Raw genomic sequence first — 412,210 nt, forward strand, 5'->3', positions numbered from 1 at the left:
TAAAAGGAAATACAACGGGAAATGTAGAGGTAAAAGTTCCCTTTGTCCAAGAAGATAGCGATACGACAGTTCATATTGAAGAACCTGACTACAAAGCTTTGGAGAAAACTGTTGGTAAAGTAAGCTATGGCAGTAGTGAAAAGGCCAATGTAACGTGGACAATTATCGGCAATAAATATGGCACAGAAATGACAGCCGGTAAAATTACAGATACATTACCTGAACATCTGACGTGGACTAAAATTACGGTTTATGAATACGACGTAGCCGATGTGAAGCCTGATGGAACATTAAATGGTACCGGCAAAGATGTTACCAAGTCGGTTGTCATTGGCAGTGACAAAACCAAAGTCGCTGTGGACTTACCAACGCCGACAAGTAAAGTTTATAAAGTTGTGGTAGCAACAGAAATTGATTTAACAAAACTTTCTTTGGATAAAGTAGTGAGCACTGATGGAAAAAAAGTGACTTATACTAGCCCAGATATTAAAAATGAAGCACACTTAACTGCAAAAGAAGGTTTAGATTTGACGGCAGTGGCCTCTACTACTGTCGTGGGCAGTGCTACTGTGACGAAAAGTTATGTGGAACAATATGGCGAGATTATTAACTGGAATATTGTTTACAAGCAAAAAGATGCCAGTTTGCCAGCAGTCGATATTTATGAATTACCGGATGGAAATCAAGATTTTTGTACCAAAGATGGAACACCAATTACAACGGCAAAGCAGCTGCAAGATTATTTGCAAGAAATAACAGTACCCAAAACACAAGTTACCGTCAGACAAGATGCCGGCAAATATGTTATTACGATTCCAAAAGGAACAAAAGGACAAGTGAGCATTCCGATTTACACCAAATTAAAAACAGGTACTACGGTAACTTCAGTAGCCAATACTGCTTCTTTTACTGATAATAGCGGCAGTAAAGGCACACATCATTTAACTAGTGGGGTGGTAAAAGAAGTCAATGGTAAGGCTGTTGACTTTACGAATAAAACCATTCCTTGGGCAATTACGATTAATAAAAAACGCAGTGGTAAAAATGATGCAATCAAATTGGATAAATGGTCAATCACCGATACATTGCAAAATGACATGTATATTCCAGCTAGCACTGCAGCAGATTTAAAAGGAAAAATTACCGTTACCCGTTATGACAAGAATAATAAGTTGATAGGGTCATTTACTAATTTTACCGTTACCATCGATGAAAAAAATGCCAATGGTGTTACTAAATTTACCGTTAGTTCTACGCTAGAAAAAGCTTCTGACGATTACTTTATAATTCGATTTAAATCAAATTATGAAACATTAGCCGATACGATGGTGAATCAGGTTGTTTATAACTATTCAAGTAACGGCGTAAAAGGCCAACAAAATGGAGAAGGTAAATATGAACATAAAAGCTACTACAATATTGATTTAGATAAAGCCGGCACGTACCGCTATGATAAGAATACTAAAAAACACTATGTAAATTGGGGCGTGACGATTAACGCACAAGGGCACTATTATGGTGAAGATGCACAGGTCGTCGATGTCTTAAACCCCGGGCAAACATATGTGGAAAATAGTTTTAAAGTCTATGTTAAAAAAGGGGATAACTTTGAAGAAGTTACAGAAAATCCACCTTTGAAGCTGCAAAATGATAATGGAAAGTTAACGATTACCGGTTTTAAAGCTGGCGAGCAGACAATTTATAAAGTTACGTTTGATGTAGTAGTAAAAGATTTAGAAAATGAAAGCAATATCCCCTCTGGAATCGTGAAAAACACAGTGCAATATAGCGATCGTAATAATGCAGAAATTAAAAAAGACGCACAGCTTAGTCTAGACAATAACAAAGCCTACGTTACCAAAGAAAAAAATGCGGCAGGCGTTGTGACAAATGATCCGGATTACCCGGGTAAAAAGATTACAGCCTATCAGGTCACAGTAAATCCAGCGGGCTTCATCTTGTACAACGTGAATGTTGCGGATGAACCAAATGAATTTTTAAATCTTATTCCAGCAAGTTTTAAAATTATGGACGATAACTACGAGTTGAAATTAAATCAAGACTACACGGGGAGCGTTACACCGCGAGGTTATATTATTACACTGACAGGTCCATATGAAAAATTGGAAAAAACATTACAAATCACCTATAAGGCAGAGGTCAATCCAATTGGACAACCGGGAAAAGAAATCCAATTGAAAAATACTGTCAAAGTAACAGGTGATAATATTACGCAAAAAGAAATCACAGATACAACAGAAGATAAATTCAAAATTTCAGATGCTGGTGGGACCGCACAAGGTGTTACCCATAAAATCACATTGCACAAAGAAGATCAGCATAGCCAAGCAGCGCTGGAAAATGTTCGTTTTGATTTGTATCGCAAAGGATCTGACGAAGCAATTGATACCAAGCAGACAGATACTTCAGGAAATTTAACATTTGAAGGACTAACTTATGGAGAATATATCATAAAAGAAGGCCAAGCATTAAGTGGTTATTATATCAGTCCAGAATTAAAAGCAGGAATAAGCGTAGTAATCAAAGAAAATGGTAATTCTCAAGCGCAAACCATTTCTTTGAGCTACACAAATGAGCAAGTCGGAAATTTAAAACTGATAAAAAGTGATGCCGGAACAAAAGATAAGAAATTAGCAGGTGCCGTTTTTGCCTTGTACCATGCAGATGAAAAAGGCAATGCCACAACCCAAGTTACAGAAGATGCGCATGGTAAAAAACTAGGTGCAACGGATACCCATTATTTCACCACGCAAAATGACGGTACTATTTTGGTCGAAAATCTACTTCCGGGTAAGTATATTTTTAAAGAAATTACAGCGCCAACAGGCTATGAATTACCGCAAGATTTGTATAGCACAGTGGTGCAAGTAAAAGCTGACGCAACGCAAACAGCAACTGTAACCAAGACAAATGAAGTTTTAAAAGGTACGATTCAGTTGAAAAAAGTTGCTGAAAAAACGTTAACAGCATTGCAAGGAGCGGAATTCACCTTAACGAGTGAGCCCCTTCAGACACCTGTAGTTAAAATGAGTGAAGCTGATGGTAGCTTTGGTTTTGATTTAGCATATGGCTACACTTATACAATTACGGAGACAAAAAATCCCAATGGTTATAAAGGCGATTTTGTCTTAACGCAGATCGCTTTAAATGAACAAGGAAAAGTGACAGTGGCAGGTAAAGAATTAACAGAGGCAGTTTACTCTGTGACCAATAAATTAATCACGACTGAAATTGCCGGTACTAAAACATGGAATTTAAAAGGCAATGATGAAGCGGGCGTCATGCCAAATGAAATTACAATTCAATTGGAACGAAAACAAGCAAACACACCGGATGCAAATTATCAAATTGTTGATGAAGTTAAGACAAATGCGACAAAAGGGTGGCACTATCAATTTAGTAATTTACCAGTTTATGATGTTGATGCCGCTGCTGGTGTGAAATTTAGCTATCGGATAAAAGAAGCTCCCTTAGCTGGTTTCGACAGCCAAGTTACAGGAACTTCACTTACCAATACTTTAAAGACTCAAAATATTAGTGGTGAGAAAACTTGGGATGATTTGGCTAGAAAATATGCGGTCATACCAACTTCTATTACGGTGAATTTAGAGGTTAGTTGTGATAATGGAAAGAACTGGCAAGCTTTCAGACGCAACCAAGTTCCTGTTAAGGCAGTCGTGACAGCGCCGAAGTGGGCCTATAGTTTTACCGATTTACCGTTGTATGATGAACAAGAAAATCGCCTAACTTATCGGGTGAAAGAAGATGTTCCTACTGGTTTTGTAAGTCATGCCAATGAATACAATTTGCACAATGGAATGGAGACGACAGAAGTTAGCGTTGATAAAATTTGGCTTGATCAAAGTGATCACTATGGCATGCGCCCAGATGGACTAGACTTTACGTTAAAAGTCAAAGTTGAAAAACAGTGGGTAGATTTTGAAGATATTTTTAAAGTTGACAAAAAAATCACCTTGCATAGCAGTGATAGCGATAATATTTGGCGTGGCACATTTACCGATCTGCCAAAATACGATGCCACTGGAAGTTTGATACAATACGGCGTAGCCGAAAATTTAGTGGGGATTAAAGAAGCCTATACCCCGCAAGATGAAGAAGCTGGAGCCGACCATTACGTAAAAGAAGTTGCCGAAAATGGAAGGGTAACGTTTACCAATTGTCTGCGGGAAATCTCAGTGAGTGTGACCAAGCAATGGCAAGATTTTGACAATCAATTTGAAAGTAGACCCGAAATTGTAACCTTTGAATTGCAGTCTTGGCCAGAAGGAACACCAGAAGCATTAGCCCAAGTTGTAAAAACGCCGACAAACAAGACAGGCCGTTATCAATTAAGCGGTCCAGATTATGGGACGGTGACAGTCAGTGGATTGCCAAAAGCCGATCATACGCAAAAAACGTTGCATTATAAATTTGTGGAAGTAAAGACTGCCGCTAACTATGAAGCTGTAACGAATTTTTCTGCTGATGGCAGTCAAGTGATTACAAATCAGCTAATTACCACCAGCGTTGCAGGAAAGAAAACGTGGCAAGATGCCAATGATGCGGCCAAAGCTCGTCCAACCCAAATTAAAGTCCAACTTTTGCAAAATGGTCAAGCTATGAGTGGTGCAGCTTACAGGAAAATTGTGACTGCTGCTAATGATTGGCATTATGAATTTAGCGACCTGCCGAAATTTGATCAAAATGGCAAAGCTTATGTTTATTCCGTCAAAGAATTGGATATCCCGACCGGTTATGAAGCCATTGTCAAAGACATGGACATTACAAATTACTTGCAGAAGGTGACCTACAATGTCCAAAAAGTTTGGATCGATAATAACGCAAGTAGTCGACCAGATAAAATTTCTGTCGCGTTAACTGCCAATGACCAAGTAGTGGCGACTGCTGTTTTGTCTGCTGATAATTCGTGGCAGTATACGTGGGAACAAATGCCGCAAATTGACGAAAATAATCAGGTGATCAACTATCAAGTTGTGGAAGTTGAGGTGCCAAATGGCTATGGTGTAACCTATGCACAACAAGGAAATGATTTTGTGGTAACCAACACGTTGTTGACTACGCCGGTTGTACCTACTACGCCAGGAATACCAACAACACCTACGACACCAACTAATACACCAACTACTTCACTGCGGGCAAGATTGCCGCAAACAGCGGGCACACTATCTGATACAACAAGCACAACGACGCGCCGCCGTTTACCAAATACCGGAAGCAAAAATACTGCTTTACCATTTTATGGTTTACTAGTATTGCTTAGTGTTGCTGCTTGTGGCTGGTTTGTTTACCGTAGAAAAATATAATCATGTAGTTAAAAAACAGTACCTACCAGGATGTAAACAGTAATTTTACTGCTTACTTGGTAGGGCTGTTTTTTTTTATAAGCTGCTAGTTGTCAGCTAGTCTGACTGCAAGGGAGCCTAAAATATTTTTTTAAATATTAAAAATAACGCACAATAGCTCCTGGCAGTAGCATTTCTTGTCAAAAACAGGTAACATGAATTTAATGAGAGTATACTTTGACAAGGGGGAAGGGATATGAAAAAACTTATTTTAACCACAGTTGTATTGAGCGGGTTAATTTTAGCTGGCTGTCAAAACAATAATGACAAAAATAATAACAATGCAAGTAGCGAAAGTACGACGGTAACCTCAAGTGTAGCAACAAGTGAAAATCAAACTTCAAGTAGCAAAGTAGAATCAACGGTTACTGATAAAAATGGAATTATCATGCCGAAAAATGAATTGTTTGAAGAAACGTTAACTAAATTTAAATCTGCCCATACAGAAGCGATTATTACCAACTTTAAATGGGAGGCGCAAGGGCCAACCGGTCAAGTTGAGATTGAAGGCGAAGACAGTAGCCAAGAATACAACATGATTTTTGATCATAGTGGCAAACTAATCGGCGATACCAGCAAAGTTAACGATGATAAAAACTGGCAAGAAGATGAAGTGAAAACCGATGCGGTGCTGACTTTGACAGATGCAATCAAAAAAGCACAAGAGCAAGCGGATGGATCAATTACTTCTGCTGAATTGGAAAAAGATGATGGTGTGACCAAATGGGAACTAAAGATATTACACACCAATCAAGAAATTGAAATTACACTGGATGCACAAGGTGGCAAGGTTTTAAGTAAAGAAATAGATGATTAAAACCTAAGACTGTGACTATTTGTTGCAGTCTTTTTTTTTATTTTGAGAAAAGTACAAAATTTTTTTACAGTAAGAATAACGGGACCTAATCAAAAATACGAAAAAATTTGCGCGATTTTTCTAAAGGATAAGCTGTGGCATAATTTTTTTGTGCCAGAGACCTTTCGTCAATTTTTTCTAGGTGTAAAATCTTTGGAAAACAGCATTTAGACTAAATTGTCATGATTTTTGCAAATATTTGTTATAATACGTAAAAAAGGGGGGAGTCCGTTGGCAGAAATGCGAAAAAAACGCCTGATGCAAGTAGAAAATCAAGTAGTATTGCCTTTAAGTCAGGAGTTTTTAACCAAAAATAATTTACAGGCTGACAGTATTGTGAATGTCGATGAAGCACTATTAGCACAAGCTTTGACGGAACTTTCCAAAGAAGATATTTTAGAAGATGTCTTAGCAAAAGTGATGAACCAATATGCAGATGAAGAGGAAAAAAATGATGGAAATTAGACAAGCGCAACCAGGAGACTATCCGGCTATTTACCAGCATGTACAACAAGCTTTTAAAACAGCGCAAGTATCCGATGGGACAGAGCAAGATTTTGTTGAAGCTTTGCGTAAAAGGACAACATTCATTCCTGAATTGGAATTTGTAGCAGTTGAAGAAGGTAAAATCATTGGTCATGTTATGTTAAGTGAACAAGAGGTAAAGACTGAAGACACCCATACGCGCAACTTTTTACTGTTAGCACCATTAAGCGTTGACTTTAATTACCGCAATCAAAAAATTGGGGGAGCTTTGATGGAAACGGCATTTAAAAAAGCTGTTGCGCTAGAACGTCATGCTGTTTTTTTAGTGGGAAATCCAGATTACTACAGTCGCTATGGCTTTTCTCAAATTCAAGCTTTTGGCTTGAAAAACAAAAGCACGATACCTGATCAATTCATTTTAGGGCAAGAATTGGTTCATGGTGTTTTGGCTGATATCAACGGAGAATTGGAAATTAAAGAATAAGGAGTGGTTACAATGCCCAAAACACGAATTGAGGCATTTACCGATGCGGTTATTGCGATTGTAATGACCATTTTGGTTTTAGAATTACATGAACCAAACGGCAGTACCTGGCGTGCTTTTGCTGGGGTGGAACATCAATTTGCGATTTATTTAATTAGCTTTGTTTCTTTAGCAGTTTATTGGAATAATCATCATCATTTATTTAATATCGTCAAAAAAGTTGATGGCTGGGTCTTGTGGGCGAATAATTTATTTATCCTCATGATGACGCTATTCCCGTTTGCGACAGCTTGGATTGGGGATTATCCGACTGAGTTAGCGCCGCAATTGTTGTATGGCTTGGTTATTTTCGGCACGGATCTGGCGTATTGCCTGCTAGGATTTGCCTTAGTGCGGGTGAATGGTAAAAATTCAGAAGTCGGAAAACTTTTTGCCCATTATCCAAAGATCAAAATCACATTGGTCATGAACATCATCGCCTTATTAGCGGGCTGGTTAATTCATCCTGTCAGCGTTTTAGTGGTAAATGCGTTGATGTTGGTGATGTGGTTTATTCCTGAAAAGAAAATTGAAGAGTTGAGTCATTTAAACGAAAGAAAGTGATGAGATGTTTGAAACCTTTGCACAGTTAAATTTGCATGTCACGGAGATGCCAGTGGAGCTGGAAGATAATTCTCCTGTTTATCGGGGGTTTCTAAGAGAACTGCCCCAAATTGTCGGTGAAGGACATTCCCGGCAAGAATTGTACCGGCAATTGGCTGAAGGGTATGCAGCATATCGGCAAAGTTTGGTTGAAGAAAGTCGCGAAGAAGCGCAAACCACGTCATTATTAAGCGCCGAACAACTGTTAAAATATTATGACGGGGAAACTTTTGACGGTTTTTCTATCGATACGAAGGCGTAATGCTAGTAAAAAATGTAAAATATACGCACTAGCTTTATCCAGCAGCTTTTTTACCCTAAAAAGTAAGCTGTCCTCTTGACCCGGCTAGAAAAAGTCAGTACAATGACTTTTGTGAATATTTTCAAATCGTACAGATAACACGTTTTTGACGTGTCGAGAGAGAGGCGGTTTCTATTTCGGTAGAAACTGCTTCTCTTTTTTTGGGCTTAAGGGTGACTTTTTGTAAAGCTAACAGCGCATAAATGCTCTGCGTGTAAATTTGAAAGCCAACCTTCCTCAGATAGCTCAAGTTTTTGTACTTATTGGAGAATTAGGAGGAATTTGATGGAGAAAAAAATTCACTTGTTATTAGCTGTTTTGGCAACTGGGATGATGTCTTTTGCCGGCGTTTTAATTGAAACGGCGATGAATGTCACCTTTCCAACTTTAATTAGCGAGTTTGGGATTACTACGGGTCAAGTACAATGGGTAACGACGATTTATTTGTTGATTATTGCAATTATTGTGCCCTTTTCAACTTATTTATTGAAAAACTTTCAAATCCGCACGTTGTTTTTGGCGTCCAATATTTTATTTATTGCAGGACTTTTGATTGATTTTTGGTCGCCAAGTTTTCTAGTATTACTGGCTGGACGCCTATTACAAGGTATTAGTACGGGGATTGCGTTACCGCTAATGTTTCATATTATTTTAACCTATACGCCAATTGAAAAGCGAGGTGCAATGATTGGCATTGGAAATTTAACTACTTCCATTGCACCTGCAATTGGGCCGACTTATGGCGGTGTGTTAACTTCAGCTTTAAGCTGGCATTATATTTTCTTATTTTTAGTGCCGGTCTTATTGCTTTCTCTAATTTTAGGATTATATGCGATTCCGGCAATGGCAATCAAAAAAGGTGGCAAGTTGGATCTTTTCAGCATGGCAGGAATTATTTTGATGTTCACGGGCTTTTTATTGTTCTTAAATCAACTGGGCTCATTATTCAGTATCATTCCGCTTATCGTGGGACTTTTAGGCTTAGCTTTGTTTTATCACCGAGCTACAACGGTTAAAGAGCCGCTAATTCGTTTAACTGTTTTAAAAAATAAAGGCTTTCGTTTATTTTTATTAGGCTTTTTGGTTTGTCAATTTCTACTGTTGGGAATTTCTTTTGTCTTACCCAATTTTGTCCAAATTGTAATGGGCAAAGATGCTTTTGTAGCTGGACTTGTGATGTTGCCAGGAGCTGCTGTGGGGGCTGTTTTAGCACCTATTTCTGGACGAGTATTGGATAATTATGGGGCTAAAAAGCCAATTCTATTTGGTCTAACCTTGGTGACAATTGGCTGGTTGGCCTTGACGCTTTTGTTACGCACACCAATTTTACTGGGCTTTGTGGCAGCTCATGTATTTTATATGATTGGCATTGGTTTTTCTTATAGCAATATGATGACAACTGGCATGAGCCAAATTGAAACAGAAATGTTTGCAGATGGGAATGCGATTTTCAACACACTGCAACAATTTTCCGGTGCTGTTGCCACCGCAATTGTGGCAACGATTATTAATTTAGCGCAAAAAAGTCAATCAGATTACCAAGCTGGGACTATTTTAGGTTCGCAGCTATCATTGATTTTTCTATTTGTTTTAGTTGTTTTCGTCTTTATCGGCTGTCTACGCTACTTTAAAGCTACGGCGAAATAAAAAAACTGGGCACAAACTCGTCGGCCAAAATATTGGCGCAGCTTGTGTCCAGTTTTCATTTTTTTAAGACGATAAGTCAAAATTTCAAGAAATTTGAAAAACAATTTATTGTAATCCTGCCTTATTGCTGGCGAGTAAAGCGCGTACAAAAAGCTTTTCTTTATTCCGGCATAATCAATTGATCGATTTTTTTTAAGACGACAGCTAGGGCGTGGGTAACTTTTGAACGGGATAGAATATAAACCGTTAAAAGAGCGCCGCCAACTAAAAGTAAGCCATGTAACAAAGGCTTCTGAATAAATTCGCCTAATTGAACGACCGGAGCAATCAGATAAATGTGCAGCAGATAAATTGCTAAAGTATTTTGGCCCCAAACCGTATAAAAATGCCGCTTTTCGGTTGCCATTACTAAAAAAGCAAAAACAAAAGCAAAGCCTAACGCATAAAGACACATGTCAGCTAGGATATTTTGCCAGAGGGGGATTTCAAATAAGTCATAAGCACGATCACCCCATAAAATTTCTGGAGGCAGTTGGGCTTTTACCCAAATAAAAGCAGTCACCAGTCCTAAAATTACTACTAGTAATCCTAATACGCGTGAAAAAGGGAAACGCCGTAGTTTTTCAATCATTTTCCGGTCGGTATAATAACCGGCCAAAAAGAATGGGAGAAAACCTAGCGTACGAGCCATGGCCATGTAAGTACCAAACTCTGTTAATAAACCGGAAAAAATACCGACGATAAAACTAAAAAGTAAAACATGGCGTACTTTGATTAAATCAGGTAAGAGCAGTCGCCAAATGAACATACAATACAAGTACCACAGCGTCCAGCCGGGATTTAAAATAGTAATCGTTTCAATTTTACCCATTAATAACAAGATGATACTTAAAATAAAGTTCAAAATAAGATAGGGAATCAAAAAAGTTTTGACCGCGCTTTTGCGCCCCTTTTGTACCCGTTTGGAAAAATAACCGGAGATAAAAATGAAAACCGGCATATGGAACAAGTAAATAAAAACGTAGAAGAACTCTGCTGTTTGGTTGTTTAACCGAAAGTATTCCAAAGCGTGACCTAAAATCACCAAAAAAATTAAGACACCTCTTAAATTATCAAAAAGCAGTTCTCGTTGTTTTGAAATAATGGACACCTCCTAGTCCGTCAGTTATGCTAGAGATAACACTATTGTACCACTTTTTCAAGGAGGGATGAGATGCGTTATTCGGCAAAATTTGTCAAACAGGTTTTTAAAGTAATTCAAATGAAAAAATTAGTGGGGATGTCCATGGTGGCACCGCCAAAGCGCCGCAATATCAATATCCGACAGTTAGAAAACAGCGACTTGCCGCAAAAGCGCAGTGAAATTAGTGGTCGTGAGCTGATTACATTATTTCCACCCCATGTGACCAATAAGCATGTGCTTTATTTACACGGTGGCGGCTATGCATTAGAAGCATCGCCTTTTCATAAACAAATTCAAGAACGTTTTGTTACACGTTTTAATTTAAAAGTAAGCTATTTTGACTATCCGCTGGCACCAGAAGCGACAGCTGTCCAAACCCTAGCGGCAACAAAGGAAGCTTTTTATCACCTGCGTTACTTATATCCAGATGATGCGTTTTATATCTTTGGAGATTCTGCTGGGGGCGGTTTATCAATGAGTTTAGCGCAGCATTTACGGGATGAAGCAGCTGCAAAACGGCCGCAAAAATTAGCGCTGGCTTCCCCTTGGTTAGACGTTTCCGTGAGCGATCCCCGCTCTAGTGCACTAGAAGAAAAAGATGTCTTGTTGGAAAAAGATCTGCTAACTAAAGCAGGGGCGACGTATGCGGGGAATTTAGCTGTCGATGATCCGTTAGTCTCACCGATTTACGGGACGTTTGAAAACTTAGGGGAGCTTTTAGTCATTAGTGGAACAGATGAAATATTGTATCCTGATGTTTTGCGCTTAAAAGAAAAAGTTGCAAATGTTGATGGGACAACGTTAAGTTTAGTCATTGTTCCAGAGATGATGCATGATTTTGTGGTTTATCCTTTGAAAGAATCGTTGCAGTATGTTGATGAAATGGGCGAGTTTTTTGCAGAAGATAAATGAAAAAAGCTAGCCAGACGACCTTTAACTCTTAAAATAAAAACTGCCGCAAGGAATTTTACAGTTTTCCTTGCGGCAGTTTTAACTTTGTTCTCTATGAAAAAGCCATTTTGCAAATTTAGCGCTTATGGTTTAGGGCAGAAGGATTTCCTTTAGCCTTTTTTAATAGTTTGATCAGGCTCTTTTTGGCAGCATTTTTTTCATTAAGTCAAATTGAGCAGCCAATTGTTCGTGGGTAATTCCGCCGGTAAGTGCCATGACGCTCATCCCTTCAATGACGAACATGAAATTTTCAGCAATGGCAGGAATCTTTTCATCTTGTAAAACACCCTGTGTGACCCCTAATTCTAAAATTGCCAAGATGGTATTTTTCGTTGCGGCAAGTTGTTCTTGCTGAAATTTATGATCAGCAGCCGTTTTGTGGGTGAAATAATACTCGTACATCGAGCGGAGTAGACTGTTTTCCATTTGATTTAAAAGGCGATCTTCGTGGCTTTCAAAATAGTCATTTAGTAATTCTTCAAAAGGCGGATTTTTAGTAATCGCGTGTCGAATATCATCAAATTTACGATTAGAGCGCTGTTTAATAACTTCCATAAAAATTTGATCAACCGAATCAAAGTATAAATAAATACCGCCCCGACTGATACCAGTTGCTTCGATAATATCCTTCATCGTCACATCAATTAAGCCTTTTTGGCGAAAAACTTCTCGGGCACTATTTAAAATGGCTTCTCGTTTTTGCCGTTTACGTTCGGCGTTGGATAAATTTTTCATTTTCTCACCTCAAAATTAGTGACACGCGTGTCATTTTCTTGTATAATCACTTCAATGACACTAGTGTCATTATAATTGAATTAAAAGGAGAACTCAAATGAATACGAAAAGTAAAAGTTATCGCATTGCCATTCGTGCTATTTTGACTGCTATTATTATTTTACAAGCAATGGTGCCATTTTTAGGTTTTATTCCATTGGGGATTACGAGCTTGACGATTATTCATATTACAGTCATTGTCGCAGCAATCGTTTTGGGAACCAAAGACGGGATGTTTATTGGTTTAGTGTGGGGAATTTGCACGATTATCCGGGCCTTTACTTCACCGACGACCCCTATTGATACAATGGTCTTTACCAACCCAATTGTTTCAGTTTTACCTCGGATTCTTGTTGGTTTGGTGGCGGGGGTTTTATTCCATTGGTGGTATAAGAAAAAAGGCAATTTATATGTCGCATCTATTTTAGCTGCTATTGGGGGCACGTTAACCAATACGATTTTAGTCTTAACTTTTATGGGGACGCTTTACACAGGACCGGTTGCCTCAGCTTATGGCGTTGATCCCTCAGGTTTATTAAAAGTTTTGGCGACAATCGTTGCAACAAATGGTATCAGCGAAGTGATTGGTGCGGTTATTTTAACTCCGATTTTGGTCAAAGCGATTTTTACAGCAACGCATTTAAAACCAGCGTATCATTCATAATTAATACGAAGAAAACAGCAGGATGATGGTAGTCCTGCTGTTTTTTTCTATCAGGAAAGTAAAAAAATTCAAGTACTTAAAACATAAATTGCAAAAAAATGTGACGCTATTTTGTTAAAATCACTGCTTTTTAGAAAGTTATCAATGAGATTAACGGATTTTAGGGCTGATGCTAGGATTCATGTATAAAAATTGCTATCATGAAGAAAAGCAGTCGAAAAGGAGTCGAGATGAAAAAGAAAAGTGTATTATTATTTTTACTAAAGTTGTTTGGGTTGAGTTTTGTGGGCTGGTTATTCTGGTTGTTTATATTTGCTATCTTCACTCCAGAAGAAGCACAAGAAGTTTCTGAAGTGTTAAGTAAACTTGGCTTAGTTTTAGGTTTGTGTACAGGCTTACTTATTTCCATTGGGTTAAATTACAACCAGGCAACGAAGAAGCGACAAAAAATTAAAGCGGCTAAAAGTAATATTTTAATCGTAGAAGAGCGGGAAGATTCTTTATTGGACAAGGCCAATAAAGTGGTTGAAAGATATTTGGCACATGAAAAAGAAATTCTGATAAATAAAGAGGAGCCGACTACTTTTACAGTAACGGGAGCATTGCAGTTTCAAAACTTTATTGAAAACCACCCTCAAACAAAAGCAAACGCGCATATATCGGAATTACTCAACCAAATTAAAGATTGCGAGAATACACTTGCGAATTTCAAAATTAGGTATAATTCGGATGTCGAAAGCTACAATTCCCTTATAAATAGTATCCCCCTGTCAGTATTAAAGGGTGTATTCCATTTTGAAGAAATCGCGTATTATGAGCGCGACCTTGAGTCAGTAACGTTAACCGATGAAATGTTAGATTTCTAGAAAACTTACGCTTGCATCTGCGCTATTGAAATAATGTCATTTTTTAAGGAGAAACCTATAATTTTGTTAATAAAAAGCACGAAAAGTCTAAACAGATTTTCGTGCTTTTTACGTATATTGACTTGATCAACTAGTTTTCTTCGATCATTGTTGCTTTAATACCAAAACCTGCTAAAATGCGGGCTGCCGTATAGGTGTTTAAGCCTTTGCGGAAAGTTAAGTAAACTTTTTTGTCCGTTGGAATTTCAGCGATACGTTCCCGCAACTGACTTAAAGGAATATTAGCTGTTGCTTCTACGCTACCACTTTTGGCTTTGCCGGGTTCTCTCACATCTAGGAAATAAGCATTTGCTAAATCTTCTTTGGAAATAGCTGCTACTTGGATCGTTTCGGCCACTTTGGTCACTTGGTTAATGCCCACATAACCGGCAATATTCACGACGTCACGAGAAGAAGAGTAAGGTGGTGAATAAGGGATTTCAAGATCTGGCAAATCAAAGACAGACAAGTTTCCGGTAATGGCAACAGATAGTTGACCAATCCGTTTGTCGACACCTTTTTTACCAACTGCTTGAGCGCCTAAAATTTTTCCAGTTTGTCCGTCAAAGATTAATTTCAAGTTTAATCGTTCCGCACCAGGATAGAAATAGGCGTGGTCAAACGGTGTGATAAAAATTGATTTGTAATTTGTGATACCGGCAGCTTTTAGCATATGTTCAGTTAAACCAGTATAGCTAGCAGTATAATCAAAAATTTTCGCTACACCACTACCAAGGTAACCACGATAATGAAGATCGGCACCATTGATGATGTCAGCTAATAAATGGCCTTGGCGATTAGCTGCACTAGAAAGCATACTTGGTGTTGGTAACCCAGTTACGATACTTGTTGTTTCGATAATATCGCCAATGGCATAAATGTCTTCAACATTTGTTTGCAAGCGATTATCAACTTTTACTTGCCCAGTTTTTGATAATGCGATACCAGCGGAGGCAGCTAATTCATTGTTTGGTGCCACGCCGGTTGCAAAGATGATCATATCTGTTTTTAGGGTATCGCCATTTGATAGGTGAACAGTGTGACCGTGATCACTGATTTCTGTGACCGTCGTATTTAAAACGACATTTAAGCCATGTTCAATTAAATGATCATAAATTAAATCAGCGATTTCCGTATCATACGGGAAAGCAACCTGTGGTAATTGATCAATTAACGTCACATCTAATCCACGTTCTTTAAAGTTTTCGGCTAATTCCAAGCCCATTACGCCGGCACCTAAAACTGTCACGCTTTTTGGATTTTCGTTATTCAAAAATTCCATGATTTTATCAGCATGGGTTACATTTCGTAAAATGAAACCATTTTTAGCTTCGTCGGCACCTTTAATTGGGGGAAGTGTAGGACGAGCGCCTGATGCCAAAATCAAACGATCATAATTGTCGATTTTTTGGGTATTATCAGCCAAATTTTTTACAACAACAGTTTTGTTAACCGGGTCGATGCTCGTAACTTCATGTTCAATTAAAACATCGATATTATTTTTTTCTTTTAATTGTGCGGGTGTCCGTTCAATCAAGCTATCGCGATCTTTAATAACACCGCCTAAATAATAAGGTAACGCACAACTAGCAAACGAAATATTTTCACCACGTTCATATAAAACGATTTCATGAGTTTCATTTAAACGACGTAAACGAGTGGCAAAAGAAGGTCCGCCAGCTACGCCGCCAACAACGATAATTTTCACAAGAAAACAGCTCCTTTTTTCTGACTTACTTGTATAGTAACTGTTTTTTAAAAGGGTGGCAAAGAAAAACACTTACCAAAAATAAGCGTCAAAAGCTTGCTGCAATGCACTTTATGCGCATAAAAAAACCACCAAATTTCAAAAGAAAAATGGTGGTTTTTGCACAAAATCAAACGAGCTTGAAAAGCTAACATCGTGAATTTTGTTACGAATTATAATTTGCGTTTAAAAGCATAGACAGGCATTAAGACACCAGCCACAGTCCCGATTTTTTCTTCTTGGAAAGTATAGCCTTGTCGTTGCCAAAATTCTTGTGCCCGCGGATTATTTTTCAAAATACCCAACCGAATTTCGGTGCCCCCTGCTGCTTTTATTTGTGCCATAATTTGGTCATGCACGTGTTTTCCAATTTCTTGATCCCGCATTTTGGGCGTAAGCAGCAATAGGCCAATCATCCAAGCTTTTGGCGTGGGATGATCTTTCACAAGATCAAGAACACCGATTAAACGATTTTGATTGTTAAAAATGCCGTAAAGTGTTTTATCTTCTACTTTTTTTTGAGGGGGCAAAGATGTGAGTAAATCTTGTGCTTCTTTGGCTGGATTTGATTGTCCAGTAGCCAGCGTCATATAATCACTAGCTTCTTGACAAAGTGTAGTAATAGCTGGTAAATCTTGGTTGGTTAAAATTTTTAATTTGTAATCCATGGATTATTAAACTCCTTTGGTATAGAAAAAAATAAATAATTTACTTGGAATTATGAAATAAACAATAAGCTTTATTCTAACATGGAATTCAAAAATTATAAATAACGAAGAATTTGGAAAGAGAAAATTTGAATAGGAAAAGGGACTCACTTTTTTAAGCTAGTTTTAAAACGTGTTATAGTAAGATTGTCAAAGTGCACTAATCTTACCAGTTGACAGGAGGAACATCGATGGAATCAAATGAAGTATTGCAGCAGATAAAAGGCGGATTAATCGTTTCGTGCCAAGCTTTGCCAGATGAGCCGCTGCACAGTCCTTTTATTATGAGTCGAATGGCGAAAGCCGCTTTAGCTTCAGGGGCTAAGGGAATTAGAGCCAATTCGATTGTTGATATTCAATGTATTAAAGATGCCAATGATACGGTGATAATTGGAATTATCAAAAAAGAATATGGCGATAATCCCGTCTTCATTACACCAACATTAAAAGAAGTGCGGGCATTATGCAGTATTGGTTGTGAAATTGTAGCGATGGATGGAACAACAAGAAAACGACCAAATGGCGAAAAATTAGCAGATATTGTAGCAACCATTAAAAAAGAATATCCCGAAACTTTATTAATGGCTGACTGTGCAACGCTAGAAGATGCCAAATATGCGCAGAAATTAGGCTTTGATCTAATTGCCACCACTCTTTACGGCTATACGGCTGAAACGAGTGGTAAAGATATTGCCGATGATGATTTTGCTTTGCTAGATGAGCTGTTAAAAGTAATTCAGCGACCACTTATTGTCGAAGGCAACATCGATACACCCGAAAAATTAGAACGTGTAATGAAAAAAGGCGCATATGCAACAGTTGTGGGTAGTGCGATTACCCGTCCGCAACTCATTACACAAAAATTTGTCGCAGCATTGCCAAAATAAAAAAAACTTAGAAATAGTAGCTTTTACTGTTTCTAAGTTTTTTTATCGTTTACAAAATCGCAAAAAGAGCGATCAGACTATGCAGTAGACAAAAACAGGGCTCATCCTCACAATAACTCCCACAATTTTTCTAACGCAGGCAGATAATTATCACTAGCAGGGCGTAACGCCGTAATTTCATTATGGAGCTTTATTTTAGAGATGGATATTTCTACCAGTTCCTTTTTTTCTAGTTGGTTAGCCACTAAAGAGTATGGCAATAAGCTAATGCCCATTTTCTTCTTGCTGGCGGCAATTAAGCTAGCCGAGTCAGTACTTTCCCACAGAGGATAGCAGCGTAGTCCTTTTAGCGTTAGGAAGGCTTCGAAGGTTTCTCTTACAGCTGAGCCGCGCTCTCTTAGCAGCAAGGGCTGATTTAAAAGTTCCGGCAAAGTCAGCTTGCCAGTTGCTGTGGGTAAAAAATTTGGTGCCGCCACAAAAACGAGGGGGTAGTTGGCAATTACTTTTTGCTGATACTTTTCACTGGGAACCCGCCCTTCTAAAATGGCTAAATCGACTTTTCCTGCCGCTAATTTCTTAAAGCAATCATCAGCAGGAGAAATATGCACAGTGATTTTTTGCTGCGGTAGTTGTTTTTTGAACTGCTGCAATACTTCAGGCAAGGTGATTTCACCATATGTAATGCAGGAAGCCAGCCGCAAAGGTGCGCTTTGTTCCAAATTTTGTAGTTGTATTTCGACTTGCTGAAATTTTTCGACCAACGGTGTAACAGCAGTCAGTAGCGTATTACCGGCCGCGGTTAGTTCGATTTTACGATGGAGGCGTTCAAATAAAGGGATGCCTGCTTCTGCCTCTAAATCTTTCATGGTATGGGAAATGGCAGATTGGGTCATAAAAAGTTTTGTAGCCGCCCGGGTAAAACTTTTTTCTTTTGCCACAGTATAAAAAATTAAACATTGACGATATTGCATCAAATTCACCTCATTTTGCATGAATTTTACTCATGTTATTATGCAAATAATAGCATTTCACACATGTGAAAACAAACCCTATACTTAAATAATGATAGGTAAAAATGACTGAAATTTTATGAGGTGAAAAAATGGAGAAGTTGAAATTTTACGCATGGATCTGCCGCGTGAATTTATACATTAGCGCCTTTACCTTTGGTGGCGGTTATGTTGTGGTACCCATGATTCGTAAATTTTATGTAGATGAAAAAAAATATTTTTCCCAAGACGACTTGATGGAAATGGCGGCGATTGCTCAATCTTCACCAGGTGCAATTGCGATTAATTTAAGTGTGTTAGCAGGAAAAAAAGCAGGCGGCTATGCAGGAGCGATTTTAAGTGCTGTTTGTGGCATTATTCCGCCTATTGTGATTCTCGCAGTGATTTCCAGTTTTTATGTTGCCTTTAGTCAAAATCTAATGGTAATGGCCGTCTTGCGGGGAATGCAAGCTTGTGTGGCCGCGATGATTGTGGATTTGCTCATTGATATGGTGCAGTTAATTGTGCAGGAAAAACAGCTACTACTAACCATATTAATTCCTTTTAGTTTTATCGCCAATGCCTTTTTTCAAGTCAATGTCTTAGTGATTTTGGGTATTACGGCGGTCTTGTGTTTCGCAACAGTCTACAAAAAGGGGGAGTTCTAAATGTTGGAACTATTTTGGCGCTTTTTAACCATTGGCTTTTTAAGCATCGGTGGTGGTTATGCGATTATTCCGTTAATTCAAGAACAAATTGTGACTGAGCTTCATTGGCTGTCAGAAAAAGTTTTTACCGATATTATTACGATCTCGCAAATGACGCCAGGACCTTTGGCTGTGAATACTTCAACATTTGTGGGCATGCAGCTCTTTGGTATCCCAGGGGCTGTCGTGGCCACGGTCGGCTGTATTGCCGGCGGAGTGGTTATTTCCTTAGCCTTGGCAGCCTTTTTTCAAAAAAAGCGCGAATCAAAACCTGTTCAAAGCTTACTTGCTGGTTTAAAGGCAGCTTCGGTTGGATTAATCATGTCAGCGGGGTTAACGATTTTATTGCTAACACTTTTTAATAATAGTGATTTGGCGCGTTTCAATTGGGCCAAATTGGATTGGATTGCCTTAATCTTAATGGCAATTTCACTTTTTATTATGCGAAAAACTAAAATCAATCCCATCGTACTAATGATCGCAGCCGGCATCATCGGCGGCCTTGTTTATAAGTAGAAAAGTTTTACAGAGTCGTACAACTCCCAAGCAGTAAGGGCTCATTTTAATAAATTGCTCCTCAAATTTTTTAAAATTAGAACTTAACGCCGTAGGGAGTTAGTCTGTAAAACTAGCCAAGTAGAAAAGTTTTACAGAGTCGTACAACTCCCAAGCGGTAAGGGCTCATTTTAATAAATTGTTCCTCAAATTTCTTAAAATTAGAGCTTAATGCGTAGGGAGTTCGTGCGGCTTTTCTTATATTTGGTAGTCTACCTGCAGTGAAACGGTTAAAATAATTCACCAAAGAAAACGCCTTTGAAAAAGGAAAGACTCAAAAAGATCAACATTAAAACGGTAAACTGAATCGGCACACCTTGTAAAAGTCGTGGAATGGGTGCGATTTTAAGCCGCTCTAAAATACCCGCAGAAAACATACTGACAACTAAAAAGAACAATAAGCTAAGTAAGTAGGTGTACCAAAAATCAGAAGAGCGGTCTATTTGATCTACAGGTACGAGCGCCAAATTTAAAATCAGCGGTAAAATCACAAGACAAGATTGTAACGTAGTACCTATTTTTTTCTTTGTAAACATGAGGATAACACCACTTATTAAAAAGCTCATCAAACCGACTAAAAACGGGCGCATCACTACTTCATTACTGCCATTTATTCCGACTAAGTGGTAGTAGAGCCAAAATAAACTAGCGCCGCCCAAAGCAGCAATTACAATTAAACAGGTGAGTTGAATTTGTTTTAAAAACGGAGTAGTTTCTTTTTTACCGGCTTTTGCTGGGGTTTGATTAACGACCAGTTGAAGTACTAAAATAACGGAAAAACAGGTTAAACGCAAAGGTAAAGTCATTGCTTTTGCCTCCTATCTTCTTAATTTTAACCCAAAAGGCAGTCCAGTTTGTTCGCCTAAAACACGGCGACGCAATAAGCGGTCAATAAGTGGTGTGGCACAATTCATAGTTAAAATTGCATAGCTGACTCCTTCGCTTGTCGCACCCCAAAAACGAAAGACAATAATCAAACAACCAATGCCAAAAGCATAGAGGCATTCGCCAAATTTTAAAGCAGGACTAGAAGCGTAATCGGTAGCCATAAAAATGGCACCTAATAATAATCCGCCACCAAACAGGTGCCCAGTCACTGTTTGCCACAGTGCCAAACTACCGTCGCCAGCAAAAAGCCAAGCGCCGATAGCAACAGTGATTAAAATAATGAGGGGAATGTGGAGTTGAATAATTTTTTTACGCCATAAAACCAAGCCCGCCACTAAAATCAGCAGACTACTGGTTTCGCCAATTCGACCGCCAGTCACCCCTAAGAAATTTTGCCACAATTGGGCTGGACTTAATGTTTCTGTTTTCATCTGTGCTAGTGGTGTCGCTTTGGTAAGAACATCTGGAGAGAAATTGGCAAATGGTGGGTTGGGCCAGCTGATTTTAAACATATCTTGGAAAAATAAGCCGACTAATAGTGCACGACCGCCCAATGCAGGATTTAAAAAATTATAGCCTAAGCCACCAAAAAACTCTTTTACAACAATAATGGCAAAAACAGCGCCAATCACAGGGAAATACCAAGGGGCAGAAGGGGGCAAGTTCATGGTCAATAATACAGCTGTCACAATAGCGCTCAAATCCCAAGTTAAATCTTTTTTCAAAAATTTAAACCAGATGATCTCACACAATTGGGCCGTAACAATTGCGATTAAAAACAACAGATAAATGCGCCAACCAAAGAAATAACCAGCAGTAAGCACAATTGGCAGTAAAGTAATTAAGACCCATTTCATAATTTCTCTGGTGGTGGTATCTCCGTGTAAATGAGGGGAGTCGGCCATCTTTAACGAAATTTTATTTGTTGGCATCTGCTAGCGCCTCCTTTTCTTGCTTAATTTCACCACTAGCCTGCGTAATATTGGCTGCTAAATTGCGTCTAGCCGGACAAACATACGTACAACAGCCACAGTTAATACAAGCTGTGGCCAATAATTGATCACAGGTAAATAAATCGCCACTTCGATAAGCTAGATCAATATTTTGCGGTTCTAAGCGAACAGGACAAACCGCTACGCAACGATTGCAACGAATGCACGGGGATTCAGGGTATTTACCATCGTGGGCTTCGTTAAAAACAATGATGCCGTTACTACCTTTTGTCAAAGGGAGCGCTAAATCTGTGACGCTTTTTCCCATCATGGGTCCACCGTGAATAACGCGAGAAGGTGTTCCGATAAAACCGCCACAATAGTCAATTAAGTCTTTCACTTGTGTACCAAGTGGGAAACAAATTACTTGTGGCATTTTAACATCGCCGCAAATAGTAACGTAACGATGGGTCAAGGCTTTTCTTTCATCGACACTTTCTGAAATCGCAAAAGCCGTGGCCACGTTAATCGTAAAGGCACCCGTTTCAACCGAACGACCATCTAGAGGAGACTCAGCAGCGATTAAAGTTTCCAAGAGCTGTCCCTCACCGCCTTGAGGATATTTCACTGGCAGTGGGATGACGTGGCAATTGGGGATTTTTACAGCAGCTTTTTTCATCGCTGTAATAGCTTTTGGTTTATCTTTTTCGATGCCGACTAAAATCGTTTTAGCACCTAAAATTTCTCTGGCAATTTCACCGCCGCGCAAAATTTTTCGGCTTTCTTTTTGCATTAAAAAATCGTCAGACGCGATAAACGGTTCACATTCAGCACCATTCAAAATGATCGTTTTGACATCGATATGACTAGCGGGATTTAATTTGACGTGAGTTGGAAATGTTGCACCACCAAGACCGACAATGCCGGCTGCCCGGACAGCTTTTTCAAAAGAAAAATCAGGAGAAATTAAACTTTCGGCAGTATTTTTAGACGGATCTCGTTTGATTACTGCGGCTGTTTGTGTTTTGCCACCAAGTGCAGGTACTTCGCAAACAGCGATGACTTTTCCAGTAACAGAAGTATGGACATGACCACTAATATCGGCAGAACTTTTGGCGATAATCTCTCCTTTTGTGACAAAGTCGCCGACTTTTTTGATTAATTTATTGGGAGATCCGATATGTTGATCAAAGGGGATAACGACTTTTTCAGGCTCAAAGTAGGCGACGTTGTTTTGCTTTACTTGAAATAATTCTTTTAATTTATTCGTACTGGCGTCAAAAAAGAAACCACCAGAAAATTGCTTTATTTTCATGCTTGCCCCTCCTTTTGAAAACGCTATATATTTATCGTAACATAAGGAAAAAAATCACAAAAGAAATATGGGAAAAACCAAAACGGTGAAAAAAGCGCAAAGCCGCCTTAATAAAATCTTAAAAAATAAAAAAGCACTGCTGAAATTCGGATAGGGCAAGTTTTAGATAAAAGTTATTTCAACTAAAAAAGAAAGCGGATACATATTGTTTGAAGTGTGTTTCCTTTATTCTTTATACTGAAATTAGCGAGGTAAATGTAAAGTGTTACGATTTACCTGACCTTAAGTAAAACAAGTTAAATAGGAGGAGATTCGGTGAAAAAACCTGCAGAATTACTGGATGACAAGTATTTGTTGTACATTGATGGAAATTGGACCCAAGGTGTTAAAGGAGAAACGTTAACTTCTAAAAACCCCAGTGATGGTACTACTTTAGCAACTTTTATTAGCGCAGAAGAAGAAGATGTGGATAATGCGGTAAAAGCTGCAACAGCAGCATTTGCTACTTGGAGTGTGACCAGTGTTGAAGAACGTAGTAAAATTTTGCTAGAAATTGCAGACGTCTTGGAAGCAAATTCAGAAAAATTGGCGTGGATTGAAACTTACGATAACGGGAAACCATTGCGGGAAACTAAAAATGCGGATATTCCGTTGGTTGTCGATCATTTCCGTTATTTTGCCGCACTTGTTCGTTCAGAAGAAGGTACGATCAAAGAGCTAGATGAGCATACACTGACGATGGTTTTAAAAGAACCAATCGGCGTTGTCGGACAAATCGTGCCTTGGAATTTCCCTTTATTAATGGCAGCGTGGAAAATTGCGCCGGCATTGGCTGCAGGAAATACAATTGTCATTCATCCTTCGTCCTCGACACCCCTTAGCTTATTAGAAGCAACAAAATTAATAGGGCCACTGTTGCCAAAAGGGGTATTAAATGTGATTACAGGCAAAGGTTCAGAGTCAGGGAATTATATGTTGACTCATCCTGGTTTTGCCAAAATTGCTTTTACGGGTTCGACTGAAGTAGGCTATCAGGTCGCAAAAGGAGCTGCTAAAAATTTAATTCCAGCTACGCTTGAATTAGGTGGAAAATCAGCCCATATCATTTTCAGTGATGCGAATCAAAAAAGGGCTTTAGAGTTTGCTAAAAATGGTATTTTAACCAATCAAGGCCAAGTTTGTTCTGCTGGGAGCCGTTTATTAGTACAAGCCGATATTTACGATGATTTCATCGCTAAGTTAGCAGAAAGCTTTGAAGCAGTAGAAGTAGGCTTGCCTTGGCAAGAAGATACGGTGATGGGATCACAAATTAATGAAGGACAAGTCGAAACGATTTTAGATTATATTGACATTGGCCAAAAAGAAGGGGCTCGCGTCGTCACAGGTGGAAATCGTTATACGGATGGTCCTTTGTCTCAGGGGGCATTTGTCAAACCAACAATTTTAGCCGATGTTACAAATGATATGCGTGTTGCCCAAGAGGAAATTTTTGGTCCGGTAATTGTAGTGATTAAATTTGAAACGGAAAAAGAAGCCATTGCGATTGCGAATGATTCAGATTACGGGTTAGCTGGGGGCGTCTTTACTGAAAACATCAACAAAGCTTTCCGTGTAGCGAGAGCTGTTCGCACAGGTACGATGTGGGTTAATACCTATGGAGAGCTGCCGGCAGGTACTCCTTTTGGCGGTTATAAAAAATCGGGGATTGGACGAGAAACCTATAAAACAATTCTCGATGCCTACTCTCAAACCAAAAATATTTATATGCATATTGAATAAGTTAGATTTTTAGTTGATAGTGTGAAAAAACGACCTGCTTTCTTTAGTAGAAAGCAGGTCGTTTTTGCCTGTTTTGATTTTTAGCGTAAACTTTTTTGACTAATCTTTTTTTCCAGCTGTGTAAATTGGCAAAAAGCCGTCTAAAAATTCGATTGTTAAAGGTAAAGCCGGTCCCTTATCGCCGTCGATACGACTATAAATGGACTTTTGTTCCAAAGATTTAACAGTAATTTTTTTTGGTTTCAAATAAGTTAAAGTATTATTTTCTTTTTGACGCAAGTTACCAGTCAGTACAAAAAATAGCAACTGAAATAATTTTCCTAGACGCATATTGTGCAAGATACTAACATGAAACGCGTGGGGATTGGAAGCAACGTAATCGATACCTCCAACTAAGTGCGTGGTGGTGAGTAAGAAAATCCAGACTTTCATTTTTTTATCGAAATTTTCGGCTTGAATGTGGACATGATAAGAAGCTTTTTGACTAATCTGCTTTAGACCTTTTAATGGATAAATCAGTAAGCCAAATTTTCGCTTTTCACTTTGACGAACTTGGTTGGAGATATCTGCTAACGTACCGAAAGTCAAGGAGCTAACGATCGCTTTTTGACCGTCTTGGCAAGAACCGATCCCGACATGCTGTAGCTTTTGCGCTAAAATTAAAGAAATTGCCTGATTTAAATCTGTAGGGATTTCCCAACGAGTAGCAAAATTATTGACTGTCCCACCGGGAATAATCCCCAGCGGAATCGTTTTGTTTGCTTGTAAGAAAGCCGTGGCTACTAGGTTTAACGTTCCGTCACCACCAATTGAAATCAGCGCATCGTAATCTGTTAACGAGTTGCGAATTTTTTTGACGGCTTCTTCAGGATTGGGTGCAGTCAAAGCTTCAGATGTATGACCTGCTTTCTTTAATTTTGTGGCAATTTTTTTTGCGGTTGCTTCATTATCGCCACGTCCTGCAGTTGGATTATAAAAAATAGCATAATGCATTGCTATCACCTCTTCTTAAGGGTAACACTTTTTAGCTGGAAATAAGGAATAAAAGCGCCTAAATTTACTTTTTAATCAGCTTATTAAAATTCTAAAGTATTGAAGCCAGCACGCCTATTGGCGAGTTTCTTTCACTTCATTTTTATTTGGGGTGACAAAATCGCATAGGCGTGCTACCGCCAATTCTTTTGTATCTAAGCATTCCACGATGGCCACATTCTGATATTCCTTCACAAAAATAACTTCATGGACACCTTCTAAACCGACTATTTTAGCTTGGCATGTTTTTTTCGCATTCATGTTTGTCATTAGGCAACAGTCCTTCATTTTTAGGTAGAATAACCCATTTAGATAAAATAATCGAATGATTCGTCTTATAAGTGGCAAAATTACGAATTATTTATTTGAAATTTGAGCAGATTGATTTTTTGTCGTGGAAAAAAAGCGTATGATGAATAAAAGTAGCTATTTTAAAGTTAGCTTTTGACTATAAAAAGGAGGCAAGAAAGCGAGAAGATGAAGAGAATTGGACAGTGGTTGTTGTGTGTAATCGGCGTTGAAGCCGTTGGGATTTTATCAGGATTACTTGCGGGGGATATTGCGGCTACCTATGCAAAATTGGACACACCTCCGTTTTCACCACCGGGAAATATTATTGGAATTATTTGGACAGTTTTGTATGGCCTAATTGGAACGGCGCTATTTTTCATTTTAGAGGCGAAGACAAGTAAGAAAGTGAAAAATCGCGCCTTATTTTTATTTTTCCTACAGCTACTATTAAACTTTATTTGGAGTATTGTGTTCTTTGGCGCAACGAATTTTTGGGTGGGCGTAGTCATTGTTTTATTGCTATTAGCAGTAGTTTTGGCTTGCATCATTTACTTTTATACAATTCAAAAGCTGGCGACGTTTTTATTTACCCCTTATTTTATCTGGTGTGTGTATGCCGCATACTTGGCTATCGGCTTGGCTATCAAAAATTAAAAAAAGCGAGGAGAAAACTACTGGATTTAGCAGTAGTTTTTTTTGTTCGTAAACTTTCAGTATACCTACTATGGGTATACTGAAAGTTCGTTGGAGTGTTATTTTCCTAAGAAAATCTGGCACTTGGTTTGACAAAGAGCCTTTTCTACTATTAAATATACCTATTAGGGTATATAAGGAGCGAAGCGATGTTTTCTTTTTTTTCAAAGATAAAAAATATTACAACAATAGAGTTAGCAACAAAATTAGCCGATAACATTGTATTGTTAGATGTTCGGACGCCTTTTGAATACCGGCAGGGGCATATTGCAAAAGCAAAAAATGTTCCGCTAAATAAAATTGCGGCCTACAAAGAAAAAACAGACCAAAGAATTTACGTGATCTGTCAGTCGGGCATGCGTAGTAAACAAGCAGCAAAACAATTAAAACAAAAAGGCTATGACGTAATCAATGTTAAAGGCGGCATGAATCAGTGGTCTGGTAAAGTTAGAGGAGGAAAATAATGAAGGTAATTATTGTAGGGGGAGTTGCTGGTGGTATGTCAGCAGCAACAAGACTTCGCCGCTTGGATGAAACAGCAGAAATTATTATTTTGGAAAAAGGCCCCTTTGTGTCTTTTGCCAACTGTGGCCTGCCCTATTATGTTTCAGGTGAAATAACAGAAAGAGAAGCGTTGCTTGTGCAAACGCCCGAAAGCCTGAAATCACGCTTTAATCTGGATGTTCGCCCATTTAATGAAGCAATAGCAGTCGATGCCGTAAAAAAAGAAGTAACAATTCAAAGTCAAAATGAAATCTATCGTGAAAATTATGACGTTTTAGTTTTATCGCCGGGGGCAAAACCCTTCATCCCACCAATTACAGGACTGAAGGAGGCAAAAAATACATTCACACTCCGCAATGTACCAGATTTGGACAAAATTATGCAGGCGTTAACACCTGACGTAAAACGGGCAACGGTTATTGGTGCAGGTTTTATCGGTTTGGAGATGGCGGAAAATCTACAAAAAGCCGGATTAGCAGTGACAATTGTGGAAAAGGCACCACATGTTTTGCCACCATTCGATCAAGAGATGGCAAGTTTTATTCAAAAAGAATTGGTGGAAAATGGGGTTAAAGTGATTACGGGTCAATCAGCAGTAGCATTCCAACAAGCCGGAGAAAAAATTATTCTTGAAGATGGCAGTAGTTTGACAACTGACATCACAATTTTATCTGTGGGGGTTCAACCAGATACGACGCTGGCTAAAGAAGCCGGCATTCAATTAGGTATGAAAGGTGGCATTATTGTTGATGAAAATTATCAAACGAATTTAGCGGGAATTTTTGCAGTGGGAGATGCCGTTGTGACAAAACAACAAATCACCCACGCAGATACGTTAATTTCGTTGGCCTCACCGGCTAATCGGCAAGGGCGCCAAGTTGCCGATGTAATTTTTGGTTTGCCTCGCAAAAACAAAGGAAGTATTGGAACCGCAATTGTCCGCGTCTTTCATTTAAGTGCGGCAGCAACTGGACTTAGTGAAACAGGCACCCTACAAGCAGGATTAGATTATGAGGTTATTCATATTAGCGGGAAAGATCATGCCGGCTATTATCCTGATGCGACTGAATTAACTTTGAAATTAATTTTTAATCCTAAAACGGGCGCTATTTACGGGGCTCAAGGTGTGGGAGCCAAAGGTGTCGACAAACGCATCGATATTTTGGCGACGGCAATTAAAGGCGGGCAGACTATTTTTGACTTACCAGAATTAGAGTTCACCTATGCGCCACCTTTTGGCTCGGCCAAAGATCCAGTCAACATGTTGGGTTATAGTGCTTTGAACATCCTAGAAGGCTTCAGTCAAAATATTCAATGGCATGAACTTGCTGAGGAAATGAAAAAAGGCAAGCTATTATTAGATGTCCGGAATAAAGCAGAATTAACTAAAAATGGAAAGTTTTCACAAGCTGTGAATATTCCTTTAGATACATTACGGGATAATTTAGCACAACTGGATAAAGAAAAAGCCTACATTGTAACGTGTCACAGTGGGTTACGCAGCTATATCGCCGAGCGAATTTTAAAGCAAAATGGCTTTGATGTGGTAAATTTAGATGGCGCTTTTGCTTTGTATAAAATGGTCAAACCAGAGGAGATTGAATATGAATAAAACAATTACAAATGATGAATTTGCTAAATTATGGCAAAATGTAGCTCTTGTGGATGTGCGAGAAGACGATGAATTTGTCGCCGGACATATCCCTGGCGCCCAAAATATTCCGTTAAGCCAATTAGAAAGCCGCTTTAAAGAATTAGACAAAGACACCCATTATTATGTTATCTGTCATTCTGGCAGACGTTCGGGACTAGCATGCGATTTTTTAAGTCAAAAAGGCTATCATGTGACGAATGTTTTAGGCGGAATGGTGGAATGGAGAGGGGAAATAACCGATGGCCACATGTGATAAAAACATATTAAATCGTTTAAAGCGCACGGAAGGTCAAATTCGCGGCATTCAAAAGATGATTGAAGATGAAAAAGAATGTGTGGATGTGATTACCCAATTAAGTGCTGTCCGTTCTAGTATTGACCGCGTCATGGGCATTATCGTGGCAGAAAACCTAAAAAATTGTTTGGAAAACCCAACAACGAATGCAACAATTCAGCAACAAAAAATTGATCAGGCCATTCAAATGATTATTAAAAAATAAAAAAAAGCGACGAACCTACCACTGTATGAAGATTGCCTTCAATAAATACAGCTTGTAGATTCGTCGCTTTTTAAATGAGCTTTTAGAAATACTAGGTCCCACTAGGCCTGACTATAAAAGTACGAAGAAAACCTTTCGAGTAGTCTAGTTTTTAAAACTTTCCGAGCGTTCTAGTTTTAAATCTTTTCTTAACGCCAGCCTAATTCTGGGGCCACATCTTTAATGATTGTTTCCAAAATATGCATGTTATATTCAACGCCTAGCGTATTTGGAATCGTGATTAGGACAGTATCGGCTTCTTTGATTGCTTCGTCTTCAGCTAATTCTTTTACTAATTTGTCTGGTTCACCAGCAAATGTCCGACCAAAAATGGTTGGATTGCGGTGGTAAGCCAAATAGCCAACGGAGTCTTGTTGCGGTTGTCCGTCTTGGCCGAATAATTGACGATCCAAGTCCGTTGTAATTGGTTGGATTGAGCGAGTAACGAGGGTACGTGGTTCAAAATCGTGACCAGCTTCTTTCCAAGCTTGTTTAAATGCACGTAATTGATTAGCTTGTTGTACATGGAAAGGCTCGTTACTTTCATAATTTACCAAAGTAGAAGATTGCAAGTTCATTCCGTGTTTCGCTGCCCAAATCGCAGTTTCTTTTGAACCAGCACCCCACCAAATACGTTGACGCAAACCTTCTGAATAAGGTTCAATCCGCAATTTACCAGGTCCTTGTGGGAACATCGGTTGAGGATTTGGTTCGGCAAAATAATTGCCCTCTAATAAATCAAGAAATTCTAATGTCCGTTCCCGCGTAATTTCTTTAATTTCATCTTCGCTATAGTCATAGCCAAAATATTTCCAACCATCTAAAACTTGTTCTGGTGAACCACGGCCCACGCCAAGTTGCACGCGTCCTTGGGTAATAATATCTGTTAAGCCAGCATTTTCAGCCATCATATACGGATTTTCATACCGCATATCAATTAGACCGGTTCCAATTTCAATCTTGCTTGTTTTAGCACCAATTGCTGAAAGAAGTGGAAATGGTGAACCAATTTGAGGTGCAAAGTGATGAACGCGATAGTATGCACCGTCAATGCCGATTTTTTCGGCTTCAACAGCTAATTCAATCGATTGCAAATAAGCATCTTTAGCGGTCTTAACCAATGACCCCCGGTCCATCCAATGACCAAAACTCAAAAAACCAATTTTTTTCATGATGGATATCCTCCTTTATTTCTTTTATCAGCATAACCTTGCTGATAAATTACCATGAGTTTACTACGATTTTTTTTAAAAGACGAATAATTGTGCCGGAAAGAAAAATATTGCGAATATTGATCGAATTTCATATTTATTTTTTTAGAAAATGCAACATTGAGTGTAGTAATGTTTACGCAAAAAATAGTTTTTCCAATCAATCTTTTTTTTATCTTTGTCGGAAAGATTTGATTGGAGACTATAGCGCAATAGTCCCCGATATATTTTGCGAGTTTAAATAAAAGCAGGAATTAAAGCGATGTTTTTTATAAAATTATCATTTTTTTTTGTAAATCTATGAATTTTTGAAAAAAAGGAGGGTCTGTTTTTTTTATTTTATTAATTTATTTTATTAATTTTGAGAAATGGGTTTCAAGAATTTTTATATACTAAAAATGTGGCCTAAAAAAATTAGGTGTGGGTAAAACTGGCTTAGGTCGTTGGTTTTACTAAATAAACAGACGGAATATAAAAAGGAAGAGGGGGAACGAACATGTTTGGTAAGAAGAAAAAGGATGATTTGCTGGCTGAATTGGAGGAATTAGGATTTCAGAGTGACGGTGATGACGAAGTGGTTTCAGAATTAGAAGCAAAGAATACTGCACTCAGCAAAGAAATAGAAGCGTTGAAAGTAAAAAACGAAATGATTGAAAAAGAAAAGTTGACTTTAACAAATGAAAAAGAAAAATTACAAACTACTATTGAGAATATGGAGAACGAGTTAGCTTCTGTTCAGGCAATCCCAGCTGATTATGATGGACGTGTGGCAGAAGTGGAGCGATTAAACCAAAAGATTGAAACACTTAAGGCGGAGAATAAACAGTTAACAAACAATTTAGAATTTGCGAGTAACCGCGCAATGGAACTAACGCAACGTTTGGAAAGTCACGAACTTAAAGCCAGTAGTGAAGATAAAATTGATCCAATAGAGTTAACTGAATTGCAAGTGAAATATCAAAAAGTTCAAGAAGATTACCAACGAGTAAAAGAAGAGTTAATTTCGTCAAAATCCAATTCAGTACAGGATGAGTTAGAACTTACAAAAAATGAATTAGCAGACGTTTTAATAGAAGCAAAGTCTAAAGCTAAGGAAATTGTGCGAAAGGCTGAATTTGATGCTCATGACATAAAAATGAAGTCCGAAGAAGAATTAGATGAACTAAAGCAAGGTTGTATTCGTTATCAAAATTATATTGAAAAAATGCGGGATGAATCAATCGTATTGTTGGATCAATTGCTACAACAATCACAGCGCGCAACAAAATAATAAACAAAGTGAGGGGGATATCCATGAAAAAAACATTCGCACTTTTAACAGGTACATTTTTTGCTGTTTCTTCTTTTACAACGTTCTTTGCAGAGCAGACAAAAGCTAAAAATCTTGATGAAGATTTTAGTAGTCAAGATGAGAAGGGTGAAAACGATAAAATGGAAATTCCCCTCGTAAGTAGTGAAGCGTTAGATAAAATAGATGAAACAAAAGAATTAGATGAAGCAGAAAAAGAGGATGAAACGGCTGAAGTGAAAGAGGATCAGGATTCTTCTGACGCAATGGAAGAATCTCAAGAGGAAACAAACGAGTCGACAACGGAATCCGAAGAACCCGAAGAATCCGCTTCATCTGAAACTACAAGTGTTACAACGGAACAGTCGTCTGAAACAAGCAATGAAGGTGATAAAACAACATCTGATTCCAATTTTAATACAAATTCACCCCAAGTTAGTTCACCAACTGCCATTGAAAAAAATAGCCCGGTATCTGCTACGAAACAAAGTGAGGGTTCAATCGCAAAGAAAACGACTAAAGTAACGAGTCCCAAAAGTAAAAAAGTTGGTGCTTATCCATCATCTAAAAAACAGGCTTCCTTCATACCTACAAAAGTTACAAACAAGTCAAGTGGAATCAACGGTAACGAGTACATCGGTGAAAATAGTTACACTTTTTCACCCAATTTCACAACGCAACGCTTTGTTCAGGTTATTGGGGAAGACGCTAGGCGACTAGGGCAAAAGCACGGATTATACGCATCGGTGATGATTGCGCAAGCAATTTTAGAAAGTGCGTCAGGTAATAGTTCGCTTGCAAGCCCGCCTAATTATAATTTATTTGGTATTAAGGGAAGCTATCATGGGACAAGTGTTAATTTTGCAACGCAAGAAGATGACGGAAGTGGCAATCATTTTACTATTCGAGCAAATTTTAGAAAGTACCCTTCATACAAAGAGTCATTGGAAGATTACGTTCATCTGATTCGGGGGGGATTGCCTTATAATCATGGCTTTTACAGTGGTGTGTGGAAAAGTAATACACAAACATATCAAGATGCCACTCGATTTTTAATGGGGCGCTACGCAACCGATACTAGTTATGCTGCAAAGCTGAATGGTTTGATTAAAGCCTACAATTTGACCATTTATGATACACCCAATGGAAAAATTGAAAATATTGCTTCTACTATTATTTTAAGTGAAAAAAATGAGGTAGCAGATGTTAGAAATAGAAATACTACACCAACCAAAATACAAAGGAAACAAAAAGAAACAAGAAAAATAGAAAACAAAGCAACTGTGTATCACGAGGTTCAAGTGGGTGAATCATTGATTTCAATCTGTCGCTTGTATCAAGTTCCGCTTAATCAAATTGTTTCACACAATGATTTAAGCAGTTACCTTATAACAGTGGGACAAGTACTAGATATTGGTAAAACAATTCGGCTGAAAGAAGAAGAGAAATTAGATTATGCAACAGGATATTTTGATATGAACCTTGAGCATTTTAGTAAGCCAGCAGGAAAAGATCTGTTTTTGAGATTGAACACACCCTTTTTCAAAAATTATTCCGTCAAGGCCTACAGAGAACGTCCTGCTGGTTTTTATAGTGTTCAACGTGGTGATACGTTAGCTAAGATATCAAAACGTTTTGGGATATCGGTTCAGTCGCTACGAAGATGGAATAATTTAAATAGCTATTTAATCTACGAAGGACAACAACTGCGGTTAACACCTTGGTTGAATGATCCGCTTAGCCAAGGTTTCATCACTATTTAGTGATTGAAAATAACGCCCATTGCCTTTCTCCAATGAGCAGAAATTAGTATAGAAAGGAGTTGAGAATTGAATGAAAATAGAGAAAAAATTGTTTGTTGCAATAGTAATGATTGTTGGGTTGTTAGTGGTAGGCAATTCTGTGAGTTGGTTACACCCGTTGTTTGCACAAGAAAAGCAAACAGTGACTACTTTTGAAAGTTCTAGCATGTTAAGTTCGCCAATTGAAGAAACGTTAAAAGCTACCAGTGAAACAACAGAAACTAGTGGAAATATAATAGAAGGTTCTGAAAACTCGGATAATCTTACTAATGAAGATGAAAAATCTTTGCAAACAGATAACGCTATTCAGCCATTGAATATTGGCGTTCAAGCTGACGAAGTGGTTGCTGAAGTCACAAACTGGGCAGAATTAGTTAAAGCATTTGGTACAGTTACTGTGGATCGTATCGTTGTTAAAAATGACTTTGCTATCCCAACTGATTTACGGGAAGGGTTTGCATCTACTGCAGAAGCTAATACCTATATTGGACGAGATTATTCAACTTCAAGCGGAGGAGCAACCTATCCCAGGATGCAGCCCGCTGGTATAGCCAGAAAGCTAGTTGTCGATTTGAATGGTAGCACTATCGATTTTGGTGGTGTATGTATTATTTTTCGTGATGCAAATATAACCGGAGCCGGTAGTAGAGGAAATTGGGATATTACTTGGCAAAATGGAACTATTTATCATGGAAACTTCTATGGCTTTACGACATTGAATGATTTGAGTAACAATATTCAACAAAATTGTAAAATCACGTACAAAGATTTGACGAATATTGGAAATCAAATGATTCATTCTCCTTATACGGATGTTGAGATTCAAGGCCAAGTTTCTACTAAACAAGAAAGTCCATTTACCTCAGGCCTTAGAACAGATGCAGATGGAAACGTTATTTCATGGGAAAATAATGCAACCAATCAGTATAACATGCTTATTACCAATTTACATGTTGCTGAAGATGCTGTTTTTGAGATGAGTACTTTACAGGCTGGTAATGTTCGTTTAGAAAACAATGGTTCCCTGACCATGGGGAAAAACTCAAAAATGGAAATTGTTGCTTCTCAAGTAGGCGGAGCAGATGAGTATCAAGGTGTAGCGCTTGACTTACAAGGAAGTATCATCATGGATGAGGGGGCAAAGCTAGATATTGTTCCTAGGAAAAATGATAGTGCTATAACGTTACGGAATTCGGGAAATACTGTGCAAATCGGTAAAGATGCAGTTTTGTCGGTGAGATCTGACGGACACACAAGTAATGGTGATGGAACCACAACCAATATTATTAGGCTTCAAACAGGTGCGAAGCTGACTGTGGATGAAGGCGGTACTCTTGATGTTCAAGCTGTAAATATGGCCAATTCAAGTTCTAATATCATCTATGTAAATGGGACAGGAACCTTCGAGGTGAAAAAGAAAGGGATATTTAATGTTGTAAGTGATAGTACCAATAATTCTCAAAGCTTACTTTATTTTTCAAACAATAGTTCTACGTTCCGGTTCGCAGATGCGCAACGAGTAAACTTGCAAAGAACAGGGACAATTGGGAGTGGAAGTAACGGATTAATAAATATTGGCGGCAATGGCGGAATACTGGGTGTTGATATCCAGAAAGTGAGCCGTTGGAACCAAGGAAATTTAACTGATACTCCTACAAAGGTTTGGACACCAATGTATGGCATGGAAATCTCTTATAATAGTCTAGTTTCAACTGTTAAAGAAGCAACCTCCCTCACTGTAGATGCAGCAAATACGTTCAAGAGTGAGTTTAAAACAGATAGCACCCAACGTGTTTTGTTTGAATACATTCCTGACGTAAACGTTAGCATCAACAGTGTAGCAACCGATAATGTCAATGATGATTCCTCTTATGTTATTCGAGGAAATACCAATCCGGGTGCGTATGTTCGTATTAAGGATGTGCCAGTTAACAATACAGTTGAGGCGGCGATGGATCCGGCTGATAACGCAATTGCAAGTCCAGCTGAAATGGCGTCACCTAATCCAGGTGATCCTGATTTCACCAGTAACTTCACTTTACAAGCAGATCCTGTAACAGGTAATTTTGAGTACACCATCCCTAATGGTAAAAAGTTAGTGGCTGAAGGAAAGGTAAAAGTATTGGCTTTCTTAGAAGGTAAGTATGATGAGGCAGAGCAAACAATCTTAGATGCGACTGCACCAACTGCTGATCCGAAGCCTTACATTATTAGTGTCGGTGATGCTGCACCTAATCCAAGGGCCTTAGTAGAGAATGTTCAGGATACCAATCCATTAGAACAAACCTTTACTTACGCTTATGCTAAGCCAGATGAAGTAAATGCATTATTAAATACTCCTTCAAAAGAAGGACATAACGTAGATATCATTGTATCTGATAATGCTAAAAATGGAGCTACGATTGCTTCTAAACTAATTATCTGGGATCTTGGCGAAGAGCTAAAAGGTGAGGATTTTAGTGTTAAATCCAATGATGTTGCTGGTAAAACAGATGATGAATTGAAAGAACTCGTTCGTGATCACGGCAAGTTGTCCGCCTTCAAATTATTTGAGGGGGCTAATAACGATTTAACCAAGCGAATCGAGATCACAGATTTAGGTGGTCTTAAACAAACGCCTGGTGACTATACGGTGACACTTAGCGTTGCTGCTGATCCAAGTATTGGGTTAGATGCACCATTATCTGCGACACTCGTGGTAACCGTTAGCGATGATGTTCCACCAACTGGAACGGGCAAGCCAACACTAGTACCACTTAATAAGCCAGAATATATTACTGGGGCAGATTTAAAAACCTTCTTATCTGAGTACAGCGATAATGTTTCGGCTAACGAAGATATTACGGCTGCCTTAGTTGATCCTGATGGTATTGCAGATTTAGTTGCAACAGTTGGCGAGAAAACGATACAGATTACTTTAACAGATGAAGCGGGGAATACAAGTGAGCCAATTGATGTTCCAATTCATGTCGTTAAAGGAGAAGTGAGCGGTGATGTCGCAATAACAGGACAAGATTTTCGTATAGATCGAAGTGAATGGGAAGAGGCTGACGCTAACAATACCTTGAAAGATTTCATCCTAAATAAAGGAGAAGTTCAAGCTTTGGAAATGATTGGCGGCGTAGTTACTCCAGTTACTGATTTCGATAAAATTAGTATCGATGATACAAACGTTACTGTTGATAGCGGTCATGAAGAACAACCGATGGAGATTATTTTAACAATTGATAATGGCAAAGATCATATTTCTCAAACTATTAAAGTTACTTTTAATGATAAAACTGCACCAACAGCTGATCCAAAACCAACGGATATCAACATTGGTAATGTAGCTGCCATACGGGATAGTGATCCGAATGTTTTTCTTAGTAATATTAAGGACAATGTCAGTACTGAAGATAAGATCAAAGTAAGCTATACTGCAGGGCAAGATTTTGCTGTGATGGTTGAAACTCCTGGTAAGAAAGATTTAAAGATTGATATTGAAGATGAGGCAGGTAATAAAGCAACGATTAATGTTGAAATCAATGTCTTTGATAATAGTCTTACCATTCGTTTTGTAGACAGCAAGGATAAAGATATTGTGACAGCAGTTGTGATAAGTGACAAGATTCCTGGAAATAAAGTAGACCTAACACAAAATCAAGATGTTCTTAGGGCCTTAAAAGATGCAGAAGATTTGAATTATCAGCTTTTAACAAGGCCAGACGATGAAACAGAAGTGGAAGTTACTTCAACTGGAAAAATTGTGAAATACGAATTTGATGGTACGTTGTTTATTTCATCTTATCCAGAGGTACTGGATTTTAAAACACATGAAGTCTGGTTTTCTAATATACGTGTGGATAAGCCACAATATCAAAATCCATTAGTGATTTGGGATAATCGCGGGACAAAAGCAAACTGGACCTTAACAGCTACTTTAACCAAAGATTTTACGCTTAAAAATGGCGATAAGGCAGATCCTAACTTTGTTTTAACAGATGTATTAAGTTATCAATTAACCGATGAAGAAACAAGTGCAGTACTATTGCATGATCAAGCCGAGCCTGTTTTTACAGCGAAGCATACCGAGGAGCAGGCAGAGTATAACATCAGCGATACATGGACTGAAGACGGGGCAGGGTTGAAATTTGAAACACCTGTTTCTAAAGTGAAAAAGCTGGGAGAATATCAAGCTGAAATTCTTTGGACATTAGGGGACGCAAGGTAGAAAGGACGTGAGAAAAAATGAAACGAAGATTTTTTAGTCTTAAACAAAATGTAACAACTGTCGTTATTTTTCTTGCGTTTTTCGCATCCTTTAGTGTAGCGAATGCTGAAGAACAAGGTCAGAAATCTCAAAGTGTCACAACAGAAGGCGTAATTATCTTTGAGGAAGGAACCGATGAAGTACAAGATTCCACAGGACAATCTCAAAGCATTACACCCGTGGTAAAACCAACTGGTACACCAAAACCAGTTGGTAAAAGTTATCCTGCGACAGGTGAAATAGTGAAAAAGAGCTTAATGTATCTAGGCATTGGATTAATCGCTTTATTCTTCTTGTTATTCTGGAAAAAACGTAAAAAGGAGGAGGACAAAGTATGAAAAGAATCATTTTACTGTCTTCACTACTTTTATTCACGCTTCCAGTTACAGCACAAGCGCAAAGCGATGGAATAGGTACAGGAAAAATAGAGTTCACAGACAAGCAACAAGTAGCAGATCCAGAAAATCCAACCATACCGATAAAGCCGGAAAATCCTATTCCACCTAATTCCAATCCCTTGCGTTTAGATTATGTTCCAAGTTTAAATTTTGCAACGCAAAAAAGTGATGGAAAAGATCAAATGTATGCCGCAAATGCCATGATGTTTGAAGATGAGACGACACCTCGGGCGCAATTCATTCAAGTGACTGACAGAAGGGGAACAAATGCTGGTTGGACTGTAAGCGTGAGACAAGAAAAGCAATTTGCAACAGATGAAAAAGTTGAATTGGATGGTGCGATGCTTTCTTTTGATTACTCTTGGGCAAATGGCTCTGATGAAAGTCGAACGCCAATTGTAAAAAAAGACATTATTGAAATGAAAATTGGTGAAACACAAGAAATAGCGAACGCTAAAAAAGGTACGGGGGATGGAACTTGGTTTATCTCGTTTGGCGCTTCCCAGCATAACTCAGCTGGTGTGGCGAATACTTTGGAACCAAGAAGAGATAGCAACAACCAGGTGACTATTGATACTAGATATAATAAACCGTTATTTTTTAACTCCGCTGTTCAATTATCGGTACCTGGAAGAACTAAAAAAGTTATAGGTAAGCCTTACAAAACGGAACTGACTTGGATTTTATCTGAGTTACCATAAAAAATTGGAGGAAAAGAAGATGAAAAACATTACAAAATTAACTACAGCAGCATTATTGGGAACAATGGCATTAGGCGTGGTAGCTCCAGCAGCACATGCAGCAACAGATGTAGTCGGGAAAGGACATATTGAATTTAAACAAGAGAAACCGAAAAATCCAGATCCAACACCAGGGGGGGAAGATGGTCCAGAAATTACGGAACCAACACCTAATCCAGATCCCAACCCATTGAAAATCGTTTCTGTAACAGAAATGGATTTTGATAATAATGAAGTGCCAGTGGGAAATGCTGAACAAACTTATGGAGCATTACCATTTGAAGCGACTCCTGCAGATGGAAGTGAAAAATTTAATACAGCGCACTTTGTTCGATATATGGATGTTCGTGCCGATGGTCCTGAAAATCATCATACAGTTAGCGCACAGTTGACAAAACAATTTACGCATACCACCAATGTTACTAGCACACTTGAATCAGCAACATTAACGTATAAAAATATTACTTTAGAGGCAGGAAATGGTACGGCTGATGTGAATACACCAGTTAGTGCGGTTGTAGCGCCTGAAGCGATAGTTGAAGAGGACAAGCAAACTCTAGTGATTTCAAATACTGAACCTGGTAAAGGCCGGGGTGTCTTCGATATTATTTTTGATAAAAAAGCTGATAAATCAAAATACACCAAAGAAGAATATAAGGGCGTCACGTTAGTTGTACCGGCAGCGGTTAATATGCTAACAGGAGTCTATACTGGTGAAGTTACGTGGACAATTGCTGACGCACGATAATTAAGAAACATAGTTTGATCTATCAGACGACTGCTTTGTGTGGTCAGTATGAAAGCAGTCGTCTGATTAATGACTAAAGGGGTGTGTACCATGAATAAAAAGGCCTGGGTGGGAATAATCTTAGTCTACATAATGGGATTATTTCTTGGAAATACAATAGTTAGCTATGCAGCAGATAGTGCTGAGGCTCAAGGTGGTTTTTCATATGAGGTTGTTCGACCGGAAAATCAAATTGATAAAGGTGTCGGCTACTTTGATTTGAAAATGGAGCCGGAACAAAAACAGACTGTCAAAATAAAACTGCATAATACTGGAGATAAAGAAATTACTATTTTAGTGGGTGCTTATGGAGGAAAGACTAATAGTAGTGGTGTAATCGAGTACAGCAACAATACTATTGAAAATGACAAGTCGTTGAAGTATCCTTTTGAATCCGTCGTAAAAGTACCCAAAGAAGTTAAGTTAGCTGCAAATTCTTCACAAGATTTAAATATTGACATTACTATGCCAAAATCTGAATTTGATGGTTACATTGCTGGAGGTATTTTACTACAGGAAAAAGATGCAGAAGGTACAAAATCACAAAGTCAACAAGGAATGGTTGTTAACAAGTTTGCCTATCTAACTGGGATGCTATTGAGTGAAAAAAATCCAAATACAAATAAAGAAGAAATGAAATTAAATCGCGTTTATGCGACGTCAAAAAATCATCGTAATGTAATTAGTATAAATTATTCAAATATCCAGCCGATTTTTGTAGATGATATGACGACAGATGTTCAAATCATGAAGGGAGATTCAAATGAAGTCGTATATGACGCTAAAAAATCACAAATGCGGATGGCGCCAAATACGATGATTGATTTTCCTGTTAGCTTGGAAGGCTCGGAGATGATACCTGGGGATTATCGTGCTAAAATATTAGTAACGACAGAAAAAGGCGGACGCTGGGAGTGGGAACAAAAATTTACCATTACGGATGAAGAAGCAGATAAATATAATGCACGGGATTTGACTTTGGTTCAAGATCCAGGCCTTAATTGGCGGCTGATAGCAATGATTGTCGGTGGTTTACTAGTATTACTACTTATCATCTATTTCATTGTTCGCAAAATTAACAAAGAGCGTGAAAAGAAGAAATTAATCGAGCGAAAGCTAGCTGCAAAAAATAAAAAAAGATAGGAGCGAGGAGTGATGGAACTACTAGACTGGCTTTTTATAATCCTCCTCTCCCTTGCAATTTTTGCAATTATCTTTATGTTTATTTCGATTGCTGCTTGGGTAACCAACCAGCAGAAATTAAATAAAGTCAGCGCAATGAAGCCCAGCAAAAAACAACGTCGGGCTTGGTTGCGCTATTGCGTTGATTTGATGGATAAGGTAAGTAAAAATCGAAATAATGTGATTTTTGCTGTGATTTTTTCAATAGTATTCGCAGGTGGAAGCTATTATATCCGCTATTACCAATCCACAAGTTTAACGGCAACTGATTCTGAAAATGTTGTTCAAGGCTACTTCATTGTTCAAGAATTGGAAAAACAGTTAAAAGAACTATCAACCACCAGTAACGAAAAAAAAGCGCAAAGCACAATCTACGATTTATCGTCTCGTTTAGTTAGTTATGGTTCGAATGTTCCGGAACCTCGTTTAGGAAAAGATGAAAAATTGGTATTGAAACAGTTGTATACACGAATGAAGCAGTTGGGTATCAATTTAGCCGGACTTTCCATCAAACAGCTAAAAAATAAGGAAGTTAATTCCGGCTATTTAAACGACATTAAGCGAACGCAAGCTGCTCAAGAACAAGTTTTTAATCATTTTAAAGTAGATAAATCAGCCCTCCAACAAGAATAGGAGGGAACTGATGAAAAAAAGATTAAATCAACAACAATTACAACTACTTGCGCAAAGCATCCGGAAAAAAAGGCGCAGGCGCTACCTTCAAGATTTATTTGTTACCTTTGGAATTTTTGTTACAGTGGTTATGGGAGTATTCTTTATTTTTTTTCAAATACAGACAGTGAATGACTTCAGCATGTTGCCAAATTTGCAAGCGGGAGACAGGTTGATCTTAGGAAAGTATAAGAAGATTGAGCGGTTTGATATCGTTGCTTTTCAAATTCCAGGAAGAAAACAACAATCGATTCGACGTGTTATTGGTTTACCAGGAGAAGAACTTCGCTATCATGAAGATATTTTATACGTAGGTACGCGGGAAATACCCGAACGCTTTTTAAGTGATGATTTAGTTGCAGCAAAAGATAGAGCGTATCAGCTGACACCAGATTTTACTACCAGTGATATTAGAGGTGTAAAGAATCAACGAATTCCCGCTGATTATTATTTAGTTTTGGCGGATAATCGTAGTTTTGGTGTTGATAGTCGGGATTACGGATTAGTACCAAAGGAAAATATTCTTGGTGTTGGCGCAGCAATATTTTTACCAGTTTCCCGTATGACGCAATTGTAGGAGTTGAAAGTTATGACAGAAAAAAAACAAGAAAACCCTCGAATTGTGTCGCAAGTGGCTTCAAAAAAAAAGATGCGAAAAAAATTGACCTCAGAGCAAATAGAGCTAATTTTGCAGCGTCGGCGAAAAGAACAAATACGAAAATACTGGGATCTATTCTTACTGTTAATGACAATAGTAGTGTGTGTTCTTTTCTTAATAAATGTTAAAGCGCATCAAATTGTTGGTGAGTCTATGATTCCAACGCTTCATAATGGAGACCGAATTTTAATAAAAAAAACACAAGAAGTCCAACGCTATGACATTGTGACGTTTACACCAGACGGCAATGACTCGCAAGGCAAGACTTATATTAAGCGTGTGATTGGTGTTCCAGGTGACAAATTTGTTATTCAGGGCTCAACTTTGTATTTATTTAATCAAAAAAATATTGATACAGAGTACGATGCTCTTCGATATTCAGTTAACTTGCCGGATAGTACGCAGATTTTTGAATTAGATAAAAAACTTGCTGACAATTTACGGAATCAGACACAGATTCCTAAAAATGCTTATTTTGTATTGGGGGATAATCGCAAAAACTCTGAAGATAGCCGTATTATTGGATTTGTACAAAAAAACGCAATCGAAGGAGTTATGAAATTACGTTTTTATCCATTCGATAAAATTGGCTGGGTACACTGAACAATATTTTAATAGTATGATAATTTAAAATACAGAACTTTTGAGACTAGGCTAATGGGCTTAGTCTTTTTTTTATATTGAAATTAATGTTGAAATAGTACATCAAGTGTATTATAATTGTATCTAGTAAATTAGATGTACTAAATTAGCAAGGAGAAATAGTGATGGACAATTTTATACACGCTTCAGAAGAAATCGCGCTTTTTTGTCGCATGAATGTTAACGTGAAAAAAAATTTACCAATTCGTTCTAGTGAGATGGGAATGTTGATCTATTTAGTTAAAACAGAAGGAGAGAAGACACCCAATGCAGTGGCAAAGTTTTTTAATGTGACAAAAGCGATGGCCACTAATATGACGACTTCTTTATTAAAACAAGAATATATTGTAAAAGAACAGTCGATGATAGATAAGCGCAGTTTTAGCTTAATTCCAACGAAAAAAGCTGTTGAATTAGTGGAGAGCGCATATACAGAATACTTTAAAACAATGACATTGTTGCAAGAAAAAATGGGAAAAGAAAAGTTTGCAGAATTTATTGACTTGTTAGAACGTGCTAACGAAATTTTAGTGGAGGAAAAAAAGAATCATGAGTAGAATTTTAGTAACCGGAGCTTCGGGAAATGTCGGCAAGTACGTCGTAGAATATGCACTAAAAAATGGTCAGCAAGTGACTGCTGCCGGGACACATCCAGATACGTTAACAAAAATGTTTGGCAATATTGAAAATGTCCGCGTTGTCCCCTTTGATTTTATGGATGAAAAGACCTATGCAAAAGCGTTGCAAGATGTACAAGCAGTCTTTATCATGCGCCCGCCTCATTTAGGCAATCCCGCTGATTTGTATCCTTTTATTGATGCATTAAAAAACAGCGGTAAAATTAAATTAATTAGCTTTTTATCATTGATCGGGATTGAACCTAATCCTGTGCCTCCTCATTATAAAATCGAAAAATATATTGAAAAATCTGGCGTCCCTTATTGCCATATTCGCCCTAGTTTTTTCATGCAAAATCTAAGTGGTGTACACGCTTTTGAAATTAAACATTTCAATAAAATTGTTGTACCAGTTAAAAAAGCATCAACTAGTTTTATTGATGCTGAAGATATTGGTGAATTGATAGCAAAAGTTTTGACTAACCCAGCGAAGCATCAAAATACAGCATATGCCATCACAGGTAGTGAAGCAATCGACTACGATCAAGTTGCAGACACATTAAGTGAAGTTTTACAGCGCAAAATTTCTTACGCTAATCCTGCGCCACGTTTGGCTAAAAAATATTGGATCACCATTCGCGGACTAGACAAAGAATATGCGACAGTGATGGGGATGCTTTATATGATGACACGCCTGGGAACAGCTAAGAAAGTTACGGATACATTTAATATCATCATGGGTAAAAATCCTCGCAGCTTTGCAACGTTTGTCAAAAAAAATGCTGCCGCTTGGCAATAAAGAAAACTTAGTGCTCACTAGGGAATTAAATAACAAAAAAACTTATCTGAAAAAATCGGATAAGTTTTTTTATATTTGAAATTGTAATGAAGAATCAACATGATCAAATAAGTTGTACGGATAAATTATTTACAATTCAAAACTGTCACTTTTCTTTTTATATGGCAGGCTTTTATTTCGATAATTGGATAGTTTAACATACAAGTAAATCAAATCATTAGGTAAATGGTATTAATGAAAAAAGGTCTTAATTCTCTTTATTTTCTAGTCAGTATACAGTAGTATTACAGTACTGAATAAAACAAAGAGGAGATTGTATATTATGACTGCATCCATGAAATTGCGTATTGAACTTTTGAATAGCTAATTAAATAAATTCAAAAGTCTTGGAAAGAGCGATTTCAAGGGATTAGTGTGTACTTTTCCTGAATATAGAAATCAAAGGATAGTCCTAGACTATCCTTTTTGTGTACTCTTTTTCCCGAGAAGAAAGAGAAGAAAATTAATGGAAAACTTAGCACTTAAACTAACGAATATCCGAAAAAATTTGGGTACAAAAGAAGTAGTAAATATACAAGAATTGACAGTTTATGAAAATAATCGCATTGGTATTATTGGTGATAATGGGACGGGAAAATCTACTCTGTTGAAGATAATACAAGGCGAAATAGTACCAGAAACCGGTTCTATTCAACGGGAAGTATCTTTTAGTTATTTTTCACAAATACCAAAAGGAACAAAGGTCATTGATTCTGAGAGAATGGATTGGGAGCTTGTTAGTCGCTTTAAAGTTCCCAAAAATGAAATCAACACATTAAGTGGTGGTGAAGAGACCAAATATCGCTTAGCTCAGACCCTATCTACCTATCAAATGGGTCTGTTACTAGATGAGCCAACCACTCATTTAGATCGTAATGGGGTTGACTATTTAATTGAAGAGTTAAGATATTATTATGGCACACTTATTTTTGTTAGTCACGATCGCTATTTTCTAAATCAATTAGCAACTAAAATTTGGGAGATTAGGGATGGTCAAGTTACCGAGTATATTGGTAATTATGATGCCTATAAACAGCAAAAAGAAAGCGAGAAATTAGAGCGGCAAAGGGCGGCTAATAACTATACTAAAGAAAAAAAGAAGTTGGAAGCTGCGATTTCTCGAAAAAAGAAGCAGGCAGCCAATTCTGAAAAAGTGTCTGCCAAGAAAAAAAAGCAGAATGTTCGACCTGACCGTCTATCTTCTTCAAAGCAAAAAGATACTGTTCAAAAGGGGCTTCAAAAATCGTTTAAGTCAATGGAATCTCGTTTAGCCCAGCTAGATGAGCCTATCCAACCCGAGAGCAAAAAGCAAATTCTATTTCCAAAAGTTAAATCAGTTGAAATTCATAACAAATTTCCTATACGTGGAGAGCAAGTATCTTTAAAAAAGGGAGAAAAGAGTTTGTTGGAGAAGTGTGATTTTCAGTTTTCCTTGGAAAAGAAAATTGCTATTGTTGGGGACAACGGGACTGGAAAAACAACCCTATTAAATCATATTGTATCAAATGGAGAAGGCATTATTCTTTCTCCCAAGGTCACCTTTTCAGTGTATCGACAGATGGATTATAAATTTAGTGAATCAGAGAGTATTTTGTACTATTTAATGGAGCGTACTGAATATTCAGAAGCAGTTGTTCGAAGTATATTAAGTAATTTAGGATTCTCTCAAACAGATATTGGAAAACCATTGACTTCTCTAAGTGGGGGTGAATCAACACGGATTTCATTAGCTACAGTTTTTACTATACCCTCCAATGTCTTGATTTTAGATGAGCCAACTAATTTTATAGATTTGACAACGATTGAAGCATTGGAAAAATTAATAAAGGCATATGCCGGAACGGTCCTGTTTACTTCTCACGATTCTCATTTTGTTGAGAAATTGGCAGATGAAGTATATATATTAAATAATAAGCAATTAATATTAAAAAATTGATGTTTTTTTCTTACTGTCCGATTTTTTCGACAAATGGATTGAGTTCAAACTGAAAAAAATATAGGAAGAGTTTACAGAAAATGACCTGACTCCCAGAAGTTAGACCAAAAATCTAACTTCTGGGAGTCAGTATATTCAGCGTGATCTTTTTTATTTAAAGGAAGATTCATACTAGCATAAGCGATAGAAAAACAAAGTGGAGAAAGCATTTGCTTCTATGTAAAAAGAAGGGAGAACTAATTACTATGAAGAAAAAATGATTTTATTTTCGACGCTCATTTTGTTATTGATTTATCCATCTCAAGTATTTGCATCAAACATGGAAAATAATACTGCAAGAAAATTACTTAATCAGGCGGAGTTAGTTGCAAGCATAACTAATCTGAACGAACAAGAAAAAGAAGTAATTAAATTACAAGAGATTTTAGAAAATTATGATGTAGATATCTCCGAATCGTATTGGACACCAGAAAAAAACGAAGCGTTGACACGTGGTTATGGACAGTGGCATGATTTAAGGAAAGGTTAAAGGACTAAACGATTACAAAAAGGCTCAAAAAGATTTAAAAAATATGAATGCAGCTCGTTCAAAAATTATAGCTCGAAAATTAAATATGAAGAAAGCGACTGATATTGTAATTGCAATTGGAATATTTATTGCTGTAGTTGGTTTTGCAATTTTCGCTGCTTCAGCAGTGGCTAGTTGGGGCGCGTTTTTCTTAGTATTCATATAGATAAGGAGAATGTTGGTAAATGGAATATTTTGTTAATGATGAACACTGGGATATTGAGGGTTATTATAAAAATTTAGAACGGTTATCAAAACGTTTGGGTACTTCATATCAATTCCTAAAAGATAATTCTTTTCACGACTATCGATTAATGAAGATGGAAGTAAAAGAACTAGAAAATTTAGTAATAGAAGTTAATCTGTGTTTACGTAATCCTTATGAAAATATTGACTATATTATTAGATGGAAAAATATCAAAAAATTTTCTGTTCAGTATGATTACTCAAAGTACAAATTTTCCAATTTGGATGATTATGTTACGGATGATGGATATGGGACTGTTGCAGAAGATGAGATCACCGCTTATGATGAAAAATATTTACAACATGAACTTCTTTTTACTTCGAGAATGAAATTACATTTAGTGGGCGAAAGTATTGAGATAAATCGGGTATAATTACTAACGTACTAGAGCTTACTATGATTGTGTAAAAGTTTAAAGATATAGGTGATCCTTTTTTGCTCTGGTAAGGCTATTTGTTAGTTTAAATTTAGCCTAACCTAGCTAATAAATCCGACAAGTTTTGGCACTATGTTTATATTTATATATATCTAATAATAATCTCAAAATTTTATGTTGGGGAGGCTCATAAAAAAAGATGAAAATAATGAAGAATAAAGGTATGATATTAAGTCTGATACTCAATATTTTGTTGATAGGTACAACGATTACATTCTTTGTCAAGGCGAACGACACTAAGTTAATGTTAAATACAAAAATCCTGAGTTCTCATACTTATATACCAAAGCGTGATTCCAAAAAGTGGGATAGTAGTAATCCTAAAGGGTACTATCTGTTCACTAAAGATGATCAAAGTATTGAAGTAACCACTTTTCAAGAAAAAATAATTCTAAGCTCAAAGTATAAGTTTATTGGTAATGGTGTATACGAGCTTTCTGATTCTAAGGGATACATTATTGCAAAGGATAAAGGACTAGATATTTATTTAAAAGAGAGTAATCCCTTAGTATTTGAATCTTACATTATTTTTGATAAATAGGTTATGCGTATAAATTATTTCTAACAGGTATAGTTAGCGATACTGTTCATACTACGACGACCATCTATCACCTCTGAAATGATAGGATATTTTTCTTCTGGAGAATAAAGACTTCTCTTAGACATACAAAAACTCCCTATAAAGTAGATTTGGAATTTTTGTTTTTCCTTGTCTACTTTATAGGGAGCATATCAGACAACGTTCTAGGCTTATTTTGATTTCCACTCAATTACAATTGTTTTCTTTGAGAAGCTTATAAATAGCACACTCATAGGATTGCCATGAATCTAACAAAATGGACGGCAGATTTTGATGCTAAATTTAGAGTTGGTCTTTGGATTTTGGAACATTAGAATCAAAACTAGCAGATTACTTTTTCTAAACATTTGTAATTGATTAGAAAATTATTATATAATGATTAGTAGTTGTGTGGAAAATTAAAAAAGGAGAAAGATATGAGAAAAATAAAAAGTTTTCCTAAATCATTTTTTGTAGAAGAAAAATATCGCGCGAAAATGGTCAAAGGGAAAAAAGGTTGGGTTATCAAAGGTATGTTGTTTGCGACTTTGCTTGGTGGAGGCATGTTGGTTACAAACTCTACACAAGCAAATGCCGCTGAATGGGTTCCAAATTCAGTTCAACAAATTTCTAATCGGATACAATCTGGTCAAACGTCATTGGAATTTGAATACGGGGACACAGTTTGGCATATTGGGAAAGCGTTGAATATTAAGAATCCAATGAATCTATTGTATGATAATGGCTTTAAACAAGGTGAACAATATTCAATTCAAGTTGGGACAATTATCTCGTGGGATGGTAATCATGTAAAAGTAACAGATCCATCAGGGAAAGTTATTGGTGATTCCATTATTGAGGATACTGAAAAGCATGATGCAACACAAACAATTGCCGGTCAAGAATCGGATACAGTAAACAATCAAAGTTCAGTTCAATCTTCATCCGACCAAGGTAAAGAGATAGTTGGAGGTACTGTTAAGGATGAAGATAAAGTAGACCCTAACCAAACAGTAGCAAATCAACAATCAGATACTCTAAAACAGGAGCATCCACAAAACAATAATAATCAAACAAGTAACACAGACACAGATAATGGTCAATCAGGTAATATAGGTAACAATAATTCAGATGGAAATGTAACAGATAACAACAATGATGATTCAAACAGTGGAAATGGAAACGGAACAGGTAACAATGATGATTCAAACAGTGGAAATGGAAACGGAACAGGTAACAATGATGGTTCAAACAATGAAAATGGAAACGATGTAACACCACCAGAACCGAACCCAGAACCGAACCCAGAACCGAACCCAGAACCAATTCCTGAACCTGGAGAACCTGGAGAACCTGCACTAGAGGAATTGTATGCACAATTGGTAGCTGCTAAAGCGCGTTTAGCTGAACTCGAAAAACAATTGGTACAAGCTGAAGCAGATTTACAAACAGGTATTGAAGGTAATCAAAATATTGATGCTTTGAAACAAGCAGTAGAAAAAGCACAAAATGATTATAGCGTTGCTGAAGGACAGTTTAATAATGTTAAAGTAACCTATGAAGAAACACAAACATTTTATACAACTAAAGCAAGTGAATTAAAAGATTTAGAAGCTGTACGAGATAATGCAAGAGATGCTCTTGATACTAAAGTACAAGAAGAACAAACAATGCAAAATGCATTGAGTAAAGTAATTGCAAAAATTGAAGCTGCAGGTAGAGATGAACAAGCAGACCCAGTAGACCTTGCAAAACGCGATGAATTAACAAATGCTCTTGTAATTATTATTAGTGAAAAATCTAGATTACTGGACCAGTTAGTAGAAGCACAAAATAAGGTTTTTAGTAAAGCACATGAAGTTGAAGCAGTTAACGCTGAGATGAATAAACAATACGTTGCAATGAACAAACAAGAAAAGGGATTGAATGAAGCCCTTGTAATGCTAAATGAAGCTAAAACTGCTCTAGAAAATGCAAAAGAAGCCGATGTACCTGTTCTTGGGAAAAAAGTAGAAGAAATTAAACAAGAAATTGAAAAACAGAAGCAACTGATTAAAGACTTAGAAGCTAAAATTGCAGCAAAAGAATTAGAAATTGCCAAAACAGGAGCAATTAAAACAATTAACGAATTGAAATATTTGAATCAAGCGCAAAAGAATGTCTATATTCAACAAGTAAAAAGTGCCACTTCTAAAGATGCAGTTGTAACAATTGTAGGACAGGCACAAGATGCAGATGCTAAAGCACAGTATCCACAGGAGCTACAAAAAGTAAAAGAAGTAGCAATTAAAGAAGTAAATGCTTTAAGTTTCTTATCTAAAGAACAAAAAATGTACTACGTATCTAACATTGCATCAGCTAAAACGATTGACCGTGTAACCGAGTTAGTAGTAGAGGCACAAAGAGAAAATGAAGCTGCTGAACTAGGTGCTTATAGAATTGAAAAAATTAATGTAGTTGAAGCATTGCAAAATTTAAGTGAATCTCAAAAATCAGAATATAAGACTGCAATTATGTTTACAGCAACTTCAAAAGCAGAAGTAGATGCTCAAGGTAAAGCAGCACAAGACCAAGATTTAGATATTCTACATGCAAACATGCAGAATGCAGATATTGAAATTGCAGGTATGGTTTGGTTAACACAAACTGACAAAGACAATTACAGAAAAGAAATTTGGTCTTCTACTACAGTTGCACAGCTTAATATTATTCTTACTGAAGCAAGAGCATTAAATGCAGAGAATGAAGCAAATGCAGAAAAGGTATTAGCCGAAGCTAAAACAAAAGCAATTCAAGAAATTAATAGTTTTGAGTACATGAGTACGCAAGACAAACTAAATTATGTACAAGCTGTAAACGAAGCAACTACACTCTCAGGGGTAGATAGGGCTTTAAGTAGCGCAAAAGCAGCTGAACAAGAAGCAGAAAATGCTTACAAGTTGCAACAAGCAAAAGATAAAGTTGTAACAACTATTAATAGTTTAAACTAGTTGACCTCTTCGCGTAAACAATACTTTGTAACACAAGTAATAGTGCTACAAAGATGAAGCAATTGAAGAAATTGGTGATTTTGGTTGATAAAGATTTAACTTCAGCGGAAAAGAAAAAGTACTAAAACCATGAAATTTATGGTCTTAGTACTTTTTTTAGTACCCAAAAACTTGATTTAATTTGGTAAGAGTGAGTTATAAAAGTGATAACTCAGTGCAACTTAGCGCCCGTTGGTTTATTTGTTTTTGCTTAAAAAGGTTAATTTTATTCCCACTCCAATATAGTAGGCGTGCTATAAATCCCCTTAATTCAATGATTATAGCACTCTTTTTAATTCTTGGCGGGGATTTTGGCGGGAAACTAGAGTATTCTTATTTTTTGATTACTTGATTGCCCGAAAAAACAATATTTGTTTTTGGTGCTGTTTGAATTTTAATGCTGCCTGACATTTCTTTTGCGATACTTTCATCTGCACCTGACCACATATGAGAATAGTGTTTTAAGGTAATTTCTGGACTAGAGTGACCCATTCGTTTTGAAAGTACCAATACTGAAACATTAAACTCATTGATTAGAAATGAAGCGTGAGAGTGACGTAATCCTTTTGCTTGAATTTTATGGATACCAGCAAATTTAGCGTAGCGTTCAATAATTCTAGCAATAGTTGACTTGATCATAGGAAGACCATCATAAGAAAAGATGAAGTCATGAATTCCAATCTCATTTTGCCTCTTTTTCCAAACCTTTAGGATAGCAAGGGTATCATCATCTAAAACAATCGTTCGTTTACCATCATCTGTTTTGGTGTAATTTTTACGATCCCAATCCGAGCGACTACGGGTGATTAACATATGGTGAACACGCAAACGTTTGTTTCTAAAATCCACGTCATCCCACCATAATGCTGCGCCCTCATTGACACGAATACCTGTCATATAATACATCCATAACATCACAAAACACAAATGTTCATAAAAATCATCAATGCAAATCGTCGCAATGACTTTTTCAAACTCATCTTTTGTCCAATACGCGACATTACATTTTCCTTTAGGAATCGCCTTTACTCGTTTGGAGATATTTACTTCAAGATATTGCATAATAACAGCCATATCCAAGCTTTTCCTAAACATCCCGAAAACCAAGCTAGCATAGCTTGGTGCGTATCCAGCACCACCAGAGTCTTTGTCTGACAATAGCCAAGTTCGATAAGATTGAACATCTTCAATTGTGATAGAGCGAAGGGGGGTGTCTGCAAAACGATCACGGATATTTTCTAACGTCTTTTTTCGAACTGAAAAGGTACTTTCTTCCACATCTGTTTTATATGCTGGAATATATACACGATCCATAAACTCATTGTACGTTAGGTGATAGTTTGCATATTTTTGAACTTGATGATATTCTCTTTTTATCTTAATCAATTCTTTGTAGGCTGCGTGAGCAGACGTGAACTTCTTGCCAAATGAATCCGTCCTGCTCTTTTTGCGCAGTCTTTTTCCCGTGATACGATCTGTCCCGAGTTCTGTTTCATAATAAAATTGGTTGTCTTTGTCTACATAAACACCTGTATATTTTGTTTTAGCCATGTTGTTTTTCCTCCATGTCTAGTTCACTACCTAGAATGGATTCAACGACATCTTTAGGAACACGTCCTAATCGCTTGTTCATGTAAAATGGATACCCCTTTTGTACCATAATATCCTTTGCTTGTCTAATAATATTCTGAGCGGTGTGTTTTGGATAACCACAGGCAATCAACTCTTCTTTGCTAATAAAAGAATTCATAAGTTTCACCTCACTTTAGTAAGAATCTTCGTTTTCTAATTCCATCACTTTTTGCTCAATCAGTGTATAATCTCGTTCTTTTAATTTCTTTCGCCCATTTGCGAGTAATTCTTGGACATAGAGGTTTGCATGTTCATGACTATAGGCTCGCCGAAAGGATTCGTGAATCATTGCCAGTGATTTCGAGGTAGATTGCTCTAACCAATTTTTTGTTTGGTTTAGCGTGGGCTTTTCTCGAATAACTCGCAACGGAATTTTTGGCATAGCCTTGATAAATTGATTCCACCACCTCATATTCTTCCAGCGAGCTTTATTGTGGTAGTCAGGGTCTCTCTTAGGTTTTGACTTGAAACAGTAGTGAGAAGCCAATATACCTCGTATCACGGCATTCAAAGGCGTCCCACGCGCAAGTTTTCTAACTGCTTGAATTGACTTTTGACCAGATAACTCCAATTCCCAACGTACCCATTTTTCTACCGTAACAATTTCTCCCAGCTGATCTTGCCGTTCCTGTCGCTTGTCATAAATCCGAAGTAGTTGTGGATTCGCCCCAATGTAAAGTGTAAATCCCGTCAAAGAGCCATCACTGATTTTACCACTATTGATTTCACGAAAATTGCGACTTTGCGAACTTAACAGCCCATTCTTCACATATTTTTCTAACTTCTGTACAGAAGGAGAAGTCGCATCAAAAATATCAAGAGCTAAGTCTATGCGGGTAATCTTACCGCCCATCTCTAAGATGGTTGCGAGAAATTTTTGCCAATGCCAACCATCAATACTAGACATATATTCTTCATATTGTCGGCACCCTTGTCCAGATAAATCAACCAACAGATTTCCGTGACGATCACTCTTATGAAGAACGATGTTTGCGAAGGATAACTGACTGTCATAAGTAGGGTAGGGACTCCCTCTCATTTCAGAGGTGAACTCCGTGAGAGGGATACCCAACAGTGAGGAAATCATTTCCAAAGAAGAATTACTTAAAGAAAAACGCAAATAATCTATCAGACACTCGTTACTTTGGAGCGACTGGTGCACCATCTGGTTCTCCTAAGTGATAATTTGTTGCACAAACTTTTAATGCCGCAAATTGCCACGTATCAATCATTGGTTTTCCTTCGCCGACAAAAGATTTCTTCTGAATTTTTTTGGGATGAACCTGAAGATTGTCAAAACGAACAGGAATTAACTCATCTTCTTCATATCCATCTAAAATCGGTAAATTTTCTAAATGTTCTACCACAACGGAAATAGGTGAGCCTAGCTCAGTTCCACCATTATTAATCACAAGTTCCGCAAATGCACGATCATATGCTTTGAATGTGACAGTAATCAGTCCTGTTTCGACATATTCTCCAATATGATTTTGTCCTTTTTCTATTTTGGGGCTGATTTCAGATTTTAAGGCGACAAAACGTTGTGGAATTTTGAATTGTTTCAAATCAAATTGCAAATCCGCAAGATTATATGTTTCGGATTCTTTCAATGAGATGGCGCTAGATGTTTTTACAATTAATTTTTTTGGCATAATAAATTTCTCCTTTTTCTATTTTTTATCATTGATGTGTGGGTAGTTCAGTCAATAATTAGGGCTACGAATTTTTGTGATCATCCTGTATACCTCCATTAAATTTCTTTCCACATTAACAACGATTGAAATAGGGGTATTTTCAAAGAATCAGAAAAATCTTATGATTTTTTTAGATATAATAAAAATACATAATCAACTTGTGGGCATTACTATCACAATTGTGGATAGCGAATTATTTGATAAATGAGAGAAAAATCCTTAACCTTTAGAAATTCTTAAAAAAGGACACTGGTGGATACTGAACTGCCCTCTTTAGGAGGATCAGCCCAGAACACACCAGTGTCCTATATAGTTAATTTTTACAAAAAAATAATTCTACGAAAAGTTGGTTCAGACCTTATATAACAAGGGATTCAGCAGATTCTACTGAGTTCGATACCCCCGTGTTACTTAAGGGGGACTATCCATTATATTGTGAAATGCAGCGATTATTGGTATCCAAATCCTTCTTTTTCATAGATTCAAAAGAGGAATACAACATTATTAACTTTCTAATTATTTAAAAGTATTAGTGTAAACTACTTGTAAATCGATTTAATGCTTTTCGTGATATTCCAGTTCAAATGCTTTTCCATATCTTTCAATATACTTCTTTTCTAATGTGTCTTCTAACAGATACATCTTCTTTTGAGGAATACATGATTGCTTCCATGTCCAATCAACTAAATCATAGCGACCTATTCCAGCGATCATTCTAATTTCCTCAATCGGGACGTTTAAAATTACTCTCAAACATTCAATTTTTTTGATTTGATTTTTTCGTCGGAGACTCGTAATGAGATTTGGAATAACTGTCACAGGTATAAGCATACCAATACTTAATATTCGAGAATGAAGATCAAAAATTTTAAATAGAAGTAATAAAATGATCCATATTAGAATCCAAATAAGCGTATACAAAAAATCAAATTTTTCATTAATGAGCATTCTCTTTTTCCACACAATTTTACCTCCATAAAATGATTTGCACTTAATACCAAAGGGTTAATTAGATAAAAGCTTCAATGTAGCAGAGATTATACAATAGCTTATGAACAAAACACCTAAGAAAATAGTGATTTTTTTTATCCAAGGATTACCATATTTATGAACATCCACATCATTCAATTGTTTTGAAAAGTATAGTGTACTTATTCCATTTGTAATTCCTGCTGCTACGATTAAGGACATTAGAACTAGAGACTGCTCTTTGCTGTTTCCTATAACCATTAACATTGCAAACAATAAATAGTTTGTCAATTGTGGTCCCAAAAGTGACCATTTTTGCAAAGAATAGGTCTTTACCTTTTTTTTCATCTCATTCACAATTGCTGATCCCTCCAACAAAAGATTATCGAGTGATAATTCATAGAAATTTGCCAAACGGATTAGCGAGTCAATGTCTGGAAATGTTTTCCCTCGTTCCCAATTCGAAATAGATTTTTGTGAAGCAAAGATTGCCTTTGCAACTTGTTCCTGAGTCAATTTTCTTTTTATCCTATTCTCTTTCAAAATTTGACTAATTTCCATGTAACTATCACCCTTCAATTATTTATCTAGGAATTCTTTTTTGCTACCCAACAGAAGGAATACTGAGTTGATTTGTAGTAGAAACATGTTACTAACTGCTAAAACATCCCTATCACAACCTAAACATACCATTTATCAATCAGAATCATTTGTGACTAATTTTAATTGATTTTTACTAACAAGATACATCGTAAAGCCGAAAAAGAAGCCGGCTGTCAACCAAATTAAAACATTCCATATAGTTACTCTTATTGGATCGTGCCACAATGTGGGGAATATGAAAGTCATTGTGATAAACATTGAGACTCCCCAGTCTAATCCGATCCAGAATCCTTTCAGCTTTAAAGTTTTTACAGCCAGGATATATGCTTCTTTATCATCAAATTTTGTTTGCTGTACCTTATACTTCCTGAACTTGAATAAAATATAATAGCTGTTAAATTGTTGCACAGCTAGCAATAAAAATGTCCCTAATGTAAATTGCTGATGGATAGAATCCCAGATTAAACTAATTAACATCAGAATGGTCGTAAAATAGAACGTTAGCATGTTAGCATTCGCTAATATTTTGTAGATAGTCACTTTTTGAGATTCTTCTCTTTCTCCCAAATAGCCAACATAACTCCTTAGTAATTTATTCTCGAAATTTTCCATTTCTTCTCATCTTCTTTCGCTTTGTAATGCCAATCTCTTTTTCTGAATGGCCGTGACCTTCCTTTTGGACAAATAGCAGGTAGCTCCCCCAGCCATTTTCAATTGATTTAATGTCCGATCAATATCTACAATATTTTCAATATTGACAACTGTTGATTTATGACATCTGAAAAAACGACTATCCATTTTTTCAATTTCTGATAGATTGGCATAAAACTCAATCCGTTGATTTGTAGCAATCAAAGCTAATTTATGTGGTTGAGAAAATGTTTCAAAATATAAAATTTTTGAAAAAGGGAGTTCAATCATTCGATAATCATTTTCAAAACGAAAGACATCTTGAGGAACTTCTTGATCGGAGCTTGTTTGAACATATTCTAAGCATTCGTTAAGACCTTGTATTAACTGTGAATCTTTTTGATCTTTCGCTAAAAAATGAAGAGCAGATACATGATAAGAATAGGTCAGGACAGAAAATTCTGAATGCGTGGTGACAAAAACAATCGTCGCAAAGCGATCTAATGCTCGTATTTTTTTTGCGACCTCTAAGCCTTCTTTCTCTTCCCCCTTGATTTCTATATCCAAAAAGTAAAGCATCTGACTACTACGGTTACCACCTATGTTATCAATGATTTCTTGCGGTTTACCTGTATCAAAAATATGTTTAATTTCATAGCTGGGATTCGCTTCTGCGATTTCGTTAATGAGCCTGATCAATCTTCTTCGTTGCACAAGATCGTCTTCCAGAATTGATATTATCATCCTAAGTAGCTCCTTCTCTAAGAATAAGTATTTGTTTGAATTCTTTGTTTTCAATCACTGTATCAATAGTTGCACGATTATACTTTCCTAAGATTTCCCTTACGTTAGATAAACCTGTACCACGTTCAATCCCTTTTGTTGAAAAACCGGTATCAAATATTCTCTCGACGGATACTGTGACGTCTTCCGATTTTGAATTACAAATTACTGTCACTAATTGCATGTGCTCTACAAAAAGTGCAATTTTAAGTTGTTTGGTTTCACTTTGTTCTGCTGCTTCAATAGCGTTGTCAAGAAGGATTGACAAAATTCTTACATAGTCTAATGTTTCAATGATAAATGTGACAATCGGTTTTTTTATTTCCAGACTTACATGTATATCTTTTTGTTCTGCAGACATTAACTTTGCGGATAACACACTTTTTACAGCGATATTTGAAACATACGATAATTCTGTAATGCCATAACTTGATTTATTTAAATCAATATTGGCTTGTACCAAGACATCTTCATAAACTTGCTTAATTTGTTCAATTTCGCCTGTACTAATACTTTCTCCAAGGCTACTCAAAATATTCCCGAAATCATGTCGAAAGCCTCGAATTTGTTGGTATAATTGCTCAATTTCTTGTGTATACCGTGTAAGCTGTGCATATTGCTCTTCTTTAATCATTTGAACTTCTCTTTGCAAAAAATTCTTCGCCTGCAAAGATAAAAATAACAACAAACTAATAAATAAGAAGATGTAAACAAAAAAGATATATTTGGTGTATCCATGTAAAGAATTAGAGTTAGGGGATTGGCGTTCAAGAGAATATGGAATTAAAAATAGGAACAAGCCAAATGTAAGAGCGACGATAGAAGGAATGATGATTTTATTTCTTACATAAGGATCGCGACTTTTTAGAATAGAAAAATCAATTTTCATGATACGCACGATTCCAACATGAATAACTACCGACCCAATCACACTCCATAAAACCCAACTAATCTCGCTGTCATTAACAAATGAAACCTTTGGTACCGTATACAAAAATAGTGTCATTAAGTTTGTTAACAACAGTGGGATGAACACTGAATAAATTGAGATAAAGTAAATCAATGAGTATGGTAAATGTTCCCTTTTCTTCCATTCATAAATAAAGAAAAAAGGAAAATTTATAAGAAACCAATAGTAATTGTTGAACATCCATCCGCCAAGTAAAGAAACCAAAACTGACGCTATCCACCAACCGACCTTTTTCTCATGGTCATCTGCAACTTGATTATGAATAATCCAAGTAGGAATTAATTGGGCAATTAAAATGAGCAAAACTAATAAAAAATCAATCATGAAATGCACCTCATTTTTTGGAGAGTTGTTTTCAATTTTACCATCGAATCTTTTTTGTTACAACGCTTTCCAAGCCTGTAGAATCTCTTTATAGCGGCTGCGAGAACAAACAACAGCTGGAATGCCAGGACTATGAAAATGAATCTGTGATAGTTTCTGTTCAATCCGTTCTATCTGGTCAATATTCACTATGACTGATTTATTACAGAACATTAACTTGTTGCTCCTTTTTTCAATATGATGAAGAGAATCATATATGAAATAATCATCAGTATCAGTTGTTACTTGAAGTAAGTGTGGCTGTCGAGTGGTCGAAATATATATAACTTGTTCTATGGGGACCTTGATCCATGATCCCTTATCTTTAAGTAAAATATTCATTTGGTATTTTCCTTTCAAGAGTGATACATACCCGTTCAGGATAATAAGATTGAATACAGTAATCGGGTATACTACAATTTTTGTAAACGAAACGAGGGTGGCGAAGGTGGAAAACATGCAAATCTATTTTATCGGAAAGAAAACAGTGATGAACAAGATCAAGAATTACTTACCATACTTGAATATTCCAATCATTCATCTTAAGGATCAAGCTGATTTTTTTAATCTCAATACAAGTCACACCAACATCTACATTATTTGGAAAAAAATATTTCAGACTCAAAGTGATGTTAGAAAACAGTGTAAGAAAATACGATCATTAGATAGGAGCGGAGAAATTATCGTTCTTTCTACAAAACACTCTAATGAAGAAGCGATAAAATTATATGAAACGCAAGCAAAAATACTTGCTGCTATTTCATTAAATAAATCCTTAGATTGTGTTTTTGACGAACTATATGATGCTATTCAGTATATTGTGAAAAAAGAAATCTAAAACACCGCCACTTTAAAATATTCTATTAAAGTGGCGGTATCTTTACGGCTTTTTCGGTCCGAAGACTCCTAAAAACCAATTTATCCCTCCTTTGCCTCCGCCAACCGTCTCGTTCATCTCTGCCTCAGTTAATTCTACATACTCAAACGTTTTCATAAAAAATCCCTCCATTAATTTTTATTAAAAAGCTTATCTTTGTAGTAATCAAAGTAAGTCTTTTTTCCTGTGATAATCGTGAAATTTCCTTGTAACCCATAGCGAATATCCGCTTGATTGTTTTTTGAAATGATTGTTTTTGCAGTAACTTTAAAATAATTACCACGTTCAGTTTTTTCCGGTGATGCTCCAATCTTCGTTATTTGACAAGCTAGTTCAAACGATTCCGCATTTTCTTTCTTTGAGGTAAATCGGATTTTATCTTCTTTATGAATTGATGCAATATCCTGTGAATCCACGTATGCAACCAGATTTACTGATTCACCTAATTGTATAGTAGGATAAACTTGCGCAATTGTTGTTCCTTCACCGATATAGTTTTTTCCTTTGACCTCTTCATTTAGATGGATAATACCTTCTGATGAAGAGGTGATAGTATTACGTTTGTCTAACTCTTTTTGTAAGGTCAAATTTGATTCTAATTCAGCTATTTTCGTATTAACTGTTGTCAATTCTTTGTCTGCCGATAATAGTTGTTGAGACTTCAAAGAAGCTAATTGTTCGTCTAGGGTAGAGGACTGTTGAATATACGCCCCTGCACCTGCTCGTTGTGCCTGATAGCTTGAAATAGTGGTGTTTAGTTGATCGATTGTTGTTTGGATTTCAGCTAGAATCTGCTTCTTTACCCCTTTATTTTCTACTACATCTTTTATCTGTTGACGATATGAATCAAAAATGGGATACAGCTCGCTATTTTTATCAAAGGTAGTATTTCCATTCTGGATCGCCTGAGCCAATGTAGAATAGCCAGATACTTTATCCTGAGTCTGTTGTATTTCATTATCTATTGCTGCTTTTGTCGTTGCGATTGCTTCATTTTGACTGTTAATATCGGCATTTTCTTTCTCGTTGCTTTCTATCAGTGCTTGCCTTTGAGAAAAGTAATCTGCCAAAATTTGAGAATAACCGTATTTATCATTCTCTGGAAAAGTAGATTTCTCTTGTTCGATTCCATCCTTTAGCAATTCCAACTGTTTTTTCTGATGGGTATTTTCTGATAGCTGTTCTTGTAAATAATTCAATTGCTCTTTTGTTGTCTCATCTTTATAGCGGACTAATATATCACCTACGTGTATCAGCTGGTTTTCTTCTAAGTTTGTTTCAACAATTTCATTACTGGTAGTCGATTGAATCTCTGAGATAATTTTTACAGGTTGAATCTCACCAACAGTTTTTATGGTCATTTCTCTTTTTCCATAGAAACAAAAGCTACCTAGTAATAGCACAAGCAAGAAAATAGGAAGAATAACCATTGTAGAAAAATTGTTGTATCGTCGTGTGTAAAACTCACTGCTTTCAAATAATCGCTTATCCATCGGCTATCCCTCCTTTAGGTATTACATAATTGATGATAGAACCCTCTCTTTTCAAGGAGTTCTTTATGATTTCCTGTTTCAATCATTTTACCTTGTTCTAAAACAATGATCTTTTCAGTCCGTTCAGCGATTGTGAGCCTATGAGCAATAAAGATGATCGTTTTATCAGGTAAGGCTAATAAATTATCAATAATTTTCTTCTCCGTTAGAATATCTAAACTACTTGTTGCTTCATCCAAAATCATAATTGGACTTTCCGACAGTAATGCTCTAGCAAGTGCAATTCGTTGCTTCTGACCACCAGAAATACCAATTCCATCAGAGGTTAACTCAGTTTGATAGTTCATTGGCATTTGTTCAATGTCTTTTCGTATCTCTGCAATTTCAACCGCTTGTATAATTTCTTCTTGCGTCACACCTTCTTTAGCTCCAAGCAAGATGTTTTCCAGAATTGTGCCGCTGAATACATAGGGTTGTTGCGGTAAGTAATTAATATGCTTTCTTAGCAGACTTTTATCTATCTGTTTGATATTTGTTCCGTTAAGCTTTATTTCACCTTCCGTCACATCGTAGAAATTGACCAATAATTTTGCCAACGTTGTTTTACCTGATCCACTCACACCTACAAAGCTAATTTTTGAACCAACTTGTACGGTTAAATTGATATTGGACAATGTATTGCGACCAAAGCCATACTTATACGAGACGTTTTCAATTGTAAGATCACCGTCTAAAAGCATGGCGTCTTGAACAGCTTTCTTTTCTTCAAATTCAGATTCCACAAGATACACTTCATTCAATCGAGTATTAGCCACCTTTGCGGCTTGAAGTTTTGTCTGCAAATTAATGATATTTTCAAGTGGATTCGTGAAGTACGTCAATAAAGTATTGTAGGTAATCAGTTGCCCAATAGTAATCTTTCCATCCATAACAAGGTGGGCGCCCACCCACAGAATGACAATGTTTAAGATAAGTTGAGCGCCTTGCTTTATTGCCGTTTGAACAGCCTGTGCGGTATTGTATTTAAATGATTTCGTCAAATAGTCTACAAATTCTCGATCAATTTTTTGATAGCGTGTCGATTCACTGGTTAACGATTTGATTGTTTCAATACCATTTATATCCTCAATAATTGATGAACTTAAAATTGAATTTGCTTCCATCACTTGATGATTCATCCGTTCAAACGGTTTAATGTAAATAAAAATGATAAGAACGTAAATTGGGATAGAAAGAAGCGTTAATAAAAATAGCTGAAAGTTTTGCATTAGTAGAATTGAAGAAACAATCAATACAATGGATACATCTAAAAAAAGTGACACAATAGTACTTGCTAAAGCATCAATAATCGAATTTGCATCTGTAAAACGAGAAATAATTTCGCCTGTTCTTCTAGTAGAGAAAAAAGACATGGGTAATTCAAAAATATGACGAATATAGGAAAGAATAACATCAATAGATAGACGTTGTCCCATGACATTCAGTAGGTACGTCTGAGCGAAACTGAGTATTTTTTGAACGATATACGCAGCGATTAGACCTAATGAAATAATTCCTAATGTAGACTTCATCTGATCTGGAATATAGGTGTCAATCAATCCTTGCATGTAGTACGAACCGACAATGTTAATCAGAGTTACTAGAAGTGCAGCAATAATGATATTTCGAATCAGACTCCTCTGTTTCAACAAGAGTGGAACAAAATTTAAGAGTCCATTACTTTTATCTTTTCGGGGAGTGTATTCAGGAGCAGGAGCAACAAAGATCGCTACCCCTGTCCATTCCTTACTAAATTGATCCTTACTTACTTTTTTTATTTTTATTGTCGGATCAGGATCACCAATAATTAAATGATTCTTCTTTGCACCGAAAATTGTGTAGTAGTGTAACAGTTTCTCGTCTTTTAATACATGGACGATAAAAGGAAATGAAATATCGGAAATCTCAAACAGTGACATATCCGCCTTGATGGCTTTTGTTTCAAAACACAGAGCTTTTGCGGCTTCAATGATTCCCAGAGCGGTTGTACCTTCTGCACTGGTTTTCGCCAACTCCCTTAATCGAGCCAGTGACACTCGTGTACCATATCGCCTCAAGACCATAGACAAAGCCGCAACACCACAATCCCTCATATCGACTTGTGCAACATATGGATATCCCATCTTCATAGCCTCCAATACTTTTTTCTAATTATTCCCCAAAAGAAGTAAAAGAAAAAGCCGATTATCATAATCAGACATTTTGCATTCCTGAACGGGCAAAAAATCACCTTAACAAAACTACTTCCCGTTCAGGAATGCAAAATATCGTTTTAGGATATTGAGATTGTAGAAGTGAAAAGAGCATGGTAAGTTGAGAGCGTAATAGTTGTGCAACTATAAAAAATACTTTAAGGAGAGATATATTATGAATATGAAAATGGAATTTGAAGAACTATCCCTGACCGAGCTAGAAGTAGTTAATGGTGGTGGAAAAAATTCTGGATTATGTTCTGCCGTTATTGGAGGAGCTGGGCTAGCTCATACAACACTGTATGGTATAGCAGCATCTGCCCTAGGCGTCACTGGCCCAGCAGGTTGGATAGTAGGCGCTGCTGTTGGCGGTGCATATTATGCGGGATCTTTACTTTGTTAAGCTAAAAATTAAACAATATTTTTTATCAACTTATCAATTCTTTCTATTTTTATTTTTCTCGTATTTACTTACAAATAAATTTACTGTTGGTGTCAACACCTATTTATTAATATCGGTTTTTTTTATTGCTTACTCTGTTATTCTTGAATTCGTTATCAACAGGACTAAAAAAAATAGAAAGCTTAAGAGTCTATTGTGGGGATTTTGCTACTGTCCTCCAATGTTTGCGACAATAACTATTTTTATCCTAAATAACTATAAATAATTGTTGTCACTCTTAATAAAATAATAAGTTCATAATAGTTGCGCAACTATTTGATTTTTTGCTTTAGACGTAGCTCAAATAACATTTTCTACAAGAAAGAGATAAAGTAGGCTGATTAAAATACCATTACAGATGAAAAGAAAGACAAGTATTATTTTGACATTCAATATTCTTTTTTTAATGGGAGTATTGAATATTGATGCTATGATTTCCAATAATAGTTTTAATCATTTTAAGTTGATGTTAAATATTATTGGAATGATTTTATTATCTGTTGCCCTTGTCTTTTCTTTAAAAAAGGAAAAAAAGAATATAAATTACTAGGAGGAATCTACATGGAAAACTTATCACATTTTGAAAACGTATCTTTTGAAGAGCTAAGCGTGATTGATGGAGGTGGATGCAGTTGGCAAGGAGCCGGAAATGCAGCTGTTTCCGGAGCTATTGGTGGTGCTATCGGCGGTGCGTTTGGCGGATCAGTAACATTACCTGTTGTTGGCACGGTAGCCGGATGGGCAGCTGGTGGAATCCTTGGTGGTGCAGGTGGTGCTGTCGCATATGGTGCTACTTGTTGGTGGTAATTTGATGAAGATGCTTGGGTATCTTCTGCTAGGTTTTTTCATAGGTTTACTAGTTACTTTTAAATCAAAAGCATCTTCAAAAAAAGAAACTTGCACTAAGAATGAAAAAAATAATAAACACTAGGAGGAATCTATATGGAAAACCTATCACATTTTGAAAACGTATCTTTTGAAGAATTAGAAATGGTTGAAGGTGGAGCAAATGCTTGTGAGTGGGGCGTAGGATTTGCAGGTTTTGCAATTGGCGGTATTTATTCCGCAGCTGCTACAGCAATCGGTGGTCCAGTTGCAGGATACTTGGTCGGTGCGGCAACAGCAGGAGCTTTCATCGAAATTTCTTCCCATTGTTAAGCATGGAAGTAAAGAAGATATTTCAATTTTCCGGATCGTTCGTTGGAGCTTTAATTTTTGGCGGGATTGGTATACAAAATGGAGACGCCATTTTTATTACAGTTGGTGCTGTTTTCTTCATGGTCTTTTGCTACCTATCCTTGAAATATCCTGACTATCATAAAAAGAAATAAGAGAACAGGAAGCATTATTAATGCAGTATTTTAAATCTGATATGTACAGGGGTACTGGAGGATGCACAATGTGTGAATGTGACATTATGGAGGTTGCAGAATAATGGGTTTCTTCCTTTTCATTCTATTTATTTTTGTAATTTGTCTTATCCCTATTAGGCAAATATATCTGAAACAATATTCTATTTCTAAAAGCAAAAGGAGTAGTTTGTTAAAAACTGCTCCTTTTGTAATTGTTGACATTCTAGAGAAAATAGCAAATTTTTTCATTAGATAATATCTTGACATAAGAAATAAATCCTTTTTTTAGAAAATTCTTTGTACTACTAAGTATGCGGTAAATCTATACACATTACAGCAATTTTTGATAATACATTCTTATTTGATCAAAACAAGAAGGAAGGTACTTATATGAAGCTAGTTAAGTCAATTGGTTCTCTCTCACTATTTTTGTGTTTTATTTTTATAACACAAATTTCCTATGCTACAACAATGGATACATCTGATAGTGAACGGGAGATTCAAATCGAAAATGAGATTCAAAATAATGACGAATTGATTCCGCAAAAGCAATCAGATTTTTCCGATTCGTCAAACGATAACAGCAATAGCACTTCTGATCAACAAGAAAATAAAGATTTTTCTGTTGATTCTGAGGTAAGTACAGATAGTAGTGTACTCACCGTAGAAGAAACTAGTGACACTTTAGCACCAACAAAGAGCAATGAAGAAATTATTCAAGAAGAAGCGACTTTAAATGAACCGTCAGAAAGTCAGGAACCTATACAGAAACCTATAACAGAAACAACTATTCAAAATGAGTCAGAAGACTCTAAGGAGTCTGAAATTGTAAATGATTCTACTCTAAATACCGATGAAGAAGTTTCTGTGGATGAGTATATGGAAAATGTTGCTGATTTCAATAAAATATCAATCACTGATGTCGAAAACTTGTTCTATACAGAGGGTGAGACCGTGCTATACATAGGACGACCCACTTGCTACTATTGTCGTCAATTCTCGCCTGAGTTAAAAAAATTTAATGAGTTAATTGGAGATACACTCAGTTATTATGACATCGATGGTTCAGACTTTGACGAACAAGCCGCTGATTTAATTTTTGTAAAAATTGGTATTCCAGGAACACCAACAACTATGTATATAAAAGATGGACAAGTTCTTAGTGCATGGGTTGGTGGTGAAATTTCTGGACAGGAACTATACAATTTTCTCTACCAAAATAAAGAAAACCCAGCGAATGAACCAGATGAAGAACTAGTCGAGCTTCCCACCGATTCTGATAGTTCGGATATCAAAGACGTACAAGAAAATGAAATTGTTACACCTGTAAAAACATCTGATACAAGCTCAGTGAACTCAACGTTACAAACTCACAAAAAGAGAAATCAAATTGAGCTCTCCACTACAGATAGTGTTTCTGAAAAACATAACGTAATTCATAATATTAAATTGTCCCAATCAAAAAATGAAACTAATAGTAATTCTAATATTGAAGCAACCCTTCCGAAATTGAGTGAAAAGAAGTCTTCCTTAACCACAATCGGATTAGCTTTTCTGTTTCTCACTGGATCACTTTTTATTGGTTATCTAAAGAAATCAGAAGAAAATTAGGAAGTAACAAAAAAACTTACATGAAAATAACCGAGCGAAGTTACACTACATTGAGAACTTGACAAGGAGAGTATGATTTTATGGAGAGTCCCCTTATTTATCCAACGCTTAAAACAAGAATAATTAACTGTTTAAAACTGTTTGGCTTTATCATATGGGCAATAATGCCTATTAATTTGAGCATGGTTTTGAATGTGACACAAGAGAAAACTCCTATCTTCCTTAGGTGGATTTTAGTGGGTGTATGGATTGCATTCACTATATTTACAATCAAATGGCTTTGGGCGTACTATATCCGTCATACGACTGATACAGTCAAGCGTCTCCGCTTAAAAGATATTGGTATCGGACTACTATTCTTCATTCTTTTGCGTATAATCGCAGTAGTTGGCACTTTAGCACTACAGGCTGTGTATCAACAGAATATGTCCGCAAATGATGCAGCCCTACAAAGTAATGATCCCGCAAAAATCTATCCAATATACTTCATTATTTTTAACGTATGTATTGGAATAATTGCCCCAATCATTGAAGAGCTAGTATTTCGAGGAATTTTTACTAATCTTCTCTTTTTCAAACATAGAAAGTTTTTGCCTTTAATTGTTACTTCGGTAATATTTTCCTTTTTGCATGGTAGTGAAAATATCATCACTTTCTTAATGTATTTTTCAATTGGAGCCGTACTATATCTAGCTTACTTGAGAAGAAGGAATATAGCAGATTCAATTTTAGTACACATATTGAATAATGGACTGCTCATGATAGTGTCTACTATTAACTATGTAATTATTCTTTTGAATTAATTTTTAGAGAAAGAAATTCTTCGATATTAAATTTTTGCAAATTTACAAACAGTAAATAAATCTAAAAGATACTTTTTCTAGATATAGAAGAGTATCTTTTCATTTTATTTTCGATAGTGCTATTTTGGCGGGATTTATTTATTCTTTGAAAATATATCACTTGAAAACCTTATAAAATCAAGCCTAAATAAAATCCCGGCAGAATTCTCTGGCGGGATTTTGGCGGGGAACCTAATGAAAATAGGCTCTTTTTATCCATTCTACATTAAGCTAAATGCTGTTAAATCAACATTCCGAAACCTTATAAGGTTACTTCATTATTCCCACTCCACAGTTGCAGGTGGCTTAGAGGTAATATCGTACACGATTCGATTTACGTGGTCTACTTCGTTGACGATGCGGACAGAGATTTTTTGTAAGACATCCCAAGGGATACGAGCAAAGTCTGCTGTCATGCCGTCGATTGAAGTAACGGCACGAATACCGACAGTGTAATCATACGTACGGCCGTCTCCCATTACGCCAACTGAGCGAATACCAGGTAAGACAGTGAAGTATTGCCAAATGTCACGGTCAAGGCCGGCTGCGGCGATTTCTTCTCGTAAGATAGCATCTGATTCTCGCACGACTTCTAATTTTTCTTCGGTTAATTCACCTAAGACACGAATGCCAAGACCAGGGCCTGGAAATGGTTGACGCCAAACGATAGCGTCAGGCATGCCAAGCTGTGTTCCTAATTCCCGCACTTCGTCTTTGAATAACGTGTTTAATGGTTCGATTAATTTAAATTGCATATCTTCTGGTAGACCGCCAACATTGTGGTGAGACTTAATGGTTTGTGCTGTTTCAGTACCAGATTCAATGACGTCAGTGTAAAGAGTACCTTGAGCTAAAAATGAGATACCTTCTTCACCGGCAAGTTTTGTTGCTTCGTCATCAAAGACATAGACGAATTCGTTACCGATAATTTTACGTTTTTGTTCAGGGTCAGAAACACCTTTTAATTTGTCTAAGAAACGATCACGAGCATCAACTTTAATGATGTTTAAGCCAAATTTACCGCCAAGGCTTTCCATTACTTGTTTGCCTTCATCTTTACGTAAAAGACCGTGGTCAACGAAGATACACGTTAGTTGGTCCCCAATGGCTTTTTGTAATAAGACGCCAACAACAGAGGAGTCAACGCCGCCGGATAATCCAAGTAATACTTTTTTATCACCGACAGTTTCACGGATCTGTGCAATTTGCATTTCGATGAAGTTATCCATTGACCAGTCGCCTTTACATTGGCAGACATCCATTGCAAAGTGACGCAATAATTCATTGCCGTATTCAGAGTGACGAACTTCAGCATGAAATTGGATACCGTAAATTTTGTCTTCTTTATTTTGGATAGAAGCGATTGGGCAATCTTTACTTGTTGCTACAACTTCAAAACCTGCTGGTGTTTGTGTTACCAAATCACCGTGGCTCATCCAAACGTTTTGTTTTTTCGGTGTACCGACAAAAAGTTCTGCGTCATCGGCAGTTACTTCTAATTCAGCTTTACCGTATTCTTTGTTTAACGCGGGCTCAACCTTACCACCTAATTTATAAGTGATTAGCTGCATGCCGTAACAAATACCTAGAACTGGGATTCCCAATTTCAAAATCTCTTCATCAATGCCAAAGGCGCCTTCATCATAAACGCTGTTTGGTCCGCCGGAAAGAATAATTCCCTTTGGATTAATGGCTTTGACTTCTTCTGCAGTGATTTTGTGGCTCATCAATTCAGAAAAGACACCAAATTCACGAATGCGGCGTGTAATCAATTGGTTGTACTGGCTACCATAGTCCAAAACGATAATCTTTTCGACTGTCGGCAGGTGGTCAACATTTGTCACAGTTAAATCCCTCGATTCTTCAGATTATTTATTGTAAAGAAGTAAGCTTCTTACAAGCAGTTTAACAGGCATGAAAATAAAATCAATATTTTCGCAAATAGATTTCATCAATTAAATGATGGTTTGTTTTATGGAGAATTATATCTGCTCTGCTTCTAGTAGGCAAGATGTACTCTTCTAAATTCTTCAAATTCACATTTTGCCAGACGCTTTCAGCCATTTTAACCGCTTTTTTGCGATCGCCAATGGCAAATTGATAATAATAATTGGTTGGATCTAAAAAGGCGGTATCCAGTAATTGCTCAAAACGTTCCAAATACCATTGTTCAATTAATTCGGGCTTAGCATCGACAAAAAGTGAGAAATCAAAAAAGTCGCTAACGTAAATTTGTTGGTTTTGTGGCAGTTGTAGCGTATTAATCCCTTCGACAATTAAAATATCTGGTTGTTCAATCAATTCAAATTCATTGGGGATAATATCGTAAACATTATGGGAATAAACAGGTACTTGAATGGAATTCTTGCCAGATTTTACTTCATTTAAAAACTGGATCAAACGTTCCATGTCGTAACTTTCGGGAAAACCTTTGCGATCCATGATCCCTTTTTGAGCTAATACTTGGTTTGGGTATAAAAATCCATCGGTTGTAATTAGTTGAACATTACGTCGAGGAAATAGCCGCGAAAGTAATGTTTGGACTAGGCGAGCAGTGGTTGATTTTCCCACCGCCACTGAACCAGCAATTCCGATAATAAAAGGTGGTGTTTTGACATAACGATGTAAGAAGAGACCTTTACTTAAGTTGAGTGATTCTGCTTCTTTCATATATAAATGAATCAAATGACACAACGGAATGTAAACATCCTCGACATCTTGCATCGATAGGCGGTCATTTAGACTCTTGATGCCATCCAATTCTTCTTGGGTTAAGGGCATATTGTTACTATTGTAAAATCCCTGCCATTCTTGACGGGAAATTTTGTAGTAATTCATTTTTTCCTCCATGAGCGACTCCTTTTGGCTATTTTTCAGAAAAAGCCAACAACATTTCCATAGCGGATATGACAATATGCGCTAGGACTTCGCGAACATTTTAACACATAATGGTCGCTATTATCAGTAAAAACACAAATAAATGCAGTTTAACGGTCTTTCTGCTAGTATAAAGATGGATGATATTTCAGGGCAAGCTGTAAAATAGGTTTACGTTGAATTTAAAAAAATTTTAAAGGAGCGAGGAACATGAAAAAAATTGTAATAATAGGCGATAGTATCGCAGCCGGTTTTTTTGAAGGGCAAGTCACAGACTTATTAAATGAATATGTGACAGATACACTAACAGGGATGGGCTTTCCAGATTATACGGTCGTTAATTTGGGAGAACGTGGTGCGTCAAGTGCTACAGCTTTGGAACAATTACCTAAAGCAGAAGCTGAAAATCCTGATTTTGTCGCAATTAATGTTGGCATTAATGATGCTATCAACAATCGCGAGAACGTGAAAGAATACGGCGAAAACTTGAAAAAAATGATTACGGCTTTTCCAGCTGAAAAAGTCATTTTAGTTGGCCCAAGCTGGGTAGATCTGACGATTAAAACCGCCGGAAATAAAGAAACACTCGTGAAATATATTGCAATGGCAAAAGATATCGCACAAGAAACTGGTGTGAACTACATTGATATGTATCATCATATGGAAGTTTACCCAGATCCAGCTGAATTTTTACAAAGTGATGGTTTACATCCATCAAAATTCGGGTATCATCTATTAGGAGCGCTAATTGCGCGGGATATTAAAAATAAACTATTAGGATGAAATTATGAGTGATCATTATTATACCAATCAACCCAATGCAGCCCACGACTTTGCTGAATTTGATTTTGAACTAAAAGGGCGCAGATTGCGCTTTGTGACCGATAGCGGCGTTTTTTCCCGCAATACAATCGATTATGGTTCGAGAGTTTTAATTGAAACCTTTACTGCTAATAATTTGCCCGCCGGAGCATTGCTTGATGTCGGCTGCGGCTATGGCCCGATTGGGTTGGCGATAGCGGCGACAACCGATCGCTTTGTTGAAATGGTGGATGTTAACGAGCGGGCAATTGACTTGGCATGTGGCAATGCGAGCCGCAATCAAATTGAAAATGTCGACATTCATGAAAGTGACATTTATGCAGACGTAAAAAAGACAAGCTATGCTGCAATTTTAAGTAACCCGCCAATTCGTGCCGGTAAAAAAGTTGTTCATGCTATCTTAAGCGATGCCTATCCCTTACTTATGCCAGGCGGCACATTGACTGTGGTCATTCAAAAAAAACAAGGTGCTCCTAGCGCCGAAAAAAAAATGCAAGCAGTCTTTGGCAACTGTGAAATTTTAACAAAAGACAAAGGCTATTATATTTTGCAAAGTGTAAAAGAAGATTAATGAATAAAAAGCAACTTTTCCCAGGAAAATTCAAATGGGAAAAGTTGTTTTTTTGCTGTAAAAAAAAATAAACTTTTTCCTTGCTCTGAAACGAGTTTCATACATTATGCTCTAAATGTAGTTGGAAGAAAGCAAAGAAAGTGCTTTTTTATAATGTTAAATATGAAACAAAAAATAGGGGGAATGAAAGATGTTTACGTATGTGAAATTAACTAAAAATGGTTGTACCCAGCTTTATTATGTGCAAGTGGAAGTCTCAGCGGGAAAACTTAATTTACATGATGTCAGCGGCCTACAAGCACGCCAAATTTTATCTGAGAAGATTTGTGATTTAGATTGGCAAGTTTTTGATGAATATTATGGCGGACGACGTTTTTCATTTGGCAAAGATGAGATGAGTTGCCAAGTTTATGAAGCGGGGCTTGCTGTGATAGACTATTTATATAATCAATTACAAGTAGCTGTATAACAGGTAAGAGACGAGGTGGGAAAAGTGGCAAACATCCGCGATATTGCAAAGCTAACGGGTTATTCGGTGACGACCATTTCACGGGTGATCAACAATCATCCCTATGTGGCAGAAGATAAGCGACAAAAAGTTTTGCAGGTAATGGCAGAGCTGGATTATAAACCGAATCGGACTGCGCAAAATTTAAGTAAAGGCCGGACGCGTAATGTGGGGGTCATTGTCCCTTTTGTAGATCATCCTTTTTATAATCAGTTATTAAAAGGCATTATGCGGGCCGCTTTTGCCCACCAATATAAAATTACATTACTGCCAACTAATTATGATAAAAAGCTAGAAAAAAGTTATTTAGAAGAGTTAGCAGCTAAAAGTTTTGACGGGTTAATCGTGACAACCAGAGCCAATCACATGGATGTTTTTTTACCTTACCTTAAAAAAAATAATATTGTTTTTTGTGAGGCTTCTGGCTTAAAAGAAATCAGTTATGTTGCCATTGATTTGGCTAAATCATTAAAAGAAAGCATCCTCTACTTAAAAGAACAAGGGGTGAAGCGCTTGGGTTTAACGCTAGGGCGCAGTAAGCGCATAAGTGGTAATTCTATTTTAACCATTGAACAAAGCCAAAAATACTTTCCTAATTTTTCAGCAGACAACATTTTTTGGGACTGTATTCATGCTGAAGACGGCATTCAAGCGGCAGAATTTTTTAAAGAGCAAGCAGTGGATGGAATTATCACCAACGGCGATGAAGTCGCCGCGATGATTTTAGCGCAATACCCTTCAAATGCACAGCCTTTGGTCATTGGTCGGGAAAATTTATTGGTGAGCCAACTCCTTCATTTTTCAACCGTTGATCATCAATTAAAGCAATGTGGCAAAGCAGCCTTCCAACTTTTTTATGATGAAAAAAAAGCGCAAATAACAATTCCACATCAGTTGATAATTCGATAAAAAAGACCTCTGTAGTTTTTTCTATAGAGGTCTTTTTAGCTGCTGAAAATTTTGGGAAAAGTTTTTCATTACTTTATTTTCATGAGGTAAAAAGACATCAGAAAATTTGTCGCAAGAATAATTCACCCGCTATTTTTTTAAAGTAGATTTTGGTACACTAGGGCTTGTGGGGGGATTAAAATGAAGATGACCATTAAACAAATTGCGGAAATGGCAGGGGTATCTGTGACAACGGTTTCGCAAATTTTAAATAATAAAGGGACGCGCTTTAGTAATGAAACCAGACAACGGGTCTGGGATATCGTAAATAAATATCACTATAAGCCTGATTTTTTTGCGTCTAATTTGATTAATCGTCGCTCAAAAACAATTGGGATGATTATTCCAGATGTGACAGATTTTTTCTTCTCAAAAGTAGTCGAAGGGGCAGAACGTTATGTTAATCCGCTTGGCTATATGATTATTTTGTGTAACTCCCAACAAAGCCAAGAAAAAGAGATTACGTATTTAGAAGAACTTAGTCACCGTTCAGTAGACGGGGTTTTATTTGCAACGCCGCATTTATTGCCAAGTGGCTATGAAATTGGGAGCCCAATTTATCACAACATGCCGACGATTTTAATTGATCGCGGGATTAACCAACGCAGCAATGGCCGTTTAATTGTCAAAGATTACGAAGGTGCTTATCAAGCCGTAAGTTATCTTATCTCACAAGGACACCAAAACATCGGTATGCTAAAAGAAAGTACCGGCTATTACCAATTGCAAGAGAGGTTTAATGGGTATCGCCATTGCTTAAAAGATCACGGTATCGCCTATAAAGGACGCTATGTGGTAGAAAATGAGTTAACAGTAGCTGGTGGTTACCAAGCTGCTAAGGAACTATTGCGACAAAAAGAATTAACAGCTATTTTTTGTAGCAATGATTCGATGGCAATCGGCTGTTACCAGGCAATTTATGAATTAGGAAAAAAAGTGCCAGAAGATATTTCGGTGATTGGATTTGATGGCTTGAATTTGACAGAATACGTGACACCTCCGTTAACTACCGTTTTGCAACCAGCTTTTGATATTGGTTTTTACGCCGCTAAATTTTTAGTCGACGCAATCGAGTTTCCCAAACGACGAATTCCGAATAAAGTATTTGATACTAAATTAATTATTCGTGAGAGTGTGATGACCTTGACAAGTGAGGAGTAATACAGTATATTGCTCCTGTAAGCGCTTTAACAGGTTGGGGTTTATTAGGTAAACTGTTTTACTAAAGTGGTTTACCAATTGAATTATTGTTGTATAATAACACTGGACTTAAGGAGGAAAAGGCATGCGAATGGTCGATTTAATCGAAAAGAAGCGTGATGGTCAATTGTTATCTAAAGAAGAAATTGACTTTATTATTACAGAATACACAAATGGTGATATTCCAGATTATCAAATGAGCGCTTTGTTGATGGCGATTTATTTTACAGATATGACAGATGAAGAAATTACGAACTTAACTTTAGCGATGGCACATTCTGGAGAAGTTATCGATTTATCTTCAATTGAAGGAATCAAAGTAGATAAACATTCTACCGGTGGGGTGGGAGATACTACTACTTTGGTGCTCGCACCACTGGTGGCAAGTGTGGGAGTTCCTGTTGCAAAAATGTCTGGTCGTGGTTTGGGCTTTACTGGCGGAACGTTAGATAAATTAGAGGCCATCCCAGGTTTTAAAATTGAAATTTCAGACGAAGAATTTATTAAAATCGTAAACGAAAGTAAAGTGGCTGTGATTGGTCAATCAGGTGATTTGGCGCCAGCGGATAAAAAACTTTACGCTTTGCGGGACGTCACTGCAACTGTCAGCTCGATTCCGTTAATTGCCAGCTCAATTATGAGTAAAAAAATTGCTTCTGGTGCGGATGCCATCGTTTTAGATGTTACGACTGGTGATGGTGCTTTTATGCGGGATATAAAAGACGCACGGCGCTTGGCCCACACGATGGTGCGCATCGGCAATTTAGCTAATCGTCAAGTAATGGCGGTTGTTTCGGATATGTCACAACCTTTAGGTGAGGCAATTGGAAATAGCTTAGAAGTCGTTGAAGCGATTGAAACGCTAAAAGGCGCTGGACCGGCTGATTTAGTAGAAATGTGTTATGCATTGGGCAGCCAAATGGTCGTGTTAGCCAAACAAGCTCAGACGCTACAAGAAGCGCGGAAAATGTTAGAAGAAGCCCTGACTTCTGGTAAAGCACTAACGAAATTCAAAGAGATGATTAAAAACCAAGGCGGAGATGAAACCGTCGTAGATGAGCCAGAACGTTTACTAACTGCCCAATATGAAATAAAATTGCCAGCTAGAAAAAGTGGTGTTGTCACAAAATTAGTAGCCAATGAAATCGGCATTGCAGCAATGCTTTTAGGGGCAGGTCGTAAGACAAAAGAAGATGAAATCGATTATGCTGTCGGTTTAAAATTGCACAAAAAAATTGGCGATAAAGTTGCTGAAGGCGAGGCACTACTGACCATTTACAGCAATACAGAAGATGTTGCCGCTGTAGAAGCGTTACTTTATCAAAATATTGAAATTGGCGCGACGGCCACTGAACCTCCGCTAATTCACGACATCATCACGAAATGATTGCCTTTTCAAGAATCATTTTTTGAATTGCGAGATACATGGTAAAATAGTCATAATAAGAGTTTTTAATTAAAAATTTGATTTATTTTATAGTTCAAAGAAAATTTAGCAATTAAAATATTTAGGGAGTTGTACAAAACATGGAATTAAATCGCATGATCGATCATACAATTTTAAAAGCAGACGCAACACAAGAAGATGTGTTACGCATTATTGAAGAAGCAAAACAATACCATTTTTATTCTGTCTGCATCAACCCAACTTGGGTAAGTTTTGCGGCAGAACAGTTAAAAGGTGAACCGACAGCTGTTTGTACGGTGATTGGCTTTCCTTTAGGGGCAAACACATCAGAAGTTAAAGCCTATGAAACAACAGATGCCATCAATAATGGTGCAGATGAAGTGGATATGGTAATCAATATTGGTGCGCTAAAATCTACCCAATTTAAAAAAGTTCAACAAGATATTGAAGCGGTGGTAAAGGCAGCGAAAGATAAAGCCTTGGTTAAAGTGATTATTGAAACAGCGCTACTAAATAACGAAGAAATCGTAAAAGCTTGTGAATTAGCTAAAGCAGCAGGAGCAGATTTTGTGAAAACTTCAACTGGCTTTTCAACTGGGGGGGCTGTGGTAGAAGACGTACGCTTGATGCGTCAAACAGTCGGACCAGAAATGGGTGTGAAGGCTTCTGGGGGCATTCATAATGAACAAGAAGCAATGGCAATGGTAGAAGCGGGTGCTAACCGGCTGGGTACTTCGGCTAGTGTAGCAATCGTGACTGGCTCCCAAGGCGGCGGCTACTAAAATTTGGACAAATGAAACAAGATATTTCGATTGAATTTACTAAACGTCAATTACGATTACAATAGGTAAATTTGAGGTCAGGTGGAAAAATGAAAGCAAAAACAGAATGGATTAACGTGGCAACCGAAGCTTTAGATAAAGCCTACGTGCCTTACTCACATTTTCCGGTGGGTGCGTGTTTAGTCACCAAAGCAGGGAAAATTTATCAAGGTTTGAATATTGAAAATGCTTCTTATGGGCTAGCAAACTGCGCCGAACGGACTGCCTTTTTTAAAGCCGTATCAGAAGGCGAAAGAGAATTTAGTCATTTAGTAGTAGCAGGACATACACCAGAACCAATTTCACCATGTGGCGCTTGTCGGCAGGTGATGGCAGAATTCTGTTCACCAGAGATGCCCGTGACGTTAGTTGGCGATCATGGTGTGACAAAAGAAACCACAGTAGGAGAATTATTACCATATTCTTTTACCGATAAAGATTTTGACTAGTAACAACTGGTCGCTAAAACATGTTCATTCAGTCAATAGACTGTTGAAAAAAAACTTACTTTTAGGGGGCTTTACAGAAATGAAAAAAGCAAAATTATTTGGTCTGGCAACAGTTGCGTTAGCATCCATTATGTTGTTAGGTGCCTGCGGTGGCGGCGGAAGTAACAGTACAGACAGCACTGGTGGCGGTTCAGATAAGGGCACAGATGCAAAACATAGTGCTGCAATCGTAACTGACATCGGCGGAATCGATGACCGTTCTTTCAACCAATCAGCTTGGGAAGGTTTACAAGCTTGGGGTAAAGAACACAATTTGAAAAAAGGTGTGGGTGGTTTTAACTACTTCCAATCAAACGACGCATCTCAATACACAACAAACATTGACAATGCCGTTTCAAATGGTTTCAAAACAGTCTTTGGTGTAGGGTATTTATTAACTGATTCAATCGGACAAGCAGCAGATCAAAACCCTGATAATAATTTCGTTATTATTGATAGTGTTATTGATGGCAAAAAGAACGTTGTTTCTGCAACATTTAAAGACAACGAAGCTTCATATTTAGCAGGTTATGCTGCAGCCTATACGACAAAAACAAATAAAGTCGGCTTCATCGGTGGTGAAGAAGGTGCTGTAATCGATCGTTTCGATGCTGGTTTTACGCAAGGGGTTAAAGATGCAGCGAAAAAATTAAACAAAGAAATTACAATCGAAAACGAATATGCTGCTTCATTTAACGATGCCGCTAAAGGTAAAGCTTTAGCAGCAGCAATGTACCGTGACGGCGTAGACGTAATTTTCCACGCTTCTGGCGGTACTGGTGCTGGTGTCTTCTCTGAAGCAAAAGAATTAAACAAAAAATCTACTGAAGCAGAATTAAAAGACAAAAAAGTTTGGGTTTTAGGTGTGGATAGTGATCAAGAAGCAGAAGGTAAATTCCAAACTTCTGATGGTAAAGACGATAACTGTACATTAGCTTCTACACTTAAAGGTGTAGGTGCTGCGGTACAAGATATTTCTAACCGTGCTTTAGAAGACAAATTCCCTGGTGGCGAACACTTGGTATATGGTCTTAAAGACGGTGGCGTTGACTTGACTGAAGGTTTCTTATCAGACGATGCAAAAGCAGCAATTAAAGAAGTTAAAACTGAAGTTGCTGACGGCAAAATCGAAGTACCAGAAGTACCAAAAGACGTTAAATAATTTATTTTTCAGGTCTTGTCTGTTTGACGGGCAAGACCTGATTTTTCAATTGATTTCTTTAAAGGTGAATTTGGCTTTACGTACATGAGGTAAAAAATTTCAAATCCAGCTTTAAGGAAAGCAATTTCCTAGCGGCAGCGCCGCAAAAATTTTTGCATTTATAGATAACGTATTCAATTTTACAAGTTGCGCAAGACGAAAAGTAAGGATGTGAAAAAATTTGGCACAAGAAGAGAAATATGTCATTGAGATGCGGCATATCACCAAAGCTTTCGGCGATTTCAAAGCCAATGACGATATCAATCTACGGGTCAAACCAGGCGAAATTCACGCTCTCTTAGGCGAAAATGGTGCCGGTAAGTCAACATTGATGAATGTTTTGTCAGGATTGTTAGAACCAACTTCTGGTGATATTTTCATGAATGGACAAAAAGTAAATATTACCAGTCCGACGGCTGCCAACAAATTAGGTATCGGAATGGTGCACCAGCATTTTATGCTAGTGGATGCTTTTACTGTGACAGAAAATATCATTTTAGGTAGTGAACCAACAAAAGCTGGCGTGATTGACCGCAAAAAAGCGCGAGCAGAAATTATGCGCGTTTCAGAGCAATATGGTTTGGCTGTTGATCCAGACGCTTATGTCAGAGATATTTCGGTGGGGATGCAACAACGGGTGGAAATTTTAAAAACGTTGTATCGTGGTGCCGAAGTATTGATCTTTGATGAACCAACAGCGGTATTAACACCACAAGAGATTGATGAATTAATCACCATTATGCATGGCTTAGTCAAAGAGGGTAAATCGATTATTCTAATCACCCATAAGTTAGATGAAATTAAAAAAGTGGCGGACCAGTGTACTGTTATTCGTCGTGGTAAAGGAATTGGTACCGTAACAGTTAAAGATGTTACCAGTCAAGAATTAGCTGATATGATGGTAGGCCGCGCAGTTTCCTTTAAAACACCGAAGAAAGATGCCAATCCACAAGAAGTTATCTTGTCGGTTGAAAATCTAGTGGTCAAAGAAAGCCGCGGTTTAGAGGCTGTGAAAAACTTAAGCTTGCAAGTTAGAGCAGGTGAGGTTTTAGGGATTGCTGGTATTGATGGAAACGGTCAATCAGAATTGATTCAAGCGCTAACGGGTTTACGCAAAGTTGAAAGTGGCAAAGTCTTTTTAGACGGCGATGATATCACCAATAAAAAACCGCGCCAAATCGTGGAAAAAGGCGTAGGTCACGTACCTGAAGACCGCCACAAATATGGCTTGGTATTAGAGATGACATTAGCTGAAAATATGGCGTTGCAAACGTATTACCAAGAGCCTTTAAGTAAAAACGGCTTTTTGAATTATGGTGAAATCAATGAAAAAGCGCGAGATTTAATCAAAGAATACGATGTGCGAACGACAAATGAATTGGTTCCAGCCAAAGCATTGTCTGGTGGTAATCAACAAAAAGCCATTATCGCCCGCGAAATTGATCGAAATCCAGACTTGTTAATTGTTGCTAACCCAACGCGCGGTTTGGATGTTGGTGCGATTGAATTTATTCACAAACGCTTAATTGAACAACGGGATAAATTTAAGGCTGTTTTATTAGTTAGCTTTGAACTAGAAGAAATTTTAAATGTTTCCGACCGAATTGTTGTGCTACACGCTGGGGAAATTGTCGGGGAAGTTACACCGCAAGAAACGAGCGAAAAAGAACTTGGTTTATTAATGGCGGGCTATTCTTTAGAAGAAGCACGGGCAGAATTAGCCAAAGAAAGCACACAAGCGCAAACGGAGGAAGTAGGTGAGGCAGTTGAATAATCGTTCTGAAAAAATCAGAAATCTCCTCGTACCGGTTATTGCGGTTTTACTTGGGTTTATCATAGGTGGCATTATTATGGCGGCCTTTGGTTTTAATCCGATTGCCGGTTATAGTCAAATGTTGAAGACCGCCTTTTTAAATCCGCAAACAGGTGCGATTAACCCGCGGAATATTGGGGAAATTTTTGTAACGGCGGGTCCGTTAATCTTCACAGCATTAGGGTTTTCGGTGGCAAATTCAGCCGGCTTTTTCAATATCGGTCTTTCGGGTCAGGCTTTATGTGGCTGGGTTGCTAGTATTTGGGTCGCTTTGGCCCTGCCTGATGCGCCCAAAATCGTAGTTTTACCTTTAGCAATTATTGTTGGGGCTTTAGCTGGTGCAATCGCAGCGGCAATTCCTGGTATTTTACGCGCCTTCTTTGGTACAAGTGAAGTAATTGTAACCATTATGATGAACTATATTTTGCTTTATACAAGTACCCATATTGTCAACAATGTGATGGACGAAAAATTGATGAGTAACAAAGGGGTCACAAAAATGATTGGTGCAAACGGTTCGTTACGAACGGACTTTTTAACCAATATTTCCAATCATTCTCGATTAAACATGGGGATTTTCTTAGCTTTGATTTTCTTGGTGTTGGTTTATTTCTTAATGAAGAAAACGACATTAGGTTATGAAATTCGCTCGGTTGGTTTGAACCCATTTGCGTCTGAATATGCCGGCATGAGTAGTAAACGGACGATCATTGTTTCAATGGTCATTTCTGGTTGTTTAGCTGGTCTTGGTGGTGTGGTTCAAGGTTTAGGTACATTCCAAAACTTCTTTATTCAAGGAACCTCTCTATCCATTGGTTTTGACGGAATGGCGGTTTCGTTACTAGGAAGCGGCAGTTCAGTAGGGATTTTATTGTCAGCATTACTATTTAGTGTCTTGAAACTTGGCGGACAAGGGATGCAAGTTGCAGGTATTCCATCAGAATTGGTGGATGTGGATATTGCCATTATCATCTTCTTTGTCGGCATTAGCTTTGTTATTCGCTTTGCATTAGCAAAATTCTTTGGGCCTAAAAAAGAAGTTGCTGTCGTAACTGAAGTGGAAGCTAGTCCAAGCGACCAGGATGAAGAAGGAGGGAAAATCTAATGAGTATTGATTTAATTGCCTCAATTTTAACCCAAACCTTGATTTATTCCGCTCCTTTAATCTTAACTGCATTAGGTGGAGTTTTCTCTGAACGCAGCGGGATTGTAAACGTTGGTTTGGAAGGTATTATGGTAATGGGGGCCTTCACCTCTATTGTCTTTAACTTGGAAATGTACGATCAATTTGGCGCAATGACACCGTGGCTGGGAATTTTAGTCGGAGGGTTAGCAGGGATTGTCTTTTCATTATTACACGCAGTGGCAACGATTAACTTTCGCGCCGACCATATTATCTCTGGTACTGTTATGAACTTAATGGCGCCAGCTTTGGCAGTCTTTTTAGTCAAAGCTATCTATGGTAAAGGACAAACGGATAATATCAGCGGAACACTTGGTTATTATAGTTTTCCAGTCTTAAAAGACATTCCAGTTATTGGAACAATTTTCTTTAAAGATACGTTTTTACCGGCATATGTTGCCGTTTTGATTGCTGTTTTAGCTTGGTTTATTATTTTTAAAACAAAGTTTGGTTTACGTTTGCGTTCTGTGGGCGAACATCCTCAAGCTGCAGATACGCTAGGAATTAACGTGTATTTAATGCGTTATTCGGGAGTGTTGATTTCTGGCTTTTTAGGCGGGATGGGGGGCGCAGTTTTTGCGCAATCTATTTCTGGTCGTTTTGCCATTACGACAATTGCTGGTCAAGGTTTCATTTCCATGGCGGCAATGATCTTTGGAAAATGGAATCCACTGGGTGCGATGGGAGCAGCGTTATTCTTCGGTTTTGCCCAAAACATCAGTATTGCCGGTGCTAAATTGCCGATTATTTCATCAATTCCAGATGTCTATTTGCAGGCAGCACCGTATGTTCTAACAATTTTAGTGTTGGTAATCTTCTTAGGAAAAGCATCAGGTCCCAAGGCCAACGGTACCAATTATATTAAATCAAAATAGTTTGTTTAAGGGTGGGACTAAGGGACATTGTTGCTTTGTCCTGCTCTTTTTCTATGGATTCAAAAAGTTGTTTATAACTGCCAAATAGGGTGACTTCTAGTAAGATAGAGGTAGCTTAAAATTATAGAAAGTAGGGAATAAAATGTTTAAACGTGTACATTTAATCGTCATGGATTCAGTGGGTATCGGTCAAGCGCCGGATGCCGAAAAATTTGGTGATGTTGGAGCAGATACATTAGGCCACATTGCAAAAGAAGCTGGGTTAACTATCCCGCACTTGGAACAATTAGGTTTAGGGAGCATTCGCCCTCTAACAGGTGTTAAAGATGAAAAAGATCATCAAGGTTATGCCACTAAATTAGAAGAAATCTCTGTGGGCAAAGACACAATGACTGGCCACTGGGAAATTATGGGATTAAATATTAAAAAACCATTCCGCGTTTTCCCAAATGGTTTTCCCGATGAATTATTAAAACAAATTGAAGATTTTTCTGGGCGTAAAGTCGTCTGCAACAAACCTTATTCCGGCACAGAAGTAATTAACGACTATGGTGAACACCAAATGAAAACTGGAGATTTAATCGTGTATACTTCTGCAGATCCAGTTTTACAAATTGCAGCCCACGAGGAAATTATTCCTTTAGAAGAGTTGTATCGTATTTGCCAATTTACTCGCGATATTACAAAAGATGAACCTTATATGATTGGCCGCATTATTGCACGTCCTTATGTAGGCGAACCTGGTAATTTTACCCGCACAAGTAATCGTCACGACTACGCCTTAGATCCGTTTGGTAAAACGGTCTTAGATTCATTAAAAGATAACGGCAAAGATGTCATTGCTGTGGGTAAAATCAACGATATCTTTAACGGCCAAGGTGTTACAGAAGCAATTCGCACAAAGAGTAATATGGACGGTGTGGATAAATTATTAGAAGTAATGAAAAAAGACTTTACCGGTTTAAGTTTTACAAACTTGGTAGACTTTGATGCGTTGTATGGTCACCGCCGCGATGTCGTGGGGTATGCACATGCCATTGAAGATTTTGATTTGCGGATTCCAGAATTGTTGGACAATATGGCCGATGATGATTTGTTGTTAATTACTGCCGATCATGGTAACGATCCAACTTTCCCTGGTACAGATCATACCCGCGAATATGTGCCATTACTTGCTTATAGCAAAAAAATGACCGGAAAAGGCGCATTGCCACAAGGTTTTTATGCTGATATTTCGGCAACTATTGCAGAAAACTTTGCTGTACCGGCAACAGAAAACGGCCAAAGCTTCTTAGCTGCTTTAAAATAAAATTTTTAAGACAAACTGACAGTGGGAAATAGTATTATTTTTTGCTGCTGTCAGTATTGCCTTTGTTAAGTTTTAAAACATTACACAACAGGTTAATGCAATCATGGGAGGTCTTTATGACAGAGATTTTAGCACAATTACAAGAAACGACAGATTTTATCAAAGAACAAGGTGTAAAAGCAGTTGAATTTGGCTTGATTTTAGGTTCTGGCTTAGGAGAATTAGCTGAAGAAATTCAAAATCCAGTGGTGATTTCCTATAATGAAATTCCTCATTTTCCAGTTTCAACAGTCGTGGGACATGCTGGTCAGTTGGTTTATGGCGATTTGGCAGGAAAAAAAGTTTTAGCGATGCAAGGGCGTTTTCATTATTATGAAGGCAACTCGATGCAAACAGTCACTTATCCAGTCCGCGTGATGAAAGCACTTGGCGCACATTCTGTGGTTGTGACCAATGCGTGTGGTGGTGTGAACGAAACATTTGCACCCGGGGATTTGATGTTAATTACAGATCATATTAATTTCATGGGGGCAAATCCTTTAGTTGGTCCTAATGAAGAAAGTATGGGACCACGATTCCCAGATATGAGCCAAGCTTATAGCATAGAATATATGACAGTGGCAAAAGAAGTCGCAAAATCAGCTGGCTTACATTTAAAAGAGGGTGTTTACATGGGCTTTTCTGGTCCAACTTATGAAACACCAGCTGAAATTCGGTTTGCTCGCACAATTGGCGCAGATGCAGTCGGAATGTCAACCGTGCCAGAAGTTATCGTAGCGGCTCATAGTGGCTTAAAAGTATTGGGTATTTCTTGTATCACTAATTTAGCTGCGGGCATGCAAAAAAATCTAAACCATGCAGAAGTGGTGGAAACAACAGAGCGTGTGAAGGCAGAATTTAAAGCGTTAGTGAAAGAAACACTAGCAAAATTATAAAAAAACTGTCAGAATAATTTTAGCAATAAATAATTATCACCAACGAAAAAGGAAAGGAAGTTATTCATGAGCGTTCATATTGAAGCACAGGCCGGTGAAATCGCCGATAAAATTTTATTACCAGGAGATCCATTACGGGCAAAATATATTGCCGAAACTTTTTTAGAAGACCCGATTTGTTACAATAACGTGCGGGGAATGTTAGGTTATACCGGTATTTATAAAGGTGAGCGGGTATCCGTGCAAGGAACTGGCATGGGGATGCCTTCTGCTAGTATTTATGCCCATGAGTTGATTAACTCCTATGGTGTCAAAAAATTAATTCGCGTTGGGACTTGTGGTGCGCTATCAGAAGATGTGCATGTGCGGGATTTGATTATTGCCCAAGCGGCTACGACTAGCTCCTCAATTGTGCAAAAGAATTTTCAATCTTTCCATTATGCACCAATCGCTGATTTTGAATTATTGAAAAATTCTTATGATATTGCAAAAGCAAAAGGTTTTACCACCCATGTTGGGAATATTTTATCAGAAGATACATTTTATAAAGATGATTTGGCTGAAACTTTTGCTTTAGCTGATGTAGGGATTTTAGGCGTGGAAATGGAAGCAGCTGCTCTTTATTATCTAGCAGCGAAATTCCACGTGCAAGCACTTGCCATTTGTACAGTTAGTGATCATATGATTACCGGTGAAGAAACCACCGCAGAAGAACGTCAAATCACATTTAACGATATGATTGAAGTTGGTTTGGAAACGGCAATTAAAGAATAAGTCAAAAGAGGCTAGTTTGAAAAAGATGAATTGTAACGACCTTAAAAAGTTAGAGGAAAAAATCTAATCTTCTAAGGTTGTCAAAAAATTGTCTTTCAAGCAGCCTCTTTTTCTTGTGTAATGTAAGATTTAAGATACCGCTTTCTTTTATAGTAGCTTAGGGGTAAAGTAAGAATGTAGATTAATTTCAAAGGAGTGACAAGTATGAATAATTTTACTTTTAATGTTGCAACAGATATCCGCTTTGGTAAAGATCGGTTGCATGAATTGACCGCAGTGATAGAAAATTTTGGCCAAAGGGTATTACTTGTATATGGTGGTGGTAGTATTAAGAAAAACGGGTTGTATGACCGAGTCTTAAAGGAACTGGCGGACTTTAAAATTGTTGAACTGGCAGGAGTAGAACCAAATCCGCGCATTGAAACTGTGGCAAGAGGCGCAAAATTATGTGCTGAAAATGAAATTGACGTGATTTTAGCAGTAGGTGGCGGATCGACAATTGATTGTGCCAAAGCCGTCGCAGCTGTCCATGGTAGTCCTAATGAAGAGCCATGGGCGGTAATTGAAAAAAGAAATTACGCTGGAGCTGCATTACCAATCGTCACGATTTTGACGTTGGCCGCAACTGGTAGCGAAATGAATCGCGGTGCTGTGATTACCAATTGGCAGACCAACCAAAAATTAGGGATGGGAGGAGAAAATTTATTACCTAAAGTCTCCTTTTTAGATCCGCAAAATACGTTTAGTGTAGGGAAATACCAAACCGCAGCCGGTTCAGCAGATATTATGAGCCACTTATTTGAAAACTACTTTAATACAACGCCTGCAACAGACGTGCAAGACGGTATCAGTGAAGGCTTGATGCGGACAGTAACGAAAAATTGCCCAATTGCTTTAGCTACTCCAACAGACTATGATGCACGGGCAAATCTGATGTGGGCCAGCACCTTGGCATTAAACGGCTTAACTGGTAGTGGGAAAGGCGGTAGTTGGTCCTGTCATGCAATGGAACATGAATTGAGTGCCTTTTATGACATTACCCATGGAATTGGGCTAGCCATTTTAACTCCCCGTTGGATGCATCATGTGTTAAATGAAGAGACTGCAGTGAAGTTTGCCCAATATGGCCGCAATGTTTGGCAAATTAATGAAACGGTACCGATGATGGCAGCCCGCATGGCGATTCAAAAAACATATGATTATTTCAAAGCCTGTGGCATTCCGATGACATTGCCAGAAGTTGGGATTGAAGATGATCGCAAATTTGAAGTGATGGCCAAGCAAGCAGTGGCTTATAGCAAAATTGCAACCGATGCTTTTGTACCCTTACAAGTGGAAGATGTTGTGAAAATTTACCAAGACAGTTTGGTTGAACAAAACTATTTATAAAAGGAGCTGTTGTGAAATGTTAAAAGAGCAAGAGCTGTTTTTACAGTTCATTAAAGAGCGGGTAGTTGCAGGTCAAGAAGAACCAGCAACAGAAATTTTAGTAGCGGCTTTTGCCAAATTAGCAACCGATGAGTTTACGGTAAAAGAGTTTGCTGCTGTCAGTGAAAAATTAGTACCGCTGATTGCACCGCAGTACCAACCAGAAGTACAAGCAGCAATGGCCCGTTTTGCTAAAATGCTAAAGTGATTTTGAAAAGTAGAATAGACAGCTGGCATTACTGTGCATTTTGTCCTAACAGGTAAGTGAAAAAAGCGATGTCAGCAGTATTTATTTTAAGAAATAAGCTAAAAATAAAAATTGCAGGTTGGGTATCTGTCTGATTGGTATTTAAAAATACCAGTTACCTGCAAAAAAAGAGGCTGCAACAAAAGCACTTTTGTTGCAGCCTCTTTATATAAATGGCTTATAAGTAGTATTTTTTAGCTACTGATAAATCGTCGTTTAATTCATAAACTAAAGGTTGGCCAGTTGGAATTTCAAGATCCATGATATCATCATCAGAGATGCCTTCAATGTGTTTAGCCAAAGCGCGTAATGAGTTGCCGTGTGCAGCTACTAAGACAGTTTTGTCGTCTTTTAATGCTGGCGCGATTTCATCTTGCCAGAATGGTAAAGCACGTTCTAAAGTAACTTTTAAGTTTTCTCCACCAGGAACGTCCCGTGGATCTAACATAGCGTAACGACGGTCATTTGCTGCAGAACCAGGATCTGTTGCATCCAATAATGGAGGTAATGTGTCGTATGAACGACGCCAGATGTGAACTTGTTCGTCACCGTATTTTTCAGCGGTTTCTTTTTTGTTCAAACCTTGTAATGCACCGTAATGACGTTCGTTTAAGCGCCATGATTTAACTTGTGGCACCCATAATTGGTCAGATTCTTCTAAGATATAGTTACAAGTTTTGATAGCGCGTTTTAATACAGAAGTATAAGCGATATCGAATTCGATGCCGGCTTCTTTAATTTTGCGGCCGCCTTCTTTTGCTTCTTCAACACCTTCTGGAGCTAGGTCTACGTCAACCCAACCAGTAAATTGGTTCAATGCATTCCATTCGCTCAAACCGTGACGAGAAAATACTAATTTTGGCATGAATAACTCTCCTTTGTCATTTGGTTTCTGAAATTTTCAATTCCTTCCACATTGTACACTGTTTTAGTGCATTTTGCCACTAAAAAAAGGCACAGCACCTTGCTCTTTTGAAAAAGACAAGTCGCTGTGCAGCAATTTAATTCGTAATTTTTTCCAATTCTTCAGGGGCTAAATTAATGTATTTATAGCAGGTTCCCACTGATACACCACACTTAGAAGAAATGAATTGAATTGTTTCTTTTTTATCGTAATAAAGCTGGCGAATTTTTTTCACCGTTTTCCCATCGATTTTGGGACGACCGCCAATTTTACCTTTTTGGCGGGCTTTGTTTAGACCGACAAGGGTACGCTCTTTAATCAGCGCACATTCCATTTGTGCTAAGCCTTCCATTAAATTGAAGTAGATGTCACCCATCTGGCTTCTGGTGTCAATGCTTTCAGTCAAACTGACTAAATGCAAGTTGCGATTTTTAAATAAGCTGGTTAATTCGGTCAGTTGACGCGTAGAACGGCCCAAACGGTGCAAGTCGCTTACGACTAAGGCGTCACCTGGTTGCATTTGTGCAATCACAGTATCTAAATCGGCGTGATTTTCCTCGTGGTATTTTTGTTCAAAAGTATCTAAAAATACTGGGCCACAGCCATATTCCGTCAAAGACTTCACTTGGGAATCTAAATCATTGTCGTTGATTGTGGTGCGGGCATAGCCAAAAATTGTCATGATAAATCCTCACAGTCTTCATTTTCATTAAGAAAAATGTAGCATAAACTCCGTCAAAATGGTACCGTTTCTTGCAAAAAAACGCAAAAAAGCTTCTGAGAAGAGGAAAGTTCAAAAGTAGATCTTTATAAGGTAGAAGCTTTTTTAATAGTTACATGTTTTTTTGTTTGGTCAAAAAAAGGTTGGGATAAACACTACCTGTTGTTTATCCCAATCTTGAAATGTTTAATTAAGAAAAAGCGGGGTTGTGTAACGTTTTAGGGCCGTCTTTTTCACCGACAATTACCAACTGCGTCATATCTAAAAACAAGCCATGTTCCACTACCCCAGTCATGTGGATTAATTCTTCAGCCAGTGCGTGAGGATCGGCGATTGTCTCTAAATGCAAATCAATAATATAATTGCCGCTATCCGTGTGCAAAAACTCGCCATCGCTTGTTTTACGGAAAGTGGGGTTGTAGCCTTGTTTGGCTAAAATGTTGAAAATTTGTTGGCTGCCAAAAGGAATCACTTCAACTGGTAAGGGAAACTTACCCAATTTTTCGACCATTTTAGAGCTGTCAACAATCCAAATCACTTTATCAGAATACGTGGCAACGATTTTTTCATATAAGAGAGCAGCACCGCCACCTTTAATCCCTAAAAAATTAGGATCAACTTCATCGGCACCGTCAATGGTAAGATCAATGTGATCGACTTCATCAATTGAGGCCAATGGGATCCCTAGTTCTCTGGCTTGAATTAAAGTTTGGGTAGAAGTGGTCACACCGGTAATTTGTAAATTCTCTTCTTTAATCATCCGACCCACTTCTGCCACCATGTGATAAGCAGTTGAACCCGTTCCAAGTCCGACTGTCATACCGCTTTTAATATGCTTGCAGGCTTCTTTGCCAACCATTTCTTTTAAGTCCATCGTAATTTTTACCCCTTTACAAACTAATTTGACTTCATTTTAAAGCTTTTTTACGGGAAATGATAGCTTTCTGGCGTTTCTTTTACAGTTAAAAAAACTATAAAGCAACTTTATTCAAAATGGGCTTCATAAAAAATTTTACTTCTATAGATAAATACAAAGAAGGCGTCATGGGAATGAGAAAAATCGGCTGCTTAAAAATTTTTCAAGAAGTTTGCAAAAGCTTTGCGTTTTTTATTGACACCTATTTTCAATCATGCTATTCTAACAAAGGTGCTTTGTCTACAGGTCTCTTAAAACAGACGTGCTGACTGTAAGAAAAGTACAACTGACGATTATGCACAAGGCTGCATTATTTTTTATCGCTGAAAAAGAACCACCTGGATGTGTGGAGCTAGAAAGGCGAATCAAGGAAGGAGGAAAACAAGGGATGCCTACAATTAACCAATTAGTACGTAAACCTCGTAAATCCAAGGTTGAAAAATCAAATTCACCAGCATTGAACAAAGGATATAACAGTTTCAAAAAAGCTCAAACGAATGTGAACTCTCCGCAAAAACGTGGGGTTGCCACTCGTGTGGGTACAATGACACCGAAAAAACCGAACTCAGCTTTGCGTAAATATGCCCGTGTTCGTTTGTCTAACTTGATCGAAGTAACAGCTTATATCCCAGGTATCGGCCATAACTTACAAGAACACAGCGTTGTTTTATTACGTGGTGGACGTGTAAAAGACTTACCAGGGGTACGTTACCATATCGTTCGTGGTGCATTAGATACAGCTGGCGTTAACGACCGTAAACAATCTCGTTCTAAATACGGTACAAAACGTCCTAAAGCTTAATCTAGTTTACAGACTATTATATAGAACACAATACAAAATGACTACGTAAAGGAGGAGTTACGGATGCCTCGTAAAGGTCCAGTTGCAAAACGCGATGTTTTACCAGATCCTATGTATAACTCAAAATTAGTAACCCGTTTGATCAACCGTGTTATGGTTGATGGCAAACGCGGGATTGCTGCAAATATTATCTATAATGCTTTTGACATTATTAAAGAATCTACTGGTAACGATCCATTAGAAGTCTTTGAACAAGCAATGAAAAATATCATGCCTGTCTTAGAAGTTAAAGCTCGCCGTGTCGGTGGTTCTAACTACCAAGTCCCAGTTGAAGTTCGTCCTGAACGTCGTACAACTTTAGGCTTACGTTGGGTTGTTAACTACGCACGTTTGCGTGGAGAACACACAATGGAAGAACGTCTTGCAAAAGAAATCATGGATGCAGCAAACAACACTGGTGCTTCTGTGAAAAAACGCGAAGACACACACAAAATGGCCGAAGCCAACCGTGCTTTTGCCCACTATCGTTGGTAAGATCTTTTTTGCTCTTGCAAAAAAGACAATTCGATTGTTACACCAAGTAAGCGGGCAAAAGATTTCTTTTGCCGCTTTTTAAAGAGAGGAGCACAAGCAAGAAATGGCTAGAGAATTTTCGTTAGAAAAAACTCGTAATATTGGTATCATGGCTCACGTCGATGCAGGTAAAACTACTACGACTGAACGTATCCTTTATTATACAGGTAAAATCCATAAAATTGGTGAAACCCACGAAGGCGCTTCACAAATGGACTGGATGGAACAAGAACAAGAACGTGGTATCACTATCACTTCTGCTGCGACAACTGCTCAGTGGAAAGGTTACCGTGTCAACATCATCGACACACCAGGACACGTGGACTTCACAATTGAAGTACAACGTTCATTGCGTGTATTAGATGGTGCGGTTACTGTCCTTGACTCTCAATCAGGGGTTGAACCACAAACTGAAACTGTTTGGCGCCAAGCAACAGAATACCGCGTACCTCGTGTTGTATTCTGTAACAAAATGGACAAAATCGGTGCAGACTTCTTGTACTCAGTTTCTACATTACACGATCGTTTGGGTGCTAACGCTCATCCAATCCAATTACCAATTGGTGCAGAAGAAGATTTCACCGGTATCATTGACCTTGTGACAATGAAAGCTGAAATCTACACAAACGACTTAGGTACTGAAATTCAAGAAACTGAAATTCCTGAAGAATACCTAGAACAAGCGCAAGAATGGCGCGAAAAATTAGTGGAAGCAGTAGCTGAAACTGATGAAGATTTAATGATGAAATATTTAGACGGCGAAGAAATTACTGAAGCTGAATTAAAAGCTGGTATCCGTCAAGCAACAATCAACGTTGACTTCTTCCCTGTAATGGCTGGTTCAGCCTTCAAAAACAAAGGGGTTCAATTAATGTTGGATGCTGTTCTTGACTACTTGCCTTCACCATTAGATGTTGAAGCAATTAAAGGGATCGATCCAAAGACTGACGAAGAAACAACTCGTCCAGCTGACGACGAAGCTCCATTTGCCTCATTAGCATTTAAAGTTATGACTGACCCATTCGTAGGTCGCCTAACTTTCTTCCGTGTTTATTCTGGTGTCTTAGAAAGTGGTTCATACGTATTGAACGCTTCAAAAGACAAAAAAGAACGTATCGGACGTATCTTGCAAATGCACGCCAACACGCGTAACGAAATCGACCGCGTTTATTCCGGTGATATCGCTGCTGCCGTTGGTTTGAAAGATACAACAACAGGGGACACTCTTTGTGCCTTAGATTCTCCAGTAATCTTAGAATCAATCGAATTCCCTGACCCAGTTATCCAAGTTGCTGTTGAACCTAAATCAAAAGCTGACCAAGATAAAATGGGTATTGCATTACAAAAACTTGCAGAAGAAGATCCATCATTCCGTGTTGAAACAAACGTTGAAACTGGTGAAACTGTTATCTCAGGGATGGGTGAATTGCACTTAGACGTCTTAGTTGACCGTATGCGTCGTGAATTTAAAGTCGAAGCAAACGTAGGTGCTCCTCAAGTTTCTTATCGTGAAACTTTCCGTGCTGCTACTGAAGCAGAAGGTAAGTTTGTACGTCAGTCTGGTGGTAAAGGTCAATACGGTCACGTATGGATTGAATTTACGCCAAACGAAGAAGGTGCCGGTTTCGAATTCGAAAACGCCATCGTTGGTGGTGTGGTTCCACGTGAATACATTCCAGCTGTTGAAAAAGGTTTAGTAGATGCAATGGACAACGGTGTCTTAGCTGGCTATCCATTAGTTGATATTAAAGCAAAACTTTACGACGGTTCTTACCATGATGTCGATTCAAGTGAAACTGCCTTCCGTGTTGCTGCTTCAATGGCATTGCGGGCTGCTGCTAAAAAAGCAAAACCTGCAATCTTAGAACCAATGATGAAAGTTACAATTACTGTTCCAGAAGATTACTTAGGTGATATTATGGGTCACGTAACTGCTCGTCGTGGTCGCGTTGAAGGTATGGAAGCACACGGTAACTCCCAAATCGTTAATGCTATCGTTCCGTTAGCAGAAATGTTTGGTTACGCAACTACATTGCGTTCATCTACACAAGGTCGCGGTACTTTCATGATGGTATTTGACCACTATGAAGATGTACCAAAATCTATTCAAGAAGAAATCATTAAGAAAAACGGCGGCAAAGCTGAATAATTTTTGATGATTAGGATTTTTTTAAAAGAGCTATATTTTTTAAAAAAATTCGTGTACAATAATTAACGATGATAAGGGCAAACTGTCGCTTGCGGCAGTTTACCTATCAAAAAATAAAAACTATTACGTATTTTTAGGAGGAACATTTTAAAATGGCAAAAGAAAAATTTGACCGTTCTAAACCCCATGTAAACATCGGTACTATCGGACACGTTGACCATGGTAAAACTACTCTTACAGCTGCAATTACAACTGTATTATCTAAAAAAGGTCTAGCACAAGCTTCTGCTTACGATCAAATTGATGGTGCACCTGAAGAACGCGAACGCGGTATCACAATTTCAACTGCTCACGTTGAGTATGAAACTGAAAACCGTCACTACGCTCACGTTGACTGCCCAGGACACGCGGACTACGTTAAAAACATGATCACTGGTGCTGCTCAAATGGACGGCGCGATCTTAGTAGTATCTGCTGCTGATGGTCCTATGCCTCAAACTCGTGAACACATCCTATTGTCACGTAACGTTGGTGTTCCTTACATCGTCGTATTCTTGAACAAAATGGACATGGTTGACGACGAAGAATTATTAGAATTAGTTGAAATGGAAGTTCGTGACTTATTGTCAGAATACGACTTCCCAGGCGACGACACTCCAGTTATCGCAGGTTCAGCTTTGAAAGCCTTAGAAGGCGACGCTTCATACGAAGAAAAAATCTTAGAATTAATGGCTGCAGTTGACGAATATATCCCAACTCCAGTTCGTGATACTGACAAACCATTCATGATGCCAGTCGAAGACGTATTCTCAATCACTGGTCGTGGTACTGTTGCAACTGGTCGTGTTGAACGTGGACAAGTTCGCGTTGGTGACGAAGTTGAAATCGTAGGTATCGCTGAAGAAACTGCTAAAACTACTGTAACAGGTGTTGAAATGTTCCGTAAATTGTTGGATTACGCTGAAGCTGGCGACAACATTGGTGCATTATTACGTGGTGTGGCTCGTGAAGACATCCAACGTGGTCAAGTATTGGCTAAACCAGGTTCAATCACTCCACATACAAAATTTGCGGCAGAAGTTTACGTTTTAACTAAAGAAGAAGGCGGACGTCACACTCCATTCTTCACAAACTACCGCCCACAATTTTACTTCCGTACAACTGACGTAACAGGCGTTGTTGAATTACCAGAAGGTACTGAAATGGTTATGCCTGGCGATAACGTTACTATGGACGTTGAATTAATCCACCCAATCGCGATCGAAGACGGTACTCGTTTCTCAATCCGTGAAGGCGGACGTACTGTTGGTTCAGGCGTTGTTACAACAATCGAAAAATAATTCTTGAACTTTAGAAGCAAAATCTTCGGATTTTGCTTCTTTTTTTGACTATAAGAAAAAATGAAAATTTCCTATAGCGGCTTTTTACTGCTAGATTTAAACCGTGCTTTAAAAAATAGATATCTAAGACCATAAGGTGAGAGCTAGCAGGATTCCTGCTTCTTTTTTTATTATTTTCATAGGAGTATCCAGCAATCCACAGCAGCTTTTTTAGCAAAGAGTCTGTTTTTTGCTGCAGTCTATTTCGTAAGCTATCCTTAAAACGAGTACAATAGGCGAAATAAAAGTAAAAACCCTACAATTTGAAAACAAGCCCTTTGCGTGGCGTCCTCTTCAAATTGTAGGGTTTTTGTGTGAAAGAAATGACGGGAGGTAGTTGATTTTTAAAGTAAATGTTGTTTTTTTAAATAGTCGTTTAAATGAACATTCCGCGGTTCTTTGTAGTAGTCGGCGAATTTTTTAGTCCAAAGTTTTGTTTCACGGGCCTCGCCGAATTTTTTCATCGTCTGGTCGTAATCTTCGATTAATTGATAGTCATATGCTTGGTAAGTGTCGTAATGAATGACGGCTTTTTCTGGTAGGCGAGGTTTTACCTGCATTTCAACAGTGGGTTTTCCAATGCTAAGACCAGCGATTGGGTAAACGTAAGGTGGTAAATTGAAAAGTTCACTGACTTGGTCGATTTGATTACGTACACTGCCGACAATCACGCTGCCAAGACCCAATGCTTCTACTGCGGTGACCGCATTTTGCAATGCTAAACTGGCATCTGTCGTTGCAATAATCAAGGGATTCAGACTATCTGTTACGGCATAATCCACGCCTTGTTTTAAAGCAACTAATTGGGTGCGCTGTAAGTCGGCCACAAATAATAAAAAGACAGAGCTGTGGAGCATGTGGGGATTACTAGGATTTAATTCAACTAGTTTTTCCCGCAATTTTTTATTTTTTACCACAATGATCGAGTAGGCTTGGCCGTTCATCCAAGACGGTGCTTGGCGACTGGCAGCTAAAATTTCTTGTAGCTGCTCATCTTTTAGCTCGTAGTTTTCGTCAAAGTTGCGATAGCTACGGTGGTTTTTCAATAATGCGATAACGTCCTTCATTTTCTGCCTCCTAAAATTAGAAATTGTTTGTGTTATGCCTTTGTTGAAGGTGTCTTACGTAAAAGCTTGCGAGTAATTCGTTCCATTTTTTCTGCCAGCGTCGTTACCAGCTCCGGCGTTAGCTGGGTATAATTTATTCGCATAGACATTGTATCATTACTAAAGAAAAAAGAGGGGGCGACCAATAAATTTTCCTCGAAAAATAGTTGCCAATCTTTGCGGTTCAAATTTTGGTGTTGCCACGTAAACCAATAATAAAGGCCGCCTTTAATTTTTGTGAATTCCCAATCTGTTTTAAAGGGGGCAAAAGTTTCACACAATAGCTGGCTGCGTTGTTCAAGTTCTTTGATGAGTTGGGCGTGTTGGGTATCGTATTCAGGACTACTTAAGGCAATGTTGGCCAATATTTGGGTGAATAAGTTGGTTTCGCTATCCAATGACTTTTTCGTATTAGCGAGGGAAGAGATCAAATTTTTAGGAGCCAACAGCCAGCCAATTTTAATACTGGAACCAAAAATTTTTGACAAAGAACCAAGGTAGAGCACTTGTTCGGGCGCAATTTCCTTTAATTTAGGAATTGGGGTCGTGAAATCTAACTCTCCAAAGATGTCGTCTTCAATAATGGGAACGTAATACTTGCGACAGATTTCAATGATTTTTAGCCGACGTTCATAAGAAAGGCAGCGACTAGTTGGATTTTGAAAAGTAGGGTTTAAATAGAGTAGTTTTACTTTTTTTGCTAAAATCTGCTTTTCTAATTCACTGGGCATAATTCCTTCGTGATCGGTGGCAATGCCTTCTAGCCGTAATCCCAGCGACTGAAAAAGAGGTAGTGCAAATAAAAATGACGGATCTTCTGTGGCAATCACATCACCAGGCTGTAAGAGTGTCTGCAAAATTAGTGAAATTCCCTGCGTCGAGCCAGCAGTAATCAATAAGTCCTGATTTTTTAAGGAGAGCTGGAATTTTTGGGCTAATTTTTTTGTAATTGTAGCCTTTAAGGGCAAATAACCAGTATCCCGCAAATTTTTTTCTTCTTTAATAATTTGGTCCCAGGATAAAGCCGGAAATTTAAAAGCCGGAATTAAGTCCTGGGGTAGCTCGCCATTGGCTAAATCGATTGTTTGCAAGTTTTTACGCAATTGGTTTTGTGCTTTACTGTAAGGATCTTGCTGACTGCGACTGGCCAGTAAATGCTGCCATTGAAATTGCGGCGCTTGCCGCGAGCCCCACCGACCCTTGGCGACTTCGGTTCCGCTGCCTTGTTTGCGGACAAGCCAGCCTAAACTGGTTAACTCTTCTAATGCGTGGTTGACAGTGGAACGGTTAACGTGATAAAAATCGGCCATTTTTCGCTCGGGCATGAGGCGATCACCAGGGGCTAATTTTCCAGATTCAATTTCTGCGATGATAACTTCCATTAGTTGTTGGAACAAAGGTGTTTTACTTTTACGGTTTAAAGTCATAAATGCTCCTTTGTAAAATTAAGAATTTACGTTCTAGAAATTATAGTTCAAAAATTAATTGGTTGGTTTCAAAATAAACCAATTGGTCGTTTCCGTCAAGAAGTACAAGCCCTATACTTAGAATTAGTATCCCGCAAAAATGGGTTTAGCAAAAATGGGCTAATAATAGGTATTTAAAAAGGAGTGGTCAAATGAAAAAGGTATTAACAATTGCGGGTTCTGATTCTACCGGTGGTGCCGGATTGGAAGCCGATTTGAAAACCTTCGAGGAATACGGTGTTTTTGGTTTTGCGAGTATTACTTCGATCGTCACAATGGATCCCAAAACAGGTTGGTCCCATGAAGTGACGGAATTACCGGCTGAATTGTTGTTAAAGCAACTTATTTCTGCTTTTGCCGGATCGGGTATGGCAGCTTTGAAAACAGGGATGATGGGAAATGATGCCAATATTTTAGCGGCTGTTGATTTTTTGGACAAGCAGCAGGTGGAAAATATAGTCGTCGATCCAGTTATTGCCTGTAAAGGTACGGCGCAAATTTTGCAACCGGAAGTAGTTACGGCAATCAAAAAATATTTATTACCGCTGGCGACGATTACCACCCCTAATTTAGTAGAAACCGGAATTTTAGCGGAGCTAGGTGATTTGACCAATCTTACGGATATGAAAAAAGCGGCCCGGGCAATTTGGCAACAAGGGGCAAAAAACGTTGTCATAAAAGGCGGTCATCGCTTAGGAAGTGATAAAGCTATTGATCTATTTTACGACGGGGCTGAATTTGTCACCTTTGAAAATGAATTGTACCAAACCGATTTCAATCATGGTGCGGGATGTACTTTTGCTGCGGCAGTGACAGCCGGTCTGGCTAAAGGGGCTCCGATGAGGCGAGCTGTGGCGATGGCCAAACAATTTGTCGCCGCTGCTATTAAAGAAGGCGTGCAGATTAATCCTTATGTCGGACACGTCTGGCATGGCGCTTACAACAAGGCGCAAAAAAGAATGGAGGCCATCCAATGAAAAAAGATTTTTCCGTCCAAGCAATTGTCTTAGTAGCGTTGTTTACTGCTTTGACTGTAATCGGAACCACGATTAAAATTCCACTACCCACCGGAGCTTTTGTCCATTTAGGCAATGCGGTATTATTATTGGCAGTTTTATTATTAGGCTACTTTAAAGGTTCATTAGCAGGTGGGTTGGGCTTTTTCATCTTTGATATGTTAAACGGCTACGCCACAGAAGCACCGTATTTTATTTTGGAGAGCTTTATTGTTGGTGCAGCAGCCTATGGGGCGTTACTTCTTTTTAAGAAAAAACCAACAGCGCTTTGGCAAGTTGTTGTCATTGGTTGTGTGACAGGGATTGCAAAAGTGGCAATGACCCAAATCAAAAATACAGTGATGTTAGTCATCGCCGGAGCGGACGTACAGGCAGCTTTTGTAGGCGCAGCGGCGAAATTACCAGCAACGTTAATCAATGTTAGCATGACTGTTTTGATTGTAGCCTTTTTGTACTTTCCGCTAAGAAAAGCTTTGACTGCTACGATGAAACGTTCTTTTGTTTAATTTAAAAGCTACTGTTTGTAAAAATAGTTTTGGCGAAGTGTTAAGGCGCTAAAACCATAGAATACAGACAGTAGTTTTTTTCACTTGGTGGGGAATGTTCGTGTTTTATCCGGTTTTCAGCGTAGTAAAAAGCGATTATTTCTTAGAAAAAATATTAACAAGCCTTTTTTGGTTATGGTTAGCAATTAAGAAATTTCTTTTCATTATTGAATAATAAAAGTGAAGGGAATCTTTCAAGTATTATTTACCTAAAAACTAGACAAATTCCCTGCCTTTTTTAAAAATATTCGTCTTTTCAAGTAGTTTAAATTATGTTATTATTTGTTCGCAGTGAAATCTGTGCTGTAGTTATTCATTATGGGAGGATATTATGTTTAAAAAAGTTTTGAAAGTGGGTTTGGCAAGTGCGGCAGCGATGCTTTTACTAGCTGGCTGTGGTAATTCTTCATCAAATGATAGCAAAGGTGAAAAAGATGCCGATGGTAACATCAAGTTGGAAAAGCTGACAATTGGTTTTGTACCGTCTCGTGACGCAGATGAAATCGTAACAGCTACTGAACCTTTGAAAAATCTTTTGAAAGACCAAATGAAAAAAGAAGGCTATAACATCGAAAACGTGGATATCTCTGTTGGTACGAGTTATGAAGCGGTTGGTGAATCATTGTCTTCTGGTACGCTTGATGTTGGTTTCATTCCAGGTGGGACGTATGTCTTATACGAAGATGGAACAGACGTATTATTAACTGCAACACGGAAAGGTTTATCCATTGATTCAGACGATGCGAAAGTTTGGAACGATGAAAAACCAACAAAAAACACAGACGAACAAGTTGCTTACTACCGCGCATTGATTATTGCAGGTCCTTCGGCAAAAGGCCAAGCTTTAGCTAAAAAAGTTAACGCTGGTGAAAAATTGACTTGGAATGATTTAAACAGTGCTTCTTGGGCAATGGCAAACTCTTCATCTTCAGCAGGTTACATCTACCCAACCTTATGGATGAACAAAAACTACGATAAAACATTATTAGATTTAAAAGATGCGGTTCAATCTGACTCTTATGCAAGTTCATTTGCCCGTTTAGCGGCTGGTCAAATCGACGTTGTGATGGCCTATGCCGATGCACGTTTAGACTATGTTGACACTTGGACAAAAGAATTTGGTCGTAAAAATGATATTTGGTCTGAAACAAACGTTATCGGTGTAACAGACCCAATCTATAACGACACAATCAGCGTCAGCAAAAATGCACCAAACATGGACGCAAAATTGAAAAAAGCACTAAGCAAAGCCTTTATTGAAATTGGTAAAACAGATGAAGGTAAAAAAGTAATCAGCATTTACAACCACGAAGGTTATAAAGAAGCAAAAGCTTCTGATTACGACGATGAGAAAAAAGCACAAGAATTAATCAAAAAAATTAGCGAATAATCGCGCAACTAGCACGAAAAATAGTAAAGCAGGGGTTGTGTTCATTAACACAATCCCTTCCTTTCTGTTTGCAATGCTGGAAATTTTTACGGGATAAGCCGAAATTTTAATGGTTCTTGCCAAGTAAAAGCTTTTACCTGAGGCAGGATGGCTTTGCAGTGAAATTAAAATTTCGTCTTATTGTGGGAAAAAGTGTTTTTCGACAGTAATTAGTAATTATTAAAACTTCAGTGTGAAAGGATACAGCAATGATTAAATTTGAAGATGTGCAAAAAGTTTATCCTAACGGTACCGTTGCACTAAAAGACATTAATTTAGAAATCCAACAAGGTGAATTCGTGGCAATTATCGGCCTTTCCGGCGCAGGGAAGTCTACTTTAATTCGTTGTATTAACCGCATGCACGACATTAATTCTGGCACGTTACTTGTTAATGATGTCAATGTTAGTCAATTAAAAGGAAAAGAAATTCGTGAATTCCGCAAAAATATTGGGATGATTTTCCAATCTTTTAACTTAGTAACACGTTCTACGGTTTTAAAAAATGTTTTGGTTTCTTCAGTGCCAGACATGCCTTTGTGGCGTCGGACCTTAGGGATTTTCCCCAAAGAAGATAAAATCCGTGCGCTAGAAGCATTAGATAATGTTGGAATCTTAGACAAAGCCTATACTCGAGTAGATCAACTTTCCGGTGGGCAACAACAACGGGTCGCTTTAGCCCGCACGCTAGCCCGCAAACCAGGCATTATTTTAGCTGACGAACCGGTAGCTTCCCTTGATCCTGTTACAGCAAAATCAGTTATGGAAGATTTACGTCGTATCAATCGAGAAATGAATGTTTCTATTTTGCTGAATATTCACCATGTGGAATTAGCGTTAGAATATTGTGATCGTGTTATTGGGATTCGTCAAGGTGAAATCGTTTATGACGGACCAACCGATGTAGTGAATCAAAGCATCTTGGATGAAATTTACGGCAAAAATCAACCTGTGGAAGCGTAGGTGGTCAGCTTGTTTAAAAAGACATTAACTTTAAGTAATGGCAAACAAGTGACGAGCAAACGGTCATTTTTGCCAATTTATATTTTAATTACAGTAATCTTCATGTTTGTAGCAGCAGACGTAACGAATTTTTCATTTAGCACTTTAATTTTAAGAAGTAAACAGTTCTTTGTTATTATCGGCGACATGATTCCGCCAAATTGGAAATACATGAATCGGGTCTGGGGACCATTATTAGAAACAATTAAAATGTCATTGCTCGGGTCGATTATCGGTTCGCTATTGGCGATTCCTTTTGCGGTATTATCTTCTATTAATATTGTTAAAAATCGGTTCGTTGCCGGTATTTTCAAATTTATTTTGAGCGTATTGCGGACATTGCCAACTTTAGTCGTTGCTTTGATTGCTACCTTCATTTTAGGTTTAGGGGCATTTGCCGGTACGATCGCTATCTTTATGTTTACCATTTCCTATGTTGGTAAAATTATGTACGAACAAATTGAAACAATTGATATGCGAACTTTTGAAGCGATGGAATCTTTTGGCTTAACTAAGATTCAAGCTTTCCGATATAGCATTTTACCAGAAATTTTACCTAACTATTTATCAACTTCAATCTTCTGTTTTGAAGGAAATGTCCGGTATGCATCTATTTTAGGCTATGTTGGTGCCGGTGGTTTAGGTTTATTGTTAAATGAACGTTTAGGCTGGCGCGATTATGCCAGTGTTGGTTCCATTTTATTGATGTTAATTGTCACTGTTGCGCTAATCGAGATGTTAAGTGAATACTTGCGTCAGAAATTAAAATAGGGGGACGCCATGAATACATTAGTAGAAAAACAATTGGCAAAAGAGCCCAATAAAAAAGTACAATACGCTACGATTGCTTTAATCGTTGTCGGAATGTTTATCTGGTCGTTGACGGCCATTAAAATTAATAAAACCAGTACGGATGGCTCCCAAGTTGCCTTGAATATTTTAAAAGGGATTGTGACACCGGATCTGAATTTTCTTTTTGATTTCTCTAGTACTGGGGTTGCCTATTTATTATTTGAAACAATTTGTATCGGTTTTTTAGGAACTATTTTAGGTTCGATCTTTTCAATTCCGATTGCCTTTTTGATGTCACCTAGTATTATGCCTAAACCAGTTTACATTTTGACGCGCTTTTTGGTGGTCATTATCCGAACTGTGCCGGCTTTGGTTTATGGGTTGATGTTCGTACGGGTAACAGGGACGGGTCCTTTTGCTGGGGTAATGACGATGTCAGTCACTTCGATTGGGATGGTTTCTCGGCTTTATGTTGATGCAATTGAAACAATTGATACTGGCGTTTTGGAATCAATGACCTCAATTGGGGCTACGACCTTCGACAAAATCCGTTTTGGAATTTTACCGCAATTGCTAAGTAACTTTGTTTCGATTACGATTTATCGTTTTGATATGAATTTACGGGATGCGACGATTTTAGGTTTAGTTGGTGCCGGTGGTATTGGTTCACCGTTGATGTTTGCTATTAACGGTTACAAGTGGAATCAAGTTGGCTCAATTTTAATCGGCTTAATCGTTTTAATCTTAATCGTTGAAGTCGTTTCAAATAAAATTCGTGCAAAATTAATTAATGGCTAAAAATTTTATCAAAAAAGGCATCTCTGATTTTTTAGAGGTGCCTTTTTTAAAATTTAAAATGAAAGCCTTTGCAAATAAAAAGTGGTGAAAAGTGCATGAAATCAATAAAAAATCCTTGCCAACACTACTTAGATATACTATAATCATAAAGGTGCTGCTTACAAATGTGTGAAAAGCACTGGTGGGATAAGGTTTTATTCTACCGGCTACGAAACGAGAGGTTGCGACACGCCCGGACGCTTTGCCATGGACGAGCGTGACGGAAATTTTCGTGGAGCTATGTCTACTTTTCAAAATAGGCGAAGGAGGGAAAACAATGGCAAAACAAAAAATTCGTATCCGTTTAAAAGCGTATGAACATCGTATTTTAGATCAATCAGCGGATAAAATCGTAGAAACTGCAAAAAGAACTGGAGCTTCTGTGTCAGGTCCAATTCCATTACCAACAGAACGCAGCTTGTACACAATTATTCGTGCGACTCATAAATACAAAGATTCTCGCGAACAATTCGAAATGCGTACTCACAAACGTCTAATCGACATTGTGAATCCAACACCGAAGACAGTTGATGCTTTAATGAAGCTAGACTTGCCAAGCGGCGTTAACATTGAAATCAAACTATAATTAATCAAATTAAGATGGAGGTGTAATCATGACCAAAGGAATCTTAGGGAAAAAAGTGGGAATGACTCAAATCTTCACTGAATCTGGTGAGTTAGTACCTGTAACAGTTGTTGAAGCTACTCCAAACGTAGTATTACAACTTAAAACAGTGGAAAACGACGGCTATGAAGCAGTTCAAGTCGGTTACCAAGATATGCGTGAAGTTTTATCAAACAAACCTGCGCAAGGTCATGTTGCAAAAGCAAACACGGCTCCTAAGCGCTTCATTCGCGAATTCAAGGATGTTGAGCTAGAGGGCTTAGAAGTAGGATCAGAAATCAAAGTTGATATTTTCGAAGCTGGAGATGTCATCGATGTAACTGGTACAACTAAAGGTAAAGGATTCCAAGGCGTAATCAAACGTCACGGCCAAAGCCGCGGACCAATGGCTCACGGTTCTCGTTATCACCGTCGTCCTGGTTCAATGGGTCCTGTAGCACCTAACCGGGTATTTAAAGGCAAACGTCTAGCAGGCCGCATGGGTGGCAACCGCGTAACAATCCAAAACTTGGAAGTTGTTCGTGTTGATGCTGAACGTAACGTAATCCTAATCAAAGGTAACGTTCCTGGCGCGAAAAAATCATTGATTACTATTAAATCTGCTGTGAAAGCAAAATAAGTAAACTTAAGGAAGGAGGAACTTAGGAATGCCGAATATTGCATTATTTAAACAAGATGGTAGCCAAAATGGCGAAATCACATTAAACGAAGAAATCTTCGGAATTGAACCAAATGAAAGTGTTGTCTACGATGCAATCATCATGCAACGCGCTTCATTACGACAAGGAACACACGCTGTGAAAAACCGTAGCGCAGTTCGAGGCGGTGGCCGTAAACCATGGCGCCAAAAAGGAACTGGTCGTGCTCGTCAAGGTTCAATCCGTTCACCACAATGGCGTGGCGGTGGCGTTGTCTTTGGACCAACTCCACGTTCATACAGCTACAAACTTCCTAAAAAAGTTCGTCGCTTAGCAATGAAATCTGTTTTATCAGCAAAAGTTGCTGAAAACAAAATGGTTGCAGTTGATGCATTAAGCTTTGACGCACCAAAAACAAAAGAATTCAAACAAGTTTTAGCTAACTTGTCAGTTGATTCTAAAGTATTAGTTGTACTTGAAGCAGACAACGACTTTGCTGCTTTATCAGCTCGTAACTTACCAAACGTGACTGTTGTTACTTCAAACAACGTATCTGTATTGGACGTAGTTTCAAGCGATAAATTGTTAGCAACTCAAGCTGCTCTGACTCAAATTGAGGAGGTGCTTGCATAATGAACTTACTAGACGTTATCAAACGCCCAGTGATCACTGAAAAATCTATGCTTGCCATGGATGACAAGAAATACACTTTCGAAGTGGACACTAAAGCGAACAAAACTTTAGTAAAACAAGCAGTTGAAGCTGCTTTTGACGGTGTTAAAGTGAAAAACGTTAATATCGTGAACGTGCGTCCGAAATTCAAACGCATGGGCAAATATGCAGGATACACAAAGAAACGTCGCAAAGCGATCGTTACTTTAACTGAAGCATCAAAAGAAATTACAATTTTCGAAGCTGAATAAGCATTAAATTCTACTACTAAATAGGAGGGAAACAGGCGTGGCAATTAAAAAGTACAAACCTACCTCAAATGGTCGCCGTAACATGACAAGCTCTGATTTTGCTGAGATTACAACAAGCACTCCAGAGAAAACTTTGTTGGCACCGTTGAAAAACAATGCCGGTCGTAACAACAACGGTCGTATCACTGTACGTCACCAAGGCGGCGGTCACAAGCGTCAATACCGCGTAATCGACTTCAAACGTAACAAAGATAACGTTGTTGCTACTGTTAAAACAATCGAGTATGATCCAAACCGTTCTGCTAACATCGCGTTAGTACATTATTCAGACGGTGTTAAAGCTTACATCTTAGCTCCAAAAGGCTTAGAAGTAGGTATGACAGTGGTTTCTGGTCCAGAAGCTGATATCAAAGTTGGGAATGCATTACCACTTGCAAACATCCCAGTTGGTACTGTTATCCATAACATCGAAATGAAACCAGGTAAAGGCGGACAATTAATCCGTTCAGCTGGTACAAGCGCTCAAGTATTAGGTAAAGAAGGCAAATATGTCTTAATCCGCTTAAACTCAGGCGAAGTACGTATGATCTTAGCAACTTGCCGTGCAACAATCGGTTCTGTTGGTAACGAACAACACGAATTGATTAACATTGGTAAAGCTGGTCGTTCTCGTTGGATGGGTAAACGTCCTACAGTTCGTGGTAGCGTAATGAACCCTAACGATCACCCACACGGTGGTGGTGAAGGTAAAGCTCCAATCGGACGTAAAGCTCCAGTATCACCTTGGGGTCAACCTGCATTGGGTTACAAAACACGTAATAAAAAAGCTGCTTCAGACAAACTTATCGTACGTCGTAGCAAAGCTAAATAAGGTTTTTGACCATGTGGTCTACATTTTGGAAGGAGGTTCACCATGGGTCGTAGTTTAAAGAAGGGGCCTTTCGTCGATGAACACTTGATGAAAAAGGTCGAAGCACAACAAGGTGCCGAAAAGAAAAAAGTCATCAAAACTTGGTCACGTCGTTCAACAATTTTTCCGAATTTTATCGGTTTCACGATTGCTGTCTATGACGGACGCAAACATGTCCCAGTTTACATTCAAGAAGACATGGTAGGACATAAATTAGGTGAATTTGCACCAACCAGAACTTATCGCGGGCACGCTGCCGACGATAAGAAAACAAGACGTTAATATTTGAGGGGAGGATATCATCATGGCAGAACAAATTACAAAAGCTAAAGCAACTGCGAAAACAATTCGCGTATCTCCTCGCAAATCTCGTCTAGTGATTGATTTAATTAGAGGTAAAAGCGTTGCTGATGCAATTGCAATCTTAAAGTTCACACCAAATAAAGCTGCCGGAATCATCGAAAAAGTTTTGATGTCAGCAGTTGCGAATGCAGAAAACAACTTTGACTTAGATGTTGAAAACTTAGTTGTTTCCGAAGCCTTTGTTAACGAAGGACCAACAATGAAACGTTTCCGTCCACGGGCTAAAGGTTCAGCTTCACCAATCAACAAACGTACAAGTCATATCACTGTAGTCGTATCAGAAAAATAAGGAGGGATAATCAGTGGGTCAAAAAGTACATCCAATTGGAATGCGTGTAGGCATCATCCGCGACTGGGATGCAAAATGGTATGCTGAAAAAGAGTATGCTGACTTCTTACACGAAGATTTGAAAATCCGTAAGTTTATCGCGACTAAATTAGCTGACGCTGCAGTTTCTACTGTTGAAATCGAACGTGCTGCTAACCGCGTGAACGTTTCTATCCACACTGCTAAACCAGGTATGGTAATTGGTAAAGGTGGTTCAGAAGTTGAAAACTTACGTAAACAATTAAACAGCTTAACTGGCAAACGTATCCACATCAATATCGTGGAAATTAAAAAACCAGATTTAGATGCAAAATTAGTTGGTGAAGGAATTGCACGCCAATTAGAAAACCGGGTTGCGTTCCGTCGCGCTCAAAAACAAGCGATCCAACGTACAATGCGTTCAGGCGCTAAAGGGATCAAAACAATGGTATCTGGCCGTTTAAACGGTGCTGATATCGCTCGTAGCGAAGGCTACTCAGAAGGTACTGTTCCACTTCATACATTGCGTGCCGATATCGACTACGCTTGGGAAGAAGCAGATACTACCTACGGAAAATTAGGAGTTAAAGTGTGGATCTATCGTGGCGAAATCTTGCCAACGAAAAAGAACGCTCAAGACACTAAGAAAGGAGGGAAATAAACATGTTAGTACCTAAACGTGTAAAACATCGTCGTGAATTCCGTGGTAAAATGCGCGGAGAAGCAAAAGGCGGTAAAGAGATTGCTTTTGGTGAATTCGGCTTACAAGCTGTTGAATCACATTGGATCACCAACCGTCAAATCGAAGCTTCACGTATCGCTATGACTCGTTACATGAAGCGTGGTGGGAAAGTGTGGATTAAAATTTTCCCTCATAAATCATACACATCTAAAGCGATTGGCGTACGTATGGGTAAAGGTAAAGGGGCTCCTGAAGGTTGGGTTTCACCAGTTAAACGCGGTAAAATCATGTTTGAAATCGCCGGTGTTCCTGAAGAAGTTGCTCGTGAAGCATTACGTCTTGCTTCTCACAAATTACCAATGAAAACGAAGATCGTAAAACGTGAGGAAATGGGTGGTGAATCGAATGAAGGTTAAAGAAATCAGAGAATTAACCACTGCCGAAATGCTTGATCAGGAAAAACAATTGAAAGAAGAATTGTTCAACTTGCGTTTCCAATTAGCAACCGGTCAATTAGAAAACACTGCACGTATCAAAGAAGTACGTAAATCGATTGCACGCATCAAAACTGTGTTGCGTGAACAAGCGAAGTAATTGTGGAAGGAGGCCATTAGCGGTATGACTGAAAGAAATCAACGTAAAGTTTACCAAGGTCGCGTGGTATCTGACAAAATGGATAAAACCATTACTGTCGTTGTAGAAACAAAGAAAAACCACCCTATCTACGGTAAACGCATGAACTACTCTAAGAAATACAAAGCGCACGATGAAAACAACGAAGCAAAAGTTGGCGATATCGTGAAAATTATGGAAACTCGTCCATTATCTGCTACTAAACGTTTCCGTCTAGTAGAAATCGTTGAAAAAGCTGTAATTATCTAATTACACTTTGAAACTTGGTAGATAAATAAAGCGATAAAGGAGGATACAACCGTGATCCAATCAGAAAGCCGATTAAAAGTTGCTGATAACTCAGGTGCGCGTGAAATTTTGACGATCAAAGTCCTAGGTGGCTCAGGTCGCAAAACTGCTAACATCGGAGACGTGATCGTTGCTTCAGTTAAACAAGCAACGCCAGGTGGGGTTGTCAAAAAAGGCGACGTTGTCAAAGCGGTCATCGTCCGCACTAAATCAGGTGCGCGCCGTACTGACGGTTCTTATATTAAATTTGATGAAAATGCTGCGGTAATTATCCGTGACGATAAAAGCCCTCGTGGAACTCGGATCTTTGGCCCTGTTGCCCGTGAATTGCGTGAAAACAACTTCATGAAGATCGTTTCCCTAGCACCAGAAGTATTATAAGAAAACTTATTTTAAAAGGAGGTGCGAAACAGTAATGTTTATTAAAAAAGGCGACAAAGTCAAAGTTATCACTGGTAAAGACAAAAACAAAGAAGGCGTTGTTTTAGAAGCTTTCCCGAAAAAAGATAAAGTTGTAGTCGAAGGTGTTAACATCGTGAAAAAACACCAAAAACCTTCTCAAGCTGCTCCGCAAGGCGGAATCGTTGAAATGGAAGCTCCGATTCATGTATCAAATGTCATGATCATCGACCCATCAAACGGTGAAGCTACTCGGGTTGGCTACAAAGAAGTTGACGGTAAAAAAGTCCGCGTTTCCAAGAAAACCGGTGAAGTTTTAGATAAATAATTTAAGGAAGGAGGGGCAACTAAATGAACCGCCTGAAAGAAAAATACTCAAAAGAAGTAGTTCCAGCTTTAATGGATAAATTCAATTATAATTCAGTGATGCAAGCACCAAAAGTTGAAAAGATTGTTATCAACATGGGTGTGGGTGATGCTGTTTCAAATGCGAAAAATTTAGATAAAGCAGTAGAAGAATTAACTTTAATCGCTGGTCAAAAACCATTGATTACAAAAGCTAAAAAATCTATTGCCGGCTTCCGTTTACGTGAAGGTATGCCAATCGGCGCCAAAGTTACTTTGCGCGGCGAACGCATGTATGAATTCTTAGACAAATTGGTAAGTGTTTCACTACCACGTGTCCGTGACTTCCATGGTGTAAGTAAAAAATCATTCGATGGTCGCGGTAACTACACTTTAGGTATCAAAGAACAATTAATCTTCCCTGAAGTTGATTACGATTTGGTCGACAAAGTACGCGGGATGGACATCGTTATTGTGACAACAGCCAACACTGATGAAGAATCACATGAATTGCTGACACAATTAGGCATGCCATTCCAAAAATAATTAAAGGAGGCGAACTACGTGGCTAAAAAATCAATGATTGCTAAACAACAACGTCCTGCTAAACATTCAACACAAGCTTACACTCGTTGCGAACGTTGCGGACGTCCACATTCAGTTTATCGTAAATTTAAACTTTGCCGTATTTGCTTCCGCGAACTTGCCTATAAAGGTCAAATTCCCGGCGTGAAGAAAGCTAGCTGGTAAACAAATACTCGCATAAAGGAGGTAAAGAACCCATGGTCATGACAGATCCAATCGCAGATTTTCTAACTCGCATTCGTAATGCTAACATGGTTAAGCACGAATCTTTAGAAGTGCCTGCATCAAAAATCAAGCGTGACATCGCTGAAATCTTGAAAAACGAAGGTTTCATCCGTGATGTTGAATATATCGAAGATGACAAACAAGGCGTGATCCGTGTCTTCCTGAAATACGGCAAAAACGGTGAACGTGTTATCACTAACTTGAAACGTATCTCTAAACCAGGCTTGCGTGCTTACGTTAAAGCTGACGAAGTACCAAAAGTATTAAATGGTTTAGGTATCGCCATTATCTCGACTTCTGACGGTGTAATCACTGATAAAGAAGCGCGTCAAAAAAATGTCGGCGGCGAAGTTGTCGCATACGTATGGTAATATAATCTTTTACAAGGAGGTGTCTTTAAGTGAGTCGTATCGGTAATAAAATCGTTGAATTGCCTGCTGGCGTTGAAGTTAAGCAAGATGGCAACAACATTACAGTCAAAGGTCCTAAAGGTGAACTTACACGTACTTTTTCTGCTGACATTACTATGAATGTCGAAGGAAACGTTGTAACTTTCACTCGTCCAAATGACACAAAAGAAATGAAAACAATCCACGGAACAACTCGTGCCAACTTCAACAACATGGTCGTAGGTGTTTCTGAAGGTTTCCAAAAAGCTCTTGAACTTATCGGGGTTGGTTACCGTGCCCAATTACAAGGCAAAAAATTAGTCTTAAACGTGGGTTACTCTCACCCAGTTGAGATCGAAGCGCCAGCTGGCGTTGAAATCGAAGTTCCTGCGAACACACAAGTGATCGTTAAAGGAATCAACAAAGAAGTAGTTGGCGAATTAGCTGCGAACATTCGTGGCGTACGTCCTCCAGAACCTTACAAAGGCAAAGGGATCCGCTATGTTGGCGAATTCGTACGCCGTAAAGAAGGTAAAACTGGTAAATAATAAAGGATATAGCCGAAGCCCGTATGAAAATTACGGCTTCACATCTTCCTTTTTTGAAGATGACTATATACTTTTCGCGGCTTAGGCCAGCAAATAGAAGAGGTGACAATTGTGATTACAAAACCAGACAAAAACAAGACACGTCAAAAGCGTCATCGCCGTGTCCGTAACAAAATCTCTGGTACTGCTGAGTGCCCACGTTTGAACGTATTCCGTTCTAACAAAAACATCTACGCGCAAGTTATTGATGACGTAGCGGGTGTAACGCTAGCAAGTGCCTCTGCCTTGGATAAAGAAATTTCAGGTGGAAATAAAACAGAACAAGCGCAAGCCGTAGGTAAATTAGTTGCTGAACGTGCTGCTGCTAAAGGTATTAAAGAAGTAGTCTTTGACCGTGGTGGTTACCTTTACCATGGCCGTGTGCAAGCTTTAGCTGAAGCTGCGCGCGAAAATGGACTAGAATTTTAGGAAAAGGAGGAACACCATTCATGACTTACATCGATCCAAATCATTTGGAATTAGAAGACCGCGTTGTTGCGATCAACCGTGTAACAAAAGTTGTTAAAGGCGGACGCCGTTTGCGTTTTGCAGCTTTAGTTGTAGTTGGCGATAAAAACGGACACGTAGGTTTTGGTACAGGTAAAGCACAAGAAGTACCAGAAGCTATCCGTAAAGCGATCGAAAGTGCTAAGAAAAACTTGATTGAAGTACCTATGGTGGGAACAACTATCCCTCATGAAGTTATCGGCGTCTTTGGCGGTGGCCGCATTTTAATGAAGCCAGCTGTTGAAGGTTCTGGGGTTGCTGCAGGTGGACCTGTCCGTGCCGTCTTAGAATTAGCAGGCGTTTCAGATATTACTTCTAAATCATTAGGTTCAAACACACCAATCAACGTTGTTCGCGCAACTGTTGAAGGTTTATCTCAATTAAAACGTGCTGAAGAAGTTGCTGCATTACGTGGCAAATCAGTTGAAGAAATTATCGGATAAGGAGGACAACAATAATGGCTGAATTAAAAATTACTTTAAAACGCAGTGTTATCGGACGTCCTCAAAACCAACGTGATACTGTTAAAGCGTTGGGTCTAGGTAAAGTGAATACAACTGTAGTGAAACCTGCTAATGATGCAATCAAAGGTATGGTTAACACTATTTCTCACTTAGTGGACGTTGAAGAAATTTAATCAAACTTAGTTTAACTTGTTAAGGAGGTGCCAACCCTATGAAACTTCATGAATTACAACCTGCAGAAGGATCACGCCAAGTACGCAATCGCGTCGGTCGCGGTACTTCATCTGGTAACGGTAAAACATCTGGTCGCGGACAAAAAGGTCAAAAAGCGCGTTCAGGTGGCGGTGTGCGTTTAGGCTTTGAAGGTGGTCAAACACCATTATTCCGTCGTTTGCCAAAACGTGGTTTTACTAACGTTAACCGTAAAGAATATGCAGTAATCAATTTAGATGTCTTAAATCGCTTTGAAGACGGTACTGAAGTAACACCTGTTACTCTAGTAGAAGCTGGAATCGTGAAAAACGAAAAAGCTGGAATCAAAGTTTTAGGCAACGGTGAATTGACTAAGAAATTAACTGTGAAAGCAGCTAAATTCTCAAAAACAGCCGAAGAAGCTATCACAGCTAACGGTGGGTCAATTGAGGTGATCTAATGTTTAAACTGTTGAAAGACTCTTTTAAAGTTAAAGATATTAGATCAAAGATCTTCTTTACCGTTTTTGCTTTATTCGTCTTTCGTCTAGGAGCACATATCACCGTTCCTGGTGTTGATGCTAGTCGCCTGCAAAGTATCGCAGAACTACCATTTTTAAACATGTTAAACATGGTAAGTGGTAGCGCGATGCAAAATTTCTCGGTCTTTTCAATGGGTGTGTCACCTTATATTACTGCTTCAATTGTGATTCAATTGTTGCAGATGGATATCGTGCCAAAATTTGTTGAATGGTCCAAACAAGGGGAAGTAGGTCGACGTAAATTAAATCAAGCTACGCGCATTTTGACATTGGTGTTAGCCTTTGTTCAATCAGTCGGGATTACAGCTGGATTTAATTCTTGGACACAGCTTGGCTTTGTGGATAACCCAGATGTGATGACTTTTGTTGTAATTGGTTTAATCTTAACTGCCGGTACAATGTTTGTAACGTGGTTGGGAGAACAAATTACTGAAAAAGGTGTCGGCAATGGGGTTTCTATGATCATCTTTGCTGGTATTATCTCTCGTTTGCCTGATGCGATTAAACAATTAGTTGAAGATTACTTCATTAATATCGAATCAAGTGAAATTTGGAAATCGGCATTATTTATGCTTGCTCTGGTAATTGCTGTTTTAGTAATTATCACGTTGGTCACTTATGTCCAACAAGCAGAACGTAAAATTCCGATCCAATATACAAAACGAGTTGCTGGCGCACCAACAAGCAGTTACTTACCGCTTAAAGTTAACGCTGCCGGCGTTATTCCAGTTATTTTCGCCAGTTCTTTCATTGCTACCCCGAATGCCATTTTACAAGCTTTAAGCGGCTCGTATCGTGGTGAAGGTTGGTATGAAGTAATGATGCAAATCTTTAATTATAATACGGTGCCAGGGGCAACGATTTATACATTATTGATTGTAGCATTTACGTTCTTTTACGCTTTCGTGCAAGTTAACCCTGAGAAATTAGCGGAAAACTTACAAAAGCAAGGAAGTTATATTCCATCGGTCCGACCTGGTAAAGGTACTGAAGATTATGTCTCCCGCTTATTGATGCGTTTAAGCGCAGTTGGGGCTTTGTTCTTAGGTCTAGTTGCTTTGTTACCAATCATCGCACAAATGGTCTGGAACTTACCACAATCAATTGGTTTGGGTGGTACAAGTCTATTGATCGTAATCGGTGTTGCACTGGAAACTGCTAAACAGTTAGAAGGTCTAATGCTGAAACGGAAATATACTGGTTTTATCAATTAGAGTGAAGGTGAAGTGTTGAGGGTCTTCCTCAACACCCCCACCATAAACTTACAGGAGGAGTTAGTATGAACCTTGTATTAATGGGATTACCTGGTGCAGGTAAAGGAACGCAAGCTGAAAGAATCGTTGCGGCGTATCAAATTCCTCACATTTCAACAGGTGACATGTTTCGGGCGGCTATGGCCAATGAAACAGCTCTCGGCCTGGAAGCAAAAGCTTATATGGATAAAGGTGAATTAGTGCCTGACGAAGTTACCAATGGTATCGTAAAAGAGCGCCTAGCAGAACCTGATACTGACAAGGGCTTCTTGTTAGATGGTTTTCCTCGGACAATTGATCAAGCAAAAGCATTAGATCAAATGCTTTCAGAACTTGGAAAAAAATTAGATGCCGTCGTTGAAATCCATGTTCCGTCAGAAATCTTAGTTGAACGCTTAGCGGGTCGCTATATGTGTCGCAATTGCGGCGCGACGTATCACAAAATCTTCAACCCAACTAAAGTTGAAGGCACTTGCGATCGTTGTGGAGGCCATGAGTTTTATCAACGAGAAGATGACAAACCTGAAACAGTCAAGAATCGTCTAGCTGTCAACATTAAAAGCAGTGAACCGATCTTAAGTTACTACAAAGATCAAGGTTTATTGCAGTCGATTGATGGAGATCGTGATATCGATGCAGTCTTTGCCGACGTGCAAAAGATCATCGGGTAACACGCGCAAACAGCTACCGACTTGCAAAGAAACTTTCTCTTGCTAAGTGTGATATATTATGATAGAATATGTCAGTCCGCCTTTAGCGTTAAATAAAGGCAAGTTTTGAGAATCTCAGGTGGGAACGCCAAGTTTCCGCCATTTTATCGTGTAAAGCGAAACAAGTACAAGGAGGTACTGTGCGTGGCAAAAGAAGATGTTATCGAAATCGAAGGTACAGTCGTCGAAACTTTGCCGAATGCAATGTTTAAAGTGGAATTGGAAAACGGACACCAAGTGCTCGCTACGGTATCAGGTAAGATCCGTATGCACTACATCCGCATCCTGCCCGGTGATAAAGTGACGGTAGAATTATCGCCATACGATTTATCACGTGGTCGGATCACATACCGTTTTAAATAATTGTACTCCGTAAACTTCAAGGAGGTATTATCATGAAAGTAAGACCATCAGTAAAACCAATGTGTGAACATTGTAAAGTAATTCGTCGTAAAGGACGCGTTATGGTGATTTGCCCAGCAAATCCAAAACATAAACAACGTCAAGGATAATCGGAGGTGTAACAAAATATGGCACGTATTGCAGGAGTAGATATTCCTCGTGATAAACGCGTAGTAGTTTCTTTAACTTACATCTATGGTATCGGAAACACTACTGCGAAAGAAGTGTTAGCTGAAGCTGGCGTATCTGAAGATGTTCGTGTTCGTGACTTAACGAATGAACAAACAGATGCTATCCGTGCAGCAGTTGACAAATTAAAAGTTGAAGGTGACCTTCGTCGTGAAGTCAACTTGAACATCAAACGTTTGATGGAAATCGGTTCTTACCGTGGTATCCGTCACCGTCGTGGTTTGCCAGTTCGTGGTCAAAACACTAAAAACAACGCCCGCACTCGTAAAGGTCCTTCTAAAACAGTTGCAGGTAAGAAAAAATAATAATCTAGTGAAGGAGGTTAAAACTTCATGGTAGCAAAAAAAGTGAATCGTAAACGCCGTGTCAAAAAGAATATTGAAACCGGTATTGCGCATATCCATTCAACATTCAACAATACAATCGTAATGATCACAGATACTCATGGTAATGCTTTAGCATGGTCATCTGCTGGTGCTTTAGGTTTTAAAGGTAGTAAAAAATCAACACCTTTTGCCGCTCAAATGGCAGCTGAAACTGCTTCAAAAGCAGCAATGGAACATGGATTAAGAACAGTTGATGTAACTGTTAAAGGCCCTGGTTCTGGACGTGAAGCAGCAATTCGTTCATTACAAGCAGCAGGTCTAGAAGTGACTGCAATCCGTGACGTGACTCCAGTTCCTCATAATGGATGCCGCCCTCCAAAACGCCGTCGTGTTTAATGAGTGCTGCTCAATTTGAGTTTCTACATTTTTACGTCATTGAACAAGACACTTTTCGTTTTGAAAGGGGTAAAAGATAAGAATGATTGAATTCGAAAAACCAAGAGTTGCAAAAATTGATGAAGAAAAAGATTATGGCAAGTTCATCGTTGAGCCTCTAGAAAGAGGTTATGGGACTACTTTAGGCAATTCCCTACGTCGTATTTTATTATCTTCATTGCCTGGGGCAGCGATCACAAGTATTCAAATTGATGGCGTCTTACACGAATTCTCCACCGTCAAAGGTGTGCGCGAAGATGTCGCACAAATCATTTTGAATATCAAAGGTCTTGCTCTTAAGATGTACACGCAAGAAGAAAAAACCCTTGAAATCGACATTACCGGTCCAGCGACTGTTACTGCTGGTGACATTATCGTTGACAGTGATGTAGAAATTTTAAACAAAGATATGTATATTTGTAGCGTTTCTGAAGGGGCTACTTTTCATGCCCGCTTGACTGTTCGACCTGGTCGTGGTTATGTGCAAGCTGATGAAAACAAACGGGAAGATATGCCAATCGGTGTTATCCCAGTTGATTCAATTTACACACCAGTGAATCGTGTTAACTACCAAGTAGAAAACACACGGGTTGGCCGTCGTGACGATTTTGATAAATTGACGATGGAAATTTGGACTGACGGTTCTATCATGCCGATGGAAGCGATGAGTTTAGCTGCGAAAATCATGACTGAACATTTGGATATTTTTGTGAATCTAACTGATGAAGCTAAAAATGCTGAAATCATGATTGAAAAAGAAGAAACACAAAAAGAAAAAATGTTAGAAATGACAATCGAAGAATTAGACTTGTCTGTTCGTTCATATAACTGTCTGAAACGTGCTGGCATCAATACAGTACAAGAATTAACCAACAAATCTGAACCAGAAATGATCAAAGTGCGTAATTTAGGCCGTAAATCACTTGAAGAAGTGAAAGCTAAATTACACGATCTTGGTTTAGGATTACGTAAAGACGACTAATAGTCGCAGAATCAAAAAGGAGGGAATTCCACGTGAGTTACCGCAAATTAGGACGCACATCTAGCCAACGTAAAGCGATGTTGCGTGATTTAACAACTGATTTATTGATCAACGAACGTATCGTAACGACTGAAGCTCGTGCTAAAGAAGTTCGTTCAACTGCTGAAAAAATGATCACTTTAGGTAAACGCGGCGATTTGCATGCCCGTCGTCAAGCTGCTGCTTTCGTACGTAACGAAGTAGCAAGTGTACGGGAAGAAAACGAAGAAATCGTTATTGAATCAGCTTTACAAAAGCTATTTAACGATATCGCTCCTCGTTACGCAGAACGCCAAGGTGGCTACACTCGCATCTTGAAGACAGAACCAAGACGCGGCGATGCAGCACCAATGGTTATCCTAGAACTTGTTTAATATCACACTTTTCATCACTTTATCGATGTCCTTTAGAGTGTTATGATGTTGGAAGTAAATTCCGAGTCTAGCTCAGCGCCGCCCCTTAGTTTTACTAAGGGGCAGGCACTCATCATAAAGTGCTTTTTTTTTACCCAAAATTTACTGTCAAGACAGTTTTAAAACAGAATGCCTCCTAAATTATTTTTTAACAGTTAAAAAAATGAAAGATTGTTTAGGAGACATTCAGTGATAACAATTTGTATTTGCCCTTATTTTCTGCTAAATTTAGTAGGAAAAGCTTTCAAATCAGCTTTTTTACCAGTAAATGTTCATTTTGTGAACAAGACTAAGGATTAAAGGACAGGAGTCGGCATGGAAGATATTATTGAACTTGTAGATATTAAATTCAGCTACGATCCAGAAGCTGAAAGAAATGCACTAGATGGTGTTAGCTTTAGTATCAAAAAAGGCGAGTGGGTTGCAATCGTGGGCCATAACGGTTCTGGTAAATCTACTTTGGCTAAAACAATTAACGGCTTGCTGTTGCCACAACAAGGAAGCGTTACAGTCGGTAAGAATTTATTAAATGAAGAGAACGTTTGGGACATTCGCCGTATGGTAGGAATGGTTTTTCAAAACCCTGATAATCAATTTGTTGGCTCAACGGTTGAAGACGATGTCGCCTTTGGACTGGAAAATCAAGGAATTCCTCGTGAAGAGATGTTATTACGGGTGACAGATGCGCTAGAGCAGGTCCGTATGAGCGACTTCAAACAAAGAGAACCCGCGCGTTTATCCGGAGGCCAAAAGCAACGGGTAGCCATTGCTGGTGTGGTAGCACTGCGTCCAGATATTATCATTTTAGATGAAGCGACCAGCATGCTAGATCCAGAAGGTAGAGAAGAAGTTATTGCGACCATCAAAAAAATTAAAGATCAAAATAATTTGACGGTTTTATCCATTACCCATGATATTGACGAAGCGGCCAACGCAAACCGAATTTTAGTAATGCAAGCAGGAAAATTGGTAAAAGAAGGAAGCCCGGCTGAAATTTTTTCTGCTGGCGAAAAATTAATTGAACTAGGTTTAGATTTACCTTTCCCTGAAAAATTAAAAGCGGCCTTAAAAGAGCGGGGCGTTGCTGTACCTGCTGAATACTTGACTGAAGAAGGGATGGTGGAGTGGTTATGGACATCCGTTTTGAACAAGTAGGCTTTACCTATCAACCGGGGACACCATTTGAACAACGCGCTTTGTATGATATTGATTTAGAAATTGCCACAGGATCGTATACTGCCATTGTTGGTCATACCGGGAGCGGTAAATCAACTTTATTGCAGCATTTAAATGCCTTATTAAAGCCCACTAGCGGCGCAGTTACAATTGGAGACCGTAAAATTATCGCTACGACAGATAATAAAAATTTAAAACCAATTCGCAAAAAAGTAGGTATAGTTTTTCAATTTCCCGAAGCACAACTCTTTGAAGAAACAGTCGCCAAAGATATTGCTTTTGGGCCGAAAAATTTTGGTGTCTCAGAAGAAGCCGCGAAAGCTTTGGCTGAAGAATACCTCGATTTAGTTGGCTTAGACGCCTCTTACATGGAGCGCTCACCATTTGATCTATCCGGTGGTCAAATGCGGCGAGTGGCAATTGCAGGGGTCTTAGCGATGGAACCAGAAGTCTTAGTCTTAGATGAACCAACAGCAGGGCTTGATCCCAAAGGGCGTAAAGATATGATGGAGATGTTTTTGCGACTACACCAAGAAAAAAATATTGCAATTGTTCTAGTTACCCACTTGATGGATGATGTCGCAAATTTTGCTGATTACGTATATGTATTGGAAAAAGGTGCCTTAGTAAAATCAGGTCGGCCTGTAGATGTTTTTCAAGATGTTAAATGGGTACAAGAAAAACAAATTGGCGTGCCGATGGCGACAGATTTTGCTTTGCGGTTACAAGAAAAAGGGATGCATTTTGATCGTTTGCCAATTACTGCTGAAGAGTTAGCAGATATGCTATTGGCAGGAGGTGGCAAAAAATGATGAATAAACTGATTTTTGGTCGCTATATCCCAGGAGATTCTTTGATTCATCGTTTAGATCCGCGGGCGAAACTAATTGCTAGTTTTTACTTTATCGCAGTTATTTTCTTTGCTAATAATTGGCAGAGCTATGCCTTTTTGGCACTGTTTACCTTAGGCTGTGTTGCGCTTTCCAAAGTTAAGCTTTCCTTTTTTATTCGCGGTGTAAAACCTTTAATTTGGTTGATTTTATTTACTGTCTTGTTGCAAGTCCTATTTACCACGGGTGGGAATGTCTTGTGGCATTGGTGGGTCTTTACGGTGACCGATTACGGATTGCTAAATGGTGCTTTCATTTTCTGCCGTTTTATTTTGATCATTTTTATGTCAACCTTATTGACGTTAACGACAGCGCCGTTGGAGTTATCAGATGCCATTGAATATATTTTGCGCCCTTTAAATGTTGTGCATTTTCCTGTTCATGAAGTTAGTTTAATGCTTTCAATTGCGTTGCGTTTTGTACCAACGTTAATGGACGAGACGGAGAAAATTATGAATGCACAGCGGGCTCGTGGTGTTGATTTTGGCGAAGGCAACTTAGTTCAAAAGATGAAAGCTATTATCCCGCTTTTAATCCCATTGTTTGTTTCTAGTTTTAACCGTGCGGAAGATCTAGCAACTGCCATGGAAGCACGAGGCTACTCTGGGGGTGAAGGTCGGACAAAATATCGGAAATTGGATTGGCATTTGCGCGATACCATGGTGGTAGTCGTCTTTGCAGCAGTTACAGTCTTGTTGATTTTGATTCGGAATTGAGGAAATAAATTTGCGCTATAAAGCTATCATTGCTTATGACGGTACAAACTTTCACGGCTTTCAACGGCAAGTGTCAGGGCGGACTGTCCAAGCAGAATTAGAAAAAACGTTAACGAAAATAAATAACGGCAATTTTGTCGAAGTTCAAGGCTCCGGTCGCACAGATGCTGGAGTACACGCCTTAGGACAAGTCATTCATTTTGACTTTCCCAAAGAGCGGCCTTTAGAAAAAATGCGCTTTGCACTAGATACGCAGTCACCAGCGGATATCGCTTGTAAAAGTGTTGAAATTGTTCCAGACGATTTTCATGTTCGTTATTTAGTTAAGGAGAAAACATATCAATTTAAAGTGGATATCGGTAAACCCCGCAGTCCATTTCGTCGCTTTTATGCCAGCTACTATCCTTATCCACTTGATTTGGCAAAAATTGAAGCAGCGCTACCGGCATTTTTGGGCACCCATGATTTTACTTCTTTTTGTGCTTCTGGTAGTTCAGTGGAAGATAAAGTTCGCACCATTCGGGTTGCAAAAATGGCCGTCAATGATAGTGGCGATGAATTGACGTTCACTTTTACTGGGGATGGCTTCTTATACAAAATGATTCGGATCATGGTGGGAACGTTATTAAAGATTGGCAATGGCCACATAAAAGCAGATGCTATTCCCGCCATCATTAAAGCTAAAGATCGTAATTTAGCAGGACCAACAGCTCATCCAGAAGGTTTGTATTTGGTTGAAGTGAAATATGACTAAAAAAGCGTTGTTACACTGTCTGAATACAGACAGTGTAACAACGCTTTTTATAATGGCCACGTAGCTAAAATTTCACTAAATTTGAAGAACAATGAAGAACAATTTAGTGGAATTAAATCTTAATGCTCGTGAACTGAGCGAGTTTGTTCCGCTTTTCTTTGCTGTCTAGCTACACAAACTAGTCCCCTATGACATGAAGCTAAAATTCCACAAAATTTGAAGAACAATTTAGTAGAATTAAATCTTAATGCTCGTGGACTGAGCGAGTTTGTTCCACTTTTCTTTGCTGTCTAGCTACACAAACTAGTCCCCTACGACATGAAGCTAAAATTCCACAAAATTTGAAGAACAATTTAGTGGAATTAAATCTTAATGCTCGTGGACTGAGCGAGTTTGTTCCGCTTTTCTTTATAAAAGCGGTCAAAGAAGTAAAAGAGGATAAGGCAAGTGATAAACAGAACAACACCAAGGATAAAACCTGGTGGTAAGTAGCTTAATGTAATGGTGTGACTTCCTTGTTTTACTTTGACGCTGACAAAAGCATCTTGAAAGGCAGTAACTGGGACTTTCTTGCCATCGATTTTGACTTGCCAGCCTTTATCAAAGGGAATCATCGTCACGAGTAATTGGTCAGAGGTAGCTGTAAAATTACCGGTGGCACTGCGATTTCCAGTTTTTAGTGGCACGCCATTAGCTTGCAATTGTTTCATGGCCGTTGTATAAGCAGTCGTATCTAATGTGACGACTTGTGGGTTTTGTAACCCGATGGATTTAGTCCCATAAAAACTAGCAGTAAAGGTGATTATGGTCTCTTTGTCGTAATAGCCAAGATCATAATATTGACCGCTAATATTAATTTGCGTTTTGCGCTTTTGCCCGTTGATTAAAATCGTGACAGTCGAGCTTTCTAATTCAGCGAAGTCTTCTGGATAAAGACTTAGGTAAGCTTGCTGGTGGGCTGGTATGGTCACGCTCCAAGTAATATCTTTTGCTAAATTAGCTTTTTGCTCTGTTAGGCGTAAAAAGTTTCCATTATCTGTTACAGTCGCGTTATCGGTTTTGACTAAAGATAAGGGGAGAAAGTCAAAATAACGGAGATTATTACCGCTTAATTTATTCACTAAGTTTGTTTGACTTGTCAAATTATCGTTGGGTGGTTGGACGATTTTTGCGGCAGTGTTATCCGTTAAAAAGGCTAAAGGTAAGGCATAATCGTTTTCATATAATTGATAGTCAGCATTTTTGGCCTTTTCTTTAAAACCAAACTTATTTAACGGTGTTTTCGTTAAGTTGTATTTGATCCCCGTCAAGCCATCCATTAATAAGGTATTATTCGTATAGCGGATATTTAGGTTGGTACCACGCGAACGAAAACCCAATTGATCCAAGTAGCTGGAGGAATGACGATTCCGAATGGAAGAAAACATGCTGATCCCACTGTAACCATAATTAAAGCTGTCGTTACTAGAAACAGGATCAAGATTTTCTAAGCGATAAAATGTCTTGTTTGCGGCTTTGGTTTGATCTACAAGATTTTTAATCGCCGGATAAGGTTCAGTATAAAGACTGCGGGAAGCGTAATTCCAATCGTTTAAAATGCCGTGTACCATGCCGTTGGTATTAATCGCCGCTTCGCTGCAAACAACTGCCAACAGTAAAATGCGCGCGGTCTTTTTCGTGAAACTATTTTTAGCAGTAAAAGTAAAAACTAAAATGTATAAAAGTAAAAAGCAAATCGTTAAGACAAAAGAACCAAATTTTACATAAGTGTATTCATGATCGCCTCTAAGCCCCATGGCTAAACAGAATACAAGCATCAAACCAATCATGATTGCTACTAGTTTGGGCCAGTGTTGGACCTTGAATTGTTCCCAGCCATAACCGGCTAACATAATCACTAAAAAGGAAAATAAGTAGGCATAACGGAATAAAAACATATTCGGTGCATGCATTCCTTGCCAGAATAAGTTCAATGGGACTAGATAAAAACTGGCAATTAAAATGGCAAATAAAGCAGCAAAAAGAATTTTTTCCTTGCGGGCAACCGCTTTGGTAACAAAATAAAACAAACAAAAGGCTAAAGGCAATAAACCAATGTAAATAAAAGGAATACTCCCGTATTTGGTAGTATCGTAGACCCCAATCATATTTTTCATGATAATATCTAAAAAACTAGTGGCTTCAGTTTTTAATTGGGTAATCTGGGTAAGTTCCTCACCGTTGGTCCGCAAATCCAAAACAGCCGGTAGAATAATAATCATGGCAGCTCCGCCAGCTAATAAAGAAGTTATGCCATAAGGTAGAATTGCATTTTTGTTCTTTTTGAAATTGCCAATAAGGCGTACAAGAAAATAAAGAACAGAAAAAATACCGATCATAAAACCCATGTAAAAGCTGGAAATAAATAAGAGCAGATAACTAAAAAATAAAAGACGCGGTTTCTTCAATAATATGAGTCGATCGATACCCCAAATAATTAAAGGCAGGTATACTAAGGCGTCAATCCACATGATAATTTCAGAATGGGCAACGATAAAAGACATTAAGGCATATGTTGTCGCTAAGGCGACATGAGCCCATTTATCAAGCTTAAAAGTATGTTTGGCATAAAACCAAAAAGCCAAACCGGCACTGCCGACTTTTAATAAAGTTAGAAAGTAGAGGGCGTCTGGCATCAACTGATTTGGAAAAAATAGTACTAAGGGTGTAAAAATTCCACCTAAATAATAGGAGATTAACGAAAGATAATTTAGCCCCAAAGAAGTATGCCACGAATACAAAAAGCTCTGTTTGCCGAGCATTGCGTTGCGGAAGCTCGCATGAAAGTTAGAAAACTGCGAAAAAGCATCGCTGGCTAAAATACTCCGGCTGCTACCGGGATAAATCCCGATGGTTAAATAAATAAAGGCCAAAATAAAAAAAGGCAGGCCAAAACTCGCCAACATTAAAAGGCGATTTTCTTTTAGAAAAGACTTCACTTGCTGCATTAGGTCACCAAATTTCTCTAGATTAAAATTAAAACTCGTCTATATTTTATCACAACTCTGTGTCGCTGAAAGCTTTGGTAAAAAAAGAAAAAACTCTTTTAAAATTTGAAGAAGGAATAGAGGCAGAAAAAGTGAAATAGTCAAATAAAGCAGCAAGAAAAAAGCGAATATGCGAATTGGTATATTCTCATTTTTGGGGGTGAAGCGTCTTGACACTTTACAAAAAATGCAGTATTTTTAGGGTGTTAAAAAAACATATTTCGTCTCAATATTACACGGTTAATATTGGCACATATCTATAAAAAAGACTGGCTTTGTGTCAGTCTTTTTTGCGTTTTTGTAGGTTGTGATGTTTTTGTTAGTGGATTTCAAATTTATTTTTATAATAACGTTCTTTTTCTATTGGTCACTTTTTGTAAAAAAATTAGGATTTCACGCAAAAGGATACAAAAAAACCGTCTGAGTTTCCTCAGACGGTGTATTGTAGTCTAGTGTCAATTAAACGCGCTCAACTTTTCCTGATTTCAAAGCACGAGCTGATACCCAAACTTTTTTAGGTTTACCATCGATTAAAACGCGAACTTTTTGTAAGTTAGGTTTAACTGTACGTTTTGTAGCGTTCATCGCATGGGAGCGGTTATTTGCACTTGATGTTTTACGACCTGTAAAATAGCAAACTTTTGCCATGTGACTAGTTCCTCCTTTGCCTTGCTATGGAGCGCATATTAGGGCTCATACTAACTGAATTTACCACAAACGATACAATTATGCAAGCTAAATTTGCCGGCAAATATTGACTTTTATCTTTAAACCATGTAAATTAAACAACGTTGCAGGCTTTATCAAAGTTTTTACTGCCGTTAGCTCTTTCTTTTATTTAAAGGGTAGCTATGATAAAATACTATAGAAGAAAATGGGGGAATTTGTGCCCCTCTTTTGTTATATTCAATTGAAGAAATTCAAGGGAACAAATTTTGTAAAGCTTAAATTAAGGGGGCTTATTTTTATGGCTGTAAAAATTAATACTGCATCTGGCACAATCGAAATTACAAACGAAGTGATTGCCACAGTGGTCGGTGGCGCTGCTACTGACGTATTTGGCATTGTCGGCATGGCCAGCAAGAGTCAAATCAAAGATAATATCAATGAAATTTTACGTAAAGAAAATTATTCCCGTGGCGTTATCGTGCGACAAGAAGAAAACGGCGTTGCGGTGGATGTTTACACCATCGTCAGCTACGGAACGAAAATCTCGGAAGTTTCTCGTAATGTACAAGAAAAAGTGAAGTACAATTTGGAAAGTATGTTAGGTGTAACGGCTAATTCCGTTAATGTTTTCGTTCAAGGTGTACGTGTACTGCCAGATTAGGCAGGAGATCAGCTTTTGAGGGATCGATTCTAAGGAGGATTATCAGTGAAAGTAACGGAAATAAGCGCAAGTCAATTCCAGGAAATGGTCCAGGCTGGTGCTAGTCGTCTGCAAGTCAATGCAGAATATGTCAACTCGTTGAATGTTTTCCCGGTGCCAGATGGCGATACCGGAACCAACATGAATATGTCCATGACCAGTGGCGCTAAAGCTGTTTTAGATTCTGCATCAGAAAATGTTGGAGAATTAGCCAATGTTTTAGCTAAAGGATTGTTAATGGGAGCCCGAGGGAATTCCGGTGTTATCTTATCGCAATTGTTCCGCGGTTTTTCAAAACAAATTCCAGATGTGGCCACATTAAATGCCACAGACTTAGCCAAAGCATTTACCCATGGCGTGGAAACGGCGTATAAAGCAGTAATGAAGCCAGTTGAAGGAACTATTTTAACTGTGGCTCGCGTTGCGGCAGAATACGGCGAGAAAAAAGCAGCTGAAACAGATGACTGTGTAGAAGTTTTAAAAGCAGTTGTAAAAGGCGGAAAACGCGCCTTAGCCAAAACACCAGATTTATTGCCAGTCTTAAAAGAAGTTGGCGTAGTGGATAGTGGTGGTCAAGGTTTACTTTATGTTTATGAAGGCTTTTTATCTGCATTAACTGGAGAATATCAAGCGGATGAAACATTTGAACCAACCCCTGCTGCCATGGATGAAATGGTCAATGCCGAACATCACCGTAGCGTGCAAGGGCAATTAGCTACAGCAGATATTAAATTTGGTTATTGTACTGAAATTATGGTAAATATCGGTGAAGGACCAACTGTTGACAGTGAGTTTGACTATGAAACTTTCCGTAATTACCTAGATGGTTTAGGCGATTCATTATTAGTTGTCAATGACGATGAAATCATCAAAGTCCATGTGCATACAGAACATCCTGGTGAAGTCATGAATTATGGTCAAAAATTTGGGGCATTAGTTAAAGTTAAAGTAGACAATATGCGCTTGCAACACGAAACCATTTTAGAACATGACCATCAAGTTGAAGAATTTGCCACTGAACCAGCTAACTTACCACGGGTTCCTTATGCTGTAATCGCAATTGCAGCGGGTGAAGGAGTAGCAGAATTATTCCGGAGCTTAGGAGCAAACTATGTGATTTCAGGCGGTCAAACGATGAACCCAAGCACACAAGATATTTTAGATGCGATAAAAAAAGTTAATGCCGATAAAGTAATTGTGTTGCCAAACAATAAAAACATCTTCATGGCTGCTGATCAAGCAGCAGAAGTTGCAGAAATTCCAGTAGCAGTAATTGCTTCTAAAACTATTCCACAAGGTATGACTGCGATGTTGAGCTTTAACGAACAAGCAGACCTTGAGACTAACAAACAAGCGATGACAGATTCCTTAAAAGATGTTATCTCAGGTTCAGTGACGCATGCAATTCGCGATACCAACATCGATGGAATTGAAATTCATGAAGGCGACTTTTTAGGAATGGTCGACGGTGCAATTGTTATTTCAAATCCAGATCAAATGCAGACAGCTTTGACGACTTTGGAAAAAATGATCACTCCAGAGACTGAAATTATTACCATTATTTTTGGTGATGAAGCCAAAGAAAAGGATGCCGAAAAACTGTCCGAAGCATTACTTGCAAAACATGGTGATTTAGAAGTCGAAATTCACGAAGGCAATCAACCGGTATATCCATACCTGTTTGCAGCAGAATAGAAAATAAATTTGACAAATTGCAGGTGAAACCAGCTACTTCCAAAAGATGAGCCTGGTTTCACTTTTTGTTTTCTATAGGAAAAGAATAAAATTTCCAGACAGATGATGCAGCAGATCTTACGAGTGAAAGCCAACACATTTTTTAAGTCTTTATTTTGGTTTATTGCTAAAAAGTTGCCCAAGTTATTTTGACTTTTTTTATTTTTTACGAAAATTGAGGTGAACAGATGACTGCAGGACTAAAAACAGAAGTTGCTTATTTAAAAGGTGTGGGACCAAAAAGAGCGCAGGATTTAGCTAGCCTTGGGATTGTGACGGTAGAAGATTTACTAAGCTACTACCCTTTTCGCTATGACGATATTAAAGAACGTGACTTAACCGAGCTTTCTGATCAAGAAAAAGTTACCTTAAAAGGTGTCGTAGTGGCGCCAGCTGTGGTGAACCGCTTTGGGTACAAAAAATCAATGTTGAAATTTCGCATGATGCAAGATCATGTGGTTTTTAATGTCTCTTTTTTTAATCAGCCCTATTTAAAAGACAAAGTTGTTTTAGGTGAAGAATTGGCAGTTTATGGCAAGTGGGATGCCAAGCGAAAAGCAATGACGGGTATGAAAATTTTGGGCTCTGGCACAGATGATGATTTCGCCCCAATTTATCACGTCAATAAAAGTTTGAAACAAAAAACGTTAATCGATTTAATTCGCCAAGCTTTTGAACTTTATCAAAATCAAATTGACGAGAATCTGCCTGTATCCTTAAAAGAAAAATATCGCTTAATCGATCGTGACAAAGCGATGTATGCCATGCATTTTCCACGGGATAAAGAAGAAAGTCATCAAGCCAAGCGGCGCGTTGTTTTTGAAGAATTTTTCTTGTTCCAAATGAAGTTGCAGGCCCTAAAGCAAGCAGAAAAAGCTGCAATCAATGGTTTGGCGATTCAATATGATGTCAAGCGGTTGAAAACTTTTATTGATAGTCTGCCCTTTGAATTGACAGGTGCGCAAAAAAAAGTGACCAATGAAATTTGTGCCGACTTAAAGAGTCCCCAACATATGCAACGTTTATTGCAAGGGGATGTCGGTAGCGGGAAAACGGTCGTGGCGGCGATTGCTTTATATGCTACAATGACAGCTGGCTTTCAAGGGGCATTGATGGTACCAACAGAAATCTTGGCTCAGCAGCACATGGAAAGTCTAAACCAATTGTTTGATCCGTTGGAAGTTTCTACGGCTCTTTTGACAGGATCCACCAAGGCCAAAGAACGCCGGCTTATTTTAGCACAATTGGAAAATGGTGAAATTGACGTCATTGTTGGGACCCATGCGCTAATCCAAGAAGATGTGACGTTTTCAAATTTAGGCTTAGTGATTACCGATGAACAACACCGTTTCGGGGTAAACCAACGTCGTGTATTACGGGAAAAAGGCTTGCGCCCAGATGTCTTATTTATGACAGCTACGCCAATTCCGCGAACCTTAGCGATTACGGCTTACGGGGAAATGGATGTTTCTGTTATCGATGAACTGCCAGCTGGTCGGATTCCAATTGAAACACGCTGGGTGCGACCGAGTCAGTTAGGTGCTATTTTGGATTGGTCTTATCGCGAGTTAAAAAAAGGACATCAAATGTATGTTATTTGCCCATTAATCGAGGAGTCAGAAACATTGGATGTTAAAAACGCGACGGAGATTTATGAACATCTACAAGCTTTTTACGGAGATGATTATGCAGTGGGGATGCTTCACGGCAAAATGAAAAACCAAGAAAAAGAAGCGATTATGACTGACTTCAAGGACAATAAAATGCAAGTGTTAGTATCCACGACTGTCATTGAAGTTGGTGTTAATGTGCCCAATGCAACTGTGATGCTGATTATTGATGCCGAACGTTTTGGTTTAGCACAACTCCACCAATTGCGGGGCCGAGTGGGGCGAGGCGCAGAGGCTTCTTATTGTATTTTAGTTGCAGATCCTAAAAATGAAACGGGAGCTGCACGGATGAAAATTATGACAGAAACAAATAATGGCTTCATTTTAAGTGAAGAAGACTTGAAACTACGCGGCCCAGGAGAAGTATTTGGTTTCCGGCAATCAGGGATTCCGCAATTTATAGCCGGTGATTTAGTCGCAGATGCCAATATTTTGGAAGTAGCCCAAAGTGAAGCAAAAAATGTTTGGCGAATGAAAAACTGGCAAGTATTACCGGAATATCACGGATTGGCTGCAGCAATAAAAAATCAGACCAGTGCGCAATTCTTTGATTGATTATGCTATACTTTGTAGCATATGAAAAGCTTATAACCAGCTTATAGGCTGTAGTTAATGGTTTACAGGAGGTAATAACGAAATGATGAAAATCGCAGTCGATGCGATGGGCGGCGATAATGCACCCAAAGCAATTGTCGAAGGTGTCATGTTGGCAAAAAAAGATTTTCCTGATATTGAATTTCAATTATATGGTAAAGAAGCAGAAATTAAAAAATTCGTAACCGATGAAACAAACGTTAAAATTATTCACACGGATGAAAAAATTAATAGTGATGACGAACCGGTTAAAGCAATTCGTCGTAAAAAACAAGCTTCAATGGTCTTAGCAGCACAAGCAGTGAAAAATGGCACAGCTGATGCTATTTTTTCTGCGGGGAATACAGGGGCATTATTAGCAGCAGGCTTGTTTATCGTTGGGCGGATTAAAGGAATCGAACGTCCCGGTCTAATGTCTACGTTACCAGTAATTGGTAAAGAGGGCGGTTTTGATATGTTAGACCTTGGAGCAAATGCCGACAATAAACCAGAACATTTATTGCAATATGGCATTTTAGGCTCTTTTTATGCCCAACATGTCAGAGGGGTTACAAATCCTCGCGTTGGTTTGTTAAATAATGGGACCGAAGAAACCAAAGGCAGTGAATTAACGAAAAAAGCTTTTGAACTCTTAAAATCAGAAAAAAGCATTAACTTCATTGGTAATGTGGAAGCAAGAGAACTTTTAAACGGCGCAGCAGATGTTGTCGTGACCGATGGCTTTACCGGCAATGCCGTTTTAAAAACAATTGAAGGAACAGCGCTAAACATGATGGCTCTTTTAAAAGAATCTATCTTAGCAGAAGGCTTCAAAGGGAAAATGGGCGCATTGCTGTTAAAAGATGGTTTGCGTAATTTGAAAAATGAAATGGATTACGCCAAATATGGTGGTGCTGTTTTATTTGGCTTAAAAGCACCAGTAATTAAAACCCATGGTGCTACAGGACCAGAGGCGGTCAGCTATACAATTCGTCAAATTCATACCATGTTGCAAGCAGATATGGTTCCACAATTAGTCGCACAATTTGAGGCGCGGGAAGATGAAAAGGCGAATTAAAAAGCTTTTAAAACGACAATTACTTAAAAAAGGCTAGACAAAGTATTTAGAAACCCTTAAAATGTTTGGTAGCTATCTTTTGATATTGTCATAAACGTGGAGGTGAATACATTTGACGCGTGAAGAAGTATTTAAAAAAGTAGCAGCCGTGATTGCAAACCACTTTAACGTGGATGCCGATCAAGTTACTGATACTATGAGCATCAAAGACGACCTGAATGCAGATTCCATTAGCGTGATGGAATTTGTCTTGGAATTAGAAGATGAATTTGGTACCGAAATTTCTGATGAAGATGCCGAACAAATCGAAACAGTAGGTAGTGCAGTAGATTATATTGCCAGCCACTTGTCATAAGAAACCAGTTAAAACTGAATCTTTTGTCACTAAAAGAGTAAAGAAAGTTTACCTAAAATTTTCTTTACTCTTTTTTTCTTTTAAAAAAAAACAAAATCATTTTGGCATTTTTGCGCATTATTTGTTGTTTAAATGCTTTTTTATGGTAGGATAAAAATACATAAAAATAAATATTTTTGTATGGAATTTCACTGGTGAGTTTAAGTGAAAGTGCTTTTTTAGCGAGGAAATTAATCTTTAAAGTTATTTGTTGAGGGAATCTTTGTGAAATTGCATGAATTGTAGCTGAAATTTACGCTTTAATTTTTATAAAAGATTAGCTTAATAGCAAGTTTTTCTTCAAATTTACGAGAAATCAAAATTAATTTTGGGAGTTTTCTGAAAATTCTGCTTTCACAGCTCTTTAACTTGCATTATGATACACCTTTCTATATAATTATTAAGAAATATTAGCGGGAGTAATTGGAGACTGGGAGAAGACAGCATCTCTCCCATGCTTTTTTACATTTTCCGGCAAAAAATCTCCGCATTAGCGAAAGAGGGGTATTGGATTGTCACAAGATAATCAATTATTAGAAGTTCAAGATCTGCACACGGGCTTTCGTATTAAAGATGAATACTACGATGCTGTTGACGGTGTGTCATTTACTTTAGAACGTAACGAAATTTTAGCGATTGTTGGTGAGTCAGGTTGTGGAAAGAGTACACTTGCAACGACCATTATGGGATTGCATGATCCAAAAAACACCCGTATCACTGGTGAGATGCTTTATAAAGATTTGGACTTAGCCAATTTAAATGAAACTTTATATAACAAAATTCGCGGAAATGATATTGGGATGATCTTCCAAGATCCATTGTCAGCCTTAAATCCTTTGATGCGAATTGAAGACCAGATTAAAGAAGGTTTAGTTTATCACACCAATATGACCGCAGAGCAACGGCAAGCACGGGCGATGGAATTACTAGATCAAGTTGGAATTCCAAATCCCAAACGAGTAGGGCGCCAGTATCCCCATGAATTATCTGGTGGGATGCGTCAGCGGGTTATTATCGCGATTGCGATTGCAGCAAAGCCACCGATTTTGATTGCCGATGAACCAACTACTGCATTGGACGTAACCATCCAAGCGCAAATTTTAGATTTGTTAAAAGATTTACAAGAAGAAACGGAATCTGGCATTATTTTGATTACCCATGACCTGGGTGTCGTAGCTGAAATGGCTGACCGAGTAGCGGTAATGTATGCTGGTCAATTTGTTGAAGTGGCACCAGTAGAAGAGTTGTTTAACAACCCACAACATCCGTATACCCGTTCACTTTTAAACTCAATTCCGCAAGAAGACAATCACGATAATGAACTTCATGTAATTGAAGGGATTGTACCGACCTTGGTGAAAATGCCACGGACAGGTTGCCGTTTTGCACCACGGATTCCTTGGATTCCAGAAAGTGATCACGAGGAAAATCCAACCTTACACGAAGTTGGAAAAGATCACTTGGTGCGTTGTACTTGCTACAAGCACTTCCATTTTAAAGACGAAGGAGAAGTGTAAATGTCAGAATTAATTACGATTAAAGATCTGAAAATCCACTATCCAATTCGCAGCGGTTTCTTTAACCGCGTGACAGACCATGTCTATGCCGTTGATGGTGTTGATTTTGTCATCGAAAAAGGTAAAACATACGGTCTTGTAGGTGAATCAGGTTCAGGCAAATCTACAACCGGGAAAGCGATTTTAGGATTAGAAAAAGTTACCGGCGGAGAAATTATTTATAACGGACAGGATGTCACAAAACGCAATGTCCGGAAAAAAATGAATTACAACAAAGACGTTCAAATGATCTTCCAAGATTCTATGTCCTCTTTGAACCCGAAAAAACGCGTATTAGATATTATTGCAGAACCGTTACGCAACTTTGAACGTTTAAGCGATCAAGAAGAAAAAAATCGCGTAAAAGAATTATTGGATATCGTCGGGATGCCAGAAGATGCCTTATACAAATATCCCCATGAGTTCTCTGGTGGTCAAAGACAGCGTTTAGGTGTTGCCCGTGCAGTTGCAACAAATCCAAAACTAATTGTAGCCGATGAACCTGTATCTGCTTTGGACTTATCCGTGCAAGCACAAGTGTTGAATTTCATGAAACGCATCCAGCAGCAATATGATTTGAGTTATTTATTTATTTCCCATGACTTGGGTGTAGTCAAACACATGTGTGACAATATCGCTATTATGTATAAAGGCCGATTTGTTGAAATTGGCAGTCGGGAAGATATCTACAATGATCCACGTCACATTTATACAAAACGCTTATTATCTGCCATTCCTCGAATTGATGTACCAAATCGTGAGGCGCATAAAGAAAATCGCCGTCACGTGGAAGAAGAATACATCAAGCATCAAAAAGATTATTACGACAATACGGGGCGCGTTTACGATTTACGCAAGATTACAGATACCCATTCTGTCGCATTATTAAACGAGGGGGCTAAATAAAATGTGGAAAACAATTTTACGACGTGTACTTTTAATGATCCCTCAAGTTATTATTTTGAGTATTTTAATCTTTATGTTAGCCAAAATGATGCCTGGGGATCCATTTACCGGGTTGATCAGTCCTACGACTTCACCGTCACGGATTGCAGAACTAAGAGAACAAGCTGGTTTAAATGATCCATGGCCGCAACAATATGTTCGTTGGGTTGGTAACGCCTTAAAAGGTGACTTTGGTATTAGTTATAACTACAAATATGCCGTTACGACAGTTATCGGACAACGGATCGGCAATACGGTTCGTTTGGCGATTGTTACAGTTATTTTGACTTATTTGATTGCTATTCCAATGGGGTTATTTGCCGGCAGATATCAAAACTCTTGGTTTGATAAATTTGTTGTTGCATATAACTTCATCAGCTTTGCGATTCCAGTATTCGTATTAGCTTTGATTATGTTGTTAATTTTTGGTTACCGTCTAGATTGGTTCCCTACCACGGGGAGTGTCTCGATTAACTCCAGTGCTGGGTCCTTTAAGTACTTCTTAGATGAGTTATACCACGTCGCGTTGCCGGCAATTGTTCAAGCGTTACTGGGAACAGCTGTAACCATCCAATACTTACGTAGTGAAGTTGTCGATGCAAAACAAATGGATTATGTGCGGACTGCCCGTTCTAAAGGGGTACCAACCAACCGCGTGTTTACCCGCCATATTTTCCGAAACGCATCATTACCAATCGCTTCACAATTGGGGTATGAAATTGTCGCATTGATTTCTGGTTCAGTGGTTATCGAGCGTATCTTTAACTATCCGGGGATTGGGAACTTGTTCATTTCAAGTATCCAACAACGGGATTATGCTATCATCACTGCTTTGACGTTGATTTTCGGGATTGCTACTTTGATCGGGACATTGGTGTCTGATATCGTGATGAGTATCGTTGATCCGCGGATCCGCATTCAGTAGTAGGGGGATAGTAGAATGTCTGAAAAAAATACAACAGAAAAAACGGCTCCAGTTGAAAAAGTATCGGTTCCACCAATGGGAATTCGAATGATTGCCCGCGAATTTGTTAAAGATCGTTTGGCACTTTTTTCACTGATAGTCTTAGTCTTATTATTACTTTTTGCTTTTGTGGGGGCGTTGTTCTTTGACCAGAGTTTGGTCAATACCGTTAACCCAATTGACCGCTATTTGGAACCAGGATCAATTTCCATGGAAGGTCATAAATTACTTTTAGGTTCTGATGATGGTGGTCGTGATGTTTTAGGCTTGCTTGTAATCGGCGCACGTAACTCAATTTTTATTGGTTTTGCAATTACGATTGCGACATCGATTATCGGTGTGGGTATCGGAATTATGTCGGGTTACTTTGGTGGCATTTTCGATATGATCGTGATGCGTATAGTCGATTTCGTTATGATTTTACCCATCCAATTAATCATCATTGTGTTAGTAACCATTATTCCACGCTATACAGCACTAAGTTTGGTTATCATCATGAGTGCGTTTTATTGGACGGCTAAAGCACGGCTGTTTCGTGCTAAAACATTGTCTGAAGTTCGACGGGATTACGTTTCCGCTTCAAAAACATTGGGGACAAATGATTTTAAAATTATGTTTAGAGAAATCATGCCTAACTTAAGTTCATTAATTATCACCAACTTGACGATGAACTTTGCTGGTAATATCGGGATTGAAACAACATTGACTTTCTTAGGTTTTGGTTTACCAAACGAAACACCAAGTTTGGGGACACTGATTTCATTTGCAACCGATTCTGATGTCTTGGTAAACAAACAATGGGTTTGGGTACCAGCTTCAATTCTAATTTTAGTTTTAATGTTAGCCATCAACTACGTAGGACAAGCATTCAAACGTTCAGCAGATGCGCGTCAACGTCTAGGTTAATTGCGGTATAACCATCTCTTACAGATGTTTGTATAAAAAAAGTTTTTAGTAAATGTATGGGAGGAACGGAAATGAAGAAAAAAATCATGGGTATGGTATCATTGTTCAGTATTTTTGCATTAGCTGCCTGCGGTTCTGGCGGTTCAGACAACAGCAAAAATAATGACAGTGGTTCAGATGACAAAGCAGCAAACACATCTTTTGAAATGGCAACAAAAAATGATAAAAAGGCAATTGACGGCGGCACTTTAGAAGTAGCAGTCGTATCAGATACTGACTTTACTGGTATTTTTAGTCCTGCCTTTAGCCAAATCACATTGGATGACTACTTTAGTGAACCAGCACAAGAAACATTGATTTCTGTTGATAAAGATTTGAAAATAAAAGAAGACAATCCAGCCTCAACAGTTAAAATGGATCCAGATAGTAAAACAGTTACCATGACGATTAAAGACGGCGTAAAATGGAGTGACGGCAAAGACGTTACAGCCGACGACATGATCTTCCCGTATGAAGTAATCGGACACAAAGACTACGCAGGTGTACGTTACAGTGATGCCCTACAACAAATCGAAGGTATGGTAGAATACCACGATGGCAAAGCAGACTCAATCAGTGGGATTGAAAAAGTTAACGACAAAGAAATCAAAATCAAATTCAAAAAATTCCTACCTTCAATTTTACAAGGTGGTAATGACCCAATCTTAGGTTATGCTATGCCAAAACATGCTTTTGAAGGCATTGCGATTAAAGATATGGAAGGTTCTGATCCAGTTCGTAAAAATCCTGTTACAATGGGACCTTATAAAATTAACAAAATCGTTGCCGGACAATCTGTTGAGTTTGTTCCAAACGAACATTATTATGGTGAAAAACCAAAATTAGATAAAGTTGTTATGACTAAAGTTGGTACAGCTGCAGCAGCTGAAGCTATGAAGTCTAAAAAATATGACATGTTCTATGAAATGCCAACAAACACGTATGATTCATGGAAAGACAACAAAGGTTACCAAATGTTAGGTCAATTAGACAATGCCTATGACTACATCGGCTTCAAGATGGGTAAATGGGATGCTGATAAAGGTAAAGTTGTAATGGATCAAAATGCTAAAATGGCAGATAAACACTTACGTCAAGCAATGGGTTATGCCCTAGATAATAAAATTATCGGCGACCGTTTCTATGCTGGTTTAAGAACGCCTGCTAACTCATTAATCGTGCCTCCATTTGGCGAATTATATGACAAAGATCTTAAAGGCTACACACAAGATGTAGATAAAGCGAAAAAACTATTAGACGATGCTGGCTTTAAAGATACTGATGGCGATGGTTTACGTGAAGACAAAGACGGTAAGAAATTAACAATCAACTTTGCTTTCCGTGACAACTCTGGTGTAGCAAAATCAATTGCAGATTACTATATCCAATCATGGAAAAAAATTGGTTTAGATGTTAAATTAACTGGCGGCCGTTTGATGGAGGTAAACAGCTTCTACGACAAATTAGGTGCTGACGATCCTGAAATCGACGTTTACCAAGCTGGTTGGTCAACTGGTTTTGATCCAAATCCAAGTGGTTTGTACGGAACAGTTGCACAATTTAACTTTACTCGTTTTGAATCTGAAGAAAATACGAAGTTGTTAGAAGAAATGTCTTCTGAAGATGCATTAGATTCTGCAAAACAAGTAGAAATGTATAAAGAATGGCAAGAATATGCTTTTGATCAAGCATTTGCAATTCCAACAATGTATATGTACACACTACGTCCAGTAAGTGATCGTGTCGTAGATTTCTCTATTCAACGTCAATACGATGCTTATCCATGGGCTACAATCGGTGTAAGTTCTGAAGAACGTTAATAATTGATAAGAAATGACCGCGAATTTTCGTGGTCATTTTTTTTATGGGAAAAACGTCTGTTTAAAAAATAGCGTTTTTTTATTTTTTGCAGGTGAAATAGTTAAAAGTTCGTTGTAAATCAACGGAGATATCGTGAATAACATTTCCTAATCGCTAGAAAATCAGTATAATAGGAAGGTGAGTATTGAAACAAAATCCAACCTAAAAAGGACTGTCAATAATGGATAATCAATTACAAACTATGTTAAAAGAAAAATTTGGGATTGTTTTTAAAAACGTATCGTTATTAGAACAAGCATTTACCCATTCATCTTATGTCAATGAGCATCGCAATTTGAATTTAGCCGACAACGAACGTCTGGAATTTCTCGGGGATGCCGTTTTAGAATTATTGGTTTCTCGTTACTTGTATCGCCAATATCCCGATTTACCTGAAGGAAAGCTAACGAAAATGCGGGCGTCTATTGTGCGGGAGGAAAGTTTAGCTGCTTTTGCTAAAGAATGTGATTTTGACAAAGCAATAAAGTTAGGTAAAGGGGAAGAAAACTCTGGTGGCAGAACTCGTCCTTCACTTTTATGTGATCTTTTTGAAGCTTTCTTAGGGGCGTTATATTTGGATCAAGATTTAGAAACAGTTAAAGCTTTTATTCAAAAAGTGATTTTCCCTAAAGTTGCTGCGGGTGCTTTTTCACATGAGATGGATTACAAAACACGTCTGCAAGAAGTCTTGCAAAAAGGTGGCGACGTGCAGATTGATTATCGCCTGGTCAAAGAAGAAGGTCCGGCTCATGAACGGATTTTTTGGACAGAAGTGTATTGCGATGATCGTTTGATTGGTAAAGGCCAAGGAAAATCAAAAAAATTAGCCGAGCAAGCGGCGGCCAATAACGCCTTAGATAAACTTGCATAGTAGAGATCAGAAGGGAGCCCGGAGCTTTCGTGTATTTAAAGAAAATTGAAATCGCAGGCTTCAAGTCTTTTGCAGATCGAACTGTAATCGACTTTGAAAATGGCGTAACGGCTGTTGTAGGGCCAAACGGTAGTGGTAAAAGTAATATCACCGAAGCAATTCGCTGGGTTTTAGGCGAGCAATCAGCCAAAAGTTTGCGCGGTGGCAAAATGCCCGATATTATTTTTGCCGGTTCTGATTCCCGCAAGCCATTAAATATCGCAGAAGTCACAGTGGTACTGGATAATAGTGATCATTACCTGCCACTTGACTATAGTGAAATCAGTGTGACACGCCGCTTACGACGCAGTGGTGAAAGTGATTTTTATATTAACAAGCAAAGCTGTCGCTTAAAAGATATACAAGATTTGTTTATGGACTCAGGCCTTGGCAAAGAGTCCTTTTCTATCATTTCTCAAGGTAAAGTTGAGGCGATTTTTGCCAGTAAACCAGAAGATCGCCGCGGGATTTTTGAAGAAGCCGCGGGAGTTTTAAAGTATAAACAACGGAAGAAAAAAGCAGAGCAAAAATTATTTGAAACAGAAGACAACTTAAGCCGTGTCCAAGACATCGTCTATGAGTTAGAAGATCAACTGACTCCCCTCAAAGAACAAAGTCGCTCTGCAAAAGAATTCTTGCGGCTGAAAGAAGAATTAAAGCGCATTGACGTGGCCCATACAGTCACAGAAATCAAAACAACGAAAGCTACTTGGGACAAAGCAGAAGATAGTTTACAACAGTTAAATCAAGACCTAAAAGCTATAACGAATAAACTGACAACAGCAGAAAATCAATTGCAAAATAAGCGCCAAAAGCGACAAGAATTGGATCAGTGGTTAGAAAATGCCAATCAACAATTACTTTTTCTAACTGAAAGCTTAAAACAAGCAGAAGGTCAGCAAGAAGTCTTGTTGGAGCGCTCGAAACATACGCAACGTAGTTTTTCTGAATACGAAGAAAATTTAGCAGAGAATAAAGAAAAAATTGAACAGCTAGAAAATGCGAAACAAGAAATTATTCATGAACTTTCAGCTAAAAATGGGGCAGTACAAAACTTAGAAACAAGCGTTGCAGCATTAAAAGACGAATTAACGCGGCTACAAAAATCCACCAAAGAGCTCTTAGAAGAATTGCGGGGGCAATATGTGGAAAAAATGCAGGAGCACGCGAATATTGGAAATGATTTAAAATATTTAGAACGTCAATATTTACAAGAAAATGCTAAAAACCAGAAAACAATGACCAAACAAGGGGAGTTGCATAACCAAATCGCCACGCTCTCTGTGCAAAAAACAACACTAGCAGAAAAATTAACAGCAGCTGAAGAAAATTTGGTAGAACAGCGTAAAAATTACATTTTGGTCCAACAGCAAGCCCAAAAGTTACAACAAGAGTTTGAAATGGAACAAAAGAAAATGTATAGCTTGATGCAACAAGTGCAACAAGTAAGAGCAAAGCAAAAAAGTTTGCAAGATATTCAAGACAATTACACTGGTTTTTATCAAGGGGTCAAAATTGTTTTACAAAACAAAGAGCAGCTGACAGGAATTGTAGGCGCTGTGGCAGAGCTTATTCAAGTGCCAACTGAATACACCTTAGCAATTGAAACAGCTCTAGGAGGAGCCGCGCAACACGTTGTCGTGGAAAATGAAGGCGATGCAAGACAGGCGATCACATTTTTAAAAGAACGTCGCGCTGGCCGTGCAACTTTCTTGCCTTTGACGACAATTAAAGGTCGCCATTTAAGTGAAGCGGTCATCAATATGGCAAGTAAAAATAAGGGCTTTTTAGGCGTAGCCAGTGAATTAGTTAAAGTTGCAGAAAAACTACAACCGATTTGTGACAACTTATTAGGCAGCACCTTAATTGCCCAAAACTTAAAAAGTGCCAATGAAATTGCCCGCGATGTGCAATTTCGTTACCGTGTTGTTTCATTAGAAGGCGATGTTATGAACGCTGGTGGCTCCATGACCGGGGGGGCGACTAAAAGAGGCAATCAAGGGAGTCTTTTTAGTCAAACCAATGAATTGCAAAACTTAACAACGGAACTTCAGACACTGGATACGCGCTTACTAGCAACTGAAAAACAAGTTCAGCGCATCGAAGAACGGGTAAAAGAAAAGACAGCTCAATTGGAGCAACTGCGCAATAGTGGCGAAAGCGCCCGCTTAACAGAGCAAGAATTAACCAATCAAGTCAAAAATGTGACCCAAGAATTACAGCGCTTGGAAAAAGAGCAAAAAGTATTCGCTTATGAAAATCGAGAAGTGCAGCAATTTTTAACCGAATATGAAGAACAAAAAGCAGAGTTAACCGCAAAACAAGCACAAGTCGACCGCAAACGAGAAAGCATCAACAAAGAGATTCAACAATTGACCCAACAAGAAGATGTGATTGAAGAGAAAAGACAAGTGGCTAGTGCTGCTTTAGCGACAAAACAAGCAGAGTTAGCAGTAGCGGTTGAAAAAGTCAGCAATTTAAAACAAACGCTTGAAAGAAATGACGCCGCGTTACAAGAAGCAAATAGGCGCCATGAAAGTTTAACTAATCAAATGGCTGCTTTAAACTCCAACTCAAGTGATCATGAACTGTCTGAAGAAGCACTGCAAAAAAAAGTTGCAGATCTTCGGCAGAAAAAAGCCGATTTAGAGGGCGAATTGGCAGCAAACCGACAAGAGCGCAGTGTGTTGCAACAAGTTATCACCGCTGCAGATGAAGAAATGACGCAGTTGAATTTAGAACAAAAAACATTTTTATCGCAAAAAACCAAAGAAGAAGTAGCCAAAAACCGCGCCGATATTCACTTGGACAATCTTTTGGCTTATCTACAAGAAGAGTATAGTGTCACCTTTGAATTAGCTGTTAGAGAATATGACATAGTTTCAGATAGCCAACAAGCTAAAAATGAGATTCAACGCTACAAACGTGAAATTGAACGTTTAGGGCCAGTCAATCTAAACGCCATTGAGCAATATGAGCAGGTGCTAGAACGCTATACCTTCTTAACAAGTCAACGAGATGACTTGCTAGCAGCCAAAGATCAATTATTTAAAACAATGGATGAAATGGACGAAGAAGTGAAAGTTCGTTTTGGTGAAATTTTTGAAGCAATTCGTTTGCGCTTTAAAGAAGTCTTTCCACAAATGTTTGGTGGTGGTCGTGCAGAATTGACACTAACAGATCCGACAGATTTATTAAATACAGGGATTGAAATTGAAGCCCAACCACCTGGTAAAAAATTGCAAAACTTAAGTTTACTTTCTGGTGGCGAACGTGCGTTAACGGCCATTGCATTGCTGTTTTCAATTATTCAAGTACGTCCGGTACCGTTTTGTGTGTTAGATGAAGTAGAGGCTGCTTTAGATGAAGCTAACGTTACCCGCTTTGGGCACTATTTAAGTCGTTTCCAAGATGATACGCAATTTATCGTAGTGACCCACCGCAAAGGAACGATGGAAGCCGCTGACGTGCTCTATGGGGTGACCATGCAAGAATCTGGCGTTTCTAAAATTGTTTCTGTCCGTTTAGAAGACGTCAGTGAAGGCGGTAAAATTAAAACAGAAGTGTAAGAAAAACTTTCTGAACAATGACAAAAGCTTTTAGAAAGGAGTTTATTTGATTGATTAAGATGATCGCTATTGATCTTGATGGTACGTTACTAGATCAAGAAAAGAAAATTAGTCAACGTAATAAAGAGGCTTTGGCAAAGGCTAAAGCACAAGGGGTAAAGATTGTTTTATGTACAGGACGACCTTTACGGGCAATCAGACCTTATTTGGAGGAATTGGAGTTAAAAGAGGCTGGAGATTACAGTATCACGTTTAACGGTGGGCTCGTGCAAAAAAACGATACTGGTGAAGTAATGGCGAAATCTGTTTTAAGCTATGATAATGTACAAGAATTGGTAAAATTAGCGCGTGATTTGGCGTTACCATTAGATATTGTTTCCGATGAAGTCGTTTATATTCTGCCTACAGCTCCAGATCACCAATCTATTTATTCCAAGTTAAATCCATTGTTACACTTCCAACCCTTTTCACAAGCAGAATTAACGGAAGAATTGTTATACAACAAAGCAGTGGTTGCTTTTGAGCAAGAATACTTGGATCAACAGTTGGCAAAAATCCCAGCTGAGTTCAAAGAACGTTATGAAATTATCAAAACACGCGATGTTTTACTGGAATTCATGCCAAAAGGTGTAACCAAAGCGTATGGCTGTAAATTGTTAGCAGAGCATCTTGGCATTACAGCTGCGGAAGTCATGGCGATTGGTGATGAAGAAAATGATCTACCGATGATTGAATACGCGGGAATGGGTGTGGCAATGGATAATGCGGTAGCGATGGTCAAAGAAGCTGCGGACGTTATCACTGCTAGTAATGTCGCAGACGGCGTAGCACAAGTAGTCGAAAAATACGTGTTACAATAAATGAAAGCAAAATTACGATAAGGAGGTTCAATATGGGCTTTTTCGATAAGATTAAAAAGGCTTTAATGGGGGAAGCTGAACCAAAAACTCCCGAAGAAACACAAGTGCCACCCGAAGAAACAAAGGAAAATCTGTCTGATGACAGACCGCAATCAAACCCGGATACGCCAGCTGAAAGTGCAGAAAGTATAGAAGGTACAGAAAGTACAGAAAATGCTGCGGATATACCGGCTGCTACTGAAAAAGTAGCCCAAATACCTGCTACTACACAAGTTGAAATCCCAGCAGAAATCTCAGAAGAACAAAATATTACCGATTCCAAGGTCGAAAAGAAAGAAGATCCTGCAGAAGATGGTGCTGCTTTTGTTGTCACTGAACCAGCCGAGACTGAAAAAAAATCAACGGTTGAAGCAAATGCCAATCAGTCAGAAACTGTTGATTTTACACCACCTGTCAGTGAAGCTGCTACTTTTGTTTCCAAAGAAGAACAAGTAGAAGAAATTAAAGAACAAAAAGAGCCAATTGCTTCAGAAAATGTACAGGAAAAATATGACAAAGGGTTAAAAAAATCACGAAAAACTTTTGGGCAACGCTTAAATGAATTGTTTGCCAACTTCCGTAGTGTGGATGAAGCGTTTTTTGAAGAAGTAGAAGAAACCTTGATTGGTGCGGATGTTGGTTTTGAAGCAGCAATGAAAATTGCCGACGATTTACGCCAAGAAGTAAAATTACAGAACGTGAAAAAGCCAGCCGAAGTACAAAATGTTATGATTGAAAAATTGGTTGATTTGTATGATGAAGCCGGTAGCGATGAGGTCAATACGTTAAATATTCAACCTAATGGTTTAACAGTTATGCTTTTTGTTGGGGTAAATGGTGTCGGTAAAACGACAAGCATTGGTAAATTGGCTTATGAGTATAAACAAGCCGGAAAAAAAGTACTCTTAGCTGCAGCGGATACATTTCGTGCGGGTGCGATTGACCAATTAGTGGTTTGGGGTCAGCGCGCTGGTGTAGAAGTGGTTCGTGGCAATGCCGGGGGGGATCCGGCTGCGGTAGTTTATGATGCCATGGAAAAAGCGAAGGCACAAAATGCGGATATTTTATTAGTTGATACCGCGGGACGATTGCAAAATAAAGTCAACTTAATGAATGAATTGGAAAAAATTAAGCGTGTTATCAAGCGGGAAGCACCTGATGCTCCTCATGAAGTCCTATTGGTTTTAGATGCCACCACTGGACAAAATGCGATGGTTCAAGCTAAGCAATTTAAGGAAACGACGGATGTGACGGGGCTGATTTTAACAAAATTAGACGGAACTGCTAAAGGTGGGATTGTTTTAGCCATTCGAAATGAATTGCATCTACCGGTTAAATTAGTTGGTTTAGGAGAAGGTATCGATGACTTGGAACCTTTTGATCCTAATGAATTTATTGTCGGCTTGTTTAAAGGCTTAATAAAGGATGTATAAAAAAAAAGCCTGATGACTAGCATCTTTTAAAAGGTATTTTAAAACAGCAAGGTGAAGTTTTACTCGCTATCTGGGTGAAATTTCACCTTTGTCTTTAACTTTGAATAAAAACCTGGAGGAATGGTATGACACAAACAAGTTTATTAAAACGTTTAATCTTTTATTGTGGTTTTATTCTATTACAAAATCTTGTTTCAACGGTGGTCTTTTTGCCGAAAATTAGCGATGTGTTGCTCGCTTTAATTAGTGTGTTAGTCGCTGGCGGGTTTATTTATTTTTTAACAACGCGCTACCAAAAGCAGTTGCTGGTCTACAACCCCCGCGCAATTGGTCAAAAAAAAGTCGTAGGAAAATGGAAGTATGTGCTTTTAGGTGTCTTGGCGATGTTTGCTGCTAATATTGTGCTAGCAAATTTTTTGCCAGAAACAACGGAAAATCAAGCCGGGATTAATCAAAGCTTTTTGGTAAATCCCATCACCCTGACTGTCTATGGTGTGATTTTAGCCCCGATAATTGAAGAATTGCTGTTTCGCGGGATCTTTATGAATTACTTTTGGAATAAAGATACTGCCCGTGCAAAAGTTTTAGCCGTACTCACTTCGGCATTATTATTTGGTCTAATGCATGAACCCCGCATTTCAATGGCATTACTTTTATATATGACTTTAGGAATTGTGTTGGCAAGTGTGTATCAAAAAACAGAAGATTTACGTTGCTCAATGCTGGTGCATATGCTCTATAACGGTTTAGGCTTTGTCGGTATGTTTTTAACATTGCAATAAGAAAAGCTGAACAAACTTGCCCAGACCGCAAAAAATAAGGATGGGATTTTCGAAAATTGCTTCTTAAATTTTTGAAAATTTCAACTTATTTCTTGGCGGACTAGTAGGTGAAGCTAGCCAATAAGAAAAGCTGAACAAACTTGCTCAGACTGCAAAAAATAAGGATAGGATTTTTGAAAATTGCTCTTTAAATTTCTAGAAATTTCAACTTAAAGCAAAAGAAAGCTAGTATGAAAAGCTGGGTAGGGATACTCCTACTAGTAAAAAAGATCGGAAAATGCAGCGTGAGATGCGACATTTTCCGGTCTTTTTGCAGTTTAAAACTATGATTCTTTACTACTGATAGGAATGATCAAACTGAAGGTAGTGCCTTCTTTTGAACTTGTGACCTCCATTAGCCAGCTGTTGCGTTTGACGATGGAAGAGACAATGAAAAGACCAAGTCCGGTTCCCCCTTCTTCTTTTCTAGTAGTTAGAAATGGTGTGAAGATCTGATCTTTAATACTTTTATCAATACCAGGACCATTATCTGAAACTTGAATCAGTGCTAACTTTTTATTTTGATAAATAAACGCGCCTTCTGTAATTTTTGCCTGCATCACAGCAGAAGGTGTGGTCAGTGAAACAGTAATAGTCGCGTCCGATTTTGCTTGATAGGCATTGGTGATTAAGTTATAGAGTAAAACTTGAACATCGTCTTGTTGGAATAAGGCATCGGCTGAAAGGTCGATTTCTTTTATGATGGTGACAGATTTTGGAATTAGAATTTTCATCGTTGTAACAGCTTCTTCGATTGCTTGATTTAAAGACTGTACTTTTTTCGTTTGATCTTTTTCTTTTGAAAAATGCAAAATTCGTTGCGAAAGTTGTTGTCCTTTTTTAGCGGCATAATGCATATCTTCTAAATCTGCGATAAGTTCTGGATCATCTGTGTGTTCTGTCATTAACAGCTCAATATTACCAATTAAAGGCGTTAAAAAATTGTTCATATCATGTACGATTCCGGTTGTAACAAGACCGATTGTTTCCATTTTTGACTCTTGTAGGAGACTTTTTTCCAATTGGTGTTTTTCAGCTTCTAATTGCCGTTTTTCTTTTAAGCGTTGGTTTTCATTAGTTGTGTGCTGTTGTTTGGCAAGCAGGCGGACCATCAAAACTAAAAGCGATGCAACCATTAACAAAATCACAACAAGCCCTAAATTGATTAGTAGATCGTGCAAAATCCAACCGTTATCTTGGTAAAAGTCTACTGTATTGGCGATGACAAAGCGCTCTTCGCCAATTTTTACCCATTGAAAGGCGTTGAGTTTTAAAACAGAAGTTAAATCCGACTCATTCCACCAATAAGAATGATAACTTAGGCTGCCTTTTTCGTGCTTTTTTTGGTAGGCATCGAGTTTTTCTAAATCGGTATAATCTAGGTTAGGAAAACGTTTTTTACGGCCAGTTATAATATTTAATCCTATTTGTTCTCGGGCCGGATGCATGACGACTTCCATTTTTTCATTTTTCATTAGAGGGTAACGTTGTTCTGTATCCGTTGGTTGAATTTTATCTAAGAATAATTGCTCTAAATTTAACGGTACGACAACTAACCCTTGTAGCTCTTTTTTTGTATTGTAAATTGGATGGTAGAGATTAAAAAAAGAGTTTTGCTGAATAAAATAGACCTTGCCATTTTGGTTGACTTGTCCTTTTAGTGCTTTTTGAAAGAAAGGATCCGTAGTCATTTTTTTACTTAAGGTACCATTGGTCACCTGATTTTTAGCAGAATAATGACTTTCTAATGGTTGTCCCTCTTTATCAAAAAGAAAGATACCAGAAAAAGCGTGATTGCGCATAAAAAATTGCGTAATAAGATCATTTTGCTGCGGTAGTTGTAAGGGGGTATCCGTATTAATCGTATCCGTTACAAAACTGTCCAACTCGCTGGCACTACTTGTAATTTCAGCTACAATTAATTTGGTACTTACCTCATTGACCTGTTCTAATTGTGTTTTTCCCATTTTTAAAGCTTCTTGTTGTATGTTATGATAGCCTAAAGCCGTGATGAGAATACCTGTTAAAGTTATCGCCATCACCGTGATAAAAAGTGCATTCATTTTTTTAGTTAACTTTTTCATTTTTTGGTAAGCCTTTCATTTTAACTTGGAGGAATTTGCGATGCGCAATGAAAAAATCTTAGTAGTTGACGATGATCCAGCGATTCGCCGCTTAATTTGGAAATCACTGCAATCGACTGGTATCCTGATTTATCAAAGTGATTCAATTGAAAAAACGATTGATATTATGAGTCGGGTGGAATTTGATTTATTTTTATTAGATATTAGTTTGGAATATGAAAATGACGGGTATCACTTAGCACAAATGATTCGCAATGAAAACAGCGTCGTACCCATTATTTTTTTAAGTGGTAAAACACAAGATCAAGATATCGTTACCGGCCTTGAAACAGGGGCGGACTTATATTTGACCAAGCCATTTTCGCCTGCTATTTTAAAGGCGCAAGTCTTGGCTTCTTTAGACCGCAGTTTGGTGTTAAAAAAACATAATGGTCAACAAATTAAAACCAGCAATGTCTTAAAACTTGGTGAATTTACGTATGATAAAAAACGCTACCAGCTTTATAAAAACGATGTAGCACTTAAACTATCTTCCAAAGAAACACAACTTATGCAGTTTTTTATGGAAAATCCCAACCAGGTTTTTTCAAAGGAACAGATTTACCAAAGTGTTTGGGACGAAGAAAAAACCGATGCCAACACTATTATGGTCTTTATCAATCATTTACGCAATAAGATTGAAGATGATCCGAAAAATGCAAAATATTTGCAAACAGTGTGGGGAATCGGTTATACATTTGTCGCAACTATTTAAAATAGTCCTTCTAAAAGGGCAAAGTAGATGCCAAGGGATAATAAATCGGCGGCACCCCCAGGACTCCAATTGCGGGAAATTAAAATTTCATCATATTGGATGAGCGCTCTTATTAGTTCTGCGTTGGTTAACTCTTTTGCATGGAGTTGCTGCATTTCTGCCTTTAGCGTAATAAGGGCTGTTGCTCCGCCGCGATGTAAGACGTTACTGTCTTCTAATTCACTCATTAAAAAGACCAATGCCCGTAATAATAATTCTTCACGGGGCAAATTACGATTTTCCCGCAGATAAGGAAGTAAAACTTCTCCTAAAGCCGGATAACCTGCTGCGGCTTGACCACGAATGCCTGTCGCTCCTTTAGCTAGGTAAAGCTTTTCACCGTGTGTCAGTTCTTTTTTTGACGCAACATTTTTAAAGTCGGTTTTTAATAAGTCTTTGGTAATGGCTTGACTTAATTTTAAAATATTTTCAGAGTCAGTTGCAGTCAAAGGCAACTGGCTTTTTTGTAGATGTAGTCCTGTCGCACCTAATAAAACCGCAAAAGAAAAATTGGCACCTTTATGAGTGTTGATTCCATTTGTCGCAGTAAACATGGCCGCTTCAGCTTGTTGGCCTAGTTGGCGTAAAGTATAAAACAGTTCAGCCGGAGTTCCCTGGTGTTGTAGTCCGGCTTTTAAATATTGAGAAAAATAAGGGGATAGCGCCAAGATGCTATCAATGAATAAATAAAAATCCATATCTTTGTGAGCGCCGTTAGTTAGACGGTCCACTAGCCCTGGTTTTGGTGAAAGGGCAACTTCGTAAAAAAGCCCCTTTTCAGCTGCGGCAACGACGGTGTGGTATTGGTTATTCAATTTGATGTGACTCCATTTCTTGTAAAATAAATTGTAAGGAGTGGTTTAAATGTTCATGGGTAATTAGCGTTACTTGGGTAATATCGTTTGTCACCATACCGCGATAAAGTAGCCAATGCTCCTCTAGTGCGCGATAACGCCGTTCAGATGAGCGAATGGCAATATCACGAAAATAAACGAGGTAGGCTTGTAGATCTGTCACAATAGTTTTCAAACGTTTCATCTGACTCTTTTCATAAATAAACGAATTGAAGTCAGAGAAGTTTTGTAAAACTTCATCGACTTTATCTTCTTGATTGAGGCGGTCGCCTTCTTCTAATAAAGCCCGCAAATCATCGAAATCTTTTGGGGTCATAAGCTGCATGGCCTTAATTGTCGCAAGTGTATCCAGCGACTTGCGAATATCATAAATTTCGTGGGCGTCTTTTATACTAATTCCTTTAACTACGATACCAACGCGGGGAACATGTTCGACTAATTGTTCTTCTACTAATTGGTGCAAAGCAAAGCGAATCGGGGTCCGACTGATATTTAGCGTTTCTGAGAATTCTTTTTCGTTGATTCTCTCACCAGCAGGAATTTGACCTAAAATAATACTTTTTCGAAATGCTTCGTAAATAGAAAGTTTTAAGGGTTGATTTTGAGATAAGTCTAAATTATTTTTAACGGCTGCAATGGTTGCGTTCATTTTTATCAATCATCCTTTTATGGAAGTCTTTTTAAGTGAATTGGGACTTGATTTCTCGCCTCATCATATTTTCTATCTTGTTATTTGTCAACAAGCGTTTTTTCTTTTAGATAATAGTAGGTAATAAAAAGAAAAAAACCGGGTCGAAAATGGCCCGGTTTTTTTTGTAACTTTATTTTTGTGGGATATAAAACGGTAAGTGACCGAATAACATAATCGTTACCACGAAGATGACGAAGATACAAGCGGCCCATTTCCCAGCTTCTCGTTGCCATTGTCCCATATCTAGTTTTGTTAAACGTAGTAGTAAGTAGATAAATGCTACTAATGGTGACAATAAGTGGAATGCTTGTCCCATTAATGAAGCAAGTGCCATTTGCATATTGGTAAAACCATAAGCACGACCTGCTTCAGCTAAGACTGGCATAACACCAAAGTAGAAACCATCATTTGAGATGAAGAATGTACCTGGTGCTGAAATTAATGCAATTACAATACCCCAGAAACCAGCAAGTTGTTTTGGAATAATGTAAGTGAAACTTGTTGCCAATGCTTCAGCTAAACCTGAACCTTGGAAAATACCCATGAAGACACCAGCAGCAAAAACTAGAATAACTACTTGAACAGCATCGCCACCGTTAGCGCCGATACGAGCTGACTGATCTTTTAAGACAGGGTAGTTTACGATTAACGCAATACAAGTACCTAATAAGAACAAGAACAATGGTGGTTGTGCAAACCAACCAGGTAAACCAATTTGATCTGCAAATGAACTCAATACTAACCAAGCAATTAAAACAATAGTCATGATTCCATTAAAAGCAAAAAGTTTTGGACGACGAATTGCCATTGTTTCTGGGTCTGTAACAGCAGTCATTTCTTCAATTTCTGCATCTGATAATTCTTTAATCCCTAAGCGTTTTCTTTCCTGACGTCCCATGTGAGGTGCTACTATAAAGATAACGAATAAAACAGAAAGAATCATACCTGGCATTAGGTAAGCTAGAATTTCAGCACCAACATCTAACACGGCCATTGCCCGTGCAGTTGGTCCGCCCCATGGCAATAAGTTCATGATTGTGTTTTGCAAAATAACCAAAACACCTAGGTTCATTAATTTCATATCTAATTTTTTATAGATTGGAATAAAAGCAGAACAGCAGATTAATGTTGTTGTTGTACCGTCACCGTTTAAAGAAACAGCTGCGGCTACAACTGCAGTGGCAATCAAAACTTTCATTGGATCGCCTTTGGCAAAATGGATCATTTTTTTAGTGATTGGATCAAAAAGGCCAGCATCTAACATGATAGAGAAGTAAAGGATGGCAAATAATAACATGATCCCTGTGTTAGAGGTTGTTTTGATACCTTCCATAACCCAATCGCCGATATTGTTGCTACCGGCTACACCGTCAACGACAGGTGGTGCGGTTACACCAGCAGCCAGTGCGATTAAAGCAAATACTAAAGGAATAATAACTAATGACGTAAGTGGAGATAATTTCTTTTTCATGATAACGAACATGAAGACGATAATCATGAGGTAAGACAAAATAGTAAGTAACATTTCCTTCTTCCTTTCAAAAACAGTTTTTTTGTGCTAGCGCCAAAATGTGATGTAAAAGCTGGCTAACAAATGCATTTTTTCACAATTCTTCTGCTAACGCTTACATCATACGTAAGAATTTTCTAAAAAAAAACAAGCTTTTTAAAAAGGAACACGAAAAAAACAATTTGAGACAACAAATCTTATTTAGTGCTTAAAAAGTTATTAATAAAATCTTAACGGAGTGAAAAGGCTGTTAAATCAACGTTTTAAAGCGTTTTTAGTAAAATGTGTGATTTTGAAACAGTAAAAGAACAATTTAATCAGAAAGCAAATCTTCTCAATAAAGTAAATCATTCTATAATGAGGATGTTGTAAGACAGTAACACCAAATTTTGAAATTATCTGTAGCCGACAAGGTTTAAGAAGATGAAAAGAAAGGAGTGAGTCGATGGGATTATGGGATTTTTTCCGTCAAAAGAAAACCGAAGAAGCGCAACCTATCTCACCTTCTGCAGTAGAGAAACAACCTACATCACCATGGCAGGAAGTACCCGCTTATATTGAAACAGATCCAAAAAATTATGAACTTGTTAGCGTTATTGCCTCCGCAATTATGGCCGGTGAACAGTCAGATAGCCAGTTTGTCGTGAAACGAATCTTAGAACGCAATCCTGAGGCCAAGCTCGTATCCATTATCTCAGCGAGTATTGCTGCAGGTGAACAAGAAGACAGTCAATTGACGGTCAAGAAAATCATGAAAAAATAAAACTATCTATGAAAGAGGAGAATGATTATGTTACGTAAATTCAAAATTGCAATTGATGGAACAGAGTATTTAGTAGAAATGGAAGAAATTGGCGGCGTGCCACAGCCGGCAGCACCAGCACCACAAACAGCTGCACCAGTTCAAACAGCTCCTGCAGCAGCGCCAAAAGAAGAAGCACCACAAGCAACTGCCGCTACAACACCAGCAAGTGCAGATGCAATGACAGCTCCAATGCCGGGAACAATTTTGAAAATTTTAGTAAACGTTGGCGATGAAGTCAAAGAAAATCAACCAGTTATGATTTTAGAAGCGATGAAAATGGAAAATGAAGTTGTTGCACCAAAAGCTGGTACAGTAACAGGAATTCATGTGACACAAGGCCAAATGGTTAACCCTGGTGAAGCGTTAATTACAATTGGTTAATTTGATCGATTAGAAATGAAAATTTGATATAGGAAGTGAATTAAGTGGAAACTCTTTTAGAAGGAATTATCGGTATGGGACAAGAGCCGGGAAGAATTGTCATGATGCTAATCGGCGGCTTGTTGATGTACCTAGGGATTAAAAAAGAATACGAACCAACATTATTGGTGCCAATGGGTCTGGGAACAATTTTAGTGAACTTCCCAAATTCAGGTGTTTTACAAGCCGGTGGCGAAGCTGGTCCTTTCCAAGTATTATTTGATGCCGGAATCAGTACAGAATTATTCCCACTACTATTATTTATCGGGATTGGTGCCATGATCGATTTTGGGCCATTATTACAAAATCCGTTCTTGCTATTATTCGGTGCAGCTGCCCAATTTGGTATTTTCTTTACTGTTATCGTAGCCGTTTTACTTGGCTTTGATATTAATGATGCTGCTTCAATCGGGATTATCGGTGCCGCAGACGGTCCGACTTCAATCTTTGTGGCGAACACATTGAACTCAAAATATATGGGGGCAATTATGGTAGCGGCTTACTCATACATGGCCTTGGTACCAATTATCCAACCAGTAGCCATTAAAGCTGTTACAACGAAAAAAGAACGTCAAATCCGCATGACCTATCATGCTGGGGCGGTATCACAAACAGCAAAAATTTTATTCCCAATCGTTATTACGATCGTAGCAGGTTTGATTGCGCCAGTGTCATTGCCATTAGTAGGTTTCTTAATGTTTGGTAACTTGTTAAGAGAATGTGGCGTTTTAGATCGTTTGTCAGTTTCCGCACAAAACGAATTGGTTAACTTGGTAAGTATCTTACTTGGTTTAACAATTTCAGTAAAAATGCAAGCCAACGATTTCTTAAAAGTAGATACATTAATCGTTATCGGGTTAGGTTTAGTCGCATTTGTGATGGACTCTGTCGGTGGTGTGTTGTTTGCCAAAGTGTTGAACTTGTTTAGAAAAGAAAAAGTAAATCCAATGATTGGTGCTGCTGGTATTTCTGCGTTCCCAATGTCAAGTCGTGTTATTCAAAAAATGGCGACAGAAGAAGATCCGCAAAACTTCATTTTGATGCATGCAGCTGGTGCCAACGTTTCAGGTCAGATTGCTTCTGTTATCGCAGGCGGTCTGTTATTAGCGCTATTAGCATAATAATTTGCAAGTGAAAAACAGCTTGATAACAAAAGGAGGAAAACCATGTTTGAAGATTTAAAAATTGCATTTGAACTATTAGGTTTTGGTTGGGGCGGCGTTTTTGTCGTAATCTTAATCATTTACGCAGCCTCACAATTATTGGCGAAATTATTTCCGCCAAAATAAAAAATAATCGGGTGAGAAAAGATGTTAACACTAAAAAGACTCTGGTTGATCCAAGATGTAAAAGACCATAATCAGTGGAGTGAATTTTTACAAGCCGGTGGGCTGCACCCTGCTGAAGATGCGACGTATACTGTAGGAATTTATGATGGTGAAGAATTAATTGCGACCGGATCTCTGTCAGACAATATCATTAAGTATTTATTAGTATGCAAAAGATATCAATCTGAAAACTTGTTGACACAAATTATTGTTCATTTAATTGAACGCTTGCATGAAGAGGATATTTTTCACTACTTTGTTTACACTGCACCGGATAAAGAAGTTATTTTTCGTTCTTTAGGATTCAAAAAAATCATGAATACTAAAGAAGTATTGTTTATGGAACAAGGAGAACCTAGTTTTGACGACTATTTAAATTATATTGCTCGTTTTGATCATCCAGGTGAAAACGGTAGTATCGTGATGAATGCTAATCCGTTTACCTTAGGCCATAAATACTTGGTGGAACAAGCACGTAAAGTTTGTGATCATGTCTATGTTTTTGTTGTCTCAGAAGAAAAATCAGAATTTTCCAGTCCTGAACGCTTCGCTTTAGTTAAAAACGGCTTAAAAGAGTTTGAAGATGTGACGGTTTTACCGGCCAGAGATTATATGGTGTCATCTTTAACATTCCCAGCCTATTTCTTAAAAGATCGTGCCGAGTTAAATGTTGCTAGCGTTCAAGCCCGTTTAGATGCAACCCTTTTTAAAGAACGTATCGCACCTGTATTGCATATTAAAAAGCGCTTTGTTGGAGAGGAACCTTATTCAAAAGTAACCAATGTTTACAATGAAGCGATGAAAGAAGTATTTCGTCCGGATCTGTCACTGACTATCTTGCCTCGTTTGGCAATTGAAGGTGAAATCGTCAGCGCAACCAAAGTACGACAAGCACTCCAAGATCACAATGAGCCACTTGTCCAATCCTTCGTTCCGGACACTGTTTTAGCTTACTTGAAAGAGAAAAATAAAATTTGAGGTGAAAATTGTGGAAATCAAAAAAAGTGCAGTAGCTGGTACTGTGGAGTCAAGTGACATTATGGTTACTGTCGCTCCAAACCAAGAAGAAAAAATTGCAATTGCGTTAGATAGTAGTGTTGAGAAACAATATGGACAAGAAATTCGTGATTTGATTGAAAACACATTAAAACGCTTGGATGTAACAGCTGCTAAGGTAACAGCAGTCGACAAAGGTGCATTGGATTGTACCATTCAAGCGCGGACATTGACCGCGGTTTACCGTGCGAGTGAAGTCGCAGAATACGACTGGAAGGAGATCGACTCATGGAACGCTTAAGAAGAACGATGATGTTTGTACCTGGTGCTAATGCCGCAATGTTGAGAGATGCGCCTTTATATGGTGCTGATTCAATTATGTTTGACTTAGAAGATGCTGTTTCTTTAAAAGAAAAAGACTCAGCTCGGACTTTGGTTCACTTTGCTTTAAAAACATTTGATTACAGCAGTGTGGAAACCGTAGTCCGAATTAACAGCTTGGATACAGTAGGTGCACAAGATATTGCTGCAATGGTCTTAGCTGGCGTCAATGTTATCCGTTTGCCAAAAACTGAAACAGCACAAGATATTGTGGATGTAGATGTTGAAATTACAAAAGTAGAAGAAGCAAATGGAATTGTCGTTGGGACTACTAAAATGATGGCAGCGATTGAATCAGCTGAAGGCGTCTTAAATGCCCGGGAAATTGCGAAAGCTTCTACCCGATTAATTGGTATTGCCCTTGGTGCAGAAGACTATGTAACCAACATGAAGACGCGTCGCTATCCAGATGGACAAGAATTGTTCTTTGCCCGTAGTTTCATTCTTCATTCTGCAAGAGCAGCCGGCATTGCCGCAATCGATACAGTTTATTCAGATGTCGATAATGAAGCAGGTTTCTTAAAAGAAGTTGAAATGATTAAACAACTTGGTTTTGATGGAAAATCAGTGATTAATCCGCGCCAAATTCCACTTGTCAATAAAGTATATGCACCGACTGAAAAAGAAATTCAAAACGCAAAAGAAGTAATTTGGGGAATCAGAGAAGCCGAAGCCAAAGGATCTGGCGTTATTTCAGTTAACGGAAAAATGGTAGATAAACCTATCGTGGAACGGGCAGAACGTGTCATTGCTTTAGCAAAAGCTGCCAAGTTGATTTCCGAGGAGGATATTTAAAATGACAACAAATAAATTAGGTCGCGAAATTCCAACACAATTTGCTGAACAATATGGTGTTTTTGAAGGTGAATTAGCAAATATCAAAGAATACCAAGAATCAAGTCGTAAGATTAAACCTGTTAAACCAAGAGACACGAAACTTTTAGGGAGTATTCGTGAAGCGATTGAAAAAACGGGCTTAAAAGACGGCATGACAATTTCATTCCACCATCATTTCCGTGAAGGTGACTTTGTTATGAATATGGTTTTAGAAGAAATTGCTAAAATGGGGATTAAAAATTTATCCATTGCACCAAGTTCTATTGCCAATGTTCATGCACCATTAATTGATCATATTAAAAACGGTGTGGTCACCAATATTACGTCAAGTGGTTTGCGGGACAAAGTCGGCGCAGCCATCTCAGAAGGAATTATGGAAAACCCGGTTGTGATCCGTTCCCACGGTGGGCGTGCCCGGGCGATTGCCACAGGAGATGTCCACATTGACGTTGCCTTTTTAGGCGCGCCAAGTTCAGATGAATACGGCAATGCCAATGGTACGGTTGGTAAAGCAACGTGTGGTTCTTTAGGCTATGCTATGATTGATGCTAAATATGCTGATCAAGTCGTTATCATTACTGATACTTTAATGCCTTATCCAAATACACCAATCAGCATTCCTCAAACAGATGTTGATTATGTAGTAGAAGTTGACGCCATTGGCGATCCAAACGGAATTGCAAAAGGTGCAACCCGTTTTACTAAAAATCCAAAAGAATTATTAATTGCCGAATATGCAGCAAAAGTGATTACAAATTCACCTTATTACAAAGAAGGTTTTTCTTTCCAAACAGGTACAGGTGGCGCAGCTTTAGCGGTTTCACGTTTTATGCGCGAAGCAATGCTTAAAGATGGTATTAAAGCCAGCTTTGCTTTAGGTGGAATCACCAATGCGATGGTGGAACTATTAGAAGAAGGACTTGTGGAAAAAATTATCGATGTGCAAGATTTTGATCATCCTTCTGCTATTTCATTAGGCAAAAATGCAAATCACTATGAAATTGATGCTAACATGTATGCTTCACCATTAAGTAAAGGTGCTGTGATTAATCAACTAGATACAGCAATTTTATCTGCTTTAGAAATTGATACAAACTTTAATGTAAATGTTATTACAGGTTCTGATGGGGTTATCCGCGGCGCTTCAGGGGGACACTCAGATACTTCAATGGCTTGCAAAATGAGCTTGGTTATTGCACCGATTATTCGTGGTCGGATTGCAACAATTGTCGATCAAGTAAATACGGTTGTTACGCCAGGTTCAAGTATTGATGTTGTGGTAACAGAAGTTGGGATTGCTATCAATCCAGCACGCCAAGACTTGATTGAACACTTCAAAAAACTAGATGTACCACAATTTACGATTGAAGAATTAAAAGAAAAAGCATATAGCATCGTAGGAGAACCGCAACCAATTCAATACGGCGATAAAGTCGTAGCTTTAATTGAATACCGCGATGGCTCAATCATCGATGTGGTCAAAAATGTCTAATTATTTTCAAGGTGAAACTGTTGCGCTATCCGAAATGTTAGCTGCTCGTGAACAACGAGTTGCATTACAACATGAACTTTTAAAAAAATGTGCTAACGCAAGCTTGCTTTCAGCAACAATGAATATTCCAGGGCCGGTTAAAAATACTCCGGCTTTGGAAAAAACATTTATCACTTTGGTCGAGACAGTTCGCAAAGAATTAAAAGATTTCTTTATCATTGAAACAAATTATTTTTCCCGTAAAACCGGTTTGGAGTTTTTACTTTTAGCAGAGATATCCCCGGAGCTGTTAAAACGAAAAATGATCGAAATCGAAGAAAAACACCCACAAGGCCGCTTGGTTGATTTAGATGTTTTGTGGCTAAAAGATGGTAAAATGCAGTCAATTAGTCGGCAAGATTTAGGCTTTCCTGCTAGAAAATGCCTCATTTGCAATAAAGACGCCAAGGTTTGTGGTCGGGCTAGAACACATACAATTGAAGAAATGCAAGCAAAAATTGCAAGTATAATAGAAGATAGAAAGGAGTAGGGAGATGACCAAACAAATTCGCTTTATGGAAACAGTTTTGCGAGACGGCCAACAAAGTCAAATCGCAACGCGGATGTCCACTGAAGATATGTTACCAATCATCAAAACGATGGATGAAGCTGGCTTTCATTCATTGGAGATGTGGGGAGGCGCAACATTTGATTCTTGTCTACGGTTTTTAAATGAAGACCCGTGGGAAAGATTGCGCAAAATCCGCCAAGAAGTCAAAAATACGAAATTACAAATGCTATTACGTGGTCAAAATCTACTCGGCTACAAAAATTATGCAGATGACGTTGTACGTGAATTCGTCATGAAATCTGTTGAAAATGGAATCGATATCGTGCGGGTTTTTGATGCTTTAAATGATACCCGTAATTTACGAACTTCAATTGAAGCATGTAAAGAAGCTGGTGGTCATTGTCAAACAGCGATTTCTTACACAACTAGCGATTTTCATACCGTCGATTATTTTGTTTCTTTAGCCAAAGAAATGGCAGAACTAGGTGCAGATTCAATCTGTATTAAAGATATGGCAGGAGTTTTAACCCCTGCGACTGGTTTTGAATTGGTGAGTCGCATTAAAGATAGTATTGCTTTACCATTGGAAGTTCATACCCATGCAACCAGTGGAATCTCAGAAATGACCTACTTAAAGGTAGCAGAAGCTGGAGCGGATATTATCGATACTGCAATTTCATCATTTTCAGGTGGGACGAGTCAACCGGCGACAGAATCTGTTGCTATCGCTTTATCAGGTCTTGGTTTTGATACCGGTCTTAAAATGGATAAATTGGAAGAAATCGCAAATTATTTTAATCCAATTCGCGATCACTTCCGCAATGAAGGAATACTAAATCCTAAAGTAAAAGATACAGAGCCAAAAACTTTAATTTATCAAGTTCCCGGTGGTATGTTATCTAACTTATTAAGTCAATTGACTGAACAAGGCAATGCAGATAAGTATGATGAAGTTTTAGCTGAAGTGCCAAAAGTGCGGGCAGATTTAGGTTTTCCACCACTTGTAACACCACTATCACAAATGGTCGGTACGCAAGCATTAATGAATATTTTGGCTGGTGAACGCTACAAAATGGTACCAAACGAAATCAAAGATTACGTTCGTGGCCTATACGGTAAACCACCAGTTGCTATTAAAGAAGATATCAAAGAAAAAATTATCGGGGATGAACCAGTTATCACAAAACGTCCTGCAGATTTACTAGCACCACAATTACCAGGTTTTGAAGAAGAAATCAAAGAGTACGCAAAATCAATCGAAGACGTGTTAAGTTACGCCGTCTTCCCACAACAAGCAAAAGATTTCTTAGGACGCCGTGAAGATCCATTTTATGACGTACCACTTCAAACTGTAAACGTAAAGATTGACGTACAATAAGAAAAAAGTTAATGACTCTTTTAAAGTTCAATTTTTAATCGAAGTAGTAAAAGCTGTAAAAATCAGTAATGATTTTTACAGCTTTTTTGTGATGAGATTGGAGTCCAATCACCAAAAAATGATTTTATCATCAAAATTTATGATTGAATGCAAATTTTGATGATAATTATTTTTTTAAATGATTGAGCTTTTTGAATACTTAAGTAATATTGTAAGTGCTTACAATTAGTTGCGGCCGGAATTAATTGTTTAGTGATGGATTAGTTAAATAATAGCTGAAGTGAGGTTAGGAAATTGAAAAACTCAAAAATGAAAAAAATCGCTTTGTTTACTTCTTTATTAGTAGTTCCGTTTTTAGTTGCTGGATGTGGAAATGATGCAAAGGAAAGTTCTGCCAGTAAAGATGGAAAAACAGAAATTAAAATTACTTGGCGCAATACCGGAGATCATGATAAGATGCAGAAATTTTTAGAAGAAGAATTTATTCCGAAATTTGAAAAAGATAATCCAGATATTAAAGTGACGCCATCTTCTATTACTGCAAGTGAGGGTGATTATTTTTCTAAAGTTGCTTTATCAATGCAATCAGAGAGTACTGCTCCAGATATTGTTGCAGAGGATTCTTTCATGCTAAACTCGGATGCCAATGCCGGCTATTTGACAGCTTTAGATGACTACGTAGCAAAATGGGACGATTGGAGTAATTATACTGAGAATTTGAAAGCAGGATCTATTGCTCAAGATGGTAAATTATATGCTATTCCAGGAACATCAGACTCCAGAGGAATTTGGTTTAATAAAAATGTATTTAAAAAAGCGGGTTTACCTGAAGACTGGCAACCAAAAACATGGGAAGATATTGTAGCTGCAGCAGAAAAAGTGAAAGAGACGCAACCAAAAGTAATTCCTTTTGGTATGGGAGTAGCAAAAGCAAACGGTGAGTCTGTTTCTATGCAAACTTTTGAAATGTTGTTATATGGAACAAAAGACCAATTATTTGATTCAGAAACCCGAAAATGGGACGTGAATAGCCAAGGTATTTTGGACTCATTAAACTTTATTGATGAAATTTATAATCAGAAAAAATTAGGACCATCCTTATCAATTGCTATTAATAGTAACTACGGTTCAGTAATGTTCCAAGAAAAATTTCCTAAAGATGAGGTAGCTATGCTTTTGGATGGATTCTGGAGTCAGGGAAATTGGACTGAATCAGGAGCAACTCCAGTTGAAAACATGACCGAGCGTTTTGGATTTGCTGCTATGCCAACCCAAAATGGCGATGCACCAGGAACTACTACAATGTCTGGTGGTTGGACATGGGCAATTCCTGCAAAAGCTAAAAATAAAGAAGCATCATGGAAAGTTATACAAGCATTAGGTGGTAAAGAAGAACAAGCCAAGCGTGCAATTGCAGAAGGGAATTTAACAGTACGTGATGATTCCGCTGAATTACCAGAATACAAAGATCAACCGTTCATTGCTGAAGCTACTAGTTTCTTAAAGAATGCGCATTTCCGTCCAGCTGACGATAAGTATCCAAACGTATCTGTTGAAATTCAAAACATGGTGGAATCTGTGGCGACTGGTTCAAAAACGCCAGAACAAGCAGCAAAAGACTATGCAACCAATGTGACACGGATTGTAGGAGAAGAGAATATTAAAAAATAATATATGGGCGGCTTTACAGCCGCCTTTTACTTAAGTAGGTGAAAAATATGGAAAACGGATTAATTGAACCATCAAAACATGAAAATAAAAGAAAACCACTATCTGATAACTTGAAGTCAATTTTCTTTTTATTACCAAGTTGGGTTTTGTTGTTAATCTTCTTTATTGGTCCGATGATTTTAACTTTTATTTTTTCTTTTACAAATCTAGCGTTAACAGGTGCTGAAGCAAGTCAATTGCAATTTATTGGTTTTGAAAACTTTACACGCATGTTTCAAGATCCAGAGTTTCGAACTAGTGTCTGGAATACAATCATTTTTGTATTTTTTTCAGCAGTATTAGGCCAATGCTTTTTAGGATTTCTGATTGCCTTTTTAATGCGAGAAAAAAATAAAACTTTTCGAAGAGTAATTGGTTTGATTATCATTGCTGCTTGGGTCACGCCAGAGGTTGTTGTCTCATTTTGTTGGGTGGCATTTCTTAGTGAAAGTGGCACAGCCAATTGGGTATTGGGATTATTAAATATCGAGCCAATAGCATGGTTGTTCACTTTTCCGATGGCTAGTGTAATTATTGCAAATATTTGGCGAGGCACTGCTTTTTCAATGATGGTCTTTCAATCGGCGTTAGATGATATTCCAAAAGAAGTAGAAGAAGCAGCTATTATGGATGGTGCTTCACGCTGGAAAATTGTGACCAAAATTACAATTCCAATGGTAAAAGGTACAATTGCAACAAACTTGATGTTGGTAACCTTACAGACTTTAGGCGTATTTACCTTGATTTATACAATGACTGGTGGTGGCCCTGGGGTAAGCACGGCTACTTTGCCTGTATTTATGTATAAACAAGCATTTGTGAGTTATCAATTAGGATATGGAACGGCTATTTCCTTAGTTCTCTTAGTAATTGGAGCAATAGCAAGTCTTATTTACATGAAAACTTTGAAAGTGAAAGTGTAGGTGAATGAAATGGTTAAAAGAAGTTATCAAATTGAAACGGCAATCCATTATATCATTCTAACTTTATTAGGAATTTTATTTTTACTTCCGTTATTATGGATGCTTTTTGCATCTGTGGATACAGGTGCAATTCAGGCATTGAAGATGCCTAAAAGTTTTACCTTAGAAAATTTTATTTCAATTATTACGGATGGCGGATTAGTTCGTTCTTTTGGCATTGGTCTATTGATTTCAGGCTGCCAAGCATTATTGGTAGTGGGGCTTTGTGTATTGGCTGCCTATCCACTTTCGCGTTATAAGCTTCGCTATAAAAAATCATTTATGATGACGATTTTATTTATGACGTCTTTGCCAATGACAGCTGTTATTGTACCGGTTTTTCAAATGTTCTTATACTTAAAATTTCAAGATTCACTAATAGCACTTACGTTCTTTCTAACGGCTTCATCACTCCCATATGGAATTTGGATGATGAAAAATTTTATGGACTCAGTCCCGCTAGATCTGGAGGAATCAGCATGGATTGACGGTGCGTCTACTTGGCAAGGAATAAAAAAAGTTGTTGCACCACTGATGTTACCTGGAATTTTTACAGTTGGGATATTTACTTTTTCTGGAAGTTGGGGGAACTTTTTTGTACCGTATATTCTAATCCAGTCTCCAGATAAAATGCCTGCGTCAGTTTCAATTTTTCAATTTTTTGGTAACTTTGGCATGGTTAATTATGGCCGACTGGCGGCCTTTTCAGTTTTATATTCTTTACCAGTTGTAATTTTATATGCTATTTCACAGAACTTCATGTCTAAAGGATTTAGTATGGGAGGAGCAACAAAAGGATGATGAATTTTACATTTGTAGAAGAAAAGCTGCGTAACCGAATTGATAGTTTAAAAGAGCTCCGCTATCAGAGCAAGGTAGAGATTACGGATTGGTTTATTAAAGAAGATGTCACAAAAGAAGAAAAATATCCACCAGGAGATTTTAATGATTGGCAAACGTTCAAATTAGGAGATCAGTGGAGTGGGCGAGATTTTTATCTATGGATTCAGCAAGTGGTGAAGATTCCTGATGGTGGACGATTACTGTTTCTTTTTGATTTTGGCCGAACAGGCGGTGGATATAATTCTGGGTTTGAGTCGCTTCTTTTTATCAATGGCAAACCTTACCAAGGTGTAGATAGTAATCATCAAGAGGTTTTTTTAGATGAGGCGTTATACGGAAAAGAAGTCACAGTATCCTTGCGGTTGTGGTCTGGTCTTGAAGGTGGCGGACCAGAAAAAATTCAACGGCATGAATTCAAAAAAGCGGAGTTAGTAGTGTTAGACGAACAAACAGATGGATTATACTATCTGTCAGATGTTGTCTTGAATACTATTTTGGAATTAAGTGATAATGACCCAATCAGATATCAATTATTAGATGTGTTAAATCGAGCATTTACGAAGGTTGATTGGTCTTACCCTGGTAGTAATGCATTTTATACTTCAATTGAACAAGCGGAAACTTATCTATCTGAAAAAATTGATGAAATTGAGAAAGATGATAATGTTGAGATTACGGCGATTGGCCATACTCACATTGATGTAGCATGGTTGTGGCGGTTAAAGCATACACGAGAAAAAGCAGCTCGAAGCTTTTCTACCGTGTTACGCTTAATGGAGAAATATCCAGACTATATTTTTTTACAAACTCAGCCTCAACTATATAAGTATATGAAAAATGATTATCCTGAGATATATCAGAAAATTAAGGAACGTGTTGCAGAGGGGCGTTGGGAAGTTGACGGAGCGATGTGGTTAGAATCAGATTGTAATATTCCCAGTGGTGAATCATTGACGCGACAAATTTTACACGGTTCAAAATTTATTAAAGAAGAATTTGGTCAAGAAGTGAACTATTTATGGTTGCCAGATGTTTTTGGTTACTCATGGGCGCTGCCACAGATTTTGAAGAAAAGTGGCATTGATACTTTTATGACTACAAAAATTAGCTGGAATCAATTTAATCGGATGCCTCACGATACTTTTATTTGGAAGGGAATGGATGGTAGTGAGATCTTAACGCACTTCATTACAACACCAGAGCCCAAACCGCATGCCAGTTGGGCATCTGAATGGTTTTATACGTATAATGGCCTTCTAGAGCCAGAAACAGTTTTGGGAGCTTACAGAGGGTACAGGGATAAAGACATTAATTCTAGTCTTTTGATTTCTTATGGACATGGAGATGGTGGCGGTGGTGTTACGCGAGACATGTTGGAAAAACGTAGACAAATGGATCGAGTGGCAGGCCTGCCAAAAGTTAAAACAGGAAGAGCAAAAGAATTCTTTGAAGAATTACAAAAAACTTTTAGTGAGACAGATCATTATGTTCATAAATGGGATGGAGAACTATATTTAGAATACCATCGCGGAACATATACTTCGCAAGGTTACGTGAAAAAAATGAATCGAAAAACAGAGCTTGCATTACGCGAATTGGAAATTTTGTACACATTCGCAGAGTCTAAAGGCTATGATTATCCTAAAGAAAAACTTTTTGAACTCTGGGAGATTTTATTGCGAAATCAATTTCACGATATCATTCCTGGTTCCTCCATTAAAGAAGTTTACCAAGATCATAAAGAAGAATTTATTATGGTCAAAAAGGAAATTCAGAATTTATATCAGCAATTAAACAAGAAAACAGATAAATTACTGCTCGTTAACACTGCTGCTTGGTTAAGAGATACACTTGTTTGTATTCCGTTGCAAAGCGCAGATAGCTACCAAGATGAACAAGGAAATATTTTTTCTACAGTCAAAACAAAAGATAAAAAGTATATTTATGTTCCAGACTTACCAGCGCTTTCTGATAGACTTTTAACACCAATTGATGAGGTAGTCGCAACAGAGCACGTAACTGGAGTCGTGAAAGAAAATTATGTTGAAACTCCCCATTATGTTTTGAAATGGAATGAGGATGGTCACTTTACAAGTCTCTATGATAAAGATTTTGAGCGTGAAGTATTAAAAGGAAAAGGCAATCAGTTGCAAATTTTTGAAGATAAGCCTAAGGACTTTGACGCGTGGGATATTGATATTTTTTATCAAGAAAAGATGATGGAGATACCGTTTACAAGTTTTGAGTTGACTGAAAATAACGAATTTTTTGTAGAAATTACTTTTGATGCAAAAATTGGTAAATCTGAACTTACTCAAAAAGTACGTCTTTATGCGAATTCAAGACGAATAGATTTTATTACAGATGTGGATTGGGTAGAGCGACAACGGCTATTGAAAGTAGCGTTTGAAGTAGATGTACGTGCTGTAGAAGCAACCTATGATATTCAATATGGAAATGTTAAGCGACCTACCCATTGGAATACCAGCTGGGATATGGCTAAATTTGAAACAGTTGGGCACCAGTGGGCGGATTTATCTGAAAGAAATTATGGTGTCAGCTTAATGAATGATTGTAAATATGGTTATGATATTAAAGGGAATATAATGCGATTATCTCTATTAAAAGGTGGTATATATCCTGATCCAGAAGCTGACCAGGGGCATCATCGTTTCACTTACAGTATTTTTCCTCATAGTGGGGATTGTATTTCAGGAGGAACGGTTAGAGAGGCGTGGGAAATCAACAATTCTATTACCGTCTTAAATCAAGATGATCATTTGCTACCAGCACTACAGTTATCTGTTGAAGGTGGCGTTGCAATTGATGCAATAAAAAAAGCTGAAAATGGAAAAGGCTTTATTTTACGAGTGCATGATTATTCTGGCGGTCGTAGTAAATTTGAAATTTTGGGAATGAAGGATGTTAATTGGAATCCGACGAATTTATTAGAACTAGATGAATCTGATTGTAGTAAAGGGCATGTAGCTTTTGAAATATCACCATATGAAGTAAAAACAACTCGAATATACTGATAAAGTGACAACGGTATAAAAAATGAATCGAAAAATAAATTTATTATTTAATTTTTGATGAATGATTTATGAAACCGTTGTCTTTTTGTCTTTTTTTAGCATAAAAACTGTGCCATAATTCAATGGGGGTGTCAAATGAGGAATACAATATACAAAAAGATTTTTTTCTCTTTTTCCATCATTATTGTTTTATATACAGTTTTATTACTTTTTGTTTTTATTTCCAAAGAATTGAGCCGTCAGCGTTATGAGTCTGCCGTTGAGGTAGAGTTCTATTTGGAAAGAGAAGGTGCACGGATTGATTCACAGATTGAGACGGCAATTGATTCAACACAAATGTTAGCCGACAATAAAAAGATCCAAGAATTAGCCAATGTAAAACAAAATAATTATGCATTATTTTCAGATATTTTCGACCAAATGAAAGATAATCTTTTTTCAGGCTATCAGTTAGGTTATAATCTCGGAATCACACAAGGGATAAATCAAAAAGTTGTAGGATTGAATGGTTATTTTGATTTTGATGATTATTTAAGTTTTATTGGGATACCCAAGGACAATCCTGAAATTCAAGAATTTTTTAATGATGATGATCGGTATAGAATTCGTATTATTACCGTAAATCAAAGTATTTATCTACTAAGAAAAATTTATCAAGCAGATAATCCAGCTTCGTTATATTTTATTGTAAATTGGGATAAGCAGCGCCTTCACGCACAAGAAAATATTAATGAGTTAGGAAAGTTATACTTTCAAGATTCAGAGGCGAGCAAAAAGAACCTTGGAGATGGGATTAGTATATTATCTTCTTTAGTTCCGATAAAGCCACAAAAATCAAATCTAATTGGACATAAAGTAGAGTCAGATAATTCTATTTTTTGGAAGTTTTCCAACATCGTTCCTTCGTTGGCTTATGTCTATATTGTGCCGCAAAAGAACTTAAGTCGTTTACCCTTAGATACTGTGTGGGTTATTGTCGCTGTTTTAGTTGCCTCTTTGTTGTTGGGTTCATTACTGACGCTATATTTTAGTCGAACGAATTATCGTCCTTACCGCAAAATAATCTCAGAAATTCAACATGATGATAGCGGTAGCGTAAACGTGGAAATTCTATTGAAAAAAATTGAAGATTTAAAAACGGGTCGTGCGGACTATGATCGCTTTCAAGCATCAAATATTGAAGACATTAGAGAAATGTTTTTCAAAAATGTTTTACTTGGGAAATATCCACCTAATGATCTTCAAAGAATCGCTTCTAGTGTGGGGTTAGAGTCACTAAAATCAGGTGGTTTAATTGCAATTTTAACGATTAAGGGACGTTCAACAGATGAAGAGAACTTAAAAGAAAGAGAGCTGCTAAAAGCACGACAAAGGATTATTGAATATGGGACAGATACGAAAAATATTAAGTTATACGTCCAACCGATTGATTCCGGACGATTTGCTTTAATTTATTCTACGAAAGAACAAGCGGGGGTCTTAAGGAGAATTGAAGATTTACGTAACCTCTTGGCAAATAATCTTCATTTAGAAAGTCAGTTTTTCCTATCAGTTCCATTTGATACGATTACAGATTTTGCATCGGTTTTTAGAGACGTTTTTAGTTTAAATACAGACAGCTTATTTAAACCTGAACAAATTATTATTAATCGTTCTCTAGATAAAGGCAATGACTTTGTTTACTCTGTTGAAGCTGAGCAGAGACTTGTCCATCTTGTTAAAGCGCGAAAAATTGAGGAAGCACGTAATCTGGTTGAGAATATTTTACGAACAAATTACATTGAAAAAAGACTTACGACCCATGCGTTAGAAGATTTAAAGCAGTCTTTAATTAATACAATAAAACGAATTACGCAATTGTTGGGTGTAGATTTTGCTGATTTCTATACGAATAATCAAACACTATTTGAACAGCTAATTAGTACAGATTCCAAAGAGCTCTATAGAGTGTTTTTGACATTATTCCAAGAAGTATTTACTGCTGCCAAAGAGAGCGAAGAAGAGGCGCAAGATATTATAAAACGTGTGCTGGAATATATTGATATAAATTATAAAGAGGATCTATCTCTATCTGATTTAGCTGAAAACTTTAAATTAACAGAATCCTATTTGTCTCGTCTAATTAAAGAAGGAACAGGGATTACATTCAAGAGTTATTTGAATCAATTGAAAGTAAATTATGCGAAAAAATTATTAATGGAGAAAAAAATGAAAGTTAATGAAGTTGCTGAGTCTGTAGGAGTCAAGAATGTCAACACATTCATTCGCATGTTTAAGCAATATGAAGGTGTCACACCAGGCAAATATCAAACTTATGGCAATGAAGAAAAATAAAAGTAAATATCACTGTGTCGTAAAAAAATATTATTTGTAGAAAGAAATTCTTTGATTTTGTTACCGATCGATAGAAAGTAACGAGAATTAAAAATAGGAGCGTAAGTATGGAAATAAGTGAATTTAATAGTATTACAGAGCAGCATTTAACCTTGTTATTAGAGGCTGATCCGGCAGAAAAAATAGTGAGAGACTATACAAAACGAGGGACAGCTTTTGAATTGCGACAAGAAGGGAAATTGGCAGGGGTTATCGTGTTATTGCCGACACGGCCGGAAACCGTTGAAATCATGAACGTAGCAGTTGCCAAACCATTTCGTAGACAAAAATTAGCACAAACGCTGTTAGGCCATGCTCTTTGGTGGAGTAAGAAAAATGGTTTTCGAACAGTTGAAATTGGTACCGGATCAACTGGGATGGAACAACTTTATCTGTATCAAAAATGTGGCTTTCGGATGACCCATATTGAGCGTGACTTTTTTGTGCGCCATTATCCTGAAGAAATTATTGAAAATGGTCTGGTATTAAAAGATATGGTCCGTCTGGCCCAAGATATAGAGTAAAAGGAGAGTTTAGTATTGTTAGATAAATCAATTCCTTATAAAGAAGTTTGGATGAAACGCAAACTGACGCTGCCGATTTTAGCGGCAGCTTTGCCAAAGGGATTTTCATTTCAATTTTATCAAGTTGGTGATGAAAAAGCATGGAGCGAAATTGAAACGAGTGTTTTAGAATTTGAAAATACAACCGAAGCAATGCGCTATTTCAAACGTACCTTTGCGCCCTACAAAGAAAAGTTAGCGCAGCAGATGTTGTTTGTGGTCGATCCCAATGGTAAAAAAGTTGCAACCTGTACGGCGTGGCAAAAAGAAATTCAAGGGCAAAGTTATCCTTTATTTCATTGGTTGGCAGTTGATCCTAAGTATCAGGGACTAGGACTGGCAAAAGCATTGGTGGCACGGATATTGCAAATTTTTCAAACCATGATGCCAGAAGAAGCGACAATTTATCTGCATACACAAACGTGGAGTCACGATGCTATTGGCTTGTATGAAAAATTTGCCTTTTCCTTAATGGCAGAAGATCTTGATGGCACAGTTAATGATGATTACCCAGCGGTTATAGAAATATTAAATCGTTTAAGAAAATAGACGTTTTCGTTTTTTATATAGAAATTTTAAGCTACAAAAAAAGAAGAACAGGTAAGGAGGAAAGAAAATGAGGGAATTGACGTTTGTTAAAAGTGCTGAAGAGGACAAAGTATGCCAAGTTTTAGAAAATAAAAAGGAAGTTTATTTTCTGTCAGAGGTTTTGACCTTGCCTACACGTAAAAGATACCGACTGTGTAACACTGATGGGCAAGAATTAGGGGAAATAAAGCGCAAACGCTATAGCATGGGGTATATCGACTTACCACGGCTGTTTTTGAAACTAAGAGCCTATAATGAAATTAGTATCGTCAAAGATATGAAAAATTTCCGTACGAGTTATGAAATTAAAGGAGAAAGTTTAGCACTTACGGGAACATTTTTAGGAGATAGCTTTGCTATCATTAAAGGTGTAGAAAAAATTGCAACAGTGCAAGTTGGCAAAGAAAAAGAAGCCTATACTTTTACAGTTCAAGTATTAAAAGAGAACTTTGAAACCTTGATTGTCGGTTTTGTAACCCTCTTAATCTTTGTATATGATCATGAGAATGTTAAATTAGAGCAAAGCGAGTAACACGCATTAGCGACATATGATTTAGCAGTGACAGAAAAAAGCATTTTGTTGCATTTTTTTAGCTGCAATAAAAGATAAACTGCCACACAAAAAAACAGGAACTGCCTACTTTTTGTAAGGCAGTTCCTGTTTTTTCTGACGCAATAGTTAGGGGGCTAGTGCGTACTTTTGAAATGTTTCATTTCAAATACCAGCTCTTTAAAAAAATACAAGAATCAGTCTCTGATAAAGAGCATCAAAATACAAATTTCTGAGATTTTGCAAAAGAGCTAAGCGGTATTTTCTGCATTTATAATTATCTACTCAAGGCATGACGAAGTACTTGTTTTTGCCAAGCATTTTCGTAATGAGCCAATTGTTCATGGTAGCTGCGACTTCCTTTTTGAATCCGGACTTGCATGAATTTGATCAAGAGTAAAAATGCGGTGATGATACTAAATAAAATAATAAATTGTAACATCTTCCTCACCTCCTGAAACTAGTTTAGCGTCTTTTAGTTTTATCCATATAGGACATATGTCATAATGAAAGTGATTGGAGGCGGATACATTGCAAAAAAAGTCGCTAAATGTTAAACAAGAACAAATTTTGGCAGAATGGAATTTAGCAAAAGACCATTTACGAGGGTGTGAGTTGTGGCAATTTGAACAAAGAGAAACCATCATTACCCAAGGTGCGTTGTTGGATCGCTTGCTTTTTGTTTTATCCGGCAAAGCGAAAGTTTGTACCTTAGCTGATAATGGCAAAAATTTGGTTTTAGCCTACTATATTTCTGAAGGTATTATTGGCGATATGGAGTTTGCTATGAGAAAAGATGAGGCGGAAACGACAATGGTGGCATTGTCTGATTTTCAGTGTATTGCCCTGCCGATTTTGCCCAATGAAGCCTATTTACGACAGAATAGTCTTTTTATGAACACAATGGCACAAGGCTTGGCCGAAAAACTACAGCTTAGTTCGGAAAATTTTTTATCGGCGGCTTTTTATCCAGGAAAACAGCGTCTATGTGATTATATCCTGCAATCGGCATATAAAAATTTCTTTAGCGATAATCTAACCGATGTGGCGGCGACAATTGGAATGAGCTACCGTCATATGTTTCGTTTGCTAAATGATTTAATAACAAATGGTGTTTTAACAAAAGTTGGCAATGGCTACGAAATTTTACAGCCGGACCAATTGCAGCGTTTTGCGAAAGGATATTTATAGTGGGACATATGTCCTAGTGATAGAAAAAATTTTAGCGAGCTTTTAAAAGCGCATTGATTGTCCTCAAGTTACATTCCAGCTAAAATAAAAGCAAAGAAAAAAGATGGAGGCGTTAGGATGGACTTGGAATTGGCGGTAAAACTTACAGAGGATTTAAGAGAAATCTATTGGGAAAAATGGCAAAGCCACTTGTATTTTGTACCAACAAAGAAGATTTTGCCTAAAGTGGAGCGGGGAATTTATATAACGACAGAAGAAAGACAGGTTAAGACAATAGAGCTTACGGCTCCAAAGTCAGTCACCCAGCCAACGATTGTCATTGAGGTGCCTTGGGAAATCGAGCCAGTGCTTTTATTGCAACATTTAGTAAATGTTTGGGAAGAAAATGGCTTAGAAGTCATCACGAAAGCCCCGACTGAAAAAATTCCAAGTAATCAATATGATAACCTTGCAACATTTCAGTTGGATCTTTTTTCTGTCTTTAATTTTTTAGGCTATCCAATGGCCAAAGTGAAGAAAAAACCGGCCAAAGCACAACACCGCTGGAATAAAAAAGTCAGTGACATCACGTTTCACATTAACCATGAGGGCGCTACAGGAGAGGCAATTTGGCGTAAGCGTAATGAATTGGTCTTATTAAAAGGAGCGAAATTAAAAGCCGAAGCACCTTTGAATAAAGATGGTAGCGTAGGATTTGCGGTACGTTTTACCAATCAATTACGGGATGAAAATGCAGATAAGGTGAAAGACTTTACGACGATTGCAGATATTGTTTTTAAAAGTGTGAATGAGTTGGGCAATTTTTTATATTTTGCCGGTACCAATAGTTGGTTGGTGCTAAAAGATGATGAGGGCAACACCATTGATAGTTATACGGTGGTAAAATAGCTCGGAAAGGACAGTTATGTCAGAGAAAATTTTTACCATGTCTGTTGCTAAAGTATATCCCTTATATGTAAAAAAAGCAGAACGCAAAGGCCGCAGTAAAGCTGAAGTGGATGAAATTATCATGTGGCTGACAGGCTTTGACAAAGAACAATTAGCTAGGGAGATACAAAATGATACCGATTTTGAAAACTTCTTTTTAAAAGCGCCACAACTTAATCCAGCAGCAACTTCCATTAAAGGTGTGATTTGTGGCGTACGAGTGGAAGAAATAAAAAACCCTTTGATGCAAAAAATTCGCTATTTAGATAAGTTAGTTGATGAACTGGCAAAAGGTAAAGCGATGGATAAAATTTTACGTAGCAATTGAGGAAAGCAAACCTTTTTAACCAGATAACTTTGCGTATCCAATGTATTGTGTTAAATTTCATGCAGTAAACATAGTCTGGGACATAACTCAAAAAGTTATGTCCCAGACTATTCGTATCTGAATAAACGATGGAATCAGCAGCAACTCCTCGGAGTTAGACGCTTCTGTTCCAACCTCTTTTTTTGCTATACTAAAAAAATACTTTAGTTTAAGGCGGGGATAGGATGAAAATTGCAATTTTAGGTTATTCTGGTAGCGGTAAGTCGACTTTAGCCGCCTATTTAGGCAAGCAGTATGGTATTAGTTACCTGCATTTAGATCAAGTGCAGTTCACTGACAACTGGCAAACGCGTCCAGAAACTGTTGCCAAAGAGATTGTCGAAGATTTTATGGGAAAACCAGATTGGATTATTGACGGCAATTATACCCGTTATTATCAAGCAGAACGTTTGAAACAGGCAGACCAAATTGTACTCTTATTATTTTCCCGTTATGCCGCTCTTTGGCGGATATTTAAACGAACAGTGCGTTATCATGGTAAATCTAGACCGGATATGGCAGCTAACTCTCCAGAACATTTTAGTTGGGAATTTTTCTGGTGGATTATCTGGAAAGGACGAACTTCGAATGTGAGAAAGCACTATCAAACCATTCAAAACCAATACCCACAAAAGGTTATCGTTATTAAAAATCAGCAGCAATTAAATGCTTTTTATCGCCGGCCAAAAAATAGTGACTGACAATCATAGTTTGAATGTAATCGTCTAGAGTTAATTCAAACTATGATTTGTCACGATTTCAATGATTTATTCTTCTGGTGGATAAGTAAATCCGGGCAGCTGCCCACTTTGACTGGTGAGGGGAAAGACATCTACTTTAGTTACAGTGGCGCTTTTTACCGCGTCATCTGTTAAAATCTTTTCTAATTCAAAGGCGGGTAAATATAGGGTTACGCCATATATTTTGAGGCCATTTTTGTTCACATCTGCTAAAACATTTTTTAACGTCGCAGCTTGAATTTTACTAGGGTCTTGTGCTAGAAAGCTCTCGTTTTTGATTAAGTATTGCAGTAATGATTTAAAATGGGTGGTTTGGCGTTTTTCTTCTGACCATTGATTTTGCTTTGTGTCAGCTAGGTGGCTAACCAATAAGGGAAAATCATCATTTAATTGCTTTTCATTTTTAATGCCGACGCCAATACCCGAAAAGCCGCCAGCAGGATTAAACCCTACGACAACAGGGTTATTCGTGTCATCAATTGTCTTTTGTGAAGGGCGCACAGCCTGCCACAATGTATTCACGTTATTAGTATTGAGTTTTAGCCACTCTTGGTAGGCGCTAATACTTTTATCTGCTTTAAAAACAAGATTGACATTTACATAGGTGCTTTTTGGCAGAGGCTTGATATTTTCTCTCAGATTGCTTTTTGCAAGAGCGGTATCAGCTTTGACAACTTTTGTGTCAGCTAGTTGGTTTGAAGGGAGCATTTCTTGGCTAAATGTGGGCGTGAAATAATGAAAGTCAGAATTATTCAAGTAAAGTTTATTCCGCTTAATTTCAAATGTCTTAGTACCGATTGTTTGGTTGCTGTATTTAGAGCGATAGGTTTCGTTGATTTGATAAGTTCCAATTCCTGTTTGTTCCATCGTCAAATCCGTCATGTCATAATCTGGGATTGTCAATTCATTATAAATTTGGCGATCGAAAATATACTGGTTACCTTCTACATAGGCGTTTTGACCAGTTGGATTATAAAAGAATTGATTCAAAACTTTGGGTACTGCTAAAAATAGTAGGATCGTCACAAGCACCGCACTAAAAACAAGCAGTATTCCCCGGCGATGATTTTTTTGTTGTATTTTTTTTTGCACTTTTTCAAAATCAAAATTTTGTTGGGTCATCTTGTAACATCTCCTTTAATTGCTTGCGACTGCGATACAGACGGGTCTTTACTTGTCCAAGGGATAAATTTGTAAGTGCAGCAATTTCTTTTATTGGCCAATCGAGAAAGTAAAATAAATAGAGCAGCTCTTGTTGGTCTTGCGGCAAGGTATCTAGTGCATGATAGAGCTGTTTTTTTTCCTCAGTTTGTAACAGCTGCTCCAAAGGTGAAAAATCAGAATCAGAAATTGTCTGTGCCGTTGTTTTTGTTAAGGGGATAATGTGCCAACGCTTTTTCTTGCGGGTAATATCGATATAATGATTTTTGATCACACGTAACAACCAAAATTTTACCCTTTCTTCTGGTAAAGTAGCAAAAGCGTCTAAAAGTTTAAAAAAAGCATCACTTACTAAATCTTCTGCGAGCGTTACATCTTTTGTCAGGCTCAAACTATAAAGCCAGCATTCTTTGGCGTAGCGCTCATATAAAATTGCCAATTCTGACTTCATCTTTTTCACCCCTTCATTATAAATACGTTTTTTTTTAGCTTTGGTTACAGTTTTTCTTTAATTTTAACATTTCTATTAACTTTTATTGAAAGTGCTTTTTTGAAGCGGGAATAAAGGTATAAAAATGGGATGTTTGTTACACTTATTTAAGTAGCAACCTTAAAATAAGTTTTTTTGTGAAGGGGCGAGTAAGTATGACGGGAAAAATTGCGGCAGTAGGATTTTATGAAGGATTACCACTAAGTGATCCCAATAGTTTTCAAGATATAATGGTGCCACGTCCCCAGCCGTTAGCCAATGATCTATTAGTTGCAGTTAGAGCGGTTTCTGTGAATCCAGTCGATACCAAATTGCGACAAAATGCTCAAAAGACGTTAACGCCACAAATTTTAGGCTTTGATGCAGTTGGAGAGGTAGTGGCGACAGGGGCAAATGTCCACGATCTTCAAGTGGGCGACAGAGTGTATTATGCAGGGACAAAAAAGCGCGCTGGTAGTAATCAAGCATTGCAATTGGTTGATCGCCGTATTTGTGCCCTAGCTCCTAAAACATTGACTGAAGCAAAGGCTGCCGCCATGCCGTTAACAACGTTGACTGCCTATGAACTATTATTTGAAAAATTTGGTTTAGTGGCAGAAAAAAATGCTAATGAGGGTAAGAAGATTTTAATTATTAATAGCGCAGGCGGGGTGGGTTCAATTATGAGTCAACTGGCGCACTGGGCCGGCTTAAGTGTTTATGGTACGAGCAGTCCGCATAATTTTGAATGGCTGCGCTATAATCAAGTCGATTATCCGATTGATTATCACGGTGATCTGGAACAAAATTTACAAGCGACTGGCACAAATAAATTTGATTATATCGCCGTACTTTACGCCATTACCCCTTATTTTGAAGCCGTTAGTAGCTTAATTGCGCCCTTAGGACATGTTGGCACCATTGTAGAGGTGAAAGAGGCACTGCCATTAGTTGCATGGAAAAATTTATCGGTTAGTTTTGATTGGGAATACATGTTTACTAAAACGGATTTCAACCAAGAAATTGAAAGTCAAGGGAAAATTTTAGCTCACGTAGCGCAATTGATTGATGAAGGAGAGCTTCACACAACGTTAACCAAAACAATTTCTGGCGGAATTAATGCAAAAAATTTGAAAAAAGCGACCGCGTTAGTTGAAAAAGGACATATGATAGGTAAAGTCGTCGTAACGGGACCTTTTTAGAATGTTATTTTAAATTCTTTAAAATAGGAATTCGCATTTTTTAAAATTTGTCTTCTTGTTTTATAATATTAGTGTCTTAGTAATAAATGTAATGGGTTACATTTTTAAAGACAGTTTTTTTTAGTTTGCTTTTAGTAAATTTGAAAATATTCAGATATGAAACTGTTGTTATAATTTTAAGATGATATGGTGGATGCTATTAGAATTTTTTTTAGGTTGCGTGGGGTTAAAAACGGAGGATACATCATGGAACAAAGAAAAATAATTGGAAAGATTCTCCAAGTCGTGGTCGCGATTATTTTGGGTTTTGTTGCCTATTGGGTGTTAATAGTATTAACAGGAGGAACGACACTTTAAAAGCGTGAAGTGAGGGATTAAAAATGGGGAAAGTACAGCGGTATTTTGGATTAACGTTACTCGGTTTTTTACTCGTGTATTTTTTTGATTTTCATGATTGGCGTCTTTTTTTATTTTTGGGACTTCCGGCTACGTTGACGGGATATTATCTGGCGGCCTATCATCATCGAGAATTTGCTAAGCAGTGAGAATAGATGCGACAGCTTCGTTTTTTAACGCTAGCGTGGCTACGCAAAAATAAAAAATGGAATGGTGAAAAGTTAAGGTAAAATGGGATTTTCCTTAACTTTGAGCAATTCCATTTTTTTTATGCTGTCTTTCCCATATAATGAGCATGAAACTAACTAAAAGGAAGCTGCTTATGAAAACATTTAAAGAATTATTGCATCAAGAAGCGGTACAACCCTATCTTTGGCAAGCCCGCTATGGTGTCGAAAAAGAAAGTCAACGGATTACAGCAGAGGGCACCTTGGCCAAAACAGATCATCCCTCAGTCTTAGGTAATCGTGCGTATCACCCGTATATTCAAACTGATTTTTCCGAAACTCAATTGGAATTAGTCACACCTGTAGCTGAAACAGCAAGTGAATTGATGCGATGGTTAGCGGCTATTCACGACGTTACCTATCGTTCAATGTCGCAAGCAGAATTTATGTGGCCAATGAGTATGCCACCTCGTTTACCGGCAAAAGATGAAGACATCATTATTGCGAAATTAGACACTTTTGAAGATATTTTATACCGTCGTTATTTGGCTAAAGCCTATGGTAAAAGAAAACAAATGGTCTCAGGCATTCATTTCAACTTCGAATTTGGCGCAGATTTGTTACAAAATTTATTTGCAAGTCAAAGTGAATACCCAGATTTTACTGACTTTAAAACGGCAGTCTACTTGAAAGTTACGCGTAATTATTTGCGTTATCGCTGGTTTTTAACCTATTTATTTGGTGCTACACCAACGAGTAACGAAGGCTATTTTGTAGCAGAAGATGCCCCAAATGAACCTGTGCGTAGTATCCGCAACAGTCGCTTTGGTTATACCAATCACAATGATGTGCATGTTTCTTATGAAAGTTTAGCAAAATATTTAGCCGATATTGCACAGATGGTGGAAAGCGGTAAACTTTCAGAAGAAAAAGAGTTTTATGCGCCAGTGCGCCTGCGGGGCGGGCAAAAAGTTTCAGACTTAGCGCAAACTGGTATTCGTTATATTGAACTACGCAATATTGACTTAAATCCCTTTACGCCCTTTGGCATTAGCCAAGAGCAAGTGGAATTTTTCCATGCCTTTATGTTGTATATGCTTTATTTACCCGAAGAGGCAGCCGCGGATGAATGGGTAGCAAAAGGAGACGAAATTAATAATTTTGTGGCCTTGGAGCGACCTGATCACCTGACCGATTATGTCGAAGAAGGAATGGACTTGGTGGCCGGACTTAAGGCTATGGTGAAAAAATTGCAGCTACCATTACCAACAGACTTCTTTACTTTTGTTGAAAATGCTTTTGTAGATCCTAGCGAAACTTTTGCGGCACGCTTGTATGCAGCTACAAAAGAAAATCCTATAAACTGGGGACGCAAAATCGCCAAAGAAAACCAAGCAAAAGCGTGGGCGAAACCCTATCAATTGGCTGGTTTTGCTGATATGGAATTATCAACCCAAATCATGATGTTTGATGCGATTCAAAAAGGTGTCCAAGTTACTGTTTTGGACGAGCAGGATCAGTTTTTACAATTACGTTTTGCTGGGCGCACCGAATATGTCAAAAATGCGAATATGACCAGTAAAGATAGTTATGTTGTACCGTTAATGATGGCCAATAAGACGGTGACAAAAAAAGTTTTAGCTAAAGCGGGCTTTCGCGTACCGCAAGGAATGGAGTTTACGGATATCGATGCGGCACTGCTTGCTTATCCGAAATTTGCTAAAAGTGGCTTTGTGGTCAAACCGAAATCTACCAATTATGGTTTGGGAATATCCATTTTTAAAAACGGTGCCAGTCTAGAAGATTTCAAAGAAGCCTTAACAATTGCCTTTGCTGAGGACACAGCTGTTTTGGTAGAGGAATTTATGGCAGGAACTGAATATCGTTTCTTTGTTTTAGACGGTGAGGTTAAAGCCATCATGTTGCGAGTACCTGCAAATATTGTCGGTGATGGAAAGCATACCATTGCCCAATTAGTGACTGCAAAAAATCAAGATCCGCTAAGAGGAACACAGCATCGTTCGCCGCTAGAATTAATCCAGTTAGGCGAGCTTGAAAAATTAATGCTAAAAGAACAAGGCTACACAACCAACAGCGTTCCAGAAGTTGGTGTAACGGTTTATTTGCGGGAAAATTCTAACGTTAGCACAGGTGGGGATTCTATCGATGTGACCGATGACTTTGCAGCAGATTATAAAAAAGTTGCAGCAGATGCGGTAACAGCCTTGGGTGCTAAAATTTCCGGGATTGATTTAATTATTCCGGACAAAGAAAAACCCGCCAATAAAGAAAAAGCCTATGGCATTATAGAAGCCAATTTTAATCCCGCCATGCACATGCATGTCTATCCCTTTGGCGGAAAAAGCCGGCGTTTGACCATGGACGTGTTGCGATTTTTATATCCTGAGATCAATTAAATTAAAAAAGTCAGATACGCTGCGTAATTTAGCGACAGCGTATCTGACTTTTATTTTTTAATATTCAAAACTTTTAATTTCAATGGTTTGCTTGGTTTCTTCCACTTTTAAGCCAGTCGTAGCTTCCCACCAGTTTTTCATTTCTTTCTCGTAAGTTGTAGGAAAAGCATCGACAATTTCTAGTAAGCTTTTATTATTGATTTTGGCATAAGGAAAATTCAAGGTTAAATTGTACTTCAGCTCCGTTAACAAACTGTAATATTGGAACATTAGGTAATTCATTTCATCTGGATCATCACAAGATAAAACTTTTGGTGCACGGTCCAGCATAAAGCCGAAACTGCGCATCATAAACATAATTCCATCCAAATGATCAGGTTGAATATAAGAAGCATCCTTCAAAATATCAATATGCGTATCAAGGGCTTCTAGTAATTCCGTTTTTAAAGCAGTGTACTCTGGTTGTGTCATAGCAATCCCTCCTAATTAAGCTGTTTTAAATGATTGAGTTATCAAATCATTTAAAACTCATTTTTGTCAGCAGATCATCAGCTGTCTCATCGCTTTAATTTTGATTTTAATGAAATAAGCGCTCAAAAAAGCCGGTTTTTTTCTCCGGTTTTTGTTCTGTTTTTTCTTCATTTTCTTCAGGATATTTTTTTTCCACATCAATTACCGGCTCGTTGACGGCTTCTTTAGCAACTAATAGCAAACCAAAGCTGTCGGGATTAGCATCTACAAAATCATTCACGACTGTAAATTTTGCATTGTTTTTAGTGGCCAGTTGAATATATTCGCCTTGTAGACTTTCTGGCATTTGGCCATTTAAAAGAATCGTGGCATCTTCATGTTTTTTTAATTCAGTTAAAAAACTGTCTTTATCAGTGGGATTTTTCATTTGCGCAATGGTCATGCTTAAATAGCAGCGTTCACGAAATGTTCCCATATATTTATGTTGTTCATCAGGATTAACTAACGGCGTACCATAGCGCCCCTTATCCAAGTGCTGTTGTAATTCGTCTGTCATCTCGTCTCCCCCAATAATTCTGATAAGCTAATTATAGCATGTTTGAAAGAAAAGGTAAGAAAATGCTTGCATTCTGATTATTTGCAGGATTTCATTGGAAATCGCCTTTTTTTCTGAAAATGAAAGGGGTATACTAATTGTTAGTAGATGAACAACAAAGAAGAAAGAAGGCTACTATTTTGGAAAACTTAGGGGAAAAAATGCTGTTACCGTTGATTATTTTATTTTTATTGGTTAGTACATATATCGACAGCCTTTCTCTTTTTCAAATCATTGGGGGAATTTTGCTGGTGATTTTAATACCAGCAGGCTTGAAATTTTTAAAAGTGCGCCAGATGGAGCGTTCATAATCACAAAAAAGCACGTCACCAATCTGAAGCTTTGGGGTTGTTTACACCAGTTTTCCTAAGCCTATTTAGATTTGTGACGTGTTTTTTATTTGCTTGTAGTTTATTGTCTATGCTTATTTCAGTTGTCTATTTGGAGGTAGCGTTGGTATTTTTACTATTTTAAAGCTTTTTTTGTACTATAATAAAAAGAAAAGGACGAAGAAGGGATTTTTGTGAAACGCATTTTAATAAATGGTAAAATTTTTACCGGTGAAAAATTTGTCTCTGCCATGGAGATAACAGATGAGACAATTAGTTGGATTGGGGATAGTCAAACCGCACGCAAACGTGCTGCTGATGAAGTAGTGGATTTAAAAGGGCGGTTGACCTTACCGAGTTTTTGGGATGTCCATACTCATCCGTTGTGGATTTCAGAAACATTAGGTAGTGTTGCTTGTACGCCACCAAATGTTTTCAGTATTGAAGAGATGATTGCAGCTTTAAAAAATTCCCCTCAAGTAGGCAAAAAAGATGCGTGGATTGAAGGTTGGGGGTATGATGAATCAAAACTTGCAGAATCCCGCACGCCAACACGTCACGATTTAGACAAGGTATCCACTACCCAACCCGTTTATGTCTTGCGTTCAGATTGTCATTCTTGTGCAGTTAACTCTGTGGCGCTAAAATTAGCCGGCATTACAAAAGAGACTCCCGATCCTTTTGGGGGCATGATTGGACATTTTGAAAATGGTGAACCCAATGGCGTAATGTTGGAAAATGGTGCCAGTAAATTAATTAAAGCAGTCAAAGAAAAGGACACCTTTGAAAATGTCGTCAAACGCACCTTGAAATTGGCCGCACATTATCGTAGTCGTGGTATCGGTGTGATTAGTGACATGATTAGTTTGGTTGCACCATTTGATTATGCTGAAATTTATTCAGAAGCAGCTCGTCGCACCTTGGAACAAGAAGTTTATTTGTATTACTCCATTGATGAAATTAAACGCTTCAATTTGACTAAATTACCGCAACCTACCCATCCCCACGTGCATGTTGCAGGAATTAAATTGTTTATGGATGGGACGATTTCCAATCGAACTGCCAGAGTTAAAAAACCTTATAAAAATGCGACTACCACCGGATTTTCCATTAATACTGCTAAAGACTTACAACTGGCATATAAATTTGCAAAAGAAAATAACTGTCAAATTGCGATCCATGCGATGGGGGATGCCGCAATTCAGTTGATTTTGGATACTTATGGTGATTTACAACCGTGGTTATCTGATCGTCCTTCGGTCAGAATTGAACACGCAACATTACTAGATGATAAAATATTGAAACAATTTCGGGATGCAAAAATGAATTTTGCCTTTGTTACACAAATTATTTTCTTGTACGCTGAATATGCTGCTTATTTTCAAAATTTAGATGAAAAACGTTTGAAGGAATGTTATCCCCTAGCTTCCATGTTACAAAGTGGGGTGCCGACAGCATTATCTTCTGATGCTCCTGCGACCGCTTGGATTAAACCAGATGATGTTTTTGCCAGTCTTGCTTGTGCGGTTACACGTCTTGGCGCAAATGGGGAGGATTTAAATCATAAAGAGGCAATCGATCTTGTTACTGCCTTAAGCATGTATACAAAAGCTGCAGCAGGTATGGTAGAAACAGCGCAAACAGCGATGCTTACAGTTGGTCAAAGTGCTGACATCATTGTTCTTTCCCAAGACTTATTTAACGTCGATCCGCAGCAGTGGCAAAAGACAACAATTGAAAAAATGTATCTCCGGGGAAAAGAACTAAACGCATAAAAACAAATGAAATAGAGGTGTAAAATGGAAGAATTCGTTAATATTCCTTTGACATTCGCTGAAAATACCGTATTGGAGACCAATCGTTTACGATTACGACCGCTTAAAATAACGGATGCAAAAGATATGTATGAATACGCAAGTGACGAAGAAACAACCCGCTATGTTTTTCAAACCCATCGCAGTTTAGAAGATAGTAAATTTGCTATTGCCAACTATTTTATGGCAGATCCCCTAGGAAAGTATGCCATTGAGGAAAAAAAGAGCGGTAAAATGATTGGTACAATCGATCTACGGGTGGAAGCTAATTATGGTCGAGGCGAGCTAGGGTATACGTTAAATAAAGCTTATTGGGGGCAAGGTTTAATGCCAGAAGCGGCTTTTGCTTTACTCGTTTTAGGTTTTGATAAAATGAAGTTAGTCGCAATTAGTGCCTATCATAATTTGGAAAATGCTAAATCTGGGCGTGTGATGGAAAAGATAGGGATGAAAAAAGTTGCCGAAATCAAAAGCAGTCGCCTATGGAAAGGCGAGCTAATTGATGAGGCTTTGTATCTGATTACTGCTGCCGATTGGCAAAAACGCGTCATGTAAGCTGGGCTAGTAAAATATACAATAGTTAAAAAAACAGATATTTTGAAAGGAAATGATAATATGAAACTTTCAATTGATACTGAAGTTGTGAAATTAATCCGTGATAAAATGCAGCCAGGTGATTTAGTTTACCTCGATTTTGAAGATGGAGATGGCCCTTTTGCTAACACCGGTCTTAGCTGTCGCTTGGATTTAAGTTTTCGGATCATTATCACGCCAGCTGATTATCCTGCGGTGGGACTAGATGTCTACAACGAGACCTTAATAACAGATATTGGACCGCTAAAAATTAAAAAAAGCTCCGAACGGTATTTGGAAGAAAATACGCGTCTAGCGGTAAATCAAACACTCCAGACATTGCAATTAAAAGGAGATAGTGGGATTTTAGCGGATAATATTCCTATCTTACGAATTGATAAAGTGATTGCAGGTGGTAATGATGGGAAAATTAGCGGTTGTTAGTGATCTTCATGCAGATATCAATCGTTTTACAACGGAAGATTTAGCACAGTTATTGTCCGTTTTAAAAGAAAAAAAAGCAGATCGGCTCCATTTTGCCGGTGATTTGGCCAACAAAGTGGAAAAAGCACAAGCAATTGTCGCCTATTTTGAGCAATACTTACCGACTACTTTTAATTGGGGCAATCATGAAATGGCAGATTTAACTGCTGCAGAAATTGAAGATTACCCCAATCCAGCTTTTTTAAATCAGAAAGCTTTAGCTTTAAATCAAAAAACAGTTTTAGTGGGCTATAATGGGTGGTATGACTATCGTTTTTCAACGCTAAAAGATAAAGAAAAAATCGAAGCGATCAAGCGGCTTTATTGGTATGACCGCGTGATTAAACGAGAAGAAAGTGATCAAAAAGTAGATGCGCAATTGCAAAAACGTTTAAAAAAATTATTAGATGCTTTAAAAAAAGCCGATAAAAAAGTCATTTTAGCAACGCATTTTGTTCCTAAAAAGGAATTTATTGTCTATCAAACAGATCCCAAATTAAAACGTTGGAACGAGTTAAACGCTTTTTTGGGTTCAGAAAAATTAGGAGAGCTTTTAGATCACTATGATAATCTTGAACAAGTGGTTTTTGGGCATACCCATCGTCGCTTTGATGATAAAAAAATAAATGGGACACGCTATAGCTGCCGTCCTTTTGGCTACTTTTTTGAATGGCAGCTGACACGAGAGTTTGTTTTAGAAAATCAATTAGTGGAAGAATACAACCCGATGAAATTGCGAGGCGTATTAAAAGCTCATGAAGCCCAGTTTAAAGAATATCAAAAGCAACATTTAAAAAGCGAATTTGAACAAGCCGTCACCATGATTGACTATTAAAAAAGTAGTACCAAAACAGCCTGATAAAGGGCCTTTTGGTACTACTTTTTATTTGTTGTAATGATTCAAGTAAGATTATAAAAATAAACCTTTGTATAATAAAATTGCAACGATACTTGCTAAAATTGGTGCTAAAACGGGTACCCAGGCATAGTCCCACTGGGAAGAACCTTTATATTTTAAAGGTAAAATACTGTGAAGAATTCGAGGCCCTAAATCACGAGCAGGGTTTAAACCAGGCCCTGTTGGTCCACCTAATGACGCAACCAAGGTCCAAACTAGAAAACCTAAAGCAAAATGAGCAGTTCCTAAATTATTTTGGAAAAATGGTGCTTTGGTAATTCCGATCGCTCCAAAGAATAAAATAAATGAACCAAAAAACTCATTTACAAAACCGTTTAATTTTGAACCAACACTGTTAATCGTTGAAAATGTTCCCAAAACATGATTGGTATCTTCTGTTTGATCGTAGTATGGTTTATAACACGCTACGACGATTAATTGTCCCACAATGGCACCAAGCATTTGCGCTACGATATATGGCAAAACTTCGCTCCAAGGGAACATGCCGGCAACAGCTAAACCAATTGAAAAAGCTGGGTTGATATGGTTACCGCTGATAGAGCCAAACATCATGGCAGGGATCATAACCCCACACCCATAACCAACAGCAATTAACATCCAGTCACTGCCGTACCCTTTTGTTCCTTTCAAGTCGACGTTTGCAACAGCGCCGTTACCTAGCATAATTAAAAAAGCTGTACCGACAAATTCGGCTGCTAGGCGTGTCATTAGTGAATAATCCAAATAAAAAACCTCCTCAAATTTTTGTTTGCGTTTAAAATAAGTGCAAAAAAGTAAGCTAAAAAACTCAAACATTACTATAAAAACAGATTTTATTTAAAAAGACAAATGATAACACTTCTGATAATTTCTGAAAAAATGCTGTTACATTATTATTAAGATTATTACAATTATTTTAATAGTAATCATAGAAAGTGTTTTCTATTGCGTCATATCAAGGGTTTTGCTAGAATAAAAGACAAGGATTGAATAACATCCTAATTATTTTATTCCGAGTAGGAGGAATTATTAATGAACAAAGCAGATTTAATTTCAGCTGTTGCTGAAAAATCAGGGGTTACAAAAAAAGACGCGACTGCTGTCTTGGCTGCCATCATCGATACTGTTGAAACAACATTGAAGTCAGAAGAAAGCGTACAAATTATGGGCTTTGGTACTTTTGAAACACGTAAACGTGCTGCACGTAAAGGTCGCAACCCACAAACTGGTGAAGAAATCGAAATTCCAGCATCTGTTACACCAGCTTTTAAACCAGGCAAACAATTAAAAGACGCTGTAAAATAAAACTGCTTTAGGAAGCCTGTAATATCGGGCTTCCTTCTTTATTTATCATCAATACATAATCTAAAAGGGGCAATAAAGGGGCAACTTGTCAAAGCCCTATCTCTGTAAGCTTGGATGTAATGTCTGCTTTCATCTGTTTGGTGACGTGAGTATAGATTTTAGTCGTGATGTCAGAATCCTCGTGGCCGACGCGCTCCATGATTGCTGTAAGTTGTATGCCGTTTTCTGCTAATAGGGATACGTGCGTGTGGCGGAAGATGTGCGAAGTTAGCGTTTTGTGTGCAAGACCTACACGCTCCCCAGCTCTTACTAGCGCACGATTAAATGATGAGTATATCATTGGTGTGCCGTTTTTGGTGACAAATACATACTCACCTGGCAAGTAGCCGTTGCGTGTCAGACTGTCTAATTTATTTTCGTCGATTGATCTCTCCACCAGATTAATACATCTTGGTGTCAGGTTGATTGTCCGATTACTCATCAGTGTTTTTGGAGGGCCTTTCCTAGCTGCACGAAATCCGTTCCCGTAGTCTATTGTCCCGGTGATAGACGCGCTAGAAAAGTCTTCGCTAAAGTCTTCCGGCGTCAATATGACGGCTTCTCCTATTCGGCATCCTGTTAAATACATAAATTCTGCAAGCCTACCCACACGATAGGTAGAGGGCCTGCGGTAGAGTTCTTTAATTAGTTTTTCAGCCTCGTCTTTTTCTAAGTATTTATTTTCAATTTTTTCCCGAGCTGCATCATCTTTTTTTGAGTAGGAAATTTGTACTTTATCAAGAGGGTTTTCTTTGATATAACCCATACGATACGCATATTTAAACACGCTATTTAGTTGAGACTTGATACTTGATACATAATCATTTGAGTAGTCTAAGCCATCAAAAAAAGTTTGAAAGAGTTTAGTATCCGCATTTTTTGCCAACGTCTCTTTGTCGATTTTTTTAAAGATGATCTTCTGTTGGGCCTTGTATGCACGTATAGTAGAGGGCCGTATCCGATGCACTTTTTGATGGTGACTAAACCACTCTTCCACAAGATTGTGGAGGTTGATATCGGACAAGGTGGCCATCTCTTCGGCTTTGCCAATTTTCTCATCAAGTAATTTCTGTGCTTTTTTCTGCGCTTGCTTACTGTCGCTAGTCAGTATCACCGACTTACGTTTGTACTTTTCCGTATACGGGTCCTTGTAGCGCTCAATATATTTAAATCTACCGTCTGCTAATGTCTCAATCCACATTGTTTATCACTCCTATTTTTGATAAAATAGGCATAGCTAAATAAGCCTATTATAGGTCTTTATTTTTTGCACATCCTTTTAGCTTGCAGGCGGGGGTGTGTTTTTATATTTATGATGATATAATTGGTTGTAGATAAAACCAACCAATTAGGAGGCGAGATAAATGACTGAAACAACCTTGACTGTTAAGGAATTAATTGAAGAACTATCAAAACTAGAACAAGATATGCCAATAATTTTTGCTCCCTGCGGGTGGTATGAAACCGAGTTATTCAAAGACGAAATAATTGAACACGCAATTATTTCATATTCAACTTATAATGGGCATCACTACAAATTTACGATTTAAACCAATCAAACGCGTTTTCAATCAGTTCTCGGTATGTTAGGAAAATCACCTTATTTTTTCTGGAGAAACTGGTGTTAAAGTGTTTTAGAATAGGCTCTTCCCACCAGATGTCATAATCACATTTTTTGCCAAATGGAGGTTCTTCGTAGCAAATTGGAAAATACACTGGAACAGGTTTAGTGTGTAGCGGTCTTTTTATTGCATCTATAAAGATTGGTCCAGTATACATATCCATTAGATTTATATTTTCGGGAGCGTATGATATAAATGACTTCTTGTCAACGTCAACTAATTCAATTAGAATCGTCCCGCGCCGTTGATGATAAAATAGAGTACGTAAATAAGGCGCAGCCATTTTTATTCTCGAAGGTTTGCCAGAATCATATAGCTTGCACGCCTCACAAATAAAATCGAGTTGTTCATGAAAAGCGTCTATCAATTGGTCTTCAGTTTTAGGAATTCGAGATGTATTTGACATTAGGGAGGTCTCCTTTATGAACGAAAATTATATATTGCCGGTAAACAATCTAGATGATGTTTGGGAACTGCATGAAACAGAAACATTCTACTCAGTTTTCTGTGCAGACAAAAATATAGACGTTGAGATGCTCCGCCACTTAATTGATGGAGGCGCGCTAATCGATGTAAGCGATGGAGAATATATTCATTGGCTTCAATTGACTGACGAAGCAAAACTATGGATGCAAAACGTTATAAAATCAGACGGATTAAAGAGTTAAGAAACCCACAGCCACGCTATCATGTGGGGTTGCTACTCTATCCCTATTTCATCATTAATGATTTCTTCCATCTCTTTATAATCGTCATAATTATAGACAATCAATTTAGAAAATCCAGTTATATAAGAATCGATACCACTAAAGATATAATCAGTTTCTTCTGATGTCATAGGGCGTTTTTCTTCATTTGCTCTTTTGACACTTGATAGAACGCTATACTCATTTTCATTTGAAATCAGTAAAGTTTCTATTTGATCGTATAGGTCGTTGTTTGTATCTATTTTCTCGAATTCATCTAATAGGCTAATCGCATCGCTTGTAACCTCCACATCATCGTAATCTGATGAATTATTGAATTCGCTCAAAGAAGATAATAATTTTGTAATCTTTTTTTCTACTCGTTCAATGTTGTTAACGTGTTGTTCTTCGACTTCTACACCTTGATACTTTATTGTATCAACCGAAGAACACGCTGTTAGCAACAAAATTCCAATCAACAAACTTAACGCCACTTTTTTCATTTCTGCCCCTCATTTCTGATATAATAATTGTATACAGTGAACCTCAGAAATGAGTAACCTCATTCATTTTGGTAAGCACGCCTGTCTGTGGAGGAGGGGCGTGTTTTTTATTTGCTATTAAATGCCTAACAATTCTTTCTTTTTAGCGTCAAACTCTTCTTGCGTTAAGATACCAGCATCTAATAATTCTTTGTACTGTCTAATCTCTTCGATTGGTGAGACAGCTTCAGCTTCGTAATTGATTTCTGGCTCGACTGATATTTTTTCGTTAGCCATTTGTTGCTCGGGTCTTTCCATGGCTATTGCTTCAGAAGTAAAACGCAGGGCATTTATCTCTTTTGCAATCGAAGTGTTACATTTAATTGATTCTCGCTTAACTCGTTTATCGTCTTTTTCGACAAAGACAAGATAGGCAGTTGTATCAATTTCTTCTTGAGTTGATGTGGTTTCCGATTTTCTATTCACGTCAGTTTTCTTTTTTCCAGAAGCGCCAACTGCTGCGCCTACTATAGTCCCTGCTGGTCCAAATAGTGACCCGACTGCTGCGCCACCTAAAGTACTTCCTTTTTTCCCTTTTTGCTTATCTTGTCCTGTGGTTACAGTAGTAGAGGTTACTTTATATTGAGGACCTGACCACTCAAAACCAACCAAATAATATCGTTCGCCGGTTAATGATTTAGAAAAGCTAAAATAGTAATAGCCGCGTTCATCAGTGAAAAACTTTAAACCGCCTATTTTGTGTTGTTTATGTTTTTTCAGCGTTAATTCATCATCGTGTTTTTGTTTGTATTCAGCAGGAGTAGTATTAGGGCGCTTTTCATTGAAAAACGCTAATTCTTCTGTTGTTAATTCTTCACCTCGATATACCTTAGCGATAATGTCATTGTCCTTTTTGAAATCCGAGCCAACTTTTTTAATCTTGTCAAATAATCCCAATTCATTTCCCTCATTTCTTTGATATAATATTTTTATCTTATCTTTATAAACCCTTGCCACAGTTCGCCGCTGTGACAGGGATTATTTTTATAATACGACTACGCCATAGATTTTAAAATCATCTGTATCAGATATTGATATATCTTCGTACTTTTTATTTAAACTCACGAGCTTGTTGCCTGATAGCTTTTTAACAAACGCTTCATTATTTACCCGGCAGACGATTATCTGACCGTCACGCACGTCTGACGTGCCTTTAATAAAGATAACTTGTCCATCTTCAAAAAGTGGGAGCATTGAATCACCGTTTACCTTAACAGCGAAATCATGTTCGGGTATCATGCCTTCGTAACTTACTTCGTCCACAATTTCATCTTCTAGCCATTCACCCGTACCGGCAGATACATATCCTCGAATTTCGATTGTAATTTTCGGACGTTTATTTTGTTCTCTTAATTGATATTCTGCAAAATTGTAAACTTTCGCTTGGCGTTTTTGATCGAGTTGGTTATAGATGGTGAAGATTGATTGGGTATTATCTAAACTCATTAAATCTTCCGCTTTCATGTTTAAACCGTCAGCAATTTTGATAACATTTTCTACTTTAGCATTCATCACGCCTCTCTGTAGGATTGAGCGAACGGTTGTGTACGGTAAATCTATTTTTTCAGCAAAAGTTTTTACATTCCCAAACTTAACTTCTATTATTTCTTTCAAATTATCTTCTATATTCATCATGCCACCTCCTTCCATGAATCTATTGTAACATACGATTTTTCGTATATCAATAAAAATAGTTGTGGGAAATATGAATTTTCGTATTGACTCGATACGAATTTTCGCATATACTTAAATCAAGGCAAGCGACATTGCCTTAAAAAAATATCTCACGATACGAATTTTCGTATCGAAAGAAGGTGAGGATAAATGTTGAACAATTTAGAAGAAGTTAGAAAAGAAAAAAATGTTTCGCTGGTAGATATGGCTGATTTGTTAGGCGTTAAATACCAGACTATAAGAGAAAAAATTAACGGAGAATCTGATTTTAAATTTGGAGAAGCGTTAGCTATTCAAGAAAGATTTTTTCCAGAATATGAAATCAAGTTTTTGTTCACTCGAAAAAAAGAGGAGGTTAACCAATGAAAACAGAAAACTGGAATGGTCACGAGATACGATTCGTCAGTGTTAATGATGAATGGTGGGCAGTGGCGAAGGATGTTGCGGAATCGTTAGGTCTTAAACAGGTTACTAGAGCCATTCACTCTTTGCCAAAAGATGGGGTTACTACTAGTAAGGTCATCGATTCATTGGGCAGAACACAAGACGTAAACATCATCAACGAAAAAAATATTTACCGTATGGCATTCAAAAGCCGTAAAAAAGAAGCCGAGGCATTTCAAGATTGGATTTTCGATATCATCAAAGAGCTACGCCAGTCCACAGGTCTAGAAGGCTTCCAAGTGTTCCGCATGCTAGACAAGGAGCATCAGAAATCAGCTATGCAGAATCTAAAAAAGTCATTACGGAACCCAGTGCGAGTCGACTTTATCAAAGCAAACGTCATTGCGAATAAAGCCGTATCAAATAAGCACGGTTTCCCAAAAATGATTAAGAAGGCAGAGATGACGCCAGACATGTTGGTGGAGCGCCAAGAAATTTTAGATAGCACAGTAGAGCTTATGGGAATCAAAGACCGATATGGATTGAAGCTATCCGTAAGCGAAGAAATATATGCAAGTTTGGAACCGCAAGAGCAGATGGCTTAAAAAGGAGGTTAAACAATGAACGCACAAAAACTAGAAGTGACAATCACCGGCATCGATGAAGCGACCCAAAAGGTTGAGCGATACGTTGAATTATTAAAAGAAGCCAAAACGTTGGCAGACGAATTGGCTTCGGTGAATTTTGAAATTACTTCTTCGGTTCAAAAGTAGAAAGGAGGGCTAACCATGGAACTAATCATCAAAGCAACACCAGAAGAAATAGCAAAATTGCTCCAAGCTATTGCGAGTAGCGAGGAGCAACCAAGAAGAAAACATCATGAATCAAAATTAGACTATGATCCACAGACGGGTGAAGGAAAGCTTATTCCTCAAATGAAATAATTACTTTCTTACTTCTGACTGGAATTGTCTGGTTGAATTTACGGTTTGAATAGATGTTTAAAAATTCAGCGTCACGAGTAACGCATATCACAGTATCATCTTCAAACTCTTGAAGAACCATATCATGATTAACGGTAAATACTGTACGAGTCTTAGCTGGCAACTCAACTTTGAATTCATTTGCAAACTCAACAGGCAATTCAGATTGAAAATCTAACTTATAGTCTTTCATAAATTTCACCCCCTTATCAGTTATTTCAGCAGACCACTTGCTGATAAGGAAATTATACCAAAAACAATCTATAAAGGAGGACTAACCATGCAACCAACCCTAAAAGAACTCATCCATAGTGTTGAGTCAAAACAAGTCGCTGCCGAGTGGGACCGTCCAGAAGAACTGATGATAAGGTTCAATGGGCTGAAAAAGTCCACACTCTACGACTATCTAAAAGAGATGGACAGCATTCCGGAATTTAAACAAGGAATCATGCGCCCAGGTGTGACGTTCATCCACATTGGCACGTTTATCTGGTATCTGCGGTGGAAGGACGCTAGCCGGTATCGGTCGAAAAAACCGACACCAAGTGAGGTGCTGAAATGTACTGGCTAATCGGCGGCCTGGTAGTCGCGTTGATAGCAGCAGCGGCCATGATCGTGGAGAGGAGGGGGAACGAATGAAACGAAAGATTTTAGCGCAATTTGAAGAGCTTAACGAATTGGTTGATTCCGAAATCAAGAGTATCGCAAGCCAATTATTAGCAGAATGTCAAACTTACGACGAAGCCGTCGAGACTTTGAATGATTATTATCACAGCAATTTTAAGCTAGATGACTATGTGTATTCCGAAATTCACAAAAAAATGATTGCACAAGCCATAAAAAAATAGCTTGCACAATCAACTTACTGTCTAACGGATGCCTTGTCTACGCAAGTCTTGGCGGTCTTGGCGTTGGATTTCTTGTCGAACATTATCGACATGTTGGCGATCTTTAGAATAGGCTTTCAAAATTTCTTCCAGTGCAAGTGAAAGTTCTTTTGATTGTTCTATCCCATTTTTAGACAGAATTTCTTCAATGCGTTCGGAATTCATATTTTCACCTCGCTTTCTAAAGTGAGTATATCAAAGAAAGGTTAGATAAAAAAACCAGAAATAAGGTGAAAACATGACAAAACATAAATGCTCAATGTTAATACTATTTACAGTTGTCGTAGCCATGGTTACAGCTATGTTTAGCTGGTTAGGAAGTATCAACTTAAATATAACGCTAATTGTGATTGTGATTATTGCGGCTTTAATTGTATCTGCATTGATTGGCTATCGCATGCATATTGTTGATGTTGAGAAGGGGATTTATTAGGAAGGGGTTAGTTTGATGGAATTAGTAACTATGAAGGAAAAACAGGCTGTAACTTCTAGCCTTCAAGTCGCAGAAAGCTTCGATAAAAATCATAAAGATGTTTTAGAAGCCTATGACAACTTAATGAAGCAGGGGGTGGCGGAAAATTCCGCAGACCTATTCTGGGAAGATAAGTATCAACACCCTCAAAATAAACAATATTATCGCGTGATTTATATGAATCGGGATGGATTTTCATTACTTGCTATGGGTTTTACAGGAAAAAAAGCAACACAATTTAAATTAAAGTATATAGATGCTTTTAATGAGATGGAACAAGTCATTCGTCGTTCAACAGTTCCCGCCACAATCGAAGATATGATGATTTATCAATTAGAAGAAATGAAGGAAGTAAAAGCTGATGTATCGATGTTAAAAGATACAATGCGTATCAGTGGTCAGCAAGAATATGAAATTAACCAAAAAGGAAAATTAAAAGTTGTTGAAGTGCTAGGTGGTAAGGAATCGGCAGCATACTCAAAAATTGGTAAAAAATTATTTTCTAAATTTTGGTCAGAGTTCAAACGTCATTTTATGGTTCCACGATACGGCGAGCTACCTCGTTTGAAATTTGATGATGCAATTGAATTTATTGATTTATGGTTACCTTCAACAGAATTGAGATTAGAAATCAATCAGTTGAATCGCCAACAAAAACTATTTGAAGGTGATTTTAATGAATAGAGCAGAAGCTTTAAAGATTGGAAAAATAATCGCTGACCGTTGGTGGCGAGCAAACTACTTAACGATTAAAACGCGTCAAAATATCGAGCGCATGAAAAAAGCGACTCCGCCGGGAAGCAATGAGTCGCAAACAAAAATACCTATAAGGAGATTATAGCATGGATGATGTCAAAAACGAAGTAAGTAAAAATAGCGTCACGAAAAATCTAATACAAAAGTTAGCAGAAATTACAAATGAAATTGAAAGAATTCCCAAAAATGGGCATAACGATTTCCATAATTATGACTACGCTTTGGAAAGTGATATTAAGGATGTTGTTCGACCTTTACTAGTTGCACAGAATCTTTTTATGTTATCTGATGAAAAATCGCGATCTGTAACAGAAATCAAGACACAAAAAGGTACACAGCAATTAGTTACCCTTGAAATCGAATATACGATATTTGATGGTGACGCAGGGGAGACAATAAAATTTACTGGATTTGGCGATGGGCAAGATGCTGGTGATAAAGCAGTGTATAAAGCTAAAACTGGTGCACTTAAATACGCATTGACTTCTCTGTTTCTAATTCCGACAGGAGATGACCCAGAAACCGAAGGAAAGAAGCCGTTACAGCCACCTAAAACTATTGATGAAGAACAAATAAAAACATTAGAAGATTTAATTCACACTGTAGCAACAATGTCTAACTCTAATCCGGCTCAAGTTTTAGGCCAATTAAAAGCTGAATCTGGATTTACTAAGACGATTAACAAAATGACGGAAGCTGATTTTGGTGTAGCTTTACAAATTTTACAAAAATGGAAAAAAGGATATGCGAATCGCTTAAATAACCAGCAGAAAGAACCTAATACGAACACTAATCAAATTCCATGGGGGCAAAAACAATGACAGAAAATCCATTAGCATTGCAAGATATGCAATTTGAGGTGAGTTACACACCTTCAAAAATCACAATTGAAAATGAAGAACTATTGGAACGTTTAATTGAACAAACGACTGACCATTACAACAATCAAGTTTTTAAGTTTGATGAAGAAAATGTCGCAGAAGCAAAACAAGCCAAAGCCGATTTAAATAAAATTGCCAAATTGATTGATGACCGTAGAAAAGAAATTAAAGCTGATTATTCGCAGCCTTTGAATATCTTTGAAGAAAAAATGAAGCGTTATGTTGAACGTATCAAAGTAGTATCTGATGACATCAATTCAGGTATCAAACTTTTTGACGAATCGGAAAAAGCAGTTCGACTAGAAAAAGTAAAAAATGAGATGGTAAAAATTGCTGAACCATTAAACATTGAACCTGACACCATCGAAATTAGTACGACATGGTTAAATAAATCATCGTTCACCACAAAAGGTGAAGTTAAAGGGAAAATTCTTGATGAAATTCATGACAAGATGAAGATTGTTGCAATGCAAAGAAGTCAGATAGCTTCTGATAAGGCAACTATTACCGATTATGCTGAAATCGCGGGATTAGATCCGTATGCATGGTCAGGTTTGATTGACCAAGGATGGTCCGTAGCAGATGTTCGTGAAAAGATTAAACAATCTGTGGAAGATAAACGTCTAAAGGAACAAGCCGAATTTGAAGCGCAACAAAAGCAGGCAGAGTATGAAGCCGCTATGGAAAAAATGCAACGAGAGCAAGCCTTAGAAACTGATAACGGACTGGTCGACCCAGAAACTGGCGAGATAATAATTGGTAATGAACCAGAGCCAGAGAAGCATCAAAATACTTATTTTGATGATAGTCCAACAATGACCGTTACGTTGCAACTAACAGGTACTCAAAACCAATTGAGTGCGTTGAATAATTATCTTATCGAAAATGGCATTGAAGTGGTGCCGGTGCAATGATGGGGAAATTGCTATCCGCGGATGGCAGAAAAATAACAATTGAACTTGAAGAAGCATTCAATCAAGAATACTTACATCTATTATCCAACGGAGAGGATAACTATTTGGAAGTAGCTGCATTAGATAATCGAGGAATCTCCGCTAAACAAAATGCGCTATCCCACGCCTTAATCGCTGATGTGGCGCGTTGGCAAGGTGAGTATCCTTATTGGTCAAAGATAGATTTGAAATACTACTATGAGGCGTTAAGCGGCGTCTGGTTTGAACATCATAAAGCGACTAAATCTGACGCAAAAAAATGGATTGATTTTTTAATAGAGTTTGTTATTTCAAATAACGTTCCACTTCCTAAAGTTTATAACTATTTGCTAGATGAAAATTCATGGTTTTATCAATGTTTAAAATATCGCCGTTGCTGCATTTGTATGGAGCAAGCAGATATAGCACATGTGGATGCTGTTGGTATGGGTAGAAACAGGAGAAAGATTGATCATTCTGATTTTAGATTTATGGCGTTATGCCGGTACCATCATACAGAACAGCACACAATAGGATTAACTGACTTCTTTAAAAAGTATCGCATTATTCTCGTGAAATTGAATGATGAAGAAAGAAAAAAATTAAGAATAGGTGGATGATATGGCACAAAGAAGAATGTTTAGTAAAAAAATAACGGATACTGACCAATTTTTAGATATGCCTATGTCTGCCCAAGCTTTGTATTTTCATCTAAATATGGAAGCAGACGACGATGGATTTTTGGGTAATGCTAAGACTGTTAGAAGAAAAGTAGGCGCCAGTGAAGATGATATGAAGCTACTGATGGCAAAGCAATTTATTATCCCGTTTGAAGATAGCGGTGTAGTCGTGATTAAAGATTGGAAAATTCATAATTATATCCGAAAAGACACTTATAACGAAACGATGTACAGCGCAGAAAAAGCTTTATTGGAACAGGATAGTAACGGTTCGTATACTGTCCGTCGACGGATTGTGGACGAACCGTCACCACAGGTTAGGTTAGGTAAGGATAGGTTAGGTAAGGTTAGAGATAGAAAAGATATTGCGCCTTCGGAGGAACCTCCGAAAGCTAAACCTGTTCGTCACAAATATGGCGAATATAAAAATGTCCTTTTAACAGATCAAGACATGGAGAAACTGCAAACTGAGTTCCCAAGCGACTGGCAAGACCGTATTGAACGACTGTCGAGTTATATCGCATCAACTGGCAAGACCTATAAAAATCATCTTGCAACAATTAGAAATTGGGCGAGAAAAGATAAGGCGCAGCCTAAGCCGCAGCAAGCCTATGGACAACCAGTCAAACGTGAGGAAATGCCGAATTGGGACGCGCAAACGACCGCAAGTAGTCCATCTCGAAAAGCGGAAATAGAAAAAATGATGGAAGAATTCTTTACAGATAACGAGGAGGAAAACAGATGATTAACAACGTAGTTCTAGTCGGGCGCCTAACTAAAGACCCTGACCTCAAATATACAGGAAACGGTCAAGCAGTCGCGACCTTTACTTTAGCAGTAAATCGTAATTTCACGAACCAAAGCGGTGAGCGTGAAGCAGATTTTATCAATTGCGTAATCTGGCGTAAACCAGCTGAAACTTTAGCAAATTATGCCCGCAAAGGAACGCTGCTAGGTGTTACCGGCCGTATTCAAACGCGGAATTATGAAAATCAGCAAGGTCAGCGCGTATACGTGACAGAAGTTGTTGCGGAGAATTTTCAGTTGCTAGAAAGCAAAAATAGTAATTCTAGCCAAAATACACGCGATACAGGCGTTTCGAATAATCAAACGAATAATTACACTCGAAACAACCAAAACGCCTCACAGACGAATTTAGGCGTAAATCCGATGAATGACTTTGGAGCTACGACAATCGACATCAATGATGACGATTTGCCATTTTGAGGTGACTAGCCAATGACAATAGCAGAACAAAAACGACAAATAATCATTCAACAGTGCCTAACGCTTGATAGTGACTTGTCAGAAAATGACAAGAAAAATAAGCTATCTGCGTTATTTAAAGAATTTCAACGTTTAAAGCGGTTAGAAATGAAACTGAAGAAGCCTAAAACTAAAAAAACAATAGATATGTCTGTACGTATGACAGATATCGATACAGGAGAAGAACGATTCTTTGAATCAATGATTGCGGCAGCTATGTTTTTGGATAAAAGTGCCAGCGTTTTTAATAAAGAGATACGAAAAAATAATGGAATTGTACAAGGATACAAATACGAACGCAGGAACAAGAAATATCGCTATCAAAAAGGCAACCGCAGAATTGAAGGCTCTATACCTGAGATTGCCAGACGTTTAGAAGTCGGAGAGATGTATATACGTGCTTTGAATACACAACCTACTAAAAATATATCCGTCGTCGAAATTGACAGGTGGAAGGATTAGGGAGATTGAGTGACTGACGCTATTGGAGTATCGGGCGTAGGTTACACAGCGTTCTACAAAAGCGTGCATGATGGGACGAGAGTTACAAAAGACGAGTATAAAGGTTGGAAATTTGAGAGGGTGGAAAATTGATGAACGAACTTATCAAAAATATCGAACAATGGTCGATTGACCGAAATATCCAAGTGGGACGGCCACAGAAAGAAGCAGACTTAGACGGTGGCTTTGGGAGTACGGGGGTGTAGGAGATGTCAAAAATAAAATGTGAACTGTACCATGACAATTTCCAAAACAGAAAAAAATACAACATACCTAAAGCGCAACTTGTGATAGCTGATATCCCTTACAACTTAGGTAATAACGCTTATGCAAGTAACCCTAGTTGGTATGTTGGTGGAGATAATAAAAAAGGTGAATCTAAGAAAGCTAATAAACAATTCTTTCCAAGCGATAAGAATTTTAACTTAGTAGAATATTTTCACTTTTGTAGTAAGTTACTTATTCCAGAACCTAAAGAAAAAGGGAAAGCTCCTGCAATGATTATGTTTTGTTCGTTTGAACAAATGGCACCATTGATTGAAGTAGCTAAAAAATATGGTTTTAAAAATAGTTATCCATTATTTTTTATCAAGAAAACAAGTTCTCAAGCTTTAAAAGCTAATATGCGAATCGTGGGAGCTACAGAATATGCAGTTGTGTTTTACAGGGATAAGCTACCTAAATTTAATAATGACTGGAAACAGAAAGAAGAAGGTAAGAAAATGATTCTTAATTGGTTTGAGTGGCAGCGGGATAGTGTTAAAGAGATACCTAAAATACATCCTACGCAGAAACCAGTTAATTTATTAGAACAGTTAATCAAGACCTTTACGGATCCGGGAGATGTTGTAATCGATCCGTGTGCTGGGAGCGGTACGACTTTATTAGCCGCCAAAAAGAATGGGCGACACTCTTACGGGTTTGAGATATACAGACCTTTTTATAAAAGAGCGATCGAGGAAATGTTACCAATTGGTGGCGAGCACGAGCGCCAAATGGATATTTTTGAATGCATGACGGATAGCTGAGTGGTCTGTGCGGAAAATGCACGAACCATAGACCGCAAATTTAAAGGAGGACCAAAAATGAATAAGCAAGAATTTATTGAAAAGCTCAAGATGCACGGAGCATGGTGCACAGACTGCCATGATATCAATGGAGAAAAAGATAGGTACGTGAAATTTGCCAAAGTCAGAGAACTGCTTGAGCAGATTGACGAACCGCAAGCCGAGAAGGTGGAAGTGCCACCGATGATCGACAAATTCATTAAAGATCATACAGACCCTATCTTTGAAATCTGTGCGTGGTCTGATCATTATGGCAATGATGGTAGAACTTGCGACGATCCTGAATTATCTGTGGTTTTAGATTGGTATGGGAATAACACTACAGAATTTTATGAAGCTGTTGTCAACGGCTACACCGTTAAGTCGAAGCGGTGGGTGGTTAAAAAGGGAAAAGACTGCGTATTAACCAGTTTTACTTTCTTTGACGAAAAAATTGTCAATTATGACTCTAACAGTTACGGAAAAAATTATATATATTTCACCGACAAATCCAAAGCCGAGGCGGTCGCTACGTTGGTTGAGGGGAGTGTGGAGGAAATTTGAATCCCGATGTTTATGACGAAATGAAACGATTAACAGACGAACTCATCGATCTAAGCGAAAAGAACGGACTAGCTTGCTTGGTGTCTTTTGAAACTAAAATACCAGACACGGGCTATGTAAGCTTTGTGGGGACAGTAGATAAATTAGGCTACACAGTTAATTTTATGGAACGGTCATTGGAAGGCAAAACTCGCTACTCGATGAGAGCCATCAAGGAGAAGGGATATCAATATGGATATTACCAATCTAAAAGGATTGAGGAGGTAGCGGAATGAAATGCGTTGTATCTAAGTTTAATGATGACGGTAGCATTTATCCAGTTTATGAATGCGAAGACGAAGAGGAAGCGATGAAAATGGCGTATGCGTGTAATGGCGTGTACGAAAATGTCTCTCCCTCTCTCACCGACGATCAGCAGGTCGTGTTGGAGTGGCTGAAAGAAAAAATGACCTTAACTGATATAGAGCCTATTGAATTAATCTGGCGCCTTAAAGTTAACTCAACTAAATCAGGCTATCGAGATATGCCAGTCTATAAGAGCTACAGACGTTTGACACCAGCACAACAATTCCAAGTCCTCGCTGCGTTTGCGGAATGGGGAAGCAAGGGGGACGAATGATGAGGTTTAACGATGGCTTAACATTATTTAGTTTGTTGGATGGGGACAATAACGACACTAGGAACAACATTTTGAAGTCGCTTTATATATTAGAGGTGCATAAAGGGTCTGTGATATTTGAGTGTGAGCCATACGATTACGCATATAATACTAATAAAATGGATAACACGCTTGAAAAAATTTGTAGAGTTATAGATAAACGCGAAAAGGTTATTTTTAAAAAAATACAAGCGGAATGCGGGCAAGAAGTCGATTGTTTAATATTTACTTTTTATGATGATATGAGCGTTTATGCAGGCGGAACGAAAGTCATAGGCAAAAATATGACTATTAATTTTTAACAGGAGGGCGAAGGATGATACCGAAGTTTAGAGCGTGGGATAAGCGAGGGAAAGAAATGTGGAAGGTGGCTACTTTGCACATTGAAGATGAATACGCAGATTTGTTCAAAACTAATATATATGAAAACCCGTTTAACGATCCGTGGGCTAAGTTTGAAGACCTAATCCTCATGCAATCCACTGGCTTGAAAGACAAGAATGGGGTGGAGATTTACGTTGGCGATATTGTGAGGAATGATAAAGGTGAGATTGGGCGAGTCGTATACCTAAAACAAGAAGCAGGATTTGTAGTTGTCTTACCAAAATCAGACTATCGATTAGGACACAGAAATACAGGTGAGCCTTATGACGTGGCAAGTGGGCATGAGGTAATTGGCAACGTTTGGGAGGACGGTGACCTTTTAGATGACAATAAAGAAACAGAATGCAATAGAGCTTATTAATGATTGTAACTGTATTGTCGATGAAAATGATTTAGCGAATGCAATTTTGTGGTATCAATCCAGGCCGACAATGTCAAAAAAGAAAATATATATGTATGGATATTATCCTGCTGTCAGTATTGGAAACATAAAAATACACGTCCATAGGTTACTGATGCAGTTTTGGTTAGGCATGAAATTACCTTTCCATGCGAGTGTTCATCATATTAATGAGAATAAACTCGATGCGCGCAAAGAAAACTTATCTGTAGTAATAAATTCGGCCCATAACAGTAACCATAATAGAGGTAAACGCCTTAGCGAGGAGCACAGGAAGAAAATAAGTGATGCGAATCATAATAGAAAAGGGGTAAAACAGAAAAAGAGACACAACATCCCTAATTACCAATTGAGTGATTTGTTGAGATTTGGTTTTTCGATAAATCGAATTGCTGATCTATACGGGTGCGATTGGTCAACTATAAAATCAAGAATCCACGAAAACCTCGAACTGTTAAGCTAGGGAATCGAGTGAGGGAGGAAGAAAATGAACGAATTGGAAGATTTGGAGAGAGACAACGAACAATTAAAAAAAGAAACGGCCGACCTAGCGAAAGAAGTCGCTATTAACTCATGGGGCTGTTTATGGAGTGTAGCACTTTTGCTATTCTCTATGGCCCTAGGTGGATTTGTAACGATGAAACTGTGGAACGGATTGATTGTACCAACGTTTGGGCTTATGACATTGAATTACTGGCAAGCGTTTGGCCTAGATGTATTCGTTAGTTTTCTGACCGCCAAAATTGGAAATAAGAACGATGGGTACGAGGACAATCAGAGAGCGTACCTAGCAATCATTTCCACATTGCTATTTTGGGGAATTGGGTCGATTGCGATGATGTTTATTTAACTATTTTTTTAGGAGGCAGGCAGGTTGGACTTAGAAAAATGGCGCTTTGAGCGTGTGAAACAAGTATTGCGTGATTATCCGGAGTACGATCTAAAGATAGCTAAGATTGAGGAATCTATCCGCTATCCGCACAAGCCGGATGATTATGCATCAGACAGACGGGGGACTAAGACCACGCCTGAGACAGCCACAGAGACGCTGTGGACGATACAAACGCATGACGCGATTAATCAGTTTAGGCACAATCAAAAGGTCGTGAGCGAGCTATTAGAGGAGTGTGGAGTAGATACAGAAACGATTATCCGTGAGCTGTATATGCGGAAGTTCCCACGCTACACCATGCAGGGGCTGGTTCAGGAACAAAAGATAAAGTGCGGCAGAGATAAGGCATTTAAACTTCGAAATCGATTCTTTGAGGAGTTAGACAAAGCGCTTTAAATTCGGACGAAATTCAGACGCACGAACCTTTAAATCGTTATAAAATTATAAAGTAGGATATTGGATGAGGCGACCACACACGGCATGGTTTCCTCCTTTAGGATAAATTTTAGAGATGCGCCTCAATTCAAATCCATTAACCGCTGGCCGGACCAAAAAAACAGAAAAATACTGGTCTTGGAAAACTTGCTCACCCGGTCGGCGGTTTAATATTATGTCACTGTGGCGGAAGTAGAAGACGTTGGGTGTATCGATGCGTTTAGAGCTACCCAAGATGGCTGCTTAAGCAACAGCCACGGTATTGATACGTGAGTGGGGCAGTGCCACTCCAGTGACCTAACGCATTTAGAACACTTGGTTGATTCCGCATACTAGTTAAACCGGACGTAATTGGTTGGACTGATAATCCAAACAACCCAAGTTGTATCTATTGTAAGTCGTGACGTGTAGCTCAGTTGGTAGAGCGGGGCACTGATAATGCGCAGGTCGTCGGTTCGAGTCCGATCACGTCAATAGCAGACGAAGCGAAGTACCGAAAGGGAAAAGAAGTAGTCTGCTTAACATTAAGTTGGACTTGCTAGGGATACGGCAAGTTGCCTGCGTGAGGCTTTGATACACGAGTTTGCCACGACTGGAGGCGGTAGTCCAGTCCGGTGTCTATACATAGGACAGTCTTCGGGCTGTCTTTTAATTTACATAATTTTAGAGATTGGAGGCGATAATGTGGAATTAAAGAGAATACATCAAAAGGCTATCGTGATGCTGTTTGAAGGAGATATGACACGGGCAGAAATCGCCTCTCAACTCCAGATAGCAGAATCGACGCTTTACAACTGGCTGAAAGACGATGACTTTAGCAAGGCTTACGACGATCATGTTAAAACAATTATGAGTAAGTCTTCCGGCAAGGCGTTAAACACGATGCTTTCATTGCTGTCTGCTAAATCCGAGATGGTGAGGTTTAATGCCGCCAAAGACATCATGGACCGTGGCGGACTGGCACCGATTGACAAAAAAGAGATTAAGCAGGATATCAACTTTGACATCGTGATTGACGATTGGGACGATGACGATGCTTAAAATCAACGATCCCAAGAAAGTGTTTAACAAATATATATACGATTGCTTATATGACTACTCGCACCAGACAGAAGTCCACTATGGCGGTGCATCGAGTGGTAAATCCCACGGTGTTGTGCAGAAGATAGTCATTAAGTCGCTGAAACATTGGGATTACCCAAGGCGTGTCCTGTGGTTGAGAAAAGTCGCTGCAACCGTGAAGGATTCTATCTTCCAAGACGTCTTAGAATGTCTGTCCGCATTCAAGCTACTGCCGTTTTGCAAGGTAAACATGAGCGATTACCGCATAGAGTTACCAAATGGGTCCGTGTTCCTGTTTAAAGGTATGGACAATCCGGAAAAGATTAAATCAATCAAGGGTATCTCTGATGTCGTCATGGAAGAGGCGACCGAGTTCACTCTTGACGACTACACCCAGCTAACACTCCGGACGCGGGAGAAACGGCATAAAGACAAGCAAATCTATTTGATGTTTAACCCGGTCTCTAAAGTCAATTGGGTATACAAATATTTCTTTGTCAGCAAGCAACCGGACGCAGTTATCTATCAAACCACATACAAGAGCAATCGTTTCTTAGACGACAGCGTAAAACGCAATATCGAGCTGTTGGCGCAACGCAATGAGGCATATTACAAGATATATGCACTAGGCGAATTCGCCACGCTAGACAAGCTAATATTCCCTAAATACGACAGGCTTCTGCTAAACAAGCAGGAGCTTTCTTTTTTGCCGTCATACTTCGGCCTCGACTTTGGGTACATCAACGATCCATCGGCTTTTATCCACGTCAAAGTAGATGAGCCAAACAAGACGCTCTATTTTATCGAGGAGTACGTTAAAAAGGGCTTGCTTAATGACCAGATAGCCGATGCAGTCACGGCTTTGGGATATGGAAAAGAAATCATCACGGCAGACTCTGCCGAAAAGAAATCCATTGCTGAAATGCGCAGACACGGCATTAGTCGGATACGAGAGGCTAAGAAAGGCCCGGACTCGATTATCCAAGGCATACAGTTTTTGCAACAATTTAAATTAGTTGTGGACGAACGGTGCGTGAAATTAATTGAGGAATTGGAAAACTACACATGGACCAAAGATAAAAAGACGAATGAGTACACCAACAAACCGGTGGACTCTTATAACCATGTCATTGATGCTACACGCTATGCTGTTGAGTCAATCAACGGCAAAGGTAAAGCACGAGTTAAAACATTTAAAGGAGGACTTTAATTGCAATTAAAAGACTTTATAGGAGGGTTAAAGCCTCCGAAAATTATGACGCTTGACCGTGACACGGAAATCACGCCAGCAATCATTAGCAAGTTTATCCGTATCCACCAGATGGAGCGGTATCGATACAAATATCTGATGGACTGCTACAAAGGCCAAATGGAGATATACGACTATGCTAATAAAGACAGCTACAAGCCGGATAATCGGTTGGTTGTCAACTTCCCCAAATACATCACCGATACATTTACCGGCTACTTTAACGGTATTCCAGTCAAAAAGAGCCATCCAGACGAGAGTGTGGCAGAAGTTCTAGCAAACTTTGATAATCTAAACGACATGGAAGATGAAGAGTCTGAATTAGCAAAAATGGCCTGTGTTTATGGCCGGTGCTATGAGTTTATGTACCAGAACGAACAGACAGAAACTTGCGTGGTGTATAACTCACCAGAAGATATGTTTTTAGTTTATGACAATAGCATCAAGCAAGAACCGCTGTTTGCTGTCCGCTATGGACTAGATGATAACAACGTGTTTGAGGGTGAGTATTACGGACCTGATAAAAACTGCAAACTAACCGGGAGCGAGTCTGCACTGCAATTCGGTGAGGAGATTGGCAAGTATTACGATGATTTACCAGTGACCGAGTTTTACATCAACGAAGAGCGCATGAGCGTGTTTGAGTCGGTGATTACCCTGTTTAATGCGTTTAACAAGGCAATCAGCGAGAAAGCCAATGATGTAGAGTATTTTTCGGACCAGTATCTAGCATTTCTGGGAGCTGAAATCGAGGGAGATGATTTAAAACAAATCCGAGAAAATCGAGTCATCAACTATTTTGGCACCGAGGCGAGCAAGGTAGACGTGAAATTTTTGGATAAACCTGACAGCGACGAGCAGACCGAACACTTACTTGACCGCTTGCAAAAGCTAATCTTCCAAACCTCGATGGTGGCGAACATCTCAGACGAGAATTTCGGACAATCATCTGGCACGGCTCTGGCCTACAAACTGGAGGCGATGTCTAACCTTGCGTTGCAAGCACAGCGGAAGTTTCAGTCTGCCATGAATAAACGCTATCGGTTGTTCTTTAGCTTAGCTACAAACGTACCTGCTGGTTCCTCTGACGGCTGGAAGGATATTGAGTATACATTTACCCGGAATGAACCCAAAAACATCAAGGAAGAAGCTGAAACAGCCCAAATGCTGATGGGGGTTACGAGCGAGGAAACAGCTTTGTCTGTGCTGTCTGTGGTATCTGATGTTAAAACGGAAATCGATAAGATTGATGCCGAAAAGCCAAAGACTGGCACGGTGCCGGCTTATGATTTTGAGAAGGATACGAAGGCCGGTGATGAGCGATGAAATCCTCCGACTACTGGCGCAAGCGTGAAGAAAAATGGATTAAGCAACAGATTAAAGAAGATGCTAAGCAATCCAAAATCATCGCTGAAAAGTATCAGAAGGCTCTCGACCAAATAGAAAAAGAAATCTCTGCTAACTGGGAACGTTTCGCTGGCAAAGAAGGCGTGACGTTATCTGATGCTAAGAAGATGGCGTTAGAAATGGACGTCAAAGCCTTTGCTAGAAAAGCTAAGGAGTATGCTAAGAACAAGGACTTTAGCAAGACTGCCAATGATGAGCTAAGGCTTTACAACGTCACCATGCGGACGAATCGATTGGAGTTGTTAAAATCTCAAATCGGTTTAGAGCTGATAGCTTTGTCTGACGAGATGGACAAGTACACAGCTGAAACACTCACAAAAACAGGATTAAAAGAAGCAGAACGCCAAGCGGGTATTTTAGGCGAGACGGTGTTTTCAAACTATAAAACGTTCGTGGAATCTGTGGCGCTTGGTAGTTTTCAAGGCGCTACGTTTTCAGAGCGTATATGGGGAAATAACGGGGCGCTTAAGGCTGACCTAGACCGACTGCTGATAAGGAGTGTCACACAAGGAAGAAACCCACGAGAGCTTGCGAGAGAGCTTAGAAACTTGTTTGACAGTAGCAAGTATGAAGCGGAGCGGTTAATGCGGACAGAAACGGCTAGAATGCAAATGTCTATCCAGCAGAAATCATATCTGGAAAATGATATTGATGAGTTTGAGTTTGTGGCTGAACCGTCAGCGTGTGGGTTGTGTAGACCGCTAGATGGCAAGACATTTAAGGTTAGCAAGATGGAACCTGGGTTAAACGCTGCGCCAATGCACCCGAACTGCCGGTGCAGTACGGTGCCTAGCGTATAAAAGGAGGAATCCCAATGCCAAAACAGAATACTCGCTACCAGCCGATGACTCTGCGTGAGATTGTCGGTCTTTTTGCGTTACCGATTAAGAAACCACCGGATAGTAGGCCGAATACTAATCAGGCAGATAGTGCCGGATTGGTTGGTGGTCCAGATATCTCCCTAGCCGGGGTTAAGGCTAATTTCGAAAGGAGGTAAAACGATGAAGTACCGGAAAAAACCTATCGAAGTAGAAGCAATCCAATTGCGTATGGCATCAGCGCGTAGATACCGAAAATGTAAGGAATTCGTTGGTGAATCATGGATTGATTATGATGAAAATCCGAATTTCGAAGGACCTTTAAAAGAAAAGCTGTCCGTTCCTGCCATAAAAACCCTAGAAGGAATTATGAATGTCAACGATGGTGATTACATCATCAAAGGGGTGCAAGGAGAGCTTTATCCCTGTAAACCAGATATTTTCGAAGCAACCTACGAAGAAGTTTAACCCCATCGAATTCGACGGGGTTAGAAATATTTGTGGGTAAGTCCTAGCGATAGGGCTTTTTGTTTTGTCTCCCAAGACACTAAATGCGAGATGGCTCCCATGCCAGAAAATGCGAGAGAAGGAGAAATACACATGAAAAAACCATTTCTAATGCCGATGAGACTGCAATTTTTCGCGGAGGAAACGGCAGACGACCAAACTACTACCGAAACCACTGAAACTGAGGAAACCGCTGCAGAGGAGACCACAGAAAAGGAACTCGATAGTGAGAAAGTCGTCGAAAAACTACAGAAACGTCTTGCGAGTAAGACTGCCGCCGAAAAAGAGACCAAGACACAGCTTGACCAAGCATTAGCTCGAATCGAGGAACTAGAAAATGCTGGCAAGAAAGGTGTCAAAACTCTTTCTGATGAGGAGAAAGCGGTCAAAGCTCAAGAAGAAAAAGATGCCGAGATCGCCAAGCTGAAATCGCAAATTAAAATTGCGGAATCCACACAGCAAGCCGATGAAGTGCTTAAAGAGGCAGGTTTGGCAGTAGGGAAAGACATCTTAGCGCTAGTGGTGGCAGAAGATGACACACAAACCTTGGCTAACGTCAAAGCATTGATTACCTACACACAAGACCAACAGGCTAAATGGGAAGTCCGCCGCAATACCGGCACGACTCCGAAGCGCACTATTAACAATCAAAACACAGTTACACAAGAACAATTTGATGCAATGCCGTATGCACAAAAGTCAGCATTAGCATCAAGTAACCCAGAATTATTTAAAAAATTAACAGGAGGCTATTAACATGGCAGACACAAAAACAATGTTAGCGGATTTAGTAAATCCGGAAGTACTAGCACCAATCGTATCTTATGAGTTACAAAAAGCTTTGCGCTTTACACCATTAGCACAATTAGACGCAACTTTATCTGGTCAACCAGGTAACACGTTGACGTTCCCAGCATTTACCTACATTGGCGACGCGGCGGATGTTGGCGAAGGCGAAGCGATTCCGTTGGATAAAATCGGTACGACTACCAAATCTGTAACGATCAAAAAAGCGGCAAAAGGTACTGAAATTACTGATGAAGCTGTTTTATCTGGTTACGGTGACCCTGTAGGCGAATCTAACCGCCAATTGGCTATGTCTATCGCGAATAAAGTGGATGATGACTTATTAGCGGCTGCCAAAACTACTACCCAAGTAGCTACTGCACCAGCAACAGTGGCCGGTGTGCAAACTGTCTTGGACGTGTTCAATGATGAAGACGCACAAGCTTATGTATTTGTTATGAACCCAATTGATGCAGGCGCTTTGCGTGCTGATGCTAACGCTCAGAAAATTGGTTCTGAAGTTGGTGCTAATGCGTTGATTAATGGAACATACGCTGATATCTTAGGCGCACAAATTGTCCGGTCTAAAAAGCTTGCTAAAGGTGAAGCGTTGATGTTTAAAATCGTTGCGAACCAACCAGCTTTGAAATTAGTTATGAAACGTGGTGTGCAAGTAGAGTCTGACCGCAACGTGATCAATAAGACTACAATCATCACTGCTGATGAACACTATGCAGCTTACCTTTACGATTTAACAAAAGTTGTAAAAGTAACTTTGACCGAACCAACTCCAGAAGGCTAAGGAGGATATTATGGCTAAGTTTGAAGTAAAGAAAACTTTCCGAGACGTCCACACGAAAGAGTTGTATGAAAAGGGGTCTATCATCGACATGACGGTTAAACGTGCCGGTGAAGTCGAAAAGAACTTAGACCAATCCTTTTTAGAACGTGTGGACGAGAAAAAGAAGTAGGTGGTTAAATGGCTACCATTGCAGAAGACGTTAAGAAGCTGTTAGGCGGTACGCAAGATGAGAAGCTAGAAGTTGTCGAACGACGTACTAAAAGTCGTCTAGCGTCCATTCTAGGCGTGTCAGAAGTGCCCGCCAGCTTTGAAACAATCGTCTATGAGGTAACGGTCAAACGATTTAATCGAATTGGTAATGAAGGTATGCAATCCTACAGCCAAGAAGGCCTATCCATGGCATTTCCAGAATCGGACTTCGCCGAATATCAAGGCGAGATTGACGACTGGCTAAACGCACAAAAAGACGAGGAAGGCGAGGTCAAACGAGGGAGGTTTCGGCTATATTGAGATACGACACGAAAGTATTGTTTATCAAAAACAGCGAAGGCTCCCACTACGACCCGGAACCTGGCGTGTGGATTGAGGACGAACCCACCGTTACCGCTACCGATGCTAATGTGACTGACCTTGGCACTAACAGAAGTGTGGCTTTATTCGGGAGTATTAAGCAAGGGGCTGTTGTTATCAGGACACAGCCTTTATTTATTATTCCGAAATGGGACAACATCGAAATTGATGGCAAGAGTTATCAACTAACCACCGCCAGACAGCCGCTTGAACGGAATACGTTGATTGTGGAAGAGGTGGTCAAAGGTGGCTAGGTCTATCCAGATTAAAGGTATCGACAAGCTCCAAAAGAAATTGCGGAAGAATGCCACAATGGCTGATGTTAAGACGGTTGTAAAAACGAATACAGCAGAATTAACTGGAGCTATGCAAAGAGAAAGCCAGACGGTACTTACAGGGCACATGGAAGGCGGAAAATTTGTTAAGCCTACCGGGGCTACAAAAAGAAGTATTGTCATGGAAATTGCTGACGGAGGACTTACAGGTAAAACCGGGCCTCATACTGAGTATTCCCCTTATTTAATTTATGGAACTCGGTTTATGGCAAAACGGGATTTCTTCACTCCTCCATTAAACAGGCAAAAAGCTAAGTTTAAATCTGATATGGGGAGGTTGGTTAAATGATTAAAACACGCGACCAATCACTCTTTGATGAGATGTTTAAACAGTGCCAAGCGTTAGGCTATGCGGTCTATGACTACAAGCCGATGGACGATGTGCCTTATCCGTTTGTAGAGCTAGAAGACAGCCAAACCGTCCACAAGGCTAATAAAACGGATATTAAAGGCTCCGTCATCCTTACGCTTTCCGTTTGGGGGCTTCAAAAGAAACGCAAGCAGGTGTCGGATATGGCATCCGCTATTTTTAACTCTGCTTTGCGATTAAACGCTACAGAAGGCTATTTCTGGGCGCTTAACGTACAAGCTAGTGGAATTACATTAAGAGACGATACAAGCACGAATACGCCTTTAAAACGGGCGATAATCACGCTTGAATTTAACGTACAATAGGAGGAATACAAACATGGCAGAAGCAGCAAAAGGTATTGACGTCATTTTGCTTTTTCGTTTGCTAGAAGATGCAACGAAGGAAGCGGCGTTTAAATTAGCTTTCCAAACAGAACATGAAAATACGAAATCTAAGGATAGTGACAGCGTGGCAACTAAAGATGGTCCTATCCGTACTCCGGGTGCTTTGGAGTTTGACTTTTCCGCTACGTCTATCTTGTCTATCAACGATCCATATGTTGATAAACTGGAAGGTGCTCTGGATGACGATAAACTCATCGAAATCTGGGAAATTAACCGTGCTGAAAAAGGCACGGGAGAAGATGCGGACAAATACAAAGCTACGTACTACCAAGGGTATGTAACATCCTTTGGCAAAAACACGAATGCCGAAGATAGCGTAGAATTGTCGCTTGAATTTGGTATCAACGGTAAGGGTGCTAAAGGATATGCTACATTGTCTGCAGACCAAGAAGAAGTGGTGCAATATGTATTTAAAGACACCGTGAAAGAAACAGTAACACCAGAAGGTTGAGTTATTAAGGGTTAGCGATGCTAGCCCTTTTTATTTTTGTCAAATTAGGAGGAAAACATAATGGAATTAACAATTAACGATAAAGATTACCAATTTGTCTACGGCTACGGATTTTTAAAAGAGCTAAATAAACGCAACAAGATTACTGCGCAAGGTATTGCGATTAATGCTGGAATTGAAGCTGTCGCAACGAACTTAGCTAGTGGAGATATTGAAACACTAATTGATGTGTTGCGAATCGCAAACTCTACTGAAACTCCACGAGTAAGCGAAAAAGCATTAGCTGAATATGTGGAAGAAAACGGAGCGGATGAACTCTTTGATGAAGTATTCGACGAATTAAAAAAGTCGGCGTTTACCTCGAAGAAAGTGACGAAAATCTTGGAACAAATGGAAGCTTAAAGCCGGAACAAACGTTTGAAGAAATCTACGAAGAAATTCAACTGAATTGTATTCGATATTTTGGGATTACTGATTTTTTGATGATTAAAAGAATGACTATCGAAGAATACCGAATTCGTATGAAAGCGTACAGCCTTAGACAGTTAGATGAAGAGTATAAATTGCATAAACTAGCATGGCAAATAAATCAAGCACAAGCTGCAGATAAAAAAGGTAAAGCAATATACCGACGTTTTGATGACTTCTTTAATTTTAAAAAAATGGAGCAGCGTATTTTAGGAACAAGACCCGAAGACAAAGTTTTGAAAGATAAAAGCCTGAATGACATGATGCTCAAATCAAACAAGTAGGAAAGGAGGGTGATTTATGGAAAGTTATAGTGTAGAAGCTGTCCTTTCTGCTGTTGATAAAGGTTTTTCCAGTTCTATGCGAGGCGCAGAACGTTCTTTAGGTGGGCTGCAATCTGCTGCAGGTAAATCCACTGCGTCAATTGGTAAAATCGCTACCGGAATTGGTGTTTTTAAAGCTGTTAGTGCAGCAGGTAGTTTTGTTACTAATGCTATTTCTGGCTTATCCGGAGAACTAGCTCAAGGTTCGAAAACTTGGAAAACTTATACTGGTAACATGGAAAATTTGGGCAAAAGCAAAAAGGAAATTTCTTCTGTTAAAAAAGAATTAATGGATTATGCTACTCAAACTATCTATTCTGCTTCTGACATGGCTACGACTTATAGTCAATTAACAGCAGTGGGTATTAAAGGTTCTAATCAATTAGTTAAAGGTTTTGGTGGTTTAGCAGCAGCGGCAGAGAATCCCAAACAAGCCATGAAGACATTGAGTCAACAAGCGACACAAATGGCAGCTAAACCAACCGTACAATGGCAAGATTTTAAACTGATGTTGGAACAAACACCGGCTGGTATTGCGGCTGTTGCAAAAGAAATGGGTATGTCTACTGCCGAAATGGTAAAATCTGTTCAAGATGGAACAATTAAAACAGAAGATTTCTTCAACGCCGTAAAAAAGGTAGGGACGAACAAAGCGTTTTCCAAAATGGCTACGCAGTATAAATCTGTCGATGAAGCTATGGATGGGTTACAGGAAACCATTACAAATAAACTTCAACCTGCCTATGATAAATTTTCACAATTTGCAATAGACGGGATAGAAAAAGTAATTGAGGTTGTCGACAAATTAAATTTTGACAAATGGATTGGCGATATTAATTCAGTTGATGATTTAGTCCAAAAAGTAATGCCGACGCTTGTTAAATTCGGTTCGGTTTTAGGAGCTGGTATTTTAGCTTCCGGTTCAGCTCCGTTTTTAGAAAAAATGCCCAGCATATTTTCTAGCATGGCTGATAAGGGTGGTTTAGCTGCTAAATCAATTGGTGACATAGCAGGTAGAGCAAAAGAGTTAAGTGGTAAAGCTAACTTGACTAACTTTGCAAAAGGATTTGAAACCGCTAGAAGTAAGCTGGGTGGTTTTAAAATCGGAATGTTGGACGTAGGAGAAGTTTTCGATAATGTTGACAATACTATTCTAAAAACAAGTAGCAAATTGATTAGCTTAAGCGATGAATTTCCTGAATTAGGTAAAGCGGCCAGTATCGCTGGGAAAAGCTTTGGCGGAATCTCCACCGGTCTTGAGACGGCAACAAGTGTAGGAACAACTGTCTTAAGTGGATTTATGAGCTCGATTACTTCGATTGTTGGTATTGCTCTTAGATTAGTAGCTCCTGCCGCTATTATTGGCGTAGTCTTAGCAGGTTTTGGTTTAGCAATGGACCAATTCGGAACTCAAATTAATAGCTTTATTCAAGACGTGGCTGTCAAGGGACCACAAGTTATCAGTGGTTTTGCTGATGGTATTATCTCAAATCTACCCCGTTTGATTGCTTTAGGGTCTGAAATGGTGACCAATCTATTAAATGCTATTGCTGCTAATATTCCAGTAATTTTAACCAAAGGTGTGGAGATTGTAGTTACGCTTATTCAAGGTGTGTCTGATGCTATTCCACAACTAATTCCAGCGGCCTTAAACGTAGTAACCGCATTATTGAATGGGATTATTTCAAATGCGCCTAAGCTCCTAATGGCTGGTATGAACTTGTTATTAAGTTTAGTAGATGGAATCGTTCAAAACCTGCCGTTAATTATGCAATCGGCAGTATCCATTATCGTTAACTTAGTTACAACGATAGTTAGTTATTTACCACAAATTTTAAGTGTTGGATTCCAAATTCTCATGACTTTAGTAACGGGAATTATTAAAATGCTACCCGTTTTAATTCCTGTTGCTGTACAAGCTATTACGACGCTTATAGATGGTTTTGTTTCTATGCTTCCGGTAATCATCGATATGGCCTTAACACTCGTTCAAACGCTATTAGAAGGGCTTGTAAATAACCTACCGATGATTTTAGAAGGTGCAGTTCAAATTATTCAAGCCTTGGTTCAAGGTTTGGTGGATAGTTTGCCACAAATTATATCTATGGGAATCCAAATAATTATCATGCTTGTTACATCAATTATTCAAATGCTGCCAAGCATTCTATCTGCAGGTTGGGAAATTGTAAAATCGCTTGCGACTGGTATTTTGGAGGCAATACCAAGCGTGTTACAAGGTGCATGGGATGGAATCAAAAACGGTTTTGGCAGTCTTTGGGATACCATTACTGGAAAATCTAAAGATACGAGTGCAAAAACCGCTGCGGATATGAGTGCCGCAACGTCGTCAATGCAAACTAGTTTAGATACATTTGCTAGTGGAGCGACTGCTAGTTTGTCAGGTCTGAATACAAATGCTAGCGGAATTACTGGAGATTTATCAAGTAATGTTATTGGTGACTTTGGTACGATGGCTAGCAGGAGTGGTGCTTATGCAACTGATTTAGAGGGGAATGTAGTAGATGCTACAAACTCATTAAGCAAGCTTGGGTCAGTTGATGTAAAGACGTTACAATCGAATGCAATTGATTCATTCGGAAATATGAAATCAAAAGGCTCAAGTTCTGTACAATCATTAGAAGCGTCTGTAACAAGTTCTTCTAGCAAAGCGTCGTCAACCGCTACAAATAACTATAACAAGATGGCAACTGGCGTTAACCAGTCAATGTCTAAAATAAACACAAATACTACTAATTCATTGAATAAAATCAATAGCACTGCAAATAGTTCAATGTCTAAGTTTAATTCTGTAATAAGAAGTGGATTTAATTCTGTACAGTCAACTACTAGAAGTGCTATGAATTCAGTTTCAAATACTGTTTCATCCGGTATGGCTAGAGCTGTATCTATCGCTGCTTCAAGAGCCAATTCATTAGCAAGTGTTTTTCGCGGACTACATGGTTCAATGTATTCATCAGGCGTGTATGCAATGAGCGGTTTAGCAAGCGGTATTAATGCTGGCGCTGGAAGTGCAATAGCAGCAGCAAACAGTGTAGCTAATCGTGTTGCTTCAACTATTAACCGAGCGCTTAAAATTCATTCTCCATCTCGTGTGACAGAGGAGTCTGGGGAATTTACTACTGAAGGTCTTGAAGTTGGGATGTTAAACCGTCTTAGAAATGTGGCGAATGCAGCTCGAAGTGTAGCACAAACAGTCACAGATAATCTATCCATGCAGTCTAGATTTGACAGTGAACTGGCTTTTTCTGGTTCACCTTATAATTTAAACTTGAATACAAGCAGAAACAGAGTGGATCAAAATGTTAGCGATATGAACACAAGACCTATTCGAATTACACTTATTTCAGAACTAGATGGACGAGTGATTGCGCAAGGCACTACTCCATATATCGATGCGGAAATGCAAAAAAGAAATATACGATTAAGCAGATTATCGGGTGACCGTTAGTCTGCTTTTTTAGGTGGTGCAAAATGTACAATTTTAAAGATACAAATGATAAAAAAATTGCTGAGGCATCGCTTCCAGCAGAAGCCATGAACTGGGATGGTGTGTTTTTAGAAAAAATAATTCCTGGTTATAGAACATTGGCAATTGAAGGTAGAGAAATAGCAAATACAGAATTTAAGACTACAGAAATTGATGCCTTTGATGGTTCTATGGTAGTCACCAAAAAGAATAGCTCTAGAATTATTACTGTATTTTATCAACTTATTTCAAAAAATAATGCTGAATTTAGAGAACGATTTAATAAATTAAATACGATATTAAGTAAAAAAGAAGCTAAGTTTTATTTCAACGATGAAGCAGATAAATATTTTGTGGGAATTAAATCGAATGCAACGCAGGTTCCTACTGGTCGTAATTCTATTACTTCTAGCTATGATATTTACTGTGCCGACCCTTACAAATATTCTGTTATTCCAAAGCAACTACAAGCTAATCTGGATGAAGGAATCTTGAAAATGCAGGTAAATAATGAAGGGGCAGAAACCGCAGAATTATCATTTGAAGCAACGATGACAAGTGACAATGGTTTTCTTGGGGCAGTTGGGCCTTTGGGCGCGATGGAATTTGGGAGTATAGAAGAGCTGGATGGTCACAATTATCAAAAAACAGATATTGTCGCTAAAAACAGCTTGCGTCCAGGTGGCCAGTCTAATTGGGAATTGAACAGCGCTAAAGCTGGAACGGTCTATCCAATTGCAGTTTCCGGAATACCTAATAGATTTGGTGAAGGCTCATTTAAATGGAATGTCGGTTCTGAAGGGCCTGAACCTGTTTATCCAGCAAACACTGCTGCGTGTTGGGTTGGGCCGACACTTTATAGAGATATTCCTAAAAATAGCAACAATGATAATACAAAGAACTTTGAAGCGATTTGGCGCTGTAACTTTAAAACCACAAAAGTTAAAGAAGCAATTCGAGAAGAATTTAATCTGATGAGTGGGAATAAAGTTGTAGCATCGATTGTTTTGCGTGATAGCATGCAAGAGAAGATAGAAGGCAAGTTTGAATTAGCGGTAATGTTGCCGGACGGCACAAAGTTTCGACAAGACGGCACGATTGATTTAAAGAAAGCGACAGGCTCTTGGTATGATGTTCGAATTTCAAGAATTGGTCCCAAAGTTACTTTCCGAATCTCTCAAATCAAAAAACTGGGTTCTGGTGACGAAGTGGCCCAGTCAAATTGGCAGTATCAAAAAATGTTTACATTAACTGATTTTGAAAATGTCCCAATTACAGGCACGACATATTGGCCACATACAAAGTATTTGAACGCCGCAGTGCCACCATTAAATTCTAAAAAAGAAAGTATTACTAATTTTGTGTTTCGTTGGATTAATGTTGACAAGTGGTCAGATGACCCAAACCGCTACTCAACTGGAGATGTACTTGCTTATGATGGCACGACTGGTAAATTCTACGTTAACGAAGTGCTGTCTATGAATGATATTATTATCGGCTCAACTGATTTAAAAATCCCACCAGGTTCTTGGAACGTTGAATTTCATTATTCTAATTTCGGAAAAGCTCCACCCAATATTGTGGGGACATTGAGAGAGAGGTGGCTATAATTCTTGAAAATATATGTAATGACAAAAGCTGATGAGACGGTCGCTATTTTAGATAATTCACTTTCTGGTGCGCTTCATTATTTTGACGATGAATTTCACCGCTATCTCGAAACAGGCGCAAGTACCTTTGATTTATCTATTGCTAAAAAGCACACGATGTATTCTAATGCTTCAAAAGGCACAGAAGATGATCTGCAATATTTGAAAGAGAATCATTTTTTAGTATTTAGATATAAAGATAGAGATTTTAAATTCACTATTCGGCGTGTCGAGGAAACTGAAACCTCGTTACGCCTTTTTTGTGAGGACTTGTCGTTTGACTTACTAAATGAATATCGAGGGGCCTACAAAGCGGACAAAGCATATCCGATTTCAAAATATGTTAATGACTGCTTATACGATTCTGGATATGAAATCGGAATTAATGAGTTTACCAAAAACGAGCGTACTCTTGAATGGGAAGGCGACCAAACAGTCTTAAAAAGATTGCTATCAATTTGCAACAGTTTTAGTGCCGAAATTGAATTTGAAACGGTTTTGAATGATGATCGCACTGTTAACAAACAGTTAGTTCATCTGCGCAAACAGGTCGGGATGGATCGCCCAGATATTGAATTGAAATACGGCCGTGATGTCTCAAGCATTCGCCGTAATGTGGATGTGACTGAATTAATCACAGGTATAAAGCCTCGTGGACATGAAGAAGATAATAAAATAGTTACCATCAAAAATGTAGAAAAAGAAATCAAAGATGAAAATGGGAACGTAGTTTTCTACACTAAAAAAGGTTCAGAATATATTTATGCGCCAATGGCCAATCAAGAATATGGTAATCCTGAACGAAAAGGTGGAGGCTATGTTGGAGGCCAATTCAGTTATGATACGAAATCAGATACGGAGCTTTTTAATCGTGCCCTAACGGAATTGCAAAAAAAATGTGTACCGGCTTATGAGTTTGAAATCGAAGGATTCTATGACATCGACATCGGTGACACTATCCGCGCTATTGATGAAGGTTACAATCCAATTCTTTTGCTAGAAGCTCGAATTAGTGAACAGACGATAAGTTTTAGTGACCCAACGAAGAACAAGACAGTCTACTCAAATTATCGAATTTTACAAAACAAAGTCAGTCAATCGCTTTTAGATCGAATTGATGAAGTTAAAAAATACGCCGAACAAGTTGCTAAAACGTATATTTTTTCTATTAGCAATGTTGGATCACCAATGTTTCGGAACGGAGAAGGCGAAGTAATTTTTACCGCCAAGATTGAAAAAAATAATCAAGATATGACTGGTGAGTTTACCAAGTTTAACTGGATCAAACAGAAAAAAGATGGTTCGCTGGATACTACATGGAATGAAGCACACAAGAATTTTGGGAAAGCGTTAACTATTACACCAAATGACTTTGAAGACACTGCTACATTTAGTTACGAAGCTTTGCAGGATGATTTGATATATGGCGGTGCTTCTGGTGTTGTGACAAAGGTTTATGATGGTGAAAATGGTAAGACACCAATTAAAGGCGTTGATTATTTCGATGGGAAGCCAGGGACTAATGGTCTTTCTGCTTACCTTCATGTTAGATACTCACAAAACGCTAACGGAAATCCTATGACTAGTGACCCTACCAATGCGGTATATCTGGGATTGCTCGTTTCCCAGAACCCGACTGCGTCTACGGTGCCAGCTGACTATGATTGGTCTATGGTAAAAGGACCTCAGGGGATTCCCGGCGAAACAGTAAACGGTAAGACCAGTTATCTGCACATCAAGTATTCTAATGATGGTGGTAAAACATTTACAGGAAATTCAGGAGAAGATGCGGGCTCATATTTAGGGCAGTATGTGGACTTTGAATCAGCAGATAGTACAGATGTTAAAAAGTATGCTTGGTCAAGAATTGAGGGTGAAACTCCTGTTGTTCATAATGCCTACGCTTGGTCGGCAGATGGCACAGATAGATTTGCGGATACGTATCCCAATGAAAATTTATTGAGAGGGAGTTTTGAACTTACTGACGAGGCTTTCTTGAATAGAGGTGCTTCAACAGTAGAGTCTGACACGGAAGGTGCGGTTTTATCAATAAATAAGGGTTCAGTTTCAACTAATATGGCTTTAATACCAGTAGTTGAAGGTGACATTATTACAATTTCAGTTGATGTTAAGACAAAGGATGAAATTACATCAACTAATCAACTTTTCCTACACCAATTGTATAAAGAAGATACTAGGGTCTCGTATGCGTGGGTATCTGGGAGATACAGCCCAAGCTGGACAAGATTTGTGAGCACAGTAAGTATTCCTGCCAATATAACTGCATATTCATTTGGTGCTAGAGCAATGTATCATAATCTTGATTTTAGGTTGATTAAAATTGAAAAAGCAAGTTCTGCAACCATCTACACCCCGTCCCCTCTCGACGACTTTGAGAACGCTTATCCAACATACTCTGGAACCTACACTGACTATACCGCGCAAGACAGCCAAAACCCTGATGACTATGTATGGACTCGTATTTTGGGCAATGCTGGTCAAGATGGTAATGATGGCGTTGGTATTGCTTCTGACCCTGAGATAACGTATCAAGGCTCTGCGAGTGGCACAAATAAACCAACTGGTACTTGGTCAACAACAATTCCTGAAGTTCCAGCGGGTCAGTTTTTGTGGACAAAAACAGTCACAACATACACAAATAATACCAACTCAACTGCCTATACGGTCGCAAAAATGGGTTCAGATGGTAAACCCGGTAGCACTGGTGTTAGCGTATCTGCTGTTGTTGAAGAATACTATGTTTCTACGTCTCAAACGTCACAAGCGGGTGGTAGCTGGTCAACGACTGTGCCAAATAATGCCGACCCTAATAAATACATTTGGCGTAGACTCAAAACCACGATGTCAAATGGAACAGTGACTTATACTAACCCTGCATTGATTCAAGGCATGACAGGTATTTACCCGTACATCGGCCCTACTCAACCAGCTAATCCAAAAGAAGGACAGCAATGGTGGAAATCAGATAGTAGCGGGAATGTTACCAATTTCTATGTTTACAAGTCTGGAAGTTGGCAAGGTCAAACTATTCAACAGTCAGTGTTGAACATTATTGCTTTAAATGCCGTGACCATTACTGGCTCAACTATCACAGGTACAACTATTAGCGGTTCAACTTTAAAAAGTGCGGGTACTATGCAAAGTGGCGGAGCGACAATTCAGTATTCTACTAAAATATCTGGAACAACGGAGATCACTTGGCAAATTCCCGGAACTACTCAAAATGGAGTTATTAAACTGCAACCAGATGGTATTTATGCTAATTCATGGAATAATGCTGCTAAAACAGAACCTCTATGGGGCTGGTCAATTGATAGTGCGGGTTTGTGGGTAGGCACCAGAGGTAAAAAATCAAATACAAGTTTACCTAACACAACACGTTATGGGCCGAGCGGTATATCAATATCAAATGAAGATTATAAAGCTCTCTACGGAGATGTGGACTTAGGATATCAAGACTTAATTACAATTCCGCCGACAGGGATACCATCTTCAACCGGATGGGCCCAATATAATTCAATCCCGTCATCACCTAATTATCCATCAGCGAGCAGGAATGGAAGAACGGTTCAGCTAGCCGGAGCTTTCAAAAATAATACAGCAAGAGCTGCTGGAGAAGAAAATATTACAATGGGAATACTTCCAATTGGATTTAGACCAGCATCAGACTGTAATTTTATAGTCCAGGGTTCTGGAGTAAATATTTATTTGCTAACCGTTAAATCTAGTGGACAGCTTATGTTTAATCGATATCGGGGGGATGTTGGGGGAACATTTGCTTACAAAGAATGTCCTACAGGATCATGGCTAAACATTGCTTGTACCTATACAGCAGGACTAATGTAGGAGGTAACTATGACAGAAAATCAGAAGAAATTTAAAGAGCAATATATCGCTGAAATTCTTGATGGTCCTGGTGAAATGGGTGAGGAGTTGCTAAAACTTTTTGATGTAGTATTAGCAGAGTTCAATGACGATCCCGAAAAAATGTCGGCATTTATCCAATCGATAATTGACGAACACACCCCCCCAGAACCAAGCGAATTAGAACAACTAAAACAAGAAAACGCAGAGCTTCGTCAGCGTCAAGAGATGTCTGAAGAGGCTCTTTTACAATTGTCAGACATGATTCTATCGAGATAGGAGGGTAAATTTATGTATTCAGCTTTAGAAATGCTTTATGCAACGCATGTAATTGAGGGGAAGCGCACTATCGAATCTGTACCAACATCAATTCGTGAGAACGTAGCAGAAATTGTGAATGATGCAAAAAAGCCAGAAAAAACAAATTAGTAAAATATTTTTGATTGGGACAATCGGCTTTATTGCCGGTTGTCTTTTATTTTGAAGCAAAGAGGGAATGTAGATGGTAGTGTTGGATCAGATTAACGAATTTTTCAGGCAGTATTTTGGCGTTGGCTTGATTGGAGGAATCCTCTTTGCAGGACGACAATTTTGGAAACTTTATAAGGAGATTAAAAAGCGTAACGATCAGCTAGACGAATTGCTAAAAGGCCAAACAGAATTAGACACTCGACTGGACGCTTTGGAGGTGCAAGGCAATCTCCGTCAAGAAGCAAGCCTAGCCAGTCTCCACGACCGAATTTATGCATCATACGAAGTCATCTTAAAACGTGGAGCGGTAACGATGAAAGAACTAAACAACATGAGCCATCTGTGGAAAGCCTACAGTGGGCTCGGAGGAAACGGTACAGGACATGCGATGTATGAACGCATCTGTGCCATGCCTGTAATCGAGAAGGAGGAAGAATAACAAATGCCAAAATTTAAATTAACAGATGAACAGTATGCAATCTTGAAATGGGCGGTATCTATTGTGATGCCAGCTTTGGGCGTATTTATTGGTGTGGTAGGCAAGACCGTAAATTGGGAACTAACTGATTCGGTGTTAACGATTTGGACCGCTTTTATTACATTGTTAGGTACTTGTATGGGTGTTTCAAGCTACCACTACAACAAGGACGGTGAATAATATGCAACTTTTTAACGGAATAGTAAACTTTGCCATTTTGTCGCTGTTTGCAATTTTGTTGATTGCATTATTAGTAGCCATCTTCCAATGCTTAAAAGCATTCAAAGTTGAGCGACTTAAAAATGAGTTAATCATCAAACGCAACTACGCAGATATTTTTATCAATTCTTTGCAAGGTAAGTTTGACCGAGAGTTTATTAAGTCTCAATTGATAGATACTTTCCAAAAAGAAAAAATCCCATTCAATTACGAAGAAATCGACAAATTAATTGAAGCCGCTAAACAGGAATACTTGAAGGGGGAATGATCATGCTAAATGGTATTGACGTATCAAGTTGGCAAGGGGATATCCAAGTTCAGAATATGGATTTGGATTTTGTTATTGTTAAAACTACTGGAGGCGGTGGTGGCGGGTTTGGTTACATTAACCCATTTGCCGACAGAGTGTATCAACGAGCTAAAAAAGCAGGAAAATTGTTAGGTTTTTACCATTACGCTCATGAAGCAGGGTTACAGGGTACAGCGATTGAAGAAGCTGATTATTTTGTGAAGCATTCTAAATCATACTTTGGTGAAGCTATTCCAATTCTTGATTGGGAATCAGACAACAAACATGACGTTGCCTGGGCTAAAGCATTCTTAGACAGGGTGTATCAAACAACTGGCGTTAGACCACTATTTTACACCTACACGGGGGTTGTAAACTCTTATGACTTCTCATCAATTGCTAAAGCGAACTACGGTTTATGGATTGCAAATTATGGAACAAATGCTGTAACACAAGGTTTTAAACAACCACAACCACCTAAATCAAACGGATTTCCTGTAACAGCAATGTATCAGTATAATTCACAAACGTATTTGAGTGGTTATGGTGGAACACTTGATGCAAACGTATTTTATGGCGATGCTAAAGCTTGGAAAGCCTATGCGGCAGTTAATGGCAAACCAGAAAAACCTACACCAACACCAGAGCCACCAAAACCGAATCCAACACCAACAGGAGGAATCAAAATGAAGGAAATTACGTTAAATAGTAACGTTAATCTGCGTACCGCAGCTAAAACATCTGCGCCAGTCATTGCGCTTTTGAAAAAAGGACAAAAGGTTAAGTTTGACGATATTGTATTAGCCGGAGGGTATATGTGGGGCGTACAGCCACGAACAGATAAATTTAAAAAGGGATATGTATCTCTAGGTAAGATTGATTCATATGGATCTATTAAATAGTAAAACCCCGGTCTCTTAATTGAGGTCGGGGCTATTTTGGATTAATGACATAGAAAATGAAATTAATTTGCAAACGAATGTTCTGATTGTCTTTGTTGCTAATGAGTGAGATAATTTTGTAAACTTATATGGGGAGGTATGTATCATGTCCGAAAATGTAAAAGTCAAAATTATTGTATCAGAAGACATTTCCAACATTCAAAACAGTCCAGCGAATAGTAATATAGTAGTAATTAACCCACTTCTAATACTTAGAGCACCATTTGTTCCTACAGCTCTTTCTCTTGCAATCACAATTTTGAGTACAGGAATAACGGCAAACGAAGAGCACGAAATGTCTATAAGTATTCTTTCGCCTGATAAACATGAAATTTATACTACTGGAAAAAATAAATTCTCGGTTCCGGGAATGAGTGACAATTTTAACTTCAATGTGGATTTAAAAAACATTCCATTCATGACTGAGGGAGAATACAAAATTTTATTTGAACTTGATCAAACAAAATATGACGACACGTTTATCATAAAAGCAAATCAAAATTTAACAGGTAAGTAAAAATGAACCGTATATTTGCATCATCTTCTTTTTCAACTGATTCGGAAAATATATCTGATAATATTCCTAAAGATCCGAATATTGCAAGTAGTAACATAATAGTATCCATCGTGACTGTCGTTGCTATTTCAACTGCCACAATTGCTGCACCGGTGCTGACAGCTGCTCCTGTTATTAAAGGGATTAGCGAAATGAAAAATCAAAATATAAGCAATTATTCACAGACAGAAACAAAAGGAATGTACTTTTCAAACAAAGAAAATAGAGATGATATAATAGCAATAAACAATGACAAATTGGAGGTGGACGATTTGGCTGATAAAATTACCCAAGCTCAATTGAATGAGATAAAGGAACATTTTGATACAAAAATTAAGAGTTTGCAAACCAACATTACCTTAGAGTACCAAAAGTATGCGGACAAAAAATTCGAGGAGTTGAAGGAATACATTTCTTCGGAGAATGATAAAATAAAAACAACCAAAAAAGAAACCAGACGATTTTGGATTGCAGCTATTATTGCTCCAATTTTAGTCGTGATTGTACAAAAATTCTTTGGAATATAAGAATCCTTTTATTAATAAAAGGATATGTGTCGTTAGGCAAAATTGACGCGTATGGAGCTATCAAATAATAAAACCCCGATCTCGTTTTGAGGTCGGGCTATTTTTTAGTGCAACTAACTTTTAGCAATAGTTTCCAAAAGCTTTAACTCATTGACGAAATAGAGGTAAAAAGAAACCATTCGACTTTAATTATATGAACATACGTTTGTTTTGTAAAGCTAATAGATTGTAAGAATGAATTTTCAAGGGGCAATAAAGGGGCAATAAGTCCGATATAGTCTAAAAATTATCGGACTATCTACTGTTGTGTACCCCTCAAAATAGCCTGATTTTATCGGTTTTCGTGTTCAGCTGGATATGGTCAAATGGTGTCAATGTGAAAGACGCTGTAAAATAAAAAAATGCCGTGATGAAAATCACGGCTTTTTTTTTGCTATTATTTGCTAGAAGCAAAATAACGTTGAGGCAAGCGACGCAAAATGAAGATACCCAAAACACCACAAGCAACAGCCTTGATGATACCTGGTAAGATAAAGGGAATAAAGCCAGTTTTAAGCGCGGCTAAAAATTCCATACCGGTGCCAAATTTCAACCAAGCGGTACCAAAAAAAAGTGTCACCATGGCACCGACGATATTTGCAATAACTGCCCAAAAATAATTTTTTTGCGTGGCTTCTAAAATAGAGCCGGTTACTAAGCCGTTGAAGATAAAACCGATCAAAAAACCACCCGTTGGTCCGAAAAGTACACCAAATCCAGCGCTACCGCCAGCAAAAACGGGTACACCGATTAGACCTAAGATAAGGTAGATGGCAATCGCCCAAGTTCCGGTTTTTGTTCCTAAAATGGTGACGGTTAAGCCAATGATGAAGGTTTGTAAAGTCAAGGGGATTAAACCCAAAGGTATTGTTACTTGGGATAAAATAGAAATGATCCCTGCAAAAATTGCTGCTAATAATTGTTCCCGTAAAGAAATACGCATTTTTTTCACTCACTTTCGTTAACTCCATTTACAAATGGTTAACAAGATTATATTTCTTGGTTAACGAAAAGTAAAGTTTTTTTTTGAAATAGTTAACCAAAAAAATTTAAAATATTGTATGATAGTAAAGAATTCGCTTAAAAAAAGAATTAGAGGAGAAATTATGAAGCAGTTGAAAAAACAGATGCTGGTAGTTTTTGGTATTGTAGCGCTAGCACTACTCTTATTATCCTTTTATAAACCAGCGGGGAAAGCAGAAAGTGTTAAAGAAGATTTTGCCAGTTCAAAACATTATTCAGAAAAGGAAATTCAGGCGGCTGCAGAAGTTGTAAAAGGTGGCTTTTCTGAAGTCTTTAAAAATTGCCGCTTAGATACATTATCGTATCAAGAAAAATTACAAAAATATGCCCGTCTAAAAAGTGAAAAAGAAGTTGCCCCAAAAACAGAATATTTATTGTTGACCAGTACCCTTTACGTGGGTCCAGCTGGGTATGAAAATTTACGTCCCAATACTTTTTACCGCGATTGGTGTTGGTATTTAAAGCGAATTGATAAAGGTGAGTGGCAATTGTATTACTTTGGAAATCTGGAATAAATTTCGCTTTAAAATAGAAGTGTGATTCCTTAGAAATGTGCAGTCGTCTTTTGATGACTGTTTTTTTATTTAATCCGATACTACAAAAAAGCTGTTTTATGAAACTATGAATACGATAGGCATGCAAGTATTAATATAACTCTAGATACGTACACACACATTAGCGATGAAGCGAATCGGTTAGCTGTAGAAAATCTCATGGATTATGTTGATAATAAGTAAATTCTAAAAAAATCTAAGGTGAAATCGAAGGTAGAATATTTTTTTGACAAATAAAAAAACGCAAATCCTTGAAGATAAAGGATTTGCGTACAATGTAATCGTGATTACATTAATTGGTTGTAGAATAAAAATCTGGATATTGTTTGGTATCATATTAGAACGATTTGTTGTTGTGTCAATCTTTTTAATTGGTCTGATATCTAATGATATAAACGAATACTTTTTGAAACTAAGGTAAAAACTAAGGTAAAAATTGAAGTGTGGGGCATATAGGAAAGGGAGAGCTAATTATTAGTATTCCCTTTTTTTATAGCCTTTTGTATACACCGTTCTATATCTTTCATATTTTTCGCATCATCCTCGTATCCTAATAAAACTAGCATGTCAATATAAATGGTGTTATCCATCTCGAAATTACCGTTAACTGAGTGATATAAAGAATTAAATTTCCAGTAAATTCGACCTTTCATAAAATCACTATCTTCTGATTCTGTATAAAGTACTTCTAGAAGTTTGGGAATTTTATCGTAAGACATTCTCTCAAAAGAGAGTATAAGTGAATTAACCAAAAATTTAATTAGTACGAGTTTATACTTGTAAGAAGTTTTAAATTTCTCAAATTGAGCTAATACGTCATTTAGGTTGAATAGCAGATAGTTATCTTCGAATAAAGAAAGGCAGTTTGTATACATTGCTAATTCGAAGTATCCCCAATCAGATACTTTTTCTAGATATGTATATAATGTTGTAATTTCTTCACTTGTAACATTTGAGAAGAAGGTACTAGTTTGTGATAACTTCGTCATTACTGATTTTAATTGGATAATTAAGTATAGATAGAAGACATCTCTAGATTCAGAGTATTCATCTTGTAAGTTTTCTAGATATTCTTTTATATCTGATTCATTAGATAAGACATTTTTGAATCTTTTTCTCATTATTCATGGTTTAAAATCCTTTCCTCGGTCCATTTTTGTCCTTTACTTAATTACCAGGGTATCAGCTGCCGTCGGGGTATTGGATCATTTCTGTCAATAATTCAGAGGAACTGCCGGTGGCAAAGGCATGATCGCCAGTATCATCTTAGGGATCATGGTGATGGGTTGCGGCGTACTCTACTACCTGCATCCGAAGACGAGAAGAAAAAGCTCACAAAGTAACTAGTAGAAAGAGACCGCCACGGTCAACTGTCGATGAAGACAGGAGTCGTGGCGGTCTTTTATAGCGTTCAAAAGGAGTTGCTTAGGTCAACTACCCACCCAAAATCTCATACAACACATACAGCTCCCAATCAGAAATCGTGATCCGGTAAAACTGCTCCAGATTATACAAAATCGTTTTGATATTCGCTTCGAAAGGTTTGTCGTTGAGCTTAAGGCTGCTGAGTTCTTCCGGTAGCGGGTAATCGGCACCGCCGAGAATAGTACGTTCCACCATCAAGGCCAGGTGCATCGTCAAGTTGAATTTCATCTTGGCATTCAGCTGCAGACCGAAGCGGCGTTCACACTTGTCGGTGGTGTCTTCCACCTGACGAATGATCACGTCAGGGTTGAGAAATTCCAGTTTCTCCGAAAGGCCTTCTTTGGAGAAGAAGTGGATGAATTCATTCAGCATCGGTTTGACGTTGTTGGGATGGATCAAGTGATGGAAGGACTGCTCCAATTGTTGTTCAGCATTGTCATCCAGCACGTCCAACAGATTCAATGTTGGTACAGCGACGTCGGTATCCAAGTAGGAAGTGGTCAGGATCAAGGAAGTCTCCTTCAAGTATTCCGTTTCGTCGGCGGCGCGGTCGATGGCGGCGCTGAGTTCGTTGTAATTCAGAATGATCAGCTTGATATCCGGCTTCACGTATTGTTGGCAGATGCCCCGCAGTTTCTTGGAAACGTCCCGGCCGGAAATGCTGGAGATGATGATGTTTTTCTCCACGGAGAAGCCTTCAAAATATTGGACGTTGGTGACGAAGTTTTCTTCCGCTGCCTTGGCGATGGTGTGGAAACGGCTGCCGTTCAACAGCTGTTGGCCGATCTCCAAAGCGAAGGAGGTGGTGAGGTTGTTGATTACCAAAAGTTCTCCCAGAATCTGGGGCTTCAAGCTCTTGTAAAGCTGGGTCAGAGAGCCCATATCCACCAGCATGATCACGCCGTCACCGGTCTCCCGTTCCGAGAGCCAGTTCTTCACCTGAGCCACGATATCATGGACCGAGGAGGTGAGGGGCATATTGATGGCGTCGAAAAGGTACTCGCCGCACATTTTGTTGGCGACCCCTTGGATACTGGAGGCGGTGCGCTCCCCGTGAGCCACCAAGAGGGCGTGATAGCGGATCTCTTCATTGACAGAACCTATGAGTAGGATCGCCAACAAGCATTTGGCTGCCGGAATCAGCTCCAAAGGCAGTTCTTTGGTCAATAATTGAGCCAAGTGATAGGTTCGGGGCTGTTCCTTCAATAAGCGATACTGAAGGTTTTCCCAGAGGGTCATCGGCAGTTGATTCTTGGTAAAGTCCAAGAAACAGCTGACGGTGGCGGTGGCTTCCTCCGTCAAGGGCAGATCCCCTAGTACGCGTCGATTTTGCTCTTGGATGCTAGCGGTCACTCGTTCCCCCAAGGCCGTGGTGCAGACACTGCCTGCTTCATGGCGTAAGTGATGATGAAGGCTCGCCAGCTCCTCTTGAATCTGGAGCAGCGTTTGGTCGCTAGCTAACAGTTGTTGAAGCTGGACTTGTTGGGTTTGCAGGTCATCAGGAGCAAAGGCCTCGTTGATCTGGTCGAAATGCAGCTCCAAGGAGGGGCGTTCGTTGCCTAAAATGAGCTCAATGGTCTCCGCTGTCGGATTCTTTTGTAAAGCGCCGGCACAATACATGCGGATCTCGTTAGCCAGACTGCCGACATTGCCGGGATAGGCCCGCTCGCTAAGGTAGTCCAATAATTCCTGACTGATGGCCAAGTCCCGCTTGATCCGTTTGGCTTCTTGCAGGAAAAGATACTTGATCAGCTCAAAGCGCTCATAGATCGGTCGTTCATGGAAAGAAGGCAGATCTATGATCACAGAGATTCGGCGATAAAAGGTGGGCAGCAGAACTTCCTCCGGTGTTTCGGTGGTGGCGAATAAAAGGCGGACTTGGGAATGTTGGAGTTTCTCGTCTTCACCGATAGGACGGAAATTGCCGCTATCCATAAATTGGAAAAGTTTTTCTTGGTTTTCCTTTGATAGGCGGTGGACTTCATCTAAGAAGAGGACGCCTTGATCCGCTTGCGCCAGCAGACCTTTCCGCTCGCCTTCAGCGCCGGTAAAGGCCCCTTTGGTGTGACCAAAAAGAATCGACGACAGCAGCTCCGGGTTGTTGGCATAATCGGCACAGTTGAAGACGAAAAATTTCTCTGCTCCTTTGGCGTTGTTTTGTTTCAAGTAGTCATAGATCAGCTTGGCTAAGAAGCTCTTGCCCACGCCGCTGGGGCCATGGATCAGTAAAGGCAGACCTAACGGCGGATACATCACAGCGGCGATACATTTTTTGATGGCTTCCCGGGCGCTGCCTTGACTGCCGATAAAGGCTTTGAAGACGTCATCAGTAGTCTCGGAGGCAGCGCTGGCGGGCAACCAATAGACGGGCTTCGTGCCGGTCTGTTTGACAGTGCCCTCTTGTAAGAGCTCGTTTAAGTAGAGACTGGTGGCGGAGCGGCTTAAGTCGATCTGTTGGGCGACTTCAGCGGTGGTCAGTCCGGTTTCGTTATTGGATAAAACAGCTAATAATTGCTGGCGAGTTTCTATTTTCATATTGCTCACTCCCTTATGGTTTTCTCCCTACTCTAAACATACCGTAAAAGCGGGTATTCGTCATGTTTCAAGGTGATTCCGGTCAATATTGGAAAAAATGAAAGAAATGACGAAGTATCCCTGCCACCTTTGAGCGACAGGGATACTTCTTTTTCTATTCCCATTCTTACAAACCTTTAGCAGATCCCTAGTAAACCTAAGATGATCCCTAGGAACATGATAGCGAACATCACGATGTTGACGTTGACTTTCTTACGTAGCAGGTAGAAGGCCAGCAAAGTCACACACAGTGGCACGATACCGATGAAAAGTTGGTCCAAATAGTCTTGGATCTTCATCGCTTCTTCGGCACCTTTAGCAGAAACTTCCAGGATCGTTTTGAATTTCACGTTGGAAGCCGTCATGGAGCCCATCATCATCAAACCTAACATACTGGAAGCTTTGGTGAGGATCTTCATTCCGCCAGATTCGTACATTTTTTTGATGAAGCTGGCACCAACGGAGTAGCCGCTGTACAAAGCATAGTAATGGATCAAGAAGGCTGGGATGTTATACAAAGCTAAGAACACGATGGCTCCTAAGGGAGAACCAGTGGAAGCGATGGAGATCCCGATCCCAGCTGCGATGACCCGCAGGATCCCCCAGAAGAAGGAATCACCGATCCCAGAGATAGGGCCCATCAAGGAAGCCTTAACGGCGGTGATGGAGCTGTCATCGAAGGTTGGGTCTTCACTGTTTTGTTTTTCCATGGGGGCTACCAGCCCCATGATGAAGTTGTTGATATGCATGGTGGCATTGAACCAAGTGGTATGGCGGACCAAGGCATCGGCCCGTTCTTCTTTGGTTTTGTAGAAACGATTGATCACTGGTAACAAGGTGTACATGACACCGACTGCGTGGTATTGAGTGGCCCCAGTCCGGCTGGCATTCATGGTCCAAGACCGCCAGAAGACGGACCGCATCATTTTTTTATCTTCAGGGCTCATATCTTTAGTCATCTTACTCATGCGAAGAAATCCTCCTCTTCATCTTCTTTCGTCATAGGGGCACCATTATTGCCGGAATGAGCAACTGCACCGCTTTCGATATCCCGGATCTGCAAGTCCCGTTGGGCACTTACGACACAGATCACGACACCTAAGACAGCGACAGCCACAGCTGGCAAGCCTAGGTAAGCTGTCAAAACAAAACCTAAGATATAGAAGACAGCTAGTTTGTTATCCCAAAGTAACTTCATCAACATTGCGAACCCGACAGCAGGTAGTAAGCCCCCAGCAGCACTTAATCCGTTCATCAGATTTTGGGGAATATTCTCAACGAAGGTGTTGACTGGGCCACTACCGGCCAGGATGCCGATGAAGGAGATGGAAGCGATGATCACGTAATAGATCACCCAAGTCCCATAATGGAGGGCAACCACCATTTTTTCATTGCCTTCACGGGCAGCTTTATCCAAAGAAGGTGCGAAGATATTCATAAAGACGTTTTTCAAGAACATAACAACAACGGCAGCTAACATACCGATCGGCACGGCCAAGGTCATGGCAGCTTTGGTTTCAACATTGGAAATAATTGCAAAGGTCGTTGCCATCGTCGTAGCAGTTACTGGTTCGGCAGCGATAACACCGCCGATATTGACGTTTCCTAAGAAGATCGCTTCTAGGGAGGCCCCCATCAGGATCCCGGTTTTCATATCGCCCATCAAGATCCCGGTCACTAGACCGACGACTAGCGGGCGTTCCATCATACTTTGGCCTGTTAGGTAATTACCTGCGAAACAGATAAAGACGGCTAACGCGGCCATGGTTGCGTGCATCAACATAATTTTTTCCCTCCCTTATCCTAGACTTTCGCTACTGCGTCTTTGAGACTCAGCTGCGGATTTGATGGCAATACTTGGTTGTAGCTGTTGACCCGAGTCAGTTGGGCTAATTCTTTCGCCGCCGCTAATTCCTCAGGGTTTAATTGCACACTTGGAAAGATCATCGTTTTTGATTTCGGATCGGATTTGTCGAAGCGGCCAGCGTTGGCAACATTGACGGTTTCTAGGTCTTCCACGTTTTGGGCGATCTTATTGGCATCGCTGACGGAGTTCACGATCACGAACATCCGTTTATCTTTGCCCCGAGGATCGTTGAAGACGTTGATGGCGTCATCGACTTTTCGGATCAATAATTTCATGCCGTTGGGCACGGCCATCTTCAAGGTCATTTGCATGACTTCGTTGTTGGCTGCTTCGTCATTAGCAACTACTAACAGGGGTGCGTTCAATTCTTTGGTCCATACTACGGCTACTTGTCCGTGGATCAAGCGGTCGTCTACACGAATTTGGGTGATCATTTTTCATTCCTCCAGTTTTGGGTGTGGGTTGGTTTAATCGAAGATCGAATCATCGTCTTCGTCGGCGATCTGAGTCGGTACCACTTGTACCTGACTTTCACTGACGGCTTGTTGGATCTGTTCCAGGCTGAGGGCTTCGTCACCGCCTAAGAATAGGACGGATAAGATTACTGCCAGGTTGGCATTGGTGATGATGACGATGTTGTCTTTTTTGGCATTCATTAGTTCAGTGAAGGCCTTTTGGTTGACGCTGCCGCCGAAGAGATCGGTGAAGATAAAGCCTTGTTCCTCCGGTTGGACGGAAGCGATGAATTCATCGATGGCGGGGGTGTAATCTTCGTCGATGATGTAGGCGTTGATGACTTGGAAGTCATTGCCTTTGTCCGCCAGAATGTTCAAGGAGCTTTGGAAGCCTTTGGCTAATTCGCCGTGAGTGGCGATCAAATATTTCCGCATGGGTTTCACCTCGCTTTTGTCTGTGGTTTCGATTTGTTTTTACACTTTACTATACGCAAGAGGTGTGCCAAGTTTTTCGTTATGGGAGAATGTTGATGTGGCGGTGTTTATGCTGGATGTTGATGTGTTTAAACAGATGGTGGGAGTGAGCAAAAAAGGTGGGAATAAGAGTGGTTTTCCGGTACTGAGGGGGAATTTTCCTGTTTTGAATAATGAGGGGTGCTAGAATTAAAGTAAAGGGTTCTGTTGCAAAGTTTTAAATCTACTATCAAATAAGGTAGAATAATAGAAAAAGATAGCAGGAGGAATGACGATGAATCATTTTAAAGGAAAGCAATTTCAGCAGGATGTGATTATTGTAGCCGTGGGCTACTATCTTCGTTATAACCTTAGCTATCGTGAAGTTCAAGAAATCTTATATGATCGTGGCATTAACGTTTCTCATACGACGATTTATCGTTGGGTGCAAGAATATGGCAAACTACTCTATCAAATTTGGAAAAAGAAAAATAAAAAATCCTTTTATTCATGGAAAATGGATGAAACGTACATCAAAATTAAAGGAAAATGGCATTATTTGTATCGAGCCATCGATGCAGATAGTTTAACCTTGGATATTTGGTTACGTAAAAAACGGGACACACAAGCAGCCTATGCTTTTCTTAAGCGGTTAGTGAAGCAGTTTGATGAACCGAAGGTTGTAGTCACAGATAAAGCCCCCTCTATTACAAGTGCCTTTAAGAAACTAAAATAATACGGCTTTTATCAAGGGACAGAACATCGTACCATTAAATACCTGAATAATTTGATTGAACAAGACCATCGTCCAGTAAAGAGACGCAATAAATTCTATCGAAGTTTACGCACTGCCTCTACCACGATTAAAGGCATGGAAGCCATCCGAGGATTATATAAGAAAACCCGAAAAGAAGGCACTCTCTTCGGGTTTTCGGTCTGTACTGAAATCAAGGTATTATTGGGAATCCCAGCTTAAATCATAGATACCGTAAGGGATTTTATTCTTTATTTAAAACTTTGCAACAGAACCTTTTAAGGTTTAAAGTCCTGGAAGCTTAGGTATTTTTGGTATTGGTGGTGTAGGTGGCTGCAAGCTTTCCAATTTTTGTTGAATTGCTTTAAATTCAGGGGTTTCTTGGTGTTGATTTTGAACCATTTTTTGCTCTATTCTCTCCAAAGTCGGTTGAATTTCTTTCCCTGATACTTTACGATTTAATTCTCTTTCTAAGGTCTCTTTCGGACTAATGGAAGGCGTTTCTAAGCTTGAATAGAGTTTCACTCCTTCTCTATTGTAAAGCCTTATATCGCTAAATAGGCCCGTTTTATGAAGGGTTTCTAAATTGGTCGGTAAGTTTTTGACAACAATATCATGCGCTTGTTTTGGTGTTGCCCTGGCTGTCATTGGATCATCTGCATACATGGTTTCATATCGTTCAATTGTTCCTAAATATGAGTTGATTTTAGGTACTGCCATGACATACATTTTTGTTTCATAACCTTTGGCTTGAAGCATTGTTGCGGTTTGAATAGGAACGTCTGTTGTTCGTCCTGTACCTTCGATCACCAAATTATACCCTTGATCGCTCAAACGGCTTATGATCGCTTCTGTCATGCGATTAGAATAAGGGGTAACGTGTTTTACTACGTCTTTTTCATAAAGTTTCACTAGTTCATCAAAATTAGGGTGCTGTTGTTTAAAGGTATCATTATCAATGACAATAACATTCCCTTGTGTTTCTTCAAAAATTGCTGATCGCAAACTGGTTTTCCCTGACCCTGGTTGCCCACCAAGTAAAAAAGCGGTTGGCGATTCAACCGCTTTTTTTCCTTGAATCAATTCTTCTAAATTATCATTTAAGCGATTCTCAAATTGTTTGTCAGTAAAATTGACTATATTTGCCATATTAAGCTACTTTCTCTTTATTCAAAACTCGTTTTGAGTAACGATTCATTGACCGCCAATACTCATGAACGGCTTGTAATTCTTCTAAAGAATAATCAAAAAGATTTACACGTTTTGCAAGCTTTAATTGGTTTAATAAATTGACTTCCAATAATTGAGAGTCATTTTTATTTAATTCATGGTTCAAAACATAGTTTAATACTCGATTATAAACGCTTGCCGATAATTCGTTAATGATCTCTATTTCAAATGTTTTTTCATACGTAACTGCCATTTCATTTTCACTCCTTTTAAAGTTTGTCAGGTAAATATTTCCGTATATATTCTTCTAAGGCTTGATCCATAACTTCTTTTACGTTTCCGCCATTCTTTGCTGTTTCGATTTTTATGATATGGTGCAAGTCAGCACGAACACGAACCGTCTTATCTCCCATTATATCTTTTTTTGCACTGATTGGTGTATCATTTCGTTTTGCTTTTTGTGCGCCTAAATTTCCCACAATCACTCACTTCTTTCTATTTCTTCTTATTCTTATTTTATCATCAGCAATCACAAATCACAAGTGATTTGTGATTTGTGATTCTATTCTTTTTCGTTTTCTAATTGAATAATTCGCTCAAGCATTTCAAAAAATACGTTCTCATACATGGATAAAACTTTTTTGTCATAGCCTTTGTGTTCTGTAATTCCGTTTTTAGACCAGGTACTTACTTTATTACTTCGCTTGATAATATTTTGGAAAACCAAGTTATCTTCTTTATGTTGCTTGTACAGTTCTTCCAGGTTTGATTTTATCGTTGCGCTGTCCGTATCAACTAAATAAGGAACAAAACCGATCATATCTAGTCCAGGGTTAAACTGTTCTTGTAAATCAATCAAATAGGAAATATAGTTTTGAATGTTGTTTGTACTTTCTTCTTCTGCTTGTAAAGGGATCATAACGTAATCACTTGCCACGATTGCATTATTTGTATAAACGCTTGGCGTTGGTACAGTATCAATAATAATGAGATCATAGTCACTTTTTAAAGGTGCTAAAAGAGTAGCAAGCAATCTACTTTCATTTTCAAAAGTCTATGAGCGAGTTAATTTTGGCAGTAACATCAAATCAAACGTGCCAGGGATCAAGTCTAAATTATCAGTCAAATGAACAATAGAAGAAGCCAAGTTTCCATTTTTCAGTCCTTCATAAAAATTGACACGTGGCAATTCTATTATGTATCGTTGCATTAGTAGCATTGAGCTTGTCACCACTTAATTTCATTAATCCGAACGAAGTGAATGCTGCCAAAATTAAAACAGAACAATCGGTTCATCAAGAATCCACAGTAGTAGAAATGTTGCAGGGAAATGGTTTTCTAGAAATTGATGAGAGTAACAAAACTGTAAAGATTACTGACGAATACAAGAAAGCAGTTCTAGAAAATATTGAACCTGGATACGAAGCTGTTTTTACTGATAATAGTGTCAGTATTGTACCAAAAATTCAAACTTTCTCAGCTTTTACTGGTGTCGATAAAATTGTCTTTACTTGGAAAGGCTACGATGTATACTTGAGTAATGAGAAAGCAACTAAAACAGCAGCGGGAATTGGTCTTCTTGCAACTGCTAGTACATTGATTCCAGAGCCTACAATCAGTAAGGTGCTTGCAGTGACCTTAGGGTTGGGTAGTGGGTTAATATCCCTTAATAACTCAGAGGGTCGAGAAGTCATTATTGCCTACATTGGTTCAATTTATACAAACTCAATGCCAGATTGGATTACTTCGCAGTAAGAAATGGGGATTTCAAATATGTTTTTTGATAAGTTTCTTAGTATTATCCTCTTTTTAATCAGTCTTATGATTTTGACGTTAAGGAACAAATTCCTTAATGATAATAGAAGCAAAGTTATAGACGCATATCTATTTTTTATGACGATTTATTTTCTATTCAGAATGACAGGTTTTTTCTAAGAAGAATGTTATTGAAAAATAATGAATAGATAATTTAATTGTGAAAAGTCAGGTTGTTTTCAAGATAATTTACTTGAAATACCCAAACTAGTTTTTAAGCCGTATCATGCGAATCTTTTCGTGTTGAATATAGCTTGAAGATACTTTAAATATAGTTTGGGTATTTTTTTGCGCTTGTATTATAACTGCTGTTTGTGAAAGTTTGTAGAAATTGAATTGTGACGAAGACTATTTAATATCTCTTAACAAAACAATCTTATCTGCCTTGTAATACATCGGGTGCCCAGGTCTGCTTGGTTGTAAGTTCTCAAATCGGCATTTGACACTCTCACGCTTCATAATCTCATCATTGTCAATTGGATGGTCTAAGGTGTTGACGGTGACTTGCGTTGCTTTTTTACGGAACTTTCCTTCCAGGATGGTCACTGAGTATTTGTACCCGATAATCTCATCGGTATAGAAGTTTCTTGGTTTGTTTTCACGATCTAGAATGACTTGACCATTTTCATCAGTGCGGGTTTCGGTCGCAAATTTGGGGGTGACCTCATCTAGTTCAAAGGTTGGGCCAATGGCTCCGAAATCAAAATCATTAATACTTAACATTTTTGGCATCGTATATTCTTCCTTTCTTTGCTATACTTGGTTTAGAAAATTTTTTAACAGAGCGTTCGTTCACTTATTGGGAAGTGACGGACGCTTTTTTGGTGCGTTCTTGAATAAGTGGAATCAAATCGGGACGTTGTTGCTCACTGACGTATTGAATCATGCGATCAGAAAGTTCGGGTGTCCATTCATAATTGGGACGAATCTCTAACAAACTTGGGTCAATCCCGACACCCTCATGATGCAAGAAAAAGAGTGCCTGAGTTAATGCCATGGGTCCACCGTATTCATACCAGTTCAAGGAACGGTCAAAGCTACTCACTTGATATTGCCGGGTGATAGTGGGAACTAGACTTGGTTTTAGGTAGTCCTGCCACCAACGACAGACCTGCTTTAAGGAGCCGTCGGTGTAAAAGGTAAGTTCCGTTTGTAGAAATCCTCGAATTAAGTTTGCGATACATTGATCTTGCGGTAAAAAAGCAATGGTTCGAAAGAGACTATCTGCTACGTCATTTCGTGTTTCGACTTCCAACCGAATTTGGGGAGCCCGAGCCAGAATTTCCTCTTGTTTTGCTCCATCAAAATCTTTGGCCATTTCTTTGGCTTTGTCGTAGGCCCGAAACATACAAGCCGATCCTCGAACGCCGATACTAACCGTTTTTGCCCGTTGTTTGGCATCAAACTCGCTGTCATGGAGTTGATAGCTTCGTCCTTTTGAAAGGAATTGCTTCCGTTTCAACTTATTGTGGAGTTGTTCTACCGTGAAGTAGGGCACTTCATTGTAATCATCTAAGGCTAAATCTAGCCGCTTGATTTCAAAGGTGAAGGCGGTTTGACTAGCATACTCGTAAAAACGGGTGGCGAGTTCTTGAAAGACATTCGCCTTGGGGTTATACGAAAGCAAAATCCATTCATAGGTGGTACAGGCTTGCCCGCTTAAGACAAGGGTTCCGCGTTCTTTGGCCTTTTCTGGCTGATGATAGGTATAGTATTTGAGAAAACCACAGGTGTACACAATATCATATTCTTCATGTTTTAAACTACCTGCTTGAATCGAGACGGATTCTAAATTGATTTTTAATAAGTCTTGAAAGACGGTCTGATAACTGACTTGATGCAAGACCGCTTGAAACCAATCTACTTTTCCTAGCACATTCTGGGTACTTTTGGTCATTTGGTCACCTCCTTTAAAATTTGCGATTGTTCGCAAATCTTTTTTGTTGTTCAAAAGCTTGGTAGTATCGGCTTTTTTCGCATTTTTCCGGTAGTTATTAGCCATTATTTTTCTCTTTATAAGGTGCTATTAGAAAGGCACCTTACGCTTAGCCAGTGTCTGGTGTTCGCAAAAGACCTGTGCGTTCCACGCGTCCGTAAGCCTCGCCTGCTGATTAGCTTTCAGCCATCGCAGTCGAGGCAACGGCTGCGGCAACCACCCCAACCCAACACCGGCTCCTTTCCTTGGCCCCACACCTTTGTTTAGTTTTGATAGGTTAATAACCATCTTCTCACCGCCTGAATGCTGTATAAAACCATACCTGAGTCCAATCGAATTTCTGGACAGCCCTGAAGAACCCATTCTTTCAATGTATTAACACTCACATCGAAATGCGCCGCACAATATTTTTGTTTGACGATATCCTGCTGGGTTTGTGTTTCTTCCAAGCGGGTTTCTAACAGGGCAAAGAATTGATTGGTCTGATCTTTTTGCCAATCCAGGAGCGCTTGTTCCAATACCGACATCCTTTCCACCTCCTTATATTTTCTTTTTAAAACTAAAAGAACTATAAATAAATAAAATAGTATCTTTTTGTACACTCTACCGCGATTCGAAATAGATGTCAAGTATATTTTAAAAGTTTATTTGAAATACTATTTAGTTTATTTTTTGCTTGAATTTTTTAAGGAAAGCGCTTATGATAGACCCGAGGTGAGGAAAATGATAGAAAACTTTGGCGGCAATGTCGCACGTTTACGAAAAGAAATGGGACTTTCTCAAACGGAATTGGCCGAAAAGATTGGTGTACAAAAACAAACCATCTCCAATATCGAACGGGGAATCCGTTACCCGACCTTTGAGAGCTTGGAAAAATTTGCGACGGTCTTTCATGCGACACCGATTCAGCTCTTTGGTTCACCAAAAGAGATTGCGGTCTCCGAAACAACGGTTATTCTCGATCGCATCGACGAGTACGATCAAAAAGTCCAAAACTTGTTTACTTTGGCGAAAATTTTGAATAGCCACACAGTGAAAGAAATAGACGAGGTAGCAGAAAAGTTAGCCTTTATCCAACGTTTCTTTACCCCACAAATGCGTTTGGATGAAGACGGAAATCCGATTTTGGATCGTCATGGGAAACCCGAGATGAAACCAGTCTTCTTTGACAACTTACCATTTGAGGAAATTGAGAAAACTGCAAAAGACTTAGCCTTCATTCAAGAAGCGCAACAGAACAAGTAACGAAAGTTCATTCCTTTCCTATGTGCCCCACACAATAGGAGGAAAAATAGAATGGATATTAGCAAGAAGATTCAAGAGTATAGGACAAAAAAAGGCGATAAACGTTATATTTGTAGAAATATTTATATTGGAAAATATTCAAACGGATTGCAAAAAGTTACGGATATTCGTGGAAAAAACAAAGCCGAGGTGAAGAGTAAGTATAATCACATGGTTTATGAATTTGACCCCGAAGCATGGAAGGAAAAAGCTACTGAATCAGAAGTAGTTACCTTTAATGACTTATATCAGCTTTGGTATCCACAATATTTAAAAGGTGTAAAAGAATCGACAGGAAGAGGGACTAGAAAGCGAATAGAGCAACATATTTTACCTGATTTGAAGGATATGAAGTTAGAGGATATTTCGGTTCTTTCCTTGCAAAACTACTACGACAAGTTTATGGAAGTCAATGGCACGAAATACTACCATCAGATTTTGCAGATTGTTTCTAAGATCATTCGATATGGTGTCAGTATCGGCTTGCTTGAACAAGATCCGACTGAATATGTAATTAAACCCAAAGTTGAAAAAAAGAAAAAGGAACGACTTTATCTTAGTAAAGAAGAACTGAAACGATTTTTTTCTTATTTGGATAATCTAGATGATCGTTACATCAATGAGGTTCAAAAAATACTCTTTCGTGTATTGGCACAATCTGGTTTAAGGATTGGAGAATGTACCGCTTTATTATGGTCGGATATTGATTTCCAGAAAAAAACAATATCTGTCACCAAGTCGTTTACTTATAGCAATAGTGGCTGGAAACTGGGTACACCCAAAAATGTGGCATCCAATCGTGTGATTACTATGGATGAAAACACTATGAAGAGATTGATGGTGTTTAAAAACATTCAAGAAGATTACCTTGAAACATTAGGAATGAGCCAACTCGATGAGGGTTTTATCTTTCTTTCGCGAAATGGAAATGTTCTTCATCACGCAAGCATTTACGATATGTTGAAAAGGATTGTGGTTCATGCGGAGTTACCAGATATTAATATCCACAGTTTACGTCATACCCATGCGACTTTACTGTTTGAAAGTGGAGCTAGCGCAAAACAGGTGCAAACACGATTAGGCCACTCAAGTGTCAAAACAACGTTAGATACCTACACCCATGTTGGAGAAGATATGAGCCAGAAAACGGTAGATACTTTGATGGATTACTTAGACTCGAAACCAACTAAGGTAAAAACTAAGGTAAATCCAATTTCTCGAAAAAAAGAGCAAAAAAATCACCCAAAACCTTGATACACAAGGCTTTGAGTGAAGTATGACGAGATTACATTAATTTGTTGTAGAATTCAACGACGAATGATTCGTCAACATCAGGTGTCATTTCTTCACGTTCTGGTAAACGAGTTAATGAACCTTCTAATTTTTCATCATCAAAGCTAACGAAAGCAGGACGTCCGATAGTTGCTTCTAAAGCAGCGCGAACAGCTACGTTGTTTTGAGATTTTTCGCGAACACCGATCACTTGACCAACTTCAACGTGGTATGAAGGGATGTCAACGCGTTTGCCGTCAACCGTGATATGACCATGGTTAACTAATTGACGAGCTTGACGACGAGTAGTAGCCAAACCTAGGCGGTAAACGACGTTATCCAAACGTTGTTCTAACAAGATCATGAAGTTAACACCAAGTTTACCTTCTTTGATTCTGCCAGCTTTAACGAATAAGTTACGGAATTGACGTTCGTTCATGCCGTACATGTGGCGTAATTTTTGTTTTTCAGTTAATTGCAAGCCGTATTCAGATTTTTTGCCGCGGCTGTTAGGGCCGTGTTGACCTGGTGGGAAAGGACGACGAGCTAATTCTTTACCAGTGCCAGATAATGAGATACCTAAACGACGTGATAATTTCCATGATGGTCCAGTATAACGTGACATTTAAAAATTCCTCCAATAAAATAAAATTGTTTTTTGGAGTAAAATAATCCGATGAAAAATTCATATTCGTGCAGTTCATCCTTCAATCTTCACCTTTGCAGCCGCGGTTACACAATTGAACTGGCATGCCAGCGATGGACTGGTGACGAGCTATTATTCTTCTGCTGCATTATTTTACACAAAGCCTAGTATACGATAATTTTCTAGCTATAGTCAAGAAAAATTGTTCTACTAGGCTGTTTTCACAAAATGATAGGGTATGGGAATAAAAAACGTTGTTTATTTATCCGCATTTTTAGTATAAATAGATTATTTTAGTGAAATAGGATCAAGATGACCTAAACAACGGTCATTTTACATTGGCAAAAAGAGTTATTTTTCTCTTTGAAAACTAACGATATTTGAAAAAAAGATTAAAGATAATCATCGTCTTGTAATTTTGTTACGTACTTTTTCAGAAATTTCCCGAAAGAACTTTACAAAACCGAATTGCCTCTATAAAATAAGTGGGTATTTATAATTATTCACTTAAAGTAGAGGAGAAAAGAGATGAATCCTGTATCACCGTTATTTTCAAAAATTGACACATCGATTGAAAAGAAAGTTGATTTAATCCAAGGAAGTTACTTTCGTTATGCGGTCCGTGCAATTTTAGCTTGTTTATTTTTAGGTTTGGGAACGGCTGTGGCATTTGCAATCGCAATGAAAGGCGAGCATATTGTGCCAGGTTTGGGCAAAATGTTGTATGCCTTCATGTTCAGTTGGTCACTTGTAATGATTTTGTATTTGAATGCCGAATTGGGAACTTCAAATATGTTATACATGACTGTTGGTGTTTATCGTAAACGTTTGAATTTTGGGTTAGCTGCGAAAATTTTATTTTCTTGTATTTTGTTTAACTTGATTGGCGGTTTGGTAGTGGGCTTTTTAATTGCTCAAACAGGGCCATTTCAAGGTTTAGAACCAGATAATTTCTTCTTTACTTCTATTACAGGTAAATTGGAAAAATCAACGATGCAAATTTTGATTGAAGCGATGTTTGCTAATATCGTGGTGAATACAGCGGTTTTAATTAGTATGCGTATGAAAGATGATGCTGGTAAAGTAGCGGCAATTATCTTTATCATTTTTATCTTTGCTTTTTTAGGCTATGAACACGTTATCGCAAACTTCCCAGCTTTTTCATTAGCTTATTTTGCTTCTGGTGGAGCAATTGAAGGTATGACAGCAGGTACTGTTTTTCATAATCTTATTTTTGCTTTAATCGGGAATTATATTGGTGGCGGCTTGGTGATGGGCTTAGGCTTTGCTTGGTTAAACAATTCGAAATCCATTTATGTTGACTAATTTTTAACAGTTGTAACAAAACTTTTGATTGGCAAATCTTTGCAAAGAAGATTTGCGTGAGATAAGTTTTGTTACAGCTTTTTTTTGTGACAAACTGTGAGTAGTAATAGTCTTTTGAGGTGTAATTTAGTTTGTCTTTTGTTATGTAATCTGATTTTGAAAAATGAAACCTTGCTTGTTTTTCTAATAACTTTTACAATTGACGTTGATAAGAAAGAAAACGCTGCAAATTCATAAGGAGATTTTATGTCACGATTAACTTTTGTGCCTAATCCAAGTCAAGCTATTCCCATGGCTAAATATATGAAAAATAAATTTCCTTTTTTGGGTATTCCAAAACCACTACGCGCTAAGGCGCAAAAAGAACTTTTAAAGGCAAGTCGCCAATGGTCTACAGCCACATTGCAAGAAGAAATTTTTTATTATTATCAGCAAGACGCACGAGAATACCAGTATTTAGCGATTGATTTGTTTAATAAAAATGTTTTGCGGCTTGAATTGTCTGAGTTAAGAGCTTATTTGCCACTAGTGGCGCAAAAAGAGTGGTGGGACAGCATTGATGCGTGGCGTAAGGGGTTTAATGATTACATTAAGGCCTATCCTAAAAGCTTAGCAGAAGTGTTCAGCTGGTTTTATCAGGCAGAAGATTTTTGGTTGCGCAGGATGAGTATTAATCTGCAATTGCAAAGTAAAACTGCGACAGATTTGGTTTTACTAGAAAAAGCGATCTTGTGGGATCTGAGTACGCCAGAATTTTTCATTCAAAAAGCTATTGGTTGGTCATTGCGGGAATATAGCAAAACAGATCCAGTTTATGTAACACAATTTATTGCCCAGAATAATTTAAGTCCGCTTGCTGCAAGAGAAGGCAGCAAGCAGCTAAAGAAAGCGAGTAAAAAATGAAGCGAAAATTAATTGCCTTTGATATTGATGGAACGTTGTTGAACAGTCAAAAAGAAGCCTTACCCAATACAGTAAAAGCCTTGGAAAAATTGCGCAATAATGGCCATTTGGTCATGGTTGCTACCGGTCGTAGTCGGTTTTTGGCCCAACCGGTCTTGAAAAAATTGGCTTTTCATAACTATGTGGTTTGCAATGGTTCAGCCGCTTTTTTAGACCACAAACAGGTTTATAAGCATTTATTGGATGAAGCGCAACTAACAGCGCTAATTTCTGAACTGGATGAATTAAGAGTCGATACCGCTTTTATTGGGATGGATGCAATGGGTCGCCATAGTGATTTTAATGTTTCCGTCATGGACGAAGCGATGCGCTCTTTTGGCTCTCATGTGCCAGAATTTGATCCTGATTTTAAAAACCAACAAGAAGTGTATCAAGCGTTAGCTTTTTACGACGCTAATTATGAAGGCCGTTTTGATGAAAAATATCCGGCGTTGCGTTTTGTTCGTTGGCATGAAAAATGTGTGGATATAATTCCGGAAAATGGTTCAAAAGCTGCCACAATCCTCCATTTGGGAAGAACTCTCGGCATAAAACAAGAAGATATTATTACGTTTGGCGATGGTCAAAATGATAAAGAAATGTTGGCTGCAGCTGGAATCGGTGTGGCGATGGGAAATGCTGAAGATGATGTGAAAGATGTTGCATCTATTGTAACTGCTTCAAATGATGAAGACGGGATTTTTAAAGCCTTACAAGAATTAGCTTTAATTTAAATAATTTGGAGGTGGAAAAGATGAAAATCGCACTAATTGCACACGATCGCAAAAAAGATTTGATGGTACAAATGACAACGGCTTACCGAGATATTTTAGCGCAACATGAACTGTTTGCGACTGGAACTACAGGTCAGAAAATTGCAGAAGCAACGGGCCTTTCAGTCCATCGCTACAAGTCGGGTCCTTTAGGTGGCGACCAACAAATCGGCGCAATGCTTGCGGCTGATGACTTAGACATGGTGATCTTTTTGCGCGATCCACTTGCCGCGCAACCCCATGAACCAGACGTAACAGCTTTGATTCGGTTGTGTGATGTGTACGAGATTCCCCTCGCCACCAACATTGGTACCGCTGAAATATTAATTCGTGGCTTAGCACTAGGACTAGCTGATTTTCGTGAAATCATCCACGAAAACGATCAACGGCCACTTTCATTTTAATGATGTATTAAATGTGCTTTGTCGATCGACAAGGCACTTTTTTTTACTATCAGAAATTAACAGGAATAAACGAATTTTACCGGCAACAAACCACGATATTTTTTTGATTTTGGCATCTGTTTTAAAATATTTTGTTCTTATGGCGCAAAAGCTAAAGGAGTGCGCGCGCTCTTTTTTATTACCGTTAGTTAACGCTAGTGATGGACACTTTTTTTTCCTTGGAAAAACCACTATAATGGAACAAGACATTTAAGAGAAGAGGAAAATTTGTGCGGGTATTATTTATTGGAGATGTTGTTGGAACACTAGGTAGAGAAACGATTACGGCGTATTTACCCAAGTTAAAGAAAAAGTATCGTCCGCAAGTAACGATCACAAACGGGGAGAATGCCGCCGGGGGTCGGGGGATTACAGGCAAAATTTATAAAAAATTTTTGCAAGATGGTGTGGATGTCGTAACACTAGGAAATCACACCTGGGATAATCGCGAGATATTTGAATTTATCGGGGATGCTAAAAAAATGATTCGCCCAGCTAACTTTCCTGCTAAAGCACCCGGTGTGGGGATGGTTTTTGTTAAAGTAAATGAAATTGAGCTAGCAGTAATCAATTTGCAGGCCCGGGCATTTATGACAGCGATTGATGACCCTTTTACGAAAGCAGATGAATTAGTAGCAGCAGCCCGAAAGCGGACACCGTATATTTTTGTCGATTTTCATGGGGAAACGACTAGCGAAAAACAGGCTATGGGCTGGTATTTAGATGGTAAAGTTTCGGCTGTTGTCGGAACCCATACCCACGTGCAAACAAATGATGGACGTATTTTACCAAAAGGAACAGCATTTTTAAGTGATGTGGGCATGACAGGACCTTATGACGGAATTTTAGGCATGAAAAAAGAAGGGGTCATTGAACGCTTTATCACAGCTTTGCCACAACGCTTTGAAGTGGTGGAAGAAGGAAGAAGTATCCTATCTGCCTGTGTGATTGATATTGATGAAAAAAATGGTCATGCCAAAAAAATAGAGACGATTCAAATTTCAGCAGATCGTCCATTTTATGAATAGGAAGAAAAAATGGAAAACTTTGAACCAAAAGTAACGGCCGCATTAAATGAATTAGTTCAGGCGCTAGCAGAAAATGAAGTTGTCAAAGACTATCGCCAAATTGCATCAAAAGTGGCAAATAATCCCCGCTTAAAAGAACTGGAAGAAAAAATTAAAGCAGCGCAAAAAGAGGCGGTACAATACGATCATTATGACAAGCCAGAAGCACAAAAAGCCGCAATTTCAGCAGCGAATGAATATACTAAAGAATATGAAAATCATCCGTTGGTCATTTCTTATCGCGAAAAACTGGCACTAGCCAATGATTTACTGCATTTTATTACGGAAAGTATCTCCCAAGATGTGAATCAAACCTTAGAGAGTCACAATGAACAGGAAAAAACAGAAAATTAGTCTAGAAAATTTTTAAGCTAAAGCTAATAAGTGAAGTAAAAAAATAAATTTTACCCTGGTACAAAACAGTTAGTGTGAGCTACTGAATAACTAAAGGAGGAGCTTTCATGCCTCAAAAGACTAAAAATACACCCATGATGGAACAATATTTAAGTATTAAGGCAAACTATCAAGATGCTTTCTTATTTTACCGTTTAGGAGACTTTTATGAAATGTTTTACGAGGATGCGATTAAAGCTGCTCAAATTTTAGAGCTGACTTTAACCAGCCGCAATCGTAATGCAGACGATCCAATCCCCATGTGTGGTGTCCCGTATCATGCGGCTCAAGGCTATATTGATACGTTAATTGAACAAGGATACAAAGTTGCTATTTGTGAACAAGTAGAAGATCCCAAAACTGCTAAGGGCATGGTAAAAAGAGAAGTTGTCCAATTGGTCACGCCGGGGACAGTCATGGATGCAAAAGGATTGGCAGCAAAAGACAATAATTTTTTGACCGCTTTGAATTTTGACGGTGATACGTATGGATTTGCATACGTGGATTTAAGTACAGGTGAGTTAAAGGCCGCAATACTGCCAGATGAAGAAGCTGTTTTAAACGAAGCCAGTGCTTTGCAAACAAAAGAAATTGTGTTTACTAGTGAAATTACAGAAGAGTTAAAAAAGACGTTGCAAGAACGGTTAAATCTCGTCTTTTCTAGTCAAATGGAAATGACGGATAATGCTGAATTTCAATTTTTAACCAGTGAATTAAAAGAAGCAACTGAAAAAGAAGTTACGGGTAAGTTATTATGCTACTTAGCAGAGACCCAAAAGCGTAGCTTAGCCCATATTCAAAAAGCAGAAAGCTATCAACCAGATCACTACTTAAAGATGGATTACTATTCGAAGTTTAACTTGGAGTTGGCACAATCGATTCGGACGGGTAAAAAACAAGGTACGCTATTGTGGCTTTTAGATGAAACCAAGACAGCCATGGGGGGGCGCTTGTTAAAACAGTGGTTAGATCGTCCCTTAATTCAAAACAAACAAATCACGCTGCGTCAAGAGATGGTGCAGTCTTTATTAGACAGCTATTTTGAGCGGGCTGATTTACAAGCAGCCTTAACCAAAGTGTATGACTTAGAACGCCTAGCCGGTCGGGTAGCTTTTGGCAATGTGAATGGGCGTGATTTACTACAACTAAAAACATCGCTTATGCAAGTTCCGCAAATTCGTAATCTTTTAAGCGGGATTAATAATGGTGCGTGGAATGATCTGCTACTTGATTTAGAACCGATGGATGATTTAGTTGCTTTAATTGAACAAGCTATTAATGAAGAGGCCCCTTTAGCCATTACAGAAGGCAATGTCATTAAAGACGGTTTTAACGCGCAACTGGACCAATATCGCTTGGCCATGCGTAACGGCAAACAATGGTTAGCTGAGTTAGAGGCAAGTGAGCGAGAAGCTACTGGAATTAAAAATTTGAAAGTCGGCTTTAACCGCGTCTTTGGCTATTATATTGAAATTACCAAAGCCAACTTAGCTAATTTAGCAGAAGGCCGTTATGAACGAAAGCAAACCTTAGCCAATGCGGAACGTTTTATCACCCCAGAATTAAAAAAATTGGAAACGCAAATTTTAGAAGCTGAAGAAAAATCAGTGGATTTAGAATACCAGCTCTTTTTAGCCGTACGAGAAGAAATCAAAAAGGCAATCAGCCGCTTGCAAAAATTAGCCAAAGCAATTAGTGCCACCGATGTGTTGCAAAGTTTTGCCACAATTGCGGAGCGCTATCAATATGTGCGACCAGCTATGAATAACAGACAAGAATTAGCGATTAAAGAAGGACGACATCCCGTTGTGGAAAAAGTTTTGGGCCATCAAGAATATATCCCAAATTCCATTACAATGGATCGTGAAACGTTAATTCTTTTAATCACCGGACCGAATATGTCAGGTAAGAGTACCTACATGCGGCAGTTAGCATTGACTGTCATTATGGCTCAGATGGGAAGTTTTGTACCAGCCCAAAGTGCCAATCTGCCAATTTTTGATCGTATTTTTACCCGTATTGGTGCAAGTGACGATTTAATTGCTGGTCAAAGTACCTTCATGGTGGAAATGATGGAAGCCAATCAAGCGTTACGGCATGCCACACCGAATAGTTTAATTTTATTTGATGAATTAGGGCGCGGCACAGCAACCTATGACGGGATGGCACTGGCGCAAGCTATTATTGAATATATTCACAAAGTAGTAAAAGCCAAGACCCTTTTTTCAACCCACTACCACGAATTAACTGTTTTAGATGAAGCATTGCCCCAGTTGCGTAATATTCACGTAGGCGCGGTGGAAAAAGATGGTGAAGTTGTTTTCTTGCATAAAATGATGGAAGGGGCTGCTGATAAGAGTTACGGTATTCATGTGGCCAAAATTGCGGGCTTGCCAACGGATTTACTGGAACGGGCCGCAACGATTTTGCAGCATTTGGAAACACAAGAGACAACCGTTACCACACCTGTGCCAAAAGTGTCAGAAGAAGTCGAGCAAATTTCATTATTCCAAGAAGTTTCCACAGAAGAATTAGGTGTCATTGATACGTTGAAAAAATTAGATTTATTGGATACAACGCCACGAGAAGCGTTAAATATTTTATACGAGTTGCAAAAACGAATTTAGAAAAGGAGGCAGACGATGGGTAAAATTCAAGAGTTATCTGAACGTCTTGCCAATCAAATTGCTGCTGGTGAAGTGGTAGAACGCCCTGCATCAGTGGTAAAAGAATTAGTTGAAAATGCGATTGATGCAGGGTCTAGTCAAATTGATATTTTAGTCGAGGAAGCTGGGCTAAAAAAAATTCAAGTAACAGATAATGGTGAAGGTATTGCCGAAGATGATGTTGAAAATGCTTTTAAACGCCACGCAACAAGTAAAATTCACAGTCGGGATGATTTATTTCGGATTAGAACATTGGGATTTCGTGGTGAAGCACTGCCAAGTATCGCCTCTGTATCATATGTAACAGTAGAAACAGCGATTCAAGATACTACGCAAGGTTCTTTGTTGCAACTAGAAGGTGGCAAAGTAATCCAGCACACAGCGGCGCCATTACGACAAGGAACTAAAATTACAGTTGAAAATTTATTCTTTAATACGCCAGCCCGTTTAAAATATGTCAAAACATTGCAAACGGAATTATCTAATATTGGGGATATCGTCAACCGCTTGGCATTGAGCCATCCAAATATTGCATTTCGTCTTGTTCACGATGGCAATAAAATGCTCACCACTGCGGGTAATGGTGATTTGAAGCAAACGATCGCCGGTATTTTTGGTGTTCAAACTGCGAAAAAGATGTTGGCTATTGATACAAAAGATTTAGATTTTACGGTCACAGGCTTTATTTCTTTACCTGAAGTAACACGGGCTAGCCGTAATTATATTTCAACCATCATTAATGGACGCTATATTAAAAACTTTGCGTTAAATAAAGCCATTATTACCGGTTATGGTTCAAAATTAATGGTTGGACGTTTTCCCATTGCGGTTTTAGAAATTACCATGGATCCACTATTAGTGGACGTGAATGTCCATCCAACCAAACAAGAAGTTCGCCTATCCAAAGAGCCAGAGTTAACAAAGTTAATTAGTAAAGCAATCAATGAACGGCTGCGGGCAGAAAATCTTATTCCCGATGCGGGAGAAAATTTGGGCTTTAAGAAAAAAATTTCCCGTGATGAACAAGAAAAAACAGAACAATTGCAAATGGCATTGCCGGCTGCTGAAAAGAAAAACAACGGTTTAACGTTTGATCCTAGTAGCGGCAAATTTGTTTATCGTAATTCACAGTCTGTGGATAAAGCTGTGGATGATTGTGGACAAGTTGAGGAAAGTAGCGCTGAAAATCCCGTGCCAACAGCTGATGAGAAGACAAATGAATTTTATAATAGTTCACAAGTAGCAGAAATTCCAACAGAATTTCCCGTTGCGCCAAGTTATCCCCAACAAGATGAAGATGAGCCGGTTTTTATTTCTCCTGTGGATAATAAAATTGAAGATAAGCCAACTTTCTCAGCAGAAATTACACCCGAGCGTGAAGTAGAACTATCACCAGCAGAACTTGCCGAAGAATTGCAAAGTGAGTTAGATCACCCAGAATTTAATCTGCAGGATAAAAATGGCAGCCAAGCTTTAAACAAAGCAATCGCAGCTTTAGAAGCTGAAAAACCAGTAGAACGTTTTCCACAATTGGAATACTTTGGACAAATGCACGGCACGTATCTTTTTGCCCAAAGTAGTGATGGCCTGTATATTATTGATCAGCACGCAGCCCAAGAGCGGATTAAATACGAGTATTTCCGTGAAAAAATTGGCGATGTAGGCAACAGCTTGCAAGAACTACTCGTTCCGATTGTGTTGGATTATCCCAATAGTGACGCTATAAAATTGCGGGAGAAAAAAGAAATGCTGCTGGAGGTTGGGATTCAACTAGAAGACTTTGGTGCCAATAGTTTCATTATTCGCGCGCATCCAACGTGGTATCCTGCTGGACAAGAAGAAAGTATCACCCGTGAAATGATTGATATGTTGCTAACGACAGGAAATGTCAGTGTCAAAAAGTTTCGGGAAGCAACAGCAATCATGATGAGCTGTAAGCGATCCATTAAAGCCAACCATCACTTAAATGAATTGCAGGCGCGTGTGTTGCTGCAAGATTTGACGCTATGTGAAAATCCATTTAATTGTCCCCATGGTCGTCCAGTATTGATTCATTTTAGTAATGGTGATATGGAGAAGTTATTCAAGCGCATTCAAGATCCTCACCGTTCACCTATGAGTGGTCTGGAAGATTAATTTTTAAGCTAGCAGGAAGATTGTTTCGGCAGTTTTCCCGCTAGCTTTTTTTAGCCAGATGAAAAGGCGAATGAGAGGGATATCTTTTGAAAATACCTCTAAAGTATGAAGTATTTTCTGTTTTTTTCTGGCATAATAAATAAAAGTCTTATTAAGGAAAGAGTGTTGTGAATGATTGTTGATTTTGTTGTTTTAACCGGGTTGTTTGGTATTGGTATTATTGTTGTCAATTTATTAATTGCCCTGATGGAAAAAAACAGTTCTAAAAAAGGATTAGTTGGGTTAACCGTTTTTGAACTGCTTTTCATGGGTATTTTTTTGTATCTTGCACTTCCAAGTAAAAACTTGAGTTCACTTTTATGGTACAACTTGTGGGGCGCATTTGCCGCAATCTTGTTAGCTGGAGGTTTGCTAACCCTTGTAAAAGCGGGGCGTAAAATTCGTCAGAAAACGTTAAATGTAACCGGAAAACGGGTGGATGTTTCTTTTGATAAAAAAACTTCTCCTGTGCAGTTGGGAAAATTGTTTGGTAGTGTGGTGGCCCTGATGGTAATTTTATTTGCTGTTTCTAAAATTAGTGCAATTACTTCTATTGACGAAGTTTATTCTTCCATCCATGCTAAAACAGAGGAAAAAGCAGAGGTATTAACTTCTACCAAAGAGACCCCAATTGCAATTGCACCAGATATGGCCAAACGGAAAATGCTACAAAAATTCTCAGTGATTCCAAACTCCAATATGTTCACTTTAGATGGCATTACTGCCCAGACGATTAATGGGGAATACGTTTATGTAGCAACAGTGGAATACAATGGTTTTTTCAAGTGGCTTAAACTTGGAGAAGTTCCAGGTTATTTCAAAATTAGTGCTACGGATATTAATGCACAGCCAGAATTTGTCAAAGAGCCATTGAAGTACACCCCCTCGGCTTTCTTTAATCAAGATGCCGGACGAAAAATTTATGCTGCGTTTCCCGGATATGCTTCTTATGGCAAAATCAATTTAGAAATTGATGATAAAGGAATTCCTTACTACATTCAAACACTGTATAAAGAATATGGCGTAACCGGACTAATGCATTATGACAATTTCAAAACGGCAGTCTTAAACGCCCAAACTGGAGCAGTTAAGCTTTATGATAGTAAAAAGGCACCAGCTTTTGTGGATGCACCCATTACTTCAGCCGCGGCGAATAGTATGAATGAATTCTTCGGGCGTTATGGGCAAGGCTGGTGGAACCAATTTATTTTTGGGGCCAAAAAAGATGTGAAGGTTCCTACAGACAATGGTATTTATGCCGCTGGTCAAATTACGCCAATGCTTAGTAAAGAAGGGCAATTAAATTATTTCACCGACTTTACCAGTGGCGATGATGATCAAGATTCTGCGTTGGGGTATTCATTAATTAATGCCCGCAGTGGTCAATTGACTTATTACCGTGATTTGGAAGTTGGGATTATGGATAGTGACGGTGCGATTTCCATTGCTGCTAAAATCTATCCAGAAAAGAAATGGGATGCCCAAATGCCTGTTCTTTACAACATTGATGGCGTTCCAACATGGATTGTTTCGTTGATGGATACCAAAGGAATCTTCAAAAAATATGTCTATATCAATGCGGTGGATAACGATATTGTTGTCGATGCCGAAAATGCGCAAAGCGCACTAGATGCTTATCGGATTGAGCTTGCAACAAAAGGCAGCAATAATAGCAGCACCGATGCGGATTCCTTAGCTGAAAAAAGTGGTATCGTCCAACGTGTGGTTGTGCTAGCAAATGGTAGTAATACTGTTGTATCTTTTATGCTAAAAGACGATAAAACTGTCTATAGCGTCAATTCAAACAACAGTCCCTACGCTATTTTTATTAAAGAAGGCGACAAAGTTACCTTTAAAGCTAACGTGACAGCAGATCAAACTGCGGCCAGCATTCAAGATTTAACAGTAGCGGGAATTGGTGAAATAAAATAAAAAAGAAAAAATCGGGAAATCACTCTTTCCCGATTTTTTCTGGTGGAAATTTTTTAAATTTGAAAAACAATTTCTAAAACTTCTGTCCTTTTTTTTTAGGTCTACTCAGTTTCCTCCGCTTTTTTTATCTAGCTCTGGAAACTAGCCCTTCAAGAAATAAGGCAAAATTTTCAAAAATTTGAAAAACAATTTCTAAAAATCTTGGCCTTATTTTTTTAGGTCTATTCAGTTTCCACCGCTTTTTTTCTTCATGCTTATCAGTTGAAAGTAAGAAGGAGTAGTTTTACACTTGGCAGTGGCGTTAGAAGTAAAGATTTATCATTTAGCTATAAAGGTTATTGTAAAGGGCAATTTAAAGGAGGAATTTTTCTTGGCAATTATTTTAGCATCACAATCCCCAAGACGAAAAGAATTGTTGGCGCGTTTGGTAGCGGATTTTAAAGTTGAACCGGCAGATATTGACGAAACGGTAAAAAAAACAGATTTACCCGAAGAATACGTGATTCATATGGCAAAAGAAAAAGCCAAGGTTATTGCAGCTAAACATCCCAATGATTTGGTGATTGCAAGTGATACGATTGTAGTAAATCATGGCAAAATTTTGGGTAAGCCTGAATCAAGAGCAGAAGCTTTTACCATGTTAAAGGATATGAGTGGTGGCATGCACCATGTTTATACGGCGGTTGTGATGCGTAAGGGGCATCAAGTTTTGCAAGAATTGGTTCCTGCCAAAGTTTTATTCTTTGAATTAAGTGATGAAGAAATTAATCGGTATCTGGATACAGGAGAGTATGCAGATAAGGCTGGTGCTTACGGTATTCAAGGTCAAGCAAGCCTATTTGTTAAAAAAGTTGATGGTGATTATTATAGTATTGTCGGCTTTCCGGTAGGCGTTGTGAATCAAATGTTGAAAAAAATAAATTAAAAAATGCGCAGCAAGTAGCGGGATAAAAAGTCAGATAAGCCACTGATTTTCGTGCCAATATTTACTGCGTATTTTGTAGGCATAAAATTTCTGCTTTCAGACACAGGGGCGTACTATTTTCTTAAGAGGTGATATTCATGGATAAAGAAGAATTGAAAAAGCAATTAACACCAGAAGAATATGCGGTAACACAAGAAAATGCAACGGAACGGCCCTTTACTGGGAAATACGACGATTTTTATGAACAAGGAATTTATGTGGATGTTGTTAGTGGCGAGGCCCTCTTTGCTTCGACGGATAAATACGATGCTGGCTGTGGCTGGCCTGCTTTTTCAAAACCAATTGAAAAACTAGGTGTCAAAGAAAAAGCAGATTTTTCTCACGGGATGCACCGAGTAGAAGTAAGAAGCAAAGAAGCCAACTCACATTTGGGGCATGTTTTTAGTGATGGGCCACAAGCGTTAGGAGGCCTGCGCTATTGCATTAATTCTGCGGCATTAAAATTTATCCCCAAAGCCGAAATGGAAGCTGCTGGCTACAAAGAATATTTGCCGTTGGTAAAATAGTCAGCTTTTGTCTAGTTCCAAACTATGCTACAATAAGGGGAACGTATGTACAGGAAGGACAAAATAATGTACGAGTATTTAATCGGCAAAATTACGGGGATAACTCCGGCTTATATCGTGTTAGAAAATCAAGGGATTGGCTATCAAATTGCAGTAGGAAACCCTTATCGCTTTCACGAAAATAAAGAAACAAAAGTGTACGTCCAGCAAGTTATCAGAGAAGATGCCCATAGCTTATATGGTTTTAAAACGCTAGCGGAAAAGCAACTTTTTTTACGCTTAATCAGCGTTTCAGGCATTGGTCCAAAGTCGGCTTTGGCGATTATGGCCGGTGAAGAGCATACCGGTATGATCAATGCGATTGAATCAGGGGATGTAACGTATTTAACCAAATTTCCTGGTGTGGGTAAAAAAACGGCCCAACAAATGATCTTGGATTTAAAAGGCAAATTAGGGGACTTATACGACCCACAAATGAATTTGGAACTCTTACCTCATGCAAATGGTAAGATGGCGTTAACAGAGGCAATGGAGGCTTTAGGAGCATTAGGCTATAGTGCCAAAGAGGTCAAAAAAGTTGAAAAAGCTTTGGCGAATGAAGAAATGCAAACGACAGACGAATATTTACGGGCTGCCTTAAAGCTTGTAATGAAAAAATAGAGAGGGGGGAAAACTGTGACAGAAGAGAGAATTGTCTCACCAGAAAAAGAATCTGCAGAACAATTATTAGAAAAATCATTGCGGCCACAATTTTTGTCGCAATATATTGGGCAAGATAAAGTAAAACATGAATTATCTATTTATATTGCGGCGGCCAAAAATAGAGAAGAGTCTTTAGATCACGTCTTGTTGTATGGACCACCAGGATTAGGTAAGACCACTATGGCGATGGTGATCGCCAATGAAATGGCGGTTAATATTCGGACCACTAGCGGCCCTGCGATTGAAAAACCAGGTGATCTTGTCGCAATTTTAAACGAATTAGAACCTGGCGATGTTTTATTTATCGATGAAATTCATCGCTTACCGCGAGTAGCAGAAGAAATGCTCTACTCGGCGATGGAAGATTTTTATGTGGATATTATGGTAGGACAAGGACCAACAGCTCATCCTGTCCATTTTCCCTTGCCTCCTTTTACCTTAGTGGGGGCAACGACGCGAGCAGGAATGCTTTCGGCACCATTACGGGATCGTTTTGGAATTATTAGTCACTTGGAGTATTACGAAGAGACCGATTTAAAAGAAATCGTCTTGCGTTCAGCTGATATTTTTGCTACCGACATTGTGGCAACTGGTGCCCATGAAATTGCCCGGCGTTCTCGTGGCACGCCGCGAATTGCAAATCGTTTGTTAAAGCGTGTGCGCGATTTTGCCCAAGTGGAAGCAGATGGGATTATCGATGATAAAATTGCCGCCAGAGCGCTACGATTATTACAAGTAGATGAAGCAGGACTGGATTATGTCGATCAAAAACTAATCAAAACTATGATTGAGCTTTATGGTGGTGGCCCGGTTGGCTTAAGTACATTAGCGGTAAATATCGGCGAAGAAACTGAGACAGTAGAAGATATGTATGAACCTTTTTTAATTCAAAAGGGATTCTTAAAACGAACGCCGCGGGGACGAATCGCTACCAGCCTGGCTTACGAACATTTTGGTTACCCTTATGAATAATGGAGTGTGTTGGTATGGCTGTTAATCAGACAAAAGTAAAAATTGCGACAGCGTTAATCGAACTGGTGAAAACAACAGATTATAATAAAATCAGCGTGCAAACAATCGCCAGTCAAGCTGGTATTAACCGCCAGACTTTTTATTATCATTTTGCCGACAAAGATGAATTACTACGATTTATTTATTATAGTGAGGCATTAAACTTTTTAACAAGTGACGAGTTGTCTTTGGACAATTGGGAAGAACAGGTTTTACAAATGTTGCGGGCGATTCATTCACGGGGAGATTTCTATCGAAAAACCGTAGCCGATCGAAAAGAAATCCTAATTCGCGAATTTTCACAAATTGTCGGACGTCTTTTTCGTAAATTGTTTGAAGAATTTGATACAGAAAACTATTTGTCAGAATCTGATAAAGACTTTTATGGTCACTTTTTTGCCTATGGCTGTAGTGGTGTCTTGTTAGCTTGGATTGAAGCAGATTATCCAGAGTCCCCCTTAGAAATTGCGACCCAAATGTTTCGGCTGGCAAAAGACGTAGAGCTTTATTCGTATCGGTTATATCAACAAGATGATCAGTAGGAGGTAAAGACATGGCTAGTATTTTATTTGTTTGTTTAGGTAATATTTGTCGCTCGCCAATGGCAGAAGGATTATTGCGACAATATGCTAATGAAAGAGGCTGCAAAATAGAAGTCGATTCTGCTGCGACTAGTCGCTGGGAAATCGGAAATCCACCTCATCCTGGCACCCAAAAAATTTTGAAAGCCGCAGGCGTTGATGTCGCACAAATGTTTTCTCGACAATTAAAAGCTGATGACTTTTACCATTTTGATTATCTTGTGGGCATGGATAAAGAGAATATGGCAGACATTTTAGCTGTGGCACCACCGGATAAAACAGCACAAGTGGCGTCTTTTATGTCTGTTGTAGCTGGTAAAGAAGATATTTTTATTCCAGATCCTTATTATACAGGTGATTTTAATGAAACAAAAAAACTAGTAAAAATGGGGTTAAAACCATGGTTTGAAATTTTGACTAAGGCTTAGGCAGTCAAAAAAGCTTGTCTTTTTGCGGAAATTTGATAAAATATGCTTACTTATCACAAAGGGGTGGCAGAAATGAAAGAAAAAATGAATGTCAAAAAATTCGGCAATTTCGTGGCCAACACCTCGAATGCCTTATTAAAGGGATTTTTAAGTGACAGTATGGAAGAAGAACTGCAGGCAAAAATTTCAGTGGAGATGGCAGAAACTTTAGTTTTAGCAGCTGAAAAGGAAAGTTTAGTAGTTTTACAGTTGGATATAGCCAAAAATAGTGTTAAATACGAGACCGTGTATGGTTGGATTTTAAATAAGCAGTTAAATCCCAATCATTTAGTCATTAAACCGCAAAATAATGAACAGCAAATGCGGATGATTCCTTTAGAGTCGATTCGTAAAGTCAGTATTTTAGATAAAGAAGGGCAACGCACGAGTATTACTCGCGCATAAGGGCCAAGTAAAATTAGAATAGTCTAGTCAGCTGCGCAACGTTTGTTTGCGTGGTTTTTTTATTTAAAAAATGCGAAACTAAAAAAGGGCCCGTCGCTAGGGAGGCGACGGGCAAGGAGTTAAAAATGAAAAAGTGTTAGTTAGGGTTGTTTGTTGGTACACTTATATACTACAAAGTATTTATGAATTTTTTGTGAATCAAAGATACAGAAGTTGGTAAATATCTTTAAAAAAGTATTAAGGAAAAAATACTGGTAACTAAAAACTAAAGTTTCAAATTATAGGCACGAAAGGTATCACCGTGTTTTAGATCACCGTATTGATAGCCGCGTTTAAACCAATCGACGCGCTGCTCAGAAGTGCCATGGGTGAAGCTATCTGGAACAACATAACCTTGAGCTTCTTGCTGTAAGGTATCGTCGCCAATTTGATTGGCAGCATGAATGGCTTCATCAATATCACCAGCTTCTAAGATAGGCTGTCCTTGGTACGTTTTATTTTCGAGATAGCGAGCAAAGCAACCGGCAAAATAATCAGCCTGCAATTCTAAAGCGACGCTGTAACGATTATATTGTTTTTCTGAGAGCTGACTGCGAAGGCGGTCCATTTCTTCAGAGGTGCCAAGTTCGTATTGAACGTGGTGTCCGACTTCATGGGCAATAACATAAGCCATGGCAAAATCACCCGTTGCGCCAAAGCGCTGGGACAATTCTGTTTGAAAACTCAAATCTAGATAGACTTTTTGATCTCCAGGACAATAAAATGGTCCAACCGCAGAAGAAGCTTGGCCGCAAGCCGAGCGCACACTGCCGCTGTATAAAACCAATGTCGGATCTTGATAATCTGGTTGGTGTTGCGCGTATTCTGTTTTTTTGAATTCTGTGTTCCAATAATCTTCCAAGTGGCCAAAAACAACGCTGGCAAATTCTTTTTGATCATCTGTACCAGTGGGCTGTTGGGCAGTAATCGGGCTATTATCAGTTCCTAAAAGTGACCCCAAATCGATATTGCCACCAGAAAAGAATAAAGAGAATAAAACGATTAAAAGTAGGCCAATCCCGCCCCCGCCGATTACACCACCGGATAAACCGCCGGAACTGCTTCTACGGTCTTCGACGTTTTTACTTTGTCGTCCGCCTTTAAAACGCATTAAATCTCCCCCTTAATTACGCGTCTATTTATTTTTTTCGTTAAAAATCTTGCGTAGACGTTTGTATAAGATAATGTATTGTTCATCATCTAAACCGTGTTCCCATAAAAAGACGTTTAATTCAGGGTACTGATTTTTTACTAATAAAGAAGAGCTGATAATTAAATCATATTGGTCACGTTTTTGGCTGTTGTATGTTTCAGCGTTAACAAATTGCAAGTCAGACATAAACTGATAAACGCTTTTAACAAGTAGATAATTGTGTTCTAAAGCCACACCAACTTCTACTTTATGCGCTTTTGTAGTTGTATCGTAAAGAGGCATTAAAACTTGCGTAAAGCCATTGACCAAACTGCTGATCGTCGCATTATTAACAAAGCTATTATAAGGTTCTTGTTCACTCATCTCGGTAAAGAAAGTGTGAATTTTGGCTTCCATTTCTCGAATTGGCGATTCAAAAACTTGTTTTGGTCCCAATAGTCGTTGAATAGTTGGAAACCGATATTTAATGACATAATAACCAAAGGTAATATTTAAGAGATTTCCCAGTACCATTGGTTGATCCAAAAGCGCAGGGTTGTCTGAAAATAAGTCAGCTTTGGCAAAATCTAAGAATTTTTCCACCAAGTTATAAACAGGATTTGGTTTTTCGCTGAAGTCTTTAATGGTTTGCGTTAAGGTTGGATCATCTTCTAACGTGTAAAAAGGAATAAAGTGTGCCAAGAAGAAAATAAAGCTAGACTCTGCTTTATTTTGCCGTGACGTCAATTTATTGTCTACTAAAGGATTCAAACGAGAAAAATCATAATAATCGTTATCTTTCATCAAGCAGTCGTAAGCTTTGTCATATTTTACAAAATTACCTTTTTCAATTCGCAATAAGAAAATCGCGGCAAAGTATTTTAATTCCCAACGACCTAAATAAGTACGGGAAAGTGGGAAGTATTCGCCAAAGGCATCGACAATTTTTTCAACTTTTTCTTCGGACACACTAAAAGGCCAAGTAATCCCTCTAGAACCCAACCAGATTAAATTGAATAGGGCCAAGCGTACAAGGCGTTCATCCCCCACCATACCAGCTTCAGTGTATGTAAAGCGCAAATTAAAAGATTTCAAGAAGTTCTTTAACTTCTCAATCTTACGCGATACTGTCGAGCGACTTGAGAAGTAACGGTCACAGAAATCTTCAATCGTTGGATTTTCTTCATTCATAAAATATAAAATAAATTGAAATGGCACTGAACCTTGTAATAGATAGTAACGGTACTCGTCGATGGTGGCCGTTAAATTGAGACAATCAATTTTGCCAGCCCCGATTAAAAAGCTTTCGTGTTCAGGATGAATCTTACTAATATCTTTATCAATTTCCGTTAAGTCGATGACAGTTTGCTGGTAGTTTAAATCCATTTCTTGGGCCAGCTCTGCAATTGGGTAATTCTGTCGCCCAATAAACATCATTTTGCGGAACAGTTTAAATTTTAACAAGGTTGATGAGTCCATCATCAGCTCTTCATATACCATAAATATCCCTCCGTATTTTGACTCCTTTTCCCTCATTGTATCGTTTTTTTGTCAGACTGTCAGTTATAAGCACACGCAAAAGCGCCGGCTTTTAAAAAGAAGCCAGGCGCTGTTGTTTGTTTATTTTATATTTTGTTTTTAAGAAAATTTACTGCGAATTTTCAACTGGTGCTTTTTTGATGACGGTCCAAATTAAACCTACACCAAAGCCGATAACAGCAGGCAAAATCCAGCCCATTCCCAGTTTGAAAAAGGGAAGGTAATCTGTCGCAAAGTGTAAGAGACTTTGAACCGGAGCTAAATTTTTCAAGAAGGCAGGGGCAGCGTTCAAACCGTCAATGATTGCAGCAAACAAAGTGAAATACGTGGTAAGTCGATACACGCTAGCTCTTTGTTTAAACAAAGGTCCAAGTAAAGCTAATAAAATTAAAGTGATGGCTAACGGATACGTGAACATCAACACCGGTGTTGAAAACTCAATGATCTTCGTTAGTCCAACATTGGCAAATAAGCAGGCTAAAAAACTAGCACCAGTAACAAAAGTTGTATATTTTTGTTGGGGGAATAATGCGACGAATGTTTCCGAAAAAGCCGTAATTAACCCGATTGCAGTTTTTAAACAAGCGATGATAACGATAAAGGCTAGTAAAATACTTCCACCGGTACCAAGATAGTGGCGGGCAATCTCTGCTAAGGCAATGCCCCCATTTTCAGAGATGGCAAATTTACCTAAACTCATGGTCCCCATTAAAGCCAGTAAAGTGTAAATAATACCCATTAAAAGAATGCTGACAAAACCCGATTTAACCGTATCGATGGCAATCGTGCTGGGTTTTTTAACGCCCATATCTTTTAAGGTCGTCACAATAATAATCCCAAAAGCAAGGGAAGCTAAAGCATCTAAGGTGTTGTAGCCTTCAGTAAAGCCTGTTAAAAAGGCGTGATTGGTGTAGTCTGCTTGAATAGGCGTAGCCTGAATACCACCGATAGGATTTAAAAAGGCTAATAAAATTAAAATTCCTAATAGTAATAAAAACAACGGATTTAAAAATTTACCGACATAATTTAATAATTTTGTTGGCTTGCGGGATAATGCCCAGGCAGCTACAAAAAATAAAATACTAAAGCCTGCTAATGCTAGTGTAGTTTGCTCCTTAGCCAAAAAAGGCGCTAAGCCAATTTCAAAAGAGGTTGTTGCTAACCGAGGTAAAGCAAAAAATGGTCCGATAACTAAGTATAATAAAATAGTAAAAATTTTGGCATAGGTCTTATTGACACGACAAGCTAAATCATAAAGTCCGCTACTGCGGGATAAACCGATAGCTAAAACACCTAAAAAAGGTAAGCCAATACCAGTAACCAAAAAACCTAAATTCGCGCGAAAGACGTTAGCACCGGCTAGCTGTCCCATGTGCACTGGGAAAATTAAATTTCCCGCTCCAAAAAATAAACCAAATAACATTGAACCGACAAACAAATAATCTTTAAATTGCAGTTTCTTTTCCATTTTCCCACCTCTAAAATTGTGTTTTCTTAAAATAATTGCAAAAGGCTTCGATAAATAAGTCATTTGCTCTTGTGAAAAGATTCTTTAAATGACAAATGTACCGTTTTATAAGTGTTACAAAAATAACAGAAAAGGTCTTGATTTTCAAGAGTTTTCTGAAAGTTTGAATAAAAACGCAGTAAAGCAGGGGATAAAAGGATTACTTGTGCCCATAATCTTTAGGTATGCTAAAATAAGACGAGGTGAATATTGTGACAAAAGGACGTTTAACGGCTTTTACTGACGGTGTTGTAGCAATCGTCATTACCATTTTAGTATTGGAAATTCGTTTTCCCCAAGCGCCAACTTTAGCATCACTTTTAGCCATGCGGGATGTGTTAACTGCGTATACTATCAGTTTTATTTTTGTCGCGGTTATTTGGGTGACACATCATCGGGTGATGAAAATGACAGAAAAAGTCGATGACCGGGTCATTTGGGCCAATATTTTTTGGCTTTTTTGGTTAACTTTGTGTCCAGCTGTCACGCAGTGGGTGGGAAGTAATCCGGGGATGTTCTGGCCAGCGTTAGCTTATGTGGTGGTGTACACCATGTGGAGCTTTTCATTTGGTATTTTAACAAAGCAAATTTTAAAAGCGAATGATGACAACACCCGGGGAACACAGTTGTTGCGCAATGATCGTCGTAGCAGTTTTTCAATGGTGATTAATCTATTATTAGTGGCAGCCGTTTTTTGGCATCCTACGATTGGGTTGTTTGGTCGTTTTATTGTTTCTGCCATTTGGATTCCTTCTTACGAAACAGCCGCCAAAATTCAAGCAGGATTGCATCTATAAATTTTTTTATTTTCGCAGGGGAATTTATCCTTTCTGATATAGATAAAAAGCGTTGGTAGTGAAGGGGAATCCTTCATTACCAACGCTTTTTGCAGGTAACAAATAATTGTAACAAAAGGCCCTCATTTTATTTTCGCTCGAATTTAAAATGATAAATGAGCCACAAGATAACAAACCAAACTGGCGTTACCAAGGCTGCAATACGCGTCTCTTTTGATAAAAGTAAAACGACGGCAACAAATAATAAAAAGGCAAAAATTAAGACATTGCTATAAGGGTAAAGGGGCATTTTGAAGTCGTGACTTTTCTTTCCCAGCATACTTTTGCGATATTTCATATGGGTGTAAACCAAGATACCCCAAATAAACAAAAAACAAGTCGTCGCAACACTTGTTACGATGGTGAATACCTCACTGGGCATAAAGTAATTTAAAATGACGGCAATAAAAATGACTAATGCCGAAAAGAAGATGGCATTACCTGGAACTTGATGTTTGGTTAATTTTTCAAAGGGCTTTGGCGCACTGCCTTCTTGAGCTAAAGAGCGTAACATACGGCCGGTACTGTAAATCGCGCTGTTACAAGCAGATGCGGCGGCTGATAAAACGACTACATTAATGACAGTAGCAGCAGCAGTAATACCAATGTCAGAGAAGACTTCAACAAATGGACTTTCACTGGAATTTAAACTATTCCAAGGGTAAATTGCCATAATGACAAACAATGCTCCTAAATAAAATAGAATAATTCGAATAGGGATGTTGTTAATTGCTTCTGGTAAAACTTTTTTCGGATTTTTGGTTTCGCCAGCAACAAGTCCAACCAACTCAATTCCGGCAAAAGCGAAAGTTACCATTTGAAAAGAGAGAATAAAGCCAGAGGCACCTTTTGGAAACCAGCCACCGTGATTCCAGACATTGCTGATATTAACTGTCCCTGCAGCGGTTTTGTAATGGGTGACAATCATATAGGCGCCTACGATTATTAAAGCAATAATGGCCACCACCTTGATTAAAGCAAACCAAAACTCCAATTCGCCAAATAAAGACACAGCAATCATGTTTAAGGCAACTAGTAAAACTAAGGCAATAATTTCAGGCAGCCATTGGGGGACTTGCGGAAACCAATACCTCACGTAAAGTCCAGTGGCAGTTAAGTCGGCCATGGCAATTGAAATCCAACAAAACCAATAGGTCCAGCCGGTTAAAAATGCCCATTTTTTGCCTAAATATTCCGCAACAAAATCTAAAAAAGAGTGTTTGTCCGTATTTGATAAAAGTAACTCGCCTAAAGAGCGCATAATCAAAAAGCAAACGCAGCCGGTAATTAAATAGGCAAATAAAATGGAAGGTCCAGCTAATTGGATCGATTTGCCGGCACCTAAGAAAAGTCCTGTTCCAATCGCGCCTCCGATTGAAATTAATTGGACATGGCGATTTTTTAAACTACGATTTAATTCTTGTGGTTCCATAAATCATTCATCCTTTGTAGGTGAGCACTACACTCACACAAATTTTTAAAAGTTTGAAAAGCATTGGCTCCATTTTAGGATAATTTTCTGAAAATTTCAATGATTGATTTTTAAACCGGTAGATAAAAAGCCTTCGTAAGCTTAATTTGCTTAGTTTCACAACGCGTTAGTTCGTAAATTTAGCCCCATAATCTTACCATAAGTGATTTATTTAGAAAAAATCTGTCGAAAAAAAACACCGGGTAGGTTTTAGAAGATTTATTATCTTCTAAAATCTATCCGGTGTAACGATTATGCGTCTTTGTCTAAAACGCGATGTAGAAATTTTTTGGTGCGTTCTTCTTTTGGATTTGCAAAGATATCTTCTGGTGAACCTTGTTCAGCGATAACACCTTTATCCATGAAGATTACGCGATCAGAGACATCACGGGCAAAATCCATTTCGTGGGTTACGACTACCATGGTTAGACCAGTATGGGCTAAAGCTTTCATGGTTTTTAAAACTTCTCCTACCATTTCAGGATCTAGCGCAGAAGTTGGTTCGTCAAAAAGCATCACATCTGGATCCATTGATAACGCACGCGCAATGGCTACCCGTTGTTTTTGACCACCGGATAATTGAGCAGGCTTGGCATCAACGTAGCGATCCATACCAACTTTTTCTAAGTTTTCTAAAGCAATCTTTTTTGCTTCAGCGCGGTTTCGTTTTAAAACTGTGGTTTGACCAGTGACACAATTTTCCAAAACGTTCATATTGTTGAACAGATTAAAGGATTGGAAAACCATGCCTAAATGCGTCCGATACTTTGTCAGGCTATAACCTGGGGATAAAACATTTTCTCCTTTATAATAAATTTCACCACTAGTAGGTTTTTCTAGTAAGTTAATGCAGCGTAATAAAGTTGATTTACCAGAACCAGAGGAACCGATAATTGAAACAACTTCACCTTTAGTTACAGAAAAATCGATATCTTTTAAAACTTCATTTTCACCAAAGCTTTTTTTCAAATGCTGAATGTTAATAATTTGTTCTGCCATGTTCTTTCCTCCTAAGCCTGTGCCTATTGTTCTTCTGCTTCTAAATCAGCTTCGTCTGCTTTGATATAAGATTGGGGACCATCCATCCGTTTTTCCACAAAACGCAAAATGCGGGAGATGCTGTAGGTCATAATCAAATACATAATGCCGACAATTGTAAAGACTGGGAAGAACTTGTAGTTGGTTCCGGCAGCAGATGTTCCTTGGAAGAACAAGTCCGCAACAGAGATAACGCTTAGTACAGCTGTATCTTTAATATTAATGACAAATTCATTACCTGTCGCTGGCAAAATATTGCGGATTACTTGAGGCAAGACAACTTTTGTCATGGTTTGTCCGTGAGTCATCCCAATAGCTTGAGCGGCTTCAAATTGACCAGGGTCAACGGCAAAAATACCACCACGAACGATCTCAGACATATAAGCTCCGGTATTAACCGAGACAATGATAAAAGCAGCTAAAGTTCGATTCAAATCGATTTGGAAAACTTGTGCGAGTCCATAATAGATGACCATCGCTTGAACCATCATTGGTGTACCCCGGAAAACTTCAATGTAAACAGAAAGTAGCCAATTAAAAAATCTTTGGAAGATGAAAACAGCTTTATTTTCTGCTTCTGGTAATGAGCGAACAACGCCGATTAATAAACCAAGACTCGTTCCTAAGATCGTGCTGACAATGGCAATCAATAAAGTTAAGCCCGCCCCACGTAAAAATAGTCCGCCGTATTGGCCCCAAATGGTTTTAATATCGTGTAAAAAGCCAGACTCTGCTTCATTTTCTTCTGTCGCAGCAGGTTGCTCTTTAATGGCAGCATCCATCAATTTTGTGCGTTCATCTTCAGAAATACCCGCTAAAATTTCATTAACCTTTGCGACATCAGGATCACCTTTACGCATTCCGACAGCGACTTGGACATCTTCTGGATTGGTTTTAAAGCCTTTATCTTTGGCAAATTCTACCATAGCATAACTTTTATCAACGGATGTTGCAGTTACGCCTTCTGGTCGTTCTGAAACATAACCGTCAATCACACCAGAAGATAATGCCGCCCGCATTGCAGAAAAATTCTTTTGCGCTTGTTCTTTTTTTACATCGGGAATTTGGTCAATTACGGTATAGTGAAAGGTATTTAATTGTGCAGTGATTTTAGCGCCTTTAAAATCAGCTAAGTCTTTCGCTTTTGCGTATTTACTATCTTTTCGTGTGACAATAACGAGATGTGATTCATAATAAGGATTGGTAAAGTCGATTTCTTTTTTACGTTCGGCAGTAGGTGACATGCCGGCAATAACAGCATCAATTTTTCCAGATTGCAATGCGACAGGTAGGCCATCCCAATCGGTTTTAACGATGACTAATTTTTTGCCTAACCCCTCGGCAACTTTTTTGGCAATCTGAACATCGTAGCCACCTGCCCAAGCTGAGCTTTCTCCTTGAATTGGGACAGCGCCGTGGGCATCATTGGTTTGCGTCCAGTTAAATGGCGCATAGCCAGCTTCCATGCCTACCCGTAAAGTGTCAGCTGGTGTTTTGCTGTCAGCTAAGGCCGGTGTCGCAGCAAAGGCGACGGTGAAAAAACTTAAAATAATGGTAAGTAGTGCGGTAACTGAGATTTTTTTGTTCATGTTCTGCTCCTTAAAAAGTATTTGACAATACCAACGAATGAAGTGGGGCCACTTAAGACTTAAGAGAGATGGGGGAAGTTGTAGCCAGCGAAAACAAAAACAGCCGAAATCTGTTCGTATGAAAAGAAATCGGCTGTTGACAAAGAGCATAATTCGTCGACAAACCTCTCACAAAACATAGCGCAACTTAGCCAAAAGCTAAGACAGTCCGCCGGGTATTTCCCGCGCGTCCCAACAAATCGGTGAGCAAACACGCGACTCATTTCGGCATCATACCCTAGGCCTGCTTCTTAATATTTGCTTACTCGACAGGATTAATGAATGATGCGACCTCTACCTCGGTGACGGAGGTATCTCGTATTCAGTTGATAGTACAAGAGAATTTTACGTCAATTTAGTAAAGCTGTCAAACTTTTTTACATTAAAATGAAATATTATGCAGTATTTTCAGCTAAATGAAGGTTCTTTAATTTTCACTTGAAATACTGTTGTATTAGTAATTTATCTAGGATTTACTTAAGTTTATATAAGGAGATGTTAGTTTTTACCAATGTTTTTTTTAGTTTTGTTTCAGCAAAGATTCATGAAAATATATGTATAAAATATACGGAGAATACAAAAAAATACTGCGTTAAGAAAATACCTGAAAAAAGGAGAACCCATTGTTTTCTTGTATTTTAAAAGCAGTATTTTTCTTTATTAAATTAAGCGATACTTTCTTTTGGTTCGCGACCCAAAATAGCTTGGACAACGGTTAAGACAAGTAATACGCCGATGATAATATAAATCAAGCTTGAGTATTGTGTAATTCCCCAACCCCAGGTGCGATAAATTGCCAAGACGATTGCTTGTACGATGGCAGCAAGAACGTTAAAGAAAGCAAATGCCCATAAATTGCCGTTTTCTTTGCGGGCCAAATAAAAAATAGAAAAGAAAATGCTTAACGCAGCCCATGCAACACAAACTAGGATTACGCCCCAATAAATAATGAATGGTACCAATGGTTTCACCTCGCTTTTACATAAACGTAACTTACTTGTTACGTTTTTCCCAATGTATTGTATCACGTTTACAAGACGCTGTCATGAATTGAATTCATTTTCATTTATCCTGCCGATTTTAGTAGAGAAAATAAAGTGTTGGTAAAGACATTAATTGACGATTAATAGAGTTTAGGCTACTTTTAAAAAGACAAGTTTATTAGATTGGGAGTGGATAGTATGTGGTTTGTAGCAGCGCTAGTAACAATTTTAGCTTGGGGGACAGCAGATCTTTTTTATAAGAAAGGCAATGACCCCAACGATAGCCACAGTGCGATGAAAACCACAATTATGGTGGGCTTAGTTATGGGACTACACGTTTTGTTTTATTATGTCATTTACGAAGGTATCAGTTATGATTGGCATAATTTAGTGCTGTATTTGCCAGTATCGGCGATGTATATCTTGTCAATGGCGATTGGTTATTTTGGCTTACGTTATATCGAAGTTTCCATTTCCTCGCCAATCAGCAATTCTTCGGGGGCTGTAACTGCAGTATTAGGCTTTTTAGTTATGGGCAACAGCGTCAGTTGGTTACAGTTGGTCGCCATTTTGATGATTTTAATTGGTATTTTACTGCTATCGATTTTTGAAAAAGAGCAAGATGATGCTACTCTTAAGGCAGAAGGTGTCAAAATTGATAAAAAATATCGCTTTGGTGCCATCGCAATTTTATTTCCCATTTTGTATATGATTATTGATGGAATGGGGACATTTTTAGATAGCTATTATTTAGAGTATCGCAAACTAATGCCTGAAGATCAGGCTAATATGAGTTATGAATTAACCTTTTTGATTGTGGCTTTAATTTTATGGGCATACTTAGAATGGGTGAAAAAAGAGCCCGTCTTTGTTTTTAATGAAAAAGACAAAGGTCTTGCGGCAATTTTTGAAACATTGGGGCAATTTTTCTACGTTGGAGCTGTTTCTACCAAAGAAGCAATTATTGTAGCGCCCTTAATTTCAGCTTATGCGATTGTATCGGTTATTTTAGGGCGTATCTTTTTAAAAGAAAAATTGAAAGCCAAACATTATTTTGTCATTGGTGCGATTATGATTGGAATTATGATTTTAGGCTTTTATGATGCGTAATGGGTAAAAGTAATTCAGTAGATAAAAGGCTAATCTGTCAGATCTGATTATTTCAATAATAAAAAAAGGCGGTTGTGATTTGTAACTTCAAAAAGTTGGCTTTAACAGTTAACGTTTGTTTTTTGAAGTTGAGTAATGCGGCTGCTTTTTTGTTTAAATAATTGTCAGATTTATAAGGAAATCAGCGAAGTAGGTGTTTCTGACGTATAATAGAAGTTGAGGTGTTATAAATGACAGCAATAAAAGATGCTATAAAAATAATTGATGCAGCCCCAAAAATTACCTTTTTAACCGGTGCCGGAGTTTCGACCCCATCGGGTATTCCAGATTATCGCTCGCTACAAGGAGTCTATCAGGGGATTGATCAGCCAGAATATTTATTAAGTCACGATTGTCTTGTTTATGAGCCACAAAAATTTTATCAATTTATCAAACAACTTTATCATCCGGAGGCACAGCCAAATATTATTCATAAAAAGATTGCAGCCTTAGCAAGAAAAAAGCCCGTTTGGGTCATCTCCCAAAATATTGATGGGCTTCACGACAAAGCCAAAACGCCGCATGTTGTCAATTTCCATGGTAATTTATATGATGTTTATTGTTGTAAATGTAATCAAAGCATTCCTTGGGAAAAATATTTAACTTGTGATATCCATGAAAATTGTGGCGGACGTTTACGACCCAATATCGTCTTATATGGTGAAGGGTTTACAACCGATGTAGTTAATCACGCAACAGCTGCGGTTAAATCTGCAGATTTAGTAGTAATTGTCGGTACTAGTTTTCAAGTAGCGCCATTTAACCAACTGCTCTATTACCGGGACAAACACGCCAAAATTATGGCAATTAATCAAACACCCCTTGCTATTCAGGAACCGTTTACCATGGTACAATGTGCGGCAGAAGATTTATTTAAGGAAATCAATATTTAGGAGGGTACTAATGGTTAGTGAAAAAGAAAAAATGATTGCAGGACAACTGTACTTTTCAGAAGATCCTGAATTAGTTAGCGAACGTAAATTTGCTAGAGAGCAAATGCAATTGATTAACAAAGAAGAAGATGCGGCGCTTCGGAGCCAGCTTTTAAAAGAAACTTTTGGCAATGTAGCAGGAAATATTTACATGGAACCAACCGTGCAATTTGACTACGGCTACAATATTACGGTGGGGAAAAACTTTTATGCCAACTTTAATTGTGTTCTGCTAGATGTTTGTCCGATTACAATTGGTGACAACTGCATGATTGCGCCAAATGTTCAGCTTTTAACCGCAACACATCCTTTAAATCCAGTTAAACGCAACAGCGGGTTAGAAAGCGGCAAGCCGATTACAATTGGGAACAATGCGTGGTTAGGAGCAGGCTCAATTATTTTGCCGGGAATTACCTTAGGGGATAATGTCGTAGTTGCTGCAGGTAGTGTCGTGACTAAATCTTATCTTGATAATGTGGTAATAGCAGGCAATCCTGCGCGGGTGATAAGAATGATTGATGAGGATAATGCCAAAAGCCCATTAGACAATGCGCGTAAAGAAATTGATCAAATTGACCGAGAATTGGTAAGTTTACTTGAAAGGCGGATGATGGCAGTCAGCCAAATTGCCGCTTTTAAAAAGGAACAGGCACAACCAGTCTTAGATGTAAAACGAGAAGCCGCTGTTTTACAAAAGGTAGCTGAAAATGTCAAAAATACTGACTATAAGCAGACAATCACAGCCACTTTTGCCGATATTATGGTGCATTCGCGCAACTATCAACAGCAGAAATTGTCAGAAGGTGAGAAGTAGATGGAGGGAAAAAAGCGACGTGAGGTGATTGCAGAACAGTTGAAGACTGCGCAAAAGCCAATTAGTGCCTCCAAGTTTGCTCAGCAATTTGCAGTTAGTCGCCAAATCATCGTAGGAGATATCGCGTTGATGCGTGCCTCTGGATTAGAAATAAAAGCGACCGCCCGCGGATATTTACTGCAAGAAAAGCGTCACGGCAAATTAGGCAAGATTGTCGTGCAGCATGATGCCAGCCGAACCAATGAAGAATTAAATCTGATTGTACAAAATGGCGGTGAGGTAGTTGATGTCATTGTCGAGCACGAGATTTATGGTGAATTAACAGGCAACTTGCAAATAAAAACGCCAGCAGATGTAGCAGCTTTTATGAAAAAATACCAGCAATCCAATGCCAGCTTACTTTCAGAATTAACCAATGGCATTCATCTACATACGATTGCTTATGAAAAAGATGAGGATTTCGTTAATATAAAAAATGCTTTAGCAAAAGCAGGTATTTTATACCAAGAATAAACGAACTTGTTTAGACAAAATAAAAAGCCGCGCAAACTTTTTTCGTAAAGTTTGTGCGGCTTTTTATCTTGCTTGGCTAATTTTTCTTACTCAATTACCAATACGCCTTCTTTTAAGGAGAATGGGTTTTCTTCATTAATGTGATCGTAGAACATGACACCATTTAAGTGGTCAATTTCATGTTGCACCACAATGGCTTCGTAGTTTTTAAGACGACGTTTATGTTTAATACCATCTTCATCATAATAAGAAACACTGATGCGTGCATGGCGCACAACGTAACCAGGTACTTCACGATCAACTGACAGACAGCCTTCGCCTTCACCTAGACAGGCATCTTGGACTGAATGGCTCAAAATTTTAGGATTGAACATAACAGTACTAATAACTGGTGTATCATTTTCTGGATCGTTGCTAGGTACGTGGACAGCAATTAAACGTTTTGAAATATCTAATTGTGGCGCAGCTAAGCCAACTCCGCCGCGCAGATGCATTTCTTCTGCCTTGATTGGATCTTGACTATTTTTTAAAAACTCTAACATTTCTTCCCCAAGTTTCTTTTCTTCTGACGTTGGGGGCATGGGTACTTCTTTGGCAACTTCCCGCAAAGTGGGATTACCTTCTCTAATGATGTCATCCATCGTAATCATGATTTTTCACCTCAAAGTTGATTTTCCTAAAAGTAAGTTTACCACAGAATGCTATTTGGTGGGGCTTTGAAATTTTCTTCTTAAATTTTTGCAAAGTGTAAGAAATGTTATTTCAAAAAAATAATAAAAATAACGAAAAAAGGTTGCGTAAAAATAAATCATGATGTATACTCCGAAGTGTAAGCGATTACTAATCGTTTTTTCATAAAAGATGGAGGGATTTCATTGTTTGGCTTTTCGATTTTTTTAAATGAAACACTGTCCCAACAGCAAAAAGACTATGTGGCGCAAATGGCACAAGCTGGTTTTAAAGGCATCTTTACTTCTTTACACATTCCAGAAGATGACGCAACAAAATACAGAGAACGTCTTAGCCAATTAGGGAGTTGGTGTCAAGAATTCCAGTTGGATTTGATGGTAGACATTTCTGGTAACGCGTTAATTAATGCCGGTTTTCAAATGGAAAACTTAGCTGAATTGACAGCAATTGGCGTGACTGGTCTGCGTATGGATTACCATATCAGCAATAAACAAATCGCCAACTTTAGTCACCAGTTGCAAATAGCATTAAATGCTAGCACGGTCACCCAACAAGATATTGCTGAATTAAAGGCAGCAAATGCCGATTTTTCACACTTAGAAGCTTGGCACAATTATTATCCGCGACCAGAAACTGGTTTAGCTGAAGATTGGTTTTTAGAAAAGAATCACTGGCTAAAAGCAAATGGATTTACTATTCAAGCCTTTGTGCCAGGTGATGCCAATTTAAGAGGTCCGCTTTATGAAGGGTTACCAACATTAGAGCAAGATCGTTACCACCACCCTTTGGCTTGCGCCTTATGGCAGAAAAAGTCAGCAGTTGATTTGATCTATATTGGTGACGGAGGCTTAAAAGAACGGACAAAAAAACAATTTGAACGTTTTATAAATAACAACGAAATTTTATTACGTGTCAATGATTGTGGGACGGAATATTTTTCTTATGTTTTAGGCGAGCATGTGAATCGGCTCGATGAAGCGCAGGCGGTCATTCGCAGTGCGGATGCGAGATTTCGTAAGATTCCCCACATTGCAGCCCAAAATACAGTATCCCGTACATTAGGAAGTGTCACCGTAGATAATGAAAAATATTTACGTTATACAGGTGAAATTCAACTTTGCCAAGAAGCACTACCTGCAAATGACAAAATTAACGTAGTAGCAGAAGTTGTAGCAGAAGAAAAAGATTTAGTTCGTCACATTAGAGGTGGCATGAAATTTACACTTGAACAAATGGAGGAAGAACATGAGTAAGATTAATTTAGAAAACTTAACAACAGAGCGCCGTAATGAAGCAACCTTTGGCTTAGATGAGATGTCAGTTAAAGAAGCTTGTCAAAAAATGAATCAAGAAGATCAAAAAGTTGCTTTAGCGGTTGAAAAAGAATTGGCTAGCATTGAAAAAGTAGTCGAAGCAACAATTGCAGCTTTCAAAAAAGGCGGCCGTTTAATTTATATGGGGGCTGGCACTTCAGGCCGTTTAGGGGTCTTAGACGCTGCAGAATGTGTACCGACTTTTGGTGTAGAACCAGAAATGGTAATCGGCCTTATTGCAGGTGGTGACAAAGCGATGACCGTCGCTGTTGAAGGTGCAGAAGATTCTGCAGAACTTGGGGCCAATGATTTACATGAATTGAAATTAAACGAAAATGATATGGTGGTCGGCATTGCAGCTAGTGGACGGACGCCTTATGTTATTGGTGGTTTAGATTATGCCCGCCAAGTTGGCGCTGCTACGGGTACGATTTCATGCAATAAAGATGCGGAAATTTCTAAACATGCACAATTCCCAATTGAAGTTGACTGTGGTCCTGAATTTTTAACGGGCTCTACGCGTTTGAAATCTGGAACAGCACAAAAATTAATCTTAAATATGATTTCAACAATTTCAATGATTGGCATCGGCAAAGTTTATAACAACTTAATGGTGGATGTAAAAGCAACCAATGAAAAATTAGTTGAACGCTCAAAAAGAATCATCATGCAAGCAACAGAGGTGGATTATCAAACAGCAGCACGCTTCTTTACAGCAGCAGATGAAAATGTTAAATTAGCCATCGTCATGATTTTGACAGACAGCAATAAAGAAACCGCCGCTGAAAAATTAGTGGCAGCAGATGGTTTTGTAAAACAAACATTAAACTAATGGCATTATGGAGCTGTAGTAAACTATTACAGCTCCTTGAATAAGAAGATTTTAAACAATTTATGATTTCAAGGAGGAAAGTTAGAATGGCAAAAGAAGAATTGAGTTTAGAGCAGTTGGCAAAAGAGATTTATAAAGGCGCCGGTGGCATGAACAATGTTGAAAGCGTAACCCACTGTATGACGCGGGTAAGAATGTCGGTTCGCGATCGTGATGAAGTTAATGAAGCACAATTAAAAGCGATTCCAGGCGTATTGGGTGTAGTGGATGATGAACAACTACAAGTAATTATTGGTCCTGGGAAGGTTAATAAAGTTGCAAAAGAAATGGCAAGTCAAGCGGGTGTTTCTTTAGGTGAAGAAATTAAAGCTACTACAAATGGTAAAGATGCACTTAATCAAAAAGCCGCAGAAATGAAAGCAGCACAAAAAGCCAAACAAAAACAATCACCATTCAAAGCACTTTTAAAAGATATTTCTAATATTTTTGTACCAATGATTCCGGCTTTTGTTGGCGCTGGTTTAGTTGCAGGTATTGCTTCTGTTTTAGCCAATATGGTTACGGCTGGACGGTTAGATGCTGCGACATGGCAACAATATATCGATGTTATGAATATCTTAAAAAATGGGATGTTCTCTTTTCTAGTCATCTACACAGGTGTTAATGCAGCCCAAGTTTTTGGTGCAACACCAACACTTGGTGGGGTAATTGGTGGGGTCGTAACCTTAACTGGGATGAACCCAGAAGCACCAATCACCAACCTTTTTAATGGTCAACCTTTAGCGCCACAACAAGGTGGTATTTTAGGTGTTATCTTTGCAGTATGGTTACTTTCAAAAGTTGAGAAAAAATTACATGATATCGTCCCAGAAGCAATTGACATTATTGTAACACCAACCATTTCATTACTTGTTATCGGATTAGCGGAAATTTTCTTAATTATGCCTTTAGCTGGTTTTGTTTCAAATGGTTTAGTTGGCGGGATTAACTGGATCTTAAACGTCGGCGGTGCATTTTCTGGTTTTGTATTAGGGGCAAGTTTCTTGCCGATGGTTATGTTTGGTTTACACCAAATTTTAACACCAATTCATATTCAAATGATTGAAGCAACAGGCAGCACACAATTATTGCCAATTTTAGCAATGGCTGGTGCTGGTCAAGTTGGGGCGGCTTTGGCATTATGGATTCGTTTACGTAAAGACAAAGAATTAACAGAAATGATCAAAGGTGCGTTACCAGTTGGTATTTTAGGAATTGGCGAACCGTTAATTTACGGGGTAACACTACCACTTGGTAAACCATTTATCACTGCTTGTATCGGTGGTGGTGTTGGGGGTGCAGTAATCGGCGCTTTAGGTAATGTTGGCGCAACCGCAATTGGACCTTCTGGTGCAGCATTAATTCCATTAATTGCTAACGGCCATTGGTTAGGTTATGTATTAGGCTTATTGGCAGGTTACGCTGGTGGTTTTGTGGCAACTTATTTCTTTGGCATTCCAAAAGAAAAATTGGCAGCTGAAAAAATGGCAGAAGAACCAACAACAGCTGTTTCACCAGTACAAACTACACCTGTCAGCGAAGTAGCAGCGACAACTGAATTCTTTGCTGTAGCAAATGGTGAAGTAAAACCTGTTTCAGAATCAACAGATGCAGTTTTTTCACAAAAAATGATGGGTGAAGGTTACTTTGTTGTACCAAAAGAAGGCACAATTTATGCACCTGTAACCGGCACGATTTCATCTGTATTTCCAACGAAGCACGCAGTTGGTATTACAACGGACAATGGTTTAGAAGTGTTATTACACATGGGTGTTAATACGGTTGAATTAGAGGGTAAACCATTTGATTTGAAAGTGGCAGAAGGTCAAAAAGTAACACCAGATACGATTGTGGCTGATGTCGATTTAGCAGCAATTAAAGCAGCTGGCAAAGGCACAGATATGTTAGTCTTAGTGACAAATATGGATAAAGTAAAAAATGAAGTTTTAGAAAAAATTGGTGCAACAGAAGCGAAAACACCAGTTATGAAAGTGGAAGTATAACCAAATTTTTCTTTTCGAGTAAAAGAAGTAAAGTGAGGTAAAGGATATCCTTTACCTCACTTTTTTTGCGAAATACTTGTAGAATTTGAAAAATAATGGGAAAGTGATAGTAAGAATAGTACGCAGAACTTCTCATTATAATGAAAATGAAATAGCCAGCTAAACGAAAGTTATTGAAAGACAAGGAGGTCAGAAGATGGCCGGAAAAAAATTAACGATCCCGCGTTATCAACAAATTGCTGTTGAAATTGCAGAGCGAATTGTCGAAAACCGCTATAAAGAAGGCGAAAAAATTCATGCCCGCTCTACTTTAGCAAGCAATTTTAACGTTTCCCCTGAAACAGCTAGAAAAGCAATCAATGTTTTAGTTGATCTGGGCATTATGGATGTGCGTCATGGTAGTGGAGCTTATGTTGCTTCTCGTGATAAAGCGCAACGTTTTTTAGCACAATATAAAGATGTGAGTTCAATTCAAGAAATAAAAAAAGAAATTTTGGCTAGCGTGGAGCAGCAACAACAAGAGCTAGAAAACTTTTCGGGGCTGCTAGACACGCTTGTGAATCAAACCAGACGCATACAGCAGACGGCCCCGTTTTTACCTTACGAAATTCAGTTGGACGAAACGGCAAATCACTTAAATGAATCCATTAAAGATTTGAATATCTGGCAAGAAACAGGGGCAACGGTGGTGGCCTTACAGCATGAAGAACGATTGCTTTTGTCACCGGGACCTTATGCGAAATTTGAAGTTGGCGAAACGGTCTTTTTTGTAGGGGATGAATTAGTTTTTCAACGTATGATGAACTTCTTTTATCCAGAAAAAAGATAAATATTAAGAAAACCTTAAGAAGATAAATGACTAGTGTTATAACCAGGAAAACGAATTCACGTTTTTTCCTGGTTTTTCTTTTTTGACTAAGTGACCACATGATGATAATCTAGTGTGGTCAGTTTTTTGAGAGGAAAATTTTCAAAGTTGTTTTCAAACTTGAAATTTCCATCCTAATAGCAGAAACACACTATTGCATTTCGTTATTAGGCAAGCTGTTTTACTAGCTTAAAACAGCAAAAATAAATAGGGGGTAACAAAATGGCTAAAGTGAAAGTAGAACACTTAACAAAAATTTTTGGCAAAAAGCAGCAACAAGCCCTTGCCATGATGAAAGAACATAAAAGCAAAACTGAAATTTTAGAGAAGACCGGTGCGACAGTCGGTGTTTACGATGCGAATTTTGAAGTAAACGAAGGGGAAATTTTCGTAATTATGGGCCTTTCGGGTTCTGGTAAGTCAACGTTAATTCGTTTGTTAAATCGTTTGATTGACCCAACAGATGGTGAAATTTACATCGATGGAAAAGATATTGCAAAGATGAATAAAGAAGCTTTACAAGAAGTTCGTCGTAATAAAATCAATATGGTGTTCCAAAGTTTTGCACTATTTCCACATCGCACAATTTTAGAAAATACGGAATTAGGGTTGGAAATTCGCGGTGTCTCAAAAGAAAAACGACGCCAAAAAGCAGAGCAAGCCTTGGCTAATTCTAGTTTAATCGCCTTTAAGGATCAATATCCTGAACAGCTTTCTGGCGGGATGCAACAACGGGTTGGTCTAGCTAGAGCCCTTGCCAATGATCCGGAAATTTTATTGATGGATGAAGCTTTTTCAGCGCTAGATCCGTTAATTCGGCGGGAAATGCAAGATGAATTGTTGGACTTGCAAGAAAATGTGCAAAAAACCATTATCTTTATTACCCATGATTTAAACGAAGCTTTGCGAATTGGTGATCGAATTGCTTTGATGAAAGACGGCCAAATTATGCAAATTGGAACCGGTGAAGAAATTTTAACGAATCCAGCCAACCAATATGTGCGTGATTTCGTTGAAGATGTTGATCGCTCCAAGGTGTTAACCGCACAAAATATTATGGAGCCGGCAATTACGATGAATATTGAAGCAGATGGGCCTAACGTGGCGTTAAATCGCATGCGTAAAGAAGGTGTCAGCATGTTGTTAGCAGTTGACCGTAAACGTAAGTTAAAGGGTAGTTTGACAGCATTAAAAGCGTTGGAAGCGAGAAGAGATCAATTACCACTAAAAGAAGTCATTGATAAAAATGTCAAAAAAATTCCCCAAGATATGCTAGTAACTGATATTTTTGACGTGATTAAAGACGCTGAAGCACCTTTAGCTGTTGTTGATGAAAATGATAAATTACTGGGCGTAGTCATTCGCGGTAGTGTGATTGAAGCACTCGCTCAAACCGGAGACAAGGAGGTGGAATTTGTTGGATAATTTATTACAACAAGCAATTCCAGTAGCAAAATGGGTGGAGAACTTTACAGATTGGTTGACAAAAACCTTTGCGGGGTTATTTAACTTCGTGCAAACGATTGGTCAAGTCATTATGGACACTATCACCAATACCTTGCTGTTTATTCCACCGTTGTTATTTATTGTCTTATTGGCCGTCGCTGCCTTTTTCTTATCAAAGAAAAAACCAGGACTGACGATTTTAACCTTTTTTGGTCTATTATTTATTTACAACCAAGGTCTATGGAATGACTTGATGAATACGGTCACGTTAGTTTTACTTGCGAGTCTCGTTTCAATTATCATCGGGATTCCGTTAGGGATTTTAATGGCGAAAAGTGAAAAAGCCAATACAATTGTGTCGCCGATTTTAGACTTTATGCAAACAATGCCGGCATTTGTCTATTTAATTCCTGCTGTTGCCTTCTTTGGTATCGGAATGGTGCCGGGTGTTTTTGCTTCTGTTATTTTTGCTTTGCCACCAACTGTTCGAATGACAAATTTAGGAATTCGTCAAATTCCAAGTGAATTAGTCGAAGCTTCCGATTCTTTTGGCGGGACCGGGAAACAAAAACTATTTAAACTAGAATTGCCTTTAGCTAAAGGCACGATTATGGCAGGGATCAACCAAACGATGATGCTTGCACTTTCAATGGTTGTAACAGCATCAATGATTGGTGCTCCCGGACTTGGTCGTGGGGTTTTATCTGCCTTGCAACAAGCACAAGTCGGAAATGGTTTTGTTAATGGTTTAGCTTTAGTTATCTTAGCAATCATCATCGACCGTTTTACGCAAAAATTAAATGCACCAAAAAAAGAACGGAATAAAAATCTTGCTCCTGCTGCTAAGAAAAAACAAAAATGGATCACAGGTGGCGTAGCTGTTGTCGTGATCGCTTTAATTTTTGGCTCAACTTTTGCTGGGAGCCATGCTTCTGATAAGGGAGAAATTCACCTGTCTTATGTTGAATGGGATACAGAAGTAGCTTCTACTAATGTTGTCGCTGAAGTTTTAAGAGAAGAAGGCTATGATGTGAAATTGACACCATTGGATATGACAGTGATGTGGCAATCTGTTGCCAATGGCGAAACAGATGGCATGGTAGCGGCGTGGTTACCCCATACACACCAGGCACAATATGCTAAATACAAAAATCAAGTCGAAAATTTAGGTGAAAATCTAAAAGGTGCCAAACTTGGTATTGTGGTACCAAGCTATATGGCTGTTAATTCGATTGAAGATTTAAGTGATCAGGCCAAACAACAAATTATCGGCATTGAACCAGGAGCTGGTGTGATGAAAGCAGCAGATAAAACTCAGGCCGCTTATCCGAACTTAAAAGATTGGACCGTTGAATCTTCGTCATCTGGCGCCATGACTGTTGCATTGGGTAAAGCTATTAAAAACAAAGAACCAATTGTTATTACTGGCTGGTCACCTCATTGGATGTTTGCTAAATATGATTTGAAATATTTAGCTGATCCTAAAGGGACAATGGGGGGAGCTGAAACAATCAACACGATGGTTCGTAAAGGCCTAAAAGAAGATCAACCGCAAGCGTACAAAATTTTAGATAACTTCCATTGGGAACAAAAGGACATGGAAGATGTCATGTTAGCCGTTCACGACGGCAAAGATCCAGCCCAAGCTGCTAAAGAATGGGTAAAAAATAATCCAGATAAAGTAAATGAATGGGTTAAATAAACAAAATAAAAAATCCGTATTCCCAAGCTAACACGTAGCAAAAGGGAATACGGATTTTTTTATGGCGTGAAATAAGCGGATACATAAGCCTCATTTGCTTAGACAAAAAGAAACAATGACGAAATTTAAAAATGTTTTTCCCGGAAGTCTTTGATGATTTGCCGTGATTGATAAATTTTTTCAGCATTTTCTTGGTTGCGGCTGATATATGAGTAAAACAAAATATCCACTGCTAAAAACTGTGCAATTAACGAATTGGTGGCCGCACTACGCAGGTCAGCTTCTTGTGGTCGGGAAACCTGTAAGGAAACATCCGCTAATTTAGAAAGTCGGTTATTACCAAAACGAGTTAGGGTAATAATTGGAATCTTCAATTCTTTTGCGATTTCAGCAAAGTAAACAATTTCTGGCGTTTCACCGGAATTTGAAATCAACCACAAGGCTGCGTCTTTTTTAGTGTTGATAAGTTGTGGTAACAATGCGTTATAGTTCGTTTCTAAAGACACGCTTTTACCAATACGGTCCCATTTTTGTTTAATGTCTTCGGCTACTAGATGAGAGGCACCTACGCCGGTTACAAAAATACGCTCTTTTGTTTCCAGCAACTTCAATGCGGCCACTAATTTTTCGTCACTTAAGATTTGTGTCGTTTCATGTAGTGTAAGTTGGGCATTTTGCGACAACTTTTCTTTTAAAGAAGCAATTGGTTCATTTTTTTTTACATCTGAATATTCTTGGTTCCCGCCATTCTGTTGACTTTCAGCTGAAATTTGAATTTTGAAGTCGGTCAGACTTGAAGCGCCAACTTTTTTGGCAAAGCGGACAACAGTCGGTGCGCTGGTTTTTGAACCTTTGGCAATTTGTTCAGCTGTCATAGTCGGTATTTTATCAATATTCTTTTTTATATAACGAAAAATCCGCAGTTCTGCTTTGGATAATTCACTTTCCATTCCTTGAATTCGATTGATTAGTGCCATTGCAATCACCTCAAGAATATTATAACAGAAAAGGTATGCACTGGGGATGCTAAAGGATGTCAGAAATGGACGTATTTTTGTCATAGGATAAGCTTGTCTAACGGTCCAAAATTTTTTGCTTTAGGAAAAAGTAGTGTAGTTTAGTAAAAAAAGTACCTCCGTAAAATTTCAAAGCAATTTTTACGGAGGTACTCTTTTTATCTGGCTAACAAAGTCAATAGAAGACTTAGAAAGTTTTTGCTGCAGCTTTTACTTCTGTTGTAGCTTTTGCCATAATTTCATCGACTTTGGTTGGGTCAAAGTCTAAGCCTTCAGCTAAAACTTCACTAAAGTCGCTGATACCAATGAAGTTCAATAGTTGGCGGGTATATTGGGCAGCGAAGTCTTGTCCGTTATAAAAACCGCCGCTTGCTTGAATATGCAATGCTTTTTTACCTGTAACTAAACCAACCGGACCTTCAGCTGTATATTTGAAGGTTTTACCGGCAACACAGATTGTGTCAAACCAGGCCTTTAAGCGACTTGGGATGCTTAAATTCCACAATGGGTTGGCAATCACGACTTTATCGGCCTTTTCAAATTGTTCTGTCAAACCATTAAAAGCAGCCAGCTTAGCTTGTTGCGCAGCTGTTAGCTCGTTAAATTGTGCCCCGTTCATTAAAGCGTGCCAGCCAGAAGTGATATCACCATCGATTTCAGGGAAATCAGCAGCATAAGGATTGACCACGATAATTTCATCGTTGGGGTTAGTTTCTTTATAAGTAGTTAAAAAGCTTTCTAATAATTGAATTGCATGAGAATCTTTGGCATCAAGGGGATGTCCTTTAACTGCAAGTAATGTTGTCATGTTTTTTTCCTCCAATTTTTTCCAGTACGTATTTGTTGCCACAATTAACAAGCGACATCAGTTTTTTTAACTATGTATGCGTATAAAAAAACGCACGTTGTGATTATAACGGTTACATTTAATAATTTTCAATTTATTTGCTTGTGAAAGACGATAAGTAAAATTTAAAAGGATTCAACTTGCATTTTTTCTTCTAATCAAGTAAAGTATACCTGTGTGCAATGCGCACCACCTGTCACTTGGTTTGGCGAGTCACCAACGCTTTACTCAGTCGCAGGGAGAATAATAATGTGAGGTGAAAAAACATGGCAATTTCAAAAGAACGTAAAAACGAAATCATGACAAAATTTGCACGCCACGAAGGCGACACTGGTTCTCCAGAAGTGCAAATCGCTGTGTTGACTGAAGAGATCAACCACTTGAATGAACACGCACGCGTCCACAAAAAAGACCACCATTCTTACCGTGGTTTGATGAAAAAAGTTGGTCATCGTCGTAACTTGTTAGCTTACTTACGTAAAACTGACGTACAACGTTACCGCGAATTGATCCAAGCTTTAGGATTACGTCGTTAGTCGTTATCGTCTTAAAAGTGAGGTTCAGCATGAATCTCACTTTTTTTGCTATAAAAAACTAAACAAAAGCTGGGGTAGTGGTAAGGCTAACTACTAACCAAATGAAAGCTTTGAAATGTTATTTTAAATTTTTCATTTGTTTAGTAGCAGCCCACTATCTACAGAAAGATAGGAGAACTTATGACAAAGCAAGTATTTAAAACAACTTGGGGCGGCCGCCCCTTGCAAGTTGAAGTCGGTCAATTAGCTAAACAAGCCAACGGAGCAGTTTTAGTCCGCTATGGTGATACAGCCGTATTGAGTGCAGCCGTTGCCTCAAAAGAAGCAAAAGATACAGATTTTTTCCCATTGACGATTAACTATGAAGAAAAAATGTATGCCGTTGGTAAGATCCCTGGTGGTTTTATTAAACGTGAAGGTCGCCCTTCAACTGACGCGACATTGACAGCCCGTTTAATCGACCGGCCAATTCGTCCAATGTTTGCAGAAGGCTTCCGTAATGAAGTGCAAGTAACCAATATTGTAATGAGCGTAGAACAAGATTGTTCACCTGCTATGGCTGCAATGTTAGGTTCATCTTTAGCGCTATCTATTTCAGACATTCCTTTTGATGGCCCAATTGCTGGTGTTGAAGTTGGTCGTGTCAATGGTGAATATGTGTTGAACCCAACTGTTGAACAAGCAGAAAAAACAGATATCGAATTAAGTGTAGCCGGGACAAAACAAGCAATTAACATGGTGGAATCCGGCGCTAAAGAAGTGTCAGAAGACGATATGCTAGGTGCTTTACTATTTGGTTTTGATGCAATTAAAGAATTAGTTGCTTTCCAAGAAGAAATTGTCGCAGCTGTCGGCAAAGAAAAAATGGAAGTAAAACTTTTACAAGTTAATCCAGAATTAAAACAAGACATTTACGACAACTACTACAATGTTATGAAAACTGCTGTTATGACAGAAGAAAAACTAGCTCGTGAAGATGAAATTGAGAAAGTAAAAGAAACTGTCAAAGAAGTTTACGCAGAAAAATTTGCTAATATTGAAACAGAAGACTTGGTTCAAATTACAAAAGAAATCAAGCAAGTAGCTGAAGACTTAGAAAAAGATGTGGTACGGGAATTAATTACAATTGATAAAATCCGCCCTGATGGTCGTAAGTTAGACGAAATCCGTCAACTTTCCTCAGAAGTTGGTTTATTACCACGGGTTCATGGTTCTGGTTTATTTACGCGGGGACAAACGCAAGCTCTATCTGCTTGTACTTTAGCACCATTAGGAGAACATCAAATTATTGATGGTTTAGGTGTGGAAGAGTCTAAACGTTTCATTCACCACTACAATTTCCCCCAATTTTCAGTTGGTTCAACGGGTCGCGCCGGCTCACCTGGTCGTCGTGAAATTGGACATGGTGCTTTAGGGGAACGTGCATTAGCACAAGTGATCCCAAGTGAAACAGATTTCCCTTATACAATTCGTTTAGTCGCAGAAGTTTTAGAATCGAATGGTTCTTCTTCACAAGCAAGTATTTGTGCAGGAACATTAGCATTGATGGATGCTGGTGTGCCAATTAAAGCGCCAGTTGCCGGCATTGCGATGGGTCTGGTTTCAGATGGTGAAAATTACACAATCTTGACAGATATTCAAGGCTTGGAAGATCACTTAGGCGATATGGACTTTAAAGTTGCAGGTACCAAAGATGGTATTACAGCACTACAAATGGATATCAAAATTCAAGGTATTACAGAACAAATTTTACGTGAAGCATTAGCGCAAGCGAAAAAAGCACGTTTTGAAATCTTAGAAGAATTAACTTCAACATTGGCGCAACCGCGCGAAGAGTTGAGCCCATATGCACCGAAGATTGAAATGATCCAAATCGATCCTGAAAAAATCAAAGTGGTTATCGGTAAAGGTGGCGACACCATTAACGGTATCATTGAAGAAACAGGCGTTAAAATCGATATCGATCAAGAAGGTAAAGTTTCAATCGCCTCAGCTGATTCAGAAATGATTCAAAAAGCGATTAAGATTATTGAAGAATTAACCAAAGAAGTAAAAGTTGGCGAAGTTTACTTAGGTAAAGTTGTCCGCATTGAAAAATTTGGTGCCTTCGTTAACTTAATCAAAGGTAAAGATGGCTTAGTTCACATTTCACAGCTCGCAAATGAACGTGTAAACAATGTAGAAGACGTAGTGAAATTAGGGGATGAAGTTTTAGTTAAAGTAACGGAAATTGACCGTCAAGGCCGTGTCAACTTATCTCGTAAAGCATTATTAAAAGACGATAACAAAGAAGACGCTAAATAATAAAAATAGGCTTGGAGCAGAGGTTTGATTAACCCTTGCCCCAAGCCTTTTTAGTTGGGAAAATGATAAGATTTTTCTTTCGCGCTGGTATTAAAAAATTCCCAATGCTATGAACTTTTATGGATATTGCGCTTCACAAATTACTCTGATAAGAAATAAGGTAAAACTTTTAAAAATTTGACGAACAATTTAAAAAAATTCACACTTATTTTTCCTAGGCTAAACGAGTTTACTTCGACTTTACTGTTAATTCTTTTGTGCTTTGATAAGTAACATCATAGGGCGACGAAGTTCTTCTTTCATGCCATCTTCATGCCACCTGTCTTTTGGCGGCAAGGGTTCTACCACATCTAAAAGCGTAAAATCATTTTTTAACAAAGTCTGCAAATAAGTTGTGAGGGTTCGATGATATTTTACAACTTTTTCCCCTAAGAAATTGGTTTTTCGTAAACCTTCTGTAAAGTAATGGTCAAGGGGATAATGTAAAATATTTCCATTGTCATCGTAATACCAATCTTCTGATCCTTCTGCCGTGAAGGCGGGATGTTCCACTGAAAAAAGTAAAATTCCCTCAGGTTTTAAGTAGCTTTTGATATTTGCAATTAAACTAGCAAAATCAGCGACATAATGAATAGCTAAAGAGCTCATGACGATATCAAAAGAATCAGCAGGAAATGAAATTGTGGCAATATCAGCTTGTAAATAATGGACAGGATATTCTTTTGTTTTTTGTTTGGCTACTGTTAACATTTTTTTTGATAAATCTACGCCGGTTACATTCTTTGCGCCGTATTTTGCGGCATAAAGACAGTGCCAACCATAGCCACAGCCAAGATCCAAAACTGTTTTTTCCTTAAAGTCTGGTAATAACTTTTGCAGCGTTGGCCACTCTCCAGCACCAGTTAAACCTTTTTGGCTGCGGTCCATTTGGCTGTACTTGTAAAAAAATGTTTCGTTGTCATAAATATTTTCCATGTTTTTTTCCTCCATGTCATTTTTTATTAAATGCCATGGCGTTTGGCTCTTTTATGGGCAATCATAGTATCAACCTACTTTCTCTTTTTATTTTAGCACGCTTAGTAGGAAATATCGCTGCGATAACTTTTTTTTACTTGTATAAATAATAGGCTTGCAATCAATAGGGTTAAAAATTCACTTAAAGGTAAGCTGCTCCATACCCCGACTATGCCAAAAGTTTTTCCAAGTAAAATTACAAAGGGGAGAATTAATACATAACCCCGCAGCAAAGCAACTGCAAAAGATTGTTTTGCGTAACCGACAGCAGAAAAGAAAATACTAAAGACGATAGTAAAGCAGGCACCAAACAAGGCTAAAAAGTAAATCCCCATCCCTTTGGTTGCAAGGTGTGTTAAGGTCGCATCGTGATCGCGATTAAATAAGCCGACAATTGGGAACTTGAAAAGAGTTATAACGAGATACAACAGGAAGGCTAAAAAAAAGCTAACGGTAAAACCGTAACGTAAATAGCTGAAAACTTTTGTTTCTTCTTTTTTTGCTGCCGCTTGTGAGATTAAAGGCTGAATACCCTGTGCAACGCCCGTAAACAAAGATAAGCCGACAAGTAAGATATTGGCAAGTACGCCATATGCTGCTACAGCGATATCTCCGCTTAGAGCAAGCAGCACTTGATTGAAAACTAAAATGCTAATGCCGGTACTCATTTCGGTCAAAAAAGAAGCTAAGCCTAATTGTGTGCTACAGCTGATGGTCTTGAATTTTGGTAATGTAAATTGCCAAATTAAACGACGGTTGGCTTTCTTTTTGTGAGTACTTAAAATCAATAAACTTAAAACGGGAGCTAATACAGTAGCTAGTGCAGCCCCGGCCATTCCCATATTCATTGGGAAAACGAAAATATAGTCAAAGATAATATTAAAAAGACTAGAAAAAAGCATAGCTTTCATCGCCAGTTGCGGATTATGATCATTGCGAATAAAGGCTAAGACCAAATTGTTGCAAATGAAAAAAGGCGCCATAATTAAAATGAAACGTAAGTAGGTCGTAGTTAGCGGCAATGTGGCCAAACTTGCTCCCAGTAAAGAAGCTAAAGGTGCTGCAAAAATTAAACCCAACAAAGTAAAGAGGAGTCCGATGATAATTCCTGTCAAAAGCAGCTGGGAAAAGTAATTTTTTTGTCCTCCTTTTAAGACAAACAAGGTAGCACCTCCCATTCCTAAAAGTAGTCCTAAACCATTCAAAAGGTTAAAGAGCGGTAAAGCAATATTAAGAGCAGTTAATCCTAAAGTTCCTACACCATTTGCAATAAAAAAAGTGTCGGCTAGAATATACAAAGACAAACCAAAAGTACTTAAGACGCTCCGCGTGACATAGCCTCTAATTTCTTTCATAAAAATTCCTCCAAAAAAAGAGCAGAACTTTATCCTCCATTGGCCTATGGGATAAAGTGCTACTCTCAACAATTTTTTGTTGGCAAAACCCGGCGATTTTGCAGATATGTGAATGAATTCATTTTAGCAACTTGCCAAATATTACGCAATCTTAATGAGCAAAGGTTCATTTTATTTTTCAAATTAAGTTGTTACATAAGCAAATAATGGAAAAAAGACCAGTTTTAATTTTGTACCTTAATAATAAGGAGATGAGAAGATGGTCTATCAATGCTTATTGGAAAGAGATGAACGAGCAATTTGGCAAATTTATTCGTTGGGACAAAGAGGTGAGCTGGTTGCATATGAGCACTTGCAAGCAGCATTTCATTTCGCTAAGACAAAGATTCAGCGCTTGTGTGATTGGTGGGCAGAAATTGAGGAAAAAGAGGCAGTCGGAATATATTTTACGCCACAAAATGCCGGTATTCAGGTTGAATTAGCAGATCATTTTTGTCAAACGCGTTTGTGGCAAAGACTTTTGTCTGAAAGTTTGACATTTCACTTGTTGTGGCAAAAACTAAACGATCCCCTGGTAACGATCACGCAACTTTCACAGCAGCACTATATTGCCCGGAAAACAGTGTGGCGACGTTTAGAAGGACTTCGGCCATTGTGGTTAAATTTCAATTTACGCTTAGATGATAATTTTCAAAGCTGCCTGATGGGTTTGGAAAGTCAGAAACGTTACTTGATTTTGCAGTTAAAAAAGATGCAGATGCTGCCCTTTGAAAGAGATAGTGCAGCACTATTGTCCTACATGCAAGAACTTAGCTTAAAGCGTCAAAATTTTGGCTTTAAACTAACCCCGATGGAAGCAAAAATCTTACATAGTCGTGCACCACAACTTCCTTATCAAATTGATGAAAGAGGATGGCTATATTTATTGCGTCAATTATTAGGAAATGAGATTTGGTTACCTAAAAGTTATCAAACTTTCGTTACTGCATTAGAAAACCACCCCCATTCACTTGGTTTAACGCCAACAGACACAAAAGAAATTTATCGCTATCATTTATGTTTGCAGCTTTTTTGTGGCGATAGCTTTGAGGAGTTTTTAACGCCTCGCTGTATTTTATCTGAGGCTTATTTGATACAAGAGTTCAGTGAAAAATATGTGGATAAGTATGCAAGATTCACCCGCAATCATCGCTATGTCGTTAATGGCTATGATTACGCATTGAAAAAGAAGTCTTCTTCTTTAGAATTTGCTTAAATCTACTTTTTTAAGCGAAATTTATTGCATATAATTATAATTTTATTGTAAATGATGATAAAATATAAGCAATAAGTGACGAAAGTAGGTGGCAGAATGCTGGAGTTATTTTGGTCTTTCATTGTTGGTAGCACTTTAGGTCTATTGGCTGGATTAATTATAGGAAATGATATTCGTAGTGGTTTTTTAGGCTATATGATAATAGGTTTTTTAGGTAGTTGGGTCGGGCGAATTTTTCTTGGTCCCACTGGTCCGCAAGTTGGTGGCTTCTACGTAATTCCCGCTTTAGTTGGTTCGGTGATGTGTCTAGCAGTCTGTTCATACCTTTTACAAAAAATTCGTCAGTTCGGTTTTTATTAGTCAGTTTTAGCCATGCAGTTCGCATGGCTTTTTTTTATGGGATTAAATGGCTCACTCTTTTGTAAACGCTTTACATAATGTTATGTTAAAATTAATTGAGCTATTATTTTTATCGTCTTAAATTTTCCTTTAAAGGAGGTGCCTGATGGGATTTTGGAGCCGTTTATTTGGCAAGGAACAAACCGATACAACGCAGCGACAAGTTGTTTCACAAAACAATGCAGTGGCACACAAAACGCAAACTGACAATGATCAGTGGGAAGAGCTACCTTTTTTTATTCCCAATGAGGATGACAATGAACTTATAAGTGTGATTACTACAAGTATTGCTGCTGGGAACGAAGAGGGAAGTTCTTTTGTGGTCAAAAAAATTATGAAAAAAAATCCTGAAACGCAATTAGTGGCAATCATTGCTGCAAGTATTGCCGCCGGGGTAGCACCGGATTCACAATTTATTGTAAAAAAGATTTATCAAAGAAAATGACGGAGGGATTATATGTTACGGAAGTTCAAAATTTCAATTGATGGCAAAGAGTATTTAGTCGAAATGGAAGAAATTGGTGGCGTAACACCGCAAGTACCAGCACCAATGCCTGCTGCAGCCACACCACCACCAACGCCAACACCGACAGCGCAACCTGTATCAGAAAGCACACCAAAAGATAAACCAAAATCTACCGCTGCATCAGCAGGTAGTCACACACTCAGTGCCCCTATGCCAGGTACAATTTTAAAATTGTTAGTAAATCCCGGCGAGTCAGTGACAGCGAATCAACCCGTAATGATTTTAGAAGCGATGAAAATGGAAAATGAAATTGTAGCACCAAAAGATGGGACAGTTGCTGAAATCTTTGTGCAGGTGGGGGCAATTGTCAACGCAAGTGATCCCTTGATTGCCTTTAATTAGCAGTTAGGAGGGAAATTTGTTGTCAAAAATTAAATTTATGGAAACCGTTTTGCGCGATGGTCAGCAAAGCCTGATTGCCACTAGGATGCCAACGCGGGATATGTTACCGATTTTAAAAACGATGGATCAAGCGGGGTATCATGCATTAGAAATGTGGGGTGGTGCCACTTTTGATGCATGCTTGCGCTTTTTGGACGAAGATCCTTGGGAAAGACTACGAGCTATTCGCAAAGAAGTTAAAAATACCAAACTCCAAATGCTTTTGAGAGGACAAAATTTACTTGGTTACAAAAATTATGCTGATGATGTGGTGACTGAATTTGTCAAAAAATCCGTTGAAAATGGTATCGATATTGTGCGTATTTTTGATGCTTTAAATGATACGCGCAATTTAAAAACTTCTGTGGAAGCTTGTAAAGCAGCTGGGGGACATTGTCAGACCGCAATTTCGTATACAACCAGCGATTTTCATACTGTTGATTATTTTGTCGCCCTAGCAAAAGAGATGGCCGAACTTGGAGCGGATTCGATTTGTATTAAAGATATGGCAGGGGTACTTGTACCTCAAACCGGGTTTGAACTTGTTAGTCGTATTAAAGATGCTGTTAGTTTACCAGTGGATGTGCACGTGCATGCGACAAGCGGGATTGCGGAGATGACGTATTTAAAAGTAGCTGAAGCCGGAGCAGATATTATTGATACGGCAATTTCTTCTTTTGCTGGTGGGACGAGTCAACCGGCGACAGAATCTGTAGCAATCGCCTTAGCTGGATTAGGTTATGAAACGGGGTTAGATCTAGGAAAATTGGAAAAAATTGCCGATCATTTTAATCCTATTCGCGACCGCTTCAGAAATGAAGGAAAATTAAATCCAAAAGTAAAAGACGTGGAACCAAAAACATTGCTGTATAAAGTGCCTGGTGGGATGTTGTCTAATCTTTTAAGTCAATTAAATGAACAAGGTTTAGGAGATAAGTACGATAAAGTTTTAGCTGAAGTGCCAAAAGTGCGGGCTGACTTAGGTTATCCGCCGTTGGTTACACCGCTGTCACAGATGGTAGGAACGCAAGCGTTAATGAATATTATCAGTGGTGAGCGTTACAAATTAGTACCAAAAGAAATTAAAGACTATGTCAAAGGATTGTACGGCAAGCCGCCAGTAGCAATTTCTGAAGCGATTAAAGAAAAAATTATCGGTAATGAAAAAGTGATTACCGAACGTCCCGCTGACTTACTGGCGCCACAATTACCAGGTTTTGAAGCCGAAATAAAGGAGTATGCCCGTTTCATGGAAGATGTCTTAAGCTATGCTGTTTTTCCACAGCAGGCTAAAGATTTCTTGGGCCGCAGAGAAGATCCATTTTACGATGTGCCATTTCAAAATGTCTCGGTGAAAATAGAAGTATAGCAAAGTGATTATCATATTTTTGTTAGTAAAAGGCCCGAATAAAAGGTGGCGCTAAAAAAGCAGTGACAAAAATTTTGTCACTGCTTTTTTGATGTAATACTAAGTTAGTAGCTATAACAGCGGCATCGTTTAAGGCGAGTGTAGCTGCGCCGACTTAAACTCAAGCGGGCGTTTTTATGACAAATAACTTGCCACTTTCGTTGTAATCAAGTCGACAGCGACGTGATTTTCGCCACCTTCTGGCACGATGATATCTGCATAGCGCTTGGTTGGTTCAATAAATTGGTGATACATTGGTTTTACTACTGATAAGTATTGTTCAATGACCGAGTCAAGCGTACGACCTCGTTCTTCCATATCCCGTTTAATACGGCGGATAATGCGAATATCATCATCAGTATCCACATAGATTTTAATATCCATCAAGTCCCGTAAACGTTCATCTTCTAAAATTAAAATTCCTTCTAAAATAATGACTTCTTTTGGTTCTTGCACGATGGTTGCTTTACTGCGGGTATGGGCCACATAGTCATAAACGGGTTTTTCAATTGCTTCATAACACATCAATTTTTTGATATGTTCAATCAAAAGATCAGTATCAAAAGCAAAAGGATGATCGTAGTTTGTATTCAGGCGTTCTTCAAAGCTTAAATTACTTTGATCTTTGTAGTAAGAATCTTGTTCCAGCATCATGATGGAGTGGTCGGGAAAATTATTGAAAATTGCCCGGCTGACACTTGTTTTACCACTACCAGAGCCACCAGTCACACCAATAATGATGGGCTTGTTCTTTGTCATGAGAAAACCTCTTTCATTTTTTGTACTAGGTCTATTATATAGATTTTTTCAGAAAATGCTATGCTTTTTCGTTAAATGACGCGCCTAAAATAGGATAGAGTTGATCTAATACTTTGACTTCATAGGTTGGTTTGATATCTGGTAATAATTGTTTTGCTTCAGGATTTAACCAGACACTGTCTAAACCAGCATTGTTAGCTCCTTTAATATCAGAGGTTAAAGAGTCCCCAATCACCAAAGCCTTTTGGGCAACAAAGTGGGGGATACGGCGGGCCACGTAGTCAAAATATTCTGACATTGGTTTTTGATAGCCGGTATCTTCTGAAACAAAGATATCTTTAAAATAAGGGAGTAATTTTGCATCTTCTAAGCGCTTGTATTGCGTTTCAGAAACGCCGTTTGTTACGACATATAAATCGGCTTTATTCGCCAAATCGGCGATAATGCGGCGGCTATTGCCTAATAATTGGTGTCCTTGGGTTAAATAGTGGCGATAGTTTTGATCAAGCGCGGGACCATCGACATCTTTGCCTAAAGTTGCAAATAATTTTTGAAACCGGCCGTTGGTCACTTCTTGGCGACTTAACTTACCTTGTTCATAATCAGCCCACAATTTGTGATTCATCGTCTTGTAATATTTTTCAATTTCTGGTGTTAGGGTCATATTCAGCTGAGCAAAGAGCTTTTGTAAGGCTTGGTCTTCGGCTGCTTTAAAGTCCAGTAAAGTATCATCTAAATCAAATAACAGGGTAGAATAATTCATTTTATTCGCTTCTTTCTATCTAAAATAAGGTTTTAATAAGGTTAATTGCGCTTTTGTTAAAGGGAAATAATCTCCGGGCTGCGAGTTTTCAGGTAAATATAAAGGTCCCATAGCAAGTCGGCGTAAAGTTAGTACTTTTTTTCCACAAGCTAAAAACATTTTCTTGACTTGATGGAATTTACCTTCCCAGATGGTTAGACGGATATAGCTGCGCTGATTTTTCGTATCTATTTGGAGTATTTCTAAATTGGCGGGTTTGCACTGTGTACCATCCAAAAAGATAATCCCATCTCGAAATTTAGTGATATCAGTTTCGGTTACGATTTCATTAATGCAAGCTTCATAAACTTTGGTTACTTTTTTTTCAGGGTGCAATAAATCATAACCGAGTGGCCCGTTGTTTGTTAAAAGTAAAAAACCAGAAGTATCGCGATCTAGGCGACCAACAGCGTATAAATCGGGATACCTGTCAGCTTTTTTTAAACAATCAAAAACAGTTTGGTGGTTTAGATCAGAGTTAGCAGTTACCACGCCAGCTGGTTTATCTAATAAATAATAGGCTTCGTCGGTAAAGAGCTGTTGATTGCCGACCATGATTTTATGGATTTGACTATCGACGTTACGATTTTGTTGGCGTTCCTTTGTGCCGTCAATTGTTACCTGTCCACTTAAAAAAAGGCGTTTCATTTCTTTGCGGCTGGTATGTAGTGCCTCTTCAATTAATTTGTCTAAGCGCATACTTACTCCTTTATTCAATAGCAAAGTCTTGTCTATTATAGCGAAAAAAAGAGGGATTTACAGCAAAACAGCACTTTCCTTGACTTAAATTTAAATAAGGCCTAAGGTTAAATAGTAAAGTAAATAAAGTTTCTCATACACACAGCGTTACGACCTGGTGGAGAAAGTTTTAACCGACTTTGACAGGACAGTTGTGCATACGACTGTCCTTTTGCGTATTTTTATACGCACCACACTGATGTGCTGAGTAACAAATTTGCTTTTAAAGATTACCGCATTGCGGCCAAAATTTAGGAGGAATTTAGTTATGGCAGTAAAATTAAATGTAGAAAAAAGAGCAATCCGTCCCCGTTCCCTACGCAATAAATTGCGTCACGAAGGTAAAGTACCAGCAGTTGTAAATGGTTACCAAATTGAAAGTACACCAATTGCAGTTGATGCGGCAGCTCTTGAAAAAATCTATCGTGAACACGGCGCCAATGCTGTTATCGTATTAAGCATTGATGGTAAAAACGTGAACACATTAGTCCGCGGCACACAATCAGATACTTTTACTAAAAAATTAACACACGTTGAATTCTTGTCAGTAAATATGACAGAAGAAACAGAAGTTGAAGCCGAAGTAGTGCTTGTCGGCGAAGCAGCAGGCGTGAAAGCCGGCGGTGTGTTGACACAAACATTATACAATGTCGTTGTTTCAGCAACACCAGACAAATTACCAGAACGCATTGAAGTAGATGTTACGGCTCTTGAAATTGGGGATGCCTTATCAGTTGCCGACTTGCCAAAAGATGCTGACTTCACGATTGTAACTGATCCTGAAGAACAAATCGTAGCTGTAAGTGAAGCGCAAGCCGCTGAAGAAGAAACAGAAGAAGCACCAGCACCAGAAGCACCAGCTGAAGCTGAATAAATTTGACTTAAAGCGCCGCTTTTTTGCGGTGCTTTTTTTCTTTTGTAAAGTAAAATTACAGCAACTTTTCCAATTTAAACAAAGCTTTTACAAATTACCTTTATAAGTGCAATTTTTTTGCATTCTTACTTATTTAAAGTATGATAGACATAGAATCGATACTGATGTTTAACCTACGAATTAAGATGGTAAAAAAACCATTTCTAAAAAAATGAATCGTAGTAAACACTGCCTTAGGAGGTTTTGAATTTGTTTGAAGTATTTGATAAAAAACGTAGCCGCTTTGCTTCTGTTGGCGTTGTTTCTAGCATGCCAGGAGAATTAATTGACAGCATTTGGTTCATTATCGACCTTGATTTAAAAGGAGTAGTACCTTTAAATAATTTAATCGCTTTTGAATTACTAAATCATGATGGCAAAGTGACCATGCATTTTTCGCAAGAAAATAGTGAAGTTGAGATGGATATAGACTTACCTTTCCCATTTTCTTATGAATTACCTCAAGAAGTTTATGCTTATGACGATGGAAAACAACAAACAATCTTGTTGCCAAGTGAAACAAATCGTTAGAGATATTTACTCTCACCTTGAAAGGTGAGAGTTTTTTTTTACGATCAAAGGTTTTTTACCTGAGATAGCTAGTGTGTTTAAAGATCGTTTGCTCCTGGGATAATGCGAGGGCTAATAAGAAATGATTGACAAGGGGGAGTTTTACGGTTAGAGTAGTGAACATGCGATGAGTCGATAAGACCAACTTGTTTGGTCGAGTCAAACAGCAACACCAGAAGGAAACTTCACTGCCGGATTTGCAGGGTGTTGGAAGTGAGGTAGTGGACGACCAAGCTTCTACCAATTTTGGTACTGGAAAAAGTAGCTTTGAGAATTTTCTCTCAAAGCTACTTTTTTGTTTTACCGTTTAACATGAGGCAAAATAAAAAGTTCTTATAAAAAAGGCGGAAAGAAAAAGTTACGAGAACTTTTTCTTTTCCGCCTTTACATTTATTATGCCAGTAATAAATGAATAGTTAATGCGTTTGATTATTTTGCTTTTTCGGCAGCGTAGATAGCGTTACGTTTTTTCATTTCTCGTGCATACCAGACAAAGATTAATAAGTAAGCGACTAAGGCTAAAGCTGCGTATAAGACAAAGGTGATTTCACCTTGAGAAGCGTTTCCGACTAGGTAAGCCAAGAATTTTTCAACTGGGCCTTCCATCGTTGTATGAGAAATCAAAGCATCTGCATTTAAACCTTTAGGGAATGCGCCAACTTTTTTAGCTGTTTCTGTAATAAATGGTGCCATTAATGTACCAGACCATAAGAAGACAGGTAATTCGATTGCACCGATAACGATCATGCGGATTAATTTCCCGCGTGTTACAACTAACAATGCTGGTGTAACACCCATTGCAATGATACCACCAAGCGGCAATAATTTATTACCAGGTAAGATCATAGCTTCTAATAACATAATTGGTGCTAAAACGTTCGCGGCAGCCCAAATTTCGGCACGGCCTGCGATGAACGGCCAGTCTAAACCAATGTTTAATGTGCGACCTTTTAATTTGTTGCTGGCAAAATCAGTAATACCTTGTGATAGAGGTTCAACAGCTGCGATAAACCAAGCACCGATCATTGAGAATAACTCCAAACAGGTTGCGGCTGTAAATGCTAAAGCGAAGATTTGTGTTGGTGTTTGTCCAGCTAACATCCCCACGAAGATACCTAAATAAATACCAATTGCAAATTTAGAACCCCAAAAACCGATTTTACTGTTCAATTTAGCAGCATCAAAATCGTATTTATCTAACCAAGGGAAAACTTTGTCAAAAATTTTATCAAAAACCATAATAATTGGATTCATCATATAGTTCATGTGGGTGGTTGTCATTGGGTTAGCATCAGGTGCATTTAATAAATCGTTAAAAGTTGGTTTCATCAAGTCAGAGTTGATGATTTTCAATACACCGATGAAGATAACCAATGCTGTTGCGATAAACAAGTTGGCACCACAAAAGATTGCAAATAAGCCAACGATAGATAAATGCCAAATATCAAAGATATCAACATCTAATGTATTGGTACGATTTAAAACTAACATTACAATATTGACAATTACCATAATCAATAAGAAATAAAGTGTGTAAGGGGAGCCCCAAGTAATAGTAGCAAGAGGAGCCCAACCAACGTCAGTGATATTTAATGAAAGACCTGTACGTTCAACAAATGATTGCATGGCATCAGCAAATGATGTCGATAAAATATTAATAATAGCTCCGATACCGGTTAATGCAATCCCTAATTTAAGCCCACCTTCTAATGCTTTGGTGAATTTTACTTTGAATAATAGTGCGATTAACGTTAAAACAATTGTCATTAATGGCGCTGCCCCTAAATTGATTAAGGGTTGAAAGACCTTGTTGGCTAAATCAATAACTGTACTCATATTTTCTTCTCCTCTTTAGATAGTGCCAACGGAGAAAAAGAACTCCGTTTGCTACTTATTTATTTTTGCACTTGTTTAATAGCTGCTTCCATTTGCGTGTAAACCGGTTCAGCCATTGCAGGAATGCGATAAAGGATTGCGCCAGCATCGACAACAGGAATATTAACAGGAAACCCTAAATCTGTGTTGGCAATTTGAGCAAAGATATCGTAGTGAGACAACATTTCTTCATTAATGTCTTTAATCATGACCGCATCACAACTTACTTGATACCCACGTTTTGCTAATTCGCTTTCTAAAGCGCTTTTAATTTGGTGGCTGGAATTAACTCCGGCGCCACATGCTGCTAGAATTTTGACCATTTCAATTTCATCCTTTCTTAATTGCGATAGTATTATTTTTGTACTTGTTTAATAGCTGCTTCCATTTGCGCGTAAACCGGTTCAGCCATTGCCGGAATGCGGTAAAGAATCGCGCCAGCATCAACGACAGGAATATTAACAGGAAACCCTAAATCTGTGTTGGCAATTTGAGCAAAGATATCGTAGTGAGATAACATTTCTTCATTAATGTCTTTAATCATGACCGCATCACAACTTACTTGATACCCGCGTTTTGCTAATTCGCTTTCTAAAGCGCTTTTAATTTGGTGGCTGGAATTAACTCCGGCGCCACATGCTGCTAAAATTTTAACCATAGTGATTACTCTCCTTTAAAATTTTCTACTAAAAATTGGTAAATTTGTTTTGGATCTTCATAAGTAAAGAATTCAAGCATTTTTTTTCGATCAGTAGAATTAATAAAATCCATGATATCTGCCAATAAACCGGCCTGCGCTTCACCATCTTCATTCAAAATCATAAATAGAAAAGAAACTTGTAATTCTTCATCTGGATTGATCATGTTGTGAAATGTGATTGCTTGATTAATTTTGATTGGCACGATTCGCGTTGTTTTAACGAATTCGCTTTCAGTATGAGGTATCGCAATATTAGGTAACTGTGAATCAACAGGGGTCATATCTAAACCTGTTGGATAATTTAACTCACGTTCAATCAAATTTACGATGAAATCATCTGTTACCAAATCTTTCTTTAATAAATCTTGGTAAACTTCGTTGAAGACTTCTTCTTGCGTGGTTTTATCAGATACATAAACCGTGTCAGGGGCAAAGAATTCTTTTCCTGTACTCACTATAATTCCTCCTGTTCGCTTTTGTTTAATAGTGTGTTTAAACCTTGCTTACACTCATATTATAATCGCTTTCAAACGCTTGTCAACTAGAAATCGAAATAAAATAAACACTAATTCGCGTTTTATTGTTGAAAAATGTTTTGTTCTGTTTTAATATGAGGATGGAAGGAGGGTGCATATGCTTAAAAGTGAACGACAACGCTCTATTTTAAATCTTTGTGAGCAATATGGTGTGATTACAGTACAATTTGTGCGTAAAAATCTCCAAGTATCGGATATGACGATTCGGCGTGATTTGGAAGAATTGGCGCAGCAAGATAAAATCATTCGCGTTCACGGTGGTGCGCAAAGTAAAACATTTGCCACTGGGAAAAGTACGGTGACTGAAAATGCTGCAATAGTGCCATTAGACGATTTGGAACTTTCCCATTTAGAGAAAAAGCGCATTAGTATAGAAGAAAAAAATTATATTGCCAAACAGGCCGTTCAATTTATTGATTCAGGAGATACGATTTTTTTAGGTTCAGGGACAACAATTGAATTAATGACAAAATATTTAATGAAACATGATTTGCGGGTTGTTACGAATAGTTTGCCAGTCTTCAACTTATTACAAGAAAATGAACAGTTGGATTTATATTTGGTTGGCGGGTCTTATCGGCAAAAAACTGGCGCTTTTGTGGGATCAATCGCCAATGAAACAATTCAAAAGTTAAGTATTGAAAAAGCGTTTGTTGGAGTCAATGGCGTAAGGGAAGAATATGTATCTACTTTCAGCATCGAAGAAGGCAAGTTTCAACAACTGGTTTTAAATCAGGCAAAGAAGCGTTACTTGGTTGCCGATGCACATAAATTTAACCAAAGTGATTTTTATAACTTTTTCAATTTACGGGATATTGATGCATTATTCACCGATAAAAGTATTGAAGAAGCTGTCAAAAATAAATATCAACAATATACCACTATCTATAGTTAGAAAAGATAGCGAAATTAGAGGAGGAATACAAATGCGTGTCGTACTTGGTTCAGATGCACAGGCAAAGAAATTGAAGGATGTTATCAAAGAGTATTTAGTTGGCGAAGGTTTTGAGGTCGTGGATAAAACAGAAACACCAGCCGCAGATTTCATTGATTCAACTTTAGCTATCGCAAATGATATTAAAGAAAACGAAGGCTCAATGGGAATTGCTTTTGATGGTTACGGTGCGGGGAGTTTTATGGTAGCCACAAAAGTTAAAGGCATGGTCGCTGCAGAAGTCTCTGATGAACGTTCTGCATACATGACTAGAGAACACAACAATGCCCGTATGATTACGATTGGTTCTGAAATTGTCGGTGAAGAGTTGGCAAAAAATATTGTCAAAGAATTTTTATCTGCTCACTATGACGGTGGCCGCCATCAAATTCGCGTGGATATGTTAAATAAAATGGCGTAGAGATTTTTCAACTGCCTGTAAGAAGTAAGTTTTTGAATTACAAATGATGAAATTAGTTTAAAGATGAGAGGAAGAATGAATAATGAAAATTGCCATTGGTTGTGACCACATTGTCACAGATACAAAAATCGCAGTTTCTGATTTTTTAAAAAGTAAAGGTTATGAAGTAATAGATTGTGGCACGTACGATTTCACTCGGACCCATTATCCAATTTACGGTAAACGCGTCGGAGAAGCAGTAGCAAGCGGGGCTGCAGACCTTGGTGTGACGATTTGTGGTACCGGCGTTGGGATCACAAACTCTGTCAATAAAGTGCCCGGTGTACGTGCTGCCCTAGTGCGGGACATGACGACTGCCATTTATTCAAAAGAACAATTAAATGCCAATGTAATTGGTTTTGGTGGAAAAATTACTGGTGAATTTTTAATCAATGATATTATTGAAGCTTTCATTAAAGCAGAATACAAAGAAACACCAGAAAACAAAGTGTTAATTGAAAAAATTAATGCCGTTGAAGGACCAAAACCAGAACAAGCAGATGCGCATTACTTCGATGAATTTTTAGCAAAATGGGATCGCGGCGAATATCACGACTAATTTTGGCTCATAAAAGCTGAGATTTTTGTAAATTCAAGTTGTTTCTGTTAAATTTTAAGTACAGTTGTGAGTAAGCCAGCAGTTGATAATCAACTGTTGGCTTTTTTGCTATCAAAAAATATATCATCCTCACATGAATACCTCGCTTTGCAGCAGCGTATCAATGGCTCAAAGATGTGCGATTCCTTCAGCTTTTCTGAGCTGGCTAACCTTTTGAAGGAACTTGCTGTGAGAATAAGCCAAATTTCAAGAAAAAGGAGAATTTATCATGATTTCATATGGAATTGTCAGTACCGCATCAATTGTACCTCGCTTTGTGGCAGGAATTCGTGCTAGTAAAGAAGGCGATGTAGCTGCGATTGCTTCACGAGAATTAGCCAAGGCACAAAAAGTAGCAACCAAGCTTCAGATTAAAAAAGCTTATGGTAGCTATGAGGAACTGTTTTCTGATGAAGAAATCGATATTATCTATATTGCAACTTATAATAAAGGACACTACGAAACCGCCAAGCAAGCCCTAGAAGCAGGAAAGCCAGTATTATTGGAAAAACCTTTTACTTTATCAGCCGCTGAAGCAAGTGAACTGTTTGAATTAGCTGCAAAAAAAGGTCTCTTTTTGATGGAAGCGCAAAAAGCTGTTTTTTTACCGATTACTTTAGCTGTGAAAAAAGCAATCGAAGCTGGAAAAATTGGAGAAGTTAAATTAATGCGCTCGATAACGTCATATCCCAATATCGATCACGTAAAATGGTTTCCAAGTCTTGAAGCAGGAGGGGGAACGTTGCATGGTTCAGGCAGTTATCCGCTTCATTATATGCACTACATTACAGGGGAGAACTATCAAGCGGTGACCGGCAACGCGATCATGCCAAAGGGGCGTTCTGATAAGCAAAGCGACTTGAGTTTGAAATTTGGGACAGCTATTTTAGCTAATATTTTTATTACGACTGAATTTGGTACAGATAATGGAATGACAATTTATGGCAGTCAAGGTCGCATTGAAATTCCTAACTTTTGGAAAACGCAAGTCGCTACGATTTTTACCAAAGAAGGACGGGAAGATTTACAAATTCCTTTTACCAGTGAATTTGCTTATGAAGTCGATCACGTGAATGAATGTTTGAAAAAAGGCTTGTTAACAAGTCCAATTATGACACCGGAATTGACCATTGAAACAGTAACATTAGTGGAAAATCAATATAGAAGATGGTTACAAGCTCAATAAAAGTAAAAGACCAAGGGAAAAATTGCACCATATATTTTCCCCTGGTCTTTTGTATTTGAAAATAATTTTGCAGTCAATGGTAAAACACAGGTGCGCTACTGGAGTATTTCTTTTTATTGCTTAGCGGGAATTTTAACTCTAAAAATGACACCTTTTGGTTTTAAATCATGCACCGAAATTTTCCCGTGGTGATCTTTAACAATTTGCCAAGCGATAGAAAGTCCCAAACCAAAACCACCGCTATTTTTGTTGCGGGAACGTTCTTCGCGATAAAAGCGTTCAAAAATTTGTTTTTTGTCTTCATCATGAATGGTTGCGCCAGTGTTGCGGACTTCTAAAAGCCAATCATCATGCGTAATTTGAGAAAGCACCGTAATTTTATCGCCACTTTTTGTATATTTTAAAGCATTATCTAACAGAATAACCAAAAGTTGGTGAATTCTTTTTTCATCAACGGTAACTGGAATTGCGGCGTAATTTTCTAATACAAAAATTTTCCCATCTAATTGCGCAATCTCTTGGAAAGGTTTTATTAATTGTGCCAGAAAAGGCTGGGGTGCTAGCTGCTTTAAAGTAAGTGTCGTTTCGTTTGCATCACTTCTGGCAATAGTTAGTAAATCAGTCGTAAGAGAATTCAGGCGTCTGGTTTCGTTGAGGGCTTGGGCGATAGGTTTAGACTCTTCTAAGATAGTGTGATTAGGTGTTGTAAACAACTTTTGCAAACTATTTTGAATAATTGTTAATGGTGTCCGTAACTCGTGGGAGGCATTTTCCACGAATTCTTGCTGCTTTTGCCAGGCGAGCAGAATGGGCGCCATATTTTTCTTTGAAATAAAATAGCTGACCGCTAAAGATAACAGCCAAAATAAAATCATACACATAATCAATACCGTTTTGAAAGTCTGCAGCGATTCGTCGATTTGATCGGTATTTTCCAACAATTGTACATAGGCCACATTTTCTTTTGGCGTTGCTAATTTTCGCGTAATTGAACGGAAATGTAGCTGTTGCTGTCCGTTTTTTACAGTAATCCTTTCGATACTGTCTAATTTATTTTGCGTTAAAGTTAAATCTTGCAGCTCAGCAAAGCGCCCACCTAACGCCGCTTGATTCAAAATTTTCCCCTCAGCACTCCATAAGATCATTTGGGAATTAAAGCGATTGCTCCGGTTTTCCATTGGCGCAAAATCTGATTTTGGCATCAAAAAAGGATTCCCTTCTTTGAGTCGTGTAATTTCCATGGTGACACTGCGCTCATCTTGGCTGATATTTTTTAAAGATTCGTCTGTTTGTTTATAAGCAGAACTTTGCAATAACTGTAAAACAATAAAACCCAATAACAAGAAAATAAGGGCAAATGCGCCAGCATTTAATAAAAAAAATTGCCGGCGTTGCTTTTTGGATAGCTCTTTATTCATAATTTACTCCTATTCTTGCAGCAGGTAACCGACATTGCGCAATGTCTTGAAATCATCGGCTACGCCGGTTTTTTTAAGATGTTTGCGTAAATGGCTCATATAAACTTCCACAACTGTTAATGTCGTGTCGGAATCAAAGCCCCAAATGCGGTCGAAAATCTGTTCTTTAGTTAAAATGACGCCTTTATTTTGAATGAAATAAACGAGCAGCTCGAATTCCTTGCCTTGAATGGCTAAAGTTTCGTCTTTAAAAATAACTTGGTTACTTTGTAAATTGCAGGTAATGGGCCCATAATGCAGCAGATTTTCTTCGTACAAGCCAAGGGAGCGCTTAAGTAATGCTTTTACCCGTAACAATAATTCTTCGCGGTAAAAAGGCTTTGTCAAATAATCATCTGCTCCTTTTTGAAAGCCGGTAACTTTATCATCAATGCCGTCTTTTGCCGTTAAAATCAAAACAGGCGTTTGAATGTTTTGACGGCGCAGTTGCGCCAATAATTCATAACCGTTAATTTCTGGCAACATTAAGTCTAATAAAATTAAATCGTAGATATTACTTTGGGCTTCAAATAAGCCAATCTCCCCATCAAAAGCTTGTGTTACTTCACCTAAGGGTTGAATAATTTCTTTGATATTATCTGATAATGTGTGTTCATCTTCGACTATAAGTAACTTCAACATACACTTCACCTCAGCTTCATTTTACCATGCTCCTCCTAAATGAAACTTAAACTTTTCCCTTTGCTATTAAAAATAGTTTTTTTAGTGGTTTAAGCTGATTTTAAGCTGATAAAAATAGGCTGAGAAAGCAAATAAAAACAACAGGAGGATTTGAAATGAATTTTTTTAAACGAGCTTACCAAAGTCTTTGGGCTAAAAAGGGGCGAAGTGTGTTATTAATCGCCGTTTTTTCAGCAATTTTGATTTTTGTTTTAGCTGGGTTAACAATTAAAAGTGCAGCTGAAGTTGCCAGTGAAAACGCCAAAAAAAGTATTGGTGCAACAGTCACACTCACCACTAATCGCGCGGCGATGTTTCAAAAAAGTGAAGAAGATGAGAGTAGCGAGACGTCAACTCGTCCTGACCCAGCCAGCTTTAATTTGACACCGGTAAATTTAGCGGATGCAAAAAAGATTGCCGCCCTTTCACAGGTGAAATCTTATTCTTTTGAAGTTAGCACCTCAGCGGCTAAGAGTACGGGGATTACGCCAATTTCAAGTGAAGCTGATCAAGTAGAGAATACAAGTAGTACGCAAAATTCAGAAAATGAAAATATGAAAAATCCCGGTGGTCAAATGCCGGCAAACATGGGGCAGATGGATCAAGGAGACTTTCAAATTACAGGTGTTTTGGCGAGTGATTCTTACAGTACATTTGCAGCAGGTACTGCCAAAATTACGTCAGGTACTGCATTGTCTGAAAAAGATGAAGGCAGTAACAATGTCTTAATTGAATCTTCCTTAGCGAGTGCCAATGATTTAACTGTTGGGGATACCTTTAAAATTAAAAATAGTGAAGATAAAGATGTAACCGTCAAAGTAAAAGGTATTTATGAAACGAGTGATAGTGGTACGAGTATGGGGATGCGTTTTAATTTTATGAATCCTGCCAATACGATTTTTTCTTCTTATACTTTAGCCAATAGTTTAAAAGGCAGCACTAGTGCAGATACAATCGATTCGGCCGTTTACAATTTGGCTGACCCTAAAGAAATGACGAAATTTGTCAAAAAAGCGAATCAATTGATCGATACAGATACCTATAGCTTACAAACAAACGACCAAATGTATCAACAAATGCTGCAACCTTTGAACAATGTTTCAGATTTTGCAAAAAATATAATAGTGCTGGTAGTTGTGGCAGGTGTCATTATTCTAACTTTAATTGTTATGTTAACGATACGCGAACGACGCTATGAAATTGGTGTTTTGCTATCTTTAGGAGAATCGCGCTTTAAAGTGATTTTGCAATTCTTTAGTGAAATTTTTGTCTGCATGATCTTTGCTTTGGTGATTGCAACATTTAGTGGAAATTTAGTTGGTAATGCAGTTGGAAATCAATTGTTGCAACAGCAAAATCAAACAACTGTCACAAATAATCAAGCATCAAGAACAAATGATCAAGGCAATCCACCCTCTGAGCAAAATGGCGGACCAGCTGGTGGTAAAATGGGCGAATTTGGCGCTAGAGGCGGTGGTTTTGGTAGTGTGATGCAAACTAGTGAAGAGGTTAAAGAATTGAAAATCAGTGTTTCTCCAACTGAAATTGCAAGTTTAGCAGCTATGGGCTTAGCAATCAGTCTGTTGGCCATTTTACTAGCCAGTGTCGGCATTTTACGCCTAAATCCTAAAAAGATTTTAGTTTCGTAAATCTAGTTTAAAAATTGAAGGAGGAATACCCAATGACACTAACAACAGAAAATTTGGGCTATTGGTATGAACCAGATGGCCCTTTGTTTGAAAATGTAAATCTGAGTTTTGAGTCAGGAAAGCTCTATGGAATTTTAGGAAGCAGTGGTTCTGGAAAAACGACTTTTCTTTCGCTTTTGACAGGTCTTGATACACCAAAAGCAGGAGCTATTTTGTATAAAGGACAGTCTTTAAAAGAAATTGGCTTGCAGGAATATCGTCGCAAAGATGTCTCAATTGTTTTTCAGGCTTATAATTTATTGCCCTATATGTCAGCTTTGGATAATGTTTTGACAGCTATGGCAATTGCAAAAACACAACAAAGTGATCCCAAAGCCTATGCCTTAGCCAATTTGGCGCAAGTCGGGATTACTAGTGATTTAGCGGCTAAAAAAGTAACCCAGCTTTCAGGGGGGCAACAACAGCGTGTTGCGATTGTTCGCGCGCTATGTTGTGACCATGAACTGATTGTTGCCGATGAGCCCACTGGCAATTTGGATGAAACAACGTCAAAAGAAATCGTCGCATTGTTTGAAAAAATTGCCCATGAACAAAATAAATGTATTATTTTAGTCACACATGAGCAGGAAGTAGCCGCTAGTTGTGATGCCGTTTACGAGTTGAAAAATAAAGTATTTCAGCTTATTTAAATCATTATCGCCAAGGTTTATTAAGATGGGCAACAAAAAATGCTTTTTAAAATATTTTTCACTCTTCATTATTGCGTAAAGAAAAACACGGCGCCAAATGCTTTTCTTATTTGCTAAAACGCGTGTTGTGCTTCATACTAAAACCAACGTAGTATGAAAAAAGGGGAATGAAAATGCGTTTTGTAGTGGATGGCGACGGTTCGCCAGTAAAAAAAGAAGTAATTGGACTGGCGGAAAAATATCAGGTGCCAGTACTCATTGTGACCAGTGTTGATCACTATACAACTGAAACGTATCCAAATTTTGTCCGGTTCATTTATGTGGACAAAGGAGCTGACAGTGCAGATTATCGGATTGTCAAAGAAATCAACGCAGATGACTGGGTGATTACGCAAGACTTTGGCTTAGCTTCTCTAGTCTTACCAAAAGGTGCCCGCGTGTTTCATCATAGCGGAAAAGAATATTTAGCTGCGACAATTGATCAATTGTTAGAACAACGCTATCTAGGCGCTAAATTAAGAAAAGCTGGCCAAAAGACAAAAGGACCAAAAGCTTTCACGAAAGAAGATCGCCAAGAATTTGTCGTAAAGATGGAAAGTTTATTGCAAGAAACGTTATAAAATAGGATTACAGCAGATGGGGGAAGGTATCTGTTGTAATCCTATTTTTGACTAGAAAAAATAGCAATTCATCATTTTTTAAAGCGGCGATAAAGATAGCTAAGTGACAATAATAAAATCGTGACAAAGGCCGCAATATAACCGAATAAGCCTAAATTGTCGACAAATTTTGGCTGAGCGTCAGGACTTGAAACGACTAACAGCGAAGAACTCAGAATAACTGCTGCTAAAACTAGAGCGACTACAATGCGATTGACCATGGCTTCAAGGCGGTCTAAAATTTGTTTTTGGTCGTTAATTTCTAAGTTGACACGACTCTTACCGTTGCTGACAGTATCCAACGCATTACTAATTTTTTCAGGTAGTTTGGGTAAACTTCGTAAATTTTTAAAGAGGTTTAGGCCTTGTCTTTTGGCTTCTTCTTTTAAATCAAATTGTTTGAAAAAATATTTTTGCGCGAAATTTTGCAAAACTTCCATCATCGAAAGTTCAGGATCTAATTCTTCCACCACGCCTTCTAAGGTGCCAAAGGCTTTTATTAGCATAGTGACAGCTTGGTCCATTTGTAAATTATTAGCGTTACAAATGCCGATTACCTGACTGAGCACTTGTTGTAAATCGATTTCTTTTAAAGAAAGATGATAGTATTCCACTAAAAATTGTTCGAGCTCATCGTGAAAACGATACTCATCAAAAGGGCCTTCTTGACGACACAAGCGCAAAACAGCTTGTGCCACCGCAGCAGTATCTTGGGTGTAAAGGGCAATCACTGTATCCGTTAATTTACCTCGCAAGTTATCATCTAAATTGCCCATCATACCAAAATCCAAATAGACAACTCGGTATGGAGGAAGTTGGGTTTTTGTTTTCCAAGTTGCTTCAGATCCAAAAGGTCCAAACCGCCCGACTCTTTCCGTTGCTAAATTTTCAATATTGGGGTTTAGCAGCTGTAAAAAAAGATTTCCTGGGTGTGGGTCGGCGTGAAAAAAGCCATCTTCAAAAACTTGCTTCATGAAGGATTCAACCAAAAGTAAGCCAATCTTTTTCTTTAACGCTTGGTTGCTAACATTTTCGTAGGCTATCTCATTTTTTGGTGCTTCTAGCAAGTAACGCAGACTTTTGCCGGACATAAATTCTAAAACGATGACTTTTTTCGTGCAGTACTCAGGAAAAACTTGGGGGACTTTTACTTCATGCCAATCGTTGTTGTTTTTATAAAAACGCGCAGCATTTTTACTTTCTTTTAAAAAGTCCGTTTCATTATCAAGGGAAGTTTTGACTTCGCGTAAAACACTGCGTAAATCAATGACTTTTGTTTCAGGAATTTTGGCAAATAAAGGGATAGCCTTTTCAAATAAGGCCAAATCAACATTGATGGCTGAAATAATACCGGGGTGCTGGACTTTAACGACAACTTTTTGACCGCTTTTTAAAGTTGCGCGATGGGCTTGCCCGATTGAAGCAGAAGCAAAAGCTTGCTCTTCAAATTCAGTGAAAATATCAGAGATAGCAAGTTCCCATTCAGACTCCAACAGTGCTTTTACTTCGCTGAAGTCATCGCTTTTGACGTTGTCTTGCAAGCTCTTAAAGGCTTTGATATAGGCAGGTGAAAGTAAATCGGTCCGCACCGATAGCATTTGTCCGATTTTGATAAAAGTTGGTCCTAATTCTTCAAACGCAGTTCTAACAGCGTCTGGATTTTTTTGTTGGGTGAAATTTTGAATAACTTTATATTTGGTGAAAATTTTGACAATCATCTGAAGTCTTTTTTTCTTAGACACTTCTTGACTCATTTTGACACCTCCTAAGTCTTGCTCACAAGTGGCGTGCTTTTTCTTCTATGGTACTGTTTAAAAGCTTTGGTGACAAATAATTCAACTAAAAAAGCATTTTACTCAGTATTTAAAAAGCATTTTACAACTCGGCTTCAAAAATAGCTGACAGCTACTTTTGAAATATTATGTCGCGAAAGGCTTTTTTGTGCTAAAATGTGAGAGATAAAAAAGATGTGAGTTGATCACGGGAGGAAATACTTTTGAAAATCGTATTATTATATGGCGGTCGCAGTGCCGAGCACGATGTCTCAATTCTTTCAGCTTATTCAGTGCTGAATGCTATCTACTACGACTACTATCAAGTCCAACTAGTTTTCATCACAAAAGATGGCAAGTGGGTCAAAGGACCGTTGCTGACGGAAAAGCCAAAAAATGAATCAGTTCTTAATTTAACTTGGGATACAAAAGATGCAACAGGTGAAATTATTTCACCAAGTACCATCAAAGAAGATGATGCAGTTGTCTTTCCATTATTACATGGGCCAAATGGCGAAGATGGAACAATTCAAGGTTTCTTAGAAACGATTGATATGCCTTATATTGGGGCTGGGGTTTTAACTAGTGCTTGTGGCATGGACAAAATTATGACGAAATATATTTTGCAGGCTGCAGGTATTCCGCAAGTTCCTTATGTTCCTGTTTTGAAAAACTTATGGAAAGAAAATCCAAAGCAAATTTTTGAACAATGTGAAGGCACCTTGTTATATCCAATGTTTGTTAAGCCAGCGAATATGGGTTCATCTGTAGGGATTTCAAAAGCTGAAAACAGAGAAGAATTGCAAAATGCTTTGCAAGAAGCCTATAAATACGATACTCGCGCAATTGTAGAACAAGGGATTGAAGCACGAGAAATTGAAGTCGCAATTTTAGGCAATGAAGATGTGCGGACAACTTTAGCCGGAGAAATTGTAAAAGATGTGGCTTTTTACGATTACAATTCTAAATATATCGACAATCAAATCGTAATGCAAATTCCAGCAGAAGTGACAGAAGATGTGCAAGAAAAAGCGCAAGAGTTCGCCAAAAAAGCCTATATTATGTTAGGTGGTAGCGGATTGTCTCGCTGTGACTTCTTCTTAACCAATAAAAATGAACTATTCTTAAATGAACTAAACACGATGCCAGGTTTTACCCAATATAGTATGTATCCATCATTATGGGAAAAAATGGGCTTAAAATATGGTGATTTGATCGAAGAGTTGATTCAATTAGCATTAAAACGCTATAAACAACGGCAAAGCTTTTTAACCGACGTGAAATAAAGAAAAGGTGAGATGATTCTTTGCGAACATCTCACCTTTTTTGTTTTAATGCAAGAAGTTAGATTGTTTAAAATAAAGGTGCGTTTTATAGCGATCATAAATATGGTTAGAACGGAGAATATAATGAATTTAACAGTTAAAGAAATTGCTGCTTTGTTTGGGCAAAATGAATTTCAGGAAGAAACACTTATTTCTAATATTGAATTTGATAGCCGTAAAATCACAACGGGTGGTTTATTTGTTCCCTTAGCAGGTGAGCGTGATGGGCATGACTTTGTCAATTTAGCCAAAGAAAACGGTGCGATTGCAACATTTTGGAGTCAGGAGATCAATAAAGCACCAAAAGATATGATCGTTATTTTAGTTGCAGATGTTTTAGCTGCTTTTCAAACGTTAGCACAATATTATTTACAAAAAGTTAAGCCTAAAGTTGCGGCGATTACAGGAAGTAATGGTAAAACAACGACAAAAGATATGACAGCTGCGGTAATGGCGACCCAGTTTAAAACATACAAGACACAAGGAAACTATAACAATAATATCGGCATGCCTTATACTATTTTGCATATGCCAACAGACTGCGAAGTTTTAGTTTTAGAAATGGGAATGGATCATGCCGGTGAACTGACAGAATTGTCTTTGCTGGCACAGCCAGATGCAGGGGCAATTACCATTATCGGCGAAGCACACATTGAAAATCTTGGCTCGCGAGCTGGGATTGCTAAAGCAAAAATGGAAATTACAGCGGGGCTAAAAAGAGACGGCTTATTGGTTGTCCCAGCAGACGAAGAGCTATTAACACCATTAGTTTCTGATCTAACGCAAAAAGTTGTAACGTTTGGCTTAAGTGCCGGTGATTTAACTGCTACAATTACCAAAGAAGATAAAACAAAAACGACTTTTATGGTTGCCGATAAAGAATATAGTATTCCAGTGATTGGCGGCTATAATGTCAAAAATGCATTAATTGCCTATGCGTTGGGAGAGTATTTTGGTGTCTCACAACAAAATATCAAACAAGGCTTAGCAGAATTCCAATTAACAAAAAATCGGACAGAATGGCTAGCTGCAAAAAACGGTGCACAGATTTTAAGTGATGTATACAATGCCAACCCAACTGCGATGGGCTTGGTACTGGACACAGTGGCCAACCTAAATACAGCGGGACGAAAATTAGCAGTTTTAGCCGATATGTTAGAATTAGGCCCGGATTCACCAACCATGCATGCGCGTATGGCAAATCATATCGATGATCGCTTTAATATCATTTTTCTGTATGGTAGTGAGATGAAAGCTTTATTTAACGCTTTAACTAAAAAAGATAGCCAACTAATGGTTTATCATTTTGATAAAGAAAATAAAGCCCAACTAATAAAATTGGTTCAAGCTGAACTACAACCGACAGATACGATTGTTTTAAAAGGGAGTAACGGAATGGGATTAACAGAAGTTGTATCAGCTTTAATGTAACCATAAAAAGCAAACAGTTTGGAGTATGACTAAAAGCCATTGCACTTTGAAGTGTTCTGAAAAGTTAGATGTTTGGTCTAATTTATTGGAACACTACGCTTATGCGATGGCTTTTTTTTCATTCATTTTGAATGGAATCTTGTTGGATATAATAACGATAGCGCGACACAATAATATCCATAATTATTTGGTATAAAAACGCATGAGTTTGAATCGAAGTGCTATGAGGAAAGGTGAGCGCCTGGTCGACGTAACTTAGCTGATTAATGGTTTTGTCTGATGTAATGGCAATTAGTTTTGCTTTAGTGTATCGAAATAAATTTTTTTGTGGGTTCCCTTGTTCTAGTTGTTGTTGACGTAAGAAGTTCCCAGAGTTAGAAAAAATAATAATAAGTGTATCTTCTTGGGCGTTACGAATAAACTCTTCTTGTTTTTTATCATCTTGAAACGTGTAAATAAATTTTCCATTATAAGCAAGTTTATATTGTAAATCTAAGGCTGCAGATTCAGAAAATAGCAAACCAAATGAAGCAACTTTCTTATACTTTATTAGATCTTGGGCGATTTCATTAATAATTGCCATATCTAAGGATTCTCGGACTGCTTGGATATCTTGTTCAACCGCCTCGAAGTATGCGTCAATCCCTTTTGTTTCAATTGCAGAAATAATATTTGTAAGATAATTTAGTTTATTTTGATAGCGGTCTTCAACAAATGGTGCGTGATCTTTTAAATCGTAATAGTCATCAAAACCGATTTTTCGTGCAAACTTAGACATTGTTGATTTAGATACAGTACATATTTTCGCCATTTCGCTGATGCTTGTGTGGGCAATTAACGAATAGTTTTCAATTAAAGTACTAGCAATATGAAAAAAAGTAGAATCTGTTTTCTCGTTATTAATTAGTGTAAGGAGACGAATAATTAATAGTCCCATAATATATTACCTCACTTCTTGAATAGGTTTCCAAATTGCGAACTTTCTAATTTGAAACCGCTTTATAGGTTAAGTTTAGATTATCAATAACAAAGGAGAGAAAATAAATGAGTAAAAATTACAATGAACTAGCAGATTCGATTGTAACACTTGTAGGTGGCGAACAAAATGTAACTAGTTTGTATCATTGTATCACACGTCTTCGCTTCAAATTAAAGGACGTTTCAATTGCACAAAAGAATACTGATAAAATAAAAAAATTGTCTGGTGTTCTATCTGTTGTAGAAGCCAACAATCAATATCAAGTAGTTATAGGAAACGAAGTAGAGAATGTATTTAATACTATAATGACCCGTTCTAATATTAAAAGCGCTTTGGGATCTGATAATAACGAAAACACAAATGACAGTAATGATGAAAAAAGTGGAAATATTTTTCTGAGATTTTTTAATACATTGTCTTCTATATTTAACCCAATTATTATGCCCTTAGCAGGGGCAGGAATGATTAAAGCCCTTTTAGTAGTATTAACGACATATAACTTTATGAACGCAGAGTCATCCACATATAAAATTTTAACTGCGACAGGTAATAGTGTTTTTTATTTCTTACCTTTATTTTTAGCTCTAAGTGCAGCTCGAGTTTTTAAGGCAAATCAATTTGTTGCTTTAGCAATTGTTGCCGCTTTATTGGAACCCAACTTTACGGCTTTAGTAACAGCAAATGGCGTAACAGTAGATTTTATGGGATTACCAGCTATTTTAATGGGATATTCAGGTACAGTTATTCCAGCTATTATCTCGATTTTTGTTTATTCTAAATTCGAAAAAGTTCTAAAAAGATTTATTCCTAAAAGTCTTGAAATTTTCTTGCTACCAATGATTGCATTACTAATTATGGTGCCACTGACAGTAATGGTTATTGGACCAGTTGGGGTTTATCTAGGGGATGGTTTAGGGAATTTGATTAATATTATTAGCGAACGCAGTGGACTGTTAGCTGGGTTAGTTATTGGTGGTGGCTGGACTTTACTAGTGATGATTGGTATTCATTGGGGAGTTGTTCCAATTATGGTTAATAATCTAGCCACTTACGGTTATGACATTATTCGTCCTATGGTGGCAGCTGCTACGTTTGCCAGTGCTGGTGCTGCGTTAGGGGTATTTTTCCGCAGTAAAGATAAGGAGACAAAGTCCTTGGCGTTATCTTCATTAGTTCCAGCGTTATTAGGTGGTATTACAGAGCCAATTGTTTACGGTCTATCTGTTAAATATAAAAAACCATTAATTGCACAAATTATTGCAGGGGCAATAGCGGGAGCTTTTATGGGTGCAATGAAAACAAAAGCAATAGTGTATGTTTTCCCGGCATTAACGACTTTACCAGCTTTCTTTGGTGAGACGTTCCCAATTTATTGTATTGGAATTGCACTGGCATTCTTTTTAAGCGCAATTTTAACTTATATTTTAGGACTAGATGAAAAAATTGAAGAAGTAAAAGACGACAATAATATAGCGTCTCCTGTTGACGGAGAAGTAATACAAATCGAAGCAGTGGGGGATCCTGTTTTTGCAACGAAAGCAATGGGCGAAGGTTTCGCTGTTATTCCAAAAAGTAATCAAATTTTCGCACCGATTACTGGTGTAGTAGAGACAGTATTTCCAACACAACATGCGATTGGTTTTAAAGGAGACGATGGATTATAAGTATTAGTTCATATTGGAATAAATACTGTGGAACTAAATGGAAGACACTTTGATATTTCTTGTCTACCAGGTGCAAAGGTCACAAAGGGAATGGTAATTGGTGAAGTTGATTTTGAGGCTTTAAAAGCAGAGGGTTATGATCCAACGACGATGGTAGTTGTGACAAATGGTAATGAATTATCAGAACCAATTAAATTTAATCTTGAGAAAATTCAATTGTCTGGAGGGGCCGTCTAAATGTTTCCAAAAGAATTTTTATGGGGTGGCGCGATTGCAGCGAATCAAGCTGAAGGAGCATTTCTAACGGATGGAAAAGGGCTTAGTGTTGCAGATATTCTACCTGTTGGTGCTAATCGTTTTGAGAATATTTCGTTTGATGTTGCCCCTGATAAATTTTACCCTAACCATGAAGCAATTGATTTTTACCATCACTATCCTGAAGACATAGCCCTTTTTGCCGAATTGGGTTTGAAATGTTTGCGGACGTCTATTGCATGGTCTCGCATTTTCCCAAAAGGAGATGAGAGCAAGCCCAATGAAGCTGGGTTATGTTTTTACGATGATCTATTTAATGAATTGTTGAAGAATGGTATTGAGCCAATCATAACAATTTCTCATTTTGAAACACCGTTATATCTTGTTAAAAAATATGGGGGATGGAAAAATCGTCAGTTAATTGATTTTTATGTGAATTATGCTCAGACCTTGTTTGAACGCTACAGTGGGAAAGTCAAATATTGGATGACCTTCAACGAAATCAATCATACCCACACGCTACCGTTAATTGCTGCAGGAATTAATGTTGAAAAAGAAAATGAATGGCAAAAGTTAAATGATATGTATCAGGCAAGTCATAACATGTTTGTCGCTAGTGCGAAAGCAGTGGCAATTGCTAAAAAAATAAATACTAACAATCAAGTAGGGTGCATGCTGTCACTTAGCCCTATTTATCCAGCAACTTGTTCGCCTAATGACGTATTAGAAGCGTATCAATTACGAAGACGTTCTTTGTTTTATAGTGACGTGCAATTACGGGGAAAATATCCAAGTTACTTTAACCGGATCAAAGAAGAAAATAATTTGCAGTTAGATATTCGTGATGAGGATTCTACTATTATCGCAACGGGAACTTGTGATTATTTAGGATTTAGTTTTTACAGAAGTTCTCTGCATGAAGCAGGTATGAAAATATTGGGTAATACAGGTGGGCTGTTGGGTAAGAAAAATCCTTATTTGGAGGAGACACCTTGGGGATGGCCCATTGATCCAACTGCTTTACGTTATGTATGTAACGAGTTAACTGATCGTTATGAAAAACCGCTATTTATTGTTGAAAACGGAATTGGTTTACGGGATGAAAAGATTACAAATAAAAGAATTATCGACGAAGATCGAATGATATATTTAAAAGCTCATGTTGAACAAATGGAAGAAGCAATTAAAGACGGTTGTGAAATTATGGGCTATACCTGGTGGGGACCAATTGATATTGTATCAGCCGGGACTGGTGAGATGGAAAAACGATATGGTTTTATCTATGTCGATAGGAAAAATGATGGTACGGGAACCTTTGAACGAGAAAAGAAAGCCAGCTTTGATTATTATCAACAAATAATTAAGACAAATGGTAGAAATCTAGCGTATTCAAAATTTGTGAAAGAAAGTGTGGAAGTCTAATGATGAAAAGTTATTTCCCAAAAGATTTTTTGTGGGGTGGGGCTATTGCCGCTAACCAAGCAGAAGGGGCATGGAACGTTGGTGGAAAGGGCCTATCTGTAGCAGATGTGGCTAAGTACAAACCTGAAACAGATGTAAAAGACTATGTTAGTCAGTGGCATGTATCACCTGAGCAAATAGAAGAAGCAATGGCAACGGATGATGACGTTTTTTTTCCAAAGCGTCATGGTATTGATTTTTATCATCGTTATGAAGAAGATTTAGCGTTGTTTAAAGAAATGGGAATGAAAAGTCTACGCATTTCAATTGCTTGGACCCGATTATTTCCTAACGGGGATGAACAGATGCCAAATGAAGAAGGCATCGCTTATTATCATCGTTTGTTTAAAGCTATGCGAAAAAATCAAATTGAACCAATCGTAACATTGTCCCATTATGAAATGCCATTATATTTAGTAAATACTTATGATGGCTGGGTATCAAGAGCTGTTGTTGAAATGTTCACACGATATGCTGAAACCTGTTTTAAGGAATACAGCCAGTACGTTAATTATTGGTTGACGTTCAATGAAATTGATAGTGTTTTCCGTCATCCCTTTACTACTGTGGGAGTTGTTGAAGAAAAATATCCAGACAAGAAGTCAGCAGAGGAAGCCATCTACCAAGCCTTACACCATCAATTTATTGCAAGTTCAATTGCTACCAAATTAGCCAAAAGAATTGATGCAGCTAATCAAATTGGTTGTATGATGACGCGTACGCTTGCATATCCATTAACTTCTAATCCAGAAGATGTTTTGTTGGCACAGCAACATAATCGAGAAAATTATTTTTATGCAGATGTTCAAGTCTTTGGTGAGTATCCTCAATTTGTGAAAAACTATTGGATTGAAAATGGGATTCATGTAGAAATGGCACCAGGAGATGAAGAAATTTTAAAACTTTATACGGTTGATTTTGTTTCGTTTAGTTACTACATGTCAATGATTAAAAGCGTAGATGAAGATCATATGGAAAAAGTTGGTGGAAATTTAGTTACAAGTGTCAAAAATCCATATTTAGACATCAGCGAATGGGGATGGCAAATTGATCCCATTGGTTTACGTATTTCCTTAATTGATATGTATGATCGCTATCGTTTGCCTCTTTTTATTGTAGAAAGTGGTATTGGATCTCTGGATGAGCTTGTAGACGGAAAAATTCATGATGATTATCGGATTGAGTATTTTAGAAACCATTTCAAAGAAGTAAATGAAGCGATTAAGTCTGGTGTGGAAGTGATGGGATATACAACTTGGGGATGCATTGATATTGTTAGTGCTTCTACTTCTCAAATGACTAAACGTTATGGTTTTATTTATGTTGATTTAGATGATTTAGGAAAAGGATCATATAATCGCTTTAAGAAAGACTCCTTTAATTGGTATCAAACAGTTATTGAGACAAACGGAGAATCTTTGTACGAAGAAATACAAACAGAAAAGGTAGAAAAAACAACTGCTCACAGTTAGTGTAAAAATATACTTGTGAGGTATAATCAGCTTTAATGTAACCATAAAAAGCAAACAGTTTGGAGTATGACTGTTTGCTTTTTTATATTATGGATGAAAATTGAAAACTTGCTGAAAGTTTCATTCTGTGTTAAAATGACGCGATACCGAAAATCAAGGGTAAAGTGAGATTCACTTTTTGAAGTTAAGAGGACGGTACAAAAGTAGACAATGAATAAGCGAAAAAGCATAGTTCTATGCTTGATGAAGAAATTTAGCTTTTTGATTGTGCCTCTTTTGGCCTTCCTCTTTTGCTATTTGGCAGCAGGCTGCCGAGAGTTATTTTCGGTAGAGGGGCATCAAATACTATAGATAAGAAACACATCTCAAGGAGGAAACTTTTGAAATTTAACGAACTTAATTTATCACCTGAATTATTGCAATCTGTCGAGCGGGCCGGCTTTGAAGAAGCAACTCCAATCCAAGAAGCAACAATTCCTTTAGCACTAGCAGGTCGCGATGTAATCGGTCAAGCACAAACCGGTACTGGTAAAACAGCGGCGTTTGGTCTACCGATGTTAGAAAAAATTGATACAAATAACCACACATTGCAAGGACTTGTTATTGCACCTACTCGTGAGCTTGCGATTCAAACGCAAGAAGAATTGTACCGTCTAGGACGAGACAAAAAAATCCGCGTCCAAGCTGTATACGGTGGCGCCGATATTGGCCGTCAAATTCGCGGCTTAAAAGATCGTCCCCATATTGTTGTTGGGACACCTGGTCGGATGCTTGACCACATTAACCGTCACACGTTGAAATTAGGAACTGTTCGCACATTAGTCTTAGACGAAGCTGACGAAATGTTGAACATGGGCTTTTTAGAAGATATTGAAAAAATTATCTCTCAAGTTCCTGAAGAACGCCAAACATTACTATTTTCTGCTACGATGCCCCCAGCTATTAAAAATATTGGCGTAAAATTCATGAAAAATCCTGAACACGTTCAAATTAAAGCCAAAGAAATGACAGCTGATTTGATTGATCAATATTATGTTCGGGCCAAAGATTTTGAAAAATTTGATGTAATGACGCGCTTATTAGATGTTCAAACACCAGAACTTGCGATCGTTTTCGGACGCACGAAACGTCGTGTTGATGAATTGGCACGTGGCCTAGAAGCGCGGGGTTACCGTGCTGAAGGTATCCATGGTGATTTGTCACAACAAAAACGGATGAGTGTTTTACGCGCTTTTAAATCAGGTCAATTGGATATTTTAGTTGCGACTGACGTTGCTGCTCGCGGTTTGGATATTTCCGGTGTAACACATGTTTACAACTACGATATCCCACAAGATCCAGAAAGCTATGTTCACCGTATCGGCCGTACTGGTCGTGCCGGTAAAGGCGGAATGTCAGTAACTTTTGTAACACCAAATGAAATGAGCTACTTGCACGTTATTGAAAACTTAACGAAAAAACGGATGTCACCATTACGTCCACCAACCGAAAAAGAAGCTTTCAAAGGTCAACTAGGTGCTGCGGTACAACAAGTTGAAGATGGGTTGAAAGAAAACGGTTTGGAACGTTACATGACTACAGCAGAAAAATTAATTGAAGGCTATGATCCAGAAGTTTTAGTCGCTTTATTGCTAAAAACTATCGCAAAAGATCCAGCTGATGCTGTACCGGTTAAAATTACACCAGAACGTCCTTTACCAAGTGGTAAAAAAGGCTTCAATAAAAATGGTCGTCGTAGTGGTGGTGGCGGTAGCAACAATCGCAATCGAAAAGATGGCGGGAACTACCGTAACAAAAATAAAAATAGCCACTATAACAAAGAAGGCCAAAAACGCAACGATCGCCGGCGCGATGACCGTCGTCAAAATGACGGTGGCGGAAAACGCAGCTTTGTTATTCGCAACAATCAAGATTAATACTTGTACATGCAGTGAGTCACTTTCTAGTGATTCGCTGTTTTTTATTATCTAAAGAGGCGGTCTTTTTTTGTTGTGCAAAAAGGTCTTAGTGTAAAATAACGTTTTTTTTATAGAAATTTAGTTCAGGTGGCTTTTTTACACTATTTCTTAACAATAATATAAATTTTTATATAGTAAATATTTTCATTTTTATTTCAAAAAAGGGTTTACATAGCGTAGGAGTTTGCGTTACGCTTGAGTTTGAATAAATTTCACTTTATAAAACTTCGTTACAGCTTTTTGAAAGATGTGAAGTCTTTTAATGGTTTTTCTCGTAACATTTGGTAGAATGAGACTAGCAAAAAACATCTTTTGAAACGGCTTGAAAATTGTAATGTAGGAGTTTGCAAATGATAAAAGGAATTGGCATCGACGCAGTTGAGTTAAGTCGAATTAGAAAAATTATTACAGATAAGCCACAATTTGCTAGTCGGGTGTTAACACCAAAAGAATTAGCGATTTTTCAGCAATTGCCTTTTAAACGGCAGGTTGAATTTTTAGGCGGCCGCTATGCTTGTAAAGAAGCATTTTCAAAAGCATGGGGTACAGGTATAGGAAAAGTAACTTTTCAAGAACTAGAGATTCTGCCAGATGAATTAGGGGCGCCCAAAATGACCGCTTCTCCTTATATTGGGCAAGTATTTGTTAGTATTACCCACACAGATGAAACAGCATTTGCGCAAATCTTATTAGCAGAGTAATTTTTGTTTGAAGATAGAAAGAAGGAAAAACCGTGGTTACATCGATTCACCGTCCGACAAAAGCGATTATAAATTTAAATGCAATTGTAAAAAATATTCAAAATATCTTGCAGCAATTACCGCAAACTACAAATCTTTTTGCAGTAGTTAAAGCAGATGGATATGGTCATGGTGCCACAGCAGTAGCTCATGCCGCATTAAAAGGTGGCGCCAGTGGTTTTTGTGTCGCAACGATTGATGAGGGTATTGAATTACGTGAAGCAGGCATTACCCAGCCGATTTTAGTTTTAGGATTGGTGGAGATTAGTTATCTTCAGCTATTAAGTGAATACGATTTGGCTTTTCCAGTTGCGACGGTAGAGTGGCTACAGGAGGCTTTTGAAATGCTTCAGGTAGAACAATTGCCACGACCGTTGAAAATACATTTAAAAGTTGATACGGGCATGGGACGGATTGGATTTTTAGCTCCTGAAAGTGTCAATGAGGCCGTTCGTTTAATAGAAGCGATACCGCAAATGAAGTGGGAAGGGATTTTCACGCATTTTGCTACTGCAGATCAAGCAGATAAAACGTATTATGAAACCCAAAAAAATCGCTTTTTAGCGGTTTTAGAGAACTTACCCTATCAACCTCGTTATGTCCATGATAGTAATAGCGCAACAGCACTATGGCATGAGCCAATTGGTAATTTAGTTCGTTATGGCGTGGCTTTATATGGGTTGAATCCTTCTGGACATACATTAACAGCACCTTATCAATTAGAGCCAGCTTTAGAATTAGTGTCTCAAATTGTTCAGGTGAAACAATTACCGACAGGAAGCGGCATTGGTTACGGTGAAACGTATATTACACCCCAGGCAGAGTGGATTGGAACTATTCCAATTGGATATGCTGATGGTTGGTTGCGAAAATTACAAGGATTTAGCGTTCTAGTTGACGGGAAATTTTGTGAAATTGTTGGTCGTGTATGCATGGATCAAATTATGGTTCGCTTACCTGGTGAAGTAGCTGTAGGCACAAAAGTAACGCTGGTTGGGAAAAATGGTGGAGAAGCGATCACACTTGAGGAAGTTGCAGAAAAATTAGAGACAATTCACTACGAAGTTGCTTGCGGTATTTCACCGCGGGTACCACGGGAATATATTGAATGAGGATGAGTTAAATGGTGAAACGCGGAGATATTTTCTTTGCTGATTTGTCACCGGTTGTTGGATCTGAACAAGGCGGCATTCGCCCAGTATTAATTATCCAAAACGATCGGGGCAATCATTTTAGTCCAACCGTAATTGTTGCAGCTATTACGGCTAAAATGGCAAAACCAAAGCTACCAACTCATGTCGGCATCAAGGCGGCAGAAAGTGGTATTAATAAAGATTCGGTAATTTTGTTAGAACAGATTCGCACGATTGACAAAAGCCGCTTAAAGGAAAAAGTCTGTGTGTTGGATTCTGTTACGATGAAAGCAGTGGATCGGGCATTACGTATCAGTGTCGGGCTGGCGGATTTAACGCCTGCTTTGCATCAGCAGGATACATAATTAAAAAGCTCTTCAACAAGTTCTGGCGCTTGTTGAAGAGCTTTTTATTGATGAGTAAATACTTGCGGGAGGACAAGTATTTTATTTGGATGCAAATACTACGAGATTGTGAATGTCATTAATACAAGCTTGCAAGGTAACTCTTTCACCGCCGCCAGTACCAATCATTTTATCCCAATAATCTGCGCCATCGCTTAGCCGATACGCTTCATCATCAACTTGGGTGATTTCATTAACAGTATAAGTGGTGACTTTACCATTTGCATCTGATATTCTAAACTGAGAGCCTATTGCAAGGGTGAAAATTACATCGAAGGCACCAGGGTTATGAGCAATAATGTGAGTATTCAAACCATCGTCGCCAGATTGAACGGCAGCACCGCCCCATGTAGCTGCACGACTGTGGTCGGCATCAATTATCGCTTGTCCGCTACCTTGTCCGGCATTTTGATAGTTGATAAATTTTCCGTTAATTTCCAATTGCATGGGTTGAATTGTGGCAGGAGCAGTTGGAGCAGAATTTTGATTTGAGTTACTTGTATTTGCTGTTTGATTATTATTTTGCGAATTATTGTTAACGTTTTCTTTTTGTGCTGCCTCATTTTTAGTTTCATTTGTATTTGAACTAGTTTGGTCTGAAACTGTGTTTTGTTGCGTGTTTTCAGCTTGTGCTGCCAGTTCTTGTTCTTTAGCGGCTTTTTCTTCAGCCTCTTTTTTAGCAGCAGCTTCTTTTTTAGCCTGTTCCTCTTTGGCTTTTTTTTCAGCCTCAGCTTTGGCTTTTTCTTCAGCTGCAGTGTCAACGACATTAACGATAATTTGTTTTGTACTGGTATTGCCAAGTTCATCTTTAGCAGTTAGTAAGACCGGCGTAACACCGACAACTGAGGTATCTACGGGTGTTTGAACTTCCAAAGTAGGATTTTCGTCTTGATCGTCGGTTACTGTAAAGTGGTCCGCAGGATTGAAACTTGTTCCTCGTTCTAATGTGATGGCAGCATCACCTGTGATTGTTGGTGCAATGATGTCACTTGGTGTTTGTGCTGCTGCCGAGTTGCTACCGTATGTAGTGCCAGAAGTATAAAAGTCAAAAGCAAGAAATGCAACAAGAGCGCCTAAACAAAGGATGATTAATTTTGTTGCCCTTTTATTCCATAATTTCTTTAACATAGTCGTTCCCCCCATTACTATGTTTCCGTAGGTGACAAATCTGAATTTTACTGTGACTTGTTCTTTACACTCTTAGATTAACGAGAATTAAGGCAAAAGTTAAATAAATTTCACAATAGATAACACTTTATATTTTTATGGCGTTAAGAAAGCCTTAGAGGTTAGCGGTTTTTCAAAAATCATTCATAAATTTCCTTTTTGTGAAAAAAACTGGAGTAATGAAAATTAATAAATAAAAAGTTCAGAATAATTCCCGCATTAACTACTTATATGTTAAAATAAAATTAAAAAAATGGCAAGTTGGTGAGATAGATGAGATTGTTATTGAATACAGCCATGAAAAGACGTTTATATTTAATTGAATTTTTAACGAAGCATCAACGCTGGTGGTCACTAGAAGAGGCTGCAGCTACATTAGAATGTTCAACCAAAACGTTAATAACGGACGTTAACTATATCAACGATGAATTAGAAGAATACCTTCATATTGATATTTCAAAAATGAAGGGAATCAAAGCACAGCCTGTACAGTCCAACAAGATTAATAACATTTATCAAAAAATTCTACAAGATTCCAATGAATTTCAATTTATTGAGGCGGTTTTTTTGAATCCTAATCGAGATGCTGAATATTGGATCAATAAATTGTTTCTAAGTGAAGCAACATTTTATCGTATGGTAAATAGTACGGCTAAAGCATTAAAGAGAAGGGGTTTAGTCTTAGAACGTAAACCATTTCGAATTACAGCTCCAGATGAGCGCTGGGTTCGCTTTTTTTACCAATCTTATTTTCTTGAAGCTTATGGGACTACTGAATGGCCTTTTGACTTGGAACGACAGCAGCTCGTTTGTTTTGTAATGCGGACTTCAACAGATTTTGATATTTTGTGGGATGATCATGAAATTATTGAACACGCATATTTATTAATGGTGACTATAATTCGTGCATCGCAAGGGTTTATGTTAAGTGAAGAGATTTACGCTGAACCGGATGATTTCTTGGATCGTTTAATCAAAAGTAATCGCAGTTATAGTGAAAAATTTGCTGTGACCAATTATAAGTTGGTTCCCATGTGGCACCGAGAAACAAGTCGGACAGTTTTTCACGAGTATTACAACTGGGCAAATCGTCAACAAGAATTTCGTATTCAAACGGCAATTGAACAGTTTTTACAACGCGTGTGTCAGGCAGTTGACTTTCCGCTAAATGAACGGGATGAAAAGAAGATCGTCCAGCAAATGATGGGACTTTATTCGACGTATTCCCTTTACCCTTATGATCGGGAAATCTTGCATAATCAAAGTCAAGAATATGCGCGTAATATTCAACGAATCTATCCAATCTTTTCTAAGATTGTCAGTGTGCACTTAAGAGAAATTGAAAAAGACTGTAATTTTCCTTGGGTACAAAAGACAGAAGCAGATGTGCGCTGCATTTTATTGAAAGAATGGGCTAATTTACCCTTGCAGTTGGAAAGTTTGCGACGTAGTCTAAGCATTTTAGTTGTTAGCCATAGAGGCGTGCGTCACGCAAAAATGTTGCGCTCCTTGCTAAAAGCGCCGTATGGAGATCGTTTTAAAATTGATTTATATAAAGAATCGCCTTTATTTGTTTCTACAGCGGAATTGGAGCACTTTGAAGATTATGACTTAGTTGTCACAAATGACCCAATTCATAACTATCAAAACGAAAATCTCATGATTGTAGATGACTATCTTTCAGAAGCAGACTGGGAAGTGCTGAATCGCCGCATCATTGCAATTCAAAAAGAAGCTTCTGATCGTTACTTAACCCAGCTTGACGCAAAAGACTTTCACTCAGGTCGCTCCGTTTATCCAAGTCGTCAGCCTAATGAACGAATTGCAACTTTTATTATGGATGAGGCATTGGATAATAAAAAACAACAATAAATTTGTTGAAATAATGAACATGGCGCAAAAAGACACCTTGTAACCGCGGTTGGTTACAGGGTGTTTTTTGGTCTATAATAAAGGTAAAATAAGAATAGGAGAATTGCTGATGAGAAAAGAACAGTGGCAAAAAATTAAAGAAAATTACAGTGAAGAGCGAGAATTTTTAGATGGTGTTTTTTATCGTCTGCGCCTGTTACCACAGCATAAAGCTGAGCTGGCAATTATTCATGCAGGTCCGTGTGGTGAGACGATTCATGCACCGAAAATTACATTTGATACTCAAACTTTGCAACCCTTAAGTGCTTTTGATAGTTTGGCAACACCCACCATTAATTTATCTTATGATGAGGCACCAGATAAAGTTGTCGAGTTGTTTGATTTAACAGTGGCAAAATTTTTGCAGGCAAAGAATTTAGGGTGATGTGATGATTGAGATGATAATTTTTGATATGGATGGTTTACTAATAGACAGTGAGCAAATGTATCAACGCGGTTGGTTACAGGTTGCTAAAAAACATGGTATTTCACTGACAAAAGCAGATATGAAGGGGTGGAGTGGGCAAAGTGCTAGTCAAACAATGGCAAAATTAGCTGCTCATTTTGGTTCTGAAGAAATCGTGGAAAAAATGAAAACAGAACGGGAAGTTTTTATTGCTGCTGAATTGGCAAAAGGGGCGTTGCAGTTGAAGCCTTACGCAAAAGAAACTTTAGCAAAAGTCAGAGAAAAAGGTTTATATTGTGGTTTGGCCACCTCTACTTTGAGAAAAAGAGGTAAAATGTATTTGGATTATTTCCAATTGGCGTCTTTTTTTGATGTGATCACATTTGGCGATGATGTTAAAGAATTAAAACCAGCACCAGACATCTATTTGGCAACTGCCGCAAAAGTTGGAGCAAATCCACAAAATACGATTGCAGTCGAAGATTCTTTAACCGGCGCTAAGGCGGCTTTGCAAGCGAAAATGAAAGTTGTGCTCATTCCAGATCAAAGTTTACCAGCCAATCACCGCGATCCAGCTGAAATTGGCTTAACTCCATTTTTACAAGGAACAAGTTTAAAAGTTTTATGGGATTGGTTAGATGCCATGAACTAAAATTTATAATCAAAAATCAAAATTATAGTAGCTTTTCATTCACTGCGGCAAAATGGTGGGTGATCAAAGCTACTATTTTTGTCTCTTGTTTTGTCTCTTGCTCAAAAGAACCGTATTTATTTCTATATAATGATAATTTTGGTAAACTTAAAGTAATGTTTAAGAAGTAACCCCATTTGAAAAGAATGCAAGCCTTTTCTTTATGACAGATTGTCATAAGTGTCAAAAAGTCACGACAAGCTCGTTTTTTTAGATGGTTCCTTAAAATAAAAAATGGTAAAGTAAGCAGGCAGAAAAAAATAAAGGTGATGAATATGCAACATATTAAAAATGTTTTTGAACTATATAAAACAGACTGGAAGCGAATCTTTAAAAATCCAATGGCAGCTTTCTTAATCGTTGCGTTAATGGTTTTGCCTTCTTTATATGCTTGGTTTAATATCAAGGCTTTGTGGGATCCTTATGGCAATACTGGGGAGTTGCCCATTGCCGTTTACAGTGATGACGCAGGGGCGAGTTTACAAGATAAGAAAGTAGAAATCGGCGAGCAGGTGATTGATACTCTTCATGACAACAAGCAACTAGGTTGGCGTTTTGTTGACTCGAAAGAAGAATTAACCAAAGGCGTGCGCTCTGGGAAATATTATGCGGGGATTTATCTTCCAAAAGAGTTTTCCAAAGATTTGTTGAGTTTTACAACGGGAACGATAAAAAAACCGACGATTGAATATTACATTAATGAAAAAATCAATGCAATTGCACCAAAAATTGCTGACAAAGGTGCTACTAGTTTACAAGAACAAATTTCTAATCAGTTCATTGATACTGCTAGTAACACGCTGATGAAAGTTTTCAATGAAGTAGGCTATGATATTGACAGTAACTTAGTCAGCATCAATAAAGTGAAAAATTTGATTTTAACTACCAATGATAATTTGGATCAAATTGAAGGCTATACCAAAGAAGTGGTTGCGTTAAATGATAAGATGCCTGAAATTAAAGAAAAATTGAATAAGGCCAATCAATTTATCGACTATCTACCTCAAGTAGATGAAATGGGCAACAAGTTAGTTAGTTTAAATGATAAAATGCCCCAATTGAAAAAAGAAGCGGCAATTATTTTGGATTTACAAGCTAAAATTCCTGAAATCCAAAACGCAGGGAAACAATTGGCGATGGTTGATGGTGACTTTGAAAATATTAAGAGCACGATGGATGCCGGGATTAAAGATGCCAAGCAAGGTTTAACGATTATTGAACAAGTCCAAAGTGTTTTACCTGATATTCAAAAATTGGGCAATCAGGCACAAGAATTTGCCAATACCACCAAAGAAGGGGCCGAAGAACTGCAAAAGGCTATTCCGAATATCACGCAAAGTGTAAATATGATTTTAAACAATCTGAAATTCATTCATACAGAAGTAAATAGTGCCTTAGAAGACGTGAAGACAGCTTTAGCCGATAACAAATTGACAGATGATGAAAAAAAAGCGATTGATAAATCATTACAAGATTTTGTTAGTCACCTGCAAACGCAACAAACAATCATTCAAAACTTGATTGATTTCATTAATAAGTTGCCAAATTCGAGTAATAGCCAAATTTTACAAGACTTGGTGAGTCGACTAAATAATGCAAAAACCCTAATTAATGGTCTTGCAAATCGCGTGACGACTTTAAATGGCTATATTCAAGCGGGAAATGTGGATGCTGCCCTTAACTTTATTGATCAAGTCCAAAGTGTAGGAAATGAAGTAGATAATGTGTTAAGTGGCATTGATGCTAATCAAATTTCAAGTGAGATTTCAAAAGGATTGACACAATTGATCACAACGATCAATACGGCCGATGGACTATTGACCAAAGCACAACACATTGATTTTCAAGCTTTATTGGCCTCAACCAAGACGACTATTACAAATGCGATTAAAATTTTAGAAAAGTATCAAAAAGAAATGCCAGCAATCGGTAAAGAGTTACATGATGCGAATGTCATGCTAAATGGCCACATGAATGCGATTGTTTCTGGTATTAATAAAGGTGCGGACCTTTATAAAAATGATTTACCTGAAGTTGAGAAAAAATTAGCACTGGCTGTTGATTTTTATGAAAAAGATTGGCCAGGAATCAGAAAAGATTTAACCAGCACTATGGGAATGGTTAATGAAAAATTACCCGAAGTTGAAAAAGCATTGGATGTAGCAACTGGTTTAATTCAAAATAATTGGCCTTCGTTACGCGCAGGCATAAAAAAAGCGGCAACTGCGATTAAAAAAGGTGAAGAAACAGCCGACCTTGGTGAAATCATCAAACTATTGAAATTGGATGCCAATAAAGAAAGTGAATTTTTCACCAACCCAGTTGCGTTAAAAACCAATCAAATGTATCCAATGGCCAATAACGGATCGGCCAGCACACCGTTTTATACCGCACTATGTTTATGGGTGGGGGCCTTGTTACTTTCTAGTGTCGCGGCAACCGATGTCTTTATTGAAGACAAAAATAAAGGTCGCTTTTCAAAACGTGAAACTTTTGTTGCTCGTATGCTAACTTTCTTAACAGAAGGTGTGGCACAGGCCTTAATTGTTACCTTAGGAAATTATTTCTTATTAGGTGTCGATGTTAAACAACCTGTTTATGCTGTTTTATTTGGATTACTAGTGGGACTTTCCTTTATGATGATTGTCTATGTTTTAGCAGCGTTATTTGGTAACATCGGTAAGGGAATTGCGATCATTATTCTGGTACTGTCCATTTCTGGTGGTGGCGGGAACTATCCAATTCAAGTTTCCGGTAAATTTTTCCAAATGATTAATCCCTTATTGCCATTTACCCATGCGGTAGATTTATTGCGGGAGTCAGCGGGAGGAATTTATTGGGCAAATGCTTGGCCAAATATTTTTATCATGTTAGGACTGTTTATTTTCTTTGGTGTCGTTGGGACGATCGCCTATCCATATTTAGAAGGGGCGACAAAAAAACTCGGCAATATGACCAAAGAAAGTCATTTCTTCCATTAAAAGTAAGAGAGCAAATTGTAGCAACGCAAATTACTGCAATTTGTTCTCTTTTTTCTTCTTTTTAGAAAGCGATTTCTTTTGCTTGTTAGTGGTCCTTTAAAGCTTAAAAAAAAGCTGTAGATTTTTAAATGAAATTTTCATTGACTTTTTCAAAAGAGAGGCGTAGCATACACTCTTGATTGCAGCAATTATTTCTATTTTTTGGGTTGTTACAAAACCACGATTAACTATCTTGTTAGACTAAATTATTTCGTAAAGGAGTAAGGAAAAGTGAATTATTTAAAGCGGCTGTTAGTGGGACGGCCTTTAAAATCAGCAGAAAATGATGAACAAAAATTAACGCGGTTTGCGGCGTTAGCATTATTATCTTCTGATGCACTATCTTCAATTGCGTACGGAACAGAACAAATTGTTGTTGTTTTAGTCGCTTTGTCCACAGCTGCAATTTGGTATTCATTGCCAATTGCAGCATTTGTCATTATTTTGTTGGTCTCTTTGACATTGTCTTATCGGCAGATCATTCATGCTTATCCACATGGCGGGGGCGCCTATGTCGTTAGTAGTGAGAATTTGGGGCGGAATGCGGGCCTGATTTCCGGAGGTTCCCTTTTAATTGACTATATGTTAACCGTAGCGGTATCTGTTTCTGCTGGAGCTGAAGCGATTACGTCAGCTGTACCGGCGTTGTATGGACACCAAGTGGCTATTTCCATTTTCATCGTTTTGCTGATTATGATGATGAACTTGCGAGGATTAAGAGAGTCGGCTAGCTTTTTGATGGTGCCGGTTTATACATTTATTGCCGTAATCACGATTTTAATTGCTGTTGGTCTATTTAAAATCATTAGCGGTGCACAACCACTTAATGCAACGGCGCTACCTGGAGCAGCGATTCCGGGAATTTCGATTGCGTTAATTTTACGAGCATTTTCTTCTGGTTCATCTTCTTTAACTGGGGTGGAAGCCATTAGTAACGCTGTACCTTTCTTTAAAAAACCTCGGGCAAAAAATGCAGCTGCAACGCTAGCAATCATGGCGAGTATCTTAGGCTTCTTCTTTGTCGGAATTACTTTTATCAACTATTGGTATGGGATCGTCCCTGAACAAGAGGTAACAGTTTTATCTCAAATCGGGGAAGCTGTTTTTGGTCACGGAATTATGTATTATGCATTACAATTTACGACAGCTTTAATCTTGGCTGTGGCTGCCAATACGGGTTTTTCAGCTTTTCCAGTTTTGGCTTATAATTTAGCAAAAGATAAATTTATGCCGCATATGTATCAAGATCGTGGTGATCGCTTAGGTTATTCCAATGGGATCATAACCCTTGCAGCAGGCTCTATTGTCTTGTTGATTATTTTCCAAGGTTCGACAGAGCGATTGATTCCGCTTTATTCTATTGGGGTATTTATTCCGTTTGCGTTATCACAAACCGGGATGGTCCGTCACTGGCAAAAACAAGGCAGTGGCTGGTTGAAAAAATCCATTGCAAATATTGTCGGTGCCTTTATCTCATATGCGATTATTACAATCTTGTTTGCTTATCGCCTAGGTGATATTTGGCCATTCTTTATCATTATGCCGGTTTTATTATTTATCTTTTACAAGATTCATGATCACTATCGGAAAGTTGCCGAGCAATTGCGTTTAATGGAAGATGAAGCCAAACTTCACACTTACGACGGCAATACCGTGATTGTCTTAGTTGGTAATGTGACCCGCGTAAATGTCGGGGCACTAAATTATGCCCAATCTATTGGTGATTACGTGGTTGCGATGCACGTTTCATTAGATGAAGATGTAAAAAAAGAAAAAGAAATTGAAGCAGAGTTTAAACAAAACTTCCCAGATGTACGTTTTTCTGTTGTTCATTCCTCTTACCGTTCGATTGAAAATCCGATTATCCGTTACGTCGACTTAGTGAGTAAAAATGCCGTGAAACACAACTATACGACAACGGTTATCATTCCCCAATTCGTACCGCGGCGACGTTGGCAAAATATTTTGCACAACCAAACAAGCTTACGTTTGCGGATGCGTTTATCTTGGCGTCAAAATATTGTCGTCAGCACCTATAGTTACCATTTGAAAAAATAAAAAAGACTTGAATTTTTGTACCGATTGTTAAAGGTTAGTTTTTACGCTAGCTCTTAACAGTCGGTATTTTTTTCAAGTCTTTTTTAGTTGATGCACTGATATGTTTTTAACTAAAATTAGCATTCTCAAATGAATAAATCGCTTTACCAAAGCTTTCTAACTAGCTAGCTTCATGTACTAACGCGCCAGCAATAAGCCAAAATTTCAAAGAAATTTGCAGAACAATTTATTGCAATTCTGTCTTATTGCGTGTGAGTAAAACAAGTTTGAAAAACTTTTATTGATGTCTAGTTTTTCAAACTAACTCGCTGTGACAATAAGTCAAAATTTCAAGAAATTTGCAGAACAATTTATTGCAATTCTGTCTTATTGCGTGCGAGTAAACCGAGTTTGAAAAACTTTTATTGATGTCTAGTTTTTCAAACTAACTCGCTGTGACAATAAGCCAAAATTTCAAGAAATTTGCAGAACAATTTATTGCAATTCTGTCTTATTGCTTGCGAGTAAAACAAGTTTGAAAAACTTTTATTATTATTTTGAAGTTTTGCCAGCGGGATCTAGGCGATGTTCTACAATGCTTAAAATCCAGTCTGTGATAATCGCCATTAAAGCAGTTGGTAAAGCACCGGCTAAGATAATTGAAGCACCATCTGTAGCATTTGTACCGCGAATAATAATGTCGCCTAAACCGCCAGCACCCACAAAAGCACCAATTGCTGTAATCCCGATTGCAACCACTAAGGCGTTACGAATTCCGGCCATAATAACGGAAATGGAAAGCGGCAATTCAATCATGTAAAGACGCTGCCAGCTAGTCATCCCCATCCCTTTACCAACATCTAAAGCATTTTTATCGACCTGTTTCATTCCCGTATATGTGTTTTTAATAATCGGTAAAATAGAATAAAGGAAAACCGTTACGATAACGACATTTACCCCTAGACCTAATCCAATCATTAAAATGGATAACATTGCCAGCTGCGGTACGGTTTGAATGACATTAGCAATCCGAATCACCCAATCGGCTAATTTGTGTCTTTTAGAAATTAAAATCCCTAGTGGAATTGCCACAATCGCTGCGAGTAACACGCCATAAATCGAAATTAAGAAGTGACGTAAAAACTGGCTGAAAACGTAGCTGCCGTTTTCTTTAAAGTAATAAACAAATTGTTCGGCTAAATTCATATTTTGCAGATCCATCTACTCACTTCCCTTCGAAATAGTGGTTGTCTTTAAGAAATTTTTCTGCAACGACAGAAGGTTCAACTAAATTATTATCGGCTTCATAATTTAATTTTTGCATTTGCTTGGTGTCTATAACACCTTCTAGGCGTCCTAATGCCGTCTGTAAATCAGGGTATTTTTTTAACAATGCATTATCGGCAATAGCAGCTGCATCATAAGGTGGGAAGAATTTTAAATCGTCTTCTAACATCACCAAGTCGTAGCTGGCAATCCGGCCATCGGTGGAGTAGCCTAATACGATATCCATTTTGCCGGCGGCTACTGCGTCATAAACTAAGCCAATTTGCATCGGTAAAATATTTTTAAATGAAAAACCATATTCTTTTTGGAAGCCGTCATACCCATCACCTTTACGATTAATCCAAGAAGTATCGACGCCGGCAACTAGCTTGTCACTTACATTTTTTAAGTCGCTGATTTTTTTCAAATTATACTTTTCAGCTGTATCTTTGCGAACTAAAAACGTATACGTATTGTCAAAACCATAAGATTTAAACCAAGTTTGTTGATAACGCTTGTTAAACTCGGATTTTACAATCTTAAAAGCTTCGGCGGGATCTTTGACCGGTTCCATGCCCAAGGTGGCAGTTAAGTCAGTCCCGGTATAGCGCGCGGCTGAAATTTGAGCGTCGCCATTTACCATAGCTTGGTTGTTAATTGTAGTAGTCGCCAAGTTATTAATAATTGTCGTATCCAAATCGGTGTAGTGTTCAATCATACCAGCGACTAAACTCGCTAAAATTTGTGCTTCAGAAGTAATACCACCAGTAATGGCAACTGTATTTTCACTACTAGAAGAAGCTAGTCCAGGAAATGAACAACCAGCTAATAAAACCGTCGTCATCAGCGTAAGGAAGAGTGTTTTTAATTTTTTCATTCGTCTGCCCCCCTTAAAGCTTTTGGCGTTAAATAGTTTTCTAATAAACCTAAAAGAAAATCACTTAATAAAGCCAATAGTGTTACTGGAATAGTCCCAGCAAAAATTAAATCAGGTTGGTAGTTATTTAACCCGCTGAAAATTAGATCCCCCAAACCGCCAGCACCGATATAAGAGGCTAGCGTTGCCCAGGCGATGACATAAACTGAGGCTAAGCGAATTCCGGCCATAATGGTTGGCATCGCAATTGGCAGTTCCACACTAAAAATTGACTGCAAATTCGTCATGCCCATTCCGCGGGCGACATCTAGGTAATTGCCATCGACATTTTTCATCCCAATGTAGGTATTCCGTAAAATTGGTAAAAGCGAATAGATGAATAAGGCAATAATCGCCGGTACTTTTCCAACACCAAAAATGGGAATCATCAATGCCAAAAGTGCAAGAGAGGGAATAGTTTGCAACGCAGAGGTGACTGTAATCACAATGTTAGCTGCTTTTTTAAAGCGCGTCAAAAGAACACCTAAAGGCACTGCAATAACAATCCCTAATAGTAAAGCAAAAAAAGATATATAAATATGCTCAAAACTTTTATTTAAAATTTCAGAACCGTGTTTTGCAAAAAAATCAGCCATGCTTTACGCCTCCTCTTTTGCAGATTCAATCGCTTCACTGATGGAAGCTTCATCACCCCATAAAACATCGTAAACAATATCAACCAATGAGGCACGGGTTAAAATTCCGACGACGCGGGTTTTTTGATCCACCACTGGAACATATTTTAAGCCCCGTTTTAAAATGCGCTGCAACACGTCCCGTAGTAATTTATCTTCTTTGACATAAAAGACGTCTTTATTCAAAATATCCCCCACACTAGAGGCTTTTCCGCGCATTTTATCGATAGACTCGACGTCGATAAACCCTTTTAATATTTTGCTGTTATCTGTTACCAGTAGCGTATCCACGCGTTTTTCCCGCATCAAAGAGATTGCTTCACGTAAAGATTTTTCTGGTGTAATCGTAATCGCGCTTTTTAGCATAACTTCGCCAACGGTGGTTGTATCGGGTTTGGCTTGTAATAAGCGGTCTTCACCAATTAATTCTTCGACGAACTCATTCGCAGGATTACGCAAGATATTTTCTGGCGTATCAAATTGGATCACTTTACCTTCACTCATAATGACAATGCGGTTGGCTAATTTTAAAGCTTCGTCCATATCGTGGGTAACAAAAACAATCGTTTTACCTAAACGTTCTTGTAGATCCTTCACTAAATCCTGTAATGCGTCACGGGTAATGGGATCTAAGGCACCAAAAGGTTCATCCATTAAAATGATGTCTTGGTTGGCTGCAAGGGCGCGTACTACCCCAATGCGCTGTTGTTGACCGCCGGAGAGTTCAGCTGGGTAACGATCTAACATTTCTCGTGGTAATTCCACTAGATCAATCATTTTTTCTGCAGTTTCTTTGCGAGTTTGTTCATCTACTTTCAGTAGCTTTTGGACCAAGGTAATATTTTCTCGAATCGTCATATGGGGCATTAAGCCGATATTTTGAATTACATAGCCAATTTTGCGTCGTAATTCCACCGGATTAACTTCCTTGATGTCTTTGTCATTAATTAAAATTTTTCCTTTTGTCGGTTCATTCATCCGGTTAATCATCCGCATACAAGTCGTTTTACCAGAACCACTTGTGCCGATAAAACAGATAAATTCCCCCTTATCAAAAGACAAATTGACGTCTTCGACAGCGACTTTGCCGCCTTTGTAAATTTTTGTTACATGTTGAAATTCGATCAATGTGCTTCACCTCTTCATCTTTTTTCCCTGTAGGTATCACTACTAGTATGAAAGTAAATGGAAAATATGACAAATAATACGCATATTTTTGCAAAAATAAATGAATTAAAGGGTGAATGACAGCGTTTTATTATTTTTGGCTTATTTAAATCCTGTATGAAAAAATTCACGTCGGGATAACGAAATCCTAAAGGCAATCTGTAGTTCTTATTAAACAGATAAACTCAAATTAATTTCGTATATTTTTAAATTGATGCCCTTTGTTTCAAAAAAATTCCAGACACAGAACATGTATGCAAAAAAAAGGCCCAGTGACAAAGATTGTCACTGGACCTAAGTAAAATATTTTTAGTCAACTGGATATAAATTGGCTTCAATTTCCGCCCGCTTATCAGCTAAAAATGGTGGTAAAGCAAAACTTTCCCCTAACGTTTCCAAAGGTTCATCGATAGTAAAGCCTGGCGACATCGTAGCAAATTCAAGTCGGTTACCACCTGGTTCACGAATATAGAGACTCTTGAAGTAACCACGGGAAATAATTTCTTCAATATTCCAATTTTGCTCTTGTGCTTTTTTATATAAATCATCTAAGGCAGCATCATCTTTTACCGCAAAGGCAACATGGTCGATACTACCACGACCCATCCGCATTTTTTCTGGGGTCTTTGTTTGATAAATTTCTAAATGTTCACTTTCACTTAGTTTGATTTGACCAGCGACCACATCCCAATCCAAATAGCGTTTGAAAAAGTCCGCCGTTTTTTCGAGATCAGCTACATGTAGTTGTGTTGAAGCCAACCCGAGGATTTGTTTGTCACCAGGAATATCATTTTTGACCTGTAATTTAGATTTTAATGGACCTTCTGGTACTTCTGTTAAGATTACAGCTACATTATCAGGATCATCAAAAAATAGTTGATTTTCTTGTTGGGTAGCCGCAACACCGGCATTTTCTAACCGTTCTTGCCAATAATTCAAACTATTGTTTGGAATCTTTAATCCAATCGTGGCTAAAAAGTGGTCGTGATCATATCGTTGGCCAAGATGAGGCACAACAAAAAAAGTAACAACACTGCCGGGACTGCCGGTATAATCCCCGTAGTAGTAATGTAGCATTCTATTATTTTCTTGATTGACAGTATTTTTAACAAAACGCATACCCAACAGTTCAGTATAAAACGCAACATTTTGATTGCGGTCTTTGGTTAATAACGAAATATGATGAAACGCTGGCATAAAAGACACCTCTTTTTAAAATTGGAGAAAACAAAGCAGGGGCTAAGTTTCTCTTACTTAATGTAAGGATACTTGCTAAAAGTCTTTTCAGCAAGTATTGTGTCTCATTCATCGTCAAGGCTTCTAAAAAGTGTTAAAATACAAAAGACAATTTCAGGAAAAGAGTGGTAAATATGTTAACAACAGAAGATTTTGATTTTGATTTGCCAGAAGAACTAATTGCGCAAACGCCCTTGGAAAAACGTTCTAGTTCACGTTTGTTAGTTTTAAATCGGCAAACAGGTGAAATGGAAGACAAACACTTTGGGGATATTATTGATGAATTGAATTCTGGCGATGCGCTAGTCATGAATGACACGCGTGTTTTACCAGCCCGTTTGCATGGCGAAAAACCAGATACAGGGGGCCATTTGGAAGTTTTGCTTTTAACCAATACCAAAGGTGATACATGGGAAACACTGATTAAACCTGCTAAAAGAGCTAAAGTGGGGACAGAAATTGTTTTTGGCGATGGTAGATTAAAAGCCGTGGTAGAAGAAGAGTTAGAACATGGTGGTCGCATTATTACTTTTAAATATACGGGCATTTTCTTAGAAATTTTGGAATCATTAGGAGAAATGCCGTTACCACCTTATATCAAAGAACGTTTAGAAGACCCAGATCGCTATCAAACAGTATATGCAAAAGAAAATGGTTCGGCGGCAGCACCAACGGCAGGATTACACTTTACCCCTGAATTATTAGCCGCAATTGAAGCAAAAGGGGTCAAATTGGTTTATCTAACATTACATGTGGGACTTGGCACATTCCGACCGGTTAGTGTCGATAATATCGCTGAACACCAGATGCACAGTGAATTTTATCGTCTGACCGAAGAAGCCGCCCAAGTGTTAAATGATGTTCGTGCAAATGGGGGCAAGATTGTCGCAGTGGGAACGACATCCATTCGTACCTTGGAGACAATTGGTACGAAATTTGATGGTGAAATTAAGGCAGATAGCGGTTGGACGGATATCTTTATTACGCCAGGCTATGAATTTAAAGTTGTCCAAGCTTTCAGTACCAACTTTCACTTGCCAAAATCAACATTAGTTATGTTAGTCAGTGCTTTTGCCGGTCGTAAATTAACTTTGGATGCTTATCAACATGCCATAAACGAGCGTTACCGCTTCTTTAGTTTTGGCGACGCAATGTTTGTAAAATAAATGGCGTAAAAAAATTCCTAAGCAGGTAGTGATCCTTTAAGATTAGCTTTGCTCTAATTTTAAAGGGAAATATCCGCTTAGGAATTTTTTATGGGGAAATAAAGATTTATCCTCCCTTAACTAGGTTTTGACAAGTTAAAAGCATTTTGCCGGTTTGAGATGTGGCGAAAGTGAATTAGAAAATAAGCGTAACAATATCCACCAATACATGAGAAAGCCAAGAGCCCCAAATACTGTGATTTGTTTTTAAATAGACGGAGTTAAAAATCAGGCGTGCCACTCCTTGGAGCAGTAAAACGTGGAGCAAGGTTGAAAATATGGAACCATCCCAATAAACAAAGCTATGCATCAAGCCAAAAATCAAGGCGCTCAAAAGTGAGCTACTCATTAAAGATAGACCTTTATTTCTAGCGGTTTCTAAAATGCCGATACCTAATAATTCTTCTCCCATTAACATAAAGGGGATTTTTAACAGCATACTGCCCAGCTGGTTGGCAATGGGATTACCTGCCCAAGAAAAACCTAAAAAATTAGCCAAGGTACCAACAACAATACCTAAAATTAAGTAACCGACAAATCCTACTAGTATAATCCAAGGATGCTTTGGGAAGGTAAAAATAGTAAATAAGTCTTTCTTAAAGACGATAAGCCAAGCAGCGATACTTCCTAATAGCAGTGCCCACCAGGCCCATGTGAAAAGCGATAATAGTGTAAACCCGATACATAAAAATAAAGCACCCAGCACAATGTTGCGTGTTTGTAGTGGCTTTGATTCTAATCGATTCATTTAAATTTCTCCTTTCTATTTTTTTAGCGTGACCTACATAAATTATTGTAACAGCCAAACTTCTTAATGAAAAAAGATAGCGCTTTAGATAATCAAAAGAGCAACACTGAAGTTTATCGAAATACTATTTGTATACTTTTTTGCAATAGTTAAAAAGACAAAAAGAAGAGGATGGGCTCTCGAGTGCCCATCCTCTTTTATATCATGGAAGGATTTGTTGAAAAGGGTATTTGCAGTTTATATATGCAAAGTATTAATCTCTTGTGTTAAACATAAAATTTTGTTTTCACTACATTTTCTACACTAAAACATGTGATTCTTGTTGCTATTCACTTGTAATTTTGTATCCTGTAATTGTTACGTATTGATTTTTTTACTACATGTTGCTTAATTCTCAACCTCTAATACGCATTCACTATTTATAATTTGGTGCTACTTCACACATATAAATCTAGGTGAATCTTGTACATCGAACAACTTTTAGCTTGTTTAATTTTTCTTCTTTTCGAGATCTCCTTTCCAACAAATATCTTCCTTCCTTACACCCATAGTATAGCACGATATAAAAGCGCTTTCAAGTAATAAACTCACCTTTTTCAAAAGAAAATTCCTACCTTAAATATGAATAAAATATGAACATTTGTGAAAAAACCGCATATAATTTGTGGTCTTAAAAAATCATATGTTATAGTTAGATTGTGAATCAAATTAAAGGGAGAGAAGATGATGGACTATTATAAAAAAACAGCAGATGAAATAGTGAAGGAGTTTTCTTCACAAAGTAAAGCAGGCCTTAGTCAAGATGAAGTAAAAAAGCGTTATGAAAAATATGGACCAAACCGTTTTGCTGAAGAAAAAAAAGATTCCATGCTAAAGAAAATTTTATTAAGTTTAACGGATTTTACTACATTAGTTTTAATGGTAGCGGCAATTATTTCGTTTTACACCGCCATTGCAACGGATCATGGTGACTTATTTGAAGGAATTTTGATTATTGCGATTATTGTCATTAATTCGGTTTTGACAATTGTGCAAGAAGGAAATGCTGAAAAAGCGCTCAGTGCGTTGCAGGATATGAACAAACAAACGGCAACTGTTATAAGAGACGGTCAGCAAAAAGATATCGATGCGGATGAATTAGTACCAGGTGATTTATTGGTTATTGAAAATGGTGCAATGATTGCGGCGGATGCTCGTTTAACGCAAGCTTCCCAATTGCGAATTGAGGAGTCTGCGTTGACCGGGGAAAGTGAGCCGGTGGAAAAAGATGCTGATTTTGTTAGTGAGGAACAATTGCCATTAGGAGATCAGCAAAACATGGTCTTCAAAGGCTGTACTGTCGTAAATGGACGCGGACAAGCGATTGTTACTGCTACCGGGATGCAAACGCAAATGGGTAAAATTGCGGGCTTGTTAAGTGACTCAGGCACTTCTTTGACACCTTTACAAAAAAGGTTAAATCAATTAGGCAAACGAATCAGTTTAATTGCTTTGGTTGCTGCAGCTTTAGTCTTTTTAATTGGGTATTTACAAAATGAGCCAATTTTAGAGATGTTTATGACGTCGGTTTCTTTAGCTGTTGCGGCAGTTCCTGAAACCCTAACTGTCATTGTCACATTAACATTAGCTTATGGCGTGCAGAAAATGGCCAAGAAAAATGCAATCATTAGACGATTACCGGCAGTCGAAACGCTCGGGACTGCAAGTGTGATCTGTTCGGATAAAACTGGTACCTTGACTCAAAATAAAATGCAGGTTCGCCGTGTTTGGTCTAGAGGTGATGAAGTAACAGATGTTGAAGATGGCATGACAGATGAAGCGATGGAAGTATTAAAAATTGCCAGCCTTTGTACCGATGTCATTGTAGAAAAAGGCGAAGATGATGAAGTAATCGTTAAGGGTAACCCGACAGAAGTTGCCATTGTAAGAGCGATTGAAGAAAATTATCATACAAAAAAAGAATTAGATGAAGAATATCCGCGGATTGCAGAATTGCCTTTTGATTCACAGCGCAAGATGATGACAACGGTGCATAAAATGGGGAATAAGAAATTTCTTTCCGTTACCAAAGGCGCCTTTGATGTTTTAATGCCCAAATTTCATTATGGGGACGTAGAGCGGGCACAAGTTGTAAATGATCGTTTTGGGAAAAAGGCGTTGCGCGTCATTGCAGTTGGGTATCGAATCTTTGAGGCAGAGCCAACTGAGATCACTTCGGAAAATTTGGAACAAGATTTACGCTTACTGGGATTAGTGGGGATGATCGATCCGCCGCGACCTGAAAGTAAAGGTGCGATTAAAAAAGCACGCAAGGCAGGAATTAAGACCGTTATGATTACAGGGGACCACGTGGTAACTGCTAGTGCAATCGCCAAAGAGCTAGGTATTTTGAATCACAAAAATCAAGCAATCTCCGGGGCGCAATTGCAAAAATTAACCGATGATGAATTAGATGGAAAAGTAAAAGATTTAACCGTCTATGCTCGTGTAACACCAGAAGATAAAATCAGAATTGTAAAATCATGGCAGCGAACGGGTGCTGTCGTGGCCATGACCGGAGATGGTGTCAATGATGCACCGGCACTAAATGCTAGTGACGTTGGATGTGCGATGGGAATTACCGGGACAGATGTTGCCAAAGGAGCAGCAGATATTGTTTTAACCGACGATAATTTTGCTACAATTGTTGATGCAGTTGCGCAGGGACGAACTGTTTATCAAAATATCCGTAAAGCGATCAACTTTTTATTAAGCTGTAATATCTCAGAAATTTTCATTGTCCTTATTGCCATGCTGATTGGCTGGGGAGCACCATTTAGTGCTGTGCAATTGCTATTTGTAAATGTTGTAGCAGACGGCTTGCCAGGCTTTGCCTTAGGAAGAGAGCCAGCTGAAGCGGGAATTATGAATGAGCCACCAATTCCAGCTCATGAAGGAATTTTTGCCCGTGGTCTTTGGCAGAAGATTGCGGTAAATGCAGGTATCTTTACTGTAGTAACACTATTTGGTTATTATCTTGGTTCTTTTGTGGATAGCGTTAGTCCATGGGTAGATGCAAGTGCTGAAGTAGGTCAGACGGTTGCCTTTTTAGTCTTAGCCTATTCTTCGATTATTCATGTTTTTAATGTTCGGAGCAGTCGTTCGATTTTCCAAGTGAAATTAGCAACGAATAAATCATTGTTTGAAATGGCAGTCTTAGCGATTTTGATTACAACTGCAATTGCTTTGTTGCCTTTTACACAAGACTTGTTTAATTTAGTGCATATTAGCTTAAATCACTGGTTTTTAGTGGCGATTTTATCAATCGTCCCGGTATTTGTAAATGAAATGATTAAGTTTCATTTTTCAACTGACGAAGAATAAAAAATTCCTGAAATTTTTAGAACGCTCTTTTTACGCTAAGATAAAAAAACCTCTGTTGCCTTCATCTAAAATGAAAGTAACAGAGGTTTTTTGTGTTTGATCTTTTTACACTAGCATGACTTATTAAAAAGTTTCGGCTTCGTTTGGTAAGTTGTTGTAAAAAGCTGCTTTAGTGGCATAAATATAAGGATTTAACCATAAGTAGCCAATACCGCAAGTCAATACGGCCAAGATGTGCCAACCGATAAAGCTTAGATCCAACCAGAATAACTGGCCTTTGTAGCCGTTCATTAAGCGACGGCTTGCAGTAATACATTCAAGATAACCTGGTTTTTGGCCAGTACCATCTAAAATATCGTAATAGATAAAGTTCGCTTGTGAATAAGAATAACTTTTAACAATCCCAGGAATTAAGAATAGTAAAGACCACAAACCAATAAAGATTGTTGAAAGTAAGTAAATACATACAACGCCAACTAGATAAGGGCTTTTGAATGCGCGGAAAATATCACTCATTGGATGGATGTCCACACGTTTGCCACGGTAAATATCTAAGAAAGTCCAAGACATTCCAGAGACAAAAATAGAGGTCAGAAGCCCGCTAATAATGCCGCCACCTTGTTGTCCAATTTGTGCTGTCCAAGAGACATCACCGTTACTGTTTTGAATCCCATTTGAAACGGTATCCAATGTATCAGGACTAAAAAGTGCGATACCACTAATAATAGCAATAAGAGGAATGATAATAATTGCTGCAATTGCAATACCAATAACCGTTGGGATTAAGTTCATTAAAACGGCATCTTTCCAGCGCCCTTGTAGCATTTGTTTTGCTTCTAACTTTAATTCACCAGATGATTTCATTTTTTTCAACTCCTTTTTCAAAGTAATATTAGTATAACAAAAACTTTAACTTTTGGAAAATTACAAGAATTTTTCTGTATTTTGCCTTTTTTTAAGGGAATAAAAGCACATTTATTAAGAGAAAATAACAGTAGAAATTATGACCTTGCAAATTTTTTCCCGAGCCTTTATGATGGTTGAAGCTACAAAGAACAAAGTAGAAAGTAGGGAGTAAAATGGCACAAGAACCAGCCATCAAATACCGTTTAATAAAAAAAGAAAAGCATACGGGAGCTCGGTTAGGTGAACTGATTACACCTCACGGGACTTTTCCAACCCCAATGTTTATGCCAGTAGGAACATTAGCAACTGTAAAAACTATGGCGCCAGAAGAATTAAAGGAAATGGGTGCCGGAGTAATTTTGAGTAACACTTACCATTTATGGCTACGACCAGGGGAAGATCTAGTTGCAGAAGCTGGTGGTTTGCACAAGTTTATGAATTGGGATCAACCTATTTTAACTGATTCAGGTGGCTTTCAAGTATTTTCATTAGCCGATATGCGTAATATCACCGAAGAAGGCGTTCATTTTAAAAATCACTTAAATGGTGCACCGCTTTTCTTATCACCAGAAAAAGCGATTGATATTCAAAATAAACTGGGTTCAGATATTATGATGAGTTTTGATGAATGTCCGCCGTTTGATGAAAGTTATGATTATGTCAAAAAATCCGTTGAACGGACTTCACGTTGGGCACAAAGAGGATTAGAAGCCCACGCCAATCCAGATCGCCAAGGTTTGTTTGGTATTATCCAAGGAGCTGGCTTTGAAGATTTACGTCGTCAAAGTGCCAAAGATTTAATTAGTATGGATTTTCCCGGCTATTCTATTGGTGGGTTATCAGTTGGTGAACCAAAAGCTGAAATGAATCGCGTCTTAGATTTCACAACACCGCTGATTCCAGATCATAAGCCCCGCTATTTAATGGGCGTTGGGGCAGCAGATTCACTAATTGATGGTGTGATTCGCGGAATTGACATGTTTGACTGTGTCTTACCAACAAGAATTGCCCGCAATGGTACTTGTATGACTTCACAAGGCCGGTTAGTTGTAAAAAATGCGAAATTTGCCCACGATTTTAGACCATTAGATGAAAAATGTGATTGCTATACTTGTCGTAATTACAGTCGTGCATATATTCGTCATTTGATTCATTGTGATGAAACTTTTGGGATCCGTTTAACCACATATCACAACTTATACTTCTTGTTGAATCTAATGAAACAAGTTCGCCAAGCAATCATGGATGATAACTTGTTAGAATTTCGTCAAGCTTTCTTTGAAGAATATGGCTATAATAAAGAAAACGCGAAAAGTTTTTAAAATTCATAGAAAAAACTAGTTTAAGTAAAGAATCTTTGTTAAAGTTATTCTTGTGAATCAAATTAAACGAGGTGAATAAAATGGGTGGCTTACCAACGATTATCATGTTCGTTGTTTTATTAGGGGCAATGTGGTTTATGTCACGTTCAACGAAAAAACAACAACAAGAACGTCAAAATACGTTGAATGCAATGAAACCAGGCGATGAAGTTGTAACAATCGGCGGCTTGCATGGTGTTTTGTCTGAAGTTGACGAAACGAATAAAACCGTAACAATCGATTGCGAAGGTGTGTTTCTTGTTTTTGATAAACAAGCAATCAAATCAATTACTCCTGGTAAATCTGTCGTAGTTGACGATACGGTGACAGAAGTTAAAACAGAAGACTTAATTTCTGATTCAACAGATTCAACTGACGAAAATAGCGATAAAGAATAATCCTGCTTTTGCGGGATTTTTCTTTTATCCTTTAGTGTTAGTCAGCTAATAGAAAAATACCCGATACATAAAAAAGATGGAGTTTGCACGACCTTTTTAATACAAGGAGAAAAAAATGCAAAGCTTAATTAATAAACTGCAAAAAAGACGGGATCAGCTAAGTGAATTGGAACGCCAAGTTTTTGATTATATTTTACGTAATCCGCAAAAAATTGGGCAGATGACCGCCGATGAAGTCGCTGGGGAGCTGTTCATTTCAACGGCGACAGTATCGCGTACGGCAAAACATCTGGGATTTCGCGGCTTTCAAGAATTAAAATACGCGATTGCGCAATATGACGATGTGGAAAAAGCAGAACAGCACGATTTACGAATTGATCACGACATAAAAACCATTATGACCTCAATTGAAAAACAATTGCATCAAACATTTCGTCTGTTGCAAAAAGAGCCGTTAGATGAAGTAGTGACAAAGTTGTTTCATGCTGAAAAAATTGAAATATTTGGTGTTGGAGGCAGTTTGCCAAATTGTATTGAAGCTGCACGCAAATTAACCTTCTTAGGTAAAAATGCCTCTGCCAGAATTGATTGGGATGAACTTCAAGCGGTTTCTAAATCTTTAACAAAAAAAGATGCCGCAATTATTGTCTCCAATAGCGGCGAGACAATTCATTTAATGGAATACGCCCGTAACCTGATGGCAAATAAAGTTCCAATCATTGCTATCGTGGGAACAAAGAATTCAACCTTGGCTAAACTAGCGGACTATCCCTTACAAGTTATGGTAGAAATGGTTTATTTTGATCAAGTTGATTTAAGCTCGCGGGTGTCTTTAACAGCTGTTACAGATATTTTAATGATGAAACTAGCAGAAAAAATGGGATAAAAATGGCAATAGCGATAATGAAAGAGCATACAAAATCTTGTATGCTCTTTCATTATCTTTCGCAAATATTGCATTTTTGTTTTAACTGGCTAAAATAAGACAAGTAATAAGAAAGCGGATACATAACATTTTTCTTGTTGCAGGTGATGTGTAATAAAATAAAAAAATATTATGCACTACCAAAAATTAAAAATTATCACTGAAACTTATCTAATGTATCCGAAATAATTTACAGCACTCATTTAATTAGCATAAGAACAGATGATAATAAAAATAACAAGTGTGGAGGACACAAGAATGAAGAAAAAAGCTGGGTTTTGGGAATTTTTTCAAGGATTAGGAAAAACGTTTATGCTTCCAGTAGCATTGCTGGCGTTTATGGGGATTTTACTAGGGATTGGGAGTTCATTTTCTAGTGAGTCAACAATCCAAGCCTTACCATTTTTAGGAAATGATATTTTACAAGTTATCTTCCGTTTTATGTCAGCGATTGGTGGTTTTGCATTTACTTATTTACCAGTTATGTTTGCCATGGCAATTCCTTTAGGTTTAGTTCGTAAAGAAAAAGGGGTAGCAGCCTTTTCTGGTTTTGTCGGCTACGTTGTAATGAATTTAGCCATCAATTTTTACTTAACTGAAACAAACAACTTAGCTGCTGCTGAAAGTTTACGAGAAGCAGGCCAAGGAATGGTCTTTGGTATTCAGACAATAGAAATGGGTGTACTAGGGGGTATTATTGCCGGAGTAATCGTCTATCATCTGCATAATCGTTTTTATCAAACACAGCTGCCAGATAGTTTTGCTTTCTTTTCAGGCGCTCGTTTTGTCCCAATTATCACATCACTTGTAATGGCGTTGGTAGGGACAGCGATTCCGATGATTTGGCCAGTATTTGCTTTACTTATTACTGGTATTGGCACTTTAATTCAAAAAGCTGGTCCATTTGGTCCATTTTTATTTGGTTCAGGCGAACGTTTATTACTCCCATTTGGCCTGCATCATATTCTAGTATCTATGATTCGTTTCACAGAAGCTGGGGGTCATGCAGTAATTGATGGTAAAGAAGTTTTTGGTGCATTAAATATTTTTTATGCATAATTGCAAAATAATTTACCAATCAGCTCTGCTGCTACTGCCTTTTTATCACAAGGTAAAATGCCTACATTTATGTTTGGTCTACCAGCAGCCGCACTGGCAATGTATCAAACTGCCAAACCAGAAAATCGTCATAAAATTAAAGGTCTATTAATTTCCGGCGTAATTGCAACTTTTGTCACAGGAATCACAGAACCGATTGAATTTCTATTTTTGTTTATTAGCCCATTACTATGGATTTTCCATGTTATTATGACTGGCGCTGGTTTTATGATTATGAGCTTATTAGGAGTTACGATTGGCAACACAGATGGTGGGGTATTAGACTTCTTAATCTTTGGTGTAATGCAAGGTAATTATACGAAATGGTGGATGGTATTAATCGTGGGTGCTTTTTGGTTTGCGATTTACTACTTCGTCTTTAAAACCGTTATCTTACGAAAAGACTTGAAAACACCAGGTCGTGAGGCAGTAGTAGATGAAACAGAATACACTGATACTGAGACAAACTACGCTAAAAAAGGTGGCTATGATGCGACGGGCATTTTAAATGCTTTAGGTGGCGCAGAAAATATTGAATCATTGGACAATTGTATTACACGTCTTCGTTTAGTTTTACAAGATGGCAAAAAAGTTCAAGATGATGAATTGAAAAAATTAGGGGCTTTAGGCGTCGTGCATTTGGATGATACCAATGTTCAAGTCATTATCGGTACTAAAGTTACAACAGTGCGCAATGCACTAGACAATTTGATTTAAGAAAAGAGGCAAAGACGATGGATTTTGACACAGTCGTCAATCGTAAAGGTACATTTTGTACCCAATGGGATTATGTTCAAGATCGTTTTGGCGTAGCGGACTTGCTACCCTTTACGATTTCAGATACCGATTTTGCTTTACCTGATGAAGTAATGACAGCTTTAAAAGACCGGTTGCAACATCCAGTTTTTGGTTATACCCGCTGGAATCACGAAACATTTAAACAAAGTATTTTACATTGGTATGAAAAAAGGTTCACGAGTTATCTTACGCCAGAAGATATCGTTTATAGTCCGACAGTCATGTATAGCATTTCAAAATTATTGCAAATCGTCTCTAAAAAAGGAGAAGGTGTTATCGTTCAAACACCGGCCTATGATGCGTTTTATAAAACAATTGCTGGCAATGAGCGTAAAATTATTCCCAATCCCTTATGTTATGAAGAAGGTCAGTATGAAATTGATTGGCAAGATTTAGAACTAAAATTAGCAAGTCAAGAGAATACGGTGCTGTTATTATGTTCTCCTCACAATCCTACTGGACGCGTGTGGCAAAAAGAAGAATTGGCTAAAATTGTCAGCTTGTGTTGGCAATACGATGTCTTTTTGATCAGTGATGAAATTCATATGGATATCCATCGTAAGGGGCAAAAGCACCACCCGATTATAGATTTCATGGATAAAAATGTTGCGCTAGTAACATCGGGGTCTAAAACTTTCAATTTTCCGGGGTTAATTTTTTCATACGCCATTTTACCAGATGAAAGAATACGCGAGCAGTTTCAACTGGCTTTGAAAAATCAAGATGGTCTGTCTTCAGCTAGCAATCTTGGCATGTTGGCTACTATGACTGCGTATTATGAATGTAGTTACTGGGTGGATGAATTAAATGAATACTTAGACGCCAATTTTGCATTTGTTAAAAAATATCTGGCAGCAAATTTGCCGCAAATAAAAATCGTTGATTCAACAGCAACGTATTTGATGTGGTTAGATATCACAAAACTTAATTTACCAATGGAAGTTGTCCAACGACGCTTAATAGAAATCGGGCAAGTTGCAATTATGGATGGCAGTGTTTACGGCGATGAGGGGAGTAATTTCTTGCGTCTAAATATCGGGTGTTCAAAAAGCAAGTTAGAACTGGGCTTAGAAAAAATGGTAAAAAGTTTCACTTAAAAATAAATTGTGGCATTTTGCACGAGCTTTTAAATGGTATTAAAAAGTCTAAATGAAAATAAAATACTTAAGTTATAATTAATCTATTTTCATTTTATCTAACGAAATAAAAAAATATTTTATGAGCAGTTACAATAGATGAAAATCTTGTAACTGCTTTCTTTGTTTTTAAATCAATGTTTGTCAAAACGTGATTGGAACAGTAAAAACAGCGTTATAACAAAAACTGTGAAAAAAATCACAAAAAGTATTTACAACGAAAAAAATATAGTGTATAGTTCTGTATGTGAAATGATTAACAAAGAAAATTTAACCAACTTTTAGGAGGAACACAATGGCTAAGACATTGGAAAAAGAAGTTAAAGTAATTGATACAGATGCAGTAATCGATGATTTGGCAGCAAAAGCAAATGCGGCTGCTAAACAAATGGAAAACTTTACACAAGAACAAGTAGATAAAATCGTTCATGAAATGGCAATGGCTGCTTTAGACAAACATATGCCTTTGGCAAAAATGGCAGTTGAAGAAACTGGTCGTGGGATTGTTGAAGATAAAGCAATCAAAAATATGTACGCATCAGAATATATCTGGAATTCAATTAAACACGATAAAACAGTCGGCATTATTGGCGAAGACAAGCAAAAAGGTTTAATCGAAGTTGCAGGACCAGTTGGCGTGGTTGCAGCAGTTGTACCAACAACTAACCCAACTTCAACAACAATTTTTAAAGCGATGATCTCATTGAAAACTGCAAATGCAGTTATCTTCTCTTTCCACCCATCTGCACAAGAATGTTCAAAAGAAGCAGCTCGTATCGTGCGTGACGCAGCAATTGCAGCAGGTGCTCCTGAAAACTGTATCCAATGGATTGAAAAAGAACATTCTTCAATCGAAGCAACACAAAAATTAATGAATCATCCAGGCGTTGCCATTGTATTAGCAACTGGTGGTCCTGGTATGGTTAAATCAGCTTATTCAACTGGTAAACCAGCTCTAGGTGTAGGTGCAGGTAACGTACCAGCTTACATCGAAAAAACAGCTAAAATCAAACGGGCAGTAAATGACGTTATCGTTTCAAAAACATTTGATAACGGTATGATCTGTGCTTCTGAACAAGGTGTGATTGTCGATAAAGAAATCTACGCTGCTGTTAAAGCTGAATTTGAAGCACATCAATGTTATGTTGTGAAAAAATCAGAATTGAAAAAATTAGAAGATGCTGTAATGAACGAAGGTAAATATGCTGTTAACCCAGCAATCGTTGGTCATCCAGCAGTTGAAATTGCAAAATTAGCCGGTATCAAAGTTCCTGAAGGGACAAAAATGCTAATCGCAGAACTTGACGGTGTGGGTGCGGATTATCCATTATCTCGCGAAAAATTATCACCAGTTTTAGCTATGATGAAAGCTGAAAGCACAGAACACGGTTTTGACTTAGCGCAAGGTATGTTGGAATTAGGCGGTCTTGGCCATACAGCAGTTATCCACTCTGAAAACGAAGACTTGCAATTACAATATGGCTTGAAAATGAAAGCTTGCCGGATCTTAGTAAACTCTCCATCTGCTGAAGGTGGTATCGGGAATATCTACAACGAAATGATTCCATCATTAACATTAGGTTGTGGCTCTTACGGTCGTAACTCTGTATCTAAGAACGTATCTGCGATCAACTTAATCAACGTTAAAACTATCGCGAAACGGAGAAATAACATGCAGTGGTTCAAATTACCTTCAAAAATTTACTTTGAAAAGAACTCTTTATTGTACTTGGAAAAAATGGAAAATGTTGAACGTGTCATGATCGTTTGTGACCCAGGTATGGTGCAATTTGGTTACGCAGATACAGTTCGTGAAGTTTTAGCTCGTCGTAAAAACGATGTGAAAATTGAAATCTTCTCAGATGTTGAACCTAACCCTTCAACAAACACTGTTTACAAAGGTCTTGAAGTATTCAACGCTTTCCAACCTGACACAGTAATTGCTCTTGGTGGTGGTTCTGCAATGGATGCGGCAAAAGGTATGTGGATGTTCTTTGAACACCCAGACACTTCATTCTTTGGCGCGAAACAAAAATTCTTAGATATCCGCAAACGGACTTACAAAATTGGCAAACCTGAAAAAACACAATTTGTATGTATCCCAACTACTTCAGGTACTGGTTCAGAAGTAACACCATTTGCAGTTATCACAGATAGCGAAACCCATGTAAAATACCCGTTAGCTGACTACGCATTGACTCCAGATGTTGCCATCGTGGATCCTCAGTTTGTAATGTCAGTACCAGCAGGTGTAACTGCCGATACAGGTATGGACGTATTAACTCACGCAATTGAATCATATGTTTCTGTTATGGCATCTGATTACACACGTGGTTTAAGTTTACAAGCAATTAAAATTGTCTTTGACTATTTAGAAAAATCAGTGAAAACACCGGATATGGAATCTCGTGAAAAAATGCATAACGCTTCAACAATGGCTGGTATGGCATTTGCGAATGCATTCTTGGGTATTTGTCACTCAATTGCACATAAAATTGGTGGCGAATACGGTATTCCTCACGGACGCACAAATGCGATTTTATTACCGCACATCATCCGTTACAATGCCAAAGACCCACAAAAACATGCGATGTTCCCTAAATATGACTACTTCCGTGCTGATACAGACTATGCGGATATTGCGAAATTCTTAGGCCTTAAAGGTGAAACAACTGAAGAATTAGTTGAAGCATTAGCAACAGCAGTTTACGAATTAGGTAAAAAAGTCGGCATCGACATGAGCTTGAAAGCACAAGGTGTAACGCAACAAACATTGGATACAACTGTTGATCGTATGGCAGAACTTGCTTATGAAGACCAATGTACAACAGCAAATCCAAAAGAACCTTTAATCTCTGAATTAAAAGGTATCATTATTGAAGCGTACAACGAAAAAGCTTAATTTTATAGCTGACGTTTAAGACGATATTTGATATTTTTGATTAACAAAAACCGCCCGGCTTCTTAGCAGCTGGGCGGTTTTTTACTAGAAAAGATTAAAATCTTTGCCTAGATAAATTCATTTACAGAAGATTTTTCATGTCTAACTTTTTGCGACATTAAGCCAAAATTCCAAGAAATTTGAAAAGCAATTTATTGCAATTTCGTCCTAATGCTTGGAAGCAAAACGAGTTCAAAAAGCTTTTCCAGTTGTCTAGCTTTCTGAATCCCCCCTTCGGCCAAAAGCCAAAATTAGCAAAAATGAAACAGCCATTTTAGCAAATTGTGGTCTTATGGCTCAGGGCAGAGCGATTCCTTCAGCTTTTCTCATACTCCTTGACTTTTTGGGCACATAATTTGATACTTGGCTATAAAGAAATAAGGGGAAAGGAAGTGAAAAAATGTTAGCAGAAGCAATTGCGCAATTAAAAACGTCTCAAGCATTATTGAAGAAATTTGTCGCAGGAATTGAAAATCCTACTGATGACGCAACATTAATCCAATTACGTAATGACTTAGTCGATTACGGCGAAAGTTTATCTGTCGTAACATATTTTTTTAAAGATCAAGCAGAAAACGAGCTTAAAAATTATGAATTGCGAAATATTTTGCAGCAGCAATATACCTTATTACAAGCTATTATTGGTGAGTTACAGTCAACAGAAGGGCAAGCAGAAGCAAAAGCAAAATTTGATTTGACACCAGGGGCAATCCGGCGATTGACAGAAAGTTTAAAAGGTATCACAGAACTCAACCGGACTTTGCAAAAAGAACCTAATCTGGTAGTTGATTTAGCTAAAGTGCCAGTTACAAAAGAAAGTGCGGCACCAGAAAAAAATGGTTTTTTTAAACGACTTTTTAAAAAATGATCAATAAAAAATAACGTCCTTTTCAAATTTTGAAAAAAGACGTTATTTTTTGTTTCATCTAAGTGATAACTGAAGTTTAAAAACGAAGCGGCATTTCATTTTGTCCTCTACTTGCATACTTTCTTACATCAATGCCGCGGGCTTGGCACCACTGCCAAACTTCATCAGTAAAAATAAGCGGAACAGTTTCTAAACTATGAGTATTTTTTTTACCTACCATCGTGTAAAGAAGCGCCAAATCTTCTTGCCAATTTTGAATCATCTCAATCGTAGCCTCAACGCCGTGGCTTAAAAGTTGATTTAAAATGGTGGCAGAAATACCTACTGTGTCAGCGCCTAAAATTAATGATTTGAAAATATCAAAAGCATTGCGAATGCCACCTGAGGCGATTACTTCAAAGGAGCGCGTTACTTGGGCAGCTTCAAGTAACGAAATAACAGTCGATTGGCCAAATTCACTTAAATACGCCATCTCACGTTTTGGTCGGCGTGCATTTTCAATTTGGGTAAAACTAGTACCGCCTTGACCAGAAACATCAATCGTTTGAACCCCAACACTGATTAATTGCAGCATCGCTTCTCTGGTCATGCCAAAGCCAACTTCTTTGACTATTACTGGTACTTGGAGTTTTGCGACAATTTCAGCGATGTTGTCTAACCAATCCGAAAAAGTTCGATCTCCTTCAGGCATGACCAATTCTTGCGGTGCATTTAGATGGATTTGTAAGGCGTTAGCACCAAATAGTTCCACGGCACGTTGCGCATTTTCCAAGGCGTTGTGCGCACCAATATTGGCAAGAAAAAAGCCAGCTGGATTAATCTGGCGCACTATTTTAAAACTATCACTGACACTTTCGTCTTTTAAAGCAGCTGTGACAGAGCCTGTTGCCATCATTAACTGACATTCTTTAGCAATAAGGGCCAAATCGTGATTAATCTGTAATGACTTTTTGGAACCACCAGTCATGGCGTTAATGAAAAAAGGAAAGTTTTCTTCGTGATTTAAAATCTCTGTTTTTAAACTGACATCTTTTACATCAATTTGTGGTAACGGGGTATGAATTAAACGGACTGCGTCAAAATCATTTGTTTTTTCTTTATGAAAAGCTTTTGCTAAGCTTACGTGTTCATCTTTACGATTCATGCTGCGTCCTTTCTTCAACCTTTTTTTGATAATGATAAACGTGTAGGGGCAGCGGTGTGATACCAGCTTTTTCCCAAACGCTCATCAAAGGCAATATACCACTTTTTTGATCGGTAATCACGATACCGCAATCACCGCCACCAGCGCCAGAGGATTTGGCAGCACCGCCGTAATTTTCAGCTAAATCACAGAGCATTTTTAATGAGGGTGTTTCAATCGTGACATTGGTGATTTGGGTTAATTCGTTTAAAAGCCGCCGGTTCTTCTTGATCATTTTTTTTATCAAGCTGATATTTTGGGTGTGAAAACCAGTAATCATTTGCTCTACACAGTCTTTACTGGCGGCTAAAAATTCTTCATAAGAAGTAGAGGTTTTCTTATCTGCTCTGGATTCATTTACTTGATCCACCAGATCAGAAGTAGACGCAGGAGATCCTGTCCAACCGATCAACAAACGCAGATGAGAAACTTCTGGCAGCGGTGTAATAGCAAGCTTAGGCCATTTTTTTGCTAATAAAGTCGTGATACTTTCGGTTTGGCGATGTTTTTGCAACCAATTTTGTTCAAAGGTAGAAAAAGCAATCCAGCCGCCGTAAGAGCTTGCGGCAATATCTCCGCAAGAGCCATTGCCTTGCACTTCTAGGTGAGATAAGGCTGCGAGTTTAAAAGTCATCATGGGAGTTAGCGAAAGTTCATAAAACGCACTTAATGCTTTTACTGTTGCGACTGTTACCGCTCCGCTGGAACCCAGACCGTATTTACGACCATTAGAGTTATCCAATTCACTTGTGACCTTTAAATCAAAGAAAGCCAATTGTTTGCCTTGTTCTTGGGCATATTTTTCGGTGATTTTAATTGCCGCCAAAATATAATGAAATGGATTTTCCCGAATATCTAAAACCAGTTCGCCACCGCGGCGCGTCCATTTTACTGGCAATTCACTGTATTGCGCCGATTGGATGCTACCACTTTTTGTGGCTTTTGTGATGGTAACTGTGATAAATTGATCGACGGCGATAATAATTGCAGGGTGACCTGCTTCAACCACGGCATATTCTCCTGCAATATAAAGTTTTCCTGGAGCCGAAGCTTCCACTAACATTTCTTTTTCCCCCTGTGATTTGTCTCCATTTATAAATACGTAATTCCTGGACCGCTAAAAGCGGTGACAAGCTGATCTGCTGCAAAATAATCACGTAATTTAGCTTTGATTTTTTCAGCATCTTTTTTCAGGCATAATACTTTAACATTTGGTCCAGCATCCATGGTGAAATAACAAGGGATTCCTGCTGCCCGCATTTTTCTGACCGCCTGCATTGCTTTTAAACTGTCAGGTGACCAATAAGTAAATGGTGGTACGGCTGCTAATGTCGTGCCGTGCATTTTTAAAGCATTGTTTTCAGCGATGCTACCTAACTTATTAAAATCTTGCGCGTGGATGGCAATTTTAGCACTGGCTAAATCTTGCGGTGTCGTTTGCAACCAACCTTCATAAAAGGCTGAAGTTTCGACTGTTCGTCGCATACCATCACGGCTGGAAACATCTTTTTCTTGATCGTTAATCAAAATAAAGAGCATTGCCAGTTCATTTTCCCAGCCATTGCTTGGCACCACTTCAGCAAAAGAAGTTTCATCACTGTTACCTTTTTGCCATTCCACAAAACCAGGGAAAATACTGCGACAAGCAGAACCTGAACCACGGCGCGCTAAGCGGGATAAATCCCGATCAGACAAATCTAATTGCAGCGCTTGGTTGCAAGCGGCAGCTAGGGCGGCTAAGCCGCTTGAAGATGAAGCTAAACCAGCGGCATAAGGAACATGATTATAACTTTTTACTTCAGCGAAAAGCGGACAAGTTGCCATTTTACGCACTAAGTCTAAAAAGCGGCTGACTTTTTCTGTGCTTTTTTCATCTTGTAAAATATCATCTAAATAAAAGGTATCTGCTGTTAAATCTTCTGAAAATATTACTGTCGTCTCGGTATAAAAAGCATCTAAAGTTAATGAGAGACTGTTGTTCATGGGAATAATTAATTCTTCATTGGCTTTGCCCCAGTATTTGATTAAGGCGATATTGGTGTGTGCCCGGGCACTTCCTTTAAGCATATTGATAAACTCCTAATTCTTGAATCCAAGTTGCTTTGGCACCTTGGTTAGTTAAAGCGGTCGTAATTTTTTTGGCGGTACTGTAATCTGAAGCTAGGGCGATCATGCAGCCACCCTTACCACCACCAGTTAGTTTAGCGCCTAGTGCGCCATTTTGATTGGCCACCATAATTAAATTATCCAATGTTTGATCGCTTACTTGTAGGGCGGCTAAATTTTTTTGGGCAGCATTCATTAGTTCTCCCAGATACGCGGCTTGATTATTTAAAATAGCCTTTTTAGCTTTTAAAGTTAAGTCTCCTAGCTCATTAATTAAATGACCAGTAGTCTTATTATCTTGTTCAAAACGTTGCGCTACTGCTTTAACAGTTTGGCGGGTTTTGCCTTTAACACCGGTATCTGCCACAATTAAAAAGCCACTGATGTTGATAGGAAAAGTCTCAAAAGCTGCGCCTTTTTGAAATAAAATCGGTTCATCACCGGCTGTGGCTGCAGCATCAATGCCACTTGGATTCCCATGGGAAATTTTCTCAGCATAATTTACATAGGTTAATAAAAGCTCATGGCTTAGGGGTAAATTTTGCCAATCAAAAAATGCCCGGGTAATGGCTACCGCAACAGCAGCGCTTGATCCCATTCCTCTTTCAGCGGGAATGGTACTAGAAATTGTAATTTGTACTGGTGGCGTAGAAAAGTCATGACGCAATTGGTGAATGAGTGTTTTAATATTTTCCAGACTTTTTGGTGCCTTCGCTAAGGGACCGACAAAATAACCCGAACGTAATACGTCGTAAATGTGGTCGGTTATTTCAGCTGTGACATGGGTCGGTTGGAAAGGAAAAGCGATGGCGGGTTTTCCATAGACAACAGAATGTTCCCCCATCAAAATAATTTTTCCATTGGCATTACCTTCACCACTGGATTTCATGCAAATGCCTCATTTCTTTTTATATTTAAATAAAATAAAATATGTACTGCTTGTCCATTCTACTAAAAATTAAGCGAATCGTTAAGGGTTTATGAAAAATTTCAACGCTTTTCAATTTTTTCTTAAGAGATTTTTTTAACTTCTTTTTTTAAATTCATTGCATTTATAAAGGTAAACTATAGAAAGCTATTTTTTTGTCAGTCAAATAATTTTTTTCACTTAGGTGGCTTGTTCTAATTTTTAAGCCATATTGGTAGCGGATTTTATCAAAATAGTACCTGTTTTTGTGAGTACTTTCTTATTTGACGCAACAAGATGTTGTGGGGTATAGTGTGTCAGGTAGAGAAAAAACACAATATTTAGTGATAGGTGAGTTGGAGGTCCATGAGTGTGATTGTATTAGCAGGTACCATTGGCGCAGGTAAATCAAGTTTAACAGAAATGATTGCCAATCATTTAAACAGCGAAGCATTTTATGAATCAGTTGATGATAATGAAGTATTGCCCTTATTTTATCAAGATCCCAATAAATATGCTTTTTTATTGCAAATTTACTTTTTGAATAAACGATTTGATAGTATAAAAAAAGCATTGCAACACGAAGACAATGTTTTGGATCGTTCGATCTATGAAGATTCTTTATTATTTCATTTAAATGCTGATTTGGGTCGGGCAACTGCCACAGAAGTACAAGTGTACGATGAATTGTTGGCCAATATGATGCAAGAATTGCCATTTGCCGCTCAAAAAAAGCATCCTGATTTATTGGTTCACATCAAAGTGTCCTTTGAAACGATGTTAGCGCGAATTAAAAAACGTGGCCGCGAGTTTGAACAATTGGAATATGATCCAAGTCTTTACGATTATTATCAAGAATTAAATCGTCGTTATGATGCGTGGTTTGAAAACTATCACGAGAGTCCCAAATTACAAATTGATGGCGATCTGTTGAATTTCGTGGAAGATGAAGTAGCGGCAAAAGAAGTTATCCAACTGATTGATGACAAGTTGGCAGAAATTCGCCAATTAGAATTTATCGGCTAAAAAGTAAAACGCTGGAATCCAGGCTTATGAATAGGGATTCTAGCGTTTTTTGTTATAATTGAAGATAGAAAATCAAATGAGGTGAAATATGGAACATAAAAGAGAATTTAATCAAGGCGCCTCTTATTGGGTCCAAGTCGATAATCACAGTGTCACCACTTTAAGTGAATTACAAGAAAAGTACCAGTTAAGTGATGAGATGCTGACATATTCTTTAGATAAAAACGAACGCGCGCGGGTAGAATATGATCCCGAAGAACATGCTTTTTTACTGGTTTATAACGTGCCTCATCGCCATAAAACAGATAATCATTATGAAACAAGTCCGATGACTTTTATTATTAAAGAACATCATCTTTTTTCTTTTACGACAGAGCATACCAGCTATGTAGCAGATATGATGGAGAACTTACTCCACAAAAATAGTAAACAAAGTGAATACAGCTTATTGTTCCACACGCTATTTTTAATCTCAGATTCTTTTTTCCCTTTGATTGAAGAAGTGAACAGTGAGCGGATGCGTTTAAATCAAAAACTGCGGGAAAAGACGACAAATAAAAATTTACTGGAACTTTCTGACCTTGAAATTGGTTTGGTCTATTTAGTAACAGCGACCAAACAAAATGCGGTCTTATTGCAACAAATCCGCGCTTTGAATATTTTCCATCGCCTGCAAGATAATGAAAAAGAACAATTGGAAGATGCTCTAATTGAAGCCAAGCAAGCAGTGGAGATGACGAATTTAGCTGCTCAAGTTATCGACCAACTTTCAGGTGCCTATAACAATCTTTTAAATAATAATTTGAATGATACGATGAAATTTTTAACTATTTGGTCGTTGTTGCTTACGGTACCGACGATTGTTACGGGCTTTTTTGGCATGAATGTTCCGCTGCCATTCTCCCATTCTGTTTTTGGTTGGGGGATTGCAATGTTGATCAGCATTGGCTTATCTGTTTGGATGCTTTTGGCTATGTGGCGCCGGATTAAATAAGCTAATCTTTAATAACAAGCCCCAGACTAGCTGCAATAACTAAGGCTTGTTGGGAATTGACAATGAGCCCGCGCAAGTTTTCTTGCTCTAAAATGATGCGATAAAATTTGTTATTGCTAAAATCAAGCTTGTTTAAAGGTGTATGGCCCCAATTACTACCTGTTAAATCATTGTTAATGAAGTTTATATGTTGCCATTTCAGATTGTAAAATTCACTATCAGTCAGGCGACAATTGGCGAAAGTCACAACTTTCAAATTTCCTTGACTAAAAGAGACAAAGTCACAAAGACAGTCGTGAAATTGACAATCGCGTAAATAACTTTCTGCAAAATTGGCTCCCGTGAGCTTACATTGTTCAAAAATTACTTGATGAAAGCTGGCTTTAAGCCATTCAATATTGGAAAAATCACAATTACGAAAAATCACGTTGCTAGCCTCGAAATTGTCCAGGCGGGTTTTATGCAAGGTGATTTTTTCTAATTCACTTTGACGAATGATGATGTTTTTACCAGTTAAATAGCTGTGATCGCTATTAGTAAAACGATTTGCTTCAAAGTAGGCTTCATCTTCAATAAAAAAATCATTTTTAATTAAAACTGGTAATTGAGGTGGGGCAGGCTGCTTCATTGGCGCGTCTCCTTTGTGGTTTGTTAGTTGCATTTTAGCTAAAAAAAATACTAAAAACAAATTAAGCTAAAACAGATATGTCATTTCACTTAAAAATATTTATTATTTTAGAATAATTATTGTGAAAAAAATTTTATCTCATAAATTTCTAATATTGAAAACGTATTATCACAAGCTTTAGAATGAAAACTCCTGTTATAAATAAGGCAATAGAGATTCACAAGCAGAATGATCGCCTTTAGCATCTTTTTTTTCTAGAATGTAAACGGAAACAGAAAATAGATTGTTTCACACTTATTTTTTCAGAATTGCTTTTTTCTCTTTTTTTGAAAAAGTTTGTGAAAAAAGTAGTATGAATGAGTTTATTATTGGAGGAATAAAAAATGACAAAAACGATTATTGTCGGAACTAACCATGCCGGAATTGCTGCTGCAAATACATTATTAGATAATTACCCAGATCAAGAAGTCGTGATGATCGACCGCAATACGAACTTAAGTTACTTGGGTTGCGGCACTGCCTTGTGGGTAGGCCGTCAAATAGATGGTTATCAAGACCTTTTTTATACAAATAAAGAAGCATTTGAAGAAAAAGGCGCCAAAATTTATATGGAAACTTCTGTAACCAGCGTTGATTTTAACAAAAAAATCGTTCATTGCGAGAAAAAAGACGGTTCTACGTTTGAAGAAAATTATGACAAAATCATTTTAGCCACAGGTTCTCGCCCAATTTCACCTAAAGTACCCGGTCACGATTTAGACGGAATTCACTTCTTGAAATTATTCCAAGAAGGACAAGATGTTGATCGTGAAATGGCACGAGACAGTGTAAAAACAGTGGCTGTCATTGGTGCTGGTTATATCGGTGTAGAAATTGCAGAAGCAGCAAAACGCCGAGGCAAAAATGTCTTATTATTTGATGCTGCTGATCGTTCATTGCCTTCATATTATGATAAATGGTTTACAGATGATATGGATAAAAATTTGGCAGATCACGGGATTGAATTACATTTTGGAGAATTGATCAAAGAATATAAAGGTGATAGCCGCGTAGATACCGTTGTTTCTGAAAAAGGGCAATACCCTGTGGACATGGTTATTAATGCGATTGGTTTTGGGCCAAATGCACAATTAGGAAAAGATCATTTAGAATTATTTGCTAATGGGGCTTATTTAGTTGATCGTCACCAACAAACAAGTGATCCAGATGTTTATGCAGTCGGAGATTGTGCGACCATTTACTCTAATGCACTTGATGCTACGACTTATATTGCACTTGCCTCTAATGCTGTTCGTACAGGAATTGTGGCGGGTCATAATATTGGTGGCACACCGGTTGAATCTGCTGGCGTTCAAGGCTCAAATGGTATTTCAATTTTTGGCTTTAATATGGTTTCAACAGGCTTGTCTGTTGCTGCAGCCCAAAAGAACAACATGGAAGTTAAATACACGGACTACGAAGACTTACAAAAACCTGGTTTTATTAAAGAAGAAAATGGCGATGTGAAAATTCGTATCGTTTACGAAGCGTCTTCACGTCGAATTGTCGGTGCACAAATGTCTTCCACCGAAGATATTTCCATGGCAATCCATATGTTCTCACTGGCAATCAGCAAACACGTTACAATCGACGAATTAAAACTATTGGATATCTTCTTCTTGCCACACTTTAACCAACCTTACAACTACATTACAATGGCTGCTTTAGCTGCTGAATAGGTAGAAAAATAAAATAAGTGTAAAAACGTTAAGAGCAGTTTTATCGCTGTTCTTAGCGTTTTTTTGTAATCTTAAAAAATTTTAGGCTGTTGGGAAAAAGTTTGTCGTTATGGTGCTACTTGCATTTGGTAGTTATGAAAACTGACCGACTTCTTTTTATTAAATGCGAAAATATTGGAGATAAAGAATATTTCAAGTGGTAGGATTAGTTTTCACTTGACGCCTCCTATAGGGATAACGGCATAATGAAATAGTAGACAATTTATTTTAAGTGGTAGGCTGATTATTAAAAACTTAGGGAGGATTAAAATGGCAAGACCAAAAACAAAAGAAGCGTTACTTCAAGCAGGAAACGATACTTATCTTAATATGATGGAATTATTAGACACACTGCCACAGGAAAGTTTAACGCAAAATTTCACCTTTGACGTTGAAAAGGAAAAGCAAGCACATTGGCAGCGGGATAAAAATTTACGGGATGTTTTCGTGCATCTGTATGAATGGCACAAGCTGCTGTTAGATTGGGTAGCGGCCAATCAAAATGGAAAAGCAAAGCAGTTTTTAAAAGCTGGCTATAATTGGAAAACTTATGGGAAAATGAATGAGGAATTTTTTTTAAAACATCAAAATACCAGTTATGAAGAAGCTTTGCAACTTATAGCTAAAACGCATTACCAAGTTATGGATTTGGCTAAGACATTTTCTAATGAAGAATTATTTGAAAAAGGAGTATTTCCGTGGGTGGGAGGAAGTACCTTAGGGAGCTATTTTGTTTCTGCAACAGCGAGTCACTATGAATGGGCAATGAAAAAAATCAAACGATTCAAAAAGAGTTTGTAGCTCCGTAGTAAAAAAGTCTGTCTACCCAAGTATGTTTAATCTTATGTGTAAGAGTAACCAAATTTTGAAAACAAATATAAAAGAATATTCAGAAAATTTAGAATAAACTGTTGACATCATTTTCACGAAGCTTTATGATATTTGTAACAAACAAGCAGGTGATGAAAATGACAACTTCGACATTCATGATGAATTTATTATTATAGCCTAGGACTCTTTTGGTAATTTAAGAGTCCTATTCGCATTGCATTAACGGTTAAAACCTTAATGGAATGCTTTTTTTATAAATTTTTTTGGAGATAAAAGCTGTTGCACATTGCAAATTACTGCATCAAGGAGGGAATTACATGCGCGAGATTCAATTTTTTGACACAACGCTACGGGATGGCGAACAAACTCCCGGTGTTAATTTTAATACGAAAGAAAAGGTGCAGATTGCCTTACAGTTAGAAAAATGGGGTATTGATACAATTGAAGCGGGCTTTCCGATTGCTTCAGAGGGAGATTTTGAGGCTGTAACAGCAATTGCCAAAGCGGCAACCACTATGACGGTAGCTGGCTTAGCGCGGTGCCAGAAAAAAGATATTGATCGTGCTTATGAAGCGTTGCAACATGCTAAGTTTCCTCAAATTCATGTCTTTTTGGCAACGAGTGATGTGCATATGCAGTACAAATTAAAAATGACAGAAGATCAAGTCTTAGCAGCGATTTGGGAACATGTGAGTTATGCAAAAGAAAAATTCGCCAAGGTTCAATTTTCACCTGAAGATGCTACACGTACCAACAAAGAATTTTTATTAAAAGCTGTTCAAACGGCAATTGATGCGGGTGCCACAATTATCAATATTCCCGACACAGTCGGTTATTCCAATCCGAATGAATATGGTGCTTTGTTCAAATATTTATTGGCAAATATCAAAAGTGAAGAAGAAATTATTTTTTCTTCCCATTGTCACGATGATTTAGGTATGGCCACAGCCAACGCATTGGCTGCAATTGAAAATGGTGCCAATCGAATCGAGGGTACAATAAATGGTATTGGTGAACGCGCGGGAAATACGGCTTTAGAGGAAGTGGCCGTTGCACTGCATATTCGCCGTGATTTCTATCAATGTGAAAATAAAATTCAACTTAAAGAAACAAAACGAACCAGTGATTTAATCGCCCGTCTTTCAGGAATTTCTATTCCGCGTAATAAGGCGATTATTGGCGGCAATGCCTATGCCCACGAGTCAGGAATTCATCAAGATGGTGTTTTAAAAAATCCAGAAACATATGAAATTATTACGCCACAATTAGTGGGTGTGAATACGAATTCTTTGCCACTGGGAAAACTTTCTGGCCGTCACGCTTTTGTAACCAAAATGGAGGAATTGGGCTACAGCTTAGCAGAAGCAGAAGTCAAACCACTTTTTAAACGTTTCAAAAATTTGGCAGATAAGAAAAAGCAAATTACTGACGCGGATCTCCTGGCTTTGGTGGCCGATCAAGTACGCCAAGAAGAAACAAGTCTTCACTTAGCTGGTGTGCAGTTACAGTATGTTTCTAATGGTCATCAAGGCGCGATTGTTTCGGTTCGTGACAAAAAAGGAGAAATCAAAATGGCTTCTGCGATTGGTTCTGGCAGTATTCAAGCAATCTACAATTCAATCGATCAGATCTTTGAACAACAGCCAGTTTTGATCAGCTATGAAATCACCGCTTTAACTGCTGGCGAAGATGCGCAAGCACAAGTGCAGGTGATTTTAGAATGTCCCCAGACAAAAAAACGGATTAACGGAATTGGCATTGATTTTGATGTCTTAGAAGCTTCGGCAAAAGCCTATGTTCAAGCCAGTGGTAACCTAAAAAATCTTTTCTCAGAAGATAAATAATAAAGTTAAGGGGAATCGTGATGAAAAAAATTACAGTTTTAGCCGGGGATGGAATTGGACCGGAAATTATGAATAGTGCCATTGCTGTGTTGCAGGCAGCTGCACCCAAGTATGGTCAAAAATTTCAATTTGATGAACAACCTTTTGGCGGTGCTGGAATTGAAGTCAGTGGTAAAGGATTGCCGCAAAAAACATTAGTTGCCTGTCAAAATGCGGATGCAATTTTATTAGGGGCTATTGGTGGTATTGCAGGTTCACCTTGGGAAAAAGCTGAGCAAACGCCTGAACAAGGACTGTTAGCCCTACGAAAAGCGTTAAATCTCTTTGCCAATATTCGGCCAATCAGTGTGCCAGATGCACTGCTACCCTTATCTCCCATTAAAGAAGCAATCGTAAAAGGGACAGATTTTATCGTGGTGAGGGAATTAACCAGTGGCATTTATTTTGGTGAACCAAGAGAGTTACAAGAACAAGCAGCTTTTGATACCTGCCGTTACACGCAAAAAGAAATTGCGCGAATTGCCCATAAAGCTTTTCAAATTGCACAAACTCGTAATAAAAAAGTAACGTCGGTGGATAAAGCCAATGTATTGGCTACAAGTAAATTATGGCGCAAAGTTGTGACGCAAGTAGCCAAACAATACCCTGATTGTACATTGGAACATCAGCTGGTTGATTCCTGTGCGATGCGTATCGTGCAACAGCCCACAGAATTTGATGTGATTGTCACAGAAAATTTATTTGGTGATATTTTAAGCGATGAAGCCTCTGTTTTACCGGGAACATTAGGTGTTTTGCCAAGTGCTAGTCATAGTGAAAACGGTGTGTCATTATATGAACCCATTCACGGTTCAGCCCCAGATATTGCCGGAAAAAATATTGCCAATCCTGCTTCAATGATTTTATCAGCGGCTTTAATGTTACGACAAAGTTTTAATGAAGAAAAAATGGCGCAAGCAATTGAAACAGCTGTTTTTGCGGTTATGGATGAAGGTGTCATTACGGCTGATTTAGGCGGTAGTGCAAAGACGACGGAATTTACAACAGCTGTCATAAATAAAATTCAAGCATAAACAGTTTGTGGATTAAAGGAAGAAAAACGCATGTGCATAAGAGGGGAGTAAAAAGATGGGAAAAACACTTTTTGATAAGATTTGGGAACGTCACGTCATTAAAGGAGAAGCAGGAGGCGCCCAATTATTATATGTAGATCTGCAGCTAATCCATGAAGTTACTTCACCGCAAGCTTTTGAAGGCTTGCGACAAGCTAAGCGTAAAGTTCGCTGTCCCAAGCGAGTTTTTGCCACGATGGATCATAATGTCCCAACGGTGGATATTCATAATATCACGGACTTGATTGCAAAAAAGCAAATCGATACTTTACGCCAAAATTGTCAGGAATTTGGGATTGAGCTTTGTGATAATGGTTCAGAAAATCAAGGAATTGTTCACATGGTAGGACCAGAGATGGGGTTGACACAACCAGGTAAAGTCATTGTTTGTGGGGATTCCCACACGGCTACTCATGGTGCTTTTGGCGCAATTGCCTTTGGGATTGGCACAAGTGAGGTGGAACATGTTTTTGCAACGCAAACAATTTGGCAGAAAAAACCAAAACGCATGGGTATTAAAGTAACAGGGGAATTACAACCAGGAGTTTATGCTAAAGATATTATTTTAGCTTTGATTGCTAAATACGGTACGGATTTTGGTGTTGGCTATGCGGCGGAGTTTTTCGGAGATACAATTACGAATTTATCAATGGAAGAGCGGATGACTATTTGTAATATGGCAATTGAAGGTGGTGCTAAAATGGGGATGATGGCCCCGGATCAAAAGACATTTGATTATGTTGCAAAACGTAAATATGCACCTAGAAATATGGACGCAGCTATAGCCGATTGGCAGACGCTTTATACAGATGAAGATGCCCAATTTGATACGTTATTAGAATTGGATGCCAAAAATTTAGCACCTTATATTACCTGGGGGACCAATCCGGAGATGGGGGTTTCTTTTGAAGAGAACTTTCCTGCAATCAAAGATCATAATGATGCATTAGCTTATGAATATATGGATTTAAAGCCTGGTCAAACACCCAATGATATTCCAATTGAATATGTTTTTATTGGTTCTTGTACTAACGGGCGACTTTCAGATTTACAAGAAGCCGCTAAAATTATTGCAGGCAAAAAAATTAAAGTCGGTGTCACAGGCATTGTTGTACCAGGTTCACGACCAGTAAAAAAGGCCGCTGAAAAGTTAGGGCTAGATGAAGTTTTCAAAGCTGCAGGATTTGAATGGCGAGAACCCGGCTGTTCCATGTGTTTGGGGATGAATCCAGATAAAGTTCCTGAGTTTGTCCACTGTGCCTCTACTTCTAATCGCAACTTTGTGGGCCGTCAAGGAAAAAATTCCCGCACGCATCTGTGTAGTCCGGCTATGGCGGCTGCCGCTGCGCTAAATGGAACTTTTGTCGATGTACGAAAAATCGTGAAGGGAGCTGCATGTTAATGGAGGCATTTAAAGTCTATACGGGAATGACTGTTCCTTTTATGAATGATAACGTGGATACCGACCAAATTATTCCAAAAACGTATTTGAAACGTGTAGATAAAAAAGGTTTTGGTGAATTTCTTTTTGATGATTGGCGCTATTTGTCAGATCGTAGGTCCAATCCTGAATTTGTGTTAAACTTTCCAGAGTATCAAAAGGCTACGATTTTAGTTTCAGGCGATAATTTTGGTTCTGGTTCTTCGCGAGAACACGCGGCCTGGGCTTTAATGGATTATGGCTTTAAAGCAGTTATTGCTGGCAGTTTTAGTGACATTTTTTATATGAATGCGACTAAAAATGGCCTGTTGCCGATTGCTTTAGACAAAGTAGCACGAGAAAAATTAGCAGCTGTATCACCGACCGCTAAAATTACGATCGATTTACCAAACCAAGTTGTCAAAACAAAAGAGGACACATTTTCATTTGCTATTGATGAAACGTGGAAAAATAAATTGGTGAATGGCTTAGATGAAATTGGGATTACCTTGCAAGCAGAAGAATTGATTAGCCAATATGAAAATAAAGGTGTACCCATCTATTGGCGTTAACAAAAAAGCTTTCTGTCAATCTCTGGGATGAAATCACTAAAAAATTAAAGTAAGAGCTTAATTTTTTAGTGATTTCATCTACAGGTACATTTACAGACGGCTTTTTTTGTCTCACTTTATGAATCACTACGGCCATAAGCAAAAATTTTCAAAAATAAAAAGCCATTCTAGCAAATTTTGTTATATAGCTTGGGACAAAAAGGTTCCTTCAGCTTTTCAAGCTGGCTTGTTTTTTTATCCAACTTTCTGCGATATTAAGCCAAACTTTCAAGAAAATTGAAAAGCAATTATTGAAATTCTGTCTTATTGTTTAAAAGCAAAACGAGTTTTAAAAAGCCAAGTTTAGTTGATTTAAAAAGTGCATGAGTTGATGGTAGTCAATTTCGGGATTGCGGCTTTTAATATTTTGATAAACTTTTTTTGAAATATTAGGTAATTGGGATTTAATTTCTCGCCCTTTTTGGGTTAAATCAATTTTTAGAATTCGCTCATCTTCAGGAGAACGGCTACGATTTAGTAGTCCTTGATTCTCCATTTTTTTTAAAAGTGGGCTTAAAGTGCCCGAATCTAGGAATAATTTTTCACCTAAACATTTTACGCTCATATCCTCTTCAATCGCCAATAAAGCGATAAAACTTGTATAAGTCAAATCCAATTCTGCTAGAAAAGGTTTATATAACCGAATTATTTCTTTTGAGGCAACATACAGTTGAAAACATAATTCTTTTGTTAAAAAATCTTCCGCCAATTTTTTCACGTCCTTTTAATTTCTTTTAGTCTAAGCAGAATCTAAATTTTTGTCAAACACAATTAAATTGTATACAATTTAATTTGTAAATACGAAAGAAGGAATTGACATGAAAAAAGTTTATGCAACTAAGATGATTAATACCGGTGGTCGTACAGGAGAAGTTCACTCACCTGATCACGCTTTTACCATGAATATTTTGCCTCCTGGCAGCAAAGAAAAAGGCGCAACAAATCCCGAACAACTTTTTGCAGCAGGTTACAGTGCTTGTTTTAACAGTGCACTATCTTATATTAAAGAACAAGCGGGCTTTACCGGTGAATCTACGATTGAAGTAACCGTTTCTTTATATAATTTGAGTCAATCGGAATTACCTGACGTGCAATTAGGTGTTGAAATTGCCGGACATATCGACGGTGCGACGAATGAAGAAACAATGGAATTATTGCAAGAAGCGCATAAAGTTTGCCCGTATTCTCGTGCTACCAAAGGAAATATCGCAGTAACTATTAATGCTTATTAAGTAAGGGGGTAAAAGAATGGAAACTCGTGCAATTGTCATTAATCAGTATGGTGGTAGTGAAGGTTTACAAGAAGAAAATGTGAAGCTGCCCGCTTTAAAAGAAGATCAAGTTTTAGTTCAAGTTCAAGCGACCTCAATTAATCCAATTGATTGGAAATTGCGGGAAGGTTATTTGCAACAGATGTTTGATTGGGAATTTCCTATTATTCTTGGCTGGGATGTAGCTGGAATAATTAGCGCAGTTGGTGAAAATGTCACAGACTGGCAAATCGGTGATCGTGTTTTTGCTCGACCGGCGACTACGCGTTTTGGAACTTATGCCGATTATGCGATCGTGGATACAAATCTTTTGGCTAAAATACCCGCTAATATTTCCTTTGAAGCTGCTGCTGCCACACCTCTGGCGGCTTTGACAGCTTATCAAGGATTATTCAATCATGGTCATTTGCAAAAAGGTGAAAAAGTTTTGATTCATGCTGGTGCCGGTGGTGTCGGAACTTATGCAATTCAATTAGCAAAAGCACAAGGAGCTGAGGTATTTACAACTGCTAGCAAAAAAAATCATGAACTGCTTTATCGCCTTGGTGCAGACAAAGTAATTGATTATCATGAAGAAAATTTTGCGGAAGCTTTTTCTGATTTAGATTTGGTATTAGATACAATGGGAGGAAAAATTCAAGAAGACAGTGTAAAAGTGCTCAAAAATGGTGGTCGCTTAGTCACAGTCTTAGGTATCAGTAATCCGGATTTAATGACAGCTAAAAATATTTTTGCACAGGCTATTTGGTTAGAACCAAATGGTAAAGAGTTAGCGCAATTAGCCAATTGGATGCAGGCAGGTCAGTTAGAAAGTGTTATTGGTGCGCAATTTCCGCTAACGGCTGCAGGGGTGAAATCAGCCCATGAATTAAGTGCTACCCATCATGCGGTGGGCAAAATTGTTTTAACCAATAATTAAAAAAATATAGATAAATAAAAGTACAGCTTTAAACAACACAAAAAAGACAGCAGAAATTATAGGTATAAATTTCGCTGTCTTTTTTGTGTTGTTTAAACTTTTTCTACGGGTAGCTTGAGGATTAGGGGCGATTTTGTTGGCGCCATTTTAAAGGCGTTTGTCCCTTAATTTTTTTAAAAGAGCGGATAAAATAGCTAGGCTCCAGGTAGCCGAGTTCTTCACTAACATCGCTGATTGATAAATCAGTATCTTTTAACAACTCTTCGGCCCAATAGATTTTTAGCTTACTGTAAATCTGGCTAAAAGGCTCACCAAATTCTTCTTTCAAAAGACGGCTTAAATAACTAGGGCTCAAATTCACTAACTGTGCTAGTGTTGGCAGATCCACATGATTGCTTTTATTAGCGAAGACGGCATCGACAGCTGGTTGCAAAATTTTGTTTTTAGCTTGATAAATGCCACTGGTGGTATTTAAGCGTTTTTCTAAGACTGATTGGCGAATATCCTCTTGAATAAAGGTCAAATCAACCGGCTCTTCATCTTTTATGACAGCTAAATTTGTAGTGCGCTTTGTTAGACGAAGTGTTTGTTGATAGGCTTTGATTAAGTAATCTTTTTTGATGGCTTCGGTGACAATATATTCACTTAATTGTTCTAACATATTGGCTGCATGATTTAAATCGGCCATACTAAAACGCGGATAGGCGTTAATTAAATCCTGATGTTCAGCTTTAAAGGCGGCGACATCAGCGCGGGTATCCAAGTTTAAAATCTGTTCTAATTCTTCTTGTTGTTCGTCTAATAAAATTTCCCCTGCCATAATAGCGCCGACGTAATTATTGTCCACCAGAATAGGAATGGCTAAATCAACAATATTAAAATGACAGCGATAAATGAAAGGTTCACCGGTGCGCACAGCTTCTAAACCGCCGCGGGCATCACATTTTTCACAAAATTGTGCTAATTGTGGGTGGTGACGGGCTAAGTTACAAAAGGGTTTCACTTGGCTATGCTTTGTAATGGGTTTGCCTTTGTAATCAACTAAAATAATTGCTAAGTGGGTAGCGACAGCAATACTTTCTTGTAGGCGCTCCCATTTTTCTAAGTCCAAAACTTTTTCAATTTCAAAATGGGTACTCATAATTGGGCCCTCCGTAGTTTTATTATAGAACTTTTTGGTTTAATGACAAATAATTGCTATTTCACAAAAAAGTTCTATCTAAATTTATAAGAAAGCGCTATCAAAGTGTCGTGTTAATTGTAATGGAAGCGGTTATTATTGTGGCGTAGAGAAAAAGAGATAGTTAATTTTTACTATCTTTAATTTTCGATTTATAAAAAATCGACCCACCACAAATGAGGAGGAATTTACTATGAGAAAAGCATTAATCTTACCAACAAAGTATGTCCAAGGAGAAAATGAATTACTAAATTTAGGTTATTTTGTTCAAACATTTGGCAAATCAGCTTTACTAATCGCAAATCCTGAAGATGTCAAACGCGTGAAACCGCAATTAGATGCGACTGCCAAAAAATTTAATATCACCTTTATTGAAGGTGGTTTTAATGGTGAAGTTACTCGCGCAGAAACCAAACGCTTGCAAGCTGTAGCAAAAGAAAATCATACTGATGCCATCGTTGGTTTAGGTGGTGGTAAGGCTATTGATGCTTCAAAAGTAGTCGCAGAAGGCGAACATTTAATTATTGTACCAACAATCGCGGCAACGGATGCACCAACTTCACATTCTGCTGTTTTATACCATGGGGATGGTTCTTTTGATGATTATGCATACTTTAAACAAAGTCCAAGTGTCGTTTTGGTAGATACAACTGTCATCGCCAAAGCGCCAACCCGCTTTTTAGTTGCTGGTATGGGAGATGCTTTGTCCACTTATTTTGAAGCAAGAGCCACGCATAACTCTTATTCACGGGTAAATGCGAGCTTACCAATGGGCTCAAGAGAAGGTTTAACACCTAATGCGTCTGGAACGTATGCGGCTTTAGCGATGGCTAAATTATGCTGGACTCATTTGCAAGAAGATGGTTTAAAAGCCAAAATTGCAGCGGATAGTAATTTAGTAACAGAAGCTTTAAATAAAATCGTTGAAACCAACATCTTGCTTTCAGGACTTGGTTTTGAAAGCGGTGGTTTAGCAGCAGCACACGCCATTCATAATGGGATGACGGTTTTACCAGGTGCCCATGGCTACTTGCACGGTGAAAAAGTGGCTTTTGCAACAATTGTTCAATTGGTCTTAGAAGATGCGAACAAAGAAGAATTAGAAGCAGTCATGGATTTTAGTGCTTCTGTTGGTTTGCCATTAACATTGGCTGATTTGGGAGTTGAAACGATTTCCTTTGATGAAGCCATGGCAGTTGCTGAAATTGCTTGTATTCCAGAAGAGTCCATTCATTCAATGCCGTTTCCAATTGTGGTAGAAGAAGTGGCCAATGCGTTAATTGTCGCAGATAAAATTGGTCAAAATTATAAAGAGCGACACGACTTAGCGTAGATTTTTATTGACGAAGGAGTAGGTTATCCATGAAAAAAAGTATCTTTTTAGTTTCCCATAGTAAAGAAATTACGGACGGTATTAAAGCTATGGTGGAACAAATGGCTCAAAAAGAAGAAGTAGCTATCTTTTCGTTAGGCGGCACGGCTGAAGGGCAATTGGGCAGTGATCCAATCAAAATTATGGCTGCCGTAGAAGCATCACAAGATGCCGCCGTCTACCTTGTTTTTGCCGATTTAGGCAGTGCGGTGTTAAGCGCTGAATTGGCTTTTGATTTGTTAGCTGAAAATGACCAGAAAAAATATCGCTTAGTGGACGCTCCCTTAGTTGAAGGTGCCTTTGCAGCTGCCATTACTGCCGGCATTACAGATGATGTTGAACAAATTATGACAGAAGCAAAACAAGCAGGCAAAAAAGGATGGTAAAAAGATGAAGAAGATTATTAATGAACCGGGTATGATTGTGGATGAAATGTTGCAAGGTTTAGTCAAAAGCTATCCTGAATCAATTCACCAAGTGGCTGACTCGCGTGTTGTGGCAAAAAATGAAACCAAAAAACAAGTTGGTCTAGTATCTGGTGGTGGAAGTGGTCACGAGCCAGCCCATGCTGGCTTTGTCGGGGAAGGGATGTTAAGTGCGGCCGTTTTAGGCGATGTCTTTACTTCTCCAACCCCTGATCAAATTGAAATCGCTATAAATGAAGTAGATTACGGCGCAGGTGTTTTATTAATTGTAAAAAATTACACCGGCGATATTTTGAATTTTGAAATGGCGAAGGATATGGCAACGTTAAATGAAATTCCAGTGGAGATGGTCGTAGTTGATGATGATGTCGCAGTTGAAAATAGTACGTATACAGCCGGAAAACGTGGCGTAGCAGGAACTATTTTAGTGCACAAAATTTTGGGTGATGCAGCCAGAAGTGGTCTAAGTTTAAGCGAATTAAAAACGCTGGGGGAAAAAGTTGTCGCTGAAATTAAAACCATTGGGGTGGCCTTAGCTGCGGCAACCGTACCGGAAGTTGGAAAACCTAGCTTTACTCTAGCAGAAGATGAAATTGAATTTGGTGTTGGTATCCATGGTGAACCCGGCTACCGTCGGGAAAAGATGCAGACTTCAAAAGAGATGGCCCAAGAATTAGTTGGTAAAATTTTGGCACAATATGAACAAAAACCTGTTGAAGTTGGGGTGTTGGTGAATGGTATGGGCGCAACACCGCTAATGGAACAATTTGTCTTCATGAATGATGTCTTAAATGAATTAAGCAGTCAAGGTATTGCAGTTACTTTTCACAAAGTTGGCAATTATATGACTTCCATTGACATGGAAGGACTTTCTTTAACCTTGATTAATTTGAGCGAGAAAACTTGGTTAAGTGCGCTAAACAGTCAAGTAGACACAATTTCTTGGTAAAAGTTGGCAAAGAAAGGACAAAAAAACAATGGAAATAACCGTAAAAGAATTGCAAGCATGGTTGGCAGATTTTGCAGCTGAAATAAAAGTCAAAAAAGATTATTTAAGTGAGCTAGACACCCCGATTGGTGACGGGGATCATGGAAATAATATGGCTCGCGGAATGAAGGCCTATGAAGAAAGTTTGGCACAACAAAAACCTGCGACAATTAGTGATACCTTTAAAGTATTGGCAATGGCCTTAATTTCAAAAGTTGGGGGCGCTTCTGGTCCCCTCTATGGCTCAGCTTTTATGAATTTAACCAAAGAAACGAAAAATATTACAGAAATCACCAGTCAGGCCCAATTAGGAAATTTAATGGCACAAGGCTTAAATGGTATTCAATTACGGGGAAAAGCTGAAGTTGGCGATAAAACGATGGTCGATGTCTGGTCGCCAGTGGTAGCCGCGTTAAAAGAAGAAAATTTAACGGTTGAAAAAATTACAGCTGCTAAAGAAGCTACAAAAGATCTAGTGGCCAAAAAAGGCAGAGCTTCTTATTTAGGCGAGCGGGCAGTAGGCCATATCGATCCTGGAGCAGCCTCAAGTGCCTTGTTATTTACCACTCTTTTAACATATTTTTAAAAGCGTAACGAATAAATAGCATTTTAAGAAGGGAAAAAAATGAAAACAAATTTTGATTTTATGATGCCCAGTGTCAATTTTTTTGGTCCAGGAGTAATTAAAAAAATTGGCGAACGAGCAAAAATATTAAATATGAAAAAAGTCTTAATTGTGACAGATAGTTTTTTGCGTCAAATGGAAAATGGTCCGGTCAAACAAACAGAAGCAAGTTTATCTGATGCTGGTGTGGCTTATGCAATTTTTGATGAAGTAGAACCGAATCCCAAAATTCGCAATGTAAAGGCTGGGGCAGCATTGTATCAATCTGAAAACTGCGATGCCATTATAACCGTGGGCGGTGGCTCTGCTCATGATTGTGGCAAAGGGATTGGAATTGTTTTGACCAATGGTACTGACGTGATAAAATTGGCAGGAATTGAAACGCTAGATAAACCATTACCTCCGCTAATGGCAGTTAACACGACGGCAGGTACTGCTTCTGAAATTACCCGGCACGCAGTCTTGACAAATGAAGCGACACATTTGAAATTTGTGGTAGTTTCATGGCGTAATGTACCGCTAGTTTCCTTTAATGATCCATTACTAATGTTAGATGTTCCAACAAAATTAACCGCTGCAACTGGCATGGACGCATTGTGTCATTGTGTGGAGGCTTACGTTTCAGAAAATCGCAATCCGATTACAGACGCGCAAGCAATTCAAGGAATGAAGTTAATTGGGCAATATTTACGACGTGCAGTGGCAAACGGTCACGATTTAGAGGCACGTACCAATATGGCCTATGCTTCGCTACTTGCGGGTATGGCATTTAACAACGCTGATTTAGGGTATGTTCACGCGATGGCGCATCAATTAGGTGGTCAATACGATGCGCCTCATGGTGTTTGTTGTGCTGTATTAATGCCTACTGTTGAACGTTGGAATATGATCGCTAGTCCAGAACGCTTTGCAGATATTGCTGTTTTTTTAGGTGAAAATATTGCAGGCTTGTCAAAAATGGCAGCTGCTGAGCGGGGAATTGCAGCATTAGAACGTATTTCAGAAGATGTCGGCATTCCTGCAAATATTAAATCCATAGGCGCAAATCCGGCTGACTTTTCTTTAATGGCAGAAAATGCTTTGAAAGATGGGAATGCTTTTTCAAATCCCCGTAAAGGGACAAAAGCCGATATCGTTTCACTGTTTGAAGCAGCCTATAATGCTTAACTAAAGGGATAACAGGTGGTATTAAAACCGTCTAAAATAATAGCACCTTTTTTATTTAACTACTCCTACGCGTCTTTTGTTGACAAAAAGTGTCAACAAAAAGAGCTGTGACAATTGTTGTCACAGCTTTTTTTGTTTGCTTAGAAAGTTTAGTGAAATATAAGAAATGTGACCACTAAGCGGACTATTTTAGTTTTAGTGCTAAAAATGATACGCTTACATTGAAGGAAAATTAAATAGTAGAGGAGTGGTGAAAATGGAGGAGAAAGAAAAACAATTAGCAGACTTGGCTAAAGAAGCAAAAAAAGATAAGACAATGGAAAAAATCGACGAAATGGAAAAAGAATTGCAACTGGATGATGACAATGAAGAAAAAGATGAAAAAGAAAGCAAAGGCCTTGAAAAGGTGTTAGAAGAGACTCCGTTACCTGGCGCCAATTTTCGTGGCCCCAACCAGACCTTTTAGGCAATTAAAAGTATAGGTGTAAAATCGTAAAAGATAATACAGGCTCAAATAAAAGCCAGTTTCTTGAAATGTAGTACTTCTAAAAAGTTAGATTTTTAATCTGACTTTTGGAATTGCTGCAAAAGAAAATGGCTTTTTTTGCTTGGTAACAAAAATTTATAAAAAGTTAGTCAAGTTTCTTTCTTGTTGACAAAGAATTTTAGATATAGTATATTATACGAGTTGAGAAATGAAAGCAGAAGCACCCGCTTCTCGCCTTAGTGAAGATATTGCTGGGCAGAATAGTTAGATCGCTTGTTTACAAGCTGATTTTGCGCGCGGGTTCGAATTCGAACTCGTTTTTTTATTGCTTTCTCTCTTCAAAAAACTTGGAGGTGAATGACCATAGCAAAGGATATGATGGTAAACGACGGCATTCGTGCACGTGAGTTGCGTTTGATCGACCAAAACGGTGAACAATTAGGTGTTAAAACTAAAGCAGAAGCATTGAGTATTGCAGAACAAGCCAATCTTGATGTCGTTTTAGTAGCTCCCGGTGCGAAACCACCAGTAGCGCGGATCATGGATTACGGGAAATATCGTTTTGAACAACAGAAAAAAGATCGTGAAGCTCGTAAGAAACAAAAAGTGATCAACATTAAAGAAGTTCGTTTAAGTCCGACAATTGATGTCAATGATTTCAATACAAAACTGCGTAATGCACGTAAGTTCCTAGAAAAAGGAGACAAAGTGAAAGCTTCAATCCGTTTTAGAGGTCGTGCCATTACCCACAAAGAAATTGGTCAGAAAGTCCTTGATCGCTTAGCTGAAGAAGTTGCGGATATCGCAGTTGTTGAGCAAAAAGCGAAGATGGACGGACGCAGCATGTTTCTAGTGGTTGCACCAAAACCTGAGAAATAAGCGTCAGTCAGTCAAAGTTCATGAAGAATTGATTTTGAGGAGGAAATTAGTTATGCCAAAACAAAAAACACACCGCGGTTTAGCAAAACGCGTAAAACGTACCGGTAAAGGCGGATTAAAACGATTCCGCGCGTTTACAAGCCACCGTTTCCACGGCAAAACAAAAAAACAACGCCGTCAATTGCGTAAAGCAAGCATGGTGTCAGCTGGCGATTACAAACGTATCCGTCAACAATTAGCTCGTATGAAATAAGCTAATTGAACCCTTGCTTTACCATTTCAAAAATTCGAGATTTATTTTAGGAGGAATTAAACATGGCACGTGTTAAAGGTGGAACAGTAACTCGTAAACGTCGTAAAAAAGTGCTTAAATTAGCTAAAGGTTACTACGGTTCCAAACATACTTTATTTAAAACAGCAAAAGAACAAGTAATGAATTCATACAACTACGCATACCGCGATCGTCGTCAGAAAAAACGCGACTTCCGCAAATTGTGGATCGCACGTATCAACGCAGCGGCTCGTATGAACAACTTGAGCTACTCAAAATTAATGCATGGCTTGAAATTGGCTGAAATCGACATCAACCGCAAAATGTTGGCTGATATTGCAGTCAACGACGCAGCAGCTTTCACTGCACTAGCTGACCAAGCGAAAGACGCATTGGCTAAATAATTATATTTAACTACTGCAAATCCCTCACGAATTTCGTGAGGGATTTTTTTACGATTTACACGTCCTGAAGTAAGGCGTATAAAGGCAGTAGCTCTTTGTAAGTTTCTTCAATATATTGCGCGGCTTTAGCAGGATGATGCCATAATTCATCTTTATTTTTAATAATTCGTCCAATTTGGAATTCAGCTTTTTTAACGGTGCTCAGTCGCAGTAAGGCATGTTCTAAATTTTCTTGCGTTAATGGGACTGTTTTTTCTTTGGTATGATCCAAACTCATAACGGTATCTGCTGGTAGCCTATCAAATATAGCAGTGTTTTTTAACAGTATAGCTGCCATTTCTTTTTGTCTTTTTGGTTGATCGATAATGGAGAGCCACATGAAAACATATTCTGGCCAAATACCGATTTGAAAGTGAGCACTCATTTTGTAGCCGCGTTTACCTTCGCTCATAGCGGCCCAAGTATTTTCGGGCGGGTGAACAGTTCTACGGCGGTGTTGGGCAATATGCAGATAAAAAGGATGTTTAAAGTGTTGTGCTAGCATTTCGCAAGTTGGGTTACCAATTGCTGTAAAAACTGGCTGAATCTCGCTACGAATAGCAGCCATTCGTGCTTCTAAACCTGGTATAGTAAAAACGGTAAAGCTTTTTTCATTAAACATTTCATAACTCCCTTTAGTTAGTGTTAATTTAAAGATAGCATATTTTCTTTTCCAGATAAAAAATAACAATTCAAAATTTTTTCACAAAAAGTCTTTTATTTTTTTTAGTTAATGTTACAATTGTGTTACAAAAGAAATGTTTTTGTAAAAAATAAAAGTGAAGAAGTGTGATCAAAGTGAAAAAAGTATTGGGGATTTTGGCTTTCATGGCGTTATTAACAGTTCCAAGTGCGTATGCCGCTGAGGAAAATACGGCTGCAAATGTGAATGAAAGTGAAGAAACACTAACCACCACAACGGCTGAGCAGATGAGTACGACTCAAACGACAACATCTTTAGAGACGACCAGTGAAGAGACAACAGATACGACAACCACAGCTGTTGAAGTGGGGGAAGCAATCAAAAATGGTATTGAAGAACAGACGGGAATTAAAGCTGTTGAAGCTAGTGAAACCGTTAATCAAAATGTAGTTGAAATTCGCAAAGCCTTGGCAAGTGGGCAATATGCTATTACGCCAGAAGCGTTGGCAAACTATACAGATGAACAGTTAGACGAAGCGTTGCAATTATTTACCCGCATAAATCAAGATTTTTATGGTATGGATTTAGGCGCGTATGTACGTCTCTTAACAGCCTTATATCAAGATAAAACAATTGCTGTGTCATCAGCACTTGCAGCTTTAAGTTTTGACGCGACCGGTTTATCTTTGTCGGAGTTGAAAAACCAAGTCGATGCATTAGAAAATTACTTGCAAACTGTTTATCCAGCCAATAGTAGCTTTATTTCAATTCGGCAGTTAAGCCATGATGAACTGCTTGCAATTTTAAATTTTATAACACCACTACAAGAAAAAATGTTGGCAGAAGAAGGGCGATTTTTCCCCGGCATTATTGCTTGGATTGCCCGCTATGCCTCTGAAGGAATCCCGCAAGCCCGCAATGAATTGGTGAAGCCTGTGACGACGAATGCGACCACAGAAACAACCTCTGCTACTAATGAGACGACAACGGAATCTTCTGTAACTAAAAAAGAAGATAATAAAAAAGAACAAACTGGAATTTTACCAAAAATGGGAGACAATCCGATGTTTTATGTTTCAGTTATTGGGATATTGGTAATTATTAGCGTTACTTTCATTTTTTACCGTCGCAAAAAGAAATAGACATTTTATAGCTAGAAAATAAAATATCCTTGGGAAAAAACTGGTAAAAACAGTTTACATTCACAAGGATATTTTTTTTGAGCGATTATTTAATTTATAACTACGGACATGATTTTGATAACTAAAGTAGTCAGAGTAAATGGATGAATTAAAAAAATAGAATCGGGAAAACAGGATTTGAACCTGCGACCCCTTACTCCCGAAGCAAGTGCTCTACCAAGCTGAGCTATTTCCCGTCAACGATTACTACGTTACTGCTAAAAGATAATTTTTGCAAAAGAAAAGGTCAAGTGTTTCGTAAAACGACTTAGCATCATGACAGAGTGCAAGTCATCAGTTATACTAATTAAAAGTCATCTTTTCTAAAGGGACTAAGGAGGTTTTTATGGATTTTGCCAATCAAGATTTTGCATATTACGAGCGCACCATTGCATTGATGTATCGCAAGTTTTTTATGAAGCGGATTGTATTATCACTTTTAGCACTTTTGATTATTGTTATTTACAGTCTTATTTTTAAAGATCATTTACTTGTAAATGGTGTTATTGTCGTCATACTTTTAGGGGTAACTTTTCTACTGCTACAAAAGCTGCAGGAATTTCCCAAAGTTTATGCTGACTTTTTAGCACAAAATAATCCGACAGCTGAAATTATTCAAATTGAAGAAGCGGAATATACGTATAATGTCAAAAAAGATAAGCAATTAATCGTTGCGATTAATAAAAAAGGGGCGCGTAACTTACCTGCTAGTAATAAGCAATATACTTTGTTAGTCGGATTTGCGAAAAACTTTTTTACACTGCAGCCTTTGGAGCTTTACTATTATGATATGTTGGAGCTGACTTATGAAGAGAAGTTTCGGTTAAAACGCAATGGTTACAGTAACGTGCCTCGGTTTTTACGACGTTTTACTTGGAGTAATTTGAAGGCTACAGCTGGTAATGGTGTGAATTTCATTTTAGGAAATCTGTTTTTCTTATTTATTTTATATCGATTACTGCGTTATTTATGGCGCTTTGTTCAAATGTTGTTTTGATTGTTATTTAATAATTTACTTATTGACAGCAAATGTTGTGGATGGTAGATTTGTATCAAATTTTAAGAAAAGGGGTCAGGCGGACATGGCACAGCGAACTGTTTTAGTTGCAGATTGTTGTTGTATGGTGCAAAAAATTGCAGCATACCATTTTGTCATGCCTATTAATAGACCTAGTTTCTAAAATTTGTCGTAAATAATTCTGCGTGCACCAGAGTATATTTGCAAATATTTTTAGACTTTTCGAGGTACTGATTAATAGTCAGTACCTCTTTTTTTGTTTTCAACGTCAAAATAAGGAGTAAAAACATGATAGTAAATCAGATTGATGAATTGATCGGCAACACGCCAATGATACGGTTTACCAGTAAACAATTGCCGTTGCCTTTGGGGACAGAAATTTTTGCAAAATTGGAGTTTTTAAACCCTGGCGGCAGTATCAAAGATCGCTTGGGGCAATTTCTAATTCAAAAAGCGCTACGAAAAGGAGAACTGCAAGTAGGGGGGACGTTGATTGAGCCGACAGCAGGTAACACCGGAATTGGGTTAGCGCTAGCGGCGCAACCGTATAATATTCAAACCATTTTTGTAGTACCAGAAAAATTTAGTTTGGAAAAACAAGCGTTAATGCAGGCATTGGGGGCTGAAATTGTTCATACGCCAACAGCAGCTGGCATGAGTGGTGCAATTAAAAAAGCCAAGGAATTAGCAGCAGAAATTCCTAATAGTTTTCTGCCATTGCAATTTGAAAATAAAGAAAATCCCCAAGCTTACTATGAAACCTTAGGCCCAGAAATTGCGGCCGAGTTTCCAAGTGGGTTGACGGCTTTTGTAGCAGGAGTCGGCTCAGGAGGCACTTTTGCTGGAACAGGCGCTTACTTGCAAGAAAAATATCCTGAAATTTTGTTGTATGGTGTAGAACCAGTGGGCTCTATTTTAAACGGTGGAAAAAGTCATCGTCATGAAATTGAAGGCATTGGGGTAGAATTTATCCCGCCATTTTTTGAAGCTTTAACAATCAGGGGCTATGAAACCATCAGTGATGACTTGGGATTTTCTTATACGCGTAAATTAGCCCAAACCTTTGGTATTTTGGCTGGCAGTTCCAGCGGCGCGGCTTTAGCAGCGGCAGTGAATGTGGCCCAAAAATTGCCTGCTGCTAGTGTGATTGGCACAATTTTTCCTGATGCAGGCGATCGCTATTTATCAAAAGAAATTTACAGTCGGACAAATTATTAAAAGAACTAACAGTAAAAATTTATCAAAAGAAATTTTGAGGAGGAAATTTTATGCATCTCAATACGAAACTTATTCATGGGGGTATTAGTACAGACCCTGCTACAGGAGCTGTTAGTGTCCCAATTTATCAAACATCTACTTACAAACAAGAGGCTGTTGGTAAACCAAAGGGGTATGAGTATTCTCGCTCAGGAAATCCTACTCGATTTGCCTTAGAGAAATTAATTGCCGATTTAGAAGGTGGGGTAAAAGGTTTTGCCTTTGCTTCTGGTTTAGCAGGTATTCACACCGTTTTATCTTTATTTAACCCTGGAGATCACATTCTTTTAGGAGATGATGTTTACGGCGGCACGTTTCGTTTGCTGGCACAAGTTTTTGAGAAGAATGGCTTGACCTATACAACAATTGACACGAGTGATTTAAGTAATATTGCCGAAAATGTTCAAGCAAATACGAAGGCCCTTTACTTGGAATCTCCTAGTAATCCACTTTTGAAAATCACAGATATAAAAGGCGCTGCGGCATTAGCCAAAGCCAATAATCTTTTGACAATTGTGGATAATACATTTGCTACACCGTATTTTCAACAACCTTTAAACTTAGGGGCAGACATTGTGGTGCATAGTGGCACGAAGTATTTAGGAGGACATAGTGACGTCGTTTCTGGTTTAGTGACGACGAATAGTCATGAATTAGCAGAAAAAATCGGCTTTTTACAAAATGCGATTGGAGCAGTGCTAGGACCCCAAGACAGTTGGTTAATGCAACGAGGAATAAAAACTTTAGGCGTGCGGATGCGAGAACATCAGCGTAACGCTTTAAAAATAGCTGAATTTTTACAAAATCACCCGGCTGTTGCTAAAGTTTATTACCCAGGTCTTAGCACACATCCGGGGTTTGAAATCGCAGAAAAACAAATGCAGGGCTTTTCCGGCATGGTTTCTTTTGAACTTTTGGCAGAAGAAAAAACGACAACATGGGTAGAAAGTTTAACTTTATTTACCCTTGGTGAAAGTTTAGGTGGTGTTGAAAGTTTGGTCGAAGTTCCTGCAGTAATGACCCATGCATCCATTCCCAAAGATAAACGAGAAGAAGCAGGAATTAAAGACGGCTTGGTCCGTTTATCAGTGGGCTTAGAAGATCAACGAGATTTATTGGCAGATTTAAAATTAGCCTTTGAAAAGGTGGGATTGTAAATGGGTTTGGAGTTTATGCCGATTTTTAAAGAGTGGGCTGGCGCATATGATGATACAGTGGCAGGAGGCGATCGTGAATATGCCGAGGTCTTTTCAAACTATAATGAGATGTTGCACATGATTGCTGAAAAGTCAGGGCAAACTGTGTTAGAATTTGGCAGCGGTACGGGTAATTTAACTATTAGTTTATTAAATGCTGGTAAAATTGTTTACCCAATTGAACCATCAGCTGAAATGCGAGCACTGGCCCAAAGTAAGCCTGAACTTGAAAAGGTGGATTTTTTGACTGGCGATATGGAAAATTTTCCTGTGCCAAATGATAACATCGATACAATCGCCGCGAATTTTGTTTTTCATCATTTAAATGGCATAGAAAAAAAACAAGCGCTAAAAAAATACGCCACACTTTTACCTAAAGGTGGCAAAGTCATTATTGGTGATACGATGTTTGTTTCGCAAATCCGCTTTGATGATGTAATTACAGAAGCTGTGAAGGCTGAAAAATTAACACTCGCTGCTGATTTGCAACGAGAATACTATCCTTTATTACCAGATTTAGAAAACTATTTCCATGAAGCTGGTTTTGCGGTAAAATTTTGGCAGATTAACACCTTTGCCTGGATTGCCGAAGCTGTAAAAAAATAATGCAAAAACTTCCCCAAAAATTCAGGAAATTTAAATGAAAAGGAGTAACAACAATGAAGATGAATGTTGAAAGTTTCAATTTAGACCACACAAAAGTAAGCGCACCTTATGTTCGCGTTGCTGATCGTAAAACAGGGGGCAATGGCGATACGATTATTAAGTATGATGTCCGTTTTAAACAGCCCAATAAAGAACATATGGAAATGAAAAGCTTGCATTCTTTGGAGCATTTAACAGCCGAATTAATTCGAAATCATGCCGATTATATTGTAGACTGGTCCCCGATGGGATGCCAAACCGGTTTTTACTTAACTGTTTTAAATCATGATAATTACGCTGAGATCTTAAGTGTTTTGAAAAAAACGATGGAAGATGTATTAGAAGCGACAGAAGTGCCTGCAAGTAATGAAAAACAATGTGGCTGGGCAGCTAATCATACGCTGGAAGGTGCTAAAAGCTTAGCCCGAGAATTTTTAGCTAAAGAAGATGAGTGGTCAGAAGTTTTTGCTACAAAATAAAAAAGTTAAGCTTAAGCTCTTAGCTGTTCAGAGCTTACGTGAAAAACACCGAGATTAAGGACGTTATTTCCCTTATCTCGGTGTTTTGGTTTTAATCAGAAGATATAAAGTTTTCCCGTGAAATTAATTGCAGCTGTATCCGTGGCTGTTTCACAAACTAGCACTTTAAGAAACAAGGCGAAATTTCCAAAAAATTAAGCAACAATTTTAAAAAAGTTCTGATCTTATCTCTCAGGGCTGAAGGATTCTTTAGATTTTTCTAGCTAGTCCTTTTTTAATAAATTTTTAGAGGGCTGTATAATCACTGAATAGTTGGTGAAAGGCTGGGTTTGCTTTTTTTAAGTGGACCAAACGCCCGGAATCTCCTTGCAAGAAGCAGTGTTGACTGTCACCTGTCGTCAAGATTTTACTTTCATCTGTTACAGGTGTAATACGATACGCAAAATTTAGACGGGTACCGGTATATTTTTCTACTGAAACATGAATTTTTACCGTATCACCGTAACGAATCATATCTTTATACTGACAACTCACCCCAAGTACCGGGACGATAATGCCGCTTGCTTCTAAAATGTGATAAGGCAGCCCTAAGTGTTCCAATAAATCAACACGAGCTTCTTCAAACCAACGTATATAATTGGAGTGGTGGATAATTTGCATTTGGTCGGTTTCATAATAATGGGGACTGCGGACATATCCTGAATATTTCTCCATAGTTGCTCCTGTCTTTTTTTATTTAGCATAGCAGTCTTTTATAAAAAGTACCAGAATATTAAAAACGGAATAAATCATCAATTAATTCATAATCGTCATTGTTGAGGCGAATGTCTGTTGCTTTTGCATTGGCACGCATTTGTTCTTCATTGCGAGCACCAGGAATCACAGCAGCAATATGCGGATTTTTCAAATACCAAGCCAAAACTAATTGTGAAACGGTGGCATCGTTACGGTGAGCGATAATCTTCATCTCTTCCATTGTGGCGATAATTTTTTGATAACGTTCGCCGGTAAAATCGGCTTTTTTACTTCGCGGGTCTGGAGCAGAAAATTTTTGATCCGCTGTATATTTTCCTGATAGCAATCCAGAAGCTAATGGGAAATAAGGGATAAAGCTGATTTGGTGTTTGTCTAAATAAGGAAACAATTCTGTTTCGGCTTTACGGTGTAATAAATTGTAATTGTCTTCAACAACATCGACATAATTGTCTAAATTTGCTTCTTTTACTTGCGCTAAAGAAAAATTAGAAACACCAATGGCCCGAATTTTACCGGCTTCTTTTAATTCATGTAAAGCTTTTACAGCTTCATTTTTTGGTGTCGTTTCATCTGGGAAATGAATGTAAAAAATGTCAATGTACTCTGTTTGTAGGCGCTGTAGAGCATCTTCTACGGCATTTTTTAAAAATTCGGGACGATTGTCCATTTTGTCTTCGTTGCCAGGAATATGGGCAGCTTTGGTCGCGATAATCACGCGAGCCCGATCAAATTCATCTTCTTGTAGAACTTCACCGATTAATTTTTCCGATTGACCCAAACCATAAGCATAGGCTGTGTCTAGCATGGTGACACCATTGCGTAGCGCAGTGCGTAAAACCTCTTTGCCCACTTCGTCATCTAAATTTTTGAAAAGGTTATGCCCACCAATTTTATTTGTACCAAGTCCTAAAGTTGATGCGTAAACTTGTGATTTACCAATTTGTACATCTGCCATGAAAAAGACCTCCTGTATGTTTACTTTTCTATCTTTACTTTAGTCTAAATCAATCTGACAAAAAGCTGAATTGAAACGTCTTGTGTAAAATTAATTTCTTATGTTCATAGTTAAAAAGAGGAAAAAAAGCTAGCTGCAAGCACTAACTCTTCGTAACAATAAGTCGAAAAGTCGAAATCTTGAGAAACTTGCGGAACAATTTTCAAAAATTTCACGCTTATTTTTGGGGAACTAAACAAAGTTTACTCAGCATTTTTTCATCGCAGTCCGTCATTTTTTTGAAAAGCTTTTTGAAAAATCTTGACATTTTCACGTAATTCTAGTAGCTTAACAGTAATAGTTAAAATCAGTGAAAGAAAGAGTAGCAGATAAGTCACTTTTTAGAGAGAACTACCTTGGCTGAAAGTAGTTTAAGTCTTATTTGTCAAAGACATTCTGGAGATGAGCGCGTGCAAAGCCGCTTCCGTTTCACCAACGTTATCGGTGTTGAGGAAAGTTTAACTTTCAAATTTAGGTGGTACCGTGGACTAACAATTCGCCCTTGTGAGAACAAGGGCTTTTTTTGTTTTTCAAAAACTGCCAATTACTGATTAAAAAAGTGTCTATGGAGGGTAAAAAATGGCAAAACGAACTGTGTATTGTGGTTTAGTTTCAAAAACAGAATTAGAACAAACAGTTACATTAAAAGGTTGGGTTCAAAAACGTCGTGATTTAGGTGGCGTAATTTTTATTGATTTGCGTGACCGAGAAGGTATCGTGCAAGTTGTCTTCAATCCCGAATTATCAAAAGCAGGTTGGGAAATTGCTGACAAATGTCGCAGTGAATACGTAATTGAAGTAACGGGTAAAGTTATTTTACGGGATGAAGCAGCAATTAATCCAAAAATGAAAACCGGTGAATTCGAAGTTATCGCAAGTGACATTACAGTTTTAAACAAAGCGAAGACACCGCCCTTTGCAATTGAAGACGAGCAAGAAATTAGCGATGAAATTCGGATGAAAAATCGTTCAATTGACTTACGTCGTCCAAAAATGACACAAAATATTATCATGCGTCATAAAACTACCCAAGCAATTCGTCATTATTTAGATGAAAATGGCTTCTTGGATATTGAAACGCCTTACCTTGGTAAATCAACTCCAGAAGGCGCACGGGATTATTTAGTTCCTTCTCGGGTACACCCAGGACATTTTTATGCATTACCGCAATCACCACAACTATTTAAGCAACTATTGATGAATGCTGGATTTGATCGCTATTATCAAATTGCCCGTTGTTTCCGGGATGAAGATTTACGGGGCGATCGACAACCAGAATTCACCCAAGTAGATATGGAAATGAGTTTTCTAACAGTTGAAGAAATTCAAGATTTAACTGAAGGCATGATCGCCCGCGTGATGAAAGAAGTTAAAGGCATGGATGTAAAATTGCCATTTCCACGCATGACTTATGATGATGCGATGAATCGTTATGGTAGTGATAAACCCGACACTCGTTTTGAAATGGAATTGGTGGACTTAGGCGATGTTGTAAAAGATGTCGATTTCAAAGTTTTCCAAATGGCACTAACTTCTGGTGGTGTGGTTAAAGCATTAAATGCCAAAGGTGCTGCCAGCAAATATTCACGCAAAGATATGGACAACTATGCGCATTATGTTAGTCAATTTGGTGCCAAAGGATTAGCTTGGGTGAAAGTGGAAGAAGATGGCTTAAAAGGTCCAATTGCTAAATTTTTAACCGAAAAAGAAGCAGAAATTATAAAATCAACAAACGCGCAAGTTGGAGACTTGCTTATGTTTGGTGCCGATCAATTTAACGTAGTCACGGCTGCTTTGGGGGCTGTTCGTAATAAAATGGCCAAAGAATTAGGGCTAATTGATGAAAGTAAATTCAATTTCTTGTGGATTACAGACTGGCCACAATTTGAATACAGTGAAGAAGAAGGGCGCTATGTTTCTGCGCACCATCCATTTACTTTACCAAAAGAAGAAGATATTCAATATTTAACAACCGATCCAACTAAAGTATATGCCCAGGCCTATGATATTGTTTTAAATGGTTATGAATTAGGTGGCGGATCGTTGCGTATTCATGAACGTGAATTACAAGAAAAAATGTTTGCAGCATTAGGTTTTGGTCGAGTGGAAATGCAAGAACAATTTGGTTTCTTACTAGATGCCCTAGAGTACGGATTCCCACCACTTGGCGGTATCGCATTAGGCTTAGATCGTTTTGTTATGTTGTTGGCAGGAGAAGACAATATTCGCGAAGTCATTGCCTTTCCAAAAAATGGGAAAGCAGCCGATCCAATGACGCAAGCACCAAGCACGGTTTCACCTTTACAGTTGTTTGAATTAAGTATTGATGTGACCGCTACAGAAGAAGACTAAAAGAATCTTAAAAGGACGCTCACTTTGGTGGGTTGTCCTTTTCTTTTTGGGCTAGACTTCGTATAATGTACACAGCGAGAAGAAAGTTGAATTATTGTGTTGTGCATTGATTTGGCTGGCCTCTTAGTTAAAGGCATAAGGAGCTTTTTTATCATGAAAAATATTGCGCAAAAAGTCAATTTTACTGACTATTTGCAAAAGTTTTCGTTTTCAGTGGTTTACGCAATTTTAGCCTCAATTGCGGTGAACTTTTTTTACCAGCCAGGGAAAATTTATTCTAGTGGGATTACTGGGGTAGCCCAAATCATCACGACGCTATCTAAAGATTTATTAGGGTTTCATCTGCCGGTTTCGGCAAATTTATTGATTTTAAATCTGCCATTATTTTTAGTTGGCTGGTATAAGGTAGGCCATAAGTTTACGATTTTTACCGGGATTACAGTTATATTGACCTCACTGTTTATGCAGATTATGCCAGAAGAAGTTTTAACTACAGATCCAATTGTCTGTGCTATTTTCGGTGGTGCCGTCATGGGAGCTGGAATTGGCTATGCACTAAGAAGTGGTCTATCTTCTGGGGGCTTGGATTTTGTCAGTATTGCCATCCAAAAAAAGACCGGTAAGACGGTGGGATCAATTTCCATTATCTTTAATATTTTGATTATGTTTGCTGCAGGCTTACTCTTTGGCTGGCAATATGCTTTATATAGTGCCATCGCTATTTTTGTTAGTGGCAAAGTCACTGATGCCGTTTTTACCAAGCAAAAGAAAATGCAGGTGACCATTATCACCCGTCACCCAGATGCGGTTATTCATCATATTCAAGATAAAATGCGCCGAGGAATTACTATTATTAATGAGGCAGAAGGCGCTTATAAACACGATAAACAGACGGTGCTTTTAACTGTGTGTACACGCTTTGAGCTACCGTTATTACGACAGGCTATGCGTGAATCTGATCCGAAAGCCTTTGTGAGTATTGCCGAAAATGTTCAAATTTTAGGACGTTTTTATGAAGAAGAATTATAATAGCAAGATAAAAAAGGAAATAATCTACAAGAATTTATTTTGAAAAGTGGCGAAGTCATGGAACAAAAAACAAAACGAAGATACATTACCGGCCTTGATGGTGTGCGCACCTTGGCTGTTTTAGGCGTTATCTTTTATCACCTTTTGCCTGATAAAGTAAAAGGTGGCTATTTAGGGGTAGCGATATTTTTTGCAATTTCAGGTTATTTGATTACCGATCATTTAAATCAAGAGTGGCAAGCAACTGGGAAGATTCGCTTACTGACCTTTTACAAAAAACGATTAAAGCGTCTGTGGCCCAACTTAGCGTTGGTAATGGTGCTTTCCACTGCGTATATTACGTTATTTCAACGTAACCTCTTGAATAATTTACGAGGTGTATTTTTTAGTAGCCTATTATTTTTCAATAACTGGTGGCAAATCAATAATGGCGCTTCTTATTTTGACCGCTTCAACAATGAATCGCCTTTTACCCATATTTGGTACACCGCTGTCGAGGCTCAAAACTATTTAATTTGGCCCATTATATTTATTATATTGATGTTGCTTTTGAAAAAAAGAGGGAAGATTTTTATTGCCATTGTGATTGGTGCTATTGCTTCGGCAATCTGGATGGCGATTTTATTTAAGCCTGGTAGCGATCCAACACGGGTGTACTATGGGACGGATACCCGTGTCTTTGGAATTTGGTTAGGTAGTGCGTTAGCATTCATTTGGCCTTCGAATCATTTAAAAGAAAAAATTCCCCGCGAAGCCAAACGCTTATTAAATGGGGTGGGATTAGGTTCTTTACTCCTTTTGATTTTGAGTTTCTTTTTCTTAAGTGATCAAAGTAAATTTTTGTATTATGGCGGCTTCTTTTTAATCAGTATCTTATGTGTTTTGTTGCTGGCCGTCGTGGTACATCCTGGTGCCAGCTTAAACAAATGGCTTACCAATCCGATTTTTAGCTACATTGGCAGTCGGAGTTATTGGATTTATTTGTATCAATATCCGGTCATGATTTTTTATGAAGCAAAAATAAAAAACTTAGCAGACAATGTTTTGCTACACACGATAGTTGAAATCTTTTTAATTATGCTTTTGAGTGAACTATCATATCAGTTCTTTGAAAAGCCATTAAAAAACTTTGACTATAGTAAAACTTGGCAGACAGTCAAAGGCTGGTTTAAAAAACCAATCTTAAGTCGCCAGAAACCAGCGCTAATCCCAACTATTGCCATTTTAGCAATTACACTGGTGGGTTTAGTTATTGCGCCGGTAAATCACGTGGATGCTAATCAGCAAAGAATGAAAGAACAGATCTTAGCCAATCGCAAGATTGCCGCTGAATCGAAAAAAACTGCAAAAGAAAAGACAATTGAAAGCTCAACTAGTGGAAGTCAAGATAAAGAAGCCACCGCAAAACAAGCAGAACAACATTTAGAATTAGCCAAGAAATATGGTGTCACAGACCAACAAGTAAAAAAATCTGATGCGGCGAAATTTACTTTCTTTGGTGATTCGGTCATGTTAGGCGCAGCAGCAGGTTTAAATGAAATGTTCCCAAATTCAGTAGTAGACGCTGAAATTAATCGGCAGGTCTATGCTAGCGTAGATTTACTGCAAAAACTAAAAGATGATAAATTGTTACATGATACAGTCATTATTGGTCTTGGGACCAACAGTCCATTTACAGACCAACAATTTGCCGACATTATGAATGTAATGGGGAAAGACCGCAAAGTTTACTGGATCAATATGCGTGCCCCGACTGTTCGAACACAAGGCACAGTTAATGCAGCTTTGACCAAAATGGCAAAGCAATATAAAAACTTAACAATCATTGATTGGTATGATTATAGTATCAACCATGGTGAGTGGTTTTATGAAGATGGCACCCACATCAATCCAGATGGGTTAACCAGTTATGTAAAACTAATGGTGGACAGTTTAATTAAAGCCTAAACTGAAATAAGAAAGAAAACTCCTTTTATCCAAGTATTTATCAGTATTAACTGATCAGCTTGGTAAAGGGAGTTTTTTACTTAAGTGATAAAGACGTTGAAAACATCTTTATGAATGGATTGTGGTACCATTAAATGGTAAACAGCTTTGACAAAAGCCAAGAAAAGAGATGTACTTTTTAAGTAATAAGCGTATCTTTACTAAAGAAATCTAGCAGAAAACTTAATTAAAAGGAGCATAACAATGACAGTAGATTATGATTCAAAAGCTTATTTAGCAAAAGTTGATGCATGGTGGCGTACGGCAAATTATATTTCAGTTGCACAAATATATTTAAAGGACAATCCGTTACTTAAAGATGAACTGACCAAAAAAGATGTTAAAGTTCACCCCATCGGTCATTGGGGAACAATTGCAGGTCAAAATTTTATTTACGCCCATTTAAATCGAGTAATCAATAAGTACGATTTGAATATGTTCTACATTGAAGGTCCTGGTCATGGCGGTCAGGTAATGGTTTCAAATTCTTATATTGATGGAAGTTATTCAGAAATTTATCCAGAAGTTACGCAGGATGAAGCTGGTTTAAAAAGACTGTGCAAGATTTTCTCATTTCCAGGCGGGATTGCTTCTCATGCAGCACCAGAAACGCCAGGTTCTATTCATGAAGGTGGCGAGTTAGGTTATTCGTTGTCCCATGCAACAGGCGCTATTTTAGATAATCCAGAAGTTATTGCCGCTACCGTCGTGGGAGACGGAGAGGCAGAAACAGGGCCGCTAGCAACTTCGTGGTTTTCAAATGTCTTTATTAATCCAGTTAATGATGGGGCTGTCTTACCAATTTTACATCTAAATGGGGCTAAAATTTCTAATCCGACAATTTTGTCGCGAAAAACAGATGAAGACTTACAAAAATATTTTGAAGGAATGGGTTGGGCGCCTATTTTTATCAGTGGCGATGATCCTGAAACTCTACATCCACAAATGGCTAAAGTCATGGATAACGCCATCGAAAAAATTAAGGAGATCCAAACAAAGGCGCGTCAAGGTAAAGCTGAACAAGCGGTCATGCCACATTGGCCTATGATTATCTGTCGCACACCAAAAGGCTGGACCGGGCCAAAAGAATGGGATGGCGAGGCAATCGAAGGCAGTTTTCGGGCGCACCAAGTTCCTATCCCAGTTGATGGTAATCATATGGATCATAGTAAGGCACTGGTTACATGGTTAAAATCATATCGCCCAGAAGAATTGTTTGATGAAAATGGAACAGTTAAAGCTGAAATTCGTAAAATAGCTCCCAAAGGAAAAAAACGAATGTCAGCTAATCCAATTACAAACGGTGGTCTTGATCCGCAACCATTAAAAATAACAGATTGGCATAAGTATGCTGTTGACACGACAACCCCTGGCGCAATAACCGCCCAAGATATGATTGAATTTGGTAAATTTGCGCGGGATTTAATCGTAGCTAACCCGCATAATTTTAGAATTTTTGGTCCAGATGAAACAAAATCGAATCGCTTAAATGAAATATTTGATGTCACAAATCGCCAATGGTTGGAACCTGAAAAGCCTAAATATGACGAATGGTTAGCACCAGTTGGACGAGTAATTGACTCGCAATTGTCAGAACATCAAAGTGAAGGATTCTTAGAAGGATATGTATTAACAGGAAGACATGGCTTTTTTGCCTCCTATGAAGCTTTCTTGCGTGTGGTGGACTCTATGATTACCCAACATTTCAAATGGATGCGTAAAGCCCATGAACAATCTTGGCGAAAACAATATCCTTCTTTGAATTTGATTTCTAGTTCGACTGCCTTTCAACAAGATCACAATGGCTATACCCACCAAGATCCGGGAATTTTAACGCATTTAGCTGAGAAAAAACCGGAATTTATTCGGGAATATTTACCAGCTGATACCAATACCTTAATGGCAGTAATGGCAAAAACACTCGCCTCGTCAGAAAAAATCAATTTAATCGTGTCTTCTAAACATCCCCGTCCGCAATTTTATTCGGTGGAAGAAGCAGAAATATTGGTGAAAGATGGCTTGAAGATTATTGAATGGGCCTCAACAGATGGAGATGAAAGTCCCGATGTTGTCATTGCCGCAGCAGGGACTGAACCAAACTTGGAAGCTTTAGCAGCGATAACGATTTTGCACAAAGAATTTCCCGACTTGAAGATTCGCTTTATCAATGTCGTTGACTTGTTGAAATTACGTCATCCAGCTGTTGATAAGCGGGGCTTAACGACAGAAGAATTCAACAGTTATTTTACCAAAGATAAGCCAATCGTATTTTGCTTCCACGGTTATGAAGGTTTGATTCGCGATATCTTCTTTGATCGTGAAAATCGTAATCTACACATCCACGGCTATCGGGAAAATGGCGATATTACAACGCCCTTTGATATGCGTGTATTCTCTGAAATGGATCGTTTCCATGTTGCACAAGATGCTGCACGGGCAGTTTATGGTTCTAAAAGCGCTGAATTTGTCCAAAAAATGACAGATACACTGAATTATCACCACGACTATATTCGTGCTAATGGCGTAGATATTCCAGAAGTTGAAAACTGGCGCTGGGAAGAATTGTAGTCGTAATAAATGAATTGTACAGAAGTATCTTTTTTTGTGATGTATAAATAAAAAAGATAAGACCAAATTGTACCGACCCCCAAAAATTAGACCAAAAATCTAACTTCTGGAGGTCGGTATTTTTTATTATTAGTCCAGTCTTTTTTTGTTTATTGGAAAATGAAGCAAATAAATTAGTTAATTACTGAAATGGTACATGTACTGAGGGATAGCGGCACTGATAGTTGTCGGTAAAACGACGTAATTTTTGGCAGAAAGCAAATCACCAATGTAGCTATGAAGATAAACAGCGGCGCAAACAGCAGCGTCTTTTGCTGCAAATTGTGCTAGAAAACTTGTAATAATGCCAGCTAATGTGTCACCGGTGCCACCGGTAGCCATGGCGGGATTACCTAAAGGACACCGATAATTCTTTTTGTTTGTATAAATTTCTGTACGGTGGCTTTTGACAACAATTGTGGCAGCTAATTTTTTTTGATAGGTGTGATTGGTTATTTCATTTTGATCTGCAATAGCAATCCCGCTTAGACGTTGCCACTCCATTTGATGAGGGGTGAAAACAGTCTTGTCAGGGTGAGGCAGCGTTAATTTTTCCTGGGCGAATAAACTGATAGCCGATCCATCAATGACTAGCCACTGTTTTTCTTGTCGGCTCAAGACAAATTTTAATAAAGCGAGACTATGTTCTTCTAATCCGAGACCAGGGCCAATTAAGAGAACATCAGCACTTTCAATAATTGTACGCAGAGCTTTTGGTTCGTTCCAATCAAGTACCATGACTTCAGGTAAGCGGGCGTGAAGAGGAGCGTGATTTTCTTTTGCGGTAATGACTGTTACCAGACCTGCTCCACTTTTGAGACAACTTTCTGCACTCATGATTATGGCGCCACCGTACTGGGCATTGCCGCCAATTAAAACTGCACGACCAAAAGTTCCTTTATGGGAAATTGCAGGTCGCTTTTTTATAACGGTCGTTAAAATTTCTTCAGTTAAAGTCTCCATTTTTTACTCCTTTGGTAGTTATTGACAGCTTTTTAAGCAGTGTTGTTTGAAAATTGTAAAACCTACTTGCTATGATGAAAAGTAAGTAAAATTTTGCGTGAAATACGCAATAAGTTTCTTAGAATTTTAAAATGAATTGGAAAAAATTTATTGGGATTAATTTTTTTGTTAGATCTTCTTTTAGTTCATTATAACGAATCTTTTCCCCCTTACCAAAAATCAATCGCCATCCTTTGTCAAAAAGCCTTTAAAAGTGGTATGATGGTTGGGAAAATAACGAAGCTTTATACGAAGACAAACGATTTTGAATGCACCTATTTAAATCTAAGTCGCGTAATCGTCAGGAGGAAATGCAGATGGAAATCAATTGGCAAAAAGAAGTCGAAGCTAGAAAAGACGACTTATTAAAAGACTTATTCGACTTACTTCGCATTAACAGTGAAAGAGATGACAACAAAAAAACAGCGGATGCACCCTTTGGCCCCGGACCACGAGATGCTTTAAAACATATGCTGGCTTATGGTGAACGAGACGGTTTTACAGTTAAAAATGTTGATAACTATGCTGGCCATATTGAATTTGGTGAAGGGGACGAAACCCTTGGTATCTTTGGCCATATGGACGTGGTACCAGCTGGTGATGGTTGGCAAACAGATCCTTATGAACCAGAATTAAAAGACGGGAAAATTTTTGCCCGCGGTTCTTCTGATGATAAAGGGCCAAGCATGGCAGCTTATTATGGTATGAAAATTGTTCGTGACTTAGGATTGCCATTGAGCAAAAAAATTCGTTTTGTTGTTGGTTCTGATGAAGAATCAGGCTGGGGCGATATGAATTACTATTTTGAACACGAAGAAAAACCAGATTTTGGCTTTTCACCAGATGCTGAATTTCCAATTATTAATGGTGAAAAGGGAAATATTACCTTAGGGGCACATTTCCATGGCAATAATGAAGGGGAATATCGCTTGAAGAGTTTTGCTGCCGGGCTAAGAGAAAACATGGTTCCTGGTGCAGCAAATGCCAAAGTTATTCTGCCAAATGACAAAGCAGCCCTAGAAATGGAAAAAGCGTTCTATGATTTTGTAGAAAAAAATCCTGTTACAGGAACAATTACAGTTGAAGGCGTGGAAGCTTCATTGGAATTAGTGGGTAAAAGTGCCCATGGTGCTAGCCCACAATCTGGGATAAATGCGGGAACTTTCTTGGCATTATTCTTAGACCAATTCAAATTTGGTGGCGGAGCAAAACAATTCTTACACGTAGCAGGCACGATTATTCATGAAGATTTCTACGGTGAAAAATTAGGCGTAGCTTATGAAGATGAAAAAATGGGCAAACTTACGATGAATGCTGGTTTGTTTGCTTTTAAAGAAAGCACTGACGGTTTCCAGGCTGATAATTTTATCGCCATGAACTTCCGGTATCCAAAAGGTATCACAGCAGAAGGTTTGGAAATTTCAATTGATGGTAATTTAGGTATGCAAGGTGCTTCTATTACCCATAACGAACGCAATATGTTACCACATTACGTACCAGAAGATGATCCATTGGTAGCGACATTATTGTCAGTCTACGAAGATCACACTGGTGAAAAAGGTCATGAAAAAATCATTGGTGGTGGCACCTATGGCCGCTTGTTAGAACGTGGCGTAGCTTATGGGGCAATGTTCCCAGGGTATGTGGATACCATGCACCAAGCAAATGAATTTATGACATTAGACGATTTATTGCGTGCAACAGCCATATACGCCGATGCGATTTATCGCTTAGCAAAATAAAATTAAAAATTAAGAGGTTAAAATCTTAGCCTGTTTGTTTGAAAACACTGGGACAAAAAGAAGATGTACTTTTTAAGTAAAGCTGCATTTTATTGCGTTTGAATTTGCGCAAATCATTTTTGTTCGGGTGTTTTTCTTTTATTTATGAATTTTGTCGGGAGAGGAGGATTAGATGAAAAAGCGTAGCTGGTTTATTTTAGGAATTGTGTTGATAGTATTACTAGGCGGGGTTTGGTATACAAAGTATCATCAAGAAGAGTCAGCGCTACTGAACACGCAGCGGACCAAAACACAGCAATTGAAAATTATCGAAGCTTATCCTGCTGTCTTTCAAGCTTTAACCAAACAAAAAGATGAAAAAGAAAAAATGTATCCTATTCCTGGCTTGTTTACAGGCGAGAGTATTAATCTAAAAACAGGGGAGAAAGAAATATGTCATGATCTAACGCCCCAAGGAATTGCGGTCAGCGGCACTGAAATTTATATCAGTGAATATTGCCACTTGCATGAACATCATTCTGTGGTACAAGTTTTAGATCGCGCAACCAAAGATTGGGTACAGACGATTATTGTGCCAGGTAAACCACACTTAGGGGGCTTAGTTTATCGCGCCAAAGAGCAACAGCTTTGGCTGGCTACTGAAACAAAAAAACATGCTAGTCTGTCCTTATTGTTAAAAGAAACGATGACAGCTTATGACGCTAATCTTAGTCTGCGGCCCATCAAATATGATACTATCATCCCAGTAGGAGATATCCCTAAAGCTTCACTTTTAGCCTATTTGGATCCGTTTTTAGTCGTAGGCTATTTTTCCAATCATCAGCAAGGTAAATTAGGTTTATTTCCTTTTGCTCCTAATGGGGATTTGATTTCTGTTGTTAGTAAAACACAAAATTTAAATGATTTAGGTTCAGTAGATAATTTACAAACAGAGGATACAGAGAAAATCTTGAAAAAAATTCAAGGGATTACCTATTGGAAAAATTATATGCTGATGTCCCAATCTTTTGGCAGTCACAATAGTAAACTGTATGTTTTTGACTTGCAAGATACAGTCGGTGGTTTTAGCCCAGCCTCTGCTAAATTGATTTTAGATTTTCCACCTTATTTGGAGCAAATTACAGCAGATGGGGATGATTTGTTTGCGATGTTTGAAAGTGGCGCCAAAGCTTACCGAAGCCATACCAATAAAAATGTCGAGTATGCTTTACAATTAGATATAAAAACATTGTTGCAATCTTTAGTAGCAAAATAAAGCACACTCCACATTTAAACGGGCGACAAAATAAAAAACGACTACAGTGCCCACAGGCATACATAGTCGTTTTTTTAGTTGGGCAAATTGCACCCAATGATTATTAGTCGCTAATTTTCACGCGTTGAACATCTAAGACCGTTCCGGTTTTTGCATCGGCCAAAAATTCATAGGTCACTAACTGCTCGTCTTCTAAACGTGTAATGCCACCTTCGTAGCCTTCTGAATGAATGGCGAACTTTCGTAAAGGTTGTTTCTCGAAGTTAATCCAAGAACCTTCGATTGGACCTTCTTTTAAAAACTCTTCTTTTACGATTTGCAACACATCATCTGCGCGCAATGTTCTTTTTTTTTGCAGCCAAAAGGCAGAAGCCATCCCGCCAACTAGACCAACACCCATTCCCAGCGCCAGTCCGCCTTTAAAATATGAAAATTCATTTTCGTTGTTCATTCGGCGCCCTCCTATACTTTTTCATCCAGTAATTTCGGTTGTTAATTTCCAGAGCGTATCTTCTTTCATTATCCACTTTCATTTTATCACAAAGTAAAAAAATACATAGAAAAAACTACTTTCGAAACGAATGGATTTTGATTAGGATTTGTTATGCTATAATAGGCACGTAAATATTTTTTATGAAAGAAGGGTTAGCCTCCGGGCGTAAATAGATGGAAGAAAAAACATTTGCACGCATTAAAGAACTAACAGAACTACAAGGAACAAGTGGCTTTGAACATGAAGTCAGAGCCTACATGAAAGAAAAAATGACACCTCTTGTGGATGAAGTGCAACAAGATGGTTTAGGCGGACTTTTTGGTATCCGCCACAACGAAGATGAAGATGCACCACGGGTAATGGTGGCAGCCCATATGGATGAAGTCGGGTTCATGTTGACAGAAATTACGGCAACTGGCTTATTTAAAGTTGTTCCATTAGGTGGTTGGAATCCTTACGTTGTTTCAGCACAACGTTTTACTTTAAAGACGTCAACAGGCCACAACTATCCATGTATCTCTAGCTCTGTTCCGCCACATTTATTAAGAGGAACGAGCGGACAACAAAATGTTTCAGTCGACAGTATTTTATTTGATGCTGGTTTTGCTTCAAAAGAAGAAGCTTTAGAATATGGTGTTTTACCAGGGGACACAATTGTACCGCAAGTTGAAACGATTAAAACTGCCAACGGCAAAAATATTATTAGTAAAGCATGGGACAACCGCTACGGCTGTACACTTGTTTTAGAAGCATTGGAAGCTTTGCAAAATGAAAAATTAGGACATACTTTAATTGCTGGTGCCAATGTGCAAGAAGAAGTCGGCTTAAGAGGTTCAAAACCTTCTGTTTCTAAATTTAAACCAGATTTGTTCTTTGCGGTAGACTGTTCTGCGGCAGATGACACCGTTACAAAAAATGGAACATTCGGTCACTTGGGTGAAGGGACGTTAATGCGTATTTATGATCCAGGTTTGATTATGTTACCTCGCTTGAAAGAATATTTATTAGATACCGCTACGACCCACAATATTCCTTATCAATACTTTGTTTCAAAAGGTGGAACAGACGCTGGGGCAGCCCATACAACAAATGAAGGTGTTCCTAGTACAGTTATCGGCGTTTGCGGTCGTTACATTCATACGCACCAAACAATGTTTAGTATTGCCGATTTTGAAGCGGCCCGTGAAATGTTAATTCAAACATTAAAAGGACTAGATAAAAGTACAGTAGCTACAATTGTTGACGGCAAATAACCGGTAGTAGTTAACGAAAAGTTTGCTATAACGCTATAAGTAAGAAGTTACTTTTGATTAGCAGCATTATTTAGACTATGTAAAATGTAAAAAGGAGATATTATGATTATTCCAAAGAATTTAGAAGAATTAGCAACCTATGTAGATAAGGGACAAAACGTCTTTTTCTTCACTGCTGATTGGTGCGGTGATTGCCGTTTTATTAAGCCAGCGTTACCAGAAATTGAGGCGGATTTTCCCCAATTTAAATTTATTGAAGTCGATCGTGATGAATACATTGATGTTGCTGCAAAATGGAATATCTTTGGCATTCCCAGTTTAGTAGCCGTTAAAGACGGTAAAGAATTGGGGCGCCTAGTAAATAAAGATCGTAAAACCAAAGGAGAAATTGAAGAATTTCTAAACAGCTTACCACAAGCATAAAAAGGGGAGATTATCATGAGTGGACAGGCGTATCAAAATATTTTAGTCGGTATTGACGGTTCAGAACAAGCAACCCAAGCTTTTCAAAAAGCAGTGGAAGTTGCGCGGCGTAATAACGGTAAAGTTTATGTTGCTAATGTCATTCAACAAAATGTACCAGTCTTAATGGGCTATAGTTCTTTAAATCAAAATATTGTTGATCAAGAAACCAATACCGCCAAGTTGATGATCGAAGAATGTAAGGAATATGGGAAATCCGTTGACTTTACCAATATCGAAGGTATTATTGCTTATGGTTCAGCCAAAAGTGCAATGGCTCAACAATTACCAGAAAAATATGCGATTGATTTGGTGATGGTGGGACAATCAGGTTTGAATGCAGTGGAACGTTTTATGACTGGCAGTGTAGCAAGTTTTGTTATCCGAGAAGCTCCATGTGATGTTTTAGTCGTAACTTATGAAGAAAAAAACGAAAAAGCATGACGGCTCCCTTCTTTTTTGGTAAGATAGCTAGCGGTAGTTAAGACGATTGACTACAAATTTTTTAAAAGAGTTATTTTGAGGAGGAAACGTTGTGATTTTTGCATACAACAAAGCCCATGTTGGCGATACTTTATTAGTAATGATGGCTGACGACAAGGGATTAGAACAAACTGTTGAACGAAAATTCAATATTGCGCAAATTAAAAATAGCGCAGGTACAATTGTCGGTTGGAATTTTTTCCACGTTTCTGAATTTTTAGCATTAACTGGCAATGGGGCCATTTCACTAACAGATGAACAAATTGATCTTCTAAATGAAAAATTAGCAATTTCTGGTTTTAGTGAAAAGCTACCTTATGATCACAAACCACATTTTGTTGTTGGTTTTGTCGAAAGTTGTGTACCACATCCAGATAGCGATCATCTATCGATTACAGAAACTAAGGTCGATGATGGGGAAGTCTTGCAAATTGTCTGCGGTGCAGCCAATATTCGCGAAGGGCTAAAAGTTGTAGTTGCTAAACCTGGTACCATGATGCCTGATGGAATGCTAATTTGGCCTGGTGTATTACGGGGTGTAGAAAGCTATGGCATGATCTGTTCTGCTAGCGAATTGGGATTACCCAATGCACCACAGAAAAAAGGTATCTTAGAATTAGGGCAAGATGCTGTTGTTGGCAGCGAATTTAAACTAGCTTAAAAGTAAAAAGGGAGCTTTTCACATTTTGGTGAGAAGCTCCTTTTTGCTGAAAAGATTGTCTTAGAAAAAAACTAAACCCCCGCAGCCACTCGCTACGGGGGTTTCCTGTTTAAATTAGTTATTTTGCTTTAAAGCTGATTGATCGATGGTTAGCGAAACTTTTGTTGTGTGTTCTTTACTACCACGATAGTAAGTAATTTCAATGGAGTCGCCAACTTTTTTCTTATACAAAGCTGATTGTAAATCAGAACTTGAGTCAACCTCTTTGCCATCGATTTTTGTGATGACATCGTATTGTTTTAAGCCAGCTTGTTCTGCAGGAGTAGCATTTTGAACAGAAGTGATAACGACACCATTTTTAACAGTATTTGGTACTTTCAAGATTTGTTCTTGTTGTTGTGATGTTACAGCAGATAAGTCAACCATCGTAATACCAAGTGCTGGACGAATAACTTTACCATTTTTCTCAAGTTGATTGATAATTGAGACTACATCGTTACTTGGAATGGCAAAGCCCATCCCTTCGACACTAATATCAGAGCTTGAAGAATTTGTTGAAGCGATTTTACTTGAGTTAATCCCGATTACTTGACCGGCGATATTTACTAAAGGACCACCTGAGTTACCTGGATTAATTGCCGCATCGGTTTGAATCGCACTAATATTGACACCTGTTTGAGAATCTGACACTTGGCGATTCAATGAAGAAATAATCCCAGATGTTACGGAGTTTGCATATTGTGAACCTAGTGGTGAACCAATCGCGATTGCAGGTTCGCCAACTTTTAACGCAGATGAATCACCAAAAGTAGCCGTTTTGTCAACCTTATCACTATTAATTTTTAAAACAGCTAAGTCAGTATAACTATCGGTTCCAACTAATTCAGCCTTGATTTTTTCACCATTTTTTAAAACAACTTCCAAGCCATCTTGTCCTTCAACAACGTGATTGTTGGTAACCACATAAGCTGTTTTGCCATCTTTTTTGTAAATGACGCCGCTACCTTCGCCGACAGCTTGTAAACCACCAGATTCGCTATCACTTTCTGATTCAGACTCAGAGCGCCCTTGACCAAAAAGATCACCAAAAGGATTATCTGATGAGGCTTGTTGCTTTTGTAAGTTAATGACAGAGACGACAGCATCTTGAACCTTATTAACAGCTGAGGTTATATCTGTCTCGGCATTGACCTTGACGTTTGAGACTTTTGTGTCGCCACTTGCAGTAGTCGTTTGTTCGGTGGCAGTATTATTCGGTTGTAAATCTGCGCCAGTAGCCAGTAGATAACCACCACCTACTAATACAGCACCTAAGACACCACCCAATAGTCCGACTAAAAAGCGGCTAAGTGTGCCTTTTGATTTTTTTCTTTGCATGTCCATTTCCCCCTTAATGTGGAATTCTTATAATTATAGTATATGATTTATTGCTGAGTTTAGTCTAATTATAGACTTTGAAAAAAATATGAAGAAGTTGGTATGAAATATTTCACAAATGGCGAAAATTTATCTTTTGGTGTTTCAAACGGCTGTTATCTCGTTTTAAGAGTACTTGGGGATTAGTTATCCACAGACTTGTGAACAATGTGGATAAAAGTGTTGAAACGTATGTTTGCATGGGTTTAGTGGGGGCAATCCGGCGTTTTTGCGTAATAAATATTTAGCGAAAAGAAAAACGCGTGTGTAAAACTTTGTGGTAAACTAAAACAGACTTATTAACACTTGGGGAAAAGAGGTAAAACATGCAAATCAGAATTATTGCAGTCGGTAAATTAAAAGAAAAATATTTGGTCCAGGGCATTCAGGAATACATGAAACGTCTAGGAGGCTATACAAAAATTGAATTAATTGAAGTGCCCGATGAAAAAGCACCCGAAAACTTAAGCGGCGCGCAAATGATGCAAGTCAAAGAAAAAGAAGGCGAACGGATCTTAGCTAAAATTAGAGAACAAGACTATGTTTTTGCACTAGCAATTGAAGGTGTAAATCCAACTAGCGAAGCATTTGCCAAACAAATTTCACAATTGATGGTCCAAGGAAAGAGCAGTTTTGTTTTTGTAATTGGTGGCTCTTTGGGCCTAAGTCCAGCGGTTATAAAGCGAAGTGACACGCAAATTTCCTTTGGCAAAATGACCTATCCTCATCAGTTGATGCGTTTAATTTTAGTGGAGCAAATATATCGTGCTTTTCGGATTAATAATGGGGAGCCTTATCATAAATAATGATATTTAAATCCTGTAATGAGGAATTTTATTTAGAAAATGGCAGTATCGCTAAGGTAGCAGGGCTTGCGTAATTTAACACGGAGATAAATGGATTTTATTAAAAAAGAAGTTATGCATGATTGTTTATAAACGAAAAGATAATAATAAAAAATCTGCTGTGAAAACAACCGATATTTCATTTACGAAAGTTCAGGATTACATTTTAAAGTGTGGTCCTGAACTTTTTTATTGAAGAATAACGAGACGTTCAGGAGCTGATAAAATAGTGTTTTGAGTAGTAATGACTTCGCTTACTTGATACAATGAGATTAAAATACAACTAGGAAAACGAGGTGTTTTTATATGAAATATTGTCCAGAATGTGGGAGTAAGGTGACAGCGGGGGCGAAATTTTGTCCAGAGTGTGGTTACAAAATTCTGGCTCAAAATGAGAAAGCAACATCTCCTGGGGGAGCAGTAACCAAAGTTTCTTCTGGTGTCTACATTAAAAGAACTTTAGCCAAATCGGGGATTGAAGAGACTAGTGTCATACCGAATATTGCTGAAAAAACATTACTTACAGCATCAAAAACAATAGCTAGAGATACTAATCCCACATTAATTCTTGGAATCATGAATACGGCCCTTTTTAAAAAAGGAAAAACGGGAGCGGTATTCACAGGTACCGAAGTCTTTGTGCGGGGAATGCTTGAGAATTCTGTGAAAATACCATACGAAGGAATAGTGGATGTAGCATATAGCGTTGAAAGAAAGGGAAATAGTAAGAGAAAGATAACAGAAGTTGCCATTCTCACAGTAGATTATCAAGATGGTAACTCTATTCGTGTCGACTCAGAACAGCTAGATTCTGATTTTCCACTTGAGTTTTTAGCCCAACTGCTGCAAAACTTTAATTTGAATGTAGACAAAATAGAGACTAATATTGAAATTATTTAGTAGCGATTGTAGAACTAGAGATTATTAGACGGGATTTAAACATTTAAAAAGTAAAATTTTTTTCTTAATGAATGAAGGTCAACGATAAAAATTATCTTTTGAGAAATGTACGTATAAAGATTTTGTTTCATTAGATTTCGGGATGCTAAAAATCACCTAAAACGTAATTACTTGCAAAAACTAAGCGCATGTAAGTGTGCTATAGTTATGAAGACTTATGAGAATTATGGATAGCCTTGTAGATGCCGCATTTTAGCGCTGCTGGTAATACGTGCTGTTTTATTTCTTGAGGTAACGTAGAAAATAATTTGGAGGAACAAATGAACAATAACGATCGATTATTACGGTTGCGTTATGCAATCGACCTTAAAGATGCTGATTTAATTAAAGCTTTTGAACTCGGTGAGCACCCTGTGACCAAAGAAGAAGCCCGGGCGATGCTGACAAAAATTCAAGAAAAACACGAAGACAATGCAGAAAAAAATGTCTACGAAAAAGCCATCAATAATCAAGTTTTTGATGCTTTCTTAAATGGCTTGATTCTTTTAGCCCGGGGTCCGCAAAAAGATAAACCGGCAACAGCAGACACACCACAAAAGAGTAAGGAAATTAAACATATCAATAATGTCTTACTGAAAAAGTTGAAAATCGCACTTTCAATGACGACTGAAGATATCTTAGCTATTTTTGCGGAGGTAGAGCTTTACCCGTCAAAAGGAGAAATCGGCGCTTTTTTACGAAAAGAAGGACAACGGAACTTTAAGCCTTGTGGCGATAAATATATGCGTAATTTTCTTAAAGGATTGGGAATTTATAATAGAAGAAAGTAGTAGAAAAATTGATAAAGAGGACCCGTCATTAGGTAGTACCGATAATGACGGGTCTATTTTTCTTGAAATCGAAAGTTCATTTGAAAGCTATTCTAGACTGATTCATACTATAAAAATAATAAAAAGATACTAAGATTACAAGAAAGCTTACCATCAGTTGGCTGACCTTGTAAGCTTAGTATTTTTGTTGTCAGGATTATTTTGTCAGGAATTTTTATTTAAGTTTTTTATTTGCTCTTGAATTTCAGTTGAACCTTATTTTGAAATTAGGCAAACTAATAATTGCCCATCAAAAAGCATAAAGAAAAGTAAGCATGTAAAAAAATCGGAAATGATGCTCAAAAGTCCAATACTTCATTTGGTGAGGCTTAGCTATGATTGGAAATTTGCGCGTAGCCTAAGCATGTTAGAAAAATAGAAAAGGATCTTATTTGTTAGTGCGCGGTCTTGTTATAAACCCCGCGCCAAGTGAAAATTTTAGTTTATTAAATGGATATTTCACAATTCAATCATTTTACATCTGCGTAAAAGGACAACTATAATCAAAATATACCTACCGATTGGTACAAAAAATTATTGGAGGCGCGCTATGGAAAAATATGAAAATATTATTATTGGTTTTGGAAAAGGTGGTAAAACACTAGCAAAAACGTTAGCTGCAAAAGGACAATCGGTTTTAGTTATTGAAAAATCACAACGAATGTATGGTGGAACGTGTATTAATATCGGGTGTATTCCGTCAAAATCACTTATTTTAAATGGCGAAAAGAAGTTGGATTTCGTCACTGCTGTGGAACATAAAGAAAAACTAACGAAAATGTTACGTAATAAAAATTATCATATGATTGCTGATGAAGCCACAGGCGTAGTGCTAGATGGCACGGCGCGTTTTATTTCAGACCACATTTTAGAAGTCACTTTACCAGATAGCACAAAAATGCAGGTTGAAGGGGAAAAAATCTTCATTAATACCGGTGCGTTGCCGATTATCTTGCCTATTGCTGGGTTGGCACAAAGTAAATACCTGCTTGATTCCACCAGCGCAATGGATCAGGAAAAATTACCAGAAACATTGGTCATTATTGGGTCTGGTTATATCGGTTTAGAGTTTGCTTCAATGTTTGCTAGTTATGGTAGTAAAGTTATCGTTTTAGATGCGCATACTGAATTTATTCCGCGCGAAGATGACGATATCTCAGAAATGATCTATCGTGATTTAACGAACGCAGGCATTGAGTTTCACTTAGGTGTAACGGTCGATCAAGTAGTAGACAAAGACGCTACCGTTGAAATTAGCTTCACAGAAAATGGCGAGATGAAAAAAGTTGTTGCGGATAAAGTTTTAGCTGCAACTGGTCGAAAACCAAATACTGCAGAATTAGGTTTGGAAAACACAACAATTTCAGTCGATGATCGTGGTGCTATTGTGGTCAATGATCTACTGCAGACAACAGCAAAAGATGTTTGGGCAATTGGGGATGTTAAAGGCGGCTTACAATTTACTTATATTTCCTTAGATGATTATCGGATTATTTTGGATCAATTGATTGGAGAGAAAAAGCGCCGAGTCTCTGATCGTGAAGTTGTTCCTTATAGTGTCTTTATTACGCCACCGTTGTCTAATGTTGGCTTAACTGAAAAAGAGGCTAGAAAAAAGGGCATTGCGTATAAATTATTCAAATTCATGTCTGCTGGAGTGCCTAAAGCACAAGTTTTAGAAGATCCAAAAGGTATTTTTAAAGTTCTGGTTGATCCTGAGACTAACCAAATACTAGGTGCAAGTATTTATGCTGAAGAATCCCACGAAGTCATTAATTTGATCGCCTTAGCAATGAAGGGCAAACTGCCTTATACATTATTGCGTGATCATATTTATTCACACCCAACCATGAGTGAAGCGTTAAATGATGTTTTGAAGTAAACAAATTAAATTTACTTTGAAAAATTGGGTATAGCATTCGTGAAGAGGAACACTCATAAGGAGAATTATTACTTTGAGCACAAAAGAAAAACTAATTGCTGCAGCCCGGGAGCTAATCTATCGACAAGGCTATAACAATACCTCCATTCGCGATATTCTACTGGCTGCAAATGCTGGCAAAGGGCAACTTTATTATTATTTTGATTCGAAAAAAAGTATCGGACTAGCAGTTATTAAAGAAAATATTGCCATTTGGCAAAAAGAATTGTTTGAAGGTATTTTAGCCCCCAGCTCGCAGCCGGAAAAGGATTTTGCTGAAATGCTCACTTGGATTTTTTCCTTCCATCAAAAACAACAACACTATTATGGCTGTCCGATGGGAAATCTTATCGTAGAGTTGTCCTTAGAAGATGAAGATTTTCGAATTTTACTAAATGATTTTATGCAACAATGGCTTGTAGCTTTGGCAAACAAAATCAAAGTATTACGTTCAATTGATTTAGCCGCCGCTAAAATAGCGGCACAAAAAGTTATTGCACAAATTCAAGGAAGTATCCTTTTGCTAAAAGTAACGCAAGACTTAACAATTTTGGAAAGCAACTTACTGGAACTAAAAAAACACTATATAAAAGCCAATTAGCTTTTATACTTAAGAACCTGTCAGGCTCCCTTTGGTTTATAAGGGGAGTAGGACGGGTTTTTTAGCAGTAAAGCTAAGATTCTTTAAGGTTATCCTTGTAGAAAAAGTAGCCCCATGATTTGAAAAAGACTTTGCCTGCAGTACATTATTCAGCGACTCTAATTATTGGCTTAGATAAACTACTAGTCTTTATTTTTTTGCTATTACATACATAAGTTAAATTTGTGGGCGGTAGATGTAATCTGGATAAAATCGTTTTTGCTAGCAATATCAGTCTAATTGTTAAATAGGTCCGATAAAAAAATTAACAATAAAAAATCCTCCAAAGCCTTACGCAAGATTTTGGAGGATAGGTGTTATTCTTTGTAATTGTGGGTAGCCTGTAAAGTGCCGTCCTTTTTATAAATACGTAAAGTTGACTGTTTATTAGTAGCAATTTCTTTGCCCCGTTTAATCGCCTCTTCTTTGTTTGAATACGTATCACTAGCACGTTTAGCACCTACTGATAGTACTTCCCAAACATCATTCCTATATTTTACTAGCACATCAGCGGCTAATAATTTTGGTGCATTGTCATCTTTCTTGTGAAAATCATTTTTTTGCGGGTCGGCTGCTTGTTTAAATTCGGCTTTTTCTTTTTCATCGGCAGCGGCATACCATTTTTCTGCTTGACTCGTGGCAATCGGAATCGCGCGATCTTCAGGATAGCCATCTGCTAGTAGCGCATTGGCAATTTCAATTGTCTTCTTTTTTACTAAGGGCTCCAAATTTTTCAGTGATGCCGGATAGTCCAACATGTCCCATGCCATAAAATAACCCCCTTTGTATTGTTAATTTCATCATACTACGATAAAAATTTTTTTGAAATGGATAAGGTTGACTGAGAGATTTTATTAACGGAAAATAAGTTAGCATCTAATTAAAGCTAGTTTAATATGGGATAGAACAATGGATGTATTGCGAAATATTGTATCAAAAAGTATCAATAAAAAATTTACCCCATGCACGATTTTTAGAGCGGGGTAAATCAGTTTATTGATAATAATTATCTAAGAATAAGGATTTTTTTGAGCAAAACGTTCAGAAATTACCTGTTGAATCAAAGTTTCTATTTCTGCGACATCATATTTATTGCAGCAGTCAGAAAAAACATAGTAATAGCTTTCCCTTGTTCGAAAAGACTCAAGATATATATTTGAGAGCAGTATATCACCGGGAGTATCTTCTTCATACAGAACTAAATCCAGCTCATATTTATTTCCTAATGTATTTTTTAAAATTTGAATCGTAAGGGATGCTAAAAATGGATTAACACTATGGTGAACAGAAATCAAAATACGTTTATTTGATAGATCTTGCGCAATGTTTAAGATTGAAGAGTAGTTTATTTCAGATAAAATACTTCTATAACGCTGAAGTGGGTCATCAGGATAAAACTGGTTTTGACAAAAATCCATAAAGTCGTGGACGTCTTTGGAATCTGTAGGTGTTCTTAAATTTTGGGCTGTTAAAAAAATTCCCCAAGAATCGAAATTAAGCACAAAACCATTAAAATAATAAAGTTGTGAATGGTATTGATAGAGATAATGGGACAAGATGCGGTGCCTTTTTGGGAAAGCTTCACTTTCAATATAGCCAATACGACACAAGTAACTTAAAATTTGTTGATTTTGATAATCTAAGTAAGTTTTTTCTTCTCGTTGCTGTTTTGCCAGTCGAAAAGCAAATGACGAGTAAACTGAAAAATTTCGCGTACTACAGAAGAAATCGTAAAACATTAGACCTTCATGAAGTGTATAAGGGCGATCATAGTTTTTCATATATTGAAATAAAATACTATTTATAATATCAAAAAGCGGACGATCCTTTTGTTCAAAATCTTTTGGAAAACTGTAATCACGTGTTTGATTAAAGCGGGTAAAAGATATTTTCATCCATAGTTTAATTTGAAGTTCTTCCATCTGGTCAAAGGTTACGTCTAGTTGTTCTTTGAGGTCTTGGATAAGGGGACCATACATTTGATTGACTTCTTTACTGAACTCGCTTTTGTTTTCTTTTAAAAACCAATAATAGCTATAAAAAAAATAACGAATTTGATTTTCACTGCCGGTTATTTTTCCTCGTTTAATGGTTATTTGGAATTCTTCCAAAAGTTCGTTTAGTTCGGCAATCCGTCTATAGTAAGTTGCGGAGCTAATATTAAATTGATCTTGAAAAACTGGTCCGTTGATGGATCCATTGTCAAAAAGCCACTTCACTATTTGAAATTTTGTTGAGTGTTCTAAAAATTTTAGAAAGCACACTTTTAGCGGGAAGGTGGGATCTTTTTTAAAAGTGAGAGTTTGCTGTTCTTCGATTATTTCAATACTATTAGAGAAGCCATTTTCTACGACAAAATCAGCTAATAATGCCAGATACTCTGTCAATGTATTTGGTGTAATTACCAAATTTTTACAGAGTTCATCTTTGGTGCAAGTACCACCATTATTGTACAAATAAACCAGAATGTCGTTCATAAAATCATATGGTTTTTCTAATAACTCTCTTTTTAGCAAAGTAACACCCCCTTGGTAATACGATCAATGATTTCATAGCTTTAAAAATGCCAGTGGAAAATTAGTACATTTATATAATATTAGAAAAAATAAAAAAAATGAAGTAAAATGAAGTCGATTGAGACAAAAGGAGCGTAGCGAAATGAAAAAAACAGTAGTTATCGGTGCCTCCCATAGTGGACAGATGGTAGCAAGTGAAATTAAACGATTTGACCCGGATCATGAGGTTGTTTTAATTGAAAAGGAAAAAAATGTACCCTTTATTGCTAGTGGTATTAACTTAGTTTTAAAAAATAAAATCCACGATTTATCTGACGCAATCGCCCCCTTAGTCGATTTAGATAAAATTGGGGTTAAGTCTTTTTTTGGTTATGAAGTTGTTGAGATTAATTGGGATAAAAAAACTATTCGTTATACTAATGGCAAAGGTTTACAAGAAGAGGACTATACTAATTTAGTTCTTGCGACCGGTTCTAAACAGTACTTGCCGCGACAATACATGAATGTAAAAAATATTTATAGTTATAAATCATTTTCAGAATCTCTAGATGTTTTGAAAGTGTTAGAAAATGCTAATACTATTGCGATTTCAGGGACAGGTTATGTTGGGGTAGAATTAGGGGAAGTATTAACCCAATTGAACAAGCAAGTATCTATCATTGGGCCTACCAAAAACTTGATACAAGAGTATTACGATCAAGAAATAAGTGATTGTATTAAGCATAAATTTACTAATTACGGTACTTCTCTTTTTTTAGAAAATCAAATTATGGATATAAATGAAGAAAATAACAGGCTTAACTTACAACTTTTGGAGGGTTCTGTTGCTTGTGATGTTTTAATAATGGCGAATAATTCAAGGCCTAATAGTGAACTATATTGGAATGGTTTAAGAATTTCGCAAGACAAAACAGTAGAAGTTAATCAGTATCTTCAAACCAATCAACCGCAAGTATATGCTATCGGGGATCTTATTGCATTACCGAATTTACTGACTAAGAATAAGACAAGACTATCGCTAATTACCGAGGCACGACAAACGGCTAGGATTGCAGCGTTAAATATAGTTGGGAAAAAAACTGTTATGCCAAAACAACTTAATATTTCTACAACGCAACTTTTTGGATTATATTTTGGTTCAGTGGGCTTAACGAAAGAAAAACTTGAACAGTCGAATATTGCCTATAAGACGATTAGGGTTGGAAATCTCTCTTCGTTTGAGAAAATACGAATTTCATTGCATGTGGATTTTAAGGATAGAATAGTGGGTGTACAAATAGTAAGTGAAAAAAACATCCAGACGTTACTAGATCTGTTGGAAATTGTTATTAGAAGTGGCTGGAAAATGGAAGAGCTATATAGTAATAACACATCTTTTTTCCCAATGTCACCAAGTTTTACGTCCGTACTTCATGAAGCTGCAGCCTGCTACTTAGCACAAATACGAGAAGAGTAATCATTCATAGTATTAAACAATTATTGAAATTTTAAAAGGACACAAAAAAATTGCTGTAACGTAATTTTTACTATTTGATTGGTATTAGTAAAGGCAATAAAAAGCAGACCTANNTAGGTCTGCTTTTTATTGCGGGCGTACTATGGTTAAGATATCTCCAAACAAAGCGTAATTATTCCCAGCTAATCGCGCGACTGGTCGCAATTTTTCATTGAGAATATATTCTTTATCTAGGTCGAAAACACTTTCAGCAAAATAATAATCCAAAACTTTTAAAATAAATAAATCAGAGATTATCACGCCTTGATCATCTTTTAAAGGGATTTCGTGTTGTAACTTAACTTCTAAGCGAATTAATGGGTCGATAAGTCCAGGAGTGGCAACACTGCGACTTTTAACTGTTGGCATATCGATTAAAGAAAGTTCACTTTCATCAGGCTTTAGACTAGCGGCCGTTTCATTCATTTGATGTAAAATATTTTCATCTACGACATGAATGACCCCTTCTTTTGTCTGACTCAGGTTTCTGGCAGTATCTTTTTTTTGGCCATTTTTTCGGGTAGTTGCAATCAAAACATAAGGTAAGTCACTAGAGACTACTGTGAAAAAACTAAATGGCGCCAGATTAACGACATCATTTTCACTACTTTTGGTTGTAATCCAAGCAATTGGTCGCGGGGCAACTGCGCCTGTTAAAAATTTGTAATTTTGTTTTGGTGCCAATTTATCGGCTGAAAAATGGATCATAAATGAGCCTCCTTAAAAATAAGAATACAATAATACCCGAACGTCAATTGTGCTACCTATTTGCTGTCTATTTTTATCATATCAATTTATAGACAACAGTAAAACGATAGCGTTGTGTTCGGGTAATTATCTTACTTATTTTAAATGAATTGAATTAAAAATCGGGATGATTTTATTCTTACGCACGTTTAGTATTGGCATCACTTGTGTCAAATGGGCGTACATAATCTTCAATTTCTTGTCGTTTGGGTTCCAAGAAAGGTGGTAAAGATAAAATTTCGCCGGCGGTTTCATAAGTTTCGTCTTCTAAAAAGCCAGGACCATCTGTTGCAAGTTCAAATAAGACATTTGGTGCAGCCATGAAGTATTCAGAGGCAAAGTAAAAACGTTCTGTGAACCCTGAATTTGGAAATTCCAACTCATTAATGCGACCAATCCACCATTCCAGAGCTTCTTTATCCGCAACGCGTAATGCTAAGTGGTGCACATTACCAAAACCTTCTGTAGCTCGAGGGATATCATCGCGGTGTTCTACAATAATGCTGGCACCGTTACCCCCTTCACCAATTTCAAATAAATGAAAGTCTCCATCATTTGCTGTTTCTTTAAAACCTAAAACATTTGTTAGAACTAAATTCATGTGTTCAAAATTTTCAATTGTAACAAAAGCAGGCCCTAAGCCAATTAGCGCATGCTCACTTGGCACATTGCTGTTTTTCCAAGGTGTACCACCGGCAACGCCTTGGTTATTTTGGTCAGAAATCAATTGATAGCGTTGATTATCAAAATCTTCAAATTCCATATACTTCTTACCAAAGCGTTCTTTAATTTCGCCATGTTCGACTTTGTGATCATCAAAACGAGATGTCCAGTAGGTCAAAGCAGCATCATCTTTGACACGAAAGGAAGTACGAGAAATTGTATTTGTACCTTTCGTACCTTTTGGAATACCTGGAAAGTCAAAAAATGTCATATCTGTTCCGGCAGAACCTAAGTCGTCTGTGAAATATAGATGATAAGTTTCGATATCATCTTGATTTACTGTCTTTTTAATTAGACGCAGTCCTAAGATATCAGTAAAAAAGCGATAGATTTTTTCAGCGCTTGAAGTCATTGCAGTAACGTGGTGAAGCCCTCTAATTTGTGTATCCATTTTAATTCCTCCAAATTGGTCAAATAGTATTCTTACTAAAAGTAAGTATAACGATTAAACATATTTTCAGCAATTAATATGCTTTAATTACTTATTAAAATATGGAAAAGCTTATCCACTTAAATTATATATCCCACTTTTTTGAATGAATTTCAATTGAAAAAATTTACCATAGTCTGTTACTTTGGAGTACACTAAATAGTAATAAAAGTAAAGGATGTGTTGGTTTGAAACAAAATCATCTGTTTTTTGATTTGGATGGTACCATTATCAATTCACAAAAAGGAATTTTTTCTTCGATTCGTTATGCATTACAAAAAATGAACTTATCGGATTTATCAGATGAAGAACTACTTTCCTTTATTGGACCACCGCTGTTAACATCATTTAAAAAAATCGGTATGGATGAAGAACAAGCAAACAAGGCGGTTGTTTTTTATCGTGAACATTATCAACAAAGTGGGATGTTTGAAATCACTCCTTATGAAGGTATCGAGGAAGCTTTAACCAAACTAGCTAAGGAAAAGCAGCTTTATTTAGCTACTTCAAAACCAGAAGTTTTTGCCAAGGCAATTTTAGATTTTTTGGATTATACACAATATTTCACTGGGATATATGGCGCCGACTTGGATAATAAACGCAGTGAGAAAGCAGCAGTTTTAGCTTATGGGCTTGAAAGTACTGGATTAAAAGATAAATCTACTGCTGTCATGATTGGTGATCGGGAAAATGATATTTTAGGTGGTAAAGCAAATAATATTTTACCAGTTGGTGTTTTGTATGGCTTTGGCGACCAAGCAGAATTAAAGGCAGCAGGGTGCGAAATTTTTGTTGAATTACCAAAAGATCTAATTAACTTGTTTAATGGATAACTAAAAGAACTAGGTTTTGATACCTAGTTCTTTTAGTATTTAAAATGGGAAAAAGAGCAATACAGAAAAAATATAAAAAAAATTTTAACGAATTTATTGAGCGTAGTCATCGACAACCTAAGATAAATATGACTTATTTTCTTTTGATTAACCCGGGTTAATTTTTTGAATTCGGTGTAAATACGAACGTTGGGATGGAAGCTAGGATTATACAAGTTTACATCGGCAGATTTTTTTGTTTTTTTATGTTGACCAATGCTTCTTAAAGTGGTAAATTAATCAAC

The 412,210-nt window shown here is 38.2% G+C and carries 425 protein-coding genes, 2 tRNA genes, 4 pseudogenes, 1 riboswitch and 2 other annotated features (1 of these 434 only partly in view); of the genes and pseudogenes, 318 read left to right on the forward strand and 113 right to left on the reverse strand.

What is annotated here, in order from left to right; translation table 11 throughout:
- From JZO76_RS06200 to JZO76_RS06230, 7 genes are all read left to right on the forward strand, one after another.
- On the forward strand, positions 1-5,345 hold the 3' portion of the coding sequence (locus JZO76_RS06200; RefSeq protein ID WP_206903285.1) for a Cna B-type domain-containing protein. It extends 1,081 nt beyond the left edge of the window; 5,345 of the gene's 6,426 nt are visible here — the last part of the coding sequence; the start codon falls outside the window, past its left edge; it ends in the stop codon at positions 5,343-5,345.
- 235 nt (positions 5,346-5,580) lie between these two features.
- Positions 5,581-6,201 (forward strand): PepSY domain-containing protein, encoded by a 621-nt coding sequence (locus JZO76_RS06205; RefSeq protein WP_206903286.1) that lies wholly within the window; start codon positions 5,581-5,583, stop codon positions 6,199-6,201.
- 279 nt (positions 6,202-6,480) lie between these two features.
- On the forward strand, positions 6,481-6,705 hold the full coding sequence (locus tag JZO76_RS06210) for a hypothetical protein (protein WP_230711204.1): 225 nt from the start codon (positions 6,481-6,483) through the stop codon (positions 6,703-6,705).
- Positions 6,692-7,210, forward strand: a complete 519-nt coding sequence (locus JZO76_RS06215) for a GNAT family N-acetyltransferase (RefSeq protein ID WP_242595807.1) — start codon at positions 6,692-6,694, stop codon at positions 7,208-7,210. Before JZO76_RS06210 ends, JZO76_RS06215 begins: the two co-directional genes overlap by 14 nt.
- A gap of 12 nt (positions 7,211-7,222) precedes the next feature.
- A complete protein-coding gene (locus JZO76_RS06220; RefSeq protein WP_206903288.1) occupies positions 7,223-7,813 on the forward strand; it encodes a TMEM175 family protein in 591 nt (196 codons plus the stop codon).
- Between the two features lie 4 nt (positions 7,814-7,817).
- Complete coding sequence (locus tag JZO76_RS06225; protein ID WP_206903289.1) at positions 7,818-8,114, forward strand: hypothetical protein; 297 nt, start codon at positions 7,818-7,820, stop codon at positions 8,112-8,114.
- 321 nt (positions 8,115-8,435) lie between these two features.
- On the forward strand, positions 8,436-9,800 hold the full coding sequence (locus JZO76_RS06230) for an MFS transporter (protein ID WP_206903290.1): 1,365 nt from the start codon (positions 8,436-8,438) through the stop codon (positions 9,798-9,800).
- Between the two features lie 160 nt (positions 9,801-9,960).
- Here the strand turns inward: JZO76_RS06230 and JZO76_RS06235 are convergent, their stop codons facing one another.
- Positions 9,961-10,950, reverse strand: a complete 990-nt coding sequence (locus tag JZO76_RS06235) for an acyltransferase family protein (protein ID WP_206903291.1) — start codon at positions 10,948-10,950, stop codon at positions 9,961-9,963.
- A 63-nt stretch (positions 10,951-11,013) separates the two neighbouring features.
- Here JZO76_RS06235 and JZO76_RS06240 point away from each other — a divergent pair, with 63 nt between their 5' ends.
- Positions 11,014-11,895 (forward strand): alpha/beta hydrolase fold domain-containing protein, encoded by an 882-nt coding sequence (locus JZO76_RS06240; RefSeq protein ID WP_206903292.1) that lies wholly within the window; start codon positions 11,014-11,016, stop codon positions 11,893-11,895.
- Between the two features lie 171 nt (positions 11,896-12,066).
- Here the strand turns inward: JZO76_RS06240 and JZO76_RS06245 are convergent, their stop codons facing one another.
- Positions 12,067-12,669 carry a TetR/AcrR family transcriptional regulator gene (locus tag JZO76_RS06245; RefSeq protein ID WP_206903293.1) on the reverse strand — a complete coding sequence of 201 codons (603 nt, stop codon included), beginning with the start codon at positions 12,667-12,669 and terminating at the stop codon, positions 12,067-12,069.
- Positions 12,670-12,766: 97 nt separating this feature from the next.
- Here JZO76_RS06245 and JZO76_RS06250 point away from each other — a divergent pair, with 97 nt between their 5' ends.
- Together JZO76_RS06250 and JZO76_RS06255 are read left to right on the forward strand one after the other, a co-directional pair.
- A complete protein-coding gene (locus JZO76_RS06250) occupies positions 12,767-13,372 on the forward strand; it encodes an ECF transporter S component (protein ID WP_206903294.1) in 606 nt (201 codons plus the stop codon).
- Between the two features lie 230 nt (positions 13,373-13,602).
- On the forward strand, positions 13,603-14,238 hold the full coding sequence (locus JZO76_RS06255; RefSeq protein WP_206903295.1) for a LemA family protein: 636 nt from the start codon (positions 13,603-13,605) through the stop codon (positions 14,236-14,238).
- Positions 14,239-14,368: 130 nt separating this feature from the next.
- Here JZO76_RS06255 and JZO76_RS06260 read toward each other — a convergent pair whose 3' ends face one another.
- The gene (locus JZO76_RS06260; RefSeq protein ID WP_206903296.1) at positions 14,369-15,985 is read right to left on the reverse strand and encodes an FAD-dependent oxidoreductase; all 1,617 of its coding nucleotides are present in this window, start codon (positions 15,983-15,985) and stop codon (positions 14,369-14,371) included.
- 212 nt (positions 15,986-16,197) lie between these two features.
- Positions 16,198-16,692 (reverse strand): GNAT family N-acetyltransferase, encoded by a 495-nt coding sequence (locus tag JZO76_RS06265; RefSeq protein ID WP_206903297.1) that lies wholly within the window; start codon positions 16,690-16,692, stop codon positions 16,198-16,200.
- Positions 16,693-16,922: 230 nt separating this feature from the next.
- Between JZO76_RS06265 and JZO76_RS06270 the strand changes: the two genes are divergently transcribed.
- Positions 16,923-17,618, forward strand: coding sequence for an N-acetylmannosamine-6-phosphate 2-epimerase (locus JZO76_RS06270; RefSeq protein WP_206903298.1), 696 nt, complete (start codon positions 16,923-16,925; stop codon positions 17,616-17,618).
- Between the two features lie 107 nt (positions 17,619-17,725).
- On the opposite strand, the gene JZO76_RS06275 is transcribed toward JZO76_RS06270, so the two are convergent.
- Entirely contained in the window at positions 17,726-18,589 is an 864-nt protein-coding gene (locus JZO76_RS06275) for a LysR family transcriptional regulator (RefSeq protein WP_206903299.1), read from the reverse strand.
- Between the two features lie 131 nt (positions 18,590-18,720).
- Here JZO76_RS06275 and JZO76_RS06280 point away from each other — a divergent pair, with 131 nt between their 5' ends.
- Positions 18,721-19,275, forward strand: coding sequence for a chromate transporter (locus tag JZO76_RS06280; RefSeq protein WP_206903300.1), 555 nt, complete (start codon positions 18,721-18,723; stop codon positions 19,273-19,275).
- Positions 19,276-19,830: a chromate transporter gene (locus JZO76_RS06285; RefSeq protein ID WP_206903301.1), complete on the forward strand. Its 555-nt coding sequence runs from the start codon at positions 19,276-19,278 to the stop codon at positions 19,828-19,830.
- A 269-nt stretch (positions 19,831-20,099) separates the two neighbouring features.
- On the opposite strand, the gene JZO76_RS06290 is transcribed toward JZO76_RS06285, so the two are convergent.
- The 3 genes from JZO76_RS06290 to rsxC are packed head-to-tail and all read right to left on the reverse strand — an operon-like array spanning position 20,100 to position 23,004.
- Positions 20,100-20,675, reverse strand: coding sequence for a hypothetical protein (locus JZO76_RS06290; RefSeq protein WP_206903302.1), 576 nt, complete (start codon positions 20,673-20,675; stop codon positions 20,100-20,102).
- Positions 20,676-20,687: 12 nt separating this feature from the next.
- Positions 20,688-21,689: an RnfABCDGE type electron transport complex subunit D gene (locus tag JZO76_RS06295; protein WP_206903303.1), complete on the reverse strand. Its 1,002-nt coding sequence runs from the start codon at positions 21,687-21,689 to the stop codon at positions 20,688-20,690.
- Entirely contained in the window at positions 21,676-23,004 is a 1,329-nt protein-coding gene (gene rsxC / locus JZO76_RS06300; RefSeq protein WP_206903304.1) for an electron transport complex subunit RsxC, read from the reverse strand. The genes JZO76_RS06295 and rsxC overlap by 14 nt, the downstream gene beginning before the upstream one ends.
- Before the next feature lie 315 nt (positions 23,005-23,319).
- On the opposite strand from rsxC, the gene JZO76_RS06305 reads away from it, so the two are divergent.
- Positions 23,320-24,783 (forward strand): aldehyde dehydrogenase family protein, encoded by a 1,464-nt coding sequence (locus JZO76_RS06305; RefSeq protein WP_206903305.1) that lies wholly within the window; start codon positions 23,320-23,322, stop codon positions 24,781-24,783.
- A gap of 99 nt (positions 24,784-24,882) precedes the next feature.
- On the opposite strand, the gene JZO76_RS06310 is transcribed toward JZO76_RS06305, so the two are convergent.
- Both JZO76_RS06310 and JZO76_RS06315 read right to left on the reverse strand, forming a co-directional pair.
- Positions 24,883-25,776, reverse strand: a complete 894-nt coding sequence (locus JZO76_RS06310) for a diacylglycerol/lipid kinase family protein (RefSeq protein ID WP_206903306.1) — start codon at positions 25,774-25,776, stop codon at positions 24,883-24,885.
- 114 nt (positions 25,777-25,890) lie between these two features.
- Positions 25,891-26,085: a hypothetical protein gene (locus JZO76_RS06315; protein ID WP_206903307.1), complete on the reverse strand. Its 195-nt coding sequence runs from the start codon at positions 26,083-26,085 to the stop codon at positions 25,891-25,893.
- 207 nt (positions 26,086-26,292) lie between these two features.
- Between JZO76_RS06315 and JZO76_RS06320 the strand changes: the two genes are divergently transcribed.
- From JZO76_RS06320 to JZO76_RS06340, 5 genes are all read left to right on the forward strand, one after another.
- Positions 26,293-26,760, forward strand: coding sequence for a TspO/MBR family protein (locus JZO76_RS06320; RefSeq protein WP_206903308.1), 468 nt, complete (start codon positions 26,293-26,295; stop codon positions 26,758-26,760).
- A gap of 188 nt (positions 26,761-26,948) precedes the next feature.
- A complete protein-coding gene (locus JZO76_RS06325; RefSeq protein ID WP_206903309.1) occupies positions 26,949-27,263 on the forward strand; it encodes a rhodanese-like domain-containing protein in 315 nt (104 codons plus the stop codon).
- Positions 27,263-28,915: an FAD-dependent oxidoreductase gene (locus JZO76_RS06330; RefSeq protein WP_206903310.1), complete on the forward strand. Its 1,653-nt coding sequence runs from the start codon at positions 27,263-27,265 to the stop codon at positions 28,913-28,915. Before JZO76_RS06325 ends, JZO76_RS06330 begins: the two co-directional genes overlap by 1 nt.
- A complete protein-coding gene (locus JZO76_RS06335; RefSeq protein WP_206903311.1) occupies positions 28,908-29,210 on the forward strand; it encodes a rhodanese-like domain-containing protein in 303 nt (100 codons plus the stop codon). Before JZO76_RS06330 ends, JZO76_RS06335 begins: the two co-directional genes overlap by 8 nt.
- Positions 29,197-29,457, forward strand: a complete 261-nt coding sequence (locus tag JZO76_RS06340) for a metal-sensitive transcriptional regulator (RefSeq protein WP_206903312.1) — start codon at positions 29,197-29,199, stop codon at positions 29,455-29,457. Before JZO76_RS06335 ends, JZO76_RS06340 begins: the two co-directional genes overlap by 14 nt.
- Positions 29,458-29,645: 188 nt before the next feature.
- Here JZO76_RS06340 and JZO76_RS06345 read toward each other — a convergent pair whose 3' ends face one another.
- Complete coding sequence (locus tag JZO76_RS06345) at positions 29,646-30,668, reverse strand: LLM class flavin-dependent oxidoreductase (RefSeq protein WP_206903313.1); 1,023 nt, start codon at positions 30,666-30,668, stop codon at positions 29,646-29,648.
- A gap of 535 nt (positions 30,669-31,203) precedes the next feature.
- Between JZO76_RS06345 and JZO76_RS06350 the strand changes: the two genes are divergently transcribed.
- The 17 genes from JZO76_RS06350 to JZO76_RS06430 all read left to right on the forward strand — a co-directional run bounded on the left by JZO76_RS06350 (position 31,204) and on the right by JZO76_RS06430 (position 51,319).
- On the forward strand, positions 31,204-31,977 hold the full coding sequence (locus JZO76_RS06350; protein ID WP_206903314.1) for a hypothetical protein: 774 nt from the start codon (positions 31,204-31,206) through the stop codon (positions 31,975-31,977).
- Positions 31,978-32,000: 23 nt separating this feature from the next.
- Positions 32,001-33,758 carry a glucosaminidase domain-containing protein gene (locus JZO76_RS06355; protein WP_206903315.1) on the forward strand — a complete coding sequence of 586 codons (1,758 nt, stop codon included), beginning with the start codon at positions 32,001-32,003 and terminating at the stop codon, positions 33,756-33,758.
- A gap of 70 nt (positions 33,759-33,828) precedes the next feature.
- Positions 33,829-38,010, forward strand: coding sequence for a pectate lyase-like adhesive domain-containing protein (locus tag JZO76_RS06360; RefSeq protein ID WP_206903316.1), 4,182 nt, complete (start codon positions 33,829-33,831; stop codon positions 38,008-38,010).
- 17 nt (positions 38,011-38,027) lie between these two features.
- Positions 38,028-38,387, forward strand: a complete 360-nt coding sequence (locus JZO76_RS06365) for an LPXTG cell wall anchor domain-containing protein (protein WP_206903317.1) — start codon at positions 38,028-38,030, stop codon at positions 38,385-38,387.
- Positions 38,384-39,148 (forward strand): WxL domain-containing protein, encoded by a 765-nt coding sequence (locus JZO76_RS06370; RefSeq protein ID WP_206903318.1) that lies wholly within the window; start codon positions 38,384-38,386, stop codon positions 39,146-39,148. The genes JZO76_RS06365 and JZO76_RS06370 overlap by 4 nt, the downstream gene beginning before the upstream one ends.
- 19 nt (positions 39,149-39,167) lie before the next feature.
- The gene (locus JZO76_RS06375; protein ID WP_206903319.1) at positions 39,168-39,935 is read left to right on the forward strand and encodes a WxL domain-containing protein; all 768 of its coding nucleotides are present in this window, start codon (positions 39,168-39,170) and stop codon (positions 39,933-39,935) included.
- A 90-nt stretch (positions 39,936-40,025) separates the two neighbouring features.
- On the forward strand, positions 40,026-41,117 hold the full coding sequence (locus JZO76_RS06380; protein WP_206903320.1) for a DUF916 and DUF3324 domain-containing protein: 1,092 nt from the start codon (positions 40,026-40,028) through the stop codon (positions 41,115-41,117).
- A gap of 12 nt (positions 41,118-41,129) precedes the next feature.
- Positions 41,130-41,789 (forward strand): hypothetical protein, encoded by a 660-nt coding sequence (locus JZO76_RS06385; protein WP_206903321.1) that lies wholly within the window; start codon positions 41,130-41,132, stop codon positions 41,787-41,789.
- 10 nt (positions 41,790-41,799) lie between these two features.
- Entirely contained in the window at positions 41,800-42,405 is a 606-nt protein-coding gene (gene lepB / locus JZO76_RS06390) for a signal peptidase I (protein ID WP_206903322.1), read from the forward strand.
- A gap of 12 nt (positions 42,406-42,417) precedes the next feature.
- Positions 42,418-43,089: a signal peptidase I gene (lepB, locus tag JZO76_RS06395; protein WP_206903323.1), complete on the forward strand. Its 672-nt coding sequence runs from the start codon at positions 42,418-42,420 to the stop codon at positions 43,087-43,089.
- Positions 43,090-43,253: 164 nt separating this feature from the next.
- The gene (locus JZO76_RS06400; protein WP_206903324.1) at positions 43,254-43,685 is read left to right on the forward strand and encodes a MarR family transcriptional regulator; all 432 of its coding nucleotides are present in this window, start codon (positions 43,254-43,256) and stop codon (positions 43,683-43,685) included.
- Complete coding sequence (locus JZO76_RS06405; protein ID WP_206903325.1) at positions 43,678-44,544, forward strand: NmrA family NAD(P)-binding protein; 867 nt, start codon at positions 43,678-43,680, stop codon at positions 44,542-44,544. Before JZO76_RS06400 ends, JZO76_RS06405 begins: the two co-directional genes overlap by 8 nt.
- 505 nt (positions 44,545-45,049) lie before the next feature.
- Positions 45,050-46,519, forward strand: coding sequence for a ribosomal protection-like ABC-F family protein (abc-f, locus tag JZO76_RS06410; protein ID WP_206903326.1), 1,470 nt, complete (start codon positions 45,050-45,052; stop codon positions 46,517-46,519).
- A 319-nt stretch (positions 46,520-46,838) separates the two neighbouring features.
- Complete coding sequence (locus JZO76_RS06415) at positions 46,839-47,048, forward strand: hypothetical protein (RefSeq protein ID WP_206903327.1); 210 nt, start codon at positions 46,839-46,841, stop codon at positions 47,046-47,048.
- A gap of 224 nt (positions 47,049-47,272) precedes the next feature.
- Positions 47,273-47,707 (forward strand): hypothetical protein, encoded by a 435-nt coding sequence (locus JZO76_RS06420; RefSeq protein ID WP_206903328.1) that lies wholly within the window; start codon positions 47,273-47,275, stop codon positions 47,705-47,707.
- A gap of 202 nt (positions 47,708-47,909) precedes the next feature.
- Positions 47,910-48,311, forward strand: a complete 402-nt coding sequence (locus JZO76_RS06425) for a hypothetical protein (protein WP_206903329.1) — start codon at positions 47,910-47,912, stop codon at positions 48,309-48,311.
- Positions 48,312-48,766: 455 nt separating this feature from the next.
- Positions 48,767-51,319, forward strand: coding sequence for a GA module-containing protein (locus tag JZO76_RS06430; protein ID WP_206903330.1), 2,553 nt, complete (start codon positions 48,767-48,769; stop codon positions 51,317-51,319).
- Positions 51,320-51,691: 372 nt separating this feature from the next.
- Here JZO76_RS06430 and JZO76_RS06435 read toward each other — a convergent pair whose 3' ends face one another.
- The 10 genes from JZO76_RS06435 to JZO76_RS14245 form a co-directional block, all read right to left on the reverse strand.
- On the reverse strand, positions 51,692-52,909 hold the full coding sequence (locus JZO76_RS06435; protein WP_206903331.1) for a tyrosine-type recombinase/integrase: 1,218 nt from the start codon (positions 52,907-52,909) through the stop codon (positions 51,692-51,694).
- Positions 52,902-53,108: a DUF3173 domain-containing protein gene (locus JZO76_RS06440; RefSeq protein ID WP_206903332.1), complete on the reverse strand. Its 207-nt coding sequence runs from the start codon at positions 53,106-53,108 to the stop codon at positions 52,902-52,904. The genes JZO76_RS06435 and JZO76_RS06440 overlap by 8 nt, the downstream gene beginning before the upstream one ends.
- Positions 53,109-53,123: 15 nt before the next feature.
- A complete protein-coding gene (locus JZO76_RS06445; protein WP_206903333.1) occupies positions 53,124-54,155 on the reverse strand; it encodes a replication initiation factor domain-containing protein in 1,032 nt (343 codons plus the stop codon).
- Positions 54,130-54,642, reverse strand: a complete 513-nt coding sequence (locus JZO76_RS14165; RefSeq protein WP_242595808.1) for a hypothetical protein — start codon at positions 54,640-54,642, stop codon at positions 54,130-54,132. The genes JZO76_RS06445 and JZO76_RS14165 overlap by 26 nt, the downstream gene beginning before the upstream one ends.
- Before the next feature lie 597 nt (positions 54,643-55,239).
- Positions 55,240-55,647, reverse strand: coding sequence for a hypothetical protein (locus JZO76_RS06455; RefSeq protein WP_347401455.1), 408 nt, complete (start codon positions 55,645-55,647; stop codon positions 55,240-55,242).
- A gap of 42 nt (positions 55,648-55,689) precedes the next feature.
- Positions 55,690-56,214, reverse strand: a complete 525-nt coding sequence (locus JZO76_RS06460) for a helix-turn-helix domain-containing protein (RefSeq protein ID WP_206903334.1) — start codon at positions 56,212-56,214, stop codon at positions 55,690-55,692.
- A gap of 135 nt (positions 56,215-56,349) precedes the next feature.
- On the reverse strand, positions 56,350-56,868 hold the full coding sequence (locus tag JZO76_RS06465) for a DUF3278 domain-containing protein (RefSeq protein ID WP_206903335.1): 519 nt from the start codon (positions 56,866-56,868) through the stop codon (positions 56,350-56,352).
- Between the two features lie 6 nt (positions 56,869-56,874).
- Positions 56,875-57,630, reverse strand: a complete 756-nt coding sequence (locus tag JZO76_RS06470; RefSeq protein WP_206903336.1) for a LytR/AlgR family response regulator transcription factor — start codon at positions 57,628-57,630, stop codon at positions 56,875-56,877.
- Between the two features lies 1 nt (position 57,631).
- Positions 57,632-58,963 (reverse strand): sensor histidine kinase, encoded by a 1,332-nt coding sequence (locus JZO76_RS06475; RefSeq protein ID WP_206903337.1) that lies wholly within the window; start codon positions 58,961-58,963, stop codon positions 57,632-57,634.
- A gap of 57 nt (positions 58,964-59,020) precedes the next feature.
- The gene (locus JZO76_RS14245) at positions 59,021-59,461 is read right to left on the reverse strand and encodes a LytTR family transcriptional regulator DNA-binding domain-containing protein (RefSeq protein WP_431520968.1); all 441 of its coding nucleotides are present in this window, start codon (positions 59,459-59,461) and stop codon (positions 59,021-59,023) included.
- On the opposite strand from JZO76_RS14245, the gene JZO76_RS06485 reads away from it, so the two are divergent.
- Positions 59,451-59,840 (forward strand): hypothetical protein, encoded by a 390-nt coding sequence (locus JZO76_RS06485; protein WP_206903339.1) that lies wholly within the window; start codon positions 59,451-59,453, stop codon positions 59,838-59,840. The two genes, JZO76_RS14245 and JZO76_RS06485, sit on opposite strands and share 11 nt — an antisense overlap.
- Positions 59,841-60,010: 170 nt before the next feature.
- Here JZO76_RS06485 and JZO76_RS06490 read toward each other — a convergent pair whose 3' ends face one another.
- Positions 60,011-61,372 (reverse strand): bacteriocin secretion accessory protein, encoded by a 1,362-nt coding sequence (locus tag JZO76_RS06490; protein ID WP_206903340.1) that lies wholly within the window; start codon positions 61,370-61,372, stop codon positions 60,011-60,013.
- Between the two features lie 14 nt (positions 61,373-61,386).
- Entirely contained in the window at positions 61,387-63,540 is a 2,154-nt protein-coding gene (locus JZO76_RS06495) for a peptide cleavage/export ABC transporter (RefSeq protein ID WP_206903341.1), read from the reverse strand.
- 238 nt (positions 63,541-63,778) lie between these two features.
- On the opposite strand from JZO76_RS06495, the gene JZO76_RS06500 reads away from it, so the two are divergent.
- The 6 genes from JZO76_RS06500 (at position 63,779) to JZO76_RS06525 (ending at position 67,811) form a co-directional block, all read left to right on the forward strand.
- Positions 63,779-64,006 (forward strand): hypothetical protein, encoded by a 228-nt coding sequence (locus tag JZO76_RS06500; protein WP_206903342.1) that lies wholly within the window; start codon positions 63,779-63,781, stop codon positions 64,004-64,006.
- A 600-nt stretch (positions 64,007-64,606) separates the two neighbouring features.
- Positions 64,607-64,852: a Blp family class II bacteriocin gene (locus tag JZO76_RS06505; RefSeq protein ID WP_206903343.1), complete on the forward strand. Its 246-nt coding sequence runs from the start codon at positions 64,607-64,609 to the stop codon at positions 64,850-64,852.
- Positions 64,853-64,987: 135 nt separating this feature from the next.
- Positions 64,988-65,203 carry a Blp family class II bacteriocin gene (locus tag JZO76_RS06510; RefSeq protein WP_206903344.1) on the forward strand — a complete coding sequence of 72 codons (216 nt, stop codon included), beginning with the start codon at positions 64,988-64,990 and terminating at the stop codon, positions 65,201-65,203.
- 2 nt (positions 65,204-65,205) lie between these two features.
- The gene (locus JZO76_RS06515; RefSeq protein WP_206903345.1) at positions 65,206-65,376 is read left to right on the forward strand and encodes a hypothetical protein; all 171 of its coding nucleotides are present in this window, start codon (positions 65,206-65,208) and stop codon (positions 65,374-65,376) included.
- 411 nt (positions 65,377-65,787) lie between these two features.
- Entirely contained in the window at positions 65,788-67,008 is a 1,221-nt protein-coding gene (locus JZO76_RS06520; protein ID WP_206903346.1) for a hypothetical protein, read from the forward strand.
- Between the two features lie 80 nt (positions 67,009-67,088).
- Positions 67,089-67,811 carry a CPBP family intramembrane glutamic endopeptidase gene (locus JZO76_RS06525; protein WP_206903347.1) on the forward strand — a complete coding sequence of 241 codons (723 nt, stop codon included), beginning with the start codon at positions 67,089-67,091 and terminating at the stop codon, positions 67,809-67,811.
- Positions 67,812-68,128: 317 nt separating this feature from the next.
- Here JZO76_RS06525 and guaA read toward each other — a convergent pair whose 3' ends face one another.
- Positions 68,129-69,694: a glutamine-hydrolyzing GMP synthase gene (guaA, locus tag JZO76_RS06530; protein WP_206903348.1), complete on the reverse strand. Its 1,566-nt coding sequence runs from the start codon at positions 69,692-69,694 to the stop codon at positions 68,129-68,131.
- Positions 69,695-69,776: 82 nt separating this feature from the next.
- Complete coding sequence (coaA, locus tag JZO76_RS06535) at positions 69,777-70,700, reverse strand: type I pantothenate kinase (protein ID WP_206903349.1); 924 nt, start codon at positions 70,698-70,700, stop codon at positions 69,777-69,779.
- Between the two features lie 237 nt (positions 70,701-70,937).
- On the opposite strand from coaA, the gene JZO76_RS06540 reads away from it, so the two are divergent.
- The 17 genes from JZO76_RS06540 to JZO76_RS06620 all read left to right on the forward strand — a co-directional run bounded on the left by JZO76_RS06540 (position 70,938) and on the right by JZO76_RS06620 (position 87,219).
- Positions 70,938-71,510: an SGNH/GDSL hydrolase family protein gene (locus JZO76_RS06540; protein WP_206903350.1), complete on the forward strand. Its 573-nt coding sequence runs from the start codon at positions 70,938-70,940 to the stop codon at positions 71,508-71,510.
- Between the two features lie 4 nt (positions 71,511-71,514).
- Entirely contained in the window at positions 71,515-72,120 is a 606-nt protein-coding gene (locus JZO76_RS06545; RefSeq protein WP_206903351.1) for a class I SAM-dependent methyltransferase, read from the forward strand.
- A gap of 190 nt (positions 72,121-72,310) precedes the next feature.
- Positions 72,311-72,589 carry a hypothetical protein gene (locus tag JZO76_RS06550; protein WP_206903352.1) on the forward strand — a complete coding sequence of 93 codons (279 nt, stop codon included), beginning with the start codon at positions 72,311-72,313 and terminating at the stop codon, positions 72,587-72,589.
- A 24-nt stretch (positions 72,590-72,613) separates the two neighbouring features.
- The gene (locus JZO76_RS06555) at positions 72,614-73,537 is read left to right on the forward strand and encodes a LacI family DNA-binding transcriptional regulator (RefSeq protein ID WP_206903353.1); all 924 of its coding nucleotides are present in this window, start codon (positions 72,614-72,616) and stop codon (positions 73,535-73,537) included.
- Positions 73,538-73,717: 180 nt separating this feature from the next.
- Positions 73,718-74,737, forward strand: coding sequence for a LacI family DNA-binding transcriptional regulator (locus JZO76_RS06560; protein ID WP_206903354.1), 1,020 nt, complete (start codon positions 73,718-73,720; stop codon positions 74,735-74,737).
- Positions 74,738-74,861: 124 nt separating this feature from the next.
- Complete coding sequence (locus JZO76_RS06565) at positions 74,862-76,163, forward strand: pyrimidine-nucleoside phosphorylase (protein ID WP_206903355.1); 1,302 nt, start codon at positions 74,862-74,864, stop codon at positions 76,161-76,163.
- A 140-nt stretch (positions 76,164-76,303) separates the two neighbouring features.
- Positions 76,304-76,966, forward strand: coding sequence for a deoxyribose-phosphate aldolase (gene deoC / locus JZO76_RS06570; RefSeq protein WP_206903356.1), 663 nt, complete (start codon positions 76,304-76,306; stop codon positions 76,964-76,966).
- Positions 76,967-77,055: 89 nt separating this feature from the next.
- Positions 77,056-77,454, forward strand: a complete 399-nt coding sequence (locus tag JZO76_RS06575; protein ID WP_206903357.1) for a cytidine deaminase — start codon at positions 77,056-77,058, stop codon at positions 77,452-77,454.
- 79 nt (positions 77,455-77,533) lie between these two features.
- Complete coding sequence (locus JZO76_RS06580; RefSeq protein WP_206903358.1) at positions 77,534-78,655, forward strand: BMP family lipoprotein; 1,122 nt, start codon at positions 77,534-77,536, stop codon at positions 78,653-78,655.
- 250 nt (positions 78,656-78,905) lie between these two features.
- The gene (locus JZO76_RS06585) at positions 78,906-80,468 is read left to right on the forward strand and encodes an ABC transporter ATP-binding protein (RefSeq protein ID WP_206903648.1); all 1,563 of its coding nucleotides are present in this window, start codon (positions 78,906-78,908) and stop codon (positions 80,466-80,468) included.
- Positions 80,461-81,612, forward strand: coding sequence for an ABC transporter permease (locus JZO76_RS06590; RefSeq protein WP_242595821.1), 1,152 nt, complete (start codon positions 80,461-80,463; stop codon positions 81,610-81,612). Before JZO76_RS06585 ends, JZO76_RS06590 begins: the two co-directional genes overlap by 8 nt.
- On the forward strand, positions 81,612-82,565 hold the full coding sequence (locus JZO76_RS06595; protein ID WP_206903360.1) for an ABC transporter permease: 954 nt from the start codon (positions 81,612-81,614) through the stop codon (positions 82,563-82,565). Before JZO76_RS06590 ends, JZO76_RS06595 begins: the two co-directional genes overlap by 1 nt.
- A gap of 142 nt (positions 82,566-82,707) precedes the next feature.
- Positions 82,708-83,874 (forward strand): phosphopentomutase, encoded by a 1,167-nt coding sequence (gene deoB, locus JZO76_RS06600; RefSeq protein WP_206903361.1) that lies wholly within the window; start codon positions 82,708-82,710, stop codon positions 83,872-83,874.
- Between the two features lie 116 nt (positions 83,875-83,990).
- Positions 83,991-84,809, forward strand: coding sequence for a purine-nucleoside phosphorylase (locus JZO76_RS06605; protein ID WP_206903362.1), 819 nt, complete (start codon positions 83,991-83,993; stop codon positions 84,807-84,809).
- Between the two features lie 66 nt (positions 84,810-84,875).
- Positions 84,876-85,583, forward strand: a complete 708-nt coding sequence (gene deoD, locus JZO76_RS06610) for a purine-nucleoside phosphorylase (protein ID WP_206903363.1) — start codon at positions 84,876-84,878, stop codon at positions 85,581-85,583.
- A 204-nt stretch (positions 85,584-85,787) separates the two neighbouring features.
- The gene (locus JZO76_RS06615) at positions 85,788-86,972 is read left to right on the forward strand and encodes an iron-containing alcohol dehydrogenase (protein WP_206903364.1); all 1,185 of its coding nucleotides are present in this window, start codon (positions 85,788-85,790) and stop codon (positions 86,970-86,972) included.
- A 16-nt stretch (positions 86,973-86,988) separates the two neighbouring features.
- Entirely contained in the window at positions 86,989-87,219 is a 231-nt protein-coding gene (locus JZO76_RS06620; protein ID WP_206903365.1) for a hypothetical protein, read from the forward strand.
- 217 nt (positions 87,220-87,436) lie between these two features.
- Here the strand turns inward: JZO76_RS06620 and JZO76_RS06625 are convergent, their stop codons facing one another.
- The 3 genes from JZO76_RS06625 to rpiA form a co-directional block, all read right to left on the reverse strand.
- A complete protein-coding gene (locus JZO76_RS06625; protein WP_173103883.1) occupies positions 87,437-88,123 on the reverse strand; it encodes a 2,3-diphosphoglycerate-dependent phosphoglycerate mutase in 687 nt (228 codons plus the stop codon).
- 136 nt (positions 88,124-88,259) lie between these two features.
- Positions 88,260-88,844 carry a recombinase family protein gene (locus JZO76_RS06630; RefSeq protein WP_206903366.1) on the reverse strand — a complete coding sequence of 195 codons (585 nt, stop codon included), beginning with the start codon at positions 88,842-88,844 and terminating at the stop codon, positions 88,260-88,262.
- Positions 88,845-89,073: 229 nt separating this feature from the next.
- Positions 89,074-89,757 carry a ribose-5-phosphate isomerase RpiA gene (gene rpiA / locus JZO76_RS06635; protein WP_206903367.1) on the reverse strand — a complete coding sequence of 228 codons (684 nt, stop codon included), beginning with the start codon at positions 89,755-89,757 and terminating at the stop codon, positions 89,074-89,076.
- Positions 89,758-90,187: 430 nt separating this feature from the next.
- Between rpiA and rpsL the strand changes: the two genes are divergently transcribed.
- From rpsL to tuf, 4 genes are all read left to right on the forward strand, one after another.
- The gene (gene rpsL, locus JZO76_RS06640; protein WP_003127956.1) at positions 90,188-90,601 is read left to right on the forward strand and encodes a 30S ribosomal protein S12; all 414 of its coding nucleotides are present in this window, start codon (positions 90,188-90,190) and stop codon (positions 90,599-90,601) included.
- A gap of 63 nt (positions 90,602-90,664) precedes the next feature.
- Complete coding sequence (gene rpsG / locus JZO76_RS06645; protein ID WP_071864205.1) at positions 90,665-91,135, forward strand: 30S ribosomal protein S7; 471 nt, start codon at positions 90,665-90,667, stop codon at positions 91,133-91,135.
- A 103-nt stretch (positions 91,136-91,238) separates the two neighbouring features.
- Complete coding sequence (gene fusA, locus JZO76_RS06650; protein ID WP_206903368.1) at positions 91,239-93,323, forward strand: elongation factor G; 2,085 nt, start codon at positions 91,239-91,241, stop codon at positions 93,321-93,323.
- Positions 93,324-93,475: 152 nt separating this feature from the next.
- On the forward strand, positions 93,476-94,663 hold the full coding sequence (gene tuf / locus JZO76_RS06655; RefSeq protein ID WP_206903369.1) for an elongation factor Tu: 1,188 nt from the start codon (positions 93,476-93,478) through the stop codon (positions 94,661-94,663).
- 383 nt (positions 94,664-95,046) lie between these two features.
- Here tuf and JZO76_RS06660 read toward each other — a convergent pair whose 3' ends face one another.
- Together JZO76_RS06660 and JZO76_RS06665 are read right to left on the reverse strand one after the other, a co-directional pair.
- Positions 95,047-95,769, reverse strand: a complete 723-nt coding sequence (locus JZO76_RS06660; RefSeq protein WP_206903370.1) for an NADPH-dependent oxidoreductase — start codon at positions 95,767-95,769, stop codon at positions 95,047-95,049.
- A gap of 32 nt (positions 95,770-95,801) precedes the next feature.
- On the reverse strand, positions 95,802-97,235 hold the full coding sequence (locus JZO76_RS06665; RefSeq protein ID WP_206903371.1) for a PLP-dependent aminotransferase family protein: 1,434 nt from the start codon (positions 97,233-97,235) through the stop codon (positions 95,802-95,804).
- 191 nt (positions 97,236-97,426) lie between these two features.
- Here JZO76_RS06665 and thiD point away from each other — a divergent pair, with 191 nt between their 5' ends.
- The 39 genes from thiD (at position 97,427) to truA (ending at position 120,782) form a co-directional block, all read left to right on the forward strand.
- Positions 97,427-98,251 (forward strand): bifunctional hydroxymethylpyrimidine kinase/phosphomethylpyrimidine kinase, encoded by an 825-nt coding sequence (thiD, locus tag JZO76_RS06670; protein WP_206903372.1) that lies wholly within the window; start codon positions 97,427-97,429, stop codon positions 98,249-98,251.
- Positions 98,248-98,796, forward strand: a complete 549-nt coding sequence (locus JZO76_RS06675; RefSeq protein ID WP_206903373.1) for an ECF transporter S component — start codon at positions 98,248-98,250, stop codon at positions 98,794-98,796. Before thiD ends, JZO76_RS06675 begins: the two co-directional genes overlap by 4 nt.
- A 370-nt stretch (positions 98,797-99,166) precedes the next feature.
- Entirely contained in the window at positions 99,167-100,225 is a 1,059-nt protein-coding gene (locus JZO76_RS06680) for a phosphate/phosphite/phosphonate ABC transporter substrate-binding protein (protein ID WP_206903374.1), read from the forward strand.
- A gap of 248 nt (positions 100,226-100,473) precedes the next feature.
- Positions 100,474-101,226, forward strand: a complete 753-nt coding sequence (phnC, locus tag JZO76_RS06685) for a phosphonate ABC transporter ATP-binding protein (protein ID WP_206903375.1) — start codon at positions 100,474-100,476, stop codon at positions 101,224-101,226.
- 9 nt (positions 101,227-101,235) lie between these two features.
- Entirely contained in the window at positions 101,236-102,036 is an 801-nt protein-coding gene (phnE, locus tag JZO76_RS06690; protein WP_206903376.1) for a phosphonate ABC transporter, permease protein PhnE, read from the forward strand.
- A 9-nt stretch (positions 102,037-102,045) separates the two neighbouring features.
- Entirely contained in the window at positions 102,046-102,855 is an 810-nt protein-coding gene (phnE, locus tag JZO76_RS06695; RefSeq protein WP_206903377.1) for a phosphonate ABC transporter, permease protein PhnE, read from the forward strand.
- 316 nt (positions 102,856-103,171) lie between these two features.
- Positions 103,172-103,480 (forward strand): 30S ribosomal protein S10, encoded by a 309-nt coding sequence (rpsJ, locus tag JZO76_RS06700; RefSeq protein WP_002290443.1) that lies wholly within the window; start codon positions 103,172-103,174, stop codon positions 103,478-103,480.
- 28 nt (positions 103,481-103,508) lie between these two features.
- Complete coding sequence (gene rplC / locus JZO76_RS06705; protein ID WP_206903378.1) at positions 103,509-104,138, forward strand: 50S ribosomal protein L3; 630 nt, start codon at positions 103,509-103,511, stop codon at positions 104,136-104,138.
- Positions 104,139-104,166: 28 nt separating this feature from the next.
- A complete protein-coding gene (gene rplD, locus JZO76_RS06710; RefSeq protein WP_206903379.1) occupies positions 104,167-104,790 on the forward strand; it encodes a 50S ribosomal protein L4 in 624 nt (207 codons plus the stop codon).
- Positions 104,790-105,080: a 50S ribosomal protein L23 gene (locus JZO76_RS06715; protein ID WP_173103868.1), complete on the forward strand. Its 291-nt coding sequence runs from the start codon at positions 104,790-104,792 to the stop codon at positions 105,078-105,080. The genes rplD and JZO76_RS06715 overlap by 1 nt, the downstream gene beginning before the upstream one ends.
- A 37-nt stretch (positions 105,081-105,117) precedes the next feature.
- Positions 105,118-105,951, forward strand: a complete 834-nt coding sequence (gene rplB / locus JZO76_RS06720) for a 50S ribosomal protein L2 (RefSeq protein WP_173103867.1) — start codon at positions 105,118-105,120, stop codon at positions 105,949-105,951.
- A 42-nt stretch (positions 105,952-105,993) separates the two neighbouring features.
- A complete protein-coding gene (gene rpsS / locus JZO76_RS06725) occupies positions 105,994-106,272 on the forward strand; it encodes a 30S ribosomal protein S19 (RefSeq protein ID WP_071864217.1) in 279 nt (92 codons plus the stop codon).
- Between the two features lie 22 nt (positions 106,273-106,294).
- Positions 106,295-106,642 (forward strand): 50S ribosomal protein L22, encoded by a 348-nt coding sequence (gene rplV, locus JZO76_RS06730; RefSeq protein WP_173103866.1) that lies wholly within the window; start codon positions 106,295-106,297, stop codon positions 106,640-106,642.
- Positions 106,643-106,655: 13 nt separating this feature from the next.
- A complete protein-coding gene (gene rpsC / locus JZO76_RS06735) occupies positions 106,656-107,321 on the forward strand; it encodes a 30S ribosomal protein S3 (protein WP_206903380.1) in 666 nt (221 codons plus the stop codon).
- A 2-nt stretch (positions 107,322-107,323) separates the two neighbouring features.
- Complete coding sequence (gene rplP / locus JZO76_RS06740; protein WP_010742757.1) at positions 107,324-107,758, forward strand: 50S ribosomal protein L16; 435 nt, start codon at positions 107,324-107,326, stop codon at positions 107,756-107,758.
- A complete protein-coding gene (gene rpmC, locus JZO76_RS06745; RefSeq protein ID WP_002288664.1) occupies positions 107,748-107,936 on the forward strand; it encodes a 50S ribosomal protein L29 in 189 nt (62 codons plus the stop codon). Before rplP ends, rpmC begins: the two co-directional genes overlap by 11 nt.
- A gap of 24 nt (positions 107,937-107,960) precedes the next feature.
- Positions 107,961-108,224, forward strand: a complete 264-nt coding sequence (gene rpsQ / locus JZO76_RS06750; RefSeq protein ID WP_016173527.1) for a 30S ribosomal protein S17 — start codon at positions 107,961-107,963, stop codon at positions 108,222-108,224.
- Positions 108,225-108,275: 51 nt separating this feature from the next.
- Entirely contained in the window at positions 108,276-108,644 is a 369-nt protein-coding gene (rplN, locus tag JZO76_RS06755) for a 50S ribosomal protein L14 (protein WP_016173528.1), read from the forward strand.
- 34 nt (positions 108,645-108,678) lie between these two features.
- Positions 108,679-108,990, forward strand: a complete 312-nt coding sequence (gene rplX, locus JZO76_RS06760) for a 50S ribosomal protein L24 (RefSeq protein WP_016173529.1) — start codon at positions 108,679-108,681, stop codon at positions 108,988-108,990.
- Positions 108,991-109,013: 23 nt separating this feature from the next.
- Entirely contained in the window at positions 109,014-109,553 is a 540-nt protein-coding gene (gene rplE, locus JZO76_RS06765; protein ID WP_206903381.1) for a 50S ribosomal protein L5, read from the forward strand.
- 18 nt (positions 109,554-109,571) lie between these two features.
- Complete coding sequence (locus tag JZO76_RS06770) at positions 109,572-109,757, forward strand: type Z 30S ribosomal protein S14 (RefSeq protein WP_016173531.1); 186 nt, start codon at positions 109,572-109,574, stop codon at positions 109,755-109,757.
- A 32-nt stretch (positions 109,758-109,789) separates the two neighbouring features.
- Complete coding sequence (rpsH, locus tag JZO76_RS06775) at positions 109,790-110,188, forward strand: 30S ribosomal protein S8 (protein ID WP_173103864.1); 399 nt, start codon at positions 109,790-109,792, stop codon at positions 110,186-110,188.
- A 29-nt stretch (positions 110,189-110,217) separates the two neighbouring features.
- The gene (gene rplF, locus JZO76_RS06780) at positions 110,218-110,754 is read left to right on the forward strand and encodes a 50S ribosomal protein L6 (protein WP_173103863.1); all 537 of its coding nucleotides are present in this window, start codon (positions 110,218-110,220) and stop codon (positions 110,752-110,754) included.
- Between the two features lie 111 nt (positions 110,755-110,865).
- Positions 110,866-111,222: a 50S ribosomal protein L18 gene (gene rplR, locus JZO76_RS06785; protein WP_016173534.1), complete on the forward strand. Its 357-nt coding sequence runs from the start codon at positions 110,866-110,868 to the stop codon at positions 111,220-111,222.
- A 20-nt stretch (positions 111,223-111,242) separates the two neighbouring features.
- Positions 111,243-111,743, forward strand: a complete 501-nt coding sequence (rpsE, locus tag JZO76_RS06790; protein WP_016173535.1) for a 30S ribosomal protein S5 — start codon at positions 111,243-111,245, stop codon at positions 111,741-111,743.
- 14 nt (positions 111,744-111,757) lie between these two features.
- Positions 111,758-111,937, forward strand: a complete 180-nt coding sequence (rpmD, locus tag JZO76_RS06795) for a 50S ribosomal protein L30 (protein ID WP_071864224.1) — start codon at positions 111,758-111,760, stop codon at positions 111,935-111,937.
- A 38-nt stretch (positions 111,938-111,975) separates the two neighbouring features.
- Positions 111,976-112,416, forward strand: coding sequence for a 50S ribosomal protein L15 (rplO, locus tag JZO76_RS06800; protein ID WP_016173537.1), 441 nt, complete (start codon positions 111,976-111,978; stop codon positions 112,414-112,416).
- Positions 112,416-113,711: a preprotein translocase subunit SecY gene (gene secY, locus JZO76_RS06805; RefSeq protein ID WP_206903382.1), complete on the forward strand. Its 1,296-nt coding sequence runs from the start codon at positions 112,416-112,418 to the stop codon at positions 113,709-113,711. The genes rplO and secY overlap by 1 nt, the downstream gene beginning before the upstream one ends.
- Before the next feature lie 65 nt (positions 113,712-113,776).
- Positions 113,777-114,421 carry an adenylate kinase gene (locus tag JZO76_RS06810; RefSeq protein ID WP_206903383.1) on the forward strand — a complete coding sequence of 215 codons (645 nt, stop codon included), beginning with the start codon at positions 113,777-113,779 and terminating at the stop codon, positions 114,419-114,421.
- A 183-nt stretch (positions 114,422-114,604) separates the two neighbouring features.
- Entirely contained in the window at positions 114,605-114,823 is a 219-nt protein-coding gene (gene infA / locus JZO76_RS06815) for a translation initiation factor IF-1 (RefSeq protein ID WP_010754744.1), read from the forward strand.
- Positions 114,824-114,855: 32 nt separating this feature from the next.
- Positions 114,856-114,972 carry a 50S ribosomal protein L36 gene (gene rpmJ / locus JZO76_RS06820; protein ID WP_002288710.1) on the forward strand — a complete coding sequence of 39 codons (117 nt, stop codon included), beginning with the start codon at positions 114,856-114,858 and terminating at the stop codon, positions 114,970-114,972.
- An 18-nt stretch (positions 114,973-114,990) separates the two neighbouring features.
- Entirely contained in the window at positions 114,991-115,356 is a 366-nt protein-coding gene (gene rpsM, locus JZO76_RS06825) for a 30S ribosomal protein S13 (RefSeq protein ID WP_173103860.1), read from the forward strand.
- A 27-nt stretch (positions 115,357-115,383) separates the two neighbouring features.
- Positions 115,384-115,773 carry a 30S ribosomal protein S11 gene (gene rpsK, locus JZO76_RS06830; protein WP_016173541.1) on the forward strand — a complete coding sequence of 130 codons (390 nt, stop codon included), beginning with the start codon at positions 115,384-115,386 and terminating at the stop codon, positions 115,771-115,773.
- A gap of 82 nt (positions 115,774-115,855) precedes the next feature.
- Positions 115,856-116,794 (forward strand): DNA-directed RNA polymerase subunit alpha, encoded by a 939-nt coding sequence (locus tag JZO76_RS06835; protein ID WP_071864228.1) that lies wholly within the window; start codon positions 115,856-115,858, stop codon positions 116,792-116,794.
- A gap of 32 nt (positions 116,795-116,826) precedes the next feature.
- Positions 116,827-117,207: a 50S ribosomal protein L17 gene (rplQ, locus tag JZO76_RS06840; RefSeq protein WP_016173543.1), complete on the forward strand. Its 381-nt coding sequence runs from the start codon at positions 116,827-116,829 to the stop codon at positions 117,205-117,207.
- 354 nt (positions 117,208-117,561) lie between these two features.
- On the forward strand, positions 117,562-118,401 hold the full coding sequence (locus tag JZO76_RS06845; protein ID WP_206903384.1) for an energy-coupling factor ABC transporter ATP-binding protein: 840 nt from the start codon (positions 117,562-117,564) through the stop codon (positions 118,399-118,401).
- A complete protein-coding gene (locus JZO76_RS06850; protein ID WP_206903385.1) occupies positions 118,377-119,234 on the forward strand; it encodes an energy-coupling factor ABC transporter ATP-binding protein in 858 nt (285 codons plus the stop codon). Before JZO76_RS06845 ends, JZO76_RS06850 begins: the two co-directional genes overlap by 25 nt.
- Positions 119,231-120,028 carry an energy-coupling factor transporter transmembrane component T family protein gene (locus JZO76_RS06855; protein ID WP_206903386.1) on the forward strand — a complete coding sequence of 266 codons (798 nt, stop codon included), beginning with the start codon at positions 119,231-119,233 and terminating at the stop codon, positions 120,026-120,028. Before JZO76_RS06850 ends, JZO76_RS06855 begins: the two co-directional genes overlap by 4 nt.
- A 10-nt stretch (positions 120,029-120,038) precedes the next feature.
- The gene (truA, locus tag JZO76_RS06860; RefSeq protein ID WP_206903387.1) at positions 120,039-120,782 is read left to right on the forward strand and encodes a tRNA pseudouridine(38-40) synthase TruA; all 744 of its coding nucleotides are present in this window, start codon (positions 120,039-120,041) and stop codon (positions 120,780-120,782) included.
- 362 nt (positions 120,783-121,144) lie between these two features.
- On the opposite strand, the gene JZO76_RS06865 is transcribed toward truA, so the two are convergent.
- Both JZO76_RS06865 and rpmB read right to left on the reverse strand, forming a co-directional pair.
- Positions 121,145-123,769, reverse strand: coding sequence for a YfhO family protein (locus tag JZO76_RS06865; RefSeq protein ID WP_206903388.1), 2,625 nt, complete (start codon positions 123,767-123,769; stop codon positions 121,145-121,147).
- A 498-nt stretch (positions 123,770-124,267) separates the two neighbouring features.
- Positions 124,268-124,456: a 50S ribosomal protein L28 gene (rpmB, locus tag JZO76_RS06870; protein ID WP_016173549.1), complete on the reverse strand. Its 189-nt coding sequence runs from the start codon at positions 124,454-124,456 to the stop codon at positions 124,268-124,270.
- 319 nt (positions 124,457-124,775) lie between these two features.
- On the opposite strand from rpmB, the gene JZO76_RS06875 reads away from it, so the two are divergent.
- The 15 genes from JZO76_RS06875 to JZO76_RS06945 all read left to right on the forward strand — a co-directional run bounded on the left by JZO76_RS06875 (position 124,776) and on the right by JZO76_RS06945 (position 144,489).
- Positions 124,776-125,138 (forward strand): Asp23/Gls24 family envelope stress response protein, encoded by a 363-nt coding sequence (locus tag JZO76_RS06875; RefSeq protein ID WP_206903389.1) that lies wholly within the window; start codon positions 124,776-124,778, stop codon positions 125,136-125,138.
- A 45-nt stretch (positions 125,139-125,183) separates the two neighbouring features.
- Positions 125,184-126,872, forward strand: a complete 1,689-nt coding sequence (locus tag JZO76_RS06880; protein WP_206903390.1) for a DAK2 domain-containing protein — start codon at positions 125,184-125,186, stop codon at positions 126,870-126,872.
- A 227-nt stretch (positions 126,873-127,099) separates the two neighbouring features.
- Positions 127,100-129,136 (forward strand): ATP-dependent DNA helicase RecG, encoded by a 2,037-nt coding sequence (gene recG, locus JZO76_RS06885; protein WP_206903391.1) that lies wholly within the window; start codon positions 127,100-127,102, stop codon positions 129,134-129,136.
- A gap of 85 nt (positions 129,137-129,221) precedes the next feature.
- Entirely contained in the window at positions 129,222-130,232 is a 1,011-nt protein-coding gene (plsX, locus tag JZO76_RS06890; protein WP_206903649.1) for a phosphate acyltransferase PlsX, read from the forward strand.
- A 112-nt stretch (positions 130,233-130,344) separates the two neighbouring features.
- Positions 130,345-130,587: an acyl carrier protein gene (gene acpP, locus JZO76_RS06895; RefSeq protein WP_071864237.1), complete on the forward strand. Its 243-nt coding sequence runs from the start codon at positions 130,345-130,347 to the stop codon at positions 130,585-130,587.
- A gap of 551 nt (positions 130,588-131,138) precedes the next feature.
- Positions 131,139-132,143 (forward strand): ABC transporter ATP-binding protein, encoded by a 1,005-nt coding sequence (locus JZO76_RS06900; RefSeq protein ID WP_206903392.1) that lies wholly within the window; start codon positions 131,139-131,141, stop codon positions 132,141-132,143.
- Positions 132,144-133,088 carry an ABC transporter ATP-binding protein gene (locus JZO76_RS06905; protein ID WP_206903393.1) on the forward strand — a complete coding sequence of 315 codons (945 nt, stop codon included), beginning with the start codon at positions 132,144-132,146 and terminating at the stop codon, positions 133,086-133,088.
- Between the two features lies 1 nt (position 133,089).
- Positions 133,090-134,052 carry an oligopeptide ABC transporter permease gene (gene opp4B, locus JZO76_RS06910; RefSeq protein WP_206903394.1) on the forward strand — a complete coding sequence of 321 codons (963 nt, stop codon included), beginning with the start codon at positions 133,090-133,092 and terminating at the stop codon, positions 134,050-134,052.
- A gap of 15 nt (positions 134,053-134,067) precedes the next feature.
- Positions 134,068-134,997 carry an ABC transporter permease gene (locus JZO76_RS06915; RefSeq protein ID WP_206903395.1) on the forward strand — a complete coding sequence of 310 codons (930 nt, stop codon included), beginning with the start codon at positions 134,068-134,070 and terminating at the stop codon, positions 134,995-134,997.
- Positions 134,998-135,068: 71 nt separating this feature from the next.
- The gene (locus JZO76_RS06920) at positions 135,069-136,856 is read left to right on the forward strand and encodes an oligopeptide ABC transporter substrate-binding protein (protein ID WP_206903396.1); all 1,788 of its coding nucleotides are present in this window, start codon (positions 135,069-135,071) and stop codon (positions 136,854-136,856) included.
- A gap of 221 nt (positions 136,857-137,077) precedes the next feature.
- Positions 137,078-137,767 (forward strand): ribonuclease III, encoded by a 690-nt coding sequence (gene rnc / locus JZO76_RS06925; RefSeq protein WP_206903397.1) that lies wholly within the window; start codon positions 137,078-137,080, stop codon positions 137,765-137,767.
- Between the two features lie 29 nt (positions 137,768-137,796).
- Positions 137,797-141,375: a chromosome segregation protein SMC gene (smc, locus tag JZO76_RS06930; protein ID WP_206903398.1), complete on the forward strand. Its 3,579-nt coding sequence runs from the start codon at positions 137,797-137,799 to the stop codon at positions 141,373-141,375.
- Positions 141,376-141,425: 50 nt separating this feature from the next.
- Positions 141,426-142,235 (forward strand): Cof-type HAD-IIB family hydrolase, encoded by an 810-nt coding sequence (locus JZO76_RS06935; RefSeq protein WP_206903399.1) that lies wholly within the window; start codon positions 141,426-141,428, stop codon positions 142,233-142,235.
- Between the two features lie 32 nt (positions 142,236-142,267).
- Positions 142,268-143,707, forward strand: a complete 1,440-nt coding sequence (ftsY, locus tag JZO76_RS06940) for a signal recognition particle-docking protein FtsY (protein ID WP_206903400.1) — start codon at positions 142,268-142,270, stop codon at positions 143,705-143,707.
- Positions 143,708-143,832: 125 nt separating this feature from the next.
- The gene (locus tag JZO76_RS06945; RefSeq protein ID WP_206903401.1) at positions 143,833-144,489 is read left to right on the forward strand and encodes a CPBP family intramembrane glutamic endopeptidase; all 657 of its coding nucleotides are present in this window, start codon (positions 143,833-143,835) and stop codon (positions 144,487-144,489) included.
- 323 nt (positions 144,490-144,812) lie between these two features.
- Here the strand turns inward: JZO76_RS06945 and JZO76_RS06950 are convergent, their stop codons facing one another.
- On the reverse strand, positions 144,813-146,612 hold the full coding sequence (locus tag JZO76_RS06950) for a sensor histidine kinase (RefSeq protein ID WP_206903402.1): 1,800 nt from the start codon (positions 146,610-146,612) through the stop codon (positions 144,813-144,815).
- A gap of 40 nt (positions 146,613-146,652) precedes the next feature.
- Here JZO76_RS06950 and JZO76_RS06955 point away from each other — a divergent pair, with 40 nt between their 5' ends.
- On the forward strand, positions 146,653-147,366 hold the full coding sequence (locus JZO76_RS06955; protein ID WP_206903403.1) for a response regulator transcription factor: 714 nt from the start codon (positions 146,653-146,655) through the stop codon (positions 147,364-147,366).
- Here JZO76_RS06955 and citG read toward each other — a convergent pair.
- From citG to JZO76_RS06970, 3 genes are all read right to left on the reverse strand, one after another.
- On the reverse strand, positions 147,363-148,220 hold the full coding sequence (gene citG, locus JZO76_RS06960; protein WP_206903404.1) for a triphosphoribosyl-dephospho-CoA synthase CitG: 858 nt from the start codon (positions 148,218-148,220) through the stop codon (positions 147,363-147,365). The genes JZO76_RS06955 and citG overlap by 4 nt on opposite strands.
- On the reverse strand, positions 148,213-148,908 hold the full coding sequence (locus tag JZO76_RS06965) for a GntR family transcriptional regulator (RefSeq protein WP_206903405.1): 696 nt from the start codon (positions 148,906-148,908) through the stop codon (positions 148,213-148,215). The genes citG and JZO76_RS06965 overlap by 8 nt, the downstream gene beginning before the upstream one ends.
- 172 nt (positions 148,909-149,080) lie before the next feature.
- Positions 149,081-150,475, reverse strand: a complete 1,395-nt coding sequence (locus JZO76_RS06970) for a CitMHS family transporter (protein ID WP_206903406.1) — start codon at positions 150,473-150,475, stop codon at positions 149,081-149,083.
- A 430-nt stretch (positions 150,476-150,905) separates the two neighbouring features.
- On the opposite strand from JZO76_RS06970, the gene JZO76_RS06975 reads away from it, so the two are divergent.
- From JZO76_RS06975 to JZO76_RS07055, 18 genes are all read left to right on the forward strand, one after another.
- Positions 150,906-151,223 carry a hypothetical protein gene (locus tag JZO76_RS06975; RefSeq protein ID WP_206903407.1) on the forward strand — a complete coding sequence of 106 codons (318 nt, stop codon included), beginning with the start codon at positions 150,906-150,908 and terminating at the stop codon, positions 151,221-151,223.
- A 27-nt stretch (positions 151,224-151,250) separates the two neighbouring features.
- Positions 151,251-151,646, forward strand: a complete 396-nt coding sequence (locus JZO76_RS06980) for an acetyl-CoA carboxylase biotin carboxyl carrier protein subunit (protein WP_206903408.1) — start codon at positions 151,251-151,253, stop codon at positions 151,644-151,646.
- Between the two features lie 44 nt (positions 151,647-151,690).
- Complete coding sequence (locus tag JZO76_RS06985) at positions 151,691-152,806, forward strand: sodium ion-translocating decarboxylase subunit beta (protein ID WP_206903409.1); 1,116 nt, start codon at positions 151,691-151,693, stop codon at positions 152,804-152,806.
- Between the two features lie 45 nt (positions 152,807-152,851).
- Complete coding sequence (locus JZO76_RS14200; protein WP_095006513.1) at positions 152,852-152,974, forward strand: OadG-related small transporter subunit; 123 nt, start codon at positions 152,852-152,854, stop codon at positions 152,972-152,974.
- Positions 152,975-152,995: 21 nt separating this feature from the next.
- Positions 152,996-153,991 (forward strand): [citrate (pro-3S)-lyase] ligase, encoded by a 996-nt coding sequence (citC, locus tag JZO76_RS06990; RefSeq protein WP_206903410.1) that lies wholly within the window; start codon positions 152,996-152,998, stop codon positions 153,989-153,991.
- A 10-nt stretch (positions 153,992-154,001) separates the two neighbouring features.
- A complete protein-coding gene (citD, locus tag JZO76_RS06995; protein ID WP_206903411.1) occupies positions 154,002-154,310 on the forward strand; it encodes a citrate lyase acyl carrier protein in 309 nt (102 codons plus the stop codon).
- Positions 154,298-155,185 (forward strand): citrate (pro-3S)-lyase subunit beta, encoded by an 888-nt coding sequence (citE, locus tag JZO76_RS07000; RefSeq protein WP_206903412.1) that lies wholly within the window; start codon positions 154,298-154,300, stop codon positions 155,183-155,185. The genes citD and citE overlap by 13 nt, the downstream gene beginning before the upstream one ends.
- A gap of 1 nt (position 155,186) precedes the next feature.
- Positions 155,187-156,719: a citrate lyase subunit alpha gene (citF, locus tag JZO76_RS07005; protein WP_206903413.1), complete on the forward strand. Its 1,533-nt coding sequence runs from the start codon at positions 155,187-155,189 to the stop codon at positions 156,717-156,719.
- A complete protein-coding gene (gene citX / locus JZO76_RS07010) occupies positions 156,712-157,248 on the forward strand; it encodes a citrate lyase holo-[acyl-carrier protein] synthase (RefSeq protein ID WP_206903414.1) in 537 nt (178 codons plus the stop codon). The genes citF and citX overlap by 8 nt, the downstream gene beginning before the upstream one ends.
- A gap of 4 nt (positions 157,249-157,252) precedes the next feature.
- Entirely contained in the window at positions 157,253-158,647 is a 1,395-nt protein-coding gene (locus tag JZO76_RS07015) for an oxaloacetate decarboxylase subunit alpha (RefSeq protein WP_206903415.1), read from the forward strand.
- A 309-nt stretch (positions 158,648-158,956) separates the two neighbouring features.
- On the forward strand, positions 158,957-160,318 hold the full coding sequence (locus JZO76_RS07020; RefSeq protein ID WP_206903650.1) for an extracellular solute-binding protein: 1,362 nt from the start codon (positions 158,957-158,959) through the stop codon (positions 160,316-160,318).
- Positions 160,319-160,365: 47 nt separating this feature from the next.
- Entirely contained in the window at positions 160,366-161,280 is a 915-nt protein-coding gene (locus JZO76_RS07025; RefSeq protein ID WP_206903416.1) for a carbohydrate ABC transporter permease, read from the forward strand.
- A gap of 9 nt (positions 161,281-161,289) precedes the next feature.
- The gene (locus tag JZO76_RS07030) at positions 161,290-162,120 is read left to right on the forward strand and encodes a carbohydrate ABC transporter permease (RefSeq protein ID WP_206903417.1); all 831 of its coding nucleotides are present in this window, start codon (positions 161,290-161,292) and stop codon (positions 162,118-162,120) included.
- The gene (locus JZO76_RS07035; RefSeq protein WP_206903651.1) at positions 162,120-165,197 is read left to right on the forward strand and encodes an alpha-mannosidase; all 3,078 of its coding nucleotides are present in this window, start codon (positions 162,120-162,122) and stop codon (positions 165,195-165,197) included. Before JZO76_RS07030 ends, JZO76_RS07035 begins: the two co-directional genes overlap by 1 nt.
- A gap of 135 nt (positions 165,198-165,332) precedes the next feature.
- On the forward strand, positions 165,333-167,531 hold the full coding sequence (locus JZO76_RS07040; RefSeq protein WP_206903418.1) for a helix-turn-helix transcriptional regulator: 2,199 nt from the start codon (positions 165,333-165,335) through the stop codon (positions 167,529-167,531).
- A gap of 107 nt (positions 167,532-167,638) precedes the next feature.
- Positions 167,639-168,094 (forward strand): GNAT family N-acetyltransferase, encoded by a 456-nt coding sequence (locus JZO76_RS07045; protein WP_206903419.1) that lies wholly within the window; start codon positions 167,639-167,641, stop codon positions 168,092-168,094.
- A gap of 15 nt (positions 168,095-168,109) precedes the next feature.
- Positions 168,110-168,682, forward strand: coding sequence for a GNAT family N-acetyltransferase (locus JZO76_RS07050; RefSeq protein ID WP_206903420.1), 573 nt, complete (start codon positions 168,110-168,112; stop codon positions 168,680-168,682).
- Positions 168,683-168,749: 67 nt separating this feature from the next.
- Positions 168,750-169,253: a hypothetical protein gene (locus JZO76_RS07055; RefSeq protein WP_206903421.1), complete on the forward strand. Its 504-nt coding sequence runs from the start codon at positions 168,750-168,752 to the stop codon at positions 169,251-169,253.
- 295 nt (positions 169,254-169,548) lie between these two features.
- Here JZO76_RS07055 and JZO76_RS07060 read toward each other — a convergent pair whose 3' ends face one another.
- The gene (locus tag JZO76_RS07060; RefSeq protein ID WP_206903422.1) at positions 169,549-169,713 is read right to left on the reverse strand and encodes a hypothetical protein; all 165 of its coding nucleotides are present in this window, start codon (positions 169,711-169,713) and stop codon (positions 169,549-169,551) included.
- 89 nt (positions 169,714-169,802) lie between these two features.
- On the opposite strand from JZO76_RS07060, the gene JZO76_RS07065 reads away from it, so the two are divergent.
- The 4 genes from JZO76_RS07065 (at position 169,803) to JZO76_RS07080 (ending at position 172,457) form a co-directional block, all read left to right on the forward strand.
- Positions 169,803-170,462: a cyclic nucleotide-binding domain-containing protein gene (locus JZO76_RS07065; protein ID WP_206903423.1), complete on the forward strand. Its 660-nt coding sequence runs from the start codon at positions 169,803-169,805 to the stop codon at positions 170,460-170,462.
- A gap of 117 nt (positions 170,463-170,579) precedes the next feature.
- Entirely contained in the window at positions 170,580-171,350 is a 771-nt protein-coding gene (locus JZO76_RS07070; protein ID WP_206903424.1) for a hypothetical protein, read from the forward strand.
- Positions 171,351-171,366: 16 nt separating this feature from the next.
- Positions 171,367-171,717, forward strand: a complete 351-nt coding sequence (locus JZO76_RS07075; RefSeq protein ID WP_206903425.1) for a DUF2200 domain-containing protein — start codon at positions 171,367-171,369, stop codon at positions 171,715-171,717.
- A gap of 224 nt (positions 171,718-171,941) precedes the next feature.
- Positions 171,942-172,457, forward strand: coding sequence for a DNA topology modulation protein FlaR (locus JZO76_RS07080; RefSeq protein ID WP_206903426.1), 516 nt, complete (start codon positions 171,942-171,944; stop codon positions 172,455-172,457).
- 66 nt (positions 172,458-172,523) lie between these two features.
- On the opposite strand, the gene JZO76_RS07085 is transcribed toward JZO76_RS07080, so the two are convergent.
- Positions 172,524-173,618 (reverse strand): anti sigma factor C-terminal domain-containing protein, encoded by a 1,095-nt coding sequence (locus tag JZO76_RS07085; protein WP_206903427.1) that lies wholly within the window; start codon positions 173,616-173,618, stop codon positions 172,524-172,526.
- Entirely contained in the window at positions 173,599-174,108 is a 510-nt protein-coding gene (locus JZO76_RS07090; RefSeq protein WP_206903428.1) for an RNA polymerase sigma factor, read from the reverse strand. Before JZO76_RS07090 ends, JZO76_RS07085 begins: the two co-directional genes overlap by 20 nt.
- A 194-nt stretch (positions 174,109-174,302) precedes the next feature.
- Between JZO76_RS07090 and JZO76_RS07095 the strand changes: the two genes are divergently transcribed.
- From JZO76_RS07095 to gshAB, 3 genes are all read left to right on the forward strand, one after another.
- Positions 174,303-175,328, forward strand: a complete 1,026-nt coding sequence (locus JZO76_RS07095) for a zinc-binding alcohol dehydrogenase family protein (protein WP_206903429.1) — start codon at positions 174,303-174,305, stop codon at positions 175,326-175,328.
- Positions 175,329-175,708: 380 nt separating this feature from the next.
- Positions 175,709-175,873 (forward strand): hypothetical protein, encoded by a 165-nt coding sequence (locus JZO76_RS07100; RefSeq protein ID WP_206903430.1) that lies wholly within the window; start codon positions 175,709-175,711, stop codon positions 175,871-175,873.
- 173 nt (positions 175,874-176,046) lie between these two features.
- Positions 176,047-178,308: a bifunctional glutamate--cysteine ligase GshA/glutathione synthetase GshB gene (gene gshAB, locus JZO76_RS07105; RefSeq protein ID WP_206903431.1), complete on the forward strand. Its 2,262-nt coding sequence runs from the start codon at positions 176,047-176,049 to the stop codon at positions 178,306-178,308.
- 57 nt (positions 178,309-178,365) lie between these two features.
- Here the strand turns inward: gshAB and JZO76_RS07110 are convergent, their stop codons facing one another.
- Together JZO76_RS07110 and JZO76_RS07115 are read right to left on the reverse strand one after the other, a co-directional pair.
- A complete protein-coding gene (locus JZO76_RS07110; RefSeq protein ID WP_206903432.1) occupies positions 178,366-178,779 on the reverse strand; it encodes a hypothetical protein in 414 nt (137 codons plus the stop codon).
- 106 nt (positions 178,780-178,885) lie between these two features.
- Positions 178,886-179,335 carry a YueI family protein gene (locus tag JZO76_RS07115; RefSeq protein WP_206903433.1) on the reverse strand — a complete coding sequence of 150 codons (450 nt, stop codon included), beginning with the start codon at positions 179,333-179,335 and terminating at the stop codon, positions 178,886-178,888.
- Between the two features lie 137 nt (positions 179,336-179,472).
- On the opposite strand from JZO76_RS07115, the gene JZO76_RS07120 reads away from it, so the two are divergent.
- The 5 genes from JZO76_RS07120 to JZO76_RS07140 all read left to right on the forward strand — a co-directional run bounded on the left by JZO76_RS07120 (position 179,473) and on the right by JZO76_RS07140 (position 183,408).
- A complete protein-coding gene (locus JZO76_RS07120) occupies positions 179,473-179,685 on the forward strand; it encodes a hypothetical protein (RefSeq protein ID WP_206903660.1) in 213 nt (70 codons plus the stop codon).
- Between the two features lie 212 nt (positions 179,686-179,897).
- Positions 179,898-181,478 (forward strand): amidohydrolase family protein, encoded by a 1,581-nt coding sequence (locus tag JZO76_RS07125; RefSeq protein WP_206903434.1) that lies wholly within the window; start codon positions 179,898-179,900, stop codon positions 181,476-181,478.
- 24 nt (positions 181,479-181,502) lie between these two features.
- Entirely contained in the window at positions 181,503-182,072 is a 570-nt protein-coding gene (locus JZO76_RS07130) for a GNAT family N-acetyltransferase (protein ID WP_206903435.1), read from the forward strand.
- A gap of 60 nt (positions 182,073-182,132) precedes the next feature.
- Positions 182,133-182,534, forward strand: coding sequence for an iron-sulfur cluster biosynthesis family protein (locus JZO76_RS07135; protein ID WP_206903436.1), 402 nt, complete (start codon positions 182,133-182,135; stop codon positions 182,532-182,534).
- Positions 182,512-183,408: a metallophosphoesterase gene (locus JZO76_RS07140; protein ID WP_206903437.1), complete on the forward strand. Its 897-nt coding sequence runs from the start codon at positions 182,512-182,514 to the stop codon at positions 183,406-183,408. Before JZO76_RS07135 ends, JZO76_RS07140 begins: the two co-directional genes overlap by 23 nt.
- 75 nt (positions 183,409-183,483) lie before the next feature.
- On the opposite strand, the gene JZO76_RS07145 is transcribed toward JZO76_RS07140, so the two are convergent.
- Positions 183,484-184,215 carry an MIP/aquaporin family protein gene (locus JZO76_RS07145; RefSeq protein WP_206903438.1) on the reverse strand — a complete coding sequence of 244 codons (732 nt, stop codon included), beginning with the start codon at positions 184,213-184,215 and terminating at the stop codon, positions 183,484-183,486.
- 288 nt (positions 184,216-184,503) lie between these two features.
- On the opposite strand from JZO76_RS07145, the gene JZO76_RS07150 reads away from it, so the two are divergent.
- Positions 184,504-184,776 carry an HU family DNA-binding protein gene (locus JZO76_RS07150; protein ID WP_206903439.1) on the forward strand — a complete coding sequence of 91 codons (273 nt, stop codon included), beginning with the start codon at positions 184,504-184,506 and terminating at the stop codon, positions 184,774-184,776.
- Positions 184,777-184,864: 88 nt separating this feature from the next.
- On the opposite strand, the gene JZO76_RS07155 is transcribed toward JZO76_RS07150, so the two are convergent.
- Positions 184,865-186,016: a tyrosine-type recombinase/integrase gene (locus JZO76_RS07155; protein ID WP_206903440.1), complete on the reverse strand. Its 1,152-nt coding sequence runs from the start codon at positions 186,014-186,016 to the stop codon at positions 184,865-184,867.
- 163 nt (positions 186,017-186,179) lie between these two features.
- Between JZO76_RS07155 and JZO76_RS07160 the strand changes: the two genes are divergently transcribed.
- Complete coding sequence (locus JZO76_RS07160) at positions 186,180-186,365, forward strand: hypothetical protein (protein ID WP_206903441.1); 186 nt, start codon at positions 186,180-186,182, stop codon at positions 186,363-186,365.
- Here the strand turns inward: JZO76_RS07160 and JZO76_RS07165 are convergent.
- On the reverse strand, positions 186,355-186,843 hold the full coding sequence (locus tag JZO76_RS07165) for a hypothetical protein (protein ID WP_206903442.1): 489 nt from the start codon (positions 186,841-186,843) through the stop codon (positions 186,355-186,357). The two genes, JZO76_RS07160 and JZO76_RS07165, sit on opposite strands and share 11 nt — an antisense overlap.
- Positions 186,844-186,859: 16 nt before the next feature.
- Here JZO76_RS07165 and JZO76_RS07170 point away from each other — a divergent pair, with 16 nt between their 5' ends.
- Positions 186,860-187,105, forward strand: a complete 246-nt coding sequence (locus JZO76_RS07170) for a 2-hydroxymuconic semialdehyde hydrolase (protein ID WP_206903443.1) — start codon at positions 186,860-186,862, stop codon at positions 187,103-187,105.
- Positions 187,106-187,137: 32 nt separating this feature from the next.
- On the opposite strand, the gene JZO76_RS07175 is transcribed toward JZO76_RS07170, so the two are convergent.
- From JZO76_RS07175 to JZO76_RS07185, 3 genes are all read right to left on the reverse strand, one after another.
- Positions 187,138-187,626, reverse strand: coding sequence for a hypothetical protein (locus tag JZO76_RS07175; protein ID WP_206903444.1), 489 nt, complete (start codon positions 187,624-187,626; stop codon positions 187,138-187,140).
- A 117-nt stretch (positions 187,627-187,743) separates the two neighbouring features.
- Positions 187,744-188,562: an SHOCT domain-containing protein gene (locus JZO76_RS07180; protein WP_206903445.1), complete on the reverse strand. Its 819-nt coding sequence runs from the start codon at positions 188,560-188,562 to the stop codon at positions 187,744-187,746.
- A gap of 87 nt (positions 188,563-188,649) precedes the next feature.
- Positions 188,650-189,297 carry a LexA family transcriptional regulator gene (locus JZO76_RS07185; protein WP_242595810.1) on the reverse strand — a complete coding sequence of 216 codons (648 nt, stop codon included), beginning with the start codon at positions 189,295-189,297 and terminating at the stop codon, positions 188,650-188,652.
- A 192-nt stretch (positions 189,298-189,489) separates the two neighbouring features.
- On the opposite strand from JZO76_RS07185, the gene JZO76_RS07190 reads away from it, so the two are divergent.
- Genes JZO76_RS07190 through JZO76_RS07205 form a run of 4 tightly spaced genes read left to right on the forward strand, consistent with a single transcriptional unit; the run spans position 189,490 to position 190,667 of the window.
- Complete coding sequence (locus JZO76_RS07190) at positions 189,490-189,705, forward strand: helix-turn-helix domain-containing protein (protein WP_206903446.1); 216 nt, start codon at positions 189,490-189,492, stop codon at positions 189,703-189,705.
- Positions 189,702-190,328, forward strand: coding sequence for a BRO-N domain-containing protein (locus tag JZO76_RS07195; protein WP_206903447.1), 627 nt, complete (start codon positions 189,702-189,704; stop codon positions 190,326-190,328). The genes JZO76_RS07190 and JZO76_RS07195 overlap by 4 nt, the downstream gene beginning before the upstream one ends.
- A gap of 15 nt (positions 190,329-190,343) precedes the next feature.
- Positions 190,344-190,496, forward strand: a complete 153-nt coding sequence (locus JZO76_RS07200) for a hypothetical protein (protein ID WP_202621241.1) — start codon at positions 190,344-190,346, stop codon at positions 190,494-190,496.
- 15 nt (positions 190,497-190,511) lie between these two features.
- Positions 190,512-190,667, forward strand: a complete 156-nt coding sequence (locus JZO76_RS07205; protein WP_206903448.1) for a hypothetical protein — start codon at positions 190,512-190,514, stop codon at positions 190,665-190,667.
- Here JZO76_RS07205 and JZO76_RS07210 read toward each other — a convergent pair.
- The gene (locus JZO76_RS07210) at positions 190,648-190,899 is read right to left on the reverse strand and encodes a hypothetical protein (protein ID WP_206903449.1); all 252 of its coding nucleotides are present in this window, start codon (positions 190,897-190,899) and stop codon (positions 190,648-190,650) included. The two genes, JZO76_RS07205 and JZO76_RS07210, sit on opposite strands and share 20 nt — an antisense overlap.
- An 87-nt stretch (positions 190,900-190,986) precedes the next feature.
- Here JZO76_RS07210 and JZO76_RS07215 point away from each other — a divergent pair, with 87 nt between their 5' ends.
- Together JZO76_RS07215 and JZO76_RS07220 are read left to right on the forward strand one after the other, a co-directional pair.
- A complete protein-coding gene (locus JZO76_RS07215) occupies positions 190,987-191,277 on the forward strand; it encodes a hypothetical protein (protein ID WP_206903450.1) in 291 nt (96 codons plus the stop codon).
- Positions 191,278-191,341: 64 nt separating this feature from the next.
- Complete coding sequence (locus JZO76_RS07220; RefSeq protein ID WP_016172320.1) at positions 191,342-191,554, forward strand: hypothetical protein; 213 nt, start codon at positions 191,342-191,344, stop codon at positions 191,552-191,554.
- Between the two features lie 21 nt (positions 191,555-191,575).
- On the opposite strand, the gene JZO76_RS07225 is transcribed toward JZO76_RS07220, so the two are convergent.
- On the reverse strand, positions 191,576-191,758 hold the full coding sequence (locus JZO76_RS07225) for an acylaminoacyl-peptidase (protein ID WP_206903451.1): 183 nt from the start codon (positions 191,756-191,758) through the stop codon (positions 191,576-191,578).
- 94 nt (positions 191,759-191,852) lie between these two features.
- On the opposite strand from JZO76_RS07225, the gene JZO76_RS07230 reads away from it, so the two are divergent.
- The 46 genes from JZO76_RS07230 to JZO76_RS07455 all read left to right on the forward strand — a co-directional run bounded on the left by JZO76_RS07230 (position 191,853) and on the right by JZO76_RS07455 (position 223,496).
- On the forward strand, positions 191,853-192,026 hold the full coding sequence (locus tag JZO76_RS07230; protein WP_242595811.1) for a hypothetical protein: 174 nt from the start codon (positions 191,853-191,855) through the stop codon (positions 192,024-192,026).
- 12 nt (positions 192,027-192,038) lie between these two features.
- Positions 192,039-192,749 (forward strand): Rha family transcriptional regulator, encoded by a 711-nt coding sequence (locus JZO76_RS07235; protein ID WP_206903453.1) that lies wholly within the window; start codon positions 192,039-192,041, stop codon positions 192,747-192,749.
- Entirely contained in the window at positions 192,742-192,906 is a 165-nt protein-coding gene (locus tag JZO76_RS07240; RefSeq protein WP_016171559.1) for a hypothetical protein, read from the forward strand. The genes JZO76_RS07235 and JZO76_RS07240 overlap by 8 nt, the downstream gene beginning before the upstream one ends.
- A 1-nt stretch (position 192,907) precedes the next feature.
- Positions 192,908-193,642: an ERF family protein gene (locus JZO76_RS07245; RefSeq protein WP_206903454.1), complete on the forward strand. Its 735-nt coding sequence runs from the start codon at positions 192,908-192,910 to the stop codon at positions 193,640-193,642.
- Positions 193,639-194,616: a DUF1351 domain-containing protein gene (locus tag JZO76_RS07250; RefSeq protein ID WP_206903455.1), complete on the forward strand. Its 978-nt coding sequence runs from the start codon at positions 193,639-193,641 to the stop codon at positions 194,614-194,616. The genes JZO76_RS07245 and JZO76_RS07250 overlap by 4 nt, the downstream gene beginning before the upstream one ends.
- Positions 194,613-195,254, forward strand: a complete 642-nt coding sequence (locus JZO76_RS07255; protein ID WP_206903456.1) for a putative HNHc nuclease — start codon at positions 194,613-194,615, stop codon at positions 195,252-195,254. The genes JZO76_RS07250 and JZO76_RS07255 overlap by 4 nt, the downstream gene beginning before the upstream one ends.
- 1 nt (position 195,255) lies before the next feature.
- Positions 195,256-196,059, forward strand: coding sequence for a replisome organizer (locus JZO76_RS07260; protein WP_206903457.1), 804 nt, complete (start codon positions 195,256-195,258; stop codon positions 196,057-196,059).
- Positions 196,056-196,541, forward strand: a complete 486-nt coding sequence (gene ssb, locus JZO76_RS07265; protein ID WP_206903458.1) for a single-stranded DNA-binding protein — start codon at positions 196,056-196,058, stop codon at positions 196,539-196,541. The genes JZO76_RS07260 and ssb overlap by 4 nt, the downstream gene beginning before the upstream one ends.
- A 12-nt stretch (positions 196,542-196,553) precedes the next feature.
- Positions 196,554-197,042, forward strand: coding sequence for a hypothetical protein (locus JZO76_RS07270; RefSeq protein WP_206903459.1), 489 nt, complete (start codon positions 196,554-196,556; stop codon positions 197,040-197,042).
- 248 nt (positions 197,043-197,290) lie between these two features.
- Positions 197,291-198,109, forward strand: coding sequence for a DNA-methyltransferase (locus tag JZO76_RS07275; protein WP_206903460.1), 819 nt, complete (start codon positions 197,291-197,293; stop codon positions 198,107-198,109).
- 57 nt (positions 198,110-198,166) lie between these two features.
- Positions 198,167-198,691 carry a hypothetical protein gene (locus tag JZO76_RS07280; protein ID WP_206903461.1) on the forward strand — a complete coding sequence of 175 codons (525 nt, stop codon included), beginning with the start codon at positions 198,167-198,169 and terminating at the stop codon, positions 198,689-198,691.
- Positions 198,688-198,966: a hypothetical protein gene (locus JZO76_RS07285; protein ID WP_206903462.1), complete on the forward strand. Its 279-nt coding sequence runs from the start codon at positions 198,688-198,690 to the stop codon at positions 198,964-198,966. The genes JZO76_RS07280 and JZO76_RS07285 overlap by 4 nt, the downstream gene beginning before the upstream one ends.
- The gene (locus JZO76_RS07290; protein ID WP_206903463.1) at positions 198,963-199,310 is read left to right on the forward strand and encodes a hypothetical protein; all 348 of its coding nucleotides are present in this window, start codon (positions 198,963-198,965) and stop codon (positions 199,308-199,310) included. Before JZO76_RS07285 ends, JZO76_RS07290 begins: the two co-directional genes overlap by 4 nt.
- On the forward strand, positions 199,310-199,651 hold the full coding sequence (locus JZO76_RS07295; protein ID WP_206903464.1) for a hypothetical protein: 342 nt from the start codon (positions 199,310-199,312) through the stop codon (positions 199,649-199,651). The genes JZO76_RS07290 and JZO76_RS07295 overlap by 1 nt, the downstream gene beginning before the upstream one ends.
- A 14-nt stretch (positions 199,652-199,665) precedes the next feature.
- A complete protein-coding gene (locus tag JZO76_RS07300; RefSeq protein WP_206903465.1) occupies positions 199,666-200,094 on the forward strand; it encodes a YopX family protein in 429 nt (142 codons plus the stop codon).
- Complete coding sequence (locus JZO76_RS07305; RefSeq protein ID WP_206903466.1) at positions 200,057-200,596, forward strand: HNH endonuclease; 540 nt, start codon at positions 200,057-200,059, stop codon at positions 200,594-200,596. Before JZO76_RS07300 ends, JZO76_RS07305 begins: the two co-directional genes overlap by 38 nt.
- Before the next feature lie 24 nt (positions 200,597-200,620).
- Entirely contained in the window at positions 200,621-200,983 is a 363-nt protein-coding gene (locus JZO76_RS07310; protein WP_206903467.1) for a hypothetical protein, read from the forward strand.
- Between the two features lie 24 nt (positions 200,984-201,007).
- Positions 201,008-201,421, forward strand: a complete 414-nt coding sequence (locus tag JZO76_RS07315) for an integrase (protein ID WP_161868663.1) — start codon at positions 201,008-201,010, stop codon at positions 201,419-201,421.
- Positions 201,422-201,861: 440 nt separating this feature from the next.
- Positions 201,862-201,934, forward strand: a tRNA-Ile gene (locus JZO76_RS07320).
- Positions 201,935-202,144: 210 nt separating this feature from the next.
- Positions 202,145-202,501 carry a phBC6A51 family helix-turn-helix protein gene (locus JZO76_RS14205; protein WP_206903468.1) on the forward strand — a complete coding sequence of 119 codons (357 nt, stop codon included), beginning with the start codon at positions 202,145-202,147 and terminating at the stop codon, positions 202,499-202,501.
- Positions 202,488-203,732 carry a PBSX family phage terminase large subunit gene (locus JZO76_RS07330; RefSeq protein WP_206903469.1) on the forward strand — a complete coding sequence of 415 codons (1,245 nt, stop codon included), beginning with the start codon at positions 202,488-202,490 and terminating at the stop codon, positions 203,730-203,732. The genes JZO76_RS14205 and JZO76_RS07330 overlap by 14 nt, the downstream gene beginning before the upstream one ends.
- Positions 203,733-205,097, forward strand: a complete 1,365-nt coding sequence (locus JZO76_RS07335) for a phage portal protein (RefSeq protein WP_206903470.1) — start codon at positions 203,733-203,735, stop codon at positions 205,095-205,097. It abuts the gene before it with no gap.
- Positions 205,094-205,978 carry a minor capsid protein gene (locus JZO76_RS07340; protein ID WP_206903471.1) on the forward strand — a complete coding sequence of 295 codons (885 nt, stop codon included), beginning with the start codon at positions 205,094-205,096 and terminating at the stop codon, positions 205,976-205,978. Before JZO76_RS07335 ends, JZO76_RS07340 begins: the two co-directional genes overlap by 4 nt.
- A gap of 14 nt (positions 205,979-205,992) precedes the next feature.
- Positions 205,993-206,175 carry a hypothetical protein gene (locus JZO76_RS07345; RefSeq protein WP_206903472.1) on the forward strand — a complete coding sequence of 61 codons (183 nt, stop codon included), beginning with the start codon at positions 205,993-205,995 and terminating at the stop codon, positions 206,173-206,175.
- A gap of 4 nt (positions 206,176-206,179) precedes the next feature.
- Positions 206,180-206,464, forward strand: coding sequence for a hypothetical protein (locus JZO76_RS07350; protein ID WP_206903473.1), 285 nt, complete (start codon positions 206,180-206,182; stop codon positions 206,462-206,464).
- A gap of 132 nt (positions 206,465-206,596) precedes the next feature.
- Entirely contained in the window at positions 206,597-207,259 is a 663-nt protein-coding gene (locus tag JZO76_RS07355; RefSeq protein WP_206903474.1) for a capsid assembly scaffolding protein Gp46 family protein, read from the forward strand.
- A 1-nt stretch (position 207,260) separates the two neighbouring features.
- A complete protein-coding gene (locus tag JZO76_RS07360; RefSeq protein WP_206903475.1) occupies positions 207,261-208,091 on the forward strand; it encodes a N4-gp56 family major capsid protein in 831 nt (276 codons plus the stop codon).
- Positions 208,092-208,101: 10 nt separating this feature from the next.
- A complete protein-coding gene (locus JZO76_RS07365; protein WP_206903476.1) occupies positions 208,102-208,260 on the forward strand; it encodes a hypothetical protein in 159 nt (52 codons plus the stop codon).
- 8 nt (positions 208,261-208,268) lie between these two features.
- The gene (locus JZO76_RS07370; protein ID WP_206903477.1) at positions 208,269-208,601 is read left to right on the forward strand and encodes a phage head-tail connector protein; all 333 of its coding nucleotides are present in this window, start codon (positions 208,269-208,271) and stop codon (positions 208,599-208,601) included.
- Complete coding sequence (locus JZO76_RS07375) at positions 208,598-208,915, forward strand: hypothetical protein (RefSeq protein ID WP_206903478.1); 318 nt, start codon at positions 208,598-208,600, stop codon at positions 208,913-208,915. Before JZO76_RS07370 ends, JZO76_RS07375 begins: the two co-directional genes overlap by 4 nt.
- Entirely contained in the window at positions 208,908-209,285 is a 378-nt protein-coding gene (locus tag JZO76_RS07380; protein ID WP_206903479.1) for an HK97-gp10 family putative phage morphogenesis protein, read from the forward strand. The genes JZO76_RS07375 and JZO76_RS07380 overlap by 8 nt, the downstream gene beginning before the upstream one ends.
- Complete coding sequence (locus JZO76_RS07385; protein WP_206903480.1) at positions 209,282-209,671, forward strand: phage capsid protein; 390 nt, start codon at positions 209,282-209,284, stop codon at positions 209,669-209,671. Before JZO76_RS07380 ends, JZO76_RS07385 begins: the two co-directional genes overlap by 4 nt.
- Before the next feature lie 13 nt (positions 209,672-209,684).
- Complete coding sequence (locus JZO76_RS07390) at positions 209,685-210,203, forward strand: phage major tail protein, TP901-1 family (RefSeq protein WP_206903481.1); 519 nt, start codon at positions 209,685-209,687, stop codon at positions 210,201-210,203.
- Positions 210,204-210,263: 60 nt separating this feature from the next.
- Positions 210,264-210,605 carry a tail assembly chaperone gene (locus JZO76_RS07395; protein ID WP_206903482.1) on the forward strand — a complete coding sequence of 114 codons (342 nt, stop codon included), beginning with the start codon at positions 210,264-210,266 and terminating at the stop codon, positions 210,603-210,605.
- An 80-nt stretch (positions 210,606-210,685) separates the two neighbouring features.
- On the forward strand, positions 210,686-210,955 hold the full coding sequence (locus tag JZO76_RS07400; protein ID WP_206903483.1) for a hypothetical protein: 270 nt from the start codon (positions 210,686-210,688) through the stop codon (positions 210,953-210,955).
- Positions 210,956-210,971: 16 nt separating this feature from the next.
- Complete coding sequence (locus JZO76_RS07405; RefSeq protein WP_206903484.1) at positions 210,972-214,463, forward strand: tape measure protein; 3,492 nt, start codon at positions 210,972-210,974, stop codon at positions 214,461-214,463.
- A gap of 23 nt (positions 214,464-214,486) precedes the next feature.
- Complete coding sequence (locus tag JZO76_RS07410) at positions 214,487-216,091, forward strand: distal tail protein Dit (protein ID WP_206903485.1); 1,605 nt, start codon at positions 214,487-214,489, stop codon at positions 216,089-216,091.
- Positions 216,092-216,094: 3 nt separating this feature from the next.
- Positions 216,095-219,997: a phage tail spike protein gene (locus JZO76_RS07415; protein WP_206903486.1), complete on the forward strand. Its 3,903-nt coding sequence runs from the start codon at positions 216,095-216,097 to the stop codon at positions 219,995-219,997.
- Between the two features lie 9 nt (positions 219,998-220,006).
- Positions 220,007-220,294, forward strand: a complete 288-nt coding sequence (locus JZO76_RS07420; protein ID WP_206903487.1) for a hypothetical protein — start codon at positions 220,007-220,009, stop codon at positions 220,292-220,294.
- A 12-nt stretch (positions 220,295-220,306) separates the two neighbouring features.
- Entirely contained in the window at positions 220,307-220,444 is a 138-nt protein-coding gene (locus JZO76_RS07425; protein ID WP_206903488.1) for a CD1375 family protein, read from the forward strand.
- Positions 220,445-220,517: 73 nt separating this feature from the next.
- Complete coding sequence (locus JZO76_RS07430) at positions 220,518-220,925, forward strand: hypothetical protein (protein ID WP_206903489.1); 408 nt, start codon at positions 220,518-220,520, stop codon at positions 220,923-220,925.
- Positions 220,926-220,928: 3 nt separating this feature from the next.
- Positions 220,929-221,144, forward strand: coding sequence for a phage holin (locus tag JZO76_RS07435; RefSeq protein WP_206903490.1), 216 nt, complete (start codon positions 220,929-220,931; stop codon positions 221,142-221,144).
- 1 nt (position 221,145) lies between these two features.
- Positions 221,146-221,451 (forward strand): hypothetical protein, encoded by a 306-nt coding sequence (locus JZO76_RS07440; protein WP_206903652.1) that lies wholly within the window; start codon positions 221,146-221,148, stop codon positions 221,449-221,451.
- Between the two features lie 2 nt (positions 221,452-221,453).
- Positions 221,454-222,374 (forward strand): GH25 family lysozyme, encoded by a 921-nt coding sequence (locus tag JZO76_RS07445; RefSeq protein ID WP_206903491.1) that lies wholly within the window; start codon positions 221,454-221,456, stop codon positions 222,372-222,374.
- Between the two features lie 145 nt (positions 222,375-222,519).
- Positions 222,520-222,930, forward strand: a complete 411-nt coding sequence (locus JZO76_RS07450; RefSeq protein WP_206903492.1) for a DUF6941 family protein — start codon at positions 222,520-222,522, stop codon at positions 222,928-222,930.
- 2 nt (positions 222,931-222,932) lie between these two features.
- A complete protein-coding gene (locus JZO76_RS07455; RefSeq protein WP_206903493.1) occupies positions 222,933-223,496 on the forward strand; it encodes a hypothetical protein in 564 nt (187 codons plus the stop codon).
- A gap of 436 nt (positions 223,497-223,932) precedes the next feature.
- Here JZO76_RS07455 and JZO76_RS07460 read toward each other — a convergent pair whose 3' ends face one another.
- Positions 223,933-224,478, reverse strand: a complete 546-nt coding sequence (locus JZO76_RS07460) for a biotin transporter BioY (protein ID WP_206903653.1) — start codon at positions 224,476-224,478, stop codon at positions 223,933-223,935.
- A gap of 163 nt (positions 224,479-224,641) precedes the next feature.
- Between JZO76_RS07460 and JZO76_RS07465 the strand changes: the two genes are divergently transcribed.
- Entirely contained in the window at positions 224,642-225,073 is a 432-nt protein-coding gene (locus JZO76_RS07465; RefSeq protein ID WP_206903494.1) for a hypothetical protein, read from the forward strand.
- Positions 225,074-225,579: 506 nt separating this feature from the next.
- Here the strand turns inward: JZO76_RS07465 and JZO76_RS07470 are convergent.
- The 6 genes from JZO76_RS07470 to JZO76_RS07495 form a co-directional block, all read right to left on the reverse strand.
- Entirely contained in the window at positions 225,580-226,233 is a 654-nt protein-coding gene (locus tag JZO76_RS07470) for a hypothetical protein (RefSeq protein ID WP_206903495.1), read from the reverse strand.
- A gap of 313 nt (positions 226,234-226,546) precedes the next feature.
- Positions 226,547-229,072, reverse strand: coding sequence for a sigma 54-interacting transcriptional regulator (locus tag JZO76_RS07475; protein WP_161999954.1), 2,526 nt, complete (start codon positions 229,070-229,072; stop codon positions 226,547-226,549).
- Positions 229,073-229,248: 176 nt separating this feature from the next.
- Positions 229,249-230,070 carry a PTS system mannose/fructose/sorbose family transporter subunit IID gene (locus tag JZO76_RS07480; RefSeq protein ID WP_206903654.1) on the reverse strand — a complete coding sequence of 274 codons (822 nt, stop codon included), beginning with the start codon at positions 230,068-230,070 and terminating at the stop codon, positions 229,249-229,251.
- Positions 230,071-230,075: 5 nt separating this feature from the next.
- Positions 230,076-230,894, reverse strand: coding sequence for a PTS mannose/fructose/sorbose/N-acetylgalactosamine transporter subunit IIC (locus JZO76_RS07485; protein ID WP_002329955.1), 819 nt, complete (start codon positions 230,892-230,894; stop codon positions 230,076-230,078).
- A gap of 20 nt (positions 230,895-230,914) precedes the next feature.
- On the reverse strand, positions 230,915-231,412 hold the full coding sequence (locus JZO76_RS07490; protein WP_002329956.1) for a PTS system mannose/fructose/N-acetylgalactosamine-transporter subunit IIB: 498 nt from the start codon (positions 231,410-231,412) through the stop codon (positions 230,915-230,917).
- 33 nt (positions 231,413-231,445) lie between these two features.
- Entirely contained in the window at positions 231,446-231,868 is a 423-nt protein-coding gene (locus tag JZO76_RS07495) for a PTS sugar transporter subunit IIA (protein ID WP_002329957.1), read from the reverse strand.
- Between JZO76_RS07495 and JZO76_RS07500 the strand changes: the two genes are divergently transcribed.
- A complete protein-coding gene (locus JZO76_RS07500) occupies positions 231,846-232,094 on the forward strand; it encodes a hypothetical protein (protein WP_206903496.1) in 249 nt (82 codons plus the stop codon). The genes JZO76_RS07495 and JZO76_RS07500 overlap by 23 nt on opposite strands.
- A gap of 87 nt (positions 232,095-232,181) precedes the next feature.
- Positions 232,182-232,862 (forward strand): annotated as a pseudogene (locus JZO76_RS07505) (IS6-like element IS1216 family transposase).
- Between the two features lie 63 nt (positions 232,863-232,925).
- Here the strand turns inward: JZO76_RS07505 and JZO76_RS07510 are convergent.
- The 4 genes and pseudogenes from JZO76_RS07510 to JZO76_RS07525 form a co-directional block, all read right to left on the reverse strand.
- Positions 232,926-233,789, reverse strand: a complete 864-nt coding sequence (locus JZO76_RS07510; RefSeq protein WP_162000071.1) for a zeta toxin family protein — start codon at positions 233,787-233,789, stop codon at positions 232,926-232,928.
- Position 233,790: 1 nt separating this feature from the next.
- A complete protein-coding gene (locus JZO76_RS07515) occupies positions 233,791-234,063 on the reverse strand; it encodes an antitoxin (protein WP_162000072.1) in 273 nt (90 codons plus the stop codon).
- Between the two features lie 16 nt (positions 234,064-234,079).
- Positions 234,080-234,295, reverse strand: coding sequence for a peptide-binding protein (locus tag JZO76_RS07520; protein WP_001835296.1), 216 nt, complete (start codon positions 234,293-234,295; stop codon positions 234,080-234,082).
- Between the two features lie 77 nt (positions 234,296-234,372).
- A pseudogene (locus JZO76_RS07525) lies at positions 234,373-235,005 on the reverse strand (ParA family protein); the annotation flags it as partial.
- Here JZO76_RS07525 and JZO76_RS07530 point away from each other — a divergent pair.
- Positions 234,993-235,565: an ABC transporter ATP-binding protein gene (locus tag JZO76_RS07530; RefSeq protein WP_206903497.1), complete on the forward strand. Its 573-nt coding sequence runs from the start codon at positions 234,993-234,995 to the stop codon at positions 235,563-235,565. The pseudogene JZO76_RS07525 and the gene JZO76_RS07530 sit on opposite strands and share 13 nt — an antisense overlap.
- 408 nt (positions 235,566-235,973) lie before the next feature.
- On the opposite strand, the gene JZO76_RS07535 is transcribed toward JZO76_RS07530, so the two are convergent.
- The 3 genes from JZO76_RS07535 to JZO76_RS07545 form a co-directional block, all read right to left on the reverse strand.
- The gene (locus JZO76_RS07535; RefSeq protein WP_162000073.1) at positions 235,974-236,357 is read right to left on the reverse strand and encodes a hypothetical protein; all 384 of its coding nucleotides are present in this window, start codon (positions 236,355-236,357) and stop codon (positions 235,974-235,976) included.
- A gap of 64 nt (positions 236,358-236,421) precedes the next feature.
- Positions 236,422-237,522, reverse strand: a complete 1,101-nt coding sequence (locus tag JZO76_RS07540) for a replication initiation factor domain-containing protein (protein WP_071865077.1) — start codon at positions 237,520-237,522, stop codon at positions 236,422-236,424.
- A gap of 302 nt (positions 237,523-237,824) precedes the next feature.
- Positions 237,825-238,088, reverse strand: coding sequence for a hypothetical protein (locus JZO76_RS07545; RefSeq protein ID WP_010753425.1), 264 nt, complete (start codon positions 238,086-238,088; stop codon positions 237,825-237,827).
- A 196-nt stretch (positions 238,089-238,284) separates the two neighbouring features.
- Here JZO76_RS07545 and JZO76_RS07550 point away from each other — a divergent pair, with 196 nt between their 5' ends.
- Together JZO76_RS07550 and JZO76_RS07555 are read left to right on the forward strand one after the other, a co-directional pair.
- The gene (locus tag JZO76_RS07550; protein WP_010753426.1) at positions 238,285-238,806 is read left to right on the forward strand and encodes a helix-turn-helix domain-containing protein; all 522 of its coding nucleotides are present in this window, start codon (positions 238,285-238,287) and stop codon (positions 238,804-238,806) included.
- Positions 238,807-238,857: 51 nt separating this feature from the next.
- Positions 238,858-240,099 carry a tyrosine-type recombinase/integrase gene (locus JZO76_RS07555; protein WP_161999039.1) on the forward strand — a complete coding sequence of 414 codons (1,242 nt, stop codon included), beginning with the start codon at positions 238,858-238,860 and terminating at the stop codon, positions 240,097-240,099.
- 31 nt (positions 240,100-240,130) lie between these two features.
- Here JZO76_RS07555 and rpsD read toward each other — a convergent pair whose 3' ends face one another.
- Positions 240,131-240,742, reverse strand: coding sequence for a 30S ribosomal protein S4 (gene rpsD / locus JZO76_RS07560; RefSeq protein ID WP_206903498.1), 612 nt, complete (start codon positions 240,740-240,742; stop codon positions 240,131-240,133).
- 549 nt (positions 240,743-241,291) lie between these two features.
- Here rpsD and JZO76_RS07565 point away from each other — a divergent pair.
- The 16 genes from JZO76_RS07565 to JZO76_RS07640 all read left to right on the forward strand — a co-directional run bounded on the left by JZO76_RS07565 (position 241,292) and on the right by JZO76_RS07640 (position 257,137).
- The gene (locus tag JZO76_RS07565; protein ID WP_206903499.1) at positions 241,292-242,089 is read left to right on the forward strand and encodes a formate/nitrite transporter family protein; all 798 of its coding nucleotides are present in this window, start codon (positions 241,292-241,294) and stop codon (positions 242,087-242,089) included.
- Positions 242,090-242,335: 246 nt separating this feature from the next.
- Complete coding sequence (locus JZO76_RS07570; RefSeq protein ID WP_206903500.1) at positions 242,336-242,992, forward strand: DNA alkylation repair protein; 657 nt, start codon at positions 242,336-242,338, stop codon at positions 242,990-242,992.
- Positions 242,989-243,765, forward strand: coding sequence for a Cof-type HAD-IIB family hydrolase (locus JZO76_RS07575; RefSeq protein ID WP_206903501.1), 777 nt, complete (start codon positions 242,989-242,991; stop codon positions 243,763-243,765). Before JZO76_RS07570 ends, JZO76_RS07575 begins: the two co-directional genes overlap by 4 nt.
- A 20-nt stretch (positions 243,766-243,785) precedes the next feature.
- Positions 243,786-244,208, forward strand: coding sequence for a methylglyoxal synthase (gene mgsA, locus JZO76_RS07580; RefSeq protein WP_206903502.1), 423 nt, complete (start codon positions 243,786-243,788; stop codon positions 244,206-244,208).
- A gap of 269 nt (positions 244,209-244,477) precedes the next feature.
- Positions 244,478-245,275, forward strand: coding sequence for a TIGR00282 family metallophosphoesterase (locus JZO76_RS07585; protein ID WP_206903503.1), 798 nt, complete (start codon positions 244,478-244,480; stop codon positions 245,273-245,275).
- A gap of 9 nt (positions 245,276-245,284) precedes the next feature.
- Positions 245,285-245,668, forward strand: coding sequence for a YlbF family regulator (locus tag JZO76_RS07590; protein ID WP_206903504.1), 384 nt, complete (start codon positions 245,285-245,287; stop codon positions 245,666-245,668).
- A 107-nt stretch (positions 245,669-245,775) separates the two neighbouring features.
- Complete coding sequence (mutS, locus tag JZO76_RS07595) at positions 245,776-248,334, forward strand: DNA mismatch repair protein MutS (RefSeq protein WP_206903505.1); 2,559 nt, start codon at positions 245,776-245,778, stop codon at positions 248,332-248,334.
- Positions 248,335-248,349: 15 nt separating this feature from the next.
- Positions 248,350-250,509 carry a DNA mismatch repair endonuclease MutL gene (gene mutL, locus JZO76_RS07600; protein WP_206903506.1) on the forward strand — a complete coding sequence of 720 codons (2,160 nt, stop codon included), beginning with the start codon at positions 248,350-248,352 and terminating at the stop codon, positions 250,507-250,509.
- 171 nt (positions 250,510-250,680) lie between these two features.
- Positions 250,681-252,480 carry a DUF3488 domain-containing protein gene (locus JZO76_RS07605; RefSeq protein WP_206903507.1) on the forward strand — a complete coding sequence of 600 codons (1,800 nt, stop codon included), beginning with the start codon at positions 250,681-250,683 and terminating at the stop codon, positions 252,478-252,480.
- A gap of 370 nt (positions 252,481-252,850) precedes the next feature.
- On the forward strand, positions 252,851-253,405 hold the full coding sequence (locus JZO76_RS07610) for a Maf family protein (RefSeq protein ID WP_206903508.1): 555 nt from the start codon (positions 252,851-252,853) through the stop codon (positions 253,403-253,405).
- Positions 253,406-253,542: 137 nt separating this feature from the next.
- The gene (gene msrB, locus JZO76_RS07615) at positions 253,543-253,971 is read left to right on the forward strand and encodes a peptide-methionine (R)-S-oxide reductase MsrB (protein WP_206903509.1); all 429 of its coding nucleotides are present in this window, start codon (positions 253,543-253,545) and stop codon (positions 253,969-253,971) included.
- A 66-nt stretch (positions 253,972-254,037) separates the two neighbouring features.
- Positions 254,038-254,631, forward strand: coding sequence for a Holliday junction branch migration protein RuvA (gene ruvA, locus JZO76_RS07620; protein ID WP_206903510.1), 594 nt, complete (start codon positions 254,038-254,040; stop codon positions 254,629-254,631).
- A 15-nt stretch (positions 254,632-254,646) separates the two neighbouring features.
- Positions 254,647-255,645, forward strand: a complete 999-nt coding sequence (ruvB, locus tag JZO76_RS07625; RefSeq protein WP_206903511.1) for a Holliday junction branch migration DNA helicase RuvB — start codon at positions 254,647-254,649, stop codon at positions 255,643-255,645.
- Positions 255,646-255,659: 14 nt separating this feature from the next.
- Positions 255,660-256,226, forward strand: a complete 567-nt coding sequence (locus JZO76_RS07630; protein WP_206903512.1) for a TetR/AcrR family transcriptional regulator — start codon at positions 255,660-255,662, stop codon at positions 256,224-256,226.
- 11 nt (positions 256,227-256,237) lie between these two features.
- Positions 256,238-256,693, forward strand: a complete 456-nt coding sequence (locus JZO76_RS07635) for a low molecular weight protein-tyrosine-phosphatase (protein WP_206903513.1) — start codon at positions 256,238-256,240, stop codon at positions 256,691-256,693.
- 72 nt (positions 256,694-256,765) lie between these two features.
- Complete coding sequence (locus JZO76_RS07640) at positions 256,766-257,137, forward strand: hypothetical protein (protein ID WP_206903514.1); 372 nt, start codon at positions 256,766-256,768, stop codon at positions 257,135-257,137.
- A 265-nt stretch (positions 257,138-257,402) separates the two neighbouring features.
- On the opposite strand, the gene ypfJ is transcribed toward JZO76_RS07640, so the two are convergent.
- From ypfJ to brnQ, 3 genes are all read right to left on the reverse strand, one after another.
- Positions 257,403-258,287 (reverse strand): KPN_02809 family neutral zinc metallopeptidase, encoded by an 885-nt coding sequence (gene ypfJ / locus JZO76_RS07645; protein WP_206903515.1) that lies wholly within the window; start codon positions 258,285-258,287, stop codon positions 257,403-257,405.
- Between the two features lie 24 nt (positions 258,288-258,311).
- On the reverse strand, positions 258,312-259,808 hold the full coding sequence (locus tag JZO76_RS07650; protein ID WP_206903516.1) for a helix-turn-helix domain-containing protein: 1,497 nt from the start codon (positions 259,806-259,808) through the stop codon (positions 258,312-258,314).
- Between the two features lie 148 nt (positions 259,809-259,956).
- Complete coding sequence (brnQ, locus tag JZO76_RS07655) at positions 259,957-261,315, reverse strand: branched-chain amino acid transport system II carrier protein (RefSeq protein ID WP_206903517.1); 1,359 nt, start codon at positions 261,313-261,315, stop codon at positions 259,957-259,959.
- 251 nt (positions 261,316-261,566) lie between these two features.
- Here brnQ and JZO76_RS07660 point away from each other — a divergent pair, with 251 nt between their 5' ends.
- The gene (locus JZO76_RS07660; RefSeq protein WP_206903518.1) at positions 261,567-262,151 is read left to right on the forward strand and encodes a TMEM175 family protein; all 585 of its coding nucleotides are present in this window, start codon (positions 261,567-261,569) and stop codon (positions 262,149-262,151) included.
- A 127-nt stretch (positions 262,152-262,278) separates the two neighbouring features.
- Here JZO76_RS07660 and JZO76_RS07665 read toward each other — a convergent pair whose 3' ends face one another.
- The 4 genes from JZO76_RS07665 to JZO76_RS07680 all read right to left on the reverse strand — a co-directional run bounded on the left by JZO76_RS07665 (position 262,279) and on the right by JZO76_RS07680 (position 267,289).
- Positions 262,279-263,622 carry an amino acid permease gene (locus tag JZO76_RS07665; RefSeq protein WP_206903519.1) on the reverse strand — a complete coding sequence of 448 codons (1,344 nt, stop codon included), beginning with the start codon at positions 263,620-263,622 and terminating at the stop codon, positions 262,279-262,281.
- A 291-nt stretch (positions 263,623-263,913) separates the two neighbouring features.
- Positions 263,914-264,660, reverse strand: a complete 747-nt coding sequence (locus tag JZO76_RS07670; protein WP_206903520.1) for an amino acid ABC transporter ATP-binding protein — start codon at positions 264,658-264,660, stop codon at positions 263,914-263,916.
- A 23-nt stretch (positions 264,661-264,683) separates the two neighbouring features.
- Entirely contained in the window at positions 264,684-266,288 is a 1,605-nt protein-coding gene (locus JZO76_RS07675; protein WP_206903521.1) for an ABC transporter permease subunit, read from the reverse strand.
- A 170-nt stretch (positions 266,289-266,458) separates the two neighbouring features.
- A riboswitch (Lysine riboswitch) is annotated at positions 266,459-266,632 on the reverse strand.
- A 360-nt stretch (positions 266,633-266,992) separates the two neighbouring features.
- On the reverse strand, positions 266,993-267,289 hold the full coding sequence (locus JZO76_RS07680) for a hypothetical protein (RefSeq protein ID WP_206903655.1): 297 nt from the start codon (positions 267,287-267,289) through the stop codon (positions 266,993-266,995).
- A 219-nt stretch (positions 267,290-267,508) separates the two neighbouring features.
- Between JZO76_RS07680 and JZO76_RS07685 the strand changes: the two genes are divergently transcribed.
- The 4 genes from JZO76_RS07685 (at position 267,509) to JZO76_RS07700 (ending at position 270,718) form a co-directional block, all read left to right on the forward strand.
- Positions 267,509-268,420, forward strand: a complete 912-nt coding sequence (locus JZO76_RS07685; RefSeq protein ID WP_206903522.1) for an EamA family transporter — start codon at positions 267,509-267,511, stop codon at positions 268,418-268,420.
- A 230-nt stretch (positions 268,421-268,650) separates the two neighbouring features.
- Entirely contained in the window at positions 268,651-269,352 is a 702-nt protein-coding gene (locus JZO76_RS07690) for an NAD-dependent protein deacylase (protein WP_206903523.1), read from the forward strand.
- Positions 269,353-269,362: 10 nt separating this feature from the next.
- Positions 269,363-270,205, forward strand: a complete 843-nt coding sequence (locus JZO76_RS07695) for a chorismate mutase (protein ID WP_206903524.1) — start codon at positions 269,363-269,365, stop codon at positions 270,203-270,205.
- Positions 270,206-270,718: a transcription repressor NadR gene (locus JZO76_RS07700; RefSeq protein ID WP_206903525.1), complete on the forward strand. Its 513-nt coding sequence runs from the start codon at positions 270,206-270,208 to the stop codon at positions 270,716-270,718.
- 86 nt (positions 270,719-270,804) lie between these two features.
- On the opposite strand, the gene def is transcribed toward JZO76_RS07700, so the two are convergent.
- Positions 270,805-271,368 (reverse strand): peptide deformylase, encoded by a 564-nt coding sequence (gene def / locus JZO76_RS07705; RefSeq protein WP_206903526.1) that lies wholly within the window; start codon positions 271,366-271,368, stop codon positions 270,805-270,807.
- Between the two features lie 225 nt (positions 271,369-271,593).
- Between def and JZO76_RS07710 the strand changes: the two genes are divergently transcribed.
- The 6 genes from JZO76_RS07710 to JZO76_RS07735 all read left to right on the forward strand — a co-directional run bounded on the left by JZO76_RS07710 (position 271,594) and on the right by JZO76_RS07735 (position 279,611).
- Positions 271,594-272,661 carry a MupG family TIM beta-alpha barrel fold protein gene (locus JZO76_RS07710; RefSeq protein ID WP_206903527.1) on the forward strand — a complete coding sequence of 356 codons (1,068 nt, stop codon included), beginning with the start codon at positions 271,594-271,596 and terminating at the stop codon, positions 272,659-272,661.
- Positions 272,654-273,553 carry an N-acetylmuramic acid 6-phosphate etherase gene (gene murQ, locus JZO76_RS07715; protein WP_206903528.1) on the forward strand — a complete coding sequence of 300 codons (900 nt, stop codon included), beginning with the start codon at positions 272,654-272,656 and terminating at the stop codon, positions 273,551-273,553. Before JZO76_RS07710 ends, murQ begins: the two co-directional genes overlap by 8 nt.
- Before the next feature lie 86 nt (positions 273,554-273,639).
- On the forward strand, positions 273,640-275,595 hold the full coding sequence (locus JZO76_RS07720; RefSeq protein ID WP_206903529.1) for a glucose PTS transporter subunit IIA: 1,956 nt from the start codon (positions 273,640-273,642) through the stop codon (positions 275,593-275,595).
- A gap of 196 nt (positions 275,596-275,791) precedes the next feature.
- Positions 275,792-276,424 (forward strand): GntR family transcriptional regulator, encoded by a 633-nt coding sequence (locus tag JZO76_RS07725; protein WP_206903530.1) that lies wholly within the window; start codon positions 275,792-275,794, stop codon positions 276,422-276,424.
- Between the two features lie 261 nt (positions 276,425-276,685).
- Complete coding sequence (locus JZO76_RS07730; protein WP_206903531.1) at positions 276,686-277,888, forward strand: quaternary amine ABC transporter ATP-binding protein; 1,203 nt, start codon at positions 276,686-276,688, stop codon at positions 277,886-277,888.
- Entirely contained in the window at positions 277,881-279,611 is a 1,731-nt protein-coding gene (locus JZO76_RS07735) for an ABC transporter permease/substrate binding protein (RefSeq protein ID WP_206903532.1), read from the forward strand. The genes JZO76_RS07730 and JZO76_RS07735 overlap by 8 nt, the downstream gene beginning before the upstream one ends.
- A 125-nt stretch (positions 279,612-279,736) precedes the next feature.
- Here JZO76_RS07735 and JZO76_RS07740 read toward each other — a convergent pair whose 3' ends face one another.
- Together JZO76_RS07740 and JZO76_RS07745 are read right to left on the reverse strand one after the other, a co-directional pair.
- Positions 279,737-280,588, reverse strand: a complete 852-nt coding sequence (locus JZO76_RS07740; protein ID WP_206903533.1) for a MurR/RpiR family transcriptional regulator — start codon at positions 280,586-280,588, stop codon at positions 279,737-279,739.
- A gap of 226 nt (positions 280,589-280,814) precedes the next feature.
- Positions 280,815-281,435 carry an FMN-dependent NADH-azoreductase gene (locus JZO76_RS07745; protein WP_206903534.1) on the reverse strand — a complete coding sequence of 207 codons (621 nt, stop codon included), beginning with the start codon at positions 281,433-281,435 and terminating at the stop codon, positions 280,815-280,817.
- A 305-nt stretch (positions 281,436-281,740) separates the two neighbouring features.
- Between JZO76_RS07745 and rpsO the strand changes: the two genes are divergently transcribed.
- Together rpsO and pnp are read left to right on the forward strand one after the other, a co-directional pair.
- The gene (gene rpsO, locus JZO76_RS07750; RefSeq protein ID WP_016173693.1) at positions 281,741-282,010 is read left to right on the forward strand and encodes a 30S ribosomal protein S15; all 270 of its coding nucleotides are present in this window, start codon (positions 281,741-281,743) and stop codon (positions 282,008-282,010) included.
- Positions 282,011-282,190: 180 nt separating this feature from the next.
- A complete protein-coding gene (gene pnp, locus JZO76_RS07755; protein ID WP_206903535.1) occupies positions 282,191-284,314 on the forward strand; it encodes a polyribonucleotide nucleotidyltransferase in 2,124 nt (707 codons plus the stop codon).
- Positions 284,315-284,560: 246 nt separating this feature from the next.
- On the opposite strand, the gene JZO76_RS07760 is transcribed toward pnp, so the two are convergent.
- Entirely contained in the window at positions 284,561-285,289 is a 729-nt protein-coding gene (locus JZO76_RS07760) for a class I SAM-dependent methyltransferase (protein ID WP_206903536.1), read from the reverse strand.
- 101 nt (positions 285,290-285,390) lie between these two features.
- Positions 285,391-286,683: an MATE family efflux transporter gene (locus tag JZO76_RS07765; RefSeq protein ID WP_206903537.1), complete on the reverse strand. Its 1,293-nt coding sequence runs from the start codon at positions 286,681-286,683 to the stop codon at positions 285,391-285,393.
- Between the two features lie 259 nt (positions 286,684-286,942).
- On the opposite strand from JZO76_RS07765, the gene JZO76_RS07770 reads away from it, so the two are divergent.
- The 5 genes from JZO76_RS07770 to JZO76_RS07790 all read left to right on the forward strand — a co-directional run bounded on the left by JZO76_RS07770 (position 286,943) and on the right by JZO76_RS07790 (position 290,613).
- Positions 286,943-287,938, forward strand: coding sequence for a helix-turn-helix domain-containing protein (locus tag JZO76_RS07770; protein WP_206903538.1), 996 nt, complete (start codon positions 286,943-286,945; stop codon positions 287,936-287,938).
- A 96-nt stretch (positions 287,939-288,034) separates the two neighbouring features.
- A complete protein-coding gene (locus JZO76_RS07775; protein ID WP_206903539.1) occupies positions 288,035-288,298 on the forward strand; it encodes a GlsB/YeaQ/YmgE family stress response membrane protein in 264 nt (87 codons plus the stop codon).
- A 145-nt stretch (positions 288,299-288,443) separates the two neighbouring features.
- Entirely contained in the window at positions 288,444-288,782 is a 339-nt protein-coding gene (locus JZO76_RS07780; protein ID WP_206903540.1) for a hypothetical protein, read from the forward strand.
- A gap of 12 nt (positions 288,783-288,794) precedes the next feature.
- Positions 288,795-289,205 carry an acetyl-CoA carboxylase biotin carboxyl carrier protein subunit gene (locus tag JZO76_RS07785; protein WP_206903541.1) on the forward strand — a complete coding sequence of 137 codons (411 nt, stop codon included), beginning with the start codon at positions 288,795-288,797 and terminating at the stop codon, positions 289,203-289,205.
- 19 nt (positions 289,206-289,224) lie between these two features.
- The gene (locus JZO76_RS07790; RefSeq protein ID WP_206903542.1) at positions 289,225-290,613 is read left to right on the forward strand and encodes an oxaloacetate decarboxylase subunit alpha; all 1,389 of its coding nucleotides are present in this window, start codon (positions 289,225-289,227) and stop codon (positions 290,611-290,613) included.
- Positions 290,614-290,787: 174 nt separating this feature from the next.
- Here JZO76_RS07790 and udk read toward each other — a convergent pair whose 3' ends face one another.
- The 3 genes from udk to JZO76_RS07805 are packed head-to-tail and all read right to left on the reverse strand — an operon-like array spanning position 290,788 to position 292,912.
- Positions 290,788-291,411, reverse strand: coding sequence for a uridine kinase (gene udk, locus JZO76_RS07795; RefSeq protein ID WP_206903543.1), 624 nt, complete (start codon positions 291,409-291,411; stop codon positions 290,788-290,790).
- 58 nt (positions 291,412-291,469) lie between these two features.
- Positions 291,470-292,174, reverse strand: coding sequence for a YjjG family noncanonical pyrimidine nucleotidase (locus tag JZO76_RS07800; RefSeq protein WP_206903544.1), 705 nt, complete (start codon positions 292,172-292,174; stop codon positions 291,470-291,472).
- 15 nt (positions 292,175-292,189) lie between these two features.
- Positions 292,190-292,912 (reverse strand): 16S rRNA pseudouridine(516) synthase, encoded by a 723-nt coding sequence (locus JZO76_RS07805; RefSeq protein ID WP_206903545.1) that lies wholly within the window; start codon positions 292,910-292,912, stop codon positions 292,190-292,192.
- A 307-nt stretch (positions 292,913-293,219) separates the two neighbouring features.
- On the opposite strand from JZO76_RS07805, the gene JZO76_RS07810 reads away from it, so the two are divergent.
- Both JZO76_RS07810 and JZO76_RS07815 read left to right on the forward strand, forming a co-directional pair.
- Positions 293,220-293,825: a 50S ribosomal protein L25/general stress protein Ctc gene (locus JZO76_RS07810; protein WP_206903546.1), complete on the forward strand. Its 606-nt coding sequence runs from the start codon at positions 293,220-293,222 to the stop codon at positions 293,823-293,825.
- A 249-nt stretch (positions 293,826-294,074) separates the two neighbouring features.
- Positions 294,075-294,395 carry a DUF960 domain-containing protein gene (locus JZO76_RS07815; protein WP_173103702.1) on the forward strand — a complete coding sequence of 107 codons (321 nt, stop codon included), beginning with the start codon at positions 294,075-294,077 and terminating at the stop codon, positions 294,393-294,395.
- Between the two features lie 468 nt (positions 294,396-294,863).
- Here the strand turns inward: JZO76_RS07815 and JZO76_RS07820 are convergent, their stop codons facing one another.
- Genes JZO76_RS07820 through JZO76_RS07835 form a run of 4 tightly spaced genes read right to left on the reverse strand, consistent with a single transcriptional unit; the run spans position 294,864 to position 297,464 of the window.
- On the reverse strand, positions 294,864-296,270 hold the full coding sequence (locus JZO76_RS07820) for a PTS galactitol transporter subunit IIC (RefSeq protein WP_206903547.1): 1,407 nt from the start codon (positions 296,268-296,270) through the stop codon (positions 294,864-294,866).
- A 59-nt stretch (positions 296,271-296,329) separates the two neighbouring features.
- Positions 296,330-296,632, reverse strand: a complete 303-nt coding sequence (locus JZO76_RS07825; RefSeq protein WP_206903548.1) for a PTS sugar transporter subunit IIB — start codon at positions 296,630-296,632, stop codon at positions 296,330-296,332.
- A 32-nt stretch (positions 296,633-296,664) separates the two neighbouring features.
- Positions 296,665-296,967 carry a PTS sugar transporter subunit IIB gene (locus JZO76_RS07830; protein WP_206903549.1) on the reverse strand — a complete coding sequence of 101 codons (303 nt, stop codon included), beginning with the start codon at positions 296,965-296,967 and terminating at the stop codon, positions 296,665-296,667.
- A gap of 5 nt (positions 296,968-296,972) precedes the next feature.
- Positions 296,973-297,464 carry a PTS sugar transporter subunit IIA gene (locus tag JZO76_RS07835; protein WP_206903550.1) on the reverse strand — a complete coding sequence of 164 codons (492 nt, stop codon included), beginning with the start codon at positions 297,462-297,464 and terminating at the stop codon, positions 296,973-296,975.
- Positions 297,465-297,642: 178 nt separating this feature from the next.
- On the opposite strand from JZO76_RS07835, the gene JZO76_RS07840 reads away from it, so the two are divergent.
- The 4 genes from JZO76_RS07840 (at position 297,643) to JZO76_RS07855 (ending at position 300,723) form a co-directional block, all read left to right on the forward strand.
- Entirely contained in the window at positions 297,643-298,440 is a 798-nt protein-coding gene (locus JZO76_RS07840; protein ID WP_206903551.1) for a DeoR/GlpR family DNA-binding transcription regulator, read from the forward strand.
- Between the two features lie 31 nt (positions 298,441-298,471).
- Entirely contained in the window at positions 298,472-298,900 is a 429-nt protein-coding gene (lacA, locus tag JZO76_RS07845) for a galactose-6-phosphate isomerase subunit LacA (protein WP_206903552.1), read from the forward strand.
- A gap of 82 nt (positions 298,901-298,982) precedes the next feature.
- A complete protein-coding gene (gene lacB / locus JZO76_RS07850; protein ID WP_206903553.1) occupies positions 298,983-299,498 on the forward strand; it encodes a galactose-6-phosphate isomerase subunit LacB in 516 nt (171 codons plus the stop codon).
- 268 nt (positions 299,499-299,766) lie between these two features.
- The gene (locus tag JZO76_RS07855; RefSeq protein ID WP_206903554.1) at positions 299,767-300,723 is read left to right on the forward strand and encodes a Gfo/Idh/MocA family protein; all 957 of its coding nucleotides are present in this window, start codon (positions 299,767-299,769) and stop codon (positions 300,721-300,723) included.
- Positions 300,724-300,836: 113 nt separating this feature from the next.
- Here JZO76_RS07855 and JZO76_RS07860 read toward each other — a convergent pair whose 3' ends face one another.
- Both JZO76_RS07860 and JZO76_RS07865 read right to left on the reverse strand, forming a co-directional pair.
- Positions 300,837-302,141, reverse strand: coding sequence for a sensor histidine kinase (locus JZO76_RS07860; protein WP_206903555.1), 1,305 nt, complete (start codon positions 302,139-302,141; stop codon positions 300,837-300,839).
- A 9-nt stretch (positions 302,142-302,150) separates the two neighbouring features.
- Positions 302,151-302,822 (reverse strand): response regulator transcription factor, encoded by a 672-nt coding sequence (locus JZO76_RS07865; protein ID WP_206903556.1) that lies wholly within the window; start codon positions 302,820-302,822, stop codon positions 302,151-302,153.
- 155 nt (positions 302,823-302,977) lie between these two features.
- On the opposite strand from JZO76_RS07865, the gene JZO76_RS07870 reads away from it, so the two are divergent.
- The 3 genes from JZO76_RS07870 to JZO76_RS07880 all read left to right on the forward strand — a co-directional run bounded on the left by JZO76_RS07870 (position 302,978) and on the right by JZO76_RS07880 (position 305,819).
- Positions 302,978-304,510: an ABC transporter permease gene (locus JZO76_RS07870; protein ID WP_206903557.1), complete on the forward strand. Its 1,533-nt coding sequence runs from the start codon at positions 302,978-302,980 to the stop codon at positions 304,508-304,510.
- Positions 304,511-304,542: 32 nt separating this feature from the next.
- Entirely contained in the window at positions 304,543-305,199 is a 657-nt protein-coding gene (locus tag JZO76_RS07875) for an ABC transporter ATP-binding protein (RefSeq protein WP_206903558.1), read from the forward strand.
- Between the two features lie 173 nt (positions 305,200-305,372).
- Positions 305,373-305,819, forward strand: coding sequence for a YaiI/YqxD family protein (locus tag JZO76_RS07880; protein ID WP_206903559.1), 447 nt, complete (start codon positions 305,373-305,375; stop codon positions 305,817-305,819).
- Between the two features lie 71 nt (positions 305,820-305,890).
- On the opposite strand, the gene JZO76_RS07885 is transcribed toward JZO76_RS07880, so the two are convergent.
- A complete protein-coding gene (locus JZO76_RS07885; RefSeq protein WP_206903560.1) occupies positions 305,891-307,612 on the reverse strand; it encodes an ABC1 kinase family protein in 1,722 nt (573 codons plus the stop codon).
- A 242-nt stretch (positions 307,613-307,854) separates the two neighbouring features.
- On the opposite strand from JZO76_RS07885, the gene JZO76_RS07890 reads away from it, so the two are divergent.
- Positions 307,855-308,916 (forward strand): D-alanine--D-alanine ligase, encoded by a 1,062-nt coding sequence (locus JZO76_RS07890; protein WP_206903561.1) that lies wholly within the window; start codon positions 307,855-307,857, stop codon positions 308,914-308,916.
- Positions 308,917-309,039: 123 nt separating this feature from the next.
- On the forward strand, positions 309,040-310,386 hold the full coding sequence (locus JZO76_RS07895; RefSeq protein ID WP_206903562.1) for a UDP-N-acetylmuramoyl-tripeptide--D-alanyl-D-alanine ligase: 1,347 nt from the start codon (positions 309,040-309,042) through the stop codon (positions 310,384-310,386).
- Positions 310,387-310,504: 118 nt separating this feature from the next.
- On the opposite strand, the gene JZO76_RS07900 is transcribed toward JZO76_RS07895, so the two are convergent.
- Positions 310,505-311,323 carry a MurR/RpiR family transcriptional regulator gene (locus JZO76_RS07900; RefSeq protein WP_206903563.1) on the reverse strand — a complete coding sequence of 273 codons (819 nt, stop codon included), beginning with the start codon at positions 311,321-311,323 and terminating at the stop codon, positions 310,505-310,507.
- 107 nt (positions 311,324-311,430) lie between these two features.
- On the opposite strand from JZO76_RS07900, the pseudogene JZO76_RS07905 reads away from it, so the two are divergent.
- The 7 genes and pseudogenes from JZO76_RS07905 to JZO76_RS07935 all read left to right on the forward strand — a co-directional run bounded on the left by JZO76_RS07905 (position 311,431) and on the right by JZO76_RS07935 (position 320,413).
- Positions 311,431-313,266, forward strand: a pseudogene (locus tag JZO76_RS07905) (beta-glucoside-specific PTS transporter subunit IIABC).
- Positions 313,267-314,706 (forward strand): glycoside hydrolase family 1 protein, encoded by a 1,440-nt coding sequence (locus JZO76_RS07910; RefSeq protein WP_206903564.1) that lies wholly within the window; start codon positions 313,267-313,269, stop codon positions 314,704-314,706. It abuts the pseudogene before it with no gap.
- Entirely contained in the window at positions 314,706-316,217 is a 1,512-nt protein-coding gene (locus JZO76_RS07915) for a glycoside hydrolase family 1 protein (RefSeq protein ID WP_277988645.1), read from the forward strand. The genes JZO76_RS07910 and JZO76_RS07915 overlap by 1 nt, the downstream gene beginning before the upstream one ends.
- 380 nt (positions 316,218-316,597) lie before the next feature.
- Positions 316,598-318,133, forward strand: coding sequence for a degradosome RNA helicase CshA (cshA, locus tag JZO76_RS07920; RefSeq protein ID WP_206903566.1), 1,536 nt, complete (start codon positions 316,598-316,600; stop codon positions 318,131-318,133).
- A gap of 392 nt (positions 318,134-318,525) precedes the next feature.
- Positions 318,526-318,876, forward strand: coding sequence for a holo-ACP synthase (acpS, locus tag JZO76_RS07925; protein ID WP_206903567.1), 351 nt, complete (start codon positions 318,526-318,528; stop codon positions 318,874-318,876).
- 32 nt (positions 318,877-318,908) lie between these two features.
- Complete coding sequence (gene alr, locus JZO76_RS07930) at positions 318,909-320,027, forward strand: alanine racemase (RefSeq protein WP_206903568.1); 1,119 nt, start codon at positions 318,909-318,911, stop codon at positions 320,025-320,027.
- Between the two features lie 11 nt (positions 320,028-320,038).
- Positions 320,039-320,413, forward strand: a complete 375-nt coding sequence (locus tag JZO76_RS07935; RefSeq protein WP_206903569.1) for a type II toxin-antitoxin system PemK/MazF family toxin — start codon at positions 320,039-320,041, stop codon at positions 320,411-320,413.
- Between the two features lie 81 nt (positions 320,414-320,494).
- Here the strand turns inward: JZO76_RS07935 and JZO76_RS07940 are convergent, their stop codons facing one another.
- Complete coding sequence (locus tag JZO76_RS07940; protein WP_206903570.1) at positions 320,495-321,580, reverse strand: sortase domain-containing protein; 1,086 nt, start codon at positions 321,578-321,580, stop codon at positions 320,495-320,497.
- A gap of 336 nt (positions 321,581-321,916) precedes the next feature.
- On the opposite strand from JZO76_RS07940, the gene JZO76_RS07945 reads away from it, so the two are divergent.
- The 5 genes from JZO76_RS07945 (at position 321,917) to JZO76_RS07965 (ending at position 329,705) form a co-directional block, all read left to right on the forward strand.
- Positions 321,917-323,491: a helix-turn-helix domain-containing protein gene (locus JZO76_RS07945; RefSeq protein ID WP_242595813.1), complete on the forward strand. Its 1,575-nt coding sequence runs from the start codon at positions 321,917-321,919 to the stop codon at positions 323,489-323,491.
- Positions 323,492-323,600: 109 nt separating this feature from the next.
- A complete protein-coding gene (locus JZO76_RS07950; RefSeq protein ID WP_206903571.1) occupies positions 323,601-323,915 on the forward strand; it encodes a hypothetical protein in 315 nt (104 codons plus the stop codon).
- A gap of 4 nt (positions 323,916-323,919) precedes the next feature.
- On the forward strand, positions 323,920-324,588 hold the full coding sequence (locus JZO76_RS07955; RefSeq protein ID WP_206903572.1) for an HAD family hydrolase: 669 nt from the start codon (positions 323,920-323,922) through the stop codon (positions 324,586-324,588).
- A 314-nt stretch (positions 324,589-324,902) separates the two neighbouring features.
- A complete protein-coding gene (locus JZO76_RS07960; RefSeq protein WP_206903573.1) occupies positions 324,903-327,608 on the forward strand; it encodes a YhgE/Pip domain-containing protein in 2,706 nt (901 codons plus the stop codon).
- Positions 327,609-327,878: 270 nt separating this feature from the next.
- Entirely contained in the window at positions 327,879-329,705 is a 1,827-nt protein-coding gene (locus JZO76_RS07965) for an APC family permease (RefSeq protein ID WP_206903574.1), read from the forward strand.
- A 531-nt stretch (positions 329,706-330,236) separates the two neighbouring features.
- Here the strand turns inward: JZO76_RS07965 and JZO76_RS07970 are convergent.
- The 5 genes from JZO76_RS07970 to JZO76_RS07990 all read right to left on the reverse strand — a co-directional run bounded on the left by JZO76_RS07970 (position 330,237) and on the right by JZO76_RS07990 (position 334,865).
- Positions 330,237-330,899, reverse strand: a complete 663-nt coding sequence (locus JZO76_RS07970; RefSeq protein ID WP_206903657.1) for an ABC transporter permease — start codon at positions 330,897-330,899, stop codon at positions 330,237-330,239.
- Positions 330,900-330,909: 10 nt separating this feature from the next.
- The gene (locus JZO76_RS07975; protein ID WP_206903575.1) at positions 330,910-331,827 is read right to left on the reverse strand and encodes an osmoprotectant ABC transporter substrate-binding protein; all 918 of its coding nucleotides are present in this window, start codon (positions 331,825-331,827) and stop codon (positions 330,910-330,912) included.
- The gene (locus tag JZO76_RS07980; RefSeq protein ID WP_206903576.1) at positions 331,824-332,462 is read right to left on the reverse strand and encodes an ABC transporter permease; all 639 of its coding nucleotides are present in this window, start codon (positions 332,460-332,462) and stop codon (positions 331,824-331,826) included. Before JZO76_RS07980 ends, JZO76_RS07975 begins: the two co-directional genes overlap by 4 nt.
- A 3-nt stretch (positions 332,463-332,465) precedes the next feature.
- Positions 332,466-333,629, reverse strand: coding sequence for a betaine/proline/choline family ABC transporter ATP-binding protein (locus tag JZO76_RS07985; RefSeq protein WP_206903577.1), 1,164 nt, complete (start codon positions 333,627-333,629; stop codon positions 332,466-332,468).
- A 348-nt stretch (positions 333,630-333,977) separates the two neighbouring features.
- Positions 333,978-334,865, reverse strand: a complete 888-nt coding sequence (locus JZO76_RS07990) for a VOC family protein (RefSeq protein WP_206903578.1) — start codon at positions 334,863-334,865, stop codon at positions 333,978-333,980.
- A 173-nt stretch (positions 334,866-335,038) separates the two neighbouring features.
- Between JZO76_RS07990 and queA the strand changes: the two genes are divergently transcribed.
- Positions 335,039-336,070 (forward strand): tRNA preQ1(34) S-adenosylmethionine ribosyltransferase-isomerase QueA, encoded by a 1,032-nt coding sequence (gene queA / locus JZO76_RS07995; RefSeq protein ID WP_206903579.1) that lies wholly within the window; start codon positions 335,039-335,041, stop codon positions 336,068-336,070.
- A gap of 175 nt (positions 336,071-336,245) precedes the next feature.
- Here the strand turns inward: queA and JZO76_RS08000 are convergent, their stop codons facing one another.
- The gene (locus JZO76_RS08000) at positions 336,246-336,857 is read right to left on the reverse strand and encodes a CPBP family glutamic-type intramembrane protease (protein ID WP_206903580.1); all 612 of its coding nucleotides are present in this window, start codon (positions 336,855-336,857) and stop codon (positions 336,246-336,248) included.
- 726 nt (positions 336,858-337,583) lie between these two features.
- On the opposite strand from JZO76_RS08000, the gene JZO76_RS08005 reads away from it, so the two are divergent.
- Positions 337,584-340,220, forward strand: a complete 2,637-nt coding sequence (locus JZO76_RS08005; protein WP_206903581.1) for a cation-translocating P-type ATPase — start codon at positions 337,584-337,586, stop codon at positions 340,218-340,220.
- A 123-nt stretch (positions 340,221-340,343) separates the two neighbouring features.
- Here the strand turns inward: JZO76_RS08005 and JZO76_RS08010 are convergent, their stop codons facing one another.
- Positions 340,344-341,084, reverse strand: coding sequence for a DUF975 family protein (locus JZO76_RS08010; RefSeq protein WP_206903582.1), 741 nt, complete (start codon positions 341,082-341,084; stop codon positions 340,344-340,346).
- A 215-nt stretch (positions 341,085-341,299) separates the two neighbouring features.
- On the opposite strand from JZO76_RS08010, the gene tgt reads away from it, so the two are divergent.
- From tgt to JZO76_RS08045, 7 genes and pseudogenes are all read left to right on the forward strand, one after another.
- Complete coding sequence (gene tgt, locus JZO76_RS08015; RefSeq protein ID WP_206903583.1) at positions 341,300-342,448, forward strand: tRNA guanosine(34) transglycosylase Tgt; 1,149 nt, start codon at positions 341,300-341,302, stop codon at positions 342,446-342,448.
- A gap of 80 nt (positions 342,449-342,528) precedes the next feature.
- Complete coding sequence (gene yajC, locus JZO76_RS08020; protein ID WP_206903658.1) at positions 342,529-342,885, forward strand: preprotein translocase subunit YajC; 357 nt, start codon at positions 342,529-342,531, stop codon at positions 342,883-342,885.
- Positions 342,886-343,000: 115 nt separating this feature from the next.
- A complete protein-coding gene (locus JZO76_RS08025) occupies positions 343,001-343,771 on the forward strand; it encodes a MurR/RpiR family transcriptional regulator (RefSeq protein ID WP_206903584.1) in 771 nt (256 codons plus the stop codon).
- Positions 343,772-344,068: 297 nt separating this feature from the next.
- Positions 344,069-345,625: pseudogene (gene malX / locus JZO76_RS08030) on the forward strand (maltose/glucose-specific PTS transporter subunit IIBC).
- 17 nt (positions 345,626-345,642) lie between these two features.
- Positions 345,643-346,803 carry a MalY/PatB family protein gene (locus tag JZO76_RS08035; RefSeq protein WP_206903585.1) on the forward strand — a complete coding sequence of 387 codons (1,161 nt, stop codon included), beginning with the start codon at positions 345,643-345,645 and terminating at the stop codon, positions 346,801-346,803.
- Positions 346,804-347,137: 334 nt separating this feature from the next.
- Positions 347,138-349,744 carry a bifunctional acetaldehyde-CoA/alcohol dehydrogenase gene (adhE, locus tag JZO76_RS08040; RefSeq protein ID WP_206903586.1) on the forward strand — a complete coding sequence of 869 codons (2,607 nt, stop codon included), beginning with the start codon at positions 347,138-347,140 and terminating at the stop codon, positions 349,742-349,744.
- 439 nt (positions 349,745-350,183) lie between these two features.
- Positions 350,184-350,651, forward strand: coding sequence for a hypothetical protein (locus tag JZO76_RS08045; protein WP_206903587.1), 468 nt, complete (start codon positions 350,184-350,186; stop codon positions 350,649-350,651).
- A gap of 76 nt (positions 350,652-350,727) precedes the next feature.
- On the opposite strand, the gene fni is transcribed toward JZO76_RS08045, so the two are convergent.
- The 4 genes from fni to mvk are packed head-to-tail and all read right to left on the reverse strand — an operon-like array spanning position 350,728 to position 354,829.
- Positions 350,728-351,795, reverse strand: coding sequence for a type 2 isopentenyl-diphosphate Delta-isomerase (gene fni, locus JZO76_RS08050; protein ID WP_206903588.1), 1,068 nt, complete (start codon positions 351,793-351,795; stop codon positions 350,728-350,730).
- Positions 351,785-352,897, reverse strand: coding sequence for a phosphomevalonate kinase (locus tag JZO76_RS08055; RefSeq protein ID WP_206903589.1), 1,113 nt, complete (start codon positions 352,895-352,897; stop codon positions 351,785-351,787). The genes fni and JZO76_RS08055 overlap by 11 nt, the downstream gene beginning before the upstream one ends.
- A 29-nt stretch (positions 352,898-352,926) precedes the next feature.
- Complete coding sequence (mvaD, locus tag JZO76_RS08060) at positions 352,927-353,901, reverse strand: diphosphomevalonate decarboxylase (protein WP_206903590.1); 975 nt, start codon at positions 353,899-353,901, stop codon at positions 352,927-352,929.
- Complete coding sequence (gene mvk, locus JZO76_RS08065; protein ID WP_206903591.1) at positions 353,894-354,829, reverse strand: mevalonate kinase; 936 nt, start codon at positions 354,827-354,829, stop codon at positions 353,894-353,896. The genes mvaD and mvk overlap by 8 nt, the downstream gene beginning before the upstream one ends.
- A gap of 384 nt (positions 354,830-355,213) precedes the next feature.
- On the opposite strand from mvk, the gene JZO76_RS08070 reads away from it, so the two are divergent.
- Together JZO76_RS08070 and JZO76_RS08075 are read left to right on the forward strand one after the other, a co-directional pair.
- Positions 355,214-355,873 carry a deoxynucleoside kinase gene (locus JZO76_RS08070; protein ID WP_206903592.1) on the forward strand — a complete coding sequence of 220 codons (660 nt, stop codon included), beginning with the start codon at positions 355,214-355,216 and terminating at the stop codon, positions 355,871-355,873.
- 88 nt (positions 355,874-355,961) lie between these two features.
- Complete coding sequence (locus JZO76_RS08075) at positions 355,962-356,867, forward strand: magnesium transporter CorA family protein (RefSeq protein WP_016173743.1); 906 nt, start codon at positions 355,962-355,964, stop codon at positions 356,865-356,867.
- A 1-nt stretch (position 356,868) separates the two neighbouring features.
- On the opposite strand, the gene JZO76_RS08080 is transcribed toward JZO76_RS08075, so the two are convergent.
- Positions 356,869-357,495, reverse strand: a complete 627-nt coding sequence (locus JZO76_RS08080; protein WP_206903593.1) for a pentapeptide repeat-containing protein — start codon at positions 357,493-357,495, stop codon at positions 356,869-356,871.
- Between the two features lie 383 nt (positions 357,496-357,878).
- On the opposite strand from JZO76_RS08080, the gene nox reads away from it, so the two are divergent.
- The 6 genes from nox to leuD all read left to right on the forward strand — a co-directional run bounded on the left by nox (position 357,879) and on the right by leuD (position 365,031).
- Positions 357,879-359,213, forward strand: a complete 1,335-nt coding sequence (gene nox, locus JZO76_RS08085; RefSeq protein ID WP_206903594.1) for a H2O-forming NADH oxidase — start codon at positions 357,879-357,881, stop codon at positions 359,211-359,213.
- 309 nt (positions 359,214-359,522) lie between these two features.
- Entirely contained in the window at positions 359,523-360,053 is a 531-nt protein-coding gene (locus tag JZO76_RS08090; protein ID WP_206903595.1) for a ClbS/DfsB family four-helix bundle protein, read from the forward strand.
- Positions 360,054-360,400: 347 nt separating this feature from the next.
- Positions 360,401-361,927: a 2-isopropylmalate synthase gene (locus tag JZO76_RS08095; protein WP_206903596.1), complete on the forward strand. Its 1,527-nt coding sequence runs from the start codon at positions 360,401-360,403 to the stop codon at positions 361,925-361,927.
- 20 nt (positions 361,928-361,947) lie between these two features.
- On the forward strand, positions 361,948-363,000 hold the full coding sequence (gene leuB, locus JZO76_RS08100; protein WP_242595814.1) for a 3-isopropylmalate dehydrogenase: 1,053 nt from the start codon (positions 361,948-361,950) through the stop codon (positions 362,998-363,000).
- Positions 363,001-363,055: 55 nt separating this feature from the next.
- On the forward strand, positions 363,056-364,441 hold the full coding sequence (leuC, locus tag JZO76_RS08105; RefSeq protein WP_206903598.1) for a 3-isopropylmalate dehydratase large subunit: 1,386 nt from the start codon (positions 363,056-363,058) through the stop codon (positions 364,439-364,441).
- Positions 364,441-365,031, forward strand: a complete 591-nt coding sequence (gene leuD / locus JZO76_RS08110) for a 3-isopropylmalate dehydratase small subunit (protein ID WP_206903599.1) — start codon at positions 364,441-364,443, stop codon at positions 365,029-365,031. Before leuC ends, leuD begins: the two co-directional genes overlap by 1 nt.
- Before the next feature lie 328 nt (positions 365,032-365,359).
- Here leuD and JZO76_RS08115 read toward each other — a convergent pair whose 3' ends face one another.
- A complete protein-coding gene (locus tag JZO76_RS08115) occupies positions 365,360-365,779 on the reverse strand; it encodes a MarR family winged helix-turn-helix transcriptional regulator (protein ID WP_206903600.1) in 420 nt (139 codons plus the stop codon).
- 109 nt (positions 365,780-365,888) lie between these two features.
- Between JZO76_RS08115 and JZO76_RS08120 the strand changes: the two genes are divergently transcribed.
- Positions 365,889-366,302 carry an Ohr family peroxiredoxin gene (locus tag JZO76_RS08120; RefSeq protein ID WP_206903601.1) on the forward strand — a complete coding sequence of 138 codons (414 nt, stop codon included), beginning with the start codon at positions 365,889-365,891 and terminating at the stop codon, positions 366,300-366,302.
- 16 nt (positions 366,303-366,318) lie between these two features.
- The gene (locus tag JZO76_RS08125; RefSeq protein ID WP_206903602.1) at positions 366,319-367,260 is read left to right on the forward strand and encodes an NADP-dependent oxidoreductase; all 942 of its coding nucleotides are present in this window, start codon (positions 366,319-366,321) and stop codon (positions 367,258-367,260) included.
- A gap of 121 nt (positions 367,261-367,381) precedes the next feature.
- On the opposite strand, the gene JZO76_RS08130 is transcribed toward JZO76_RS08125, so the two are convergent.
- The gene (locus tag JZO76_RS08130; RefSeq protein WP_206903603.1) at positions 367,382-368,401 is read right to left on the reverse strand and encodes a PocR ligand-binding domain-containing protein; all 1,020 of its coding nucleotides are present in this window, start codon (positions 368,399-368,401) and stop codon (positions 367,382-367,384) included.
- 232 nt (positions 368,402-368,633) lie between these two features.
- On the opposite strand from JZO76_RS08130, the gene JZO76_RS08135 reads away from it, so the two are divergent.
- From JZO76_RS08135 to rplT, 9 genes are all read left to right on the forward strand, one after another.
- Entirely contained in the window at positions 368,634-369,773 is a 1,140-nt protein-coding gene (locus JZO76_RS08135) for a glycerol dehydrogenase (protein ID WP_206903604.1), read from the forward strand.
- Positions 369,774-369,802: 29 nt separating this feature from the next.
- Positions 369,803-370,198, forward strand: a complete 396-nt coding sequence (dhaM, locus tag JZO76_RS08140; RefSeq protein ID WP_206903605.1) for a dihydroxyacetone kinase phosphoryl donor subunit DhaM — start codon at positions 369,803-369,805, stop codon at positions 370,196-370,198.
- Between the two features lie 4 nt (positions 370,199-370,202).
- On the forward strand, positions 370,203-371,186 hold the full coding sequence (gene dhaK, locus JZO76_RS08145) for a dihydroxyacetone kinase subunit DhaK (protein WP_206903606.1): 984 nt from the start codon (positions 370,203-370,205) through the stop codon (positions 371,184-371,186).
- Positions 371,187-371,214: 28 nt separating this feature from the next.
- A complete protein-coding gene (gene dhaL / locus JZO76_RS08150; protein WP_206903607.1) occupies positions 371,215-371,811 on the forward strand; it encodes a dihydroxyacetone kinase subunit DhaL in 597 nt (198 codons plus the stop codon).
- A 39-nt stretch (positions 371,812-371,850) separates the two neighbouring features.
- Complete coding sequence (locus tag JZO76_RS08155; RefSeq protein ID WP_206903608.1) at positions 371,851-373,017, forward strand: iron-containing alcohol dehydrogenase; 1,167 nt, start codon at positions 371,851-371,853, stop codon at positions 373,015-373,017.
- A 256-nt stretch (positions 373,018-373,273) separates the two neighbouring features.
- Positions 373,274-373,483 (forward strand): hypothetical protein, encoded by a 210-nt coding sequence (locus JZO76_RS08160; RefSeq protein ID WP_016173760.1) that lies wholly within the window; start codon positions 373,274-373,276, stop codon positions 373,481-373,483.
- A 227-nt stretch (positions 373,484-373,710) separates the two neighbouring features.
- Positions 373,711-373,836: a sequence feature (ribosomal protein L20 leader region), on the forward strand.
- A 25-nt stretch (positions 373,837-373,861) separates the two neighbouring features.
- Positions 373,862-374,383, forward strand: a complete 522-nt coding sequence (gene infC, locus JZO76_RS08165) for a translation initiation factor IF-3 (protein WP_016173761.1) — start codon at positions 373,862-373,864, stop codon at positions 374,381-374,383.
- Between the two features lie 52 nt (positions 374,384-374,435).
- Entirely contained in the window at positions 374,436-374,636 is a 201-nt protein-coding gene (gene rpmI / locus JZO76_RS08170; RefSeq protein ID WP_016173762.1) for a 50S ribosomal protein L35, read from the forward strand.
- A gap of 62 nt (positions 374,637-374,698) precedes the next feature.
- The gene (gene rplT, locus JZO76_RS08175) at positions 374,699-375,058 is read left to right on the forward strand and encodes a 50S ribosomal protein L20 (protein WP_206903609.1); all 360 of its coding nucleotides are present in this window, start codon (positions 374,699-374,701) and stop codon (positions 375,056-375,058) included.
- Positions 375,059-375,113: 55 nt separating this feature from the next.
- Here rplT and JZO76_RS08180 read toward each other — a convergent pair whose 3' ends face one another.
- Positions 375,114-375,719, reverse strand: a complete 606-nt coding sequence (locus tag JZO76_RS08180; protein WP_206903610.1) for a DUF1054 domain-containing protein — start codon at positions 375,717-375,719, stop codon at positions 375,114-375,116.
- 167 nt (positions 375,720-375,886) lie between these two features.
- On the opposite strand from JZO76_RS08180, the gene JZO76_RS08185 reads away from it, so the two are divergent.
- On the forward strand, positions 375,887-376,882 hold the full coding sequence (locus tag JZO76_RS08185; protein ID WP_347401457.1) for an LPXTG cell wall anchor domain-containing protein: 996 nt from the start codon (positions 375,887-375,889) through the stop codon (positions 376,880-376,882).
- A gap of 162 nt (positions 376,883-377,044) precedes the next feature.
- On the opposite strand, the gene JZO76_RS08190 is transcribed toward JZO76_RS08185, so the two are convergent.
- A tRNA-Pro gene (locus tag JZO76_RS08190) sits at positions 377,045-377,118 on the reverse strand.
- Positions 377,119-377,267: 149 nt separating this feature from the next.
- Here JZO76_RS08190 and JZO76_RS08195 point away from each other — a divergent pair.
- From JZO76_RS08195 to JZO76_RS08215, 5 genes are all read left to right on the forward strand, one after another.
- Complete coding sequence (locus tag JZO76_RS08195) at positions 377,268-377,918, forward strand: hypothetical protein (protein WP_206903611.1); 651 nt, start codon at positions 377,268-377,270, stop codon at positions 377,916-377,918.
- Positions 377,919-378,227: 309 nt separating this feature from the next.
- Positions 378,228-379,157, forward strand: coding sequence for a PLP-dependent cysteine synthase family protein (locus JZO76_RS08200; protein WP_206903612.1), 930 nt, complete (start codon positions 378,228-378,230; stop codon positions 379,155-379,157).
- A 50-nt stretch (positions 379,158-379,207) separates the two neighbouring features.
- Positions 379,208-380,353, forward strand: a complete 1,146-nt coding sequence (locus JZO76_RS08205; protein ID WP_206903613.1) for a cystathionine gamma-synthase — start codon at positions 379,208-379,210, stop codon at positions 380,351-380,353.
- Positions 380,354-380,998 carry a class I SAM-dependent methyltransferase gene (locus JZO76_RS08210; RefSeq protein ID WP_206903614.1) on the forward strand — a complete coding sequence of 215 codons (645 nt, stop codon included), beginning with the start codon at positions 380,354-380,356 and terminating at the stop codon, positions 380,996-380,998. It begins immediately after the preceding gene.
- 53 nt (positions 380,999-381,051) lie between these two features.
- Positions 381,052-381,516 carry an S-ribosylhomocysteine lyase gene (locus JZO76_RS08215; RefSeq protein WP_206903615.1) on the forward strand — a complete coding sequence of 155 codons (465 nt, stop codon included), beginning with the start codon at positions 381,052-381,054 and terminating at the stop codon, positions 381,514-381,516.
- A 285-nt stretch (positions 381,517-381,801) separates the two neighbouring features.
- Here the strand turns inward: JZO76_RS08215 and JZO76_RS08220 are convergent, their stop codons facing one another.
- Entirely contained in the window at positions 381,802-382,230 is a 429-nt protein-coding gene (locus tag JZO76_RS08220; RefSeq protein ID WP_206903616.1) for an acyl-CoA thioesterase, read from the reverse strand.
- 58 nt (positions 382,231-382,288) lie between these two features.
- Positions 382,289-383,227 (reverse strand): aldo/keto reductase, encoded by a 939-nt coding sequence (locus tag JZO76_RS08225; RefSeq protein ID WP_206903617.1) that lies wholly within the window; start codon positions 383,225-383,227, stop codon positions 382,289-382,291.
- A gap of 340 nt (positions 383,228-383,567) precedes the next feature.
- Positions 383,568-383,773, forward strand: a binding site (T-box leader).
- Positions 383,774-383,845: 72 nt separating this feature from the next.
- Between JZO76_RS08225 and aspS the strand changes: the two genes are divergently transcribed.
- The 4 genes from aspS (at position 383,846) to JZO76_RS08245 (ending at position 391,201) form a co-directional block, all read left to right on the forward strand.
- The gene (gene aspS / locus JZO76_RS08230; RefSeq protein ID WP_206903618.1) at positions 383,846-385,618 is read left to right on the forward strand and encodes an aspartate--tRNA ligase; all 1,773 of its coding nucleotides are present in this window, start codon (positions 383,846-383,848) and stop codon (positions 385,616-385,618) included.
- 153 nt (positions 385,619-385,771) lie between these two features.
- The gene (locus JZO76_RS08235) at positions 385,772-386,647 is read left to right on the forward strand and encodes a YitT family protein (protein WP_206903619.1); all 876 of its coding nucleotides are present in this window, start codon (positions 385,772-385,774) and stop codon (positions 386,645-386,647) included.
- Between the two features lie 57 nt (positions 386,648-386,704).
- Positions 386,705-388,594, forward strand: coding sequence for an acyltransferase family protein (locus tag JZO76_RS08240; protein WP_206903620.1), 1,890 nt, complete (start codon positions 386,705-386,707; stop codon positions 388,592-388,594).
- Between the two features lie 243 nt (positions 388,595-388,837).
- The gene (locus JZO76_RS08245; RefSeq protein ID WP_206903621.1) at positions 388,838-391,201 is read left to right on the forward strand and encodes a phosphoketolase family protein; all 2,364 of its coding nucleotides are present in this window, start codon (positions 388,838-388,840) and stop codon (positions 391,199-391,201) included.
- Between the two features lie 177 nt (positions 391,202-391,378).
- Here JZO76_RS08245 and JZO76_RS08250 read toward each other — a convergent pair whose 3' ends face one another.
- Positions 391,379-392,203, reverse strand: coding sequence for an NAD(P)H-hydrate dehydratase (locus JZO76_RS08250; RefSeq protein ID WP_206903622.1), 825 nt, complete (start codon positions 392,201-392,203; stop codon positions 391,379-391,381).
- Between the two features lie 356 nt (positions 392,204-392,559).
- Here JZO76_RS08250 and pepV point away from each other — a divergent pair, with 356 nt between their 5' ends.
- Both pepV and JZO76_RS08260 read left to right on the forward strand, forming a co-directional pair.
- Positions 392,560-393,984, forward strand: a complete 1,425-nt coding sequence (gene pepV / locus JZO76_RS08255) for a dipeptidase PepV (protein ID WP_206903623.1) — start codon at positions 392,560-392,562, stop codon at positions 393,982-393,984.
- A 172-nt stretch (positions 393,985-394,156) separates the two neighbouring features.
- A complete protein-coding gene (locus JZO76_RS08260) occupies positions 394,157-395,239 on the forward strand; it encodes a hypothetical protein (RefSeq protein ID WP_206903624.1) in 1,083 nt (360 codons plus the stop codon).
- A gap of 103 nt (positions 395,240-395,342) precedes the next feature.
- On the opposite strand, the gene JZO76_RS08265 is transcribed toward JZO76_RS08260, so the two are convergent.
- On the reverse strand, positions 395,343-395,690 hold the full coding sequence (locus JZO76_RS08265) for a PepSY domain-containing protein (RefSeq protein ID WP_206903625.1): 348 nt from the start codon (positions 395,688-395,690) through the stop codon (positions 395,343-395,345).
- 215 nt (positions 395,691-395,905) lie between these two features.
- On the opposite strand from JZO76_RS08265, the gene pepA reads away from it, so the two are divergent.
- The 4 genes from pepA (at position 395,906) to ytpR (ending at position 398,591) form a co-directional block, all read left to right on the forward strand.
- Entirely contained in the window at positions 395,906-396,985 is a 1,080-nt protein-coding gene (gene pepA, locus JZO76_RS08270) for a glutamyl aminopeptidase (protein ID WP_206903626.1), read from the forward strand.
- Between the two features lie 102 nt (positions 396,986-397,087).
- Positions 397,088-397,408, forward strand: a complete 321-nt coding sequence (locus tag JZO76_RS08275) for a thioredoxin family protein (protein WP_206903627.1) — start codon at positions 397,088-397,090, stop codon at positions 397,406-397,408.
- 15 nt (positions 397,409-397,423) lie between these two features.
- Positions 397,424-397,891, forward strand: a complete 468-nt coding sequence (locus JZO76_RS08280) for a universal stress protein (protein WP_206903628.1) — start codon at positions 397,424-397,426, stop codon at positions 397,889-397,891.
- A 91-nt stretch (positions 397,892-397,982) separates the two neighbouring features.
- The gene (gene ytpR, locus JZO76_RS08285) at positions 397,983-398,591 is read left to right on the forward strand and encodes a YtpR family tRNA-binding protein (RefSeq protein WP_206903629.1); all 609 of its coding nucleotides are present in this window, start codon (positions 397,983-397,985) and stop codon (positions 398,589-398,591) included.
- Between the two features lie 114 nt (positions 398,592-398,705).
- On the opposite strand, the gene JZO76_RS08290 is transcribed toward ytpR, so the two are convergent.
- A complete protein-coding gene (locus tag JZO76_RS08290; protein ID WP_206903630.1) occupies positions 398,706-399,968 on the reverse strand; it encodes a S1C family serine protease in 1,263 nt (420 codons plus the stop codon).
- Positions 399,969-400,333: 365 nt separating this feature from the next.
- On the opposite strand from JZO76_RS08290, the gene rlmH reads away from it, so the two are divergent.
- The 5 genes from rlmH (at position 400,334) to JZO76_RS08315 (ending at position 405,143) form a co-directional block, all read left to right on the forward strand.
- Positions 400,334-400,813 (forward strand): 23S rRNA (pseudouridine(1915)-N(3))-methyltransferase RlmH, encoded by a 480-nt coding sequence (rlmH, locus tag JZO76_RS08295; protein WP_206903631.1) that lies wholly within the window; start codon positions 400,334-400,336, stop codon positions 400,811-400,813.
- A gap of 345 nt (positions 400,814-401,158) precedes the next feature.
- Positions 401,159-401,752, forward strand: a complete 594-nt coding sequence (locus JZO76_RS08300; RefSeq protein WP_206903632.1) for a zinc ribbon domain-containing protein — start codon at positions 401,159-401,161, stop codon at positions 401,750-401,752.
- A 320-nt stretch (positions 401,753-402,072) separates the two neighbouring features.
- Positions 402,073-402,582 carry a DUF1456 family protein gene (locus JZO76_RS08305; RefSeq protein ID WP_206903633.1) on the forward strand — a complete coding sequence of 170 codons (510 nt, stop codon included), beginning with the start codon at positions 402,073-402,075 and terminating at the stop codon, positions 402,580-402,582.
- A 589-nt stretch (positions 402,583-403,171) separates the two neighbouring features.
- Positions 403,172-404,503 carry an FAD-dependent oxidoreductase gene (locus tag JZO76_RS08310; RefSeq protein ID WP_206903634.1) on the forward strand — a complete coding sequence of 444 codons (1,332 nt, stop codon included), beginning with the start codon at positions 403,172-403,174 and terminating at the stop codon, positions 404,501-404,503.
- A gap of 73 nt (positions 404,504-404,576) precedes the next feature.
- Positions 404,577-405,143 carry a TetR/AcrR family transcriptional regulator gene (locus JZO76_RS08315; protein WP_206903635.1) on the forward strand — a complete coding sequence of 189 codons (567 nt, stop codon included), beginning with the start codon at positions 404,577-404,579 and terminating at the stop codon, positions 405,141-405,143.
- A gap of 356 nt (positions 405,144-405,499) precedes the next feature.
- On the opposite strand, the gene JZO76_RS08320 is transcribed toward JZO76_RS08315, so the two are convergent.
- A complete protein-coding gene (locus tag JZO76_RS08320; protein ID WP_206903636.1) occupies positions 405,500-405,952 on the reverse strand; it encodes a DUF2188 domain-containing protein in 453 nt (150 codons plus the stop codon).
- Positions 405,953-406,192: 240 nt separating this feature from the next.
- Complete coding sequence (locus JZO76_RS08325; protein WP_206903637.1) at positions 406,193-407,698, reverse strand: helix-turn-helix domain-containing protein; 1,506 nt, start codon at positions 407,696-407,698, stop codon at positions 406,193-406,195.
- A 142-nt stretch (positions 407,699-407,840) separates the two neighbouring features.
- On the opposite strand from JZO76_RS08325, the gene JZO76_RS08330 reads away from it, so the two are divergent.
- Positions 407,841-409,154: an FAD-dependent oxidoreductase gene (locus JZO76_RS08330; RefSeq protein WP_206903638.1), complete on the forward strand. Its 1,314-nt coding sequence runs from the start codon at positions 407,841-407,843 to the stop codon at positions 409,152-409,154.
- 126 nt (positions 409,155-409,280) lie between these two features.
- Here JZO76_RS08330 and JZO76_RS08335 read toward each other — a convergent pair whose 3' ends face one another.
- Both JZO76_RS08335 and JZO76_RS08340 read right to left on the reverse strand, forming a co-directional pair.
- Positions 409,281-409,901 carry a flavin reductase family protein gene (locus JZO76_RS08335; RefSeq protein ID WP_206903639.1) on the reverse strand — a complete coding sequence of 207 codons (621 nt, stop codon included), beginning with the start codon at positions 409,899-409,901 and terminating at the stop codon, positions 409,281-409,283.
- Between the two features lie 178 nt (positions 409,902-410,079).
- Complete coding sequence (locus JZO76_RS08340) at positions 410,080-411,054, reverse strand: ring-cleaving dioxygenase (RefSeq protein ID WP_206903640.1); 975 nt, start codon at positions 411,052-411,054, stop codon at positions 410,080-410,082.
- Between the two features lie 227 nt (positions 411,055-411,281).
- Between JZO76_RS08340 and JZO76_RS08345 the strand changes: the two genes are divergently transcribed.
- Positions 411,282-411,926 (forward strand): HAD hydrolase-like protein, encoded by a 645-nt coding sequence (locus JZO76_RS08345; RefSeq protein WP_206903641.1) that lies wholly within the window; start codon positions 411,282-411,284, stop codon positions 411,924-411,926.
- The last annotated feature ends 284 nt before the right edge of the window (positions 411,927-412,210 follow it).

Source organism: Candidatus Enterococcus myersii (genome assembly GCF_017316025.1).
GTDB classification, from domain to species: domain Bacteria; phylum Bacillota; class Bacilli; order Lactobacillales; family Enterococcaceae; genus Enterococcus_C; species Enterococcus_C montenegrensis.

Bases quoted from the DNA above. Each gene is read 5' to 3' on its own strand.
- JZO76_RS06205 (WP_206903286.1), top strand. From the start codon at position 5,581: ATGAAAAAACTTATTTTAACCACAGTTGTATTGAGCGGGTTAATTTTA.
- JZO76_RS06210 (WP_230711204.1), top strand. From the start codon at position 6,481: ATGCGAAAAAAACGCCTGATGCAAGTAGAAAATCAAGTAGTATTGCCT.
- JZO76_RS06215 (WP_242595807.1), top strand. From the start codon at position 6,692: ATGATGGAAATTAGACAAGCGCAACCAGGAGACTATCCGGCTATTTAC.
- JZO76_RS06220 (WP_206903288.1), top strand. From the start codon at position 7,223: ATGCCCAAAACACGAATTGAGGCATTTACCGATGCGGTTATTGCGATT.
- JZO76_RS06225 (WP_206903289.1), top strand. From the start codon at position 7,818: ATGTTTGAAACCTTTGCACAGTTAAATTTGCATGTCACGGAGATGCCA.
- JZO76_RS06240 (WP_206903292.1), top strand. From the start codon at position 11,014: ATGCGTTATTCGGCAAAATTTGTCAAACAGGTTTTTAAAGTAATTCAA.
- JZO76_RS06245 (WP_206903293.1), bottom strand. From the start codon at position 12,669: ATGAAAAATTTATCCAACGCCGAACGTAAACGGCAAAAACGAGAAGCC.
- JZO76_RS06250 (WP_206903294.1), top strand. From the start codon at position 12,767: ATGAATACGAAAAGTAAAAGTTATCGCATTGCCATTCGTGCTATTTTG.
- JZO76_RS06255 (WP_206903295.1), top strand. From the start codon at position 13,603: ATGAAAAAGAAAAGTGTATTATTATTTTTACTAAAGTTGTTTGGGTTG.
- JZO76_RS06265 (WP_206903297.1), bottom strand. From the start codon at position 16,692: ATGGATTACAAATTAAAAATTTTAACCAACCAAGATTTACCAGCTATT.
- JZO76_RS06270 (WP_206903298.1), top strand. From the start codon at position 16,923: ATGGAATCAAATGAAGTATTGCAGCAGATAAAAGGCGGATTAATCGTT.
- JZO76_RS06275 (WP_206903299.1), bottom strand. From the start codon at position 18,589: ATGCAATATCGTCAATGTTTAATTTTTTATACTGTGGCAAAAGAAAAA.
- JZO76_RS06280 (WP_206903300.1), top strand. From the start codon at position 18,721: ATGGAGAAGTTGAAATTTTACGCATGGATCTGCCGCGTGAATTTATAC.
- JZO76_RS06285 (WP_206903301.1), top strand. From the start codon at position 19,276: ATGTTGGAACTATTTTGGCGCTTTTTAACCATTGGCTTTTTAAGCATC.
- JZO76_RS06290 (WP_206903302.1), bottom strand. From the start codon at position 20,675: ATGACTTTACCTTTGCGTTTAACCTGTTTTTCCGTTATTTTAGTACTT.
- JZO76_RS06295 (WP_206903303.1), bottom strand. From the start codon at position 21,689: ATGCCAACAAATAAAATTTCGTTAAAGATGGCCGACTCCCCTCATTTA.
- rsxC (WP_206903304.1), bottom strand. From the start codon at position 23,004: ATGAAAATAAAGCAATTTTCTGGTGGTTTCTTTTTTGACGCCAGTACG.
- JZO76_RS06310 (WP_206903306.1), bottom strand. From the start codon at position 25,776: ATGCATTATGCTATTTTTTATAATCCAACTGCAGGACGTGGCGATAAT.
- JZO76_RS06315 (WP_206903307.1), bottom strand. From the start codon at position 26,085: ATGACAAACATGAATGCGAAAAAAACATGCCAAGCTAAAATAGTCGGT.
- JZO76_RS06320 (WP_206903308.1), top strand. From the start codon at position 26,293: ATGAAGAGAATTGGACAGTGGTTGTTGTGTGTAATCGGCGTTGAAGCC.
- JZO76_RS06325 (WP_206903309.1), top strand. From the start codon at position 26,949: ATGTTTTCTTTTTTTTCAAAGATAAAAAATATTACAACAATAGAGTTA.
- JZO76_RS06330 (WP_206903310.1), top strand. From the start codon at position 27,263: ATGAAGGTAATTATTGTAGGGGGAGTTGCTGGTGGTATGTCAGCAGCA.
- JZO76_RS06335 (WP_206903311.1), top strand. From the start codon at position 28,908: ATGAATAAAACAATTACAAATGATGAATTTGCTAAATTATGGCAAAAT.
- JZO76_RS06340 (WP_206903312.1), top strand. From the start codon at position 29,197: ATGGCCACATGTGATAAAAACATATTAAATCGTTTAAAGCGCACGGAA.
- JZO76_RS06345 (WP_206903313.1), bottom strand. From the start codon at position 30,668: ATGAAAAAAATTGGTTTTTTGAGTTTTGGTCATTGGATGGACCGGGGG.
- JZO76_RS06350 (WP_206903314.1), top strand. From the start codon at position 31,204: ATGTTTGGTAAGAAGAAAAAGGATGATTTGCTGGCTGAATTGGAGGAA.
- JZO76_RS06355 (WP_206903315.1), top strand. From the start codon at position 32,001: ATGAAAAAAACATTCGCACTTTTAACAGGTACATTTTTTGCTGTTTCT.
- JZO76_RS06360 (WP_206903316.1), top strand. From the start codon at position 33,829: ATGAAAATAGAGAAAAAATTGTTTGTTGCAATAGTAATGATTGTTGGG.
- JZO76_RS06365 (WP_206903317.1), top strand. From the start codon at position 38,028: ATGAAACGAAGATTTTTTAGTCTTAAACAAAATGTAACAACTGTCGTT.
- JZO76_RS06370 (WP_206903318.1), top strand. From the start codon at position 38,384: ATGAAAAGAATCATTTTACTGTCTTCACTACTTTTATTCACGCTTCCA.
- JZO76_RS06375 (WP_206903319.1), top strand. From the start codon at position 39,168: ATGAAAAACATTACAAAATTAACTACAGCAGCATTATTGGGAACAATG.
- JZO76_RS06380 (WP_206903320.1), top strand. From the start codon at position 40,026: ATGAATAAAAAGGCCTGGGTGGGAATAATCTTAGTCTACATAATGGGA.
- JZO76_RS06385 (WP_206903321.1), top strand. From the start codon at position 41,130: ATGGAACTACTAGACTGGCTTTTTATAATCCTCCTCTCCCTTGCAATT.
- lepB (WP_206903322.1), top strand. From the start codon at position 41,800: ATGAAAAAAAGATTAAATCAACAACAATTACAACTACTTGCGCAAAGC.
- lepB (WP_206903323.1), top strand. From the start codon at position 42,418: ATGACAGAAAAAAAACAAGAAAACCCTCGAATTGTGTCGCAAGTGGCT.
- JZO76_RS06400 (WP_206903324.1), top strand. From the start codon at position 43,254: ATGGACAATTTTATACACGCTTCAGAAGAAATCGCGCTTTTTTGTCGC.
- JZO76_RS06405 (WP_206903325.1), top strand. From the start codon at position 43,678: ATGAGTAGAATTTTAGTAACCGGAGCTTCGGGAAATGTCGGCAAGTAC.
- abc-f (WP_206903326.1), top strand. From the start codon at position 45,050: ATGGAAAACTTAGCACTTAAACTAACGAATATCCGAAAAAATTTGGGT.
- JZO76_RS06415 (WP_206903327.1), top strand. From the start codon at position 46,839: ATGGAAAATAATACTGCAAGAAAATTACTTAATCAGGCGGAGTTAGTT.
- JZO76_RS06420 (WP_206903328.1), top strand. From the start codon at position 47,273: ATGGAATATTTTGTTAATGATGAACACTGGGATATTGAGGGTTATTAT.
- JZO76_RS06425 (WP_206903329.1), top strand. From the start codon at position 47,910: ATGAAAATAATGAAGAATAAAGGTATGATATTAAGTCTGATACTCAAT.
- JZO76_RS06430 (WP_206903330.1), top strand. From the start codon at position 48,767: ATGAGAAAAATAAAAAGTTTTCCTAAATCATTTTTTGTAGAAGAAAAA.
- JZO76_RS06435 (WP_206903331.1), bottom strand. From the start codon at position 52,909: ATGGCTAAAACAAAATATACAGGTGTTTATGTAGACAAAGACAACCAA.
- JZO76_RS06440 (WP_206903332.1), bottom strand. From the start codon at position 53,108: ATGAATTCTTTTATTAGCAAAGAAGAGTTGATTGCCTGTGGTTATCCA.
- JZO76_RS06445 (WP_206903333.1), bottom strand. From the start codon at position 54,155: ATGGTGCACCAGTCGCTCCAAAGTAACGAGTGTCTGATAGATTATTTG.
- JZO76_RS14165 (WP_242595808.1), bottom strand. From the start codon at position 54,642: ATGCCAAAAAAATTAATTGTAAAAACATCTAGCGCCATCTCATTGAAA.
- JZO76_RS06460 (WP_206903334.1), bottom strand. From the start codon at position 56,214: ATGGAAATTAGTCAAATTTTGAAAGAGAATAGGATAAAAAGAAAATTG.
- JZO76_RS06465 (WP_206903335.1), bottom strand. From the start codon at position 56,868: ATGGAAAATTTCGAGAATAAATTACTAAGGAGTTATGTTGGCTATTTG.
- JZO76_RS06470 (WP_206903336.1), bottom strand. From the start codon at position 57,630: ATGATAATATCAATTCTGGAAGACGATCTTGTGCAACGAAGAAGATTG.
- JZO76_RS06475 (WP_206903337.1), bottom strand. From the start codon at position 58,963: ATGATTGATTTTTTATTAGTTTTGCTCATTTTAATTGCCCAATTAATT.
- JZO76_RS14245 (WP_431520968.1), bottom strand. From the start codon at position 59,461: ATGTTTTCCACCTTCGCCACCCTCGTTTCGTTTACAAAAATTGTAGTA.
- JZO76_RS06490 (WP_206903340.1), bottom strand. From the start codon at position 61,372: ATGGATAAGCGATTATTTGAAAGCAGTGAGTTTTACACACGACGATAC.
- JZO76_RS06495 (WP_206903341.1), bottom strand. From the start codon at position 63,540: ATGAAGATGGGATATCCATATGTTGCACAAGTCGATATGAGGGATTGT.
- JZO76_RS06500 (WP_206903342.1), top strand. From the start codon at position 63,779: ATGAATATGAAAATGGAATTTGAAGAACTATCCCTGACCGAGCTAGAA.
- JZO76_RS06505 (WP_206903343.1), top strand. From the start codon at position 64,607: ATGGAAAACTTATCACATTTTGAAAACGTATCTTTTGAAGAGCTAAGC.
- JZO76_RS06510 (WP_206903344.1), top strand. From the start codon at position 64,988: ATGGAAAACCTATCACATTTTGAAAACGTATCTTTTGAAGAATTAGAA.
- JZO76_RS06515 (WP_206903345.1), top strand. From the start codon at position 65,206: ATGGAAGTAAAGAAGATATTTCAATTTTCCGGATCGTTCGTTGGAGCT.
- JZO76_RS06520 (WP_206903346.1), top strand. From the start codon at position 65,788: ATGAAGCTAGTTAAGTCAATTGGTTCTCTCTCACTATTTTTGTGTTTT.
- JZO76_RS06525 (WP_206903347.1), top strand. From the start codon at position 67,089: ATGGAGAGTCCCCTTATTTATCCAACGCTTAAAACAAGAATAATTAAC.
- coaA (WP_206903349.1), bottom strand. From the start codon at position 70,700: ATGGAGGAAAAAATGAATTACTACAAAATTTCCCGTCAAGAATGGCAG.
- JZO76_RS06540 (WP_206903350.1), top strand. From the start codon at position 70,938: ATGAAAAAAATTGTAATAATAGGCGATAGTATCGCAGCCGGTTTTTTT.
- JZO76_RS06545 (WP_206903351.1), top strand. From the start codon at position 71,515: ATGAGTGATCATTATTATACCAATCAACCCAATGCAGCCCACGACTTT.
- JZO76_RS06550 (WP_206903352.1), top strand. From the start codon at position 72,311: ATGTTTACGTATGTGAAATTAACTAAAAATGGTTGTACCCAGCTTTAT.
- JZO76_RS06560 (WP_206903354.1), top strand. From the start codon at position 73,718: ATGAAGATGACCATTAAACAAATTGCGGAAATGGCAGGGGTATCTGTG.
- JZO76_RS06565 (WP_206903355.1), top strand. From the start codon at position 74,862: ATGCGAATGGTCGATTTAATCGAAAAGAAGCGTGATGGTCAATTGTTA.
- deoC (WP_206903356.1), top strand. From the start codon at position 76,304: ATGGAATTAAATCGCATGATCGATCATACAATTTTAAAAGCAGACGCA.
- JZO76_RS06575 (WP_206903357.1), top strand. From the start codon at position 77,056: ATGAAAGCAAAAACAGAATGGATTAACGTGGCAACCGAAGCTTTAGAT.
- JZO76_RS06580 (WP_206903358.1), top strand. From the start codon at position 77,534: ATGAAAAAAGCAAAATTATTTGGTCTGGCAACAGTTGCGTTAGCATCC.
- JZO76_RS06585 (WP_206903648.1), top strand. From the start codon at position 78,906: ATGCGGCATATCACCAAAGCTTTCGGCGATTTCAAAGCCAATGACGAT.
- JZO76_RS06595 (WP_206903360.1), top strand. From the start codon at position 81,612: ATGAGTATTGATTTAATTGCCTCAATTTTAACCCAAACCTTGATTTAT.
- deoB (WP_206903361.1), top strand. From the start codon at position 82,708: ATGTTTAAACGTGTACATTTAATCGTCATGGATTCAGTGGGTATCGGT.
- JZO76_RS06605 (WP_206903362.1), top strand. From the start codon at position 83,991: ATGACAGAGATTTTAGCACAATTACAAGAAACGACAGATTTTATCAAA.
- deoD (WP_206903363.1), top strand. From the start codon at position 84,876: ATGAGCGTTCATATTGAAGCACAGGCCGGTGAAATCGCCGATAAAATT.
- JZO76_RS06615 (WP_206903364.1), top strand. From the start codon at position 85,788: ATGAATAATTTTACTTTTAATGTTGCAACAGATATCCGCTTTGGTAAA.
- JZO76_RS06620 (WP_206903365.1), top strand. From the start codon at position 86,989: ATGTTAAAAGAGCAAGAGCTGTTTTTACAGTTCATTAAAGAGCGGGTA.
- JZO76_RS06625 (WP_173103883.1), bottom strand. From the start codon at position 88,123: ATGCCAAAATTAGTATTTTCTCGTCACGGTTTGAGCGAATGGAATGCA.
- JZO76_RS06630 (WP_206903366.1), bottom strand. From the start codon at position 88,844: ATGACAATTTTTGGCTATGCCCGCACCACAATCAACGACAATGATTTA.
- rpiA (WP_206903367.1), bottom strand. From the start codon at position 89,757: ATGGACTTAAAAGAAATGGTTGGCAAAGAAGCCTGCAAGCATATTAAA.
- rpsL (WP_003127956.1), top strand. From the start codon at position 90,188: ATGCCTACAATTAACCAATTAGTACGTAAACCTCGTAAATCCAAGGTT.
- rpsG (WP_071864205.1), top strand. From the start codon at position 90,665: ATGCCTCGTAAAGGTCCAGTTGCAAAACGCGATGTTTTACCAGATCCT.
- fusA (WP_206903368.1), top strand. From the start codon at position 91,239: ATGGCTAGAGAATTTTCGTTAGAAAAAACTCGTAATATTGGTATCATG.
- tuf (WP_206903369.1), top strand. From the start codon at position 93,476: ATGGCAAAAGAAAAATTTGACCGTTCTAAACCCCATGTAAACATCGGT.
- JZO76_RS06660 (WP_206903370.1), bottom strand. From the start codon at position 95,769: ATGAAGGACGTTATCGCATTATTGAAAAACCACCGTAGCTATCGCAAC.
- JZO76_RS06665 (WP_206903371.1), bottom strand. From the start codon at position 97,235: ATGACTTTAAACCGTAAAAGTAAAACACCTTTGTTCCAACAACTAATG.
- thiD (WP_206903372.1), top strand. From the start codon at position 97,427: ATGAAAAAGGTATTAACAATTGCGGGTTCTGATTCTACCGGTGGTGCC.
- JZO76_RS06675 (WP_206903373.1), top strand. From the start codon at position 98,248: ATGAAAAAAGATTTTTCCGTCCAAGCAATTGTCTTAGTAGCGTTGTTT.
- JZO76_RS06680 (WP_206903374.1), top strand. From the start codon at position 99,167: ATGTTTAAAAAAGTTTTGAAAGTGGGTTTGGCAAGTGCGGCAGCGATG.
- phnC (WP_206903375.1), top strand. From the start codon at position 100,474: ATGATTAAATTTGAAGATGTGCAAAAAGTTTATCCTAACGGTACCGTT.
- phnE (WP_206903377.1), top strand. From the start codon at position 102,046: ATGAATACATTAGTAGAAAAACAATTGGCAAAAGAGCCCAATAAAAAA.
- rpsJ (WP_002290443.1), top strand. From the start codon at position 103,172: ATGGCAAAACAAAAAATTCGTATCCGTTTAAAAGCGTATGAACATCGT.
- rplC (WP_206903378.1), top strand. From the start codon at position 103,509: ATGACCAAAGGAATCTTAGGGAAAAAAGTGGGAATGACTCAAATCTTC.
- rplD (WP_206903379.1), top strand. From the start codon at position 104,167: ATGCCGAATATTGCATTATTTAAACAAGATGGTAGCCAAAATGGCGAA.
- JZO76_RS06715 (WP_173103868.1), top strand. From the start codon at position 104,790: ATGAACTTACTAGACGTTATCAAACGCCCAGTGATCACTGAAAAATCT.
- rpsS (WP_071864217.1), top strand. From the start codon at position 105,994: ATGGGTCGTAGTTTAAAGAAGGGGCCTTTCGTCGATGAACACTTGATG.
- rplV (WP_173103866.1), top strand. From the start codon at position 106,295: ATGGCAGAACAAATTACAAAAGCTAAAGCAACTGCGAAAACAATTCGC.
- rplP (WP_010742757.1), top strand. From the start codon at position 107,324: ATGTTAGTACCTAAACGTGTAAAACATCGTCGTGAATTCCGTGGTAAA.
- rpmC (WP_002288664.1), top strand. From the start codon at position 107,748: ATGAAGGTTAAAGAAATCAGAGAATTAACCACTGCCGAAATGCTTGAT.
- rpsQ (WP_016173527.1), top strand. From the start codon at position 107,961: ATGACTGAAAGAAATCAACGTAAAGTTTACCAAGGTCGCGTGGTATCT.
- rplX (WP_016173529.1), top strand. From the start codon at position 108,679: ATGTTTATTAAAAAAGGCGACAAAGTCAAAGTTATCACTGGTAAAGAC.
- rplE (WP_206903381.1), top strand. From the start codon at position 109,014: ATGAACCGCCTGAAAGAAAAATACTCAAAAGAAGTAGTTCCAGCTTTA.
- rpsH (WP_173103864.1), top strand. From the start codon at position 109,790: ATGGTCATGACAGATCCAATCGCAGATTTTCTAACTCGCATTCGTAAT.
- rpsE (WP_016173535.1), top strand. From the start codon at position 111,243: ATGACTTACATCGATCCAAATCATTTGGAATTAGAAGACCGCGTTGTT.
- rpmD (WP_071864224.1), top strand. From the start codon at position 111,758: ATGGCTGAATTAAAAATTACTTTAAAACGCAGTGTTATCGGACGTCCT.
- rplO (WP_016173537.1), top strand. From the start codon at position 111,976: ATGAAACTTCATGAATTACAACCTGCAGAAGGATCACGCCAAGTACGC.
- secY (WP_206903382.1), top strand. From the start codon at position 112,416: ATGTTTAAACTGTTGAAAGACTCTTTTAAAGTTAAAGATATTAGATCA.
- JZO76_RS06810 (WP_206903383.1), top strand. From the start codon at position 113,777: ATGAACCTTGTATTAATGGGATTACCTGGTGCAGGTAAAGGAACGCAA.
- rpmJ (WP_002288710.1), top strand. From the start codon at position 114,856: ATGAAAGTAAGACCATCAGTAAAACCAATGTGTGAACATTGTAAAGTA.
- rpsM (WP_173103860.1), top strand. From the start codon at position 114,991: ATGGCACGTATTGCAGGAGTAGATATTCCTCGTGATAAACGCGTAGTA.
- rpsK (WP_016173541.1), top strand. From the start codon at position 115,384: ATGGTAGCAAAAAAAGTGAATCGTAAACGCCGTGTCAAAAAGAATATT.
- JZO76_RS06835 (WP_071864228.1), top strand. From the start codon at position 115,856: ATGATTGAATTCGAAAAACCAAGAGTTGCAAAAATTGATGAAGAAAAA.
- JZO76_RS06845 (WP_206903384.1), top strand. From the start codon at position 117,562: ATGGAAGATATTATTGAACTTGTAGATATTAAATTCAGCTACGATCCA.
- JZO76_RS06850 (WP_206903385.1), top strand. From the start codon at position 118,377: ATGGACATCCGTTTTGAACAAGTAGGCTTTACCTATCAACCGGGGACA.
- JZO76_RS06855 (WP_206903386.1), top strand. From the start codon at position 119,231: ATGATGAATAAACTGATTTTTGGTCGCTATATCCCAGGAGATTCTTTG.
- JZO76_RS06865 (WP_206903388.1), bottom strand. From the start codon at position 123,769: ATGCAGCAAGTGAAGTCTTTTCTAAAAGAAAATCGCCTTTTAATGTTG.
- rpmB (WP_016173549.1), bottom strand. From the start codon at position 124,456: ATGGCAAAAGTTTGCTATTTTACAGGTCGTAAAACATCAAGTGCAAAT.
- JZO76_RS06875 (WP_206903389.1), top strand. From the start codon at position 124,776: ATGGCTGTAAAAATTAATACTGCATCTGGCACAATCGAAATTACAAAC.
- recG (WP_206903391.1), top strand. From the start codon at position 127,100: ATGACTGCAGGACTAAAAACAGAAGTTGCTTATTTAAAAGGTGTGGGA.
- plsX (WP_206903649.1), top strand. From the start codon at position 129,222: ATGAAAATCGCAGTCGATGCGATGGGCGGCGATAATGCACCCAAAGCA.
- JZO76_RS06905 (WP_206903393.1), top strand. From the start codon at position 132,144: ATGTCAGAATTAATTACGATTAAAGATCTGAAAATCCACTATCCAATT.
- opp4B (WP_206903394.1), top strand. From the start codon at position 133,090: ATGTGGAAAACAATTTTACGACGTGTACTTTTAATGATCCCTCAAGTT.
- JZO76_RS06915 (WP_206903395.1), top strand. From the start codon at position 134,068: ATGTCTGAAAAAAATACAACAGAAAAAACGGCTCCAGTTGAAAAAGTA.
- JZO76_RS06920 (WP_206903396.1), top strand. From the start codon at position 135,069: ATGAAGAAAAAAATCATGGGTATGGTATCATTGTTCAGTATTTTTGCA.
- rnc (WP_206903397.1), top strand. From the start codon at position 137,078: ATGGATAATCAATTACAAACTATGTTAAAAGAAAAATTTGGGATTGTT.
- ftsY (WP_206903400.1), top strand. From the start codon at position 142,268: ATGGGCTTTTTCGATAAGATTAAAAAGGCTTTAATGGGGGAAGCTGAA.
- JZO76_RS06945 (WP_206903401.1), top strand. From the start codon at position 143,833: ATGACACAAACAAGTTTATTAAAACGTTTAATCTTTTATTGTGGTTTT.
- JZO76_RS06950 (WP_206903402.1), bottom strand. From the start codon at position 146,612: ATGAAAAAGTTAACTAAAAAAATGAATGCACTTTTTATCACGGTGATG.
- JZO76_RS06955 (WP_206903403.1), top strand. From the start codon at position 146,653: ATGCGCAATGAAAAAATCTTAGTAGTTGACGATGATCCAGCGATTCGC.
- JZO76_RS06965 (WP_206903405.1), bottom strand. From the start codon at position 148,908: ATGAACGCAACCATTGCAGCCGTTAAAAATAATTTAGACTTATCTCAA.
- JZO76_RS06970 (WP_206903406.1), bottom strand. From the start codon at position 150,475: ATGTTACTTACTATTTTGTCTTACCTCATGATTATCGTCTTCATGTTC.
- JZO76_RS06975 (WP_206903407.1), top strand. From the start codon at position 150,906: ATGGGATTATGGGATTTTTTCCGTCAAAAGAAAACCGAAGAAGCGCAA.
- JZO76_RS06980 (WP_206903408.1), top strand. From the start codon at position 151,251: ATGTTACGTAAATTCAAAATTGCAATTGATGGAACAGAGTATTTAGTA.
- JZO76_RS14200 (WP_095006513.1), top strand. From the start codon at position 152,852: ATGTTTGAAGATTTAAAAATTGCATTTGAACTATTAGGTTTTGGTTGG.
- citC (WP_206903410.1), top strand. From the start codon at position 152,996: ATGTTAACACTAAAAAGACTCTGGTTGATCCAAGATGTAAAAGACCAT.
- citE (WP_206903412.1), top strand. From the start codon at position 154,298: ATGGAACGCTTAAGAAGAACGATGATGTTTGTACCTGGTGCTAATGCC.
- citF (WP_206903413.1), top strand. From the start codon at position 155,187: ATGACAACAAATAAATTAGGTCGCGAAATTCCAACACAATTTGCTGAA.
- citX (WP_206903414.1), top strand. From the start codon at position 156,712: ATGTCTAATTATTTTCAAGGTGAAACTGTTGCGCTATCCGAAATGTTA.
- JZO76_RS07015 (WP_206903415.1), top strand. From the start codon at position 157,253: ATGACCAAACAAATTCGCTTTATGGAAACAGTTTTGCGAGACGGCCAA.
- JZO76_RS07020 (WP_206903650.1), top strand. From the start codon at position 158,957: ATGAAAAAAATCGCTTTGTTTACTTCTTTATTAGTAGTTCCGTTTTTA.
- JZO76_RS07025 (WP_206903416.1), top strand. From the start codon at position 160,366: ATGGAAAACGGATTAATTGAACCATCAAAACATGAAAATAAAAGAAAA.
- JZO76_RS07030 (WP_206903417.1), top strand. From the start codon at position 161,290: ATGGTTAAAAGAAGTTATCAAATTGAAACGGCAATCCATTATATCATT.
- JZO76_RS07035 (WP_206903651.1), top strand. From the start codon at position 162,120: ATGAATTTTACATTTGTAGAAGAAAAGCTGCGTAACCGAATTGATAGT.
- JZO76_RS07040 (WP_206903418.1), top strand. From the start codon at position 165,333: ATGAGGAATACAATATACAAAAAGATTTTTTTCTCTTTTTCCATCATT.
- JZO76_RS07045 (WP_206903419.1), top strand. From the start codon at position 167,639: ATGGAAATAAGTGAATTTAATAGTATTACAGAGCAGCATTTAACCTTG.
- JZO76_RS07055 (WP_206903421.1), top strand. From the start codon at position 168,750: ATGAGGGAATTGACGTTTGTTAAAAGTGCTGAAGAGGACAAAGTATGC.
- JZO76_RS07060 (WP_206903422.1), bottom strand. From the start codon at position 169,713: ATGTTACAATTTATTATTTTATTTAGTATCATCACCGCATTTTTACTC.
- JZO76_RS07070 (WP_206903424.1), top strand. From the start codon at position 170,580: ATGGACTTGGAATTGGCGGTAAAACTTACAGAGGATTTAAGAGAAATC.
- JZO76_RS07075 (WP_206903425.1), top strand. From the start codon at position 171,367: ATGTCAGAGAAAATTTTTACCATGTCTGTTGCTAAAGTATATCCCTTA.
- JZO76_RS07080 (WP_206903426.1), top strand. From the start codon at position 171,942: ATGAAAATTGCAATTTTAGGTTATTCTGGTAGCGGTAAGTCGACTTTA.
- JZO76_RS07085 (WP_206903427.1), bottom strand. From the start codon at position 173,618: ATGACCCAACAAAATTTTGATTTTGAAAAAGTGCAAAAAAAAATACAA.
- JZO76_RS07090 (WP_206903428.1), bottom strand. From the start codon at position 174,108: ATGAAGTCAGAATTGGCAATTTTATATGAGCGCTACGCCAAAGAATGC.
- JZO76_RS07095 (WP_206903429.1), top strand. From the start codon at position 174,303: ATGACGGGAAAAATTGCGGCAGTAGGATTTTATGAAGGATTACCACTA.
- JZO76_RS07100 (WP_206903430.1), top strand. From the start codon at position 175,709: ATGGGGAAAGTACAGCGGTATTTTGGATTAACGTTACTCGGTTTTTTA.
- gshAB (WP_206903431.1), top strand. From the start codon at position 176,047: ATGAAAACATTTAAAGAATTATTGCATCAAGAAGCGGTACAACCCTAT.
- JZO76_RS07110 (WP_206903432.1), bottom strand. From the start codon at position 178,779: ATGACACAACCAGAGTACACTGCTTTAAAAACGGAATTACTAGAAGCC.
- JZO76_RS07115 (WP_206903433.1), bottom strand. From the start codon at position 179,335: ATGACAGACGAATTACAACAGCACTTGGATAAGGGGCGCTATGGTACG.
- JZO76_RS07130 (WP_206903435.1), top strand. From the start codon at position 181,503: ATGGAAGAATTCGTTAATATTCCTTTGACATTCGCTGAAAATACCGTA.
- JZO76_RS07135 (WP_206903436.1), top strand. From the start codon at position 182,133: ATGAAACTTTCAATTGATACTGAAGTTGTGAAATTAATCCGTGATAAA.
- JZO76_RS07140 (WP_206903437.1), top strand. From the start codon at position 182,512: ATGGGAAAATTAGCGGTTGTTAGTGATCTTCATGCAGATATCAATCGT.
- JZO76_RS07150 (WP_206903439.1), top strand. From the start codon at position 184,504: ATGAACAAAGCAGATTTAATTTCAGCTGTTGCTGAAAAATCAGGGGTT.
- JZO76_RS07155 (WP_206903440.1), bottom strand. From the start codon at position 186,016: ATGTGGATTGAGACATTAGCAGACGGTAGATTTAAATATATTGAGCGC.
- JZO76_RS07160 (WP_206903441.1), top strand. From the start codon at position 186,180: ATGACTGAAACAACCTTGACTGTTAAGGAATTAATTGAAGAACTATCA.
- JZO76_RS07165 (WP_206903442.1), bottom strand. From the start codon at position 186,843: ATGTCAAATACATCTCGAATTCCTAAAACTGAAGACCAATTGATAGAC.
- JZO76_RS07170 (WP_206903443.1), top strand. From the start codon at position 186,860: ATGAACGAAAATTATATATTGCCGGTAAACAATCTAGATGATGTTTGG.
- JZO76_RS07175 (WP_206903444.1), bottom strand. From the start codon at position 187,626: ATGAAAAAAGTGGCGTTAAGTTTGTTGATTGGAATTTTGTTGCTAACA.
- JZO76_RS07185 (WP_242595810.1), bottom strand. From the start codon at position 189,297: ATGAATATAGAAGATAATTTGAAAGAAATAATAGAAGTTAAGTTTGGG.
- JZO76_RS07190 (WP_206903446.1), top strand. From the start codon at position 189,490: ATGTTGAACAATTTAGAAGAAGTTAGAAAAGAAAAAAATGTTTCGCTG.
- JZO76_RS07195 (WP_206903447.1), top strand. From the start codon at position 189,702: ATGAAAACAGAAAACTGGAATGGTCACGAGATACGATTCGTCAGTGTT.
- JZO76_RS07200 (WP_202621241.1), top strand. From the start codon at position 190,344: ATGAACGCACAAAAACTAGAAGTGACAATCACCGGCATCGATGAAGCG.
- JZO76_RS07205 (WP_206903448.1), top strand. From the start codon at position 190,512: ATGGAACTAATCATCAAAGCAACACCAGAAGAAATAGCAAAATTGCTC.
- JZO76_RS07210 (WP_206903449.1), bottom strand. From the start codon at position 190,899: ATGAAAGACTATAAGTTAGATTTTCAATCTGAATTGCCTGTTGAGTTT.
- JZO76_RS07215 (WP_206903450.1), top strand. From the start codon at position 190,987: ATGCAACCAACCCTAAAAGAACTCATCCATAGTGTTGAGTCAAAACAA.
- JZO76_RS07220 (WP_016172320.1), top strand. From the start codon at position 191,342: ATGAAACGAAAGATTTTAGCGCAATTTGAAGAGCTTAACGAATTGGTT.
- JZO76_RS07225 (WP_206903451.1), bottom strand. From the start codon at position 191,758: ATGAATTCCGAACGCATTGAAGAAATTCTGTCTAAAAATGGGATAGAA.
- JZO76_RS07230 (WP_242595811.1), top strand. From the start codon at position 191,853: ATGTTAATACTATTTACAGTTGTCGTAGCCATGGTTACAGCTATGTTT.
- JZO76_RS07240 (WP_016171559.1), top strand. From the start codon at position 192,742: ATGAATAGAGCAGAAGCTTTAAAGATTGGAAAAATAATCGCTGACCGT.
- JZO76_RS07245 (WP_206903454.1), top strand. From the start codon at position 192,908: ATGGATGATGTCAAAAACGAAGTAAGTAAAAATAGCGTCACGAAAAAT.
- JZO76_RS07250 (WP_206903455.1), top strand. From the start codon at position 193,639: ATGACAGAAAATCCATTAGCATTGCAAGATATGCAATTTGAGGTGAGT.
- JZO76_RS07255 (WP_206903456.1), top strand. From the start codon at position 194,613: ATGATGGGGAAATTGCTATCCGCGGATGGCAGAAAAATAACAATTGAA.
- JZO76_RS07260 (WP_206903457.1), top strand. From the start codon at position 195,256: ATGGCACAAAGAAGAATGTTTAGTAAAAAAATAACGGATACTGACCAA.
- ssb (WP_206903458.1), top strand. From the start codon at position 196,056: ATGATTAACAACGTAGTTCTAGTCGGGCGCCTAACTAAAGACCCTGAC.
- JZO76_RS07270 (WP_206903459.1), top strand. From the start codon at position 196,554: ATGACAATAGCAGAACAAAAACGACAAATAATCATTCAACAGTGCCTA.
- JZO76_RS07275 (WP_206903460.1), top strand. From the start codon at position 197,291: ATGTCAAAAATAAAATGTGAACTGTACCATGACAATTTCCAAAACAGA.
- JZO76_RS07280 (WP_206903461.1), top strand. From the start codon at position 198,167: ATGAATAAGCAAGAATTTATTGAAAAGCTCAAGATGCACGGAGCATGG.
- JZO76_RS07290 (WP_206903463.1), top strand. From the start codon at position 198,963: ATGAAATGCGTTGTATCTAAGTTTAATGATGACGGTAGCATTTATCCA.
- JZO76_RS07295 (WP_206903464.1), top strand. From the start codon at position 199,310: ATGAGGTTTAACGATGGCTTAACATTATTTAGTTTGTTGGATGGGGAC.
- JZO76_RS07300 (WP_206903465.1), top strand. From the start codon at position 199,666: ATGATACCGAAGTTTAGAGCGTGGGATAAGCGAGGGAAAGAAATGTGG.
- JZO76_RS07305 (WP_206903466.1), top strand. From the start codon at position 200,057: ATGACAATAAAGAAACAGAATGCAATAGAGCTTATTAATGATTGTAAC.
- JZO76_RS07310 (WP_206903467.1), top strand. From the start codon at position 200,621: ATGAACGAATTGGAAGATTTGGAGAGAGACAACGAACAATTAAAAAAA.
- JZO76_RS07330 (WP_206903469.1), top strand. From the start codon at position 202,488: ATGACGATGCTTAAAATCAACGATCCCAAGAAAGTGTTTAACAAATAT.
- JZO76_RS07340 (WP_206903471.1), top strand. From the start codon at position 205,094: ATGAAATCCTCCGACTACTGGCGCAAGCGTGAAGAAAAATGGATTAAG.
- JZO76_RS07345 (WP_206903472.1), top strand. From the start codon at position 205,993: ATGCCAAAACAGAATACTCGCTACCAGCCGATGACTCTGCGTGAGATT.
- JZO76_RS07350 (WP_206903473.1), top strand. From the start codon at position 206,180: ATGAAGTACCGGAAAAAACCTATCGAAGTAGAAGCAATCCAATTGCGT.
- JZO76_RS07355 (WP_206903474.1), top strand. From the start codon at position 206,597: ATGAAAAAACCATTTCTAATGCCGATGAGACTGCAATTTTTCGCGGAG.
- JZO76_RS07360 (WP_206903475.1), top strand. From the start codon at position 207,261: ATGGCAGACACAAAAACAATGTTAGCGGATTTAGTAAATCCGGAAGTA.
- JZO76_RS07365 (WP_206903476.1), top strand. From the start codon at position 208,102: ATGGCTAAGTTTGAAGTAAAGAAAACTTTCCGAGACGTCCACACGAAA.
- JZO76_RS07370 (WP_206903477.1), top strand. From the start codon at position 208,269: ATGGCTACCATTGCAGAAGACGTTAAGAAGCTGTTAGGCGGTACGCAA.
- JZO76_RS07385 (WP_206903480.1), top strand. From the start codon at position 209,282: ATGATTAAAACACGCGACCAATCACTCTTTGATGAGATGTTTAAACAG.
- JZO76_RS07390 (WP_206903481.1), top strand. From the start codon at position 209,685: ATGGCAGAAGCAGCAAAAGGTATTGACGTCATTTTGCTTTTTCGTTTG.
- JZO76_RS07395 (WP_206903482.1), top strand. From the start codon at position 210,264: ATGGAATTAACAATTAACGATAAAGATTACCAATTTGTCTACGGCTAC.
- JZO76_RS07400 (WP_206903483.1), top strand. From the start codon at position 210,686: ATGATTAAAAGAATGACTATCGAAGAATACCGAATTCGTATGAAAGCG.
- JZO76_RS07405 (WP_206903484.1), top strand. From the start codon at position 210,972: ATGGAAAGTTATAGTGTAGAAGCTGTCCTTTCTGCTGTTGATAAAGGT.
- JZO76_RS07410 (WP_206903485.1), top strand. From the start codon at position 214,487: ATGTACAATTTTAAAGATACAAATGATAAAAAAATTGCTGAGGCATCG.
- JZO76_RS07420 (WP_206903487.1), top strand. From the start codon at position 220,007: ATGACAGAAAATCAGAAGAAATTTAAAGAGCAATATATCGCTGAAATT.
- JZO76_RS07425 (WP_206903488.1), top strand. From the start codon at position 220,307: ATGTATTCAGCTTTAGAAATGCTTTATGCAACGCATGTAATTGAGGGG.
- JZO76_RS07430 (WP_206903489.1), top strand. From the start codon at position 220,518: ATGGTAGTGTTGGATCAGATTAACGAATTTTTCAGGCAGTATTTTGGC.
- JZO76_RS07435 (WP_206903490.1), top strand. From the start codon at position 220,929: ATGCCAAAATTTAAATTAACAGATGAACAGTATGCAATCTTGAAATGG.
- JZO76_RS07440 (WP_206903652.1), top strand. From the start codon at position 221,146: ATGCAACTTTTTAACGGAATAGTAAACTTTGCCATTTTGTCGCTGTTT.
- JZO76_RS07445 (WP_206903491.1), top strand. From the start codon at position 221,454: ATGCTAAATGGTATTGACGTATCAAGTTGGCAAGGGGATATCCAAGTT.
- JZO76_RS07450 (WP_206903492.1), top strand. From the start codon at position 222,520: ATGTCCGAAAATGTAAAAGTCAAAATTATTGTATCAGAAGACATTTCC.
- JZO76_RS07455 (WP_206903493.1), top strand. From the start codon at position 222,933: ATGAACCGTATATTTGCATCATCTTCTTTTTCAACTGATTCGGAAAAT.
- JZO76_RS07460 (WP_206903653.1), bottom strand. From the start codon at position 224,478: ATGCGTATTTCTTTACGGGAACAATTATTAGCAGCAATTTTTGCAGGG.
- JZO76_RS07465 (WP_206903494.1), top strand. From the start codon at position 224,642: ATGAAGCAGTTGAAAAAACAGATGCTGGTAGTTTTTGGTATTGTAGCG.
- JZO76_RS07470 (WP_206903495.1), bottom strand. From the start codon at position 226,233: ATGAGAAAAAGATTCAAAAATGTCTTATCTAATGAATCAGATATAAAA.
- JZO76_RS07475 (WP_161999954.1), bottom strand. From the start codon at position 229,072: ATGAAAATAGAAACTCGCCAGCAATTATTAGCTGTTTTATCCAATAAC.
- JZO76_RS07480 (WP_206903654.1), bottom strand. From the start codon at position 230,070: ATGACTAAAGATATGAGCCCTGAAGATAAAAAAATGATGCGGTCCGTC.
- JZO76_RS07485 (WP_002329955.1), bottom strand. From the start codon at position 230,894: ATGTTGATGCACGCAACCATGGCCGCGTTAGCCGTCTTTATCTGTTTC.
- JZO76_RS07490 (WP_002329956.1), bottom strand. From the start codon at position 231,412: ATGATCACCCAAATTCGTGTAGACGACCGCTTGATCCACGGACAAGTA.
- JZO76_RS07495 (WP_002329957.1), bottom strand. From the start codon at position 231,868: ATGCGGAAATATTTGATCGCCACTCACGGCGAATTAGCCAAAGGCTTC.
- JZO76_RS07510 (WP_162000071.1), bottom strand. From the start codon at position 233,789: ATGGCAAATATAGTCAATTTTACTGACAAACAATTTGAGAATCGCTTA.
- JZO76_RS07515 (WP_162000072.1), bottom strand. From the start codon at position 234,063: ATGGCAGTTACGTATGAAAAAACATTTGAAATAGAGATCATTAACGAA.
- JZO76_RS07535 (WP_162000073.1), bottom strand. From the start codon at position 236,357: ATGCCAAAAATGTTAAGTATTAATGATTTTGATTTCGGAGCCATTGGC.
- JZO76_RS07540 (WP_071865077.1), bottom strand. From the start codon at position 237,522: ATGACCAAAAGTACCCAGAATGTGCTAGGAAAAGTAGATTGGTTTCAA.
- JZO76_RS07545 (WP_010753425.1), bottom strand. From the start codon at position 238,088: ATGTCGGTATTGGAACAAGCGCTCCTGGATTGGCAAAAAGATCAGACC.
- JZO76_RS07550 (WP_010753426.1), top strand. From the start codon at position 238,285: ATGATAGAAAACTTTGGCGGCAATGTCGCACGTTTACGAAAAGAAATG.
- JZO76_RS07555 (WP_161999039.1), top strand. From the start codon at position 238,858: ATGGATATTAGCAAGAAGATTCAAGAGTATAGGACAAAAAAAGGCGAT.
- rpsD (WP_206903498.1), bottom strand. From the start codon at position 240,742: ATGTCACGTTATACTGGACCATCATGGAAATTATCACGTCGTTTAGGT.
- JZO76_RS07565 (WP_206903499.1), top strand. From the start codon at position 241,292: ATGAATCCTGTATCACCGTTATTTTCAAAAATTGACACATCGATTGAA.
- JZO76_RS07570 (WP_206903500.1), top strand. From the start codon at position 242,336: ATGTCACGATTAACTTTTGTGCCTAATCCAAGTCAAGCTATTCCCATG.
- JZO76_RS07575 (WP_206903501.1), top strand. From the start codon at position 242,989: ATGAAGCGAAAATTAATTGCCTTTGATATTGATGGAACGTTGTTGAAC.
- mgsA (WP_206903502.1), top strand. From the start codon at position 243,786: ATGAAAATCGCACTAATTGCACACGATCGCAAAAAAGATTTGATGGTA.
- JZO76_RS07590 (WP_206903504.1), top strand. From the start codon at position 245,285: ATGGAAAACTTTGAACCAAAAGTAACGGCCGCATTAAATGAATTAGTT.
- mutS (WP_206903505.1), top strand. From the start codon at position 245,776: ATGCCTCAAAAGACTAAAAATACACCCATGATGGAACAATATTTAAGT.
- mutL (WP_206903506.1), top strand. From the start codon at position 248,350: ATGGGTAAAATTCAAGAGTTATCTGAACGTCTTGCCAATCAAATTGCT.
- JZO76_RS07605 (WP_206903507.1), top strand. From the start codon at position 250,681: ATGATTGTTGATTTTGTTGTTTTAACCGGGTTGTTTGGTATTGGTATT.
- msrB (WP_206903509.1), top strand. From the start codon at position 253,543: ATGGATAAAGAAGAATTGAAAAAGCAATTAACACCAGAAGAATATGCG.
- ruvA (WP_206903510.1), top strand. From the start codon at position 254,038: ATGTACGAGTATTTAATCGGCAAAATTACGGGGATAACTCCGGCTTAT.
- JZO76_RS07630 (WP_206903512.1), top strand. From the start codon at position 255,660: ATGGCTGTTAATCAGACAAAAGTAAAAATTGCGACAGCGTTAATCGAA.
- JZO76_RS07635 (WP_206903513.1), top strand. From the start codon at position 256,238: ATGGCTAGTATTTTATTTGTTTGTTTAGGTAATATTTGTCGCTCGCCA.
- JZO76_RS07640 (WP_206903514.1), top strand. From the start codon at position 256,766: ATGAAAGAAAAAATGAATGTCAAAAAATTCGGCAATTTCGTGGCCAAC.
- ypfJ (WP_206903515.1), bottom strand. From the start codon at position 258,287: ATGCGTTTTAAAGGCGGACGACAAAGTAAAAACGTCGAAGACCGTAGA.
- JZO76_RS07650 (WP_206903516.1), bottom strand. From the start codon at position 259,808: ATGGTATATGAAGAGCTGATGATGGACTCATCAACCTTGTTAAAATTT.
- brnQ (WP_206903517.1), bottom strand. From the start codon at position 261,315: ATGGAAAAGAAACTGCAATTTAAAGATTATTTGTTTGTCGGTTCAATG.
- JZO76_RS07665 (WP_206903519.1), bottom strand. From the start codon at position 263,622: ATGGAACCACAAGAATTAAATCGTAGTTTAAAAAATCGCCATGTCCAA.
- JZO76_RS07670 (WP_206903520.1), bottom strand. From the start codon at position 264,660: ATGGCAGAACAAATTATTAACATTCAGCATTTGAAAAAAAGCTTTGGT.
- JZO76_RS07675 (WP_206903521.1), bottom strand. From the start codon at position 266,288: ATGAACAAAAAAATCTCAGTTACCGCACTACTTACCATTATTTTAAGT.
- JZO76_RS07685 (WP_206903522.1), top strand. From the start codon at position 267,509: ATGTGGTTTGTAGCAGCGCTAGTAACAATTTTAGCTTGGGGGACAGCA.
- JZO76_RS07690 (WP_206903523.1), top strand. From the start codon at position 268,651: ATGACAGCAATAAAAGATGCTATAAAAATAATTGATGCAGCCCCAAAA.
- JZO76_RS07695 (WP_206903524.1), top strand. From the start codon at position 269,363: ATGGTTAGTGAAAAAGAAAAAATGATTGCAGGACAACTGTACTTTTCA.
- JZO76_RS07700 (WP_206903525.1), top strand. From the start codon at position 270,206: ATGGAGGGAAAAAAGCGACGTGAGGTGATTGCAGAACAGTTGAAGACT.
- def (WP_206903526.1), bottom strand. From the start codon at position 271,368: ATGATTACGATGGATGACATCATTAGAGAAGGTAATCCCACTTTGCGG.
- murQ (WP_206903528.1), top strand. From the start codon at position 272,654: ATGAGTAAGATTAATTTAGAAAACTTAACAACAGAGCGCCGTAATGAA.
- JZO76_RS07720 (WP_206903529.1), top strand. From the start codon at position 273,640: ATGGCAAAAGAAGAATTGAGTTTAGAGCAGTTGGCAAAAGAGATTTAT.
- JZO76_RS07725 (WP_206903530.1), top strand. From the start codon at position 275,792: ATGGCCGGAAAAAAATTAACGATCCCGCGTTATCAACAAATTGCTGTT.
- JZO76_RS07730 (WP_206903531.1), top strand. From the start codon at position 276,686: ATGGCTAAAGTGAAAGTAGAACACTTAACAAAAATTTTTGGCAAAAAG.
- JZO76_RS07740 (WP_206903533.1), bottom strand. From the start codon at position 280,588: ATGGCACTAATCAATCGAATTCAAGGAATGGAAAGTGAATTATCCAAA.
- JZO76_RS07745 (WP_206903534.1), bottom strand. From the start codon at position 281,435: ATGACAACATTACTTGCAGTTAAAGGACATCCCCTTGATGCCAAAGAT.
- rpsO (WP_016173693.1), top strand. From the start codon at position 281,741: ATGGCAATTTCAAAAGAACGTAAAAACGAAATCATGACAAAATTTGCA.
- pnp (WP_206903535.1), top strand. From the start codon at position 282,191: ATGACAAAGCAAGTATTTAAAACAACTTGGGGCGGCCGCCCCTTGCAA.
- JZO76_RS07760 (WP_206903536.1), bottom strand. From the start codon at position 285,289: ATGGAAAATATTTATGACAACGAAACATTTTTTTACAAGTACAGCCAA.
- JZO76_RS07765 (WP_206903537.1), bottom strand. From the start codon at position 286,683: ATGAAAGAAATTAGAGGCTATGTCACGCGGAGCGTCTTAAGTACTTTT.
- JZO76_RS07770 (WP_206903538.1), top strand. From the start codon at position 286,943: ATGGTCTATCAATGCTTATTGGAAAGAGATGAACGAGCAATTTGGCAA.
- JZO76_RS07775 (WP_206903539.1), top strand. From the start codon at position 288,035: ATGCTGGAGTTATTTTGGTCTTTCATTGTTGGTAGCACTTTAGGTCTA.
- JZO76_RS07780 (WP_206903540.1), top strand. From the start codon at position 288,444: ATGGGATTTTGGAGCCGTTTATTTGGCAAGGAACAAACCGATACAACG.
- JZO76_RS07785 (WP_206903541.1), top strand. From the start codon at position 288,795: ATGTTACGGAAGTTCAAAATTTCAATTGATGGCAAAGAGTATTTAGTC.
- udk (WP_206903543.1), bottom strand. From the start codon at position 291,411: ATGACAAAGAACAAGCCCATCATTATTGGTGTGACTGGTGGCTCTGGT.
- JZO76_RS07800 (WP_206903544.1), bottom strand. From the start codon at position 292,174: ATGAATTATTCTACCCTGTTATTTGATTTAGATGATACTTTACTGGAC.
- JZO76_RS07805 (WP_206903545.1), bottom strand. From the start codon at position 292,912: ATGCGCTTAGACAAATTAATTGAAGAGGCACTACATACCAGCCGCAAA.
- JZO76_RS07810 (WP_206903546.1), top strand. From the start codon at position 293,220: ATGGCAGTAAAATTAAATGTAGAAAAAAGAGCAATCCGTCCCCGTTCC.
- JZO76_RS07820 (WP_206903547.1), bottom strand. From the start codon at position 296,270: ATGAGTACAGTTATTGATTTAGCCAACAAGGTCTTTCAACCCTTAATC.
- JZO76_RS07825 (WP_206903548.1), bottom strand. From the start codon at position 296,632: ATGGTCAAAATTCTAGCAGCATGTGGCGCCGGAGTTAATTCCAGCCAC.
- JZO76_RS07830 (WP_206903549.1), bottom strand. From the start codon at position 296,967: ATGGTTAAAATTTTAGCAGCATGTGGCGCCGGAGTTAATTCCAGCCAC.
- JZO76_RS07840 (WP_206903551.1), top strand. From the start codon at position 297,643: ATGCTTAAAAGTGAACGACAACGCTCTATTTTAAATCTTTGTGAGCAA.
- lacA (WP_206903552.1), top strand. From the start codon at position 298,472: ATGCGTGTCGTACTTGGTTCAGATGCACAGGCAAAGAAATTGAAGGAT.
- lacB (WP_206903553.1), top strand. From the start codon at position 298,983: ATGAAAATTGCCATTGGTTGTGACCACATTGTCACAGATACAAAAATC.
- JZO76_RS07855 (WP_206903554.1), top strand. From the start codon at position 299,767: ATGATTTCATATGGAATTGTCAGTACCGCATCAATTGTACCTCGCTTT.
- JZO76_RS07860 (WP_206903555.1), bottom strand. From the start codon at position 302,141: ATGAATAAAGAGCTATCCAAAAAGCAACGCCGGCAATTTTTTTTATTA.
- JZO76_RS07865 (WP_206903556.1), bottom strand. From the start codon at position 302,822: ATGTTGAAGTTACTTATAGTCGAAGATGAACACACATTATCAGATAAT.
- JZO76_RS07870 (WP_206903557.1), top strand. From the start codon at position 302,978: ATGAATTTTTTTAAACGAGCTTACCAAAGTCTTTGGGCTAAAAAGGGG.
- JZO76_RS07875 (WP_206903558.1), top strand. From the start codon at position 304,543: ATGACACTAACAACAGAAAATTTGGGCTATTGGTATGAACCAGATGGC.
- JZO76_RS07880 (WP_206903559.1), top strand. From the start codon at position 305,373: ATGCGTTTTGTAGTGGATGGCGACGGTTCGCCAGTAAAAAAAGAAGTA.
- JZO76_RS07885 (WP_206903560.1), bottom strand. From the start codon at position 307,612: ATGAGTCAAGAAGTGTCTAAGAAAAAAAGACTTCAGATGATTGTCAAA.
- JZO76_RS07895 (WP_206903562.1), top strand. From the start codon at position 309,040: ATGAATTTAACAGTTAAAGAAATTGCTGCTTTGTTTGGGCAAAATGAA.
- JZO76_RS07900 (WP_206903563.1), bottom strand. From the start codon at position 311,323: ATGGGACTATTAATTATTCGTCTCCTTACACTAATTAATAACGAGAAA.
- JZO76_RS07910 (WP_206903564.1), top strand. From the start codon at position 313,267: ATGTTTCCAAAAGAATTTTTATGGGGTGGCGCGATTGCAGCGAATCAA.
- JZO76_RS07915 (WP_277988645.1), top strand. From the start codon at position 314,706: ATGATGAAAAGTTATTTCCCAAAAGATTTTTTGTGGGGTGGGGCTATT.
- acpS (WP_206903567.1), top strand. From the start codon at position 318,526: ATGATAAAAGGAATTGGCATCGACGCAGTTGAGTTAAGTCGAATTAGA.
- JZO76_RS07935 (WP_206903569.1), top strand. From the start codon at position 320,039: ATGGTGAAACGCGGAGATATTTTCTTTGCTGATTTGTCACCGGTTGTT.
- JZO76_RS07940 (WP_206903570.1), bottom strand. From the start codon at position 321,580: ATGTTAAAGAAATTATGGAATAAAAGGGCAACAAAATTAATCATCCTT.
- JZO76_RS07945 (WP_242595813.1), top strand. From the start codon at position 321,917: ATGAAAAGACGTTTATATTTAATTGAATTTTTAACGAAGCATCAACGC.
- JZO76_RS07950 (WP_206903571.1), top strand. From the start codon at position 323,601: ATGAGAAAAGAACAGTGGCAAAAAATTAAAGAAAATTACAGTGAAGAG.
- JZO76_RS07955 (WP_206903572.1), top strand. From the start codon at position 323,920: ATGATTGAGATGATAATTTTTGATATGGATGGTTTACTAATAGACAGT.
- JZO76_RS07960 (WP_206903573.1), top strand. From the start codon at position 324,903: ATGCAACATATTAAAAATGTTTTTGAACTATATAAAACAGACTGGAAG.
- JZO76_RS07975 (WP_206903575.1), bottom strand. From the start codon at position 331,827: ATGAAAAAATTAAAAACACTCTTCCTTACGCTGATGACGACGGTTTTA.
- JZO76_RS07980 (WP_206903576.1), bottom strand. From the start codon at position 332,462: ATGGCTGATTTTTTTGCAAAACACGGTTCTGAAATTTTAAATAAAAGT.
- JZO76_RS07990 (WP_206903578.1), bottom strand. From the start codon at position 334,865: ATGCCAGCGTTTCATCATATTTCGTTATTAACCAAAGACCGCAATCAA.
- queA (WP_206903579.1), top strand. From the start codon at position 335,039: ATGTTAACAACAGAAGATTTTGATTTTGATTTGCCAGAAGAACTAATT.
- JZO76_RS08000 (WP_206903580.1), bottom strand. From the start codon at position 336,857: ATGAATCGATTAGAATCAAAGCCACTACAAACACGCAACATTGTGCTG.
- JZO76_RS08005 (WP_206903581.1), top strand. From the start codon at position 337,584: ATGGACTATTATAAAAAAACAGCAGATGAAATAGTGAAGGAGTTTTCT.
- JZO76_RS08010 (WP_206903582.1), bottom strand. From the start codon at position 341,084: ATGAAATCATCTGGTGAATTAAAGTTAGAAGCAAAACAAATGCTACAA.
- tgt (WP_206903583.1), top strand. From the start codon at position 341,300: ATGGCACAAGAACCAGCCATCAAATACCGTTTAATAAAAAAAGAAAAG.
- yajC (WP_206903658.1), top strand. From the start codon at position 342,529: ATGGGTGGCTTACCAACGATTATCATGTTCGTTGTTTTATTAGGGGCA.
- JZO76_RS08025 (WP_206903584.1), top strand. From the start codon at position 343,001: ATGCAAAGCTTAATTAATAAACTGCAAAAAAGACGGGATCAGCTAAGT.
- JZO76_RS08035 (WP_206903585.1), top strand. From the start codon at position 345,643: ATGGATTTTGACACAGTCGTCAATCGTAAAGGTACATTTTGTACCCAA.
- adhE (WP_206903586.1), top strand. From the start codon at position 347,138: ATGGCTAAGACATTGGAAAAAGAAGTTAAAGTAATTGATACAGATGCA.
- JZO76_RS08045 (WP_206903587.1), top strand. From the start codon at position 350,184: ATGTTAGCAGAAGCAATTGCGCAATTAAAAACGTCTCAAGCATTATTG.
- fni (WP_206903588.1), bottom strand. From the start codon at position 351,795: ATGAATCGTAAAGATGAACACGTAAGCTTAGCAAAAGCTTTTCATAAA.
- JZO76_RS08055 (WP_206903589.1), bottom strand. From the start codon at position 352,897: ATGTTAGTGGAAGCTTCGGCTCCAGGAAAACTTTATATTGCAGGAGAA.
- mvaD (WP_206903590.1), bottom strand. From the start codon at position 353,901: ATGCTTAAAGGAAGTGCCCGGGCACACACCAATATCGCCTTAATCAAA.
- mvk (WP_206903591.1), bottom strand. From the start codon at position 354,829: ATGAAATCCAGTGGTGAAGGTAATGCCAATGGAAAAATTATTTTGATG.
- JZO76_RS08070 (WP_206903592.1), top strand. From the start codon at position 355,214: ATGAGTGTGATTGTATTAGCAGGTACCATTGGCGCAGGTAAATCAAGT.
- JZO76_RS08075 (WP_016173743.1), top strand. From the start codon at position 355,962: ATGGAACATAAAAGAGAATTTAATCAAGGCGCCTCTTATTGGGTCCAA.
- JZO76_RS08080 (WP_206903593.1), bottom strand. From the start codon at position 357,495: ATGAAGCAGCCTGCCCCACCTCAATTACCAGTTTTAATTAAAAATGAT.
- nox (WP_206903594.1), top strand. From the start codon at position 357,879: ATGACAAAAACGATTATTGTCGGAACTAACCATGCCGGAATTGCTGCT.
- JZO76_RS08090 (WP_206903595.1), top strand. From the start codon at position 359,523: ATGGCAAGACCAAAAACAAAAGAAGCGTTACTTCAAGCAGGAAACGAT.
- JZO76_RS08095 (WP_206903596.1), top strand. From the start codon at position 360,401: ATGCGCGAGATTCAATTTTTTGACACAACGCTACGGGATGGCGAACAA.
- leuB (WP_242595814.1), top strand. From the start codon at position 361,948: ATGAAAAAAATTACAGTTTTAGCCGGGGATGGAATTGGACCGGAAATT.
- leuC (WP_206903598.1), top strand. From the start codon at position 363,056: ATGGGAAAAACACTTTTTGATAAGATTTGGGAACGTCACGTCATTAAA.
- leuD (WP_206903599.1), top strand. From the start codon at position 364,441: ATGGAGGCATTTAAAGTCTATACGGGAATGACTGTTCCTTTTATGAAT.
- JZO76_RS08120 (WP_206903601.1), top strand. From the start codon at position 365,889: ATGAAAAAAGTTTATGCAACTAAGATGATTAATACCGGTGGTCGTACA.
- JZO76_RS08125 (WP_206903602.1), top strand. From the start codon at position 366,319: ATGGAAACTCGTGCAATTGTCATTAATCAGTATGGTGGTAGTGAAGGT.
- JZO76_RS08130 (WP_206903603.1), bottom strand. From the start codon at position 368,401: ATGAGTACCCATTTTGAAATTGAAAAAGTTTTGGACTTAGAAAAATGG.
- JZO76_RS08135 (WP_206903604.1), top strand. From the start codon at position 368,634: ATGAGAAAAGCATTAATCTTACCAACAAAGTATGTCCAAGGAGAAAAT.
- dhaM (WP_206903605.1), top strand. From the start codon at position 369,803: ATGAAAAAAAGTATCTTTTTAGTTTCCCATAGTAAAGAAATTACGGAC.
- dhaK (WP_206903606.1), top strand. From the start codon at position 370,203: ATGAAGAAGATTATTAATGAACCGGGTATGATTGTGGATGAAATGTTG.
- dhaL (WP_206903607.1), top strand. From the start codon at position 371,215: ATGGAAATAACCGTAAAAGAATTGCAAGCATGGTTGGCAGATTTTGCA.
- JZO76_RS08155 (WP_206903608.1), top strand. From the start codon at position 371,851: ATGAAAACAAATTTTGATTTTATGATGCCCAGTGTCAATTTTTTTGGT.
- JZO76_RS08160 (WP_016173760.1), top strand. From the start codon at position 373,274: ATGGAGGAGAAAGAAAAACAATTAGCAGACTTGGCTAAAGAAGCAAAA.
- infC (WP_016173761.1), top strand. From the start codon at position 373,862: ATGACCATAGCAAAGGATATGATGGTAAACGACGGCATTCGTGCACGT.
- rpmI (WP_016173762.1), top strand. From the start codon at position 374,436: ATGCCAAAACAAAAAACACACCGCGGTTTAGCAAAACGCGTAAAACGT.
- rplT (WP_206903609.1), top strand. From the start codon at position 374,699: ATGGCACGTGTTAAAGGTGGAACAGTAACTCGTAAACGTCGTAAAAAA.
- JZO76_RS08180 (WP_206903610.1), bottom strand. From the start codon at position 375,719: ATGTTTAATGAAAAAAGCTTTACCGTTTTTACTATACCAGGTTTAGAA.
- JZO76_RS08195 (WP_206903611.1), top strand. From the start codon at position 377,268: ATGGATTTTGCCAATCAAGATTTTGCATATTACGAGCGCACCATTGCA.
- JZO76_RS08200 (WP_206903612.1), top strand. From the start codon at position 378,228: ATGATAGTAAATCAGATTGATGAATTGATCGGCAACACGCCAATGATA.
- JZO76_RS08205 (WP_206903613.1), top strand. From the start codon at position 379,208: ATGCATCTCAATACGAAACTTATTCATGGGGGTATTAGTACAGACCCT.
- JZO76_RS08210 (WP_206903614.1), top strand. From the start codon at position 380,354: ATGGGTTTGGAGTTTATGCCGATTTTTAAAGAGTGGGCTGGCGCATAT.
- JZO76_RS08215 (WP_206903615.1), top strand. From the start codon at position 381,052: ATGAAGATGAATGTTGAAAGTTTCAATTTAGACCACACAAAAGTAAGC.
- JZO76_RS08220 (WP_206903616.1), bottom strand. From the start codon at position 382,230: ATGGAGAAATATTCAGGATATGTCCGCAGTCCCCATTATTATGAAACC.
- JZO76_RS08225 (WP_206903617.1), bottom strand. From the start codon at position 383,227: ATGGCAGATGTACAAATTGGTAAATCACAAGTTTACGCATCAACTTTA.
- aspS (WP_206903618.1), top strand. From the start codon at position 383,846: ATGGCAAAACGAACTGTGTATTGTGGTTTAGTTTCAAAAACAGAATTA.
- JZO76_RS08235 (WP_206903619.1), top strand. From the start codon at position 385,772: ATGAAAAATATTGCGCAAAAAGTCAATTTTACTGACTATTTGCAAAAG.
- JZO76_RS08240 (WP_206903620.1), top strand. From the start codon at position 386,705: ATGGAACAAAAAACAAAACGAAGATACATTACCGGCCTTGATGGTGTG.
- JZO76_RS08245 (WP_206903621.1), top strand. From the start codon at position 388,838: ATGACAGTAGATTATGATTCAAAAGCTTATTTAGCAAAAGTTGATGCA.
- JZO76_RS08250 (WP_206903622.1), bottom strand. From the start codon at position 392,203: ATGGAGACTTTAACTGAAGAAATTTTAACGACCGTTATAAAAAAGCGA.
- pepV (WP_206903623.1), top strand. From the start codon at position 392,560: ATGGAAATCAATTGGCAAAAAGAAGTCGAAGCTAGAAAAGACGACTTA.
- JZO76_RS08260 (WP_206903624.1), top strand. From the start codon at position 394,157: ATGAAAAAGCGTAGCTGGTTTATTTTAGGAATTGTGTTGATAGTATTA.
- JZO76_RS08265 (WP_206903625.1), bottom strand. From the start codon at position 395,690: ATGAACAACGAAAATGAATTTTCATATTTTAAAGGCGGACTGGCGCTG.
- pepA (WP_206903626.1), top strand. From the start codon at position 395,906: ATGGAAGAAAAAACATTTGCACGCATTAAAGAACTAACAGAACTACAA.
- JZO76_RS08275 (WP_206903627.1), top strand. From the start codon at position 397,088: ATGATTATTCCAAAGAATTTAGAAGAATTAGCAACCTATGTAGATAAG.
- JZO76_RS08280 (WP_206903628.1), top strand. From the start codon at position 397,424: ATGAGTGGACAGGCGTATCAAAATATTTTAGTCGGTATTGACGGTTCA.
- JZO76_RS08290 (WP_206903630.1), bottom strand. From the start codon at position 399,968: ATGCAAAGAAAAAAATCAAAAGGCACACTTAGCCGCTTTTTAGTCGGA.
- rlmH (WP_206903631.1), top strand. From the start codon at position 400,334: ATGCAAATCAGAATTATTGCAGTCGGTAAATTAAAAGAAAAATATTTG.
- JZO76_RS08300 (WP_206903632.1), top strand. From the start codon at position 401,159: ATGAAATATTGTCCAGAATGTGGGAGTAAGGTGACAGCGGGGGCGAAA.
- JZO76_RS08305 (WP_206903633.1), top strand. From the start codon at position 402,073: ATGAACAATAACGATCGATTATTACGGTTGCGTTATGCAATCGACCTT.
- JZO76_RS08310 (WP_206903634.1), top strand. From the start codon at position 403,172: ATGGAAAAATATGAAAATATTATTATTGGTTTTGGAAAAGGTGGTAAA.
- JZO76_RS08320 (WP_206903636.1), bottom strand. From the start codon at position 405,952: ATGGCATGGGACATGTTGGACTATCCGGCATCACTGAAAAATTTGGAG.
- JZO76_RS08330 (WP_206903638.1), top strand. From the start codon at position 407,841: ATGAAAAAAACAGTAGTTATCGGTGCCTCCCATAGTGGACAGATGGTA.
- JZO76_RS08335 (WP_206903639.1), bottom strand. From the start codon at position 409,901: ATGATCCATTTTTCAGCCGATAAATTGGCACCAAAACAAAATTACAAA.
- JZO76_RS08340 (WP_206903640.1), bottom strand. From the start codon at position 411,054: ATGGATACACAAATTAGAGGGCTTCACCACGTTACTGCAATGACTTCA.